The sequence below is a fragment of the Xylanimonas ulmi genome (assembly GCF_004216535.1).
In the GTDB taxonomy this organism is placed as follows: Bacteria; Actinomycetota; Actinomycetes; order Actinomycetales; family Cellulomonadaceae; genus Xylanimonas; species Xylanimonas ulmi.
In genome coordinates, this window is the sequence record NZ_SGWX01000001.1 from 975,157 (window position 1) to 1,427,660 (window position 452,504).

Annotated in this window: 438 protein-coding genes, 1 tRNA gene, 5 pseudogenes and 1 riboswitch (1 of these 445 running past the window's edge); of the genes and pseudogenes, 181 read left to right on the top strand and 263 right to left on the bottom strand. The window is 72.1% G+C overall.

The window, feature by feature from the left end; genetic code table 11:
• From EV386_RS04360 to EV386_RS04390, 7 genes are all read left to right on the top strand, one after another.
• Window positions 1–240, top strand: partial view of a YgjV family protein gene (locus tag EV386_RS04360; RefSeq protein ID WP_130412670.1) — the end only. 411 nt of this gene lie to the left of the window's left edge; 240 of the gene's 651 nt are visible here — the last part of the coding sequence; its start codon lies off the left edge, out of view; its stop codon occupies window positions 238–240.
• 84 nt (window positions 241–324) lie between these two features.
• Entirely contained in the window at window positions 325–1,305 is a 981-nt protein-coding gene (gene whiA, locus EV386_RS04365; RefSeq protein WP_130412672.1) for a DNA-binding protein WhiA, read from the top strand.
• 281 nt (window positions 1,306–1,586) lie between these two features.
• On the top strand, window positions 1,587–2,591 hold the full coding sequence (gap, locus tag EV386_RS04370; protein ID WP_130412674.1) for a type I glyceraldehyde-3-phosphate dehydrogenase: 1,005 nt from the start codon (window positions 1,587–1,589) through the stop codon (window positions 2,589–2,591).
• Between the two features lie 109 nt (window positions 2,592–2,700).
• Window positions 2,701–3,912 (top strand): phosphoglycerate kinase, encoded by a 1,212-nt coding sequence (locus EV386_RS04375; protein ID WP_130412676.1) that lies wholly within the window; start codon window positions 2,701–2,703, stop codon window positions 3,910–3,912.
• Window positions 3,913–3,926: 14 nt separating this feature from the next.
• Window positions 3,927–4,715 (top strand): triose-phosphate isomerase, encoded by a 789-nt coding sequence (gene tpiA / locus EV386_RS04380; RefSeq protein ID WP_130412678.1) that lies wholly within the window; start codon window positions 3,927–3,929, stop codon window positions 4,713–4,715.
• Between the two features lie 150 nt (window positions 4,716–4,865).
• Window positions 4,866–5,108, top strand: coding sequence for a preprotein translocase subunit SecG (secG, locus tag EV386_RS04385; RefSeq protein ID WP_130412680.1), 243 nt, complete (start codon window positions 4,866–4,868; stop codon window positions 5,106–5,108).
• 122 nt (window positions 5,109–5,230) lie between these two features.
• The gene (locus EV386_RS04390; protein WP_242608058.1) at window positions 5,231–5,536 is read left to right on the top strand and encodes an RNA polymerase-binding protein RbpA; all 306 of its coding nucleotides are present in this window, start codon (window positions 5,231–5,233) and stop codon (window positions 5,534–5,536) included.
• A gap of 97 nt (window positions 5,537–5,633) precedes the next feature.
• On the opposite strand, the gene pgl is transcribed toward EV386_RS04390, so the two are convergent.
• The 5 genes from pgl to tkt all read right to left on the bottom strand — a co-directional run bounded on the left by pgl (window position 5,634) and on the right by tkt (window position 12,223).
• Window positions 5,634–6,383 carry a 6-phosphogluconolactonase gene (gene pgl, locus EV386_RS04395; RefSeq protein WP_130412684.1) on the bottom strand — a complete coding sequence of 250 codons (750 nt, stop codon included), beginning with the start codon at window positions 6,381–6,383 and terminating at the stop codon, window positions 5,634–5,636.
• Window positions 6,380–7,324 (bottom strand): glucose-6-phosphate dehydrogenase assembly protein OpcA, encoded by a 945-nt coding sequence (gene opcA / locus EV386_RS04400; RefSeq protein WP_130412686.1) that lies wholly within the window; start codon window positions 7,322–7,324, stop codon window positions 6,380–6,382. The genes pgl and opcA overlap by 4 nt, the downstream gene beginning before the upstream one ends.
• Window positions 7,321–8,862: a glucose-6-phosphate dehydrogenase gene (zwf, locus tag EV386_RS04405; protein WP_130412688.1), complete on the bottom strand. Its 1,542-nt coding sequence runs from the start codon at window positions 8,860–8,862 to the stop codon at window positions 7,321–7,323. Before zwf ends, opcA begins: the two co-directional genes overlap by 4 nt.
• The gene (gene tal, locus EV386_RS04410) at window positions 8,859–9,992 is read right to left on the bottom strand and encodes a transaldolase (protein ID WP_130412690.1); all 1,134 of its coding nucleotides are present in this window, start codon (window positions 9,990–9,992) and stop codon (window positions 8,859–8,861) included. The genes zwf and tal overlap by 4 nt, the downstream gene beginning before the upstream one ends.
• Window positions 9,993–10,144: 152 nt before the next feature.
• Entirely contained in the window at window positions 10,145–12,223 is a 2,079-nt protein-coding gene (gene tkt, locus EV386_RS04415; RefSeq protein WP_130412692.1) for a transketolase, read from the bottom strand.
• Between the two features lie 283 nt (window positions 12,224–12,506).
• Between tkt and EV386_RS04420 the strand changes: the two genes are divergently transcribed.
• On the top strand, window positions 12,507–13,421 hold the full coding sequence (locus EV386_RS04420; RefSeq protein WP_242607823.1) for a heme o synthase: 915 nt from the start codon (window positions 12,507–12,509) through the stop codon (window positions 13,419–13,421).
• Between the two features lie 22 nt (window positions 13,422–13,443).
• On the opposite strand, the gene EV386_RS04425 is transcribed toward EV386_RS04420, so the two are convergent.
• Window positions 13,444–14,307 carry a MerR family transcriptional regulator gene (locus EV386_RS04425; RefSeq protein ID WP_207216468.1) on the bottom strand — a complete coding sequence of 288 codons (864 nt, stop codon included), beginning with the start codon at window positions 14,305–14,307 and terminating at the stop codon, window positions 13,444–13,446.
• Between the two features lie 89 nt (window positions 14,308–14,396).
• Between EV386_RS04425 and EV386_RS04430 the strand changes: the two genes are divergently transcribed.
• The 12 genes from EV386_RS04430 to EV386_RS04485 all read left to right on the top strand — a co-directional run bounded on the left by EV386_RS04430 (window position 14,397) and on the right by EV386_RS04485 (window position 25,490).
• On the top strand, window positions 14,397–14,870 hold the full coding sequence (locus EV386_RS04430; RefSeq protein ID WP_130412696.1) for a nitroreductase/quinone reductase family protein: 474 nt from the start codon (window positions 14,397–14,399) through the stop codon (window positions 14,868–14,870).
• Between the two features lie 157 nt (window positions 14,871–15,027).
• A complete protein-coding gene (locus EV386_RS04435) occupies window positions 15,028–15,966 on the top strand; it encodes a site-specific tyrosine recombinase XerD (RefSeq protein WP_130416765.1) in 939 nt (312 codons plus the stop codon).
• 84 nt (window positions 15,967–16,050) lie between these two features.
• Complete coding sequence (locus EV386_RS04440) at window positions 16,051–16,923, top strand: ParA family protein (RefSeq protein ID WP_130416766.1); 873 nt, start codon at window positions 16,051–16,053, stop codon at window positions 16,921–16,923.
• Window positions 16,924–16,930: 7 nt separating this feature from the next.
• Entirely contained in the window at window positions 16,931–17,731 is an 801-nt protein-coding gene (locus EV386_RS04445) for a segregation and condensation protein A (RefSeq protein ID WP_242607824.1), read from the top strand.
• Complete coding sequence (scpB, locus tag EV386_RS04450; protein ID WP_130412700.1) at window positions 17,728–18,465, top strand: SMC-Scp complex subunit ScpB; 738 nt, start codon at window positions 17,728–17,730, stop codon at window positions 18,463–18,465. Before EV386_RS04445 ends, scpB begins: the two co-directional genes overlap by 4 nt.
• A 13-nt stretch (window positions 18,466–18,478) precedes the next feature.
• Window positions 18,479–19,390, top strand: coding sequence for a pseudouridine synthase (locus EV386_RS04455; protein WP_130412702.1), 912 nt, complete (start codon window positions 18,479–18,481; stop codon window positions 19,388–19,390).
• Window positions 19,391–19,440: 50 nt separating this feature from the next.
• A complete protein-coding gene (gene der / locus EV386_RS04460; RefSeq protein ID WP_130412704.1) occupies window positions 19,441–21,591 on the top strand; it encodes a bifunctional cytidylate kinase/GTPase Der in 2,151 nt (716 codons plus the stop codon).
• 112 nt (window positions 21,592–21,703) lie between these two features.
• Window positions 21,704–22,933: an MFS transporter gene (locus EV386_RS04465; RefSeq protein WP_130412706.1), complete on the top strand. Its 1,230-nt coding sequence runs from the start codon at window positions 21,704–21,706 to the stop codon at window positions 22,931–22,933.
• Between the two features lie 53 nt (window positions 22,934–22,986).
• Window positions 22,987–23,562, top strand: a complete 576-nt coding sequence (locus EV386_RS04470; protein ID WP_130412708.1) for a GNAT family N-acetyltransferase — start codon at window positions 22,987–22,989, stop codon at window positions 23,560–23,562.
• Window positions 23,563–23,669: 107 nt separating this feature from the next.
• Window positions 23,670–23,743, top strand: a tRNA-Pro gene (locus EV386_RS04475).
• Window positions 23,744–23,972: 229 nt separating this feature from the next.
• On the top strand, window positions 23,973–24,209 hold the full coding sequence (locus EV386_RS04480) for a helix-turn-helix transcriptional regulator (protein WP_130412710.1): 237 nt from the start codon (window positions 23,973–23,975) through the stop codon (window positions 24,207–24,209).
• A 6-nt stretch (window positions 24,210–24,215) separates the two neighbouring features.
• Complete coding sequence (locus EV386_RS04485) at window positions 24,216–25,490, top strand: site-specific integrase (protein ID WP_130412712.1); 1,275 nt, start codon at window positions 24,216–24,218, stop codon at window positions 25,488–25,490.
• 66 nt (window positions 25,491–25,556) lie between these two features.
• On the opposite strand, the gene EV386_RS04490 is transcribed toward EV386_RS04485, so the two are convergent.
• From EV386_RS04490 to EV386_RS04560, 15 genes are all read right to left on the bottom strand, one after another.
• Window positions 25,557–28,727 carry a GntR family transcriptional regulator gene (locus tag EV386_RS04490; RefSeq protein ID WP_130412714.1) on the bottom strand — a complete coding sequence of 1,057 codons (3,171 nt, stop codon included), beginning with the start codon at window positions 28,725–28,727 and terminating at the stop codon, window positions 25,557–25,559.
• The gene (locus tag EV386_RS04495) at window positions 28,724–29,056 is read right to left on the bottom strand and encodes a hypothetical protein (protein WP_130412716.1); all 333 of its coding nucleotides are present in this window, start codon (window positions 29,054–29,056) and stop codon (window positions 28,724–28,726) included. The genes EV386_RS04490 and EV386_RS04495 overlap by 4 nt, the downstream gene beginning before the upstream one ends.
• 58 nt (window positions 29,057–29,114) lie before the next feature.
• The gene (locus tag EV386_RS04500) at window positions 29,115–30,125 is read right to left on the bottom strand and encodes a hypothetical protein (RefSeq protein WP_130412718.1); all 1,011 of its coding nucleotides are present in this window, start codon (window positions 30,123–30,125) and stop codon (window positions 29,115–29,117) included.
• On the bottom strand, window positions 30,125–30,730 hold the full coding sequence (locus EV386_RS04505; protein ID WP_130412720.1) for a hypothetical protein: 606 nt from the start codon (window positions 30,728–30,730) through the stop codon (window positions 30,125–30,127). Before EV386_RS04505 ends, EV386_RS04500 begins: the two co-directional genes overlap by 1 nt.
• Window positions 30,731–30,737: 7 nt before the next feature.
• Complete coding sequence (locus EV386_RS04510; protein ID WP_130412722.1) at window positions 30,738–31,154, bottom strand: single-stranded DNA-binding protein; 417 nt, start codon at window positions 31,152–31,154, stop codon at window positions 30,738–30,740.
• A 111-nt stretch (window positions 31,155–31,265) separates the two neighbouring features.
• Entirely contained in the window at window positions 31,266–31,658 is a 393-nt protein-coding gene (locus EV386_RS04515) for a hypothetical protein (RefSeq protein WP_130412724.1), read from the bottom strand.
• Between the two features lie 61 nt (window positions 31,659–31,719).
• The gene (locus tag EV386_RS04520; RefSeq protein ID WP_130412726.1) at window positions 31,720–33,486 is read right to left on the bottom strand and encodes a type IV secretory system conjugative DNA transfer family protein; all 1,767 of its coding nucleotides are present in this window, start codon (window positions 33,484–33,486) and stop codon (window positions 31,720–31,722) included.
• Window positions 33,483–33,986 (bottom strand): hypothetical protein, encoded by a 504-nt coding sequence (locus EV386_RS18215; RefSeq protein WP_165399838.1) that lies wholly within the window; start codon window positions 33,984–33,986, stop codon window positions 33,483–33,485. The genes EV386_RS04520 and EV386_RS18215 overlap by 4 nt, the downstream gene beginning before the upstream one ends.
• A 5-nt stretch (window positions 33,987–33,991) precedes the next feature.
• Entirely contained in the window at window positions 33,992–35,026 is a 1,035-nt protein-coding gene (locus tag EV386_RS04530; protein ID WP_130412728.1) for an ArdC-like ssDNA-binding domain-containing protein, read from the bottom strand.
• A gap of 49 nt (window positions 35,027–35,075) precedes the next feature.
• The gene (locus EV386_RS04535) at window positions 35,076–35,699 is read right to left on the bottom strand and encodes a PIN domain-containing protein (protein WP_130412730.1); all 624 of its coding nucleotides are present in this window, start codon (window positions 35,697–35,699) and stop codon (window positions 35,076–35,078) included.
• A 3-nt stretch (window positions 35,700–35,702) separates the two neighbouring features.
• Window positions 35,703–36,101 (bottom strand): helix-turn-helix domain-containing protein, encoded by a 399-nt coding sequence (locus EV386_RS04540; protein ID WP_130412732.1) that lies wholly within the window; start codon window positions 36,099–36,101, stop codon window positions 35,703–35,705.
• A 40-nt stretch (window positions 36,102–36,141) separates the two neighbouring features.
• Window positions 36,142–37,632, bottom strand: a complete 1,491-nt coding sequence (locus EV386_RS04545) for a TraC family protein (RefSeq protein WP_130412734.1) — start codon at window positions 37,630–37,632, stop codon at window positions 36,142–36,144.
• On the bottom strand, window positions 37,629–38,072 hold the full coding sequence (locus EV386_RS04550; RefSeq protein ID WP_130412736.1) for a hypothetical protein: 444 nt from the start codon (window positions 38,070–38,072) through the stop codon (window positions 37,629–37,631). Before EV386_RS04550 ends, EV386_RS04545 begins: the two co-directional genes overlap by 4 nt.
• A gap of 97 nt (window positions 38,073–38,169) precedes the next feature.
• Entirely contained in the window at window positions 38,170–38,409 is a 240-nt protein-coding gene (locus tag EV386_RS04555; RefSeq protein ID WP_130412738.1) for a DUF6191 domain-containing protein, read from the bottom strand.
• Between the two features lie 47 nt (window positions 38,410–38,456).
• A complete protein-coding gene (locus tag EV386_RS04560; RefSeq protein WP_165399839.1) occupies window positions 38,457–39,035 on the bottom strand; it encodes a prepilin peptidase in 579 nt (192 codons plus the stop codon).
• 141 nt (window positions 39,036–39,176) lie between these two features.
• Between EV386_RS04560 and EV386_RS04565 the strand changes: the two genes are divergently transcribed.
• Window positions 39,177–39,560, top strand: coding sequence for a CG0192-related protein (locus tag EV386_RS04565; RefSeq protein WP_165399840.1), 384 nt, complete (start codon window positions 39,177–39,179; stop codon window positions 39,558–39,560).
• On the opposite strand, the pseudogene EV386_RS18470 reads toward EV386_RS04565, so the two are convergent.
• From EV386_RS18470 to EV386_RS04585, 4 genes and pseudogenes are all read right to left on the bottom strand, one after another.
• A pseudogene (locus tag EV386_RS18470) lies at window positions 39,540–39,659 on the bottom strand (IS5/IS1182 family transposase); the annotation flags it as partial. The gene EV386_RS04565 and the pseudogene EV386_RS18470 overlap by 21 nt on opposite strands.
• Before the next feature lie 66 nt (window positions 39,660–39,725).
• The gene (gene glmS / locus EV386_RS04575; protein ID WP_130412742.1) at window positions 39,726–41,549 is read right to left on the bottom strand and encodes a glutamine--fructose-6-phosphate transaminase (isomerizing); all 1,824 of its coding nucleotides are present in this window, start codon (window positions 41,547–41,549) and stop codon (window positions 39,726–39,728) included.
• A gap of 11 nt (window positions 41,550–41,560) precedes the next feature.
• Complete coding sequence (locus tag EV386_RS04580; RefSeq protein WP_130412744.1) at window positions 41,561–41,821, bottom strand: hypothetical protein; 261 nt, start codon at window positions 41,819–41,821, stop codon at window positions 41,561–41,563.
• Window positions 41,822–41,897: 76 nt separating this feature from the next.
• Window positions 41,898–42,844 (bottom strand): IS5 family transposase gene (locus EV386_RS04585; protein ID WP_423218957.1). Its coding sequence is split into 2 segments (ribosomal slippage): window positions 41,898–42,482 and window positions 42,485–42,844, totalling 945 coding nucleotides; the frame shifts between segments, so codons are not numbered across the junction.
• A gap of 37 nt (window positions 42,845–42,881) precedes the next feature.
• On the opposite strand from EV386_RS04585, the gene EV386_RS04590 reads away from it, so the two are divergent.
• Both EV386_RS04590 and EV386_RS04595 read left to right on the top strand, forming a co-directional pair.
• Window positions 42,882–43,091 (top strand): hypothetical protein, encoded by a 210-nt coding sequence (locus EV386_RS04590; protein ID WP_207216470.1) that lies wholly within the window; start codon window positions 42,882–42,884, stop codon window positions 43,089–43,091.
• A complete protein-coding gene (locus tag EV386_RS04595; RefSeq protein WP_130412746.1) occupies window positions 43,088–43,414 on the top strand; it encodes a hypothetical protein in 327 nt (108 codons plus the stop codon). Before EV386_RS04590 ends, EV386_RS04595 begins: the two co-directional genes overlap by 4 nt.
• A gap of 20 nt (window positions 43,415–43,434) precedes the next feature.
• On the opposite strand, the gene EV386_RS04600 is transcribed toward EV386_RS04595, so the two are convergent.
• The 4 genes from EV386_RS04600 to EV386_RS04615 all read right to left on the bottom strand — a co-directional run bounded on the left by EV386_RS04600 (window position 43,435) and on the right by EV386_RS04615 (window position 47,091).
• The gene (locus EV386_RS04600; RefSeq protein WP_242607825.1) at window positions 43,435–43,938 is read right to left on the bottom strand and encodes a GNAT family N-acetyltransferase; all 504 of its coding nucleotides are present in this window, start codon (window positions 43,936–43,938) and stop codon (window positions 43,435–43,437) included.
• Between the two features lie 105 nt (window positions 43,939–44,043).
• Entirely contained in the window at window positions 44,044–45,501 is a 1,458-nt protein-coding gene (locus tag EV386_RS04605) for an SCO6880 family protein (RefSeq protein WP_130412748.1), read from the bottom strand.
• A 3-nt stretch (window positions 45,502–45,504) separates the two neighbouring features.
• Window positions 45,505–46,755 carry a conjugal transfer protein TrbL gene (locus tag EV386_RS04610; protein WP_242607826.1) on the bottom strand — a complete coding sequence of 417 codons (1,251 nt, stop codon included), beginning with the start codon at window positions 46,753–46,755 and terminating at the stop codon, window positions 45,505–45,507.
• Between the two features lie 24 nt (window positions 46,756–46,779).
• Complete coding sequence (locus EV386_RS04615) at window positions 46,780–47,091, bottom strand: DUF6112 family protein (protein WP_130412752.1); 312 nt, start codon at window positions 47,089–47,091, stop codon at window positions 46,780–46,782.
• A 154-nt stretch (window positions 47,092–47,245) separates the two neighbouring features.
• On the opposite strand from EV386_RS04615, the gene EV386_RS04620 reads away from it, so the two are divergent.
• Window positions 47,246–47,767 carry a hypothetical protein gene (locus EV386_RS04620; protein WP_130412754.1) on the top strand — a complete coding sequence of 174 codons (522 nt, stop codon included), beginning with the start codon at window positions 47,246–47,248 and terminating at the stop codon, window positions 47,765–47,767.
• A gap of 8 nt (window positions 47,768–47,775) precedes the next feature.
• Here EV386_RS04620 and EV386_RS04625 read toward each other — a convergent pair whose 3' ends face one another.
• The 22 genes from EV386_RS04625 to EV386_RS04735 form a co-directional block, all read right to left on the bottom strand.
• On the bottom strand, window positions 47,776–48,051 hold the full coding sequence (locus EV386_RS04625; protein WP_130412756.1) for a DUF6112 family protein: 276 nt from the start codon (window positions 48,049–48,051) through the stop codon (window positions 47,776–47,778).
• A complete protein-coding gene (locus EV386_RS04630) occupies window positions 48,048–49,187 on the bottom strand; it encodes a M23 family metallopeptidase (protein ID WP_130412758.1) in 1,140 nt (379 codons plus the stop codon). Before EV386_RS04630 ends, EV386_RS04625 begins: the two co-directional genes overlap by 4 nt.
• Window positions 49,188–49,193: 6 nt before the next feature.
• Window positions 49,194–49,550 (bottom strand): hypothetical protein, encoded by a 357-nt coding sequence (locus EV386_RS18650; RefSeq protein ID WP_242607827.1) that lies wholly within the window; start codon window positions 49,548–49,550, stop codon window positions 49,194–49,196.
• 346 nt (window positions 49,551–49,896) lie between these two features.
• Complete coding sequence (locus EV386_RS18475) at window positions 49,897–50,916, bottom strand: ParB N-terminal domain-containing protein (protein WP_130412762.1); 1,020 nt, start codon at window positions 50,914–50,916, stop codon at window positions 49,897–49,899.
• On the bottom strand, window positions 50,909–51,724 hold the full coding sequence (locus EV386_RS04645) for a serine/arginine repetitive matrix protein 2 (RefSeq protein WP_130412764.1): 816 nt from the start codon (window positions 51,722–51,724) through the stop codon (window positions 50,909–50,911). Before EV386_RS04645 ends, EV386_RS18475 begins: the two co-directional genes overlap by 8 nt.
• A 370-nt stretch (window positions 51,725–52,094) precedes the next feature.
• A complete protein-coding gene (locus EV386_RS04650) occupies window positions 52,095–53,012 on the bottom strand; it encodes a bifunctional DNA primase/polymerase (protein WP_130412766.1) in 918 nt (305 codons plus the stop codon).
• Between the two features lie 258 nt (window positions 53,013–53,270).
• On the bottom strand, window positions 53,271–54,146 hold the full coding sequence (locus tag EV386_RS18480; protein ID WP_278025417.1) for an NUDIX domain-containing protein: 876 nt from the start codon (window positions 54,144–54,146) through the stop codon (window positions 53,271–53,273).
• A gap of 282 nt (window positions 54,147–54,428) precedes the next feature.
• The gene (locus EV386_RS04665) at window positions 54,429–55,064 is read right to left on the bottom strand and encodes a hypothetical protein (RefSeq protein WP_130412768.1); all 636 of its coding nucleotides are present in this window, start codon (window positions 55,062–55,064) and stop codon (window positions 54,429–54,431) included.
• 67 nt (window positions 55,065–55,131) lie between these two features.
• A complete protein-coding gene (locus tag EV386_RS04670; protein WP_130412770.1) occupies window positions 55,132–55,860 on the bottom strand; it encodes a hypothetical protein in 729 nt (242 codons plus the stop codon).
• A gap of 8 nt (window positions 55,861–55,868) precedes the next feature.
• A complete protein-coding gene (locus tag EV386_RS04675; protein ID WP_130412772.1) occupies window positions 55,869–59,072 on the bottom strand; it encodes a LysM peptidoglycan-binding domain-containing protein in 3,204 nt (1,067 codons plus the stop codon).
• A complete protein-coding gene (locus EV386_RS04680; RefSeq protein ID WP_242607828.1) occupies window positions 59,069–59,506 on the bottom strand; it encodes a pilus assembly protein in 438 nt (145 codons plus the stop codon). Before EV386_RS04680 ends, EV386_RS04675 begins: the two co-directional genes overlap by 4 nt.
• Window positions 59,503–59,946, bottom strand: a complete 444-nt coding sequence (locus tag EV386_RS04685) for a TadE/TadG family type IV pilus assembly protein (RefSeq protein ID WP_242607829.1) — start codon at window positions 59,944–59,946, stop codon at window positions 59,503–59,505. The genes EV386_RS04680 and EV386_RS04685 overlap by 4 nt, the downstream gene beginning before the upstream one ends.
• Window positions 59,943–60,362, bottom strand: a complete 420-nt coding sequence (locus EV386_RS04690) for a TadE family protein (RefSeq protein WP_130412774.1) — start codon at window positions 60,360–60,362, stop codon at window positions 59,943–59,945. Before EV386_RS04690 ends, EV386_RS04685 begins: the two co-directional genes overlap by 4 nt.
• Window positions 60,331–60,516 (bottom strand): hypothetical protein, encoded by a 186-nt coding sequence (locus tag EV386_RS04695; protein ID WP_130412776.1) that lies wholly within the window; start codon window positions 60,514–60,516, stop codon window positions 60,331–60,333. Before EV386_RS04695 ends, EV386_RS04690 begins: the two co-directional genes overlap by 32 nt.
• 29 nt (window positions 60,517–60,545) lie before the next feature.
• Complete coding sequence (locus tag EV386_RS04700) at window positions 60,546–61,448, bottom strand: hypothetical protein (RefSeq protein WP_130412778.1); 903 nt, start codon at window positions 61,446–61,448, stop codon at window positions 60,546–60,548.
• Window positions 61,445–62,314 carry a type II secretion system F family protein gene (locus tag EV386_RS04705; protein ID WP_130412780.1) on the bottom strand — a complete coding sequence of 290 codons (870 nt, stop codon included), beginning with the start codon at window positions 62,312–62,314 and terminating at the stop codon, window positions 61,445–61,447. Before EV386_RS04705 ends, EV386_RS04700 begins: the two co-directional genes overlap by 4 nt.
• Window positions 62,311–63,645 carry a TadA family conjugal transfer-associated ATPase gene (locus EV386_RS04710; protein WP_423218995.1) on the bottom strand — a complete coding sequence of 445 codons (1,335 nt, stop codon included), beginning with the start codon at window positions 63,643–63,645 and terminating at the stop codon, window positions 62,311–62,313. Before EV386_RS04710 ends, EV386_RS04705 begins: the two co-directional genes overlap by 4 nt.
• A 56-nt stretch (window positions 63,646–63,701) precedes the next feature.
• Window positions 63,702–64,481 carry a P-loop NTPase family protein gene (locus EV386_RS04715; protein WP_130412784.1) on the bottom strand — a complete coding sequence of 260 codons (780 nt, stop codon included), beginning with the start codon at window positions 64,479–64,481 and terminating at the stop codon, window positions 63,702–63,704.
• Between the two features lies 1 nt (window position 64,482).
• Window positions 64,483–65,139, bottom strand: coding sequence for an SAF domain-containing protein (locus EV386_RS04720; RefSeq protein WP_130412786.1), 657 nt, complete (start codon window positions 65,137–65,139; stop codon window positions 64,483–64,485).
• A 29-nt stretch (window positions 65,140–65,168) separates the two neighbouring features.
• Window positions 65,169–66,125, bottom strand: coding sequence for a hypothetical protein (locus tag EV386_RS04725; protein WP_130412788.1), 957 nt, complete (start codon window positions 66,123–66,125; stop codon window positions 65,169–65,171).
• Window positions 66,107–66,568: a hypothetical protein gene (locus EV386_RS04730; protein ID WP_130412790.1), complete on the bottom strand. Its 462-nt coding sequence runs from the start codon at window positions 66,566–66,568 to the stop codon at window positions 66,107–66,109. The genes EV386_RS04725 and EV386_RS04730 overlap by 19 nt, the downstream gene beginning before the upstream one ends.
• A gap of 595 nt (window positions 66,569–67,163) precedes the next feature.
• Window positions 67,164–67,559, bottom strand: coding sequence for an MmcQ/YjbR family DNA-binding protein (locus tag EV386_RS04735; RefSeq protein WP_242607830.1), 396 nt, complete (start codon window positions 67,557–67,559; stop codon window positions 67,164–67,166).
• 366 nt (window positions 67,560–67,925) lie between these two features.
• On the opposite strand from EV386_RS04735, the gene mobF reads away from it, so the two are divergent.
• From mobF to EV386_RS04775, 9 genes and pseudogenes are all read left to right on the top strand, one after another.
• On the top strand, window positions 67,926–71,432 hold the full coding sequence (mobF, locus tag EV386_RS04740) for a MobF family relaxase (protein ID WP_423218996.1): 3,507 nt from the start codon (window positions 67,926–67,928) through the stop codon (window positions 71,430–71,432).
• Between the two features lie 157 nt (window positions 71,433–71,589).
• Window positions 71,590–71,991, top strand: a complete 402-nt coding sequence (locus EV386_RS04745) for a sulfate permease (protein WP_242607832.1) — start codon at window positions 71,590–71,592, stop codon at window positions 71,989–71,991.
• A 436-nt stretch (window positions 71,992–72,427) separates the two neighbouring features.
• The gene (locus tag EV386_RS04750) at window positions 72,428–72,772 is read left to right on the top strand and encodes a hypothetical protein (protein ID WP_130412792.1); all 345 of its coding nucleotides are present in this window, start codon (window positions 72,428–72,430) and stop codon (window positions 72,770–72,772) included.
• A gap of 107 nt (window positions 72,773–72,879) precedes the next feature.
• Window positions 72,880–73,716 (top strand): annotated as a pseudogene (locus EV386_RS04755) (IS5 family transposase); the annotation flags it as partial.
• A 487-nt stretch (window positions 73,717–74,203) separates the two neighbouring features.
• Window positions 74,204–75,115 carry a hypothetical protein gene (locus EV386_RS04760; RefSeq protein WP_165399841.1) on the top strand — a complete coding sequence of 304 codons (912 nt, stop codon included), beginning with the start codon at window positions 74,204–74,206 and terminating at the stop codon, window positions 75,113–75,115.
• Window positions 75,116–75,605: 490 nt separating this feature from the next.
• Window positions 75,606–76,445, top strand: coding sequence for an IS5 family transposase (locus EV386_RS04765; RefSeq protein ID WP_130412796.1), 840 nt, complete (start codon window positions 75,606–75,608; stop codon window positions 76,443–76,445).
• Window positions 76,446–76,676: 231 nt separating this feature from the next.
• Window positions 76,677–77,090, top strand: coding sequence for a hypothetical protein (locus EV386_RS18655; protein ID WP_242608121.1), 414 nt, complete (start codon window positions 76,677–76,679; stop codon window positions 77,088–77,090).
• Window positions 77,041–78,288, top strand: a complete 1,248-nt coding sequence (locus EV386_RS04770) for an integrase core domain-containing protein (protein WP_278025470.1) — start codon at window positions 77,041–77,043, stop codon at window positions 78,286–78,288. Before EV386_RS18655 ends, EV386_RS04770 begins: the two co-directional genes overlap by 50 nt.
• Before the next feature lie 391 nt (window positions 78,289–78,679).
• Window positions 78,680–79,780: an IS110 family RNA-guided transposase gene (locus EV386_RS04775; RefSeq protein WP_130412800.1), complete on the top strand. Its 1,101-nt coding sequence runs from the start codon at window positions 78,680–78,682 to the stop codon at window positions 79,778–79,780.
• Between the two features lie 59 nt (window positions 79,781–79,839).
• Here EV386_RS04775 and EV386_RS04780 read toward each other — a convergent pair whose 3' ends face one another.
• Both EV386_RS04780 and EV386_RS04785 read right to left on the bottom strand, forming a co-directional pair.
• Window positions 79,840–81,399, bottom strand: coding sequence for an integrase core domain-containing protein (locus EV386_RS04780; protein WP_130412802.1), 1,560 nt, complete (start codon window positions 81,397–81,399; stop codon window positions 79,840–79,842).
• Window positions 81,400–81,497: 98 nt separating this feature from the next.
• On the bottom strand, window positions 81,498–82,598 hold the full coding sequence (locus tag EV386_RS04785; RefSeq protein ID WP_130412804.1) for an IS110 family RNA-guided transposase: 1,101 nt from the start codon (window positions 82,596–82,598) through the stop codon (window positions 81,498–81,500).
• Window positions 82,599–83,030: 432 nt separating this feature from the next.
• Here EV386_RS04785 and EV386_RS04790 point away from each other — a divergent pair, with 432 nt between their 5' ends.
• The 7 genes from EV386_RS04790 (at window position 83,031) to EV386_RS04820 (ending at window position 87,559) form a co-directional block, all read left to right on the top strand.
• Window positions 83,031–83,522 (top strand): GNAT family N-acetyltransferase, encoded by a 492-nt coding sequence (locus tag EV386_RS04790; protein WP_130412806.1) that lies wholly within the window; start codon window positions 83,031–83,033, stop codon window positions 83,520–83,522.
• A 463-nt stretch (window positions 83,523–83,985) separates the two neighbouring features.
• Entirely contained in the window at window positions 83,986–84,699 is a 714-nt protein-coding gene (locus tag EV386_RS04800) for an SDR family oxidoreductase (protein WP_278025419.1), read from the top strand.
• Between the two features lie 15 nt (window positions 84,700–84,714).
• The gene (locus tag EV386_RS04805; RefSeq protein ID WP_130412812.1) at window positions 84,715–85,485 is read left to right on the top strand and encodes an alpha/beta hydrolase fold domain-containing protein; all 771 of its coding nucleotides are present in this window, start codon (window positions 84,715–84,717) and stop codon (window positions 85,483–85,485) included.
• A 63-nt stretch (window positions 85,486–85,548) separates the two neighbouring features.
• Complete coding sequence (locus tag EV386_RS04810; RefSeq protein WP_130412814.1) at window positions 85,549–86,079, top strand: hypothetical protein; 531 nt, start codon at window positions 85,549–85,551, stop codon at window positions 86,077–86,079.
• Complete coding sequence (locus EV386_RS04815; protein WP_130412816.1) at window positions 86,076–86,801, top strand: LLM class flavin-dependent oxidoreductase; 726 nt, start codon at window positions 86,076–86,078, stop codon at window positions 86,799–86,801. Before EV386_RS04810 ends, EV386_RS04815 begins: the two co-directional genes overlap by 4 nt.
• A gap of 73 nt (window positions 86,802–86,874) precedes the next feature.
• Window positions 86,875–87,015 carry a hypothetical protein gene (locus EV386_RS18225; protein WP_165399842.1) on the top strand — a complete coding sequence of 47 codons (141 nt, stop codon included), beginning with the start codon at window positions 86,875–86,877 and terminating at the stop codon, window positions 87,013–87,015.
• Between the two features lie 112 nt (window positions 87,016–87,127).
• Window positions 87,128–87,559 (top strand): hypothetical protein, encoded by a 432-nt coding sequence (locus EV386_RS04820; RefSeq protein WP_130412818.1) that lies wholly within the window; start codon window positions 87,128–87,130, stop codon window positions 87,557–87,559.
• Here the strand turns inward: EV386_RS04820 and EV386_RS04825 are convergent.
• Complete coding sequence (locus EV386_RS04825) at window positions 87,543–88,511, bottom strand: GlxA family transcriptional regulator (RefSeq protein WP_130412820.1); 969 nt, start codon at window positions 88,509–88,511, stop codon at window positions 87,543–87,545. The two genes, EV386_RS04820 and EV386_RS04825, sit on opposite strands and share 17 nt — an antisense overlap.
• Window positions 88,512–88,600: 89 nt before the next feature.
• On the opposite strand from EV386_RS04825, the gene EV386_RS04830 reads away from it, so the two are divergent.
• The 4 genes from EV386_RS04830 to EV386_RS04840 all read left to right on the top strand — a co-directional run bounded on the left by EV386_RS04830 (window position 88,601) and on the right by EV386_RS04840 (window position 90,656).
• On the top strand, window positions 88,601–89,347 hold the full coding sequence (locus EV386_RS04830) for an MBL fold metallo-hydrolase (RefSeq protein WP_130412822.1): 747 nt from the start codon (window positions 88,601–88,603) through the stop codon (window positions 89,345–89,347).
• Entirely contained in the window at window positions 89,347–89,670 is a 324-nt protein-coding gene (locus EV386_RS19025) for a CBU_0592 family membrane protein (protein WP_479729371.1), read from the top strand. Before EV386_RS04830 ends, EV386_RS19025 begins: the two co-directional genes overlap by 1 nt.
• The gene (locus EV386_RS04835) at window positions 89,667–90,209 is read left to right on the top strand and encodes a cysteine hydrolase family protein (protein ID WP_130412824.1); all 543 of its coding nucleotides are present in this window, start codon (window positions 89,667–89,669) and stop codon (window positions 90,207–90,209) included. Before EV386_RS19025 ends, EV386_RS04835 begins: the two co-directional genes overlap by 4 nt.
• A gap of 87 nt (window positions 90,210–90,296) precedes the next feature.
• On the top strand, window positions 90,297–90,656 hold the full coding sequence (locus EV386_RS04840) for a DUF1648 domain-containing protein (protein WP_130412826.1): 360 nt from the start codon (window positions 90,297–90,299) through the stop codon (window positions 90,654–90,656).
• Between the two features lie 48 nt (window positions 90,657–90,704).
• Here EV386_RS04840 and EV386_RS04845 read toward each other — a convergent pair.
• A pseudogene (locus EV386_RS04845) lies at window positions 90,705–91,798 on the bottom strand (IS110 family RNA-guided transposase).
• Window positions 91,799–92,147: 349 nt separating this feature from the next.
• Window positions 92,148–92,897 carry a tyrosine-protein phosphatase gene (locus EV386_RS04850; RefSeq protein ID WP_130412828.1) on the bottom strand — a complete coding sequence of 250 codons (750 nt, stop codon included), beginning with the start codon at window positions 92,895–92,897 and terminating at the stop codon, window positions 92,148–92,150.
• A gap of 150 nt (window positions 92,898–93,047) precedes the next feature.
• Here EV386_RS04850 and EV386_RS18230 point away from each other — a divergent pair, with 150 nt between their 5' ends.
• Window positions 93,048–93,740, top strand: coding sequence for a hypothetical protein (locus tag EV386_RS18230; RefSeq protein WP_165399843.1), 693 nt, complete (start codon window positions 93,048–93,050; stop codon window positions 93,738–93,740).
• Window positions 93,741–93,868: 128 nt separating this feature from the next.
• Window positions 93,869–94,624, top strand: a complete 756-nt coding sequence (locus EV386_RS04865) for a restriction endonuclease (RefSeq protein ID WP_130412835.1) — start codon at window positions 93,869–93,871, stop codon at window positions 94,622–94,624.
• 10 nt (window positions 94,625–94,634) lie between these two features.
• Here the strand turns inward: EV386_RS04865 and EV386_RS18235 are convergent, their stop codons facing one another.
• From EV386_RS18235 to EV386_RS04875, 3 genes are all read right to left on the bottom strand, one after another.
• Window positions 94,635–94,781: a hypothetical protein gene (locus EV386_RS18235; protein ID WP_165399844.1), complete on the bottom strand. Its 147-nt coding sequence runs from the start codon at window positions 94,779–94,781 to the stop codon at window positions 94,635–94,637.
• A 64-nt stretch (window positions 94,782–94,845) separates the two neighbouring features.
• Complete coding sequence (locus EV386_RS04870; RefSeq protein ID WP_130412837.1) at window positions 94,846–95,520, bottom strand: hypothetical protein; 675 nt, start codon at window positions 95,518–95,520, stop codon at window positions 94,846–94,848.
• Window positions 95,521–95,529: 9 nt separating this feature from the next.
• Window positions 95,530–96,240 carry a hypothetical protein gene (locus EV386_RS04875; protein WP_242607834.1) on the bottom strand — a complete coding sequence of 237 codons (711 nt, stop codon included), beginning with the start codon at window positions 96,238–96,240 and terminating at the stop codon, window positions 95,530–95,532.
• A gap of 394 nt (window positions 96,241–96,634) precedes the next feature.
• On the opposite strand from EV386_RS04875, the gene EV386_RS04880 reads away from it, so the two are divergent.
• Entirely contained in the window at window positions 96,635–97,738 is a 1,104-nt protein-coding gene (locus EV386_RS04880; RefSeq protein WP_130412841.1) for an AAA family ATPase, read from the top strand.
• A gap of 17 nt (window positions 97,739–97,755) precedes the next feature.
• Here the strand turns inward: EV386_RS04880 and EV386_RS04885 are convergent, their stop codons facing one another.
• Window positions 97,756–98,976, bottom strand: coding sequence for an IS110 family RNA-guided transposase (locus EV386_RS04885; protein WP_130412843.1), 1,221 nt, complete (start codon window positions 98,974–98,976; stop codon window positions 97,756–97,758).
• Window positions 98,977–99,209: 233 nt separating this feature from the next.
• Here EV386_RS04885 and EV386_RS04890 point away from each other — a divergent pair, with 233 nt between their 5' ends.
• Window positions 99,210–100,433 (top strand): vWA domain-containing protein, encoded by a 1,224-nt coding sequence (locus EV386_RS04890; RefSeq protein ID WP_242607835.1) that lies wholly within the window; start codon window positions 99,210–99,212, stop codon window positions 100,431–100,433.
• A gap of 169 nt (window positions 100,434–100,602) precedes the next feature.
• Here EV386_RS04890 and EV386_RS04895 read toward each other — a convergent pair whose 3' ends face one another.
• Window positions 100,603–100,938, bottom strand: coding sequence for a hypothetical protein (locus EV386_RS04895; protein ID WP_130412845.1), 336 nt, complete (start codon window positions 100,936–100,938; stop codon window positions 100,603–100,605).
• Window positions 100,939–101,373: 435 nt separating this feature from the next.
• Between EV386_RS04895 and EV386_RS04900 the strand changes: the two genes are divergently transcribed.
• The 6 genes from EV386_RS04900 (at window position 101,374) to EV386_RS04925 (ending at window position 110,342) form a co-directional block, all read left to right on the top strand.
• A complete protein-coding gene (locus EV386_RS04900; protein WP_130412847.1) occupies window positions 101,374–101,970 on the top strand; it encodes a transglutaminase-like domain-containing protein in 597 nt (198 codons plus the stop codon).
• Window positions 101,971–102,691: 721 nt separating this feature from the next.
• The gene (locus tag EV386_RS04905) at window positions 102,692–104,692 is read left to right on the top strand and encodes a helicase HerA domain-containing protein (RefSeq protein ID WP_130412849.1); all 2,001 of its coding nucleotides are present in this window, start codon (window positions 102,692–102,694) and stop codon (window positions 104,690–104,692) included.
• A gap of 2 nt (window positions 104,693–104,694) precedes the next feature.
• On the top strand, window positions 104,695–106,098 hold the full coding sequence (locus EV386_RS04910; RefSeq protein WP_130412851.1) for a hypothetical protein: 1,404 nt from the start codon (window positions 104,695–104,697) through the stop codon (window positions 106,096–106,098).
• A gap of 46 nt (window positions 106,099–106,144) precedes the next feature.
• Window positions 106,145–107,380 carry a DNA adenine methylase gene (locus tag EV386_RS04915; protein WP_165399845.1) on the top strand — a complete coding sequence of 412 codons (1,236 nt, stop codon included), beginning with the start codon at window positions 106,145–106,147 and terminating at the stop codon, window positions 107,378–107,380.
• Window positions 107,381–107,506: 126 nt separating this feature from the next.
• Window positions 107,507–109,669 (top strand): DEAD/DEAH box helicase, encoded by a 2,163-nt coding sequence (locus EV386_RS04920; RefSeq protein WP_130412855.1) that lies wholly within the window; start codon window positions 107,507–107,509, stop codon window positions 109,667–109,669.
• Complete coding sequence (locus tag EV386_RS04925; RefSeq protein WP_130412857.1) at window positions 109,662–110,342, top strand: DUF2290 domain-containing protein; 681 nt, start codon at window positions 109,662–109,664, stop codon at window positions 110,340–110,342. The genes EV386_RS04920 and EV386_RS04925 overlap by 8 nt, the downstream gene beginning before the upstream one ends.
• Before the next feature lie 194 nt (window positions 110,343–110,536).
• Here the strand turns inward: EV386_RS04925 and EV386_RS04930 are convergent, their stop codons facing one another.
• The gene (locus EV386_RS04930; RefSeq protein ID WP_130412859.1) at window positions 110,537–111,559 is read right to left on the bottom strand and encodes a hypothetical protein; all 1,023 of its coding nucleotides are present in this window, start codon (window positions 111,557–111,559) and stop codon (window positions 110,537–110,539) included.
• A gap of 509 nt (window positions 111,560–112,068) precedes the next feature.
• A pseudogene (locus tag EV386_RS04935) lies at window positions 112,069–113,611 on the bottom strand (ISL3 family transposase).
• 165 nt (window positions 113,612–113,776) lie between these two features.
• Here EV386_RS04935 and EV386_RS18240 point away from each other — a divergent pair.
• Window positions 113,777–113,974 (top strand): hypothetical protein, encoded by a 198-nt coding sequence (locus EV386_RS18240; protein ID WP_165399846.1) that lies wholly within the window; start codon window positions 113,777–113,779, stop codon window positions 113,972–113,974.
• A gap of 344 nt (window positions 113,975–114,318) precedes the next feature.
• Here EV386_RS18240 and EV386_RS04940 read toward each other — a convergent pair whose 3' ends face one another.
• Window positions 114,319–115,968 carry an FAD-dependent oxidoreductase gene (locus tag EV386_RS04940; RefSeq protein ID WP_130412861.1) on the bottom strand — a complete coding sequence of 550 codons (1,650 nt, stop codon included), beginning with the start codon at window positions 115,966–115,968 and terminating at the stop codon, window positions 114,319–114,321.
• Window positions 115,969–116,185: 217 nt separating this feature from the next.
• On the opposite strand from EV386_RS04940, the gene EV386_RS04945 reads away from it, so the two are divergent.
• From EV386_RS04945 to EV386_RS04985, 9 genes are all read left to right on the top strand, one after another.
• Entirely contained in the window at window positions 116,186–116,710 is a 525-nt protein-coding gene (locus EV386_RS04945; protein WP_242607836.1) for an ABC transporter ATP-binding protein, read from the top strand.
• 242 nt (window positions 116,711–116,952) lie between these two features.
• Complete coding sequence (locus EV386_RS04950) at window positions 116,953–117,522, top strand: ABC transporter permease (protein WP_130412863.1); 570 nt, start codon at window positions 116,953–116,955, stop codon at window positions 117,520–117,522.
• A gap of 55 nt (window positions 117,523–117,577) precedes the next feature.
• The gene (gene istA, locus EV386_RS04955) at window positions 117,578–118,873 is read left to right on the top strand and encodes an IS21 family transposase (protein ID WP_130412865.1); all 1,296 of its coding nucleotides are present in this window, start codon (window positions 117,578–117,580) and stop codon (window positions 118,871–118,873) included.
• Complete coding sequence (gene istB / locus EV386_RS04960) at window positions 118,870–119,640, top strand: IS21-like element helper ATPase IstB (RefSeq protein ID WP_130411616.1); 771 nt, start codon at window positions 118,870–118,872, stop codon at window positions 119,638–119,640. Before istA ends, istB begins: the two co-directional genes overlap by 4 nt.
• Window positions 119,641–119,738: 98 nt before the next feature.
• A complete protein-coding gene (locus tag EV386_RS04965) occupies window positions 119,739–120,056 on the top strand; it encodes an ABC transporter permease (protein WP_278025471.1) in 318 nt (105 codons plus the stop codon).
• On the top strand, window positions 120,053–121,288 hold the full coding sequence (locus tag EV386_RS04970; protein WP_165399847.1) for an amidohydrolase family protein: 1,236 nt from the start codon (window positions 120,053–120,055) through the stop codon (window positions 121,286–121,288). Before EV386_RS04965 ends, EV386_RS04970 begins: the two co-directional genes overlap by 4 nt.
• Window positions 121,289–121,293: 5 nt before the next feature.
• Window positions 121,294–122,466 carry a hypothetical protein gene (locus EV386_RS04975; protein ID WP_130412872.1) on the top strand — a complete coding sequence of 391 codons (1,173 nt, stop codon included), beginning with the start codon at window positions 121,294–121,296 and terminating at the stop codon, window positions 122,464–122,466.
• Window positions 122,463–123,068: a peroxidase-related enzyme gene (locus tag EV386_RS04980; protein WP_130412874.1), complete on the top strand. Its 606-nt coding sequence runs from the start codon at window positions 122,463–122,465 to the stop codon at window positions 123,066–123,068. The genes EV386_RS04975 and EV386_RS04980 overlap by 4 nt, the downstream gene beginning before the upstream one ends.
• Window positions 123,065–124,054, top strand: coding sequence for an LLM class flavin-dependent oxidoreductase (locus EV386_RS04985; protein WP_130412876.1), 990 nt, complete (start codon window positions 123,065–123,067; stop codon window positions 124,052–124,054). Before EV386_RS04980 ends, EV386_RS04985 begins: the two co-directional genes overlap by 4 nt.
• Window positions 124,055–124,266: 212 nt before the next feature.
• Here EV386_RS04985 and EV386_RS04990 read toward each other — a convergent pair whose 3' ends face one another.
• Window positions 124,267–125,079 carry an LLM class flavin-dependent oxidoreductase gene (locus EV386_RS04990; RefSeq protein ID WP_165399848.1) on the bottom strand — a complete coding sequence of 271 codons (813 nt, stop codon included), beginning with the start codon at window positions 125,077–125,079 and terminating at the stop codon, window positions 124,267–124,269.
• 546 nt (window positions 125,080–125,625) lie between these two features.
• Here EV386_RS04990 and EV386_RS04995 point away from each other — a divergent pair.
• Complete coding sequence (locus tag EV386_RS04995; protein ID WP_130412880.1) at window positions 125,626–126,093, top strand: winged helix-turn-helix domain-containing protein; 468 nt, start codon at window positions 125,626–125,628, stop codon at window positions 126,091–126,093.
• 222 nt (window positions 126,094–126,315) lie between these two features.
• Complete coding sequence (locus EV386_RS05000) at window positions 126,316–127,185, top strand: DUF4438 domain-containing protein (RefSeq protein WP_130412882.1); 870 nt, start codon at window positions 126,316–126,318, stop codon at window positions 127,183–127,185.
• An 8-nt stretch (window positions 127,186–127,193) separates the two neighbouring features.
• On the opposite strand, the gene EV386_RS05005 is transcribed toward EV386_RS05000, so the two are convergent.
• The 5 genes from EV386_RS05005 to EV386_RS05025 form a co-directional block, all read right to left on the bottom strand.
• The gene (locus EV386_RS05005) at window positions 127,194–128,012 is read right to left on the bottom strand and encodes an ABC transporter ATP-binding protein (protein ID WP_130412884.1); all 819 of its coding nucleotides are present in this window, start codon (window positions 128,010–128,012) and stop codon (window positions 127,194–127,196) included.
• Window positions 128,005–128,829 (bottom strand): ABC transporter ATP-binding protein, encoded by an 825-nt coding sequence (locus EV386_RS05010; RefSeq protein ID WP_130412886.1) that lies wholly within the window; start codon window positions 128,827–128,829, stop codon window positions 128,005–128,007. The genes EV386_RS05005 and EV386_RS05010 overlap by 8 nt, the downstream gene beginning before the upstream one ends.
• Window positions 128,826–129,608 carry an ABC transporter permease gene (locus tag EV386_RS05015; protein WP_242607838.1) on the bottom strand — a complete coding sequence of 261 codons (783 nt, stop codon included), beginning with the start codon at window positions 129,606–129,608 and terminating at the stop codon, window positions 128,826–128,828. The genes EV386_RS05010 and EV386_RS05015 overlap by 4 nt, the downstream gene beginning before the upstream one ends.
• 80 nt (window positions 129,609–129,688) lie before the next feature.
• Complete coding sequence (locus tag EV386_RS05020) at window positions 129,689–130,657, bottom strand: ABC transporter permease (protein ID WP_130412890.1); 969 nt, start codon at window positions 130,655–130,657, stop codon at window positions 129,689–129,691.
• Window positions 130,654–132,198 (bottom strand): ABC transporter substrate-binding protein, encoded by a 1,545-nt coding sequence (locus EV386_RS05025; protein ID WP_130412892.1) that lies wholly within the window; start codon window positions 132,196–132,198, stop codon window positions 130,654–130,656. Before EV386_RS05025 ends, EV386_RS05020 begins: the two co-directional genes overlap by 4 nt.
• Window positions 132,199–132,747: 549 nt before the next feature.
• On the opposite strand from EV386_RS05025, the gene EV386_RS05030 reads away from it, so the two are divergent.
• Complete coding sequence (locus EV386_RS05030; RefSeq protein ID WP_130412894.1) at window positions 132,748–133,782, top strand: P-loop NTPase family protein; 1,035 nt, start codon at window positions 132,748–132,750, stop codon at window positions 133,780–133,782.
• A gap of 30 nt (window positions 133,783–133,812) precedes the next feature.
• Here the strand turns inward: EV386_RS05030 and EV386_RS18960 are convergent, their stop codons facing one another.
• Entirely contained in the window at window positions 133,813–134,085 is a 273-nt protein-coding gene (locus EV386_RS18960; protein WP_165399849.1) for a group II intron maturase-specific domain-containing protein, read from the bottom strand.
• 12 nt (window positions 134,086–134,097) lie between these two features.
• Between EV386_RS18960 and EV386_RS05040 the strand changes: the two genes are divergently transcribed.
• Window positions 134,098–134,739, top strand: a complete 642-nt coding sequence (locus tag EV386_RS05040) for a flavodoxin domain-containing protein (protein WP_130412896.1) — start codon at window positions 134,098–134,100, stop codon at window positions 134,737–134,739.
• Window positions 134,740–134,790: 51 nt separating this feature from the next.
• On the opposite strand, the gene EV386_RS05045 is transcribed toward EV386_RS05040, so the two are convergent.
• From EV386_RS05045 to EV386_RS05055, 3 genes are all read right to left on the bottom strand, one after another.
• On the bottom strand, window positions 134,791–135,684 hold the full coding sequence (locus tag EV386_RS05045; protein ID WP_130412898.1) for a class C sortase: 894 nt from the start codon (window positions 135,682–135,684) through the stop codon (window positions 134,791–134,793).
• An 81-nt stretch (window positions 135,685–135,765) separates the two neighbouring features.
• Window positions 135,766–137,280 (bottom strand): SpaH/EbpB family LPXTG-anchored major pilin, encoded by a 1,515-nt coding sequence (locus EV386_RS05050; RefSeq protein WP_130412900.1) that lies wholly within the window; start codon window positions 137,278–137,280, stop codon window positions 135,766–135,768.
• 56 nt (window positions 137,281–137,336) lie between these two features.
• A complete protein-coding gene (locus tag EV386_RS05055) occupies window positions 137,337–139,181 on the bottom strand; it encodes a DUF7927 domain-containing protein (protein WP_130412902.1) in 1,845 nt (614 codons plus the stop codon).
• 407 nt (window positions 139,182–139,588) lie between these two features.
• Between EV386_RS05055 and EV386_RS05060 the strand changes: the two genes are divergently transcribed.
• Both EV386_RS05060 and EV386_RS05065 read left to right on the top strand, forming a co-directional pair.
• Complete coding sequence (locus EV386_RS05060) at window positions 139,589–140,533, top strand: helix-turn-helix transcriptional regulator (protein WP_130412903.1); 945 nt, start codon at window positions 139,589–139,591, stop codon at window positions 140,531–140,533.
• Window positions 140,534–140,640: 107 nt separating this feature from the next.
• Window positions 140,641–140,928 (top strand): Lsr2 dimerization domain-containing protein, encoded by a 288-nt coding sequence (locus EV386_RS05065; RefSeq protein WP_130412904.1) that lies wholly within the window; start codon window positions 140,641–140,643, stop codon window positions 140,926–140,928.
• Window positions 140,929–140,931: 3 nt separating this feature from the next.
• On the opposite strand, the gene EV386_RS05070 is transcribed toward EV386_RS05065, so the two are convergent.
• From EV386_RS05070 to EV386_RS05080, 3 genes are all read right to left on the bottom strand, one after another.
• Complete coding sequence (locus EV386_RS05070; RefSeq protein WP_130412906.1) at window positions 140,932–141,546, bottom strand: S24/S26 family peptidase; 615 nt, start codon at window positions 141,544–141,546, stop codon at window positions 140,932–140,934.
• Between the two features lie 40 nt (window positions 141,547–141,586).
• The gene (locus tag EV386_RS05075) at window positions 141,587–142,762 is read right to left on the bottom strand and encodes a hypothetical protein (protein ID WP_130412908.1); all 1,176 of its coding nucleotides are present in this window, start codon (window positions 142,760–142,762) and stop codon (window positions 141,587–141,589) included.
• A gap of 81 nt (window positions 142,763–142,843) precedes the next feature.
• Window positions 142,844–143,422: an alternate-type signal peptide domain-containing protein gene (locus tag EV386_RS05080; RefSeq protein WP_165399850.1), complete on the bottom strand. Its 579-nt coding sequence runs from the start codon at window positions 143,420–143,422 to the stop codon at window positions 142,844–142,846.
• Between the two features lie 586 nt (window positions 143,423–144,008).
• On the opposite strand from EV386_RS05080, the gene EV386_RS05085 reads away from it, so the two are divergent.
• From EV386_RS05085 to EV386_RS05095, 3 genes are all read left to right on the top strand, one after another.
• On the top strand, window positions 144,009–144,728 hold the full coding sequence (locus EV386_RS05085; RefSeq protein ID WP_130412912.1) for a hypothetical protein: 720 nt from the start codon (window positions 144,009–144,011) through the stop codon (window positions 144,726–144,728).
• A gap of 131 nt (window positions 144,729–144,859) precedes the next feature.
• Window positions 144,860–145,276, top strand: coding sequence for a hypothetical protein (locus EV386_RS05090; protein ID WP_130412914.1), 417 nt, complete (start codon window positions 144,860–144,862; stop codon window positions 145,274–145,276).
• A 112-nt stretch (window positions 145,277–145,388) separates the two neighbouring features.
• Window positions 145,389–146,006, top strand: coding sequence for a GIY-YIG nuclease family protein (locus EV386_RS05095; RefSeq protein ID WP_130412916.1), 618 nt, complete (start codon window positions 145,389–145,391; stop codon window positions 146,004–146,006).
• On the opposite strand, the pseudogene EV386_RS05100 reads toward EV386_RS05095, so the two are convergent.
• The 5 genes and pseudogenes from EV386_RS05100 to EV386_RS05120 all read right to left on the bottom strand — a co-directional run bounded on the left by EV386_RS05100 (window position 146,003) and on the right by EV386_RS05120 (window position 152,201).
• A pseudogene (locus EV386_RS05100) lies at window positions 146,003–147,076 on the bottom strand (IS630 family transposase). The gene EV386_RS05095 and the pseudogene EV386_RS05100 overlap by 4 nt on opposite strands.
• A 689-nt stretch (window positions 147,077–147,765) precedes the next feature.
• Window positions 147,766–149,613: a type IV secretory system conjugative DNA transfer family protein gene (locus EV386_RS05105; RefSeq protein ID WP_130412918.1), complete on the bottom strand. Its 1,848-nt coding sequence runs from the start codon at window positions 149,611–149,613 to the stop codon at window positions 147,766–147,768.
• Complete coding sequence (locus tag EV386_RS05110) at window positions 149,610–150,239, bottom strand: hypothetical protein (RefSeq protein ID WP_130412920.1); 630 nt, start codon at window positions 150,237–150,239, stop codon at window positions 149,610–149,612. Before EV386_RS05110 ends, EV386_RS05105 begins: the two co-directional genes overlap by 4 nt.
• Window positions 150,236–151,306: a zincin-like metallopeptidase domain-containing protein gene (locus EV386_RS05115; RefSeq protein WP_130412922.1), complete on the bottom strand. Its 1,071-nt coding sequence runs from the start codon at window positions 151,304–151,306 to the stop codon at window positions 150,236–150,238. The genes EV386_RS05110 and EV386_RS05115 overlap by 4 nt, the downstream gene beginning before the upstream one ends.
• A 58-nt stretch (window positions 151,307–151,364) precedes the next feature.
• Window positions 151,365–152,201 carry a helix-turn-helix transcriptional regulator gene (locus EV386_RS05120; protein ID WP_242607839.1) on the bottom strand — a complete coding sequence of 279 codons (837 nt, stop codon included), beginning with the start codon at window positions 152,199–152,201 and terminating at the stop codon, window positions 151,365–151,367.
• Between the two features lie 137 nt (window positions 152,202–152,338).
• On the opposite strand from EV386_RS05120, the gene EV386_RS05125 reads away from it, so the two are divergent.
• The 6 genes from EV386_RS05125 to EV386_RS05150 all read left to right on the top strand — a co-directional run bounded on the left by EV386_RS05125 (window position 152,339) and on the right by EV386_RS05150 (window position 161,267).
• On the top strand, window positions 152,339–155,770 hold the full coding sequence (locus EV386_RS05125; protein ID WP_130412926.1) for a DUF5107 domain-containing protein: 3,432 nt from the start codon (window positions 152,339–152,341) through the stop codon (window positions 155,768–155,770).
• Between the two features lie 88 nt (window positions 155,771–155,858).
• Entirely contained in the window at window positions 155,859–156,884 is a 1,026-nt protein-coding gene (locus EV386_RS05130) for a substrate-binding domain-containing protein (RefSeq protein WP_130416776.1), read from the top strand.
• Window positions 156,885–156,971: 87 nt separating this feature from the next.
• Window positions 156,972–158,492, top strand: a complete 1,521-nt coding sequence (locus EV386_RS05135; protein ID WP_130412928.1) for a sugar ABC transporter ATP-binding protein — start codon at window positions 156,972–156,974, stop codon at window positions 158,490–158,492.
• Window positions 158,489–159,514, top strand: a complete 1,026-nt coding sequence (locus tag EV386_RS05140) for an ABC transporter permease (protein ID WP_207216472.1) — start codon at window positions 158,489–158,491, stop codon at window positions 159,512–159,514. The genes EV386_RS05135 and EV386_RS05140 overlap by 4 nt, the downstream gene beginning before the upstream one ends.
• The gene (locus tag EV386_RS05145; protein ID WP_130412930.1) at window positions 159,511–160,452 is read left to right on the top strand and encodes an aldose epimerase family protein; all 942 of its coding nucleotides are present in this window, start codon (window positions 159,511–159,513) and stop codon (window positions 160,450–160,452) included. Before EV386_RS05140 ends, EV386_RS05145 begins: the two co-directional genes overlap by 4 nt.
• A 368-nt stretch (window positions 160,453–160,820) precedes the next feature.
• A complete protein-coding gene (locus EV386_RS05150) occupies window positions 160,821–161,267 on the top strand; it encodes a hypothetical protein (protein ID WP_130412932.1) in 447 nt (148 codons plus the stop codon).
• A gap of 465 nt (window positions 161,268–161,732) precedes the next feature.
• Here EV386_RS05150 and EV386_RS05155 read toward each other — a convergent pair whose 3' ends face one another.
• Window positions 161,733–163,217 carry an MDR family MFS transporter gene (locus EV386_RS05155; protein ID WP_130412934.1) on the bottom strand — a complete coding sequence of 495 codons (1,485 nt, stop codon included), beginning with the start codon at window positions 163,215–163,217 and terminating at the stop codon, window positions 161,733–161,735.
• A 135-nt stretch (window positions 163,218–163,352) separates the two neighbouring features.
• On the opposite strand from EV386_RS05155, the gene EV386_RS05160 reads away from it, so the two are divergent.
• On the top strand, window positions 163,353–164,009 hold the full coding sequence (locus EV386_RS05160) for a TetR/AcrR family transcriptional regulator (RefSeq protein WP_207216473.1): 657 nt from the start codon (window positions 163,353–163,355) through the stop codon (window positions 164,007–164,009).
• Between the two features lie 323 nt (window positions 164,010–164,332).
• Here the strand turns inward: EV386_RS05160 and EV386_RS05165 are convergent, their stop codons facing one another.
• Entirely contained in the window at window positions 164,333–165,763 is a 1,431-nt protein-coding gene (locus EV386_RS05165; protein ID WP_165399851.1) for a plasmid pRiA4b ORF-3 family protein, read from the bottom strand.
• Between the two features lie 329 nt (window positions 165,764–166,092).
• Between EV386_RS05165 and EV386_RS05170 the strand changes: the two genes are divergently transcribed.
• The gene (locus EV386_RS05170; RefSeq protein ID WP_130412938.1) at window positions 166,093–166,368 is read left to right on the top strand and encodes a hypothetical protein; all 276 of its coding nucleotides are present in this window, start codon (window positions 166,093–166,095) and stop codon (window positions 166,366–166,368) included.
• A gap of 90 nt (window positions 166,369–166,458) precedes the next feature.
• On the opposite strand, the gene EV386_RS05175 is transcribed toward EV386_RS05170, so the two are convergent.
• The 4 genes from EV386_RS05175 to EV386_RS05190 form a co-directional block, all read right to left on the bottom strand.
• Window positions 166,459–167,220 carry a DUF4386 family protein gene (locus EV386_RS05175; RefSeq protein ID WP_130412940.1) on the bottom strand — a complete coding sequence of 254 codons (762 nt, stop codon included), beginning with the start codon at window positions 167,218–167,220 and terminating at the stop codon, window positions 166,459–166,461.
• 56 nt (window positions 167,221–167,276) lie between these two features.
• Complete coding sequence (locus EV386_RS05180) at window positions 167,277–168,224, bottom strand: NAD-dependent epimerase/dehydratase family protein (protein WP_130412942.1); 948 nt, start codon at window positions 168,222–168,224, stop codon at window positions 167,277–167,279.
• Window positions 168,221–168,742 (bottom strand): hypothetical protein, encoded by a 522-nt coding sequence (locus EV386_RS05185; RefSeq protein ID WP_207216474.1) that lies wholly within the window; start codon window positions 168,740–168,742, stop codon window positions 168,221–168,223. Before EV386_RS05185 ends, EV386_RS05180 begins: the two co-directional genes overlap by 4 nt.
• 136 nt (window positions 168,743–168,878) lie before the next feature.
• Window positions 168,879–169,202, bottom strand: a complete 324-nt coding sequence (locus EV386_RS05190; protein ID WP_130412946.1) for a hypothetical protein — start codon at window positions 169,200–169,202, stop codon at window positions 168,879–168,881.
• 92 nt (window positions 169,203–169,294) lie between these two features.
• Between EV386_RS05190 and EV386_RS05195 the strand changes: the two genes are divergently transcribed.
• The 6 genes from EV386_RS05195 to rpmF all read left to right on the top strand — a co-directional run bounded on the left by EV386_RS05195 (window position 169,295) and on the right by rpmF (window position 173,553).
• Window positions 169,295–172,282: an AfsR/SARP family transcriptional regulator gene (locus EV386_RS05195; RefSeq protein WP_207216475.1), complete on the top strand. Its 2,988-nt coding sequence runs from the start codon at window positions 169,295–169,297 to the stop codon at window positions 172,280–172,282.
• 115 nt (window positions 172,283–172,397) lie between these two features.
• On the top strand, window positions 172,398–172,634 hold the full coding sequence (rpmB, locus tag EV386_RS05200) for a 50S ribosomal protein L28 (RefSeq protein WP_130412948.1): 237 nt from the start codon (window positions 172,398–172,400) through the stop codon (window positions 172,632–172,634).
• Entirely contained in the window at window positions 172,634–172,939 is a 306-nt protein-coding gene (gene rpsN, locus EV386_RS05205; protein WP_130412950.1) for a 30S ribosomal protein S14, read from the top strand. The genes rpmB and rpsN overlap by 1 nt, the downstream gene beginning before the upstream one ends.
• 24 nt (window positions 172,940–172,963) lie before the next feature.
• Window positions 172,964–173,245 (top strand): type B 50S ribosomal protein L31, encoded by a 282-nt coding sequence (locus tag EV386_RS05210; RefSeq protein WP_130412952.1) that lies wholly within the window; start codon window positions 172,964–172,966, stop codon window positions 173,243–173,245.
• The gene (locus EV386_RS05215; RefSeq protein WP_130412954.1) at window positions 173,242–173,364 is read left to right on the top strand and encodes a ribosomal protein bL36; all 123 of its coding nucleotides are present in this window, start codon (window positions 173,242–173,244) and stop codon (window positions 173,362–173,364) included. The genes EV386_RS05210 and EV386_RS05215 overlap by 4 nt, the downstream gene beginning before the upstream one ends.
• A gap of 21 nt (window positions 173,365–173,385) precedes the next feature.
• The gene (gene rpmF / locus EV386_RS05220) at window positions 173,386–173,553 is read left to right on the top strand and encodes a 50S ribosomal protein L32 (RefSeq protein WP_130412956.1); all 168 of its coding nucleotides are present in this window, start codon (window positions 173,386–173,388) and stop codon (window positions 173,551–173,553) included.
• Window positions 173,554–173,618: 65 nt separating this feature from the next.
• On the opposite strand, the gene EV386_RS05225 is transcribed toward rpmF, so the two are convergent.
• Window positions 173,619–173,981 carry an ArsR/SmtB family transcription factor gene (locus EV386_RS05225; RefSeq protein WP_130412958.1) on the bottom strand — a complete coding sequence of 121 codons (363 nt, stop codon included), beginning with the start codon at window positions 173,979–173,981 and terminating at the stop codon, window positions 173,619–173,621.
• Between the two features lie 91 nt (window positions 173,982–174,072).
• Between EV386_RS05225 and arsM the strand changes: the two genes are divergently transcribed.
• The gene (arsM, locus tag EV386_RS05230) at window positions 174,073–174,861 is read left to right on the top strand and encodes an arsenite methyltransferase (RefSeq protein WP_130412959.1); all 789 of its coding nucleotides are present in this window, start codon (window positions 174,073–174,075) and stop codon (window positions 174,859–174,861) included.
• 110 nt (window positions 174,862–174,971) lie between these two features.
• Here the strand turns inward: arsM and EV386_RS05235 are convergent, their stop codons facing one another.
• The gene (locus tag EV386_RS05235) at window positions 174,972–175,175 is read right to left on the bottom strand and encodes a cold-shock protein (protein ID WP_130412961.1); all 204 of its coding nucleotides are present in this window, start codon (window positions 175,173–175,175) and stop codon (window positions 174,972–174,974) included.
• A 376-nt stretch (window positions 175,176–175,551) separates the two neighbouring features.
• Window positions 175,552–176,628, bottom strand: coding sequence for a fatty acid desaturase family protein (locus tag EV386_RS05240; RefSeq protein ID WP_130412963.1), 1,077 nt, complete (start codon window positions 176,626–176,628; stop codon window positions 175,552–175,554).
• 229 nt (window positions 176,629–176,857) lie between these two features.
• On the opposite strand from EV386_RS05240, the gene EV386_RS05245 reads away from it, so the two are divergent.
• Entirely contained in the window at window positions 176,858–177,691 is an 834-nt protein-coding gene (locus EV386_RS05245; RefSeq protein ID WP_165399852.1) for a siderophore-interacting protein, read from the top strand.
• Between the two features lie 57 nt (window positions 177,692–177,748).
• Here EV386_RS05245 and EV386_RS05250 read toward each other — a convergent pair whose 3' ends face one another.
• From EV386_RS05250 to EV386_RS05270, 5 genes are all read right to left on the bottom strand, one after another.
• The gene (locus EV386_RS05250; protein WP_130412967.1) at window positions 177,749–178,186 is read right to left on the bottom strand and encodes a cupin domain-containing protein; all 438 of its coding nucleotides are present in this window, start codon (window positions 178,184–178,186) and stop codon (window positions 177,749–177,751) included.
• A gap of 62 nt (window positions 178,187–178,248) precedes the next feature.
• Window positions 178,249–179,901, bottom strand: coding sequence for an indolepyruvate oxidoreductase subunit beta family protein (locus EV386_RS05255; protein WP_130412969.1), 1,653 nt, complete (start codon window positions 179,899–179,901; stop codon window positions 178,249–178,251).
• On the bottom strand, window positions 179,898–182,075 hold the full coding sequence (locus EV386_RS05260) for a thiamine pyrophosphate-dependent enzyme (protein WP_130412971.1): 2,178 nt from the start codon (window positions 182,073–182,075) through the stop codon (window positions 179,898–179,900). The genes EV386_RS05255 and EV386_RS05260 overlap by 4 nt, the downstream gene beginning before the upstream one ends.
• Before the next feature lie 55 nt (window positions 182,076–182,130).
• The gene (locus tag EV386_RS05265; RefSeq protein ID WP_130412973.1) at window positions 182,131–182,901 is read right to left on the bottom strand and encodes a cyclase family protein; all 771 of its coding nucleotides are present in this window, start codon (window positions 182,899–182,901) and stop codon (window positions 182,131–182,133) included.
• A gap of 136 nt (window positions 182,902–183,037) precedes the next feature.
• The gene (locus EV386_RS05270; protein ID WP_165399853.1) at window positions 183,038–184,009 is read right to left on the bottom strand and encodes an AraC family transcriptional regulator; all 972 of its coding nucleotides are present in this window, start codon (window positions 184,007–184,009) and stop codon (window positions 183,038–183,040) included.
• Between the two features lie 169 nt (window positions 184,010–184,178).
• On the opposite strand from EV386_RS05270, the gene EV386_RS05275 reads away from it, so the two are divergent.
• Entirely contained in the window at window positions 184,179–184,646 is a 468-nt protein-coding gene (locus tag EV386_RS05275) for a flavin reductase family protein (protein WP_165399854.1), read from the top strand.
• Between the two features lie 36 nt (window positions 184,647–184,682).
• Window positions 184,683–185,786 carry an LLM class flavin-dependent oxidoreductase gene (locus EV386_RS05280; protein WP_130412977.1) on the top strand — a complete coding sequence of 368 codons (1,104 nt, stop codon included), beginning with the start codon at window positions 184,683–184,685 and terminating at the stop codon, window positions 185,784–185,786.
• Window positions 185,787–185,858: 72 nt separating this feature from the next.
• Here EV386_RS05280 and EV386_RS05285 read toward each other — a convergent pair whose 3' ends face one another.
• Genes EV386_RS05285 through EV386_RS05305 form a run of 5 tightly spaced genes read right to left on the bottom strand, consistent with a single transcriptional unit; the run spans window position 185,859 to window position 191,317 of the window.
• Window positions 185,859–186,713: a PaaX family transcriptional regulator gene (locus EV386_RS05285; protein ID WP_207216476.1), complete on the bottom strand. Its 855-nt coding sequence runs from the start codon at window positions 186,711–186,713 to the stop codon at window positions 185,859–185,861.
• A complete protein-coding gene (locus EV386_RS05290; protein WP_130412979.1) occupies window positions 186,710–187,183 on the bottom strand; it encodes an acyl-CoA thioesterase in 474 nt (157 codons plus the stop codon). The genes EV386_RS05285 and EV386_RS05290 overlap by 4 nt, the downstream gene beginning before the upstream one ends.
• The gene (locus tag EV386_RS05295) at window positions 187,180–189,552 is read right to left on the bottom strand and encodes a bifunctional salicylyl-CoA 5-hydroxylase/oxidoreductase (RefSeq protein WP_130412981.1); all 2,373 of its coding nucleotides are present in this window, start codon (window positions 189,550–189,552) and stop codon (window positions 187,180–187,182) included. Before EV386_RS05295 ends, EV386_RS05290 begins: the two co-directional genes overlap by 4 nt.
• Window positions 189,549–190,496, bottom strand: coding sequence for an acyl-CoA thioesterase (locus tag EV386_RS05300; protein ID WP_130412983.1), 948 nt, complete (start codon window positions 190,494–190,496; stop codon window positions 189,549–189,551). The genes EV386_RS05295 and EV386_RS05300 overlap by 4 nt, the downstream gene beginning before the upstream one ends.
• A 20-nt stretch (window positions 190,497–190,516) precedes the next feature.
• On the bottom strand, window positions 190,517–191,317 hold the full coding sequence (locus EV386_RS05305; RefSeq protein ID WP_130412985.1) for a fumarylacetoacetate hydrolase family protein: 801 nt from the start codon (window positions 191,315–191,317) through the stop codon (window positions 190,517–190,519).
• Window positions 191,318–191,374: 57 nt separating this feature from the next.
• Here EV386_RS05305 and EV386_RS05310 point away from each other — a divergent pair, with 57 nt between their 5' ends.
• Complete coding sequence (locus tag EV386_RS05310) at window positions 191,375–191,800, top strand: RidA family protein (RefSeq protein ID WP_130412987.1); 426 nt, start codon at window positions 191,375–191,377, stop codon at window positions 191,798–191,800.
• Window positions 191,801–191,810: 10 nt separating this feature from the next.
• Here the strand turns inward: EV386_RS05310 and EV386_RS05315 are convergent, their stop codons facing one another.
• Window positions 191,811–192,218 (bottom strand): hypothetical protein, encoded by a 408-nt coding sequence (locus EV386_RS05315; protein WP_130412989.1) that lies wholly within the window; start codon window positions 192,216–192,218, stop codon window positions 191,811–191,813.
• A 158-nt stretch (window positions 192,219–192,376) separates the two neighbouring features.
• Between EV386_RS05315 and EV386_RS05320 the strand changes: the two genes are divergently transcribed.
• Window positions 192,377–192,874, top strand: coding sequence for a YbaK/EbsC family protein (locus EV386_RS05320; RefSeq protein ID WP_130412991.1), 498 nt, complete (start codon window positions 192,377–192,379; stop codon window positions 192,872–192,874).
• A 315-nt stretch (window positions 192,875–193,189) separates the two neighbouring features.
• Window positions 193,190–193,936 carry an SDR family NAD(P)-dependent oxidoreductase gene (locus tag EV386_RS05325; RefSeq protein ID WP_130412993.1) on the top strand — a complete coding sequence of 249 codons (747 nt, stop codon included), beginning with the start codon at window positions 193,190–193,192 and terminating at the stop codon, window positions 193,934–193,936.
• 53 nt (window positions 193,937–193,989) lie between these two features.
• Here the strand turns inward: EV386_RS05325 and EV386_RS05330 are convergent, their stop codons facing one another.
• The 6 genes from EV386_RS05330 to EV386_RS05355 are packed head-to-tail and all read right to left on the bottom strand — an operon-like array spanning window position 193,990 to window position 199,008.
• Window positions 193,990–194,853, bottom strand: a complete 864-nt coding sequence (locus EV386_RS05330) for a MurR/RpiR family transcriptional regulator (RefSeq protein ID WP_130412995.1) — start codon at window positions 194,851–194,853, stop codon at window positions 193,990–193,992.
• The gene (gene phnE, locus EV386_RS05335) at window positions 194,831–195,673 is read right to left on the bottom strand and encodes a phosphonate ABC transporter, permease protein PhnE (protein ID WP_130412997.1); all 843 of its coding nucleotides are present in this window, start codon (window positions 195,671–195,673) and stop codon (window positions 194,831–194,833) included. Before phnE (EV386_RS05335) ends, EV386_RS05330 begins: the two co-directional genes overlap by 23 nt.
• Entirely contained in the window at window positions 195,670–196,467 is a 798-nt protein-coding gene (gene phnE / locus EV386_RS05340; RefSeq protein WP_130412999.1) for a phosphonate ABC transporter, permease protein PhnE, read from the bottom strand. Before phnE (EV386_RS05340) ends, phnE (EV386_RS05335) begins: the two co-directional genes overlap by 4 nt.
• Window positions 196,464–197,291, bottom strand: a complete 828-nt coding sequence (gene phnC, locus EV386_RS05345) for a phosphonate ABC transporter ATP-binding protein (RefSeq protein WP_130413001.1) — start codon at window positions 197,289–197,291, stop codon at window positions 196,464–196,466. Before phnC ends, phnE (EV386_RS05340) begins: the two co-directional genes overlap by 4 nt.
• A complete protein-coding gene (locus tag EV386_RS05350; protein ID WP_130413003.1) occupies window positions 197,288–198,295 on the bottom strand; it encodes a phosphate/phosphite/phosphonate ABC transporter substrate-binding protein in 1,008 nt (335 codons plus the stop codon). The genes phnC and EV386_RS05350 overlap by 4 nt, the downstream gene beginning before the upstream one ends.
• Window positions 198,296–198,300: 5 nt before the next feature.
• On the bottom strand, window positions 198,301–199,008 hold the full coding sequence (locus tag EV386_RS05355) for an HAD family hydrolase (protein ID WP_130413005.1): 708 nt from the start codon (window positions 199,006–199,008) through the stop codon (window positions 198,301–198,303).
• A 250-nt stretch (window positions 199,009–199,258) separates the two neighbouring features.
• Here EV386_RS05355 and EV386_RS05360 point away from each other — a divergent pair, with 250 nt between their 5' ends.
• From EV386_RS05360 to EV386_RS05385, 6 genes are read left to right on the top strand one after another with little or no spacing between them, the layout of a single operon-like run.
• Complete coding sequence (locus EV386_RS05360) at window positions 199,259–200,026, top strand: DeoR/GlpR family DNA-binding transcription regulator (RefSeq protein ID WP_461184287.1); 768 nt, start codon at window positions 199,259–199,261, stop codon at window positions 200,024–200,026.
• Window positions 200,023–200,979 (top strand): 1-phosphofructokinase, encoded by a 957-nt coding sequence (gene pfkB / locus EV386_RS05365; RefSeq protein WP_130413007.1) that lies wholly within the window; start codon window positions 200,023–200,025, stop codon window positions 200,977–200,979. The genes EV386_RS05360 and pfkB overlap by 4 nt, the downstream gene beginning before the upstream one ends.
• A 3-nt stretch (window positions 200,980–200,982) precedes the next feature.
• Window positions 200,983–201,435, top strand: a complete 453-nt coding sequence (locus EV386_RS05370; RefSeq protein WP_130413009.1) for a PTS sugar transporter subunit IIA — start codon at window positions 200,983–200,985, stop codon at window positions 201,433–201,435.
• Window positions 201,432–202,937 (top strand): PTS fructose transporter subunit IIC, encoded by a 1,506-nt coding sequence (locus tag EV386_RS05375; protein ID WP_130413011.1) that lies wholly within the window; start codon window positions 201,432–201,434, stop codon window positions 202,935–202,937. The genes EV386_RS05370 and EV386_RS05375 overlap by 4 nt, the downstream gene beginning before the upstream one ends.
• A 21-nt stretch (window positions 202,938–202,958) precedes the next feature.
• Window positions 202,959–203,240, top strand: a complete 282-nt coding sequence (locus EV386_RS05380; RefSeq protein ID WP_130413013.1) for an HPr family phosphocarrier protein — start codon at window positions 202,959–202,961, stop codon at window positions 203,238–203,240.
• Window positions 203,237–204,937 (top strand): putative PEP-binding protein, encoded by a 1,701-nt coding sequence (locus EV386_RS05385; RefSeq protein WP_130413015.1) that lies wholly within the window; start codon window positions 203,237–203,239, stop codon window positions 204,935–204,937. The genes EV386_RS05380 and EV386_RS05385 overlap by 4 nt, the downstream gene beginning before the upstream one ends.
• A 32-nt stretch (window positions 204,938–204,969) precedes the next feature.
• On the opposite strand, the gene EV386_RS05390 is transcribed toward EV386_RS05385, so the two are convergent.
• The 5 genes from EV386_RS05390 to EV386_RS05410 form a co-directional block, all read right to left on the bottom strand.
• Entirely contained in the window at window positions 204,970–205,485 is a 516-nt protein-coding gene (locus EV386_RS05390; RefSeq protein WP_130413017.1) for a hypothetical protein, read from the bottom strand.
• Window positions 205,486–205,524: 39 nt separating this feature from the next.
• On the bottom strand, window positions 205,525–206,121 hold the full coding sequence (locus EV386_RS05395; protein ID WP_165399855.1) for a signal peptidase I: 597 nt from the start codon (window positions 206,119–206,121) through the stop codon (window positions 205,525–205,527).
• Window positions 206,122–206,138: 17 nt separating this feature from the next.
• On the bottom strand, window positions 206,139–206,768 hold the full coding sequence (locus EV386_RS05400; protein ID WP_130413021.1) for a hypothetical protein: 630 nt from the start codon (window positions 206,766–206,768) through the stop codon (window positions 206,139–206,141).
• Window positions 206,769–206,889: 121 nt separating this feature from the next.
• On the bottom strand, window positions 206,890–208,125 hold the full coding sequence (locus tag EV386_RS05405) for an arginine deiminase (protein WP_130413023.1): 1,236 nt from the start codon (window positions 208,123–208,125) through the stop codon (window positions 206,890–206,892).
• Between the two features lie 31 nt (window positions 208,126–208,156).
• Complete coding sequence (locus tag EV386_RS05410; protein ID WP_130413025.1) at window positions 208,157–209,632, bottom strand: basic amino acid/polyamine antiporter; 1,476 nt, start codon at window positions 209,630–209,632, stop codon at window positions 208,157–208,159.
• Between the two features lie 243 nt (window positions 209,633–209,875).
• Here EV386_RS05410 and EV386_RS05420 point away from each other — a divergent pair, with 243 nt between their 5' ends.
• The 11 genes from EV386_RS05420 (at window position 209,876) to metE (ending at window position 221,848) form a co-directional block, all read left to right on the top strand.
• Entirely contained in the window at window positions 209,876–211,033 is a 1,158-nt protein-coding gene (locus EV386_RS05420; RefSeq protein ID WP_207216477.1) for an acyltransferase family protein, read from the top strand.
• Between the two features lie 76 nt (window positions 211,034–211,109).
• On the top strand, window positions 211,110–212,618 hold the full coding sequence (locus EV386_RS05425; RefSeq protein WP_130413029.1) for a helix-turn-helix domain-containing protein: 1,509 nt from the start codon (window positions 211,110–211,112) through the stop codon (window positions 212,616–212,618).
• A gap of 123 nt (window positions 212,619–212,741) precedes the next feature.
• Window positions 212,742–213,581: a MarR family winged helix-turn-helix transcriptional regulator gene (locus tag EV386_RS05430; RefSeq protein WP_130413031.1), complete on the top strand. Its 840-nt coding sequence runs from the start codon at window positions 212,742–212,744 to the stop codon at window positions 213,579–213,581.
• Window positions 213,582–213,788: 207 nt separating this feature from the next.
• Window positions 213,789–215,222, top strand: coding sequence for an acyltransferase family protein (locus tag EV386_RS05435; protein WP_130413033.1), 1,434 nt, complete (start codon window positions 213,789–213,791; stop codon window positions 215,220–215,222).
• A gap of 112 nt (window positions 215,223–215,334) precedes the next feature.
• Window positions 215,335–216,975: a complex I subunit 5 family protein gene (locus tag EV386_RS05440; RefSeq protein ID WP_130413035.1), complete on the top strand. Its 1,641-nt coding sequence runs from the start codon at window positions 215,335–215,337 to the stop codon at window positions 216,973–216,975.
• A complete protein-coding gene (locus EV386_RS05445) occupies window positions 216,972–217,451 on the top strand; it encodes a Na+/H+ antiporter subunit E (protein ID WP_130413037.1) in 480 nt (159 codons plus the stop codon). Before EV386_RS05440 ends, EV386_RS05445 begins: the two co-directional genes overlap by 4 nt.
• Window positions 217,442–217,705 carry an MrpF/PhaF family protein gene (locus EV386_RS05450; RefSeq protein WP_130413039.1) on the top strand — a complete coding sequence of 88 codons (264 nt, stop codon included), beginning with the start codon at window positions 217,442–217,444 and terminating at the stop codon, window positions 217,703–217,705. Before EV386_RS05445 ends, EV386_RS05450 begins: the two co-directional genes overlap by 10 nt.
• On the top strand, window positions 217,698–217,985 hold the full coding sequence (locus EV386_RS05455) for a cation:proton antiporter (RefSeq protein ID WP_130413041.1): 288 nt from the start codon (window positions 217,698–217,700) through the stop codon (window positions 217,983–217,985). The genes EV386_RS05450 and EV386_RS05455 overlap by 8 nt, the downstream gene beginning before the upstream one ends.
• Complete coding sequence (locus EV386_RS05460) at window positions 217,985–218,899, top strand: hydrogenase subunit MbhD domain-containing protein (protein WP_130413043.1); 915 nt, start codon at window positions 217,985–217,987, stop codon at window positions 218,897–218,899. The genes EV386_RS05455 and EV386_RS05460 overlap by 1 nt, the downstream gene beginning before the upstream one ends.
• Window positions 218,899–219,294, top strand: coding sequence for a sodium:proton antiporter (locus EV386_RS05465; protein ID WP_130413045.1), 396 nt, complete (start codon window positions 218,899–218,901; stop codon window positions 219,292–219,294). Before EV386_RS05460 ends, EV386_RS05465 begins: the two co-directional genes overlap by 1 nt.
• A gap of 223 nt (window positions 219,295–219,517) precedes the next feature.
• Window positions 219,518–221,848, top strand: coding sequence for a 5-methyltetrahydropteroyltriglutamate--homocysteine S-methyltransferase (metE, locus tag EV386_RS05470; protein ID WP_130413047.1), 2,331 nt, complete (start codon window positions 219,518–219,520; stop codon window positions 221,846–221,848).
• A gap of 64 nt (window positions 221,849–221,912) precedes the next feature.
• Here the strand turns inward: metE and EV386_RS05475 are convergent, their stop codons facing one another.
• The 3 genes from EV386_RS05475 to EV386_RS05485 form a co-directional block, all read right to left on the bottom strand.
• Window positions 221,913–223,127, bottom strand: coding sequence for a cation:proton antiporter (locus tag EV386_RS05475; RefSeq protein WP_165399856.1), 1,215 nt, complete (start codon window positions 223,125–223,127; stop codon window positions 221,913–221,915).
• A 153-nt stretch (window positions 223,128–223,280) separates the two neighbouring features.
• On the bottom strand, window positions 223,281–224,579 hold the full coding sequence (locus tag EV386_RS05480; protein ID WP_130413050.1) for an MFS transporter: 1,299 nt from the start codon (window positions 224,577–224,579) through the stop codon (window positions 223,281–223,283).
• A 55-nt stretch (window positions 224,580–224,634) separates the two neighbouring features.
• Window positions 224,635–225,615, bottom strand: a complete 981-nt coding sequence (locus tag EV386_RS05485) for an AraC family transcriptional regulator (RefSeq protein ID WP_130413052.1) — start codon at window positions 225,613–225,615, stop codon at window positions 224,635–224,637.
• A 189-nt stretch (window positions 225,616–225,804) separates the two neighbouring features.
• Between EV386_RS05485 and EV386_RS18245 the strand changes: the two genes are divergently transcribed.
• Window positions 225,805–226,293: a P-loop nucleotide/nucleoside kinase family protein gene (locus EV386_RS18245; protein ID WP_165399857.1), complete on the top strand. Its 489-nt coding sequence runs from the start codon at window positions 225,805–225,807 to the stop codon at window positions 226,291–226,293.
• Window positions 226,294–226,415: 122 nt separating this feature from the next.
• Here the strand turns inward: EV386_RS18245 and EV386_RS05495 are convergent, their stop codons facing one another.
• The 4 genes from EV386_RS05495 to EV386_RS05510 all read right to left on the bottom strand — a co-directional run bounded on the left by EV386_RS05495 (window position 226,416) and on the right by EV386_RS05510 (window position 232,208).
• Entirely contained in the window at window positions 226,416–227,867 is a 1,452-nt protein-coding gene (locus EV386_RS05495) for an LPXTG cell wall anchor domain-containing protein (protein WP_130413054.1), read from the bottom strand.
• The gene (locus EV386_RS05500) at window positions 227,864–228,715 is read right to left on the bottom strand and encodes a class C sortase (protein WP_130413056.1); all 852 of its coding nucleotides are present in this window, start codon (window positions 228,713–228,715) and stop codon (window positions 227,864–227,866) included. The genes EV386_RS05495 and EV386_RS05500 overlap by 4 nt, the downstream gene beginning before the upstream one ends.
• 220 nt (window positions 228,716–228,935) lie before the next feature.
• Entirely contained in the window at window positions 228,936–230,342 is a 1,407-nt protein-coding gene (locus tag EV386_RS05505; protein WP_130413058.1) for a SpaH/EbpB family LPXTG-anchored major pilin, read from the bottom strand.
• Window positions 230,343–230,456: 114 nt separating this feature from the next.
• Window positions 230,457–232,208 (bottom strand): DUF7507 domain-containing protein, encoded by a 1,752-nt coding sequence (locus tag EV386_RS05510; protein ID WP_130413060.1) that lies wholly within the window; start codon window positions 232,206–232,208, stop codon window positions 230,457–230,459.
• A gap of 352 nt (window positions 232,209–232,560) precedes the next feature.
• Here EV386_RS05510 and EV386_RS05515 point away from each other — a divergent pair, with 352 nt between their 5' ends.
• The gene (locus EV386_RS05515; RefSeq protein WP_242607840.1) at window positions 232,561–233,340 is read left to right on the top strand and encodes a sirohydrochlorin chelatase; all 780 of its coding nucleotides are present in this window, start codon (window positions 232,561–232,563) and stop codon (window positions 233,338–233,340) included.
• Between the two features lie 10 nt (window positions 233,341–233,350).
• Here EV386_RS05515 and EV386_RS05520 read toward each other — a convergent pair whose 3' ends face one another.
• Window positions 233,351–233,635, bottom strand: a complete 285-nt coding sequence (locus EV386_RS05520) for an acylphosphatase (protein WP_130413064.1) — start codon at window positions 233,633–233,635, stop codon at window positions 233,351–233,353.
• 493 nt (window positions 233,636–234,128) lie between these two features.
• Here EV386_RS05520 and EV386_RS05525 point away from each other — a divergent pair, with 493 nt between their 5' ends.
• From EV386_RS05525 to EV386_RS05535, 3 genes are all read left to right on the top strand, one after another.
• Window positions 234,129–234,575 (top strand): HNH endonuclease, encoded by a 447-nt coding sequence (locus EV386_RS05525; RefSeq protein WP_130413066.1) that lies wholly within the window; start codon window positions 234,129–234,131, stop codon window positions 234,573–234,575.
• Between the two features lie 116 nt (window positions 234,576–234,691).
• Window positions 234,692–236,611 (top strand): ABC transporter ATP-binding protein, encoded by a 1,920-nt coding sequence (locus tag EV386_RS05530; protein WP_423218958.1) that lies wholly within the window; start codon window positions 234,692–234,694, stop codon window positions 236,609–236,611.
• Window positions 236,608–238,425, top strand: a complete 1,818-nt coding sequence (locus tag EV386_RS05535; protein WP_130413070.1) for an ABC transporter ATP-binding protein — start codon at window positions 236,608–236,610, stop codon at window positions 238,423–238,425. Before EV386_RS05530 ends, EV386_RS05535 begins: the two co-directional genes overlap by 4 nt.
• A gap of 90 nt (window positions 238,426–238,515) precedes the next feature.
• Here the strand turns inward: EV386_RS05535 and EV386_RS05540 are convergent, their stop codons facing one another.
• Together EV386_RS05540 and EV386_RS05545 are read right to left on the bottom strand one after the other, a co-directional pair.
• A complete protein-coding gene (locus EV386_RS05540) occupies window positions 238,516–238,950 on the bottom strand; it encodes a VOC family protein (protein WP_130413072.1) in 435 nt (144 codons plus the stop codon).
• Between the two features lie 86 nt (window positions 238,951–239,036).
• Window positions 239,037–239,954 carry a LysR family transcriptional regulator gene (locus tag EV386_RS05545; protein WP_130413074.1) on the bottom strand — a complete coding sequence of 306 codons (918 nt, stop codon included), beginning with the start codon at window positions 239,952–239,954 and terminating at the stop codon, window positions 239,037–239,039.
• A 51-nt stretch (window positions 239,955–240,005) separates the two neighbouring features.
• Here EV386_RS05545 and EV386_RS05550 point away from each other — a divergent pair, with 51 nt between their 5' ends.
• The 3 genes from EV386_RS05550 (at window position 240,006) to EV386_RS05560 (ending at window position 243,399) form a co-directional block, all read left to right on the top strand.
• A complete protein-coding gene (locus EV386_RS05550; RefSeq protein WP_130413076.1) occupies window positions 240,006–240,626 on the top strand; it encodes an L-threonylcarbamoyladenylate synthase in 621 nt (206 codons plus the stop codon).
• Window positions 240,627–240,666: 40 nt separating this feature from the next.
• Window positions 240,667–242,076 (top strand): UTP--glucose-1-phosphate uridylyltransferase, encoded by a 1,410-nt coding sequence (locus EV386_RS05555; RefSeq protein WP_130413078.1) that lies wholly within the window; start codon window positions 240,667–240,669, stop codon window positions 242,074–242,076.
• 141 nt (window positions 242,077–242,217) lie between these two features.
• Entirely contained in the window at window positions 242,218–243,399 is a 1,182-nt protein-coding gene (locus tag EV386_RS05560; RefSeq protein ID WP_207216478.1) for an FAD-dependent oxidoreductase, read from the top strand.
• 33 nt (window positions 243,400–243,432) lie between these two features.
• Here EV386_RS05560 and EV386_RS05565 read toward each other — a convergent pair whose 3' ends face one another.
• Window positions 243,433–244,074, bottom strand: a complete 642-nt coding sequence (locus EV386_RS05565; protein ID WP_130413082.1) for an IMPACT family protein — start codon at window positions 244,072–244,074, stop codon at window positions 243,433–243,435.
• A 71-nt stretch (window positions 244,075–244,145) separates the two neighbouring features.
• Between EV386_RS05565 and EV386_RS05570 the strand changes: the two genes are divergently transcribed.
• Window positions 244,146–244,853, top strand: a complete 708-nt coding sequence (locus EV386_RS05570; RefSeq protein ID WP_130413084.1) for a site-specific integrase — start codon at window positions 244,146–244,148, stop codon at window positions 244,851–244,853.
• An 80-nt stretch (window positions 244,854–244,933) separates the two neighbouring features.
• Here the strand turns inward: EV386_RS05570 and EV386_RS05575 are convergent, their stop codons facing one another.
• From EV386_RS05575 to EV386_RS05610, 8 genes are read right to left on the bottom strand one after another with little or no spacing between them, the layout of a single operon-like run.
• Window positions 244,934–245,617, bottom strand: a complete 684-nt coding sequence (locus tag EV386_RS05575; RefSeq protein ID WP_130413086.1) for a GNAT family N-acetyltransferase — start codon at window positions 245,615–245,617, stop codon at window positions 244,934–244,936.
• Window positions 245,614–246,180 (bottom strand): Dps family protein, encoded by a 567-nt coding sequence (locus tag EV386_RS05580; protein ID WP_130413088.1) that lies wholly within the window; start codon window positions 246,178–246,180, stop codon window positions 245,614–245,616. Before EV386_RS05580 ends, EV386_RS05575 begins: the two co-directional genes overlap by 4 nt.
• Window positions 246,181–246,203: 23 nt before the next feature.
• The gene (locus tag EV386_RS05585) at window positions 246,204–246,749 is read right to left on the bottom strand and encodes a hypothetical protein (RefSeq protein WP_130413090.1); all 546 of its coding nucleotides are present in this window, start codon (window positions 246,747–246,749) and stop codon (window positions 246,204–246,206) included.
• The gene (locus tag EV386_RS05590; protein WP_130413092.1) at window positions 246,746–248,038 is read right to left on the bottom strand and encodes a DUF58 domain-containing protein; all 1,293 of its coding nucleotides are present in this window, start codon (window positions 248,036–248,038) and stop codon (window positions 246,746–246,748) included. Before EV386_RS05590 ends, EV386_RS05585 begins: the two co-directional genes overlap by 4 nt.
• Complete coding sequence (locus tag EV386_RS05595) at window positions 248,035–249,045, bottom strand: AAA family ATPase (RefSeq protein WP_130413094.1); 1,011 nt, start codon at window positions 249,043–249,045, stop codon at window positions 248,035–248,037. Before EV386_RS05595 ends, EV386_RS05590 begins: the two co-directional genes overlap by 4 nt.
• Complete coding sequence (locus EV386_RS05600; RefSeq protein ID WP_130413096.1) at window positions 249,042–249,578, bottom strand: hypothetical protein; 537 nt, start codon at window positions 249,576–249,578, stop codon at window positions 249,042–249,044. Before EV386_RS05600 ends, EV386_RS05595 begins: the two co-directional genes overlap by 4 nt.
• Complete coding sequence (locus EV386_RS05605) at window positions 249,575–250,264, bottom strand: DUF4129 domain-containing protein (protein WP_130413098.1); 690 nt, start codon at window positions 250,262–250,264, stop codon at window positions 249,575–249,577. Before EV386_RS05605 ends, EV386_RS05600 begins: the two co-directional genes overlap by 4 nt.
• Before the next feature lie 59 nt (window positions 250,265–250,323).
• On the bottom strand, window positions 250,324–251,499 hold the full coding sequence (locus EV386_RS05610) for a DUF3866 family protein (protein WP_130413100.1): 1,176 nt from the start codon (window positions 251,497–251,499) through the stop codon (window positions 250,324–250,326).
• Window positions 251,500–251,533: 34 nt separating this feature from the next.
• Here EV386_RS05610 and EV386_RS05615 point away from each other — a divergent pair, with 34 nt between their 5' ends.
• From EV386_RS05615 to lnt, 11 genes are all read left to right on the top strand, one after another.
• Complete coding sequence (locus EV386_RS05615) at window positions 251,534–252,568, top strand: helix-turn-helix transcriptional regulator (protein WP_130413102.1); 1,035 nt, start codon at window positions 251,534–251,536, stop codon at window positions 252,566–252,568.
• Window positions 252,561–253,550 carry a helix-turn-helix transcriptional regulator gene (locus tag EV386_RS05620; protein ID WP_130413104.1) on the top strand — a complete coding sequence of 330 codons (990 nt, stop codon included), beginning with the start codon at window positions 252,561–252,563 and terminating at the stop codon, window positions 253,548–253,550. The genes EV386_RS05615 and EV386_RS05620 overlap by 8 nt, the downstream gene beginning before the upstream one ends.
• A 10-nt stretch (window positions 253,551–253,560) precedes the next feature.
• Window positions 253,561–253,935 carry a hypothetical protein gene (locus tag EV386_RS05625; RefSeq protein WP_165399858.1) on the top strand — a complete coding sequence of 125 codons (375 nt, stop codon included), beginning with the start codon at window positions 253,561–253,563 and terminating at the stop codon, window positions 253,933–253,935.
• 64 nt (window positions 253,936–253,999) lie between these two features.
• On the top strand, window positions 254,000–254,200 hold the full coding sequence (tatA, locus tag EV386_RS05630) for a Sec-independent protein translocase subunit TatA (RefSeq protein ID WP_130413108.1): 201 nt from the start codon (window positions 254,000–254,002) through the stop codon (window positions 254,198–254,200).
• A gap of 3 nt (window positions 254,201–254,203) precedes the next feature.
• Window positions 254,204–254,977 (top strand): twin-arginine translocase subunit TatC, encoded by a 774-nt coding sequence (gene tatC / locus EV386_RS05635; RefSeq protein WP_423218959.1) that lies wholly within the window; start codon window positions 254,204–254,206, stop codon window positions 254,975–254,977.
• A gap of 19 nt (window positions 254,978–254,996) precedes the next feature.
• The gene (locus tag EV386_RS05640) at window positions 254,997–256,082 is read left to right on the top strand and encodes a diacylglycerol/lipid kinase family protein (protein WP_130413110.1); all 1,086 of its coding nucleotides are present in this window, start codon (window positions 254,997–254,999) and stop codon (window positions 256,080–256,082) included.
• A gap of 5 nt (window positions 256,083–256,087) precedes the next feature.
• Complete coding sequence (locus EV386_RS05645) at window positions 256,088–258,982, top strand: DEAD/DEAH box helicase (RefSeq protein WP_130413112.1); 2,895 nt, start codon at window positions 256,088–256,090, stop codon at window positions 258,980–258,982.
• A gap of 18 nt (window positions 258,983–259,000) precedes the next feature.
• The gene (locus EV386_RS05650; RefSeq protein ID WP_130413114.1) at window positions 259,001–259,714 is read left to right on the top strand and encodes an esterase/lipase family protein; all 714 of its coding nucleotides are present in this window, start codon (window positions 259,001–259,003) and stop codon (window positions 259,712–259,714) included.
• Window positions 259,715–260,143: 429 nt separating this feature from the next.
• Window positions 260,144–260,932, top strand: a complete 789-nt coding sequence (locus EV386_RS05655; protein WP_165399859.1) for an RNA polymerase sigma factor — start codon at window positions 260,144–260,146, stop codon at window positions 260,930–260,932.
• A gap of 138 nt (window positions 260,933–261,070) precedes the next feature.
• The gene (locus EV386_RS05660) at window positions 261,071–262,735 is read left to right on the top strand and encodes an amidohydrolase (RefSeq protein ID WP_130413118.1); all 1,665 of its coding nucleotides are present in this window, start codon (window positions 261,071–261,073) and stop codon (window positions 262,733–262,735) included.
• A gap of 52 nt (window positions 262,736–262,787) precedes the next feature.
• Window positions 262,788–264,488, top strand: coding sequence for an apolipoprotein N-acyltransferase (gene lnt, locus EV386_RS05665; RefSeq protein ID WP_130413120.1), 1,701 nt, complete (start codon window positions 262,788–262,790; stop codon window positions 264,486–264,488).
• A 126-nt stretch (window positions 264,489–264,614) separates the two neighbouring features.
• Here the strand turns inward: lnt and EV386_RS05670 are convergent, their stop codons facing one another.
• The gene (locus tag EV386_RS05670) at window positions 264,615–264,959 is read right to left on the bottom strand and encodes an RNA polymerase-binding protein RbpA (protein ID WP_130413122.1); all 345 of its coding nucleotides are present in this window, start codon (window positions 264,957–264,959) and stop codon (window positions 264,615–264,617) included.
• A 345-nt stretch (window positions 264,960–265,304) separates the two neighbouring features.
• Here EV386_RS05670 and EV386_RS05675 point away from each other — a divergent pair, with 345 nt between their 5' ends.
• Both EV386_RS05675 and EV386_RS05680 read left to right on the top strand, forming a co-directional pair.
• Window positions 265,305–266,504: an LLM class flavin-dependent oxidoreductase gene (locus tag EV386_RS05675; protein ID WP_130413124.1), complete on the top strand. Its 1,200-nt coding sequence runs from the start codon at window positions 265,305–265,307 to the stop codon at window positions 266,502–266,504.
• 11 nt (window positions 266,505–266,515) lie between these two features.
• Entirely contained in the window at window positions 266,516–267,148 is a 633-nt protein-coding gene (locus EV386_RS05680) for an FMN reductase (RefSeq protein WP_130413126.1), read from the top strand.
• Window positions 267,149–267,222: 74 nt separating this feature from the next.
• Here the strand turns inward: EV386_RS05680 and ald are convergent, their stop codons facing one another.
• Complete coding sequence (gene ald, locus EV386_RS05685; protein ID WP_130413128.1) at window positions 267,223–268,329, bottom strand: alanine dehydrogenase; 1,107 nt, start codon at window positions 268,327–268,329, stop codon at window positions 267,223–267,225.
• 165 nt (window positions 268,330–268,494) lie between these two features.
• Between ald and EV386_RS05690 the strand changes: the two genes are divergently transcribed.
• The 3 genes from EV386_RS05690 (at window position 268,495) to argG (ending at window position 271,248) form a co-directional block, all read left to right on the top strand.
• Entirely contained in the window at window positions 268,495–269,289 is a 795-nt protein-coding gene (locus EV386_RS05690; protein ID WP_207216479.1) for a DNA alkylation repair protein, read from the top strand.
• Window positions 269,290–269,343: 54 nt separating this feature from the next.
• Window positions 269,344–269,712 carry a hypothetical protein gene (locus EV386_RS05695; protein ID WP_130413130.1) on the top strand — a complete coding sequence of 123 codons (369 nt, stop codon included), beginning with the start codon at window positions 269,344–269,346 and terminating at the stop codon, window positions 269,710–269,712.
• An 87-nt stretch (window positions 269,713–269,799) separates the two neighbouring features.
• Window positions 269,800–271,248, top strand: coding sequence for an argininosuccinate synthase (gene argG / locus EV386_RS05700; protein ID WP_130413132.1), 1,449 nt, complete (start codon window positions 269,800–269,802; stop codon window positions 271,246–271,248).
• Window positions 271,249–271,327: 79 nt separating this feature from the next.
• Here the strand turns inward: argG and EV386_RS05705 are convergent, their stop codons facing one another.
• A complete protein-coding gene (locus tag EV386_RS05705) occupies window positions 271,328–272,122 on the bottom strand; it encodes an alpha/beta fold hydrolase (RefSeq protein ID WP_130413134.1) in 795 nt (264 codons plus the stop codon).
• Window positions 272,123–272,278: 156 nt separating this feature from the next.
• Between EV386_RS05705 and EV386_RS05710 the strand changes: the two genes are divergently transcribed.
• From EV386_RS05710 to EV386_RS05735, 6 genes are all read left to right on the top strand, one after another.
• On the top strand, window positions 272,279–272,722 hold the full coding sequence (locus EV386_RS05710; RefSeq protein ID WP_242607841.1) for a helix-turn-helix transcriptional regulator: 444 nt from the start codon (window positions 272,279–272,281) through the stop codon (window positions 272,720–272,722).
• Window positions 272,723–272,727: 5 nt separating this feature from the next.
• Window positions 272,728–273,150 (top strand): VOC family protein, encoded by a 423-nt coding sequence (locus EV386_RS05715; RefSeq protein WP_130413136.1) that lies wholly within the window; start codon window positions 272,728–272,730, stop codon window positions 273,148–273,150.
• A gap of 109 nt (window positions 273,151–273,259) precedes the next feature.
• The gene (locus EV386_RS05720) at window positions 273,260–275,623 is read left to right on the top strand and encodes an ATP-binding cassette domain-containing protein (protein WP_130413138.1); all 2,364 of its coding nucleotides are present in this window, start codon (window positions 273,260–273,262) and stop codon (window positions 275,621–275,623) included.
• 115 nt (window positions 275,624–275,738) lie between these two features.
• Window positions 275,739–275,993: a helix-turn-helix domain-containing protein gene (locus EV386_RS05725; protein WP_130413140.1), complete on the top strand. Its 255-nt coding sequence runs from the start codon at window positions 275,739–275,741 to the stop codon at window positions 275,991–275,993.
• Window positions 275,980–277,389: a type II toxin-antitoxin system HipA family toxin gene (locus EV386_RS05730; protein ID WP_130413142.1), complete on the top strand. Its 1,410-nt coding sequence runs from the start codon at window positions 275,980–275,982 to the stop codon at window positions 277,387–277,389. The genes EV386_RS05725 and EV386_RS05730 overlap by 14 nt, the downstream gene beginning before the upstream one ends.
• A gap of 44 nt (window positions 277,390–277,433) precedes the next feature.
• Window positions 277,434–278,312, top strand: coding sequence for an NUDIX domain-containing protein (locus EV386_RS05735; RefSeq protein ID WP_130413144.1), 879 nt, complete (start codon window positions 277,434–277,436; stop codon window positions 278,310–278,312).
• Here the strand turns inward: EV386_RS05735 and EV386_RS05740 are convergent.
• Together EV386_RS05740 and EV386_RS18250 are read right to left on the bottom strand one after the other, a co-directional pair.
• On the bottom strand, window positions 278,309–278,719 hold the full coding sequence (locus EV386_RS05740) for a GNAT family N-acetyltransferase (RefSeq protein WP_130413146.1): 411 nt from the start codon (window positions 278,717–278,719) through the stop codon (window positions 278,309–278,311). The genes EV386_RS05735 and EV386_RS05740 overlap by 4 nt on opposite strands.
• 68 nt (window positions 278,720–278,787) lie before the next feature.
• Entirely contained in the window at window positions 278,788–279,075 is a 288-nt protein-coding gene (locus EV386_RS18250; RefSeq protein ID WP_165399860.1) for a type II toxin-antitoxin system TacA family antitoxin, read from the bottom strand.
• A gap of 1,011 nt (window positions 279,076–280,086) precedes the next feature.
• Here EV386_RS18250 and EV386_RS05750 point away from each other — a divergent pair.
• From EV386_RS05750 to EV386_RS05760, 3 genes are all read left to right on the top strand, one after another.
• Complete coding sequence (locus EV386_RS05750) at window positions 280,087–281,166, top strand: tyrosine-type recombinase/integrase (protein ID WP_130413150.1); 1,080 nt, start codon at window positions 280,087–280,089, stop codon at window positions 281,164–281,166.
• A gap of 74 nt (window positions 281,167–281,240) precedes the next feature.
• A complete protein-coding gene (locus EV386_RS05755) occupies window positions 281,241–282,536 on the top strand; it encodes a phospholipase D-like domain-containing protein (RefSeq protein ID WP_207216480.1) in 1,296 nt (431 codons plus the stop codon).
• A 105-nt stretch (window positions 282,537–282,641) separates the two neighbouring features.
• Window positions 282,642–283,139 (top strand): hypothetical protein, encoded by a 498-nt coding sequence (locus tag EV386_RS05760; RefSeq protein ID WP_130413152.1) that lies wholly within the window; start codon window positions 282,642–282,644, stop codon window positions 283,137–283,139.
• A 72-nt stretch (window positions 283,140–283,211) separates the two neighbouring features.
• Here EV386_RS05760 and EV386_RS05765 read toward each other — a convergent pair whose 3' ends face one another.
• The 9 genes from EV386_RS05765 to clsA all read right to left on the bottom strand — a co-directional run bounded on the left by EV386_RS05765 (window position 283,212) and on the right by clsA (window position 289,528).
• Window positions 283,212–283,871, bottom strand: coding sequence for an MBL fold metallo-hydrolase (locus tag EV386_RS05765; protein WP_130413154.1), 660 nt, complete (start codon window positions 283,869–283,871; stop codon window positions 283,212–283,214).
• A gap of 7 nt (window positions 283,872–283,878) precedes the next feature.
• Window positions 283,879–284,478, bottom strand: a complete 600-nt coding sequence (locus tag EV386_RS05770; RefSeq protein WP_130413156.1) for a MerR family transcriptional regulator — start codon at window positions 284,476–284,478, stop codon at window positions 283,879–283,881.
• Between the two features lie 172 nt (window positions 284,479–284,650).
• Window positions 284,651–285,202 carry a bifunctional nuclease family protein gene (locus EV386_RS05775; protein WP_130413158.1) on the bottom strand — a complete coding sequence of 184 codons (552 nt, stop codon included), beginning with the start codon at window positions 285,200–285,202 and terminating at the stop codon, window positions 284,651–284,653.
• Window positions 285,203–285,238: 36 nt separating this feature from the next.
• A complete protein-coding gene (gene ftsR / locus EV386_RS05780; RefSeq protein ID WP_242607842.1) occupies window positions 285,239–285,994 on the bottom strand; it encodes a transcriptional regulator FtsR in 756 nt (251 codons plus the stop codon).
• Window positions 285,991–286,488: an FHA domain-containing protein gene (locus tag EV386_RS05785; protein WP_130413160.1), complete on the bottom strand. Its 498-nt coding sequence runs from the start codon at window positions 286,486–286,488 to the stop codon at window positions 285,991–285,993. Before EV386_RS05785 ends, ftsR begins: the two co-directional genes overlap by 4 nt.
• Before the next feature lie 151 nt (window positions 286,489–286,639).
• The gene (locus EV386_RS18660) at window positions 286,640–287,722 is read right to left on the bottom strand and encodes a DUF881 domain-containing protein (RefSeq protein ID WP_242607843.1); all 1,083 of its coding nucleotides are present in this window, start codon (window positions 287,720–287,722) and stop codon (window positions 286,640–286,642) included.
• Between the two features lie 2 nt (window positions 287,723–287,724).
• Window positions 287,725–288,057 carry a small basic family protein gene (locus tag EV386_RS05795; RefSeq protein ID WP_130413162.1) on the bottom strand — a complete coding sequence of 111 codons (333 nt, stop codon included), beginning with the start codon at window positions 288,055–288,057 and terminating at the stop codon, window positions 287,725–287,727.
• Window positions 288,054–288,923: a DUF881 domain-containing protein gene (locus EV386_RS05800; protein ID WP_242607844.1), complete on the bottom strand. Its 870-nt coding sequence runs from the start codon at window positions 288,921–288,923 to the stop codon at window positions 288,054–288,056. Before EV386_RS05800 ends, EV386_RS05795 begins: the two co-directional genes overlap by 4 nt.
• Window positions 288,920–289,528 carry a cardiolipin synthase ClsA gene (clsA, locus tag EV386_RS05805; protein WP_130416792.1) on the bottom strand — a complete coding sequence of 203 codons (609 nt, stop codon included), beginning with the start codon at window positions 289,526–289,528 and terminating at the stop codon, window positions 288,920–288,922. Before clsA ends, EV386_RS05800 begins: the two co-directional genes overlap by 4 nt.
• A gap of 324 nt (window positions 289,529–289,852) precedes the next feature.
• Here clsA and EV386_RS05810 point away from each other — a divergent pair, with 324 nt between their 5' ends.
• On the top strand, window positions 289,853–291,853 hold the full coding sequence (locus EV386_RS05810) for a DEAD/DEAH box helicase (protein ID WP_130413164.1): 2,001 nt from the start codon (window positions 289,853–289,855) through the stop codon (window positions 291,851–291,853).
• Between the two features lie 104 nt (window positions 291,854–291,957).
• Here the strand turns inward: EV386_RS05810 and EV386_RS05815 are convergent, their stop codons facing one another.
• From EV386_RS05815 to fmt, 11 genes are all read right to left on the bottom strand, one after another.
• Window positions 291,958–292,368, bottom strand: a complete 411-nt coding sequence (locus EV386_RS05815; RefSeq protein ID WP_242607845.1) for a PH domain-containing protein — start codon at window positions 292,366–292,368, stop codon at window positions 291,958–291,960.
• A 74-nt stretch (window positions 292,369–292,442) separates the two neighbouring features.
• Entirely contained in the window at window positions 292,443–293,291 is an 849-nt protein-coding gene (hisG, locus tag EV386_RS05820; RefSeq protein WP_130413166.1) for an ATP phosphoribosyltransferase, read from the bottom strand.
• 56 nt (window positions 293,292–293,347) lie between these two features.
• Window positions 293,348–293,611, bottom strand: coding sequence for a phosphoribosyl-ATP diphosphatase (locus EV386_RS05825; protein WP_130413168.1), 264 nt, complete (start codon window positions 293,609–293,611; stop codon window positions 293,348–293,350).
• Window positions 293,612–293,740: 129 nt separating this feature from the next.
• On the bottom strand, window positions 293,741–294,271 hold the full coding sequence (gene ribH, locus EV386_RS05830) for a 6,7-dimethyl-8-ribityllumazine synthase (protein WP_130413170.1): 531 nt from the start codon (window positions 294,269–294,271) through the stop codon (window positions 293,741–293,743).
• Entirely contained in the window at window positions 294,268–295,680 is a 1,413-nt protein-coding gene (ribA, locus tag EV386_RS05835; RefSeq protein WP_130413172.1) for a GTP cyclohydrolase II, read from the bottom strand. Before ribA ends, ribH begins: the two co-directional genes overlap by 4 nt.
• The gene (locus EV386_RS05840; protein WP_130413174.1) at window positions 295,677–296,279 is read right to left on the bottom strand and encodes a riboflavin synthase; all 603 of its coding nucleotides are present in this window, start codon (window positions 296,277–296,279) and stop codon (window positions 295,677–295,679) included. Before EV386_RS05840 ends, ribA begins: the two co-directional genes overlap by 4 nt.
• Entirely contained in the window at window positions 296,279–297,421 is a 1,143-nt protein-coding gene (gene ribD / locus EV386_RS05845; protein WP_242607846.1) for a bifunctional diaminohydroxyphosphoribosylaminopyrimidine deaminase/5-amino-6-(5-phosphoribosylamino)uracil reductase RibD, read from the bottom strand. Before ribD ends, EV386_RS05840 begins: the two co-directional genes overlap by 1 nt.
• Before the next feature lie 96 nt (window positions 297,422–297,517).
• Window positions 297,518–297,649: riboswitch (FMN riboswitch) on the bottom strand.
• 91 nt (window positions 297,650–297,740) lie between these two features.
• Complete coding sequence (locus EV386_RS05850) at window positions 297,741–298,250, bottom strand: hypothetical protein (protein ID WP_130413176.1); 510 nt, start codon at window positions 298,248–298,250, stop codon at window positions 297,741–297,743.
• A 45-nt stretch (window positions 298,251–298,295) separates the two neighbouring features.
• Entirely contained in the window at window positions 298,296–298,958 is a 663-nt protein-coding gene (gene rpe / locus EV386_RS05855; protein ID WP_130413178.1) for a ribulose-phosphate 3-epimerase, read from the bottom strand.
• A 58-nt stretch (window positions 298,959–299,016) separates the two neighbouring features.
• Complete coding sequence (locus EV386_RS05860; protein WP_130413180.1) at window positions 299,017–300,528, bottom strand: RsmB/NOP family class I SAM-dependent RNA methyltransferase; 1,512 nt, start codon at window positions 300,526–300,528, stop codon at window positions 299,017–299,019.
• Window positions 300,525–301,502, bottom strand: a complete 978-nt coding sequence (gene fmt, locus EV386_RS05865) for a methionyl-tRNA formyltransferase (protein WP_130413182.1) — start codon at window positions 301,500–301,502, stop codon at window positions 300,525–300,527. Before fmt ends, EV386_RS05860 begins: the two co-directional genes overlap by 4 nt.
• 65 nt (window positions 301,503–301,567) lie before the next feature.
• Between fmt and EV386_RS05870 the strand changes: the two genes are divergently transcribed.
• Window positions 301,568–302,434 carry a M15 family metallopeptidase gene (locus tag EV386_RS05870; RefSeq protein WP_130413184.1) on the top strand — a complete coding sequence of 289 codons (867 nt, stop codon included), beginning with the start codon at window positions 301,568–301,570 and terminating at the stop codon, window positions 302,432–302,434.
• Window positions 302,435–302,488: 54 nt separating this feature from the next.
• On the opposite strand, the gene EV386_RS05875 is transcribed toward EV386_RS05870, so the two are convergent.
• The 18 genes from EV386_RS05875 to EV386_RS05960 all read right to left on the bottom strand — a co-directional run bounded on the left by EV386_RS05875 (window position 302,489) and on the right by EV386_RS05960 (window position 321,007).
• Complete coding sequence (locus EV386_RS05875; RefSeq protein WP_130413186.1) at window positions 302,489–303,130, bottom strand: HAD family hydrolase; 642 nt, start codon at window positions 303,128–303,130, stop codon at window positions 302,489–302,491.
• Complete coding sequence (locus EV386_RS05880; protein ID WP_130413188.1) at window positions 303,127–305,277, bottom strand: primosomal protein N' family DNA-binding protein; 2,151 nt, start codon at window positions 305,275–305,277, stop codon at window positions 303,127–303,129. The genes EV386_RS05875 and EV386_RS05880 overlap by 4 nt, the downstream gene beginning before the upstream one ends.
• 52 nt (window positions 305,278–305,329) lie before the next feature.
• Entirely contained in the window at window positions 305,330–306,532 is a 1,203-nt protein-coding gene (metK, locus tag EV386_RS05885) for a methionine adenosyltransferase (RefSeq protein WP_130413190.1), read from the bottom strand.
• Window positions 306,533–306,634: 102 nt separating this feature from the next.
• Window positions 306,635–307,846: a bifunctional phosphopantothenoylcysteine decarboxylase/phosphopantothenate--cysteine ligase CoaBC gene (coaBC, locus tag EV386_RS05890; protein WP_130413192.1), complete on the bottom strand. Its 1,212-nt coding sequence runs from the start codon at window positions 307,844–307,846 to the stop codon at window positions 306,635–306,637.
• Between the two features lie 7 nt (window positions 307,847–307,853).
• On the bottom strand, window positions 307,854–308,150 hold the full coding sequence (rpoZ, locus tag EV386_RS05895) for a DNA-directed RNA polymerase subunit omega (protein ID WP_130413194.1): 297 nt from the start codon (window positions 308,148–308,150) through the stop codon (window positions 307,854–307,856).
• A 45-nt stretch (window positions 308,151–308,195) separates the two neighbouring features.
• Window positions 308,196–308,858: a guanylate kinase gene (gene gmk, locus EV386_RS05900; RefSeq protein WP_130413195.1), complete on the bottom strand. Its 663-nt coding sequence runs from the start codon at window positions 308,856–308,858 to the stop codon at window positions 308,196–308,198.
• Entirely contained in the window at window positions 308,851–309,162 is a 312-nt protein-coding gene (gene mihF / locus EV386_RS05905; protein WP_130413197.1) for an integration host factor, actinobacterial type, read from the bottom strand. Before mihF ends, gmk begins: the two co-directional genes overlap by 8 nt.
• A 150-nt stretch (window positions 309,163–309,312) precedes the next feature.
• On the bottom strand, window positions 309,313–310,107 hold the full coding sequence (locus EV386_RS05910) for a DUF899 family protein (RefSeq protein ID WP_130413199.1): 795 nt from the start codon (window positions 310,105–310,107) through the stop codon (window positions 309,313–309,315).
• A 123-nt stretch (window positions 310,108–310,230) separates the two neighbouring features.
• Window positions 310,231–311,085, bottom strand: coding sequence for an orotidine-5'-phosphate decarboxylase (gene pyrF, locus EV386_RS05915; protein ID WP_130413201.1), 855 nt, complete (start codon window positions 311,083–311,085; stop codon window positions 310,231–310,233).
• Window positions 311,078–314,431, bottom strand: coding sequence for a carbamoyl-phosphate synthase large subunit (carB, locus tag EV386_RS05920; protein WP_130413203.1), 3,354 nt, complete (start codon window positions 314,429–314,431; stop codon window positions 311,078–311,080). Before carB ends, pyrF begins: the two co-directional genes overlap by 8 nt.
• Window positions 314,431–315,678, bottom strand: a complete 1,248-nt coding sequence (gene carA / locus EV386_RS05925) for a glutamine-hydrolyzing carbamoyl-phosphate synthase small subunit (RefSeq protein ID WP_207216592.1) — start codon at window positions 315,676–315,678, stop codon at window positions 314,431–314,433. The genes carB and carA overlap by 1 nt, the downstream gene beginning before the upstream one ends.
• Window positions 315,679–315,713: 35 nt before the next feature.
• On the bottom strand, window positions 315,714–316,277 hold the full coding sequence (locus EV386_RS05930) for a PH-like domain-containing protein (protein WP_130413207.1): 564 nt from the start codon (window positions 316,275–316,277) through the stop codon (window positions 315,714–315,716).
• The gene (locus tag EV386_RS05935) at window positions 316,274–317,599 is read right to left on the bottom strand and encodes a dihydroorotase (protein ID WP_130413209.1); all 1,326 of its coding nucleotides are present in this window, start codon (window positions 317,597–317,599) and stop codon (window positions 316,274–316,276) included. The genes EV386_RS05930 and EV386_RS05935 overlap by 4 nt, the downstream gene beginning before the upstream one ends.
• Window positions 317,599–318,606 carry an aspartate carbamoyltransferase catalytic subunit gene (locus EV386_RS05940; RefSeq protein ID WP_130413211.1) on the bottom strand — a complete coding sequence of 336 codons (1,008 nt, stop codon included), beginning with the start codon at window positions 318,604–318,606 and terminating at the stop codon, window positions 317,599–317,601. Before EV386_RS05940 ends, EV386_RS05935 begins: the two co-directional genes overlap by 1 nt.
• Complete coding sequence (pyrR, locus tag EV386_RS05945) at window positions 318,603–319,298, bottom strand: bifunctional pyr operon transcriptional regulator/uracil phosphoribosyltransferase PyrR (protein WP_207216481.1); 696 nt, start codon at window positions 319,296–319,298, stop codon at window positions 318,603–318,605. The genes EV386_RS05940 and pyrR overlap by 4 nt, the downstream gene beginning before the upstream one ends.
• A 210-nt stretch (window positions 319,299–319,508) precedes the next feature.
• On the bottom strand, window positions 319,509–319,925 hold the full coding sequence (gene nusB, locus EV386_RS05950) for a transcription antitermination factor NusB (RefSeq protein WP_130413213.1): 417 nt from the start codon (window positions 319,923–319,925) through the stop codon (window positions 319,509–319,511).
• A gap of 37 nt (window positions 319,926–319,962) precedes the next feature.
• Window positions 319,963–320,526: an elongation factor P gene (efp, locus tag EV386_RS05955; RefSeq protein WP_130413215.1), complete on the bottom strand. Its 564-nt coding sequence runs from the start codon at window positions 320,524–320,526 to the stop codon at window positions 319,963–319,965.
• A gap of 88 nt (window positions 320,527–320,614) precedes the next feature.
• Window positions 320,615–321,007, bottom strand: a complete 393-nt coding sequence (locus tag EV386_RS05960; RefSeq protein ID WP_130413217.1) for a hypothetical protein — start codon at window positions 321,005–321,007, stop codon at window positions 320,615–320,617.
• A gap of 166 nt (window positions 321,008–321,173) precedes the next feature.
• On the opposite strand from EV386_RS05960, the gene EV386_RS05965 reads away from it, so the two are divergent.
• Entirely contained in the window at window positions 321,174–321,995 is an 822-nt protein-coding gene (locus tag EV386_RS05965) for an SCO4651 family lipoprotein (RefSeq protein ID WP_130413219.1), read from the top strand.
• Window positions 321,996–322,001: 6 nt separating this feature from the next.
• On the opposite strand, the gene EV386_RS05970 is transcribed toward EV386_RS05965, so the two are convergent.
• Window positions 322,002–322,619: a SatD family protein gene (locus EV386_RS05970; protein WP_130413221.1), complete on the bottom strand. Its 618-nt coding sequence runs from the start codon at window positions 322,617–322,619 to the stop codon at window positions 322,002–322,004.
• 52 nt (window positions 322,620–322,671) lie between these two features.
• On the bottom strand, window positions 322,672–323,124 hold the full coding sequence (locus tag EV386_RS05975; RefSeq protein ID WP_130413224.1) for a type II 3-dehydroquinate dehydratase: 453 nt from the start codon (window positions 323,122–323,124) through the stop codon (window positions 322,672–322,674).
• Between the two features lie 62 nt (window positions 323,125–323,186).
• Here EV386_RS05975 and EV386_RS05980 point away from each other — a divergent pair, with 62 nt between their 5' ends.
• Window positions 323,187–323,372, top strand: coding sequence for a hypothetical protein (locus EV386_RS05980; protein WP_130413226.1), 186 nt, complete (start codon window positions 323,187–323,189; stop codon window positions 323,370–323,372).
• A 12-nt stretch (window positions 323,373–323,384) separates the two neighbouring features.
• Here EV386_RS05980 and EV386_RS05985 read toward each other — a convergent pair whose 3' ends face one another.
• Window positions 323,385–325,061 carry an MFS transporter gene (locus EV386_RS05985; protein WP_130413228.1) on the bottom strand — a complete coding sequence of 559 codons (1,677 nt, stop codon included), beginning with the start codon at window positions 325,059–325,061 and terminating at the stop codon, window positions 323,385–323,387.
• 90 nt (window positions 325,062–325,151) lie between these two features.
• The gene (locus tag EV386_RS05990) at window positions 325,152–326,432 is read right to left on the bottom strand and encodes an alpha-hydroxy-acid oxidizing protein (protein ID WP_130413230.1); all 1,281 of its coding nucleotides are present in this window, start codon (window positions 326,430–326,432) and stop codon (window positions 325,152–325,154) included.
• 48 nt (window positions 326,433–326,480) lie between these two features.
• On the opposite strand from EV386_RS05990, the gene EV386_RS05995 reads away from it, so the two are divergent.
• Window positions 326,481–327,488 (top strand): alpha/beta hydrolase, encoded by a 1,008-nt coding sequence (locus EV386_RS05995; protein WP_130413232.1) that lies wholly within the window; start codon window positions 326,481–326,483, stop codon window positions 327,486–327,488.
• The gene (locus EV386_RS06000) at window positions 327,485–328,294 is read left to right on the top strand and encodes a glycerophosphodiester phosphodiesterase family protein (protein ID WP_130413234.1); all 810 of its coding nucleotides are present in this window, start codon (window positions 327,485–327,487) and stop codon (window positions 328,292–328,294) included. Before EV386_RS05995 ends, EV386_RS06000 begins: the two co-directional genes overlap by 4 nt.
• 18 nt (window positions 328,295–328,312) lie before the next feature.
• Here the strand turns inward: EV386_RS06000 and aroB are convergent, their stop codons facing one another.
• The 11 genes from aroB to rpsD form a co-directional block, all read right to left on the bottom strand.
• Window positions 328,313–329,461 (bottom strand): 3-dehydroquinate synthase, encoded by a 1,149-nt coding sequence (gene aroB, locus EV386_RS06005; RefSeq protein ID WP_130413236.1) that lies wholly within the window; start codon window positions 329,459–329,461, stop codon window positions 328,313–328,315.
• Entirely contained in the window at window positions 329,458–330,003 is a 546-nt protein-coding gene (locus EV386_RS06010; protein WP_130413238.1) for a shikimate kinase, read from the bottom strand. Before EV386_RS06010 ends, aroB begins: the two co-directional genes overlap by 4 nt.
• Window positions 330,000–331,217: a chorismate synthase gene (gene aroC, locus EV386_RS06015; RefSeq protein WP_130413240.1), complete on the bottom strand. Its 1,218-nt coding sequence runs from the start codon at window positions 331,215–331,217 to the stop codon at window positions 330,000–330,002. The genes EV386_RS06010 and aroC overlap by 4 nt, the downstream gene beginning before the upstream one ends.
• A 104-nt stretch (window positions 331,218–331,321) precedes the next feature.
• A complete protein-coding gene (locus tag EV386_RS06020) occupies window positions 331,322–332,197 on the bottom strand; it encodes a shikimate dehydrogenase (RefSeq protein ID WP_130413242.1) in 876 nt (291 codons plus the stop codon).
• 2 nt (window positions 332,198–332,199) lie between these two features.
• Window positions 332,200–333,345: an endolytic transglycosylase MltG gene (gene mltG / locus EV386_RS06025; RefSeq protein ID WP_130413244.1), complete on the bottom strand. Its 1,146-nt coding sequence runs from the start codon at window positions 333,343–333,345 to the stop codon at window positions 332,200–332,202.
• A gap of 59 nt (window positions 333,346–333,404) precedes the next feature.
• Complete coding sequence (mltG, locus tag EV386_RS06030; protein ID WP_130413246.1) at window positions 333,405–334,541, bottom strand: endolytic transglycosylase MltG; 1,137 nt, start codon at window positions 334,539–334,541, stop codon at window positions 333,405–333,407.
• A 25-nt stretch (window positions 334,542–334,566) separates the two neighbouring features.
• The gene (gene ruvX / locus EV386_RS06035) at window positions 334,567–335,082 is read right to left on the bottom strand and encodes a Holliday junction resolvase RuvX (RefSeq protein WP_130413248.1); all 516 of its coding nucleotides are present in this window, start codon (window positions 335,080–335,082) and stop codon (window positions 334,567–334,569) included.
• Window positions 335,079–337,787, bottom strand: a complete 2,709-nt coding sequence (gene alaS / locus EV386_RS06040; RefSeq protein ID WP_130413250.1) for an alanine--tRNA ligase — start codon at window positions 337,785–337,787, stop codon at window positions 335,079–335,081. Before alaS ends, ruvX begins: the two co-directional genes overlap by 4 nt.
• A 99-nt stretch (window positions 337,788–337,886) precedes the next feature.
• Window positions 337,887–338,240, bottom strand: a complete 354-nt coding sequence (locus tag EV386_RS06045; protein WP_130413252.1) for a hypothetical protein — start codon at window positions 338,238–338,240, stop codon at window positions 337,887–337,889.
• Window positions 338,240–338,605, bottom strand: coding sequence for a DUF948 domain-containing protein (locus EV386_RS06050; RefSeq protein WP_130413254.1), 366 nt, complete (start codon window positions 338,603–338,605; stop codon window positions 338,240–338,242). The genes EV386_RS06045 and EV386_RS06050 overlap by 1 nt, the downstream gene beginning before the upstream one ends.
• 160 nt (window positions 338,606–338,765) lie before the next feature.
• The gene (gene rpsD, locus EV386_RS06055) at window positions 338,766–339,392 is read right to left on the bottom strand and encodes a 30S ribosomal protein S4 (RefSeq protein ID WP_130413256.1); all 627 of its coding nucleotides are present in this window, start codon (window positions 339,390–339,392) and stop codon (window positions 338,766–338,768) included.
• A gap of 350 nt (window positions 339,393–339,742) precedes the next feature.
• Between rpsD and EV386_RS06065 the strand changes: the two genes are divergently transcribed.
• A complete protein-coding gene (locus EV386_RS06065) occupies window positions 339,743–341,032 on the top strand; it encodes an IS256 family transposase (protein WP_423218988.1) in 1,290 nt (429 codons plus the stop codon).
• 1,228 nt (window positions 341,033–342,260) lie between these two features.
• Here EV386_RS06065 and EV386_RS06070 read toward each other — a convergent pair.
• Both EV386_RS06070 and EV386_RS06075 read right to left on the bottom strand, forming a co-directional pair.
• Window positions 342,261–343,619 carry a replication-associated recombination protein A gene (locus EV386_RS06070; protein WP_130413260.1) on the bottom strand — a complete coding sequence of 453 codons (1,359 nt, stop codon included), beginning with the start codon at window positions 343,617–343,619 and terminating at the stop codon, window positions 342,261–342,263.
• A gap of 65 nt (window positions 343,620–343,684) precedes the next feature.
• Entirely contained in the window at window positions 343,685–344,692 is a 1,008-nt protein-coding gene (locus tag EV386_RS06075) for a LacI family DNA-binding transcriptional regulator (RefSeq protein ID WP_130413262.1), read from the bottom strand.
• Between the two features lie 160 nt (window positions 344,693–344,852).
• On the opposite strand from EV386_RS06075, the gene EV386_RS06080 reads away from it, so the two are divergent.
• Genes EV386_RS06080 through EV386_RS06095 form a run of 4 tightly spaced genes read left to right on the top strand, consistent with a single transcriptional unit; the run spans window position 344,853 to window position 348,321 of the window.
• Window positions 344,853–345,887: a substrate-binding domain-containing protein gene (locus EV386_RS06080; RefSeq protein ID WP_130413264.1), complete on the top strand. Its 1,035-nt coding sequence runs from the start codon at window positions 344,853–344,855 to the stop codon at window positions 345,885–345,887.
• Between the two features lies 1 nt (window position 345,888).
• On the top strand, window positions 345,889–346,890 hold the full coding sequence (locus tag EV386_RS06085; RefSeq protein ID WP_130413266.1) for an ABC transporter permease: 1,002 nt from the start codon (window positions 345,889–345,891) through the stop codon (window positions 346,888–346,890).
• Window positions 346,887–347,693, top strand: coding sequence for an ATP-binding cassette domain-containing protein (locus EV386_RS06090; protein ID WP_130413268.1), 807 nt, complete (start codon window positions 346,887–346,889; stop codon window positions 347,691–347,693). The genes EV386_RS06085 and EV386_RS06090 overlap by 4 nt, the downstream gene beginning before the upstream one ends.
• The gene (locus EV386_RS06095; RefSeq protein WP_207216482.1) at window positions 347,680–348,321 is read left to right on the top strand and encodes a nucleoside/nucleotide kinase family protein; all 642 of its coding nucleotides are present in this window, start codon (window positions 347,680–347,682) and stop codon (window positions 348,319–348,321) included. Before EV386_RS06090 ends, EV386_RS06095 begins: the two co-directional genes overlap by 14 nt.
• Window positions 348,322–348,339: 18 nt before the next feature.
• Here EV386_RS06095 and EV386_RS06100 read toward each other — a convergent pair whose 3' ends face one another.
• From EV386_RS06100 to EV386_RS06110, 3 genes are all read right to left on the bottom strand, one after another.
• Entirely contained in the window at window positions 348,340–349,113 is a 774-nt protein-coding gene (locus tag EV386_RS06100) for a GNAT family N-acetyltransferase (RefSeq protein ID WP_130413270.1), read from the bottom strand.
• The gene (gene aspS, locus EV386_RS06105) at window positions 349,110–350,924 is read right to left on the bottom strand and encodes an aspartate--tRNA ligase (RefSeq protein WP_130413272.1); all 1,815 of its coding nucleotides are present in this window, start codon (window positions 350,922–350,924) and stop codon (window positions 349,110–349,112) included. The genes EV386_RS06100 and aspS overlap by 4 nt, the downstream gene beginning before the upstream one ends.
• 64 nt (window positions 350,925–350,988) lie before the next feature.
• Window positions 350,989–352,365 carry a DUF1576 domain-containing protein gene (locus tag EV386_RS06110; RefSeq protein ID WP_242607847.1) on the bottom strand — a complete coding sequence of 459 codons (1,377 nt, stop codon included), beginning with the start codon at window positions 352,363–352,365 and terminating at the stop codon, window positions 350,989–350,991.
• A gap of 163 nt (window positions 352,366–352,528) precedes the next feature.
• Between EV386_RS06110 and EV386_RS06115 the strand changes: the two genes are divergently transcribed.
• On the top strand, window positions 352,529–352,996 hold the full coding sequence (locus EV386_RS06115) for a PPOX class F420-dependent oxidoreductase (RefSeq protein WP_130413276.1): 468 nt from the start codon (window positions 352,529–352,531) through the stop codon (window positions 352,994–352,996).
• Window positions 352,997–353,002: 6 nt separating this feature from the next.
• On the opposite strand, the gene hisS is transcribed toward EV386_RS06115, so the two are convergent.
• Window positions 353,003–354,349 carry a histidine--tRNA ligase gene (hisS, locus tag EV386_RS06120; protein ID WP_130413278.1) on the bottom strand — a complete coding sequence of 449 codons (1,347 nt, stop codon included), beginning with the start codon at window positions 354,347–354,349 and terminating at the stop codon, window positions 353,003–353,005.
• A 46-nt stretch (window positions 354,350–354,395) separates the two neighbouring features.
• Window positions 354,396–355,106 (bottom strand): MBL fold metallo-hydrolase, encoded by a 711-nt coding sequence (locus tag EV386_RS06125; RefSeq protein WP_130413280.1) that lies wholly within the window; start codon window positions 355,104–355,106, stop codon window positions 354,396–354,398.
• 107 nt (window positions 355,107–355,213) lie between these two features.
• On the opposite strand from EV386_RS06125, the gene EV386_RS06130 reads away from it, so the two are divergent.
• The 4 genes from EV386_RS06130 to ligD are packed head-to-tail and all read left to right on the top strand — an operon-like array spanning window position 355,214 to window position 359,377.
• Window positions 355,214–355,963 (top strand): peptidylprolyl isomerase, encoded by a 750-nt coding sequence (locus EV386_RS06130; protein ID WP_130413282.1) that lies wholly within the window; start codon window positions 355,214–355,216, stop codon window positions 355,961–355,963.
• On the top strand, window positions 355,960–357,657 hold the full coding sequence (locus tag EV386_RS06135; protein ID WP_130413284.1) for a DUF349 domain-containing protein: 1,698 nt from the start codon (window positions 355,960–355,962) through the stop codon (window positions 357,655–357,657). Before EV386_RS06130 ends, EV386_RS06135 begins: the two co-directional genes overlap by 4 nt.
• Before the next feature lie 57 nt (window positions 357,658–357,714).
• A complete protein-coding gene (locus EV386_RS18255) occupies window positions 357,715–358,275 on the top strand; it encodes a hypothetical protein (protein ID WP_165399861.1) in 561 nt (186 codons plus the stop codon).
• A 10-nt stretch (window positions 358,276–358,285) separates the two neighbouring features.
• On the top strand, window positions 358,286–359,377 hold the full coding sequence (gene ligD / locus EV386_RS06140; protein WP_130413286.1) for a non-homologous end-joining DNA ligase: 1,092 nt from the start codon (window positions 358,286–358,288) through the stop codon (window positions 359,375–359,377).
• Here ligD and EV386_RS06145 read toward each other — a convergent pair.
• The 14 genes from EV386_RS06145 to EV386_RS06210 all read right to left on the bottom strand — a co-directional run bounded on the left by EV386_RS06145 (window position 359,362) and on the right by EV386_RS06210 (window position 373,591).
• On the bottom strand, window positions 359,362–359,931 hold the full coding sequence (locus EV386_RS06145; RefSeq protein ID WP_130413288.1) for a dihydrofolate reductase family protein: 570 nt from the start codon (window positions 359,929–359,931) through the stop codon (window positions 359,362–359,364). The genes ligD and EV386_RS06145 overlap by 16 nt on opposite strands.
• A gap of 41 nt (window positions 359,932–359,972) precedes the next feature.
• Window positions 359,973–361,079, bottom strand: coding sequence for an ATP-dependent DNA ligase (locus tag EV386_RS06150; RefSeq protein WP_130413290.1), 1,107 nt, complete (start codon window positions 361,077–361,079; stop codon window positions 359,973–359,975).
• Window positions 361,080–361,154: 75 nt separating this feature from the next.
• Window positions 361,155–363,473, bottom strand: coding sequence for a RelA/SpoT family protein (locus EV386_RS06155; protein ID WP_130413292.1), 2,319 nt, complete (start codon window positions 363,471–363,473; stop codon window positions 361,155–361,157).
• 34 nt (window positions 363,474–363,507) lie between these two features.
• Window positions 363,508–364,101: an adenine phosphoribosyltransferase gene (locus EV386_RS06160; RefSeq protein ID WP_130413294.1), complete on the bottom strand. Its 594-nt coding sequence runs from the start codon at window positions 364,099–364,101 to the stop codon at window positions 363,508–363,510.
• Window positions 364,098–365,180 (bottom strand): protein translocase subunit SecF, encoded by a 1,083-nt coding sequence (gene secF / locus EV386_RS06165; RefSeq protein WP_130413296.1) that lies wholly within the window; start codon window positions 365,178–365,180, stop codon window positions 364,098–364,100. Before secF ends, EV386_RS06160 begins: the two co-directional genes overlap by 4 nt.
• Window position 365,181: 1 nt before the next feature.
• Window positions 365,182–367,158, bottom strand: a complete 1,977-nt coding sequence (secD, locus tag EV386_RS06170) for a protein translocase subunit SecD (protein ID WP_130413298.1) — start codon at window positions 367,156–367,158, stop codon at window positions 365,182–365,184.
• A gap of 147 nt (window positions 367,159–367,305) precedes the next feature.
• A complete protein-coding gene (gene yajC, locus EV386_RS06175) occupies window positions 367,306–367,728 on the bottom strand; it encodes a preprotein translocase subunit YajC (RefSeq protein ID WP_242607848.1) in 423 nt (140 codons plus the stop codon).
• Between the two features lie 52 nt (window positions 367,729–367,780).
• Window positions 367,781–368,896 carry a Holliday junction branch migration DNA helicase RuvB gene (gene ruvB / locus EV386_RS06180; RefSeq protein ID WP_130413300.1) on the bottom strand — a complete coding sequence of 372 codons (1,116 nt, stop codon included), beginning with the start codon at window positions 368,894–368,896 and terminating at the stop codon, window positions 367,781–367,783.
• The gene (gene ruvA, locus EV386_RS06185) at window positions 368,889–369,506 is read right to left on the bottom strand and encodes a Holliday junction branch migration protein RuvA (protein ID WP_130413302.1); all 618 of its coding nucleotides are present in this window, start codon (window positions 369,504–369,506) and stop codon (window positions 368,889–368,891) included. The genes ruvB and ruvA overlap by 8 nt, the downstream gene beginning before the upstream one ends.
• Window positions 369,507–369,591: 85 nt before the next feature.
• The gene (gene ruvC, locus EV386_RS06190) at window positions 369,592–370,176 is read right to left on the bottom strand and encodes a crossover junction endodeoxyribonuclease RuvC (protein WP_130413306.1); all 585 of its coding nucleotides are present in this window, start codon (window positions 370,174–370,176) and stop codon (window positions 369,592–369,594) included.
• 112 nt (window positions 370,177–370,288) lie between these two features.
• Entirely contained in the window at window positions 370,289–371,047 is a 759-nt protein-coding gene (locus tag EV386_RS06195) for a YebC/PmpR family DNA-binding transcriptional regulator (protein WP_130413308.1), read from the bottom strand.
• Window positions 371,048–371,073: 26 nt separating this feature from the next.
• Entirely contained in the window at window positions 371,074–371,715 is a 642-nt protein-coding gene (pdxT, locus tag EV386_RS06200; protein ID WP_130413310.1) for a pyridoxal 5'-phosphate synthase glutaminase subunit PdxT, read from the bottom strand.
• A 59-nt stretch (window positions 371,716–371,774) separates the two neighbouring features.
• Window positions 371,775–372,410 (bottom strand): NUDIX hydrolase, encoded by a 636-nt coding sequence (locus tag EV386_RS06205; RefSeq protein WP_242607849.1) that lies wholly within the window; start codon window positions 372,408–372,410, stop codon window positions 371,775–371,777.
• A gap of 38 nt (window positions 372,411–372,448) precedes the next feature.
• Entirely contained in the window at window positions 372,449–373,591 is a 1,143-nt protein-coding gene (locus EV386_RS06210; protein ID WP_130413312.1) for a GTP-binding protein, read from the bottom strand.
• Window positions 373,592–373,680: 89 nt separating this feature from the next.
• Between EV386_RS06210 and rpmG the strand changes: the two genes are divergently transcribed.
• Window positions 373,681–373,845, top strand: a complete 165-nt coding sequence (rpmG, locus tag EV386_RS06215) for a 50S ribosomal protein L33 (RefSeq protein ID WP_130413314.1) — start codon at window positions 373,681–373,683, stop codon at window positions 373,843–373,845.
• A 104-nt stretch (window positions 373,846–373,949) separates the two neighbouring features.
• Here rpmG and pdxS read toward each other — a convergent pair whose 3' ends face one another.
• From pdxS to EV386_RS06260, 9 genes are all read right to left on the bottom strand, one after another.
• A complete protein-coding gene (gene pdxS / locus EV386_RS06220) occupies window positions 373,950–374,915 on the bottom strand; it encodes a pyridoxal 5'-phosphate synthase lyase subunit PdxS (protein WP_423218960.1) in 966 nt (321 codons plus the stop codon).
• A 9-nt stretch (window positions 374,916–374,924) separates the two neighbouring features.
• Entirely contained in the window at window positions 374,925–375,521 is a 597-nt protein-coding gene (locus tag EV386_RS06225; protein WP_130413316.1) for a hypothetical protein, read from the bottom strand.
• A complete protein-coding gene (locus tag EV386_RS06230) occupies window positions 375,518–376,711 on the bottom strand; it encodes a glycosyltransferase family 4 protein (RefSeq protein WP_130416798.1) in 1,194 nt (397 codons plus the stop codon). The genes EV386_RS06225 and EV386_RS06230 overlap by 4 nt, the downstream gene beginning before the upstream one ends.
• A gap of 8 nt (window positions 376,712–376,719) precedes the next feature.
• Window positions 376,720–377,742, bottom strand: a complete 1,023-nt coding sequence (locus EV386_RS06235; RefSeq protein ID WP_130413318.1) for a phosphatidylinositol mannoside acyltransferase — start codon at window positions 377,740–377,742, stop codon at window positions 376,720–376,722.
• Window positions 377,735–378,391 (bottom strand): phosphatidylinositol phosphate synthase, encoded by a 657-nt coding sequence (pgsA, locus tag EV386_RS06240; protein WP_130413320.1) that lies wholly within the window; start codon window positions 378,389–378,391, stop codon window positions 377,735–377,737. The genes EV386_RS06235 and pgsA overlap by 8 nt, the downstream gene beginning before the upstream one ends.
• Complete coding sequence (locus EV386_RS06245) at window positions 378,391–379,002, bottom strand: HIT family protein (RefSeq protein ID WP_423218997.1); 612 nt, start codon at window positions 379,000–379,002, stop codon at window positions 378,391–378,393. Before EV386_RS06245 ends, pgsA begins: the two co-directional genes overlap by 1 nt.
• Window positions 379,003–379,004: 2 nt before the next feature.
• Window positions 379,005–381,029, bottom strand: coding sequence for a threonine--tRNA ligase (thrS, locus tag EV386_RS06250; protein ID WP_207216483.1), 2,025 nt, complete (start codon window positions 381,027–381,029; stop codon window positions 379,005–379,007).
• A 196-nt stretch (window positions 381,030–381,225) separates the two neighbouring features.
• Window positions 381,226–381,531: a hypothetical protein gene (locus EV386_RS06255; RefSeq protein ID WP_242607850.1), complete on the bottom strand. Its 306-nt coding sequence runs from the start codon at window positions 381,529–381,531 to the stop codon at window positions 381,226–381,228.
• A 1-nt stretch (window position 381,532) separates the two neighbouring features.
• Window positions 381,533–381,724 (bottom strand): hypothetical protein, encoded by a 192-nt coding sequence (locus tag EV386_RS06260; RefSeq protein WP_130413324.1) that lies wholly within the window; start codon window positions 381,722–381,724, stop codon window positions 381,533–381,535.
• A 350-nt stretch (window positions 381,725–382,074) separates the two neighbouring features.
• On the opposite strand from EV386_RS06260, the gene EV386_RS06265 reads away from it, so the two are divergent.
• Both EV386_RS06265 and EV386_RS06270 read left to right on the top strand, forming a co-directional pair.
• Window positions 382,075–382,527 carry an aromatic ring-opening dioxygenase LigA gene (locus tag EV386_RS06265; RefSeq protein WP_130413326.1) on the top strand — a complete coding sequence of 151 codons (453 nt, stop codon included), beginning with the start codon at window positions 382,075–382,077 and terminating at the stop codon, window positions 382,525–382,527.
• A 271-nt stretch (window positions 382,528–382,798) separates the two neighbouring features.
• Complete coding sequence (locus EV386_RS06270; RefSeq protein WP_130413328.1) at window positions 382,799–385,522, top strand: cation-translocating P-type ATPase; 2,724 nt, start codon at window positions 382,799–382,801, stop codon at window positions 385,520–385,522.
• A 119-nt stretch (window positions 385,523–385,641) separates the two neighbouring features.
• On the opposite strand, the gene panB is transcribed toward EV386_RS06270, so the two are convergent.
• From panB to EV386_RS06295, 5 genes are read right to left on the bottom strand one after another with little or no spacing between them, the layout of a single operon-like run.
• The gene (gene panB / locus EV386_RS06275) at window positions 385,642–386,523 is read right to left on the bottom strand and encodes a 3-methyl-2-oxobutanoate hydroxymethyltransferase (protein WP_130413330.1); all 882 of its coding nucleotides are present in this window, start codon (window positions 386,521–386,523) and stop codon (window positions 385,642–385,644) included.
• Window positions 386,520–386,915: an aspartate 1-decarboxylase gene (panD, locus tag EV386_RS06280; protein ID WP_130413332.1), complete on the bottom strand. Its 396-nt coding sequence runs from the start codon at window positions 386,913–386,915 to the stop codon at window positions 386,520–386,522. Before panD ends, panB begins: the two co-directional genes overlap by 4 nt.
• On the bottom strand, window positions 386,915–387,790 hold the full coding sequence (gene panC / locus EV386_RS06285; protein ID WP_130413334.1) for a pantoate--beta-alanine ligase: 876 nt from the start codon (window positions 387,788–387,790) through the stop codon (window positions 386,915–386,917). Before panC ends, panD begins: the two co-directional genes overlap by 1 nt.
• Window positions 387,787–388,539, bottom strand: a complete 753-nt coding sequence (locus EV386_RS06290) for a Rossmann-like and DUF2520 domain-containing protein (RefSeq protein WP_130413336.1) — start codon at window positions 388,537–388,539, stop codon at window positions 387,787–387,789. The genes panC and EV386_RS06290 overlap by 4 nt, the downstream gene beginning before the upstream one ends.
• Before the next feature lie 11 nt (window positions 388,540–388,550).
• On the bottom strand, window positions 388,551–389,849 hold the full coding sequence (locus EV386_RS06295; protein ID WP_207216484.1) for an MFS transporter: 1,299 nt from the start codon (window positions 389,847–389,849) through the stop codon (window positions 388,551–388,553).
• 55 nt (window positions 389,850–389,904) lie between these two features.
• Between EV386_RS06295 and EV386_RS06300 the strand changes: the two genes are divergently transcribed.
• The gene (locus EV386_RS06300; protein WP_242607851.1) at window positions 389,905–390,912 is read left to right on the top strand and encodes an ArsR/SmtB family transcription factor; all 1,008 of its coding nucleotides are present in this window, start codon (window positions 389,905–389,907) and stop codon (window positions 390,910–390,912) included.
• Between the two features lie 272 nt (window positions 390,913–391,184).
• Window positions 391,185–392,594: a M15 family metallopeptidase gene (locus EV386_RS18665; protein ID WP_242607852.1), complete on the top strand. Its 1,410-nt coding sequence runs from the start codon at window positions 391,185–391,187 to the stop codon at window positions 392,592–392,594.
• Between the two features lie 13 nt (window positions 392,595–392,607).
• On the opposite strand, the gene EV386_RS06315 is transcribed toward EV386_RS18665, so the two are convergent.
• From EV386_RS06315 to EV386_RS06335, 5 genes are all read right to left on the bottom strand, one after another.
• Window positions 392,608–394,266 (bottom strand): AMP-binding protein, encoded by a 1,659-nt coding sequence (locus tag EV386_RS06315; RefSeq protein WP_130416804.1) that lies wholly within the window; start codon window positions 394,264–394,266, stop codon window positions 392,608–392,610.
• A gap of 124 nt (window positions 394,267–394,390) precedes the next feature.
• Window positions 394,391–396,298: a heavy metal translocating P-type ATPase gene (locus EV386_RS06320; protein WP_130413340.1), complete on the bottom strand. Its 1,908-nt coding sequence runs from the start codon at window positions 396,296–396,298 to the stop codon at window positions 394,391–394,393.
• A gap of 86 nt (window positions 396,299–396,384) precedes the next feature.
• The gene (locus tag EV386_RS06325; RefSeq protein WP_165399862.1) at window positions 396,385–397,086 is read right to left on the bottom strand and encodes an IS630 family transposase; all 702 of its coding nucleotides are present in this window, start codon (window positions 397,084–397,086) and stop codon (window positions 396,385–396,387) included.
• 113 nt (window positions 397,087–397,199) lie between these two features.
• On the bottom strand, window positions 397,200–397,607 hold the full coding sequence (locus tag EV386_RS06330; protein WP_130413345.1) for a hypothetical protein: 408 nt from the start codon (window positions 397,605–397,607) through the stop codon (window positions 397,200–397,202).
• Entirely contained in the window at window positions 397,607–398,818 is a 1,212-nt protein-coding gene (locus tag EV386_RS06335) for a chymotrypsin family serine protease (protein WP_130413347.1), read from the bottom strand. The genes EV386_RS06330 and EV386_RS06335 overlap by 1 nt, the downstream gene beginning before the upstream one ends.
• A 392-nt stretch (window positions 398,819–399,210) precedes the next feature.
• Between EV386_RS06335 and EV386_RS06340 the strand changes: the two genes are divergently transcribed.
• Window positions 399,211–399,891 carry a GntR family transcriptional regulator gene (locus tag EV386_RS06340; protein WP_130413349.1) on the top strand — a complete coding sequence of 227 codons (681 nt, stop codon included), beginning with the start codon at window positions 399,211–399,213 and terminating at the stop codon, window positions 399,889–399,891.
• Window positions 399,892–399,922: 31 nt separating this feature from the next.
• On the opposite strand, the gene EV386_RS06345 is transcribed toward EV386_RS06340, so the two are convergent.
• Genes EV386_RS06345 through EV386_RS06365 form a run of 5 tightly spaced genes read right to left on the bottom strand, consistent with a single transcriptional unit; the run spans window position 399,923 to window position 405,658 of the window.
• On the bottom strand, window positions 399,923–400,741 hold the full coding sequence (locus EV386_RS06345; RefSeq protein WP_130413352.1) for an HpcH/HpaI aldolase family protein: 819 nt from the start codon (window positions 400,739–400,741) through the stop codon (window positions 399,923–399,925).
• Complete coding sequence (locus EV386_RS06350; protein WP_130413354.1) at window positions 400,726–401,511, bottom strand: fumarylacetoacetate hydrolase family protein; 786 nt, start codon at window positions 401,509–401,511, stop codon at window positions 400,726–400,728. Before EV386_RS06350 ends, EV386_RS06345 begins: the two co-directional genes overlap by 16 nt.
• A 12-nt stretch (window positions 401,512–401,523) precedes the next feature.
• Entirely contained in the window at window positions 401,524–402,597 is a 1,074-nt protein-coding gene (gene hpaD, locus EV386_RS06355) for a 3,4-dihydroxyphenylacetate 2,3-dioxygenase (protein WP_130413356.1), read from the bottom strand.
• 1 nt (window position 402,598) lies between these two features.
• A complete protein-coding gene (gene hpaE / locus EV386_RS06360) occupies window positions 402,599–404,119 on the bottom strand; it encodes a 5-carboxymethyl-2-hydroxymuconate semialdehyde dehydrogenase (RefSeq protein WP_130413358.1) in 1,521 nt (506 codons plus the stop codon).
• A 27-nt stretch (window positions 404,120–404,146) separates the two neighbouring features.
• The gene (locus EV386_RS06365; RefSeq protein WP_130413360.1) at window positions 404,147–405,658 is read right to left on the bottom strand and encodes a fumarylacetoacetate hydrolase family protein; all 1,512 of its coding nucleotides are present in this window, start codon (window positions 405,656–405,658) and stop codon (window positions 404,147–404,149) included.
• 158 nt (window positions 405,659–405,816) lie between these two features.
• Here EV386_RS06365 and EV386_RS06370 point away from each other — a divergent pair, with 158 nt between their 5' ends.
• From EV386_RS06370 to EV386_RS06380, 3 genes are read left to right on the top strand one after another with little or no spacing between them, the layout of a single operon-like run.
• Window positions 405,817–407,199: an MFS transporter gene (locus EV386_RS06370; protein ID WP_130413362.1), complete on the top strand. Its 1,383-nt coding sequence runs from the start codon at window positions 405,817–405,819 to the stop codon at window positions 407,197–407,199.
• Window positions 407,200–407,239: 40 nt separating this feature from the next.
• Window positions 407,240–409,186 carry an FAD-dependent monooxygenase gene (locus EV386_RS06375; protein ID WP_130413364.1) on the top strand — a complete coding sequence of 649 codons (1,947 nt, stop codon included), beginning with the start codon at window positions 407,240–407,242 and terminating at the stop codon, window positions 409,184–409,186.
• Window positions 409,186–410,673: an NAD-dependent succinate-semialdehyde dehydrogenase gene (locus tag EV386_RS06380; protein WP_130413366.1), complete on the top strand. Its 1,488-nt coding sequence runs from the start codon at window positions 409,186–409,188 to the stop codon at window positions 410,671–410,673. The genes EV386_RS06375 and EV386_RS06380 overlap by 1 nt, the downstream gene beginning before the upstream one ends.
• Here the strand turns inward: EV386_RS06380 and EV386_RS06385 are convergent.
• The 6 genes from EV386_RS06385 to EV386_RS06410 form a co-directional block, all read right to left on the bottom strand.
• On the bottom strand, window positions 410,613–411,323 hold the full coding sequence (locus EV386_RS06385) for a ThuA domain-containing protein (protein ID WP_130413368.1): 711 nt from the start codon (window positions 411,321–411,323) through the stop codon (window positions 410,613–410,615). The genes EV386_RS06380 and EV386_RS06385 overlap by 61 nt on opposite strands.
• Window positions 411,320–413,596, bottom strand: a complete 2,277-nt coding sequence (locus EV386_RS06390) for a right-handed parallel beta-helix repeat-containing protein (RefSeq protein WP_130413370.1) — start codon at window positions 413,594–413,596, stop codon at window positions 411,320–411,322. The genes EV386_RS06385 and EV386_RS06390 overlap by 4 nt, the downstream gene beginning before the upstream one ends.
• A gap of 10 nt (window positions 413,597–413,606) precedes the next feature.
• Window positions 413,607–415,568: a DUF2264 domain-containing protein gene (locus tag EV386_RS06395; protein WP_130413372.1), complete on the bottom strand. Its 1,962-nt coding sequence runs from the start codon at window positions 415,566–415,568 to the stop codon at window positions 413,607–413,609.
• On the bottom strand, window positions 415,565–417,193 hold the full coding sequence (locus EV386_RS06400; RefSeq protein WP_130413374.1) for a twin-arginine translocation signal domain-containing protein: 1,629 nt from the start codon (window positions 417,191–417,193) through the stop codon (window positions 415,565–415,567). The genes EV386_RS06395 and EV386_RS06400 overlap by 4 nt, the downstream gene beginning before the upstream one ends.
• 76 nt (window positions 417,194–417,269) lie before the next feature.
• Window positions 417,270–418,244 (bottom strand): carbohydrate ABC transporter permease, encoded by a 975-nt coding sequence (locus EV386_RS06405; protein ID WP_130413376.1) that lies wholly within the window; start codon window positions 418,242–418,244, stop codon window positions 417,270–417,272.
• Window positions 418,241–419,224: an ABC transporter permease gene (locus tag EV386_RS06410; protein WP_130413378.1), complete on the bottom strand. Its 984-nt coding sequence runs from the start codon at window positions 419,222–419,224 to the stop codon at window positions 418,241–418,243. The genes EV386_RS06405 and EV386_RS06410 overlap by 4 nt, the downstream gene beginning before the upstream one ends.
• Window positions 419,225–419,378: 154 nt before the next feature.
• Here EV386_RS06410 and EV386_RS06415 point away from each other — a divergent pair, with 154 nt between their 5' ends.
• A complete protein-coding gene (locus EV386_RS06415) occupies window positions 419,379–420,383 on the top strand; it encodes a hydroxyacid dehydrogenase (protein ID WP_130413380.1) in 1,005 nt (334 codons plus the stop codon).
• On the top strand, window positions 420,383–421,462 hold the full coding sequence (locus tag EV386_RS06420) for a LacI family DNA-binding transcriptional regulator (RefSeq protein ID WP_130413382.1): 1,080 nt from the start codon (window positions 420,383–420,385) through the stop codon (window positions 421,460–421,462). The genes EV386_RS06415 and EV386_RS06420 overlap by 1 nt, the downstream gene beginning before the upstream one ends.
• Here EV386_RS06420 and EV386_RS06425 read toward each other — a convergent pair.
• Window positions 421,443–422,462, bottom strand: a complete 1,020-nt coding sequence (locus EV386_RS06425; protein ID WP_130413384.1) for an L-idonate 5-dehydrogenase — start codon at window positions 422,460–422,462, stop codon at window positions 421,443–421,445. The two genes, EV386_RS06420 and EV386_RS06425, sit on opposite strands and share 20 nt — an antisense overlap.
• A gap of 337 nt (window positions 422,463–422,799) precedes the next feature.
• Here EV386_RS06425 and EV386_RS06430 point away from each other — a divergent pair, with 337 nt between their 5' ends.
• The 4 genes from EV386_RS06430 to EV386_RS06445 all read left to right on the top strand — a co-directional run bounded on the left by EV386_RS06430 (window position 422,800) and on the right by EV386_RS06445 (window position 426,962).
• Window positions 422,800–423,489, top strand: coding sequence for a GntR family transcriptional regulator (locus EV386_RS06430; RefSeq protein ID WP_242607853.1), 690 nt, complete (start codon window positions 422,800–422,802; stop codon window positions 423,487–423,489).
• A gap of 145 nt (window positions 423,490–423,634) precedes the next feature.
• Entirely contained in the window at window positions 423,635–424,309 is a 675-nt protein-coding gene (locus EV386_RS06435; RefSeq protein ID WP_130413388.1) for a TetR/AcrR family transcriptional regulator, read from the top strand.
• Window positions 424,310–424,350: 41 nt separating this feature from the next.
• Window positions 424,351–425,307 (top strand): ABC transporter ATP-binding protein, encoded by a 957-nt coding sequence (locus EV386_RS06440; protein ID WP_130413390.1) that lies wholly within the window; start codon window positions 424,351–424,353, stop codon window positions 425,305–425,307.
• Complete coding sequence (locus EV386_RS06445; protein ID WP_130413392.1) at window positions 425,304–426,962, top strand: ABC transporter permease; 1,659 nt, start codon at window positions 425,304–425,306, stop codon at window positions 426,960–426,962. The genes EV386_RS06440 and EV386_RS06445 overlap by 4 nt, the downstream gene beginning before the upstream one ends.
• Before the next feature lie 66 nt (window positions 426,963–427,028).
• On the opposite strand, the gene EV386_RS06450 is transcribed toward EV386_RS06445, so the two are convergent.
• Window positions 427,029–427,487, bottom strand: coding sequence for a hypothetical protein (locus EV386_RS06450; protein ID WP_130413394.1), 459 nt, complete (start codon window positions 427,485–427,487; stop codon window positions 427,029–427,031).
• A gap of 104 nt (window positions 427,488–427,591) precedes the next feature.
• On the opposite strand from EV386_RS06450, the gene EV386_RS06455 reads away from it, so the two are divergent.
• Entirely contained in the window at window positions 427,592–428,323 is a 732-nt protein-coding gene (locus EV386_RS06455) for an alpha/beta hydrolase (protein WP_130413396.1), read from the top strand.
• Between the two features lie 56 nt (window positions 428,324–428,379).
• Here the strand turns inward: EV386_RS06455 and EV386_RS06460 are convergent, their stop codons facing one another.
• The gene (locus EV386_RS06460; RefSeq protein ID WP_130413398.1) at window positions 428,380–428,847 is read right to left on the bottom strand and encodes a MarR family winged helix-turn-helix transcriptional regulator; all 468 of its coding nucleotides are present in this window, start codon (window positions 428,845–428,847) and stop codon (window positions 428,380–428,382) included.
• Between the two features lie 161 nt (window positions 428,848–429,008).
• On the opposite strand from EV386_RS06460, the gene EV386_RS06465 reads away from it, so the two are divergent.
• Entirely contained in the window at window positions 429,009–429,869 is an 861-nt protein-coding gene (locus EV386_RS06465; protein WP_423218961.1) for an aldo/keto reductase, read from the top strand.
• A gap of 33 nt (window positions 429,870–429,902) precedes the next feature.
• A complete protein-coding gene (locus tag EV386_RS06470; RefSeq protein ID WP_130413402.1) occupies window positions 429,903–431,102 on the top strand; it encodes an MFS transporter in 1,200 nt (399 codons plus the stop codon).
• 66 nt (window positions 431,103–431,168) lie between these two features.
• Here EV386_RS06470 and EV386_RS06475 read toward each other — a convergent pair whose 3' ends face one another.
• The 11 genes from EV386_RS06475 to EV386_RS06525 all read right to left on the bottom strand — a co-directional run bounded on the left by EV386_RS06475 (window position 431,169) and on the right by EV386_RS06525 (window position 443,248).
• The gene (locus EV386_RS06475; protein ID WP_130413404.1) at window positions 431,169–432,458 is read right to left on the bottom strand and encodes an MFS transporter; all 1,290 of its coding nucleotides are present in this window, start codon (window positions 432,456–432,458) and stop codon (window positions 431,169–431,171) included.
• A 127-nt stretch (window positions 432,459–432,585) separates the two neighbouring features.
• Window positions 432,586–433,227: a CYTH domain-containing protein gene (locus EV386_RS06480; RefSeq protein ID WP_130413406.1), complete on the bottom strand. Its 642-nt coding sequence runs from the start codon at window positions 433,225–433,227 to the stop codon at window positions 432,586–432,588.
• Window positions 433,228–433,292: 65 nt separating this feature from the next.
• Window positions 433,293–433,976, bottom strand: coding sequence for an SDR family NAD(P)-dependent oxidoreductase (locus tag EV386_RS06485; protein WP_130413408.1), 684 nt, complete (start codon window positions 433,974–433,976; stop codon window positions 433,293–433,295).
• Window positions 433,977–434,075: 99 nt separating this feature from the next.
• Window positions 434,076–435,107: a WxL protein peptidoglycan domain-containing protein gene (locus EV386_RS06490; RefSeq protein ID WP_130413410.1), complete on the bottom strand. Its 1,032-nt coding sequence runs from the start codon at window positions 435,105–435,107 to the stop codon at window positions 434,076–434,078.
• Between the two features lie 3 nt (window positions 435,108–435,110).
• Entirely contained in the window at window positions 435,111–436,742 is a 1,632-nt protein-coding gene (locus EV386_RS06495; RefSeq protein WP_130413412.1) for an HtaA domain-containing protein, read from the bottom strand.
• Window positions 436,743–436,802: 60 nt separating this feature from the next.
• A complete protein-coding gene (locus EV386_RS06500; RefSeq protein WP_130413414.1) occupies window positions 436,803–438,167 on the bottom strand; it encodes a hypothetical protein in 1,365 nt (454 codons plus the stop codon).
• On the bottom strand, window positions 438,164–439,396 hold the full coding sequence (locus tag EV386_RS06505) for a hypothetical protein (RefSeq protein WP_130413416.1): 1,233 nt from the start codon (window positions 439,394–439,396) through the stop codon (window positions 438,164–438,166). Before EV386_RS06505 ends, EV386_RS06500 begins: the two co-directional genes overlap by 4 nt.
• Entirely contained in the window at window positions 439,393–440,217 is an 825-nt protein-coding gene (locus EV386_RS06510; protein ID WP_130413418.1) for a heme ABC transporter ATP-binding protein, read from the bottom strand. Before EV386_RS06510 ends, EV386_RS06505 begins: the two co-directional genes overlap by 4 nt.
• On the bottom strand, window positions 440,214–441,317 hold the full coding sequence (locus EV386_RS06515) for a FecCD family ABC transporter permease (protein ID WP_130413420.1): 1,104 nt from the start codon (window positions 441,315–441,317) through the stop codon (window positions 440,214–440,216). Before EV386_RS06515 ends, EV386_RS06510 begins: the two co-directional genes overlap by 4 nt.
• Window positions 441,314–442,396 (bottom strand): heme/hemin ABC transporter substrate-binding protein, encoded by a 1,083-nt coding sequence (locus EV386_RS06520; RefSeq protein WP_341272805.1) that lies wholly within the window; start codon window positions 442,394–442,396, stop codon window positions 441,314–441,316. Before EV386_RS06520 ends, EV386_RS06515 begins: the two co-directional genes overlap by 4 nt.
• A 201-nt stretch (window positions 442,397–442,597) precedes the next feature.
• On the bottom strand, window positions 442,598–443,248 hold the full coding sequence (locus tag EV386_RS06525; RefSeq protein WP_130413424.1) for a biliverdin-producing heme oxygenase: 651 nt from the start codon (window positions 443,246–443,248) through the stop codon (window positions 442,598–442,600).
• A 312-nt stretch (window positions 443,249–443,560) separates the two neighbouring features.
• On the opposite strand from EV386_RS06525, the gene EV386_RS06530 reads away from it, so the two are divergent.
• Window positions 443,561–444,151, top strand: coding sequence for an SRPBCC family protein (locus EV386_RS06530; RefSeq protein ID WP_130413426.1), 591 nt, complete (start codon window positions 443,561–443,563; stop codon window positions 444,149–444,151).
• 61 nt (window positions 444,152–444,212) lie between these two features.
• On the opposite strand, the gene EV386_RS06535 is transcribed toward EV386_RS06530, so the two are convergent.
• The 3 genes from EV386_RS06535 to EV386_RS06550 form a co-directional block, all read right to left on the bottom strand.
• On the bottom strand, window positions 444,213–444,752 hold the full coding sequence (locus EV386_RS06535) for a hypothetical protein (protein WP_130413428.1): 540 nt from the start codon (window positions 444,750–444,752) through the stop codon (window positions 444,213–444,215).
• 119 nt (window positions 444,753–444,871) lie between these two features.
• A complete protein-coding gene (locus EV386_RS06545; RefSeq protein ID WP_130413430.1) occupies window positions 444,872–447,064 on the bottom strand; it encodes a hypothetical protein in 2,193 nt (730 codons plus the stop codon).
• Entirely contained in the window at window positions 447,061–447,333 is a 273-nt protein-coding gene (locus EV386_RS06550; RefSeq protein ID WP_130413432.1) for a hypothetical protein, read from the bottom strand. The genes EV386_RS06545 and EV386_RS06550 overlap by 4 nt, the downstream gene beginning before the upstream one ends.
• Before the next feature lie 348 nt (window positions 447,334–447,681).
• Here EV386_RS06550 and EV386_RS06555 point away from each other — a divergent pair, with 348 nt between their 5' ends.
• The gene (locus EV386_RS06555) at window positions 447,682–448,260 is read left to right on the top strand and encodes a shikimate kinase (RefSeq protein ID WP_165399863.1); all 579 of its coding nucleotides are present in this window, start codon (window positions 447,682–447,684) and stop codon (window positions 448,258–448,260) included.
• 411 nt (window positions 448,261–448,671) lie between these two features.
• Here the strand turns inward: EV386_RS06555 and EV386_RS06560 are convergent, their stop codons facing one another.
• From EV386_RS06560 to EV386_RS06580, 5 genes are read right to left on the bottom strand one after another with little or no spacing between them, the layout of a single operon-like run.
• Window positions 448,672–449,289, bottom strand: a complete 618-nt coding sequence (locus EV386_RS06560; protein WP_130413436.1) for a hypothetical protein — start codon at window positions 449,287–449,289, stop codon at window positions 448,672–448,674.
• On the bottom strand, window positions 449,273–449,866 hold the full coding sequence (locus tag EV386_RS06565; protein WP_130413438.1) for a hypothetical protein: 594 nt from the start codon (window positions 449,864–449,866) through the stop codon (window positions 449,273–449,275). The genes EV386_RS06560 and EV386_RS06565 overlap by 17 nt, the downstream gene beginning before the upstream one ends.
• A 1-nt stretch (window position 449,867) precedes the next feature.
• On the bottom strand, window positions 449,868–450,443 hold the full coding sequence (locus EV386_RS06570) for a hypothetical protein (RefSeq protein ID WP_130413440.1): 576 nt from the start codon (window positions 450,441–450,443) through the stop codon (window positions 449,868–449,870).
• A 2-nt stretch (window positions 450,444–450,445) separates the two neighbouring features.
• Complete coding sequence (locus EV386_RS06575) at window positions 450,446–451,813, bottom strand: hypothetical protein (protein ID WP_130413442.1); 1,368 nt, start codon at window positions 451,811–451,813, stop codon at window positions 450,446–450,448.
• Window positions 451,810–452,118: a hypothetical protein gene (locus EV386_RS06580; protein ID WP_130413444.1), complete on the bottom strand. Its 309-nt coding sequence runs from the start codon at window positions 452,116–452,118 to the stop codon at window positions 451,810–451,812. Before EV386_RS06580 ends, EV386_RS06575 begins: the two co-directional genes overlap by 4 nt.
• Window positions 452,119–452,504: the final 386 nt, after the last annotated feature.

Sequence of the window (452,504 nt, forward strand, 5' to 3'; positions counted from 1 at the left end):
CAGTACATGCCGGGGGTCTACCTGGTGCGCGTCTTCGCGACCGTCTACGCGGTGGCCGTGCTGCTGGTCAACACCCCGCTCGACACGTTCAACCCGATCGGCGTGATCATCGAGCTCAACAACCTCATCGCCGTCGCGGTGTTCTTCGTGCTGCTGGCCCGACGCCGCAAGGAGCGCGCACGGCTGGCCGCCATCCCGCCCAAGGCGCTCGCCCTGGGCGCGGCCGTGACAGGCGCGTGACCTCGAGCGCCACGTGACACCCGGGCGACGACCGAGACACGCCGGGGCGATTCCGCGACGACACGCCGTGGCAGGATGACCGCCATGGCGCTCACGGCACAGGTCAAGGAAGAGCTCGCTCGGCTGAAGGTCACGCGCACGTCGTGCCGCAAGGCCGAGGTCTCGGCGACGCTGCGGTTCTCGGGAGGGCTCCACATCATCTCGGGCCGCGTCGTGGTCGAGGCCGAGATCGACACCGAGTCGGTCGCCACGCGGCTGCGCGTCGCCATCGCCGAGCTCTACGGACACCAGAGCGACCTCATCGTGGTCCAGGCGGGCGGGCTGCGAAAGAACAACCGGTACGTGGTGCGCGTGGTGCGCGAGGGGGAGTCGCTCGCGCGGCAGACCGGGCTGCTCGACCAGCGCGGCCGCCCGGTGCGCGGCCTGGCGCCCGACGTCATCTCGGCCGGCGTCGCCGAGGCCGAGGCCGTGTGGCGCGGCGCGTTCCTCGCCCACGGCTCGCTCACCGAGCCGGGCCGGTCGATGGCCATGGAGATCACCTGCCCCGGCCCCGAGGCGGCCCTGGCCCTGGTCGGCGCCGCCCGCCGGCTCGGGGTGCAGGGCAAGTCGCGCGAGGTGCGCGGGGTCGACCGCGTCGTCGTGCGCGACGGCGAGGCCATCGGCGAGATGCTGCGCCGCATGGGCGCGTCGGTGACGCTGCGGACATGGGAGGAGCGGCGCGCGCGCCGCGAGGTGCGCGGCACCGCGAACCGGCTCGCGAACTTCGACGACGCCAACCTGCGCCGCTCGGCGCGGGCTGCCGTCGCCGCCGGGGCCCGCGTCCAGCGCGCCTTCGAGATCCTCGGTGACGAGGTGCCCGAGCACCTGCGCGAGGCGGGCGAGCTGCGCCTCGCGCACAAGCAGGCATCGCTCGAGGAGCTCGGGCAGCTCGCCGATCCGCCGCTGTCCAAGGACGCGGTGGCCGGGCGTATCCGCCGGTTGCTGTCGACGGCCGACAAGCGTGCGATCGAGCTCGGAATCCCGGACACCGAGGCGGACCTGAGCCCTGACCTGCTCGACCTGTGAGGCGCGGGGCCCGTGCTCGCGCCCAGGTGTGACGCAGGTGACGCCGCGTGGTCGGACCACGCGCGCCACCTGCGCTTCCACGGGCCGCGCGAAGCCTCAACCCGGTATAGGCTCGTCCGCGTCAGGTGACGACGACGTGACCTTCCCCCTACGGAACCGCGGGCCCCAAGACTGTCTGCGCCCGGGGGTGAGGTCCGGCAAGTCACCAGCGCGCGTACCGCGCGCTGCCAGGCATCTACGTGTGCGTCGGGACGACCCGGCGCGCCCCTGAGGAGGGCATTGTGACCATCCGCGTCGGGATCAACGGCTTCGGCCGCATCGGACGGAACTTCTACCGCGCCATCGTCGAGTCGGGTGCGGACATCGAGGTCGTGGGCGTCAACGACCTGACCGACAACAAGACTCTGGCCCACCTGCTGAAGTACGACACCGTCCTGGGCCGCCTCGGCCAGACGGTCGAGTACGACGACGAGAACATCATCGTCGACGGCAAGAAGATCCGTGCTCTCGAGGAGCGCGACCCCGCCAAGCTGCCCTGGGCCGAGCTCGGCGCCGACATCGTCATCGAGTCGACCGGCTTCTTCACGGACGCCACCAAGGCCAAGGCCCACATCGAGGCCGGCGCCAAGAAGGTCATCATCTCCGCTCCGGCGAAGAATGAGGACGCCACGTTCGTCATGGGCGTGAACAGCGACCAGTACGACCCGGCCGCTCACCACATCATCTCGAACGCGTCGTGCACCACGAACTGCCTCGCCCCGCTGGCGAAGGCCCTCAACGACGCCTTCGGCATCGAGCGTGGCCTCATGACCACGATCCACGCCTACACCGGCGACCAGAACCTGCAGGACGGCCCGCACCGCGACCTTCGTCGTGCCCGCGCCGCCGCGCAGAACATCGTCCCGACCTCGACCGGCGCCGCCAAGGCTGTCGCGCTCGTGCTCCCCGAGCTCAAGGGCAAGCTCGACGGCTTCGCGATGCGCGTGCCGACGATCACCGGCTCGGCCACGGACCTCACCTTCGAGGCCGCCGCTGAGGTCACCGTCGAGTCCGTCAACGCCGCCGTCAAGGCTGCCGCTGAGGGCCCGCTGAAGGGTGTTCTGGAGTACGTCGAGGACGACATCGTCTCGTCGGACATCGTGACGAACCCGCACCAGTCGATCTTCGACGCCAAGCTGACCAAGGTCATCGGCAACCAGGTCAAGGTCGTCTCCTGGTACGACAACGAGTGGGGCTACTCCAACTCGCTCATCGCGCTGACCGAGCTCGTGGGCGCCAGCCTCTGATCTCGCGCCACCCAGCGTGAACCCGACGTCCGCGTACGCGCCGCGATCCGCGGCGCGTACGCGGACGTCTCTTGTTTTCCCGTCCCACCACCAGTGACACGGAGCCGTAATGAAGACCATCGACCAGCTCGGGGACCTGCGCGGCAAGCGCGTCCTCGTCCGCTCCGACTTCAACGTGCCGCTTGACGGCACGACCATCACCGACGACGGCCGCATCGTCGCCGCCCTGCCGACGCTGACCAAGCTGCTCGACGCCGGCGCCCGCGTGGTCGTCACGGCGCACCTGGGCCGCCCGAAGCCCGTGGACGGCTTCACCCCCGAGGAGAAGTTCTCGCTCGCGCCCGTCGCCCAGCGCCTCGGCGAGCTGCTCGGCAAGCCCGTCGCCCTCGCGGCCGACCTGACCGGTGAGTCGGCTCAGGCCACCGTCGCGGGCCTCGCCGACGGCGAGATCGCGCTGCTCGAGAACGTGCGCTTCGACCCGCGCGAGACCTCCAAGACCGACGCCGACCGTCAGGCGCTCGCCGCTGAGCTCGCCGCCCTGGCCGACGCGTTCGTCTCGGACGGCTTCGGCGTCGTGCACCGCAAGCAGGCGTCGGTCTACGACGTCGCGCAGGTGCTCCCGGCCGCCGCGGGCGACCTGGTGCTCAAGGAGGTCGAGTCGCTCTCGCGCGCCACGACCGACCCGCAGCGCCCCTACGCCGTCGTGCTCGGCGGCTCGAAGGTCTCGGACAAGCTCGGCGTCATCGCCAACCTGCTGACCAAGGCCGACCGCCTGCTCATCGGTGGTGGCATGGTGTTCACGTTCCTGGCCGCCAAGGGCCTGGGAGTGGGCAAGTCCCTCCTCGAGGAGGACCAGATCGAGACGGTCAAGGGCTACCTGGCCACCGCCGAGGCCAACGGCGTCGAGATCGTCCTGCCGACCGACATCGTCGCCGCCGACGCGTTCGCCGCCGACGCGCCGCACGCGGTCGTGGCCGCCGACGCGATCCCCGCCGACAAGCTCGGCCTGGACATCGGCCCCGCCTCGGGCGAGCTGTTCGCCGCGAAGCTGGCCGACGCCAAGACGATCGCCTGGAACGGCCCCATGGGCGTGTTCGAGTTCGCGGCCTTCGCCGGCGGCACCCGCGCCGTGGCGCAGGGCATCATCGACGCCACCACAGCGGGCGCGTTCTCGATCGTGGGCGGCGGCGACTCGGCCGCGGCCGTGCGTCGTCTGGGCTTCGACGAGGCCGGGTTCTCGCACATCTCGACCGGTGGCGGCGCCTCCCTCGAGCTGCTCGAGGGCAAGACGCTTCCGGGCATCGCGGTCCTCGCGAACTGACACAGGGGCTGATCATGACGAACCGCATCCCGCTCATGGCGGGCAACTGGAAGATGAACCTGGACCACCAGGAGGCCATCGCCACCGTCCAGAAGCTCGCCTGGACGCTCAAGGACGCCAAGCACGACTACACGGCCGTCGAGGTCGTCGTCCTGCCGCCGTTCACCGACCTGCGCTCGGTGCAGACCCTGGTCGACGGCGACAAGTTGGACGTCAAGTACGGCGCCCAGGACGTCTCGAAGCACAGCAAGGGCGCCTACACCGGCGAGATCTCGGCCACCATGCTGGCCAAGCTCGGCGTCTCCTACGCCGCCGTCGGGCACTCGGAGCGCCGTGAGTACCACGGCGAGACCGACACGCTGGTCAACGACAAGGTGCGCGCGCTGTCCGCAGCCGGCATCTCCTCGATCGTGTGCGTGGGCGAGGGCCTGGACGTCCGCAAGGCGGGCGAGCACGTGCCCTACACGCTCGCGCAGGTCGAGGCCGGCCTGGCCGGACTGACCGATGAGCAGCTCGCCACCGTCGTCATCGCCTATGAGCCCGTCTGGGCCATCGGCACGGGCGAGGTCGCCACGCCTGAGGACGCGCAGGAGGTCATCGGCGCGATCCGCGGCAAGCTCGCCGAGCAGTTCTCCCAGGACGTCGCGGACCGCACGCGCATCCTGTACGGCGGGTCCGTCAAGTCGTCCAACGTCGCCGAGATCATGGCGAAGCCGGACATCGACGGCGCCCTCGTGGGCGGGGCGAGCCTCGACCCCGAGGAGTTCGCCAAGATCGCCCGCTTCCAGTCGCACGTCGGCTGAGCGGACGAGCAGTACGCCCGGCCGGCGCCCGACGCGCCGGCCGGGCGCCCGTAGTCGCTGCCCACCACGCAGCGCCCCGCGCCCCTTCGCAGGCGGCCCCGATGAGACGGGGTTCGCTTCGGGGGGCGCGCGTCACATAGGCTGGGAGACATGGACGTCCTGCGCATCACCCTTCAGGTCCTGCTGGTGGTCACCAGTGGGTTCCTCACGCTCCTGATCCTTCTGCACAAGGGCAAGGGCGGTGGCCTGTCCGACATGTTCGGCGGCGGCATCACCGCGGGCGCCGGCAGCTCGGGTGTCGCCGAGCGGAACCTGAACCGGATCACGGTGTCGTTCGCCGTCGTCTGGGCGATCGTGATCGTCCTGCTGGGACTCATCCAGAGGCTGGGCTGAGCCCAGGTGATCTCGGGCAACGTCACCGGCATTGGCGCCGGTGAGCGAGTCGAAGGTGAGGTTGACCTGACGTGGCTTCCACAGGTCATGTGATCCGGGGTTCGCGCGTGGGCGCGGGCCCGATGGGGGAGACGGAGCGCGGCGATGTCGCGCCCCGCGCCCGCATCTCGTATTGGTGCGCCAACGGGCATGAGACGCAACCAGCGTTCGCCGTGGGCCAGGACTTCGAGCCTCCGGCGCAATGGGACTGCCCGAGGTGCGGGCTCCCGGCCGGTCTCGACCGGACCGCTCCGCCTCCGCCGGAGCACAACGAGCCGTACAAGACGCACCTGGCGTACGTCAAAGAGCGCCGCTCCGACGCCGAGGGCGCAGCGCTCCTCGACGAGGCGCTGACGGTTCTGCGTCGCCGCCGCGGCGACGTCGCGTAACGCGCTGAGAAAGGCGCCCAGCGCCCGCAGTCCGCGGGCGCTGGGCGCCTTCTCTCGTGCGTCAAGGTCCCCTGGAGTACGGGGTCGGCGTACCGGGCTAGGGCGCGTCCGCCGCGGCCGTGTCCAGCAGCCACAGGGTGCGTGAGACTCCGCGCACGCCCGCGGCCGGGACCTCCGCCGTTGGCTCGCCCGCGAGGGCCGCGGCGGCCTGCTCGGCCTTCTCGGCGCCGGCCGCCACGACCCACACCTCGCGCGCGGCGTCGATCGCCTCGAAGGTCAGCGACACGCGTTCGGCGGGCGGCTTGGGGGAGCCGTGCACCCCCACGGTCGAGCCCGTCGCTCCCAGAGCCTCGTGGCCCGGGAAGAGCGAAGCCACGTGCCCGTCGGGACCCATCCCGAGCAGCAGCACGTCGAAGGCCGGGACGGCGGCGCCGTCGTCGGCGTGGGCCGCGAGCTCGTCGGCGTAGGCCGCCGCGGACGCCTCGGGGGAGTCCGCCGCGTCCGGTCCGGCCATCGGGTGGACGTTGGCCTCGGGCAGCCCGGCCGACGCGACGAGCGCGTCGAGGAGGGCGGCGCGCGCCTGCGTCTCGTTGCGGTCGGGGTCACCCCGCGGCAGGAACCGCTCGTCGCCCCACCACAGGTGCACTCCCGACCAGTCGACCGCAGCGACGAGCGGGCTGGCCGCCGCAGCGGCCAGCGTCGCGACGCCCACGGTGCCGCCCGTGAGCACCACGTGCACGGGGCGGCGCACCGACTGTGCGTCGAGGATGCTCGTCAGCAGCCGTGCGGCGGCCGCCTCGGCCAGGACCGCGGGGTCTGGGTGGACGACGACGAGCCGGCGGCTCACGCGGCTTCTCCCGCGCCGGCCTCGGCGTCGACGAGCGGGAGGCCCGAGATGAGGGCCTCCTCGTAGACCTCGTCAGGGTCGAGGCGGCGCAGCTCCTCGATCAGCGCCTCGTTGAGCTTGCGCAACGGCAGGGCGACCCGGCGGTCCGGGGCGCCCGCCTGGGAGATCGTCACGACACGCCCGTCGGGGCGGTCGAGCACGATGTCGCCGCTCTTGCGTCGCAGCGTCACGCGCGTGATCGCCGTCGCGTCCGGCACGTGCGTGATTGTCGTCGGGCAGTGCAGGCGAGCCCGCAGCCATCCCGCCAGCAGGTCGAGCGAGGTGTGGCCGCGCTCGCCCTCGATGACGACGCGCGTGACCGGCTCGTACGGCGGCTGCTCGACCGCCGCCGCCAGCAGACCGCGCCACAGCGTGACGCGGGCCCAGGCGAGGTCGGTGTCGCCGGTGGCGTAGTGCGCGCCCAGCGAGCGGATCATCGCCTCAGGATCGGCGGACATGACCGAGTCGGTGATGCGGCGCTGGGCCATCCGCCCGATGGGGTGCTCGGAGGGCTGCTGGGGCGCCTCGCGCGGCCACCACACGACGATCGGCGCGTCGGGCAGCAGCAGCGGCATCACGACGGCGTCGGGCTGCTCCTGCAGGGGGCCGCTGGTGCGCAGCACCACGACCTCGGAGGCCCCGGCGTCACCGCCCACGCGGATCTGCGCGTCCAGGAGCGGGGCGTCGTCGACGCTGCCCGCCGAGGCGAAGACCAGCACGCGGCACGGGTGCTCGCGGCTGGCGTCGTTGGCCGCCTGGACGACGGTCTCGACGTCACCCTCGTCGGCCATGACCACGAGCGTGAGCACGCGGCCGAGGGCCACCGCGCCGCCCTCGTCGCGCAGGCGCACCAGGCGCTTGTCGACGGCGGTGGTGGTGGTCTTGGGCATGTCGATGATCATGGACGCCTCCAGGTGCGGCCGTCGCGGGCCATCATGCGGTCGGCCGACGCCGGCCCCCAGGTGCCCGCCGGGTACTGCTCGGGCCTGCCCTGGCGCGCCCAGTACGCGGTGATCGGGTCGAGGATCCGCCAGGAGAGCTCGACCTCCTCGCGTGTGGGGAACAGCGGCGGGTCGCCCAGCAGGACGTCGAGGATGAGGCGCTCGTACGCCTCGGGCGAGGACTCGGTGAAGGCGTGGCCGTAGCCGAAGTCCATCGTGACGTCACGCACCTCCATCGCGGTCCCGGGCACCTTGGCGCCGAACCGCATGGTCACGCCCTCGTCGGGCTGGACCCGGATGACCAGGGCGTTGTTGCCCAGGTCAGAGGTCAGCGACGACTCGAACGGCAGGTGCGGCGCCTTCTTGAACACGACGGCCACCTCGGTGACGCGACGGCCCAGGCGCTTACCGGTGCGCAGGTAGAACGGGACGCCCGCCCACCGGCGGTTGTCGATGTCGAGGCGTACGGCCGCGTAGGTCTCGGTCGTCGAGTCGGGGTTGAAACCCTCCTCCTCCAGGAAGCCGACGACCTTCTCCCCGCCCTGCCACGCCGCCGCGTACTGACCGCGGGCGGTGTGCCGACCCAGGTCGCGCGGCAGGCGCACCGAGGACAGCGCCTTGATCTTCTCGGCCCGCAACGCCGACGCCTCGAAGTTCACCGGCTCCTCCATCGCCACGAGGGCCAGGAGCTGCAGCAGGTGGTTCTGGATGACGTCGCGCGCGGCGCCGATGCCGTCGTAGTAGCCGGCGCGGCCGCCGATGCCGATGTCCTCGGCCATCGTGATCTGCACGTGGTCGACGTAGTTGGCGTTCCAGATCGGCTCGAACATCTGGTTCGCGAAGCGCAGCGCCAGGATGTTCTGGACCGTCTCCTTGCCCAGGTAGTGGTCGATGCGGAACACCGACTCCTGGTCGAAGACCTCAGAGACCACGGCGTCGAGCTCGCGCGCGCTGGCCAGGTCGTGGCCGAACGGCTTCTCGATGACCACACGCCGCCACGCGCCCTCCTGCGGCGTCGACAGCCCGTGCTTCTGCAGCTGGCTGACGACCGTGGGGAAGGCGCCCGGCGGGATGGACAGGTAGAACGCGTGGTTGCCGCCCGTGCCGCGCTCGGCGTCGAGGCTCTCGACGGTCTTGCGCAGCGTGGCGAACGCGTCGTCGTCGTCGAACGCGCCCTGGACGAACCGGATGCCCTCGGCGAGCTGACGCCAGGTCGCCTCGCGGAACGGGGTGCGCGCGTGCTCGCGCACGGCGTCGTGCACCACCTGGGCGAAGTCCTCGTCGGCCCAGTCCCGCCGGGCGAAGCCCGTCAGGGCGAAGCCCGGGGGGAGCAGGCCGCGGTTGGCCAGGTCGTAGACGGCGGGCATGAGCTTCTTGCGCGACAGGTCTCCCGTCACGCCGAAAATCACGAGGCCGGAGGGCCCGGCGATGCGCGGCAGGCGCAGGTCGCGCGGGTCGCGCAGCGGGTTGTGCTCCGCGGAGATCCGGGCGGGCCTCACCTGGCGCCGCCCGCCGCCGCTGCGGCGTCGAGCCCGTCCTGCGTGGTCTGCAGGAGCTGCGACCAGCTGACCTCGAACTTCTCGACGCCCTCGGCCTCGAGCTGTGCCGTGACGGCGGCGAGCGAGACGCCCTGCGCCTCGACGGCTGCGATCACGGCGGCGGCCTCGTCACCCGTGCCCGTCACGGTGTCGCCGATGACGATGCCGTGGTCGGCGAACGCGTCGAGCGTCGCCTCGGGCATCGTGTTGACGACGCCCGCGACGACGAGCTCGTCGACGTACATGGTGTCGCGGTACTCGGGGTTCTTGACGCCGGTGGATGCCCACAGCGGACGCTGAGGCTGGGCGCCTGCGGCGGCCAGCGCCTGCCAGCGCTCGCCCACGACGACCTGCTCGTAGGCGGCGAAGGCGAGGCGGGCGTTGGCGATCGCCGCCTTGCCGCGCAGGTCCAGCGCCTCGGGCGAGCCGACCTTCTCGAGCGCGGCGTCCACCGCGGTGTCGACGCGCGAGACGAAGAACGAGGCGACCGAGCCGATCGTGGCCAGGTCGTGGCCGTTGGCGCGAGCCTGCTCCAGGCCCGCGAGCCACGCGTCGAGCACGGCGCGGTAGCGCTCGATCGAGAAGATGAGGGTCACGTTGACCGAGATGCCCTGGGCGAGCACGCGCGTGATCGCGGGCAGGCCCTCGACCGTCGCGGGGATCTTGATCATGACGTTGGGGCGGGCGACCGTCGCCCACAGGCGCTCGGCCGTGGCGACGGTGGCCTCGGTCTCGCGGGCCAGGCGCGGATCGACCTCGATCGACACGCGCCCGTCGACGGCGCGGGTGGAGTCGTAGACGGGGCGCAGCACGTCGGCGGCGTCGCGCACGTCGTCGGTGGTGATGCGCTCGACGGCGGCCTCGACGTCGGCTCCGGCCAACTCGGCCAGCGCCGAGGCGTAGGCGTCGCCCTTGCTCAGGGCCGCGGCGAAGATCGTGGGGTTCGTGGTCACGCCCACCACGTCCTTCTCGGCGACGAGCCGGGCGAGGTCGCCGGTGGCGAGCCGCTCGCGGGACAGGTCGTCGAGCCAGATCGAGACACCGGACTCCGAGAGCCGGTGGGTGGGGCGCAGGTCGCTGGGGGTGGTCATACGGGTCAGACCTTCCTGTCTGTGATGCCGGACCCGTCGTGGTGGCGGCCCGGCAGGTATGTCCGGGGTGGCGTCAGCGACGCCTGGCGCTCGAAGGCGCCGTGGCGACGGCGGCCGGCCCCGTCGTGGTGGGGCCGGCCGCCGTCATCGGGTCACGCGGTGGCGGCGGCGATGGACTCGCGGGCCGCGGCGGCGACGTTCTGCGGCGTGAAGCCGAACTCGCGGAACAGCACGTTCGCGTCGGCCGAGGCACCGTAGTGCTCGAGCGAGACCATGCGGCCGGCGTCGCCGACGTACTCCCGCCAGCCCTGCTTGAGGCCGGCCTCCACCGAGACGCGCGCCTTGACGCCGGTCGGCAGCACCGACTCGCGGTACTCGTCGCTCTGGCGGGCGAACCACTCGAGCGACGGGGCCGAGACCACGCGGGCCGCGACGCCCTCGGCCGCGAGGATCTCGCGCGCCTTGACGGCGTGCTGGACCTCGGAGCCGGTGGCGATGAGGATCACGTCAGGCGTCCCGTCGGTGTCGAGCAGCGTGTAGGCGCCCTTGAGGGTGCCCTCGGCGCCCGCGAAGCCCTGCTCGCCGCGCGGGAAGACCGGCAGGTTCTGGCGGCTGAGGATCAGGCCGGCGGGGTTCTTGGTGTTCTCCAGGACGCCGCGCCAGGCCCAGGCAGTCTCGTTGGCGTCGGCCGGGCGCACGATGTCCAGGTTCGGGATCGCGCGGTAGGCCCACAGGTGCTCGACGGGCTGGTGCGTGGGGCCGTCCTCGCCGAGGCCGATCGAGTCGTGCGTCCACACGAACGTCGTCGGGATCTCCATGAGGGCCGCCAGGCGCACGGCGCCGCGCATGTAGTCGGCGAACTGGAAGAACGTGCCGCCATACGGGCGCGTCAGGCCGTGCAGCACGATGCCGTTGAGGATCGCGCCCATGCCGTGCTCGCGGATGCCGAAGTGCAGCGTGCGGCCGTAGGGGTTGCCGCTCCACGAGGCCGTCTGGTGGTTCTCGGGGATGAACGACGGCTCGCCGTCCATCGTCGTGTTGTTCGAGCCGGCGAGGTCGGCCGAGCCGCCCCACAGTTCGGGCAGCACGTCCTTGAGCGCGGTGAGCACCTTGCCCGAGGCGGCACGGGTCGCCACGCCCTTCTCCGAGGCGTCGAAGACGGGCAGTTGCTGCGCCCAGCCCTCAGGCAGCTCGCGCTGCTGCAGGCGGGCCAGGAGGGCGGCGCGCTCGGGGTTGGCGGCCTGCCACCCGGCGAACGCCTCGTCCCAGGCGGCGCGCTGGTCCGACTGGCGCTTGGCGACCTCGCGGGTGTAGCTGAGCACCTCGGCGTCGATCTGGAAGCTCTTGGCCGGGTCGAGGCCGAGGGACTCCTTGAGCGCCTCGATCTTCGCGGCGCCCATGGCGTTGCCGTGCGGGCCGCCGATGATGGTGTTGAGCGCGATGATCGACGGCTTGCCGGTCTCGGCCTTGGCCGCGTCGATGGCGGCCGCGAGTCCCGCGACGTCCTCGGTGTACCCGGTCCCGCCGTTGGTCCAGTCGACGCGCTGGGTGTGCCAGCCGTAGGACTCGTAGCGCGCGAGCACGTCCTCGGAGAACGAGATGTCGGTCTCGTGCTCGATCGAGATCTTGTTGTCGTCCCAGATCACGATGAGGTTGCCGAGCTGGTGGTGGCCCGCGAGCGAGCCCGCCTCGGAGGTCACGCCCTCCTGCAGGTCGCCATCGCCGGCGATGACGTAGATGTGGTGGTCGAACGGCGAGGCGCCCGGGGCGGCCTCGGGGTCGAGCAGGCCGCGCTCGCGGCGCGAGGCGAAGGCGAAGCCGGTCGCCGAGGCGAGGCCCTGGCCGAGCGGGCCGGTGGTGATCTCGACGCCGGTCGTGTGGCCGTACTCGGGGTGGCCCGGGGTCTTCGAGCCCCAGGTGCGCAGCGCCTCGATGTCCTCGACCTCAAGGCCGTAGCCGGCCAGGAAGAGCTGCAGGTAGATGGTCAGCGAGGAGTGGCCCGCCGACAGGATGAACCGGTCACGGCCGACCCACTGCGCGTCGGCGGGGTCGTGGCGCATCGCCTTCTGGAACAGGAGGTACGCCGCCGGGGCGAGCGAGACGGCGGTGCCGGGGTGGCCGTTGCCGACCTTCTCCACGGCGTCGGCGGCCATCGCCTTGATCGCCTTGACCGCGCGGTCGTCGAGCTCATTCCACTCAAGTGGCGTCAGGGCGGGGTCGAACGTGCTCACGAATGCCTCTTTCCTGTCCAGGGCATCGCGGCCCCGGGAACATGTGCGGGTTGCCTGCTCGAGTGCCGACGCGCGGTCTCCCAGGCGGGCCTGGGGGCACATCGGCCTCGGCGGCGGCCAGTTGCGGCTCCAGCGTATATCGCACGCCCGGCTGCGGGGTGTGCCTGTCCGCGAGGATCGCGCTCACAGGCGCCAGCCGTTCTCACGGAGCGTGCCCGCTGGTTGGGCGGGCGGCCGTAGGATGGGCTCGTCCCTCCACCCACGAGAACGGAACAGCGCGCGCGTGACCACGAGCCAGTCCGCCACCGGTCACCTGCGCGACCGCGTCGGCGCCTACGTCGCGCTGACGAAGCCGCGCATCATCGAACTCCTCCTGGTCACGACGATCCCGACCATGTTCCTGGCGCAGGGAGGCCTGCCGAACCTGTGGCTCGTGCTGGCGACGCTCGTGGGCGGTGCGTTGGCCGCAGGCTCGGCCAACGCGTTCAACTGCTACTACGACCGCGACATCGACGCGCTCATGAGCCGGACCAAGCGCCGCCCGCTCGTGACCGGAGAGATCACCCCCCGCGCCGCGCTGATCTTCGCCACGGCGCTCGGCGCCGCGTCGCTGGTGTGGTTCGCGCTCCTGGTCAACGCGTTCTCCGCATGGCTCACGTTCGCCGCCATCGCGCTCTACGTCGTCTTCTACACGATGATCCTCAAGCGGCGGACGTCACAGAACATCGTGTGGGGCGGCGTGGCCGGATGCATGCCGGTGTTCATCGGCTGGGCCGCCGTGCGCGGAAGCCTCGACTGGGCGCCCGTCGCCCTGTTCGGCGTCATCTTCTTCTGGACCCCGCCGCACTACTGGCCGCTGTCGGTCAAGTTCAAGAAGGACTACGCCGCCGCGGGCGTGCCCATGCTGCCGGTGGTCGCCTCGGACCGCCGCGTCGCCGTCGAGATGGCGCTCTACACGGTCGCGATGATCGCCTGCTCGCTCGCGCTCGTGCCGCTGGCCGGAATGACCTGGGTGTACACGGTGGTCGCGACGGCGCTGGCGCTCTGGTTCGGTTGGCAGACCTGGCTCATGCTCGACCACGCGCGCCGCGGCCGGGCGAAGACCGGCAAGGTGGCCATGCGGGTGTTCCACGCGTCGATCACCTACCTGACGATCCTGTTCGTCGCGGTCGCGGTCGACGTGTTCCTTCCCTTCTGACCGACCCGGCTGACGTCGCGGCTCACCCCTGCACGCGCTGCTCCACGATGGGCAGGCACACGTCCGTCACCCACGCCGCTGGGTCGGGGTTCTGCGCCGGGCTGACGCGGTAGACGTTGAACATGGGACCGGTCGTCAGTCCGCGCGCGGCGATGTACGCGCCGATGGCGGCGGAGACCTCCGGCATCCCGTCATAGCCGCCCCGCAGGGTGGCGACCACGACGTCGCGCGCGGGCACGTCCTGGCGCCGCAGAGGCGCCACGGGTGTGAACGGCGCGGCAACCTGCAGCCACACCTCGACGTCGACGTCGGAGTCTCGGTACTCCGGGTCGTGGAAGGTGGCGCCGCCGATGCCCTGATCGTGGTCGGGCATCGCCACGCCGCTGCGGGCCATGAGCGGTCCGATCTCCTGCCACAGTTGACCCTCGTCGCCGTAGGACGGCAGCACGCGCCGCAGCGCGGCCACCGTCATGGCGGGCATGTGGACCTGGCGGACGTCGATGTCCATGGTGGACTCCTGAAGGTAGGCGTTGATTCGGTCGAACGCCGCGCTCATGCCCTCCAGCCGCGCCCGCTCACCCGAGAGGCGCTCAGCGTGGGTGGACATGATGGCGCGCAGGCGCCCAGGATCACCACGGTTGGCCATGACCTCACCGATCTCAGCGACCGGCAGTCCCGCATCGCGCAACCGCACGATCCAGTGGGCGTCGGTCACCTGCGCCGCCGAGTAGAACCGGTGGCCCGTGAACGGATCGGTCACGAGGGGCTCCAGGACGCGCTGCTCCTGATAGTGGCGCAGCATCCGCACGCTGATCGCCGTCAGCCGGGAGAACAGGCCGATGCGCAGCAGCCCCTCGCCGTCGTGGTCCATGCCTCCATCAGACATGCTCACATCGTGTCAGGCGCCAGCGCCGAGCAGCCCTGTCGCGCGCGCGTCATCGGCGTGGTCGACTCACGTGTGACGGGGGAGGGCGGATGAGCGCGAGGAGCGGGCGGCCGTGGGTGCCGCCACGATGGTTCAAGCGTGCCGCGTGGCGCGCGCATCGGTGGCTCTACCGGGTCAGCGGCGGCCGCCGGGGCCTGCGCAGCCCCTCCGGCCGGACCTCCGGTCTGCTGCGCCTGCGCGTGGTGGGGCGCAAGTCGGGCGTCGAGCGGGCGGTGATCCTCGCCTACTTCGAGGACGGCGAACGGCTCGTGACGCTCGCGATGAACGGATGGGACGACCCGCCACCCCAGTGGTGGCTGAACCTGCGGGCACACCCCGACGCCGTCGTCGACACCGTGGACGGCTCCGTCCACGTCCGGGGGCGGGCCGCGTCGGGCGAGGAGCGCCGACGGCTCTGGGCGGCCTTCGACGCGTATGACGGGTGGGGCGCCGGGATCGACCGGTTCGCGGCGCTGCGGTCCCGCGAGACTCCCGTGGTCGTGCTCGAACGCCGGGACGGCTGAGCGGCTCGGCTCGGGCCTCGCCCGGCGTGGCCTCGGTCAGGCGGCGCGTGCGCGACGGCATGATGAGGCCGTGAGCAGCAGCGTCGTCGCACCGGACAGTCCGCGGACAGACCGTGGACTCGCCCGCGCCACCTCATGGGGGGCGGTCAGCGGGCCGCTGGCCGGCGCTCTCGACGACTACGTCGCGCACCTGCGCGTCGAGCGCGGACTGTCCGCCAACACCACGGCCGCCTACCGGCGTGACCTCGCGCGCTACGTGCGCCACCTTGAGCAGCGGGGGCGCTCGACGCTCGGCGCGGTGCGCGAGGACGACGTGGCGCTGTTCGTCACCGGCCTGCGCGAGGGGTCCGACGGCGGAGCGCCGCTGTCGGCGTCGTCGACGGCCCGGGCGCTGGCCGCCGTGCGCGGCTGGCACCGCTTCGCGCTCGCGGAGGGCATGACCACGCAGGACCCCGCCGCCGAGGTGCGCGCGCCCACGCAGTTGCGGCGCCTGCCGCACGCCCTGAGCGTCGACGCGGTGACCCGCCTGCTCGACGCCGCCGGCCTCGGCCAGGGGCCGATCCCGCTGCGCGACCGCGCCCTGCTCGAGCTGCTGTACTCCACCGGGGGGCGCATCAGCGAGGTGGTCGGCCTCGACGTCGACGCGCTCGGCTGGCTCGACGTCGAGCCGGGACGCGACCCCGGGGCGGCCGCCGTCGTGCGGCTGCGCGGCAAGGGTGACAAGGAGCGTGTCGTGCCCGTCGGCTCATACGCGCGCGCGGCGTTGGACGCCTACCTCGTCGGGGCGCGGCCGGCGCTCGCGGCCGCCGGGACAGGCACGCCGGCGCTCTTCCTCAACACGAGGGGGCGGCCGCTGTCGCGTCAGTCGGCCTGGGCGGCGCTCCAAGCGGCCTCCGAGCGGGCGGGGCTCGAACGGGTCTCGCCGCACACACTGCGGCACTCGTTCGCGACGCACCTGTTGCAGGGCGGCGCCGACGTGCGTGTGGTCCAGGAGCTGCTGGGGCACGCGTCGGTGACCACGACGCAGATCTACACGATGGTCACGCCCGACACGCTGCGCGAGGTCTACGCGGCGACACACCCGCGCGCACTCTAGGCGGCGCGCCGGGCGGGTCGGCGGTCGCCGCACAGGCGCTGCGGTAGCGTGGCGCGCGTGAGCGACGCACTGGGGAACGACACCTTGTTCGCGCGTGCCGCGACCGAGGCGCAGGAGCGGCGGGACGCCGTGGGGCGTGTGCTGCCCCATTTTCCCGACCCGGTCCCGCTCGGGACGCACGGGCCCGCCCGCATCATCGCGATGTGCAACCAGAAGGGCGGCGTGGGCAAGACGACGACGACCATCAACCTCGGCGCCGCGCTCGCCGAGTACGGTCGGCGCGTGCTGCTGGTCGACTTCGACCCCCAGGGCGCCGCGTCGGTGGGCGTGGGCGTCAACCCGCACGAGCTTGAGTTGAGCGTCTACAACCTGCTCATGGAGCGCACCGTCCAGGCGACCGACGTCATCCTGTCGACGGCGATCGAGAACCTTGATGTGCTGCCCGCCAACATCGACCTGTCGGCCGCCGAGGTGCAGCTGGTGGGCGAGGTCGCGCGCGAGTCGGTGCTCGCGCGGGCGCTGCGCCCCGTGCTCGACCGGTACGACGTCATCCTCGTCGACTGCCAGCCGTCGCTCGGCCTGCTCACGGTCAACGCGCTGACCGCCGCGCACGGCGTGCTCATCCCCCTGGAGTGCGAGTTCTTCGCGTTGCGCGGCGTCGCGCTGCTCGTGGAGACCATCGAGAAGGTGCGCGACCGGCTCAACCCGGGCCTGGAGATCGATGGCATCCTGCCGACCATGTTCGACTCGCGCACGCTGCACTCACGTGAGGTCGTGGCGCGCGTGCACGAGGCGTTCGGCGACACGCTGCTGCACACGGTGATCGGGCGCACCGTGAAGTTCCCGGACGCCTCGGTGGCCGCTGAGCCGATCACCGCGTACGCCCCGAACCACCCGGGCGCGGAGGCCTACCGGCAGCTGGCCCGCGAGCTCGTCGCGCGCGGGGACGCCGCGTAGCGCGAACGTGGGCTCCTCGCAGCCGTTCGAGGTTCACCTCGACAACTTCAGCGGACCGTTCGACCTGCTGCTGAGCCTCATCGCCAAACACGAGCTCGACGTGACCGAGGTCGCGCTCGCCGTGGTGACCGACGAGTTCGTCGCCTACACGCGCGCCCACCCCGAGTGGGACCTCGGGACGGCGTCGGAGTTCCTGGTCATCGGGGCGACGCTGCTCGACCTCAAGGCGGCGCGGCTGCTGCCCGGCGTCGTCGAGGAGGACCTGGAGGACCTCGAGCTGCTCGAGGCGCGCGATCTGCTGTTCGCGCGCCTGCTGCAGTACCGGGCGTACAAGCAGGTCGCGGGGGTGCTCGCGCAGCGCCTGGCGACCGAGGGGCGGCGGGTGCCGCGCTCGGTCGCGCTTGAGCCGGAGCAGGCGGCGCTGTTGCCCGAGATCGTCTGGACGCTGACCCCACAGCGTCTGGCCGAGCTCGCGGCGCGGGCGCTGACCCCCAAGGCCCCGCCGGTCGTCTCGCTGACGCATCTGCACGCTCCGGCCGTCAGCGTGCGCGAGCAGGCGGCGATCGTCGTCGGGAGGCTGCGGCGCGAGCACGCGGCCACGTTCCGGTCGCTCGCGGCGGGCCAGGAGCGGCTCGTCGTGGTGGCGCGATTCCTGGCGCTGTTGGAGCTGTTCCGCAACGGGCTGGTCGCGTTCGAACAGGCCGCCGCGCTGGGGGAGCTCACGGTGCGCTGGACGGGAGCCGACGCGGACGCCGTCGGCGAGGGGTTCGAGGAGTTCGACGGCGAGCCGCAGGAGGCGCGGGCATGAGCGAGGCAGAGCGGGTGGGGCGTGTCGAGACCGGCACCCGGGCGGTTGAGCCTGTCGAAACCACCGGACCTGGGACTGGCGGGGTTTCGACAGGCTCAACCAGCGAGCCGGAGGACGTCGACGTCAGCGCGCTGCCCGGCGGGGCCGACGCGGCGCTCGAGGCGGTGCTCATGGTGGCCGACTCACCGGTCAGCGCCGAGCGCCTCGCGGCGATCGTCGAGCTGCCCGTCGACGAGGTCGTCTCGCGGCTGCGGGCGCTGGCCGCGCAGTACCGCGGCGAGCACGACGGAACCGGGCCGGGCCGCCCGCGCGGCTTCGAGCTGCGCGAGGGGGCGCAGGGCTGGCGCCTGTACTCAGCGCCGGCGTACGCCGACGTCGTCGCGCGCCTCGTGCTGGAGGGGCAGTCCGCGCGGCTGAGCCAGGCCGCATTGGAGACCTTGGCCGTGATCGCGTACCGTCAGCCCGTCACACGCGGGCAGGTCTCCGCGGTGCGCGGCGTGAACGTCGACGGCGTGGTGCGCACCCTGCTGGCCCGCGGCCTGGTCGCGGAGGTGGGGCAGGACCCGCTGTCCGGGGCCGTGCTGTTCGCCACCACGGGCGAGTTCCTCGATCGGATGGGCTGGCGGTCGCTCGACGAGCTTCCGGCGATCGCCCCGCACCTGCCTGGGCTCGACGCGCTCGACGACCTGGCGGCGCGTGACCGCCCCCAGCAGCCGACCGACCCGAACGCCTGAGAGAATCACCCCTATGAGCCCCACCCCTGCGCGCCGCGGCGCGTCCGGCGCCGCGCCACGACGTGGCGGCTCCTCCGCCCGAGGCGCCGCCTCCGGCCGAGGCGCCCAGCGTCCGCGTCCCCCTCAGCCCGCACGTCAGCAGCCCGAGCGGCGCCGCGCGCAGCAGCCCGCCCAGCCTCCCGTCGACGTGCACGTGCCCGACGGCGTGCGGCTGCAGAAGGTTCTGGCGCAGGCCGGCTACGGCTCGCGGCGCAAGGCCGAGGAGATGATCGCCGAGGGCCGCGTGAGCGTGGACGGCCAGATCGTCATCGAGCTCGGCGTGCGGGTCGACCCGGCGAAGAACGCGATCCACGTGGACGGCATGCGTGTGCAGTTGGACACGTCCAAGATCACGCTCGCCGCCAACAAGCCGCTCGGCATGCTGTCGGCGATGCAGGACGCGCAGGGCCGCCCGACGCTCGCGGACCTGGTGCGCAACCGCGAGGAGCGGCTGTTCCACGTGGGTCGGCTCGACGCCGACTCCGAGGGCCTGATCCTGCTGACCAACGACGGCGAGCTGGCCAACCGCCTCCAGCACCCCAGCCACGAGGTGCCCAAGACCTACCTCGTCACGGTGTCGGGCGGCGAGGTCTACCCGCGAATCGTCAAGGCGCTGCTCGACGGCGTCGACCTGGAGGACGGCCCGGCGCGCATGGACAAGGTCAAGGTCGTCCAGGCGCTGGGCGACGTCACGATGGTCGAGGTGGTGCTGCACGAGGGCCGCAACCGCATCGTGCGCCGGATGTTCGACGCCGTCGACCGTCCCGTCGAGCGGCTGGTGCGCATCCGCATCGGCCCGATCGCTCTGGGCGACCAGCGCCCCGGCACCACGCGGGTGCTGGGCCGCACCGAGCTCGGCAGCCTCATGGCCGCCGTCGACCTGTGACGTCGGGCCGCGACGTGTTCCCTGCCGTGCAACCTGAGGAGAGCAGCCCTGTGCTGACCATCGCCGTGGACGGGCCGTCGGGCTCGGGCAAGTCCAGCGTCTCGAAGGAGGTCGCGCGCCGGCTCGGCCTGGCCTACCTCGACACCGGCGCGATGTACCGCGCGGCCACGCTGTGGGCGCAGCGGGCCGTGGGCGACCTGACCGACCAGCCGCGCGTCGCCGAGGCCGTGCGCGCCATGCCGCTGGTGATGGGCCTGGACCCTGACGCGCCGATCGTCACGCTCGACGGGGCGGACGTCAGCGCGGCGATCCGCACCACGGAGGTCTCGACCGAGGTCTCGAAGGTCGCGACCAACCTCGCGGTGCGCGACGAGCTGCGGCGCCGCCAGCGCGAGATCATCACGGGCGCGGGCGGGGTCGTCGCCGAGGGGCGCGACATCACCACGGTCGTCGCGCCCGACGCCGACGTGCGCGTGCTGCTGACGGCGTCCGAGGAGGCGCGGCTGCGCCGTCGTTCGCTCGACGTGCACGGCGTCGCGGACGCCGATGCGGTCGAGGCGACACGCGACCAGGTGCTGCGCCGCGACCGCGACGACTCGACCGTCATGGAGTTCCAGGTGGCCGCCGACGGCGTCGTCACCGTCGACTCCTCGGACCTCGACTTCGAGCAGACCGTGCGGGCGGTGCTCGCCGTCGTCGCGCAGGTGACGGCCGGCCAGGCCGACGTGGCCGAGGACGACGACGCGGGGCTGTTCGCGTCGTCCCAGGACGACGAGGCGCGCGAGCGCGCGCTGCGCGCGGGCCTGGAGGAGTTCGAGCTCGACGCCGACGACGTCGCGCTGTTGGACGGCGAGTGGAGCGGGCGGGAGCTGGTCGCCGAGCAGGGTCCGGCGCCGGTCCTGGCGATCATCGGCCGCCCCAACGTGGGCAAGTCGACGCTGGTCAACCGTGTGATCGGACGCCGCGAGGCCGTCGTCGAGGACAAGCCCGGCGTGACGCGCGACCGCGTCACCTACCCGGCCGAGTGGGCCGGGCGTGACTTCCACGTCGTGGACACCGGCGGCTGGGAGGTGGACGTCGCGGGCATCGAGTCCAAGGTGGCCGAGCAGGCCGAGGTCGCCATCTCGCTCGCCGACGCCGTCGTGTTCGTCGTCGACGCCACGGTGGGCGCCACTGCGACCGACGAGCGCGTCGTCGAGCTGCTGCGGCGCTCGGGCAAGCCCGTGGTGCTCGCCGCCAACAAGGTCGACGGACCCTCGGGCGAGGCCGACGCGGCCTACCTGTGGGCGCTCGGGCTGGGGGAGCCGCACCCGATCTCGGCGCTGCACGGGCGCGGGGTGGGCGACCTGCTCGACGCCGCCATGGCGGTGCTTCCGGCGGTCTCCGAGCACGGCGAGCTGCGCCCGACCGGGCCCCGCCGCGTCGCGCTCGTCGGGCGGCCCAACGTGGGCAAATCGTCGCTGCTCAACAAGATCGCGGGCTCCGAGCGCGTCGTCGTCGACGACCTGGCCGGCACGACGCGCGATCCCGTCGACGAGCTCGTGGTCATCAAGGGCGTGCCGTACTGGTTCGTGGACACCGCGGGCATCCGCCGGCGCGCGCACCAGGCGTCGGGCGCGGACTTCTACGCGTCGCTGCGCACCGCCGCGGCGATCGAGAAGGCCGAGGTCGCCGTCGTGCTGCTCGACGCCTCGCACCCCCTCACCGAGCAGGACACCCGCGTGCTGCAGCAGGTGGTCGACTCCGGGCGCGCCCTGGTGGTCGCGTACAACAAGTGGGACCTCATGGACGACGACCGCCGTCCCTACCTTGAGCGCGAGATCGAGAAGGAGCTCGTGCAGCTGACGTGGGCGCCGCGCGTCAACGTCTCGGCCCGCACCGGCTGGCACACTGAGCGCCTGACCGGGGCGATCGAGACGGCCCTGGAGTCGTGGGACTCGCGCATCCCCACCGGCAGGCTCAACGCGTTCCTGGGCGAGCTGGTCGCCGCGCACCCGCACCCGCTGCGCGGGGGCAAGCAGCCGCGCATCCTGTTCGCCACGCAGGCCTCCACGCGCCCGCCGCGTTTCGTGGTGTTCGCCACCGGGTTCCTCGAGGCGGGGTACCGGAGGTTCATCGAGCGGCGCCTGCGCGAGACCTTCGGGTTCGAGGGCACGCCCATCGAGATCGCCGTGCGCGTGCGGGAGAAGCGCAAGCGCTGACGGCGGGCGGGCTCACGCGGGCTCACGCGAGCGGACCGCGGCGCGGGATAAGTGATCGAAGCAACAGGTCAGTCGCTTGCCGCTGAGCCTGAGCGAGGCGCATGGTGTGGTCATGCCACACATCGCTCCGGCGACAGCCATGCCCGCGACCCGCTCCTGGTGGCCGGTGGCCGCGGTGATGGGCGCCGTCGCCTGGGGCGGGAACGAGTTCACCCCGCTGCTGGTCATGTACCGGGCGGGCGGCCTGGACGCCGTCACCGTCAACGCGCTGCTGGGCGCCTACGTGCTCGGCATCGTGCCGGCGCTGCTGCTGGGTGGCCCGCTCTCCGACCGGTACGGACGCCGGCCGCTGCTGTTGCCCGCCGCGCCCGTCGCCGCGCTCGGATCGGTGATCCTCGCGCTCGGCGCGGGCGCGCCCGCGGTGCTCGGCGTCGGGCGTGTGCTCTCCGGCGTTGCGCTCGGGCTCGTCATGGCCGTCGGGACCACGTGGGTCACCGAGCTCGCCGCCCAGGCGGGCGACGCCGCGGCCGGGGCGCGGCGCGCCTCGCTCGCGCTCACCGCCGGATTCCTCGTCGGAGCCGGCGTCGCCTCCGCGCTCGCACAGTGGGCGCCGTGGCCCGCGCACCTCGCCTACGGGGTGCACGTCCTGCTCGCGGCCGTGACCGCCGTCTGGGTGCTGCGCGTCCCGGAGACCTGCCGCACCGCGGGAGCGCGCGTCGGGCGCCTGCGCGACGACCTGCGCGTGCCCGCCGTGGCCCACCCGCGGTTCCTGCGCGTTGTCGTGCCCGTCGCGCCATGGGTCTTCGGGTGCGTCGGCGCCGCCTACGCGGTGCTGCCCGGGCTGCTCGCCGCGCACGCGGGCACCGTTCCCGTCGCGTTCGCGGGGCTGATGACCGTGCTTACCCTCGGATGCGGCATCGGCATCCAGGTGGTCGCGCGCCGCATCGACACCCACCGGTCGGCGCGCGCTTCGGTCGTCGCCATGAGCCTGATCATCACCGGGCTCGGGCTGGGCGCCCTCGCGGCGCACACGCTCGACATCGTCGTGGGACTCCTCGCCGCCGCCGTGCTCGGCGCCGGCTACGGTCTTGCGCTCGTCGCGGGGCTCAGCGAGGTCGCCCGGATCGCTGGACCGCGCCATCTCGCGGGGCTCACCGCCGTCTACTGCTCGGTCGCCTACCTCGGGTTCTTCGTTCCCATGGTGCTCGCGTGGCTCGCTCGCACCTGGACCTACGCGCAGATGTTCGGCGTTGGGCTGCTGATCGCCGCGGTGTGCCTCGCCGTCGTCGGCGCCGCGTGGCGTGCGCACCTGCCGGCGCTCGCGGCCGGCGCCGCAGACTGACCCGGCTCCGCGCTCCGCTTGACCGGGGCGACCGGCGAGGTGAGGCTGCGGGCATGGACCCGCGCTCCACCGCCGGCGGCGACGTCGTCGTGCGGACCGACCGCCTCACCCTGCGCCGGGCGCGCGCCGAGGACGCCGAGGCCTACCTGGCGTGGCGGTCACTGCCCGACGTCATGAAGTACCTCTACCAGGACCCATGGACGGCACAGGTCGCCCACGAGCGCCTGGCCACCTGGGAGGTCGGCGCCTTCTCGGAGCCGGGGGACACCCTCATGCTCGCCGTCGACGGTCCCGACGGCGTCGTGGGCGAGGCACTGCTGCGGTGGGCGCCCGGGCAGGGGCAGGTCGAGCTCGGATACGCGTTCCACCCCGACGTCGCCGGGCTCGGATACGCGACCGAGGCCGGGAGGGTGCTGCTGTCCGTCGCGTTCGAGCAGTTCGGGTTCCACCGAGCGTTCGCCCGCATCGACGCCGAGAACCTCGCCTCGGTGCGCGTGGCCCAACGGCTCGGGATGCGGCTGGAGGCCAGGTTCGTCGAGAACGACTGGCGTCCCGCCGACGGCGTGTGGGCGAGCGAGCTGGTCTACGCCGTGCTCGCAAGCGAGCACGCGGCACGACGGCGCAGGTGAGAGCGGGGCACGAGCGACCGTGCGCGGGCGAGGTGGTCGGGAGCGCCGCGCAGGTGCGGTAGTATTTCCGTCGGCCCTTCGGGGTCGGGAGTCCGGTAGGGCTCCTTCGGGCTGTGGCGCAGCTTGGTAGCGCACTTGACTGGGGGTCAAGGGGTCGCAGGTTCAAATCCTGTCAGCCCGACCGATCGATTTGGGTCTCTGATCTGCTGAAGAGCAGGTCAGGGCCCTTTTCGTTGGGCCGGGCTGGGCGGTGCGCCGCTACCCGAAAGGCCCAGATCTTGGTCCAGGCATCGAAAAGGCATCAGAAACTCCCACGTCCAGCCCGTGGTCGGCCCTTTCCGGTGGCCTCGCCGTGTAGGTGCGTCCGAGCCGCGCCGAGCCGTGTGGAGCGAGGCGCGCACCTGCTGGGCATGAGCAAGCACACCACGCCCCGCGGCGGGCTCGAGCCGCTCCTGAGCATCGCGGAACTGTCCGAGTACATCGGCGTCCCGATGAAGACCATCAAGGACTGGCGGGTCAAGGGCGAGGGCCCGGCCGCCATCAAGATGGGCAACCACGTCCGCTATGACGTGCGCGACGTCCGCGCCTGGATCGAGGCATGCCACGAGGTGTCGGCCGGCGTGCCCGCGTCCGCGGGACGGAGGTGAGACCCGGTGGGTCGACCTCGCACCCCGATCGGCACGCACGGGGAGGTCCACTACACGGACACCCCGTCCGGCAAGGTCAAGGCGCGCGTGCGTCTGCGGGAGTACGACGGTCGCACCCGCCTGGTGTCGGCGACGGGAAGGTCCAAGGCCGAGGCGCTCCGCTTGCTCAACAAGCGGATCGCCGACAACGACCTCGCCCGCACGTCCACACATGGCGGGCTGTCGGCCGACTCCCTCTTCGGTGACCTCGTCGACGCGTGGCTCCAGCACCTCGACGACACCAACCGTCTCGCCGACTCGACGCGGTACCGGTACGAGCGGGACATGCTCACCCACGTCCTGCCCGCGTTCGAACACCTCGCGTTGCGCGAGATCACCGTCCGGCGAGTCGACCAGCTCCTCCAGCAGTTGCAGCGGCGGTCCTACAACCGGGCGCAGAAGGCGCGGGTCGTCCTGAGCCTCGCCTTCAAGCTCGCGGTGCGCTGGGAGGTGGTGGACCGCAACCCGGTCCGCGACACCGAACCGCTCGTCCGGCCCGCGAAGGTCGCCCAGGCGCTCAACGTGCAGACGGTCCAGCTCATCCGCGACCTGGTCGCCGACTGGGAGGCTGGGCGCGCCGGCAAGTCCGGCCCGAAGCCAGACGGGCAGGTCCTCGCGGTCATCGAGGCCATGCTCGGCACGTCCGCTCGCATTGGCGAGGTGCTGGCCCTCAGACGCTGCGACCTCGACCTCGACAGGAAGCGCCCGACGGTCCGCATCGCCGGCACGATCATCTCGATCAACGGCAAGCCCACCATCCGGCAGGACCACCCGAAGACGAGCCGATCCCGGCGCACAATCGTGGTCCCACCGTTCACCGTCGCCGCCCTGCGGTCGCGCCTGGCCCGGATCGGCGACGTCGAGCCGGAGCACCTGGTCTTCTTCACCCGCAACGGGACGCCGATCACGGCCAACAACTACCGGCGCTCGCTGCGGCGCATCCTTGACGGCTCGGAGGCCGCCGGCGTGACGCCGCACGCGTTCCGGCGCACCGTCGCGACAACGGTCGACCGGGCCGTCGGCATCGACCTCGCTGCCGAGTTGCTCGGGCACACGACGACGGAGGTCACGCGCGTCCACTACATCGAACCGAACGAGTACGTGAACCCGGCGACGGCGGACATCCTGCAGAGGTCGCTGGGACCGGACGCCAAGGTGACGGACCCCCGCAAGGCGAGCAAGAAGGCGAGCAGACAGAGGGGCAAGAGTGGCAAGAAGGGCCGGAAGACGAAGAGCTCCTGACAAGCGGGAGCCGTGCGGGTCCGCCCGGCACGTCGAGCGCGACGCACTCCCGGTCGGGTTCGGCGCTTACACGGAGGGCCCCGCGTGCGGGGCGATGGCTCCCGGTTGTTGTGAGCGTCCGACGGCGTCGTGGGGGTGGTGGCGTCGCTCGATGAGGCCCTCGTCGGCCAGGCGGGCGAGGGCGAACGCCACCGGCTTGCGACTGGTCCCGTACTCGCGTGCGAGTTCGGTGGCTGTGGGGAGTGACCGGTCCGCGCCGTGCGTGGTGACCCGTTGCCGCAGGTCGTCGTAGATGCGCCACCGCGTCGTGCGGGCGGGTGGGTGGCCACTGGACACCACGTAGGTGCCGGAGGTCGCGCCGTCGTTGTGGGTGGCGACCCGGCCGGTGGCGGCCAGGGCGCGTAGCGCCTTGTAGGCCGGGGCGCGGGTGGTGTGGTGGGTGGCGGCCAGGGTGCCGACCGTGGGGAGGCGTCCGGTGTAGGTGCCGTCGTCGATCCGGGTGCGGATCTCCTCGTACACGGTGCGCCATGTCGCGCCGGTCGGAGTGGGTGGGGGTGTGTGGCCGGCGACGTAAGCGCCCGCGGTGGGTCCTGTTCCCGTGACGGTGACGACCAGCCCGTCCTTGACCAGCTGTCGCATTGCCTGCCCGGGGGCGCCCGTGCTGGACCCGTACCGGGTGGCGATGTCGCGGCGTGAGGGCAGCCGCCCGGCGTAGGTGCCGTCCTCGATCCCGGCGCGCAGGTCGGTGTAGATGGTCCGCCATAGTGCGCCGTCGTGCCGGCCCGCTCGTGGGACGACGAACAGGCCGCGCCGGTTCCCGCTGACCTGATGGCGGACCAGCCCCTCGTCGACGAGCTGGGCCACGGCGTGCGCTGCATCCGCGGGGTCGACGTCGTAGGCGCGGGCGAGGGTGGCGGGGGAGTCGAGCCGCCCGGCCAGGGACCCGTCGCGGATGCGGGCGGCGACGTCGTCGTGCGCCCGCCGCCACGAGGAACCGCTGGGAGCCGCGGCGACGTCGATGCCCGCGCGCGGCCCGCCGTGACGGGGGACGAGGAGTCCCTCGGCGGTCAGGGCGACGGTCGCCTGGTGGACGGTCGACGCGCTCGTGCCGTACTCGTTCGCCAGGGCCCGCGTCGTGGGCAGCCGCCCCGTGAGACGGCCATCGGCGATCCGCGCGGCAAGGTCGTCGTGGACGGCCCGCCACCTCGGGGTGGGGTCAGGCGGACGGGTGCCGCGGGTGAAGGTGCCGCCGTGGGGCCCGCGGACGCGCTGGACAAGACCATCTCTGGCAAGCGCCGCAGCGGCGGTGTGGACCACCGTGGTGGTCACGCCGAACTCGGCGGCGAGAGCCTTCGTCGACGGCAGCCGCCCGCGGTAGGTGCCGTCCTCGATGCGGGCGCGCAGCTCGCGGTAGACCGTCGCCCACGTGACCGGCTCACCCGGCGAGGCGGGGGCGGTCGCGCCTTGCCTGGCGGGGCTGATGGTGATGATCCCGTCGCCCGCCAGGCGGGCGAGAGCATCGCGGGCCACGGCCGTCGTGGTGTTGTGCCGATGAGCGAGCGCCGACGGCGAAGGCAGCGCACCGGCGTAGGTGCCGTCCGCGACCCGGGCTCGGACCGCGGCATACACGCGCGCGACCGGCGAAGGCATCGACGCCGGGTGAGTGGGCGACAAGCGAGTGGACGACGGCGGCGCGGTGGCCTCGGCGAGCGTCGCGAGCAGGACGGTGAGTTGCTCGCGGGCGGCGGTGGCGTCGTGTCCTGGCATGTGCCGCGTCGAGGTGTCGCGGGGCGGGAGGGCGGCGACGGCGTCCAGGGCGTGGTGCAGATCGGGGGCGTTGTCCGGTGTGGCGAACGCGTGGACGGGGTGCAGGGTGCGGGTGGTGCGCACGACGGGGCCGGGCCTGACGCCGACGACGACCGTGTACAGGCGGGTGCGGATGGCGTGGTCCACGACGTCGAGCAGGGTTCGGGTGGCCGCGTCGACGGCGTCGCCAAGCCGTGTCTCCTGGTCGAGGGCCAGGGTGTCGACGGCGGCGAGGGAGGCTGCGGCATCCTGCGCGAGAGGGGTGGCCTGCTGGGCTCCGGCGCCGGAGTGGACGTCCTGCAAGGCAAGCCATAGCGCGTCGAGCGCGCCCGCCCGGCTGGACCAGGTGGTGTGCGTGCCGATGGTCGCGGCGTGGTCGCTGATGCGGGTCAGCGCGGCGGCGACATCGGCTGCGGCGCGGGCGTGCGGGGTTGCCGCGCGCAGGCCGCCGGTCAGCGTGCCCAGCGCCCACAGCGTCTCGCCGACGCCGTCGTGGGACGGCGGGCGTGTGGGGGTGGCCGGGGCGCGGAAGCCGAGATGGTCGAGCCCGGCCCGGGGAGCGGATGCGTCGACCGGAACGGTGGGCAGCGGTGCCCACGGGCCCACCCGTGCGGCGTGCAGCGCCGGTGCGAAGCGGGTGCCGAGATGGGTGAGCACGTCGCGCACGAGTGCGGCATCGCCGGTGAGGGTGGCGGCCTGCTCGACGGTCAGCGGTCCCAGGGCGGGCAGTTCTCGTTCGGCGAGCAGGATCGAAGCCCGCGCGGTGTCTTGCCATGCGGCCACGAGGGGGATCACCCCTGCGAGGAGGTCGCCGTCCGCCAGCACGGGGATGCGGCCGCCGGACGTCAGAGCGTCGAGCTCGCGTGCATGCGCTGCAAGCGGAGTGGGGAGCAGGCGGGGCGAGGTGAGGTCTGGGGCGGGTGGTGCCAGTGCCCGCGCCGCGGACAGGTCGGCGTGCGCGGCGACGTGTGCTGCGACCCGGGCGGCAGCCCGCTCGGCGGCGAGGGCCGCGACGCGGTCGGGCGACGGTGCGACCCCTGTGCGACGGACGAGCTCGGCGGTAGCCGACGCCGCGGCAGACCGGGCGATCCGCCCCCCGAGCGTCGACGCGTCGGCCTGGCCCCTCACCGCGAGGGCGCGCGCGGCACCAACCCGCGCACCCTTGCGCCGTGCGGCCTCGTCGACCCGCTGCGCGTAGGCGACCTCTTGGGCGTGTGCGGCCTCGGCTTCGGCCGCGATCATCGTCATGCGCGCAGCGGCCCTGACCACGGGGGTGCGCAAGCGGGTGATCTGCGCCAGCGCGGCAGTGCGGGTGGTGTCCGCTCCAGGTCCGACGCCGACCTTGGCCAGATCGGCGTCGGGCCGCGCGAAGGTGCTCGCAAGAGTGTGTAGGGACCCGAGCAGGTCCCGGAGCGCGGCGCCGTACGTCATCGCGCGCCCCGCTCGCTCGCCTCAAGGGCGACCGCGGCATCGAGTCCGGTGACGACGACGGCGACGTCGTCGGGCGGCTTGCCGAACGTGACCAGGCGCGAGATCGCGGCCCGTGCCGCCTCGACCAGTGCGGGGCGTGGGGCGTCGAGGTCCTCGACGTGGCAGAGGCCCTCATCCGTGTGGAGGTCGTCGAGCAACCGGACGACGTCGCGGTACGCCCACGCCACACGCGTGCTGGGGGCGCCGAGGTCCAGGGCCCGCAGCGCGGACCGGGCGGTGACGTAGGCGGTGTAGTGCTCGACGCCGAACGTCCTGGTGGGCAGTTCCACAGCGGCCTCCTGCACGCGACGGCGCAGGAGGCGCCGCCGTCGTTACGCAGGTGCGCGGTCAGTTCCAGTACGGGCCCGGTGTCTCTGGCAGATGCCGAGGCAGCGAGGCGGGCGGCGTCGGCGCCCGGCTCGTGGTCGTGCGCCGGTTGTGCGGGGCCTTTGCCTCGTGGTGGATGGCGAGGACGTGCATGCCGGGCTGGTGCTCGGCTGGCGGGCGGGTCAGGCCGTCGCGGTGGGCGAGCGCCGTGATGTGGCCCAGGGCCTCGTGCAGGTCGGAGCGCAGCATCCCGGGCAGCCCGGTGACGGTCAGGATCGGCGGACGGCCCGGATGATGGATCGCTGCCGTGGCGCCCAGGATGTGCTCGGGGCGCTGGTCGAAGTAGGTGTTGAGCCGGACGCGGCGGCCGTCGAGGGGCACATGGACGGTGTCGGCGAAGTCGCGGGACCGAGATGGCTGGCCGTCGGGCCGGCGGGTGAACAGCAGGATGTCGGTCACCGAGTCGGTGCCCGGCAGGTGCGGGCGCAGCGTTCCCGACGGGAGCCGGACGGCACCGATCAGGTCCGCGACGGCCTCGAGCTCGATCCTGGACCGGGGGGTGTGGGCGTCGAGGGTCAGGTGGTTGGTGATGATCGCGGCCAGCCCGCCCGGCTTGACGCACCGCAGGGTGGCCCACGCGAGCGTGGCGTGCAGGAGGGTGCGGGTCACGATCGCGGACGGGGTGGCGAGCTCGACATCGGCGTGGGGCATGACGGTGACGGCGACGTCGTACGCGTCCAGACCACCGCGGAACGGCGTGTCGGGGTCGAGCAGGTCCTGGCCGGGGTGCCCGACGGTCGCGCAGATCGTCGCCACACCCGGGAGGTGCGCGTCGGGGCGGTTGAGGAGGGCGTCCGCGCCGTCGCCCTGGACCAGGACGTGACCGCCAGGGAACCCGAGCCGGTGCAGGCTGAGCCACAGCTCGCGTCCGATCGCCTGCAAGGCCGGCTGGGCGCTGGTGGTCTCCGCGTCGTCAAGGGCCTGATGATCGGCCCGAGTGCGTACCGCTCTGGGGTCGTCGGGCAGGGACATCAGGCGCCCGTGCCGTCAGGGTCGCGGACCAGGCGTAGGTGCGCCTCGGCGGCCGCTTCGATCTGCCGACGGCGGGCGACATCGGCGGCGACGAAATCGCGGAAGTCGGCCTCGCGGTCGGCAAGGTTCACGGCGCACCCGTCGTCGTCGCTGGCCGGTTCGCCGGGCCAAGCGGTCTGCCGGGAAGGGCGGTCCTGGTTGACGCGGGTGCCGCACAGGGCAACCCAGTCGCGCAGCCGCAGGATCGTGTCGGCGAGGTCACGCATCCAGGTGATAGGCGATGACGGTGAGGCTTCGGGGTCGTAGCAGGCAAGCCGGTGCGTGCGCAGCGCCGAGAGCTCCTCGATGAGTTCGGGGTGGCGGTGCCAGTACGGCGGGACGACGGTGGCCGGCAGCGCGAAGCGGTGGCGCAGCCAGTGGACCCACGCGTTGAGATCGGCCCACGCGGCGTCAGCCTCGCCCGCGGTCAGCAGTTCCCACTCGATCGGGCAGGCTGGCTGGTCGCCCCAGTCCGGCCCGGGTGCGGCGACGTACGCGGCGGAGCCGTCGACAAACTCGCGTTCCATGCCGAACAGGTCATCCGGGGGTTCGAACGTCGGGGGCATCGGTCGCTCACCGACCCTGTGCTGCGGCGCCTACGCGCGGGGCGTGTGGGACCGTGTCGACGTGTGGGTCGCGGCTTGCCCTCGGCGATGGCCGACGACGACGGCGGTTGCTGCGCACGACCCGGTAGGTCGTCCAGCGCGAGTCGTGGCCGATGTGCGCCGCGACGAACGTGCTGGTCCGCATCTGCCCGGACGCGATGAACTGGTCACCCGCGCGGAAGTGCCGCAGCGCATGCTCGGCCGCGACGCCGAACATGAGCAACTCGAGCTCGGCTGGTGGCAGACGCCGGTAGGTACCGTCCACGTCGCGGACCTCGGGACGCACGGCGACCTTCGCGCGGAGCATGACCGCGCCGCCGGACGTCTCAGCCTCGTTCGGGTCGGCGACGAACTTGCCGCTGATGGATGGCTCGGTCGGGATCATCTTGACCTCCATGTGCCTTGATGCCGCTTCGAAGCACAGGTGGTCGCCGAGTGTCAGACGGGAGCGCGCCGGTGGACACGTGGACCGGTGGATTGGCGAGTGGCGTTCGCCTCAGTCGCAGAAGCAGGCGCCGGTTTCGGATGGGACCGTGAAGCAGTTGGGACAGGGCGCTCGGATCTCAGCGAGATCTGGCGTCCCTGAACTGCGGTCCTGGAAGTTCGACAACGCGTAGAAACGGCCGTTGCCGTCGGTCACGATCTCGCCCGTAAGTAGGGCGGGGTCGATGGCGTCGAGCCACTGCGCGGCGTTCCAGAAGATGTATCCCGGGGCGATGTACATGGCAACGCGACCGTCGACTCGCGCACCTATGTAACCGGCGGAGTTCGGCTCGTAGAAGTCGGACTCGCTGAGCGCATCGATAGCCGCCTCGATGAGTTGTCGGTCGGTGAAGCTCCAACGGTCGCTCCACGCGAGCACCTGGCTGCGGGACAGGGTGCGGGCCATGAGAGCAGTCTTCCGCACAGGGTGGTCTTTCCGGCGACGATCCGTCGCGCGGGTGCTTGTTTCATCCGAGTTGGAGGATCCGTTCCAAGCCCTGGCGAGCCGAACGCAGCACCTCGACATCGGATCTGGCCAGCCATGGACGAAGGTCGGTAATCAGCGGCGCCGTGGAGCGAAGAAGGGTCAGTCCGACGCCGAAGGGCAGCGTCCGGATCTGCTCGGGTGGCAGGACCGGCACCCGGCGGGTCGATGTCTGCGTCGACCGCTCCCCGTCTCGTCCGACGGTTGTCGACGTCGTGACCTCGTCGCGCTCGCCGATGAGCGCGGACAGCGCCCGCAGGTCGTCGGCCGAGGACGAGCCGCCCAGGATGACCTTCGTGATCGCCGCGTCCCAGATGGCGCCGGCCGCGGACCGTCCCCAGTTCTCGCGCGCGAGTTCCAGGGACTGGAGCACGGGCATGGTGGTGATCCCGGTGCCGCCGCCCTCGGACATGAGGTGCGGCAGCGAGGGGAGTGGGGCGAGGTTGCCGATCTCGTCGAGCGAGAGCAGGAGTGGCGGGTCGAGCCGTGCCCCGGGTGAGGCGGCGGCCAGCCGTGAGGCGGTCTGGACGACGTCCTCGACGAAGGCTGCGATGAGCGGCCACACGGTCTTCGATCCGGCGCCGGTGGCGAGCAGGTAGAGCGTCCCGTTGTCGCGCAGGAAGTCGGCGGGGGAGAAGTGCTCGCCCGGCGTTGGCGTGACGGCGTCGAGCGTGGCGGGGTTGGCGAGGCAGGCGAGCGCCTGCCCGACCCCGGTCCAGACGGACTCGCGGGTGCGCGGGTCGGCGTGGATGGTTGCCTCCAGCGATTCGGCCCAGCCGGGTGCGGCGTCGGGGTGGGAATGAAGGATTGCGACGGCGTCGGCCGCCGCGGGCGCGTTGACGGACCACGTGTACAGCTCGCGGGCGTCGCGTCCGCCGAGCGCACCGGCATGCAGGAGTGCCTGCAAGGCGGTGCGTGCTTTGCCCTCCCAGAACGATCCCGACTCGACCCCGCCGCCCCGTGACAGCCCGGTGGATGCGGCGAACCCGGTTGCCCGGATGGAGGCCGTCTCCGGGTCCTCGCACCCGCGCAGCGGCGACCAGCGCAACCCGGCCGGCAGGGAGGAGGCGAGGCGTTGCGGGTCGAAGACCGCGACAGGGCCGCGGCGGGCGCGGGCGGTCATGGTGATGGCGAGGTTGTCGGGCCGGGTCGAGGTGGACACGACGGCGCCGGGCGCGTCGAGGATCGTGTTGATGACCAGGTGCAGGCCCTTGCCTGAGCGTGGCGGGCCGAGCACGAGGATCGAGTCCTCGACCGACGCCCAGACCTCCTTGCCGTTGCAGTGCCCGAGGAGGTAGCCGACGTCGGCGGGGGTCGGCTTGGTCAGCGAGGGCCGCAGGTCCTTGGCGCGGGCGACGAGTGCGCGCGCGGACGCCGTCTTGGCGACGTCGGCCCGCGATGCGGTGCCGACGGCGAGGTGCGGATCCTGCTCGCGGCGACGGCGATGCCCGACGGCAAACCGCCACCCCGTCAACGTCACCACAACGACGGCGGCTAAGAGCACGGCGACGACGGCCCAGTACAGGATCGGGCTGAGACCGGGGGAGTCGAGCGCGTCGCCGGGCGCGTCGGCGTGGGTCAGGACGCTCACCCCTGCCCCCAACCCGCCGTCGGGCGTGGGGGCTCCGTCCAATGCCGCGGCGATTGTCCCGGCGAGGCGCAGCACGCCCGCGAGGACTATTGCGGCCCCGACGAGGGTCAGGCCGAGGTTTGTCAGGGAGTCGTTGCCCGACGGCGTTGTCGTCGTCATGCCGCACCCGCCTGCGGGGCGCCGGGGTCGGAGACGACGACGCGGCCGGAGTCGACGCCGAGCAAGATCAGCGGGCCGGGCTTGCGGGCGAGCAGGGCGGGTGGGAGGCGCAGCCCGGCGACGCCGTCGTCGGACGCGGTGCAGGTCGAGACGACGACGCCGATCGACACGTTCTCGCCGGGCTCAAACCCGGACCCGATGACGCCGGACACGATCGGGCGTCCGCCAGGGCGGTGGGCCTGGGGGATGAAGGTGGTCTGGGCGGTGTCGGCGGGGGTGACGACCTCGGTGACCGTTTGGCCGTCGGCGGTGGTGAACTCGACGCGGAGCGGGACGTTGAGCTGGGTGGAGATCTCGGTCAGCAACTGGGGGAGGTCGTCCGTCGTCGGGTGCGGTGTCGTTGGGCTGGACCACCCTCCGCCGTCGACGGTCACGGTGAGGGCGCCGCTCGCGGCGGCGTTCATCCGCACCACGGGCAGCGCGACCGGGACGGTCGACACGCGCCTCACGGGGCCACCGCCAGGGCAGGTGCCGTGGTGGGCACGGGGCGCGCGGTCCGTTGGGCCGGATAGCGGTGGAGGCCAGGTGGGTCGCCGGACGGGACCTGGAACGTGTCGAGGTGGTCGAGGATGCCGACCGCCGTCTTGCGAACCCGCTCCGCGGTCGAGGCGACGACCTGGACCGGGTCGCGGCCGGGGACCGACGTCGCCCACGAGGCGACGTACGGGACGGTGTAGGCGGAGCTGTCGGCGCCGTGGGCGTCGAGGACCATCTGGGCGACGGCCTCGGCCTCGACCTCGGCGATGCCGCGGTGTGCGGGCACGTCGGGGTCGCCGATCTGGTGCAAGCTCGCGTGCGCCCTCTCGTGGATGAGCGACTTCAGCCGGGCCAGTGGGTCCATGTCCTGGCGGACGGCGACCCAGCGCTCGCCGAAGTGGGTCAGGCCGTTCGCGCCGCCGATGGCGGCGGCGTTCGGGACGTCGCGGACCTCGAAGCCGAGGTCGCGGATCTGTTCGGCGACGCCGTCCCACAGCCTGGCCGGCGCCTCGCCGACGAGGAGCTGCGGCAAGGGCTGGAGGGGGAGCGGGTCGCCCTCGGTGAGCTCGGCGGGCCACACGTAGGTGGGGCGGAACTTGCCGCGCAGGTGTCGGGACTCGACGGTCTCGTCGGTGTGGGCGGGCTCGGCGGGGGCGAGGCGGCGGGTGTCACCGTCAAAGCTGGTCGCGAAGCGGGCGGTGACCGGGGCGAAGATCATGAACCCGGCCTGCCCCTTGATCACGTGCCGGCCAAGCGAGAGCCACTGGTGGTACCCGGCGACGAACTGCGGCGTCGGGGTCGGCATCCGGCCCGCCTCGAACGCCTCCTGGCTCTGCACGTAGATCAGCAAAGAGTTGGCAAAGGATCTCGAACGGAACTTGCCCGCGAACGCGATCGCCCGCCGCCAGTCCTCGCCCGTGACGAGCGCCGCGACCGAGTCGGAGAGCCTGGCCTGCAGGGCCTCGATCTTCGCCTCGCGCTCGGCGACCTGCTTCGCGTCCATCCGTGCCTCCCGGTGTCGGGATGCAGGTGCGACGGGCGAGACGGGCAGCTCAGGAGAAGCCGTCGGTCCCTGCGGAGAGCTCGTCCGCGACGGCTCGACGTCGCCGACGATCAGCGTCGAGAAGCAGGTGCGCGAACTGTGTGGCCCCGGCACGCTCGAGCCGCTCCACGAAACCTGTGAACGTCGTCGGCGGGTTCCTGCGGCGGGCCGCCGCGTTGACGACCGACCCGAGGACGTCGCTCGGGTGCCGCACGAGCAGGGCGCACAAGAACGCGTCCGCGGTGACGACCTCGACGCCCGCGTCCGTGAGCCGTGGTGACCGGTAGTGCTTGACGTTGCGGGTGACGAGCACGTCCACGTCGCCGTAGACGCAGGCTGCGGCGTGGTTCCGGTCGCCAGGGTCGGGGGAGAGATCCTCGGTGATCTTGCCGTCGTAAAGGTCCCCGTCGATGCGGTGGCGGCCGAAATGCGTGCGGACGGCGTCGGTCACGGACTTCGCGGACTGGGGCGAACGTTGGCCCTCGCGGACGATGACGTGCTCCCACTCGTCGAGGACGTCGTCGGTCCACACCCAGGTGAAGAGCAGGTCTTCGGACAGTGTGAGCAGCACGTCCATGATCGTGAACGGGAACAGCTCGCTGGTGTCGATGAAGACCCGTTGGAGGCGGGCCACGCGCTACTCCTCGTCGAGGCCGGCGTCTGTGATCGCCGCGCGCAGGGCGTCGCCGCCCGCGCGTCGCGCTTCGCGTTCGCCGACGACGTCGAGGACGTCCTGCACGCGGATGCGGCGGTGGCGGGAACCGGGGAGCCGACGGAACGCGAGGGCGCCGTCTTCGCAGAGGCGGTCGACGTACTGACGGGTCACACCGATCATCTCGGCGGCCTTGGCCGGGGTGACCTCATCGTCGGCGCGCAGGACGACGACGCGGGTCCCGTGGGCGACGTCGTCGAGCATGGACCGCACGGCGTTGCCGACCTCGGAGTCGTCGTCGAGGTGGGCCGCGAGGCGACGCGCAGCGCTCCGGACCCCGGGTCGGGCCGGATCGAGGGAGGCGCGGATCGCGTGGGTGGCCATGCCGTCGAGTCTACCGTCATGTGCAATAACAGCAACCATTTCAGGCGGTCCTCTCTGCTTCGGCGTCACCCATGCGGGCCGACGTCGAGTACAGCTCCGCCTCGTCGGCATGGAGCATCGCCTGCACCAGGAACGACCTGTCGCGGATCCGCCAGAGTCCCTGCCCGACGCCGAGTTGGAGGAGCAGTTCGGCCTCGGTGCGGTTGAGCCCGAGCGCCTCGGCGGTAGGTCCGAGCTGGTCCGTCTCCTGCCGGTAGATGATCCGAGTCTCGGCGTTCGCGAGCAGCGACGACGCGAGCGCCCGGTTCGCTGACCCGAGATCGCCGACGTTGTCGAGGTCGCTGAGCTTGTGGAAGATCAGCATGTTCGCGATCCCGAAATAGCGTGCCAAGCGCCAGTGCGCGTCCATGCGGCGTAGCAGCGCGGGGTGGCCCATGAGGCGCCAGGCTTCGTCGTACACGACCCACCGCTGGCCGCCGTCGGGGTCCATGAGGGCGCCTTCCATCCACGCGGACGCGCACGTCATGAGCAGCGAGAGGGCGGTGGAGTTCTCCGAGACGCGGGACAGGTCGAGCGAGACCATCGGGGCGGTGGCGTCGAACCGGACGGTGGAGGGTCCGTCGAACATACCGGCGAGGTCGCCGGCCACGAGTCGGCGCAGGGCGTGGCCGACGAGGCGTCCGTCGTCGGGCAGTCGTGGGTCGGTGCCTGACGACGGAGACAGCAGCCGGTCTACGATCAACGGCAGCACCGGCGCCGTCGACGAGTGCACTGCGTCAAGGAGGGCGACGTCGATGGCGGTGTGCTCGAGCGGTGACAGCGGCCGTCCGAGGATGGTCTCGGCGAGTGCGCCGATGAGGTCGCGTCGGCGGCTGGTGACTTCGGCGAGCCATTCGACGTCGGAGAGTGCGACCGGGCGGTGGCCCTCGTCGAGCGGGTTGAGGCGGTGGGGGAGTCCGGGGCCGAGGGTGATGACCGTGCCGCCGACGGCGTGGGCGACGGCGGTGTGTTCGCCCTTGGGGTCGCAGGGCACGTAGACGCGGCGGCCGAACGCGATCGAGCGCACGTACAGCGACTTGGCGAGGGATGACTTCCCGGCGCCGACGATGCCGGCGAGGACGATGTTCGGTGCGGTGATGAGCCCGCGCGCGTACAGGACCCATGGGTCGTACACGAAGGAAGACCCGGAGTAGAGGTCCTGCCCGACGAGTACGCCGTCGGCGCCGAGCCCGCCTTCGGCGAGGAACGGGTACGCGCCGGCCCAGGTCGCGGAGGTGTCCTGGTGGCGGGGGAGGCGGAACCGGGTCGGGGTCCGTAGCGCGGCCGGACGGCGTTCGCCGGCGGCGGGCAGCAGGACGGTGTCGCGGCGCTCGGCGCGCTCGGCCTCGAGTTTCGCTCGGGCCTCCTCACGGCGGGCGGCCCGGCCGGCTTGGATGATGCGGGTAGCGGCGCGCCGTCGGGCCTTGCGCAGCCGGCGGCGCTCGCCTGGAGGGGAGACGAGCACAGCGGTGTGGAGCCTGGGAGCGTTCACCGTGTGAGCCCGACGTCGGCGCGCTTCATCGCCGGCACCTCGCGTGTCGGGATGTGCGCGAGTCTGGGTGGGGATGCCAGGGGTGTGGTCTCGTCCCAGTCGATCCGGTGGGACAGGTGAGCGCCATGGTCGAGGTGCCGGTACACGCCGGCCAGCGCGCGGGACGCCTGCTCGAACTCGGTGGCCGCGTTCAGCGCAAGCACCTTGCCCTGCGCCCTGCTCCCGGAGATCCCGGTGTGCGCGGCGGCGTAGTTGACCTTGTGCGCCTCGGCGATCTGGTGGAGCGTCTTCGCGAGCCGCGCGGTGATCGCGAGCAGGCTTCCCGTCGTCCAGGTCGCGTCGGACGGGTGCCCTTCCAGGTGCTCCGTGAGCGCCGCGAACTCCTGCATCGCGTCCAATGCGTGCTGCGCGGCCCCAACGGTCGTGTGATCGGTCGACATGGTGTGCCTCCCCCGAGGTGGTGGTCACCGGGGAGGTGCGCGGTCCTAGCCGTGCAGCGGAAGTGCTCGCGCGGGGGGCGTCGCGGGCGTTGGGGGTCTACGACGTCGGCTCGGCGGAGATGATCGCGACGCCTGAGTCCAGGTCGATCTCACCGTTGGGGTCCCCCGTCGCCGGACGCTGGATGATGTCCAGACGCTGGCGTTCGCGCTCCGCGGTGAGATATTGCCGTGACGGCTGGAACGGGTCGATGAGCTGGCCGAAGGCACCCGCCGCGCCACCGCTGCCGGCGTCCAGGTACTCGCCGTTCGGTCCGTACGCCGACTTGTCCACACCCACGCCTCCAGAGTAGCGACGCCGTGCGCCACGTCATCGTCGGGGCGTTGTCACGGCAATCCCGACCCGACGGCGACGGCGAGGTACAGCCCGATGACGAGCCCCGGGGCGAACGCGATCCGATCCCGCCGACGCCGCGCGAGACGCCACACCGCGACCGGAACCTGGAGCAGGTGCGCGACGACCACGAACACGACGACGGTCTGCCAGCCGGACCATCCGGCGACGAGTGCGAGGGCCGCCGCGAGCTTCACGTCACCGAGCCCCAGGTCCGCGAACCGCCACAGCAACAGGTAGAAGAGCCCGACGACGACGGATGCGACCGCAGCCCGCACGGTGACGCCGGGCTCGGTGAACGCTCGGCCCGCGACCGTGACGACCGTCGCCGCGAGCACGGCCAGCGTGAGGTGGTTCGGGACCCGGTGCCTGCGGGCGTCGATGATGGTGATCGCCACCAGCGGCGGTGCGATGAGGACGAGCGTCACGACCAGCCAACCGTCGCCACGAGTCGACGCGACCGCCAGCACAGTCGCCGCCATGACGACGAGAGGCAGACCGCCCGCCCGCACGAACCGTCCCGCCGACGTCGCGCGGACGCCGCGTCCCACCGCCGTCGTTCCGTCGTCCACGCAACCAAGGTAGGCACGCGCCATCCGGCGAGCATCAGCATCGCGCGTGCCTGCGCCGGGCGGTGCAGATGCTCCGCTCACGGGAGTCGCGCCGTTTTTGCCTCGCCGATCGGCGCCTCTGCGGTGTGGTGGGATGCGAGCATGGCGATACTGCACCAGGCGACGCTGACCCCGACGAAGCCTTCACTGATCGCGGCATGGCTGCCCGGCCAACCCTGGTTCGACGGCGATGCCCCGCTGGTAGTCACGCCGGTCGGCGCCTACCGGTTCGACGACGCGGCCGGAGAGGTCGGCATCGAGTCGCACCTCGTCGAGGCCGGTGGTCGCACCGTTCACGTCCCGCTGACCTACCGCGGCGCGGAACTCGACGGCGCCGAGGCGTTCCTGGTCGGCACGATGGAGCACTCGGTGCTCGGCACCCGTTGGGTCTACGACGCCGCCGGCGACCCGGTTTACCGCGCCGAACTGGTGCGGGTCATCGCCGAGGCCGACACGCAGGCCGAGCTAGGCCATGTCTCCCGATAGCTTCGACCAGCGGATGCATGCCTGGAGGACGGTCGCAGCGCGGTAGGTGATGGCGGGCTTGTCGTAGCGGGTCGCGAGGCCGCGCCACTGCTTGGTGTGGGGGACGACAAGGTCGGCCGGTCTCGCCGATGGCCGCGACTGCGGCGGTACGGGCCGCGATTGTGCCTACTCTACGGTCACCGACTTCGCGAGATTCCGCGGCTTGTCGATGTCGTGTCCCAGGTGGAGAGCGGCGTGATAGGCCAGCAACTGCATCGGCACGGTGAGCAGGATTGGGTCGAGCTCGGGTTCGTTGCGCGGAACGTCGATGCGCTCAACGATCAGCTCGCCGAAGTCCACATCGCCGTGCGTGACCGCAACGAGCGGGCCGCCGCGCGCGCCGATCTCCTGAAGGGCTCCGAGGTTGCGTCCCGTGAGCTCGTCGTGGGGGACGACAGCGACAGTGGGCAACTCCGGGCTGATCAGTGCCAGCGGACCGTGCTTGAGTTCGCTGCTCTGGTACGCCTCGGCGTGCCGGTAGCTGATCTCCTTGAACTTCTGCGCACCCTCCCGGGCCACCGGGAACCCTCGGACACGTCCAATAAAGAAGATGCTCGGCGCCCCTGAGAGCCGCTTGGCCACGTCGGCGATCTGGTCCTCGTTCTCGAGCACCTGTGCGATCTGGCCGGGAATCCTCTGGAGGCCCGCGATCAGACGGCGTCCGTTGGACACCGAGAGATCGCGCACTCGGCCCAGGTCGATCGCGAGCATCGCGAAGGCAAGCGCCATATTGGTCAGGGCCTTGGTGGAGGCGACAGAGACCTCGGGTCCCGCGTGCAGGTAGATACCTCCGTCACATGCGCGTGCGATCGAAGACCCGACGACGTTGACGACTCCGACCACCCGACCACCCTTGCGCTTGATCTCGTCGACGGCGATTGCTGTGTCGGCCGTCTCGCCCGACTGGCTCACAGCGACGTAGAGGGTGGTGGGTTCGATAACGGCGTTGCGATAGCGGAACTCGGAGGCGGGCTCGGCGTCGGCGGGGATCCGAGCGAGCTCCTCGATCATCTGCGCGCCCATCTGGCCGACATAGAACGCCGAGCCGCAGCCGATCACCTTGACGCGTCGGATCTCGCGCTTGGCCCGCGGATCGAGGTTCAGCCCGTTCAGGCGGGGGGTCCCGAAGCGATCATCAAGCCGGCCGCGGAGCACAGCCTCGGCACTCGCGGGCTGCTCGAGGTACTCCTTACGCATGTAGTGCTCGTAGCCCGACAGCGAAAAGTCCTCCTCGATCACTTCGACATCGACCGGGAGCCGCTGAGCGGTCGGACCGTTCGCCGTGAACGTGGTGAACCCGCTTGCAGTCACGGTGGCGATCTCGCCGTCCTCCAGATGGACCACCGTCGACGTGTGACGGACGATCGCCGCCAAGTCGCTTGCGACATAGGTCTCGCCCTCGCCGATGCCGATGATCAGTGGAGATCCGTTGCGAGCGACGACCATCCGGTCGGGGTGGCGAGCATCCAGGACGGCGATACCGTAAGTGCCCTCGACCTGTGTCAGCGCCTCGATCACGGCATTCTCAAGTGTGTCCGCCGACGAACGAGCGATCAGGTGCGCTAGGACCTCCGTGTCGGTGTCGGAGGTCAACGCGACGCCTTCTGCTCGCAGCATCTCCCGGAGGTGACTCGCGTTGTCGACGATGCCGTTGTGGACGACGCTCACCCGTCCGTCGCCGGACGAGTGAGGATGGGCGTTGGACTCAGTCGCCGGTCCGTGGGTCGCCCATCGCGTGTGGCCGATGCCAATGGTTCCAGAGAGGTTCTTCGGGAGGCTCTCACGCAGGTCGCTCACACGGCCGGCTGAACGGTGGACGCGCACAGACCCCGTGTCGTCGATGACACCGACTCCGGCGGAGTCGTACCCCCGGTACTCAAGACGGAGAAGTCCCTGGACAAGAAGCGGAACGGCGTCCTTCGAGCCGACGTACCCGACGATCCCGCACATACGATGTTCTCCTAGCCGTAGATGGTTCGCCGGATCTGGCGAATCGAGAGTTGAGGTGCAGCGAAGAGCCGACCCTGGATCTCATTCTTAAGAAGATCATAGATGGCATCATTCTTCATGCCTCGCGAACGACACTCCAAATGGCGCCTACGGATGTACTCATCAACAGGTTCGGCAAAGTAGTGCACGACATCAAAAATGACCCGTCTCGCCTCGGAGGTATTGGTTCCCAGGGAGTCGGCCACGTGCTGCACCAGGTCGTAGTCGCGCATCGCGGCACAGCGTGCCACAGAAGGGGCGAAGGGTCCAAGATCTGCCCGAAATCGGGTAACCCGGGCTCTGCAGGGCCTAGGCCATGTCTCCCAATAGCTTCGACCAGCGGATGCATTCCTGGAGGACGGCCGCAGCGCGGTAGGTGATGGCGAGCTTGTCGTAGCGGGTCGCGAGGCCACGCCACTGCTTGGTGTGGGAGAAGCTGCGTTCGACGACGTTGCGGCCCTTGTAGACCTCGGCGTCAAAGGCTGGGGGTCGCCCGCCGGTGGAGCCCTTGCGCTTGCGGGCGGCGATCTCGTCCTTCTTCTGCGGGATGACCGTCTTGATGCCGCGGGCGGCGAGCATGCGCCGGTTGATCCCGGAGGTGTAGGCACGGTCGGCGACCACCGCGTCGGGCGTGGTCCGCGGGCGCCCGAATGGACGCGGGACGCGGATGTCGGCGAGCACCTGGGCGAGCATCGCCCCGTCGTTGCGCTGCCCGCCGGTGACGACCAGGGCGAGCGGGCGCCCGTGACCGTCCACGGCGGCGTGGATCTTCGAGGTCAGCCCGCCACGTGAGCGACCGATCCCGTGACCTGCAGGTTGACGCTCACCACCCAGCAGGCTGGGGACGAACCCTTCCGGCGGTGTCGTGTAGTTCGATGTCGCCTCCATGTGTCCTACTCGGGGCGGGTCGTGTTCGTGGCGTGCTGGTGCGCGCGAGCGATCGTGGCGTCCACGGACACCGTCCAGTCGACCTTCCCGGCCGCGTCCGCCTCGGCCAGCAACACGACCAGGACCCTGTCCCAGGTGCCGTCCCCGGCATAGCGGCGGTGCCTCTTCCAGACCGTCGTCCACGGTCCGAACGACTCCCGGGGCAGGTCCCGCCACGGGATCCCGGTCCGGTACCGGTAGACGATCCCCTCGACCACCCGCCGGTTCGGACCGAACGGATGCCCACGCCTCCCAGCATTCGCCGGGAGCAACGGCTCGATCCGCTCCCACTGTGCATCACTCAACGATTCAACCCTCGACGATGTCACGCCGCGAACATGCCGCGCGCCTCACCGGGCATATGGGATGCACGCTCTAGTCGTCGAGACGCCCGACGGTCGGGTACGCCGCGACCCGAACGTGCAGGTTCGCGGCAGCGGCGGCATGGTGCCCGACGACGCCGAGGTCGTCGTCGTGCGCGAGCCCCTGCGCAGCGAGGCGACGTCGTCGGGCCTGACGTTGACCGGGACCTGGGCGGGCGCCCCGGCACCGACCGTCCTGGCGTACCTCAGGTGAGCGGCCGCCCGGAGATCGTGTGCCTGTGCGGCTCGACCCGGTTCGCCGAGGAGTTCCGTGCCGTCAACCTCGCCCTGACTCTCGCCGGGGTGATCGTCCTCGCCCCGGGGGTGTTCGCGCACGCGAGCGACCCGATCACCGACGAGCAGAAGGCTGCGCTCGCCGCGCTGCATTTGGCGAAGATCGACCTCGCCGACCGCGTCGTCGTAGTCAACCCCGGCGGGTACCTCGGGGACTCCACACGGCGCGAGATCCGCTACGCACACCACAGGGGCAAGCCGGTCGAGTACACCCATCCGCCGGTCCCGGCGCACGCCGCGTAGCCGGTCATAGTCCGCCACGCTCACGCAGGCCGCGCTGCCTCCTCTGCCACGAGAGCCCCCGCGGTGGTCAGGGGACGTTTGAACCCCTCGTGGGACTGCGCGTATCCGAGCGAACGGTAGAAGCGGTGGGCGTCGGGGCGCTCCTTGTCCGAGGTGAGCTGGGCGAGCGCGCACCCGCGCTCGACGCCGCGCTGGTGCGCGTGCGCCATGAACAGCCGCCCGACACCGCGGCCTCGAAGCGCGGCGTCCACGCGGGCGGCCTCGACGAGCAGGCGGGTCGCGCCGTTGCGGGAGATCCCCGGCACGAAGGTGAGCTGCATCGTTGCCACGATCCGGCCCTCGTGCTCGCCGACGACCAACTCGTCGTTCGGGCTTGCCTGGATCGCCTCGAACCCGGCGACGTGCGCGGGGCCGAATGATCCGGTCCGGGTCGCGGCGACGGAGTCATCGGCGATGAGTTCGACGGCGCGGTCCAGGTCGGCGCGGGTGGCTGCGCGGAAGGAGATCACAGGGGTTCGGGTCACGGGCGAACCGTAGCGCGGCCCGTGCGCGGAGTGCCGTGCCAGCCCCGATCGCTCCCTCCACGCAGTTCGCCCGATGGCCGAGACCCGGATCGTCTGGCCTTCTCGCTACGCCGTCCGGCACAGCGGCAGCGCCGCCGCGACGAACGCCTGCGCCTGCTGCCCCCAGAGCCTTCGCGTCTCGCACGAGGACTGGATCGCGGCCTGCTCGACGACGGCGACCGCCCGTTCGAGCTCCTCGACGTCGGGCGCGCCGATGCTGACGAGCCCGGTCGCCCGCAGGACGCCGTGCCCGGCGGTGAGGTCGGCCTCCTGTTGGAGGACGTCGGTGTTCTCGGCGGACTGGCCTGCGTCTTCGATCTGCCCGATCTTGGCGCGCTGGGCGGCGTCGGAGATGTACTCGGTCTTCTTGCGGCGTAGGTCGCGGGCGGCGACGTCGGCGCGCACCGGTGTGAACAGCATCGTGAACGCGCGGCGCACGCCCGAGCCGAGGAGGAGGGGTGCGAGGAAGCCGGGGTAGACCTGGGTGCGGGGCCATTCGGAGATCCAGAGCACGGCGTGGTGGGCGGAGTCGGATTGGAGGGAGCCCCACGACTCGGCGACCGAGACCGGCCCCGCCGAGGCGAGGTCGCGGCCAAGTGACCCGTGGCGTTCGAGGGCTGCGGCGACTGCCGGGTCGTAGGCCGAGCGGAGCACGAGAGCAAGGTCGGCCGGATCGAGGGGCGCCGTCGGAGGGAGATCCGCGGAACGGAGAGCGGCGGTGAGAGTCTCGATCTCCTGGCGCAGCACGGCCGCCGAGCCGCGCATGCCACCACCCGCCGCCCGGATCGTGCGTGCGGCGGCCTTCAGATCGAGGCTCAGCGAGATGGTGGTCGCATGGCGTTCGCCGGCAGGGCCGGCGTGGGCGACGAGGTCGGCGTACATGCTCGCGGGCCAAGTGCCGTCGGCGCGACCGTGCTGGGCCCACCATGCGGTCAGGCCCTTGCCGGAGTCGGGCAGGGTGCGCTCGCACAACTGCAGGGCCGCGATCCGCCCCGACCGGCACGCCGTGGCGAGAACGCGGCCCCAGCCAGTGGTGCGGCGCTGTTGCTGGGCGGGGTCGAGCAGCACGAACGACGGGTGCTCGATGCCGAGGATGGCGGTGAGCGTGTTCGCGTGCGGGTCGTGGACGTACGCGGCGCCCGTGCCGGGGTCGACAAACTGGCGCAGTCGGGCGGCGTCGCCAGGCAGGGCGAGGGTTCCCGCGGGGCGTAGGCGGGAGACGTCGTGGTGGAACACGAGCTGGCCGGCCACACTCCGGCGCGCCCAGCCAAACCCGATCGGCGCCCAGTCGACGACGGTGCGGCCACCGACCTTCACCCACGCGACCGCGCAGCACGCCGCCGCGAACGGTGTTGCCCAGGCGAGTCCCGCGCCGCCGACGGTGAAGCCGGCGATGAGTGCCGCAGCGGCCAGGGCGAGGACGACGAGTTGCGTTGCCGACTGTCCCAGGAGGATGCCGCGGTGCGTGAGCCTGGAGAACTGGACGGGCTGCAGCTCGGTCGCCGGCGGGCCGGTGAGAGTCATCGGTCAGCTCTCCTTCGGGGTGGACGGCGTCGTCGTCGGCGGTGTCGTGGCTGGGCCGGGGTTGGGTCGCGCCGTCGTCGTCGTCGTCGGCGATCGGGACCCGGTGGAGCCGGTGTGCTGTTCCGCAGCGCCGGCGAGGGTGGCGCCGGCCTTCGGGCCGGCGGTCGCGGCACCTTTGAGCAGGTTGGCGCCGGCGACCGCGGCAGCGCCGACGCCGGTGGCCGCCGCAGCACCCGACGCCGCGCCGGCGGACGCACCGCTGGCGCCCGTGGCACTCGGCCCGGGAGGTGCGCCCATGGAGCCGGTGCGGTTGCCCAGGATCTTCATCGGGGGTGATGACAGACGCGGGGTCGGCATGGGGATGTGCCGGTTGAGGGAGTGCTTGGCCTCCTGTTCGGCGGACATCGCGTGGTACATGTCGAAGCCCATGAAGTTGATGACCTTGTAGGTCATGTACGGGGCGAACCCGGCGATGAGCATGAGGACGACGGCGGTGAGCGGCTCCGAGAGTGACGCGAGGTCGCCGCTGATCGGTGTCGATGCCTGCGCGGCGGCGAGCAGGAACATCACGACGATCACGAGTTTCGACAGCGCGAGCGCGATGACGAACGACGCCCACCGCGAGCCCCAGGAGCGGGTCGCGTCCCAGATGCCGCCCGCCATCGCCATCGGTGCGAACGCGACCGCGAGCAGGAGCAGCGCCTTGCGGACCAGAAGGCTGATCCACAGGATGAACGTCGCTCCGATGGCGGCGGCCCCGACGAAGATCGCGAACAGGAACGTCAGGCCGGGAGCGGTCATGGCGGCGACCCCGCCACCGAGGAACACCAGGGCGACCCGTTCACCGAGTTCCTCCATCGTGGTGCCGGCGGCCTCGACGATGGCGATGCAGAGACGGTCGACGACCTCCAGCAGGGTTGCGGTCAGGGTCAGCGCGACGAACGAGCCGAGCATCGCCTTGCCCAGACCGAGTGCCGCCCGGGCGAGAGCACCCGGTTCGCGGCGCAGCATCCCCGTGATCAGTTGCAGCAGGAAGAAGCCCAGCATCATGACGACGGCGATGCCGAACACGAGGTTGTAGACCCTCACGTACTCACCGGACGTCACGTCGACGAACGTCGTCGTGGACATCAGCGACCACATGCCGCGGAACAGGGACGCCGCACCCTTCGCGACGACGTCGCCCAGCGCGCCAATCAATCCGTCCGTGACCGCGTCGCCGACCGTGCCGCAGACGCCGGAGATGATCGGCACATCGCAGATATTCATCGGACCGGCTCAGACCGACTGCCCGACGTCCCAGAAGAAGTTCACGAGCGTCACGCTCGCCCCGCACACCGCCGCAGCGACGACGCCGATCAGGACGCCCTGCTTCCCGCGGCCCGACATGTGCGGGTTCGACGTCTGACTGCCGAACGCCCACACGATCGCCGAGATGATCACCGCAAGGACCGCCAGGATCAGGCCGACCGTCATCACGGCGCCGACGATGTCGCGCAACTGGGCGATGCCGGGCAGGCCCGAGTCGTTCGGGGTGATGTCGATCGCGCCGGCGGTGATCCGCAGTAGTGAGCTGCGAGCGTCGTGCATGGTTCCTCCCGGTTTGGACATCTCGCCGGGAAGGTGGGCTGGACCCACTGCGTGGTGCCGCAGCGACGACGGTCGTCCAGACATTGAGCGTCACAACGTGTCGTGGCCCGCGTTCCACTTCGATCACTGTCACCGGATGCCGTGGAGTTGGCGCATGACAAGTGCAGATAACCCTGAGGTCGCTGCCGAGACCGAAGGCCAGAGCCACGACGAGACCCACTTTGGGCAGGACGACCTGACGCCTGCTGTGTCGCCGAAGAGACGCGTGCCCGCGTGGCTCACACGAGAGACCGGCATCGCCGCGGCCGCTGGCGTTGCGCTTGGCGTGGTGCTCACGCTCGCGGTACCCGTGCTTGCCTCGGGGATCGGTGGAGGCGGGGGTGCTCGGCTGAACGCCGCCGCGGAGACCTGCGGTTCTCCTTACGGGATCAGCGTCGAAGACGGGGGCAGGACGCTCACGTTCGACATGGCGGGCGAAGAGGACTTGATCGGCGCCTCGTTCTCGGACATTCAGTGTCTCTTTGACGAACTCGAACTGCCCGAGCGGATCAACGACCACATGGCACAGACGACATCGATGGATGGGCGTCAAACCGCAAACTGGGATGGCTTCGAGGTCCAATGGAGCTACCACCCGGACCGTGGGCTCGATGGAATGATCTTCTTCGAAGACTAGGCCGACCGCTATAGCCCCATGCCGAGGTTGATCAGCCAGTTCGCCAGGGCGATCCCACAGCCGGTCAGTGCTGCGCCGCCAAGGCCGAGGAACACACCGGTGCGCGCGCGCTCCGCCTGGTGCCAGTTTGCCCCGTGCACGGCGAGCGCCCACCAGACGCTGCAGGTGACGATCGTCGCGACGGCGGTGATGAGTGCGACCGTGAGCAGCGCGCCGACGACGGTGTAGAGGCCCGAGCCGTCTACGGCCCAGGGGTCCGGCTTGACCGGCCCGGTCACGCTCATGCCGAGCACCCCGCTGGCAGAAGCGTCTCGGTCGTGGTGTCCGTCGCGCCCGCTGCCGTCAGCCAGGGCACCGGGTCGATCGCGGCGGCGGATGCTCCGCCCGGGTGGACTTCCAGGTGGAGGTGCGGGCCGGTGGAGTTCCCGGTTGACCCGACTTCGCCGATCTGTTGTCCCGCCCGCACGATGTCGCCTGCCGTGACGTGGATGCCGCCGTCGCGGAGGTGCCCGTAGATGGTCACGACGGTGGCGCCGTTGATGGTGTGCTCGACCTCGATGTGGTTGCCGAGTCCGCCGCGCGGGCCGACGGTGAGGACGCGCCCGTCGGCGACGGCCAGGATCGGGGTGCCCGGGGCTGCGGCGTAGTCGGCTCCCGCGTGGAGCCTCCGGATGCCGGTGACGGGGTTGACCCTCATCCCGAAGTTGGACGTGTGGGTCCAGGTTCCCGGTGGCAGGGGGAAGACGATGGCCGTGGTCTCCGCGCGCATGCCACCCGACGGCGCTGGGGTGGTCAGCGCGTCGAGGATCGCGGCGGCGACCGGCTCGAAGGTGGCGTACCTGTCGGGGTAGGCGGAGACCTCGACCGCTTGCGCGGCGGCGCTCGGTGCGAGCGAGTCCCAGTTGGGGATGTCGAGCAGTCCGCGAGGGGAGCCGTGGTTCGGTCCGGTTGGTCCGCCGAAGAAGGCGCGGGCTTGGTAGGTCGGGTCCATGAGTTCGGCCGGGGTTCCCCAGCCCGCCAGGGGTCGCATCTGGAACAGGCCGATGGAGTCGTGGTCTGAGCCGTCGCCGTCGTGGGGGAGTGCTGCGGTTTGCGGGTAGGTGCTGGTGTTGGCGAGCATCCGCAGCCGGGACTCGGTGAGGGCGGCCATGAGTGCGACGACGATGCCGTCGCGGCCAACGCCGTCGATGGCGTTCCCGACCGTGATGATCGTGGCCGCGTGGCCGAGCTGTGTGGCGTCGAGTCGGACGGCGTCGCCCGCCTTGGTCGTGGCGTCGAGCGACGAGGGGACGTTCCTCACGATGACCGCACCGCAGGACTGCCCGGCGAGTGTGGCGGTCAGGAGCGGGATCGTGATCGCGCACGCTCCCGGCCCGAGGAGTACCCCGGCCAGCACCGCAACACCAACGAGGCGACGCATGGCGAGTCACCGCAGCGGGTTGTCGAGCTGCGAGATGCGCAGCAGGTAGCACTGGGGGTACGTCGGCTCGCAGACGGCGAAGACGGTGAACGCGACGTCGAACTGGACGTGGACCGGCTCGCCGTCGTCGACCCCGGTGCGGTGCCGCACCCCGGTGACGGTGTACGCCGTCGTGCCTGGGGCGAACCCTTCGCCGGACTCGGCGACGGCCTGCGCCCACAGTGTCGGGACGACGACGGAGGTGATCTCGATCCACTGCCTCGTGCGGTACTGGCGAAGTGACGCCCAGGTCTGATCGGTGGGGAGGTACATGGTCAGGTCGGAGACGAGGCCGGGGGACTCCACCCCGGTCGGGTCGGCCACCGCGAGGAGGCGTCCCTTGTGCTCGGCGAGCGATGTACCCCGGGCGGTGTCCCAGTCGAACAGTGCTCGGGCAACGTCACCGGCGAACCGTTCACCGTCCGCGCGTGGTGGGAGTGGGGCGAGATCGGCATCTGGTGGGGTGGGGGTACGTTCGCCCAGCGCGGGAGAAGCGCCCGCTGCGGCGGTCGGCGCCGGTGGAGCGTTCCCCGGCAGCGGGCCGGCTGCGCCGTCGTCAAGAGATGCGAGGAGGCCGGTGAGGCCGGCGCCCAGGACGAGCACGGCACAGCCAGTGAGGAGAACGCCCCTGCGGGTGATGCGGGTCTGGCCAAGCATCGGGGCGCTCCCGTCAGGCGCTTTTCGGGTTGGTGGGGCGTGCGGTCCGGCGTGAGACGAGCGCCTCGCGGATGTGCTCGATCTCCACGCAGACGGCGAGGAACTCGTCGAGCTCGGTGGCGGTGAGTTCCGATGCGAGCTGGTCGACGTCGTACTGCCCCTCGCTGCCGACGAGGTCGTGGAACGTCGCGACGAACGCGTGCGTCGACCGCTTCGGCGCGGCCTCGGGCTCCTGGGGCGACTGCTGCGTGGTGGTGGGGCGGCGAGAGACGGGACGCGGCGTCGACGGATCATCGGACGACGGGACGACCTTGAGCCTGGGCCGGGCCGTGGGCTGCGGATCGGGCGTCGCCGTGAGGTTCTTGATGGCGTCAGCGACGCGGTTGTAGGCGGCCCGTGATGCCGCACCGGCCTCGACGCGGGCGAGTTCCGCGATGGCCATTTGCCGGATCTCTTCGGGTTGCGACTCGTCCTCGGCGAGGTGGCGGAGCTTCGCGGTCGCCTCGTGGTTGGAGTAGCTCGCCGAGCCGGTGACCTGTTCGGCGGCCTGGCGGCGTGAGTCCCATGGCCGTTCGCCGGCGCCGAGCGAAGGGGCCGTCTGCGGTTTCGCCCATTGAGCGAAACCATGTTTGTCCGTTTTGTTCGCGCCGAACTGGGTTGCTGCCCGCCGACGGCGTCCGTCGTCGTCGATCAGCGCCCGGAGCTCCTCGTACAGCTTCGACGCCTCGATCGGGCTCAGGGGTTTGCGCTGTGCGTTCTCCTCACGTTCGGCGAGCAGCAGGTGCAGTTCGTCCGAGAGCCCAGACCTCACGGTGACGCGGATGGTCGACCGCCCCAGGCGGCGCACCGCCTCCAGCCGGCGTCGCCCGCAGATCAGCAGTCCGTCGGGCGAGATCGTGATGGGCTGCAGCAGTCCAAGGTCGTTGATCGACGCGGCGAGGGCGTCGATGTCGCCGAGATCGTTGCGGTGCCGGGTGCCGACCCGGATCGAGTCGATGGCCCGTTCGGTGTCGAGGTGGCCGTGGTCAGTCACTGTGCTCTCCTTCGGTGGGGGCTCCTGCGACGAGCGGCCGGACGACGTCGTCGATCAGGAGCAGATCGCGGGCGGACATCCCCGCGAGGACGGCGTGGAGGGCGCCGCGGCCCGCCCACGTGTTCGCCTTCTCGGGGTTCTGGCTGCCGAGCAGGCAGCGGAGCATCGCCAGCCAGGACCGCTGGCTGATGTCGAGCTGGCTTCGGGTCGTGGGGTCGCGGCGCAGGTACTCGTACGCGGTGCCGCGTGACGTCGAGTCCGCGAGCCGGCCCACGACCAGTTCGATACCGGTCTCGGCGACGTCCCGCGCCCAGTCGCACACCCGGAACACCTCGACCAGCACCTGGACCCCCCGGTCTACAAGCCCCTTGGCGGTGCGGGCAGCGTCGTCGAAGTCGACCGACGTCGTGAGCGCGGGGAGGTCGTCGGCGAGGCGCTCGCGCTCGCCGAACCGGTACGCGTCGTGGTGTGAGGAGACGTCGCGCTTGCGGGCGCGGTCGGGGCTGCACAACAGGCCACGGCCGCGCTCCTCAGCGATGATCGCCCGCTGCACCGCGCGGGTCAGCGCACCCCACGGATCGAGCGCCTCACGGACCGAGCGGGTGCGGAGGTTCTCGAGGGCGATCGGTGCGACGTCCTCCGCGTCGAGGTGATGAGTGCGGGCGAGGGCGCCGTACTTCTTGATCGTGAACAGCAGCAGGTCGGCTGCTTCTGCGTCGTGCCGCCATACGTCACCACCGGCGCGGTGGAGGCGGAGCAGCAGTCGCCGGAGACCTTCCGGTGACTCGTAGGCGGGTGACGTGTTCATTGGCCTAGTGCCTCACCGGGCGGGACCGCCGACGGCGGTCGATGAGAACGCCTGTGCATAACGTGGCTCGTCGACACCCTTTGTGCCGCGTTCCGTGTCGCGGTCACCGGGGCGCGGCGACCGCGCCGGACCAGCTCGGAGAACAGGTCCACGCCCCGGCGGGCGACCGTGTTGCTCGCCCGCGCGGGGAGATCCGCGATCCGCGCCCACGCCAGCCCCGGCCTGTCCGACGACGGCGCCGCCGACGTCGGCGACACGCGGACGGACTGCGACGGGTCGCGGTGGACCGCGAGCGGGGACCGCTCCGGGCGAGGGGCCGGGGGTGCGGACTTCGGGTGCTCTAGGTGGTGCTCGAACGGGTCGGGCTGGTTCATGGGGTCACCGCCTGTGGTGGCTCGGCGCGGCGGGTCGGGCCGCTCGGGGTGGTGGGGGCTGGGGGTCGGCGAAAGGTGGACCGGATGGTCGCGGCGATCTCCGCCGGGGTGAGGCCCGCGGCCTGCGCGGCCGGGCCGAGCGCGCCGAGCGTGGACGCGTGGTCGAACTGCGCGTCGCGCATCTGCCGGGCGGCCCAGAACAGGGCGTAGTTCCGGCCGCCCTCGGGGACGGTCCGCAGCCAGTTCGCGATCGCGGTGGGGTCGGTGCGCCGCTGCGGCACGGGGATGCCGACGGCGGGCGCCCGGCGGGCTGCCCTGTACCCCGGGTCGACGAAGGCGTGCAGGGCTTCGGCGTCGATCGGCCGTGGCCGGTCCTGGGTGACGGCGCTCAGCGCGTATGCGACGGCCTCGCCGTCGCGCTGGACCACCGACGGTGGCACGACGACGTAACCGCCGTCGCCACGAAAGTCGACGTGCGCGGCCGGGCTGGACCACGAGCGCTGCTCGGTGCCCGCGAGGTGTGGGTAGTAGGCATGGAGCCCGCCCGATGGAGTGCGCACCATCCAGGCGAACCCGTCGACGAGCCAGGCCCGCCGCGCCGCGTGAATCGCGGGGAAGCCCGTCTGGCTGCCGTGGACGTCGACGTCGACGACGTCGAGCCCGGACGCCTGGCCGGTGGGCATGCCGATGTTCGCCCGTGGGGTGACCCGCCACCACGCCGCCAGACGTTCGGGGTCGGTCGTCGCGTCGAGGAAGCCGTGCTCGGTCAACGGGCGCTTGGCGCCGGCGACGCACGGGAAGACGGGTAAGCCTGCCGCGGCGAGGGCGAGTGCTGCCTCGGCGACCGTGTGCGGTCCGTCAGGTCCGAAAACGCGGACGACTTCGGCGGGAAGACTGCGCTGGACGTGTTTCATGCCCGCGACGGTGCAGGGGCAACGTCACCATCTTCGTACCCCCTGACCGCAAACGGGCAGGGGGCACATGATGTCGGGGCAGGTCACGGCACGTACCCCCGGAGAAGGGAGTCGGCCGGCACACGCGTGCGCACAGGCCGAATGACTCCCTGGCTCGTGCGCAAGCCACGAGGATGTGCGCGATGTTGAACGCACCTCCTGGGTATCTGCTGAGTGAGGCGGGGCCAACCGAGTGTTCTCGGTACCGGACTGATCGGGTCAGGCGGTGTTCGCGTGGGTGGCGATTGGCCACCAGTGTCGGTCGCGAAGCGGGCTTTCTTGGTCCGAGATTGAGAGCCACTGGCCTTGGATCCTTGGCTCGCCGTGTGCAGCCCAGACGCTGAAGTGGGCGTTCGGCGTCGGCCAGGGGTAGTCCGCGTCGGGGGTGTCGACGATGTTGCGGATGAACCCGACGAGCGTCACGGCGGCGGGTTCGCCGAGGATGTCGCGCGTCAGGAGTTCTGCGGTGGTGCGTCCGTCGTCGAGGTCGGGGACGGTGCGGGTCGGCAGGTCGGGTTTCCCGGTGTCGTCGCGTGCCACGCAGAAGACGTGGTCGCCGCGCTGGATGAGTAGTCGGACGAGTCCGGTGGGTGCGGGCGCCGCGCCCCCCGGGGAGTAGACGGCGTCTGCTCGGTTCCCCGGTGGAAGCCAGGGTGCGTTGGGGGTCGTGCTGATCCGCTCGGGCGCGGTGGGTCGAGTGATCCCGCTTTCGGTCGCCATCACGCGGGTGAGCAGCGGCAGGAGGTGCGCGTCGGCTAGGTCAAGCCGTGCCGCCTCGGCCAGCGTCACGAAGGCCAGCTTGTCGTGCTCGTCCGGCGCTCGGTTTCTGATGGCACCGTCCCATTCGTGGACGACGAACACGTCTATCTCGTAGTCGTCGGTCTCCACGTGCGCGGCGGGCCGCCCCGCGCGGGCGGTGATGCCGAGTTCTTCGCGAAGCTCACGCGACAGGGCGGTTGCCGGGGACTCACAGTCCTCGACGTGGCCACCGGGAAGATCCCAGACGCCCGGGCACCAGCGCCGGGTGCGTGAGCGGAGGCAGAGCAGCACCCGATCGCCGTCGATGAGCACGGCCGCTGCGATCCGATCTCTCACGGCCGCATTGTGCCACCCGCGAGGTCAGCCGAGCCCGATGCAGTAGGCCATGGCGGCCTGCTGGACCGGCAGCAGGGGCGCCCTGAACCCGCCGCCAACGGGCCGGTGCCGCGGCTGCGGTCCTAGCCGAGCCGGAGATCAGCCGGTCCGGCGGTAGGGCGAGACCGGAGCCCGGGTCCAGCCGCAGCGGGTGTCACCCGGTCGCGGGAGACTCGTGCGACAACGCCGCCGGTATCCCTCGCGGCGCCGGCGCACGAGTCGTGCACCGCAGTGGTGCACAAACTAGAGGCGCGACTCGATCGCGGCCCGGACGACGTCCTCGGCCGGAGCGTCGTCGGACGTGATGACGAAGCCGGGTCCGAGGACGCGCCACCATCCACCGCCGGTCGGCGTGACCAACACGTCGCCACTCAGGACGTTCGGGTCGAGGGCGTGCGCCGCGGCGACCCCGTGAACGACCTGCCTGTAGAGCGTCCACGGCGTCTCAGTCTCGAAACGGGTTGGCGCCGTGCGTGCTCGGCTGGTCTGGGGAAACAGCCCGACGCAGGCGCGTTGGAGGGCCGGGGCCCAGGCGAGGCCAGCGAACCCGTCGAAGGGGTCGCCGGTGTCGACGAGGCGTTCGTACGTCGCGCCGATCCATTTCCTCGAGGAGTTGGGCGTCGTGGTCTGCGGCGGAGCGTCGCGACGGTCCAGTTGGATCGCGACCAGCGCCCGCCACCATCGCAACCAGTCCCGACCGACAGCCTTCAGGTCTTCGCCATCGAGGATCGCCGAGGCCGGTGGACGAACGAGTAGCGGGGGTGGGACGTCGTCGGACTCGACGACCAAGCCGGTGGCGTCACGGATCCACAGTGCCGCGCTGAGCATGTGGTCGTCGCCAACTCGAAGGCTCCACGACGGCCTGTTCGCGAACCGCATAGTTGGAGTGTCCAGGATCAGCGCCGAGGCCGCTTCGCGATTCGCGGGCTACCTGGTCGCAGGAGTGTCACGCAGGTCCGGCGACGCGACGTTGGTCGTCGTAGAGAGGCACGCAGTGGCCGCGCGGCCGTCCGACCATGCGCCAGCTTCCATCTTCGACGGGTTCGAGTCCGTGGGCGGCGTACACCGGCACCAGGTCGCCGTGCCGGGCGATGAGGCCGAGGGTCCCGTCGGGTTCGGCGAGTTCCTCGGCGAGGCCGAAGATGATGTCCGCTCCTGGGAGGTCGCAACTCGGGCGTCGCGCGAAGCCCGTCCCTACCCAGTCGGCTGCGGGGACGGTCTGCTCCTCGGTGATGTGGCCGAGGTGTTTGGCCTTCCAGATGCTGTTCCGTGCGTGCAGCATCGACAGCCCGATCACGAGCAGGACCACGGCGAGCGGCATCACGACGGCAAAAAGCAGGCTCGCGAGCCGGGGCGCCGCCGCCCACAGTCCGACACCGAGCCCGACGGCGACTACGAACCCGACCGCCAGCAACACCGCGGATCGGACCTTGCTCCCGGGCTTCGTCTGCTGCCGGCGCAGGTTCGCGACGATGACGCGGTCCCGGTGCCATGTGCCCGGCGTGAGCGCGATCAGCGCGAATGGAACGGCCGTCACCACGGCCTCGATCCGACGCAGCCACGCCGGGTTCGGCCGGGTGGGGCGGCCGAGCCAGCGCGGGCTTTCACGTCGGGAGAAGGCGAGGGCCATCGTCCACGCGCAGCCCGGCAGGTCGCGCAGCCGCATGGGTCGCATGCCGTGGTTCACCGGCCGCCTCCGGTCCTTGCTCGATGTCGGTCGGTGGCGTCGAGGAGTGCGGCGGTGCGTGGTGGGAGGTCGATGGGCGGGCGGTCGTCCTCGGACCAGTCGATGAGCCGCTCGCGGCGCAACTGGTCGGAGGCGGAGTGCTCGCCCTCGGCGTCGAGCACCGCGGCGTGGTCGAGCACGGTGACGTCGCCGTCGGCCTCGGCGAGCAGCGCTTGGCCCAGCGCGAGGCGGGCCAGGGTGACGTCGCCCTCGGCGAGCGCGCGCGTGATGACGATGTGCGCGACGTCGGCGATGGCGTGCGGGGCGATCAGGTCGGGGCGGTCAGTGGAGTCGAGCCACGCCCAGGCGTTGCGGTGGCCGTGGCTGAACGGGCGGCCGGTGACGAGGTCGAGGGCGCAGATGAGGTCGTCGATGCCGTCGACGCCGCGCGCCTCGCCGCGGGCACGGAGCTTGCGGAACAGGTCCCAGTCGATCAGGAGGTCGTCGACCTGGTAGCGCGGCTCGCCCGCGAGACGTGCCGCCCGGGTGACGCGCGCGTCGGGGATGTAGGTGGTCCCGGTACGCGGATTGGAGCCGAGCCACGCACGGACCAGGCCCACGTTGGTGCGGCACTTCTCGTGCCCCCCGAACTGCTCGATGTCCTCGGAGGTCACCCCGTTCGGGTGCAGGGCGAGGAACCCGAGGAGGGCGGTGAAGTAGGGGCGGCGCTTGGAGACCGCGTCGTCGGAGCCCTTTCCGTGGGCGGTGATCGGGCCGAGCAGCATAAGGCGCGGACGGCTGCACCCGTCCCCCTGGAGCCAGTCGGCGAGGTCGGCGTCGAGGGTCGTTGTCGCCGCCTCGACGTTGTCCCGCGTCGTCGCCGGGACGACGGGCGCCAGTGACGCGAGGTCGGCGGGGGTGGCGACGGCGGCGTAGTCGGCGGCTGTGCCGGCGAGCAGCGACGTTGGGCCGGCGGCATCCGACACGGGCCGGACCTCCACGACCTCGACGCGGAGCGCTCCTGCGGCGTCGACGAGCGAGAGCGCCGGGTCGGGCGACTCGGCAGGCCGTGGGATCGGGACGCAGGCGGCATCCTCAGCCGCGGCAGCGAGGGCGGCGCTCGCAGCCGCCTCGTCGTCGGTCAGACCGGCGGCGGTGAGGTTCAGCCCGAGGGACGGGAGCGCGAGCCGACCGTCGCCGGTGACGGTCGCGGTCACCGCGTGGTCCGGTGCGGAGCCGACGACGACGATGGCGACACCGGGGCGGCGCGGGTGCGCGGCGACTGCCATGGAGAGCTGCTCGGCGACGGAGTCGGTGTCCTCCTCGGTAGTCGCGACAAGCACGTGCAGCGCGTCAGGTTCGTGCTCGACGACCGCAGGGTCCGTCGTGTCGAGGGCAGCGCGGAGGGTGCCCAGATCCGTCGCGTCGATGTGTGTCTGGACGCGCGTCGGCGTAAGTGAAGCGAGCGCGTCACCAAGGCCGAGCGTGTGGACGATCACGCGGCCCGCCCACGGGTTCATCGCGAGCTCGGCGACCATCGACCGGGCGAGCGCCGCGGCCTGTGGTTCGTCGCCCATGACCGCCAGTGTGCCGAGCCGCTCGAGGTCCGCAAGCCAGAGGTGATCGGTGCCATCGGCGCCGAGGGTGACGAGCATCGGGTACGGCGCCGGCGCGGCGGATGCTGACGGTCCGGCAGGTAGGTCGCGCGTCCACCGGCGACCTGCGCCCGTCCAGGGCGCGGGCAAGTCGTCGTCCTCGGCGAGGTGCAGGACGACTGCGGTCGCGGTGACCTCGACCGCATCGAGCGCGGGGCGTGTGCGACTGGCGCACAGGTCACGCAGGACCGTGTCGATCGCGGCCAGCCGATCTGCGGCGTCCTCGCCGACGACGGTGACGGTTCGATCGACGGCGCGCAGTGCCGGCGGGGGCGGTGCGAGCGTCTGCCCCGGTTCGCGTAGACGCGCCTGGGTGCGGCGTCGGGCGCGAACCGTGACCAGGAGCGCCGCCGCCAACAGCGAACCCGAGCCGGTGAGGCCGGGGAGCATCCAGGACGGACGGCGCTGCTCGTCGTCAGCGTCTGCGGTCGAGACGTGGCTCGTCGCCGCCCTCGCAGGGGGAGTGGGTGACGGCGTCGCCTCCGTGGTTGGTGGCGTGCCCTGTGGGGGTACGACGTCGTTCTCGGCCACAGGGTCCGGCCGCACGGGGCGCGCCAGCGCTGACTGTGGCGCCTCCGGCGTGTGATCGAAGGTGCCGTCGACGTGAGTCTCCGCCGATGTACCCCCACCCGGGATCGTCAGGACGTCGCCGGGGTGGATGAGGTCGGGATCGGTCAGGGTGTCCCCATCTGCCTGGACCGTGTTCTTCGACGCCTCGAGGATCTCGGGGTACCGCTTCGCGGAGCCGAGCTCGTCGGCCGCGATCTGCGAGAGCGTGTCGCCGGGCTTGACTATGTGCGTACCCCCTGATGTACCCCCAGGAGGCGCAGGGGGCGTGGGCAGCGCGAGCACCGTGCCGGGGAGCAGGAAGTCCGGGTCGGCGCCGAGCGCGGCTTCGTTGAGTGCGACGATCTCTGGGTATCTGAGCGGGTTGCCCAGGTGGTCCTTGGCGATCTGCCACAGGCTGTCGCCCCGCATGACCGTGTACGACGTCGTCCCCGGAACGTGGGGCGCCGGAGCGCGTGAAGGCAGCTCGTCCGCGCTGGGCATGCCGGAGGGGGACATGGTCCCCCCGCCGGTCACCGCGGGCCCGGTCGCAGTCGACGGTGGGTACACCGCTGCGACGGTGGGGGAGACGGCGCCCGTCAGTGGGGCGGACAGCAGCGAAGGAAGGTCGCCCGTGTGCGTCACGACAGGAGCCGGTGCGGCCAGCGCGTGCGCCGCCATCGGCGTGCCAGCGAACAGCAGACCGGCCACCGCGACAAGGTTGCGCACGGCGCCCTGCGGGGCGCGCAGCCCGCGCAGGTGTGGCGCGTCGATGCCGCGCGCGGCGGCCACGACCTCGACGGCGACGAGAACCGTGAGCACGACCCATGCGACCCAGGCGGCCGCGCCGATCATGGTGGGCACGAGGGTGCCGTCGTCGGGGGCGAGGAGCCGGCGCCATACGGGTGCGGTCACGACGTCGACCGGACCCGACCCGATGGCGACGAGCATGACGGGAACGCCGACGGTGAGGGCGAGCAGCGTCAGTGCCGCCCCGAGACCGCGCAGTCGAGTGGTCATTGGGCCTCGTCTCCGATCGTGCGGATCGCGCGGGCCGCGACCGTGCCGTTGACGGGGAGCGTGTCGAACCCGAGGACGCCGAGGTACGTCGTGCGGTACTGATCGGTCACGGTGACTGTCACGGTGTCTGCGCCGCTGACCTGGACGTCGCCGGAGACGCCGGCGTCGCGCAGGTGGGCGAGCGCTGCGGCGCGCGCCTCGCCGATCGCGAGGGTCACGTCGTCGCCGCGCATCGCCGCCGCGGAGATCTGCTGACCGCCGACGCGGGCGGCCTCGACCGCGACCGCGCGGGCGTTCTGCTCGGCGGAGACCTGCCCCCCAAGGTCGACGGCGAGGGCGAGGCAGACGATGAAGACGAAGGCGGCCAGGCACGCGAAAGCCGAGATCGACCCCCGTTCAGGGTCGTCGGCTCCGGCCCTCCCGCGGGGGTTCATCGTTGCCGCCACTGGTCGATCGGACTGGTGACCTCAGCCGTGATGGTGCGGTCGCCTGGCAGCGGCACCATCAGATCGGTCAGGTCCAGGCGACACGCGACCGTCACCGTGACCCAGGCCGGCGCGCCCACGGGAGCGGCGAACCCGCCGGCGTCGACCTCGGTGCTGGTCGACGTGCAGCGCAGGCCCTGGTTCGCGAGCGTCGCCGCCACGACGTCCTGGGCGCGCCGGGCGGCGGTGTCACCGGTTCGCTCCAGGGACGCGGCCCGGGCACCCTCGGCGGCGACCGACTGGAGGGACTGGTTCGCCACCGCGACACGTCCGGCGAAGATGAGCAGCACGATGAACGCGCCGAGCGCGGGCACGACGATGGCCGCCTCGATGGACCCCGACCCGCGTTCGAGGTCGCCGTCGGACCGCATGCGCCGGAGCCAGATCACGGGGCGACCAACCTCTCGACGGGCATCGACGCCGACTGCGTGATGGTCGGCGACCACCCGGGGATCACCGACAGGGCGTGCCCGGTGACGACAACGGTGGCGATCTCCGCGTCGCGAGTGCCGGTGATGGACGCGTCGGTGATCGCGTCGTCCCACCCGACTTCCTCGACGGCGGTTGCCGCCGAGGCGATCCCTGCGGCGAGGGTCGCCTCGTAGGCCGCGGCGACGCGGGCGCCCTCCTGCGCGGCGGCGCCGGCGATGGAGCGCGCGTAGTAGTACAGGACGGCCTGCACGCCGACGAACATGAGCGCGAACAGGACCGGCAGCAGGATGACCATCTCGATCGAGTGCGAGCCGCGGTCGTCCGACCAGTCCCACCGGCGCCTACCCGATGCCGGCGGCCTGGTCGTTGACATAGTTCGTGATCGCCAGGACGACGACGCCGACGATGATGATGATCGCCAGCGCCCACAGGACATGCTCGATGGTGTGCGACCCGCGCTCGGGGTCGTCGTCGGGCTTGACGAGCCAGGCCCGCAGCGTGGCGAGGCCGAGGAGGAACCGATACATGGGGGTGCTTCCTTCCGGGGGTTGCGACTTCAGGTGGGTAGGGCCATCCGCAGAACGGCCGGTGCGATGAGCAGGGCCATGAAGATCACGCCGAGCAGCGAGCTCGGGATCGCCATGCGCTCGCCGACGTTGTTCGCTTCGGTCAGGTCGTCGGACAGGATCGCCGAGCGCAGGGCGCTGGACCGGGCCCGCAGGTGGTCGTAGGCGGCAGCGCCCTCGGTCGCGGAGAGCCCGACGATGTCGGCGAGGTCCTTCAGATCGGGCAGGCCGAGCTCGTCCGCCATCTGCTCCAGCGCGTCCCACGGCTGCTGACCCGACCAGCGTGTGCGCCGCAGCACCTCGCCGAGGCGGCGGAACACCCAGGTGTCCGCGACGTCGGCGGCGGCCTCCATCGCGGGCCGCACGCCGGCGCCCGAACGGCGCTCGACGGCGACCAGGTCGAGGTAGAGCGCCAGCGCGCGCCGGAACTGCCCGCGCGCCCGCTTCGCATCGCGGGCGACCGCGGCGTTCGGCGCGAAGAACAGCAGTGCGGCGAGGCCGAGGGACGCGACGGCCGGGATGGCGATCGGCAGACGGAGGCCCATCGCCCCGTACAGGGCGGTCGCAGCGGGTACGGCCACCAGACCGAGACCCGCGACGATGAGCTTGTCCGCGTAGAAGCGCGTGACCGGGATCTGCAGGAGCGCGAGCTCGCGCACGGGGGTGCGCACCCAGATCCCCGGCGGCATGGTCCGCAGCGCCCACGCCCCGAACCGGTCCTTGCGGGTCAGGTCCGACGGCGCCGCCGACCTCGGACGCGTCGTCGGGGTGATGCGCTCGAAGGCGTCGTCGAGGGCGACGTGCTGTGCGGGGAACAGGCGCATGACGAGCGCGGCCAGCCCGCCGAACAGGAGCGCCCCGGCGGTCATCGCGACGAGCAGCCCGGCGCTCACCGGGCACCCCTGGCCGCCGCCCCCATCACCCGGGGGACCTCTTCGCCGTTCGACATCCTCTTGAGCCACACCAACGTCGCGACGTAGGCCGCCAGCAGGAGCGCGAGGACGATCTGGCCAAGGGGTGTCGAGAACGGCTGGACGTACTGCCCGGAGAACGTCAGCACCAGGAGCACCCCGGCGCTGATGAGCGTGACCCAGCGCGCGGTGGCGCGCGGCTTGGCCCGGTCGGCCTCGATCTGCCGGCGCGCCCGCACGTCGGCGGCGACGGAGTCGGCCAGCGACGCGAGGACGGTGGCAAGCCCGGCGCCGCGTCGTCGGGCGGCGAGGATGAGGTTCGCGGCGACCAGGTCGCCGGTCGCGTCGTCGAGGTCGTCGGCGAAGGCGCGCAGGGCCGTCTCGGTGGACCAGCGGGCGTTGAGGCGCGCCGTCAGCAGGCGGAGCTGGGGTTCGATGGCGGCGGGGGCCGAGCGGAGCGTCGAGACGAGCGCCTGCTCCAGGCCGACGCCGGCGACCAGGACCCCGGACAGCGAGCGGGTCCACTCCTCGAGCGCCTCGAGCCTCGCGATCCGCGCCTTGGCCGGGGCGGCGCTCAGCAGCGTCGGCAGCCCGAGCACGGCGATCGGTGCGATGACGACCGCGAGGACCCAGTGCGTGATCAGCCACACGACGACACCGCCGCCGAGACCCGCACCGACCAGCAACCCGGTGCGGCGAGAGATCCGCGTCAGGGGAGAGGTTCGGGCCGCGCCGGTTCGTACCCCCTCGGGCCGGGGAACGTACCCCCACACGACGAGGAAGAGTCCGAGGCAGATGAGCGCCCCGAACAGACCCGGGAGCACGGGGGCCGTGAGCTGCGGGATCATCGGACGTCCCCCTGCCCGGGGTGACCCCGCCGCCGGAAGGCGCCGAGGTCGAAGCCGTGGTCGGCGAGGTCGTCGAAGTCGTCGGGCAGTACGTTCGGGACGGCGACCTGCCGGTCGACGTCGAGCGCGAACACGTCCTGGAACGCGATCCCGAGCGGGCCCTCGCCGCGCTGCACGGCGACGATCTCGGAGACGCGCCGCCGTTTGGTGACTGTGCCGTCGGGCAGCGTGTGGCGGGCGAGGTCGAGGTGGACGATGAGGTCGATCGTCGCCGCGAGCTTCTTGGCCGCGTTCTCCTCGGTGACGTGCGGACCCGCCTCCATCGCACAGGTGATGAGCTTGTCGATGGCCAGGCGTGCGGTGCGCGAGTGCGTCGTGGACAGGGAGCCGTGGCCCGACTCCATCGCCTTGATCATCACCCAGATCTCCGGGCCGCGAACCTCACCGACGATCTGCCGGGACAGGCCGAACCGGAACGAGTCGAACAGCTCCTCATTCAGCGTGAACTCACCCGCCTGACGGCCGTCGGGCAGCAGCTCGCCCGTGCCCGGGCGGGCCTCCCAGGGGCGCACGAGGAGGTGCCGCTGCGGGAACTCGTGCAGGTGCAGCTCGTACTCGGTCTCGAAGGTGCCGATGATCTCGAAGAAGTCGATCTCCGCGCACAGCGCCCGCATCAACGTGGTCTTGCCGGCGCCCTGCGCGCCGGTGACGATGATCGACTTGTGCGCCTTGACGGCCGCGGCGAGGAAGGACGCGGCGAGCGGCGTCATGAGATCGCGGGCCACGAGGTCGGGGAGCTTCGCCGTGACCAGCCGGTGGCGCCGGATCGTGACCTCGGGCCGCAGCGTCACCCAAGCCGTTGCCGCGAGACGGGAGCCGTCGTCGAGCCGCATGTGCAGGCGCGGCTGCGCGGGGGAGAACGTGCGGGCGTTGACCTGCGACCGCGAGGCGAGGAACACCAGGAAGTCGATGAGCTCCTCGTCCGAGTCGGCGACCGGCGGCGCCAGCACGACCGAACCGTCGGTCCGTTCCAGGATGACCTTGTCGTGCCCGGAGATGTGGACGCTCTCGACGGCGTCGTCGTCGACCAGCGGCTGCAGACGCCCGAGCCGGAACAGGGCGTCGAACACGGCGTGCTGGAGGGCGCGCTGCTCGCCCGGCGACCAGCCAGGCTTGCCTGCCCGCACCCGATCGGCCATCTCCGCCTCGATGAGCCCGACGATGATCGACCGGCCGAGCTCCTCCTGGACCGGTGGGTCGAGCCGGTCCTGCATCCCGGAGACCTGCTCCGAGAGCTGCTCGGACGCGGTGGCGCGCAGGCGGGCCACCAGAGCCCAGTCGATGGCAGGGCCGGCGCCGTACTCGATGCGCGGCACGTCTGTCGTGGTCATGGTGCGGCTCCTTCGACGACGTCGGCGGTCAGTTGCTCGCGGTGGCGCGTTATGGCTGCACAGATCCGGTCGGCCCCCGCGCGCAGGGAGCGCACGTACGGGCCCTGGTCGAACTTGCGTGGCGGCGTGAGGCCGTCCGAGTAGACGGCGGCGGCTGCGACGTCGAACGCGACGGCCGCGACGACGGGCAGGCCGAGCGAGCGGCCGGCATCCTTCGCGCCGTAGGGCCGGCCTTCACCCACGAGGAGCAGACCCGCCTGACGCCACGCCGTCGTCGGCGCGCCGAGCTCACCGGCCCGGGACCGTGCCCCGGACAGCGACGGCAGCGACGACCGCGTGACGAGAAGGGTCAGGTCGGCCCAGGCGAGCAGCGGCTCGGGGGAGCCGGCCTGGCCGAGCTGTCCGGCGTCGACGATGACGTCGTGGCCCTGCGCGTCGAGGTCGCCGAGCGCCTCGGCCAACGGCTGCCAGAGCGATCGCAGCCCGCTGGCCTGCGCGTGGTTCTGCACCCCGAGCACGAACGATGCCGACGAGTCCGGGAACGGGTGCACTACGTCCCGGAGCGCGTCGCCGGTCGCAAGGGGCGAGATCGCCAGCTCGACTAGCCCGCCGTCGTACTCGCGGGCACCGCGGAAGAACCCGGCCAGCAGCCAGTTCCCGCCCGACGGGTCAGCCTCCACGAACACCACCGGGCGCGGCCACACCATCGCGAGCCCCAACGCCGTCGTCGACACCCCGGGTGCGCCCTTCGCCGAGCACAGAGCGATGACCGTCATCTCAGCGCTCCCTCGACTCCAGGACGAGCGCCACGTTCCCCGTGGCGATCCGGGAGGCGAGCACCCCGGCGTCCGTGCTGGGCGCCTCGAGCGAGACGATCGTGGCCCCGGTGCTCTCGGTGACCCCGATCATGGCGACGACGGCGCTCGTGCTGGCCGGGTTGCCCACCGTCTCGGCGCCCGCCTGGGGTGTGTCGACGACCTTGACGGCGTCACCGACCTTGAGGCTCAAGCCCGTCGCCTGCGCGGGCGTGAGCTCGAACGGGACCAGCGACTTGCCCGCGGCGGGCTGGATGTCAGACGCCGACGACGTCGGGGTGAGCAGCGAGCCCGCACTGAGATCCACCGCGGCCCGCTTCCCGACGACGTTGGCGCGCGAGGACGCGGGGACGGGCTTGAGGAGCGGGTCGGCGTTGAGGGTCGCAACCCCGAGATCGGCCGCCTCGATCACCGCACCGCGTGGGACGTCGGCGACGAGCACCAGAACCTGGTCGACGTTCGTGAGCGTGTTCCACAGCCACCCGGCGCCCAAACCCCCGGCCAACGCGACGAGAGCGCCAGCGGCGATCGCGATCGGACGTCGTACGAGCTTCGGCGGGGTCCCCGCGCGGGGATCCTCGACGGGTGTGGTGCTCGGACGTGTCGTTGTGCTGGTCATCTCTGCTACCCCTCGTTGGGTGTGCTCGTCTACGGCTGCACGAGCACCTGCACTTCGCCGATCGCCACCTGGACTGAGTTGGAGAGCCCGTCCAAGCGGATGGTCCCGGTCTGGCCTGCGCCCTCCCAGGAGATGACCCAGTCCGACGTCGCCGACACGGTGAACCGGTCCTCCGGCTGGCCCGCGCTGCTCGTCGAATAGGTGTGCCCGCAGTCCGGCGACGGCTGCTTGCCGAACCGGTCCTCATACGGGGTGCCGAGGCCGTCGCAGACGACGGTGGCGCCGTCGCCCATATCCCAGGTGATCCGCTCCATCCGCGCGGTCGCGGTGATCGTGATCCCGCCCGCCGACGCGGACGCAGTGTTCGGCCCGGTCGTCGACACGCCCGGGTTCGCAGCCCACATCCACACCGGGAGGCCCACGATCCCGACCTTCCCCGGGCCGGGCTCGGGGACCATGCCAATCTCGATGGCGTGAAGGTCCATCGAGTCGACGGCCATCTGCGCGACCTCGCGCGGGCTGGGGCCCTCGGCTGCGACGTCGGGCGGGTTCTCCAGCCAAATCGCCGTCGAACCGCCGTGTGGGGGCGGGATCACGCAGGAGTAGACGGCTCCCGGTCTGTCGCGCGGAAATCGGGGATCGGGGGCCGGCTGCGGATCGAGCTTCTTCATGAAGCAGCCGTACGCGTTGCTCCACTGGCCGTCGGAACTGGAGCACACGATCGGCTCTACGCCCCCGCTGGAGTTCCAGATTGACAGGTCATTGACGCATCGCGTCCCCGCCCCCGAATCCTTCGCGCCGTCGTCGGTGGAGACGGGCTGGAGGGTGGGGGCCGGGGGCGAGACATACACCAGACAGTGACCGGTCTGCCGGTCCCACTTCTCGCACTGTGCGTCTGCCGCGTTCGCGATCGGCGTAGCAATGAGAGCGATCGCCGCAGCGGTCGCTGTAGCGGTGAGGATGACCCTCAGGATGCGGGCTCGCATGGTTCTTGCTCGCGCTGATCCAGAGCGATCGAGACACGCCAAGCGTTCTCGGGGTCCGTATCCCAGGAGTGGTTGCTGACGGTGAAGCGAACCCAAGCGCGGTCGGGTCGATCAGCGAGCACGACGGAGGTGCCCGCCGGATCGACAACATCGACAGCGGTGACGTCGTAGCAGGCGTCGACCATGACCGTGGGGACGCGCCCAGTTGCCGGGTCGGAGTTGTCGAGGTTCACGGATTGCGCGGCCACCTCGAGGACCTTGGTCCGGCCCTTCTGAATCCATCCGGCGTTGCGCCAGTCCTGGAAGCTTCGGCGCTGAACGTCGAGCTCCTGGGAGATGGCTACGTCTTCGAGCCGCATGAGGTCAGCGGTCGGGTCGAGACCGAGCTCATCAGTGACCGCGTAGTACTTGCGTACGAGATCCTCTGCCTGTGCGACCGCCATCTCTTCGTCGGTCGTAGGAGTAGGAGCGGGCGCCAGACTCGTCGGCCCGCCTGTTGCGCTGGGCGCCTCCGCTGTCGCTGTCGGCGGCGTCGGAGTCGGACTCGGTTCCATCGGGGTGCAGGCGGGGATGACGGCAAGAGCTGTGACAGTTGCCGCCAGGAGTCCCGCTCGACATCCACGTTTCATGGCGTCTCCCGACCGACGCACCCCTCGTCGGGGCACGGAGAAGGGTCTGGCGTCAACGTGCGACGCGAGGCCCTTCGAGACCATTTCACCCACGGTGTTCCCCTTTGTGCACGCCGGAGCGTTGGTGTGCGATTCGACGGACAGGTGTACGGGCGTCGCCGGGAGCGCCAGTACGGGCCCCCGACTGGCGTCCCAAGGAGGCACGCCATGACCGTGAGGCAGGGGTAAGAACACCAGAACGCGGGAGGAGTCGACACTCCGACACGGCGCTGGTCAGCAAAGGGAGCGCCCGGTTGGTCGTACTCGTCAGTTCGACGACGAGGAGTGCGGTGCCGGGTCAGTGAACGTCGGCGACGGTCGCTTGGAGAGCGCCGTGAGACAGAGAAGTCCTGGCTGAGGGCCGCGGTGGTCAGGCCCGGTCGAGGGCCACGATCTCTGCCTGCCGGTACTTCGGGAGCTTCGCGAGGATGAAGTCGTAGGACTCGTTTGCCATCTCGAGGAGGTGGGCGGGAGGCACGTCGCCGTCGAGCGGCATCGTGTTCGCGTACTGGGCCTCGGCGGGTGGGCAGTGGTAGCCGCGCGCGACGACGCCGGGATACATGTCCCGGTAGACCAGTGCGGCCTCGGCGTCGCAGCGCAGGGTGACGACGTCGACTCCCTTGAGCGTGAACACCTCGGCGAAGATCCGACCCTTGTCCATCGTTGGGGTCTTGAGCCGGACGGCGGAGTGCTCGGGGCCAAACGGGTGGTCGAGGTAGGCCCCCGGCATGGCAAGGCAGTAGTCGAGCATCTCGTCGGGCGTCATGCCCACAACGCTATCGAGGTCGGCCCGCGCCGGTGGCGAGATGGGCTGTGGCACGCAGCCGGCGAGATGAGGTGGCAGGGACCAGTGCGTCGAGGATGCCGGATCCATCGTCCACGTGACGACCAGCGACGCGAGGCGAGGATGACGAGCGGCGAGCACGACGAGAGACACGAGGACGTCAGGGGGTACGAGGGCAACGAGGAGGAGCGCGAGGCTCACGCAGGGGACGACCGAGCCGAGACGGACGACCCCATGAGCACAGGAAGTGATCGCCGCACACATCTGCCACGCGAGGCTGCTCCAGTGGCTACGCCCGCCCACCTGGGTCACGGAGGTGGTGTGGCCGTGACGGTCTCGCTGCGGGTGATGAGTGCGGGGAAGGGGTACCAGTACCTCCTGCGCTCGGTGGCCGCCGGCGACGGGAACCGCACCCTCGACATCCCGCTCACGCGCTACTACACCGAGGCCGGCACGCCGCCCGGACAGTGGCTCGGGAAAGGCGCAGCCGCGTTCGGCGAAGGCGAGATCGCACCCGGTGACGTGGTGACCGAGGAGCAGCTTGCGCGGCTGCTCGGCGCGGGCTGCGACCCCGTGACGGGGACTCCGCTCGGCCACCCGTTCGCGGCCTACCCCACGGTCGAGGAGCGGATCGCCGCGAAGGTGGCACGGCTCGACACGGCGCTCAGCCCTGAGGAGCGTGCGGACGCCGTGGCGCACATCGAGGCCGCGGAGATCGCGCGAGGGCCGCGGACCGCGGTCGCCGGGTTCGACCTCACCTTCTCGGTGCCGAAGTCCGTGTCCGTTCTGTGGGGAGTCGCCGACGCCGACACGCAGGCGATGGTCGTCGAGGCGCACCACGCCGCCGTCGCCGAGGTGATGGACCTCTTCGAGCGCGACGTCGCCCGTACCCGGATGGGGCGACAAGGCGTCGCGGTCGTCGACGTCGTCGGGATCGCGGCCACCGCCTACGACCACTGGGACTCACGCTCCGGAGACCCGCAGCTCCACACCCACGTCGTCGTCTCGCACAAGGTCAAAACCGTCGCCGACGGCGAGTGGCGCACCCTGTACTCGCGGCAGATCCACGAGGCCGTCGTCGCGCTCTCCGAGCACTACAACGCCGTCCTCGCCGACCGGCTCACCGGGACGTTCGGGGTCGGGTGGGAGCACCGCGACCGGGGCGACGGGCGCTCGCGGGCGTTCGAGATCGCCGGCGTCCCCGACGGGCTCATCGACGAGTTCTCGTCGCGCACCCGCCATATCGACGCCGCGGCGCAGCAACTCGTAGACGAGTACGTCGCCCGCCACGGGAAACGACCGTCCGGAGCGACGTACTCGAAGCTGCGCGCGCAGGCGACGCTGGCCACACGACCGCCGAAGGAGCTGCACTCGCTCGCCGACCTGACGACGGGGTGGCGCGCCCGCGCGGCACGGCTGCTTGGGCGGGACACGATCGCATGGGCGCACGGCCTGACGCACACGGCGGGGGAGCGGGTGTGGCGGGCAGGCGACATCCCCGAGTCGTCGGTCGAGCAGGTGGCCGCGAGCGTGCTGGTCGACGTGGCGGCACGACGGTCGACGTGGCGGCACTGGAACCTGTGGGCCGAGGCGTCGCGGCAGACGATGGGCTGGCGGTTCGCGTCGGCGGAGGACCGGGAGGCCGTCGTCGGGCGGATCGTGGACCAGGCCGAGCACGCGTCCGTTGCGCTGACCTCGGCGGAGGCCGCGCCGACGCCGACCGCGATGCGCCGGGCCGACGGTGTGAGCTTCTTCCGTCCGCCGCACGCGACGGTGTTCTCCTCGCGCGAGACCCTCGACGCCGAGGACCGCCTCCTCACGCTGGCCACCGACCGGACGGCGCCGCACGCGAGCGTCCGCGCCGTCGAGGCTGCGGTGATGAAGCGGTACGACGGCGTCGCGCTCAGCGCGGAGCAGCAAGCGGTGCTCGAAGCCGTCGCGTCGTCGGGGCGCCGCGTCGACCTCCTCGTCGGCCCCGCCGGAACCGGGAAGACGACGGCCATGCGGGCGCTGCACCGCACCTGGACCGCCCAGCACGGCAAGGGCTCCGTCGTCGGGCTCGCGCCGTCGGCCGCCGCCGCGCAGGTCCTCGCTGAGGACCTCGGCATCGCGACCGAGAACACCGCCAAGTGGCTCCACGAACGCGCCCGCGGACGCGCCACCTTCCAGCGCGGCCAGCTCGCCATCGTCGATGAAGCCACCCTCGCCGACACGCCCACCCTGCTTGCCATCGCCAACCACGCACAGGTCGCCGGCGCCAAGGTGCTGCTCGTCGGCGACTGGGCCCAGCTCCAGTCCGTCGACGCCGGCGGCGCCTTCGCACTCCTCGCCGACGCCCGCGACGACGTCGCCGAACTCAGCGAGATCCACCGCTTCACCAACGCCTGGGAGAAGCCCGCATCCCTCGCCCTGCGCACCGGCGACACGACCGCCATCGACGCCTACGAGTCCCACGCACGCCTGCACGGCGGCACCACCGAGGAGATGCTCGACGCCGCCTACGCCGCCTGGCGAGCCGACCTCGCCGACGGCAAGGCCACCCTCCTCGTCACCGACTCCACCGCCACCGTCCAAGCCCTCAACGCCCGCGCCCGCGCCGAACGCATCATCGACGGCGACACCTCCACCGGACGCAGCGTCGCGCTCGCGGACGGACTCTCCGCCTCGGTGGGCGACCACGTGATCACCCGCCGCAACGCCCGCCGCCTGACGACGCTGCGTGGCGGGTGGGTCCGCAACGGCGACCGGTGGAAGGTCATCGACGTGCGGCGCAACGGGTCGGTGCTCGTCGGGTCGGTGGACCAGGCGGGCACGCAGCGCAGGGGAGCGACCGTCGTGCTGCCGCCGTCGTACGTCGCCGAGCACGTCGAGCTCGGGTACGCCGTGACCGCCCACCGTGCCCAGGGGGTGACCGTCGACACGGCACACGTCGTCGTCGCGGGCGGGACGACGCGGGAGAACCTCTACGTGTCGATGACGAGGGGGCGGGAGTCGAACATCGCGTACGTCGCACTCGACAAACCCGACGAGACGCACGCGACACCGCAGCCCGAGGACATCACCGCACGGTCAGTGCTGCACGGCGTGCTCAACCACTCCGGCATCGAGCTGTCCGCGCACCAGACGATCGACGCCGAGGCCAAGCGGTGGGGGTCGATCGCACAGTTGGCGGCCGAGTACGAGACGATCGCCGCGCTCACGCAGCGGCCCCGGTGGGAGCGGATCATCCGGTCGTCCGGGCTGCGGCCCGAGGAGGCCGAGGCGGCGATCGCGTCGCCCGCGATGGACGCGCTTGCCACGTCGCTGCGGCGGGCCGAGGCGCGCGGGCTGCACGCGGACGAACTGGTGCCGATGGTCGTGGCCGAGCGGACCGTCGTGGACGCCGACGACGTCGCCGCCGTCATCCGGCACCGTGTCGAGCGGGTGACGGCCCGGTACCGGGGGAAGGTCCGGGGCCGACTCGTCGTCGGGCTCATCCCGGCAGCCGTCGGCGTCGACGACGACGAGGTACGCGAGGCGCTCGACCGGCGTCGTGACCTGATGGAGGCCCGGGCCCTCGCCCTTGCGGAGGAGGCGGTCGCGCGTCGGTTGCCGTGGACGCGAACGCTGGGGTCGGCACCCCTTGGCGTCGTCGACCGGAAGCGGTGGATCACGGCACTCGGCGTTGTGGCCGCGTACCGCGACCGCTACGACGTCACGACCTCGGCACCCCTAGGTTCCGTACCTGGGACGGACCTTCAGGCAACCGACCGCGGCGCGGCAGAGGTGGCGGTGCGGCATGCGCAGGCGGTGAGCGATCGACGCGGCGGCCCGGCTGCACCCGTCCGCAATACTCCGACGCTCGTCGTGAGGTAGTCGGGTGCCAACCGGAAGGCATGGGCTTGGACTGATGCACTCGCCGCCCGGCAACTATCTCGGGGGCGACCACTCGCGCGACGGTCGGCCTCGCCTTCGCACCTTCCGAACGAAGTGTGGCCGGACCGTCGGCCGCCGGACTCGATGAGGTGGCGTCGTGATCGCGCTGGTGATGATCGTGTCGTTGTTCCTGGTGACCACGATGTTCACCTGGGTGCGCACCGCGTTGCTCGTCATCGGGCCGACGAACTGGCTCGACGCGTACCTGCATACGCGGCGTGGCATGAAGTGGGGCCTCGTCGTCTGCCTGCCGCTTGCTGCGGCCTGCGTGTTAGGTGCCCGCCTCATCGAGGCGAACAACATCCCTGGCGACTACGCCGTCTGGCAGATGCTCCTGTGGGCGCTGCTGTGGTTCGACGCGATGAAGCTCGTCCGCATGGGGATCGTCTCGGTCGTCCTCCTCGTCCGCGCCCGCTTCCGCGAGTGGGCCGCAATCCGGCGAGCCCGTCGGGAGGGGGAGTCGTGGTCCGGCGTCGTCGGCGCACCTGGTGACAGGTAGACCCGGCATCGGCGCACCGTCGCGGTCTCGACTTCGGCACCGGGATGCGATGACCTTGAGGTTCTCGCCGCCCACATCGGAACGACGCTCTCCGAGTCCCTCACCAGCATCCTGCGGGACGAGTCCGAGAAGCTGAGCGTTCAGGTCGACGGGTTCTTGGGTACATACCCTGAGGCGCGCGTCTCGATCGGCGGGCGTTCGTCTGCCCCAAGTTTCGACGCGACACGGGTCTTCGCGTCGGTTCTGGCAGGCAGCGCCGTGTACGGAGCGCTCGCGCTGTGGGCGGCTGGCCTTGGCAACCTCGGCGGATACATCATCGCCGCCAAGGTCGGCTCGTGGCTCGTGGCTCGCGGCAATCGGGATCGGCGTTGGAGGGGTAGCTCCGGCCGTGTCGTTTGTTGCCGCACTCGGCGGGCCAGTGGCCTTTTTTATCGGGTTGGCGATTCTCGCTGCGCTCAGCATCTTCTCCTTCTTCGGTATCGGTGGCGGTTGGGAGAAGAAGGTCGCCAAGAAGCTCGTCGAGGCGTACGAGAAGGAGCACGTGCTTCGCCGCTACAAGGACCAAATCCGGTCCTACTGGGACGACACGGCAGCGGCCTTTGCGGCGACGTCTGACGCGCTCGAGCAGGAGTGGCAGGGCTTCCTAGCCGCGCAGAAGCAGATGGTCCAGGACGCCACCAAGGAGGACCTGGAGGCGCTGCTGGATGCTGGTGACCGCCTCAAGAGCTTTCTCAACGACATCCCGATGCCCGAGGCTGGATCCAGCACGGAGCGTGGCTAACTAAGAGATCGCGCGGATAGGGCGTCCGGCGTGGCGTAGCGGTGCAGGCACCAGGTGCCCGGTTCGATGTGGATTGTCGAGGTCCATTTCTGAACAGGGAGTACCTGGTGCCTGCGGTGCCATCGTCGTTCATCGAGCCGTTGTGGGTCCAGTTCAAGGCGCTGATCCCGCCCATCGTGGACCTCCACCCGCTGGGCTGTCACCGCCCGCGCGTGTCCGACCGGGTCGTATTCGACAAGCTCGTCGCGAAGCTCGTGTTCGGCGGGTCATACGTCAAGCACGCCGACGCCACCGTCTCGGCGACCACGATCCGCTCCCGTCGCGACGAGTGGATCGCGGCCGGGGTCTTCGCCGCCCTGGAGCAGATCGTCCTCGACACCTACGACCAAATCGTGGGCCTCGACCTCGCCGATGTCACCGTCGACGGGCAGATCACCAAGGGACCCTGCGGCGGCCAGGTAGCCGGGAAATCCCCGGTAGACCGCGGAAAACTCGGCATCAAGTGGTCCCGCCTGACCGACGCGGCCGGTATCCCGCTGGGGTGCGTGATCGCCGGCGCCAACCGGCACGACTCCCCACTGCTACGCCCAACACTGGAGAAGCTCGCCCGGTTCGGGTTCAACCTGCCAGATCAGATGCGCCTGCACCTGGACGCCGGCTACGACTCGAACGTCACCCGCGACCTGCTCGACGAACTCGGGTTCGACGGCCACATCCAGCCCAAAGGCGTCGTCGTGCCGATCGACCACACCCGCCGCTGGGTCGTAGAACGCACCAACTCCTGGAACACCCGTGGCTTCAACATCGTGCTCGCCTGCACCGAACGCCGCACGATCGTCATCGAGGCATTCCTCGCCCTGATCACCGCGATCATCGTCATCCGCCGCCTGGTCCGCACCGCCTGGACAACCCACCGCTGGGACACCCGACCCCCACGACGCCCGACCCCCACGACGCCCGACCCCCACGACGCCCCTGATCAGCCCACCTATCCGCGCGATCTCTTAGAGATCGCGCGGATAGGTGTGCTGGGGGATCGACGAGCGGCAGCGGGTCATAAGACGCCTGGCGCGAAGCGTTCGCACAGGAGGTGACATCTGGGTGACGTGGTCGAGCTCCAGGGCCTCAGGCTCCACCGCCCGCAGCCTCGCCCATGTGATCGATCACTGTCCAAAGTGTTGGTTTCCGTTGCCCGGGCAAGGAGCCGAGACCAGGCTCGCTCATGCAAGCCAAGTTCCGGCATGAGGGGTGCAGATGTTCGATAGGGCTCAAGTGGGAAGACAGAGAAGACGAGTCGGTGCTATCGCAGGGGTCGCAACAATCGCGGTCGCCCTCTCCGGGATTTCGGCCCACGCAGCGCAAAACGGGGCCACTACCCTCGCCGCGGCTTCGGCCGAGAGCGAGGCTGCCCCGGGATCTGACACTCTCGACGTGCCCGGCTCGCGGGACGCATACGACGCGGTCACCGACATCGCCCGAGCTCCGGCGGCGGCGAGCGCTGTCGACGACCTCATTGCGGACTCCGTTCCGCTCGTCGACGGCGTCGCCACCTCACCCGATGCGGTGACGTCATTGCCCTCGGCCGCAGATCTGGACATCGAGACACTGTCGTCCGCCACGGGCGACGTGGTCGAGTTCGCCGTCGAGGGATTGAGCGCTCCCAACCGGTCCGGTGACGCTGTCGTGGCGAGCACCGGCGAGGGATCGTCGATCGTGGCCAGCGCCACCGAGACAGGCGTCCAGGTTGTCCAGGTCGCCGAGACGCCACAGGCCGCCACGCTCACGCTCGCGACATCGACTCCCGAGGGGGCGACCTGGGTCCCTCAAGACGACGGAAGTCTGCTGCTCAGGCCCGCAGACCAGGCCGCCGACCCCCTCATGGCCGTCGACGCGCCCTGGGCGGTTGACGCCGAGGGACGCGCGCTGCCCACGGCGTACACCGTTGACGCCGACGGGACCATCACGCAGCATGTCGACACCACCGGTGCCGTCTTCCCGGTGGTCTCCGACCCGTCCGCATGGTGGTGGACGAAGCACATCACCGTGTGCGTGGCGCAGGTCGCGTCGATCGTGGTTCCCGGCAAGGCTGTCGCTATCGCGGCGAAGCTCGCGAGTCTAGCCGCCAAGAGTGAGAAGGCCCGCAAGGCCAAGGCGGCGATCGACAGCCTCGGCGGCTTCACGGAGGCCATGAAGAAGGTCGCGACCTACATCAAGACGAAAGGCTCCGGGCTGTCGAAGACCAACAAGGAGCGTGTCCAGAACCTGCTGAGCCAAGGATCCGCCATCATCGTCGACGTTCTCGGCTTGGGGGGCTGCTGGGAGATATACAAGGAGGTCGGATAGCAGATGGCTCTTCGATCACGACGGCGCCTCCCATGCTAGTGCTCTGCGCCGCTCTCTCGTCGGCTCTCGCCGGGTTCTTCACCCATTCAGCATTCGCGGATCGCGGCCGGATTCCGCTCGGCGTGTGGAGGGCGTTGCGGGTGGTCGCCTTTCTCGGGATGGGAGTCCTGGGGATCGAGGCGACTGCGCTGTTCGGGGAGCCCGGCTCCCAGGCGTTCGGACCGGCGGGGTTGCGCATGGCGGCCGTTCTCTGGCTCCCACACTTCGTCATATCCTTCACGATGGGGCCCCTGAGTCGCACACCGGACACGTCCTCCACCGAGGATGAGCCCTGATCCGTAGGTTGTTGGGAGGGCCGGGTGTGGCTGAGCCTTGATTGCCCTGTGATGGCTCCGAAGGATTGGCCGTTCGGCGTGGCGTAGCAGTGCGGGCACCAGGTGCCCGGTTCGATGTGGATTGTCGAGATCTACACCTGAACAGGGAGTGCCTGGTGCCTGCGGTGCCATCGTCGTTCATCGAGCCGTTGTGGGTCCAGTTCGAGGCGCTGATCCCGCCCGTTGTGGACACCCACCCGCTGGGCTGCCACCGCCCGCGCGTGCCGGACCGGGTCGTGTTCGACAAGATCGTCGCGAAGCTCGTACTCGGCGGCTCCTACGTCAAGCACGCCGATGCCACCGTCTCGGCGACCACGATCCGCGCCCGCCGCGACGAGTGGATCGCCGCCGGTGTCTTCGTTCGCCTGGAACAGACCACGCTCGAGGCCTACGACCAGATCGTGGGCCTCGACCTGGCGGATGTCACCGTCGACGGGCAGATCACCAAGGCGCCCTGCGGCGGGCAAGCGGCCGGACGATCCCCGGTAGACCGCGGAAAGCTGGGCATCAAGTGGTCCCGCCTGACCGACGGGGCGGGCATCCCGCTCGGCTGCGTGATCGACGGCGCCAACCGGCACGACTCCCCGCTGCTGCGCCCCACCCTCGAACGACTGGCCCGGTTCGGGTTCGACCTGCCCGACCAGATGCGCCTGCACCTGGACGCGGGCTACGACTCCGGCGTGACCCGGGACCTGCTCGACGATCTCGGCTTCGACGGCCACATCCAACCCAAGGGCGTCATCGTGCCGATCAACCACACCCGCCGCTGGGTCGTCGAACGCACCAACTCCTGGAACTCCCGCGGCTTCAACATCGTCACGATCTGCACCGAGCGCTCCACCACCGTCATCGAGGCCTTCCTCGCCCTGATCAGCGCGATCATCATCACCCGACGCCTGATCCGCACCGCCTGGACCACCCACCGCTGGGACACCCGACCCCGACGACGCCCCTGACCAGGGACACCTATCCGCGCAATCTCTTAGTCCTTCGTCTCGCCGCCGCACTGGCCGTGACCGTCGACGGGAACCGGGACATCCTGGGGCTGTGGGCCGGGGAGGGACTGTCCGATAAACGGCTCTGGCGCACTTTCGGTGTGTGGCCTGTGGTGTGTGAAGTCTCAGGACATCGTGGACGGTTCTGTCTCATGACATCGTGCACATTCGGTCTCAGGACATCGTGGGCACTTGGCCTGCGTGTTCGTCTCGGGCATGGACTTCAACCACGTGCCCGCAGACGTTCGGTGGGCGATCGCGAACTGGCCCGGCGACGCCGAGCGGGGAGCCGTGTCGCGCTTCTGCGAGCGGCACGAGATCAGCCGGTCGGTGTTCTACAAGATCCGGCGGTTGGCCCTTGAGGTAGGGGCGGTCGGGGCGACAGAGCCGGGCTCACGGCGACCGCACGCGAGCCCGTCCCGCACCGACGAGCGCGTTGTCGAGCACGCGATCGCGGTGCGCGCGTGGCTCGTCGAGCAGGGCCTGGACGCCGGCCCGCTGTCGATGCGGGCGCGGATGCCGCCGGCAGGGCCTGAACCCGCCGTCACGCGCCACGCTGGCTCGCGCGTTCGCTGCCGCAGGAGTCTCCAGGCCGGAGCCGCGTAAGCGGCCGAGGGCGGCGAACCGCAGGTTCGTCTACCCGGCCCCGAACTGCTGCTGGCAGATCGACGCGTTCACCTGGTCCCTGGCGGACGGCACCACGGTCGCGGTCCACCAGGTCATCGACGACCACTCCCGCCTCGCCACAGCCACGCTTGTCGCCGAGGGCGAGACTTCGAAGGCCGCCGTGCAAGTCGTCGCGGCCGCAATCCGACGGTGGGGCGTCCCGCAACGCCTGCTCTCGGACAACGGGCTCGCGTTCAACCCCACCCGGCGCGGGTTCACCGGCAAGCTCGTCGACTACCTCCTCGATCTCGGGGTCAAGCCGATCACCGGGAAGCCGGACCGGCCCACGACCCAGGGCAAGAACGAGCGGTTCCACCAGACCCTGCAGAAGTGGCTCAACGCGCGACCGCCTGCCAGGACGATCGCCGACCTGCAAGCGTCAGTTGACGAGTTCGACCAGTACTACAACCACGAGCGCGTCCACCAAGCGCTCGACGGGAAGACTCCGGCTGAGGCGTGGGCCGCCACCGCCCCAGCACCGGAACCGACGCCCGAGCCGCGCATGCCACAGATCCCGCCGTCCCTGCGAACCCCCACACCAGTCACCCCGGCCCCGCCCGCGACCGGCGCGACCACCGCCATGGCCGCGGACGAGGCTGCGGCCCCGCCGACCTCGAGGCGGACCAGGACGCCGCTCGCACTGCACGCGGCGACGGGCAACGTGACGTTGAAGGTCAAGCCGAACGGACAGGTCAAGGTCCTCAGCTGCTTGTTCTACGTCGCGACCAGCAGGGCCGGACAGCCAGTCCACGCCATCTGGGACGAGAACAAGGTGGAGATCTTCACCCACGACGGCGAGCATCTCGTCAGCTACCCGCGCCCCGAGACCACCGGCATGTACTACGGACCGCGCACCGCCCGCCAGGGCACCCCGATGAAGACGACCAGCCAGAACCCCTCAGCCGGCGTCACCGGAACCGCGCTGCGCACCGTCACGAAAGGCGGCTACGTCGGCGTCCTCGGCAGCAAGTTCTACGCCGGCTACAAGCGCGCGGGTCAGCACGTCACGATCACCTGGGACGCCACGACCGTCGCCATCACCGACACGGCAGGCACGCCGATCGCGAGCTACGACAAGCCGACCCGGCCGCGCGGCTGGCACGGCCCGACGGAGAGTCGAATGTCCACGAAGTCTTGAGACATGCCCGTGTCCACGATGTCCTGAGACACATCTGTGCACGATCTCCTGAGACATCACATGTGGCCTGTGGTGTGTGATGTCTGTGAGTCTTCGGGTGGCTGGTCTGGGGCTGGCTGCTGAGGATGGCGTCGGTCGTCTGGCTTGGGCGTGACTCTTGTGATGTCTGGCCTCCCGTGAGGAGTGCCCTTCCTGAGATCTGTCCGCCTGGGCCAGGTGGCCGACGCCGTTCCGGCCCGCCTTGGTGGCTTGATCAGAAGACTGTCCGACCCTTTGCGGTGACGCGGGTGTCGTGACTCATCACAGACCTGCCCTGATGCGACTTCCTCCCGGACCGGCGCCGGCCATCGACGGCCGGACCGTTCCGGAGCGAGGAAGGACACCGACCGTCGTGACTATCGTTGCGCACGCTCATCCGTTCGTCATCGGCGTGGACACCCACGCCAAGAAGCATGCCTTGTCGATCCTCGCGGCGCCGGTCGGCGAGGTCGTCGACGATGGGGAGTTCCCCACCACGACCGCCGGGATCGGCCGCGCGATCGCGTGGGCTGGCCGCCGCACGCGTGGAGGCCAGGACGTGCTGTGGGTGGTCGAGTGCTCCGCCACCTACGGCGCGCAGCTCGCCAACGCGGTGCGTGCCGCCGGCTTCCAGGTCGTCGAGGCCGCCCGCATGAGCGCCAGGGCCAGCCGCGGGGTGGGCAAGTCCGACCCGCTCGACGCTCGTCGGATCGCCGCCGCGGTCCTTCCGCTGGAGACCAGCAGGCTGCGCCGCCTGCGTGAGGGCCAGGGCGTGCGCGCCGCACTGCGCGTCGCGATCACCGCCCGCGACACCATGTCCGGCGAGCGCACCGCGGCCCTCAACACGCTGACGGCGCTGGCGCGCGTCATGGATCTGGGGATCGACGCCCGCAAGCCCTTGACCACCACCCAGGTCCTGGAGGCCTCGAGGTGGCGCACCCGGGCCGAGGACGTGGCCGCCGCGACCGCGCGCGCTGAGGCTGTCCGTCTGGCCAGACGCGTGGTCGAACTCGAGGACGACCTGACGGAGAACACCAAGACCCTGACCACCCTGCTCCGCCAGAGCCCCGCCCGGGTACTGCTCGAGATGCCAGGGATCGGCCCGGTGACCGCCGCGGTCGTGATGGCGGCCTGGTCCCACCCCGGGCGGCTGCGTGACGAGGCGGCCTTCGCCTCGCTCGCCGGGGTCAACCCGATCCCGGCGTCCTCCGGGAACACGGTGCGCCATCGGCTCAACCGCGGGGGCGACCGCCGCCTGAACCAGGCGCTGCACATGGCCGTGGTCGTCCGCATGCGCTGGGACACCGAGACCAAGGCCTACGTCGAGCGGCGCACCGCCGAAGGCCGCACCAAACGCGAGTTCCGCCGCAACCTCAAGCGATACCTCGCCCGCCAGGTCTACCGCGCACTCACCACCGCGTCCCGAACGCCAGCTCCAACGCTGACCCCTGCCGCCCCGACTTGCGGAACATAGAAGAATCTCAGGACATCGTGGACGAATGTGTCTCAAGACATCGTGCACATTCGTGTGTCTCAGGACTTCGTGGGCGGTTGGCGGGGGCCGTGCCAGGTTCCGGTCTGGGTGGGTCTGGCGTAGCGGTAGATCTCGGCGCCTGTGGTGTCGGTGATCGTGACGGTGTCCTGGCTCCAGGCGAGGGTGACCTTCTGCCCTTGGCGTGTGGTGGAGGCGTAGAACTTGCAGCCGAGCGCGCCGACGTATCCGCCCTTGGAGACGGTGCGTTCGACGGCGTCGGGTGCGCCGGCGGTCGGGGTCTGGGGGATGCTGGCGAGGGGGAACCCGTCCGGGTTGCGGGGGCCGTAGTACCAGCCCGTCGACGTCGGGCGCGGGTAGTGGGTCAGGGACTCGCCGTCGTGGGTGAGGAACTCGATGGTCGAGGTGTTCCAGACGACGCGCACGCTCTGGCCGGCGCGGTCGGTCGAGATGTAGAACAGGCAGCCCAGCATCGTGACCTGCCCGTTCGTGCGGACTCGGGCGTCTGCGGCGCCCTCGGGGCCGGGGCGGGTCAGGCGTGGGCGGCGCACGGGCGAGGCGGCCGGGCCTGGTGCTGGTGGGTTCGGGTCGATGGTCGACGGGCTGATGACCGCAGGGGGCCGGGCCGCTCGGGGCGGGACGGGCGGCATCCGCGGTTGCGGGGTCGGCTCCGGCGCTGGGGCGGTGGCGGCCCACGCCTCGGCCGGGGTGAGGCCGTCGATCGCCTGGTGGGCGCGCTCGTGGTTGTAGTAGGCGTCGAACTCGTCGACGAGCGCCTGCAGACCGGCGATCGTCTTCGCAGGTGGGCGTGCGTTGAGCCACTTCTGCAGGGTCTGGTGGAAGCGTTCGTTCTTGCCCTGGGTCGTGGGCTTGTCCGGCTTCCCGGTGATCGGCTTGACCCCGAGATCGATCAGGTAGTCGACGAGCTTGCCGGTGAACCCGCGCCGGGTGGGGCCCGACGCGAGCCCGTTGTCCGAGAGCAGGCGTTGCGGGACGCCCCAGCGGCGGATCGCGGTCGAGACGACTTGCACGGCGGCCTTCGCCGTCTCCCCGTCGGCGACGAGGGTTCCCACAGCCATGCGGGAGTGGTCGTCGATGACCTGATGGACCGCGACCGTGGTCCCGTCCGCCAGGGACCAGGTGAACGCGTCGATCTGCCAGCAGCAGTTCGGGGCCGGGTAGACGAACCTGCGGTTCGCCGCCCTCGGCCGCTTACGCGGCTCCGGCCTGGAGACTCCTGCGGCAGCGAACGCGCGAGCCAGCGTGGCGCGTGACGGCGGGTTCAGGCCCTGCCGGCGCATCCGCGCCCGCACCGACAGCGGGCCGGCGTCCAGGCCCTGCTCGACGAGCCAGGCGCGTACCGCGATCGCGTGCTCGACAACGCCCTCGTCGGTGCGTGTCGGGCTCGCGTGCGGCCGTCGTGAGCCCGGCTCGGTGGCTCCGACCGGCCCTACCTCAAGAGCCAACCGCCGGATCTTGTAGAACACCGACCGGCTGATCTCGTGCCGCTCGCAGAAGCGCGTCACCGCCCCCCGCTCGGCGTCTTCGGGCCAGTTCGCGATCGCCCACCGCACGTCCGCGGGCACGTGATTGAAGTCCATGCCCGAGACGACCACACGACCGATGTGTCCACGATGTCCCGAGACAGACTGTGCACGATGTCATGAGACAGAACCGTCCACGATGTCCTGAGATTCTTCTATGTTCCGCAAGTCGGGGCGGCAGGGGCGAGCGTTGGAACTGGCGTTCGGGACGCGGTGGTGAGTGCGCGGTAGACCTGGCGGGCGAGGTATCGCTTGAGGTTGCGGCGGAACTCGCGTTTGGTGCGGCCTTCGGCGGTGCGCCGCTCGACGTAGGCCTTGGTCTCGGTGTCCCAGCGCATGCGGACGACCACGGCCATGTGCAGCGCCTGGTTCAGGCGGCGGTCGCCCCCGCGGTTGAGCCGATGGCGCACCGTGTTCCCGGAGGACGCCGGGATCGGGTTGACCCCGGCGAGCGAGGCGAAGGCCGCCTCGTCACGCAGCCGCCCGGGGTGGGACCAGGCCGCCATCACGACCGCGGCGGTCACCGGGCCGATCCCTGGCATCTCGAGCAGTACCCGGGCGGGGCTCTGGCGGAGCAGGGTGGTCAGGGTCTTGGTGTTCTCCGTCAGGTCGTCCTCGAGTTCGACCACGCGTCTGGCGAGACGGACAGCCTCAGCGCGCGCGGTCGCGGCGGCCACGTCCTCGGCCCGGGTGCGCCACCTCGAGGCCTCCAGGACCTGGGTGGTGGTCAAGGGCTTGCGGGCGTCGATCCCCAGATCCATGACGCGCGCCAGCGCCGTCAGCGTGTTGAGGGCCGCGGTGCGCTCGCCGGACATGGTGTCGCGGGCGGTGATCGCGACGCGCAGTGCGGCGCGCACGCCCTGGCCCTCACGCAGGCGGCGCAGCCTGCTGGTCTCCAGCGGAAGGACCGCGGCGGCGATCCGACGAGCGTCGAGCGGGTCGGACTTGCCCACCCCGCGGCTGGCCCTGGCGCTCATGCGGGCGGCCTCGACGACCTCGTAGCCGGCGGCACGCACCGCGTTGGCGAGCTGCGCGCCGTAGGTGGCGGAGCACTCGACCACCCACAGCACGTCCTGGCCTCCACGCGTGCGGCGGCCAGCCCACGCGATCGCGCGGCCGATCCCGGCGGTCGTGGTGGGGAACTCCCCATCGTCGACGACCTCGCCGACCGGCGCCGCGAGGATCGACAAGGCGTGATTCTTGGCGTGGGTGTCCACGCCGATGACGAACGGATGAGCGTGCGCAACGATAGTCACGACGGTCGGTGTCCTTCCTCGTTCCGGAACGGTCCGGCCGTCGATGGCCGGCGCCGGTCCGGGAGGAAGTCGCTTCAGGGCAGGTCTGTGATGAGTCACGGCACCCGCGTCACCGCAGGGGTCGGACAGTCTTCTGATCAAGCCACCAAGGCGGGCCGGAACGGCGTCGGCCACCCAGCCCAGGCGGACAGATCTCAGGAAGGGCACTCCTCGCGGAGGCCAGACATCACAAGAGTCACGCCCGAGCCAGACGACCGACGCCATCCTCAGCAGCCAGTCCCAGACCAGCCACCCGAAGACTCACAGACTTCACAACCGCCCGCAGCCACCACCTAAAGTGCGCCAGAGCCGCAGACCGTACAGACCCAGGAGCAGCAGTGAGCGAGGTAGCGTGCTCCGGTGATTCCTGCGTCGGCAAACGAACGGCGTCCCATGGTCCGAGCCGCGACCTCGGACGATCTAGACGCAGTCCTCGACGTCGGGGCGCGGAGCTGGGATGCCACGTACACGTCCCTTGCCGGGGCTGAATATGTCCGCCGCGGGCTTGCGCTGTGGTGGAAGAGGCACGACATGCTGTCTGCGATCGTTGCTGGCCGCGTATGTGTGGTCGAGTCAGACGGGCGAGTCGTTGGGATGTTGCTCGGCGTCGTCGATGACGAGGTGTTGGACGTCTGGAAGCTCTACGTGGCCCCGGAAGCTCAGCGGGCAGGCGCGGGGTCGGCGCTGCTGCGAGCAGCGATCTCTCAGCACCGCGGCGATGTCCGCGCGGTTCGTCTCGCGTACAAGGACGGCAACGTCCGAGCGCGCGACTTCTACACAGGTCACGGTTTCGTTGAGACTCACCGAGGCCCTGATGACATCGGTGGTCCGGCCAACGTCTGGATGGCCCTGGACCTCGAGCGAGCCAGCACAGCACCCGCGTGATCCCTAGGTTTCGAAACGTCCAGAACTCGATTCTGGCGCGCCTCAGAATCGGTCGTTTGTTGGCAGAGCTCCGGGCCCTCGCCGCTGCGTAGGAACGCCGGTCAGCGTCGGGCGACGGCGCTGGCCCACACCCATGCCGAGTCCTTGCGCCCGTGCTTGTCGATGAACTCGACGTGGACTGCCCTTCGCGTCCAGGCGATCGCGTCGGCGTCGGTCTCAAATCGATCCCGCGCACGGTCACCAGCCCGCGCCTGCACAGGCAGGTGGCGGAGGAACCGAAGGTCGGGCGCACCCCGCCAGTCCCGATCGACGTTCACGCCGACGACGACGTCGACGACGCACTCAAGGTCCTACGCCTGAAGATGACCGCCGGCAGCCGCCGACGCCCGGACGCTCATCTTGAGCGGGGTCTCCTGCAGCCTCGGATTACGGCATCAGAGGACGTCCTGCGCGCTGCACCCGTGTGCTGACCGGCGAGGGTGCCCGTGTGATCGCCGTCGCCCGCAACGCTCCCGGCGACGGCGTGCTGCCGGAGGGCGCGGAGTTCGCTGCCGCCGACCTGGCCGACCCGGCAGCCGCCGCCCGCCTTGTGCAACGGGCGCTTGACCGGCATGGGCGCATCGACGGGTTGGTGAACAACGCCGCCCTGTTCGACACCCGCGACTCGTTCGCCGCTATCGAGGACGAGCTGTGGGCTGCGACGTTCGAGGTGAACCTGTTCGCCGTCGCCAGGCTCACCAGGATGGTGATCCCTGTCATGCGGGAGAACGTGGCGGGTGCGAGCATCGTTCATCTCGGCAGTGAGGCTGCCCGGATGCCCGATCCGACCATGGCTGCGTATGCGGCGTCGAAGGCGGCGGTGCTGTCGTTGTCGAAGTCCCTGGCGATCGAGCTCGGTGCGTCGGGTGTCCGTTCGAACGTCGTCTCGCCCGGCCCGACCCGCACCACGCTGTTCGACGCGCCCGGCGGGTTCGCCGATCAGCTCGCCGCCCGCTTCGGCACCGACCCGGATGCCGCAGTCGACCGGTTCATCCGGGAGGAGCGGCGCCTGCCGACCGGCAGGATCGGGCGGCCTGAGGACGTCGCCGGCGTGATCGCCTACCTCCTCTCGCCGAGAGCGACGCAGGTGACTGGTGCGGAGTGGTCGGTCGACGGCGGCGCACTGCGCCAGATCTGACAGGGCAGGCGCAGCATGACCACGATCACCGCCCTCGAGACGGCCTTCACGAGCACTGTCGCGTCTGACGGCACGCAGGTGCCGATCCTGACCCACCGCCCGAGCACGTCGTTGGGTCTGCTCGTGTGGGCGCACGGCGGCTCCTGGCAGCACGGCTCCGCTGCGGCCTGGGCGCCCGTGACCGCCGCGCTCGCCGCGCACTCCGGGTGGGCGCTCGCGTCGGTGGACTACCGCCTCGCGCCCGCGCACCGGTTCCCGGCCGCGGTGCTCGACATGCTCGCCGCGATCGAGTGGGCACAAGCCCACGCCGGAAACCTGCCGATCGTCATCGGCGGCGACAGCGCCGGCGGAACGATCGCCGCAATCGCCGCGATCGCGCGGCGCGACGCCGGCGGCCCGGTGCCGCCGCAACTTCTGGCGTATCCGCCACTCGACCCGAGCTGCGCCCGCCCCTCCTACACCGCCGTGCGGGGTGCTTTCCCGAATGCTGCGCAGCTGCGAGCCGCGTGGCGGTCGTGGCTCGACACCAGGACCCCGGATGCCCCGTGCCCGCCGGCACCACTCGAAGTACCGAGTCTGGCCGGGCTGGGACCGGTCGTGCTGGTGGTCGGCGAGGACGATCCGGTGCGCGACGACGTGACCGCCTACGCCGAACGGCTTCGAACCGGTGCGGTGCCGACCACCCTGCACCTGCTGCCGGGTGTGCCGCACGCCGACCTGCTGAACCCGGCCGGCACCGTTCTCCAGGCGGTCACCGCCGCGCTGAACGAACCCTCCGCTGTGTGAACCAAACCGATTCGTGGCGCCCGCTGCGGATCAACTCGCGAAGCATCTGGAAGGAACCCAGCCATGACCACCAACACCACTGCCGCGCCGGCACCGCTGGAGGCATTGACCCGGCACTTCATCGATCTGCGCGACGGAAACCACTTCGGCCATATCACCCGAGCCGGCAAGGAGTCCGTGTTCGCCGAGGCCGTACAACTCCTCGACTCCTCCGCCCGGCGAGTCCTGGCGGAGTTCAACGAGCACCTGCTCGCGGGCAGCGGGAAGATCCACGCCACCGGTCTCCACCGCGATCAGCGGGGCGGGCTGATCGCGTCCTGGCTGCTGACCTGGCCCGAGCAGCGGGCCGCGAGCATTGCCCCGATCAGCCTCATCGCTACCTACGGGGCGGGGTTCCATCACCCGCACCTGCGCGGCGCGACCCTCGGCGAGTGGCCGCTGAACGTGGCCGAGCCCGCCCATGCCGAGGAGCTCGTGCCGGTGCTGCGCACCATCGCCGGAGGTGACATCCACAATCTCGTGTTCCAGGTCGGTGGCGACTGGCGCCTCGTGCCCGGCGTCCACCCGGCCGCAGAGCAGGTGGCAACGGCATGAGGCTCTCGATCCTGGATCAGGTCCCGATCACCGACCACACTCCCGCAGTGAAGGCCGTCGACAGCGGTCTACGGCTCGCCGTCGAGGCCGAAGCGCTCGGCTACCACCGCATTTGGTTTGCCGAGCATCATCGCTCTGCGTCGTTCGCCAGCACCGCACCGGAGATGATGGCTGCGCTGGCAGCCGAGCGCACCACGCGAATCCGGGTCGGCACCGGCGGGATCCTGCTTCCCCTCTGTCCGGCGGAGAAGGTCGCCGAGGTGATGAGCCTGCTCACCCACGTCCACGGTGACCGGATCGACACCGGTGTGGGACGAGCGACGCTCGAGGACCCCTACTACGCCGCGAAGATCGCTGCTCTGGTCCGCAGCCTCGGCGCCGAGCATGACGAGGTACCGGGCGAACCGGCCAGCCGGGTGTGGGTGCTTGGCGCCGGAGGCTCGAGCGCACCCCTCGTCGGCCGCGTCGGAGCGGGCTACGCACACGGCCACTTCTTCGTCCCGCGCGGCGGCGAAGCAGCAGCAGCCGCCTATCAGGCCGCCGCTGGTGAGGACGGCCACTCCTCGCACACTGTGCTCGCGGTGCGCGCCATCACCGCCGAGACCTCCGAACGAGCTCAGGAGCTGGCCGGGGCGATGCTGTTGTGGCGAGCCCGCAAGGACCTTGGCCACGATGGCCCCGTTCCCTCGGTCGAGGCCCCCAGTCCCGGACCAGCCACCTGAAGACTCACAGAGTGAAGGTCGCCGCGAGGTCCGGTCTGAGCCCGACAAGTGCAGCAGCCCGTAGGGTGCGGTGGTGAACCTCGACCCCACAGAGATCCTTGTCGGTGGCCTGACGCGAGAGGCGTTGATGGATCGCCTGACAGTTGCCGGGGTCCGGCTGAACCCTCATGCCCAGGTTCTCCTCAACTCTGCAGCGTTCGACTGCGCGCCCTGAGCGACCCATCGTTGTGACGACCCGATCCGTCGCAGATCTCGGACTCACGCGGGGAGCGACGTACCTGACCATCTTCGACGCGGCGCGACGGCAAGGGCTCAGCCTCGGCCCCGTGGACACCGGTCCGTACCTGAGGCTCGCGTTCGACGATCAGGCGGCGGCGCCCGACGCCGTGATGCCGTCGGGGCGCGCACCCTCAGGCTCGGTCACGGTTGCGTCTGAACCGGTGGAGGCAGATCACGACTTCCCCAAGGGGTTCTACCTGCGTGTGGTCGATGGCACGGCGTGGCTCCGGGGGTACATGTGCGACAACCAGCATGTCTTCGCGCCGAACGACCGCTTCGCATTCCAAGCAGGTAGCGGCCAGGAGGACCAGCGAAGCCGGGCAGTGCTCGGTGGCATAGCACGAGGCGGGCCGTCGGCCAGGCGTTGCCAGTCCGGGGCGCTTGGTGACGACCAGCGGCTTATTGACGAGCCAGTGGTGCGCGCCGACTCTGGCAGCGAGGGATCGCCAATGGGCAGGACAGTCAGGGGGACGGGCTGAAGCTCTCGCGGTACTGGCGAGGGCTGACGCCGACGATCTGGCGGAAATGGGGGCGTAGCGCGATGGCGCTCGAGAACCCGACGGCGGCGGCCACGTGCTCGACGGGCAGCGTGGTTGTCTCGAGCAGGCGTTGGGCGGCGAGAATGCGCTGGTGCAGCAGCCACTGCAGGGGTGAGGTTCCCGTCGCCGCTCGGAAGTGCCGGTCGAGGGTGCGCCTGCTGGTGTTGAGCCGGGCTGCCAGCTGATCGACGGTGAGTGGGTGGTGGAGGTTGGCCAGCGCCCAATCGAGCAGGGCTCCGATCGTGTCGTCCCGGGGTCGGGGCGGCATGATGTCGACGAACTGTGCTTGCCCGCCCGCCCGGTGCGGTGAGACGACCATCCGTCGGGCGACAGCGCCTGCTGCGTGGGCGCCGTCGAGCCTGCGGACCAGTGCGAGACAGGCGTCGATCCCGGCGGCGGTGCCGGCCGAGGTGACGACCGTGTCCTCATCGACGTAGAGCACGTTGACGTCGACGTCCACGGCTGGGTACTTCTCCCGCAGCAGGGCGGCCCAGCGCCAGTGCGTGGTGGCTCGTCGTCCGTCCAGAAGCCCGGCAGCGGCGAGCACGAAGGCGCCGAGGCACAGGCCGACGATGGTTGCGCCGTCGTCGTGTGCGCGGCGCAGTGCCGCGGTCAAAGAGGCCGGCGGTGTGCGGTCGGGATCGCTCCAGGTGGGAACGACCACGATCCCGGCGCCATCGATGGCGTCGACCCGGTGGAGGTTGCCCAGTCCGATGCCCGCGGTCGTGGTCGGTGTCTCTGCGTCGTCGTCGGCGGCGACGGCGACGACCCGGTAGCGCGGCCCACCGGAGTCGGTGCGGTCGACGCCAAAGACGCTCAATGGGATCGCCGTCTCGAACAGTGGGGCTCCGTCGGACACGACGACGGCCACGGTGCGGGGATCGCGTCGCATCACGGCCTCTCGAACGGGTGGCGTGATTCTATCGATAGTCGGCGAACAAGCCGATGGTGTGCGGCGCGCCAGCCAAGGAGACTCGCCGCATGAACGAGCTCACCCCTCTTGATGGGCCAACCGTGCTGATCGACTTTTGTGATCTGCGGTTCGTGGTCGATCCCACGTTCGACAACGCGCAGGAGTACCCGGTCGGCGCGCGTTCCTTGCGCAAGACGACCGACAGCACGTGGCGGGTGGATCAAGTCGGGCCCCTCGACGCGGTCCTGCTCTCCCACGACCAGCACGTCGACAACCTCGATCACGGCGGTCGAGAGCTGCTCGCCCAAGCGCCGTTGACCCTGACGACACCACTCGCCGCCTCGCGACTCGCGGGCACGGCGCGGGGCCTGGATCCGTGGGAGGCCCTCACGCTCGGTGCGGTCACCGTGACGGCGGTGCCCGCCCAGCACGGACCGGACGGCACGGAGCACCTGACCGGACCCGTAACCGGGTTCGTGCTGCAGGCACGCCAAGCACCGACCATCTACATCAGCGGCGACAACGCCTCACTGGCAGTCGTCGAGGAGATCGGCGCCCGGTTCCCGAGCATCGATGTCGCAGTCCTGTTCGCGGGAGCCGCACACACCCCGCTGGTCGACGGGTCGCTGACCCTGACCAGCACCCAAGCCGCGCAGGCCATCATCCGGCTGGGCCGGCCCCGCACGCTCGCCATGCACACCGACGGCTGGGCTCACTTCACCGAGAACGGCGCGACGCTCCGTGCGGCGTTCGCGACCGCCGGCCTTGGTGACCTACTCCTGCCTACGCAGCCTGGGGACTCGGTGGCGATCTGATGGCACTGACTGACTGGACGGGATGGGCATCGGCTGTCATCCTCCTCGCCGCCTACCACGCTGGTACTCGCGGACGAGGGCAAGCCGTCCGGGTGCACATCGCGAACGCCGTCGGGTCGCTCGGACTTGGGTCGATGTCGGCGGCGCACCACGCATGGCCTTCTGTGGGCCTGAACGCGATATGGCTGATCATCGCAGCCGCCGCGCTGCGCAGCCGGCGGCTGCACCCCAACGCCGACGTCAAGCAGCCAACGGCTCGGCGGGCTGGTGTCGCACTCGAGGAGCCTGTAGCCCCGGCTGGGTCTGCCACGATTGCGTCATGACGGAACGACGCTCAGCTCTCCTCATTATCGATCTGCAGGTGGGCGTCATGCCCGGCTGTCATGACGGGGAGGGCGTCCTGTCCCGGGTTCGGACTCTCGTCAGCCGCGCGCGCGACGAGGGCGTCGCAGTCGTCTGGGTGCAACACCACGAACCCGGCCTTGAGGTTGGAAGTGCCGGCTGGCAGCTTGCGGGTGGTCTTCAGATCGCCGATGGCGAGCCGCTGATCAGGAAGGCGTACCGCGACGCGTTCGCGGAAACGCCCCTCACCGAGGTGCTGGGGTCGAGCTCGATCGGTCGCCTCGTCATCGTGGGCGCACAGTCCGACTACTGCGTGCGCACGACTGCGCAGGCCGCTGCGGCACGGGGTTTCGACGTCACCCTGGTGAGCGACGCGCACACGACGACGGACTCCGAATGGGGCGGCGTCTCGATCAGCGGCGAGCAGATCATCGCGCACACCAACCGGTACTTTGCGGGCTTGCGGTACCCCGAGCGGGAGTTCGCCGTCGCCCCTGCATCCGCCGTCGTGCTGAGTTGAGCACAACGTGACCTGCGTGGCTGCCGCAGCGCGCTTCGCGCCAACCGGCGACTCAGTCGTTCGCCGTCGACCTGAGAGACTCACGGCATGATGAGCGAGAACGGGACGCCGTACGCTTCGACCCAGCCTGGTCCCGCACGGTCGGCGACCGTCCACGTCGTCGTCGGGACAGCGATCTGCCTCGCCACCGTCCTGCTGTTCGCAGCCTTCTGGACCCAACTGCCGCCAGAAGTGCCGATACAGCTCACGATCGACGGGTCGCCGGGCAACACGCTGCCCCGAGCGGTCGCAGCGTTCGGCCTGCCGCTCGCAACCGCCACGGTCAACCTGCTCGCAGTCGCACGACACCCAGCCAAGGCCGGCGACCGCGTCTACAGGTACTACGTGACCCCCGCCGTCTCCATCGTGCTCAGCGTCGCAACCATCGTGATGGCACTGATGTCCTGATGTCCTGATGCAGATCCGTCACCGATGTCCTGAACCTTCTATGTCTTGTCAAGCCGGGGCGGGTGTCCCGGCGGCCGTGCTGGCGGCGGCTTCGTAGGCGGCGGTCAGGGTGCGGTGGATCTGGCGGGCGAGGTAGCGCTTGAGGACGCGTCGTATCTCACGTCTGGTGCGCCCTTCGGCGAGGCGTCGTTCCACGTAGGCCCGGGTTTCGGGGTCATGGATCATGCGGGTGACACGGTCACGTGGAGGGCTTGGTTCACTCGCCGGTCCCCGCCTCGGTTGAGCCGGTGACGAACGGTGTTGCCCGACGACGCCGGGATCGGGTTGACGCCCGCGAGGGAGGCGAACGCGGCCTCGTCACGCAGCCGCCCTGGGTGTGACCACGCGGCCGTCACGACGGCGGCGGTGACGGGGCCGATGCCGATCTTCTCCAGCAGCACCCTCGCTGGGGAGCGTTCAAGGAGTTCGAGGGTGTGCTTGGTGTTCTCGGCGAGCTCGTCGGTCAGGGCCGTGATCCGCTTGGCCATCCGCACGGGCTCGGCTCGGGCGGTGGCGGCGCCGACGTCCTCAGCGCGGGTCCGCCAGTGAGACGCCTCGACGATCTGCGCGTTCGTCAGCGGTTTGCGCGCGTCGAGCCCCAGGTCGACGGTGCGCGCCAGCGCGGTCAGCGCGTTGACGTAGCCAGTCCGCTCGGTCGTCATCGCGTCGCGAGACATGATCAAGACCCGCAACGCCGCACGTACCCCGTCCTCCCGGCGCGGGTGGCGCAGTTGATCGACCTGCAAAGGCAGGACGGCGGCAGCGATCCGGCGGGCGTCGAGCGGATCAGACTTGCCTACCCCACGGTGGGAGCGGGCGTCCATCCGGGCCGCCTCGACGACCTGATAGCCGCGGCGGGCAGCAACCGCTGCCAAGCGCGATCCGTAGGAGCCGGTGCCCTCGATCACCCACAGCACATCGAGGTCACCGCCGGTGCGGCGGGCCACCCAGTCCAGGGCTCGCGCCATCGCGGCCTCGGCAGCTGGGAACTGGGCGGCGTCCACCTGTTCGCCGGTGGCGGCGGCCAGAATCGACAGGACGTGGTTCTGGGCATGGGTGTCGACCCCGACGACGTACGGGTGAGCATGCGCGACGATTGTCACTGCGACTGGGTCCTTCCTTCCGGGAACAACGGGTCCGGCCGCAACGGCCGGCGCCGACCCGGGGAAGAGTCACTTCAGGGCAGCTCTGTGATGAGTCACGACGAGTCCGCGACAGCGGGGTCGGACAGCCTTCTGATCAAGCCACCGAGGTGGGCCGGGATGGCGCCGGCCACCCGCACCCACCGGACAGTTCAGGACCAAGGCACCACACGACGCGGGCCAGAGACACAACGAGTTACAGCAAGAGCAGACGACCAGCGCCATCCTCAGCAGCCAGTCCCGGACCAGCCACCTGAAGACTCACAGAGTGAAGTGCGACGGGGGCGGTGCGGTCTTGACTCAACGGTGGTCAGTTGGACAGCGTCGGCTCGGTGAGCAGGGCACGGAGCCGGGTACGCGTCGGTTTGTCGACGTCGAGCTCGTCGAGTGTGTCCTGAGATGCAGTAGCGAACGCGCGCACGTGTCCCTCGTTGGCGGAAAGCCATGTGTCCACTTGGTGTGTGGTCCACGTCGCCTGTCGGTCCTGGACAGGCTCGCCGTGGGCCGCGGTCCCAGCCATCGCTCGGACTGCCAGGGCGTAGTCGTGGAAGACGTCGTCAGCGTTGACGCCAGCATGGGCTAGGAGCAGTGCGCTGATCATGCCGGTGCGGTCTCGGCCGGCCGCGCAGTGCACGAGGATTCCCGGTTTGGCCTCGGCGACGGCCATCAGCGCGCGGCGGACGTGCTGAGGAAGGATGCGTACGTTGTGCTGCCAGTACTCGGGTGAGTCGAGGATGGGCATGCATACCCTGCGGAACTCCGGATGGCTTTGGTCTTCGGTTGGCGCTGAGATGACCGACACTTCGGCCGGCGGTTCGTCGCCCATGTCGCCCTCGCGTGAGCCGGCCTCGGGACCGTTGCGCAGATCGATGATCGATCGGATGCCCCACGCGGACGCCGCTTGCCAGCCTGCCGCTGTCACGGTCTCTCGTCGAGCTCCGCGAGCGATGCGCCGCGAGACTGTCCGACCGGTCGGCGAGAGCAGCGTTGGCAGCCCTCCAAGGTCCCGAAGGTTGCGGCCGCCGCCCCAGTGAAGTTCGCGCACCCGCGCACAGTACATTCGGCAGGCTCCACGGCGGAGAGGCCGTTCGCAGCGTGTGACGAGTTGGCAGAAGCCATCAGGTCGCACAACGGGTCGGCGTGGCGTTCCACTTGCCACTCATTGCTTCACTCAAGCAGATACCCAGAACACATGTTCGATACTGGATCCGTGACGGCAGACCGCGCGGCGACGCTCGCAGCTGCTCGCGCACTGCTGCGGCAGGCCGAGCAGCGCGTCGGCGTGACGTCACACGAACCGGAGCCGCTCCCCGACGCCGCGCCACAGACAGGCGGCCTCGACCTGCTCCTGCCCGCCGGCCTCCCATCCGGCGCCGTCTGCTCGGTCGTCGGATCGACGAGCGTCCTGCTAACCGTCCTGGCCGCCGCACAGACATCGGAACGATGGGTCGCCTTCGTCGGCATGCCCGCACTCGGCATGCTCGCCGTCGACGAGGCCGGCATCGACCTACGCCGCGTCGCGATCGTCCCCGACGTCGGCGCTCGCGGCACCGAGGTCGTCGCTGCGCTGCTCGACGGCGTCGACCACGTCGTCGTCGGCCCCGGCTGCGGACTGACGGCCGCTGATCGGCGCCGCCTCTTGGCTCGGGCGAGGGAGCGCGGCACCACCCTCGTCGCGACGACGCCGTGGGAGGGCGCCGCGCTCTCGCTCGAGGTCCACGGCACCAGGTGGTCTGGCGCCGAGGGCGGGCACTACTGGCTGCGAGAGGCCCGCTGGAACGTCATGCGCCACACCAAGGCGGACGGGGCCGGGGCCAGGTTCAGCCTCACTCGTGACGGTGAGGGCGGGCTCATTGTGCAGGCGCCCGCCCGGCGTCTTCACGTCGTGACCGGTGCCGCCTGACCTTGGGAGCCGCAGGTGATCTGTGCACTTGCTCGGGGGACCACCGGTTGGACAGCGCCGGAACTTGGATGTCTGACTTCACCCGCTGTGCGTTCAGGACTGTCGCGGCGCCGCCATAGGCTCCGCTGGTGCCTTGGCGTCCCGGATCCCACATCACGTCCCCTACGGCCGCCGAGGAGATGGCGGCCCACCACATGGTCAACGTGCTCGGCATCCGCGACGCCCGCCGGACGCCGACGGGACCCGATGGCGGGATCGATGTCGTCTCCAGGTCCGCCATCGCTCAGGTGAAGCGACACTCCGCACCGACCGGTCGCCCCGATCTCCAAAGGCTGGTGGGTGCACGAGGGCGCAGCGCGAGCCTGCGGCTCCTCTTCTACTCGGCTGCGGGCTACTCCGAGTCAGCGCGGCGGTACGCCGACGAGATGGACATTGCGCTCTTCACCTACGACATCACAGGCAATGTCGCGCCGCTGAACCGGCCCGCCAAGTCGATGCGTGCCAGCGCGTCCAGGTCCTCTGGTGGCGGCAGCGTCGTCGCACCGCGCGCCGCGTCCGCCCGCGCGCTGCCTCCGAAGCCCTCGAAGCACCCAGGTCGCCCAGGCCTCGGTTGGGTCGTGGCGGGAGTGCTCTTCGGCGGCGCGCTGGTGAACCGCATCGCTCGTCCCGATCCGTGGGGCTTCTTCGATGTCGTCGTCGCGGTGATCTGCCTTCTCGTCGTCGTCCTGGGGATCCACTCCATCGTCGAGCGTGTGAAGTGGAACCGGCGGAGCCGACAGGCTCGCGCGCTGAGAGCGGCGCCGCCGCTATCCGGAGTTCTGCAGCCGAAGTCGGAGACGTCGCGCCCCGCCGAACCGGCGGCGACCGGCGCCGTCGAGATCTGATCTGAAGCCCTCAAGGCTCGTCGTGCTCGAGGAGCACCTCGGCGAGCTCGCGCGCCTTTGCGCGGAGCACGGGGTCCAGGGCGGGACGCTCGGGCCAGCGACCCGCGACCCGGTAGAACATCGCATCGAGCTCGGCGAGACCCTCGGCATCGAACATGGCGGAACGGTACGTGCGCTAGCGCGGCCGCGGGCTTCGTCATCCACAGCCCGCCGTCGCCCGATTAGGCCGCCGGTTGGCGCCGTTGATGGAGCCAGATCGCGTGGTCGAGCGCCCGTTCCGTTGCGCCCAACCGGCTGGCGGCCGCCTTCACCGCGCTCTCGGCACGCTCCTTGGAGACCAGCACCGATGCGCCAACCGCTGCAGTGACGAACCGGCGCACCATCGTGTCGGCCTTGACGCCCTGGACCCCGGCCAGCATCAGGACGTAGTCCCACGAGACCGCCCCGAGGCCCCTCACACACCACGCCCGCCGCGCCGCGGCCTCGTCGGCACCACTCAGAGCCTCAGCCGTCTCGATGCCAATCTCGCGCAGCCGGCCAACGGCCTCGGCGAGGGCCTCCGACTTCAGCCGCGCACTGCGCGTGCCAGGAGCCTTCCCACGGTTCCCGAACAGCACCTCGGCAGCTACGGCCGGACCGCCAGCGTCGTCGACGGCCGCCAGGAGCTCGGACGCGCCGTCGCGCTCCGGATCGCCGCCCTGGCGCCGGCGGGCGACGCGGTAGCGATCGAGGACGCGGACGGTGGCCGAGTAGGGGCTCTGGAGTGAGTAGACCGAGTCGATCGCGCACAGCGCCAAGGAGTCGGGGTAGCCCGCTGGCTCCTGCCAGCCGGCGGTGGCGCCGAGCAGCTGCGTGGCTGCGCGCTCGACGTCGAGGGCATCGGAGGCGTCGGTCATGGTCGGACGCTACGCCGAACGCTGGCGCAGGCAGGAGTGCTGGCTGTCGTCGCCCGGGAGCTCGGCCACCCCTTCCCAGGCGCGCTCGTCGGCGGCGCGACCGGTCATCTTGCAGCCGGCCGCGTGCCAGACCCCGGCCGGCTGGTCGACGCCCTGCCGATCACGGAACGCGCGCTTGCGGACGAACGGTCCCTTGAGCGCGATCGCCTCGACCATGCGCTCTCGGGCCGACGCGTCATTGGGCACCTGGTGAGGTGCCGGCAGGCCGCCGGCCCTGCACTCGCTGCACAGCCGCCCGTCGTCGGGCAGCGTGTCCGTCCCCTCCCAGATCTCCGGCTGGCGCGCCTCGGCGACCCAAGGGCAGTCCGTCGCGTGCCACGGCCCGGCCCCTCGACTCGCGGTCGCCCGGCTGCGCACGTACGTCCCGAGCTTGGCGATCGCTGACTGGCGCTCGCGGCGCGTGGCGACCCGCGCGGCGACGTGCTCGGGGTGCTCGATGTAGTCCCGGAGCCACCAGGCGACGTGCTCTTCGTTGGGGCCGGACATCTCCGCGAGGTCTGCCGCGCGCGACAGGGCGCCGATCGCGACGTCGGGGACAGCGCTCACCATGTAGCGCACGACCTCGGGCCAGCTGCGCACCCGCGTCCCGAACTCCCGTCGCAGCTCGGTCGAGAGCTGCTCGATGTCGGCCTCGCTCAGAACGCCGTCAGGACTGGTCATGGCAGGAATCATCGCGCACCGCGGCGGGTCCGCCGGCGTCGCGGATCCGGACGCAGTGGAGCCCCGCCGCGGGGGGAGTGCAGCGGGGCTCCGGCGGGCGCTGGCCGGGTCAAAGGTACCCACGGAGGTAACAGGTTCCTCACCGACCATCGGTCCCACGCCGGCGATGCAGGACACCGGGTGGGTGGCGTTGACGCCCTCACCCAAGGAAGGTGCAGCCGCGCCCGCCGGGGTGACCTGACAGCGTCGAGTTCGACGCCGCGGGGACGGGCGGCATGGGGTGCCGGCGGGCGGTTTTCTGCCCCTCCTGGCGTGGGTGGGGGTGCGTAGCGTCGGTGACGACCAACCCACTGGCGGCCTGACCATCCGCCCTGGCTCCGAACGGAGTTTCGTCATGAGCGACCTCGCTGCGACCGTGACCGTGATCGACGCCTGCGGGCGTGCTGGTGTTCCCGTCCTGCTGCTGTCCGACCCCGGCATGGGCAAGTCGTCCCTGATTCGCGGCATCGCCGCCGCCGAGGGGGTGCCGTGCGAGACGGTGCTGGGGTCGATCCGCGAACCGGCAGACATTGCCGGCCTGCCCGTGGTGACCGACACCGGCGTCACGCTGTGCCCGCCCGAGTTCGCGCGTCGGCTCGCTGAGGCCGAGGCCGGGTACCTGTTCCTGGACGAGCTGACGACGTGCCCGCCTGCGGTGCAGGCCGTGATGCTCGCCGTGTCCCTCGACAAGACGGTGGGCGACCTGCGCCTGCCGGACGGGGTGCGGATCGTGGCCGGGGCCAACCCGCCCGACCGTGCCGCTGACGGCTGGGAGATGAGCCCGCCGCTGGCCAACCGCTTCTGCCACGTCACGTTCGCGCCGTCAGTGGACGAGTGGCTCGACGGCATGACGGTCGGCTGGGGTGCCCCGCCCGCCTCGCGGGCGATCACCGCTGACAAGACCCGCGTGGAGGCCGTCAAGGCGCTGGTGACCGGGTTCATCCGGCACAAGCCCGAACACCTGCACGCCTTCCCGCGCACCGCAGACGGGACGGGTGGGCCGTGGCCGTCGCGCCGCTCGTGGGCCATGCTCGCCGCCGCGCTCGCCAACGTCCGCGACGACGACGCCGCCGCCCGTCAGGCGCTCACCTTCGGGTTGATCGGGGAGGGCGTCGGTGTGGAGTTCCTGACCTGGTGCGACCACGCGGACCTGCCCGACCCCGCCGCCGTGCTGGCCGACCCCTCGATCGTGGACTGGACCGGGCGCCCTGACCGCGTGTGGGCCGTCCTGTCCGCCGTCGTTGGCTGGGCCGCGTCCGCCGCCACCGTGGACTCCTGGCGCAAGGCGTGGGGGCCGCTGCTCGCCACCGCCGATGCCGGTGCGCCCGACGTCGCCGCCGCCGCCGCACGCCCGCTGGCCGCGTGCCGACCAGCCGCTGCGAAGGTGCCCGCCGCCGTGCGCGACAAGTTCAAGCCCGTGCTCGACGCGGCCGGGCTGACCGGGCAGGCCGTGGCATGAGTTCCCTGAGTCAACCTCTAGGCGGCCAGGTTGTGGGTTTGTCCGGTTTTGACCTGGGTCTGGGTGGCGTGGTTGGTGGCGTCGTAGCAGACGCCGTCGCGCCAGCAGGCGTAGATCACGCGCAGCCAGGCGCGGGCGAGGATGCGTACGGCGTTCGCGTGGCGCTTGCCGGTGGCGCGGGCTTGGTCGTAGATGGCTGCGGCCCAGGGACTCGCGCGTCGGGAGTTGTCGGCCCAGAAGGTCAGGGCTTGGCGTGCACGGGTGTTCGTGGCGTAGCGGAACACCACGGCGTGGGACTTGCCCGAGGCGCGGGTGACGGGCACGACGCCGACTTCGGCGGCGGCCTGGTCCGCGGTGGTGACGCGTTCGAGGATGGGGCCGACCTCGCCGATGATCTGGCCGAGGCTGATGGTTCCCACGCGTGGCAGGGACGCGATCAGCGGTGCCCAGGGGTGGGCGGCGACCGCGGCGGCGATCTGGGTGTCCAGGGCGGTGATCGCGGTCTTGAGCGCGCGGATGACGGCGACCTGGGCGCGCACGATCACGGTGATGATCTCGGGCGTCAGGCGGGACGCGGGGAGGGGCGTTGCGCGCAGGCGCGCGACGAGCACGGCGGGCTCGACGCGTCCGGAGTACTGCTGACGGGCGAGCCAGTCCCGCATCCTGGCGGGGGCCAGGCCCTGGGCGGTGTGGGGTGCGGGGAACCGTTCGCAGAACGCCAGGGCGATGTCGGAGTCGAGGCGGGCGAAGACTTGCCCGGCGCCGGGCCAGTGCTCGGCCAGGAGTGCGGCGAGCTGGTTGGTGGCCGCGACGCGGGCGGTGACCTGGTCGGCGCGGGCACGGGTGAGTGCTTGCAGGTCGAGGGTGGCCTGCTCGGTCGGGCGCAGGGTGCGCAGGCGGTGACCGTCGGTGCGCAGGTAGTCGGCGAGCTTGAACGCGTCGCCGGGGTCGTCCTTGGCGCGCGCCGCGCCCCAGCGGGGACGGGCCGCGTTGAACGCGTTCGGGTGGATCGGTACGACCGGGTGCCCGGCGGCCAGGAGCCTGTCGACGGCCAGGCCACGGGTGGTCTCGATCGCGACCGGCAGGTCGCTCGGGCAGCCATGGGTAGCCAGCCGCGCGAGCGTCTTGCTGAAGCCTTCCTCGGTGTGAGGGCTCAGCCAGCCCGCGACTTCGTGGCCGTCGTCACCGATGACGCTGACCGCATGGGTGGTGTTGCCCCAGTCCCAACCGACGTGCACGTGTCTACTCCGCACCTGCCAAAGGAGCACCACTCGGTGAAGGTCGTCCGCCGGAAGCTCACTGCTCGGCCCTCTGCGGGGCATGTTCCTGACGCCGATCGGACGGCCTCGGCCCGGCAGGGCCGGCAGAACTCATGCTGGCCGTCGAGCGGCACGCGCAGATGGCCGTGCACCCGCCGGGACCGAGTGATCACGACCCTACCGATCAAGGCCGCAGAGAGGATGGTCCTCCAGTGAGCGCCCCGACCCGCCCCCTGACCAGCGACGAGCGCGAGGCGTTCCGGCTCGGACGCCTCGTGGCCGCCGAACGCGCCCCGTACTTCATGCACGCGCTGTTCGCCGTCTCGCCCGTCGCCGCCCCCGGCCTGGACACGTTCGCCGTGGACGGCGCCTGGCGCCTCTACCTCGACCCCGACCTGCTCACCGGCCCGAACCGCTGGGACTCCACGACCATCGGCGCCGTCCTGCTGCACGAGGTAGGCCACCTGCTGCGCGACCACGCCGGACGCGCCGCCAACCTGCCCAACCCGAGGCACAACCTGGCCTGGAACCTCGCCGGGGACGCCGAGATCAACGACGACCTGCTCGCGGCCGGTATCCCGCTGCCCGCAGACTGCGTCACCCCCGGCGCGCTCGGCTGCGAGGACGGCGACCTCGCAGAGACGTACTACGCCCACCTGGTCCCGCCCACCGGCGCCCCGCCCGCCCTGCCCGACGACGGCTCGGCAGGGTGCGGCTCCGGGTCCGGCTGCCCACCCGCCCCCGGCGAACTCCCGGCAGGCGTCAACCTGGACGACGGCACCGCCGCCCCCATCACCGCCGCCGAGGGCGACCTCGTGCGCCGCCGCGTCGCCAACGCCGTGCAGGAAGCCGCCCACGCCAAGGGACGCGGCTCCGTCCCCGCTGGGCTGTCCCGCTGGGCATCCGACGTGCTCGCCCCGCCCACCGTGCCCTGGGAGCGCGTGCTGCGCGCCGCCGTGCGCCGTGCCGTGGCCGACCGCGCCGGACGGGTCGACTACACCTACTCCCGCCCCTCCCGGCGCCGCCTGCCGCGCATCATCAAGCCCGCCATGCGCGCCCCCTCCGTGATCGTGTCCGTCGTCGTGGACACGTCCGGCTCCATGGGCCAAGCCGACCTGACCGCCGCCATGAGCGAAGTTACCGGCGTCCTGCACGCCTCCGGCGTCGCCCGCGAACACCTGCGCCTGCTGTCCGTGGACGCCGCCGCCACCAAGCCCCAACGCATCCGGTCGGTCGCAAGCATCAACCTCACCGGGGGCGGCGGCACCGACATGCGCGTGGGCATCGCCGCCGCCGAGGCCGCAACCCGTGCGCCCCACGTCGTGATCGTCCTGACGGACGGATTAACTGCACCTGTCAAGCGGGAGGGCAGTTACGTTAGGAGGGACGTCATTCCGTGCAACGGCATTGAGGCGTGGGTCCTCGTCCGCCAGTAGCCCTGGCGAGACCTGTCGTAGTGACGTCGACAGATTGCCACCCCCTTTCCGGTCAAACCTGCCTCGGCCCCCATGCCGCCCAACCATGTGACACCGATCGGGTGTGTGCCGCGAGATGCAGGTCGGCGTTGACACAACGGAGTCCTGCCTGGGCGCGACTCCGGTCCGGTCACACGGCCGGGGTGTCGTCTCGCCGTGCGTCAGGTGGCTCGCCGACCGCCGCGAGTAGGTCGCCCAGAACGATCGCCAGCTCGTTGTACCCGTGGATGTAGAACATGGCCGTCATGTCAGAGGGCCGAGTGCTGTCGAGCGCGGCGAGGATGCGTGACGCGTCGGTGGTCGCTTCGCGGAGTGACAACTGCGCATCGGGTCGTGCCACGATCAGGTTGGCGCCTGTTGGCGCGCCGAGTCTCGTGATCGGCACTTGTCCGCCGGTGCGCCGTAGTTCCGAAATGGTGTCCCGGGCGAGCGGGCCCAGGTTCGTGAGCTCGATGTAGTTGACCATGGGTGCACCTCGCGTCGGACGCCGGCCGGAGTCATGCGCAGTCTCCCCGACGTTCACATGAGGTTGCTACCTGTACCGAGGGTGTTGAGTTCCCCGGGTTCGCTGTTGCGCGCGTGGTGGACCCATGAGGGTTGGACTCCAGCAGCAGGTCGCGACGGGCGGCCGCTCGCCCCAAGCAGTGGACAGGACAACGTCACCAAACGAACACCAACAACCACAGCAACTGTCGACGTGCAGTGCAGACTGCACGGAGACGCCGCCGTACTCTTCTCGACTCCGAGCGTTCCGCGCGATCCGCGCGATCCGCGCGATCCGCGAAGAGTGAGTTCGCACGGCCTAACGAGCGTCATGTGTCCGCGGCGTCCGTCTGGCGCTTCGCGGCCGTCGTGAGATGCGCCGCTCAGCCATGTTCTGGGTGACTTACGCTCGCTGCCCGTGGACCTCAGGACGCAAGACCCCGACGACTACCTGGCCGCCGATGAGGTCATCGACGCCACGCATCCAGAGGTTCGCGCTCTCGCTGCGGAACTGCGGGCGTCCACGCTCGACGACGCTCTCTACGCCAAGGCTGCCTTCGAATGGGTCCGCGACAACGTCTCGCACTCCTTCGACGTTCAAGATCCGCGCGTCACGCTCACGGCGAGCGAGGCGCTGCGCGAAAGGGTTGGCCTCTGCTACGCCAAGGCACACCTCCTCACGGCGCTCCTGCGTGTTGAACACATTCCCGCAGGTCTGTGCTATCAACGCCTGGCCGACGAGGCCACCGGCGGTCACGCACTGCACGGGCTCATCGCCGTGTACCTCGATGGCTCGTGGCACCGTCAGGACCCGAGGGGCAACAAGCCAGGCGTCGACGCGCAGTTCTCGCTGCAGCAGGAACAGCTGGCCTGGCCCGTCGACCCTGTCGAAGGCGAGGTCGACTATCCGACCGTCTACACCGCTCCGGTCCCCGAAGTGGTCGACGCCCTGAAGCGCGCTGACGACGTTCTGCTCCTCTACAGGCAGGGGCTGCCCCCAGCGCTGAAGGAATGACCGGCTCTGTCCCCAGAGAGCTGAGGGATCGGGGCCGCAAACCACGGATACCTGACCTTCCGCGCGATCTCTCGTCGAGTGGTCATGCGCCGACGGCATCAACGATGCGCTACTGGCGGGGTCGGTACCTTCGCGCGGACAGCGCGGCTGCCACAGGGGGTAGAGCCGTAGCAGCAACAACCAGCTGCACCGACCTCGACAAGCGGCCCGCAGCAGCCGGCGCCGCACGGCCAGCAGCGGCAGACGGCCACCCGCACATCGACAACTGCGCAGCCCCGCCCGCAGGGGCATCGGGTATCAGTCAGCCACACCACCACCCGGCAACAACAACAGCCGCATCGGACCGGTCAGTCCGGCGCGGCTGTCCGTTTTGCTCCCCTGGCCGAGAGGCCACGCCGGGATCGATTCGCCGGGCCTTGGGGAAACGAAACGTACGGCCTGACCTGCGCGGACGGTCTCGTTTCCCTCGTTTCCCCTCGAAAGCTGGCGGACGCGACCGGGTGATGTTCGGGCGCCGCCGGTGACAAGGGGGCGGGATGTCGGCGGCACCTGCAAGGATCCAGGGGACCTCGAGGCTCGCGCTGCCGGCGCGGTGACCGACGTCCCTGATGAGGAGTTGCCTGTGTCGCAGTCGCTGTTCCCCGCCGCCGGTCACGGCTCCCTACTTGAGCGAGAGCTCTTGGCGGAGGACCGTTGCGTTCGTGTGGGCGCGATCCATCGGATGGACTTTCACGAAGCGATCGTTCTGACGCACGACAAGTGGAAGCACGACGTCGCCGGGATCCCGCAGTTCTCGCTGCTCCTGGCCACGGCGCGCGACATCTCGTCGGAGGGCTTCGACGACGACGAGGTGCTGCTCCTCCGCGTCGAGGGGAGCGCCCCGTTGTCCCTGGAGTCCGACCTGCTCGCGGTGCGCGAGGAGTCGCTGCGGACCGCGCTGTCGCAGTACGACTCTCCCTCGCCTGCAGTGGTCCTCGACATGGGCTTGGACCCGTTCACTAAGAACCGCGTTTCGTTCACCGGGCTCCGCTGCCGGGTGCTGGGGACGTTCTACGAGTCGATCGTCGACGGCACCACACGACTCGAGTTCGGCGCTGACGTCGACAACTTCTACGCCACGTCGACCTACCGCGTGCTCAAGCCCGTTGGCAAGGGCCTGTCCGCGGTCGCCTCGTACATCAAGCCCGCCCCGACGAAGGAGCCTGTCGACATGGTCCGCATCGGAACGGTGCGGTATTCCTCGACCCGTCGCCGCGCACAGGCCGCCGGACAGGACGACGCGGCGGTCCAAGTCAACATCCACGACTTCATCGGCAACAAGACCGGCATGTTCGGCATGACCCGCATGGGTAAGTCGAACACGATGAAGACGGTCGTTGCCCGGACCCAGGTGATCTCCCAGCTGGCGGTCAAGGCCGGTGGGAGGCCGATCGGGCAGCTGATCCTGGACCCGCAGGGCGAATACGCAAACCCCAACCAGCAGGACGGGACTGAGATCGCCGCGATTGGCGAGGACCGTGTCGTGATCTACCGGTTCGGTGGCGCGGCCAACGCGAGCAACGTGCGCCCCCTCGGCATCAACTTCTTCGACCCCGGCCAGCTCGACGTCGCCAAGGGTTTCGTCTCCTCGAGCCTGAGCGAGTCGGGTGCCGACTACGTCCGCGCGTTCGTCAACGCCGACTTTGCCGGCACGCCTCGTCCTGGGGAGAGCACCAAGGAGGGGTACGAGCGAGCGGCCCGCGCCGACCGCGGACGCCTGATGCTCTACGGCGCACTGGCAAAGGCCGACTTCATGATCCCCACCAAGGACCCCGTCGACACGCAATACCCGTGGCGCGCGTGGGTGTCCATGAAGGACCCCGTCGCCGACGCGATCGAGCGGGACCTCCCCGGAGCGCTGTTCCGCCCGGCTCGCAAGGGCAGGGTCGGCGTGAACCGCGACCACCTGGTCGACGTGTGCCAGTGGTTCGTGGACCGCGCCGCCGACGGGTCGATGGTCAACACCGACGGGTTCAACTCTTTCGTCGACGGCGACCCATACAAGTCCGCGCTGCCGATCTTCTCCCAGATGAACGGCAACCGGTCGGTGTCGGGCTACACCAAGCTCAAGCCGCTGGCTCCGTTCCACCATCCCGACTCCAAGTCGGACTTCCGCGACCAGATCTTCGACGACCTGGTGGACGGCAAGATCGTGATCGTTGACCTGCACCTCGGCCCGCTCGCCGTGACGCGCCGCATGTCGGAGGGAATCGCCTCGCGGCTCATGGAGCGGCAGACCGAGACGTTCACGAAGGGCGTCGAGCCTCCGCGGATCCAGGTCGTTCTGGAGGAGGCGCACAACCTGTTCAGCAACCGGCAGTTCACCGACGAGCTGGATGTGTGGGTGCGGATGGCCAAGGAGTCCTCGAAGCTGAAGATCGGCCTGATTTACGCGACGCAGGAGGTCTCGGGCGTCGCGCACGAGGTGCTCGCCAACACCAAGAACTGGGTGGTCGCCCACCTGAACAACACCAAGGAACTGCGGAACCTCGGTCAGTTCTACGACTTCGAGGCGTTCGCCGAGGCGATCATCTCCCAGGAGGACCGCGGCTATGTGAGGCTGAAGACGATGAGCTCGCCGTACATCGTGCCGGTCCAGATTGACCCGTACGGTCTCGAGCTAGTCAACGAGGCCCGTGCCGCGGCGAACGACCCGGCTCTCGTGCCGACGAGCGCGGCCTGACCGTGCCGTACGAGACCGTAGGCGGCGGGTTCGAGCTCGCCTCGCGCACCGGCCACGCCGAGGCCGTCCTCCGTTCCATGGCCGACCAGCGCAGCTTCTTCGTGCCCGCCGAGAGAGTTACCGACCTCGACTCCTTGAGCCAGAGAGTGCGCCGCCGGAGCGATATGCCGGCGGCGCCAGTACACACGCTTCGCGCTGCTCTCGCGATCGATGGGTCGCGCATGCCGGCGCACGTACGCGACGGGCTCCCCAGCGTGGTCTACGGGTTCGCGCAGGCCGCGGCCGCCTACCTCGACCTGCAAGCGCTCGAGAACCAGCGGGCGGTCCGGTTTGTCGACCCAGTCGTCCTGGAGGGCGCCGTCAACCGGGCGCTGGTCTCTCTCGACCTGCCGTGCGCGGGCGCCTACGAGCGCGAAGGAGTCGACATCAAGCGATCCTGGCGCGAGGCAGTCGACCGGATCTTCCGCACCAAACGCGTTGAGGTCAACAACCTCAACCTCACCCTCCTCGACCTGCTGTGCCTGCTGTACGGCGCACCCGGCGTTCCAGCGACGTCCATCGAGATCGACTGTCAGAACACCGACTGCAAGCAGACGCGCATCGCGGTGCCGGCCGCGGTGGCTGCGGCACCGATCGGGTTCCCGTGCCCGGCTTGCGACCACCCCGTGTTCCCGACCGACATCCTCGGCATCCACGACGAGGTGGTCGAGGAGGGCACCAACGAGACGTCGCTGGGCCGGCTCATGTCAGTCGTCGAACTCCTGGTCCTCGTGGGCCTGGTGACCCTGCTGTGGCGCCAGCATCGAGCCGACCTGCTGCCGGAGACGCTGTTCATAGTCGACGGGCCTCTCGCCGTGATGGGTCCGCCCGCGCCGCTGCGCTATCGCGCGTTGCGGTACTTCCAAGCGATGGGCGGGGGCCCTGCGGGGCACATGCCATACATCGTCGGGGTGGAGAAAACCGGACCGATCGTCGACTTCGCGCGCCGGCTCCTACAGCACGACGTGCTCGCGCCCGGTGAGCTCCTGGTCTGCGACGCCCGTGTCATCGGGCAGATCTACAACACCGACAACGCCCTGGGGTATGGCAAGGAGACCTACTGGGGGCGCAAGTTCATCTACCGCACCGCGGACGGCAGGGTGCTCGTGCCCACGTTCGTCCCCCCCGCCGGCCGGCCCTACGACCGCGACGGCGGGCTTCCCGACCCGTCCAGCTACCCGCAGATGGCCGCGATCCTTGACGTCTTCGATCGCACCGGCTCGTCGATGTACCAGGATGGCATCATCCCAACGGCGCTGGCGCACGGGTCGGCCGCGTTCCCGATCGGCGTGGGCACCGACGTGCTCAAGCTCGTAGCGCGCCGCAAGCTCGGCCTCGACGACGCGCCACGACACGCCAGGCCGTGATCTGAACTGGTGCGGAGTTGAGGCGCAAGTCGGGCAGGATATGGGCATGACCGAGGCAATGGTGGGCGATGTGCGTGTGCCCGCCTCGCCCCGGGAAGTGAGCGAGACCCTCGGGATCCGGGACGGCGCCGCCTTCAGGCTGACCCCGGGCAAGATCACCCACCCGCTCGCCCAGGGACGCTACCAGTCGCCATTGCGATACCCGGGCGCGAAGTCTGCGCTCGCCCCGGCGCTCGGAAGGGTGATCTCCGCGGCGACTGCGTCCAGCGAGGTCCCGCGCGTGGACCTGCTCGTCGAACCGTTCGCTGGCGGCGCGTCCGCGTCGTTGCGGTTGGTCGGCGACGGCACCGTGGAGAGGATCCTGCTCGCCGATGCCGACCCGCTAGTCGCGTCGTTCTGGCAGGCGGCGGCCGCCGACACCGACCGGTTGATCGAGCGGATGCAGCACGAGCGGAGCACCTACGTGCAGCGCGGTGGCGCCGTCGCCGTCGAGCGCTGGGATTACTGGCGTGACTGGCGTCCCGCGGCCGGTGTCTCGGAGGCGACGGCACGCCTCGAAACGGCGGTCAAGTGCCTGTTCCTGAACCGCACGACGTTCTCCGGGATCCTGCACGGACGCGCTGGGCCGATCGGTGGACGCGCGCAGACCTCGCCGTACGGGATCGGATGCCGATGGAACCAGCAGGGGCTCGAAGAGCGCCTGCGCTTCATCGGGCACCTCTACTACACCGGCCGGCTCGTAGACGTGTGGCTCTGCGATTGGCAGCGCACCCTCGAGGACGTGCCCGAGAGGTTCCCGCAACTGATCCCGTCGCGCGTCGTGGCCTACCTCGACCCGCCCTACTTGGAGAAGTCGGAGAAGCTGTACCGGACAAGCTTCGACCCGCACGGCGGGTACGCGGCCGCGTCCGATGAGGCAGCCGCGCAGACCAGTGAGCGTGTCGGTGACTTGCACCTGAAGCTGGCGGAGTATCTGCGCGAGCGCGCGCAGTTTCGGTGGGTGCTCAGCTACGACGCCGATCACACCCTGATCCAGGATCCGAGGTTGTACGCGCGGCGAGAGATGAACCCCTCGAGCCAGGACCGCGAACTGCTCGGCGTGCACCGGTGGCGCATCAGCCGACGCCTGCTGTCCACGCGGTACAGCGCGTCGGGCAAGAGCGGCAAGCGGGCGGCCAGCGAGCTGCTGCTCACGACGTTGCCGCCGTCAACCGTCCCGCTCGATGAGGAGTTCCGCTCGACGCACGAATGGGAGCGGGCCGCGCAGGCGACCACGCGCTGATGGCTGGTGGCCGGGGCTGGAAGCGACGACGCGGGCCTGTGACCTGCACTCGGGCCGCGACACGGGGATCGGCGCGGTGTCGCACGCGTCGCTACGCTTACACCCACGCGATCGGAAGGCAGGGCTGTGGCGGCTAACAACGTTGTGCGGGGTACCAACACCAAGCCCGTCGCCAGCGACACGCTCGCTCGGTTCTTCGAGTCGAACCAGGCGCCGACTGGTGGCGAGTTGTTCGTCGGTTACCCGATCACCACCGCCGCCGACGGCAAGCGCCCGATCGACGCGGTCTATGTCTCTCCGCAGCACGGTGTCGTGGTCTTCGATCTGGTCGAAGGCACCGATCTCGGCGACTTCGTCGACCGGCAGGACGACGACGTCAACCGTCTCGACGTGAAGCTTCGCGCCCACCGCGACCTGGTGCGCCGCCGCGAGCTCCTCGTGCAACTGAGCACTGTTACCTTCGCGCCGGCTTTGTCCCACCCGCACGGCGAGCCGGACTTCCCGGTCGCGAACGAGGCCACCCTCGCGCAGGTCTTGGCAGACTTCGAGCTCGACGAACCGAACCCCGAGCTGTTCTTGCGCACCGTGTCGGCGCTGCAGAGCATGTCGCGGATCCGCCGCACCAGCACGGCACGGGTCGTGGTCGACGAGAACTCCCGAGGGGCACGCCTGAAGGCCCTGGAGGGCTCGATCGCGACCCTCGACGCGCAGCAGTCGCGCGCCGTCATCGAGACCGCCTCGGATGTGCAGCGCATCCGCGGGCTGGCCGGGTCGGGCAAAACGGTGGTGCTGGCCCTCAAGGCGGCCTACCTGCATGCGCAGCACCCCGAGCTTCGTATCGCGGTGACCTTCATGACGCGGTCCTTGCGAGAGCAGTTCCGGTCACTGATCACGATGTTCTCGATCGAGCAGGCGGGCGAAGAGCCCGACTGGACGAAGGTCCAGATCCTGCCGGCGTGGGGTGCGCGCGGTGGCGGCGACCGAGACGGCATCTACTACCGCTTCTGCGTGGAGAACGACGTCGCCTACTACGACTTCGCCTCGGCCAAGGCGCAGTTCGGCGGCATCGACCCCCTCAGTGGTGCATGCAGCGCGGCGCTCGACGCCGCGAGCGAGCCCGTGCAGTCGTTCGACGTCGTCCTGGTCGACGAGGCCCAGGACCTGCCGCCGTCCTTCTTGCGCATGTGCTACCAGATGCTCGGTCCGGTCAAGCGCCTGGTCTACGCCTACGACGAGCTGCAGAACCTCAACGCTTCCGGGCTCCCGCCGGCCGAGGAGATCTTCGGCACCGACAGGGACGGTCGCCCGCTCGTCACGTTCGACCGTGACGACCCGACCGGGGCGCGCCGCGACATCATCCTCTACAAGTGCTACCGCAACTCCCGACCGGTCCTGTCCACCGCGCACGCGCTCGGGTTCGGCATCTTTCGAACGCCGCCGCCCGCGCAGAGCACCGGACTGGTGCAGATCTTTGAGCAAAAGGACCTGTGGGGCGACATCGGCTACCGCGTGACCGACGGGTCCCTCGCCGATGGGGCGCGGGTCCGCCTGGCGCGTACACGCGACTCGAGCCCGCTCTTCCTCGAGAACCACTCACCGATCGACGACCTGATCGAGTTCCGCCGCTTCGAAACCGCGGCCGAGCAGGCGCGGTGGGTCGCCGCTCAGATCAAGCAGAACCTCGAGGTGGACGAGATGGTCGCGAACGACATCATCGTGATCAATCCCGACCCGTTCACGACCCGGAACAACGTCGGCATCCTGCGCAAGCAACTCGTCGAGCTCGACATCGACTCCCACCTCGCCGGCGTCGACACGCGCGCCGACGTCTTCTTCTCCCCGGAGAGCTCCAGCGTCACCGTCACCGGTGTGTACCGGGCGAAGGGCAACGAGGCCGGGATGGTCTACGTCGTCAACGCGCAGGAGAAGTTCACCTCGGGCGCAAACCTCGCGCAGGTGCGCAACCGGCTGTTCACGGCGGTCACGCGTTCCAAGGCCTGGGTCAGGGTGACCGGGGTGGGGCCGGAGATGGACGCGCTGATCGAGGAGTTCAACCGCATCAAGGCCAGTGACTTCGCTCTCGACTTCGTATACCCCAACGAGGAGGTGCGCGCGAAGCTGCGGATCGTGCACCGCGACAAGTCCCAGGTCGTCAAGAAGCTCCGGCACTACGGGCAATCCCTGGGCGAACTGGTGAGCGACCTGGAGCGCGGCGCCGTCTACACCGAGGACCTCGATGCCGAGACGGTGGCACGGCTGCGCGCACTGCTGAGCGACACCGATGCCTGAGCCGCTGGTCGAGTCGTTCCGCAAGGAGTTTCACGACGTCGCGGTCTACCTGATCGAGAAGAGCCTGGTCGACCACCAGAACTTCCCGGCCCGGCGCACCCGTTCGGACGACGTCGTGGTGCTCGAGTCCGACTACTGGAAGACGGCGCCGCGCATGCAAGAGAAGGTGCCCTACAGCCAGTTGTACGAAGGGGCCTTCGACGCGTCGGCATACGACCTGAGGTTCCTGGACGGGGCCTTGGTCCAGATGCGGTATGAGTTCTCCAAGCGCAGCGGTCAGCTCCTTCGCTCGAGCGCAAGTTTCCTTCCGTCGCCCGATCTGACCGCGTACCAGGATGACCCCCAGCTGTACTTGCGCGACGAGGTCTACGGGGACGTTGTCGACCCTCGAGTCGTGCCGGTCCCGATGCGCGTGGACTTCGACGCGGGCGCAGCGGTCGACCTGCACCACCCGCACTCCCACATGACCTTCGGGCTGTACGAGCACTGCCGCATCGCGGTGACTGCGGCGATGACGCCCTGGCACTTCCTCGAGCTGGTGTTACGCAGCTTCTACCGGACCAAGGACTGGCTGGGTACCGATGAGCTCCCGGGTCCCCGCGTGAAGATGCCGAAGACGATCACGCCTCGAGAGCAGGAGCTCGGGCACTTCGCCGTTCCTGCATCTGCGTAGCCGTCCGACGCGTACCCTCGCGTGCCCCGCCAGTGACCGTGTTGCTCTGTGGCTCTGAACATGACATCGGGCAATGGGTTGTACGCCACTTCGGGCAACACCTGCGCGGTGGCGAACTGTGTGTACGTGAGTCGCGACAGCACCCGGAGCGTGCGCGGTCTCCCCAAGAGGGCGAGCGGGACGCGGGCGCGGCGTTAGCGCATGCGCTCGGCGAGCTGGTCGAAGAACTCAGCGAGCATCCCGTCCGCGCCGTCCTTCATGAGCTCGGCCCCACCGAACCGGTAGACCTCATATCCAGCGAGCTTGAGCCGCCGGTCCTCGGCCACCATCTCGCTGTAGAGCGTCGGGCTCGCGGTCTCACCTTGCGCATAGTGCTGCTTCCCGTCGACCTCGAGGACGACCCGATGTCTGTTGGAGAACAGGATCAGGAAGTCCATCCGCTGCCGCTGAAGCGGTCGACCGCTCTGGCCGGCTCGCCGGCGGGCGAGTTGGGTCGTGGGGTCGAAGTGCAGGTAGACCTGAGGAATCAGAGCCGGGATCTCAAACTTCTCGTCTTTGTAGCGCGCCGCGTAGGCCTCAAACACGACGAGTTCGGCGGGATTGGCTCCGAGGGACTCCTGGAGGCGACGATGCAGATCCAACCCGACGTCCCGCGCTGACGCGGTATCGGCGAAGCCTTGACGCTCTCGCCACCAATCGATCAGGTTGCTGTACTTCAGGCCGTCGGCCGGGATCGGCCGGTCGTAGACGAGGCAGTACTCGCCGTTGCGGACGATCTCGATATCGTTGTTGAGGGCGTCGCGCAGCACCAAGTCGGGCTTGGGACCGTTCGCAGCGAAGATCAGGTTCTTCGCGGGCGCGCCGACACCTCCTCCGCGGTCGTGCTCGGCAAGGAGGGCGGTCAGGTCGGCGAGAGCGGCCTCGGATAGCTCGAGCTCACTGATGATTCGACGCGCCAGGGCGACGAGTTGGGGGAGGTTCCAGCCCTTGGTGTACGCCTGGATGACTTCGCGCTTGCTGTAGTCGGGGTCACTTGGCGGGCGATCCGACTCCGGCCATGGCAGCCCGAACTCCTCGGCGAGGACCGTCTCCAGGTTGCGCCGCGTGTAGGCCATGAGCGCCGCCTCGATAGCGCTCCGGAACGCTCGCGACGACACCTTGGCCGGAGCCTTCGTGGGATCGAAGAGCGCCGCGTTGAAGAAGTTGAGACCGCTCACTCTGCCATTGTCCCCGTGGCCCACGGCAAACCATGGAACCTTCGCGCCTGGCCGGGACTGAGCACGGTGGCCCCAGTCCGAGTCGCCCATCGCGACACGGCCGGTCGCAGCGCAAGCCCGACCACCCCGGGTTCAGGGCTTCCTGCTGCGCCACGCGGGTGTTGCTCTCCACTGGCGTACATTCCGAACCACTCGAGGCACACAGTGTCGCCCGACGGTGCGTACATCCGTCGCCGAGGGTCATGTTCGCAGCCACTTTGGCCTGACGTCGCAGATCGGCCACACGACGGGGAGTGCCTGCTTGGGCGCGGTGCCACCGCCGAGAGGCGCAGAGCGTGCTTGCCGCGCCGTTGCAGGGCCAGTTGGTGGGATCAGTGAGCCCGGAAGGGGCTGCAAGACCCCCGTCGTCGCCCCCCACGTCAACCAAGCCGCCGCCGTCCGCGGCTCTGGCGCACTTTCGGTGGTGTGGCCTGCGGTGTGGCCTGCGGTTGTGTGGCCTGCCGTGACGCTCAGGCTGTCAGGAGGATGCGGTGGCGGAGGAGGTCGAATCCGGCGCGTCCGTACATCTGGCGTTTGAGCATCTTGGTGCGGGTGTTGACGCCCTCGGTGCGCCCGTTGTGGTGCGGCAGGGTGACCGCTGCTATGACGGCGTCGCGGTCTTGTTCCAGGCCGCGGACGAAGGAGTGCAGGTGCGGCAACGACGCCGCGCGGGCCTGCTCGATCCAGGAGGTCAGGGCGTCGGCGTTCGACTCGTCGGGGGCGAGCAGCCGGGCGAACCCGGCGACGAGGTCGTGCAGGGCGGTCATCTCCGGGCACGCCGCGACGAGCCGTCCGAGGCGTTCGGTCTGCCGCTCGGTCAGGGCGGTGGGTCGGGTGAGCAGGAGCCGGGTCGCGTGCCGTGGGGACAGGTGCTGGTGCTCGCCCGGGTGGCGGTGCTGGTTCAGGTACCGGTAGAGCAGGTTCTGGCTCCCGGTGTACCCGAGGTCGCGGATCTCGGCCAGCAGTTGCTGCACGCTCACGCCCGGCTCTGCGTCCCGGCGTCGGCGTAGGTGGTCGCGGTAGGGGTCGACCAGAGTGGCCCGGTAGCGCGGTGGGCGGGCGATCTGCTCGGGCTTGGCGGCGCGGGCGTACCGCTTGACGGTGTTCAGCGCGATCCCGAGGCGGCGTGAGCAGTCCAGCAAGCCGACCCCGGCGTCCAGCAGTTCGTGGACCTGCTCCCAGCGTTGCGCGGTGGTCTCGGCGAGCCGTCCTTCGCGCATGCCGGTCGCGGTGGCCGCGGCCCAGCACGCCGAGTGCGCCGCGACCTCCTTGCCGACGGCGTCACCGAGGCCGTGCCATAGGTGCCACCGGTCGGCGACCTGTGTCGCGTCCGGCAGGACGTCGCGCACGGCCTGGGCGTAGACGCATCGACCCGTCCCTTGTGACGACCTGCACCCCGGGATGGGCGGTCAGCCACGCCTTGACGACGTCGGCGTCCCGGCCGGGGATGACGTCGACCCGGCGGCCGGTGTCCGCGTCGATCAGGACGGTCGCGTAGACCTGCCCGCGCCGCAACGCGAAGTCGTCGATCCCCAGCACCCGCGGCACGACCAGCGCCGGGAGCTCGATCCTGCGCAGGACGCGCAGCGCGGTGTCTCGCCGCAGGCGCATGCCGAGAGCTGGGGCGAGCCGGGCCGAGGCGCGCCCCGCGAGCTCGGTCACCACGGCCTCGAGGGCTTCGGTCAGCCGGGCCGTGCGCCGTTGATAACGCTCAAGCACGCCCGGGACCTGCTCACGGAACGTCCTGCGCGGGCAGTGCGGCGACTGGCAGACCAGGCGCCGCACCCGGACCCGCAGCACGACCCGCAGCCCAGCGACGGGCAGGTCAGCCGGCGCGCGCTCGTGCCAGGCATGCAACCGCGTCGACGGCCGCCCGCAGACCGGGCAACCCGCTGGCCCGCCACGTGTCGTCACGGCGAGGACGAGCCCGCCCTCGCCCTCCTCCACGTCCTGGACGATCAGCCCGTCCAGCCCCGCGAACACCGCCCTGACCAGCACCGACGCATCGAGCACGGCAGATCATGACAGATCCGCCGAACGCAATCGGTCACCACCGAAAGTGCGCCAGAGCCGCTGGCTTTACAGACCCCCGCCGTGTGCGTGCGGGAGCGCAGGCGGCTCGCTCCAGCACATCCGCGCGAGCCGAGGCGCGCTCCTGACGCGGACTGGGCGCTGAGCATGTTCTGCAAGCGGCCGGGCGTGCGTGACGCGACGGCGCTGGTCTTGGCCGGCGCCAAGCACATGGGCGCGCCCTCCGAGACAGTCGGCCTGCACGCTCGCAACGCCGCGCTGGTCGGGCTCTACGAGCGCCACGGGTTCCAGGTGGTGCCCGGCGGGCTTCGGCAGATGAGGGCGCGGCTCGGCGACCTCAGATGACCAGGCGTCGATCACGATGTCGTCGCCGTAGTGGGAGACAGGCCTAGCGGGCCGAGATCCCGTGGATCGAGTGCGGGCTGGCTCGTGTCGGCTCGCGCGATCCCGTTCGTTGACAGAGCGTGAAGATCACGATCTAGGACACCAGTGCAGTGACCGACGATCTCTTGGACGGCTCAACTTCCCGCTCGACGACGATTGCGACCAGCTCTTGACGGGCAGACCGCTCGACGTGCCGGCGTTGTTCTCCGGGCTGTTGACGACTCGTGAAAACTGACCCCTGAAGGGCTGGCGGAGTCCAGCGAACGACGCAACACGCTCTACGTTGTGGTGCGACAGCGACAACGTCACTGGGAGGATCGACCCGCGGCGTGGAGGCCTGCGACGTAGCCAAAGGTCATCGCGGGCCCCAGGGTCGCTCCGGGCGCGGGGAATGACCGCCCCATGACGGAGGCAGCTGTGTTTCCCGCGGCGTACAGGCCACGGATCGGCTCGCCGTCGACGCGCAGCACCCGGGCGTTGCCGTCAGTGAGCAAACCCCCCTTGGTCCCGACATCACCCGCATGGACCGGCACCGCATAGAACGGAGGGCGTGACACCGCGCCCAGGTTGGGGTTGGGACGCACTCGGGGGTCGGCGTAGACGGTTCGGTCGTATTCGGTGGCGCCGCGGCCGAAGTCGAGGTCGACGCCGGTGATGGCCTGGCCGGCGAACCGGCGGGCGGTATCGCGAAGTCCGTCGGCGTCGATTCCGGTCCTTGTGGCGAGACGCGCCAGCGATCGGTCCCGGATCATTGCGCCGGACGCCAGCCAGCGCACGGGTGGGACCCGAGGCGGAAGCCAGCCGAACGGATACGACGCGCGGTGTCGGGCGTCTAGCAACAGCCAGGATTCGCCGACTTCCAGCAGCGCCCGGCCGACGTCTTCCAGCACGCCGGACTCATCGCAGAACCGCTGGCCAGATCGGTCGACGAGGAAGGCGTGCGGCATGGAGCGCTCCCAGAGAACGAACTGCGGCCTTCCGCCTGGACCGATGATCGTAGGCCCCCACCACGCCTCGTCCATGAGCGTCCAGGCCGCGCCGACGGCGCGGCCTGCGAGAATCCCGTCGCCCAAGTCGCCTGGTGCGGCGACGGTCCAGGAGGTGCTGGGCACGGGCAGGTGCGCGGCGCGCAGCGCTGGATCGCGGGCAAACCCTCCCGTTGCCAGGACGACGCCCCGCGCCGTACGCACGTCGACCCGGCGGCCGGCGCGGGTGACAATCGCCGCCGTGACGTTCCCGCCGGCATCGGTGACCAGGTCGCTCACGGGAGCGTCCAACCAGACCTGCACACCCGCCCGCAGGCAGAGGTGCAGCAACTGCCCGACAAGTGAGCGCCCCGCACCCCAAATGCGTCCTCCGCGGAGCATGCCCCCGGCACTGGCAACCGCCACCCGGGCGGCGGTGGTTAGTCCGGATCGGGTGCGGCCGGCCAGTGCCAGCCCACCGACCTCGGCGGCGTGGACTGGCAGTGGGAACAGTTTGCGCACTCGTTCTGCCCACGGTCCGAGCGCTCGGGCATCCCATCGGGCGGGCACGACCTCGCGACCCTGGCGGGAGGCTCCGGGGACGTCCAGGTAGTAGTCGGCCATGGACAGTCCGCCGTCGAAGGCGAATCCCTGACTGTGCAGCCAACTCACCATCGGGGCAGCGCCGTTGAGGAATGCCAACTGGCGGGCCGGGCTTGTCGCCGCATCGTCTCCGGTCAGCGCGGCCAGATACCGGGCGGCGGCGCCAACGTCGTCGACGGGCTCAGGCCGAGGTTGGCCTCCGTCGCTCAAGACGCCATGGCCGGGCGCCCACAGCCCACCGCCGGACGTCGCTGAGGATCCACCGATCAACTCGGTGCTCTCTACGAGGAGCACGCTCAGACCCGCGTCGCGAGCTGTGAGCGCGGCGGTGAGCCCCGCGGCGCCTGACCCCGCAACCAAGAGGTCGACGTCCAGTGAACCAGTCACGACTGCTCTCCTCGCGTTGCGATGTTCGCGCTACTGGGGTTTCGCACACCATAGGTCCGCACTGCGCACCACTTGGACCGGGGTGTTACAGACCCGTTCACGAATGTCGCATCAGGCGGACGGAGGTTCCGGCAAGCCACGGTCGGAGGTCTAATCGCCGAGCAAGTCTCAGCAGGTCCCACACTGTCTCGCCCCGCACCAGGTGAGCGTTGCGCCGATGAACGGAGATGCGATGTCAACAACGGCCGCCCCTGTCAGCGCCGGGTCGGTGACGGTGCATCAAGTCTCCCGGACGTTCCCCGACGGAACGCAGGCATTGGCCGCCACCGACCTCACGGTGCAGCCCGGTGAGCTGGTCACGATCGTTGGGCCATCTGGGTGCGGGAAGTCGACGTTGCTCAGGTTGGTCGCCGGACTCGATGAGGCGACAACGGGCTCGATCGCCGTGGACCGAGACTCACTGGGGTATGTGTTCCAGGACTCGAGTCTGCTGCCGTGGCGAACGGTGCGGGCAAACGTTGAGCTCCCCGCGCAGTTGCATCGGCTCCCGCGCTCCGAGCGTCGCCAACTCGTTGACGAGGCGATCGCTCTGACGGGGTTGTGTGGGTTCGAGCGACACCTGCCGCGTGCGCTCTCCGGTGGGATGAAGATGCGTGTCTCGCTGGCGCGTGCGCTGACACTACGACCCCGTGTCTTTCTGTTCGATGAGCCCTTTGGGGCACTCGACGAGATCACTCGGTAGCGCCTGAACGACGAACTCTTGCGGGTTTTTCGCGTGGAGGGGTTCGCGGGACTGTTCGTCACGCACTCAGTGGGGGAGGCGACGTTCCTAGGCACCCGGGTTGTGGTGATGTCGGCTCGGCCGGGGCGGGTCGTCGCCGATCTAGACGTGCCGTTCGGGCCCGACCGGACTCCCGAGTTGCGGTTCGACGCTGCGTACGTGCGGTTGGCCGCCCAGGTTTCTGAAGCGCTGAGGGAGGCGTCATGAGCGTCGAGACCGATGTGACCGAGCTGGAGCTCGTCGACCAGAGGGTCGGACGTAGAACCACTCAGGGTCCCTTCCGGGGAAGGTCCAACGGCTCATCCCGGACGCGAGTCCGCAACGTCGTCTTGCCAGCCGCCGCCTTCGCGCTGCTGCTTGGGGTCTGGACGTATTTCTCCGACCACGTGCTGGACCCGAGGAGGCGGTTCTTGCTGCCCTCGCCGCACGACGTGGTGACACAGGGACTGCTCAATCCAGCCAATCGGGGAGAGCTGTTCGCAGGGCTGCTCGACACCGCGAAGACAGCGACCATCGGGCTCGGCCTTGCCATCGCCGTTGGGACCGTACTGGCGGTGATCCTGTGCCAAGAGGCGTGGCTTGAGCGCGCGTTCTTCCCTTGGGTCCTTGTGCTCCAGACCATTCCTGTGCTGGCCATCGTGCCGTTGATCAGCTTCTGGTTCGGCTATGGGCAAGCCGCTCGCGTGTTGGTCTGCGTGCTCATCGCGTTGTTCCCGATTGTCACCACTACTCTTTTCGGGCTGAAGTCGGCCGCCTCTGTTGACGACGCCTGAAAACTGACCCTGTGGCGACGGATGAATCTTGACCCCTTTGGCTGAGTCTGGAGGGATGATCTCGATGGAGGACTGGGCGGAGATCCGCCGGTTGCACAGGTCTGAGGGCGTGCCGATCAAGGCGATCGCGCGGAGGCTGGGTGTCGCGCGGAACACGGTGCGGGCGGCGTTGGCGGCGAGCGATCCGCCGCGGTACTCGCGGCCGGCGAAGGGTTCGCTGGTCGACGAGGTCGAGCCGCTGGTGCGTGAGCAGTTGCGGCTGGACCCGACGATGCCGGCGACGGTGATCGCCAAGCGGATCGGGTGGACGCGCTCGTTGACGATCCTCAAGGACAGGATCCGCGACATCCGTCCGGAGTATCGCGGGATCGATCCGGCCGACCGGGTCGTGCACGAGCCCGGAGACACGGTGCAGTGCGACCTGTGGTTCCCCGAGCCGCGGATCGCGGTGGGGCATGGGCAGGCGATGATGTTGCCGGTCCTGGTGATGGTCGCGACGTACTCGCGGTACATGTGCGCGGTCATGGTGCCCTCGCGGCGCAGCGGGGACCTGACCGCGGCGATGTGGCAGCTGCTGGGGCAGATGAACGCGGTCCCGCACCGGTTGTGGTGGGACAGGGAGTCAGCGATCGCCACCACGCGCGGGGTGCCGACGCAGTCGATGCGCGCGTTCGTCGGTTCGCTGGGCGCCCGTGCGGTGATCGCTCCGGCCGCGGACCCGGAGTTCAAGGGCGGCGTCGAGCGCCACAACCGGTACCTGGAGTCGTCGTTCTTGCCGGGGCGCCGGTTCGCGGGACCGGGCGACTTCAACACCCAGCTCGGCGGGTGGCTGGCGCAGGACGCCAACCAGCGCGTCGTGCGGGCGCTCGGCGCCCGGCCCGCGGAGGTCTTCGATCGGGAACGGCCCCTGATGCTGCCGCTGCCGCCGGTGGCCCCGACGACGGGCTGGCATCACCGGGTGCGCCTGGGCCGGGACTACTACGTGCGCCTGGACTCCAACGACTACTCCGTCGACCCGTCCGTCATCGGGCGGATGGTCGAGGTGCACGCGGACCTGACGAGGGTATGGGTCACGTGCGAGGACCGGCAGGTGGCCTCCCATGCCCGCTGCTGGGCCGACCACGCCACGATCACCGATCCCGCGCATGTGGCCACCGCGGCGGTCCTGCGCAAGCAGTACCAGCAGACCATCGACGCCCGCGCCGAGCAGGCTCGACTGGCCGGCGCCAGGACGCACGCGGACGGCACGATCGTGCCGCTGCGCGCCTTGTCTGACTACGACACCCTGTTCGGCGTCGACCCCGCCATCGGCCACGCGGCCGCCGAGGACGGGCAGGGGGTGGCCGGATGAACGCCGAGCAGACGACGTCCCGGATCGCCTACCAGGCCCGGGCTCTCAAGACGCCGACGATCGGGCGGGTGTTCGCCGAGCTCGGCGATCGGGCCCGCGCCGAGGGCTGGTCCCACGAGGAGTACCTCGCCGCGGTCCTGGACCGCCAACTCGCCGACCGGGAAGCCGCCGGGATCGTCACCCGCATGGGCCAGGCGCACCTCCCTGCGCTGAAGACGCTCGAGGACTTCAACACCACCCACCAGCCCGGGCTTCGCCGCGATCAACTCGCGCACCTGGCCTCGTGCGCGTTCGTGCCGAAGGCCGAGAACGTGATCCTGCTCGGCCCGCCCGGGACCGGCAAGACCCACCTAGCGATCGCGCTGGGCATCAAGACGATCCACGCCGGGAACCTCGCCCTGTTCAACACCGCGACCGGATGGCTCGACCGCCTCGCCACAGCGCACGCCGCCGGCCTCCTGGACGCCGAGCTGCGACGCCTGCGCCGCTACAAGGTCTTGATCATCGACGAGGTCGGCTACATCCCGTTCGACCATGACGCCGCGAACCTCTTCTTCCAGCTCGTCGCAGCACGCTACGAACAAGGCTCGCTGATCATCACCTCGAACCTGCCCTTCGGGCGCTGGGGTGAGGTCTTCGGCGACGAGGTCGTCGCCGCCGCGATGATCGACCGCCTCGTGCACCACGCCGAGGTCGTCACCCTGACCGGCGACTCCTACCGCACCCGAGCGCGCCGCGAACTACTCACCACAAAAACCGACAAGTAGGACACAACCACCACCGGAGGGGTCAACTTTCAGACGACGATAAGGGGTCAGTCTTGGGCCGTCGTTGACACGCCTCTTCCAGCAAGGACCTGTTCCGGCTGCACGGCGCGACCCGGGCGCAGATCACCTGGCACCTGCTGTTGCCTGGAGCCATGCCCTCGATTCTCAATGGTTGGCGATCCGCCGCGGGCCTGGCCGTCACCGGCGGCATAGTCGGGGACTTCTTCTTTCGGCAGGGGAGTGCGGGAATTGGTCGGCTTCTGGACAAGTACACGAATTTCCTGCAGTCCGAGCAACTCTTCGCCGGGGTGTTGTTGTGCTCGGCGTATGGGCTGGCGGTGTTCTGGTTCTTCGGCCTGCTCACTCGTGTGCTCGTGGGGTCATGGCACGAGTCGGCCGGGGCGATTCGCTCATGACCACCGTCTTGCGTCACATCCACCTGGCTGACGGGTCGGAGCACGACCTGACACTGGCTGACGGGCTAGTGGCTCGCTTGGATCGGGCTGGCTCGGCCAACGCGCCAGTCGGCGCGGATGTGCGCCGTCTCGATGGCTGGCTCGTCGTCCCGTCGCTGGTCGAGCCCCATGCGCACCTGGACAAGGCCCTCACGGCTACGCGGGTGCCGAACGCCTCCGGCGACCTCGGCGGCGCAATCGACGCATGGATTGCCGCGCGCCAGTGCTTCGACGTTGAGGAGCTCCGGACCCGTGCTGTGCGGACCCTCGCGTTGTACGCCGGTCATGGTACGACCACGATCCGCACCCATGTCGACACCGGCCCAGACGTCGCGAAGGAGGCTGTGGGGGTTCTCGTCGGGCTCCGCGCCGAGCTTGCCGGCGTGATGGACCTGCAGGTCTACGCCGGGCATGGACTTCCGGTCACAGGGCCTGGCTCGATCGAGACCCGAGCAGCCGCGCGCGAGGCCCTAGCCATGGGCGCGGACGGGCTAGGCGGGGCGCCATGTCTTGACGCCCGCCCCATCGACGCTTTCGAGGCGCTTGTCGAACTGGCCGAAGAGGCCGATGTGCCGCTGGACCTACACATCGACGAGACGCTCGACCCCACGCACCTGCTGCTGGAGCACATCGCGGCTCGATCGAAGCCACGAGTTCCGCTCGCGGTTGATCACGTCTGCTCCCTGTCGGCACAACCCGAGCAGGTGCGCCTGAGTATCGCCACACGCTTGGCGTCCAAGGGGGTGGGCGTGGTCACTCTTCCCCAGTCCAATCTGTACCTTCAAGGCCGCGAGCACGGGCCGAACCGACCACGGGGCTTGACCGCTGTTGCCGATCTCTTAGCCGCAGGTGTGAACGTCGCCGGGGGGAGCGACAACGTTGGTGACCCTTTCAACCCCATGGGTCGCGCAGATCCCCTCGAGACTGCGTCGTTGCTCGTCACGGCCGGTCATCTGAGCCCGCTCCAGGCTCTCGACGCTGTGACGCGGGCTGCCCGACAGTTTGTCGGAATGGCACCGACCAGCGTCGCTCCGGGGCAGCCTGCGGACCTGCTCGCCGCGCCAGCCGCCGACGTCGCTGACCTGCTCGGTCGCGCTCCCGCCGATCGTCTGGTGTTCCGGGCGGGGCGGGTCGTGGCGCAGACCCATACGTCCCGGACCTGGGCCGGGGACCGCCGCATCACCATCCAATGAATGGAGTGCCCACCATGCACCACAAGTCACGACGCGCCGTCGTGCTCGGCGCAGTCGCGCTGACCGCCAGCTTGGCGGCGTGCTCGGCTGGCGAGGAAGCCGCTCAACCCGCGAAGCCCGCCAGTACCGCCGCGGCCCGGTATGCCACTCCGTTGGCTGACGTCTGCCCGTCGACAGTGTCGCTCCAGCTTCCTTGGTGGCCGCAGTCTGAGTACGGATGGGCATACCAACTGATCGGTCCTGGTGGTGTCGCCGACCCCGAGACCTACCGCTACACCGGACCACTCGGGAACACGGGTGTCGACCTGGAGATCCGCTCCGGGGGTCCGGCGCTGGGCGGCGAACTGCCACTGGCGACCCTGTACAAGGACGACGACGTGCTTCTCGGTCAAACGACGACCGAGGACTCGATCGCGGGTGCGGCGGAACACCCGTCGGTGTCCGTGTTCACGTTTGAGCAGAAGTCGCCGCTCGTGTTCTTCTGGGGGGCGGACGACTGGGACTTCCAGACGATCTCGGATATTCGCGACGCAGGAGTCACGCTCCAGGCGTTCGAGGGTGCGACATATCTTGACGTGCTCACTGCGAAGGGGCTGCTCGAGCCTGGCCAGATTGACGGCGGGTATGACGGCACGCCGGCGAGGTTCGTCGCCGAGGACGGCAGGATCGTCTCTCAGGGCATCATCACCTCCGAGGTCTACAGCTACGAGCACGACATCCCCGCGTGGGACAAGCCGGTGAAGTACGTCAAGGTCGGAGACGAGTACGAGGCCTATCACTCTGAGGTCGCGATACGGTCCGACAAGTTGGATGAGAACCGAGCGTGCTTGGAGAAGCTCGTGCCGTTGCTGCAGCAGGCCGCCGTGGACTACTGGACGGACCCGGCCTCAACGAACCAAGTGCTGCTCGATGTCGTCGATGCGTTCGAGGGCGCCTGGCAGCTGAGCGCGGGTCTCAATGACTTCGCGGTGGAGGTCGCCTTGAAGGAGGGGATCGTCGCGAACGGCCCCGACCACGTGTTCGGTAGCCACGACCCGGCCAGGCTGGATCGCTTCATCGCCGACGTGAGCCCAGCACTCGCGAGACAAGGCATTGCGGTGAAGGAAGGCCTGACGAGTTCTGACATCGCGACGAACGAGTTCCTTGACCCGTCCATCGCGCTGCCTGAGCAGCCGTGAGCGCCACAATCGACGAGGGTGGCGCTGTCATCGACCGCGTCGGCTGGGTCGCCGCTGTGCCTATAGAGCAAGCCACAGGCACTTTGAAGGAGGCGTATGACTGGCAGGCGGCCGTGATCGGTGAGCCGACCGAGTTCACCAGGTTGGGCAGCCTGCACCCGCACCTGGTGATGGAGCGACTGCGACTGTACAAGGAGGTCGAGGCGGTCGTCTCGGGTCTCACCGAAGCTGAACGGAGGCTGACCGTCTTCGTGACCTCTGTGCTGAACGCGACGCCGCACTGTGCGTCCGGAGCCCAGGCCGCGCTTCGCCGCGCAGGTGTTGGCGACGAGCTCGTCGAGCGCCTCGGCGCAGACCCGAACGCGCTCACCGGCAACCCTCGCTGGGACGAGATTCTGCGGCATGTGCGGCTGCTCACTCGCACGCCAGGTGAGATCACCGCTGGCGACCTGGACCGGTTGCGATCTGTCGGTCTGGACGACCGGGACATCGTCGCGTTGAACAATCTCTCCGCGTACTACAGCTACATCAACCGGGTGGCGACCGGGCTCGGGTTGCGGACGTCGATTCCTGACGCCCACTCCGCGGCCGCTCCGCGGTGATCGCGTTGCCCCGCCGGGGCGTCTGGCTGTTCCCCAGCGCCCCGGCGCACGCGCTCGTCGAGGCAGCGGTCACGGCAGAGCAACGAGGACTGGACGAGTTCTGGCTCGGCGACGAGGGTCCTGCGCGAGACCCGTTCGCGGTGCTTGCCGCCGCGGCGGTACGGACCTCCCGGATCCGACTGGGCGTCGCTGTGACGAACCCATACCTGCGCCATCCGGTGGCGCTGGCTGCGCACGCCATGACCATCGACGAGCTGTCGGGGGGACGGTTCGTGCTCGGCCTCGGACCGGGTGGGAATGTCGCGCTCGGCCCGGCCAATGTGCCTCGGACCAGGCCGCTGGCCACCGTGCGCGAGGCTCTGCACACTGTCCGGGCAGTCACCGCCGGTCGGGCAGAGGCTGGTTACGCTCCGCCCGCGGGCGCATTCACCCGGCCCAGGGTGCGGATCGTCATCGGATCGCGCAGCCGCGGGTTCCAGGAGTTGGCGTCACGCGAGGCCGACGGTGTATTCCTCGGAGGGGTTCCGGAGCCGTTGATCGGGCAGACCGTCGCATGGGCGCGTTCTGTGCGACCCATCGAGGTGGCGCTGTACGGCACAGCCGCGCTCGGCGATACGGTCACTGAAGAGGTGCGCCCTCAGCTCGTCATGCCTCTGGCAGACTCCCCACCGCACGTCCACGAGGCGCTGGGCCTGGACCCGGTTCGCCTGAGAGCCGCCGCCAACGCCCTGGCGGCCGGCGATGCGGGTCCAGCGCGTCGTCTGGTTAGCGACGATGTGCTCAGCGCCATGGTGCTTCACGGTTCCCCACGAGAGATTGGCCGACGGCTGCGTGGTTGGTTGACGCACCGGTCTGACTCGATCGGCCTGAGCATCACCGCGGATGATCCAGTGCAAGCCGTTGCCGACGCCGCACAGGCGCTTGCGACGCTCAGCGCCACCTCGACTGCCGCCGACGGTGTGGCGAACCCCGAGGTGGCGCGGTGATTGCCCCGCACGGCTGAAGTCGGGGACTGTCGACTCAGCCTGCCAGTGCGGCGGCTGGTTCTGACCTCAGATGGGCCGTCACGGGGCGAGAGGCTCCGGGCGGCGTTGTCGGTGAGTTGGTGCTGATGCCAAGAACGCCGCCGAGCTCGTGCTCGGCGGCGTTCTCGTTGTCGCGACGGTGGTTGCCGTGCTGCCTGCCGCAGTCCGCGTCGTCAGAGTCCAGCCGTCAGATCGGCCAAGCGAGGTAGAACTTCGTCGACGAGGGCCTTCGTGGTCGCCAAGGACGCCTCGTCGTCATGACCCGGGATCAGAGACACGTCACAGACTCCCAGTGCGGCGTAGTCCGCGAGGGTTTGTGCGACCTCTACTGGCGAGCCCGTCACTGCGTACCCGGAAAGATGCGCTGACGACGTTGGCTCATCGGTGACACGCACGGCAACTCGCAGACCGAGGAGTCCGCCGCCGCCCTCAAACCATGTTCGTGTTGTGGGTGCCAACTCCGCGGGACTGGCTCCGCGAGCTTGGAAGGGCCATCCGCGCTCCTGTGCCCGGCGCATGGTCGCAGCCCCTCCCGCGAGCCACAACTGAGGCGCCACGCCGTTGTGCGGGCGTGGGGAAAGCCGTGCCCCATCCGCCAGGCGTACGTGTGCGGAGGCGTACGGTTCTCCCGCAAAGGCCGCAACGAGCGCGTCCAGCAGGCCGTCGAGCGCGGCGCCGCGGGACTCGAAGTCCACACCCCGGTAGGCGAACTCGCTGGCCCAAAACCCCGGGGCGAGCGCGAGAACGTGGTTCCCGGCGGTGAGTTGGTCCAGTGTTGCCGACTGCTTCGCAAGCCACTGGACGTCGCGCAGCGGGAGCACCGACGCACCTAGCCCGACGCGGATCCCTGGGTGCTGTCCCGCGAGGTAGGCCAGCCAGGTCAGCGGCTCCATCCCGCCCGACCACACCGGGAACGCCGGCATCTCAAGAAGACCCTCACCCAGCCAGAACGTGTCGATGCCTCCGGCAATGGCCACGTCGGCCACGGCCGCGGATCCATCTCGGGTCGAGGCGAACGGTGATATCCCGATGCGCACGAGAATCCTCCTCGGTTTACCTGGTGTCGCTGTCGCCTTGCAGTTGGCTGAGCCAGCCTGCCGCGAGCTTCATCAAAACCTGGCCTCATCCGGACCATCAAGCGGTCTCACCTTCTGGGCATCTGTGACGTGATCTGGTGAGGGACGGACTGCACCGTCTCATCCGTTGAGATTCGGTACGCGGATCACGGGTTGCGCCCCGATCATGGGGGACATGGTTTCCAAGCCGAACGTCCTGCACCGTCTGGTGCAGCGTCTGGCTGCCCGAATGCGCATGCTCAGCCGCATGTGTCCCTGTCAGGACTAGCGCTCCTTGTCCCCCGACCTCCGCCGACCCTTGTGTCGGCGCCCGCGAACTGCGGAAGCGCATTGGAAGCCACCTTGTCTGTCACTTCACTTGCATCCCCCCGCGCTGCGGGACGAAGCACTTCGTCCCCGCGCGGCTTCGTCCTCACTGTCGACCTGACGGCAGTGGCCGACTGCGACCGGGCCGAGATGCTGCGCTCGATCTCGACGCTCGCCGAGCTCGCCTACGAGTGGTTTCCGCGCTGTCGAACACAGGTTGCGCTCACCGGCGATGGCCGGCGGGTCCGTGCCGCCTCCCAACCTCCCGCACTGCGCGAGCGCCTCGAGGCGCTCGGTAGTCACGCCGACATCTCGCTGGATCTCGTCAGCCGTACGGCGCGCGCATCTGGCCGGGAAGTCGAGTTGACGGACCGCGAGGCAGCTCTGCTCGCGTACTTGGCCCGTGTCGAGGATCGAGTTGTCTCCCGCTCGGAACTGCTCGACACGGTCTGGAGCGACGGCGCGGCGCCTGTCGGCGTGAATCGCACCGAGACCCGCACTGTTGACGTGCACGTACACAGAGTGCGCCGGAAATTGGGGCTGGCTGACCTGATCTTGACCGTGTGGGGCACAGGCTACCGGCTGAACCCGGACTATCAAGTCCGGCTTGTGTCATAGTCGACAAGCGCGGGTCGTCTCGCAGGTGCTTGCTCAGCCTTGGTATACCCCGACGGCCTTGCGCGGAGAGTGCGGGCGCTGGTTAGGTTCTTTGATTTCGCGCGGGCAATTGTGTCCCGACGAGAAGTGATAACTGGAGCACGCGATGCTACAGTAGGCTCGCATCCCCACTACCCATATTCGACCCCTTTCGGGCACGAAGACTCTACGAGGGAGTTCTCGATGGTTCGCAGCAACGCCTACGATCTACCCACCATCTCTGTTCAGGGGGAGATCGACCATCCACGCTTGCGAAGCCTAGGTTTCGTCGACCCTTCCGGCCATGCACAACTCGTCGCCCTCGGAACGAGCGGAATCGCTTACGACGTCCGGATTGGTGATCGTGCGGTTGGTTGGGCCGCCGATCACGTCGAGCCCGGCGTGTCCATCCGGCATTCAGACGTCGAGGCGAACCTCGCTCTGGCGTACAACTCGTGCGTCGGGAACCGCGCGATCGTTGTGTCAGGACGGGCGCAGGGCGCTGAGGGAGTCGTGACCGGAAAGCATGGGGGTGCTTTGCCCACCGACCGACTCTTGGTGGACTTTTCCCCCGATGTGCTCGACAAACTGGTGATCGGCGACTCGATTCTGATTCGTTCGCGCGGGCAGGGTCTCGTGCTGCCCGACCACCCCGGGGTGAGTGTGCGCAACCTCGACCCGAACCTCCTTGACAGACTTCCCATCTCCGAAGTGGGCGGAGTGCTCTCGGTGGGGGTTGCGGCGCGTATCCCAGCCAGAGTGATGGGCTCAGGTATTGGAATGGGATCAGTCGCGCTGGGCGATTACGACATCAATCTTTTCGATGCGCAGACCGTGGAGGAATTCGGCCTCGACAGGCTCAGGCTGGGCGACCTGGTTCATCTTGAGGACACTGACAATCGCTTTGGTCGTTCGTACCGCAAGGGAATGTCAACCATCGCGGTCGTGGCACATTCCGACAGCGTCCTCGCCGGGCATGGCCCTGGAGTGGTGACGCTATTCTCGGGGAGCGATGAAGATCTTGTTGCGGTCGATGATCCGGCAGCGAACTTGGCCGACATCTGGCGCGTATAGTGGGGTAGTCACCGCGACGGGCTGCCAGATTCGGCGCCAGCTGTCGGCTGCAGCCCCAGGTCAGTGAGTCGGGGGACCGCAGCGATCAGTTTCCGGGTGTACTCGTGGCGCGGGCTCGCCATCACCTCGCGGGTGGGCCCGGCCTCCACGACGTTTCCGGCCACGAGCACGACGACGTCCGTGCACAGGGCTGACACAACGGAGAGGTCGTGAGAGACCATGACCAGCCCGAGCCCGCGGTCCCGACGTAGCTTTCGTAGCAGGTCGATGACCTCGATCTTGGTGGTCACGTCGAGAGCACTGACCGGTTCATCCGCCAGTACGATTCGAGGTTCTGTGATCAGGGCCCGGGCTATGGCGATGCGCTGGCGTTGCCCGCCTGAGAACTCGTGCGGCCACCGGGTTGCCATCGCCGGTTCCAGCCCGACGTCACGAAGGACCTGCGCCACACGGTCCGCGCGCGCGGCGCGGTCGCGCTCAAGCCTCAAGGACACGAGGGGCTCGGCAAGGGTGCTGCCGATGCGCTGGCGAGGGTCGAGCGACGTATATGGGTCCTGGAAGACAGGCTGCACCTCGCGGCGGAAAGCGTGTCTTGCCGCTTGAGAGCCAAGGTTGAGCTCGCGCCCGCTGACGCGCACTTGTCCGCTGGTGGGACGGGACAGGCCGAGTAGGAGCGCAAGCGCAGTGCTCTTGCCGGACCCGGACTCGCCCACGATGCCAATTGACCGGTTCTCGCTCGCCACGAGACTGACCCCACTCAACGCCTCCCGGTCGGCCCTGCGGTACCGGTAAGTGACGTCGGCCAACTCCAGCGTCAACTCAGTCATGCTGCGCTCCAATGGTCAGTCTCTCATCGAGAGCCCGTGCTCCAGCGACGAGCCGCTGGGTGTAGGGATGGGCCGGCTGACGGATGAGTTGCTGTGTGGGTCCTGACTCGACGACGCGCCCATGCTGCAGCACGACGACGCGGCTGGCCATGGATGCGACGGCGCCGATGTCATGCGAGACGAACAGCAGGGACATTCCGCGCTGCTGGGCGACGTCGGCGATTAGTCTGAGTATCTCCTTCTGCACGGTCACGTCGAGCGCGGTCGTCGGCTCATCGGCGATGAGCAGCTGGGGGTCACAGGCCAGCGCCATCGCGATGGCGACGCGCTGACGTTGTCCCCCGGAGACCTCGTGCGGAAAGGACCGCGCGATCCTGTCGGCGTCGTCCAATTGGACTTCGCGCAGCACGCGCCTGACCTCGGCGCGAAGCGGTGCGCCACGCAGGCCGCGACGGCGCCGCAGTGGGCCGGCGACCTGGCGCCCCAGGCGCATCAGTGGGTCAAGTGCGGACGTCGGCTCTTGGAAAACCAGCGCGACATCGCGTCCACGAACGGCGTTCCATGCTCGCTCGGAGGCGCCCAGCAACTCACGACCGCCGAGCGAGACTGAGCCTGTGGCATCGAGCGGCTCGGGAAGCAGACCGATCGAGGCCAGGGAGAGCAGAGACTTGCCTGAGCCCGACTCGCCGATTAGTCCCACCCGCTCTCCCGCCCCGACTCTGAGGCTGACGCCGTCCAAGAGCACTCGCCGATGCCCGCTCTCTGGAGTGCTCGCGACGGTGACCGTGAGATTGTCAATGCTCAGCACCCCGCTCACCGCAGGCCTCCCGACGCTGGATCTGCGTCGTCGCGTAGGCCATCGGCGAGAAAGTTCGCACCTACAACCAGAAGCACGACCACGACGCCAGGTGCAATCGCTCCCATGGGTGCGGTCAGCACCGTCGACTGTGCCTCCTGCATGAGCCGGCCCAGCGAAGCGCTCGGCGGCGGGACGCCAAGCCCTAGATAGGAGAGTCCGGCCTCGGCAAGGACCGCGATGCCGAATGAGACGGCCACCACCACAGCAAGAGTCGGAAGCATATTGGGCAGCAGGTGCCGAATGGTGATGGCAAGGCGACCGGACCCAGAGGTCGCGGCAGCCGTCACGAAGCGCTGCGCACGCAGTCGCCGCGCCAAGATCCGACTCAGCCGCGCGACGTAAGCGCTCTGCGCCAGGCCTATCGACACGACAACTGTCGCCGTGCTCCGACCCTGAGTGGCGCCGACGATCATGGCGAGCAACAGCGTCGGAAACGCCAGCAGGATGTCGAGCAATGTGGCAGCTGTGTCGTCGACCCACGAGGGCGCCCAAGCCACCGTGAGGCCGAGGAGCACGCCGATCACAGTGGCGATGAGCGCCGAACCGATGCCGACCATGAAAGCGATCCGCACGCCAACCAGGACCTGGCTGAGGAGGTCACGCCCGAACCGGTCGGTGCCGAGCAGGTGTCCGGGGTTGGGTGGCTCCAGACGCCCACCCGTCGTGTCGTCCAGGGCAAACGGTAGCCAGAGCAGGGACGTCAGCGCCGCCGCGGCGCAGAGGGCCAGAAGTACCACGCCCACGACCAGCGTGGCCGACGCTCGCCTCGGTGAACCGTGCGAGGGGAGGGGCGTTTGGGGCAGTTGTGTCTGGGCAGTCACGAGTGGCTCCCTACGGCAACCGACCGCAGACGTGGGTCAACGAGGCGTTGAGTCAGATCTGCCGCAAACCCAACAATCAGTACGAAGAAGGTGGTGGCCAGCAGAGCTCCTTGGATGGATGGGTAGTCGTGCTGCAAAATCGCCTTCGTCAGCAACGCGCCAATACCCGGCAGTGAGAAGACCGCCTCGACGATCACGGCTCCGACTACCGTGGTCCCCAGCTCGATTCCAAGGATTGCGATCACCGGTACGGCGGCATTGCGCACACCATGCCGCCAGAAGGCCGCGGTGCGTGACATCCCCAGGGCTCGTGCAGTGCGCAGGAAGTCGCTGCCGAGGACGTCGAGTGTGGCCGACCTGATATAGCGAATCAGGAAGGCCGTTTGCCCACCCAGCACGATCGAGGCCACAGGCAGCGCTAAGTACCGCAGCACCTCTCCGGGAGCAGACCAGCCCTCGCGCGGATAGCCCCCTGAGGGCAACCAACCAAGCCGCAGCGCGACGATCCACACCAACACGAGTGCCACCCAGAAGACTGGTATGCCGATTCCAACCTGGGACAGCCCGGACAGGAGGATTCCGTACCACCGGCGGTGCCGGACCGCAGCGACGTACCCGATGACGGTTGCCAGAACTGTGGACACGACGAATGCGATCACGACCATCGGCACCGTGACGCTCATCCGTCGCAGGACTTCGGGTAGGACCTCCTGGCCGCTGGCCAGCGAGCGACCGAGGTCACCATGGAGGAGACCTCCCAACCACCTCCCGAGTTGTGTCCACATCGGCTGGTCGGACCCAACGGCCGCGCGCGCAGCGGCGATTTGCTGGGGGCTCGCCCCAGCGGACAGTAGGGCGTTGGCAGGGTCGCCGGGCAGGAGGTGCAGCAGTGCGAATATGACCAGCATGGCTCCGATCAGCGAGGCGACGAGCAATGCCGAACGTCGTCGCAGGTAGCGGATCATCCTCGCTCTGACTTCTGGATGGTCGAGGCGTAGAACTGCGAGTTGAGGCCGTGCAATGGGTAGCCAGTGACGTCGGCGGAAGAGACCACAATCTGCGGGTAGAGGTAGAGCCACACGCTCGCTGCCTCGTGGGCCATGAGCGTGTTCGCCTCAACGAGTTTGGCCGTTTGGTCTTCAAGAGTGGCCGCGTGCTCGGACTCATTGAACAGGCGAATAAAGTCCGCATCGTCCCACTCAAAGTACATGTCCCGCCCGCGCGCGTAGAAGGCTAGGTCGCGGTCGTTGACGTGCTCCTGCAGTGTGGCGACAAAGTCGTGCTTCTCGTACACGCGCGAGTACCACTCGTCCGCGGAGATGAGGTTGATGTCCACCGTGACGCCCACCTTGGCCAGTTCGGACTTGACGAACTCGGCGACGGCCGGATGAGGGTCGTAGGTGGGCGTGTCAAGGACGAACTCGAAGCCGTCGGCGTGGCCTGCCTCGGCCAGTAGCTTCTTTGACAGCTCGGGGTCGTACGGGTTCACTGCGTTCAGGTCGACATACCAGGCGTCGGTGGGAGGGACCATTGAGCCGACAAGCATTCCGTGATCGCCCCAGATCGACTCCAGCAACTTCTTCCTGTCGATGGCGGAGTAGATTGCGCGACGCACTCGGGTGTCATCGAATGGCGCAGCGTGATCGTTGAACGCCAGCAGTTCCTTTGTCGTGGACGGCGAGTCGTTGACGACGTAGTCGTCGTTCCCCTCGAACTGGGAGAGTGTGTCCGGGCTCTGGAGGGCGGCGATGACGTCGATCTCGCCCGATAGCAGTGCGTTGCTAAGCGCGCTTGCGTCTGTGAAGTAGTGGAAGACTATCTCTCCGTTGGTGGCGGCGGGACCCCAGTAGTCGTTGGACCGCTTGAGGGAGATTGAGTTTCCGCGCACCCATCCTTCGAAGACGTAGGGACCAGTGCCGTCCTCGGTCTCTTTGAGATCGCCTGCGTCGGTGTTCACGATCCACAGGTAAGTCATATCGTATTCAAAGGAGATCCACGGTTCCACCAGTTGGAACACAACGGTCGAGGCATCCGGTGCTGTCACCGAAGCGATCGACGATTTGTAGATGCTCTTGCGTGAGCCCTGTGCGTCATCGGCGATTGCGCGCTCGTAACTGGCCACGACGTCGGCGGAGGTCAGTGACTTGCCGGAGTGGAATTTCACGCCATCAACCAAGGTTATCGTAATCGTGCGTCCGTCGTCGCTGGTCGTGGCCTTGTCTGCGAGTGCGTTGGTCACCGAGCCATCGTCGTTCAACTTGAATAGAGCCTCGTAAACGTTGCCGTAGAACGCCTCAGTGAGCCCTTGGCCGGCGCCTGCGACGTTTGATAGAGATGTCGGCTCGTAGAGCGATCCGATCCCGATTGTGGCGTTCGGGTCGTAAGCGGCGTTCTCGGCGACGGGGCCATCGGCTGACGAGTCAGAGCCGGAGGGGCCGCAGCCGGTCAGCGTGACAGCGGCCACGGCGAGGGAGGCCAGGGTGGCGAGGAGACGTCGAGTTGTCATGGGAGTCCTCCGGGTCAGGTGGGGTGCGCAAGGGGCGGGATGGGAGGCCGGTGCGGTGCCGTCGAGGTGTTGACGGAGTCGGTTGCCTCGACGGCGCGCTGGTCTCGGCTCGGGATTGGGCGCGCAAGTTGCGCGACGGCCGAGCTCAGTACTCCGTCGGCTTCCGACGAGTCACGCAGCGGCAGGGGGTGGCTGGGTCAGCGACAACAGCGCGGGTGGGGCGTGCGACGCCCCTGATCATCTGAACTTGGCCGCGTGAAGGCACAAGCGTCAAGGCTCGATGCGCGACGAACGAGGATTACTCGGGCTTCCTGAAGCGTGTCGGCGTGCCAGGGCATGACAGCGGCGGTGCACCGACGACTGTCGATCCAACGCACGAGGGTGTCCTTCCGGGTGGCAGTTCGTGTCTGGACGCTATCGACGCCTTCCCTGCGCGCACAACCGTGTCCACGATTCGGACCGGGGTTACCGCGTGCGGTCTGTGGAAGGTGGTGCGACCTCGTCCGATGGTCGTGCCCAGTGTCGATGTGGGCGAGTACGGTCTGGACCGTGACGCAGCCTCCCCGTGACATCAGCGCCGAGCTCGGCGCCGACTTCGACCCATCTGCGCCCGAGTGGACCGTGGAGGTCTGGGAGGACGAGAACGGCCGCAGCCCGTTCGCCTCATGGTTCGACAGGCTCGAGGAGCAGGACCAGGCGATCGTCGACGCCGTGCTGACGCGGGTCGTGGCCACGCTCGGGATCGGTGTGTGCTCGACCGAATGGGGCAAGGCGCTGGGCGACGGGCTCTACGAGGTGCGGATGCGGTGCTCGCTGAACGCCATCCTGAACAGGGGTCGCTCCACTGAGCTGGAGCCACTCCAGATGGCGGGCGGCGACAGGACTGTGCTCCTGCGCCTGTTCTGCACGTTCCACGGCAACAAGGTCGTGCTGCTGTTCCAGGGCTACGACAAGAGGAAGCCCTGCCGGACAGGCAGGGGAACGTCTTCCAGCGCGTATACAGCCGTCCGGCGCGAGGAGGCTGCCCTGTTGAGAGTCAGAGGCGGCCGGGTGTCCCAACTATCGCTGCGGGTGATGAGTGCTGGGAACGGATACGCGCGCTCGAGGCAGGCGGCGCGCCATACCCGACTCGATAGCCTTGGACGCGGGCGTCAACCAGAATCGGGTCGTGTGGTCAGTGCTGAGTGGCATGGGAGAGGCATGAACCGCCTTGAGACCCCCAGAAACCGCGGAAAATCAACGATCCTGGTAAATGATCAACTGCTGAGGCGGATGACCGTCTTGAGCACCGAAGAAGTTGCTGTAGAGGCGATCGGCCTCGTCATTCGGTTCGGGTCCAGGGTGGTGTTCGACGACGTGTCGTTCGCGCTGCCGTCCTGCCGGCAGGCTGTCGCGCCGCTGGGGCCGAGCGGTGCGGGAAAGAACACGGCCGTCGAACTCGTCTGGCACGCCGTTGTAGGCTCGGCGTTGGCGGAGGAGCCGACCGCTGCGACGCACCTCGCGATAGTCGTGGCCCGTAGGGCGCACACAGGGCGAAAACAATCAGCCTGGCCCGGACTTGATCTGTGTCCGCGGATGGTTTGAATAGAGTGAACAACGAAGTCATCAGCCCTTTTAGGAAGAATCCCGTTGGGCTCGGCCCTTGCCGGATCGGGCCTGAACAGGCCGTCTCGCGAGATGCTTGAATGTGGTGGTCGCGACCGCGTGGCGAAAGTAGTTGGTCCAGCCGCGCAGGAGCGGGTTGATCCGCCTGAACAGCGCGCTCGCTCGTGTGTCCGACTGTTCGGTCCTCGTCCATGCCTGTGCGGCGTTGTTCTTGGAGTGGGCGTGGGGCGACGGCAGGGTTCGGTGCGGGACTCCAGATGGCGTGGATCTGGGGCACGCCAACAGGCTTCGGGTATGAGAGCAGCCATTGTCGTCGCGTCGATGCGCGGAACTACTGCGGAGGTCGCCTGCCGCGTCGCCGAGGCGATCGCGGACGACGTCCCGGTCTTTGACCTCGTCGACGGTCCACCCGTGGTGAGTGCCTTCGACACCGTCGTGTTGGGCACTGCAATCTACCGGGGTCAACCGATGGCGTCGATGAGACGCTATGCCGCATCCACGACCGATCTGGTGGGCAAGCGGATCGCGCTGTTCGTCTGCGGGATGAGCCGCGATCCTGTCACGCGTGAGGCCGAGCTCGCGGCGGCGTACCCGGGAGCGTTGTTGGACGTGGCTGTCGCACGGGGCTTTTTGGGCGGCCGTGTTCAGACGACCTCGCTCAATGCGCTAGAGCGTCTGGCGGTCTCGGGTGTGGCCCAGGCGAGCCAAGACGTCGACGCGATCGATGATCACGCCATCGGTGCGTTCGGAGCCATCGTCCGCGCGAGCGCCATGTGGGCGTCCGACGCGACAGCGGCGGCGCTCGAGGTGACACGGACGCTCGGGCCTCAAGGCGCCCGGCTAGTGTCGGAGCAGCGTTCGGCGTTCGACCCGAGTGCGCTCGGGTGTTCGAGCGATGTGAATGCGGCCAGCCACACGGCTGGTTCCCTTGGTTAGGCAGCCTCCGCTCACGAACGACCCCCCATGGTGAGCGGAGGCTGTCTTGCGTTAACGCCTTACGCGTCGTCGTGTTCCGACGGCGACCGCTGCGGGCACGCCCAATGCGCCGAGCGCCCACCAGGGGAAGCCGGGCGACGCGCCCACGGCGGGTGCCGTCGTCGTCACCGGTGCGAGCGCGGCCTGCGCCTGGACTCGCACGCCTCGCACCAGGAGCCGGTGGGAGTTCACGCCGATCGGCGTGCAGGTCACGAGGGTGACGTAGTCCTGGCCGGCGACAGGGCGCAGCGCCTCGATGTCGGTCGGCTCGACCGTGAGGATCTGGTCGACCTCGTACGTCAGCACCTCGTCGAGCACGCTGATCGTGAACTGGTCGCCGATCCGTAGGTCGTGCAGGTCGTCGAACACCCTGGCTCCGACCATGCCGGAGTGCCCCGTCAGCACCGCGTGGGTGCCAGGCCCGCCCACGGGCAGCGCGCTGCCGAAGAGGTGTCCGACACCCCGGGCGAGGGTCTGCTCGCTCGTTCCGTGGTAGATGGGCAGGTCGGCGTCGATCTCCGGGATGCGCACACGCGCCATGACCTCGGTGTCGTCGAGTTGGCCCAGGTACTCCTGAACACCCCAGGCGTCAGCGTCCATCTGGGCGCCTGCGTACGGGTCTTCGAGCGGCATGCCCGCGAGGTTCGCGTTGAACTGGCGTGCGCTGCGCAGCTCGTCCGCCTTCTCCGGGACGGGGAGCCGGCTCACGCTCTCGACGTAGTCGGTGACCTCGGCGCCGTGCGCCCACGCGGAGAGCCACCCGGAGGCCGCCGGGTAGAACAAGAGCCCCGATCCGAGGGCGGCTGCGGCCAGGGTCACCAGAGACCGCAGCTGACTGTGCTTGCCGACCGTGCTGTGGCGTGGGGTGGGCGCCGCGTGGCGTGCGGTGTGGGATCTCGATGCCACCTGTGGGTCCTTCGTGCGACAGGGTGTGGGGAGCGGGCGGTGGCCCGCTTCCCCACACCCTGTGGGAGCCGGTGACTGCGGTCAGGCCTGCGCGGTCGTGCGGCGGCGTGAGGCGATCAGGAGCGTGCCGCCGATGACCAGCGCACCGGCGACGGTGAGCAGCGCGGCGCCGGAGCCACCGGTCAGCGGGAGGTGGAGCACGTTCTGCTCGGGCACGTTCTCCACGGTGAGCCCGACAACCCGGACGACCTCTTCGCCGGTCGCGGGGTCCGTGGCCTTCAGGATGGAGACCTCGATCGGAGCGGCGAGCAGCTCGTACCCGGCGGGCGCGTTGAGCTCTGCGATCCAGTAGGTCTGGTAGCCGGGATCGCCCTCCTTGACGTCGTTGCCGTCGGCGAAGTCCGAGTACCGCAGGCCTGTGAAGGTCAGCATGCCGTCGGCGTCTGTCGTGCCGGTCTGCAATGCGTTCTGTGGGTTCGCCGCGTCGGCGTCGGGCTTCGTGAGGTAGAGGCCGAACGTCGCGTCTGGCAGGTCCTTCGCGGAGCCCTTGGCGATCTTGTGGATCGCGACACTGCCCCACTTGGTCTCCACGGGATCGGTGGTGGTCGGCCCGCCGGGCTGACCCGGCTCGATGGTGAAGCTCGGAAGGTTCGGGTAGACGATGGCCGTGTTCGGGATCACGCCCGCGTTCTTCGCCTTCGTGGTGATCTCCACCTTGACCTGGGCGTTGTGGTTCGCGCCGAGCACACCCAGGCCCTGCTCCGTGAACTCGACGGTCACGGTGTTGGAGCCGCTGTCGAAGGCCAGCGTGTAGTCGTTGTTGGCCAGGGTGGCACCGTTCGTCAGCGAGACCTTGGTGCTGTCGTAGTGCAGGCGCGTGTCGAGCTTGTCGACGATTTTGTAGCCGTCGATCTTCGCGACGGTGGGCGTTGCGTCGACGTCGACCAGTGGGACGTCGGGGATGTCCGCGAGGATGGTCCACACGACGTTGTGGAAGAGCTCCGTCGGGTCGTCGTCAACGGTCTTGGTCGCGCCGACGATCGAGTTCTTCGGGTAGACGTGGACGTTGTAGAGCCACGCGTCGCGGTTGGCGGGGTCGGTCATCGGGATGGTGACCAGGAACGGCGCCACGGGCGCCGCGCCGACCGGTGCCTCGGTCTCGGTGACCAGGTAGACGCCCACCGGAAGGTCGCCGGCGACCGCGACGCCTGCGCTGTCAGTCGTGACCGCCCTCGGCTGACCGGACAGACCGGCCGCGGCGTTCTCGGGCGTGAGGGCCGTAAGCGCCGTCCAGCCTTCGTTCGTCGTCAGGTCGTACTCGTTGTCGGCGCCGACGACCTGCTCGACGGTGAACTTGACACCAGACACACCTTTGAACCCCGTGAGGCCGTCGGTGATCACGGTGCCGTCGTGCGCCAGGCCGGTCGTCTCGTGGTCGAACTTGTGGATGGTGATCGAGCCCGTGTCCTTGGGGTCGATCAGGGGGCTGGGGTCGTCGGCGGCCAGCGCCGCGCCCGCCCCGGTGGCGAGGGCGAGGGCCCCCGCCACGGTGGCGGCGGCAGCGCGCACGAGGGCGCGTCGGATGTTGTTGTGCACCTTCTTCTCCTTGTGGTGTGGCGAGAGAACTGGGGAGGTGGGGCGGGCCGCGGGTCTCACCGGCTCGCGGTCTCGGTCTGGCGACGCTGCGTGATGGCCCGCACACGCCCGACCACGAGGCTCGCGGCCACGATCGACAGGACGGCGCCGCCGCAGAGCCAGAAGGCCGCTGCGCCCGATCCGCCGGTCAGGGGGAGCGTGTACGCGCGCCGATCGCTCACGGTGATCACGTACACGCCGTCGTCGGAGAGGGAGACCGTGACCGGCCCGGTCCCGGACGGGCTCGTCAGCGTCACAGCGCCCTGGTCGCCGACCTTGAAGCGCACCGGCTCCGCCAGAAGCTGGTAACCCTCGGGGGCCTGAACCTCCTGGAGCCGGTAGACGCCCCGCTCGAGCGCACCACTGACGAAGATGCCCGTGTCCGTCTGTGTCAGGTCGACGCTCGTGCCGTCCGCGTCGTTCAGCAGCGCGAACTGCGCCCCGTCGAGTGCGACACGGTGTTCGTCGACCTTCGCGACGTAGACGTACCGCACCGGGTGCTCGGTGGACGGACCGTCATCCTCGCCCGTCTTGACGATGACGTTGCGCAGAGTGTGGTCGCCGCCGGTTGGGGACTGCGTGGCCGGCTTGACCTTGACCGAGTAGCTGACCGTCGCGTCCGCGCCCAGCGAGCCCGTGATGCGCACGTCGCCGTTCTCCAGACGGGTCACGCTCAGCCCGCCGTCCCTGATCACCTCGACGAAATCGGCGTCGTCGAGCACGTCGGTGAGGCGGTCGGTGTAGTCGACCGCGGCCTCGCCAGTGCCGTCGTGGTCGAACGCAAGCGTGTAGGTCACGACCTGCCCGGGACCGACCACGGTCCCGGTCGTGGGGTTGGCGGTCTTCGCGACGGTGACCGTGGCTTGCTTGTCCGAGACGTCGCCCTCACCGTCGCCGCCCGCGCCCATGCGGATCACCTCGCTGGGCACCTCGTCCGTCGTCCGATCTGTGGTGATGAGCGCCGAGTTCTCATAGACGTCGAGGTACTCGGTGACTTGGACCGTGTACGTCAGGACGGCGATGAACTCCTCGGGGACGTCCTTCACCGTCACCGTGAGAGTGGCGCTCTCCGGTGCGCAGTCGATCGTCGTCTCGTCCTCCTTCGGGTAATCCGTCGCGAGGTAGTCGCCCGTATCGGGGTCGATCTTGTAGTAGACGACGCTGGGGGCGTCGGCGTCGTCGGTGTCGTGACAGACGTAGGCCTGTCCTTCTCCGAGCGTGTCTTTGAAAGTGACGGTGTCGAATGGACCCACGGGCGTCTTAACGACGTAGTCGATGTAGTCGCCCTCGCCGCCGTAGCCCTCCTCGCCCCGCAGGTGGCCGTACTTGGTGGCGCTCAGGTCGGCTGGGCCGCCCGTGCCCGGCCCGCCGGGGTCCCCCACGATGATCGTCGTGGTCGTCGAGCCCACGGTGAAGGTGAACTCATCGCCCTTCTCAGCGTCGTCGGAGATCCGGACCCAGAAGCGCGCTGTGCCACGAACGTTGGTGTGCGTGGTGACGTAGTCCGAGAGGGTGAACACCGCTTGGCCATCGTCGACCACAGCAGTCGCGACGAGATTGCCCGCCCCGTCCCTGAGCTCGAACGCCGTGGTGATCAGCTCCAGCGCACCCGGCAGTGCGAGTGCGAACGTGTCACCGGCTTCCGTGTCGTTGGGGACGGCCCACTGAAGGCGGAGCTCGACCGACTGCCCGGGCAGCGGGTTCATGGGGGAGACGGTGAGGCCGGTGATGGCGTCGTCGATCGGCTTCGCGCCCGCGGGCGCGGGCAGCACGCCGATCACCAGGACACCCACGAGCAGCGCCACTGCCGCACACGCCACGAGCCGGGTCGCGGAGCACGCCCGCCCCAAGGTGACTCTCATCTGTCGTGGTCCTTCCCGCTCGTCGATGACCGCACCGGAGCTACCTGCCGGTGACCGCAGGAGAGTGTGGGTCGGCCTCGGGGCTGCGGAGAGCGAGTTGTCAACCGGAGCCGCCACGCCGGGCAACAGCGCGCAGGCGCCGCGAGGGACGAACGCGCTGGTCAGGTGGCTCGTGACGGGTGATCGTCGTCGCGTGGCCCGTGTCGTGGAGTGCTCAGCATCCGTCAGGGGGGAAAGTCACCACGTGTCATGACTTGCGCAATTCCTGCCGTAGAAAAACGCTTTCGCGCCAGGCGTGCCAGCCTCCGACCGTGCATGACTATGGCCTCAACCCCCGCCCTCAACCCGACCGCGAGCCCACGAGCCCGGACGGCGCCGGTCTGCGACCGAGTCCCCACCCCGCCACGATGGTCGCCCCGACCACGGCCGACCGGCGCACCGTGATGCGCCTGACCGGGACGCCCGGTCTGGCCGCGTTCGGCGGCGTCGCGCCCACGCGCGGTGAGCGCGAGGGGTTTCGTCTGACCGCCGCCATCTCGCGCTTCAGCGCGCTCGCGGTGACCCACACACGCCACACAGCGGTCACGACGCTGCGCGCGGGTGACAACTTCGGTTGGCCGCACCGCGCCATCCGACTGCTCATCGTGCTCGAGGGCCGGATCACGTTGCGCGCCCCCGACCGCTCGGTCCGCCTCGGCGTGGGCGGCGGCGCTCTCCTGCACGGCTGGGCCGAGTACCTCTATGAGAGCGAGGGAACGGTCGCCAGCGTCCACCTCGACGTCGGCGTCGAGGACGCACCCTTCGCCGGCTCGCTCCGCCATGTTCCGGCGATGCAGTGGCCCGAGGGCTATCCGGTGCTGAGCGCTGCCGGCGCCGCCCTGTATGAGATCGTGCGCCGCGACGAGGGAGGCATCACCACCGCGACCCGCAACGCCATGGAGCGGCTCGCGCAATCGACCCTGCTCTCGGTCCTCGCCTCCCCGCTGGAGAGCTCTGCGTCCGAGCCCGAGTCCGAGATCGGCCGCGCCCGCGTGCTCGAGCACATCGCGACCCGGCACACGGACCCCGACCTGACACCCGCCGTCATCGCCGCCGACCTCGGCATGTCCATGCGGTCACTGCAGCGCCTGTTCACCGACACAGGCATGGGCGTCGCCGGGCACATCGCCGCGGCACGCCTCGAGCACGCCCTCGCCCTGTTGAGCGATCCACTCCTGACCAGACTCAGCCTCGCGCGGATCGCCGCCAGGTCCGGGTTCGGCTCCAGCGCACGCATGGCACGGGTGGTGAGCAAGGCCACGGGCCTGCGCCCCGCCGAGCTGCGACACCAGCACACCTCACATGGCCCCTGAGCGAACCCATCGGTGACCACAACAATCGCCGAAGGCCCCGCGACATGGCCTGCTCTCGAGGTGTCGCGCAGCGGCGAGCGGTGAGCGCGGGCGCCTAGTCTGCGTCCATGGTGAGGACAACGAGGCTTGAGACCCTCTCCGACCTCAGCGGTGCGTCCGGCGCTTTTCCGGTCACGTTCTCCTTTGAGGGCTCCGCATACACCGTCGACGTCACGGATGCTGAATGGGCGACCCTCTCCGGGGTGCTCGACCCGTACATCAAGGCGGGCCGTGAAGTCACCGCCGCAGGCAAGGCTTGCCAGGGGAGGTCTCAACCTGACAGCGCCCAGCCGAGGTGCGCGCTTGAGATCTGGTGCTGGTGTCCGCGCTGCTACGGGTGGGACTTGTTTGCGTAGTCGTCACGCGCTTGCGCCGGCGTCCGCCGTGCTGGACGCGCGCACGTATCTGACCAGGTAGGCCAACGCCGCGCCGTAGCCCGCCACGGCCACCGCCACGATGGCCTTGGCGCTGTGCTCGCCGGCGTTGAGCGCGTCGTTGACGTGACCCAACACCGGCAGCGAGTACCAGACCCGCGCCCGCACCTGATAGTCGTGGACAGGGGCGTCGAGCATCGAGTTGTTGTCACCCTGGGTGACGAACACGGATCTGTCCTCACCCGTCGATGACGCATAGCTGCGCACCTCGCAAACTCGGTGCATGACGAGTGTGGCGTCGTTGGGGTTGGGAGCGAAGAGGATCACATCCCCGACGCCCACGTGCGAGGTGTCGTTGACCTCGCGGATCTGGCCCGGGCTCAACGTCTCGAGCTCGTGGGCGGACACGCTCAGCGGCATCGTCGGTCGAACGACCGCGAGCGACCCCACGGGCATGGCCGGCGCCATGGAGTTCGACAGCACCGTCAACGGCACCGCGCCCGCCAGATGGGGGACCGCGATGGTCAACGCCGTGACCAGCAGGACGAGCAGGAGCGTCCCATAGGAGAGCCCACGCACCACCGCGCGCACCGCGCGCACCGGGTGCTCCTGCGTTCGTGCGTCTGCGCCTGTGCCTGTGCTAGTCGAGGCCTGGGCCTGAGTCGCCATCGACGTCCACCTCCCGCCTCGGCTCATCTGCGGCCACATCTTGGCGATGCAGGAGCAGGTCATCACGGTCACCGTCGGCGTCACGGTGGAGGTCGCCTGGCGCAGTCCCAACGACGTCCACGCCAGCGGGCTCCTCGACTGCTCCTGTCGATCGGGCGACGGCCTGGTCGTTGACCAGGACGCCGACGACATACGCGGCGAGGACGTTGTGCTGCTGTGGGTCCATCAGAGCGAGCGCGAACCAGCCGTCTCCTCCATCAACGACATGCTTGAAGAACTGCTCGGTGAAACGCCCGTTGACCGTGATCTTGTGGGTGTATTTCGGCTCGTCTTTCAACGGCGCCGTGCTGCCTTCGGCCTGGACGATCGACTTGGCGGGCAGAGACCGCGCCTCGTTGAAGGTCAGCGTCCATACGGGACGGCTCGCCCAGAAGTAGAACGGGTTGAGTGTGAACTCCCGTTCTTTGAGGCTCGTTGCTGACGTGTAGACCTCGCCGACGTAGACACAGGTGTCCCAAGGTCCCTTGAGGCCGTTGGAGACCTGCATCGTCGTGCCCGTGAGGTCCGCGCACTCGCGGGGGAGGAGGTCCTCATGCTCCGACGAGGCCCGGACCGTGACGTGGCCGAGGTCGAGCGCCCGCTCGTCGGTCCACGTGCGCCCTGAGTCGAGGCGGATGACCATTCCCGTCAGGTCGATGACGCCAGAGGTCTCCGTCGGCAGACTCTCGGACACGTGGATCCGAAGGGCAATGGAGACCCTCTGGCCGCCGTCGTCCACTGCGACCGAGTGATCGCCGGTCACCGCGACGGACGCCAGACCCTTGAGGTCCGGCCCGACTACGGCGCCGACCATGTCAAGGGTCGGGCGCATCGTCGTCCCCGTGACCTTGACCGTCGTTGGGACCGTGACGGTCAGCTCGTCGCCCTGACGCAGAGCATCCTGTGACGGGTCGAACGCGGCGCCTTGTCGGATCCAGGCCGGGCTGCCGACCTCGGCGATCCTCACATCGCCGGTGGAGACCGACCCCAACGACACCGGGGAGGGAGATGACCAAGAGGCCCGCGCAGGCGTCGACGCGGTCACCAGCACAGCCGGCACGAGCAGTGCCGCCGCCCACGCGCGCAAGGCTGTGCGCGTCACGAGCATCCTCCTATCCATGGTGGTTCAACGCGCATGTGACAGCCCCGCCGAGGACTGTTTGCTCGGTTCGGGGCTGTCAGCCGCAGGTCAGGACTCAGTCTTCGAGGGAAGAGCCCCGTCGCGGCCGACCTGCTGGAGGTTCAGGACGATGTCCTCCGTCAGACGCACAGCGTTGGCGATGCCCTTGCCCTCGTTCGGCAGCTCACGTGAGAACGCGACAGTCACGGTCACGGCGACCTCATCGCCCGTGAACCCGGCTGCGCCGGAGATGACCCCGCGATCGTCTGCCCCGGTGACCGACGTCCTCACCGTCACGTAGTCCGCGATTTCGTTCTTGACAAGAGACTCACTGAACTTGTTCTGGACGTCGAGCCTGGCCCACAGGTCAGTGCCGGTGACCGTGATCTCCGCCGAGCCCGTCCACGTCAGGACGTCTCCAGGCGACGCCAAGAACTTGCCGATGTCATCAATCTCCTGGTTGACGGTGCCGTCAGCCTCGTCGGTGAGCGTCCATCCATTGCCGACGACATTGCTGATGGCCAGGTTGCCGGTGGCGAGAGAACCTCCCTGACTGGCGACTCTCCCCGTGTCGTTCCACAGGGCGAACGCCCCGAATCCCCCCATAAGGACCGCAGTGGCCGTAGCGGCGCAGATGGCGCCGCGCAACGCCAGACCCGAACGCCGATCGCTCTCAGTCTTGCTCATCATTCAGTCCGCCTTCATGTCTCGGTGGACAGCGGACCAAGAGATCCGCGCGCGCCCCGTCAACCCGGCATGGGGGAGGGATGCGAGTCCGGTCGGGGCGTGAGGCCGACTTCATGGTCAGCGAACGCTCAACAACGTCAAACAGTCCTGCCGCTTCTCTGGGTCAGAACGGTCGCGACTCTACAAGGGCAGTTGTGACGAGGTCTCGCTGAGGTCACGTCGTTGGCGCACAGCGACCCAAAGTTCGGCGGATCCAGCCCCGGCGCGCGCGCCAGCGGCGAGGGCCGGCGTCGTCCTACTCGCCGTGGCGTCATCGGCCGTCTCGACCCTGACGCCCGGTACCAGGAGCCCCGAATCGGCGTCCGGGTGGACGGCGCGGCCGAGGGAGGCTGCGCAGGCAGTGTGTCCAGCCTGCCAGGTTGGGTCCTGCCGAACTCAATCCGGATTCCGCCTGACAGACGTCGTATATGGCTGATCTCGCTCCCCAGCCCGCAGACGTCAACGCCCGTACTGTGCTGTACGGGGTGCTGCGCAACACCGGGACCGAGTGTCCGCCCATCAGGCGATCGACGCCGAGGCCCAGCGGTGGGAGTCGGTGGCCCAACTCGCCGCGGAGTACGACGAAATCGCCGCAACCGCGCAACCCGGCCGCTGGGAGCAGGTCCTGCGCACCTCGGGCCTGAGCCAGCAGGAGGCCGACAGCGTGCTCTCCTCACCGGCGATGGGGCCATTGGCTGCGGCGGTGCGCCGCGCCGGGGCCCGCGGCCTGCGCGCCGAGGACCTCGTGCCCGACGACGTCGTGGCCGTCCTGGCGCACCGCGTCGAGGCGCGCACTACCCGCCACCGCGGCCGGGGCGGTGGCCAGGTCATCGCGGGGCTCCTCCCCGAAGCGCTGGGCGTCGACGCCCCGGAGATGGCCGAGGCGCTGCGGCGGCGCGGCGACCTGATCGAGGAGCGTGCGAGAGACCTGGCCGAGGCCGCCGTGGCGAGCCGTCCGCCCTGGACGCGGCCGTTCGGCCCGCCACCGGCCGACTGCGTCGAGCGGCGGCGGTGGCTGCCGCCCAGGCCGTCGTGGCCGCCTACCGCGACCGGTACGCGACGGTCACCTCTGCCACCCCACTCGGCGCCAGGTCGGAGTCGGAGGCCCAGGCGCGTGACGCCGACCGAGCGGCGGCCGCGCTCGCCACACTCATCCAGCACGCGCCCGGCCGGCGGCCCTCCACGACAGGCGTCGCGCGCGGCGCCGGCCCAGAGCCTGGCCCGCTGAGGCGGGGGCCTGTGCTGCTGGCGGACAGGCGCGCGGCGTCGTCGCCGGTGAACGCGACCAGGCGCGGTGTGCCCGCCTCACCTTCCTCACGACGGGCCGCACGGGCCGGCCTCGGGACAAGGAGGGCGACGATGGTCGCGTTGGCAGTCATCGCGGGGATGTGGGTCGCGGCCTGGGCCGTGACGTGGGTGCGGGTCCTCTTGCGGGTCATCGGACCAACGAACTGGCTCGACACGTACATCCACACCCGGCGTGGCATGAGGTGGGGCCTGGCCATCTGCTGGCCGGCCGCCGTCGCGTGCGCCATGGCCGGCCACCTGATCGAGGTCAGCGGCACGCGCGGCGAGTACGCGACCTGGCAGATCCTGCTGTGGGCGCTGCTGTGGTACGACGCGCTCAAACTCGCGCGCATGGGCGTGGTGTCCGTCGTGCTGCTGATACGAGCACGGTTCCGCAAGTGGCATCAAGCCCGCGAGTGGCGCCAAGCCCGCTCGGCGCGCCGGGAGGCGGAGCGGCCGGGCGTCGAGGACGCACTTGGCGGCACGTAGCGCGACCGGCATGGGGAGCGCGCAGACACGTCGGGCCGCGCTCCCGGAGCAGGTGGCTGACCGGGTTCACGTGCTCAACGAAGCCGTCAGCGGCTTCTGACACCATCACCCCATGAGTGCGCAGAGTCCAACTGGCGAGGTGCGGCGGGCGCTGCTCGCTCCAGAACGGGTGACGACGCGGGAGGAGGCGCTCGACCGTCCCTCGCCCGTACCGGCAGCGCCGGGCGTCTACGCCTGGTACTTCGACCGCGCGCCCGCGGGTGTGCCGTTGGCGGGGACGAGCGAGACCGAGTTCGGCCACCTTCTCTATGTGGGAATCTCCCCAAAAGGCGCCCCCGACCAACGGCAGCCCGCCGACACGAGTAGACAGAGCCTCCGGACCCGAATCAGATATCACTTCCGCGGGAACGCCGCCGGCTCCACGTTGCGCCTCACGCTCGGATCGCTGCTCGCTGAGGAGATCGGCGTCGAGCTCCGGAGGGTCGGTTCGGGTGCGCGGTTCACGTTCGGCGTCGGCGAGGCAGCCATTTCGGATTGGATGGCGGAGCACGCCCGGGTGTGCTGGTTCGTCGACGACACGCCCTGGATCAGCGAGTCGAGACTCATCTCGGAACTGGTCCTGCCACTCAACCTCGACCAGAACCGGCACAGCGGCTTCCACACTGAGCTCTCGAAGGCCCGGCGCACGCAAAGAGATCAGGCTCGGGCACTGCCCATCGTGCCCCGCTAGTGGCCCGTCTCTGAAGTCTTCTGACGGTTGGCCTTCGTGAGGATCTCGTCGGCGGTCTTGGTCCAGATGAAGGGGTGGGAGCGGTCGTTCCATCCGTCGATGAAGGCGCGGATCTTCGCGTTGAGTTCCTTGACGGACTTGAAGACGCCGCGGCGGATGGCCTGTCGTTCGACGATGCCGAACCAGACCTCGACCAGGTTCATCCAGGAGGCGTGCGTGGGCGTGAAGTGCACGGTGACGCGCGGGTTGGCCTCCAGCCAGGCGCGCACCTCGGGGGTCTAGTGGGCGGCGTAGTTGTCCATCACCAGGTGCAGGTCCTGGTCGGGGTAGGCGCGGGCGACCTGGCGCAGGAACGCGAGGAACTCCTGGCGGCGGTGCCGCGGTTTGAGTGCGCCGGTCACCTTCCCGGTCGCGATGTCCAGCGCCGCGAACAGGGTCGTGGTGCCGTGGCGCACGTAGTCGTGCGAGCGGCGCTCAATCAACCCGGGCTGCATCGGCAAGATCGGCTGGGTGCGGTCCAACGGCTGGATCTGGCTTTTCTCGTCAACGCACAACACGACGGCGTTCTCGGGCGGGGCCAGGTAGAGGCCGACGACGTCGGTGACCTTCCCGACGAGCTCCGGGTCGGTGGAGAACCGGAACGACTCCGCCCGCCACGGCTGGACCCCGTACGAGCGCCACGCCCTGGCCACGGTCGCCGGGGACACCTTCAGCCGGGCGGCGAGCAGGCGCGAGGACCAGTGCGTGACCCCGAGCCGCTTCGGCGGCGCGGTCAGCGTCGCCGTCACGATCGCCCGATGATCGATCCGCCGTGGCCGACCCGAACGAGGCGCATCACCCAGCCCCGCGAGCCCCGACTCCTGGTACCGCTCACGCCACGTCAGCACCGTCGGGACCGACACTCCTACCATTGCAGCGATCCGCGAGTTCGCCACCCCCTCGCCCGCCAGAAGCACGATCTGGGCTCGCCGCACCAAACCCGCCGGCGCCGTCGTCGACCTCAACCACCGCTCCAACTCCGCCCTGTCACCAGCACGAAGAGTCAGGCCAGGAGCAGGTCGATTCGCCACACCCCATGGTCCCAAACACGTACCATAAAGTCACTTACGACACGCGACACTAGTCCGTGCTTGGAGTCCGTTCACGCTTGAACTGATCGACCGCCATTAGGTACTCCTCGTCCCGCTGCGCGATGAAACGGTGAGACGTGACAAGCAGGCAGACTGCCCCTGCGATCATGCATAGGCCCGACAAGATGAAGAGGGCCGTGGAGTCGCGATCCGAGGGACCCCAAGAGTCGACAGCGGCTACGGCGGCGATCGTGCCTAAGACGAGGCCGGCGAGCGTCAGTATCCATCCTGCGGCCAGAGTTTCTGCCGCGCGCCCAACCGCTCGTGGCCAGTAGGGCGACGGTGATGGAGCCTCCCCTCGGCGGGCAGTTCCTTGCGGTCGAGGCGCTGCGCCGGACTCCGCGTTCGGCCAGAGCTCCTCCGCTCCTACGCCGAGTAGACGCGCTGCGGCGCCGCGGTTGCCTGGCGACGGCGTCACGTTGGCTGAGATCCAGAGCACGACGGCCTGCGGAGCAGCTCCGATCAGGCGCGCGAACTCATCCACCGTGAGCCCCGTGCTCGCGATTGCCGCTCTCAGTCGATCGTTCGTCATGCCGCCTCCCAGCAGTTCAGGTCCCGCCCAGATCGTAGGGATCGGGACCCGCCCCGAACGTGAGATGCGGCATTTGTGACCGGGTGAAACCCACTTCTCAGAGTCCACCGATACTGTCACCTGTGCCGCGGCGTCGGTATCCAGTCGAACCGACCGAGTTCGCGCGTGTTTCCGCCGTAGGCATGAGTTCCGCCTCGGTCGACTCGCGTGAGCAACGGAGGCTCGCGGCATCCGCTCGCCGAGTCCATGCCCTCAGGTCGGTGATCATCACCGGCGCCGAGCGAAGCAGTGCCACCGCCGTCCCGAACGGCAGCGTCCGCAGCGCCTCGGGCGGCATGATCGGAACCCGCCGTGTCGATCGCTGCGTCGACCGCAGCCCGTCGGCCCCTACGGACACGGAGTCGGTGACCTCGTCGCGTTCGCCGATGAGTGCCGACACGTCCTGGAGATCCTTCGCGACCGACCCACCCCCGAGAAGCACCTTGACGATCGAGGAGTCCCAGATCGTTCCGGCGTCGTCGATGCCCCACTTGGAGCGGGCCTGCGACATCGACTGCAGCACGGGCATGGTCGTGATGCCGGACCCTCCGCCGTCGGACATGAGCTGCGGCAGGGACGGAAGCGGCGCGAGGTTGCCGATCTCGTCGAGCGCGAGCAGCAGCGGTGGATCGAGGCGCTGCTTCGGCAGCGTCGACGCGGTGCGGCGGGCGACCTCGACCAGATCCTCGATGAAGGCCGCGACGAGCGGCCCGGCGCCTGCGGCGCCGCCCGCGGTGCCGAGCAGGTACAGCGTGCCCCGCTGGGCGATGAACGCGGCGGGGTCGAAGTCCTCGCCGGGGCGGGGTGTGACCGCGTCCATGACCTGCGGGTCGGCGAGGCAGTCGAGGGCGAGGGAGACCCCCATCCACACGGAGTCGCGGGTGCGGGGGTCGGCGTGGATCTCGGTGGACAGGGCGTCTGCCCAGCCAGGTGCGGCGTCGCGGTGGGACGCGAGAATCTGGACGGCGGCCTCCGCGGCAGCGGGGGAGAGGGACCAGTCGTAGAGGTCTCGGGCTCCGAGCCCGGCGAGGGCGGCGGCGTGGAGCATCCCTTGCAGGGTGGTCTTCGTCTTCTTCTCCCAGAACCCGCCCGAGTCGGTCCCGCCGCCCTTCTGCAGCCCGGTCGACGCGGCGAACCCGTGCGCCCGGGCCATCGCGGTCTGCGCGCGTTCGCAGCCACGGACCGGCGACCACCGCATCGCCGACGTGATCCCGCCGGCGAGGCCCTGCGGGTCGAAGACGGCGACAGGGCCGACGCGCTCGCGCGCCGCGATGGTGATGGCGAGGTTGTCGGGGCGGGTCGAGGTGGTGACGACGGCGCCGGGGGCGTCGAGGATCGCGTTGATGACGAGGTGGAGGCCCTTGCCGGAGCGGGGTGGGCCGAGCACAAGGGTGGAGTCCTCGACGGAGGTCCAGATCTCGTGGCCGCGGCAGGTGCCGAGCAGGTAGCCGAGGTCGGTCGCCTTCGCGTGCTGGAGGGAAGGGCGCAGGTCTCGCGCCCGTTTGAGGAGCTGCCGCTTCGATGCGGCCTTGCGCACGTCGGCGGCGGTCGCGGTCCCGGGCTGGTGGTGTGGGTCGCGGTGGGTCGTGCTGGCCTGCTCGTGGAGCAGCCGCCATGCGCCCCAGGCTACGCCGGCGGCCGCGAGAAGGAGGGCGACGACGATGGCCCAGTACGTGACGGCGCTCAGTGAGGGCGTGCCGAACGCCGCTCCCGGTCGCCCCGGTTGGCGGACGACGTCGATGGCCGCTTCCAGGCCGCCCGACGGCGAGGGCGCCCCGCTGAGGTGTGCGGCCATCGAGGCGGCACCGCGGAGCAGCCCCGCGAGCGCGACGGCGCCGACGAGGAGTCTGAGGCCGAGGTTGAGCAGGAGGTCGTTGCCGCCTGCGGTCGTGCGTGGGCCGGTCATCGTTGGTCGCCGCCGAACGGGTCGGCCAGGACGAGGGTGCCCGACGTCTGGCCGAACAACACCAACGGTCCCGGGCGGTGGCTCAGGAGTCCGGTCGGCAGGCGTAGGGATGCGGTGCCGTCGTCGTCGGCGACGTGGCGCGTGACGATGACGGCGAACGCGACGTGCTCGCCCGGGAGGAAGCCGTCTCCGGTCAACCCGAGGACGACGCCGTCGTCGGAGACGTGGAACGGTGTGGTCGCCGACGACGTCGGTGTGCCCGATGGTGTCCCCTCCTGGTGGTGGACCTGCCCTGCGGGCGGGACGGCGTCGCCCGCCGCGCCCGGTGCTGCGGACTCCGCAGGACCAGCCAGGCTCGGTGCGGTGTAGACGTCGTCGGGCGTGACGACGTCCGTGGACGACGGGAGGTCGCCCTCGGTGACCCGGACCTGGAGCGCAGTGTCGCGGGCTCGGGCGAGCTCGATGATCTGTGCGCGCAGGGTCGACCGGTCGAGCGGGGTCGTGGACTCGAGGCGGACGCCGTCGACGGTGACGGTGAACTGTCCGTCGTCGGGGATCGTGACCTCGACCAGAGGCAGCGCGATCGGTGGCGGAGCGGGACGTTCGCGGGTCTCGTGGCGGATCATCGGGACACCACCTCACGGGTTCGGCCCGTCGCACGCTGCGTCGTCGGGCCGTTGCGGCTCGCGCCGCGCTGGCGGGTGTGTCCGTCGCGGTCCAGGCCGGGCGGGAGGCCGTTGCCGACCTGTGCCGTGTCGAGCTGGCCGAGGATCGTCGTCGCGGTCTTGGCGACGCGGTCAAAGGTGCGCATGACCGTCTCGACCTGGTCGCCCGGGACCGACGACGCCCACGTCGCGACGTACGGGACCGTGTACCGGGAGGTGTCGACACCGTGGGCCCCGAGCACGAGCGCGGCGGTCGACTCGGCCTCGACCTCGACGATGCCGCGATGCATGGTCGCGTCCTCGGCGGAGGGACCGTGAGCCAACAGGTGCGCGAGCTCGTGCGTCAACGTACGGGCAGCGGACAAGGGCTCGACATCCGTGCGGACCTGGACGGTCTTGGTCAGGTAGTTCGTCAGACCGTTCGCCCCACCGATCTCCGCTGCGGAGCCGACGAGCTGGAGGTCGAAGCCGTGGGCGGCGATCTGGGCGGCGATGCCGTCCCAAAGGCTCTCGGGTGCCTGACCCGTCAGGAGGACCGGTGCGGGGAGCGGTTCGACCGGTGCTCCTTCCGTCTGGCAGATGTCGAAGACCCGGCCAACCTTCGTGTTCACGAGCCTGCGCTTGAGTACCTCGCCGGGCGCGAGCCGCTCCCAGTTGCCGAGGCGACGCCACGTCGCCTCGGGGGCATCGGGGTACTCGGCGGTGTAGCGGCCGAAGACGGGCAGGCGGATCACGAGGCCGTGCTGACCCTTGATGACGGTGCGGCCCAGCGAGTTCCACTGCTTGATGCCGGCGACCATCGTGGGGGTGTCCGTCGGGACGAGGCCCTGCGCGTGCTGCTCGGCGAGGCCCACGCAGATCAGCACGCCGTTCATCGCCGAGTAGGCCCGGAGGCGAGCGCTCACCATCAGGGCGCGCATCCACTCCTCACCCGTGACCAGTGCGCCGACCGCGGTGGCCAACTTCTCGTGCAGGAGCTTCAGGTGGGATTCCTGCTCGATCCGCATGCTCTCATCGGTGGTGTACATCTCGCACTTCCCTTCCTGCGATGGGAGGTGCGAACTCGTCACCTGGATCGGTGTGCGGTCAGCGGTCGTCGCGCCGCCGGTACGCTCGGGGTGCCATGCCGTGGAGCTTGGCGAACTGCCGGGAGAAGTAGAGCGGGTCGGCGTACCCAACCAGGTGCGCGATGACGGAAACCGCCCTGTCGGTAGTGTCGAGGAGTTCGCGGGCGTGTCCCATGCGCACGCGGGTCTGGTACTCGAGTACGGAGAACCCCGTCGCGCGCCGGAAGAGTGTGGCGAAGTGGGACGCAGACAGGCCGGTCATTCCGGCGAGCTCTGCGACGGATGTGCGGCCTACCCAGTTGTCGCGCAGGTGCCTGAGCGCGGTCTCGACGGGGTCTGCCTTGGTGGACCGGGGCGTGCGTCGCTGCGCCCCCAGCAGGGCGAGGGCGTGCCACGCGGCACCCGACGCGGCGAGCAGCGAGGTCTCAGTCTCGTCACGCTCCATCTCATGCAGCACGGTCGCGAGGAGCGAGACGACGCGGGCGGGGTCGTCTAGATGCAGCACATGCCCGCCAGCGGCTGCGCGGACCGCCAACTCCAGGTCGGCGACGGCCCGGCCCGCGACATGCATCCACCAGATGGTCCACGGCTCGTCCCGCTCGGCGGCGTAGTCGTGCGGGGTCTGCGGCGGCAGGACGACGACGTCGCCGGGGCCTAGATCGTGCTTCCCGCTGGGCAGCGTGGCGGTGCCGTGGCCAGCCGTGCACACGATGACGACCAACTGTTCGGTGCCGGCGGGCCGGCGCCGCCGGTGGCGTACTGCGCGGGGGAAGAAGCCGGCGTCGGTGACCAGGAGCTGGCCCATGACCGGGCGGTCCAGGGCGCGGCGGACGAAGGGGCGGGGGAGCACCCGCATGCGTTGTCCGGGAAAGCCGTCGCGCACGGACCCGTCGGGAGTCTGTCCAGTGCTTCCATCGTCGATCATCGTTTCGTCCATGAACGTCGTCGATACACCCCTGTCCGGGGTGTCGCGGGAAGCCTACTGTCCCGACTGTGCTCAACGACGAGTCCTTCCTGGACCTCCCGGACCGACCAGCGTCGCTCGCAGCCGCACCTGTCGCGGCATGGCGGCGGCCGGTGACCATCGACACGTACCTGCCCGACCCGCCGGACCGGTACCCTGCCTACCTGGACCACCGCGTTTACCAGGGCTCGTCGGGACGCATCTACCCCCTGCCGTTCCACGAGCACGTGAGCCCGGCAAAGCGGCCGCACGCGTGGGACGCGATCCACCTGGAGAACGAGTACATCCGGCTCCTCGTGCTCCCGGAGCTCGGCGGCCGGATCCACGCGGGCGTCGACCGGACCAACGGCTACGACTTCTTCTACCGGAACAACGTCATCAAGCCTGCGCTCGTCGGGCTTGCGGGCCCGTGGATCTCTGGCGGTGTTGAGTTCAACTGGCCGCAGCACCACCGCCCCGCCACGTTCCTGCCCACCGACGCGGCGATCGAGTACGAGGAGGACGGCTCGGTCACGGTGTGGTGCTCCGACCATGACCCCTTCGCCCGCATGAAGGGCATGCACGGGGTGCGGCTGCGCCCAGGGTCGAACGTGGTCGAGGTCCGCGTGCGCCTCTTCAACCGTACCGAGGACGTGCAGACCTTCATGTGGTGGGCCAACGTTGCTGTAGCCACCGACGGCGACTATGAGTCGTTCTTTCCTACCGACGTCCGCATGGTCGCCGACCACGCCAAGCGGGCGGTGACCGCGTTCCCCCGCGCGGATCGTCCATACTACGGCGTGGACTATCCGGCACTCGCGGACGCTGAGCACCCGGACGCCGACCGAATCGACCGCTACCGGAACATCCCCGTGCCGACGTCGTACATGGCCCTGGGGACGTCGGACGACTTCTTCGGCGGGTATGACCACAGCCGGTCTGCGGGCCTCGTGCACTGGGCGGACCACCAGATCGCTCCCGGCAAGAAGCAGTGGACGTGGGGCGACGCACCGTTCGGCCACGCGTGGGATGCCAACCTCACGGACACCGACGGGCCCTACGTCGAGCTCATGGCCGGCGTGTACACGGACAACCAGCCAGACTTCTCCTACCTCGCCCCCGGGGAGACCAAGACCTTCAGCCAGTATTGGTACCCCCTGCGGGACACGGGCCCGGTGCAGCAGGCGACGGTCGACGCCGCCGTCGCGCTCGACATCGCACCAGGGCGCGACGGGACGCACGTACGCATCGCGGTCGCCCTGACCCGCGACCGGGGTGTGGTCGACGTCGAGTTTCGCGGCCCCGAGGGGACCGGTGCCGTGTGGACTGTTGGCGGCGGCCCGGCCCAGCCGATCGTCATCGAGCACGACGTGCCCGCGACCCTCGCTCCGCAGGATGTCACCGTCGTCGTGCGCGACGGCGCGGCGGAGCTCGTGCGGTGGACGCCGCGACCAGTGCCCGACGACGTGCCGGACGCCGAGCCCGCCACTGAGCCGCCCGCACCGGAGGACATCGCGAGCGTCGAGGAGCTCTACCTCACCGGCCTGCATCTGGAGCAGTACCGGCATGCCACACGGGACCCGGAGCCGTACTGGCTCGCGGCTCTCGCTCGTGACCCGCAGGACGTGCGGACCAACGTCGCGCTCGCAACCCGCCGATACCGGGCCGCGCGGTACGGCGAGGCGGAGCAGCTGCTGCGCACGGCCGTCGGGCGCCTGACCCGGCGCAACCCGAACCCTTACGACGGCGAGGCGTACTACCGCCTCGGGCAGGTGCTTGCCCGCCAGGGGCGGACGAGCGACGCGGACGAGGCGTACGGCAAGGCCGCGTGGAACGCCGCGTGGGTGGTTCCCGCCCGACTGGCGCAGGCGCGGCTGGCAGCCGCGCGCGGCGATGACGCGGTCGCTCTCGCACACGCGGAGTCCGTGCTCGCCCGTGACAACCAGCACCTGCAGGCCCGCGACCTGATGGCGCTGCTGCTGGCGAGGACGGGGAGAGCTGACGCCGCCGCGGCCCTGCTCGCGGCGACCGTGGCCCTCGACCCGCTGGACTGGTGGGCGCGCAGTCTCCGCGGGGAGCAGGTTGGTGCGGACGCTCCGACGGTGCTCGACGTGGCGCTCGAGCACATCGCCGCGGGGGACGACGAGGCCGGCCTCGACCTGCTTGCACGAGCGGCGTCGCAGCCTCGCGTGCCGGGCCAGGTGGGCGTCGCCCCGCTGGCGCACTACCACCGCGCGGACGTGCTGGCCCGGGTGGGCCGGACCGACGAGGCCGCGGTCGCGCTCCGTGCGGCGCACGACGCTGACCCGACGCACTGCCTCCCGTCGCGCCTGGACGACGTCGACATGCTGGAGCGCACGGTCGCCTCACACCCGGACGATGCGCGTGCTTGGGCGCTGCTCGGGCACTGGCGGTACGCGGCACGCCGGCACGCGGACGCGGTCGCTGCGTGGCAGCGCGCAGACGCGCTCGACGGTACGGATCCCGTTGTAGTGCGCAACCTCGCAGTGGCCGCCGTGAACGTGGCCGACGACCCGGACCTCGGCGCGCGCCTCTACGCTCGGGCCCGGACGCTCGCGCCCGACGATGCGCGGCTGCTCTACGAGCAGGACCAGCTCTCGCGGCGTGCAGCCGTGCCCGCCGCCCAGCGGCTCGCAGCACTGCGGGAACGACCGGACCTCGTGCGGCAGCGTGACGACCTGTCCGTCCAGCTCGCCGTGCTGCTCACGGCCGAGGGTGAGGCCGAGGCCGCGCGCGACCTGCTCGCGGGCCGCCGGTTCCAGCCTTGGGAGGGTGGCGAGGGGCAGGTGCTCGCCGCCTGGGACGACGCCCAGCTCGCGCTGGCGCGCGACGCCCTGGTACGGGGCGACGCCGCGGCCGCCGTGGCGGCGGTCGACGCTGCACTGGCACCGCCCTCGTCGCTCGGCGAGGCCCGACACCCGCTGGCCAATGCGGCGCATCTGCTGCTCGCTTCGGGCGACGCCCGGGCGGCTGCTGGCGACCACGCTGGTGCGACTGCTGCGTGGCAGGCTGCGGCGTCCCGGGCCGGTGACTTCCAGGAAATGGCCGCAACCCCTTTCTCCGAGGCGACGTACTCCTCCGTGCTCGCTGCGCGGCGACTCGCAGCTGCCGACGGCTCGTACCGCGAGGTGATTGAGCGGCTCGTGCGCGGCCTCGACGAACACGTCGACCTGCTGGCCGCGTTGCCCGCCACGGTCGACTACTTCGCGACGTCGCTGCCGACCATGCTGCTTTTCACGGACGACGTCCAGGGGCGGCGCGACACCACGGTGTTGCTGCTGCGCGCCCAGCTGGCAGCGCTGCGCGACGATGATGCCGCGGCGTTGGACCTCGTGGCGCAGGTGCTGCGCCACGACCCCACGAACTCCACCGGTCTCGACCTGCTGCGGCAGGTGGGGGTGCCATCCTCCGCCCTCCGGACGGAGCACGCGCTGGAAGGGGGAGAGGTCGTCCTGCACTGACAACTACCGGCGGACGTCGACGTCCACCGGCCCACTCTCGGCCGCCGGCCGGGACTGCCCTGCACGAAGAGAGACATCGATGACACCAATGAAGTGGTCACGCGCCCGTCGCACCGCGGTGGGATTCCTGGGGGCGGCAGCCTTCGCGTTCTCGCTCGCCGCGTGCGACTCGGGCCAGGCGCCCGCGTCCGCCGACGCGCCGGCCGAGGTCGGCTCGGGTGAGACCGAGATCGTCTACCTGCAGAAGCAGGGCGACCAGCAGTACTTCGTCGACCAGGCCGATGGCGCGAAGAAGAAGGCGGCCGAGCTCGGCGTCAAGGTGACCGTCGTCAACCTCGGCACCGACTCCAACAAGGCGATCAGCGAGCTGGACGCGGCCATCGCGCGCAACGTGTCCGGCATCATCATGGTCGCCCCCGATCAGGCGATCGGGCCGCAGGTGATCGACAAGGCGAAGGCCGCGGGCATCCCGTTCCTCGCCTCCGACGACGGACTCGTGGACGCGGACGGCGACGCCGCCCCGTTCGTCGGGTTCAACGGCACGCAGATGGGCGACTCGGTGGGCACCAAGGCCGCCGAACTCTACAACGACGCTGCCTGGACCGCTGCAGACACCAAGATCCTCGCCGTGGGCAAGCAGGACCTCTCGGTGTGCGTCCAGCGGATCGACGGCGCGAACGCGGCGTTCGAGAAGGGCGCGGCTGATGCACCCGAGGTCATCACCATCGGCACGGACAACTCCGTGACGGACGCCCTCAACAAGGCGGGCGCCGTGATCACGGCCAACCAGTCCGTCAAGAACTGGGTTGTCTACGGCTGCAATGACGAGTCCGAGACGGGTGCCGTCACGGCCCTTCAGAACGCGGGCGTCGCGCCGGCGAACATCCTCGGCGTCGGCCTCGGCGCCTACCTGACCTGCAAGGACTGGGCTGCGAGCCAGGACACCGGCAACAAGGCCGCCCTGTACATCTCGGGCGTCGACGTCGGCTCGGCCGCGATCGAGGAGATGGCCGCCGCGATCAAGAACGGGGCTGACCTGCCCGCCGAGACGATCGCCGACACCCACATGGTCGACGCGTCCAACTTCGAGGCGGAGGGCGTCGTCTGCACGTGATGCCGTTCGGCCCGGCCACTGCGGTGGCCGGGCCGGTACCGCACCGTCCGAGCAGACACCCCGTTCGCCCAGCGGCAGGGAGTGAGCATGAGCACCACCACCGACGCCACCGCAACGCTGCGGGGCATCTCAAAATCCTTCAGCGGGGTCCGCGCGCTCGTCGACGTCGACCTCGACCTCCCCGCGGGCAAGGTCACCGCGCTCATGGGTGAGAACGGGGCCGGCAAGTCCACGCTCCTGAAGATCCTTACGGGCGACTACCGGCCCGACGCCGGGAGGGTTACCGTCAGCGGCGAGCCGGTGACCTTCACCACGCCGACCGACGCGCGGGCAGCCGGTGTGCGCGTCATCGTGCAGGAGCCCGAGATCGTGCCGCACGTGTCGGTCGCCGAGAACCTCTATCTCGGTGCCCTCCCCGCGCGCCGCGGCGTCGTCTCGCAGCGTGCGCTGCAAGCGCGCGCTCGCCAGGATCTGGCCCGGTTCGGGTTCGATGGGCTCTTGGACCCGGCGGCCCGCGGCGTCGACCTGTCTCCCGCCGAACGTCAGATCGTCGAGATCGTGCGGTGCCTTATCGACGAACCCAAGGTCGTGTGCTTCGACGAACCCACCTCGTCACTGTCCGGCGCCGAAACCGCGGTGTTGTTCGCGCTGATCGCGAAGTTGCGGGATGCCGGGCGCGCCGTGGGCTACGTCTCGCACCGCATGCGCGAGATCTTCGAAGTCGCCGACCGCGTCACCGTCCTGCGAGATGGCCACGTGATCGGCACCCGTGACGTTGTGGAGACCAACGAGGCGGAGATCGTCCGCATGATGGTGGGCCGTGACCTGTCGTCCATGTTCGAACGCAGCCGGCGCTCGCCGGGCGAGGTCGCACTCCAACTCGATCACGTCACGACCGACGACGTCACCGACGTGTCCCTAGAGGTGCGGCGCGGCGAGATCGTCGCCCTCGCCGGTCTGGTCGGCGCCGGGCGCACGGAGCTCGCGCTCGCGATCTGCGGTGATCGCCCCGTCACGGGCGGCACACTCACGGTCGGCGGCACGGTGCGCCGCTTCCGGTCGCCGCAGGACGCGATCGGCGTTGGCGTCGCGCTAGCGCCCGAGGAACGCAAGGCGGACGCGCTCGTCATGGTCCGCAGCGTCAAGGACAACATCGCGCTCGCCGCCCTGCCGGGGATGACGCGGTTGGGCTTCGTGAGCGATCGGAGGGAGAAGGCGCTCGCGGCCCGGTACATCGAACAGCTGCGGATCCGGACGCCGTCCTCCGCGCAGGTGGTGCAGAACCTCTCCGGCGGCAACCAGCAGAAGGTGGTCCTCGCCCGCTGGTTGGCGAAGGAGCCGGAAGTCCTCATCCTCGACGAGCCCACGCGCGGCGTCGATGTCGGCGCGAAGGCGGAGATCTACGCGATCATCGACGACCTCGCGAGCCGGGGTGTCGCCGTGCTGGTCATCTCGTCCGAACTGCCGGAGGTGCTCGGCCTCGCCGACCGCATCGTCGTCATGCAGGACGGTCGCGTCACCGGCGAGCTCGACCGTTCGGACGCCACCGAGGAAGCCATCCTCACCCTCGCCATCGCCGATCACATCTCCGAAGGAGCGCCGTCGTGAGCACGACTGCCGTCCGCACCAGCACCACCTCGCCGGAGCCCACCCGCGTCTCGACGCTGCGCCGCGGCCTCCGCGCCATCGGCGCCCAGAACCTGAGCCTCGTCGCCGCGATCGTCGCGGTGATGCTCTTCATCGGCTCACAGAACTCGGCGTTCTACCTGACGTCGAACCTCAAGACGATCGGCATGGCCGTCACGATCTCCGGTCTGCTCGCCATCGTCCAGACCGTGGTCATCGTCATGGGCGGGATCGACCTCTCGGTGGGTTCCGTCGCAGGGCTCGCATCGGTGTCATCCGCCATGCTGTTCACCCACTTCGGGGCCGGCGTGAGCATCCTGGGCGCCTTGGCTATCGGGGCCGTTTGCGGCGTCGTCAGCGGCTGCATCGTGGTGTTCGGGCGCGTCACGCCAATGATCGCCACGCTCGCAGGGCTCATCGCCTTCAAGGGTGTCGCGCAACTCATCTCCGACGGCCGCGCTCAGGGCTACACGGGCGCCGACAACGTGTACATCTTCCTCGCCCGCGGCTCGATGATCGGTATCCCCACCCTGGTGTGGGTGCTCGCTGTGGTCGCGATGGCCGTGCATGTGCTCCTCCGGTACACGCGGGTGGGGCGCAACATCTACGCCGTGGGCGGCAACGACACGGCCGCCCGCCTCTCCGGCGTCAACATCAACCGGTACATCATCGGCGTCTTCGTCCTGGCCGGGGCCGTCGCGGCCCTGGCCGGGGTGCTCATCACCGCCCGCACAGGCTCGGGTCAGCCGATCTCCGGATCCGAAGGGCTGGAGTTCCAGTCGATCACGGCCGCAGCCCTCGGTGGGGTAGCGCTGCGCGGCGGCAAGGGCACCATCGGGGGAACAATCCTTGCGGTTGTCCTCCTGGGCGTGCTCCTCAACGGGATGTCGCTTCTGGGCGTCAATCCGTTCTGGCAGAACGTCGCTCAGGGGAGCTTGCTCATCGCGGCCGTAGTGATCCAGCAGCTGCGCAACGGTGAGCGTCGGGTCGGGCTGCCCAAGTGATCGAACCGCTCCAGCGGCTCGGGGAGCCGCAGGTCGAGTCGCCGCTGCGGACGGTCGGCCTGCGCGGCGCGTGCGGGTGGACGGCGGAGGTCGACCTGTGGGGCGGCGGGCTGCGCTCGCTGCGCCGCCGCGGCGTACCCCTCGTGGAGGAGTACGAGGTGACTGCGGGCGCGCGCCCGCCGCACTGCTCGGGGTCGGTCCTCTTCCCGTGGCCCAACCGTGTGCGCGACGGGCTCTGGGTCCACCGTGGCCACCAGCTGGCTCTCGAACTCACGGAACCTAAGCGGTCCACCGCCAACCACGGCCTGGTTCTTGACGACGTGTTCGGCGTCGTCCGCCACGGGGTGGGCGACGTCGAGCTGGTCACTGACGTGCGCCACCGCCCCGGCTACCCGTTCACCCTGCGGCTCGCGACCAGGTACACCCTCTCTCCCGCGGGCTTGCGCGTGGAGCACCTCATCGAGAACCTCGGGGACGACACAGCACCGGTCGCGATCGGCGCGCACCCGTACGTGCGGGTTGGGGACGTGCCGACGAGTTCACTCTCGGTCCGGGTTGATGCCGAGGCGGCCTTGCGGGTCGATGGCCGGCTTCTCCCCGTGGGGTGGGACGTGCTCGATGGGCGACCGGTGCTCCCCTCCCCGCTGGGTGGTGCCGATGTCAACGCCTGCCTGCGCTTGCGTCCCGCACACGCGCAGGGGGCGAGGCACCACGTGGCCGCCCCGGACGGGCGTCAGGTGGTCGTCTGGACGGACCCGGATCTCGCGTACGTGCATGTGTACGTGTGCCCCGACCTGCCCTCCGACGGCGGACCCCGCCGTGCGCTCGCCATCGAGCCGATGAGTGCTCCGCCCGACGCGCTGCGGTCAGGCGAGGGTCTACACCGGCTGGAGCCCGGCGCGACCTGGACCGTGGCTTGGGGGATCTCGGTCGGCTGACGCTGGAATGCGGTAAGCCCCGCCAGGTGAGCGCCGCAGAACGGAGGATCACGGGTGCGCGGGCCGCTACGGCCTGGAGCATGGTGGCGCGCGCCTCCTCGCGCATGTCCAGGTGCATTCGTCCGGCCGGGGAACTGCGCTCACCACATCGCGGAGGAGGGATGTGAAGGCTCCAGATGAGTCACCAATCTCACCAGACTGGGCCCACCTGGTTCCGCGATGCCCCGTCAGCAGCGCGCTCATCGGCGGCATCCACCCGTGTCCTCCGGCCTGCTGGCGGGCGGGACGCGGCAAGGACGGATCCGCGGTGTGCCGGTTGGAACGTTCGCTCGCCCCCTGTGGTGCTGGGGTCGAGTACGCGAGGGTCCGTGGAGGACCGACTTCCTGACCTGTTACGACGGCTCGAGATCTACCGACTTCAGGCAGAGGCGGCCGAAGCGGCGGCAAAGCGGCGTGCGGCGGAGGAGCGACGGGAGTGGGAGGCGGCGATGGCCGTCGCCAGGTCCCGCTACGACGAGCACTCGCGGTGGGAGCACTTCGTCACGGCGTCGGACACGTGGATCGAGCACCGCGAGCGGCGAGCGTTCCTAGCCGAAGCGCGGCACGCGGCGTCGCAGTGCGACGACGAGACACGCCTCGCCGTGCTTACGCAACTCGACCTGGCGGCGCGTCTGCTCGACGAGCGGGACCCGTTTCTGAGACCGGAACTCTTGATTCCGGAGGTCCGAGCCCCCAAAGCCGACGAGCTGATTCCGTTCCTGGATGGCTGGGAGCCGTGGGGCCCAACTCGACGATGGAACTGGAAGGCCCGGTAGCGATGCTTGGTCGGACCTGGGTCACGCCGCAAAATGGGTGGCAGGGTGGTGCGGGCGCTGGGTGTCCGTCAGCGTTTGGTGGGGGATCAAGACGCTGATCACTTAGGCATCAGATACTCGCGGCCTACGCCGTTCTCAGTCGGTACCACTGAGTACGCTGCTGAGGACGTTCACGCAGGTAGACCATTCTGGTCGGCCCAACTCGACTCGCGTCGGAACCTCCCGAAAGTGCCACGAGGTACTCAAGGGGTCGCAGGTTCAAATCCTGTCAGCCCGACAGGCGGGAAGGCCGGAATCTCAACGATTCCGGCCTTCTTCACTTCCCGGCTTGACGTCGCGGTGCACACAGAGGTAGGCCATTCACCCCGCTCCTACGCCCGCCCCCACGGGTTAGCGGCCACGAGGTGGGACGGCGTCCAGGCGGTGGGTTCTGCGGCCGAATCGCTGTCCAGACGTGCGGCCGGCTCAGGCCTGCCGGGCCTCCTTCAGTGAGCCGGCGGGCGCCGCCGGTGCGGCGGCGGCAGCGGTTCGGCGTTCCACCACGGCGAGGAGCACCGCCGGGAGGGCGGCCGCGGCGCCGATGCCGAGCGTCCACCAGAAGGCCACGCCAAACCCGTTCGCTTGGTCGGCCGGCAAGTGGGCGGACTGGAGTTGCCGCTGGAGCACGACGGCGAGAATCGCGGCAGCGAGCGAGCCGCCGATGCGCTGGCCCACGTTGAGTTGCACGGTGGCGTCTGGGATCTTCATCGGTGACACCGCGCGGAAGGCCGCCGTGACCGCCGGGACCGCGCACGTGCCGATGCCAAAGCCGCGGACCACCATGGCGACGCCGATCCACCAGTACGACGTCGTGTCACCGATCAGGACGAACGGCACGGTCCCGACGATGCTGATCAGGCCGCCGACCAGCGCGACCGGGCCGCTGCCGAACTTGTCCACGAAGCGGGCCACCCGCAACAGAGCCACCGCGATGCCGACGCCCTGCGGGATCAGCAGCAGACCCGTGGCGACCGCGTCCTCGCCGCGAACGGTCTGGAAGTAGAGCGGCATGAGGATGACGGCGCCCAGGCTCAGCGCGCCCATGAAGAAGTTGGTGAGCGAGGCGGCGCTGTAGGTCTGGTCCTTGAACAGCCGGAGGTCCAGGAGTGGCTTGGCGCGGCGTAGCGAGACGACGATGAAGGAGGCGAGGAGCAGGGCGCCTGAGACGAGTGGGACGAGCACCTTGGCGGAGGTGGCGTGGCCGGAGTTGCCGATCTCGGAGAGCCCGAAGGTCAGACCGACGCTCGCCGCGACGATGGTGACCAGGCCGGGGACGTCGAGTTTGCCCGGGTGGGTGATCGTGTCGCCCGGCAGCAGCCGGACGGCCAGCAGCACGGTGATCATGCCGATCGGGATGTTCACCAGGAAGATGGACTCCCAGCCGACGTGCTGTAGGAGCAGACCGCCCAGTGTGGGGCCGATCACCGGGGCCATGATGACCGGGATGCCGCTCACGCTCACGACCCTGGCCATCAGCCGGGGTCCGGCGGCGCGGACCAAGATCGCCTGGCTGACGGGGACGGCGATGCCGCCGATGCCCTGCAGTGCGCGGAAGGCGATCAGTTGCTCGACGGAGGTGGCCAGGGCGCAGGCCAGCGACGCAAGCGTGAACACGGCGATTGCGGCGATGAAGACCCGTTTGGCGCCCCATCGCGCGCCAAACCAGCCGCTGATGGGGATGACTGCGGTCATCGCCAGGAGGTAGGCGGTGACCAGCCACTGGATGGTGGACAGCGAGGTGTCCCACTCCTTCGTGAGCGTCTGGAGCGCGACGTTGACGACGGTGGAGTCGAGGAAGACCATGAACGCGCCGAGTGTGGTCACCGCGATCACCTTGCGGAGCGCGGGGGAGAACGGCTCCCTTCCGGCGTCCGGTGCGCTCGGAGGGCTGGTGGTGGTCTCCGCTGACATGGTCAATCTCCCTCAAGTGCGGACGTGGGCGGAACAAGGGGGCTCTGTACACTGGGAGCAGTGCTCCGAAAAAACGAAGCGGTGCTCCGATTACTGTACGGAGCGGTGCTCCAGATCTCAAGCAAGCGAGGCGCCATGAGTGGACGAGACGGCGCGGTCGCCGGACCGGACGGGACAGCGGGACCGCCTGAGGGTGCGGCACGGACCGAGGCTGGCGGCGGTATGCGCGTCGACGCCCGCCGCAACCGCGACAACCTTGTCGCGGTGGCCCGCACCGTCATGGCCGAGGAGGGGCTGGACGCCTCCCTGCGTGACGTTGCGCGCCGCGCCGGCGTCGGCATCGCCACGCTCTATCGCCATTTCCCCACGCGGGACGCGCTGGTGCAGGCGGTGCTCAGCGACCGGCTCAACGCGCTCGCCGACGCCGCCGACGAGTCGCTGGCCGCTCCCTCTCCGGGTGAGGCGCTGGCCGGGTGGCTGCATCGGTTCGCCGCGGGCTCGGGCGCCTTCCACGGACTGCCCGGCTCGGTGCTGGCGGCACTTCACGACAGCCGGTCCGAGCTGCACGGCTCCTGCGTGGCGATGAACGAGTCCGCTTCCCGCCTCTTGCAGCGCGCCCAGGAGGCGGGCGAGGTACGGCCGGACGTCGACGCAGAGGACCTCTTCACCGCCGCCGCGGCGATCGGCTGGGCAGCGCAGTACTCCGCGACCGAGCGCGCCGAGCGCATCCTGACGCTGCTTACAAATGGAATGCGCGCCGAGGCGCCAGAAACGGTAGGCCGCCGGGCGTAACAGCCCGGTCCGACTGTGAGGCGGACACCACCCTCACACCAGTGTCCCGGCCCAGGACCGGGTTCAGTCGCGTCCAGCAGGGGAGCCGTGTCGCCGCCGCGGGGCGCTGCGTCGTCACGAGAAGGCGGCGCTCTCGCTCGCCGACGTCGCCCCGCGAGGAGGCGGCATCCTGGTCAATGTCCTGCGCTCCCAGATCGGGATGGGCGAGGGCAGGTCGTCGCGGCCCAGGCGCGACACCGGCACGCTGCGACCCTCGCACAGCGCCACATCCGACCGGCCGACGCCATGGCGACGACGTCGTCGCGAGACCTGGGCGTGGCTGGCTATCGGCGCAGCGCTGTGAGCGCGAGCGTGCCCGCGACGGCGGAGACGCGGCCCTGCGCCCGGCGATCCTCGGAGCGTTCACCGATGGCCCCGAGGATGGAGCCGGCAGTCCCGGCGTGGCGCAGTGATGCCCGGTCGACCGGCGAGCCGTCCGGCATCCGGTAGCCGATCTCGCCGAGATGCGCGCCGATCGCGGCCCACGGCAGCTGCTTGCCCATGCTTGTCGCGGCGTAGGCGAGGACGAGGAGGTTGGCGTCATCGGCAAAGGTGCGTCCGTCGCCAGGCTGCAGCGTCGAAGCCAGGTGCGCGAGCAGCGCCCGCGGCCGGCCTCGCGCGGCGGCTCCGGCCCGCGTGGGGAGCAGGTGGCCCCTGTACTTCCTCAGGAGCCCCAGAGGCCTGGTCATCAGGTCGCGGAACTCGGCCACGGGCCACGTCAGGTCCTCGCGGTTCGCCTTGCCGATCCAGCCGGCCATGGTCGGCAGGAGTGTGGCGAGGGCTTCGACGTCGGCGGGCTTGAGGTACCCGGCCGCGGTGAGCGGGATGCCGCCGTCCGATGCCCGGTCCAGCAACCACAGGTGCGGGAGCAGGGCGGCGGCGAGCTCGTCGTCCGACGGCGTCTCGGGCGGATCCGGCAGCGCCGCCAGGTCGGCGGCGAGCGTCACGGTCGGGTCGTCGTACGCAAGCATGGCGAGCATGTTGATGAGGCGGCGCGGGTACGCGCGCCGACGCAGCTCGTAGAGCGGCCCCGCCAGGGCTGTGTTCACGGATGCGATGTCAAAGTGGGCCGGGTCGTCGAGTACCTCGGCGAGCTCCTCGGCGGTGCGGATCGAGCCCGAGTCGTCGGGCGGGGCCGTGCGGCGGCCGTCGACGCAGCGGGCCACGGCGTGGCCGTCGTCGGTGAGCGGTATGACCTGTTCGAGACGGAGGGTGAGGTCCCAGTTGTCGCCGTAGTCGTAGAGGTAGGCGAGGGCGTCGCCGGGTGCGGCGAGCGCCTCGTCGAGCCGGATCTGCTCTTCGGGGAAGCGGGCGCCGTCGTCGTCCTCGAGGTTCTCGAGGTCACCCTCTTCGACGTCGTACGGGCACAGGTACCGCTCGGCGGCGTGGTCGTACGTCTCCGCGGAGAGCCAGAACGAGTGCAGGTGCGAGTCCGTCCATCCGAACGCGTCCTGGAGGACGTCATGGACGACGTCGAGGGTCAGGTCGGAGCGCAGGTCCAGGCGACGCCAGATGGGCGGCTTCGCCCGGTTGAGATCGACGCGCACCCGCAGGACGACGACGTCGTCGCGGCGCGGGTGCCGAGAGCGCGGGGGAGTCGTGGGGCGGTGTCGTCGGACGGGCCCGACGGCGAACGTGTCGAGGACGGCGCCGATGCCGACCTGGGCGACGAGGTCCTCCAGTGTGGCGCGGAACTCGTCCTCGTTCGTCGTCATTCCCCACCTCGCTGTGTGATGGCCCGGCATGCTTGATCGAGACCGCGCCGCAGGCTTATGGCGTCCTGGAGTGGTCGCAGACAGCGTACGCAACGCCGCGGTGGAGCAGCTCGGGACAATCCGCAGCGACGGGCTCCGCGTTGCCGTCGTGCGGGTCGAACGAAGTGGGGCGGCTGGGGAGACAGGGGCGTGGTGGAACCGGTCGAGGTGTCTCGGGTCCGGACCGGGATCGCGCCGACCAGGCCTTTCGCCGCAGCCGCAGCCGCGGTCCGACTCCCGCCCCGCCACCCTGGACCACCGCGACCCCGCCGTGGGAGCGTCCGACCACGATGGGCATCCGTGACGAGCGCTCCGCCATGCTGGTGGGCGGGGTGCGCCGTGAGGCCGAGGCAGCCTGGGACGCGGGCCACGACCTGCACGCTCCGGTGCTGCCGTACCCGCCGAGCGGCCGCGCGATCCCCGGTGGGGGCGGCGACGTGGCGGCGATGGCTGAGGCGGTCCTGGCGGTCGGGTGGCGACTGCACACGTGGACGGTGGTCGCTGACGGGCGCGGGCGCATGAAGGCCGCGCCGCTGTTCGTCCGGCCTGGCGTCGAGGCCCGCTGACAGGCCAAACGCTCGAACCGTCTCCGGCCGGGCCCGGGCTGAGATCGGCCGTCTCGGTGACACCTCGAGCGACCCACGAGAGCTCGGCCGTCACGGGCGCCGCCCGGTGAAGCGCCGACCCCACGCCGTCGGTGTGATCGACGTGGCCGTCACCGTCGGCGTAGGAGCCCGCAGGAGGAGCGCGGCCACGCCCAGCAGCCACAGGCACCACACCACGTAGCCCGCGAAGTTGCTCAGGCTGGCTGCCTCGACCAGCGGGATCACGACTCCGGTGGCGATGAGAGCCGCCGCCGCGACGCCGATCACGGCCATCCAGCGCGGCAGGATCGTGCGGCCCAGGGCGACCACCACCAGCACGGTGAACGTCGCGGTCAAGGCGTAGCCGAAGGTCTCGCCGATGAGTCTGCCCAGCAGGTTGTGCAGCAACTCGAAACGCGCTTCGGCGTCGGCGCGCCGCGTGGGGTCGAGAGCCTCCTGGCTGACACCGGGGACGACGGTGGCCCAGCGCAGCAGCCCAATCACCTGGACGGCCGCTGCGGCGATGCCGACGCGAGCGATCCAGGCTCCGAGGGTCCCCCCGACCAGACGTCCCAGGAACACCCCGGCCGGAGCCATCAGGGCGGCGCTGAGGGCCAAGACGAGGAACCAGGTGACAACGGCGCCCTGGCGCTCGCGGAACAGGGCGAGGATCTGCGATGTCGGCTCCTCCAGGATCTGCGGGTACTGGAAGATCGAGCCGAGGACCGTGAACCCGGCGATGGCGAGCACGGACGCCAGGGCCAGCGCGGCGGCGGCGAGACGGGCGGCGCTGCGGTGGGTGACGGGTTCTTGGGTGATGGTCTGGGCGCCCATGTGCGGCCTCCGAGTCGTGATGCGCGGTGTCTGGCGTGGAGGTACGGGGTGACGGGTCACGCGATGGCGGGAGCGGACGCGGTGGCGCCGTACCAGGCGAGGGTGGCGTCGAGCGCCTCGTCGAGCGGGGTGGCGCTGACGCCGAACGCGGTGCGGAACTTGGAGTCGTCGACGACCCACGGGTCGGTGAACTGGTAGAGGGTGTGCAGGTACTCCCGCATCGCCGGCCTCACGAGGCCGAGGGCGCGCAGTGTGGCTCGACTCGCGGCAAGGATGCGTGGCCGGTGGCCGCCCGCCGTATAGAGGCGCTCGATGATCTCGCGGGTCGTGTGCGCCGGGGCCACGGGCAGATGCCAGATCTGTCCCGTGGCTCCCGCTGCGGTGCCCAAGACCAGGAGTGCCGCTGCGACGTCGGGGGTGTAGGAGTAGCTGTGCGGTTGGTCGGGATCTCCCAGGACCTGCGCTCGCCGACCGCTCAGGGCGTTCGCGAAGACAGTCTCGCCGAGGGCGCTGCGGCGTGCGCCCGGCCCGAAGTAGTCGGAGGCGCGGCCGATGGCGACCGCGACGCGCCCGGAGGCGTGGGCTCGCAAGAGGTCCTCGGTCATCGCCGCTCGGGTGGCCGACTTCCTCGACGTCGGCTTCGCGGCCATTGTCTCGACCAGCGGGCGGCCGTCCGGCGGTCCGTAGGAGTAGAGGTTGTCGAGGACGACGAGCCGGGCGTCGGCGTGGGTCGCTCCCGCGAGGACTGCGCGTTGCAGGGGCGGGAACTCCTCGTCCCAGCGCCGATAGTCCGGCGCGTTGAGGCAGAAGTAGACGGCGTCGGCTCCGAGGCAGACGCGGCTCGTGAAGGCCGGGTCGGTCGCGTCGCCCCCGACAACCTCGGCGCCAGGCAACGGACCACGTCCGTTGCGGCTCACCGCGACGACGTCGTGCCCGTCTGCGAGGAGGCGCTCGACGAGCGGTCGGCCGACCTGGCCGGCGCCGAAGACGACGTGGCGGCTCATGACGTGCGCTCCTCGGCGCCGCGACGGACGCCCAGGACCAGGGGCAGGACCGTGGTCAGGACGACGACGACGAGGGCGCCGGAGGCCCCGAAGACCGTGAACTGTCGGTCGACGTCGATCCCGGCGGACGTCGTGACCGCCCAGCCGATGGCGTAGGCGCCGCCGAGGTAGGGCGGCCAGAGGAGGGCCCGGGCGCCGAGACGCGGGACGAGGACGACCGCTTGGACGATGCCGGTCAGCGTGCCGGCTACCGCGCCCTGGACGACCAGCGAGCCGAGGTCGGTCCGGTAGTCGACCAGGGCGGCGCCCGCGGCCACACCGACCATCAGGCCGACCGCGGTGGCGAGGACCCACGCCCACGGATGAGGCCTCGCCCTCCCCAGGGCCCAGACCTGAATGGCGCCGAGGATGGCGCCTGTGAGCAGGCCGCCGGCGAGTGCGGGAGCGGGGCCGTCGACACGCCCGGTGAGCAGGAGGGCGGCATAGCCGCCCAGCGGGTAGCCGGCGAACGACACCATCCAACGTCCGATGGCTCGTCCTCTCCTCGGTGGTGGCGCACGGCGGGCGACGGGCGCCTTCGTGTGGAGGTCTGACATGACGTTCTCCTGTTCGTTGGCCATGCGGATGATGTGACGCTGATGGCGGCCGACGGCCTCATGGGGTGGGTGGCGTCCGCCCGGCGATCCAGGCCGCGAGGAGGTTGTCCGGATAGTCGGACAGGTGGTCGCGAACGAGCGCGTGAAACAGGTCGGCGTCGCCGCGCAGGTGCGCCTGCGCCAGCGCGACCAGTTGTCGGTCACGCGTCGTCGTGGCGTGCTGGGCGGCTCGCGTGAGGAGCCCGGCGTCGCCGACCAGGAGCGCGGCGGCCACCAAGAGTGGCGTCGAGGTCGAGTCAGCGGCGTGCGCGAGCACGTCGGCGGACGCGTCGGGCTGGTCGCCGATCAGTTTGAGAAGGAGCGCGGTGTCGTCGTCTGGCACACCTGAACGGTGGCCCTCGGCACTGACGAGGCACTGACGAGGCGCTGACGGGCGCTGACGTCGGGCGCGCGGTCGGCGCGTAGTCTCGAAGGATGCTCACTGTCGCCGTGCTCGGCGCGGTCGAAGCACGCAGGGATGGGGACCGGCTCGCGGTGCCGACAGGCAAGACCACCGAACTGCTCGTCCGGCTCGCCCTCGACGCGGGCTCCAGCGTGCGCGTGGACACCCTGCTCGATGACCTGTGGACCTCCGGCGCGGGTCGCAACACCCTGCAGTCGAAGGTCTCCCAGTTGCGTCGTGCTCTCGGCGGCAAGGCCCTCGTCGTCGGCGCGGACGACGCCTACAGACTCGTCGTCGAACCGGGCGGTGTGGACGCCGTCCGCGTGCTCGACCTCGCCGGCCAAGCGTCCGCGGCCCGCCATGCGGGAGACGCGACGACGGCGCTCGACAAGGCCAGCGAAGGGCTGCGGCTGTTTCGTGGCGAGGCCTTGGCCGACGCCGGCGACTGGGCCGCGCCCCACCGCGCTCGTCTCGAGGACGTCCGACTGGGTCTCCTTGAGGACTTGATGGCCTCCCGCGTCGACCTCGGCTCCGGAGGGGAGCTGGTCGGTGAGCTAGAGCGGTTGGTGGCCGAGCACCCGTTCCGCGAGCGCCTGTGGGCCTCGCTCATGACGGCGCTGTTCCGAGGCGGCAGACAGGCCGAGGCGCTCGCGGCGTACGCCCGTGTGAGGAGGCTGATGATCGAGGAGCTCGGCGTCGAACCCGGACAGGACCTGCGCGCGCTCGAGGGGCAGGTCCTGCGGCACGGCGCCGTGCTGGGAGGGGCGCCGGTGGACCCGGTCGCAGCTCCTGGCAACCTGCCGCGCAGCCTGGCCCCGATGGTGGGACGTGGCAGCGAGCTGCGAGCGCTGGGCGAGCTCATCGTCGAGCACCGGCTCGTGAACGTCGTCGGCCCGGCCGGGGTGGGCAAGACCAGACTTCTGCTCGAGGCGGCGCGATCCGTGGCAGCCCCCGGCGGGGTGTGGCTGGTCAGACTCGACGCCGTGGACCGCTCAGCCGATCTGGAGCAGGTCATCGCCGAGACCCTGCACGTGCCGGGAGGCGCCCCGCTGCGGCCGCGACTCTTGGGCGCGCAGACAGTGCTGCTGCTCGACAACTGTGAGCATGTCGTGGAGACCATCAGCGTCCTCGTCGAGAGCCTCCTCGACGACGTGCCGGGCTTGCGCATCATCGCGACAAGCCAGGCGCCGCTGGGCGTCGAACACGAGTGGGCCTTTCACCTTGAGCCGCTCTCGATCCAGGACTCGGTGGCGCTGTTCTTGGCCCGGGCACGTCAGATGCGGCGGCGGCTCGTCGTCGATGACGACACGACCCGCGTGGTCGAAGAGGTCTGCCGCTCTCTCGACGGACTGCCGCTGGCCATCGAACTCGCCGCCGCCCGGGCCCGCTCCCTGTCCGTGCGTGACATCGCTCGACGCATCGACGACCGCTTCGCTCTGCTCCGCGACCCCAGCAGTCACCGACCCGAGCGGAGGCGGGCGCTCGCCGGCGCCATCGGGTGGAGCTACGACCTGCTGTTCCCCGACGACCAACGTGGGCTGTGGGCGCTGTCCTGCTTTGCCGCGAGCGCACCCTTGGAGGCGTTGGAGCACGTCCTGGTGACTCTCGGGGTCCCCGCGGACGCCGTCGTGGACACCCTGACCCGCCTCGTCGACCGGTCGCTGATCAGCCTCGACGTCTCCCCGGACGGCCTGGTGCGCTACCGGATGCTGGACAGCATCCGTGCCTACGCCGCACAGCGCCTCACTGACGCAGGGCTCGCCGAGACCGCCAAGCGCGCGCATGCGGCCTGGTACGCCCGCACGGCCGCGTGGTGCGAGGCCAATGTCCGGGGCCGGGGGCAATCCGCCTGCCTGACCATCGCACGTGCCGAGAGGGCGAACATCGACGCCGCGCTCGCCTGGTGCGGGACGAACGCGCCGGACCTCGGCCTGAGCATCACGACCGGGTTCGGGTGGACCTGGGTTGTCCTGGGCGACGGCACGGCCGCCGCCGCAAGGATCCGGCGGGCGCTCAGGTCGACCACTGGGTCCGCGGCGCGGGCCTCGGCGCTCCTGCTCGCCGGATGGCTCGAAGCGTCCGCGGGCGATGTCGCTCTCGCCTGGCGCGACCTCGATGAGGCCGACCGCATCGCGGAGTCGATCGATGCCGAGGGGCTTGGTGCGGATGTGGCGCGCCACCGAGCCTTCGTCGCCCTCCAGCAGGGCCGTTCCCCGCAGGCCTTGGTCTACGCCACCGCCAGCGTCGCGTCGTATCGACGCCTGGGTCTGGCGTGGGAGACGGCGGCCAGCCTTGTGCTCGCTGCGTACGGAGCCCTGGCGCTGGGGGACACCGCGGCCGCGGCCCGCCACAGCGCCGAGGCGATCGACCTGCTGACCCCCATCGGTGACTCGTGGGGATTGGTGCACGCCAAGGCGGTGGTGGGTGGCGTCGCCCAGGCTGAGCATCGTTTCGAGGACGCCATCCAGGCCCTGTCTGGCGCAGCACAGGAGTCCACGGCGCTCGGCCTGCTCGGACAGGCGGCCCTCCATCGGGCCTCGCTGGCGCGCGCGCAGCAGCGCGCCGGACGTCCTGCGGACGCCGCTGCGTCGTTCCGCCAGGCTCTCGCCGCCGCGACCGCCAGTGGTGACGGCCGGATGGCGTCGACGGCCCGGTTGAACCTTGCGCGTCTGCTGCGCAGCACGGGAAACGGGCCTGCGGGGGTGTCGCTGTTGAGGCAGAACGTGGAGTGGTACGCCAGCGCGGGAGGCGGCGACGGGGACCTGCTGTCGCGTTGTGTGCTGGCTGCCGAGACCCGTGACCGGGACGCGCTTGAGGTCGTGCTCGCCCTCGCTCGCGCCACGGCGAGCCAGGAGGCCGCCATCCTCGCGCTTGACGGGCTTGCGCGGCTGAGTGCGCAGGAGGGCGACCGGCAACGCGCGACGGCGCTCGTCGCGGAGGCGGACGCGCTCCACCGGCCCCTCGCTCACCTGCTCGACGACGCTGACCGTCCTGACCGCGCGGCCGCGCTGGCGGTCTGAGCCCATTGTGCGGCGGGGGCGAACGCGTCCTAGTTGAGAATCGTTCTCGAACGTGGTTCACTGGGATCTACTGAGAACGGTTCTCAGAGGCCCGGCCGACGACGAAGGAGGCGCGGTGTCCGCCCGCTGCCAGGTGCTCGGAACTGTCCCCGGTTTCGGCCATTCGATATCCCACTCCCACGTGCGCACGAAGCGCCGGTGGTCACCGAACATCCAGAGGAAGCACTACTGGGTGCCCTCGCTCGGCCGCAAGGTCACGCTCCGGGTCAGCGCCCAGGGGATCAAGACCATCGACCGCAAGGGCATCGACGTCGTGGTCGCCGCGATCCTGGCGCGAGGGGAGAGGGTCTGATGGCCAAGAAGTCCAAGATCGCGGCCAACGAGCGACGGCGGGCGGCCGTCGCGCGATACGCGGCGCGGCGGGCCGAGCTCAAGCGCGTCGTCGCCGCCCCCGCCACGACACCGAAGGAGCGAGCCGCCGCGGTGCTGGAACTGCAGCGCCAGCCGCGTGACGCCAGCCCCACCCGGGTGCGCAACCGCGACGTCGCCGACGGCCGCCCGCGCGCCTACCTGCGCAAGTTCGGGCTCTCGCGCATCAACCTGCGCGATCTCGCCCATCGGGGTGAGTTGCCCGGCGTGACCAAGTCCAGCTGGTGAGCCACTCGTGACTCGAGGAGAGCGATGAAGAAGAACATCCACCCCACCTACGGACCCGTCGTGTTCCGTGACGCGAGCGCCGGGTTCGCGATTCTGACGCGGTCCACGCTGGCCGGCGACCCGTCCGGGGGCCCAGGGCGCCCCGCCAAGACCGTCGAATGGGAGGACGGCAACACCTACCCCGTCATCGACGTCGAGATCTCCGCCGCGTCACATCCGTTCTGGACCGGGAGCGCTCGCGTGGTGGACACCGCCGGCCGCGTGGAGAGGTTCCGCCAGCGGTATGGCGATCGGGCGGCGCGATGAGAGTCCGCGCCTCACTACGCTCGCTGAGGCTGGCGCCCGGGTCCGCGGTGGTGCGCCGCCGCGGCAAGACGTACGTGATCAACAGGCAGAACCCCCGATTCAAGGCCCGTCAGGGCTGACGTCGATCAGGAAGGGCCGTCATGGCAGTACCGAAGCGAAAGACCTCGCGCTCGCGCACCCGGTCCCGGCGCGCGCAGTGGAAGGCGGCGGAGTCGGCGCTCGTCGACGTGGTCGCCCACGGCCGCACCGTCCGGGTTCCGCCGCGCCTGGTGCGCGCCGTCCGGCGTGGGCTGATTGACGTGCCCTGAGCCCACGGAGTGCTCGGCGACAGGTCCTTGGGCCCTCAGCGGGCGCGGGCGCCAGGCCGTGGGCGTCACGCGCTCGTCAGGACGGCGTCGGCGCAGCCTGCGAGCAGGGCGCGGGCTGCGGGGGCGACCGCGTAGTGCGCCCACTTGCCACGCTGCTCGCGGGTGACCAGGCCGGCCTCGGTCAACAGCCTCATGTGGTGCGAGACGGTGGGCTGCGACAGCCCGACGGGCTCGGTGAGGTCGCAGACGCAGGCTTGCCCGTCGGGCGCGGCCGCGATGATCGACAGCAGTCGCACGCGGGCCGGATCGCCGAGCGCCTTGAACGTCCGGGCGACGTCCGCGGCCTGCTGGGCGTCGAGTCCGCCGCCCGACGGCGCGCAGCAGCCCGCGGTCGGGGTGGCGTCGACGGCGGGCGGCAGTGTGGTCATGTCGCGGATCCTCCCACACGTATTGACAGATGTCGATGGAACCTGCAAGGTCGCATCTATTGACGATCTTCGATCCGAAAGGAAGTCAGCGATGACGACGGAGCAGGACCAGGTGCGTGCGCAGGTTCGCGAGCGGTACGCGGCGGCGGCCAACGCGGCGGCCTCGGGGCTGGTCGCCGAAGGTGAGATCTCCCCGAACGCCGACTGCTGCGGTGGGGGCGGCTGTGGGCCTTCCGGCGCGCAGCCGGTGATCTTCGGATCGGGGCTGTACGGAGCTGACGCGGCGGCGCTGCCCGAGACGGCGCTGCTGGCCTCCCTGGGCTGCGGGAACCCGACGGCGGTGGCCGAGCTGCGGGCAGGGGAGCGTGTGCTGGACCTGGGCTCGGGTGGCGGGATCGACGTGCTGCTGTCCGCGCGCCGGGTCGGGCCGACCGGGTTCGTCTACGGGGTGGACATGACCGACGAGATGCTCGACTTGGCGCGCCGCAATGCGGCCGAGGCCGGGGCGCGCAATGTGGAGTTCCGCAAGGGGACGATCGAGGCCCTGCCGATCGACGACGGCGCAGTCGACGTGGTGATCTCCAACTGCGTCATCAACCTCTCCGCGGACAAGCCGGCCGTGCTCGCCGAGATGTTCCGCGTCCTGGCTCCAGGCGGACGGGTCGGTGTGTCCGACGTCGTCGCGGAGGACCACCTGACCCCGGCCCAGCGCGCCGAGCGCGGCTCCTACGTCGGTTGCGTCGCCGGCGCACTGTCGAAGGCCGAGTACCTCCAGGGCCTGGCCGCAGCCGGGTTCGCCGACGCTGAGGTCACCTTCACCCATGAGGTCGCAGACGGCATGCACGGCGCGATCGTGCGGGCCGTCAAGCCCGCGAGGTGACGTGCGGCGCCGATCCACGCGGCGCCGCACGCGCGACGAGGGGGCCGACCCGCCAGGGTCGGCCCCCTCGTCGTGCGACTACCCGCCGCGCGCGGCGGGTGACGTTCGTGTCAGAGCACGCGAATGTTCGTCGCCTGCGGGCCCTTCGGGCCCTGGGCGACGTCGAACTCGACGTTCTGGCTCTCCTCGAGCGTGCGGAAGCCCGACGACGCGATCTCGCTGAAGTGGGCGAACACGTCGGCGCTGCCGTCGGAGGGGGCGATGAAGCCAAAGCCCTTCTCCGCGTTGAACCATTTGACGGTTCCGGTGGTCATGATGACTTCTCTCTTTCGGGTGCGAGCCCGCGGATGCGGTCCCGCGTTCCGTGCGATCCATCGCGCGGAAGGGTCTGTGGTGATCCTGCGCCGGCTGCGGCTTCCAGGGTGCGAAGAGGTGGCGGTATGGGCCGTTGATGGACCGGGGCCAGGTCTCTTTCGGTCGGTGTGCGTGCGTTCGCCGTGGCGGGGCGAACGGGTTGGCCCTCGTGGTGGGCGGGACGGTGGGTCCTGCATCCCAACAGAGGGTCAGGAGGGTCGAGCGGCGCGAGGAACGGCCTGCCGACACCAACGCGGCCTCAAGCCTACACGAGTCGCCGTGGACGTGGGGCCCTCGGGGCGCCGCGGGTGGCTCGCGCGGGCGTCGTCAGGACACTCAGACTCCGCGCAACTGGTGGTAGGCGGGGCAGTCGAACGGGTCCCGGGCGGCCAGTCCCACCTCGTTCAGGTAGCGCACGACGATTGCGTAGGAGCGCATGAGGCTCGTCTCGGTGTAGGGCACCCCATTCGAGGCGCAGTGCGCGCGGACGAGTTCGCGCGCACGGACCAGGTGCGGGCGCGGCATGCTCGGGAACAGGTGGTGTTCGATCTGAAAGTTGAGGCCGCCCATCAGCACGCTCATGACGTGACCCCCGCGGATATTGCGCGAGGTGAGCACCTGCTTGGAGAAGAAGTCGATCCGACTGTCGGCGGGGATGATGGCCATGCCCTTGTGGTTGGGCGCGAAGGAGGCGCCCATGTAGACCCCGAAGACGGCGAGCTGGACGCCGAGGAACGCCGCAGCCAGCCCTGGTGGCAGGAGCCACACCAGCGCTCCGACGTATAGCGTCAGCCGCAGTGCGATCGTGGTGAGCTCTCGCGCTCGCGAGTGCCGTTCGGCGCGCGCGCCGGTCAGGAGCGAGCGGATCGAGGTCGCGTGCAGGTTGAGGCCCTCAAGGGTCAGCAGCGGGAAGAACGCCCACCCCTGGACGCGTTGGAGGGGGCGCAGCCAGCGGCGCTGGGAGCGCGCGCCGTCCACGGTGAACACGAGGGTGTCGTTTTCGATGTCCGGGTCCTTGTCGACCCGGTTGGGGTTGGCGTGGTGGCGTGAGTGCTTGGCCATCCACCACGAGTAGCTGATTCCGACGACGCCGTTTGCGAGCACGCGCCCGAGCCGGTCGTTGGCCCGCCCCGAGCTGAGCACCTGGCGGTGCGCCGCCTCGTGTGCGAGGAAGGCGGTCTGGGTCAGCAGCACGCCGAGTGCGGCGGCCAGGAGGAGTTGCCACCACGAGTCACCGAGGAGGACGACGGAGGCGACCACGCCGCCGAGGGCGAGCGCGAGCACGCCGCCAGTCCAGGCGTAGTAGCCGTGGGCGCGGCGCAGCAGGCCCATGTCGCGCACCGTTCGCGACAGCGCGGCGTAGGACGTGGTGGAGCGCACCCCGCGGCGGGCGTCCTGTGTGGTCGGGGGCATCGTGCCTCGCAACTGTCGGCGTCGACTTCCCAGCCGTGGGAGGGCGGGTGTGCCCATGGTGCGGATACTCCGACCCTACGGGACCGTAGGTTCGGCCGGGGCGTCGCGGTGTGGACGTCCTGCGCAGATCCGGGCGCGCCGTCCGCGTCCACGTGGCGGGCGCCGCGACGCAGCGACGAGGCAAGGCTTACCTAACATCTCCGCCGAGATCTCCGCTAGGCTCCCGGCCATGCCTTGCGCCACGGAGCTCACGAACACCACAGGCCACGTCACCCGCGCCCGGATCGAGCCGGTCGGACGCCGCTTGCTGACCGTCGTCCGGGTCGAGGACGTCACCCCGCACTACCGGCGCATCGTGTTGGGCGGCCCAGAGGTGGAGGGCTTCTCCTTCGCACGCTTCGCGTGCGGCGACCACGTCAAGGTCGTGGTCCCTGACGAGGCGACCGGCGACATCGTGCTTCCGCAGCCGACGCCGCAGGGACCCCGCCTGCCCGACGGCTCGCGCCCGGTCATGCGCGACTACACCGTGCGCGCGTGGGACGGCGAGCGGTGCGAGCTGACGCTCGACTTCGTCGTCCACGAGCACGGTCCGGCGGGGCGCTGGGCGGCCCGAGCCGCCGCCGGCGATCGCATCGGCGTGCTCGGACCGCGCGGACACGTGCTGTTCCCGCAGAATTACCCTGTCTACCTCGCGGTGGGCGACGCGACGGCACTGCCCGCGATCGCGCGTCTGCTCGAGGAGCTTCCCGAGGGCGCACGAGCGGTGGCGTTCGTCGCGGTCGCCGACGGCGAGGAGCAGGACCTCGCGGTGCGCGCCGGGTCCGAGTTGACCTGGGTTCCTCAGGCGTCCGGGGCGCTCGAGGCGGCGGTGCGCTCCTGGCGGGCCCCGCACGACGGCGACTGGTTCGCGTTCGCCGCCGGCGAGGCCGGGGTGATGACCGCGATCCGCCGCTACCTGCGACACGAGGTCGGGCTGCCCAAGGAGCAGGTCGACGTCGACGGCTACTGGAAGGCGGGTGTGGCGGGCCTCGACCACCACACGGTGACCGTCGGGGACGACTGAGAGGTGGTCGGTCCGGGTCCGCCCCGAAGGGCGGTCCGGGCGCGCCAGCCCTACGGGCTAGTCGACGAAGTCGATCTCGATGTCGGCGACGTCCTGGTCCCGCAGGTTGACCACGATGTTGTCCGGGTTGCGCGTCGTCATCCAGATGAGCTCCTTGGTGTGGCTGAGGTTGCCCTCGATGTGCGGCACGAACGGGGGCACGTAGACGAAGTCACCTTCCTCCAGGTAGACGATCTGCTCGTATCGCTCGCCGAAGCGGATGAAGCCCTGGCCTTGGAACACGTAGCCGCCCGTTTCGGCCTCACCGTGATGGTGCGGGTCGGACACCTCGCCCGGACCCGTGTAGACCTTGCCGAACCAGAGGTCCTTCACCTCCGTGTTCTCTTTGCTGACCCCGGAGACGCGGCGGGCGTTCGCGGTCTGGCCGGGCGCCTCGGGGAGCGCGTCGCGGCGCTGGACGGAGAGACGCTTCAGGGTGGTCGGTGCGTTCGTCATGGTGTCGGTCCTCTCTCGGTGAGTCGTGCGTGGTGCGCTATCCATGGGGGAGCGCGGTCGGATCAGCGTGCGGGGCTGGCGAGGGCGGTGGGCGCGGCGAGCTCGGCGCACGCTCGTCGCAAGGTGGCGCCGTCCTCGTCGGCCAGCGCAGCCTCGCGCAGGCGGGCGAGAGTCGCCGCCGCGTCGTCGCGACCCAGAAGGGCGTCAGCCTGTTCCAGGAGGGTGGTGAAGCTCTCGCGGCCGTGTTGATGGGTGGCGCCATAGCCCTTGAGCACCCGCTGGCACCCGACGATCTCGCGGGCGAGTTCGACGTCGGTCGCGGCTGCGGCCAGCAGCTGGTCGAGCCACGCGTCGATGGCCTCCTGCTCACGGACGAAGCGCAACGAACGTGGCCGCAGCGGGCGGAACATCGCTATGGCCCACAGCGCAGTGAAGCCGACGAGGCCCGTGGTGTTGACCACCATGCCGTTGTGCGTCAGCTTGCCGACGAGTTGTGCGAACCACGTCGAGCGCGCCACTCGGCGCCCGAGCCCGGCTGGCAACGTGTCGGCGATCTCCTCGAGTTGCGGGTGAAGGTATTCACGCACGTTCAGGAGTTGGCCGGGGGCGGCCTTCGCCTCCGCGCGAACCCCGTCGAGCCGGCGACGACGGATCTTCTGCAGCGCGACCTGGATGGTGTCCTGGTAGCACATCCACAGCGCGATGTGGCGGGCTGCCTCGGTGGTCAGTCTCGCTGCCTCGTCCGCCGTGTCGAACGCGGCGACTCGGGCGACGCGGTCGAGGTAGGAGTCGGCGTACGCCGGGCCTTGATACGTCGCGGTGCGGACCACCCCGTGCAAGAGCATCGACCGAGCGGGCGCCGGGAAGTGGTCGGCGACGCGGGCGGCGTGGCGCCGCAGCGCCGGGCCGACGAGCGACGCGGGATCGCTGATCGCGAGCTGTTCGCGCCGCGCCTGCGCCGCCGCGGCCGCCTCCTCGGCGGGGTCGATCGGCCGGCGCAGGCCGATGGCGACCGGCACAGGTCCGTTGCCTGTCGGCGCCGGCGTGCGCAGCGGCTGCGGCGCTGGCTGTTGGGCCGCGTCGAATCCTGAGGCGAACGCGGCGAGCGAGGCGCCCACGCCCTTGCCGCTGGCGCGGATCGCGTCCTCGAACGCGCTGCGCTCGAAGGGCAGCGTCGCCGAGCCTGCGAGCGCCCCGAAGAGCGAGGCGCTGATCACGCTGCCCGAGCGCAGCGCGAGGTCCATGAAGTCGGCGCCGATGAAGCGCCGCGATCCGAGATGTGCCGCCTCAAGAAGTGTGTTGCTGTCCACGCGTCCGTCACCCAGTGCGAGCCTCTCGTCCATCGAGTAGACCCGGTTGGTCGACGCGATGAGCGTGGTGCGGTCCGGCGTCGAGAAGCCACGCTGGATTGCGCGACCGGCCTCCATCAGCTCCGAGGCGATGACGACGTCGACCTCTCCGGGCGTCGGGAAGAGGCTCAGCACGGGCTCGGAGCGCGTGTTGTCTGTGCGGGCGTGTCCCGGCGGGTAGAGCTCGACGTAGTACACGGTCGCTCCGGTGCGCTGGGCGACGCCGGCGACCGAAGTGTTCTGTGCGTGGTGGCCCGCCTGCTCGCCGACTGCGACGATCCAGTCGGCGAGGACTCCGCCGCCCTCGCCGCCCATGGCGAGGATCGCGATCGTGATGGGCCGTTGGCCCGATCCCCAACTGCTCATGCGGGCACCTCCATGGCTTCGAATCGTGCGGCGCGGCGTTCCACACCCGAGGAGAGGACGGCGATCCAGCCCCGGCGCAGCCGCGCGAGCGCCTTGTCGCGCCAGTGGGGGTTGTAGACCAGGTCGCTGCGGTAGAACGACGGGCACAGCGCGGCAGCGTGCGCGTTGGCGCCGCAGGTGCCGCATCCGACACACGAGTCGAGCACCGTCGCGACCGGATCGGTCCGCATCGGATCAGGGTTCGCCTTGATGGTGAGCGAGGGACAGCCGGAGACACGGATGCAGGCGTGGTCACCTGTGCACGTGTCGGCGTCGACGCCGAAGCGCTCCTTGACGGCGCGCTTGCCGTCCCGAATGGCCTGCGCCTTGAGCGGACGCTCGCGCCGCTGCCGGTTCAGCGAGCACTCGCTCTGCGCGATGATCACCTTGGGCCCGGGCTCCTTGGTCGTCAACGCCTTGACGAACAGGTCCCGAAGCTCGCCGATTCGATAGGTGTTCTTGACGGTTCTCGCCCAGGTGACGCCGACGCCTCGGACCGCCTTCTCAATGGGGTGCTTGGTCGACCGCAGGGGACTGTCGTTCCGGGACGAGAGGATGTCCTGCCCGCCGGTCGCCGCGGAATAGGCGTTGTCGACGACGAGGAGGAGCTGGTCGCTCTGGTTGAAGACGGCGTTGCCGACGCCGCTGGTCAGACCGTTGTGCCAGAAGCCGCCGTCGCCCATCACGGCGATCGTTCGTCGGTCGGCGCCCTTCGGGCTCAAGGCTGCGGCGCCCGCAGAACCGAGGCCGTAGCCCATGGTGGTGGCGCCGAGGTTGAACGGCTCGTTGATCGCGAACAGGTGGCAGCCGATGTCGGCGCTGACGTGGTGCTGTTTCCCGGTCTCCCGCTCGGCGAGTTTGAGCGCCGAGAAGATCGGTCGCTCAGGGCAGCCGGTGCACAGGCCGGGCGGGCGTGTGCGGACCACGGAGGGGTCCACTCGTGGCGCGAACGGGCTGCGGGGGTCGCCCACGGGCAGCAGCAGCGCCGGCTTGGCGGCGGCCGCGTCGGGCAGGTACCTGCTGAGAAAGGCGTGCAGGCCGCGCGTCACCTCGGTCGCGGTGTACTCACCCGCGACGGGCAGAAGGTCCTTGCCGTGCAACGCCACATCGGACGCGGCGCGCCGCAAGATGGTGTTGAGGTTCTGCTCGATGTAGTCGGGCTGGCCCTCCTCGACCAGCAGCACGGCGCGCTTGTCCTTGACGAAGTCAAGGATCTCGGCGTCCACGACCGGATAGGTGACGTTCATGACGTAGGTCGGGATCCGGGTGTTGCCATAGGCGTCCGAGACGCCGAGCAACTCCATCGCACGGTTGAGGGTGTTGTAGACGCCGCCCTGGACAATGACGCCGACGTCGGCGGCTCCCGCGCCGAGCACCTCGTTGAGGCCGTGGTTCGTGATGTACTCGACGGCGGCCGGCCAGCGTTCCTCGACCTTCTCCCGCTCGTGGACGAAGCTCGCGGGCGGCAGCACGATCCGATCGACCTGGCGCGAGGGGTTCTCCGCCGCGTCCTTGACCGTCATCGGCGGGCGTACATTGTCCTTCGCGGTGAAGCTGCCATGCAGGTGGCACGAGCGCAGGCGCAGTTGCAGCATCACCGGAGTTGAGCTCGCCTCGGACAGCTCGAAGCCCGCTTCGACCGCGTTGACGATCGCGGCGACATTGGGGCGGGGGTCGAGGAGCCACATCTGGGATTTCATCGCGAAGGCGTGCGAGCGCTCCTGCATGATGCTGGATCCCTCGCCGTAGTCCTCGCCGACGATGATCAGGGCGCCACCCTGGACCCCGCCGCTCGCGAGGTTCGCCAGAGCGTCGGAGGCGACATTCGTGCCCACGGTCGACTTGAACGTGATGGCGCCCCGCAACGGGTAGTTCACCGATGCTGCGAGCATGGCGGCAGCCGTCGCCTCCGACGCGCTGTTCTCGAAGTAGACCCCCAACTCCTCCAGGATCTCGTGCGCGTCCCCGAGCACGTCCATCAGGTGAGAGATCGGGGCGCCCTGGTATCCGCCCACGTAGGCGACTCCTGACTGAAGCAGCGCCTTCGTCACGGCGAGGATTCCCTCGCCCGAGACGGTGCTCCCCTCGCCCGCCCGGAGCTTGCGCACCTCGTGCGCGAATGAACGTTCGGCCATCGGCCTTGCTCCTTACCTGATCGCGACTGGTCGTGTGGGTTGAGCTCGCGACGGGTCAGGCCGAGACGAACGCCAGTGCTCGGGCCGGCGAGCCGGTTCCGCCGACGATCGGCAGCGGTGCGGCGACGATCACGGCGCCTGTCGCCGGCAGCCGATCCAGGTTCTGCAGCTGGGTGAGGCCGAACTTGTTGGCGCCCAAGAGGTAGTGGTGCGCGGGGAACGGCGGCTCCATCCCGCCAGCCTGTCCCGCGTCGATGCCGACCGTCTCAACCGCGAGGCCGGTGATGGGCGAGGCGGCCAGCCACCGCGCGGCGGCGGGGGAGACGCCCGGGGTGTGCGGACCGGCGTCGTCGGCGTTGGCGAAGGCGTCGGCGTCCTGGTTGAACGCGCTCCAGCCGGTGCGGAGCACCAGCCAGGCGCCCTCGGGGAGAGGGCCGTGCTCGGCAGTGTGCTTGTCGAGGTGCACCGGCTCGAGGAGGAAGTCCGGGTTCTCGGCCACCTCGTCGCGCACATCGAGCACGACCGCGGGGCCGACCAGGCGCGAGGGCTCGATCGCGTCGACCGAGAGCCCGTCGCGGCCGGTTGCCCAGTGCACGGGCGCGTCGAGGTGGGTGCCCGTGTGCTCACCTGTGTGGATGTTGTTCCATCCCCACGCGGGACCCCTCTCGTCGAAGTCGCTGACGGCCTCCAGCGAGAGCGGGATCGTGTTCGCGAAGGGGGCTGGCAGACGCAGGACCGGGGTCTGGGGGGACAGCGGTGCGGTGAGATCGACGATCTCGACCTCTCCCGACGACAGACCGGCCAGCAGGGCTTCGATGACAGACATGGGTGCAGCCTTTCGGTGAGCGGAGCGTGAGCGCGATCACGTATTGGCGTCAGAACCTAGGTCTCCCGGACGCGATCGGCTATCCGCTGGGCGCATCGATGAGCCGGATCGCGCGGTGGGCTCGCCGTCACTCCTGTCAGCGCGAGCGGCCGAGGGTCTCGCTGGGCGACTCGCCGAACGCCGCACGGTAGTCGGCTGAGAATCGCCCGAGGTGCCCCACCCCCCAGCGGTGCGCGGCCTGCGCGACGGACTGCGCGCTGCCGTCGATGAGGCACTCCCGGACGCGCTGCAGCCGGGCGTGGCGCATGTGAGCCATCGGTGTGGTGCCGAGATGGGTTCGAAAGCCCTCCTGGAGCGTTCGCACGGACACTCCCACCGTCTCGGCGATATCGGGGGTGCGCAGCGGCTCGGCGCAGTGATCCTCGATCAGGCGGGCCGCACGGCGGATGATCCGACCGGAGGCCATGGCGCCGGCCGGCGCAGTTCGGCCCGCTTCGGCGAGTGATGCGATGAGCCCGTCGACGACTGCGAGCTGGAGCGCGCGGGTCGTGACGGGGGAGCGGCTCAGCCCGTCGTCGCGGTCGAGGTCGCTCACGACGAGGCTGACAAGGCTGCGCCAGGTGCGGCCAGCGCCGCTGCCTGTGTCGAACACGCTCGCCGACCAGCGTGGCAGCGCCGTCCCGCACGCCGCCGCGACCGCAAGTCGCTCGTGCAGCAACGGCGTCGCGATGCGGACCATGAGGCGGGGATTGCCCGCGGAGTAGCGCATACGGACGGTCTCTCCCGGCGCCGTGACGACGGCGCTGCGCGCGGTGGCCTTGACGGCGCGCACTCCCGTCTGGACCACCGTCAAGCCTGCGAGGGGGAGTTGCACCAAGCAGAACCCCAGGTGCTCGGCGGTGACCTCGACCTCGGTTCCGTAGTCGATGTAGTGCAGGCTGACCTGGTCGAGCCCTGCCGCGTTGTGCTGAGCCTGGAACGCCCCCGGATCGCGAAGCGCGGTCAGGCGATGCGGGGCCAATGACGCGGCGACCGAGGCGCGAGCGTCATCGAGGTCTGTGGTTCGCAGCAGTCCGTGCGATCCGAGCGGTGTCGCGACTCTCGCCATGGTGCCTCCTTGGTCGACTTCGGCACGTCTCTGGCCACTCCTCGCCGGCGTGTCGGCGAGGCGACGATCGTCACGATACTGCAAGGTCTGCGCGTGCTGGACAGGCCGCGACTCTCGACGGATAGCCCGGGGCGGGCAGTCGAGTCGAATATCTGGATCCATGAGTTGTGTGACACCCGCCACAATCGAGGTGACGCCCGCGACACTTCGTGGCCAGTTGGCCCGTTGGCCCACGGGCGTCGCGATCATCACGGCCAATGGCCTCAGCCGCCCGCTCGGAAAGACCGTCAACAGTTTCCACTCAGCGTCACTTGAGCCGGCGATGGTCGGCTGGTGCATCGACAAGAAGTCGAGTCGGTTTGACGAGTGGGTCGCGGTGACCGGGTATGTCGTCCATGTGATGGCGAGCCATCAGGCCGAGCTCGTCTCGCGGTTCGCAGCGTCGAGGTCCGATCGGTTCGACGGAGTCGAGACGACACCCGGGCTCGACGGCATCCCCATGCTGACGGGCGAGGTTCCGCTGCGACTCGAATGCCGGGTCGCCGGGACCTTCGACGTCGGAGACCACGTCTACCTGATCGGCCAGGTCGTCACGATGGCCGCCACCGCGCACGTCCCCATGACCCTGCAGCGTTGACCTTTCGCTCTCGAACCAACATCTGGAGGCACCCTCATGAGCATCCCCATCCTCGAGTCGGAGCACTTCCGGCTCGGCCTGTTCTCGTCGAACTGTTCCGGCGGCCTCGCGGTCACCACGATCCCCGAGCGGTGGTCGGCGTCATGGGACGACAACCTGCGTCTGGCTCGGCTGGCGGACCAGACGGGCATTGACTTCATGCTCCCGATCGCGCGGTGGATCGGATACGGAGGCGAGACGAACTTCCATGAGGGCGTGCTCGAGCCGATTCCGTGGGCGACGGCGATCCTCGCCAACACTGAGCGACTGACCGCCTTCAGCACGATCCACACCGCGTTCAACCACCCCGCGGTCACCGCGAAGCAGCTGGCCACCATGGACCAGATGGCCCCGGGACGGGTGGGCGTCAACGTCGTCGCCGGCTGGAACCAACCCGAGTACGTCGCGATGGGATCCGACCTGCCCCAGGACCACGACTCGCGTTACGCGCTGGCTCAGGAGTGGGTCGACATCCTGACCACCCTGTGGTCGCGCGACGGCCGTTACGACCTCAACGGCAGATTCTGGGATCTGCGAGGCATCGAAGCGGTTCCCAAGCCCGCGGCTCGACGCCTGCCGATCCTCAACGCCGGCTCCTCGCCGCAGGGCAAGGCGTACGCCGCGCGCAACGCCGACTTCGTCTTCACGATCGTCAGCGGCCCGCAGGAGGGCGCCGCAGTCGTCAAGGAGCTCACGGCCGCATCGGCTGCCCAGGGACGCGCGGCGGGTGTGCTCAGTCCGACGCACGTGGTCTGCCGCCCCACCCGCAAGGAGGCGCAGGAGTACCTGCACTACTACGCCGAGGAGAACGCCGACTGGGACGCGGTCGACAACCTGATGCGGTTGCAGGGCCTGCACGCGCAGTCGTTCAGCAAGGATCTGCTGGCGAACTTCCGCAGCCGGTTCGCCGCGGGTCACGGCACGTGCCCCCTCATCGGGTCACCCGACGATGTCGCGGACGAGATCGAGCGGTTCGCCAAGGCGGGATTCGGCGGCATCACGATGGCCTTCGTCGACTACGTGGGTGAGTTGGAGTACTTCGCCCAGGAGGTCATGCCGCGGCTTGTCAAGAAGGGCCTGCGTCCCGAGAGCCCCGCCTGATCGACCCGCTCGAACCACGGTCCTCGCGGTGGCGGGCATCCCGTCCGCCACCGCAGGCCGCTGAGGCGTCGATCAAGCCTGCGGCCAGAAGAGGCCCGCGTGTGAGAGCGCCGGAGGCTCCAGCGCTGTGACGAGTCGTTGGAACACCCGCGCGGCGCCGGGACCGGGCCAGTCCGGCGCCAGAACCTCCGTGGGCAGGCCCGGGTCCGCGAACGGCAGACGCCGCCACGCGTCGATCGCCTCCAAGTAGCTCGTGAACGCAGGTGCGCCGTGCGGCGTCTCGCTCTCGACGAGATCGGCGAGCGCCTCGTAGTGGTCCAGGAAGCCGCGGTAGCCCTGCGCGATCGATGCCAGGTCCCAACTCGCGTAGACGAGATCTCGCAGGTCCTGGGGGCCGTGATAGTCACCGGTGAAGATGGTCGCGAACTCGTCAAGGCCAAGGTCCGAGATGGCTCGGGCTGCTGCCGCGCGACGCCGCGCGGGAGCGATCCACATGGCCGTGCCGATGTTCCCGAAGCCCTGCGCCGCAAGGTGGGAGCGCAGTTGGTGGCGCTGTGCGCGCCGCGACTCCGGCACGCTGAAGTTGACGACGCACCACCCGTCCTCAAGAGCGGGAGCGGTCGGTGCGTCCCAGATGACGCTGTCTCCCGCCGCGAGTGTCGCCTCGGCGAGCTTGGTCAGTGAGTAGCCCCGCACGCCGCCACGGGTCTGTGGCGTCAGCCACCCCTTGCGCTTGAGCCTGTGGATGGCGGTGCGGACGCCGGGATCGTCCAGGCCGCACAGCGCGAGCAGCTCAACCGCGGCCGCGACGGGCGTCCAGGCGCCCAGCGGACGCACGACGGCGCCGAGGTAGGTCACGACGGTGCTGCGAGACTGTCGCACCGCCAGGGCGCTCGCGCTCGGATCGAGCGTCTCCACCGTCGTCACGTGACCTGCTCCGTGGCGCTCGGCGTGCGCGGCTCTCCCGCCAGATCGGTCAGGGCGCGTCGCCACGCTTCTGGCCACGGCACGCTGGCCGGGTCGTGGCCGGGTCGGCGGCCCACGCCGATGTGAACTGTCACGTACCGTCCCCGAGCCGCGCGTCGCCGGGGACGGCCCTGGAACGACTCGCCCCACACCTCGAACTCCCAGTGCATCGAGGACGTGCCGATGCGCGTGAGCGCGACCTGCGTGGTGACGTCCTGAGTGAAGGAGAGCGGGGCCTCGAAGTCCGCCTCGAAGCGCACCCGTGGACTCGTCGGGAAGTAGTCGGACAGGCCCCGCTCGACCATGAGGCGGGATTCGGCGGCCTCGACGAACCGGATGACCGTGCTGTTGTGGTAGATGCCCGCCGCGTCGGTGTCGATCCACTCCACGCGGGCGCGGGCGACACCGACGGCAATGGGGCGTTGACTCACGCGGGCACCGTAGCACCAGCGCGCCAGCGCAGGTGGGGCGACGGTTCGTCTGCGGCCAACAGCAGCCGCAGACGCGGGGGGACCTTGTCGGTGCGCGACGTCGGCGGCTTGCGTCGCCCTGCCGCCCACGGGACCGGCCACGCGGCGGCGGGCCCCGAGTAGGACTGTTCGGCCGCGGCGTGAAGCGTCCAACTCGGGTCGTACAGGTGCGTGCGACCCAGAGCGCACAGGTCCGCGCGACCGGCGAGGAGGATCGAGTTGACGTCGTCGTGCGAGGAGATCGCGCCGACGGCGATGACCGCGACGCCCGCCGGGGCGGCGACCTCCTGGCGGATCCGGTCCGCGAACGGTGTCTGATACGAGCGGCCGAACGCCGGCCGCTCGGCCTTGGTGACTTGGCCTGAGGAGACGTCGATCGCCGCGGCCCCCGCCGTGATGAACGCGCGGGCGATCTCGACGGCGTCGTCCGCCGTGTTGCCCTCGGGCGCCCAGTCAGTGGCCGAGATGCGCACCGTGACGGGGATGTGATCGGGCACGACGGCGCGCACCGCGGTGAAGACCTCGAGCGGGAAGCGCAACCGGTTGTGAAGGCTGCCGCCGTACTCGTCGAGGCGGTGGTTGGAGACCGGGGAGAGGAACGAGCTGAGGAGGTATCCATGGGCCGCGTGCACCTCGACGAGGTCGAAGCCAGCCTCGACGGCCCGGGCGGCCGCGGCGACGAAGTCGGCGACGACCTTGTCGAGGTCGGCGCGGGTGGCCTCGCGCGGCACATGGCAGCCCGGGCCGTATGGCACGGCGGAGGGTGCGACGACCTCCCAGTTGCCGTCGTCGAGCGGCTCGTCGATGCCCTCCCACATCAGCTTGGTGGAGCCCTTGCGCCCGGAGTGGCCGAGCTGGACGCCGATCTTCGCCGTCGAACGCGTGTGGACGAAGTCGGTGGTCCGTCGCCACGCGGCGGCCTGGGCGTCGGACCACAGACCGGGACAGCCGGGGGTGATCCGTCCTTCGGGGGACACGCACGTCATCTCGGTCATGACCAGTCCCGCGCCGCCGAGGGCCCGTGAGCCGAGGTGGACGAGGTGGAACTCGCCGATGACCCCGTCGGTGGCGCAGTACATGTCCATCGGCGAGAGCACAACGCGGTTCTTCAGCTCAAGCTGGCCGATCCGCGCCGGCTGGAACATCGCAGGAGCGTCCTCGTGCCCACCGTGGCGGTGCGCGAACGCCGACTGGATCCGCGCGGCGAAAGCGGCGTCGCGCTCCTTGAGGTTCTCGAAGGTGATACGGCGCGATCGTGTCAGCAGGTTGAACACGAACTGCGCGGGGTCCTGGTCGGCGTACATGCCAATGCTCTCGAACCACTCGAGCGAGGCCTGCGCCGCGCGCTGGGTCGACTCGACGACGGGCTTGCGCTCGGTCTCGTAGGCCTCGAGCGCCTCAGCGAGGGTTGGGTGCTCGTGCAGGCACGCCGCCAGAGCGAGCGCGTCCTCCATCGCCAATTTGGTGCCCGAGCCGATCGAGAAGTGCGCGGTGTGCGCGCTGTCGCCCAACAGCACGACATTGTCGTGGTGCCAACGCTCGTTGCGCACCGTGTGGAAGTTGATCCACTTGGAGTTGTTGGTGAGGATCGCGTGTCCTTGGAGCTCGTCCGCGAAGATCTGCGCGATCCGCTCGACGGCGTACTCGTCGCTGGCCCCAGGCGGGAGGTCGTCGCCCTCTGTCTTGTCAAGGCCCGCCCGGCGCCAGACCTCCTCGCGCATCTCGACGATGAAGGTCGAGCCCTCGGCCGAGTAGGGGTAGCCGTGGACCTGCATGACACCCCACGGTGTCTGCTTGACGAAGAACTGGAACGCCTCGAACACGAGATCGGTGCCGAGCCAGATGTACTTGTTGGCGCGGCGGTCCAAGGAAGGCCCGAAGTGGTCCGAGTGCTTGGTGCGGATCGCCGAGTGCAGCCCATCGGCCGCGACCACGAGGTCATGCGTCGACTGCAGCAGGTCCAGATCGGGTCCCGGGGTGCGGTAATGGACGGTGACGCCCAGCTCGTGGGCCCGCTCCTGCAGGATGCGCAGCAGCACCCGGCGCGACATGGCGGCGAAGCCTTGGCCGCCCACGGTGAACTGGTGACCGTTGAAGGTGACGTCGATGTCGCTCCACCGGGCGAACGTGGCCTCCATCCGCTCGTGGATCACGGGATCGGCGCCATCGATCCCGCCGAGGGTCTCGTCCGAGAAGACGACCCCGAACCCGAATGTGTCGTCGTCGGCGTTCCGCTCCCAGACGGTGACTTCGTGGGCGGGGTCGAGGGTCTTGAGGAGGGTGGCGAGGTACAGGCCTCCGGGGCCGCCACCGACGATCGCGGTCTTCATTCCTGGTCTCCCTTCGCGGGCGCAGTGGCCCGGATCATGCCTTCCTGGACGACGGTCGCCACATGGACGCCGTCGGCGGTGAAGAAACGGCCGGTGGCGCTTCCGCGGCCGTCGGCCACCGAGAGCGCCTCCTGGGTGTAGAGAAGCCAGCCGCCCAGCGTCGCGGGCCGGTGGAACCACATGGCGTGGTCGAGGCTCGCGGTGACGAGCCCCTCATCGGCCCACGCCAGTCCGAGCACTCGCAGGACGGGCTCGAGGATCGTGTAGTCGCACACGTAAGCGAGGGCGGCCGCGTCACGCTGTGTCTGGCTGAGTCCGTCGACCGGACGCAGCGCGTCGAAGGGTCGGATCCACACCGCCTGGTGGGGCGTGCGCCGGCCGTCCGCCGTGAGGTAGACGGGGTCGGGAGCGTGGCGGATGTCGAAGCCTCGCCCGAGGGCCCAGTAGGTCAGTGCGTCGTCGCGGACCGCGCCCGCGTCTCGTGACGCGAGGTGCGCCTGTGACGTCGAGACCGAGTCGGGTCCCGGGGCGGGAGGCATCGCCGGCTGGAAGCCGCCGCCGGGAGCTGCGGTGGCGAAGCTCGCCAGGCACACGAACACGGGCTTGCCGTGCTGGAAGCCGCGCACGTGGCGTGCGCTGTAGCCACGCCCGTCGCGCAGCAGTTCGACCTCGTAGCGGACCTGGGCGCCGATGTCGACAGGCCGCAGGAAGTAGGCGTGCGTCGAGTGGATCGACTTGCCGTCGGTGACCGTGCGCGTCGCGGCGACCAGCGCCTGCGCGACCATGTCCCCGCCGTAAGCCTTGGGCCATGGGCACCGGCCCGTCGTGGCGGTGAACGCGACGTCGAACACCTCCGCGTCGGCCGGCGTGAGCGTGAGGGCGTTCGTCACGAGCGTCGACGTCGGTGTGCGGGCGGAGACGGTCGCGGCGGGGAAGGGGGGCATCGGCGTCTTCCTTCGGAGCGTCATGCGAGCCGGATGGTGTTGGTCAGGACGCCGATGCCGGTGACCTCGGTCTCGACGACGTCGCCGTCGGCGAGCAGCGCGGGAGGCGTCATCCCGATGCCGACTCCGCCGGGAGTCCCGGTCAGGAGCACGTCGCCTGGCCTGAGCGTGGTGAAGGTGGACACATAGGCCAGGAGCGTCGCGCAGGGGAACACGAGCGCTTTGGTGTCGCCTCGCTGTCGCTCGATGCCGTTGACGCGGCAGATCACCTCGACACCGGCCTCCGGGTCGAGCTCGTCGGGGGTGACGACGACCGGACCGAGGGGGGTGGTCGCGTCCCAGGCCTTCCCCTGGAACCACTGCGGAGTGCGGCGCTGCCAGTCGCGCACGGAGATGTCGTTGGCGACCGTGTAGCCCGCGATTGCTCCGCGCGCCTGCGCCTGGTCGGCATTGCGCAGTTCGCGCCCGACGACCACGGCCAACTCGGCCTCCCAGTCGACCTCGACGCCGGCCGGGAGCCGGATGTCTTGGCCGTCGCCCGTCAGCGTGTCCGCATATTTGGCGAAGAGCGTCGGGTGGGAGGGGGTGTCGCGTCCGGTCTCGGCGATGTGGTCGCCGTAGTTGAGGCCGCAGCAGATGACCTTGCCCGGACGTGGCAGCGGCAGTGTCGGCGTGGCGTCGGCGAGCCGCGCGCCGGGCTGCCAGGCGACGTCGGCGGCCAGGAGGGCTGAGAGGTCAGCGGCGGGCAGCGCCCGCCAGGTCGTGCCGTCCTGGACCGCGGCGGTCGTGCCGTGGGGTGTGATGACTGTCGCAGCTCGCATATTGCAGTTCTCGCACGAACGTTGCACATCTGTCAATAGATGGTTAGCCTGCGGCGCATGAGCTCAGAGTTGACGCCACTGGCGGTGAACCCGGACACGCTGCCCGCGCCCCGTGGGTACTCCCACGGCACACTGAGCGGGAACACGCTCTACCTCGGCGGCCAGACCGCGCTCGACGCCGAGATGCGGATCGTCCCCGGCGGGATCGTCGCGCAGTTCCGCCAGGCGTTCGGCAACGTCCTGACCACGCTGCGGGCCTGCGGGGGTGTTCCCGGCGACCTCGTGTCGATCACGATCTTCCTGACGGACATCCCCGACTACCAGGCGCACGGACGCGAGATCGGCGCGGTGTGGCGTGAGCTGGCGGGGCCGGTCTACCCGGCGATGGCGGGCATCGGCGCCACGGGCCTGTGGCAGGCCGAGGCCCTCATCGAGATCATGGGGGTCGCCGTCATCCCCGACGAGCGGCTGATCCGCTCATGACGCCGGGCTGTCAGTCCCGGCACAACTGCACGGGCGTGCGGGCGAGCCGCGCCCCGAGCGCCTGACACGCCGAGTCGACCGCGGGGCTGGCGGCGAATCCGACCCACATGGCGATGGCGCCCGCGTCGCGCGGCGCCTGGCCGCTCGCCCACTCCGCGACCCAGCCGGTCAGCGCCCGGGCCAGCAGCTCGCCCGGGGCGCTCGCGGCGCCGCGGGGGCGGAGCAGGAGCGTCAGGCAGACGCCATCCGGCAGCTCGTCCAGCAGGAGCGCGCGGGCGACGGGGAGGTCGCGGTCGTCGACTTCGAGGTAGATCTGGCCGTACACCCACGGCGACGAGTGCTCCAGGACCATCACGATCCGCGGGATGTCGTGGAGGTCGCCTGCGAGCAGGACGTGGCGGTCGCCGGTGGGGGGCATGCGTTCCTTCGTCGAGCGCGGGCGCTGCGGGGCGGTGGTTCGCCCCGGGCTCGGACGCTCGTTCGTGCTGAGGTGTGCCTCACCTCAACACGGCGCGAGCCGTGGGCGCAAACTGCGCGGGCTGCTGGCGCGATCGGAGCGCCCCTATCATCGTCGGCATGTCGCTCGACGTGGCCGCCGCCCATCTCGCTCGCTTCGACATGGCCGACCGGATCCGGGTGACGCCGCAGTCGTCGGCGACGGTCGAGCTCGCCGCGGCGGCGTTCGGCGTCGAGCCGGCGCGCATCGCCAAGACTCTCAGCTTCCGCGGCGCCGAGCCGGGCACGGCGATCCTCGTGGTGCTGGCAGGCGACGCCCGGACACAGAACGCGGCCTTCCGCACGGCGTTCGGCGTCAAGGCGCGCATGCTCGGCGGCGACGAGGTCGAGGCGTTGACCGGCCACGCGCCGGGCGGCGTCTGCCCGTTCGGCAACCCGCCGTCGGCCGCCGTGTACCTCGACGAGTCACTGCGCCGGTACGAGACGGTCTTTCCCGCGTGCGGCAGCGCCAACTCGGCGATCGAGGTCACGCCCGACGAGCTCGAGCGCGTCACGGGCCACCACGGCTGGGTGTCTGTCGCCCAGTATCCGGGGCAGGCGGAGCACCCGGCGCCCTGACCAGCAGGCTGTCCGACGGCGGGCGCGAGGTGGGTGCCCGACGCGATCAGCGACGAGTGAGCGCGGCGGCGGCGAGCCCTCCTGGCGCGGTCACCCGTCGGCGCGGATCTCGCCCGGCGACCGATCGTTGCCTGCCACGCTCGTGGGTCTTGGGCGGGGCGGGTCGCGTCCGCCGTAACGTCGGCGTCGGGACCGCGGCGTGAGCGGCGGGCGGGCAGGAGGGACTGCCCGGTCCGGCGTGCGCCCGCGCGGCGCGTCCTGTTCTCGCACCTGGGTGCGGCGCGCGCGGGTGCTCTGCCGTCTGGAGGTAGCAGGATGAGGTTCGAAGGCAAGACCGCGCTGGTCACCGGGGCGGGATCAGGCATCGGCCGCGCTGTGGCGATCCGACTGGCCGCGGACGGCGCGACCGTCGCGGCGACCGACCTGGACCTCGAGGCGGCCCAGGCCACGCTCGCCATGGTCGAGCAGGCCGGGGGAGCGGGCATCGCGTTGCGACAGGACGTGGCCGACCCGGACGACGACCGCGACGTCGTCGAGGCCGTGGTGACCGCGTTCGGCGGCCTGCACCTGGCGGTCAACAACGCGGGCATCCCGGGCCCGAACCTGCCGATCGCCGACCTGCCGATCGCCGACTGGGACCGGGTCATCGGGATCGACCTGTCCGGGACCGCGTACTGCCTGCACTACGAGCTGCCGGCGATCATCGCCTCGGGCGGCGGCGCCATCGTGAACATGGCGTCAATCGCCGGGACGATCGCCGTGCCGCAGAACCCCGCCTACACGGCCGCCAAGCACGGCCTGGTGGGGCTCACCAAGGCCGTCGGGTCCGACTACGGGCGCTCGGGCGTGCGGGTCAACGCCGTCGGGCCGGGGTATATCGCGACGCCGCTGCTGACCGCGCTGCCGCAGGAGATCACGGCGGACGTCGCCGCGAAGCACGCGATGGGGCGGCTCGGCGAGCCCGAGGAGGTGGCCGACCTCGTGTCCTTCCTGTTGAGCGACGAGGCGTCGTTCATCACGGGCAGCTACCACCTGATCGACGGCGGGTACACGGCCGTGTGACGGCAGGGCGCGGCGGTCGGCCCCGACCGCCGCGCAACGTCGGCTGTGGCGGGTCAGTCGCCGAGGCTCTCACCGAGCACCCGCAGGACGGCGTCGCGCGCCCGCGCCGAGCGTCCGGAGCGCCGCTGGGCCACGAGCTCCACGAGCTGCTCGACGACGAGCGCCAGGGCCGCGCGCGAGGTGTGCAGCAGCTCGTCGCGGAAGGTGCCTCCCACCGGAGGAACGACCAGGGCCGTGTCCGCCAGGCGCACCAGCGGCGCGTCGGCGAACGACGTCACGGCGAGCACCTGGGCGCCCGCGTCCCGCGCGTCCGCCGCGGCCGCGAGCGTGGGCCGGCTCGACCCGGAGCCCGACAACACCAGGCAGACCGACGACGCCGTGAGCTGGCGGGCCGCGATCTGCTGCGCGAGCGGGTCGGGCACGAACTCGCACGGCCGGCCTGCCGCGCCGAGCCGCATTGCGGCGTCGTACCCCAGCGGCATCGACAGCCCCGCCGCGACGACGACGACACGTTCGGCCTCGTCAAGCGCGGCGACCGCGGCGGTCACCTGCTGCTCGGTCAGCACCGACGTCACGCGCGACAGCCCACGCGCGAACTCCTCGACCGCCGCGCGCAGCGCGCCGACAGCCGTGCCATCGCCGGTCGAGGCCTCGGCCGGCGGAGCGAAAGCGAGCTCGCGGGCGACGGCGACGCGCAACTGCGGGTAGCCGTCGTACCCGAGCGTGCGCGCGGTGCGCACGACCGACGCGCGCCCGACGCCCGCGTGGTCGGCGAGCTGCTGCGCGGTGCGCTCGACGGCCCCGGCCAGGTCCGCTGCGATCGCGTCGGCCACGCGCCGCTCGCTGGGCTGCAGCGCGGGCGCCAGCGCGGCGATGCGCGCCGACGGCGGGGCGTCATCCGGTCCGTTCCACGACACGTGCGCGGGCCCCCTTCGTGATCCGTCGGCGGATGGCGCCGGAGACGGCGTCGATCGCCATGGTCACCACGACGACCACGACGACCAGCACGCCCACGGCGTCCCACTGACGGTACTGGGTGTACCCCGTCAGCAGGTCGCCGACGCCGCCCACACCGATGACCCCGAGGATCGCCGAGGTGCGCACGTTGATCTCGAACCGGTACAGCGCGAGCGACGCGAGCTCGGGCGCGGCGGCGGGCCACAGGCCCCAGCGCACGATCGCGGAGCGCGTCCCCCCGGCGGCGCGCACGGCCTCGGCGACGCCGTCGGGCAGGGCCTCGATCGTCTCGAAGGTCCATTTGGCATGCGTGCCGACCCCGCCGATCGCGAGGGCGAGCGCGCCGGTGAACGGCGTCAGGCCGGTGACCGTGAGGATGACGATCGCGATGACCACCTCGGGCACCGCGCGCAGCACGGCGAACAGCGCGCGCAGCGGCAGGCGCAGCCACCCCGGTCCGACCCCGCGGGCCGCGGCGAGGCCGAGCGCCGTCGCCACGACGACGCCGGCCAGCGCCCCGGCCCACGCCATCTGGACCGACACCCAGGTCTGCGCCAGCGCGTAGGGCAGACGCGACCAGTCGGGGTCGGCGAACATCAGCCACAGGTAGTGCGCCACCGCGCTCGGCAGCCCCGGCAAAGCCGACCAGTCCAGGCGCAGGTGCAGCGCCGCGCCGAGCACCACAGCCGCGGTGGCGGCCTGCGCGGCCCGCACGCCGCGTCGGCGCGGGCGCGGCGGGGCGGCGACGTCGGCGCCGGTGGGCGCAAGGACGGCGGTCACCGCAGCCTCGCGCGCAGCGCGCTGGAGGCCGCCTCGATGAGCACGACGACGACCAGGATCTCAAGGATGACCGTCGCGAGGGCGTCGTAGCGGTAGAAGCCGCGCAGCTCGTCGATGAGCCGGCCGATCCCACCCGCGCCCACGAGCCCGAGCACCGACGAGACACGGACGTTGAGCTCAAGGGAGTACAGGACCTGGCTCGCGTAGGCGGGCCAGGTCTGTGGCACGGCGAGCAGACGGTTGACCTGCGCCTGCGTGCCGCCCGCGGCGTGCCCGGCCTCCAGGTAGGCGGCGTCGGCCGCCTCGATCGCCTCCGAGACGAGCTTGACGACGACGCCCAGGTCGAACAGCACGAGGGTGATCACCCCGGGCAGGGCGCCGACGCCGACCATGGCCACCAGGAGGGTCGCGTACACCAGGTCGGGCACGGCGCGCACGACGTTGAGGGCCGCGCGCACCACGTGCCGCGCCCGGCCAGGGTGGGTCGGGCGCGCGGCCCACATCGCGATCGGCAGGGCGAGGGCGGCGGCCACCGCCGCGCCGAGGACGGCGACCTCGAGCGTCTCGAGCAGCGGGCGGACGGTGCGCGGCAGGATCGACAGGTCGGGGCGCAGCAGGGCGGCCACGCGGCTGGCCCCGAAGTGCCAGTTGCGCGCGATCGCGCCCAGGTCCACGTCGATGCCGCCCAGCGCGGGGGTCAAGGCGACCACGGTGACCGCGCCGACGACGCCCAGCGCCGCGAGCGTGCGCGGCCAGGTGCGTGGGCGCGGTGGGACGGCGAGACGCGCCGTCATCGGATCCGCCCCAACCGGTCGCGCGCCTGGATGGGGCGGCCGTAGATCTCCTCGAACACGGTGTCGTCGGCGCTCGCCGAGGGGCCGTCATAGACCAGCTCGCCGCCGCGCAGCCCGATCATGCGCGTCGTGTACTGCCGGGCCAGGTCCATCAGGTGCAGGTTGACCAGCACCGTCAGCCCGCGCTCGGTGTTGATGCGCCGCAGGTCCGCCATGACCGCGTGGGCGGTGGGCGGGTCGAGGCTCGCCACGGGCTCGTCGGCGAGCATGACGCGCGGGCGTTGGCTCAGCGCCCGCGCGATGGCGACGCGCTGCTTCTGCCCGCCCGACAGGGCGCCAGCCCGGCCCCAGACCCGCTCCAGCATGCCGACCGAGTCGAGCGCGGCCAGCACCGTGTCGCGGTCGGCGCGTGTGGGCGCGCCCAGCAGGGTCCGCCACGTCGGGGTGTGGGCGACCCGGCCGACGAGCACGTTCTGGTAGACGCTCGCGCGGTCGGCGAGGTTGAAGGACTGGAAGATCATGCCGACCTCGCCGCGCAGCCGCCGCAGCCCCCGCCCCCGCAGCGCGCCGACGTCGTAGGGGCCGACCCGGACGGCGCCCTCGGTCGGGGCGACGAGCCCGTTGACGGTGCGCACCAGGGTCGACTTGCCCGAGCCCGACAGCCCGACGACGGCGATCATCTCGCCCGCCTCGACGGCCAAGGACACGTCGCGCAGCGCCGTCGTGCCCGTGGGGTAGCGGACGGTGACGTGGTCGAGTCGTACGGGCCAGGGCCCGGAGGCGGCCGGCGCCGCCTCCGGGCCCGGGGCTGGGGTGGCCGTCACTTGCCCGCGAACCGGGCCGTGACCTTGCGGGCGAGGTCGATCTGGTCGGGGTCGGCGGGAGTCCAGCCGGTCTGGTCGAAGATGCTCTGGAGCGTGTCCGGGTCGACCTTGTCGTATCCGCCCATGAGCGTGGTGATCTGGTCACGCAGGTCGGCGGGCACGTCAGGGCCGAGCACGACGCCGCCGTTGGGGTACATCTCCGACAGGCCGAAGACGACGACCTTCTGCCCGAGGTCAGGGACCTCGGCCGTGTCGATGGCCGAGCGCGCGTCCCAGTACGCGAAGCCCACCTCGGCGTCGCCGTTGTAGACCGCCATGACGAGGTTGTCGTTGCCGGTCACGGGCACCTGCTGGAGCGTGTCGACGTCGACGCCGGCCGCCTCCAGGTCGAGGACCGGAAGCTGATAGCCGGCAGGCGACGTCGTGTTGCCGAACGCGACTTTCGTGCCGGGGGTGATCTTGGCGAGGGCGTCGAGCCCGACCGGGCCGACACCCGTGTTGGTCTCGCCGTTCGCCACGCCGTTGCAGTACAGGTACGAGGCGCCGTTGGCGGCGTAGGTCGCCTCGACCGGGGTGTCGGTGCAGTACTTGTCGGCGTTGTCGACGCTCGTGAAGAACTGCGCGGCGTAGGAGGACGCGCCGAAGCGCACGTCCTGGAGCACGGGGAACGCGCCGCACTGGTCCTGGGCGGCGGCGAGCGAGCCGGCGTCGGCGATGGCGATCTGGGCCTGGCCCGAGCAGATGGCCTCGACCGCGGCGGCGTAGTCCTTGGTGACGACGCCGCGCACGGGGATGCCGAGCTGGTCCGAGAGGTAGTCGGTGAGCGGCTTGGCCGAGGTGACCAGGTCGCCCACCTGCTCGTTGGGGATGAGGGCGAGGGTCAGCTCCGCGGGCGGCTCGGCGTCGGAGTCTGCGTCGGCGGTGGCGGAGGGGCTGCAGCCCGCCAGGGTCAGGGCCAGGGCTGCGATGGCGAGCGCACCCGGCGCGAACAGGGTCTTGCGCATGTCCGTCATGCCTTTCGGTCAAGGGGGTCGACGTCGGCGGGCGCCGACGGTCCTTCGGCCGCGGTCGCGGCCCAAGAGTGGAGGTCGCCGTACAGGGCGGCGAGGCTCGGCCCGCGCAGTGTCGCGGGGACGGCGGCGTGCGCCGCCGTCGGGCCGACCAGCGCGGTGTCGGCGCCGAGCGCTCGGGCGGGCTCCAGGTCGTAGGCCCACACGTCGCCCACGCTGAGCACGGGGCCGGCGGTCAGGTGGTGGGCGACGACGGCGGCCAATCCGGCGGGCTTGCCGACCGCGAAGTGGCGCTCGGCCAGGTGAGGGGCCGCGCCGATGGCGTCGAGCACGCGCTCGACGCCGGTGGGCGGGGCATTGGTCGCGAGCACGAGGCGGGCGTGGGAGCGCAGGGCGGCCAGGAAGTCGGCGAGCCCGGGCGGGCCGGAGACGGGCGCCGCGTCAGTGCCGAGGTCGTCGCGGCTGGCGAGGTAGGCGTCGGTGAGCACCGACTCGGGCACGGCGTGGGCGAGCGCGACCTGCCGGACGGCGTCGTACCCGTCCCAGAAGGCCTCGTCGCCGACCGCGGCGCGCTCGACGGCCGTCCGCGCCTGGACGAGCAGGCGCGGGTCGGCGACGGCGGCGGCCACGCGCCGCGCGTAGGCGAGCGCCGGGCCGGGCCCGAGGGCGAGGGTCCCGTCGAAGTCGAGGACGACGGTCGGCAGCATCTGCCCGCCTCTCGTGTGGACGATGCGGCCAAGGTAGTGGAGGCATGTGGACGGATAGGCCACAGGCGCGTGAACTTCTGATGTCGTCGCGGTCACGACTGTCGCCGAGAGAAACCCATTTCGCCCCGATTGGTTCTGCTTGAAACCGATTGAACGCGCCATCGATGCGACATGGAGATGACACCAGGCATAACCGGGCGTAGAACAGAACCAAGCAAAAGAGATCACCGCCTCGGCGGAGAAGCGCGGAGTGGACGTGTACGCACAGGAGCGGTTAAGGGCGATCGCCGACCGGGCTCGCGAGCACGGGCGCGTCGAAGTCGCGGCCCTCGCGGCCGAGCTCGACGTGACCCCCGAGACGGTGCGCCGGGACCTGACCCAGTTGGAGCGGCGCGGCCTGCTGCGTCGCGTGCACGGCGGGGCCATCGCGATCGAGCGGTTCGGGTTCGAACCCGGACTGGACACGCGCCAGGGCCTGTTCGCCCCGCAGAAGCAGGCCATCGCCGAGGCTGCGTTGGCCGAGCTGCCCGACGGCGGCTCGATCATCCTGGACGCCGGCACGACCACCTACCGCCTGGCCGAGCTGCTGCCCCCCGACCGCGAGCTGAGCGTGGTCACGCACTCGCTGCCGATCGCCATCCTGCTGTCCGGGCGCCCCCACATCACGCTGCACCTGGTCGGGGGCACGATCCGGGGGCGCACGCTCGCGGCCGTCGGCGCCTGGGCGGAGCGGTCCCTGGCCGACGTGCGAGCCGACGTCGCGTTCCTCGGCGCCAACGGACTGACGGTCGAGGACGGGCTGACGACCCCCGACCTGTCCGAGGCCGTCGTCAAGCGCGCGCTCATCCGTGCGGGCAAGCGCGTCGTGGTGCTCGCCGACCACTCCAAGGTCGGCCGCACGGACCTGGGCCTTGTGGCGCCGATCGGCGACGTCGACACGCTCGTCAGCGACCGGGACCTGGACCCCGCGCTGAGCGAGGAGCTGGAGTCCGCCGGTGTGCGGGTGGTGCTCGCATGATCCTCACCCTCACCCCCAACCCGAGCCTCGACCGCACCTTCGAGGTCGACGACCTCGCTGTCGGCGAGGTCGTGCGCGCCACCGCGACCCGGAAGGACCCGGGCGGCAAAGGCGTCAACGTCGCGCGGGCCCTGGGCGCGAACGCCGTGCCCGCCACCGCGGTGCTGCCCGTGGGCGGGGCCGACGGCGCGCAGCTCGTGGACCTGCTCGCGACCTCGGGCATCACCGTGGCGCCCGTGAGGGTCGGCGGCGAGACGCGCTCCAACGTGACGGTCGTCGACGCCGCGGGGCGCACCACCAAGCTCAACGCGCCCGGCACGGCGCTGACCGAGGCGGAGGCCACGGCGCTGCTCGACGCCGTCGCCGCGGCGCTCGGCGCGCAGCCGGACGATCGCGTCGTCGTCGGCGCCGGGAGCCTGCCGGCGGGCGCGGGCGACGACTTCTACGTGCGGCTCGGCCAGGTGTGCGCGCGGGCGGGGGCGCGGCTCGCCCTCGACACCTCGGGCGCGCCACTCGCCGCGGCCGTCGCGGCGGGCGTCGCGAGCCTCGTCAAGCCCAACGACGAGGAGCTCGCCGAGCTGGCCGGGCGAGAGCTGCGCACGGTCGGCGACGTCGTCGCCGCCGCCCGCGACGTCATGCGCGCCGGCGTCGCACAGGCGTTGGTCTCGCTCGGCTCCCACGGCGCGCTGCTCGTCACCCCCGAGCGGACCTGGTGGGCCGGCGGCCCGCCGCTGGTCCCGCTGTCGACCGTCGGCGCGGGCGACTCGACGCTCGCCGGATACCTGTCCGCAGCGCACCTCGGTCCCCGCCAGGCGCTGCGCACGGCCGTCGCGTGGGGCCGCGCCGCGGTGCTGCTGCCCGGCAGCGGCGTGCCCGCACCCGCCCAGATCCATCCGGACGACGTTCAGGTCGTCGCGGAGCCCGACCCCACCACCGCTGTTGAGGAGTTGTAGGACATGCCTGCCCTGACCACCCCTGATCTTGTCGCGCTCGACGCCGCGGGCGGCGACCGCGAGGCCGTCATCCGTGAGCTCGCGTCGCTGCTGGCCGACGCCGGGCGCGTGAGCGACCTCGACGGCTTCGTCGCCGACGTCCTGGCGCGGGAGGCGCAGACCTCCACGGGCATGCCCGGCCGCGTCGGACTGCCGCACGCCAAGTCGGCCCACGTGAGCGTCCCGTCGCTCGCCGTCGGACGCGTGCCCGCGGGCGTCGACTTCGGCGGGCCCGACGGCGCGGCGACCCTCGTGTTCCTCATCGCGGCGCCCGCCGAGGGTGACCTGGCCCACCTGCGCATCCTCGCCGCGCTGGCGCGGCGGCTGGTGCACGAGAGCTTCCGGGACGCGATCCGCACGGCGCCCGACGCGGCGGGGGTCGCCCGCATCATCTCCGAGGAGGTCGTGACGGCATGAGGTTCGTCGCCGTGACGTCATGCCCCACGGGCATCGCGCACACCTACATGGCCGCCGAGGCGCTGGAGCAGACCGGGAAGGCCGCCGGGCACGAGGTCGTCGTCGAGACACAGGGCGCCGCGGGCTCGGTCCCGCTCGACCCTGAGGTCATCGCGGCCGCCGACGGCGTCATCTTCGCCGCCGACCTCGAGGTGCAGAACCGGGGCCGGTTCGCCGGCAAGCCGACGGTCGACGTCGGGGTCAAGGCCGCGGTGCACGACGCCGCCGCCGTCCTCGCCCAGGCCGTCGCCGCCGTCGAGGCGGGGCCCGCGCCCGCGCCCCCGTCCGCCGACGAGTCCGTGCCCACCGCGGCCCCGGCCACCAAGGTCGAGGCCGGCGCCTCGACGGCGACCCGCGTGCGCCAGTGGCTCATGACAGGCATCTCGTACATGATCCCGTTCGTCGCGGCGGGTGGCATCCTCATCGCGTTGTCGTTCATCCTCGCGCAGGCGGCCTGGGGCGAGCACGGCGCCGTCGAGGTCACCCAGGTCAGCGCCGACACGCTCATCCACGAGTTCTCCGTCGTCTCGGCCCAGCACTGGGCGGCGCTGCTGTTCGTCGTCGGCGGCGCGGCGTTCGGGTTCCTGGTCCCCGTGCTCGCCGGGTTCATCGCCTACGCGATCGCCGACCGGCCCGGCATCGTGCCCGGCTTCGTCGGCGGCGCCATCGCCGTCACGGTCGGCGCCGGATTCCTCGGCGGCCTCGCCGCGGGCTTCCTCGGCGGCTTCCTCGCCCTGTGGATCAGCCGCTGGCCCGTGCCCAAGGGCGTGCGCGGTGTGATGCCCGTCGTCGTGATCCCGCTGCTGTCGACGCTCGTGACCGGTGGACTCATGCTCGTGGTGCTCGGCCGACCGATCGCCGCGCTCATGGACGCCCTGACGAGCTGGCTCGGCGGCCTGTCGGGCCAGAGCGCGATCCTGCTGGGCGTCATCCTCGGCGCCATGATGGGCTTCGACCTCGGCGGACCCGTCAACAAGGTCGCCTACGTGTTCGCGACCACCGGCCTGGCGACGCCCGGCTTGGCCGCCGACGCCGCCCAGCTCAAGATCATGGCGGCCGTCATGGCCGCGGGCATGGTCGCCCCCCTGGGCATGGCCCTGGCCACCGTGGTGCGCAAGGCGCTGTTCTCGCAGGCCGAGCGCGAGAACGGCAAGGCCGCGTGGCTGCTGGGCGCCTCGTTCATCTCGGAGGGCGCCATCCCGTTCGCCGCACTCGACCCGTGGCGCGTGCTCGCCTCCTCGATCGTCGGCTCGGCCGTCACGGGCGGCCTGGTCATGGCGTTCGGATCGACGCTGCGCGCCCCGCACGGCGGAGTCTGGGTCGCGCCGCTGATCGGCAACCCGTTCGCGTTCGTCGCCGCGGTCGTCATCGGCGCGGCGGTGTGCGCCGGCGTCGTCATCGTCCTGAAGTCCCTGCGCCGCGCCCCCGTCGAGGCGGCCGAGCCCGCGGCCGCCCACGCCTGACCCGCACGAAGGAGAACCACCATGCCCACCCGCCACGCCGTCATCGCATCGAGCTCCGGTCTGCACGCGCGCCCCGCGGCGCTGTTCACCCAGGCGGTCGCCGCCAGCGGTGTCCCGGTGACCCTCACGGTCGGCGACGGCGCGCCCATCGACGCGTCGAGCATCCTCATGGTCATGGCGCTCGGCGTGGCGCAGGGCGCGCACGTGCGTCTCGACGCCGACGGCCCGGACGCCGAGCGCGTGCTCGACGAGCTGGTCGCGCTGCTGGAGACCGACCTCGACGCGCCGCAGGCCACCCCGTGACGGCACTCGCCACCCCCACCCTCGCGCCTCTGGTGGGCGTGGGGGTGGGGCGCGGGGCCGCGATCGGCCCCGTCGTGGCGGTCGCCCCGGCTCCGGCCGTCCCGGCCGACGAGCCAGCCCCCGCGGACAGCGCGGCCGCGGCCGCGCGCGCGACACAGGCGTTCGACGAGGTCGCGGCAGCCCTGAGCTCCCGGGCCGCCCACCTGACCGGCGCCGGCGCCGCGATCCTGGGGGCCAGCGCGGCGATGGCGTCGGATCCGGGCCTGCGCGGCCAGACGGCCGCCAAGATCGCGGCCGGGACCGGCCCGGTCACGGCGCTGACCCAGGTCGTCGACGAGTTCGCCCAGACGTTCGCCGCCGCGGGCGGCTACCTCGCCGAGCGCGTCACCGACCTGCGCTCGGTGCGCGACCGTGTCGCGGCCCGCCTGCTCGGTCAGCCCGAGCCCGGCGTGCCGGCGCTCACACGTCCCAGCGTCGTCGTCGCCGAGGATCTGTCGCCGGTCGACACCGCGGCCCTCGACATGTCGCTCGTGCTGGCCATCGCCACCGACCGCGGCGGGCCCACGTCGCACACCGCGATCATCGCCGGCCAGCACGGCATCCCCTGCGTCATGCGGGCCGAGGGCGCCAGCGGTCTGCCGGCGGGCGCGGTCGTGGCGGTCGACGCCGCCGCCGGCACCGTCATCCCCGAGCCGGGACCGCAGGTCGCCGAGGCGTTCCGCCGCCGCGGCGAGGTGGCCCGCGCCCTCGCGCAGGACTCCTCGCCCGGCGCGCTCGCCGACGGCAACCCGCTCGCGCTGCTGGCCAACGTGGGCACGCCCGGCGCCGCAGCCCACGCCGCCGGCCAGTCGGTCGAGGGCGTCGGGCTGCTGCGCACCGAGGCGCTGTTCCTCGGACGGGCGACGCCCCCCTCACACGCCGAGCAGGCGGCGGCCTATGCCGCGGTGCTCACCTCGTTCGGGGAGCGCAAGGTCGTCATCCGCACCCTCGACGCCGGGGCCGACAAGCCGCTGGCGTTCGCGGCCATGCCCGCGGAGGAGAACCCCGCCCTCGGGGTGCGGGCCTACCGGCTCGTGCGCACCCGCCCGAGCCTGCTCGACACGCAGTTGGGCGCCATCGCCGACGCCGCGGCGATGACCGGTCGCATGCCGTGGGTCATGGCGCCGATGATCGCCACGCCCGCCGAGGCGCGCGACTTCGCGCGTCGCGCCCGCTCCCACGGGCTGCCCACCGTGGGCGTCATGGTCGAGGTCCCCGCGGCCGCATTGCGCGCCGACGCGATCCTGGCCGAGGTCGACTTCGTCTCGATCGGCGTTGACGACCTGGCCCAGTACACGATGGCGGCCGACCGTCTGCGCGATGAGCTCGCCGACCTGGTCGACCCGTTCTGGCCGCCCGTGCTCGACCTCGTCGCCGCGACCGCCGCAGCGGGGGAGCGGTGCGGCAAGCCCGTGGGGGTGTGCGGTGAGTCGGCGTCTGACCCGGTCATGGCGGTGGTGCTCGCCGGGCTCGGCGTCACCTCGCTGTCGATGGGACCGACCGCGGTTCCCGCGGTGCGTTACGCGCTCTCGCGGCACACCGAGCAGGAGGTCCGCGACGTCGCCGACGCGGCGCGCAGCGCGGACGGGGCGCCGCAGGCGCGAGCCGCGGCGCTCGCGGCGATGAGCCCCGACGTCGTCGAGGCGCTCACGCTGTAGGGCGCGACGGCGCCCCGCCGCGGGCTCGACCCTCACGGCGCGCAGGCGACGATCACCGGGTCGTTGAAGCGCTGCCCGATGGTGATGCGCGCCGAGTCCAGGTCGACGCCGTTCGCGTCGGAGACCACGACGTATGCCGGCGTCAGCGGCTCGGTCGCCCGCCATCCAGTGGCGGCGATCGTGACGTTGGAGATGTTGTACCTGGGGTGATACCCGGAGGTGTTGTCGCTCGACAGCGGGTAGCGCACGCCGTCGACGAGCAGGTACTCGGTGTAGGTGGACTCGAGCGGCTGGATGCTCGCCAGGAGCGGCCAGTAGATCGTGATGTGGTAGTCACCCTCGTCGGGGTCGAAGTTCTCGCACACGGCGGTGCCCGTGCTCACCGGAGGCTCCGCGGTGGGGGTGGGGCCGGTCCACGTCAGCACCGCCGTCGGGCCAAAGACGGCGACCTCCTGGGTCCACAGCGCGCCACTGACTCCCGTGCCGAAGGCGATCGCGCCGACGGCGATCGCGCTCACGCACAGCCCCGCGACAGCCCTGCCGCGCACCGTCCCACCTCCTCGAGCCGCTCCGACGATCCTGGGCGATCAGATGTAGTACTCCGGCTCCGGGTCCGCCCGCTTGCGCCCGACCGCGTAGTACACGGCCAACGCCGCCAGCACGCCGGACGCGGCGAGGGCGGCCCACCGCAGGTGGGCCACACGGCGCACCGCGTTGATCGCGTACCCGACCTTCGGGACGGTGTACATGACCACGCCCTTCATGGCGCGTGCGGGCAAAGCCCTGTCTTCGGCGGTGTTCGCGTCGCCGCGGGTGACGAACGAGCAGCCCTCGTAGGTGGTGTCCTCGTAGCCGTCGGGGTCGAGGTCGTCGTGGCGGATAGCGACCAGTCGGTGGGTGACCAGCGTGGCGTCCTCGGGGTCGGGCATGAAGGTGACGATGTCGCCCACCTTGACCGTGCCGTCGCACACCTGGTGCGGCTTGATCCCGCGGATCGCGACGACGTCGCCGGGGTCGATGGCCGGGCGCATCGATCCCGACAGGATGGTCAGCCCGGACCCGGCGTGCGCCTGAGGGATCACGAAGACCAACAGGGCCAGGGTGGTCAGCGCGACCAGCGCGCCCCATCCGAGGGCCGCGCGAGCGCGCCGGCCCGCGGTGACCCACCTGGGGCGGCGGCGCACGACGGTCACCGAGCCCGTCAGGGCCGCACCTGTGTGATCGTGATCGAGTAGTCGCCCAGCGACACGACGGACGACCCGCCCGCCTGGCTCTCATAGTCGTTCGAGGGGTCGTCGGGGAACGTGACCTCGACCGTGGCCGTGGCGACACCCTCGTTGACGGTCACGTCGAGCGTGTCGCCCACCACCTGCAGCGGATCACCTGCGCTGACCGCGCCGTCGTAGGCCGCGTCCGTCAGCTGCGCGCGCAGGTTCTGCCCGTCGAGGTCGGTGACCGCCGCCTCGATGGTGAACCTGCCGGTGATGGTGTCGCCCGGCACGATGTGGAACGTGGCCGGGTCGATGGGGAACCCGCCGACCTCGGCGTCCCACGGCCCGGTCCAGGTGTTCTCCCACCCCTGGTCGGCGGGACCCCAGGTGGCCGGGTCGTCCCCGGCGTCGAGCTCGGGGGAGGTGTCGAACCACGCGATGTCGCCCACCTGCGCGGACCACTCCCAGGCGCCGTCGGTGATGGTCTCCTCGCCGCCGTCGACCGTGCCCTCTTGCGACCACAGGGCGTAGGTGGATCCTCCGGCGAGCAGGATCGTCACCGACGCGACGGCGCACACGGCCGCCTTGAGATAGCTGGACGATCGACCCGTCGTGCCCACGGTTGCTCCTCGCGGCGCTGTCACGGGCACCTGCCCGCAGTTGAGGTTCGAAACCGTCTTATCACTCGGAGGTTGGTGGCGCACGGCAACCATCGACGCCGCCGGCGCTGGAGGGTGCGGGCTACAGGTCGACCGGGTCGCGCGAGATCGGGCACGTCATGCAGTGCCCGCCGCCCCGGCCGCGGCCGAGCTCGGCGCCGACGATCTCGACGACCTCGACGCCCGCCTCGCGCAGCAGGGCGTTGGTGTGGGTGTTGCGGTCGTAGGCGAACACGACGCCGGGCTCGACGGCCACCACATTGTTGCCGCTGTCCCACTGCTGACGCTCTCCCGCATACCAGCCGCCGCCGGGCTCGACGGCGCGCAGTCGCGCAAGTCCGAGGGCGTCGGCGACGACGTCGACGAACGGAGCGGACTCCGCGGTGACCTCAAGGCCACCGGCGTCGGCGGGGCGCAGCGAATACGACGCGATGCCGTCGACGATGTCGGGGTAGTAGGTGACCAGGTCCCTGTCGGCGAAGGTCAGCACCGTGTCGAGGTGCATGGCCGAGCGCATCTTGGGCAGCGCCGCCACGACGACACGCTCGGCGGCGCCGGCGTCGAACAGCGTCGCGGCCACCTGGCTGACGGCCTGGCGTGAGGTGCGCTCGCTCATGCCGATCAGCACGGCGCCGTTGCCGATCGGCATGACGTCGCCGCCTTCGAGTGTGGCCCGGCCCCACGAGCGCTCCGGGTCGCCCCACCAGACCGTGGAGCCGGCGAAGGCCGGGTGGAACTCGTAGATGGCCTTCATCAGCAGCGTCTCACCGTGCCGCGCGGGCCAGAAGAGCGGGTTGAGGGTCAGGCCGCCGTAGATCCAGCAGGTGGTGTCGCGCGTGTAGATCGTGTTGGGCAGCGGCGGCATGAGGTACTCGCCGACCCCGGACTCGCGCGCGAGCGTCACGCGGGCCGAGCGCAGGTCGGCGGGCAGGTCACGCACCGACAGGCCGCCGATGAGGTACTCGGCGAGCGCGACGTCGTCGAGCGACTCCAGGAAGGCGCGCGTGTCGGCCAGCAGGCCCAGCCCCACCTCGTTGGCGACGATCTTGCGGTCGAGCAGCCATTCGCGCGCCCCCGGCACGGCGAGCGTGGCCGCGAGCAGGTCGTGCAACTCCAGGACGTCGACGCCGCGCTCGCCCAGTTGGCGCACAAAGTCGGCGTGGTCGCGCTGCGCGTTCGCGACCCACAGGACGTCGTCGAACAGCAGGTCGTGGTTGTTGCGGGGCGTCAGGCGCTCGTGCGCCAGGCCGGGGCGGCACACGAGCACGGTGTTGAGCTTGCCGACCTCGGAGTGGACGCCGAAGGGCGCTAGAGACACGGTGACTCCCTGGGGCCGGGGTGGCGGACGGTCAGATCTGCACGGTACCCGTGGCGAGCAGCACGAGCCCGACCAGCGCGCACGCGGCGACGACGCAGAAGACGCCGCGCCCCGCCCGGGTGAACACGGGCTGCCCGCTCTCGCGCCGGGCCACCGCGTACAGGAGCGTGGCGGGGGTCAGCAGCAGGCCCGCCAGGATCACGAACACGTATCCCGCGGCCCAGACCAGGAACAGCGTGTAGGCGGTCGAGACGCAGGCGACGGCCAGGTCGCGGGCGCGGGTGCGCGGCGCGACGCCGTCGTACCCGTCGCCGCGCAACGCGATGCGCAGCGCATACGCGCTCGCGAGCGCGAACGGCGCGAGGGCGAGCGCGGCCGTCAGGTCGAGCGCGAAGTCGAGCGTGTCGGCCGCGAACTGGACGGCGAAGAGGATCGCGGTGACCAGGACCGACGTCCACAACACGGCGCGTTGGGGCGCGCCGTGCCGGTTGAGTGTCGCGAGATGGCGCGGCAGGTCGCCGTCGGAGGCCGCCGCGTACACGACGTCGGCGGCCAAGAGCTGCCAGGCCAGGTACGCGCCCAGCACGCTGACCACGAGCCCCACGCGGATGAGCGCGCCGCCCCACGGCCCGACCGCGGCCTCGAGCACGCCGCCCGCCGACGGCTGGGGGAGCGTGGCGAGGCGGGCTTGGGGCGCCACGCCGTAGGACAGGATCGACAGGCTCGCGAACAGGGCAAGCACCGAGACGAAGCCGAGCACCGTGGCGCGCCCGACGTCGCGGCGCGAGCGCGCATAGCGCGAGTAGACGCTCGCGCCCTCGATGCCGAGGAACACGAACACCGTCACGAGCATGGTGCCGCGCACCTGCAGGAACAGGGACTCACCGCCCGGCACGTCGTAGCCGCCCGTGAGGTTGCCCGCGAACACCTCGGCGTCGAACGCCCACACGGCCAGCGCCAGGAACAGCCCGAGCGGCAGCAGTTTGGCGATCGTGACGACCAGATTGACGACGGCGGCCTCGCGCACGCCGCGCCGGATGAGGGCGAAGACGCCCCACACCGCGACGACCGAGACCGCGAACGCCGCCGGGGTGTCACCGTGTCCCAGCACCGGCTCCAGCGAGGGGAAGAGCTGGGACGCCGTCGTCATGATGAGCACCCAGTAGAAGGCGTTGCCCGCGCAGGCCGACGCCCAGAAGCCCACCGCCGCCAGGAAGCCCGGATACGCGCCGAAGCCCTCACGCGCGTAGACGTACACACCGTTGTCCAGGTCGGGCTTGCGGACGGCGAGCGTCTGGAAGACCAGGGCCAGGCTGAGCATGCCCAGCCCCGCGATGGCCCAGGCGATGAGCGCTCCGTACACGCCGGTCTCGCGCGCGAAGCGGGCCGGAAGCTGGAACACCCCGGCGCCGACCATCGAGCCGACGACCATGGCGGTCAGGGTCGGCAGGGCGAGCCCGGTGGCCGCGCGGGTGGCGGAGGCGGCCGCGCGGTCGGCGCTGGTCATGACCTCGGACGCTACCTTGAGCCCGGTGGTCGGGCGCGCCCGGTGGTTGAGCCGCCGCCGGTGGTTGAGCCCGTCGAAACCACCGCCCGATCACTTGGCCCGGTTTCGACGGGCTCAACCAGCGAGGTTGTGTGGAACCACGCACATCCGCCCTGGCTACCCGGCGTCCGGTGTGCTCGTCGGCCCGCGCCCCGCCAGACTGGACTCCCGCGCCGGCCCGGCGACCGAACCAGCGGAGGAACAGTGAGCGATCGACGACCGCGTGTGCGGGGGACCGGCCCGCGCGGGCGTCCCGAGTCCGCCCTCGACGTGGCGGTGGCCGCCACGCCCGCGGGCCGCGACCGCGTGGTCGACCTGCTGCGCGTGGTGAGCATCGGCGTCGTGGTGCTGTGGCACTGGTCGCTGTCGCTCACGCACTGGGGCGCCGACGGCGCGCTGACCATGCCGAACCCGATCCGCGACATCCCCGGCGGCTGGGCGGCGACCTGGGTGCTGCAGGTCATGCCGGTGTTCTTCTTCGTCGGGGGCTACGCCAACCTGGCCGGGTGGCAGGCCGTCGAGCGCGACGGCGGTGGCGCGGGGTTGTTCGTGGGGCGGCGCCTGCGCCGGCTGCTCGTGCCCGTGGCGCCCTGGGCCGCGTGCTGGGCGGCGTTCGACCTCGTCATGCTCGCGTCCGGCCGGCCCAGCGTCCTGCGCTGGGGGCTGGCCGTGCTGGCGCCCCTGTGGTTCCTGGGCGTGTACGCCGTCGTCATCACGCTGGTTCCCGTGACGGTGCGGCTGCACCGACGCTGGGGCTGGCGTGCGCCGGTCGCGCTCGCCGCCGTGGTGCTCGCCGCCGACGCGGTGCGGCTTGGGCCCGGCTGGGGCGCCCCTGTCGTCGGGTGGGTCGGCTCGCTCGCGGTCTTCGTGCTCGTCCACCAGCTCGGCTACTTCTGGCGCGACGGCACGCTGCTGCGGGGCGGGCGGCGCACGGCGGCGCTTGTCGCGGCGGTGGGGCTCACGGGCCTCGTCGCACTGACGGGCCTGGGACCGTACTCACGCTCGATGGTGGCGGTGGCGGGTGAGGGGGTCAGCAATATGTTCCCCACCACGGCGCCCATCGTGGCGCTCGCGGTCTTCCAACTCGGCCTGGCGCTGCTCGCGCGCCCGTGGCTCGCCGCGTGGCTGTCGCGACCAGGTCCGTGGCGCGTGGTCGTGGCGGCGAACGGCCTGGCCATGCCGGTGTTCGTGTGGCACATGACGGCGCTCGTGGCGTTCCTGTGGCTGTACGAGCGCACCGGGCACACGCTCAGCGCGGAGCCGACGGCGGCGTGGTGGCTCGGTCGTCCGGTGTGGGTGGTGGGACCGGGCCTCGTGCTCGCCGGGATTCTGGCGGTAGGCGCCCGCGTGCGACGACGGTAGGCGCCTGGAGCGACATTGACGTGCAGTTCGTCGGGATGGTGGTATATGCGCCGATCACCACATTCCGGAGGAATTCGTGTCTCTGTCCGATCTGTCCGCTCGCCAGTCCCACACGCCTGACGGGCCGGTGCGCTACCGGGGTCGGCATCTGCCCATGGTGGCCGTCGTCCTCGCCGCGACCATCGCGACCGCCCTGGCCTACAGCGGCATGGTCCTGTTCGGGCTCGAGGTCGCGCACATGTCGCGCATCGAGGCGTTCGGGCTGGCCGGGTTCCTCGAGGTCAGCCTCGTCGCCGTCGCCCTCCTGGCACGCAACGCCGCCCTGGAGGGGCGGCCGTACGGCGTGCTGCTGACGCTCACCTGGATCCTGTCCGGGACGTCGGGCATGTTCGCGGCGCTGCACCAGATCGCCGTGCCGGACGAGACGACGCCGTACATGGTGGCGTTCCGGTTTGTGCCGCCGCTGGTCGCGGCGCTCATGTGGCACCTAGCGCTGGTGGGGGAGCGGCACCTGGTCACCGGGCACACGCTTGAGGAGCGGCGGCGCGAGCACCGGGTGCACCAGTACGTCACCGCGCTTGAGCTGTGGCGCGACGCGCGCGTCGACAGCCGCGGCGACAGCGCCGGGATGCGCAAGGTGCGTACGGCGCACCGGCGCCAGATCGCGGCGCGCGACAGCGCTCTGCGCATGCTGACCGTCGAGGACTTCGAGCAGCGCATGCAGGTGTGGGTCGAGAGGCTGGAGACCGCGGAGCGGCACGGCAGCCGACTCGACCTGATCGGAGCGACGTCAGCGCAGCGCGGGGTGAGCGCCGCGCGGCACGACGACGGCGTCGCGCCGGACCACCTCGCCGCGGTGACCGACGAGGCGCCGGTGGCGCCGGCGCCGGTGGAGGAGGCGGCGGTCGCGGGCCAGAGGGCCGACGACGGAGAGGCCGCCGACCCCGCGTCGTCGGAGCCGTTCGCCGAGGCGTTCGCGCAGGCGCTCGCCGCGTCCGACGACCCTGAGGTTGAGGTTGAGGTTGAGGTTGAGGTTGAGGGCGAGGGCGAGGCTCGGGCTGCCGCGCCGATGGCGACGGCCGAGGCGTGGACCGAGCCCCTGCCCGAGACGGGGCACACCCGTCGGGTCGAGCTCTTCGACCTGGTGCGGGACGCCGACCCTCTGCTCGGTGGAGCTGCCGCGCAACGCTCCGCCTTCTTCGTCGCGCATGGGGCCGTGGCGACGCCGCCCACGGCGGGCGAGGTCGGCGCGCCGCGGACGGTCGAGGTGAACGCTGACGCGAACGCCGGGGCCAACCCTCAGGTCGAACCTGAGGTCGGTGCCGGTGCGCGTGCCCGTGCGAACGATGGCGCGAGTGCTGAGGTCGTGGAGGGGAGTGCCCCACGGGAGCCCGAGCGCGTGGCTCCGGCCGTGTCGTCGGCGCCGAGCGCGGTCGAGCGCGACAGGCTCATCCGTGACCTCGCCGACCAGGGGCTGGCGCAGCGCGACATCGCGGCCCGGGTCTCGGCGTCGCGAGCCACCGTGAGCCGGGTGCTGCGCCAGCGCGCGACAGCCGGGGAGTCGGTCGGCGCGGTGACCCCGTAGTCCGTCGACGGGAGAGTTCGTCAGGCACGCGACAGTCAGGTACTTGACAGAAGTGCGCCGCATGGCGCACCCTTGATGTCAGGTACCTGACAGATAGACGCACTCACCCCTGAGGACTTCATCATGAATCACCCCATCACCCCCCGCCCCGACGACGAGGGCCTCGACCGAACCCCCTTGGACGACCTCGCCGACGACCTCGGCGACGACCTGGACGACAACACCGACGACTGCACCGACGACACCCTGGACGACACGACCGGCGAGGCCGCCGCGGAGCCCGACGCCCGCCAGGAGGCCGCCCAGCGGCTCGCCATGGTCGGCGTCCTGCATATGCGACTGCTGCGCCGCGAGGCGCGCGCCGGGCGCGGCGCCCCGTGGGCCGACCCGCGCCAGGGTCAAGGGCGCGTGCTCGCGCTGCTCAAACTGCAGCCCGAGACCACCCAGCGCGAGCTGACCTTCCTGCTGGGCATGTCCCGCCAGGCGCTCGCCGAACTGCTCGGCAAGCTGGAGCGTCAGGGCCTGGTCGAACGCGAGCCGTCCGCGCAGGACAAGCGCGTCGTCGTCGTCCGGCTCACCGACGCCGGGAAGGCGGCCGAGCAGGCCACGCACGACCAGCGCACCACCGACGACCTGCTCGACGCGCTCGAGGACGAGGAGGTGTCCAGCCTCTCCGGATACCTCGCCCGCATCCTCGACACGGTCGAGCAAGAGTGGCCGGACCGCGAGGGCTGGAGCCCCCGTGAGGGCTTCGGCCGCGGACGGCGCGGCTTTGGCCGCGGCGGGTTCCCCGGGTTCGGCCCGTGGCCCGGCGGCCCGGGGCCGCGTGGCCCGTGGGCCCCGGAGGGGCCGCGCCCGCACGACGGCCCGCGCTCGCACGAGGGCCCGCGCCCACACGAGGGCCCGCGTCCGCACGGCCCGCACGACGGCCCGCGGCCCGAGGGCCACGGCCCCCGTCGCTGACCGACCAGCCCTCGTCCGCTGACGCGGGCGAGGGCCCCCACCTGGCCGCCGCGTGCCGCCTCGGCGCGGGAACCACGCACCTGCGTGCGCGTTTCCCGCACCGGCCGACCGCGGCGGCCTTCGCACGCCCGAGACTGGGCGCCACGACGAGGACCTCGCCGCGCGCCGCCGTCGCGCCGCCTCGCCGAGCGATGAGGGGAACCGCCCATGCCGACGATCGCCGAGTTGGCCCGACGCACCCCAGCCACGCGCCGCCGCCACGTCGACCTGCTGCGCGCGCTCGCGATGGGCGCCGTCGTCGTCGGCCACTGGCTGGTCATGACCGTCGAGCGCGGCGCGGACGGGCTCCTGACGGGCTTCACCGCGCTGCCGCACCTGACCGTGCTGCACCCGTTGACGTGGGTGTTCCAGGTCATGCCGCTGTTCTTCCTGGTCGGGGGAGTCTCCAACGCGATCTCCTGGACCCGCGCCCGTGACCGGGGCCGCGACGCCGCGGGGTGGCTGCTCGACCGCAGCACGCGCCTGTTCCCACCCGTGACGGCGCTGCTGGTCACGACCGCCGTGGGCGCCGTCGTGGCCGGCTGGGCGGGCGCGCCGGCCGTGTTCGTCGCGCGCGTGGTCGAACTCGTGGTGCTGCCGCTGTGGTTCCTGGTCGTCTACCTCGCGCTGATCGCCCTGACCCCCGCGATGCACCGCCTGCACGAGCGCTGGGGCCTCGCGGTCCCGGCCGTGCTCCTGGTCGGCGTCGTGCTCGGCGATGTGGTGCGCCTGTCGACCGGGGTCGAGCTCGGCGCCGCCGGCAACTTCGCGTTCGCATGGCTCGCGGTGCACCAGCTCGGCTTCGCGTGGCGGGACGGCTCGCTGCGCCTGACGCGCGCCCGCGCGGCCGTGCTCCTGGCCGGCGCCGTGACCGCGCTTGTGCTGCTGACCGGCCCTGGCCCCTACCCCGTGAGCATGGTCTCGGTGCCGGGCGCCGCGATCCAGAACCCGTCGCCGCCCTCGCTCGCGCTCATGGCGCTCGCCGCCGCGCAGGTGGCCTTGGCCGTGCTGGTCGCGGGGCCGGCCGACCGGTGGCTGGCCCGACGCCGTCCCTGGGCCGCGGTGCTCGGGATGAACGCCACGGTGCTGACGGTGTACCTGTGGCACATGGTCGCCTCGTTCGTCGGTGCGATGCTGCTCGACGCCGTCGGGATGCTGCCGTCCTCGGACGTGCACTCGGCGGCGTGGTGGCTCGGGCGCGTGCCGTGGCTCGCGACGCTGAGCCTGGTGCTGGCCGTGTTCGTGGCGGTGTTCGGGCGCATCGAGACCCGGACGCTGACCCGCAAGCTCGCCCAGGGCGCCACTGCCGCGACGCCGCGAGGCCCGCTGGCCACACTGCCCGTCGTCCTGGGCGCCTACGGGGCGGCGGCGCTCGGCATGTACTGGCTCGCCTCGGCAGGCCGCGGCCCCCACGGCCCGTTCGTCGTGCCCACCGGCGCGCTCGCGCTGGTGCTGGGCGCGGCCGCGATGTTGCGTCTGGCGCGCACGGCGCGCGGCCGCGGGGTCGAGGCCGACGCCGTGACCGCCCCGACCAGGCCCGCGTGTGCCGGTCGGCGGGGCACGTCCGGACCATCGCGGGTGATCAGCGCCGCGCGCGACTAGGCTCAGGCGGCAGACCGGGGGCGGCGGTGGCCTCCCCTTGCGGCGCCCCCGACACCACTGCCCTCGGCATCCTCGACGGCATCGCTGGGCGCTGCCGAGACGGAGGAGGACGATGGTCGCGCTGGTGCTGCTGCCCGTCCTGCTCGGCGTGGCCCTGTACAAGGCGCCGACGGCGCCCGCCAAGGCGCTGGCCTTCGCCGGTCAGGGCTGGCTCGCGTGGCGCGCCGTCACGCTGCTGGCGCGCACCGTGCGCGAGGGCCCCACCCTGGAGGTGCTCGGGGGCGGCGACGGGTTCGTGTACATCGCGCTGCGCGGCGAGCGTGCCGCGCTCGCGCTCGTGGTCCTGACGGTCGTGCTGGTCACCGCGGCGCTCGCGCATGCGCTGGGCGAGCCCTACTTCGACAACAGACTCCTGCTCCTGCTGCTGGTGCTGCAGGGGCTGGTCGCCGGGGTGCTGCTGACCGACGACGTCTTCAACCTGTTCGTGCTGTTCGAGGTCGCGACCTTGACCACGATCCTGCTGGTCATGTTCAAGCGGGACCGGCGCAACACCTACGACGGCCTGTACTACCTCATGGTGCAGATCGTCGCGATGACGTTCTTCCTGTTCGGACTGGCCTACCTCTACCGGGTCTTCGGCGTGCTGTCGGTCACCGAGATCGCGGCGATGGTCGGCCAGGGCGTGGACGGGCGCGCGCTCGTGGCGCCGTTCGCCTTCATGGTCACCGGGCTCGCGCTCAAGGCCGGGCTGTTCCCGCTGTTCTCGTTCGTGCCGCGCTCGTACGCCAACCCCGGCGCCCCGACCGTCGTGCTCATGCTCATGTCAGGCGTCCTGGTCACGGCCGCGCTGTTCTGGGTCGCGCGCCTGGTGGACCTGTTCGCCCCCGCGCTCGACGTGAGCGGGTTCCTCGCGGTGGTCGGGCTCGTCACGGGCGTGGCCGGCGCCGCCAAAGCCCTCGCCCAGCGCGACATCCGGCTGCTGCTCGCCTACAGCACCGTCTCGCAGGCCGGGCTCGTCACGCTCGGCCTGGCCGCGGGGACCGCCGCCGCGTCGGGCGGCGCGATCGCGCACCTGGCCAACCACGCGCTGGCCAAGTCGGCGCTGTTCCTGACGGCCGCCGCGATCGGGCGCCGCTACGGCTCCGTGCGCCTGGACGAGATCCGCGGCGTCGCCCGGCGCATGCCGCTGGTCACCGCGCTCTCGGCGGTCGCGGTGCTCGGCATGCTGGGCGCGCCGTTCACCGGCGGCGCGTGGTCGAAGGACCTCATCGCCTCCGGCGCCGCGGGCACGTGGGTCGAGGCCGCGGTGTGGGTGGTCAACATCGGCACGGCGCTGGTCTTCGTGAGGTACTGCGCCATGTTCTTCGGGACCCCGCCCCCGCCCCTCGCGCCCGCCGCCGCGCCCGCGCCCACGCGGGCGGTCCGGCTCGGCCAGGGGGCCAAGGTCGGCGTCGTCGTCGCGCTCACGCTCGCCTGCCTGGCGACCGGCGTACTCGCCGTTCCCACGGCCCACCTGCTGCTGGGCGCCGACGTGGCCGTCTCGGCGGGCACGACGGCGGCCAAGGCCGCCGCCTTCGCCGCCACGATCGCCGTCGCGCTGCTGGCCCACCGCTACCTGGGCCCCGCGGCCCGGCGCCTGCGCGCGCCGCTGACGCGCACGCTGTCGCTGCCGTACGCGTGCCTGGCGCTGACGGTGTTCTTCGCGGCGACGGCGCTCGCGGGCTCGATCGCCACGCGGGGGGTGGCGGGATGATCCGGCGCTCGGTCCCCGTCGTCCTGGCGTTCATGGCGATCTGGGTGGTCATGGTCGAGATCGTGAGCCCGGTCGTGCTCGTCTCGGGCCTGGTGGTGGGTGTCGGCACGCTGGTGCTGACCAACCGCCTGCTCGGGGTCGACTACACGACGGTGTTCCTGAGCCCGCTCGCGACGCTGCGCTACGTGGGGGTGCTGCTGCGGGAGATGACGGTGGCGGCCTACGGCATGGCGGTGGTGATCGTGAGGGGGCGCGCCGAGGTGACCGAGTTCGTGTACGAGAGCGCGCTGCGCGACGACCTGCTGCTGTTCCTGCTGGCCAACAGCATGACGCTCACGCCCGGATCGGTCGCGGTGGACCGCGACGGTGCGCGCATCACCGTGCTCACGGTCGACGACGTCGCCACGGCCCGCGCCTCGTGCCTGCGGCTGGAGCGCTCGGTCGCCCGGCTGCGCAAGGAGGAGACGTGTTCCTGACGGTGGTCAGCTTCGTCCTGGTGGCCGCCTCCGTGCTCACCGGCGTCATCGTGCTGCGCGGCTCCGACCCGTGGAACCGGCTGCTGGGGTACTGCCTGGTGGCGGGCAAGGTCAACATGCTCGTGATCGTCCTCGCGCTGGTGACCGGGCAGAGCTTCTACCTCGACATCGCCCTGGTGTACACGCTGCTGAGCTACGTCGGGGTGCTCGTGCTGGCCGACTACATGGCGGGACGGGGGAGCGACCTTGACTAACGAGATCGTGGGCGACGTCGTCATCGGGATCGGCGTGGCCATCGTCGTGCTCGGGCTCGTCGGCCTGGTGCGGTTCAAGGAGTTCGACCTCAAACTCCTGGCGGGCGCCAAGATCGACACGGTCGGCCTCATCGTCATCGTGCTGGGCGCGGTGGTGCGCAGCGGGGTGAGCTGGCTCAGCGCCAAGGCGCTGCTCATCCTCGCGTTCGTGCTGATCGTCAACCCCGTGGTGACCAGCACGCTGGCCGCGGGCGCGCGCAGACGCCGCAGGGGCGAGTGATGGGCCTCGACCAGATCGTCTTCGTGTTCCTCATCGTGTTCGCGGTGCGCGCGGTGTTCGCCTCATGCCTCAAGCACGCCATCATCACCTCGGGCGTGTTCGGGCTGTGGGCGTCACTGGCGTACCTGCTCTACCACGCGCCCGACGTCGCGGTGTCCGAGGCCGTGGTCGCCTCGTCGCTCGGCACGGTGCTGCTGATCCTGGCCATCCGCCACTACGGCGACATCACGGTGCCGGGCATCGGGAAGATGGTCTGGCGGCGCAAGGGCGCCGACCTGGTCATCGTGGGCGCGTGCGCGCTCGTGCTGTACCTGACGGCCGCCACGCCGCCGGCCGGCGTCGGGGCGCTGCGCGAGGCCGTCATGACGACCTACCTGGACTCGCCGCGCCTGGTCAACCCGGTCACATCCGTCCTGCTGCACTACCGCGTGTTCGACACCGTGCTTGAGGCGCTCATGCTGCTGGTCGCGGTGCTGGGCGTCATGCACCTGCGCGACGACGCCGGCGGGCCGTCGCCGGCCGGGTACGGATCGCTGACGGCGCGCCACCCCACGGTGGTCAAGGCGCTGCAGATCCTCACCCCCGTGCTCATCATCGTGGGGCTGTCGCTCATCGTCGGCGACCCCTACACCCCCGGGGGCGGGTTCCAGGGCGCGGGCCTGCTCGCCGCCGTCATCGTCTCCCGCTACCTCATCGGCGTCCGCGGACCCGCCAGCACCAAGGCCCTCGAGACGCTCGAGAAGGTCATCTTCGTGGTGTTCGTGCTGAGCGTCGGGCTGTATGTGTTCCTGGGGCTGCGGGAGACGGCGCCGGACGCCTACGTCCCGTTCGTGCTCGCCATGAACGGACTGCTGGGCGTCAAGGTGTTCTGCGGGCTGTCGATCATGTTCCTGTACTTCGCGAGGGAGGCCTGATGGACGGGCTGCTCGACCTGTCGTGGCTCAACGGCGCCAACGTCGCCGTGATCCTGTTCTTCGTCGGCCTCGCGGGCCTGGTGCTGCGCAAGAACATGATGATCAGCGTGATCTCGGTGTCGATCATGAACACCGCGGTCATCCTCGCGTTCGTGACGATGGGCTCCAGCCTCGACCACGTCGCGCCGATGTCCGCGCAGACCGTGGCGGGGGCGGCCGACCCCGTGCCGCAGGCGCTGATGATCACCACGGTCGTGATCGGCGTCGCCGTCCAGGCGGTTTGCCTCGTGCTCATCCTCAACCACTACCGCGAGCACAAGACGCTCGACTGGGACCAGGCCAAGGCCATCCGTGAGGGACGTCCGACTGATGGGACGACGACCGCGGCCCCTTGACCGGCGCGCGCGGCGCGGCCTACCTTCCAGGCGCGTTTCCCCGCCAGGGCGGATGGCCCCGGCACGCCGGCACACGACGTCGGCGAGCCGTCGCGGGGAGCAAAGGAGCACCTGTCCCTGCTCGTGAACGGCCCGCCCGGGGGCGACCACCCCGGCGGCTGCGACCACCGCACCCAGGCCTGAGGGCCGAGGGCCCGAGCAGTCCATCCCGAGAGGACTCCTCATGCCCATCGCCACACCGTTCCCCGGCGGAACCATCCTCGGCTACCCGCGCATCGGCCGGCGCCGCGAGCTCAAGCGCGCGCTCGAAGCCCGCTGGGCCGGGCGCACCACCGACGCCGAACTGGAGGCCGCCAGCCGCGCCCTGCGCCTGGCCACGGTGCGCCGCCTCGTAGCGCTCGGCCTCGACCCCGCCGACGGCTCGGTCCCGTCGTCGTTCTCGCCCTACGACCAGGTGCTCGACGCCGCGGTGCTGCTCGGCGCCGTGCCCGCCGCCGACTACTTCGTCGCCGCGCGCGGCGACGGCGCCCGCCCGCCGCTGGAGATGACCAAGTGGTTCGACACCAACTACCACTACCTGGTCCCCGAGATCGGCCCCGACACCCCGCTCACCTTCGCCGACGATGCCCCCGTGCGCTGGTTCGCCGAGGCCGCCCGGCCCGACGACGGTGGCCAGGCCGTGGTGACCCGCCCCGTGGTCGTCGGCCCCGTGACGTTCCTGCTCCTGGCCAAGGCCGCCGCAGGCGCCCCCGTCGGCTTCCGGCCGCTCGACCGCCTCGACGACGCCGTCGCCGCCTACGCCGACCTGCTCGCCGCGCTCGGCGCGGCCGGAGCGCCGTGGGTCCAGCTCGACGAGCCCGCCCTCGTCGCCGACACCGTCACCGGCCACCTGGCCCCCGGCGCGCTCGCCGAGGCCGTCACCCGCGCCTACGCCACGCTCACCGCCGTGCCCGGACGCCCGGCGATCCTCGTCGCCGCTCCCTACGGCGACCTGCGCGGCGCCTCGGGCGACCACCTGGCTCCGCTCGCCGCGAGCGACGTCGAGGCCATCGCCGTCGACCTCGTGCGCGGGTCCGCCCCGACCGGCCTCGTGCCCGGCCTGGAGTCCAAGGCGCTCGTCGCCGGACTCGTCGACGGGCACAACGTCTGGCGCGCCGACCTCGCCGCGAGGCTCGCCCAGGCCGCCCGGCTCCAGGCCGCCACGGGCACAGGCGCCGTCGCGGTCGGCACCTCGACCTCCCTGCTGCACGTGCCCCACGACGTCGAGGACGAGACGTGGGACGGCGCCGCCGGACGCGACCCCCGCCTACGCGACTGGCTCGCGTTCGCCGACCAGAAGGTCGCCGAGGTCGTCACCCTCGCGCGCGGCCTCGCCCACGGCCCCGGGGCGGTCGCCGAGCAGATCGCCGCGGCGAGCGCGGCGCTCGCGGACCGCGCGGCGGCGGCCGGCGTCGTCGTGCCCGCGGTGCGTGAGCGGGTGGCGCGGCTGGGGGAGGCCGACGTGGCGCGGGCGCCCTACCGGGAGCGCGCCGCGGCGCAGGCCGCCCGCCTGAGCCTGCCCCCGCTGCCGACCACGACCATCGGCTCGTTCCCGCAGACGCCCGAGATCCGCGCGGCGCGCGCGGCATGGGCTCGCGGCGCGCTCGACGACGCGGCGTACGAGGCGGCGATGCGCGCGGAGGTCGCACGCGTGGTGGCGCTGCAGGAGGAGCTGGGCCTGGACGTGCTGGTGCACGGCGAGCCGGAGCGCAACGACATGGTGCAGCACTTCGCCGAGCGGCTCGACGGGTTCGCCGTGACGGCGGGCGGCTGGGTGCAGTCCTACGGGTCGCGGTGCGTGCGCCCGCCGATCCTGTGGGGTGATGTGTCGCGGCCCGCGCCCCTGACCGTGGCGTGGACGCGCTACGCGCAGTCGCTGACGGCCAAGCCCGTCAAGGGCATGCTGACCGGGCCGGTGACCATCCTGGCGTGGTCCTTTGTGCGCGACGACCAGCCGCTCGGCGACACCGCCGCGCAGGTCGCGCTCGCCCTGCGCGACGAGGTGGCCGACCTGGAGGCGGCCGGCGCCGCCGTCGTGCAGGTCGACGAGCCCGCGCTGCGCGAGCTGCTGCCGCTGCGCCGTGAGGACCAGCGCGCCTACCTCGACTGGGCGGTGCGCGCCTTCCGGCTCGCGACCGCCGGGGCCGCGCCCGACACGCAGGTGCACACGCACCTGTGCTACTCGGAGTTCGGCGAGGTCATCGACGCGATCGACGGACTCGACGCCGACGTGACCTCGCTCGAGGCGGCGCGCTCGCGCATGGAGATCGTGCCTCAGCTGCGCGACGCCGGGTACGGGCGCGGCATCGGCCCGGGCGTCTACGACATCCACTCCCCGCGCGTGCCGTCGGCGGGCGAGGTGACCGAGCTGCTGCGCCTCGCGGTCAGGGCGATCGAACCCGCCCTGGTGTGGGTCAACCCGGACTGCGGGCTCAAGACACGCGGGTACGCCGAGACGACCGAGTCGCTGCGCCACCTGGTGGCCGCCGCCCGCGCGGTGCGCGCGAGCCTGTGACCGCGCCGTCCGCCGTCGTCGCACCCGGGCGACGGCGGGCGGGCGCCGGCGGACGGGGGCCGGCTCAGCGGCGGCGCACCGCCAGCGCCGCCGTCGGGAACGTGAGCATCGAGACCATGCCCGCGCCCACCATGGCCGAGCCGAGCACCGAGCTCAGCGCCCCGGCGTCGACCGCGATGTTGACCACGGCGACGATGACGGCCAGCCCCACCGACGTCCACAGCATCGCGGCGACGCGGTCGCGCGCGCCCGAGCGCCACGGGATGACGAACGAGCCGGGCAGGCCGCGCGCGACGAACATCACCACGAGGAAGACGGGGACGAGCGCGAGCGCGAGCGGCTGGGAGAACAGGCCGCGCAGGTCGAACGCGACGCCCGTGGTCACGAAGAAAAGCGGCGTGAGGAACCCGAACGCCAGGCCCTGGAACTTGTGCTCGACGAGCTGGCGCTCGCCCGGGTCGACGTTGCTGACGAGCTGGCGCACCAGCACGCCCGCGGCGAACGCCCCCACCAGCATGTCGAGGTCGAACACGTCGACGCTCACGGCGGTGAGGATCGCGACCGCGAACACGACGATGCGCACCGCGAAGTTGCCCGAGGTGTGCATGGTGGCGCTCACGACGCGGCGCGCCCAGACGGGCAGGCCCCGCGCGGCGATGCGCACGGAGGCGAGCACCATCGCGCAGAACAGCACCAGGGCGAGCGCCGACCACCAGATGTCCCGCCCGCCGAACACGACCGACAGGGCCAGCAGCGGCGCGAGCTGCCCCACGGTCCCCGCGGCGATGATGGCGCGGCCGAACGGCGTGGTGAGCTCCCCGGCGTCGCGCATCGAGGGCATCGCGGTGCTCAGGGCCGTGGAGGTGAGCGCGATGCCGGCGAAGACGCCGGTGGTGACCAGCGACGTCGTCCCGTCGCCCGAGACCTGCAGGCCGCCGGCGTCGGCGGCGATGATGACGCCGATCCCGGCCAGCACGGCCAGCACGAGCGAGAGCACCCACCCTGCGGTCGCCCAGCCGAGCTGCGTGCGGGAGATGGCGCGGTACTCCAGCTCGTACCCGGCGATGAAGATGATCGCGGCCAGACCCATCCGGCCGACCGAGGCGGGCAGGCCGCCGGGCTCGACCAGGCCGAGGATCGCCGGGCCGATGAGCATGCCGAGCGCGATCTCCACGACCGGCAGGGGGATCGGGATCAGGCGCTTGCTCAGCGCGGCGAGCGGGGGAGCGGCGACGACGGCCGCGAGGACGGCCGCGAGGCCGAGCAGGGCAGAGTCCACGGCTTGAACTCTAGGGACGTTCGCGCCGGTCGGCCCCGTGGAGGCCGAGTCGGCTCGCGCGGCTGGCCACGACACGCGGCGCTCGGGCCGCTGCGTGCGGCGGTCGGTGTGCCGGGGTCGCTGCGTGCCAGGGTCGTTGTGTGCCGGGGACGCTCAGCGCGGTCCCGGACCGCCCGTGCCCCGGTACCGGTCGAACACCTCGGCGAGCGTGGGGACACTCAACCCTGCCGCCGCCCGCGCGCGCGGGCGCGTGACGAGCACGCCCACGACGCCGACGGCGAGGGGCACGAGCACGACGCTCAGCGCGAGCCGGTAGTCGGCGAGCGTGGGAGCGCCACCCGGCGCCCGGGCGTCGAGCACGACGCCGACGGCGAGCATGACCACGACGGCGGAGGCGAAGGCGCCCATATTCGCCACGCCCTGCGCGGCGCCCCGACGCGCGGGTGGGTTGAACGACGCGGCCAGGTCGAGGCCCACGAGCGAGGCCGGCCCGCCGATCGAGATGAGGACGACGAACACGGCCAGCGCCCACAGCGGCCGCGGTGTGGCGGGCAGCAGCACCATCGCCCACCCCGCGCCCGTCGCGACCGCGACCGCGAGCGCGCCCCACGTGCGGCGCAGCGGGTGGCGCGCGGTGAACTCGCCGATCGCGGGCCCGGCGACGAGCGAGACGGCGACGCTGACGGTCAGCAGGGCGCCCGCCTCGGCCGGGGTGCGGCCCTGCCCGCGCACGAGGAACGGGACGCCCCACATGAGCACGAAGACGTTGGGGCTGACCCCGCCGAGCAGGTGGGCGAAGAAGCCGAGCCAGGTGCCGGGGCTCGTGAGCGTGGCGCCGAGCCCGGCGAGGCCACGGCGTAGCGGCGGCTCGTCGTGCGGCCCGGGGCGGACCCCGAACGCGGCCAGGCCCGCGGTGGCGAGCCCGAGCGCGGCCAGCGCCGCGAATGCGGGCGTCCAGCCGAAGCGGTGCAGGGCGGCGGCGAACGGGATCGCCGAGACCACCTGGCCGAGTTGCCCGACCAGCCCGGTGACCTGCGTCAGCAGCGGCACGCGGCGCCGGTCGAACCAGCCCCACACCAGGCGGACCGCGGAGATGAAGACGGCGGCGTCGCCCGAGCCGACCAGCACGCGCAGCGCGATGGCCGCGCCGACGCCGGGCGCCACCGCCATGCCGGCCTGTCCGAGCGCCATCGTGAGCGCGCCGAACGTCAGCAGACGCCGGGCGCCGAAGCGGTCGAGCGCGACGCCCATCGGGACTTGCATCGCCGCGTAGGTGGCGAGCTGCACGACGACGAACAGGGACAGCACGGTGGCCTGGGCGCCGAACCGGTCGGCCGCCGCCAGGCCCGCGACGCCGAAGGACGAGCGGTGGGCGACGGCCAGCACGTAGACGGCCAGCCCGCACGCCCACACGAGCCACGGCGTCGCGCGGGAGGTCGGCGGGCGTGGCACCGCTCCATGCTGTCACGCCGCGCGCCCCGGGCGTCGCGCCCGGGGCGAGAGGGTGTCACTCCTCGGGGATCTGGAACCGCTCGCACTCGGCGGGCGTCAGCTCGTGCTCGCCCGGGTCGGTCGTGACGGCCTCGCGGCGCAGGTCCGACGGCGTCAGACCCGTGGCCTCCTGGACGGCGCGCCGCATCGCGACGGTCGAGCCGAAGCCCGACAGGGTCGCAATCTCGGCCAGGGAGGCCGAGGCGAGGCGCACGTCGCGCAGGCGCGCGATCGCGTGCTGCGTGCGCACCTCCTGGATGCGCTGGGCCACGGTGCGGTCCTCGTCCTCGAACAGCCGCTGCAGTGAGCGGCGCGAGAGGCCGAGGTGCTCGGCGACCGACGCCGAGCTCAGCTCGGGGTCGGTGTACCGGGCGGCGATGTGACGCAGCGCGGCCAGCCGCTGGCGGCGCAGGTCCCAGCCCGCGCAGCCGGCCACGGCGAGCGCCGTGATGGTGCTGACCGCGAGGGTGCGCAGCACGTCCGCGATCTGCGCCCGGGCGACCGGGGCGAGCTGGTCGGAGTCCTGGCGCAGCAGGTCGAGCAGGAACGCGCCGAGCGCGCACGGCACCGCGGCGTCAGCGCGGCCGACGACGAACGGGGCCGATCGCGGCAGGGCCGTCAGGCCGGTGTTGTCGGCCGGCAGGTCGCACAGCACGATGCGCGCCGGGGCCAAAGACTCGTAGGCCACGGGGCTCGTGCCGAGGATCAGGGCGCTGTCGCGCGCCGCGAGCGTCGCGTTCGCCTCGTGGTGTCGCAGTGTCACCTCGCCCTCGACGACGACCATGAGGCGCAGCGTCGAGGAGTCGGCGCCCCACATACGGTCGGGCGTGTCGAGGCGCACGGGGCCGTGCTCCAGATAGGTGACCTGCAGGTCGCCGAACTTGGCGGTGCGCGTGCGCGCGTTGCCCCGTTCGGTGGTGGTGGTCTGCGCCGGGTGGGCGCGGCGTGGGGTCACGCCGCGGTGGCGGTGGATGGTGCGGTGGGGGCTCGGATTCATCGTGCCGGGTCCCTTCGTTGGTGTGGTCTGCGCCTATCCCACGCGGCGCGCGCCGGATCACCGCCGTTCCGTGCGTGGTACCTCGCAGGTCCGTTCCGGGCAGCAGGAGACGCCCAGCACAGTGCGCCCCCAGGAGGGTCCCGGCGCGTCAACTCGGGGTGGCGCTGGGTGCGCCGTCAGACTGTCCGGGTGAGCGAGACGACGCTGTGGCTGGTGTGTGGGCTTCCGGGAGCGGGCAAGACGACGCGCGCCCGCGCGGTGGTCGAGGTGGAGCAGGCCGTCTACCTGAGCCCCGACGAGTGGATCGTCCGGTTGGGCGTCAGCCTCGTCGACTACGAGTTCCGCTTCAAGCTCCAGGCGTGCCTGCTCGACCTCGCCGGTGACCTGTTGGCGCACGGGGTGAGCGTCGTCGTCGAGTTCGGGTCGTGGTCGCGCGCCGAGCGTGAGGCCATCCGGCAGGTTGCGGAGCCCGCCGGCGCCCGCACCGCGCTGCACTTCCTGGACGCGCCCCTCGACGAGCTCGCGCGGCGTGTGCGCGCCCGTGGCGGCCCCGACGCCGAGGCGCTCGCCCGGGACGTGCTGCTGGCGACCTGGCAGCAGTTCGAGCGCCCGACGGCGGACGAGATCGCTCAGTTCGACGTCTACGTCGCCCCCGACGACCCCTGGCCGGCCAACTGACCGACGCGCGCGGGCGCGCCCGCGGGGGAGCGGCCCCTCACGAGCGCGCCCACACTGAGCCACGCGCGCCCGCGACGGCGGTCGCCGTCACGGGCACACGTCAACGCGGGCTGCGCAGGGGTTCAGCGCGCGCTCGGGCGACGCCGTCGGGCGAGCATCACCAGCGCCGCACCGGCGCCGAGCAGGGCGCCGGCCACGGCCAGTGCCGTGACGGCCTCCGCGCCCGTGCGCGGCAGGTACTGCGACAGCGGGTGCTGCGTGGCCGAGGCGTCCCGCACCACGCGGATGATCGAGCCGTCGTGGTCGTCCTCGTCGTTGTCGCGGTCGTTCTGGTCGTCGTCCGGCGTCATGGACGTGTTGGACTCGTTGACCTCGTTGTCCTCCCACGAGTGGTAGACCAGCTTGCCGTCCTCGACCGCGCTGTTGGAGCGGTCGGGCGTGGAGTCGACGTCGGGCACCTGCTGCCAGGAGCCGGCCACGCCGTCGTAGGTCTCGCTCGCGAGCGGCTGGGCGAAGCTGGCCATCATCGTGCGCGCGAGCGGCGCCGCGGACGGCTCGGACGCCGCCGCCGGCTCGACCCCCGCGGGGACCCACCCGCTGAACCGAGAGATCTCGACGAAGGTGGGCAGGTCCTCCGACTCGTCGGCGTGCGTGCCGAGCGCCTCGGGCGTCACGCGCAGGGTGAGGTAGACCTTGAACCGCTCGCCGGGGGCCAGCACGATGCCCGCGTCCTCCATCGACATGTGCCACAGGCCGTCGGGGGCCAGCTCCCACCCGTCGTTGTCGTGCCCGGGGACGGTGTTCATGTACTGGCCGTCCGCGTACTCCAGTCCGACGCCGGAGTAGTTGACGAGCTCGTCGACGCGCGCGGTGCGGTTGCCCTGGTTCAGCAGTTCGATGTCACGCACCAGCAGGTCGCCCACGTGGATGTCGACGGTGTCGTCGTCGTAGGTCACGTAGGGGATGATGTGCGACGGCCCGGGCTCGTCTGGCGATGACCGCCACTGGTAGATGAGCGAGCCGTCACGCCACACCTCGGAGACCCAGGTGCGCAGCGCGAGGTCGTACACGGGCTCGCCGTCGTCCGGGCCGTCCGCCTGCGCGGGCGCCTTCGGGTGGACGTCGACGTCGTAGAGCCAGCTCGCGCCGTCGTCCGGATCGGTCATCGGGATCGTGACGTAGAACGGCGCGACGCCCCCGACGGCCAACTGCTCGACGCGGTACAGGCCGACCGGAAGGCGCGAGAACGACGCCTGCCCGGAGCCGTCGGTGACCCGCAGGTCGGCGGGCCCGAGGTTCGGGATCCCCTGGCCGCCCGAGGCGAGGCGGGCCGCCTCACGCCACCCCGAGTCGGAGGTCAGGTCGACGCCGTCGACCTGGGCGACCGCGAAGCGCTCCCCGGACGCGGGCCGCGCGGACGAGACGTCGTCGCCCATCCGGTAGGAGTGCACCGTCAGGCTTCCGAGGCGGGTGGGGTCGATGACCGCGGACGACGCGGCGGCGGGGGTGGCGGCGGCGACGGGCGCGAGCGTGGCGCCCAGCGCCACCACCCAAGAGACCAGCTTGCGGTTCATGAACGCCTCCGGCGTCGGGTCAGGTTGCGGTCGGCGTGGCGCCGGCCGCCGGGAGAGGTGGAGGTGGACGGCGTCGTGTCGCGGCGCGCGGGCCAGAAGGCGAGGGCCATGACGCTCGCGGCGCCGCCGCCGTTGACGGCCGCCCACCACGGGAACCCCGGCCCGGTCACGGCACGGACGACGGAGCCGCCGTCGTCGTCGGGATGGGGGTCGTCGGTCCGCTCACCGCGGACGAGTAGACGGTGGGTGTTGACGTAGGTGGGGAAGCACGTGGTGAGGGTCACCAAGTCCTTGCCCTCCTCGATGCGGATCAGGTCCGTCGAGTCGGACGCGCGGACCGGGGTGATCGAGGTGACCTCGTAGGCCAGGTGGCGGCCCATGACCGACAGCGTGAACACGTCGCCCACCTCGACCTCGGAGAGCCGGTTGAACAACGTGGCCTTGCTCCAGCCGGAGTGCGCGCCGATCACGGCGTGCGTCGACGGGCCTCCGACCGGCAGCGACGTGCCATACAGGTGGCCGGCGTTGGTGTCCAGCGCGGTCGGCGACGTGCCGTGCACCACGGGCAGCCGCGCGTCGATCGAGGCCACGTCCAGGTCCGCCATGAGCGACGTGCCGTCCACCGAGAGCAGGTCCGTGTAGGCGATGTACTCGGGGTCGGACTCGTCGGCGGCCCCGAACTCATGGATGTCGTGGCCGATCTCGCTCGCGCCGCCGGCCGCGAGCCAGGCGTTGTACTCCTGCGCCGCGGCGAACTGGGCGTCCTGCTCGTGCGACGGCGTCGCGTCATGCGCCTGCGCGAACTGCGCGGTGCGGCTGGCGGCGGCGCGGTCGTTGAACCACGTCACCGCGGGGTTCCACTGCTACACGGCGATCGCCGCGACCACCAGGACTGCGACGACGACACGGACCGCGAGGGCCCGGCGCTGCGCGGACCGGTTGAGCTTGTGGCGGGGCATGGAACCTCCCTCCCGCACAGGTGATGGCTGGGTCATGTGCGCGCCACACGGGCGCTGGTGAGGGGCGCGGCCCCGGAGGTGACGCTCCGGGGCCGCGCGGGGAGTCGCGTCAGTCGTTCACGCGACGGGACCGCACGAGCCACAGCACACCGCCGCCGGCGAGCACCACGGCGATGATCGGCAGAACGGCGCGGTTGCCACCGATCGCGGGGAGGGCGAAGGGGCGCTCCGGCGCGTTGTGGACGACAATGGTGTACTCGCCCTTGTTCGCCGAGAGGAGCTTGAACTCCCGGGGCGTCTTGTCGGGCTGGTAGCCCTCAGGAGGGTCCGTCTCGACCAACCAGTACGTCTGCGCCGGGCTCAGAGACTGATTGTCTGCAAAGTCAGAGTAGCGGAGAGTGAAAGTCACGGTGCCGTTTACCGTCTTGCGCGGTTCGACGATATACGGGCCTTCTGTCGCAGCATCTTCGGAGGCGGCGATCGCGAACGTGGCGCCGTCGAGCAGGTCGCCGGACGCCGCGTCGAGCTTATTGACCGTGAGTTGACCCCACATAGTTGTCACTTCGGCTGATGTGCCGCTGTAGACGTTGCTGCCGACGATCATTTCGTAGGATGCATCGTTCGTAATCACGCCAGGACTATTGACAGTAGCTTCGATGCTGAAGCCGATGTCGGTGGTTTTGCTGATCGCGTCAAGAAGGACCTCTGGGAGTTTGACTGTGAGCGTATTGCTCGCCGTGTCGAGCGGGCTACCATTCAAAGTCTTAAATTGCTCATCGTAGTCGACTATGGGGGATGGAGCCGGATCACCCGCGTGAGCGAGTGTGAGCGAGTTGACATTCGGCACGAGCCGCTTGTCGAATATGTCAGTGATTGTTACGGAAGTTGTGCCCGGAGGGACTGGAATCGTCACCGTGTACTTGACTGGCTTGGTGACGTCGGCGTCCGAGACTGTCTTGGATATCAGACTCTTCTCGTTCTTGGGGTACACGTGCACGTCATAGATCCACTTGTCGCCGCCCGGATTCAGCGTGGGCACCGTCACGAGGAACTGCTCAGTTTCCGGCACACCAGCGGGTGCATCGATTTCGGTAACAAGGTAGAGCCCGACGTTTAGGTCCCTGACCTTGATGACGCCGTCCGCGTCGGTCTTGTGAAGCGTTTGCTCGGGGTCGGCCGAAATCAGAGCGGCTGCCTCTGTGGGCGTCATGGTCGCCGCAGTCGTCCAGCCTACGGGTGTCGTGAGATTCACCCCGGTCACCTGCTCGATCGTGAACGTGACGCCCTCAATCGGGATACCCTGGACGTCCTCATCCTCGCCGGTTGCGGCGTCACCGAGCTGCTCCGGTGCGACCAGTTTGGTGATGGTGATGCTGCCCGTCGCACTCGAGTCGATCTTCTCCGGGCCAACGACCACCGGGTCGTTTGGATCGGCGAGTGCGGATTGGGGCATTGCGAGCAGTGCCACGATTGCTGGGATGAGGACGGCTCTGCGTCCCCTGGTCTTCTTGACCACGGTGGGTCCCTTCTTGATCAGCGGACCGTTTTCGGTCTGTTCGAGAGCGGATTTCAATATTGCGGGCCGCATTGTTGGAGGAGGCTTCCGCGAGTTGGGCGGGCGTACGGAGCGTCAGCGGATGCGGTGTCGACGGTTGCGCCGCGAGGCGGCGAGGAGATAGACGGCACCGATTGCCGCGATCGAGGCCGCGACCGCGGGGATGGCACCCGGAGTTCCGCCGACTGGCGGGAGCGGAGGGCCCTTCGCCCAGTCGTCTGGCGTTGGTGTGGGTGTCGGCGTCGGGTCGGGAGAGGGCGCGCCGCAAGGGGTGACGGAGACCGTAGCGGTGGCGGGCGCGGAAGTCACCGACTGCGCTCCGAACTGTCCGGACGCGTGGGCTTCGTTGACGAACTGGCACACGGGAGTGCCCGTCCCTGCCGCGGTGACCTCTTCCGACGTGAGCTTGTGGGTTGCCGTGAACGTCTGCGTCTCATTCGGCCCGAGGGTGACAGGCGAGCTAGGTGCGAGGGTCCCATGATCGATGAGATCGTCCTCGATCGTGACGCCGGTGAGCGTCGTCGTCCCAGTGTTCTTGACGTCGAACTCGTAGGCGATCGTTTCGCCCACCCCATATCCGACGCTCTCTCCTCGCACGGTCTTCACGATCTCCAGCGCCGGGGCCGGAGCGTCGACGAGCGTGGTGATCTTGAGCATGCGGATGAGGTGGACGTCGGTGAAGTGACCAGTCGACCCGGCAAACCCGAACTTGAAATTCTCGGGCATGGGTTCCGTCATGCGGTACGACAGGAGTGGCGCGCTTTCGGCGAGGGTCTCTCGCTTTCCATCGAAGGCGACGAAGACCTGGACGAGCGGCTTCTCCTCAGGAGAGACGATGATGCGGACGAGTCGCTTCGACTCATCGAGAAGACGCTCCATTTTCTTGTCCTCTGACATCCCCGCCCATCCCGTGATGCCGCCAGTCCATCTTGGATCGTGACTGCTCGGGCCGCCGAGGAGACCAGGGAGTGTGGTCGTCGGCTTCTTGGTGGAGGGAAGGACGATTGTCGACGTCAGGTATTCGTATCCGTCAAAACCATTTCCCGGACCGCGTAGCGTGATCGTATTGTCGGCGTTGTCCTTCCAATCGGATCCGGCAGGCGAGAAAGTTCCTGGGTAGTAGCATTTTTTCTTGAGGCCGCCGGCGGATTCGCCACCGGTGGATCCTCTGCATTCGGGGTCGTCTTGAATGTAGTTTCCGAGGACGTCGAATCCGATTCCGAGATATCCGTGATCAACGCCACGTGTCCACGTCCCATCCTCGTCGCGCTTCTGCGCGTACCCGAGAGATCCGCCATAGGCTCCTGGGGTGTCAAGATTCGCGGTGCCATCGACGATGAAGAAGCCGATTCCGTCGGCGGGCGCCTGGGTGTTCGACGTGGCCGGTGTCGTCGAGTTGAACTGGTACATCTCGAACGTGACGTCGATTCCGCCGGAGGCGCTAATTGCGTGGTCGTACAGAACGGCTCCGACTTTGTTGTGGTTGTTGTCGGTGAGTTGGAGGTAGCCGTCCACGGACGCGTCCGGCCCCGGGGCGCCATTACGCGTACCCGTCTGCTCGACATTCGCGCCGTTGGGGCCCTTATCGAGACCCACCTTGGGTGCGAAGACGGTACCGTCGGGCGCATTCGTGAGTCCGGCGTGTCCGAGAAGTTTGAAGTTCGAGTCCTGCAACCTATCGCCGGTGAAGTCCTCATTGAGGAGCGGCGTCGGCACGGCGTTTGGCATCTCGTCGGCGGCCGCCGTTGGCTGGGATGCGACGTCGACCACCAAGGCAAGGCCCAATGTCGCCACTGCGATCGCTGCGATGGGTTTCGTCAGTCGCACCGGGAGCACCTCCTGCGCTTTCTCACTGCGTTGACCGAACAGCCGGCGGTTGTTCGAGGATGTGTCTAGGTTGCGGTTCGTGGGAGCGGCGACTGGGCGCGGGGCGTGAGACGCGCGCCGGGGTGGCGACGATTCGCGCCCGCGACTTGACGCCACTGCAGTGGGTATGCTTCAGGTAAAGGACGGGTCCCGGGCGGCTTTCGTGAGGGTCACGTACCGAGCGGTTCAGTCATGCGAGGTTGCGGTCACGTCACCATGGGGCGAGACGCTCACCGGCGGGATGCCCTCGGGTCTCGGCGTTGTGCGCACACTGCCCTCCGCAGGGATCCACCACGTGAACAGGAAGGCGCCAGTGACCGACCGCATCCTCCTGGCCGTGTCGCACGGCACGTCCTCTCGTACCGGGGCCGACGCGGTCGGCTTGCTCGTCGAAGCCGTCAGGGCGCGCCGAGGTGAGCGTGGTCAGGGCGTCGCCGCCGCGTTCGTGGACGTCCAAGACCCCGACGTGCCGACCGCGCTGTACACCCTCGGAGCCACCGTGCCTGGCGGGCCCCCGGTCGTCGTCGTGCCCCTGCTGCTGTCCGCCGGGTATCACGTGCATGTTGACCTGCGTGATGCTGTCGATGCCGCGCGGGCCGCGGGCGGGGACGTGGCCCTCGCCGGAGCGCTGGGCCCCGACGCCCGTGTCGTCGCGCTGCTCGCGCGCAGGCTCGCTGAGGCCGGGTTGCGCGCCGACGACGCCGTCGTGCTGGCCGCGGCGGGGTCCAGCGACGCTCGGGCGGTCGCGGACTGTGAGGCCGTCGGGGCCTCGCTCTCGGAGCGCCTGGGCCGGCCGGTGACCGTCGCCTACATCTCGGCGGCGACGCCCCGCCTGCACGATGCGGTCGCCGTAGCCAGGCAGTCGGGGCGCGCCGCCGTTGGCCGGTCAACGCCCGAGGCGCCGGCAGGGGAGGGGGTCGGCGCCCCGCGCGTCGTCGTGGCGAGCTACCTGCTCGCGCCAGGCAACTTCGCCGACCTGGCGGCCGCCGCGGGCGGCGATGTGACGAGCGCGCCGCTGCTGGTCGCAGGCGGCCCGGTGCCCCCCGAGTTGGTCGACGTGGTGCTGGACCGGTTCGCGGCCGCGTCGTCGTGACGCGCGGGCGTCATCTCTCGATCACGAATGCGCTGCCCCCGCGCGCGGGCACGTCGACGGCGTGCACCGCCGTGACGTGGGCGAGCGGCGGACCCTGGCGCAGCGCCGCGAGTACGCCGTCGACGGCGTCGGGCGCGCCTTCGAGCTCGGCCTCCACCGCACCGTCGTCGCGGTTGCGCACCCAGCCGGACAGGCCCGCGCTGTAGGCGGTGTCGGTGGTCCAGAAGCGGAACCCGACGCCCTGGACGCGCCCACGCACCACGACGCGGACGCGGCGAGCGGGCGCGGAGGTCACGCGCAGGCTCCCGCCACGGGCGCCGACGGCGCAGCGCCGGGCGCGGTGCGGGCGACGGCCGAGGTGCGCATGCCCACGATCGTAGGCGCCGCGCGGCGACACGCGATCGCGAAAGCCCTAGCCGCCACGCGCTGGCGCGCGTAGATTCTGAGCGGATGCAGGGCGCACGCGCTGCACGCACAGACACGCTCGTCGGCGACGCAAACCGGCGGCGAGCACCGGACACGGAAGGGGGGACACCACGATGATCCGATCGACCGCGACGGACCGCGGCGGCGCTCTCACCTGCGCGTGCCCGGGCCTGGGCGCGCAACGGCGGTTCGACCTGCACCGCACCGACCTCATCGACCATTCCTGCGGCACTCTCCACGTCTGACCGGGCCCGCGCCCGGCCAGCCCTGAAGCCGTCGCAGGAGATCCCTGGGCGGCTTCCGTCGTCCTCGGACCGAAAGACCTGGAATCCGACGACGCTGACAAGGACTGGGAGGCGGCTATGGCAGATGTGCTCGTCCTCAACGCCGGCTACGAGCCGCTGCACCGCGTCTCGGTGCGGCACGCGATCCACATGCTGGTGCGCAAGGTCGCCGTGGTCGAAGAGTCCGTCGTGGGACGCACGTTCGGGCCCTACCCGATGCCACGTGTGCTGCGCCTGGTGCGCTACGTGACGATGCGCTGGCGCTACCGCCGCGACCAGGCCCCGGCGTGCACCAAGGCGGGGGTGCGCGCCCGCGACGGGCGGTGCGCGTACTGCGGCGGCGCCGCCGACACCGTCGACCATGTGCTGCCGCGCTCACGGGGCGGGGCGTCGTCGTGGCTCAACCTCGTGGCCGCATGCGCGGACTGCAACGCGCGCAAGGCCGACCGCACACCGCAGGAGGCGGGCATGGAGTTGCGCCTCGTCCCGCACGTGCCCGACCTGTCCTGGAGACCCGCGGCCTGACGCCGCCACGCAGCGGCCACACGCGCCCCCGCGGCGGCGCCCGTGGGCGCCCGCGACGGCGCCGATGAGTGGGCGGAGCAACCATCAACGCGCGCCACGGGTGCACAATGGCGCCGATGCCCACCGCCGACCCCGTGACTGCCCCTGCGTCCGCCCGTCCCATCGCCGACGCCGACCAGTCCACGGTCGCCGCCCTGCGCCGTCTGCTGCCGTTCGTGCGCCCCGCCCTGCCGCGGCTGGTCGCGGGCATGTTCTCGGCGCTGGGCGCGTCGCTCGCCGCGCTCGCGATCCCGCGCGTGCTGCAGCGCATGGTCGACGGCCCGCTCGCCGCCGGCGCCCGCGAGCACGACGCCGGGGCGCTGTGGGGCGCGATCGCCGTGGTGCTCGCGCTGGGCCTGGCCGAGGCGGGACTGGTCCTGGCGCGGCGCAACCTCGTGATGCTGCCGGGCACGCGCGTCGAGGCCGACCTGCGCATGGCGCTGTTCCGCCACCTGCAAGACCTGCCCGTCGCGTTCCACGACCGGTGGGCGGGCGGGCAGCTGCTGTCGCGCTCGATGTCGGACCTGGGGTTGCTGCGCCGCTGGCTGGTGTTTGGCCTGCTGCAGCTCGTGGTCAGCTGCGTGACCGTGCTGGTCGGCGTCGGGCTGCTGGCCGCGACGACGGGGTGGCTGGGTGTCGTGTACCTGGTCGGGGCGGTGCCCGTGACCGTCATCGCGTTCCGGTTCTCACGCCGATACCGCGCCATCGCGCGCCGCTCGCAGGACCAGGCCGGTGACCTGGCCACCACGGTCGAGGAGTCGGTGCATGGCATCCGCGTGCTCAAGGCGTTCGGGCGGGGCCGCGACGCGCTGGCGTCGTTCACGGGACAGGCCGAGCGGCTGCGCTCGACCGAGCTGGCCAAGGCGCGCGCGCAGGCGCAGGTCAACGTCGCGCTCACGCTCATCCCCGAGCTCACGCTGGCCGTGTGCCTGGTGCTCGGGGCGCTGCTGGCGCACGACGGCGCCCTGAGCGTCGGCGCGCTGACCGCGTTCTTCGCGACCGCCGCCGTCATCAACGGCCCCGTCGTGGACCTCGGCATGACCCTGTCGATGACGTTCAACGCCCGCACCGCCGTCGACCGGCTCTTCGACGTGCTGAGCACGGCCAACCCGCTGACCGACCCCACCGACCCGATCGAGCCGGCCGACCCGCGCGGCCACGTGCGGCTGCGTGACGTGACCTTCCAGTACGACGACGCCGTTCGCCCCGTCCTGGAGCACGTCGACCTCGACCTGCCCGCCGGGACCACGACGGCGCTGGTCGGGCTGACCGGATCGGGCAAGTCCACGCTCGCCATGCTGATCCCGCGCCTGTACGACGTCACGGGCGGCGCCGTCGAGATCGACGGGGTCGACGTGCGCCGGATGCGCCGCGCCGACGTGCGCCGCGCCGTCGCCGTCGCGTTCGAGGACCCCACCCTGTTCTCCACGTCGGTGCGCGAGAACGTGCTGCTGGGCGTCGACGATGCCCTGCCCGACGACGTCAAGCAGGAGCGGCTCGCGCAGGCGCTCGACGTCGCGCAGGCGCACTTCGCCACGCGCCTGCCCCACGGCGTCGACACGCGCGTGGGCGAGGAGGGCCTGTCCCTGTCGGGCGGGCAGCGCCAGCGCCTGGCCCTGGCTCGCGCGATCGCCGCGCGCCCGCGCGTGCTCGTGCTCGACGACCCGCTCTCGGCGCTCGACGTCGCCACCGAGGAGGCCGTGACCGCCCGCCTGCGCCAGGCGCTGACCGGCGCCACGACCCTCGTCATCGCGCACCGGCCCTCCACCGTCGCGCTCGCCGACCGGGTCGCGGTGCTGCGCGACGGGCGGGTGAGCGCCGTCGGGACGCACGCCGAGCTGCTGGCCACCGACCCGCACTACCGGTACGTCATCTCGGCTTTGGAGGACGACGCGGCGCAGCACGGCGTCGGCGCGCTCGACGATCCCGCCCCACCCACCGACATGGGGGCCGAGTCCGGGCTGCACGACGACGAGGCGACGGGAGCACGGCTGTGAGCGCCACGACAGGAGCGGCGCCCGCGGACGAGGCGTCGGAGGACACGCTCGACCGCGCCCAGTCCCGTGCGGTGCGCGCCCGCTCGCTCGCCCTGCTGGGCGGCCTGCTGCGCCCGCACCGGCGCGTCCTGGTGTGGTCGGCCGTGCTGGTCGTCGCCTCGACGCTCGGCCAGGTCGCCGGCCCCGCCCTGGTCGCCGTGACCATCGACCACGCCCTGCCCGCGCTCGACGAGAGCCGCTACGGCCCCCTGGCCACGTTCGGCGCCCTGCTGGTCGTCGCGGCCGTCGTGGCGGGCGTGGCGGGAGGCGCCTACGTGCGCGCCGCCGCCGCCATCTCGCAAGCCGTGCTGCTCGAACTGCGCCGACGCGTGTTCCGCCAGACCCAGCGCCTGAGCTTGGAGTTCCACGAGTCCTACACCTCCGGCCGCGTCATCTCCCGCCAGACCTCCGACCTGGAGGCGCTGCGCGAACTGCTCGACGGCGGACTGACCGGCGTCGTCTCCTCCGTGCTGACGATGACGTTCACCGCCATCGGACTCACCCTGGTCGACTGGCGCTCAGGCGCCGTGCTCGCCGTCGCCATGGCGCCCGCCTGGGCGTTGACCCGCTGGTTCCAGCGGCGCTCGCAGGTGTACTACCGCCAGCAGCGCACGGCGTCGGCGCGCGTCATCGTCACGTTCGTCGAGACCATGACGGGGATGCGCGCCGTCCAGGCGTTCCGCCGTGAGGCCACCACCGAGCGCGACTACGGGCGCCTGGCCGAGCGCTACCGCCAGGCCAACCTCGACACGTTCTCGCTCAACGGCCGCTACCAGCCCGGGCTGCTGCTCATCGGCAACCTGACCGTCGTCGTCGCGCTCGCCTACGGCGGCTGGCGGGCGCTGCGCGGCGACCTGCCCGTCGGCGTCCTGGTCGCGGCCCTGCTGTACGTCAAGCGGTTCTTCCAGCCGATCCAACAGGTCGGCATGTTCTACAACTCCTTCCAGTCGGCCTCGGCCGCGCTGGAGAAGCTGTCCGGGCTGCTGGCCGAGGAGCCCACCGTCGTCGAGCCCGCCCACCCCGCGCCGCTTCCCGACGCGCGCGGCGAGGTGCGCCTGGACCACGTCACCTTCCGCTACGGGGGCGGGCCCCTGGTGCTGCCCGACCTCGACCTGCGCATCCCCGCCGGGCAGACCGTCGCGCTCGTCGGCACCACGGGCGCCGGCAAGTCGACCCTCGCCAAGCTCGTCACCCGGTTCTACGACGCCACCGGCGGTCGCGTGCTGCTCGACGGCGTCGACGTGCGCGACCTGGCCACCACCGACCTGCGCCGCGCCGTCGTCATGGTCACCCAGGAGGCCTACCTGTTCTCCGGGTCGGTGCGCGAGAACATCGCGCTGGGCAAGCCCGACGCCACCCAGGCCGAGATCGAGGCGGCGGCGCGCGCCGTGGGCGCCCACGACTTCATCCTCGCCATGCCCGACGGGTACGACACCGACGTCAACAAGCGCGGCGGGCGCGTCTCGGCCGGTCAGCGCCAACTGCTGTCGTTCGCGCGCGCGTTCCTCGCCAACCCCGCCGTGCTCGTGCTCGACGAGGCCACCAGCTCCCTCGACATCCCCGGCGAGCGCCTGGTGCAGCGCGGCCTGGCGACCCTCCTGGCCGGGCGCACCGCCATCATCATCGCCCACCGCCTGTCCACCGTGGAGATCGCCGACCGCGTCCTGGTCATGGAGCACGGCCGCGTCACCGAGGACGGCGCCCCCGCCGACCTCATCGCCGCCGACGGCCACTACGCCCGCCTCCACCACGCCTGGCAGACCTCCCTCGCCTGACCGTCGCCAGAAATGGGACCCTGACGGTCCGGTGATGGCCGGAAAAACCGGACCGTCAGGGTCCCATTTCTGCGGGGTTGGGGAGAGGGGTCAGTCGAGGCAGAACTCGTTGCCCTCGACGTCGCGCATGGTGATGCACGACTCGTTGAAGCCGTCGGCGCGCTGCGTCAGCACGTGGCTCGCGCCGAGCGCCAGCAGCCGCGCGCACTCGGCCTCGAGCGTCGCGAGGCGTTCGTCGCCCACGAGCCCGGCGCCCGCGCGCACGTCGAGGTGCACACGGTTCTTGACGACCTTGCCCTCGGGGACGCGCTGGAAGAACAGCCGCGGGCCCACGCCTGTCGGGTCGACGCACGCGAACGCCGAGCCCTGGTCCTCGGGCGGCAGCGAGCGGTCGAAGTCCTCCCAGGTCGCGAACCCTGTCGGCGGCGGGGGGACGACGTATCCGAGCACCTCGCACCAGAAGCGGGCGACGCGCTCGGGGTCCGCGCAGTCGAACGTGACCTGGACCTGCCTGACCGTTGTCATGCGCACACCGTAGGGGAGCGGGCGCGCGCACGGCACGCCGGAGGTCATCAGCCCAGGCGGTCAGCCCAAGCGGTCAGCCCGAGCGGTCAGGACAGGGCGCCCGCCGCGCCCGCCGCGACGAGCCGCACCAGCAGCTCACGCGCCGGGGGAGTCGGCGCGCCCAGCGTGAGCGCGAGCACGCGACGGCGCGCCCCGGGCAGCGCGTGCGTCACCACCTGGTCGGACCGGTGCGCGCGCAACGCCAGGTCGGGCAGCAGGCTCACCCCGACGCCGGCGGCGACCAGGGCCTGGACGGCCACCGAGTCGTCGGTCTCGAACGTGATGCGCGGGGAGAACCCCGCCGCGGAGCAGCGCGCGACCAGGTCGGCGCGGCAGCGGGGGCACCCGGCGATCCAGTCGGCCTCGGCCAGATCCGCCAGCGGCGGCGCGACGTCGTCGGGCGCCGCCGCTGGCGCCGGGCGCACCAGGTGCACCGGCTCGTCCAGGATCGGGGTCACCACGTACCGCGACAGGTCGTCGACGGCGCGCGCGTGGCGCACGTCGTCATGCTCGAACACCAGGGCGACGTCGACCTCCCCGGCGGCCAGCGCGGCCACCGCCTCGGGCGGCTCGACCTCCACCAGCCCGACACCCAACCCCGGATGGTCACGCACGAGCGCGGAGATCGCCGTCGGCACGATCGTGGCCAGGGCCGAGGGGAACGCGGCCAGGCGCGCACGCCCGGCGCGCAGCCCCGCCAGAGCGTCCAGCTCGCGGCGCACCCCCGCCACACGCCCCAGGATCTCCTCCGCGCGATCGGCCAGCAGCCGCCCCGCCTCCGTGAGCCGCACCCCGCGCCCCGCGCGCTCCAACAACGGGATGCCCGCCTCGACCTCCAGCCGGGCCAGATGGTGGCTCACCGACGGCTGCGCGACACCGAGCTCGCGCGCCGCAGCGGTCAGCGAGCCCGTGCGCGCGACGGCGGCGAGCGCGCGCAGGCGCGTCAGGTCAAGGTCGGCGGGCACCAGACCAGGCTACCGGGGGCCGACGCCGCCCATCGGAGTAGCCTGCCGGACATGGCCCGGTACTTCGATGTGCACCCCGTCGACCCGCAGGCCCGCGCCATCGCGCAGGTCACCGCCATGCTGCGTGACGGCGCCTTGATCGCCTACCCGACCGACTCGGGCTACGCACTGGGCTGCCGCATGGACTACCACGACGGCGCCGACCGCATCCGCCGCGTGCGCCGCCTGGACGACAAACACCACTTCACCCTCGTGTGCGCCGACTTCGCCCAGCTCGGGCACCTCGTCCACCTCGACAACAGCGCCTTCCGCGCCATCAAAGCCGCCACCCCCGGCCCCTACACCTTCATCCTGCGCGCCATGCCCGAGGTGCCGCGCCGCCTGGCCCACCCCAAGAAGAAGACCGTCGGCGTGCGCATCACCGACAACCGCGTCGCCCAGGCGCTGCTGCACGAGCTCGGCGAGCCACTGCTCACCTCCACGCTCATCCTCCCCGGCGAGACCGCGCCCCTCACCGACGGGTGGGCCATCAAGGAGGAGCTCGACCACGTCCTGGACGCCGTCGTCGACGGGGGAGAGGCGCCCGGGCGGCCCACCACCGTCGTCGACTGGTCGCAGGGGTACCCCGAGGTCCTGCGCGTCGGCGCGGGAGACCCGTCGCGCTTCGAGTGATCCACGACGCGGCCCGCCGCCCGCCGTTAGGGTTCGTGCCATGAGCGACGGTGGCCTGAAGCAGGCGCGCGAGAAGATGACACAGGCGGGCGTCGCGCCCGCCGCGATCGAGACGTTCACCCGGTTCTACCGGCTCCTGGAGTCGGGCGCCACGGGCCTCGTGCGCGAGGACGACGTCGAGCCCCTGCCGCAGCTCGACCGCGCGGCCGACCTCGACGTCAGCGACGACGCCGCCGCCGCGGCCCTCGCGCAGACCGCGATCATCAAGCTCAACGGCGGGCTGGGCACCTCCATGGGCATGGACCGCGCCAAGTCGCTGCTGCCCGTGCGCCGCACGGCCGACGGGCAGGACCTGACCTTCCTCGACGTCATCGTCGGCCAGGTGCGCGCCGCGCGGGCCGCCACCGGCGCCCGCCTGCCCCTGCTGCTCATGAACTCCTTCCGCACCCGCGACGACTCACTCGCCCTCCTGGACCGCTACGACGACCTCGCCGTCGACGGGCTCCCCCTCGACTTCCTGCAGAACCGTGAGCCCAAACTGCGCGCCGACGACCTCACCCCCGTCGACTGGCCCGCCGACCCCACCCTGGAGTGGTGCCCGCCCGGCCACGGCGACCTGTACCCCGCCCTGCACGCCTCCGGCGTCGTGCGCGCCCTGCTCGACGCCGGCCTGCGCTACGCCAGCGTCTCCAACTCCGACAACCTCGGCGCCGCCCCCGACGCCCGCATCGCCGGATGGTTCGCCGCCACCGGCGCCCCCTACGCCGCCGAGATGTGCCTCAAAACCCCCGCCGACGTCAAGGGCGGACAACTCGTCGTCCGCAAAGCCGACGGGCGCATCGTCCAGCGCGAGACCGCCCAAACCCACCCCGACGACCTCGCCGTCTCCCTCGACCCCACCCGGCACCGGTACTTCCACACCAACAACCTCTGGTTCGACCTCGAGGCGCTCGCGGCCGAGCTCGACCGCACGGGCGGGGTGTTGGAGCTGCCGCTCATCCGCAACGCCAAGACCGTCGACCCGGCCGACCCCGCCTCGACGCCCGTGATCCAGATCGAGTCGGCCATGGGCGCCGCGGTGGCGGTGTTCGAGGGCGCGACAGCCATCGAGGTGGGCCGCGAGCGGTTCCTGCCGGTCAAGACGACCAACGACCTGCTGGTGCTGCGCTCGGACGTGTACGCGCTGACCGACGACGCGCGCCTGGTCGCACAGGCGCCCGCGCCGCTGGTCACCCTGCCGCCGCAGTACAAGACCATCGCGCGGTTCGACGAGCGGTTCCCGGACGGCGCCCCCTCGCTGCGCGGCGCCACGTCGCTGACGGTCGAGGGCGACTGGACGTTCGGGCGCGGCGTCGTCGTCGAGGGTGACGCGGTGCTGGGCGACCCGGGCGCGCCGTCGCGCGTGCCCGACGGCGCCACGGTGACCGCCGCCGGGGTGGCCGCCCGCTGAGCGGGACAAAGTGACGCCCGGCTGAACCCCGGGTGGAGCGCGGGCGACCACGCGCGGGCCGCGATGAACTTCGCGTGAACGTGTTCGCCCCAGGGCCGCATCGGCTTGATTCACGCCGCCCCGATGCAGGATGTTCCCGGCGTGTCACGACGATCGCTGCCCCCGCGCGCCCCTTCGACCCGCCCCGCGACGCTCGCCCACGACGTCGACGTGCTCGTCGTCGGCGCCGGGATCGTCGGGCTCGCCCACGCGGTCGAGGCGAGCGCGCGGGGCGCGAGCGTCGTCGTGGTCGAGCGCGACGACCGCGCGCTCGGCGCCTCGGTGCGCAGCCTGGGGCACGTGGCAGTCACGGCCCAGGACGGGCCGGCGCTCGCCTGCGCGCTGGTGACCCGAGACAAGTGGATCGCGCTCGGCCGGCAGGCGGGCTTCGACGTGTCCGAGGCGGGGAGCGTGGTGGTCGCGCGCGCCGAGGACGAGCTCGCGGTGCTGGAGGACTTCGTGTGCGCGCGCGACGGCGCCGCGCACCTGCTCGACCGTGCGGGCGTCGCGCGCCACCTGCGCTCGGTGGACGACGACGTCGTCGGCGGCGCGCTGCTCGCCACCGACCTGCGCGTCGACCCGCGTGTGGCGGTGCCCGAGATCGCCCGATGGCTGTCCGCGCAGCCGCGCGCGGCGGTGGTGACGGGCACGAGTGTGCTGGGCGTCGAGCCGGGCTCCGGGCGCTCACTCGTGCGTACCTCGCGCGGCGACGTCATCGCCCGCACGGTGGTGCTGGCCGTCGGGGCCGACGTCGACCGGCTCCTGCCCGCGGTGGCCGAGGCGCATGGGCTGACGCGACGCACGCGCCAGGCGCTGCGCGTCACCGGACCGACGGCGCCGGGGGAGCGGGGCGCCGGGGGCGGGACGGTGCTGCTGGGTGGGACGGCGGTGCTGCACCATGCGGGGCTGACACGCTCGCCCCAGCACAAGGAGGTGCGCGAGCGGCTGGAGCGCGAGCAGCCCGAGGTCGTGGCCGCCGAGGTCAATCTGCGCGCCACGCCGCTGGCCGACGGGTCGCTCTTGCTCGGCGACGCCGGAGCGCAGGGCGGTGCGCTGCCGTTCCGCGCGGAGGCGCTCGACGAACTGCTGCTGCGTGAGGGGGAGAGGCTGGTGGGAGGGCCACTGCGCGTGGTCGAGCGGTGGGCCGCCGTCGAGGCGACGGCGCCGGAGCCGTTCGTGGTGGCCCGGCCGCAGCGCGGCCTGCTCGTGGTCACCGTGGGCGCGCCGATTGGACTGTCGACGGCCTTCGGCCTGGCGCCGCGGACGCTCGACGGCCTCCTGTAGCGCCCGACTCCCCGCGGATGCGGCGGGCGGGCCTCAGCCGGGGACGTCGGTGATGCGGTCAGCGCCCACGACGGGGACGAGCGCGCCCGCCGTGGCGGCGGCGACGTCGTCGCGTAGCGTCGCGACCTCGGCCGGGGGGACCAGGATCGTCAGGTGCGCGACGTGGGCGTACTCGGTCGGCCCGAGCACGGCGCCGTGGCCGGTGGCCCAGTCGCGCAGCAGGTTGTCGAGGCGGCCCGCGTCGGCGTGCGGCACGTCCAGACGAACCTGCGTCAGCACGCGGCGGTGGACGGGCCGGGCCAGGTCGAGCGCCTGCGACACCGCCGTGGAGTAGGCCCGCACAAGCCCGCCTGCGCCGAGCAGCACGCCGCCGAAGTACCGCGTCACGACGGCGACCACGTCGGTCACGCCGCGGTGGCGCAGCACCTCGAGCATGGGGACGCCAGCGGTGCCCGAGGGCTCGCCGTCGTCGGTCGATCGCTGCTGGTCGGCGTGCGTGCCGACGACGAGGGCGACGCAGTGGTGGCGGGCGTCCCAGTGCTCCTTGCGGCGTCGGGCGACGACGGCGTCGGCCTCCTCGACGCTGCCGACCGGGTGCAGGTGGGCGAGGAACCGTGACTTCTTGACGACGAGCTCGTGGTCCACGGGGGCGGCGATCGTCGAGGGCAGGTCCACCCGGTGAGCGTAGCGGCGACGCGCCGCGAGGGTTGGCAGGAAAAAGTGTGCCAAGCAGCGAGGATGACGCCATGAGCAGCGCCGACACCAGCCCCGACGGCCCCGCAGACGACGAGCGCACGACGCCGCGAGCCACCGTTGCCGCGCGCCTGACCGGTCCTGGCCGCTATCCGCGCCCGGTCGTCTCGCTCGCCGACGCCGAGTGGGTGTGGCGCGAGTTGGGTGTCGAGGCGCTGCGCCCGGGCGCCAAGCCCGAGGTGGTGCGTCTGGCGGTGATCGTCGGGCTGACGCGGGCGACCGGGGCGCGGTACGGCGACCTGCTGCGCGTGCGCGCCGAGGACCTCGACCTGGGCGAGGTGGGCGCGCACACGGGGGAGGGGAGCGTTCTGGTGCGCCACGGCAAGCACCGCACCGTGCGGGAGCACCGCCTGGCGCCCGAGGTCGTGCTGGTGCTGCGGCACTGGATGGACGTGCGGCTGGAGTTGGCGGCCGAGCTGGAGGGGTCGGTGCCGCGCGCACTGCTGCTGACGGTCCACCACACGCACGACAACGGGACGACCGTCTCCAGCGGCCTGCCCATCACCAAGCAGGGGCTCGTGCTGTCGTGGCGGCGGTTCGCGCTGCGCACCAACGCGCGCTACGGGGCGCTGCGCCCGCCGCTGCCGACGCGCTTCGAGCAGGTGCGTCGTGCCTGGACCGAGGCGGGCGTCCCGGACCTCGGACGGGAGGTCGCCTCGGCCGTAGCCTCAGTGGAGCCTTCTTCTGCCTCCGAAAAATAATGTGCCAAGCGCAGAGCGCTGCACGACCGACCCCACGGAGCACCCAACCGCAAGCCCTCATCAGCGGGGGCCGGCGCCGGTCAGGCTGTCCGCAGGCCCATGAGGGGAGCGGCCGCCGTCGAGGCCGGGAGCTCGACGAAGCCGAGGCGGTCGTAGAAGGTGCGAGCGCCCGTGTTGGCGGGGTCGTAGCTCAGGTGCACGCCGGGCACGCCGCGCGCGGCGAGGTTCGCGCAGAGCGCCGCCACCATGCGCCGGCCCCAGCCCTGGCGCTGGGCGCGGGGCAGCAGGTCGATGTGCAGGTGCGCGGGGAAGGCGGCGAGCGCCTGCTCGCCCGGGGCGAGAAGGCGCTCGGGGTGGACGCCGTCGTGCCACAGTTGGGCCTCGCTGTAGGCGGGGCCGCCCTCGGCGGGCGCCGGAGCCGGCTGCGGGTGGCGGGCCAGGAACCCGGGCGTCCACTCGCGCCGCCAGCGCTCGACGAACCGGGCGGTGTCGGCGGTCGCGATCACGTAGCCCGCCACGACGCCGTCACGAACCCGCAGCGCGGTGTCATGGCCGTCCGCCCCGTCCACGTCGAGGTCGGGCTGCACGACGACGAACGCGCTCTCGGGCTCCAGGTCCACGTACGGCAGCGCGTAGACGTCGGGCATGAGCAGGTCGTCCGAGTAGCGGCCGCGCGCGTCGCCGCCCGCGGCGGCGGTGCGCACACAGACCTCGGCGACCGCCGCGCGGTCGGACGACACGTAGGGGCGCAGCGCCCCCGTCACTGGCCGTCGAGGGCGTCGCGCGCGGCGCCGAGCTCGGTGCTGGCCCCCGCCGTCGAGAGCGCGCCGCCCGTGCTCTCCAGGTGCGCGCGCACGAACCAGTGGAACTGCTCGAGCTGGCGCAGGTGGCCGATCAGCAGGTCGTTGGTGACGACGTCGAGCACCTCAGTGTCCGCGGCCGCGCGGCGGTGCGCGGCGATGACGCCCTCGTAGACCTCGTCGAGCGCGCCCAGGTGCTCGATGGTGGAGGCGCGGCCCAGCGCGTAGTCGTCCCAGGTGCGCGCCGCGACGAGCGCGCCGGGCGTGCCGACGGGCGCGACGCCCAGGGTCGCGATCCGCTCGGCGATCTCGTCGACCATGAGCCGCACGGCGTCCACCTGCGGGTCGAGCATCTCGTGCACCGCGATGAAGTGCGGGCCGACGACGTTCCAGTGCACGTGCTTGAGCGTCAGGTGCAGGTCGTTGAGCGAGTGGAGGCGCTCCTGGAGGATCGCGGCGGTCTGCGCGCCCTCCGCGGGAGTCAGGGACGGGACGGTGTAACGGGGAACGTCGGGTGACGAGGACATCGCGCAAACCTCCGGTTGTGTGCTTACGAGTCATCCTCTGGCCGCAGCAGCCACCACGCCAGCGCGAGCAGGGCCGCCGCGCCCAGCACGAGCGTCGGCGCGGACGCTCCGCGCACACCGAACGCCAACGCTCCGACCAGCAGCGTCACCCCGACGACGGCGCCGTCACGCAGCGCCGAGCGGCCGAGCACGGCCAGTTCGACGCGTGTGGTCCACCCCACAGCGCCCGCCCATGCCGCGAGCCGCACCGCGATGTACCCGAGAGGGGCGAGCCCCAGTGCGGCGGGGTCGGGTCCGGACGCGGCCGTCAGGACGAGGAACGCGGTGAGCCCCACGCCGGTCAGCGCGGGCCGGTGGCCGGGGCGCCACAGGGACCAGCCGACGAGCAGTGCCGCGACACCGACCGCGACGGCGTCGAGCGCCTCCGGCAGGCGCGAACGCGACAGTGCGATGAGCACGAGCGCTGCGGGAGTCACCGCGGCGAGCACGCGCACCACCCAGCCGGGCGCCCAGCGTCGGGTCTCGACCTCGACACGCGGCAGCCGCTGTCGCCGCCCCGCGGGGCTCATCGGCGGGCTCCCGCGGGCCGATGGCGTTCGGCGGCGCGCACCAGCGCCTCGAACCTCGCCGGGGCCTGCGCGCGCGCCGACCCGGCCCACCGAACCACCGGCACGCCGAGGGAGTCGAGCGCCCGGACGCGATCGGCCCGCTCCATCGAGGTGATGCGCCAGGCGAGCACGAGGTGCCGTTCGGGCACGGGCCGCACGTCGGGCAGTGTGTCGACGACGACGGCCGGGACGCCCTGCTCGGCCCATGCCTGCGCGAGGCGCACGGGCGCGTCGTCGAGCAGCGTCGTGAACAGGTAGACGATGGCGTCGGCCGGGACCTGCGGCGCGCGGACGCGGTGAGCGGGCGCGCCGACGGGCGCGGCCAGGGCGAGCGCGTGCACGATGCGGCGCAGGTGCCGTCTGCCGGCCGCGGGCGCCAACGGCCGGCGTCGGCGCGCGAGGTCCTCAAGCCCGACGCGGTCACCCGCGTCGACGAGTGCGGTGGCGACCGACGCGGCGGCGTGGCGTGCGAGGTCGAGCGACGTCGGCTCGTCGACGCGCAGCGGCTCGGAGCCGCGCCAGGTGCGCAGGTCGGGGCCGACATCGTCACGGGAGTCGACGACGAGCACCGCGGCGGCCTCGGCGGTCGCGAGCGTGCGGCGCACGTAGAGCGCGTCGAGCGTCGGCGACAGGCGCGCCGTCGTCCGCCAGTCGACCCGGCGCAGCGGGTCGCCCGGCGCCAGCGGGTGCACGTCCCGCAGCTCGGCACCGTCGCCCAGGCGGCGCGAGGTGCGCGGCCCGGTCAGGCCGCGCAGTCGCGTGGGCAAGGGGACGCGTCCGAGTCGCGACGCCTCGGGCAGCACGAGGCGGCTGGGCGCCTCGGCGGGGTGCGTGTCCTCGGCGTACGCGTCGAACGCCGCGCCGCCGCGCACATCGGCGCGGAATGTGGTCTGCGGCCCCGTGCGCACCGTCGCGAGGCGCAGGGGCAGCGTGCGCTCGCCGCGGCCCGCCACGACGACGGTCGCGGGCCGGTGCCCCGGTGCGTAGACGCGCACGTGCGCCACGTCCGCCTCGGGCGCCGTGACGCGCAGGGTCTCCGCGATCTCTCCGGGGCCCGCCTCCCGCCCGGCGTCATCGAAGGACGCGACGGTCGGGGCGACCGGAGGCGCCAGTCGTCCGAGCAGGGCGCCGAGCACCAGGGGGACGCCCATCAGCGCGACGTCGGGGCGGCCGAACAGGACGCCCGCGACGAGGACGCCGAGTCCGGTCACGCCCGCGAGCGCCGCGGCCCGCGTGGGGCGCCAGGTCACGCCCGGCCCACGGTGGCCGGGCCGGCCACGGTCCCGAGCAGTTCCCTGACCACGCTCTCGGGGCGTACGGCGGCCGCCCACGCCGTGGGGCTGAGGGTGAGGCGGTGGGCGAGCACGGGCACGGCGATGCGCTTGACGTCCTCGGGCAGCGCGTAGTCCCGCCCGTCGAGCACGGCGACGGCGCGCGCGAGCAGCAGCAGGTTCTGTGACCCGCGGGGCGAGGCGCCGACCTCAAGGGCCGGGTGGGTGCGGGTGGCGGCGGCCAGGTCGACGCAGTAGCGCACGACGTCGTGGTCGACGGCGACGGCCTCGACGCCCGCCTGCATCGCCAGCACCGTCTCGGCGTCGACGACGGGGCGCGCGGGCGCCGCCTCCTGCCGCCGCGCCATGCGGCGAAGGAGCACCTCGGCCTCCTGGTCGCGGTCGGGGTAGCCGACGGCGAGCCGCACCATGAACCGGTCGAGCTGCGCCTCGGGCAGTGGGTAGGTGCCCTCGTACTCGACGGGGTTGGAGGTCGCCACGACGTGGAAGGGCCGCGGCAGCGGCCGCGTCGTGCCGTCGACCGAGACTTGGCGCTCGGCCATGGCCTCCAGCAGCGCTGACTGGGTCTTGGGCGCGGTGCGGTTGATCTCGTCGGCCAGGAACAGGCCGGTGAACACCGGACCGGGTCGGAACTCGAAGGCGCGGCTGGCCGGGTCGAAGACCGAGGAGCCCGTGATGTCGCTCGGCAGCAGGTCGGGCGTGCACTGCAGGCGTGCGAAGTCGAGCCCCAGGGCCGTGGCGAGCGAGCGCGCCGCGAGCGTCTTGCCCAGTCCGGGCACGTCCTCGAACAGCACGTGTCCGCCGGCCAGCACGGTCGCCAGTGCGATCTGGAGGGAGTCGCGCATGCCGACGACGGCGGTGGCGACCTCGTCGAGCACGCGCCCGCCGAGGTCGGCGACCTCGCGGAAGGGGAGCGGCGTCACCGCGCGCGCGGCGTCGGGGGCGTGGGCGTCGGGCTCGGTCATCGAGGTCTCCAGGCGGGGGTGGTGGGGTCGGGCGCCTCGACCAGGTGGTCGAGGGCGCTGAACCAGGTCTCCAGGGTGCGCGGCGACACCGGGCGGCGCGTCGTCAGTCCGGTGAGCACCGCGGCTCCCAGCAGGGCCTCGGCCCGCTCGCGGTGCGAGGCGGCGTCGTGCGGTCCGTGGCCCCAGCCGGTGGGCTCGTCGCGCGGCACGCCGTCCCAGAGCACGCCGTGCGCGGCCAGGCGGTGGGCCGCGATGGCGCGGACGCGGCGCAGGACCCGCTCGGTGACGTGCCCGTCACGCGTGAACGCCGCCCAGCCCAGCTCGCTGACGTCCGCACGCGCCCCCGGGCGCGCCTCGGTGGGCGGGCGCGGCCACGGCTCGTCCTCGGGGCCCACGGTCTGGGAGACGAGGTAGACGACGAGGGCGAGCGCGCCGAGCGTGACCGCGTGCGCGACGTCGAGGGTTCGCGTGAGCGCGAGGGCGGCCGCGGCCAGCGCGCAGATGGCGGCGACGACGACGGGTCGGCGCGTCACGGGACCCTGCCCTCGAACGCGCGCGCGATCGCCACGAGCGCTGCCCGGGCATCGGTGACCTGGGCCGCGGTGACCGGATGGGTCGTGAACCGGGCCTGCTGGTACAGGCCGCGCAGCGCTGCGGTGTGCTCACGTGGGGCGGGGGAGACACCGAGCAGGTGCGCGGTGAACTCGGTGCTGGTCTGCGACGCGTGCCGCTCCCAGCCGTGCCGAGCCGCCGCGTCCTCGAGCTCGACCCACGCGGCGACGACCGCGTCGTGGGGCGTGGCCGCCTCGTCGAGCCGCCTGAGGGCCGCCTCGACGGCGTCGGCGAGCGCCGGCAGGTCGACGAGGCCGCCGGGCGTCACCTCGCCCGCGGTGAGGTGGTCCGGCGCGGGAGTGGGCTCGGCGCCTGACGGGCGGCGGTCGACCAGGTACCGCACCAGGCTTCGCCCGAGGATCAGCAGCACGATCGCGACGACGACCACGACCACGACCGCGATCCAGGTCGTGTTGCCGCCGCCGGCGTCCTCGGGCGGCAGCGGCGGAGGGGTTGGCGCGGGCGGGGGTGAGACGGTCGGCGCCGCGCCGAAGTCGATGTCGAGGGCGGGGAGCCGGATGCGCCAGGGCGTCCCGGCGCCCGCGGCGAGCACCACGAGCGCGAGCAGCACGACGGCGCCGACTGCTGGAACCGCTCGGCTGCGCACGCGGTGATCGTAGTCATGCCGTTGGCCGAGGCGAACGGCCAGCAGGCGCACGCGCTTGCTCAGGCGCCCGTGGGACGCGCGCGCATCGCCTCGGCGTGGACGCCCGCAACCGCCGCGGCGACGAACGCGGCGGGGTCGGCGTCGAGCCCGCGGCCCATGGTCGACAGGCGTGCGGGCGAGTCCGCGAGCGCCGCGAGCAGGTCGGCGTCCGCGGGGACGTCGATCAGCCGGTGCCGGTCGGCGAGGGCTGCGGCCTGGGCGCGCAGGCGCCGGGTGAGCGGGGCGCCCCAGGCGGGGTGGGCTTCGAGGGCGGGTGTGGGGACGGGCACGGGGACGTCGGCCGGGCGCAGGGCGACGCGCCCGTAGGCGGTCAAGGAGTGGTGCGAGACGCCGCGGTGCCGGTCGCGGGGGTCGGCGCCCGAGACGCGCAGCGACGCGACGGGACGCCCGCCGAGCACGGCGGCGGCGTTGACGGCCTCGCCCGCGGCGACGCCCGAGAAGCCCCAGCGGGTCCCCGTGCCGAGGTTGCCGGGTCCTTGGGCGACGACGACAAGGTCGGCGCGGGTGACGTGGTGGGCGGCGAGCAGGCCGGTGTGGACGGTGACCGCCTCCAGGTCGCCGCCGAAGGACTGCCCGACGGTGATGGTGGCGGCGAGCCAGTCGTGCTCGCGCAGTGTGGCGATGGTGCGGGAGAACGCGGCGGGCAGGGCGCCGCCGTCGGTCATGACGTAGGCGACGCGCGGCGCGGGGCGCCCGGCCTGGCGCGCGGACCAGCGCGCGGCGGCGACGATGGCGGGCAGGGCCGAGTGCAGGTCGGCAACGACGACGGGCATCGCGTCCAGGTCGTCGGCCTCGCGCAGCGTCTCGTGGTGGGGTGACTCCTGCTCGTCGACGCCCAGCACCATCGCCTGCAGCGGTGTGTAGCGCGCCTTGACGAGGTGCCCCGGGCCGGGCTCGGGGTCGGCGGGCAGGGCGCCGGTGGGTCCGACGACGAGCGCGTAGCCGCCGGTGCCGAGTCCGCGGGCGAGCGCGGAGCAGTTGAGCAGCAGCCGGTCTCCCGGGGCGGGGTCACCGACCAGGGCCGTGTAGGCGAGCGCGCGCACACGCACACGCTCGGCGCCGTCGGCCGCGGTCAGCGGCGCGGCGAGGTCGAGGTCGAGCTCGCGGGCGCGGTCGGGGCCCTCGCCCCAGGTCGCCCCGCGCGACACCACGGTGCCGGTTCGCCAGGTGATCACGCGTGGCAGGCTACCGGCGGATAGCCTCGTCCCGATGTCCGACGACCTTTCCCTCCCCGCCCCGACGACGCTGAGCGTCCCCCCGGCCGAGCGCCTGCTGAACCTGGTGATCGCGCTGGTGAACACGAGCGCGTCGATGACCAAGCAGCAGATCCGCCGCGGTGTCGCCGGGTACGGGGACGCCGCCTCGCTCGACGCGTTCGAGCGGATGTTCGAGCGTGACAAGGACACGCTGCGCGGTCTGGGCGTGCCGATTGTCACCGTCGACGCCGGCGGGCACAGCGACGACGTGGGCTACCGCATCGACAACGAGGCGTACGCGCTGCCGCCGGTCGACCTGACCCCGGCCGAGCTGGGGGTGCTGGCGCTGGCGGCGCAGCTGTGGGGCGACAAGTCGCTGCGCACCGACACCTCGCGCGCCATGACCAAACTGCGCGCCGCGGGTCCCGCGCTGGTCGAGGCGGACGCCCTGGCGGGGTTGGCGCCGCGCGTGCGGGCCGTGGGCGACGCGTACGGTCCGCTGCTGGACGCGGTGACGCAACGGCGCACGGTCCGCTTCCGCTACCGGGCGGCGAACACCGGCGTCGTCGCGGAGCGGCGGGTCGAGCCGTGGCGCATCGCGGCGCGCGGCGGCGGCTGGTACCTGGTGGGCCGCGACCTGGACCGCGCGGCGCCGCGCGTGTTCCGCCTCTCGCGCATCGAGGGCAAGGTGCGCGTCGGCGCGCAGCCCGAGGCGTTCGAGATGCCCGCGCACGTCGACGTCGACGCGGCCCTCGGCGCCACGGGCCAGGTGCGCGCCGCGGTGCTGGCCGTCGTGCCCGAGCGCGCCTCGGCCGTGCGGGCGCGCGCGGTCGCGCCGCCCGACGCCGCCGCACCGGCCCCCGCGGCCGTGCCCGACGGCCGCGACGTCGTCGCCGTGCCGTTCACGTCCGTGACCACGCTCGCCGAGGAGCTCGCCGGGTACGCCGACGCCGTCATGGTGCTCGCCCCGCCCGAGCTGCGCGGCGAGGTGGTGCGCCTGCTGCGGGCCGCCGCCCGCCTCGACTCCCTGGAGGCTCCCCGTGCCTGAGCGCGCCGACGACCGCCTGGTGCGGCTCCTGGGCCTGGTCGCCTTCCTCGACGGGCACGGTCCCGTGCCCGTGCCCGAGCTCGCCGAGCGCTTCGGCGTCTCCGAGCGGCAGATCCACGACGACGTCGACCAACTGTGGGTCACCGGCACGCCCGGGTACTGGCCCGAGGACCTCATCGACTTCGACGCCGACGCCGTCGAGCGTGGCGTGGTGCGCCTGACCAACGCGCGCGGGCTGACCCGGCCGCTGCGGCTCGGCACCCGTGAGGCCGTCGCGCTGGTCGCGGCGCTGCGCGCCCTGCTGGAGTCCCCGCCCGTGCAGGCCGACCCAGAGCGCGTCCGCCTCGTGCGCTCGGCGCTCGACAAGCTCTCGACCGCGACGGGGGAGGCCGCGAGCGCCGTCGACGTGCGCCTGACGCGCGACGGCGACCCCCAGGTGCTGCAGTCCGTCACGGCGGCGCTGGCGGCGCGGCGACGCCTGCGGATCCGATACGTGACCGCCGGTGACGTGGTGGGGGAGCGCGATGTGGACCCGGCGCGGCTGCTGACGCAGGACGGCGCGGGGTACCTGCTGGCGTGGTGCCACCGCGCGCACGGGCGGCGCACGTTCCGCCTCGACCGGGTGCTGGCCGCGACGGTGCTGGACGCGCCGGTCGACGCCGCGCTCGTCGCGCAGGCCGACCGGGACGTGGACGTGGCGCGGTCGGCGGCGGCCGGCGACGGCGAGACCCCGACCGTGACCGTGACGTTCGCCTCGCCCGCCCGATGGCTGGCCGAGGAGGTGCCCTCGGAGTCGGTCACCGAACTCGACGGCGGGGCGTTCGCGCTGCGGCTGCGCGTGACGAACCCGGCGTGGCTGCGCGGTCTGCTGCTGGCCGTGGCGCCGCTCGTGCTGGCCGTCGACCCGCCCGAGGTGGCGGGGGACGTCGCGGCGGCGGCGCGGGCGGCGCTGGCGGCCTACGGCGATCCGGGCCCGCAATAGGGTGGGCGGCATGTGGTGGCTCGTGTGGGGTGTGCTCGTCGTCGGGACGCTGGTCGGCGCGTTCTTCCTGGGCCGTGACCTGTGGCGCAAGGCGGTCCGGCTGGGGCACGCCCTGGGCGCGGCCTCCCAAGAGCTCGGCGACGCCTCGGCCCGCGTGGCCGACGCCGTCGAGCGGGCGCAGGCCAACCCCGCCGACACCAGTCCCACGGTCTTCGACGACATCACCGAACTGCGTCAGCGGGTCGCCGAGCAGCGCTCGGCCCGGGCCGAGCGCGCCGCCGCGCGCCGCGAGCGACAGCTCGCCACGGCCCGCGGTTGGTCGGTCGAGGCGTGGCTCGCGCAGCGTGAGCGAGCCAGGAGCGTTTCGTCCGAACCGCCCCGTTGACCGCGTAGGATCGGCCGCACGAGCCGGGCGTGCTTGGCGCCGGCCGCCGGAGGAGGAGCCCCCCATGTTGCGCAACGGCCTACAGGCCTGGCACATCATCGTCCTGCTGGTCATCATCGTCCTGCTGTTCGGGGCGAACCGGCTGCCCGGGATGGCCAAGAGCGTGGGCGAGTCGCTCAAGATCTTCAAGCGCGAGATCAAGGACCTCTCCGAGGACGACAAGCCGGCCGACAAGCCCGCCGATCCGAGCGAGCCGAAGGCGTAACCCATGGCAGGCGCCCCCCGTGACCCCGAGGGGAGGATGCCGCTGCGCGAACACCTGCTCGAACTGCGCAAGCGTCTGTTCCTCGCTGCCTGCGGCCTCGTCGTCGGCGCGATCGGCGGCTGGTTCCTCTACGCGCCGCTGCTGGAGGTGCTGCGCCGCCCGCTCGACCTCGCCGCCTCAGCCCAGGGCAAGCAGATCTCCCTGAACTTCACCGCGCTCGGCTCACCGCTCGACATGCAGATCAAGGCGGCCCTGTTCCTGGCCGCGATCGTCACCGCGCCGTGGTGGCTCTACCAACTGTGGGCGTTCGTCACCCCCGGCCTGACCCGGCGCGAGCGCGTCTACGCCTACGGGTTCGTGGGCGCCTCGGTGCCGCTGTTCTGCGCGGGACTCCTGCTGGCCTGGTGGGTGCTGCCGCACGCCGTCGACCTGCTCACCGACTTCATCCCGCAGGGCGCCTCTGGCCTGTTCACCGCGCAGGAGTACCTGACGTTCGTGATGCGGCTCCTGCTCGCCTTCGGGCTGGCGTTCGTGCTGCCCGTGCTCCTGGTCGGGCTCAACCTCGTCGGGGTGCTGCGCCACGAGACGCTCGCCAAGGGCTGGCGGTGGGCGGTGCTCATCGCGTTCGTCTTCGCGGCCATCATGACCCCCACCCCCGACCCCTGGACGATGATCCTCGTGGCGACGCCGATCTGCGCCCTGTACTTCGGCGCGCTCGGCGTCGCCGCGCTGCACGACAGGCGCGTGGACCGACGGCGCGTCGCCGCCGCCGCCTGAGCCGGGTACGGTGTCCGCCGTGCCCGGCCCCACACCGCTCGCCCCCACCGCCCCTGTCGGCGCGCCCCAGCGCCTCGGCGTCGTCGTCAACCCCACCGCCGGCAAGGGGCGCGGCGAGCGCGTCGGGCGCGACGTCGTCGACCGCCTCGCCGCGACCGGGCACGACGTGTGGGATCTGTCGGGGCACAGCGCCGACCTCGCGCTCGAGCACACCCGCCGCGGCCTGGCCGACGGGCTCGACGCCCTCATCGTCGTGGGCGGCGACGGCATGGTGCACCTGGGCGTGCAGGCCGTCGCCGGAACCGCCATCCCGCTCGGCGTCGTGGCCGTGGGCACCGGCAACGACTTCGCGACGACGCTGGGCCTGCCCGTGCGCGAGGCCACACCTGCGCTCGACACCCTGCTGGCCGCGCTCGACGCCGGCGAGGCCGGTGTGCGCGCCGTCGACGCGATCCGCGTCACGGGCGACGGTCTGAGCAGCCGCAAACAGGCCGGAGAGTCGCTGCGCTGGGTCGCCGGCGCCGTGTCCGCCGGCCTGGACGCCGCCGTCAACGAGCGCGCCAACGCCATGCTGCGCCCCCGCGGCGAGGCCCGCTACGTCGTGGCCGCGCTGCGCGAGATCGCCGGATACCGGGCCTGGCACTACCACCTGACGTTCGAGCACACCCAGGGCGACGACGCGGCCATCGACGCGCTGCGCAGCCTGCCCGGCTTCACCGACCTGGGCCCCGAGGCCGACGGCGACGGGCGGCGCCTGCGCTGGGACTCCCGCGGCGCGCTCGTCACCGCGTCCAACGGCGCCACCATCGGCGGCGGCATCCCCGTCGCGCCCCACGCCGCGATCGACGACGGCCTGCTCGACATCGTCGTGGCGGGCGACGTCGGCCGCGGCGGCGCCTCGGTGCTGTTCCCCCAGATCCTCGCCGGTGGACGGCACCTGGGCCATCCGCTCGTGCGCGTCGTGCGCGCCCGCGCCCTCGACATCCAGCCAGGCGACGGGCACATCCCGTCGGCCTTCGGCGACGGCGAGCACCTCGGCGCCCTGCCACTGCGCGCCGAGCTCGTCCCCGGTGCGCTGAGGGTGCTCACCACGCGCTTAGGCTGACGCCCATGGCCACCGCCGACACCCCCGAGAGCCTCAGCCCGGCCGAGCGGTACGCGGCCTCGCGCGCCCGCACCACCCGCTCCCAGGTCGGCTCGGGCACCCGGCTCGCCGAGTTCCGCTCCGGCCTCGGCTTCGAGCTCGACGACTTCCAGGTCACCGCCTGCCAGGCCCTCGAGGACGGGCGCGGGGTGCTGGTCGCCGCGCCCACCGGCGCGGGCAAGACCGTTGTGGGGGAGTTCGCCGTCCACCTGGCCCTCGCCCAGGGCGGCAAGGCGTTCTACACCACCCCGATCAAGGCGCTGTCGAACCAGAAGTACGCCGACCTGGCCCGCCGCCACGGCGCGCACAACGTCGGCCTGCTCACCGGCGACACCACCCTCAACGGGGAGGCGCCCATCGTCGTCATGACGACCGAGGTGCTGCGCAACATGCTCTACGCCGGTTCGCGCACGCTCGACGGACTGCAGTTCGTCGTCATGGACGAGGTGCACTATCTCGCCGACCGCTTCCGCGGGCCCGTGTGGGAGGAGGTCATCATCCACCTCGCCGACCACGTGCAGCTCGTCTCGCTGTCGGCGACCGTCTCCAACGCCGAGGAGTTCGGCGACTGGCTGGAGATGGTGCGCGGCGACACCGCCGTCGTCGTCTCCGAGCGGCGGCCCGTGCCGCTGTGGCAGCACGTCGTGGTCTCCGCGCCCGAGCCGCGCGGCGTCCCCCGCCTCATGGACCTGTACGCGGGGCATGTCGACCCCACCGACCCCGGCGTCAACCCGCCCATCAACCCCGACCTGAGCCACGTGTTCCGCGTCTCGGGCCGCCGTGACGACCCCGGCGCGCGGCGCGGGCCTGGCGACCGCGGCTACCGGGGCCGCGGCGGTCACCGGCCCGGCGGAGCGGTGGGCCTCGCCCCGCAACGGCGCACGCCGCCCCGGTTCGCCGTGGTCGACGCCCTCGACGCCGACGCGCTGCTGCCCGCGATCTACTTCATCTTCTCGCGCGCCGGATGCGAGGGCGCCGTGCAGCAATGCCTCGGCGCGGGGCTGCGCCTGACCTCCCCGGCCGAGGAGGCCGAGATCCGCGGCGTCGTCGAGCAGCGCACCGCGACCATCCCGCCCGAGGACCTCGACGTGCTCGGCTACTGGCCCTGGCTGCACGCGCTGGCCCGCGGCGTCGCCGCCCACCACGCCGGGCTGCTGCCCGTCTTCAAGGAGACCGTCGAGGACCTGTTCGCGCGCGGCCTGGTCAAGGTGGTCTTCGCCACCGAGACGCTCGCGCTCGGCATCAACATGCCCGCCCGCTCCGTGGTGCTGGAGAAGCTCGTCAAATGGGACGGCACGGCCCACCAGCCCGTCACCCCCGGCGAGTACACCCAGCTCACCGGGCGTGCCGGACGGCGCGGCATCGACGTCGAGGGGCACGCCGTCGTCGTCGACCACAGCGGACTCGACCCCGTCGCCCTCGCCGGCCTGGCCAGCCGCCGCCTGTACCCGCTGCGCTCCTCGTTCCGGCCCACCTACAACATGGCCGTCAACCTCGTCTCCCAGGTCGGCCACGACCGCGCCCGCGAGGTCCTGGAGACCTCGTTCGCGCAGTTCCAGGCCGACCGCGGCGTCGTCGGCCTCGCCAAGCAGGCGCAGGCGCACGCCGAGGCCCTGGCCGGGTACGTCAAAGCCATGACGTGCGACGTCGGAGACTTCGCCGAGTACATGGGCATCAGGCGCCGCATCAGCGCACGCGAACGGGACCTGTCGCGCGCCGCCTCGGGCACACGCCGCGCCGAGGCCGTCGCCTCGTTCGAGCGCCTCAAGCGCGGCGACGTCATCGAGGTTCCCTCCGGACGGCGGCGCGGGTACGTCACCGTGCTCGACCCCGGCCTTGACGAGCGCAGCTTCGACGGGCCGCGCCCCACCGTCCTGACCCAGGAGCGGCAGGTCAAGCGGCTCACCCTGGCCGACGCGCCGGGCGGGGTCAGCGTCGTCACCCGCGTCAAGATCCCCAAGGCGTTCAACGCCCGCCGCCCCGACGCCCGCCGCGACCTCGCCTCGTCCATGCGCAACGCCCTGGGCGCGCTGCGCGACGACCTGCCCGGCTCAGACCGGCGCGGCGGGCGCGGCCCGCGCCCCGGCCAAGGCCCGGGCAAGCGGCCGGACGCCGCCTCCGACAGCGAGCTGTTGCACCTGCGCGCCGCGCTGCGCGCCCACCCGTGCCACGGCTGCCCCGACCGCGACGACCACGCCCGTTGGGCCGAGCGCCACGACACGCTCGCCGCCGAGCACCACCGCCTCGTCCAGCGCATCGAGGGCCGCACCGGCACCGTCGCGCGCACGTTCGACCGCACGTGCGCCGTCCTGGAGAGGCTGGGCTACCTGGAGCGCGACGGCGAGTTGCGCGTCACCGCCGACGGCGCGTGGCTGCGGCGCGTCTACGCCGAGAACGACCTGCTGCTGGCCGAGTGCCTGCGCCGCGGCGCGTGGGACGGCCTGGACGCCCCCGGCCTGGCCGCCGCCGTCTCGACCGTCGTCTACTCCGGGCGCCGCGAGGACGCGGCCGAGCCCTACGTGCCCGGCGGGCCGCACGGCCGCCTCGCCTCAGCCCTCGACGCCACGACCCGCGTGTGGTCGGACCTGACGGACCTGGAGGAGCAGCACGGCCTCGACGCGACCAGCCCGCTCGACCTCGGCATCGTCGCCCCCGTGCACCGCTGGGCCGCCGGCAAGGGGCTCGACGCCGTGCTACGCGGCACCGACCTGGCCGCCGGGGACTTCGTGCGCTGGTGCAAACAGGTCGTCGACGTGCTCGACCAGCTCGCCCAGGCCGCGCCTACCCCCGCGCTGCGCGCCACCGCGCGACGCGCCAAGGACGCGGTGCTGCGCGGCGTCGTCGCCTACTCCAGCCTGTAGCGCCCGCTGGCCAGGCCCATGCGCACCCGCCGACCTCGACCGCGGCCGCGCGGCCTGCGACTGGCGGCGTGGGCCGCCGACTACGCCTACGCGGCCCGGCAACAGGTCCGCCACGCGCTCACCCCACCCCGCCTGCCGCGCGGCGGCGGACAGGGCGCGCCCGTCCTGCTGCTGCCGGGGATCTACGAGCCGTGGGACTTCCTACGCCCCGTGGCCGGCCGACTGGCCGCGCGAGGCCATCGCGTGCACGCCGTCGAGGCCCTGGGACGCAACGCCGGCCCCGTGCCCGCGGCCGCGCAGGTCGTCGCCGCCTATCTCACTGCGGCCGACCTGCGCGACGTCGTGATCGTGGCGCACAGCAAGGGTGGACTGATCGGCAAGAGCGTCATGCTCGGACCGGCGGGCGACCGGATCGCCGGCATGGTGGCGTTCGCCACGCCGTTCGCCGGGTCGGCGCTGGCCCGATACGCCGTCCGGCGGCCGCTGCGCGCATTCGACCCGCGCAACCCGGACCTACGCCACCTCGCCGCGCAGACGTCGGTCAACGAGCGCATCGTCGCCCTCTACCCCTGGTTCGACCCGCACATCCCCGGCCGCGCGCGGCTGCGCGGAGCCCGCAACCTCGACGTGCCGCTCGCCGGCCACTTCCGTCCGCTCGGGCGCCCGCTGCTCATCGACACGGTCGTGCGCGAGGTCGACCGCATCGCGGCCGCGAGCGCCGCCGAGGGCTGAGGCCGACGCGGATTGCTCCGACCGACCGTCATGGTCCCACCCCGTGAGGCGTCTACGAGGGCGAAGGTGGTTTGACGGTTTCGAGAAGGGACGCACGCTGTGCGGTGTGGTCGGCGCACAGGGACTCCAGAGTCCTGTTTCGCTCGGTTGACGACGGGTGACGACGCGGGAGGGTCCGTGTCCTCGCGCTGTCGGGGCGGCGCGCGCCGCGGGGAGGCGTCGGGATGCCGCGCCGTGGCGCGGTTGGCGGGAGTCCGTGCCCCAGGACGCCGATGGCGGATGGGCCGGTGAGGCGTCGCGGGGGCCTAGTGCGTTCGGCCGTGGTGAGTCCGGTACCGAAGTCCCATGGAGCCGGTGACGCAAGGGGGTTCCGCTCACGACCTGGGTGCGCAACCGTGAGATACGCCTGGGTACGACGGAGTGGTCCCCTTGAGGAACGGTAGCCCGCCTGCGAGCGACGCGGACCTCGTCGCGATCGTGCGCGCTGGGGACCCGTCGGGCAGAGCCTACGCGGACCTCTTCGAGCGGCACTGGCATGTGGCGCGGGCGGCGGCGGTGCGTTTCGGCGCGGGCGGTGACGCGGACGACCTGGCGCAGGAGGCCATGGTCCGGGTCTTCGTCGCCATCGCGTCCGGGGCGGGGCCCGACAGCGCGTTCCGCGCCTACCTGATCGCGGCGGTGCGCAATCTCGCGATCTCCAGGGCGCGTCGCACCCAGCCGTACCTGGCGGGTGACGCCATGGACCTGGAAGAGCTCGCGTTCTCCGGGGAGGAGGGGCGCAAGGCGGACGACGACGTCGTCGACAGGTCGCTGCTCGCCGCGGCCTTCCACAAGGTGCCCGACCGGTACCGCGCGGTGCTGTGGCACACGGTCGTCGAGGGCATGACGCCGCGCGAGCTCGGACCGCGTCTGGGCATGTCGGCCAATGGCGTCGCCGTGCTCGCCGCACGGGCCCGCGAGAGCCTGCGGCGGGCGTGGATCAGCGTCCAGCTCGACGACGGCGACCTGGACGAGCGGTGCGCGTGGGCCCTGCGGGCGTTGATCAGCCTGCAGCGTGAGGACGTGCTGGGACGCACGACCCGCGACCGACTCGCCGCGCACCTGCGCCAGTGCGCGCGGTGCCGCAAGTCCGCGGTCTCGGTGCGTGTGCTCGCCCGCTCCGTGCGCCGCCCCCGGTCTTCCGGCGGTTCCCGCACGGCCTGTCGATCGCCCACCTGAGAGCGCGATCCGCGAGCCGGCGCCGAGGCTCGGCCGGACACGGATCGCCCCCACCGGCGCGCGGCGCCGGGCTCGCCGGTGTCCGACGATGTGTCCTCGCACGTCGCATGTGCGCTGATCACGCCTTATGGTTCGCACGTGACATCGACCTTGTACCGCAACGGCGCGATCCACTCCTCGGCGGACCCGTTCGCCGAGGCGATGCTGATCGACGACGGCGTCGTGGCGTGGATCGGCGCGGACGACACCGCCGCAGGCCTCGCCGCGCGCGCCGACAGGGTCATCGACCTCGATGGCGCTCTGGTCGCGCCAGGGTTCGTCGACGCGCACGTGCACACGCTGGAGACCGGGCTCGCCCTGGAGTCCGTCGACCTGTCGCCCGCCAGCGCCGCGACTCGCGCCGCCGCGCTCGACGCGATCGCGGCCGGGGCGCGCCGCCTCGACGCGGCCGACCCCGACGGCGACGAGGTGCTGCTCGCCTTCGGGTGGGACGAGCAGGCGTGGCCAGAGGCGAGCGCGCTCACCCGCGCCGAGCTCGACGCCGCGGCCGGCGGGCGCCCCGTCTACGCCACGCACGCCGACGTGCACCACGCCGTCGTCTCGACCCGCATGGCCGCGAACGCCGGTCTGGAGGCGCTGCCGGGTTGGGACGCGTCGGGCCTGGTCATGGGGGAGGCGCTGCGCCGGGCTCGCGACGTCGCCCAGGACCTGTCGCCGGCGCGTCGCACGCGCGCCTACCGGGTGGCACTGGAGCGCGCGGCGGCGCTGGGCGTCGTGGCAGTGCACGAGATGTCGGCGCCGCACACCGACACGCGTGAGGGATTGCGTGAGCTGGTCGCGCTCGCCGACCAGATGCCCGCCCCGCAGGTGGTGGCCTACCGCGGCGAGCTGGTCGAGTCCGCCGACGACGCGCGCGAGCTGTTGGCCGCCCTGCCGTTCCTCGCGGGCATCGGCGGTGACGTCAACGTGGACGGCTCGATCGCCTCCCGCACAGCGGCGATGCGCCACGCGTACGCCGACCAGCGTGGTCCGCTCGGGCTCGGGTTGGACGACGACGGCCGCGGTCTGCTGTACCTGTCGGCCGACGAGATCGGCGCCCACCTGGCGGCGTGCTCGGCGGTCGGGGTGCAGGGCGGCTTCCACGTCGTCGGGGACCGGGCGATGGACCAGGTCGTGCTCGGGCTGGAGGTGGCCGCCAAGGAGCACGGGCCGGGCGCCGTGCGCGCCGCCCGGCACCGGCTTGAGCACGCGCTGTTCGTGGACGCCGCCGCGCTGGCGTCGCTGCTGCTGCACGGGGTGTCGTTGTCGATCCAGCCGGCGTGGGACGCCGTGTGGGGTGGGCCCGACGGCTTGTGGGCCGCGCGACTGGGCGGGGCGCGCGCGGCGAATATGTCGCCGTTCGCGGACCTGGCCGGCGCCGGAATCCCGCTCGCCTTCGGGTCGGACGCGCCCGTGACGCCACTGGACCCGTGGGCGGCGGTGCGCGCCGCAGTCTCGCACGACGACGAGTCGCAGCGCTTGTCGGGCCGGTCCGCGTTCCGCGCGCACACGCGCGGCGGATGGCGGCTCGCGGGCCTGGAGGGCACGGGCGCGGGGGAGCTGGCGGTCGGGGCGCCGGCGCACCTGGCCGTGTGGCGCGCCGAGAGCTACGGCGTGCGGTCCTCGGGGCGTGGCCTGTCCTCGTGGAGTGCGGAGGCCCGCGCCGGGCAGCCGGTGCTCCCGGACCTGGCGCCCGACGCGCCGCAGCCGCAGTGCCTGCAGACGGTGCGCGCGGGCGTCCCGATCTACGACACCTTCGACTGAGGCGCGCGGACGGCGGGCCTGGGGCTCCAGCCGGGTCGCGTACGCTGCCCGCGTGTCCCGTCCCCCCGCCACGTTCTGGGCCTCACGCCCCGTCACCCTGCTGTTGTCCGTGCCGGTGGGAGCGGCCCTGTGGGCGGCGTTCCCCGACCTGGCGTGGTGGCCGCTCGGACTGGTCGCCGTGGCCCTGCTCCACCTGGCGCTGCGTCGGGATCACGCCGGCTGGAACTTCCTGGTCGGGCTGGTCGCCGGGCTCGTGTTCTTCGTGCCGCACCTGTACTGGGCGTATGTCGCGACGGCGCTGGTCCCGTGGTTCGCGTTGAGCCTGCTCGCGGCGCTCGGCCCCGCGGTGTTCTCCGCGGCCTGGACGTGGACGCGTCGGCTGCCGTGGGTGCGCGACCGGGCGTGGGCGCACGTGCTGGCGTTCGCGACGCTGTGGACCGCGGTCGAGGAGTGGCGTTCGGAGGTGCCGTTCGGCGGCTTCCCGTGGGGGCGAATGGCGTGGTCGGTCGCCGCAGCGCCGACGGGGCGCGCCGCGTGGCTCGGCGGCACGCCGCTCGTCTCGTTCCTGGTCGCGGGCGCGGGCGTGCTGCTGGCCCTCGCGGTCGGCCGCGCGGTGGCGGCCGCGCGCGATCCGCGCGCCCGCCGCGGGCACCTGGTGGCGGCCGCGGCGGGCGCCGTCGTCGCGGCGGTGGGCGTCGTCGGGCCGACCTGGCTTCCGCTACCGACCGCAGGCGACGAGCAGGCCGTCGCCAACCCCCCGGCGACCAGCGCCGTCGAGGCGCCGGACCGATCGGTGTTCGTCGACGCCGGCACGGGCGCCCAGCAGGCGGGCGTGCTGCGGGTCGGGGCGGTGCAGGGCAACGTGAGCGAGCCCGGCCTGGGCTCGTTCTACAACCGCGCCGAGGTGCTCAACAACCACCTCGACGGCACCCGCGCCATCGCCGACGACACCGACACCCGCGCGGCGCGCGACGAGCCCGAGCCGGGTGTCGACGTCGTGCTGTGGCCCGAGAACGGCTCCGACCTGGACCCACAGGTGGCCCGCGACGTCGCCCGTGCCCTCGACGCCGCGAGCGAGCGCGTCGAGGCGCCCATCCTGGTGGGCGCGCAGGAGTTCCCCGAGACGGGCGGGCGCTACAACGTGCTGCTGTTGTGGCAGGACGGTCAGGGTGTGATCTCGCGGTACGCCAAGCAGCGTCCCGCGCCATTCGCGGAGTACATCCCGATGCGATCGGTCGCGCGGCTGTTCACCGACCAGGTCGACCGGGTCACCACGGACATGTTCGCCGCGACGAACCCTCCCATCATCGAACTGCCGTCCCCGCGCCTGGGACGGACCGTGCGCCTCGGCACGGCGATCTGCTTCGAGGTCGCCTACGACGACATCCTGCGCGACGCCGTGCGCCGCGGCGCGGAGGTGCTCGTCGTGCCGACCAACAACGCGTCCTTCGGCGTCACCCCGCAGTCAGCGCAGCAGCTGCAGATGACGCGCCTGCAGGCCATCGCCAACGGGCGCGCCACGGTGCAGATCTCGACCGTGGGGATCAGCGGTGTCGTCGCGCCGGACGGCACGCTCGTGGCCCGCACGGGCCTGTTCACCGCCGACCACCTGTCCGCCGAGCTGCCGCTGCGCACCTCCTGGACCCCGGCGGTCGCGGCCGGGCACTGGCCTGCGTGGACCCTCAGCGCCGGCGGCGGACTGCTGACCCTCGCGGGGCTGGCGACGAGCCTGCGCCGTCGCCGCGCGGCCTGAGGCCGCGCCACCCCCGGCGGTCGAGCCTGTCGAGACCCCGGCCCCCGCACGACGAAGGCCGGCCCCTTGCGGGGACCGGCCTTCGGTCAGGTGCGGCGGAACGTGGCAGCCGCCGCCGTCGAGTCGTCAGGCGCCGCGGCGCAGCTTGCCCGCGCGCAGCAGCTCAAGGCGCTCGTCGAGCAGCTCCTCAAGCTCGGCGACGGTGCGCCGCTCCAGCAGCATGTCCCAGTGGGTGCGCTGCGGCTTGGTCGCCTTGGGCTCGGGCCGCTCAGCGTCGCGCAACAGCGCCTCCTCGCCGCAACGGCACTCCCACACGGGGGGGACCTCGGCGTCGGTCGCGAACGGCAGGATGATGGTGTGCCCGTTGGGGCAGTCGTAGTAGGCCTGGAAGCGGGGGGCGAAGTCGACGCCCTCGTCCGACTCCATGCTCTTGGCGCCGATGCTCATACCTCGCAGGGAGCGGTCGGGCATGTCGTCCTCCTGGGATTTCGGGGTGCCGGTGGTGCGGCCCGCTGGTAACGGGCGCGAAGGGGGCCTAGAGGTCCAACGTCGTGACGCGGCGCCGTGTTCCAACGTTTCATGAGATGCGCGCCACACGGCACAGTTCGTGGTCGGTGTCGAGGGTCCCTGGTCCTGACCCTGAGCGCAAACCGAGCGGGCTTGGCGACACTCAACGCACGCCACGGCGTCCGGAAGTGTGCTCTGCGCGACGCCGACACGCACACTGGACCGCGGGAATGAACGCGGCAGGGCACCGGTTGACCCGGCCAGTACATGCAAATGCATGAACCCCCATCGAACAGGGAGCTGAGCACCGTGCAGTTCGGAATCTTCTCGGTCAGTGACGTGACCACGGACCCCGTCACGGGACACACGCCCGACGACACCGAGCGCGTCCGGAGCATGCTGACCATCGCCAAGCACGCCGACGAGGCGGGCCTTGACGTCTTCGCGACCGGCGAGCACCACAATCCGCCGTTCGTCGCCTCCAGCCCGACGACGATGCTCGGCTACCTGGCCGGAGTGACCAAGAACATCACGCTGTCGACCGCGACCACCCTGATCACGACCAACGACCCGGTGCGCCTGGCCGAGGAGTACGCGATGCTCCAGGTCATCAGCGAGGGCCGGATGGACCTCATGATGGGCCGCGGCAACACCGGCCCGGTGTACCCGTGGTTCGGCAAGGACATCCGCCAGGGCATTCCGCTGGCGATCGAGAACTACGCGCTGCTGCGCCGTCTGTGGACCGAGGACGTCGTCGACTGGCAGGGCAAGTTCCGTACCCCGTTGCAGGGCTTCACCTCGACGCCGCGCCCGCTCGACGGCGTGCCCCCGTTCGTGTGGCACGGCTCGATCCGCAGCCCCGAGATCGCCGAGCAGGCCGCCTACTACGGCGACGGGTTCCTGCACAACAACATCTTCTGGCCCATGAGCCACACCAAGCAGATGATCGCGTTCTACCGCCAGCGCTTCGAGCACTACGGCCACGGCCGCGCCGACCAGGCGATCGTGGGCCTGGGCGGTCAGGTGTTCGTCCGCAAGAACTCCCAGGACGCGATCGACGAGTTCCGTCCCTACTTCGACGTGGCGCCCGTCTACGGGCACGGCCCCTCGATGGAGGACTTCACGCGCGAGACGCCGCTGACGGTCGGCTCGCCGCAGCAGGTCATCGACCGCTACGGCGCGTTCGTCGACGAGGTCGGCTACTACCAGCGCCAACTCTTCCTCGTCGACCACGCCGGCCTTCCGCTCAAGACCGTGCTGGAGCAGATCGACCTCCTGGCGCAGGACATCGTGCCCGAGCTGCGCCGCATCGCCGAGGCCAAGCGCCCCGCCGACGACGTCCCCCTCAACCCGCCGACGCACGCCGAGCGCGTGGCCGCAGCGCTGGCCGCGGGAGAGCTCGGCGCCGGGCACGTCGGCGGCACCGAGGACCGCTGGACCGGCCTGCGGGCCGAGGAGGGCGACCCCCAGCACCTCGAGCCGACCGCCGGCCGCGCCTTCGGTCTGTGAGGCCTGACTCCATGGGCACGAGTCGCACGCTCGTCACCATCTCGGCGGGGCTGTCGGTCCCGTCCTCGACACGGCTGCTCGCCGACCGCCTCACCGAGGCGGCGACGCGCGCGCTCGAGCAGGCCGGCCACCCCGTCAGGGTCGAGTCGATCGAGTTGCGCGACCACGCGCACGCCGTCGTCGACGCCATGCTGACGGGCTTCCCCGCGGGGGACCTCGCGGCGGCGCTCGAGACCCTCGCGGCGGCCGACGGCGTCATCGCCGTCACGCCGCTGTTCACCACGACCTACTCGGGCCTGTTCAAGTCGTTCGTCGACATCCTCGACAAGGACGCCCTGCGCGGCCTGCCGGTGCTGCTCGGCGCGACCGGGGGGACGCCGCGGCACTCGCTCGCGCTCGACTACTCGGTGCGACCGCTGTTCACGTACCTGCGCGCCGACGCCCTGCCGACGGCCGTGTTCGCCGCGACCGACGACTGGGCGGGCGAGGGCGACCAGGTCAACCCGCTCCCGGACCGCATCCTCCGGGCCGGGCGCGAGCTGGCGGAACGCATGGCGGCGCGTGAGCCGCGGGGACGCTCGAACCCCTTCGAGTCGACCCCGAGCTTCGCCGACCTGCTCGCGGACGGCGGCGTCGCGCCCTGACCGGCGCGCCCTGATCGAGGCGCCCTGACCGACGCCTCAGGGGCCGCCGTCACGCGACGGCGGCCCTTGGCGCGCTACAGACCGATGTCCGCGAGCGCCAGCCCGTGCGCCTGTGCGACGCCCGGGTGCGTGACCGCCCCGGCGTGCGTGTTGAGCCCCTTGGCGAGGGTCGCGTCGGCGCGCAGCGCCTCCTGCCAGCCGAGGTTCGCGAGCTCGACGGCGTACGGCAGCGTCACGTTCGTCAGCGCACGGGTCGAGGTGTGGGGCACCGCGCCGGGCATGTTGGCGACCGCGTAGAACGTCGAGTCGTGCACCCGATAGGTGGGCTCGGCGTGCGTCGTCGGGCGCGAGTCCTCGAAGCAGCCGCCCTGGTCGATCGAGATGTCGACGAGCGCCGATCCGGGCCGCATCCGCGAGACCAGGTCGTTGGACACCAAGACGGGCGCCTTGGCGCCGGCGACCAGCACGGCGCCGATCACCAGGTCGGCGTCGAGCACGGCCCGCTCGACCTCCCACGCGCTGGACGCGAGCGTCTGGACGCGCCCGAGGAAGACGTCGTCGGCGGCCGCGAGCGCCCGCATGCTGCGGTCGAGCAGTGTGACGCGCGCGCCCATGCCGGTCGCGACGCGTGCGGCGTTCATCCCGGAGACGCCGGCGCCGATGATGACGACGTGGGCGGGGGAGACGCCGGGCACTCCGCCGAGCAGGGTGCCGCGCCCGCCTGCGGCCTTGAGCAGTGCGGCCGAGCCGACCTGCGGGGCGAGCCGTCCGGCGACCTCGGACATGGGGGCCAGCAGCGGCAGGCCGCCGTCGGGCGTCTGCACGGTCTCGTAGGCGACGGCGGTGACGTCGCGTTCGAGCAGCGCGAGCGTGAGTGTGCGGTCGGCGGCCAGGTGCAGGTAGGTGAACAGCACCTGCCCGGCGCGCAGGTGGCCGTACTCGGTGGGCACCGGCTCCTTGACCTTGAGGATCAGGTCGCCCGCGGCCCAGGTGGCCGTGGCGTCGGGCTCGATGACAGCGCCGGCGGCCGCGTACTCCTCGTCGGGGATGGCGGAGCCCACGCCGGCGCCGGCCTCGACGTGGACGGTGTGGCCGTGGCTGACCAGCTCGTGCGCACCGGCGGGCGTCACCGCGACGCGGTACTCGTGGTTCTTGACTTCCTTCGGTACGGCGACGTGCATCGTGCCTCCTGTGCGACGGCGCTGTGGCCGCCGCGGTCCGGGGCGTCGATCCGCGGGCCGTCTCGCCGATGCGAGGGGCTGCGGCCGACGCCGTTGCCGCGGGTCCCCGTGCTGAGAGACCATGCTCGCAGCACGGTGGCGCGGGCGCAGAGGGAGTGGGCTGAGGTGGCCGACGGAGCATCGAGCGGCGCGCGGGGCCGCGTTGACGCGACGGCCGTCCTGCTCACGGCGGACGCGCTGGCCGCCGCGATCGACGCGGCGGGCTCGCCCGAGGCCGCGGCCGGCGCGGGCCGGTTCTTCCGGACCGGCCCCGGGCAGTACGGGGAGGGGGACGTCTTCGTGGGCGTCCGCGTGCCCGTCACGCGGGCTCTGGTGCGACGGGCGGTCGGGATGCCGGGCACCGAGGCGAGTGCGCTGTTGGCCAGCCCGGTGCATGAGCACCGTCTGGCGGGCCTGCTCGTGCTCGTCGAGCGCTATCGCCGCGCGACCGCGCCGCGCACACGCGACGACGCCGAGCGTGACGCGCTGCACGCCCGCTACCTCGCGCAGGTCCGTGGCGGGCGGGTCAACAACTGGGACCTGGTCGACGCGTCGGCGGAGTGGCTCGTGGGGGACTGGCTGCTCGGCCCGCCTGCGCACGGCGTCGCCGCGGTGCTCGACCCGCTGGCGGCGTCGCCGTCCCTGTGGGAGCGGCGCGTGGCGATGCTCGCGACGTTCGCGTTCATCAAGGCGGGTGACGCTGGTCCGACGTTGCGCTATGCGCGGCGGCTGCTCGACGATCGCGAGGACTTGATCCACAAGGCGGTGGGCTGGATGCTGCGCGAGGTCGGCAAGCGCGTCGACGCCGCGACTCTGCTCGCGTTCCTCGACGAGAACGCACCGGCCATGGCGCGCACAGCGCTCTCCTACGCGTCCGAGCACCTTGACCCGGCCGAGCGGGTGCGGCTGCGCGCACTGTGACCGCAGTAGGGTGAAAAATGGCGACCCACCGCTTCAGACCTCAAGGGAGACGTCATGGAGATGATCGTCATCGAGACGTCGTCGCTTGTCCGCGCCGGAGCGGACAGATACGTCGTCGCGCATGCGGTGTTCGCGGACTCGGCGTGGGCATGGGGCGCCTGGCGCGCGTCGGCGCGAGGCACGTACCGACCCGTACTCGGTCCCTTGCCCAGCTACACATCAGAGCAGGATGGTTTCGCGACACTGGGAATCTGTGATCTGACTACCATCGATCACGAGTTCCCCACCCCGCCCGACTTGCCGCTCGCACACTTCACCCGAGAGCGCCTTGGTGAGTACTCGCCGCCTGCCGGCGCCAAGCGTGGCGTCATGAGGCCGAAGAGATCCTGGCGCTGGGCCGGCGCTCGCGAGACGACGAGCTGACACAGGACCGTGGCGTGGGGGCTGGGTCGAGCAGCGACAGCCTGACCGCGGTTTGCATGACTATGCAGCGCCATGCATACTCTTTCTGTGTCCAAGGTTCTCACGTCACTTCCGGCCGGCGAGCGCGTCGGCATCGCGTTCTCGGGTGGTCTCGACACCTCTGTCGCCGTCGCGTGGATGCGCGAGAACGGGGCGATCCCGTTCACCTACACCGCCGACATCGGTCAGTACGACGAGCCCGACATCGCCTCGGTGCCCGGCCGCGCCTCGGCGTACGGCGCCGAGGGGGCGCGTCTGGTCGACTGCCGCGCGGCGCTCGTCGAGGAGGGCCTGGCGGCTCTGACGTGCGGCGCGTTCCACATCCGCTCGGGCGGCCGCTCCTACTTCAACACCACGCCGCTGGGCCGGGCCGTGACCGGCACGCTGCTGGTGCGCGCCATGCTTGAGGACGACGTGCAGATCTGGGGCGACGGCTCCACCTACAAGGGCAACGACATCGAGCGGTTCTACCGCTACGGCCTGCTGGCCAACCCAAACCTGCGCATCTACAAGCCGTGGCTCGACGCCCAGTTCGTCACCGAGCTCGGCGGGCGCAAAGAGATGAGCGAGTGGCTCGCGGCGCACGACCTGCCCTACCGCGACTCGACCGAGAAGGCGTACTCGACCGACGCGAACATCTGGGGCGCCACGCACGAGGCCAAGACCCTCGAGCAGCTCGACACCGGCCTGGAGACGGTCGAGCCCATCATGGGTGTGCGGTTCTGGGACGAGTCGGTCGAGATCGCCCCCGAGACCGTCACGATCGGGTTCGAGCAGGGCCGCCCGGTCACCCTCAACGGCCAGACGTTCGCGACCGCCGTCGACCTGGTGCTGGAGGCCAACGCCATCGGCGGGCGCCACGGCCTGGGCATGAGCGACCAGATCGAGAACCGCATCATCGAGGCCAAATCGCGCGGCATCTACGAGGCCCCGGGCATGGCGCTGCTGTTCATCGCCTACGAGCGCCTGGTCAACGCGATCCACAACGAGGACACGCTCGCCAACTACCACAACGAGGGCCGGCGCCTGGGCCGCCTCATGTATGAGGGGCGCTGGCTCGACCCGCAGTCGCTCATGCTGCGCGAGTCGCTGCAGCGGTGGGTCGGCACGGCCGTGACCGGCGAGGTCACGCTGCGCCTGCGCCGCGGCGAGGACTACTCGATCCTCGACACCTCAGGTCCCGCGTTCAGCTACCACCCCGACAAGCTGTCGATGGAGCGCGTCGCCGACTCGGCGTTCGGGCCCACCGACCGCATCGGGCAGCTCACCATGCGCAACCTCGACATCGCCGACTCGCGCGCCAAGCTCGAGCAGTACGCCGCCCTCGGCCTGGTGGGCGGCGCGCACGCCGCGCTCATCGGCGCCGGTGAGACGACGCCGCTGCTGGGCGAGCTCGAGCTGGAGGAGGGCGGCGCCCAGGCGATCGCCTCACGCGGCCAGGCGCCCGAGGGCGAGCAGCTCCTGGACGCCGCGGCCATGGAGTTCGGCACCGACTGACCACCCGCCGGCGTTGGTTGAGCCTGTCGAAACCACTCACCGCGACCCGGCGGTGGTTTCGACACGCTCAACCACCAGGTCAGGGCGCGTGCACCCCGGGGTCGTCGCGCAACGTGTCCAACAGCAGCGACACGACGGCGTCGGGGCGCTCGAGCGCCGGCAGGTGTGCTGCCCACGCCAGCTCGGTGTGCTCGGCGCCGGGCGCCGACGCCGCGACGCGCGCGGCGACCTGGCGGTAGTGGTCCAGATCGTGTGCGCCAGAGACGACCAGCGTCGGCACGACGATCCGCATGAGGTCAACGTCGACCAGCACCTGCCGCGGCCCGTGCTCGGACAGGGCGCCCTCGGCCTCGGCCTGCACCTCGAGCGCGTGGCGCAGCATGGCGGCGAGCGCCTCACGCGTCGACAGCGCCGCGTCGGGGCCGAGCCAGGTCGCGATGTTGAGCCGCACCGCGCCCTCGATGTCGCCCGCCTCCAGCAGCGCGCTCTCGGCGGCATCAAAGGCCTGGGCGTCCTGCGTCGGCTCGACGCCGCGCAACCCGGGGTTGAGGAGCACCAGTTGGCGCACACGCGCGGGATGGCGTGCGGCCAGCTCCAGCGCGACGCGCCCGCCGAACGAGGACCCGACGACGGCGGCCTCGGCGATGCCGAGGTGGTCGAGCAGCGCGGCGACGTCGTCGGCGTCGGCGTACTCCTGCGGGGGTAGGGGGGTGTCGCCGAACCCGCGCAGATCGGGCCGCACCACGCGGAAGGTGTGCGCGAGGTGCCCAGCGATGTGCTCCCACATGCGCCGGTCGGCGACGCCTGCGTGCAGCAGGACGACGGCGGGGGCGGCTTCGCCGGCGGGGCGGGCGTCGTCGTGCGCGAGCAGCATGGTGCCCACGCTAGGTCCGGATGTGACCGGCGTCATGCGGAGCCGGTGGTTTCGACAGGCTCAACCACCGGGGCGACTCAACCACAGGGAGCCCGTGGTTTCGACAGGCTCAACCGCCGGGGGGACTGGTGGGGGTGGGCGTGTCAGGATCAGAGCGTGGCCGATCGGAGCGAGGACCGTCTGCGCGAGCTCGCGCTGCTGCGGCGTGTGCGTGACCGCATGGACCGGGAGTACGCCCAACCGCTCGACGTCGCGGCGCTGGCCCGCGGCGTGCATCTGTCGGCGGGGCATCTGAGCCGCCAGTTCAAGGCCGCCTACGGGGAGTCGCCGTACAGCTACCTGATGACCCGCAGGGTCGAGCGGGCGATGGCGATGCTGCGCGGCAGCGACCTGTCGGTGACGGAGGTGTGCTTCGCGGTCGGATTCTCCTCGTTGGGCACCTTCAGCACGCGATTCGCCGAGCTCGTGGGCATGGCGCCGAGCGTCTACCGGCGCGAGGCACGCGGGCACGCCGCAGGGTTGCCCTCGTGCGTGGTCAAGCGCGCGACGCGACCGGTCAGGAATCGAGAAGCGAGGCCCACCGCTGCCGTCCTACGTTGACGGGCATGGACATCACCATTCACTCCAGTTTCCTGCCGCACACCGACCCCGAGGCCTCGCTGGCCTTCTACCGTGACGCGCTCGGCTTCGAGGTCCGCCTCGACGTCGGGCAGGGCACGATGCGCTGGGTCACGGTCGGTCCCAAGGGCCAGCCGGACACCGCGATCGTGCTGCACCCACCGTTCGCCGACCCGGGCGTCACGGCGGACGAGCGCCGCACCATCGTCGAGATGATGGCCAAGGGCACGTTCGCCACGATCGTGCTGGCCACACCCGACCTCGACGCGACGTTCGAGGCTGTCGCGGCGACGGGCGCCGAGGTCGTGCAGGAGCCCACCGACCAGCCCTACGGCGTGCGTGACGCGGCGTTCCGGGACCCGGCCGGCAACCACGTGCGCCTCAACCAGGTCGACCGTCCGCGGCCCTGAGCCAGCCCCTCGCTCCTCGCACGCAGGGCGCCGCGCGGCGGTGGGCGCCAGCGGCGCCCCGCGGTTAGGTTGAACCGCCACCACGCCACACGAAGCCACGAGGAGTGCGATGAGTGCCATCTCGGCTGACGGTCACGACGTCATCCGCGTCCAGGGAGCGCGCGAGAACAACCTCCAGGACGTGAGCGTCGACCTGCCGAAACGGCGGCTGACGGTCTTCACCGGGGTGTCCGGGTCGGGCAAGAGCTCGCTGGTGTTCGACACGGTCGCGGCCGAGTCGCGCCGCCTGATCAACGAGACCTACAGCGCGTTCCTCCAGGGGTTCATGCCGACGCTCGCGCGCCCCGACGTCGACGTACTGGAGGGGCTGACGACGGCGATCGTCGTCGACCAGGAGCGGCTGGGCGCCAACCCGCGCTCGACCGTCGGGACCGTCACCGACGCGCACGCCATCCTTCGTGTGCTCTACTCCAAGCTCGGCGAGCCGTACGTCGGCCCACCCACCGCGTTCTCGTTCAACGTCCCCACCTCGACGGTCTCGGGCATGTCCGCGGTCGAGAAGGGCGGGCGCGTCGAGAAGACGGCGGTGCGCGCCAGGGTCTACCTCGGCGGGATGTGCCCGCGATGCGAGGGGCGCGGGCAGGTCTCTGACCTCGACCTGTCAGCCATCGTCGACGAGGAGCGCTCCCTGTACGGCGGCGCCATCCAGGCGCCCGGCTACACACCCGAAGGCTGGATGGTCAAGGGCTTCGCGGAGTCGGGGTTCTTCGACCCGGACAAGCCCGTGCGCGAGTTCACCGCCCGCGAGCGCGACGACCTGCTGTACAAGGCGGCCACCAAGGTCAAGATCGCCGGGATCAACATGACCTACGAGGGTCTGATCCCCAAGCTGCGCAAGTCGATGTTCTCCAAGGACCCCGACCAGCTCCAACCCCACATCCGGGCGTTCGTGGAGCGGGCGGCGACGTTCGGCACGTGCCCCGAGTGCGAGGGCACACGCCTGTCGGCCGGACCGCGCGAGTGCCGCATCGACGGCAAGTCGATCGCGGACGTCGCCCGGATGCAGGTCTCGGACCTGGCCGCATGGGTCGACGGGCTCGACGCGCCGAACGCCGGCCCGCTCCTGGAGGCGCTGCGCGGCACACTGTCCGCCTTCGTCGAGCTGGGCCTCGGGTACCTCTCGCTCGACCGCCCCTCCGGGTCACTGAGCGGAGGAGAGGCGCAGCGCATCAAGTTGCTGCGCCACCTCGGCTCGGCGCTGACCGACGTCACCTACGTGTTCGACGAGCCCACCATCGGCCTGCACCCGCACGACATCCAGCGCATGAACGGGCTGCTGACGCGGCTGCGCGACAAGGGCAACACGGTGCTGGTCGTCGAGCACAAGCCCGAGACGATCGCGATCGCCGACCACGTGGTCGACATGGGCCCCGGCGCCGGGACGGGCGGCGGGCAGGTGTGCTTCGAGGGCACCGTCGAGGGGCTGCGCGCCTCAGACACCCTGACGGGCCGTCATCTGGACGATCGCGCCCGCCTCAAGGACGCGGTGCGCGCCCCGCGCGGCGCCATCGAGGTCCGCGGCGCGTCGGCCAACAACCTGCGCGGCGTGGACGTCGACGTGCCGCTCGGCGTGCTGACCGTCGTCACGGGCGTGGCGGGCTCGGGCAAGAGCTCGCTCATCCACGGGTCGGTCGCGGGCCGTGACGGCGTCGTCGTCATCGACCAGGGCGCCATCGGCGGGTCGCGGCGCTCCAACCCGGCGACCTACACCGGCCTGCTCGAGCCGATCCGCAAGGCGTTCGCCAAGGCCAACGGCGTCAAGCCGGCGCTGTTCAGCGCGAACTCCGAGGGCGCGTGCCCCACGTGCAAGGGCAACGGCGTCATCTACACCGAGCTGGGCTTCATGGAGACGGTCTCCACGCCGTGCGAGGACTGCGGCGGGCGCCGGTTCATGGCCTCGGTGCTGGAGTACAGGCTGGGCGGCAAGGACATCGCCGAGGTGCTTGAGCTGCCCGTCGCGCAGGCGGAGGCGTTCTTCGCCAAGGACGGCCCGGCGCCGCTGCCGGCCGCGCACGCCATCCTCGACCGGCTCGCGGGCGTGGGGCTCGGGTATGTGACCCTCGGCCAGCCGCTGACGACGCTGTCCGGCGGGGAGCGCCAGCGCATCAAGCTCGCCGCGCAGATGGCTGAGAGGGGTGGCGTGTACGTCCTGGACGAGCCGACGACGGGCCTGCACCTGGCCGACGTCGAGAACCTGCTGCGCCTGCTCGACCGGCTCGTGGACTCGGGGCGGTCGGTCATCGTCATCGAGCACCACCAGGCCGTCATGGCGCACGCCGACTGGATCATCGACCTGGGGCCCGGCGCCGGGCACGACGGCGGACGCGTGGTGTTCGAGGGCACGCCCGCCGACCTGGTCGCGGCGCGCTCGACGCTCACGGGGGAGCACCTGGCGCAGTACGTCGGGGCGTGATCAGGGCCGAGCGCTGATGTCACTGATCGTTGACATCGGAAGGAATGTCACTTAGCGTTGACATTCGTCCCGATGTCAGCGACCGCAGACATCATCCGGAGCCCGGGGGAGAGCGGTGATCGTCACCAACGCCGAACAGCTCGGCGCCCTGCTGCGCCGGGCGCGCAAGGAGCGCGGCCTGACCCAGGCGCAGGTCGCCGCGACCGCGCGCGTCTCGCGTCAGTGGGTCGTCGCCGCCGAGGCCGGCGCGCCGACGGCACGGCTCGACCTCACGCTCGACGTGCTGCGCGCCGTCGGGCTCGTCGTCGACGTCGTGCCCGACGAGCCTGACGACGCGATCGAGACCGTCCTGGGCCGTGCCCGTGGGTGACCGCCTCGACGTATGGCTCGACGGCAGGCACGCCGGCTCCCTGGAGCGCGCGCGTGGCGGCGCGGTGTCGTTCGCCTACGCCGCGGCCTTCCAGGAGCTGCGCGTCGCGCCGTCGCTGTCGGTCAGCATGCCGCGCCACGCGACCCACCACGGCCCGCAGGTCGTCGAGCCGTGGATCGACAACCTGCTGCCCGACAGCGACACCGTCCGCGCGCGGTGGGCCGCCCGCTTCGGCGAGCGGCGGCCCACCGCGTTCGCCCTGCTGCGCCACATGGGCGCCGACTGCGCCGGCGCCGTGCAGATCCTGCCCGAAGGCTCCGCGCCCGCCGACGACGCCGGAGCGCAGCCGCTGACTGACGCCCAGATCGCGGCCCACCTGCGCGAGCTGCGCCGCGACGACAGCGCGTGGGCGTTCGAGAGCCACGGGGGACGCTTCTCGCTCGGCGGCCAGCAGGGCAAGTTCGCCCTCGCCCGCGACGTCGACGGCGCGTGGACCCAGCCCACCGGCCGCACCCCCAGCACCCACATCCTCAAGATCGGCGTCGGCGGGCTCGACCACTCCGACGCCGCCGAGCTCGTCACCATGCGCGCCGCCCGCGCGCTCGGCCTCGCCGTCGCCCGCGTCGAGGCCGCCTGGTTCGAGGACCAACCCGCCGTCGTCGTCGAGCGGTTCGACCGGCTGGCCGGGGCGGACGGGCGGGTGCGGCGCCTGCACCAGGAGGACCTGTGCCAGGCGCTGGGCCTGTGGCGCGCAGCCAAGTACGAGGCCGACGGCGGACCCGGCGTGCGCGTCATCGCCGATGCCGTCGCACGCGCCGCCGACCCGCGCGACCTGGCCGCCTCGCGCGACGACCTCGCCCGCGCCGTCATCCTCAACTGGGTCGTGGCCGGCACCGACGCGCACGCCAAGAACCTCGCGCTGCTGCACGTCGGCGCCCGCACCGTGCTCGCACCGCAGTACGACCTGGTCAGCGCCGCGCTCCTGTGGCCGCCCGAGGAGGTCTGGCACCGCGGCAGGCTCGCCATGCGGCTGGGCGGGGAGTACCGTCTGCGCGGCGTCGGCACCAGGCACGTCGCGCGCGCCGCCCAGGACCTCGGCGTCGAGCCCGAGTGGCTGGCGGACGTCGCCGCGCAGTACGCGAGCGCGTTCCCCGACGCCGTGCGCGACGTCGTCGCGCAGCACCGGCGCCTCATCGACGCCGCGACCGCGCGGCAGTTCGTCGACGGCGCCGCCGCGCGCTGCGCGGACGTGCTGCGGGCGCTCGGGCAGCGTCAGGCCGCGAGCGCCGCCGACCGACCGGGTGACGCCGTCTGGATTCCCGCGCACGAGCGCGACGGTCGTCGCGTCGAGGGACACTGGCGGTCGCGTCCCGGCCGGCGGGCGCGCAGCGTGTAGTCCGGTCGGTCACCAGGGCTCAGGAGACGGGACGGGGGAGTGCGATGCGCGACGCGCAGCGCGTCGCGGCCTACGGGGTCGCGGTGCGCCAGGGCTCGGTGCTGCTCACACGGGCGAGCGGCCGTTCGAGCACGCCTGGCCTGTGGTGCCTGCCCGGCGGCGGCGTCGAGCACGGCGAGGATCCTCGCGACACCGTGCGACGTGAGGTCGCCGAGGAGACGGGCCTGCGCGTCGCCGTGGGCATGGACCCCTGGGTCCTGAGCGACGTCGTCGACCTGCCCGGGGAGGGGACCCGCCTGCACACGGTGCGCGTCGTCTATCCGGTCACCGTGATCGGTGGAGACGTGCGGGACGAGGAGGCAGGCAGCACCGACCACGCGGAGTGGACGCCGCTCGACCAGGCGCTCACGCGTGACCCGATGGCGCCGTTCACCACGCGGATGGTCAAGCGCGCGCTGGCCGCCCAGAACAACGCCGGGGCCGCGCGCCCGATCCGCAACGTGGCCGTCGGGCTCGTCGTCCGCGACGGACACGTGCTCGCCGAGGAGTACCCGCGGATCGACGGCCATCACCGCTTCCTGCGCGCGATCGGCGGCGGGATCGCGTTCGGGGAGCGAGCGGCAGACGCGGTCGTTCGCGAGTTCCACGAGGAGCTGGGCGTCGCGGTCACGCACGTGCGGCTGCTCGACGTCACGGAGAACCTGTTCGAGATCGTGGGGGAGCCGGGTCACGAGGTCGTGCACATCTTCGCAGTGGCGTCGCCGCAGCTCGACGCCCTTCCGCTCGACGGTGCCCTGCCCGTCCGGGACGCGGACTCCTTTGTCGGCTGGCACCCGATTGAGAGGGTCCTGGCGGACGACCCACCGCTCTACCCGGTGGGAGCCGCCCGCCTCGCCGCGGCGCTCCACGACGACACGCGCTAGACCAGGCGGGCGTAGCAGAGGTCGGATCGGATGGTGGAGCGCGTGAGGCCTTGCTTCGCGTACCACTGCGCCGCGCGGGTGTCGATGGCTTCGGCGACGAGCGCGCGTGCGCCGATGACCTGCGCGGCGATAGTGGCGTTCGACAGGGCGTCGGCGAGCAGGTCTCGTCCGACGCCGAGCCTGCGGGCGTCGAGCGAGGTGGCCAGGCGCCCCAGGAGGACCACTGAGATCGGATCGGGTGCGTTGCGCTTGAGCCATCCGCCGCCAGCCTCGGCGTGCGAGACGGCCCACGCGGCCAGCGAGTAGTACCCGGCGATCTGGCCGGTGTCCTCGTCGATGGTGACGAAGGTGCGTGAGTCGCCGGACCTCTCGTTGCGCAGTGCGCGGGTGGCGAGCCAGGCGTTCATGGTCTCGTTGCCGCAGTCGAACTCTTCGACCCGGTCGCGGTCATGAAGCGCTCGAGGCCTGCCTGGGGTCATGCGCGCCGCTGACCCCATGCGGCGGCGTGTGTGCGCAGCGCGGCCAGGCGCTCGTCGTCGGGCTTGTCGAGGATCGCGACGAACTCGTCCCACGCCTGACGGCCCAGGCGGATCGTGCGCGCTTCGAGCAGGTCGTGCCGCGCGGCGGGAACGACCTTGGACAACACGTAGTCGGTGAGACTGACGCCGTTGATCGCGGCGGCCTCGTCGAGCAGCGCCCTGGCCTCACGGCTCATGCGCAGGTCGAAGCGAGCCTCGCGGGGGGCCTCTGCTGTCGTGGACATGACGCCAGTGTACGGACGCTTTCCGTACACGTCGAGCGCTCGGGGCATGCGCCTCAAGTCGGATGGCAAGCGGCCAGGGCCTCGGGGTTCGGCGTTGCTGCGGCAGCTCACCGCCTGTTGCGACGCACGCGCCGCTGTGTCGGGGTGGCCGGAGTGGTTGGGGTCTTGGGCGCATCTCCGTGACTCCGAACGGTAAGGCGCAACGTGGAGGTGCGCGCCGCCCTCGTGGCCGCAGGCGCAGATCCCTGTCGTGCGCATCGCCGCCATCCGGCAGGAGACACAGAGGCGCCCGTCGGGCCAGGTCACGGACAGCTGGTAGTGGCCGACGACGCACCTCTGAGACGAGTCCTCTCATCTGTTTCGACTCGTCCTAGTCGCACACCGATAATGCGCATTATGTCATCTAGAAGACGAGAGGCACCGCGACGGCCGCTCCCCATCGCCCTGAGGCGGTCGTGACGCCTCCATGAGCCTGACGCCATCGATGCCTTCCCTTGCCGCCGTCCCCGCCCGACAGGCGGCCCCGCGGGTCGGCGCTGGCGCGGTGACCTCCTGGTCGCCACGGCAGGCCACGGCCAGGTCGCGTCGCGGGCCACGTGCCGGCCGACGCTCATGGCTTGCCTCGACGGACGTCGCGCGCCCGGCGCGTTCGACCCGACTGAGCCCTGGCGAGTCGCCCCCATCGCCTCGCCGTCGAAGCCCCCAAGGCCTGGTGAACTGCGGCGCGGGCGCTGTGCGCGGTGGGCGATCGCCGTCGTCTCCGACCGACCGCTGGCGGGCCCGGAGCCATCCGCGGCCGGCGTCGCACGGAATGCGGCGAGCGGGCCTCTTGTCGCGAATCGGACAAACAACGCAAACTAGTGTGTATAGCACAACACAACGCTCTGACATAACGTCACGGGCGGACCCTCTGTCGGACCCAACGCCTACCGTTGCGCCCATCGTCGCAGGTCGGCGGGCCGCGCGCCTCCGCCCCGCCATCTCGCCGCTGGCTCGCAGGAGGTCCGTCCCTTGGTCGCCCCGCCCCGCCTGACCCTGCTCACCGTCGCTCAGGCCGCCGACCGCTACCTCGCCGCCGTCCAGAAGGACGCGGTGCGCGGCGTCCTGTCCCCCACCACCGCGCGCGGCTACGCCCGGGACGTGCGCGAGCTCGCCGCGCTGCTCGGTCCCGGCCGTGTGCTCGACGACGTCACCGGCGACGACGTCGACGACGCGCTCGTGACCTACCAGTCGCGCCCCGACGGCCGGTACTCCGAGCCCTCCCGCAAGTCCGGCCCCGGGCGATCGACCGCGACGGTCAACCGGTTCCGGCAGTCGGCGAGCCGCTTCTTCGCGCACGCGGCCCGCGAGTACTGGGTCCAGGCCGATCCCATGCTCTGGGCCGCCCCACCTGCGCGTGTGCGCGGCGGCCTGCGCGTGGCGCGCACGGCGCTGTCGGCCGCCGCGGCACAGGCGCTGCTGGCCACGACCGGCGACGGGTCATCCCGCCCCTCCCCGCGCGCGGACCAGGACCTCGCGCTGCGTGATCGGCTGGCCGTCGCCCTCCTCCTGGTGCTGGGGCCACGCGTCTCCGAGCTCTCCGGAGCCGACGTCGCGGACTTCGCCCGCGAGCCCGACCAGACGCGGTGGCGCATCGTGGGCAAGGGCGGCGCGGTCCGCACCGTCGCGCTGAGCCCGCCGCTCGCGTCGACGCTCGAGGAGTACCTCGCGCACCTGCGCCCACGCCTGGCCGCACGGCGTGCGCACGACGACGACGCCCAGCGCGCGCTGCTGCTCACCTGGCGCGGGCGCCGGGCCGACCCGCAGACCGTGCGCGGCCTGCTCGCGCGTGCGGTCGAGCGAATGCCCGCCGCCTACCGCCGGCCCGCCACGCCGCATGCGCTGCGCCACACCACTGCGACGCTGCTGGTGGCCCAGGGGTGGGACGTCAAGGTGGTGGCCGAGCTGCTCGGGCACGCGTCCATCGCCACCACCGGCGTGTACCTCGACCGCATCGAGGGCGAGCTCGCCGCGGCGATCCGGGCTCACCCCCTCTCGGCCGCTCTCGGCCGCGAGGCGCCTGGCGTCGACGCGCTGGACGAGCACGACTGACCAAGGGCCGCTCGACCTGCGACGACGTGTTCGTCTGCCCTGCGTCCAACAGGCCCGCGGGCTAGCCTGAGCGGGTGCCCCGTCTCTCCGACCTGACCGCGCGGCTCCCCCGCCTGTCGGTCACGCCGCCAGGCGTCGGCTGGGCTGGCGTTCGTCGCGCGGCCGCACGCGCCGGACTGGTCGCCGCCTCGATCCCGGTGGCGACGGGCTTGGCCCTGATGGTCGCCGAGCGGCTGCGCCGCCACGCGCACCCGCTCGACGCGCCCTTCCCCACCGCGCCCCCGGTCGACAACCCCGTTGGCGCGACGACGACGACGGTCTACACCTTCGGCGACGACCTGTACGCGGCGATGCTCGACGCCATCGCCGCCGCCCAGCGCCACGTCATGTTCGAGACGTACATCTGGAAGGGCGACGACGTCGGGCGCCGGTTCCGCGACGCGCTCGAGACCGCCGCGGCACGGGGCGTGGAGGTCTACGTCGTCTACGACGCGTTCGCGAACCTCGTGGTGCCGCGCTCGTTCTTCCACCTCGACCCACGCATCCACGTGCTGCGCTTCCCCTGGGTACGCGCCGGGCTGCTCGTCTCGCCCCTGCGCGCCTCGGGCCGCGACCACCGCAAGCTCCTGGTCGTCGACGACGAGATCGGGTTCGTGGGCGGGTACAACATCGGCTCGCTGTACGCGCGCCACTGGCGTGACACCCACGTGCGCCTCTCGGGCCCCGCCGTCTGGGAGCTGCGCAACGCGTTCGTCGACTTCTGGAACCGCTGGCGCACGCCCAGCCTGCCCGTGCTGCGCGACGTCGGGAGCACCGACTGGCTGCCGCAGCTGCGCGCGGCGCGCAACTCCCCCAGCGACCTCGTGTTCCCGATCCGCAACGTCTACCTCGACGCCATCGGCCGGGCGACGAGCCATGTCCAGATCACCCAGGCGTACTTCATCCCCGACCGTGAGATCCTCGGCGCCCTGCTCGACGCGGCCGCACGCGGCGTCGACGTGCGGGTGCTGGTCCCCGAGCGGTCCAACCACGTCGTCGCCGACTGGCTCGCCCGCGGCCACTACAGCACGCTCCTGCGCGGCGGGGTGCGGATCTTCCTCTACACCGACGCGATGATCCACGCCAAGACCGCCACGGTCGACGGGCGCTGGTCCACGGTGGGCACCGCGAACATCGACCGGCTCTCCCTGACGGGCAACTACGAGATCAACCTCGAGATCGTCGACGCCGAGGTCGCCGCCACGCTCGAACGGGTCTTCGCCATGGATCTGACCAACGCGCGTGAGCTGACGCGAGACGAGTGGGAGGCGCGCCCCCGGCTCAACAAGGTCGGTGAACGCCTGGTCTCGCCCCTCGCTCCCCTGCTGTAGCGGTGGCCGAGGCGACGGCGTCGACGCTGTGGCCGACGCCCCCGCGAGTCAGCTCCGGAGTCTGTGTACTCTCGGGGCCGACAGGGTTCACGAAGGGGTGGGTGCATGCGAGCAGCGCGGGCGGCGACAGCCTCGGCTCTACTGGTGATGGCGCTGGCGGCGGCCGGGTGCGACGGCGGCGCTCAGCCCGAACCCCCTGGGGCGCAGACCCCGGCGGACGCCTCCGAAGACGCGGCGACGGACGACGACCCCACGCACGACGCGGCGCAGGACACCGCGGCGTGCGCGGCTGTCTCGGACGCCCAATCGATCGTGGAGAACGCCGACATCGCCCTGCGCGAGGGCCGCATATCCGACCAGGAGCAGCAGGGCTGGTATGCCGTCGCCACGCGAGTGCTCCACCGCATCCCCTCCGGCGGCGACAGCGCGGTCAGCCAGGGGGTCGCCGCGCTGCAGGGGACCGTCTCGGAGGTCAAGGCCGGAGCGTGGGCCGAGCCGTTCGCCATCCGGTCAAACGCCTGGGGCGACGCCCTTCGCGCGCTCGACGAGCCGTGCCAGGCGGCGGGCTCCGAACTGTCCGTCTCCATGTTCGTCGGCGGCTGAACAGGGCACACGGCGGCCGCATCAGACCGGCGCCGATGGCGCCGAACCCACGGCGGCGGCCGAGCGAGGTCGCTAGACCGACAGCGACTGTCCGAGCGCGAGCCGACGGTACTCGTGCTTACCCGCCAGGTCGCGGTCGCCCACGTGTCGCTGCGCCATGCGGTTCCCGACCTCGCTCAGCAGCACGTCGTGGATCGGCACCACGTACGGCGCACGTGCGGAGGCCGCATAGTCGATCGCCTCGGCGAGTTTCATCCACGGACCCGACACCGGCGTCAGGAGCACATCGACGTCGCGGCCGGGAGGGTCGAACGAGTCCCCGGGGTGATAGACGACGCGCCCGTCCAACTCCACCAAGAAGGTCACGTTGACCGCTTGTGGGATCTTCGAATGGATGAGCGCGTGCGCTCCCCCGCCGACGACGATGCGCGCCCCGCCCAGCGTCAACTCCTGCCCTGGCTCCACGGCGTGCACGGCGCCGACGGGCGCGCCGCCCGCGCGCAGTGACTGCGCGGCCGGGCCGCTCGCGTACACCTCCAGCGAGGGGTTGGCGGTCAGCGCCGCCGTGAGGGCGTCGACGTCCATGTGGTCGGCGTGGTCATGCGTGATCAGGATGGCGCTGGCCCCGTCGAGGGCGCTCGCGGCCTGTGAGAAGGAGCCCGGGTCGATCGCCAGCGCCGTGTCGGCGTGGTCGAGGCGCACGCAGGCGTGGCCGTGGAATGTCAGTCGCATCGCGCGGTCAGACGGCCTGACGCTTGGCGCGGCGGGCCGCGAGCTCGTCGCCCTCCTGCGGCATCTGCAACTCCTCGTCGCCGAGGGTCTCGGTGGGCATCTGGGAGAGCGTCCCCTCGATCTCGCGCCAGACTCGCCCGACCGCGATGCCGAACACGCCTTGCCCGCCTTGGACGAGGTCGACGACCTCGTCGGCCGACGTGCACTCGTAGACCGAGGCCCCGTCGCTCATGAGGGTGATCTGGGCGAGGTCCTCGACGCCGCGCTCGCGCAGGTGCGTGACGGCCGTGCGGATCTGCTGCAACGAGACCCCGGTGTCGAGCAGGCGCTTGACGACCTTGAGCACCAGGATGTCCCGGAAGCTGTAGAGCCGGTGCGTGCCCGACCCTGTCGCGGGGCGGATCGAGGGTTCGACGAGCCCGGTGCGCGCCCAGTAGTCGAGTTGCCGGTACGTGATCCCGGCGACGCGACAGGCCGTGGGCCCGCGGTAGCCGGTGGCGGCGTCCTGCTCCGTCAGGTCGTCACCGAAGAGGAGCCCTTGAGCGCCGTGCGCAACGGCGCCGACCGGCGTGCCTGCCGCGACGCTTGCCTCACCGCTGCTGTTCACTCGTGCCTCCTGTGGGATGTCTGCCTCCACGCTAGGCCGGGGAGCAGGTCAGCACAACGACGACGCGCCCACAGGCCTCGGCGTGTCGTGGCCTTCATCCTCGACTTGAGGGTTGAGGCGCCCGGTTGACGTGATTCGTCCCGAAAGTCTCACCCTCACGTTGAGGGTGAGGTCACGGTTCGGGGCGGCCCGAGCCCGGGCCGGAGAAGTCCTCGGGCTCGACGTGCTCGAGGAAGTCGCGGAACCGCTCGACCTCGCGCTGCTGCTCGAGGTCGACCACTTCGATGCCCGCCGCGGCGACGACCTCGGCCGAGCACAGCACGGGTGAGCCGGTGCGCACGGCCAGGGCGATGGCGTCCGAGGCGCGGGAGTCGACACGCTTGCCGTTCGACAGCACCAACTCGGCGAAGAAGATGCCGCCGTCAAGGGCGACGATCTCGGCCCGCTCCAACTCGACCCCGACCGCTTGGAGCAGGTCGCGCATGAGGTCGTGGGTCATGGGCCGCGGGGTGACGAGCCCGGCCTGCGCCATCGCGATGGCGGACGCCTCGCGGGGTCCGATGACGATGGGCACGGCGAGGTCGGCCGCGGCGTCGAGGAGCAGGACCACGATCTCGTTCTCGACGTCGGGGCCGCGCTGCTGCTGGCGCACACCAAGAACCTCGACCGGCACCATGGGGAACTCACCGGGAGTCACCGGCTCGTCGAAGGGTCCGTCGCCCATGGGACTCACGCTACGCCGGGTCTCGGTCGCGCGTGCTTAGGCGAGGTCGTCGACGCCACGACGCAGCCAGGTTGAGTGCAGGCGCGCGAGGAGTTCGCCGACCTCGCTCGCGAGCGACGCCGCCTGAGCCTGCGCGGACGGCGTCTGCTGGCGGCGGCGCGGGGCGACGAGCTGATCGACCAACGCGACCTGACGCTCGGCGGAGGCGCGCAGGGGACGCAGGTGCCGCGGCTCGATCCCGTGCTCGGCGAGCTGGGCTGCGAGCTTGACGACGTCGGGCGCGCCGGCGTCGAGCCGACCGCCGGGGGCGGGGTGCAGCAGCCCCGCCTGGACGAGGTCGTCGACGAACGCCGGATCGGCGCCGGTGGCCTCAGCGACTGACGCGGTGGTCCACACGCGGCGCGACCCATCACCGGCGACGGCGGTGCCGCCAGCCAGGCGCGGCGACGGCCCGGGGGCGGGCTCGCCGGCGTCCATCGCGGCCAAACGCTCTTTGATGACTTTCAGCGGTAGGTAGGAGTCACGCTGCTCGGTCAGAACGAACCGCAGACGTTCGACGTCGGCGGGGCTGTACTGACGGTATCCGGCGGGCGTGCGGACAGGGTGGATGAGGCCCTGCTCCTCGAGGAACCGCAACTTGGAGTGGCTGATCCCGCCGAACTCAGGCTCAAGCGCCGCGAGCACGTCGGAGATGCGCATGGTCGCGTGGCGGGAGATGCCGCGCGGCCACGGCTCGTGCGTCTCGTGGGACGCCAGCCCTGCGAGCTCGGCGCGCGCGGGCAGCGGCGTCACGAGCCGGGCGCCGCGTCCCCCGGCGCCTGCGTGGGCTGGGGTGCGTGGACGGCCTGCGGGCTCGCCTGGAACGACATGCGGAACTTGCCGATCTGGACCTCGTCGCCCGTGGTCAGCACGGCGACGTCGATGCGCTGCCGGTTGACGTAGGTGCCGTTGAGCGAGCCGATGTCACGCACCACGAACCGATCGCCCTCGCGCACGAACTCGGCGTGCTTGCGCGAGACGGTGACGTCGTCGAGGAAGATGTCGGCCTGCTCCGACCTGCCCGCGACGGCGCGGTCGGTGTCGAGCAGGAACCGCTCCCCCACCCCGGCGCCCCTTTGAACCACCAGCAGCGCGGAGTGGCGCGGGAGCGCGACGACGGCCGCCGCGTCCTCGGACGTCAGCGCCAGTCGGGAGACGAGCTCCTCGGTGACCGGGGGGACGATCCGTCCGAGTGTGGCTGTGACGTCAGTGGCGGGGGGCTGCGGCAGAGAGCCGGGGTCCGTCATCAGTCCTCCAAAGAGATCGCCGTGCGGGCTGCGCCATCGTCCATTCAACCTACCCCGACACGGGGCGGAGCGAGAACCCATAGTCCGCCCTGACCGAGTGAATCGCCAGGTCGTGTCGCCTCTCGGGCGCATCGGACGGCGCCGGGCGGTGTCAGCCGTCCTCGGGCTCCATCGGACGGGCGAACTGCGGGTCGCGCAGCGGCACGGTCGCGTCGATGGTCACCGTGTCCATCTGCGTGGTGGTGGCCAACGCGCCCTCCTGCCGGATCGTGGGCAGGGCGCCGCCCGGGATCTCCAGCGCGCGGTCGAGCGTGGCGGGGTCGCCGATGACGGTCCACCGGTAGGGCGGGGCGAGCGGCGTGCGGTCGACCTGGATCGCGCCGCCCATGTCGATGAACGACGACGTCGTCACGAGCCGCACGTCGTTGACCTGCACCACCTCGGCCCCGGCGTTGCGCAACTCCTCAAGCAGGTTGAACATGTGCGACGCGCGCAGCGCGCGCTGCGGGTCGCGGATCTCGACCAGCACCCCGGGACCCTCGGCCGGCAGCCGACCCGAGAGGATGCCCTCGGACGTCGCCCGCTGCCGGGCCAGCTCAAGCGCGGCTTGCGCCTTGTCGGTGCCGGAGGCGAGCTCGTCCCGGCTCGCCTGGAGTCGCGAGACCTCAGCGTCGAGCTGGTCGGCGCGACCGGTCACCTCGTCCAGCAGGCGGACCAGGTCGTCCTGGCGCAGCGAGGCGAGCTCATCCTGGCCCGACAGGCGCACCTGCACGACCAGCGCGAACCCGAGCAGCGCGCACAGCAGCCCCGCGAGGAGCTGTGAGCGGGAGAACGTCGGGCGCATCGCCCGCGCCAGACGGCGGTACGGCGCCGTCTGGGGGCGCTCGCGGCCCGCGTCTGGTCGCGCGGCGTCCTCACCGGCCGCCGCAGCCTCGGGCTCAGCCGCAGCCTCGGGCTCGGGCTCGCTGGGGACGTCCGGCTCCGACGCTGGCTCCGCGTCCGGGGCGACCTCGGCGCCGACGTCGTCAGGGGTGGCGTCCCCGGCTTGCCGATCAGGCGCCGACGTGTGGCCGTCACCCTCCCTGTCGCCCTCGTTGTCAGCCACGGTGTCGTTGTCGTCGTCGCACTGTTCCGGATCGGGCGCGGGCGGATCCTCGGGCGGCGTGGCGCCCACCGCCGACGACTCGTCCCGCTCCGGCTCGGAGCCGTCCCGCCGCTCGACGTCGCCCGCCACGCTCACGCCTTGAACAGGTGGCGGCGGATCGCGGCCGCGTTCGAGAAGATGCGGATGCCGAGCACCACGACCACCGCGGTCGACAGCTGCGAGCCGACGCCGAGCTGATCGCCGAGGAAGACGATGAACGCCGCCACCACCACGTTCGACAGGAACGAGACCAAGAACACCCGGTCGTCGAACAGGCCGTCGAGCATGGCCCGGAAGCCTCCGAACAGGGCGTCGAGCGCCGCGACCACGGCGATCGGCAGGTACGGCTGAAGTGCGACAGGGACGGTCGGCTGCAAGAACAGCCCCGCGACCACGCCCACGATGAGCCCGACGACGGCGATCATGGCTCGGAGCCTACCGGCTGCGCATGCTGCAACGGCTGCACACCCGCGCCCGGGAGATCGAGGGTCGACTGGGCCACCGTCGAGGACCGGATCCCGTACGTCGAGCCCAAAACCTGCAGGTAGTCGCCCAGGCCCGAACGCGCCAACTGCACCTGCATGGCCTCCGCGTCACCCACCGCCCGCACCACGTACGTCGGGCCCGGCAACGGCACGAGGTTCACCAGCACGGCGAGACCCGCGTTACGGATCGACGAACGCGACGTGAGCCGCTGGTCGTCGACGCTGATCGCCTCCGCGCCCGCGTCCCACAGCGCGTTGACCACCGTCTGCAAGTCCACGTCCTTGACGCGCGCGCTCGGATCGGGCTCCCCGACCAGTCCGCCGCCACCGTCGGTCAACGACACGACCAGGCCGGGGCCGCGCACCGCATCCGTCCCGTTGTGCAGGGCATCACGCCTGATGACGTCAAGCAGACCCGGGTCCTGCGTCTCAAGAGCCGAGCGCTGGAGGTCGGCGATCTCGCGCGAGAGCTCCTCGGCGCTCGCGGACAGCCGGGCGACCTGGTCGTTGCGCTCGGTGATCTGCCGTTCGAGCACCGTGCGCGTCTCGGTCACGGCGGGCTGGGGCACCCGCAGCTGCTGCGACGCCGTCGCGCTCGCGCCACCGAGGACGACGGCCAGCGCGACGATCCCGACCCACGTGCCCGGTGAGCGGCGCCGGACGGAGCCCGCCTCCTGTGCCGCCCGCCGTTGGGCCGCGGCCTGCGCGTAGCCGGGGTCGAGCGGCTTCTCCATGACCTCGATCAGCAGCGTCATGGACTCGTCGAGGCGGCGCGGCGGGCGTGTGCCCGGAGCGGGGGGCGTCACGCGCGCCCCGCCGTCTGACCGGGTTGGGGGGCGGCGTCCTCGGCCAAGAGCGCCCGGGCTTGTCCGACGTACTGGACACCGGCCAGCCAGTACAGCGCGACGCCCCACCAGGTGAACGCCCACCCGACGATGTGCGCCGCCGTGCCGAGGGCGCCCGACGCCTCGGCGAGCAGCAGCAGCGGGAACGCGTACAGCAGCGCGAACGTGCCCGCCTTCCCGACGAGGCTCACCTCAAGGGGGCCGTAGCCGTGGCGCGCGAGCACCGGGATGAGCCCGGTGAGCATGAGGTCGCGCCCGACGATCACGACGACGAGCCACACGGGCACGACGTCGCGCCAGGCCAGGCCCAGGAGGGTGACGAAGATGAAGAGTCGGTCGGCCGCCGGGTCGAGCATCTGGCCCAGCCGACTGACCTGGTGCAGACGGCGGGCGAGTTTGCCGTCGAGCCAGTCGGTGAACCCGGAGAACGCGAGCACGGCAAGCGCCCACACGTCGTGGTGGGAGACGATCAGCACCGCGAACACGGGCACCATCGCCAGGCGCAGCAGGCTGATGAGGTTGGGCACGGTCCAGACCGAGGAGCCGATCTCCTGATCCTCCTGCACGGCCACCGTCCTGTTCTCTGCTTCGGCGCGCCCTTGCGGCGTCGCTCAGGGCACCAGCGTAGACACCCGACGCGGTCGCCCTCAGCGACGCACCTATCGCGGTGACCGACCTCACCGCCGATCGAACCGCGCCGTGGCGCTGCGTGCGCGTAGAATGGACTGACCTCTTCGGAGTTCGTCGCCCTTCCCGCATTGTCGTGCGCCCCTTCCCCCCGCCAGTTCGGCATGGAAGCGGGCATGTGTGTGTCTGTGTTCCGGGAGCCGCGACCGCCCGTCCACTGTGACGGACAGGACTCCCGCTCCCCGAACTGAAACGGTGCACCTATGCCCACCAGCCCTGACGTCGTCATGCCCGCCGAGCCCGAGACCCCGGCTCTGCCCGGGTTCGACACCCTCGGCCTGCCCGCGGCCCTTGAGGCCGCCGTCGCCGACCTCGGCTTCACGACCCCCTCGGCCATCCAGGCCCAGGCCATCCCGGCGCTGCTCGCCGGCCGCGACATCACCGGTGTCGCCCAGACCGGCACCGGCAAGACCGCGGCGTTCGGCCTCCCGCTGCTCGCCTCCATCGACGACGACGGCGGCCGCCCACGCCTGCAGGGACTCGTCCTGACCCCGACGCGCGAGCTGGCCATCCAGGTGTCCGAGGCCATCGAGTCCTTCGCCACGCACCTGCCCGGCCTGCGCGTCCTGTCCGTCTACGGCGGCGCGCCCTACGTGCCCCAGCAGCGCGCGCTGCGCGACGGCGTCCACGTCGTGGTCGGCACCCCCGGGCGCATCATGGACCACATGGAGCGCGGTGCGCTCGTGCTCGACGAGGTGCGCTTCCTGGTGCTCGACGAGGCCGACGAGATGCTGCGCATGGGCTTCGCCGAGGACGTCGACCAGATCTTCTCCAAGGCGCCCGCCAAGCGACAGGTCGCGCTCTTCTCCGCCACCATGCCGCCCGCGATCCGCGCCGTCGCCGACGCCCACCTCACCGACCCCGTCGAGGTCGCCGTCGCACGCCAGTCCTCGACCGTGTCCTCGGTCCACCAGACCTACGCGATCGTGCCCTTCCGCCACAAGGTCGGCGCCCTGACCCGCATCCTGGCCACGTCTGACGTCGACGCCGCCATCGTCTTCACCCGCACCCGCTCCGCGGCCGAGGAGGTCGGCGCCGCGCTCATCGAGAAGGGCATCTCGGCCGCCACCATCTCCGGCGACGTCGCCCAGAAGGAGCGCGAGAAGATCGTCGAGCGCCTGCGCTCGGGCGCCCTCGACGTGCTCGTCGCCACCGACGTCGCCGCCCGCGGCCTGGACGTCGACCGCATCGGCTTGGTCGTCAACTTCGACATCCCGCGCGAGCCCGAGGCCTACGTGCACCGCATCGGGCGCACCGGCCGCGCCGGGCGCACCGGCCGTGCCGTCTCGTTCGTCACCCCGCACGAGCGCGGCAAGCTCAAGCACATCGAGGCCACCATCAAGGCCAAGATCGAGGAGACCGAGATCCCCTCGCCGCGCGACGTCTCCGCCCACAAGGCCCGCCGCCTGCTCGACAGCGTTCCCGACCGCCGCCAGGCCGGCCGCCTCGACCTGTACGCCCAGCTCGTGCGCGACCTCGTCACGGTCGGTGACGGCGAGCAGCCCGGCGCCGTGGACGGCGCCCAGGCCGTCGACCTGGCCGCGACGCTCCTCGCGCTCGCCGTCGGCGACGACGGTCCGCGCATGCGCGCCGAGCAGGAGGAATACGAGCGGGAGCAGGCCGAGGGGCGCGCCGCGCGCCAGGCCCGTGAGACCCGCAAGCGCGAGGTCGGTGACGGGCGCGGCGCTCGCGGAGACCGGTTCGAGCGCCCCGACCGCCGCCCCGCGCGCGACGGCGACGAGCGTCCCTTCACGCGCGGCGCCAGCATCCGCCGTCCTGCGGCGGGCACGCGGTACCGCGTGTCGGTCGGCCACAAGGACGGCGTCAACCCGGGCGGGATCGTGGGCGCGCTGACCGGCGAGGGCGGCCTGACGGGCTCCGACGTCGGCAAGATCGACATCTTCGCCTCGTTCTCGCTCGTTGACATCACGGCGCCGCTGACGGACACGCAGCTCGACCGCCTCGGGCGCGCGCGTGTGGCCGGCCGCGCGCTGCGCATCACCGTCGACCGCGGCGCCCCCGCGGACGGCGGTCTGCGCGGTCCGCGCACCGAGCGCCACACGCGCTTCGAGCGCCCGAGCCGCGACGAGCGTCCCGCCCGGTCCGACCGCGACGAGCGACCGCGTTACGACCACGCCGACCGCCCGGAGCGGGGCCCGCGCACCGAGCGCGCGTCGTTCGGCGCGCGCAAGCCGCGCTGGTGAGCCCGCGCGCCCACCGGGCGCCCACCCTCACCTGACACGGCGGTGGCCCTGGCTCCTGCGGGAGCCAGGGCCACCGCCGTCATCCGCGGTTCCGCGGGATCGCGCTACTGCGGGGCATCCGGCTCCGACGAGCCAGGCTCTGGCGTCTCGCCCCACCGGCGAACGAGCGTCGACAGGCGTCGCGCCTCGGCCATGCCGCGCTCACCGTCTGCTCGCTGAACGGCCATGACCGGGAGCGTGGTGCCGTCGGCGAGGTCGAGCACCACCCACGGATCGCCGAGCGTCATCCGCACGGCCACGATCTCGGCCCACGCGAGGCGACGGGTGCGCAGGATGTTGCGCACCACGAGCCCGTCCGCCGAGGGCGTCGCGCGCACGCCCCCGAGCCGCCACAGCAGCACGGCGACCACCGCGGCGAACGCGACGAAGCTCCACGTGTTGGCGGCGGCCGAGGCGAGCGGCGCTCGCGCCGACAGGCCGACGAACAGCGATCCGCCGACGGCGAGCGCGCCCACCAGCCATGCCGCGACCGTCGCCCACAGGGGGCGGAACGCGCGCAGCTCGCTGGGGGACGTGGCGCTCGCCTCCGTCAGAGTCGGCTGGCGAGGATCGAGGTGATCAGGACACCGCGCGCGCCGACGTCGTACAGCGCGTCCATGGTGCGGTTCATGGTCGAGCGCTCGACCATGACGCGCACACCCGACCACCCGGACTCGTGCAGCGGCGAGACCGTGGGCGACTCGAACCCCGGCGTGATGCTGACGGCCTCCTCAAGCAGGTCGTTGGGCACCACATAGTCCATGAGAACCCACTGGCGGGCGGTCAGGACGCCCTTCAGACGCCGGGTCAGCACCGAGATCCCGTTGGTGGCGTCGGCGTCGGCTCGGCGGATCAGCACGGCCTCCGAACGCAGGATCGGCTCGCCGAACACCTCAAGCCCTGCCGCGCGCAGCGTCGTGCCGGTCTCGACGACATCGGCGATCACATCAGCCACGCCGAGCTGGACCGAGCTCTCGACCGCGCCGTCGAGGTGCACGATCGCCGCGGGCTCGACGCCCTGGTCGGCCAGGTGGCGCCCCACGAGCGTGGTGTACGACGACGCGACGCGCCTGCCCGCGATCTGCGCGACGTCGCTCAGCGCGCCGGCCGGAGCCGCGAAGCGGAAGGTCGAGCGCGCGAAGCCGAGCGGCAGGTGCTCGACGGCGTCGGCGCCCGAGTCGAGCAGCAGGTCGCGGCCGGTGATTCCGGCGTCGACGGTGCCCTCCCCCACGTACACCGCGACGTCGCGCGGGCGCAGGAAGAAGAACTCGGCGTCGTTGTCAGGGTCGGCGAGCACGAGCTCGCGCGAGTCACGGCGTTGCTTGTAGCCCGCCTCCCGCAGCATCTCGACGGCGGGTTCGGACAGGGAGCCCTTGTTGGGCACGGCGATGCGCAGCATCTGGGACCTCGTTCGGGTGGTCAGGGTGGACGACGGCGGACGTGCGGCGGCGCCGCTCACAGATGCGCGTACACGTCCTTGAGCGTCAGGCCCTTGGCGACCATGAGCACCTGCAGGTGGTAGAGCAGCTGCGAGATCTCCTCCGCGGCCCGGTCGTCACCCTCGTGCTCGGCCGCCATCCAGACCTCGGCGGCCTCCTCCACGATCTTCTTGCCGATCGCATGGACGCCGGCGTCGAGCTCCTTGACGGTGCCCGAGCCCTCCGGGCGGGTCACGGACTTCTCGGTCAGCTCGGCGAACAGCGAGTCGAAGGTCTTCACGGGCCAAGCGTAGGCGACCCGACCCCCTCCTCTGGGCCTGGGTTCGTTGGGCGGCGCGCGGGGTGCGGGTGCTGGAGGCGCTTGGCACACTATTTTCCTCCTGGAAGAAGACGACTCACTGACCGCCGGTCACAACCCGCGCAGTTGGCGGTGCAGTTCGTACCGGCCGCGGCCGGCCACATCGCCGTCGGGCAACGCCGCGCGCAGCGCCACGACCGTCGCGACCGCCGCCTGCGCGGCCTCGTAGCCCTTGTCCTCCCCTGAGCCGGGCAGCCCCGCACGGTCGAGCGCCTGCGCCTCGTCGTCGCAGGTGAGCACACCGAAGCCCACCGGGACACCCGTGCGCACCGACAGCTCGGTCAGGCCCGTCGTCGCGGCCGAGCACACGTAGTCGAAGTGCGGCGTCCCCCCGCGGATCACGACGCCCAGCGAGACGACGGCGTCCGCGCCTGCGGCCACGGCCCGCGAGGCGGCGACGGGCAGCTCGAACGAGCCGGGCACCCGCACCTCGGTCACCTTCTCGACCCCCGCGTCGCCCAGCGCGCGCCGCGCGCCGTCGAGCAGACCGTCCATGACCTGCGTATGCCAGCTCGCCGCGACGACCACGACGCGCAACCCGCGTCCGTCCACGGTCAGGGTGGGTGCTCCGGCGCCGCTCATCGGCTCTCCTTCGTCGGTTCGGGGCCGCCCAGCGTCAGCAGGTGGCCCATGTGCAGCTTCTTGGTGGTCAGGTAGTGCTCGTTCTCGGGCCCCAGGCCGACCTCGATCGGCTCACGCCCGACGACGTCGACGCCCGCGGCGCGCAGTCCCTCGGCCTTGCGCGGGTTGTTGCTCAACAGGCGCACGCGCTCCAGGCCGAGGGCGCGCAGGATCGCCGCCGCCGCGCCGTACTCGCGCGCGTCGATCGGCAGGCCCAGGTCCACATTGGCCTCGACGGTGTCGCGGCCCTGGTCCTGGAGCGCGTAGGCGGCGACCTTGGCTGCCAGCCCGATGCCACGGCCCTCGTGCCCGCCCACGTAGACGACGGCGCCGCCGTGTTGCGCGACGGCGCGCAGCGAGGCCCGCAACTGCGGTCCGCAGTCGCAGCGCAGCGAGCCGAACGCGTCCCCCGTCAGGCACTCCGAGTGGACCCGCACCCACGGCACGGCGTCCGGCTGCGCGCCGGCCGCGACGAGCGCGACGTGCTCGTCGCCCGTGTGCGCGTCGCGGAAGGCGTGCAGCCGGAACACGCCGTGCTCGGTGGGCAGCCGCGCCTGCGCCACATGCTCGACCCGCGCGCCGGTTGAGCCTGTCGAAACCCGCTGGGGGCCGGCGCTGGTTGAGCCTGTCGAAACCCGCTGGGGGCCCGCGCCGGTTGAGCCTGTCGAAACCCAGCGGGGGGTGGTTTCGACAGGCTCGACCACCCGGGGGCTCGTGTCCTCGTGCGCACGCCGCCACGCGACGAGGTCGGCGATGGTCAGCAGCTCCAGGCCCTCGGCCGCCGCGAACGCGCGCGCCTCAGCCAGCCGCACCATCGCGCCGTCGTCGCGCACGAGCTCGCCGATCAGCCCGACCTCGCCCGCGCCGGCCGCCCGGACCAGGTCGACCGCGGCCTCGGTGTGCCCCGGCCGCTCCAGGACGCCGCCCGGCACGGCGCGCAACGGCAGCACGTGGCCCGGCCGGATCAGGTCGGTGGGCGCGGTCGTCGGGTCCGCCAGCACGCGCAGCGTCCGGGCGCGGTCGGCCGCGCTGATGCCCGTGGTCACGCCCGACGCCGCGTCGACCGAGACCGTGTAGGCGGTGCGCCGCGGATCGCGGCTGTCGGTCACCATGAGCGGCAGGCCGAGCGCGTCGGCCCGCGCGGCGGGCATGGGCGCGCACAGGTATCCCGAGGTGTGGCGCACAGTCCAGGCGACCCAGCGCTCCTCGGCGTGGCGTGCGGCCATGACGACGTCGACCTCAGCCTCGCGATCCTCGGCGTCGGCCACGAGCACCGGGAGACCGGCCGCGAGCGCCGCCAGCGCCCGCGCGACGGCGTCGCCGCGCCCCGCGGGTTGTGGTGGGCCGGCGGGGGCCGTCGGGGCGGTCACCGCTCCCCCAGTGCGAGCATGCGTTCGACGTACTTGGCCAGCACGTCGACCTCGACGTTGACGCCGTCGCCGGGTTGGAGGGCGCCGAGGGTGGTGGCGGCGAGGGTGGTGGGGATGAGGGCGACGCCGAACCCGGTGGTGGTGACGTGGGTGACGGTGAGGGAGACGCCGGCGAGTGCGATGGAGCCCTGGGGGGCGACGTAGCGGCGCAGAGGCTCGGGCAGGTCGAAGGTGAGCTCGTCCCAGCGTGGCCCGGGGGTGCGCGACGTGAGTGTGGCGACGCCGTCGACGTGGCCTTGGACCACGTGCCCGTCGAGCCGTCCGGCTGCGGGCACGGCGCGCTCCAGGTTGACCTGTGCGCCCGGCCGCAGTGCGCCGAGCGTGGTCAGGCGCAGGGTCTGGGGCATGACGTCGGCGGTGAACGCGCCGCCGGGCAGGTCGACGACGGTGAGGCAGACGCCGTCGACGGCGATGGAGGCGCCGTGCCGGGCGTCGGCGGTGACGTGGTCGGCCTCGATGGTGAGCACGGCGTCGCGGCCGTCTCCGCGGTGTTCGAGGGCGCGGACGCGGCCGCGCTCCTCGACGATTCCGGTGAACATCAGTGCTCCTTGCCGGTGGTGTGGGCGGGGTCTGTGGGATGGGCCGGCTCGCTGACGTGGGCTGGCTCGGTGGGGTCGACGGGCTCGGTCGGCTCGGCGCGTGCGACGAGCAGGGCGTCGTCGCCGAGGCGCTGGACGCTGACGGTTCGCCAGCGGGGTGCGCCGGACAACGTGGTGACGCCGAACGGGGCGACGGCGGAGGGTCCGGCGCCGAGCAGGACGGGGGCGAGGTAGGCGTGCACCTCGTCGACGACGCCGGCGGCGAGCAGCGCGGTGGCGAGCGCGGGTCCGCCCTCGACGAGCAGGTGGCGCACCTCGCGCTCGTGCAGCGCGGCGAGCACGGTCGCCGCGTCGTGGGTGCGCAGCCGCACGACCTGCCCCCCGGGACCGTGCAGCCGGGCGCCGGGCGGCAGGTCGCGGTGGCCGACGACGACGCGCAGGGGCTGGTGGCCGGCGAGGGCGCCGTCGGGCGTGCGCGCGGTGAGGGCGGGGTCGTCGGCGAGCGCGGTACCCGTGGTGACGGCGATGGCGTCGACCGTGGCGCGCACGGCGTGGGCGTGGGCGCGCGCGGCGGGGCCGGTGATCCAGCGGCTCGTGCCGTCGGGGGCGGCGACGCGTCCGTCGAGCGTGGTGGCGAGCTTGAGGGTGACGTAGGGGCGTGCGGCGCGCAGGGCGTGGCGCCAGGCGCGCACGAGGTCGAGGGACGCCGCGGCGCGCAGCCCGCCGCTGACGAGGACTCCGTGCGCGCGCAGGGTCTGGGCTCCCCCGCCCGACGCCTGGCCGGGGTCGTCGAGCGCGTAGACCACCTCGGCGACGGCCGCGTCGAGCAGGGCGCGCGCGCACGGGCCCGTGCGGCCGGTGTGGTCGCAGGGTTCGAGCGTGACGACGGCGGTGGCAGCGCGGGGGTCGTTCCCGCGCTCGCGGGCGTCGGCGAGCGCGGCGACCTCGGCGTGGTCGGTCCCCGCTCCGCGGTGCCAGCCCTCGCCGATGACGCGCCGCGCGACGTCCCCGGGCCGCTGGGGGGCGAGCAGCACGCAGCCGACGCGCGGGTTGGGGCCGTGCGCGGGTCCACGGGCGGCGAGCGTGAGCGCACGGTCCATCGCGGCGGCGAGGTCCGCCACGTGCGTTGGCGTCGTGCCCATCGGTCCTCCGGAGCCTCGGCGCTCCGGGGTCCACGACCGGCGGCATGCCCGCAAGGGCACGCCGCGGCGTGTCACGGCGCGCGATGGCGCACGCCGCCCATGCTTCCTCCCATCCGGACTCTCACCGTCGGCCCTGGAGTTCCACCAGGTCGGCCACACCAGATCGCTCTCGTGTGGTTCGCGGGCTGTCACCGCCGGCTCGGAATTTCACCGACCCCGGAGCATGTTTGGACCCGATGCTGCCAGGCGAGGGCCTGTGCGCGCAACGTGCGGTCGCGCGCCGTCCGGAGCACGAGACGGCGCGGGCGGGCAGGGGCGGCTACGGGCGGTGGCCTGCGGGCCACGCGTCAGGCAGTCCGCCGTCCGCGGCGGGCGGCACGACGCCGTCGAAGGGCGTGACGGTGCGCAGCCCGCCCGGCTCGCCCACCGACGCGTCGGCCGGGGACCGCTGCAGGATCACCACGACCGTCTGGTCGGTGTCGAGCGGGTCGCCGCCGGGGTAGCGCTCTCCCGAGCCGTCGCACGTCACGGGGGTCGACGTGACGGTGATCCGCTCCCCCGGCTCCGCTCCGTCACCGGCCAGGACGGCCTGGACGTCCAGCTCCCAGCGCTGGGCCCGCACACCGAAGGCCGTGGTCGAGCCCGCCGGCCCGACGACGTCGCCGCGCACCACGAGGTGGCCCTGCGCGGCCGCCGCGGGGGTGTCGAAGGTCACCCAGTCCACGCACGCCTCGCCGGGGCCGGTGGCGGCACAACCGCCGGCGACCGCGAGCGCCGCAGCGAGCGCCCCGACGAGGGTTGTGAGCGTCGTGATCGTCCTTCGGACCATGGCTGCCTCCCGTGTCGGCCTTGTCAGGCGGGCTGTGCGGACTCGTCAGTGCGGGTGCGCGTCGGCGAGCGCGCGCAGCGCGGCGATCTCGGCGGGTAGGTCGTCGGCGCCGTAGACGGCGGAGCCTGCGACGAACACGTTGGCGCCGGCGTCGGCGGCACGCTCGATGGTCGCGCGTGAGACGCCCCCGTCGACCTGCACCCACACGTCGAGGCCCGCGGCGCTGATGGCCTGGCGGGCGCGGCGGATCTTGGGCAGCGTGCCCTCGATGAACGACTGACCGCCGAAGCCCGGCTCGACGGTCATGACGAGGATCATGTCGACCTCGGCGAGCAGGTCGAGGAACGGCTCGACGGTGGTGGCGGGGCGCAGGGCGACGCCGGCGCGGGCGCCCAGGCGGCGCAGCTCGCGGGCGAGGCGTACGGGCGCCTGCGCGGCCTCGGCGTGGAACGTGACGGACGCGGCGCCGGCCTCGGCGTAGGCGGGCGCCCAACGGTCGGGGTCGTCGATCATGAGGTGCGCGTCGAGCGGCAGCGGCGAGATCGCGGCGAGGCGGTCGAACACCGGCAGGCCCAGAGTCAGGTTCGGCACGAAGTGGTTGTCCATGACGTCCACATGCGCGTAGTCGGCCGACGCGATGGCGTGCAGGTCACGCTCGAGGTTCGCGAAGTCTGCGGACAGGATGCTCGGGCTGATCAAGGCTGCCATGGCCAACAGCGTAGGGGGAGCTGCGTGGGGTCGACGGGTGGCGGCGGATCGCGAGCCGTCAGCGCACTCTGCGCACCAAGGTCAGGTGCATCGCGTCGGTGCCGTGCACATGCGGCCACAGCTGGGCGTCCGCCCGGTCCCCCAGCGGCAGGTCGACGCCGGGCGCCACGACCGCGCGCAGCGCGGCCGGCGCGTCGATGCGCTCGGCATCGGGCACGCCGTCGACGCGGCGGCGGCGCAGCACGTCGTCGACGACCAGGCGGGTCTCGGCCAGGTGCGGCGAGCACGTCACGTACGCGACCACCCCGCCCACGCGCACGGCGTCGATCGCGCAGGACAGCAGCTCGCGCTGCAGCCCGGTCAGGGCCGACAGGTCCGCGGGAGTGCGCCGCCAGCGTGACTCGGGCCGGCGGCGCAGCGCGCCCAGCCCCGTGCAGGGCGCGTCGACCAGCACTCGGTCGTACGCGCCGGGCTCCTGCTCGCCGACCTCGCGCCCGTCACCGGTGCGCACGCGTTCCACGACGCCGTCGGGCACGGCGCGCAGCGCTTTGGCGACCAGGCGTGCGCGATGCGGCGCGACCTCGTTGGCCACCAGCGTCGCCCCGCGCTGGGCGGCCAGCGCCGCGAGCAGCGCCGCCTTGCCGCCCGGACCGGCGCACAGGTCGAGCCAGCGCGCGTCACGCCCCTCGAGCGGCGCCGCGGCCAGCGCGAGGGCCACGACCTGGGACCCCTCGTCCTGGACGCCCGCGCGACCGTCGGCGACCGCGGGCAGGAGCAGCGGATCCTGCCCGCCCAGCACCAGCGCCGTCGGCGCCCACCGGCCGGAGTCCAGGCGCATCCCGTCGGGCGCCTGCCCGCGCAGCTCGGTGACGCTCACCAGGCCGGGGCGGGCGACCAGCGTGACGCGCGGCGCGGTGTTGTCGGCTTCCAGGAGCGCGTCGAGCTCGGCCGGATCGCGTCCGTCGCCCGCGAGCGCCTCACGCAGCGCCCGGGCGATCCACACGGGGTGCGAGCCGACGACGGCGGAGGCGGTCACGGCGTCCGGGGCGGCAGCGCGCAACAGGTCGAGCCACTCCGGCAGCGGTGTGCGCGCGACCTTGCGCAGCACGGCGTTGACCATCTGCGCCGGGCCCGTCCCCACGCGCTCGCGCGCCAAGCCCACCGTCTCGGAGACGGCCGCGTGCTGGGGCACACGCATGCCGAGGACCTGATGGGCGCCCAGGCGCAGCACGTCGAGCAGCGGTGGGTCGAGCCGGTCGAGCGGCCGGTCCACGCAACGGGCCAGGATCGCGTCATAGCGCCCGCGCAGGCGCAGCGTGCCGTAGGCGAGCTCGGTGGCGAACGCGGCGTCGCGTCCCGTCACACCGCGTTCGCGCAACAGGGGCGGCAGCACCAGGTTGGCGTAGGCGTCCGAGGCGTCGACCTCACGCAGCACGTCGAACGCCGCCGTGCGCGCCGGGTCGGAGCCGCGCCGACGCTGCGAAGGGGCCTGCGCGGTGCGGGTGCGCTCACCGCGCGCCCGGGCCGCGCCGCGCTGACGCCCGCGGCTGTCACGGCGTTCGTCGCTCATCGTGCGCTCTCCGTCACGGCCGCGGCCTCCGGCGCGACGCCGAGGGTCGTGTCCGGTGTCAGGCGCGCCCCACGCGCCCAGTCAGGCGCTGCCATCGGCCGCTTGCCCACGGGCTGGACCAGACCCAACTCGACCGCGTGTGTCGCTGTGCCCACGAGCACCTCGCGCTTGGCGGGCCGCACCCGCCCAGGCGGCAGGTCGGTGACGTCGGGCCGGGGCGTCACGGGCCCCAGGCCCAGGCGCACGGCGGCGCCGTCCGGCCCGGGCACGGTGGTCCAGGCGCCCGGCGCGGGCGTGCAGCCGCGCACGAGCCGGTCGACCGCGAGCGCCGGGGTGTGGAAGTCGACGCGGGCGTCGGCGGTGGTGAGCTTGGGCGCGGCGCTGACCCCGTCGCCCGGCTGCGGCTGCGGGATCAGGTCGTCGGCCTCAAGCGCGTCGAGCGTGGCCACGAGCAGGCCCGCGCCGGCGTGCGCGAGGCGGTCGAGCAGGTCCCCCGAGGTGTCGCGGGGCCGGACGGTCTCGGTCAGCGTGCCGAGCACCGGGCCGGTGTCCATGCCCTCGTCGAGAAGGAATGTGGTGGCGCCGGTGATCTCGTCCCCGGCGATGAGGGCGCGCTGCACAGGCGCGGCGCCGCGCCAGGCGGGCAGGATCGAGAAGTGCAGGTTGACCCAGCCGCGGCGGGGCACGGCGAGCACGTCGGGGCGCAGCAGGTGGCCGTAGGCGACCACGGGCGCCGCGTCGACGTCGAGGTCGCGCAGGAGGGTGACGAACTCCTCACCGCGTGGGACGTCGGTGATGACGGGCACGCCCGCGGCCTCGGCCGCGACGCGCACGGGCGACGGCGCCTGCTTTCGCCCGCGCCCGGCGGGCGCGTCGGCGCGCGTCAGGACGGCGACGACCTCGTGGCGGGAGGCGAGCAGGGCCTCAAGCGACGGGACGGCGGCCTCAGGGGTTCCGGCGAAGAGCAGACGCACCCCGCGATCCTACGTTCGTCCGCCGCCGTGGAGGCCGCGGGCGCGGGCGAGTAGCGTCTGACGACGTGTCTGCGGCTCGTGTGCGTCCCTACCGCGTCCTGGCGGCGCGTGCGGGGCGTGTGCTGACGGTGGGAGCCCTCGCGTTCGGCCCGATGGCGTTCGGCTCGACCGCGACGTCCGGCCTCTCGCCCCTGACCGCCGCGCCCGCCGTCGCCGCGCCGGCGCTGGCCGAGCGCGCGGTGGCCGAGCGCGCGTCGGCCGCCGTGCGGCCCCGGCCCTTCCCGGACTCCGTCGCGCCGCTCCCGACGCCCCACGGCCCCGCGCGGGAGAGCGTCCAGGACTGGCGGGCGCGCGCCGACGACGCGGCGAGCCTGCTGGTCGTCGTCAACAAGCGCCGCCCCCTGGCGCCGCTCACCTACGAGCCCACCGACCTGCGCGCCGTCGACGGCGTGGTGTTGCGCGCACCGGCGGCCGACGCGTTCGCGGGCCTCGCGGCAGCGGCGGCGACGGCCGGCGTCCCGGTGCGCGCCCGCAGCGGCTATCGCTCCTACGCCGACCAGGAGGCCACGCACGCGGCGTGGGAGCGCGCGCTCGGCGCGGCGGCGGCGGACGCGCAGTCCGCGCGCGCCGGGCACTCCGAGCACCAGACGGGCCTGGCGGTCGACGTGATGCCCGTCGGCGGCGCCTGCCAGGACTTCGACTGCTTCGCCGAGACGCCCCAGGCCGCGTGGCTTGCCGACAACGCCGCCAGGTTCGGGTTCGTGGTCCGGTACGCGAACGGCCAGGAGGCCGTGACCGGCTACACACCCGAGCCATGGCACCTGAGATATGTGGGCGTTGAGCCGGCGTCCGCGCTCGCGGCCTCGGGCGCGGCGAGCGTCGAGGAGTACCTCGGGCTGCCCGCCGCCCCCACCTACGCCGACGCGGGCTGATCACCGGCGGACCTTCGCCCACAGGTGGCGACGCACAGCCGACGATGCTCAGACTCAGTCGGACGGTGGGCGCACCCCCACGCCCAAGCGCACCAGCGCACGCCGCAACGCCGCGGTGGTGGTGAAGCGCACCGCGTGGAAGCCGAGGGCCGCGGCCGCGGCGACGTTCACGGGCGAGTCGTCGACGAACACCGCGCGCGTGGGTGTCACGCCGTAGAGCGCGGCGAGGTGGCGGAAGATCGCGGGGTCGGGCTTGGCCATCCCCACACGCCCCGACACGACGACGCCGTCCATGAGGCCGATCGCAGGGGCGGCGGGCTCGGCGTGGTGGAACGTCTCGGCCCACCAGTTGGTCAGGCCGTACAGCCGCAGGCCCAGGCCGCGCAGCTCGCCCACGAGCTCAGCGGAGCCCTCGACCGGGCCGGCGAGGGTGTCGGCGTACCTCTCCAGGTAGGTGTCGAGGAACGGCGCCCAGCGGGGCGTGGCCGCCGCGGCCCGCGCGCGGGCGGCGGCGAAGGGCTCAGCTCCGGCGTCCATGCGCTGGTTGAACGCCGCGAAGTCAAACGACGCGAAGAACGCCTCGACCTTTGCCGGGTCCACGCCCCGGTACGCGCCGCGCGGGTCCCAACGCACCAGGACGTTGCCGAAGTCGTACACGACCGTGTCGATCACGTCGGGCTGCGTGCGGGGCGTCACACCATCTCCTCGGGGTCGAGTCGCACCCGCACGGTACCCGGCTCGCGCCGCGCCGATCGCACGGCCAGCGAGGCCCGCAGCTGTTGGGCCAGCTCCAGCCCGTCCCGCGGGGGCACGCGCACGACGACGCGCACGGGCACGGCGTCGAACAGGCTGCCGTCGCCGACGCCGTCGGGCTCGGTCTCCACGGGTCCGAGCGTCGTGGCGGGCGTGGCCAGGTCGACCCGGCCAACAACAGCGCCCACGGCCGCGCGGTCGCCCGTCACTGACGCGACGCGCACCGCGGGCGGCAGCGCGAGCTCGACGCGCTCGGCGAGCTCGCGCGCCGCGAACCCGCCCGGGTCGAAGCGCACGAATGCGCCGGTCGGGCCCGGCGCGGCGTCGCCCACGAGCAGCACCTGGCCGCCCGCGCTCGCCGGGCGCACCAGGTGGGCCGCCGCCAGCCAGCGGTGCAGGGCGCGGGTTCCGGTCGCCAGGCCGAGTGTCGCGGTCGCGACCGCGGCGTCTAGCAGCAGGGCCGCGGTGTACCCGCCGTCGGCGACGGGCTCGGCGCCGGGGGTCGCAACGACGACTGCGGGGCGCGCGGGCACCCGGTCGAGCACGCCGCCGGGCGCCGTGGAGGCCGACACGCGCACGGGCACGCCCGGGAATGCCCGGCCCAGCTCCTCTGCGGTGCGCTCGGTGCCGACGCGCACGGCCCGCAGCCCCGTCGCCCCGCACTCCCCGCACCGCCACGCGCCCGCGAGCCGACCGCACCACCGGCACTGCGGCGCCGCGCCCGCATCGCCGAGCCCGAGCGGACCGTGGCACGCCTCGCAGGCCGCGGGCGTGCGGCAGGCCGCACACGCGACGACCGGCAGGTAGCCCGTGCGCGGCACCTGGACGAGCACGGGGCCGTGCGCGAGCGCGTCGTGCGCCGCGCGCCACGCCGCCGTCGGGATGCGCGCGCCCGCGCCGGGCCCCTCGGAGGCCAGCTCGACCGACGTCAGCGCGCGCACGCGCGCCGCCCGGGCGCGCACCACGTCGCGGGGCGCGACGACCTCGTGCGCCCACCCGTCCAGCAGCGCCTGCGCCTGCGCGGTGCGCCCGGGCGAGCCGAGCAGGAACGCCGCCCCCTCCAGGTCGCTGCGCAGCGCCAGCACGTCGCGCGCGTGCGGGTACGGCGCGTGCGGCTCGGCGAGCGTGTCCTCACCGTCGCCCCACACCGCGATGAGCCCCAGATCGGCCACGGGCGCGAACATCGCCGCCCGCGTGCCGACCACGACCCGCGCGTGGCCGCGCGCCGCGGCCAGGAACGCCCGATACCGGGGCGCGGCGCCGTCCTCGGCGAGCAGGCGCACGACGCCGGGCGCCCCCGCCGTCTCCAGCGCGGCGCCGACCCGCGCGGCGTCGCGCGCGTCGGGCACGACGACCAACGACCCACGGCCCGCGGCCGCCGCCGCGCGCACCGCCATGGCGACGGCTGCCGCCCAGTGCGGCAGCGTGGGTGTGGCGCCCGGCGCGACGGGCGCCGCCAGGCCCGGAAGCGGCGTCCAGACCGCCTTCGGCGCCCCACCGCCCGACACGTGCGCCAAGAACGCCTCCCCGCCCCGGTAGTCGGACCACAGACCCGCCCACGCGGCGGGGGCCGCGCCGAGCACGTCGTCCGGAGTGGGCGCCTCCTGGCTCTCGGTGCGCGCGTGCCGTGGCGGCACGGCCAGCCGCAGCACGTCGGCGGTCGTCCCGGCCCACCGCTCGGCGACGGCGCGCGCGAGTCGCAGCGTCGCGGGAGTCAGGACCGGCTCGGGCGAGACGAGCCGCCGCAGCGGCGCCAGACGACCGTCATGGTCGGACTCGGCCAGGCGCGCCACGACGAAACCGTCGACCTCCTGGGCGCCGAAGCGGACGCGAACCCGCGCGCCGGGACGGACGCCGTCGGCCATGGCCGCGGGCACAAGGTAGTCGTACTCGCGGTCCAGGTGCGCCGGCTGCAGGTCGAGCACCACGCGCGCCACGGGGAGGTCGGCGGCCATCTCCTGCGCGCCGAGGGGCGTCGCACGCCGACGCCTCGCGGGTCGCGGCGCGACCTCGGCCAGCGCGAGCAGCGCGTCTTGAGCCTGCCCGTCAGCGGCGTCAGCGCCGGGCGCGACGACGTCGGAGGAGCTCATGACCCGACCTCACCACACGCCGCCGACACCGGGCGCTGGCGACGCACCCGACTCAGGCGGCGCCCACCGCGGCCTGGAGCGCCGCGACGCGGTCCGTGCGCTCCCACGTGAACTCGGGCAGCTCGCGCCCGAAGTGCCCGTAGGTGGCCGTCTTGGCGTAGATGGGCCGCAGGAGCTGCAGGTCCGCGATGATGGCCGCCGGGCGCAGGTCGAACACTGCCTCGATGGCGGCGCGGATGCGCTCGACCGGGACCGACTCGGTGCCGAAGGTCTCGACGTACAGGCCCACGGGGTGCGCGCGGCCGATCGCGTAGGCGACCTGCACCTCGCAGCGGCGCGCCAGCCCCGCCGCGACGACGTTCTTGGCGACCCAGCGCATCGCGTACGCCGCGGAGCGGTCGACCTTCGACGGGTCCTTGCCCGAGAACGCGCCGCCGCCGTGGCGCGCCATGCCGCCGTAGGTGTCGACGATGATCTTGCGCCCCGTCAGCCCCGCGTCACCCTGCGGTCCGCCGATCACGAACTTGCCGGTCGGGTTGACGTAGAGCCGGTGCTCGGACACGTCGAGGTCGACCGCCTCCAGCACGGGCGCCACGACCTTGTCGGCGACCTCCTTGAAGAGGGTCTCCTGGAGCACGTCGGCGTCGTGCTGCGTCGAGACGACCACGCTGTCCAGGCGCACGGGACGGTCGCCGTCGTAGGCGACGGTCACCTGGGTCTTGCCGTCGGGGCGCAGTCCGCGGACCTCACCGGTGCGGCGCACCGCGGCCAGACGCTCGGCGAGCCGGTGCGAGAGCCAGATGGGCAGCGGCATGAGCTGCGGCGTCTCATCGCACGCGTACCCGAACATCAGGCCCTGGTCGCCGGCGCCCTGGGCGTCGAGCGGATCGTGGTCGGCGGCGTCATCGCGCTGCTCGGCCGACTTGTCGACACCCTGCGCGATGTCGGGCGACTGCTGGCCGATCGAGACCGACACGCCGCACGACGCGCCGTCGAACCCGATCGCCGACGACGTGTAGCCGATGCGCTTGACCACGTCCCGCACGATCTGCGGAATCTCGACATACGCGCTGGTGGTGACCTCACCGGCGACATGCACAAGGCCCGTGGTGACCATCGTCTCGACGGCGACGCGCGAGGTCGGGTCCTGCTCGAGCAGCGCGTCGAGGACGGCGTCGGAGATCTGGTCGCAGACCTTGTCCGGATGACCCTCGGTCACAGACTCGGACGTGAACAGGCGCAGGGCTTCGGTCATGCCGAACAGCCTACGGCCGAACTCCGCTCCCAACCGCACCAAGAGCCCCGTGATGTCTCGCACCTCGGACAACGGATCGGCGTGTCGCACTGCGACACGCGGTCAGCCGCGCAGCTTGGCCACCGCGTCCCACAGAGCGTCGGCGACCTGCCGCTTGCTCCCGGTCGCGTACGCGACCTGCTCGCCCGCCGCGTCGAGCACCCACACCTCGTTGTCGGGTGTGCCGAACCCGCGGCCCGCGCCCACGGCGTTGACCGCGAGCAGGTCGGCCCCCTTGCGCAGCGCCTTGGCGCGGCCGTGGTCGAGCACGCTGCCGCTCGCGTCGCCGGTCTCGGCGGCGAAGCCCACCACCACCTGACCCTCGCGCAGCCGCTCGCGCACCAGCCCGGCCAGGATGTCGGGGTTCTCGACGAGCTCGATGGGCGCCGGGCCCCGGCCGGGCGCCTTCTTGATCTTCGCCTCGCTGGGCGCCGCCGGGCGGAAGTCCGCGACCGCCGCGGCCATGACGACGACGTCGGCGCTCGCGCCGGCCGCCCGCACCGCGTCGCGCAACTGCGCCGTCGACTCGACGCTCACCACGTCGTCCGCGGCCGCCTGCGCGCCTGCGATCTCCAAGTTCGCCGCCACGAGGGTGACCCGCGCCCCGCGGGCGCGCGCCGCCTCGGCGAGCGCCAAGCCCTGGCGCCCCGTCGAGCGGTTGCCGATCCACCGGACCGGGTCGATGGGCTCGCGCGTGCCACCCGCCGAGACCACCACGTGACAGCCGGCGAGGTCCTGCGGGGCGCGCGCGGCGTTCGCCACGGCGAGCGCCTCACGCGCGATGTCCTGCGGCTCGGGCAGTCGTCCCGCTCCGGTGTCCGCCCCCGTCAGCCGCCCACTCGCAGGCTCGATGACGTGCACACCGCGCTCGCGCAGCAGCCTGACGTTGGCGCGGGTGGCCGCGTGCTCCCACATCTCCGTGTGCATGGCCGGGGCCATGACCACGGGGCAGCGGGCCGTCAGCAGCGTCGAGGTCAGCAGGTCGTCGGCACGGCCCGCGGCCGCGCGCGCGAGCAGGTCGGCTGTCGCCGGCGCCACGACCACCAGGTCCGCGCCCTGACCGAGCGCGACATGCGGCACGTGCGCGACGTCGTCGAACACCTCGGCGCTGACGGGCTCACCCGACAACGCCTCCCAGGTGGGCGAGCCCACGAACCGCAGCGCTGCCTGCGTGGGGATCACCCGCACGGCGTGGCCCGCCTCCCGCAGGAGGCGCAGCAGCAGCACCGCCTTGTACGCCGCGATGCCGCCGCTGACACCCAGGACGATCCTCATCGCAGGGTCAGAAGCCCTCGGGGAGTTCCTCGGCGACCTCGGTCTCCTCGATCGGCGTCGAGGTCAGCAGACCCTCGTTGATCTCGCGCATCGCGATCGACAGCGGCTTCTCCTGCGCGCGCACGTCGACCAGCGGGCCGACGTTCTCCAGCAGGCCCTCGTTGAGCTGCGAGTAGTAGGCGTTGATCTGGCGGGCGCGCTTGGCCGCGTAGAGCACCAGGCCGTACTTGGAGTCGGTCTTCTCGAGCAGCTCGTCGATCGGGGGGTCGGTGATGCCGATGGGCTGGGCCACGGTACCGGCCATAGTTCACGCTCCAAAAGGGAGGAAGGACAGGTTCTGGCGGACAGTCTACCCGCCGACCTGCGCGTTCCCTCCCACGGCGCTCGGCGTCACGCGGCCCGCGCCGCCGTCCGGGTCCAGGCCCAGGTGACGCACGAGCTCGTCCGTCGCCCGGCGCACGTCGTCGTTGACGATCGTCACATCGAACTCCGCCTCGGCCGCCAACTCGACCCTGGCCGTGGCCAGGCGCCGCTCGCGCTCCTCGGCGTCCTCGGTGCCGCGACCGACCAGGCGCCGCTCCAACTCCTCGAAGCTCGGCGGAGCGAGGAAGACGAACAGCGCGTCCAACCCTGACGCGCGCGCCGACTCGCGCACCTGGCGCGCGCCCTGCAGGTCGATCTCCAGCAACGTCGGCACACCGGCCGCCAGGTGCTCCTCGACGGGTCCACGCGGCGTGCCGTACCGGTTGCGGCCGTGCACGACCGCCCACTCCAACATCTCCCCCGCGGCGACCATGCGGTCGAACTGGTCGGGCGAGACGAACAGGTAGTGGACGCCGTCCACCTCGCCGGGGCGCGGCGCGCGCGTCGTCGCCGAGACCGACAGCCACACCTGCGGGTAGCGGGCGCGCACGTCAGCCGAGACAGTGCCCTTCCCCACCGCGGTGGGCCCGGCGAGGACGGTCAGTCGTGCCGCGCCGGTGGCGGCGGGGAGTGCGGAAATGTCAGCCAAACCTCTCGATGAGCGCCGCGGCCTGGTGGGGGCCCAGGCCCCGGACGCGACGGGTCTCGGCGATCCCGACTTCTTCCATGATCGCCCGGGCCTTCACTTTACCGACCCCCGGGAGGGACTCGAGCAGGGCGACGACCTTGAGCTTGCCCACGACGTCGTCGGTCTGCCCCTGCTCGATCACATCCTTGAGCGATCCCTGGGAGTACTTCAGGCGGTTCTTGATCTCCGCACGCACGCGGCGTGCCTCGGCAGCCTTCTCAAGGGCTGCGGCGCGCTGCTCCGGGGTAAGAGGAGGAAGGGCCACGCAAGTCACCTACTCTGTCGAGCCGATGGGGCGGTGTTACTCCGACGAAAGTAACGGTGACCTGCGTGAGCGGCAATCCGGGCGCGCCGGTAGGCGCCGAGTGCCCGTCAAACGAGCGCGCGATCGTCATACGTGCGCGCTTTTGTGTGCCTACCGCTCGTGCGCGTGTGCGTGCTCGACCCCGTGGGCCGTGGCGGCGTGGTGCGTGTCCACCGCCCCCGCCGCCAGACGCGCCCACTGCGGCGTCGGGCGCCCCTCGACCCGCCAGAAGCCTCCGGGGCCGTGCGGCTGCGGCCAGTGTGCGGGCGAGTCCTCCCACCGCTCCCCGCGCCCGTAGACGCCGCGGTCGATCAGCTGCGTCGAGGGCACGATGGCCTCGGTCCCCCGCCCCGTGACACGGTAGGTGAGGTACACGCTCTGGCCGCGGCGCAGCAGCCACAGCCACTCGCCGAAGTCCGCGCCGAACGTCGGCTCGTCCACCTCGGCCACCGAGTACCACGGGACGGTGTAGCCCATGAAGTCGCGCAGCTCACGCGCCAGCTCCCACGGGCCCTCGAACAGCACCGCGAGCGACAGTCCGCGCGCGTGCAGGTACGACGGCTCGTGGACCCCGGAGACGCTCAGCGTGCATCCCTCGCACTGGTGGGACAGCGGCTCGCCCACGTGGGCCATGTGCTTGTAGACCACCAGTTGGTCACGCCCGTCGAACAGGTCGAGCAGGCTCACCGGTCCCTGCGGCCCGACGACGTCGACGACCGGGACCTCGGTCATCGGCATGCGCCGGCGAGCCGCGGCGAGCGCGTCCCCGGCGTGGGTGTGGGCCTTCTCACGCACCAGCAGGCGCTCGTAGGCGGCGTCCCAAGCGGCGCGGTCGACGACGGTCGGGACCGGAGCCTCGGGCTCCTCGGGGCGGTGTGCGGTCGGCGTGGACAGGGGCGTGGACATGGTGGGCCTCCGGGTCGGCGGGACGGTGTGCCGTCCTTCCGACGAGGTGGACCGCCGAAACTGATCGCCCACATCCCGCGCCCGTCGCCTCACCCGCGGCGGGGCGAGCGACCCGACCGCCCCTCAGCCGCGCAGCGCCGCCCGCGCCTCGTCGACCGCCGCCACGGCCGCCGCCCGCAGCGCCGCGACGTCGGGGCCGGCGCGCAGCACGCCGCGCGACGAGGACGCCAGCACCTGCGCGCGCGCCCGCCCGAACACCGCGGACAGCTCGGCCGCGCCCGCGCCCTGCGCGCCCACCCCCGGCGCCAGCAGCGGGCCGTTGACCGCCTCCAGGTCGGTCGCCGTCGCGCGTGCCGCGTCGCCGATGGTGGCGCCGACGACGAGGCCGACCGAGCCCAGCGGGTCGGCCCCGGCATTGAGCGCGGCGGCCTGCGCGGCCATGGTCGCGGCGACCGACACCCCGGACGACGTGACGGCGTGCTGCACCTGCGCCCCCTCGGGGTTCGACGTCAGGCACAGCACGAACAGCCCGCGGCCCGTGGCCCGCGCCAGCTCGACGGCCGGGGCGAGCGAGCCGAACCCGAGGTACGGCGAGACGGTCAGCGCGTCGCCCGCCAGGGGCGAGCCGTCGCGCAAGAACGCCTCGGCATAGGCGGCCATGGTCGAGCCGATGTCGCCGCGCTTGGCGTCGACGACGACGAGCGTGCCCGCGGCGCGCGCCGCCGCGATCGTCTCCTCAAGCACCGCGACGCCCGCCGAGCCATGGCGCTCGTAGAACGCCGCCTGCGGCTTGACCGCCGCCACCCGCCCGCCGACCGCCTCGACCACGCGCAGCGAGAACTCGCGCAGGCCGGCGGCGTCGTCGCTCAGGCCCCACGCGTCCAGCAAGGACGCGTGGGGGTCGACGCCGACGCACAGCGGCCCCAGGTCGTCCATCGCCGCCGCCAGGCGCGCCCCGAAGGCCGCCCGCTCAGCCATGGATCGGCCCCCGGCTCAGGCGGGCGTTGGTCGCCGCGGTGTGCTCCTGCAGGCTGCCGACCGCGAACGGGCCGGCGATGATCGCCTCGATGCCTTGCACCGCGGCGCCCAGCTGGTCGACGGTCGTGACGATCGGCTTGTCGGCCGCGGTCGTGGCGGCGCGGATCTCATACCCGTCGGCGCGCGCGCCCTGGCCCGAGGGCGAGTTGACCACGAGGTCGACCTCGCCCGCCGAGATGAGGTCCACGATGGTGGGCTCGCCGTCGGGGCCGCGCCCCTCGGAGAACTTGCGCACCACCCGCGCGGGGATGCCGCTGCGCTTGAGCACCTGGGCGGTTCCGGCCGTGGCCAACAGCTCGAAGCCGAGCTCGGTGAGCTTCTTGGCCGGGAACACGATCGCGCGCTTGTCGCGGTCGGCGACCGACACGAACACCCGCCCCGACGTCGGGAGCCCGCCGAACGCCGCCGCCTGCGACTTGGCGAAGGCCCGCGGGAAGTCGGCGTCAAGGCCCATGACCTCGCCCGTCGAGCGCATCTCGGGGCCCAGCACGGTGTCGACCACATGCCCGTCGGCGGTGCGGAACCGCTTGAACGGCAGCACCGCCTCCTTGACTGCGAGCGGCGCCCCCAAGTCGAGCGTGCCGCCGTCGCCGCGCGCCGGCAGGAAGCCCTCGGCGCGCAGGTCGGCGATCGACTCGCCCACCATGACGCGCGCCGCGGCCTTGGCCAGCGAGACGCCCGTCGCCTTGGAGACGAACGGGACGGTGCGCGACGCGCGCGGGTTGGCCTCCAGCACGTACAGCACGTCGCTGACCAGCGCGTACTGCACGTTGAGCAGGCCGCGCACGCCGACGCCGCGGGCGATCGCCTCGGTCGAGCGGCGGATGCGCTCGACCTCGTGCTCGCTGAGGGACACCGGCGGCAGCACGCACGCCGAGTCGCCCGAGTGGATGCCCGCCTCCTCGATGTGCTCCATGACGCCGCCGAGGAACAGCTCCTCGCCGTCGTAGAGCGCGTCGACGTCGATCTCGATGCCGTTGTCGAGGAACCGGTCGATCAACAGCGGGGCCGCCAGCGCCGTGCCCGTCGAGGCGACGCTCGCGCGGGCGGCGTCGATGGCCCGCTCGACGTAGGTGGTCAGCTGCTCGCGGGAGTAGACGATCTCCATGCCGCGTCCGCCCAGCACGTACGAGGGGCGCACGAGCACCGGGTAGCCGATGCGCTCGGCGACCTCGACGGCCTGGGCGAGCGTGCGGGCGGTGCCGAACGCGGGCGCCGGCAGGCCGGCGTCGACGAGCACCTGGCCGAACAGGCCGCGGTCCTCGGCGGCGTCGATGGCCTCGGGGCTGGTGCCCAGCACGGGCAGCCCGGCGTCCGCCAGGCGCTGGGCGAGCGAGAGCGGCGTCTGCCCGCCGAGCTGGACGATGATGCCCTTGACGGGGCCGGCGGCGAGCTCGGCCTGGTAGACCTCGAGCACGTCCTCGAAGGTGAGGGGCTCGAAGTAGAGGCGGTCGCTGGTGTCGTAGTCGGTCGAGACCGTCTCGGGGTTGCAGTTGACCATGACGGTCTCGTACTTCTCGGCGAGCGTGAGGGTCGCGTGCACGCACGAGTAGTCGAACTCGATGCCCTGGCCGATGCGGTTGGGGCCCGATCCCAAGATGATGACGGCCTCGCGCTCGCGCGGGGCGACCTCGGTCTCCTGGTCGTAGGACGAGTAGTGGTAGGGCGTCGTGGCGGCGAACTCGGCTGCGCACGTGTCGACCGTCTTGAACACGGGGCGGACGCCGAGCGCGTGGCGGATCTCGCGCACCGACTGCTCGCCGGCGGGCCCCATGCGGCGCAGCGAGGCGATCTGCCGGTCGGACAGGCCGTGGCGCTTGGCCCCGCGCAGGACGTCCTGGGTGAGGGTGGGCGCCGCGGCGACCTCGGCCGCGACCTCGTTGATGAGCTGGATCTGGTCGAGGAACCAGGGGTCGATCTTGGTGGCCTCGAAGACCCGCTCGACGCTCGCCCCGCCCCGCAGGGCCTGCTGGACGCCGACCATCCGCAGCTCGGTGGGACGCGCGATGTCGGCGAGCAGCGCGTCCAGCGCCTCACCTGCGACGGGCTCGCCGTCCCAGTGGAACTGCACGCCGGGCTTGTCGATCGAGCGCAGCGCCTTGCCGAGCGCCTCGGTGAAGTTGCGCCCCAGCGCCATGGCCTCACCGACCGACTTCATGGTGGTGGTCAGCGTGTCGTCGGCGGCGGGGAACTTCTCGAACGCGAAGCGGGGGACCTTGACCACGACGTAGTCGAGCGTGGGCTCGAACGAGGCGGGGGTCACCCGCGTGATGTCGTTGGGGATCTCGTCGAGCGTGTACCCCACGGCGAGCTTGGCGGCGATCTTGGCGATCGGGAAGCCGGTCGCCTTGGACGCCAGCGCCGAGGACCGCGACACGCGCGGGTTCATCTCGATGACGATGATCCGCCCGGTGTCGGGGTCGACGGCGAACTGGATGTTGCAGCCGCCGGTGTCGACGCCGACCTCGCGGATGACGGCGATGCCGATGTCGCGCAGCCGCTGGTACTCGCGGTCGGTGAGAGTGAGCGCGGGCGCCACGGTCACCGAGTCGCCGGTGTGCACGCCCACGGGATCGACGTTCTCGATCGAGCAGACGACCACGACGTTGTCGTCGCGGTCGCGCATGAGCTCGAGCTCGTACTCCTTCCACCCCAGGATCGACTCCTCCAGGAGCACCTCGGTGGTCGGCGAGTAGTGCAGGCCCTGACCCACGATGCGGCGCAGGTCGGCCTCGTCGTAGGCCATGCCCGAGCCGAGGCCGCCCATGGTGAAGGACGGGCGCACGACCATGGGGTAGCCCAGGTCCTCGGCGGCCGCGATCGCCTGGTCGATGGTGTGCACGATGTGCGAGCGGGCCGACTCGCCGCCGCAGCGCGCGACGACGTCGCGGAACTGCTCGCGGTCCTCGCCCTTCTGGATGGCGGGGATCGAGGCGCCGATGAGCTCGACGTCGTACTGGGCGAGCACGCCCGCCTCGTCCAGCGCGATGGCGGCGTTGAGCGCCGTCTGCCCGCCCAGGGTGGGCAGCAGCGCGTCGGGGCGCTCCTTGGCGATGATCGAGGTCAGCACCTCGGTGGTGATGGGCTCGACGTAGGTCGCGTCGGCGAACTCCGGGTCGGTCATGATCGTGGCCGGGTTGGAGTTGACCAGCACGACGCGCAAGCCCTCCTCCTTGAGCACGCGGCACGCCTGGGTGCCCGAGTAGTCGAACTCGCAGGCCTGCCCGATGACGATGGGGCCCGAGCCGATGACGAGGACGGACGAGATGTCGGTACGGCGGGGCATCAGTTCTCCATCTCGGAGGTGGTGGCGAGCTCGGCGACGACGGCGGCCGGGACGGCCACGGGCTCGCCCGTGCGCATGAGCTCGACGAAGCGGTCGAAGAGGTAGGCCGAGTCGTGGGGTCCGGCGGCGGCCTCGGGGTGGTACTGGACCGAGAAGGCGGGCAGGTCGAGGGCGGTGAGCCCCTCGACGACCTGGTCGTTGAGCCCGATGTGCGAGACGACGACGCGGCCGTAGGCGGACTTGTGCGGCGCCGCGCTCACGGCGTCCAGCGGCGCCTCGACGGCGAAGCCGTGGTTGTGCGCGGTGACCTCGACCTTGCCGGTCGTGCGGTCGAGCACGGGCTGGTTGATGCCGCGGTGCCCGTAGCCGAGCTTGTAGGTCCCGAACCCGAGCGCGCGCCCGAACAGCTGGTTGCCGAAGCAGATGCCGAAGAACGGGATGCGCGCGTCGAGCACCTGGCGCAGCAGCTCGACCTCGTGCGTGGCGGCGCCCGGGTCCCCGGGGCCGTTGGAGAAGAAGACGCCGCGCGCGCCGTCGTCGGGCAGCAGGGCCGCGACGTCGTCGAACGTCGACGACTGCGGGACCACGTGCACACGCACGCCGCGCTCGGCGAGCCGCTGCGGGGTCATGGCCTTGATGCCCAGGTCGACGGCGACGACGGTCGCCACCGGCTCGCGTCCGGCGAACTCGCCCGTGGGCTCGACGACGTACGCCTCACGCGTGGAGACCTCGCGGGCCAGGTCGGCGCCCGCCATGGGCGCGGCCGCCTTGACGGCGGCGACCAGCTCGCCGATCGGGCGCTCGTGGCCGGCGGCGTCGAGGAGGGCGTCACCCGAGAACACCCCGGCGCGCATGACGCCCAGCTCGCGCAGATGACGGGTCAGGAAGCGGGTGTCGACGTCGCTGATGCCGACCACGCCCTGCGCGGCGAGCTCCTCGTCCAGCGAGCGGCGCGCGCGCCAGTTGGACACGCGGCGGGCGGGGTCGCGCACGACCCAGCCGGCGACCCAGATGCGGCCCGACTCGGGGTCCTCGTCGTTGACGCCCGTGTTGCCGATGTGGGGCGCGGTCATCACGACGATCTGGCGGTGGTAGGACGGGTCGGTCAGCGTCTCCTGGTAGCCGGTCATGCCGGTCGAGAAGACGATCTCGCCCAGCGTCGCGCCGCGGGCGCCATGCGCGCGCCCGCGGGCCACGGTGCCGTCCTCGAGCACCAGGACGGCCGAGCCGCCGGTTGGTCCGGCGATCGGGGCGACGGTCGTGCTGAGCGTCGTGGCGTCGGTCACGGGGTCTCCTTCGGGAGTGTCTCGGTCGTCTCGTCGGGCGCGGCGGTCAGGCTCCGCACGGCCTCGAGGAGACGGGTCTTGTCAGCGGGGTGGCGCGTGCGCAGCCCCGTGTCGAGCTCGACGGCGCGCACCCGCCCGTCGGACGGGGCCAGCCAGGTCAGCACGAGGAGGCCGTCCGCCCCGACGTACTTGCCCGCCATGCCGGGCGCCAGCCCTACGCCGCGCAGCGCGTCAGCGGGTACGAACACGTCGGCGGCGCCCGCGCGCGCCACGAGCACCCCGGCGTCGTGCACGCTGACCCGCGCGGCCGCGCGGTCACCCAGGCCGTGGGCGCCGACGCGCGCGAGCCAGTCGCCCGCGAGCGTCGTGGAGACGTATGTCGCCTCGATCGGGCCCAGTCGCGCAGGGCCGAGGTCGTCGGCGGGCGGCGCCGCGGGCGGCGTGGGCACGAGCCGGCCGGTGCGCCGCGCGAGGCGGCGGCGCCCGCCGAGCACCACGAGCAGCAGCAGCACGCCGATCACGATCCACATGCCGACCGCGACCGGCATCGGCAGGCTCATGCGTCCGCCTCGACCGGAGCGCCGTCGAACACGGTGGCGCGCCCACGCAGGAACGTGGCGACCACCCGGCCCGGGATCTCGCGGCCCTGCAGCGGGGTGTTGGCCGACGCCGTCTCCTGCGTCGCGCCGTCGACCACGCGCCGCGCGGCCGGGTCGACCAGCACCAGGTTGGCGGGCTCTCCCACCGCGATGGGACGTCCGTGGCGGTCTGCGACGCGGCCGATGCGGGCCGGGGCGCCCGACAGCACGCGCGCGACGTCCGCCCAGGTCAGCCGGCCCGTGTCGACCATGGTCTCCTGCACCACCGACAGGGCGGTCTCCAGGCCCGTCATGCCGAACGCGGCGGCGGCCCACTCGCAGTCCTTGTCCTCACGCGGGTGTGGCGCGTGGTCGGTCGCGACGATGTCGATGGTGCCGTCGGCCAGGCCCTCGCGGACCGCCTCGACGTCGTCGGCCGTGCGCAGCGGCGGGTTGACCTTGAACCGGGGGTCGTAGCCGCGAGCCAGGTCGTCGGTCAGCAGCAGGTGGTGCGGCGTGGCCTCCGCGGTCACGGCGATGCCGCGCGCCTTGGCCCAGCGCACGATCTCGACACTGCCGCGCGTGGACAGGTGGCACACGTGCAGGCGCGAGCCGACATGCTCGGCCAGCAGCACGTCACGCGCGATGATGGCCTCCTCGGCGACCGCGGGCCAGCCCGCCAGCCCGATCTCCGCCGAGACGACGCCCTCGTGCATCTGCGAGCCCTCGGTCAGCCGCGGCTCCTGCGCGTGCTGGGCGATCACGCCGTCGAACGCCTTGACGTACTCCAGCGCGCGGCGCATCAGCACCGGGTCGTGCACGCACTTGCCGTCGTCGGAGAACACGCGCACGCGCGCCTTCGAGTCGGCCATCGCGCCCAGCTCGGCGAGCCGCTCGCCGTCGAGCCCGACCGTCACCGCGCCGACCGGGAAGACGTCGACCCAGCCGGCCTCCTCGCCCAGCCGCCACACCTGCTCGACCACACCGGCGGTGTCGGCCACGGGCGAGGTGTTCGCCATGGCGTGCACGGCGGTGAACCCGCCCGCGGCCGCGGCGCGCGTGCCCGAGCGGACCGTCTCGGCGTCCTCACGACCCGGCTCGCGCAGGTGCGTGTGCAGGTCCACCAGGCCGGGCAGCGCCACCAGGCCCGCGCCGTCGACCTCGACGACGTCGCCGTCCGGCGCCACCGCGGCTCCGGGGGGCGTGATCTGCGCGATCGTCCCCTCCGCGCCCGGTCCGCCGAGAACGACGTCGACCGGGTCGCCGCCGAGCGGGCGCACGCTCCTCAACAGGTAGGCGGGCATCAGATCGAGCTCCCCTCAGCCGAGGAGTCCCCGGCCAGCAGCAGGTACAGGGCGGCCATGCGCACCGCGACGCCGTTGGCGACCTGCTCGACGATCACCGAGCGGGGCGAGTCGGCGGCCTCCGCGGAGATCTCCAGGCCGCGGTTCATGGGACCGGGGTGCATGACGACGGTGTGGGCGGGCAGCATCGCCAGGCGCCGGTGGTCCAGGCCATAGCGGCGCGAGTACTCCAACGGGCTCGGGAAGAACGCGCCCGCTCCCCCAGACATCCGCTCGCGCTGCACACGCAGCATCATGACGGCGTCGGGCTGCCCGTGGGCGAGCGTCTCATCCAGGTCGTAGGACGTCGTGCACGGCCAGGTCTCGACGCCGACCGGCAGCAGCGTGGGCGGGGCGACCAGCGTCACCTGCGCGCCGAGCGTGCGCAGCAGGCGCACGTTCGAGCGCGCCACGCGCGAGTGCAGCACGTCGCCCACGACGGCGACCTTGAGTCCCGCCAGGTCCCGCCCGACGCCGTCGCCACCCGCGCCGCCGACCCGGCCCACCAGGTGGCGGCGGATCGTGAACGCGTCGAGCAGCGCCTGCGTGGGGTGCTGGTGGGTGCCGTCGCCGGCGTTGAGCACCGCGACCGGGTTGTCCGCGCTGCCCAGCCAGCCCGAGTGGGCGAGCTGGTGCGGCGCGCCGCTGGCCCAGTGCCGCACCACGACGGCGTCGGCGCCCATGGCGTGCAGCGTCAGCGCGGTGTCCTTGAGCGACTCGCCCTTGGACACGCTCGACCCCTTGGCCGAGAAGTTGATGACGTCGGCCGACAGGCGCTTGGCCGCCGTCTCGAACGAGATGCGCGTGCGCGTGGAGTCCTCGAAGAAGAGGTTGACCACGGTGCGCCCGCGCAGCGTCGGCAGCTTCTTGATCTCGCGCGACTGCGTCGCGGCCATCTGCGCTGCGGTGTCGAGCACGAGGATGGCCTCCTCGAGGCTCAGCTCGTCAGTGGACAGCAGGTGCCTCATCGCGACTCCCCCTCCCCGCCGTCGTCGGTGGACGGGCCGGCGTCGGCCGAACCGCCCCCGCCGGTCGCACCGCCACCGCCGGCCGAACCGCCTCCGCCTGTCGAGCCGCCACCGCCGGTCGAGCTTGTCGAGACCCGTCCGGTGATCACGACGGCGTCGCTTCCGCCGTCGACATCGGCCAGGCGCACCAGCACGCGCTCGCTCGCGGAGGTCGGCAGGTTCTTGCCCACGAAGTCGGGGCGGATCGGCAGCTCGCGGTGGCCGCGGTCGACCAGCGCCGCCAGGCGCACCGCGCGCGGACGGCCCAGGTCGCTCAGGGCGTCGAGCGCGGCGCGGATCGTGCGCCCGGAGTACAGGACGTCGTCGACGAGCACCACGACCTTGTCGTCGACGCCCGCCTGCGGCAGCCGCGTCACCCCGACAGCCCGCGTGGGGTTGCGGCGCAGGTCGTCGCGGTACATCGTCACGTCGAGCTCGCCCAGGGCGGCGACGGGGTCGAACGCGGGATCGATGCTCGCCAGGCGCTGGGCGAGGCGGTGGGCGAGCGGGACGCCGCGCGTGGGGATGCCCAGCAGGACGACGTCGGCGGCTCCGCGGGAGCGTTCGACCACCTCGTGGGCGATGCGGGTCAACGCCCGCTGAATGTCCTCGGCTCCGAGGACTGTGGTGACCGATGGCAGGCCGAGGCTCACCGGACCTCCTTCTCCGCCTCACGGGACGGTGTTAAAGGGTGTCTTGCGCCCCCCACACTAACCCGCCCCGACCCCCACCCCCCTCCCCACCCAAGGCGACCTCCCTCACACCCACATACCGAAACCCCGCCGAGATACCGGAATCCGGTCACGGATCGCGCGGATCGTGACCGAGGACCGGTACCTCGGCGGGGTTGCGGTATCTCGGGGTTAGGAGAGGAGGGTGGGTTTGATGTCGACGAGGCGGGCCAGGAGGCCGTTGACGAACGACGGCGAGTCGTCGGTCGACAGTTGCGCGGCCAGGTCGACCGCCTCGTCGATCGCGACGGCGTCGGGCACGTCGTCGTTGAAGAGGATCTCCCACGCGCCGATGCGCAGCAGGGCGCGGTCGACGGCGGGCATGCGCTCGATCGTCCACCCGTTGGAGTACGTCTCAAGCAGCTCGTCGATGCGGTCGCGGTGAGCGCTGACGCCCTCAACGACGTCGGCCGCGTACTGCGGCACGGGCGACTCGGTCAACGGCCGGGCCACGCGCTCGCGCAGCAGCCCGACGGCGTCGACGCCGCGCTGCTCCGCCTCGAAGAGGATGTCGGCGGCGCGCTTACGCGCCTTGGTGCGTGCACCCATGGTCGTGTCAGTTCCCGTCTGGGGAGAGCCCGCGGGCTCAGTCGTTCACGCGGCCGAGGTACGACCCGTCACGCGTGTCGACCTTGACCTTGGTGCCCTGCTCGAGGAACAGCGGGACCTGGATCTCCTTGCCCGTCTCGAGCGTGGCGGGCTTGGTGCCGCCCGTCGAGCGGTCGCCCTGCAGCCCCGGCTCGGTGTAGGTGATCTCAAGCACGACCGACGCGGGCAGCTCGACGTACAGCGGCGTGCCCTCGTTGGAGGCGACCAGGACGCTCATGCCCTCGAGCATGTAGTCCTTGGCGTCGCCGACGGTCTCGCCCGACACGTGGATCTGGTCGTAGGTGTCGTTGTCCATGAAGACGAAGTCCGAGCCGTCCATGTACAGGTACTGGAAGTCGCGGCGGTCGACGTTGGCGGTCTCGACCTTGATGCCCGCGTTGAAGGTCTTGTCGACGACCTTGCCCGAGAGCACGTTCTTCATCTTGGTGCGGACGAACGCGCCACCCTTGCCCGGCTTGACGTGCTGGAACTCGATGATCGTCCAGAGCTGACCGTCGATGCGGAGCACGGTGCCGTTCTTGATGTCGTTGGAGGTAGCCACGTTCGGATCTTCCCTACTGGTTATCGGGGCAGGTCGGGGGTGCGCGTCAAGCTGCGAGGGCGCGAAGAGCCCGGGCAAGTGTAGCCGCTCACCCCAGGCCGGTGACGATCAGGGCGATCGCCGCGCGCCCGAGCAGCCCACACGCGCCCGCCCAGACGACCGAGGCGAGGGTCCCGACGACGAACCGCTCCCGCGCCGCGGGCCGCTCGCGCAGCTCGTACACCCGCCCCAGGCCCTTGATCGCGACGACGACAGCGGCGCCCTCGGGGAAGCCGGCGAGGATGCTCAAGGTGACGCCCGCCCGCTCCAGCAGGCCGATCCAGGCGCCTCCGGCCAGCGCCCGCGCGGCGGCGGCCTCGGCGTCGACGGGAGCCTCGGTGCGCCGCAGCACCCAGGGCACCAGCAGCGCGCCCAGTCCGACCGACGCCGCCAGCGACCCCGCGCCGACGGCGACGCACGCCAGCGCCTGCCCCACATCCATAGGCGCGACGCTAGCGGGCCCCGGCGCGAGCATCCCCGCGCCGCGCCGCCGGGCAGCCGCCGGGACCGGCTTGCTGACCGCCGCGTCGAGTCCTGCGCCCGGGCCGTGCCACGATGGGCCGACGCCCGCGGCCAGCCCACGGACCGCGCCGAGAGGAGCAGCGAAGATGCAGCGCCACGCCCGGAGCCGACCCGCCGTCCAGTCCGTCGCCCGCAAGAGGGCACTCGCCCTGGCGGCGGCCGCACTCACCGCCGGGGCCCTGGTGGGGTGCGGGCAGGACGACGCGTCGGCGGACGGCGCCGGTGACGCGACGGCCCCGGCGTCCCAGTCGACGCCCCAGCAGCAGCCCGAGCCCCTCCGGGCGGAGAACTTCCTCGACCGTGTGCAGGCGGCTCAGCGCGAGGCGCGGACCGCGCGAATCGAGTTGCAGGGGGCGTTGAGCGCCACCGGGTTGGTGGACATGGGCACGCCGGATGGTCGTGACGTCCGCTTGACGATGACGCTCTCGGCGTCAGGCATGGAGCAGACCGTGACCCTCGTCGACGGGGTGATGTACATGCCGCAGCCCGGCGCGGGCGACACGTGGATCGCGATCGATCTCAAGAACCCCGGGAGCGAGCGGGCCGCCGCGCTGGCCGACGAGCTCGAGATCGACCCGTTCGCCCAGATCGACGACGTCAAGGGCGCGGTGACCGCCGTCGAGCTCGTGGGCCCCGAGACGCTCGCCGACGGGACGCGGGGGACGCGGTACAAGGTCACCGTCGACCCCAGCCTCGCCACCGGATCGACGGGCGAGGCACTGGCCGGCCTCGGGCTCGACGACCTGGTCTACGACTACGTCCTGGACGAGGAGGACCGTCCGTTGGCGGTCAGCACCGAGTTCCTCGGGCAGTCGATCGCGATCCTCGCGAGTGGGTGGGGCGAGCCCGTGGACATCCAGGCGCCCGACCCGTCGCAGGTCATCTCCGCCGCCGAGGCCGGCTTCTGAGTGCCCTCAGCGCTCGGCCAGCGCCGCCAGCAGTCGGGCGACGACAGGCCGCGTGGCGGCCTCCTCTGCCCACGACGCGGCGAGCAGCCGCTGACTGACGGCCTGCGCCGTGACACCGAGCGTCGTGGCCGCTCGTCGCTGAGACCCCGTGCGATTGAGCGCGTCGACCGCCTCCCACCCAGCGTCGGTGCGCCGCGCGGCGACGGCGGCGACCAGGCGTAGCAGCGCCTGCACCTCGGCGGCTCGCGCGGCGTCATCGGCCTCGACCGCGATCCCGCCGGCGCCTGGTTGCCGCTTGGCCCGCTCGACGGCCCGACGGGCGTGCGCGTAGGCGGGCCCCGCCGCCTCCCGCGACGAGGCGGGCAGTGGCCGGGCGACATCGCCCACCCCAAGGCCCACCGACCAGCCGCGCTCGCGGTCCAGGGCCAACACCAGGTCGACGGCGAGCGCGGCGCCGTCCGGGGCGGCCGTCAAGAGCCCCTGCACCTCGTCGCCCACCGTCCGGTCGAACGCGAGCGCGAGTCCGTGGCGGCCTTCGCACAGGCCGGTCAGCACCTCCAGGGCGCGCGGGACGCGGTCGACGTCGTTTGTAGAACCACGCTGGTCGGCGGTCAAGACGATCACGAGACCAGGCTATTGCCTTGATCTCTAAACATCAAGGCTGAACCCTTGAGCCTCACGACTCCAGGCTCAATCCTTGGGCGATGGCCTCGATCGCGAGCCGGTACGACCGGAACCCGAACCCCGCGATCGTCCCGGTCGCGACGCCCGAGACCACCGAGTAGTGGCGGAAGGACTCCCGGGTGTGGGGGTTCGACAGGTGCACCTCGACGAGCAGCAGGCCCGACGACGTGACCTGGGCGGCGGCGTCGCGCAGCGCGTAGCTGTAGTGCGTGAACGCGGCCGGGTTGAGCACCACGTGCGCGCGGGTGTCGACCGCCTCGTGCAGCCAGCCGACGATCTCGGACTCGTCGTCGGTCTGGCGCGCGTCCACCGTGAGGCCGAGCTCGGCCCCCCACCCCGCCGCGGCGGCCACCAGGTCGGCGTGGGTGTCGGCGCCGTAGATCTCCGGCTCGCGCACGCCGAGCCTGCCGAGGTTGGGTCCGTTGAGCACGAGAACGCGAGTCACCGCGCCAGCGTAGCCGCCGCGCCGGGCCGCGGGCGCGCACACCGTGCCCTACGGTGAGCCCCGTGACCACCGCGCCCGCGGCCACGCGCCGCATCGACATCCTGCTGGTGCCCATGGACATGACGGCCGCGCTCATCGGCCACCTCCTCGGCCCCGAGGCCGCCGACGCGGCGACGACGTTCACCGAACTCGAGGTGTGCGCCGATCCCGACTGGGACCCGTTCGCCGCGCGCCACGGGCTCGTGTGACCGCGCGCGACCTCAAAGGACCCGCACGAGCGTGACCGTCACCGCGGCCGCGAGCGCCGCGTAGCCGACCACGACCGACGCGCGCGCGATGCCCGCACCCTCCTCGCCGCTGGTGCGCACCGCGGCCAGCGCTCGCTGGCCCGGCACGACGGCGAGCGCCGCGAGCAGCAGCAGGGCGGCGGTGGCGTAGGCGCCTCCGGGCACGTCGTGCGCTCCGGTGAGCAGCAGCACCAGGCCGCCGACGCCCATGAACAGCGCGATGGTCAGGGCGGCCACAGCGCTGCGGTTCCAGCCGGTCAGAGGCTCGAGCGCGTGACTGGCGACCTGGCGGGAGTCGATCTTGACCATCAGCAGCAGGCCGAGGCCGAGCGCGAGCACGATGCCGATGCCGAGCACGCCGTAGCGCGTCGCGCCGAACCAGGCGATGAAGGCGGCCCACAGCGCCGGGGACAGCGGGCTGGCGACGCGGCCCGTGGTGGCGTACAGCCCGAAGACCTCGCCTTGCATGGCCTCGGGTGTCACCTTGGACAGCAGCGCACGGCTGGAGGCCTGCGCCGGTCCGACGCACGCCGACAGCACCAGGCCGCCGATCCAGAACACGATGTCGCCCAGCGGAGCGGCGACGAACACGAACACGGCCATGACCACGAGCAGGGCCAGGGCGAAGATGATGACCTTGCGCGCACCGACCCGGTCGTCGAGCCGCCCGACGAAGATGGTCGAGACGCCCGCCACCACGTTGGCCGCGATCCCGAAGATCAGCACTTCGTTGGTCGAGAACCCGAACCCGGCGGCGGCGAGCACCCCGCCGAAGGCGAAGACGCCGGCCAGTCCGTCGCGGTAGACGGCGCTGGCGAACAGGAACCAGAACGTGGGGCGGGACTGGCGGTAGAGCGCGATCATGTCGGCGACCAGGTCGACGTACCCGGCCAGGAAGCCGCGGCGCCCGGGCGCGGGTCTGCGGTATTCGGGCACGTTGACCACAAGCGGGATCGAGAACACGATCGTCCACACCGCGGCGCCCACGGCGATGAGGCGGAAGGGCAGGCCGTTGGAGGTGTCCATGCCGAACCAGTCGGCGAACGTCAGCACGACGACGATGACGAGCGCCACGATGCCGCCGAGGTACCCCATGCCCCAGCCCAGGCCCGAGACGCGTCCGACGGTGGCCGGCGTGGAGACCTGGTGCAGCATGGCGTTGTAGTTGACGCCGGCGATCTCGGAGACGACGGACCCGAGCGCGAGCACGATCGCCCCGTAGGTGAAGTACCGCGGGTCCTCCTGGACGAACGCCAGGAGGAACTGGATGAGGGCGAGGCCGCCGGTCGCGGCGATGAGCCAGCGCTTGCGTCCGCCCGACGTCTCGGCGCGGGCGCCCAGGGCGGGCGCCAGGTAGAAGATCAGCAGGCCCGCGATCGCCGTCCACGCCCCGTAGCGGCTGGACAGCTCCGCCAGCCCGCGCACCCGCTCGGGGGCGTCGGCGGGCAGGTCGGCGATGTGCGGGGCCAGGAAGCTGGTCGAGACCAGGTACAGCGGCGCGAAGACGAAGGTGAGGATGACGGAGTTGAAGGGCTGCGTCGCCCAGTCCCACAGCGCCCAGGAGCGCACGCGCTTGGCGGGGATGGGGTCCGGCGCGGCGGGCTGCCCCTCGGCCACGGCGGTCGCGGTCGGGGGCACGAAGTCGCTCATGTCGAGCATGATGCCCGACTTGGCGGAGCAGTGAAAGCGTTCTCCACGCCGACTCGGACCGCCGCCGGACCGCGAGCGGGTGGTGACCGGTCAGCGGCCGCCCGCGCCGTCGCCCCCGCCCTCCTCGTCCGCGAGGGCGCCCGGGCCGATCTCGGCCACGTCGCGCACTCCCGCCAGCGCCATGGTGAGGTCGAGCTCGGCCAGCACGTGCCGCACGACGGCGCGCACCCCCGCCTGCCCGGCCAGCGCCAGTCCGTAGACCCACGGGCGCCCGAGCAGCACCGCGTCGGCGCCGAGCGCGAGCGCGACGAACACGTCGGCGCCCGTGCGCACGCCCGAGTCGAACAGCACCGGCGCTTCGGGGCGCGTCGCGCGCACTGCGGCGGCGACCGCGGGCAGCGCGTCGAGCGAGGCGATCGCGTTGTCGATCTGGCGCCCGCCGTGGTTGGACACCACGACGCCGTCGGCGCCGGCGTCGAGCGCTCGCCGCGCGTCGTCGGGGTGCTGCACCCCCTTGACGAGGATCGGCAGGCGTGTGCGCTCGCGCAGCCAACCCAGGTCGGACCAGGTGAGGTTCGAGCGTGAGAACACGTCGAGGAACGTCTCGACGTCGGCGCGCCGGGCGCCGTGCCGGCACATGGTCGCCACGGCGCGCAGCGCGGCGAGCGTGGGCCGCCCCGACGACGGCGCTGGTGTGCGGGCGTCGGCGAGCCGGCGGAACGCGGGGTCGGAGGTGTACTGCGCGATGCCCTCGCCGCGCGCGAACGGCAGGTAGCCGAGGTCGAGGTCCCGCGGGCGCCATCCGAGCACGTGGGTGTCGAGGGTCACGACGATCGCCTCGGCGCCCGCAGCCTCGGCGCGCGCGACGAGCGAGGCGGCGACGTCGTCGTCGCGCGACCAGTAGAGCTGGAACCAGCGCGGGGACGGGCCCAGCGCGGCCGCGGTGGCCTCCAGGGGCGTGGAGGCCTGTGACGAGATGACCAGCGGGACCCCCAGCTCGCGCGCGGCGCGCGCCACAGGCGGCTCGGCGTGCGCGGGCCCGCCGCGCACTGCGAGCTCGAGCGCGCCGATGGGCGCGAGCAGCAGCGGCGCGGGCAGCCGCCGCCCCAGCAGCGTCGTGGCGAGCGAGCGCTGGGCGACGTCGACCATCTGCCGCGGCACGATGCGCCGCCGGACGAAGGCCGCGGCGTTGGCCGCGACCGTGCGCTCAGCCCCCGCGCCGCCGGCGATGTACGCCCAGCCGCGCGCGCTCATGCGGCGGCGGGCCGCGGCCTCGAGCGCCGCGGGGGCGACCGGGACCACGGGGCGGCGCCCGAACACGCCCGCGCGGTAGATCGCGCTCTGGACCGACCGCCCCACGTCGTGCGTCACGACGCCGATCGTGCCACATCGCCGCTGATCAGGGCATAGGCTTCCCGCGTGGCTGCGACAACGCTCCCGTCCGCCGGCCTTGACTGGCGCGACGACGATCTGCTGGGCGCGCCGTTCGAACAGGCGCCGCTCGGCCCTGCGACGCTCGTGCGCCTACGGCCCACGCCCGACGACGTCGCCGCGGCGCGCGGCGTGGTGCTGCACGTGCACGGCTACAACGACTACTTCTTCCATGCGCACCTGGCGCGCGCGTTCGCGGACGCCGGGTACCTTTTCCACGCGGTCGACCTGCGCGCTGCGGGGCGCTCGCTGCGGCCCGGGCAGACGCCGCACTACGTCACCGACCTGCGCGAGCAGGGCAGCGACGTCGCGGCCGCCTCCGCGGCGCTGCGCGCCGCCTACCCACTGCCCCTGGTGGCGCACGCGCACTCGACGGGCGGGCTGACCACGTCGCTGTGGGCGCACGCCCACCGGCACGCGACCGGGACCGCCGCTGGGCCCGACGCCCTCGTGCTCGACTCGCCGTTCCTCGAACTGCCCGGGTCCGAGTTCGGGCGCGCCGTCGGAACGCGGGTCCTCGACCGCCTCGGGTCGCTGCGGCCCCTGACGGCGCTGTCGCACGGCCCGTCCTGGTATGCGACGGCGCTGCTGCGCGAGAACGGCGGGCGGTGGGAGTTCGACACGACACTCAAGCGGCCGGACGGCGTCCCCGCGCGCGCTGGCTGGCTGCGGGCCGTGCGGCGCGCGCAGGCGCGCGTGGCGCGCGGTCTGGCGATCGCCTGCCCGGTGCTGCTGGCGGCCTCGGCCGCCTCCAGCCGCGACGCGCCCGACAATCCGCTCGTCGACTCGACCGACACGGTGCTCGACGTCGAGCAGATCGTGGCCCGTGCGCCGCGGCTGGGACGCGACGTGACCGTGCTGCGGATCGAGGGCGGCGTGCACGACCTCGCCCTCTCGGCCGACGGGCCGCGCCAGGCCTACCTCGACGCCGTGCTGGGGTGGCTGGCGACGGCGCTGCGGCCCGCGGTGGACCTCACGACGGAGCGGACAGCATGACCCACCCGTACTTCGACACCACGCTGCCCGACGGCCGCCCGGGCGTCGCCGCGCTCGCCCACCGCGGCTTCGCCCGAGCCGGGGGCGTCGACTCGGGCCTGGAGAACTCGCTCGCCGCGTTCGCCGCCGCCGTCGAGCTGGGGTTCCACTACGTCGAGACCGACGCGCACGGCACGTCGGACGGGGTCGCGGTCGCGTTGCACGACGCCTCGCTCGACCGCACGACGGACGCGCACGGCTTGGTCGCCGACCTGCCGTGGTCGCAGGTGCGCGCCGCGCGCATCGGCGGCGTCGAGCCGGTGCCCACGCTTGAGGACGTGCTCGGCACGTGGCCGACGCTGCGCGTCAACGTCGACGTCAAGGCCGACTCGGGGATCGAGCCGGTGGCCCGGGCGATCGAGCGCACGGCGTCACACGAGCGGGTGTGCGTCACCTCGTTCTCGGCTGCGCGCCGCCGCGCCACGCTCGCGCGGCTGTCACACCCCGTGGCCACGAGCGCCGGCACCAGCGAGGTCGCGGGATTCCTAGCGGGCGCACGGCTGCGCGTGCCCGCGATCGCGAGGGCCGCGCTGCGCCGGGTCGACGCGCTCCAGGTGCCGGTCCGCGAGGCGGCCGGCCCGGCCCGCCTCACCGTGGTCGACGCGACGACGCTCGCCGCGGCGCACGCCGCGGGCCGTCAGGTCCACGTGTGGACCGTCAACGACGCCCGGGAGATGGAGCGGCTGCTCGACCTCGGGGTCGACGGCCTCGTCACCGACCGCGCCGACCTGCTCCGGCAGGTGCTGGTCAGCCGCAGCCTGTGGTGAGCCAGCCCGCTCCGGCCGTCAGCCGAGCCTGATCGCAACTCCGGGCGCGCCCGTCGGCGGCTCCTTGCTGACCTCGGCGTACGCGGCGGCCAGCAGCGTCGGGTCGGGGCCCTCCAGCCGCACCGGCTTGGCGACGTCGTCCAGCACGACGAACCGCAGCAGGTCCCCCCGCGACTTCTTGTCTCGCCGCATGGCCGCGAGCAGCTGCTCCCAGCGGTCGCCGCGGTAGGACGTCGGCAGTCCGAGCGAGGTGAGGATCGCGCGGTGGCGCGCGACGACGTCGTCGGACAGCTTGCCGGCCAGCCGCGCGAGCTCGGCGACGAACACCATGCCGACAGCGACGGCGGCGCCGTGGCGCCACTGGTAGCGCTCGACGAGCTCGACGGCGTGCCCGAAGGTGTGGCCGTAGTTGAGGATCTCGCGCAGGCCCTGCTCGGTGAGGTCCTCCCCCACGACGCGCGCCTTGACGGCGACCGAGCGCTCGACGAGCTCGGCGAGCACCTGCCAGGTCTGCGGCGCGGCGTCGGCGCCCTTCCACTCCCGCAGCTCCTCGGCGTGCCGCTCGACCAGCGCCAGGATGCGCGGGTCGGCGATAAAGCCGGTCTTGACGACCTCGCCAAGCCCCGCCACCAGGTCCCAGCGGTCGAGCGAGGCGAGCGAGGCGAGGTCGCACAGCACGCCCGCCGGCGGGTGGAACGCGCCCACCAGGTTCTTGCCCTCGGCGGTGTTGATGCCCGTCTTGCCGCCCACGGCCGCATCCACCATGCCCAGCAGCGTGGTGGGCACGTGCACCACCTTGATGCCGCGCAGCCAGGTCGCCGCGACGAACCCGGCCAGGTCGGTCGTCGCGCCGCCGCCCACGGACACCACGGCGTCCGAGCGGGTGAAGTCCGCCTGACCGAGCACCTGCCAACAGAACGCGGCGACCTGCGCGGTCTTCTGCTCCTCGGCGTCGGGCAGCTCGACGGCGAACGCCTGGTAGCCCTGCGCCACCAGGTCCTCGCGCACCGCCTCGCCCGTCGCGGCGAGCGAGGCCGGATGCATCACCAGCACACGGCGGACCCGCTCGCCCAGCATGGCGGGCAGCTCGCCGAGCAGATTGCGCCCGATGACGACGTCGTAGGGCGCGGCGCCGTGCACCGTCACCCGGGTGGTCGCGACGCTCATGCCTGCTCCTGTTCGATCGACGCGCGGATCTCCTGCGCGACGGACTCGGGCTCGCGCCCGTCGGTCAGCACGCGCGCGGTCGCCACGCGCTCGTACACGGGGCGCCGGGCCTCCATCAACGCCGCCCACCGCGCGCGCGGGTTGCCCAGCAGCAGCGGGCGCGACTGGTTGAGCCCGACGCGCGGCGCCGCGTGCGCCAGCGACACGTCGAGGAACACGACCACGCCGCCATGCTCCGCGTAGCCGGCCAGCAAGCCCTGCGTCGCCGGGTCGAGCACCGCTCCCCCGCCGAGCGCGAGGACGCCGTCGTGCTCGGCCAGCGCGCGGCCCACTGCGTGGTGCTCCAACACCCGGAACGCGGACTCGCCGTCGTCGACAAAGATCTCGGCGATCGGCTTGCCCGCGACGACCTCGACGTCGTGGTCGGTGTCGCGGAACTCGACCCCGAGGAGTCCGGCGAGCAGCGTCCCAACCGTCGTCTTGCCGCTGCCGGGCGGGCCCACGAGCACCGCGAGCGGCCCGGCGCCGCCGGCGCGGCTCACCGCAGCGGCTCGGGGATCGCCGCGAGGTACGCCTCGGCGTTGCGGCGCACCTCGGCCACCGAGTCGCCGCCGAACTTCTCGACGACGGCCTCGGCAAGCACGAGCGCGACCATCGCCTCGGCGACGACCGCCGCGGGGGGCACCGCGCACACGTCGGAGCGCTGATGGTTGGCGGTGGCGGGCTCACCTGTGGCGGTGTCGATGGTGCGCAGCGCGCGCGGCACCGTGGAGATGGGCTTCATCGCGGCGCGCACGCGCAGCACCTCGCCGTTCGACATGCCGCCCTCGACACCGCCTGCGCGGTTGGTCAGGCGCGTCACGCGCCCGTCGGCGCCGCGCACGATCTCGTCGTGCGCCACGGACCCGCGCCGGCGGGCAGTGCGGAAGCCGTCGCCGACCTCGACGCCCTTGATCGCCTGAATGCCCATGAGCGCCCCGGCCAGGCGCGCGTCGAGCCGCCGGTCGCCCTGCACGTAGGAGCCCAGTCCGGTCGGCACGCCGTAGGCGAGCACCTCCACGACGCCGCCCAGGGTGTCGCCGTCCTTGTGGGCCGCGTCGATCTCGGCGACCATCGCCGCGCTCGCCGCGGCGTCCAGGCAGCGCACCGGGTCGGCGTCGAGGCGCGCGACGTCGTCCGGGGTGGGCGCCGTCGCCCCGTCAGGCGTCTCGGCCTCGCCGATCGCCACGACGTGCGAGACCAGGCGCACCCCGACGGCCTGCTCCAGGAACCGCGCGGCGGCGGTCCCGAGCGCGACGCGCGTGGCCGTCTCCCGGGCGCTCGCACGCTCCAGGACGGGGCGGGCGTCGTCGAAGGCGTACTTGCGCATGCCGACCAGGTCGGCGTGGCCGGGACGCGGGCGCGTGAGCCTCTTGTTGCGCGCGACCTCGCGCACGTCGCCCGTGCCGGCGTCTACTGTCAGCGCGTCGGCCTCGACGGGATCGGGCGCCATGACGTCGACCCACTTGGGCCATTCGGTGTTCCCGATCTCGATCGCGAGCGGGCCGCCCTGCGTCACGCCGTGGCGCAGACCGCCGAGCACACGCACCTCGTCCTGCTCGAACTTCATGCGGGCGCCGCGGCCGTAGCCGAGGCGGCGGCGGGCCAGCGCCGCCCGCAGGTCGTGCGTGGTCAGCTCGACGCCGGCCGGAAGCCCCTCCATGACGCCCACCAAGGACGGACCGTGCGACTCCCCCGACGTCAACCAGCGCAGCATGCGGCGATTGTGCCACGCGCCGCGCCCCGGCCGGGGCGGGCGTCCAGCCTCGCGTCGCCGCCACGTCGCCGGGCTCGCCCGTCACCGTCGGCGGGCGCTGGCGTTCAGGGAGCCAGGTCCGACCGATCGCCGAGGGCCGCGGCGAGCGACCTGTCCATGGCGGCGAGCGGCGCCGGGCGACCCGTCATGAGCCGCACCTGCTCGGCCGCCTGATGCAGCAGCATCCGCTCACCGCCGACGACGACGCCGCCGAGGTCCGCCCACGCCCGGGCGAGCGCGGTGGGCCGAGGGTCGTAGACGACGTCGAGCAGCACGCCCGTCACCGCGCCGGCGCGCTCGGCCAACGTCGCGGCGACGGCGTCGGCGGCGTGCGCCGGCAGTGTCGAGACGACGACGTCGGCGTGCCCCAGCGGCCCTGGCGCCGTCATCGCGTCGAGCACCTCGAAGCGCGGCGACGCCCCCAGGCGCCGCGCCGCCTCATGCAGCCCCGCGGTGCGGGCGATCGAGCGGGCCAGCACGCGCGGTGTGGCGCACCCGAGCTCCGCGAGCGCTCCGACGGCCGAGGCCGCGGTCGCGCCCGCGCCGAGCACGACGGCGCGGCGCACCTGGCGCCCGCCTAGACCCTCACGCAGCGCGGCGACGAGCCCGTGGACGTCGGTGTTGTAGCCGCCCAGCGTGATTCCACACGGCGCCGGGCGCACCACGACGGTGTTGACGGCCCCGGTCGCCGCGGCGAGCGGGTCGACGTCGTCGAGCATGGCGATCACGGTCTGCTTGAGCGGCATGGTCAGGCTCAGGCCCGCCCAGCCGAGGTCGAGGCGCTCGACGCGCCCGCGCAGCGTCGCCGCCGTCGTGTCCAGCGCGGTGTACTCCCACCCCTCAAGGCCCAGGGCGTCGTACGCCGCGTTGTGCAGCACCGGGGACAGTGAGTGCGCGACGGGGTGGCCGAGCACAGCGGCCCGGCGCGTGGCCACAGGCATGCTCAGCCCTGTCCGTTCGCGGCCTGCCAGGCGCGCAGCTCGGCGACGTTCTTCTGGTGCTCCTCGAACGTCACGGCGAACTTGGTCTCGCCCGTGTCGAGGTTGACGGCGGTCCAGAAGATCCAGCCGCCGTCGGCGGGGTGCACGACCGCCTCGACCGAGGCCGCGCCCGGGTTGGCGATCGGTGTGGGCGGCAGACCCTTGTGCGCGTAGGTGTTGTACGGGTTGCCCGCGTCCTGCGTGTCCGCGGTCGTCAGGTCCGTGCCCGGCTTGGCCAGCCCGTAGGCGACCGAGGCGTCGATCTGCAGGGGCATGTCGATCGCGAGCCGGTTGTCGATCGCGCGGGCCATCATCGGGCGGTCCGGGGCGTACTTGGCCTCACGCTCGACCAGCGACGCCTTCTTCAGCACGTCCTCGCGGTCCGCCGCCGCGACACCCTGCGCGTCGAGCTCCGCGACCGTCTTGGCGACCATGTCCGACAGCAGCGTCACCGCGCTGTCCCCGGGCTGGACGGTGTAGGTGGCGGGGAACAGCCAGCCCTCGACCTGGCCACCCGCCTCGGCCGGCAGTCCGATCGACGCCGGGTCGGCGAGGGCGGCGTCGATCTCGTCCTTGGTGATCGTGGTGACCGAGGCCACGCGCTCGAAGACCTGCGCCGCGGTGAACCCCTCGGGGATGGTCACCTTGGTCTCGACCTTCTCGTTCTTGACGAGCGCCGCGACGGCGTCGGACGCCCTCATCTCGGTCAGCAGCGCGTACGTGCCCGGCTGGATGCCCGCCGCGCCCGGGTTCATCGCGAACGCGTCCTTGAACGCGTCGACCGACGCGACGACGCCCGCGTCGAGGAGCACGCCGCCCATCTGGGCGCCGGTGGCGCCCTGCGGGATCTGGACGTCGACGGGGTCCTTGCCCGGACCGGGATAGTCCTCGGCGGAGCGTGCGAACGGGTTCGTCAGGAACCCCGAGACGTCACCCCAGGTCTTCCACGCCACGGCGCCCACGACCGCCAGGACCACGACGACGACAAGCGAGGTGCGCACCCGGCGGCGACGGCGCCTCTTGGCCGCCAGTCGTTGACGGGCGGCCGAGCGACGCCCGCTGGGACCCGGCGGCTGTGCGAGGGCTGGGTGCTCGAAGAGGTCGGTCACGCGAGAAGCCTATTCATCTCTGGCCGGGCGCCTTCACCCCGGCGCGCTGGTGCTGCCGCTCAGAAGCCGTTCGCGGCCGCCCAAACTTGGAACTGACGCCTGTACTGCAGGAAGACGTTGTAGTCGTCCGTGAACTTCGTCTCGCCTGTGTGCAGGTTGACGGTGACGAACCATAGCCAGTCACCGGGGGTCGGTGACGCGGCCGCCTGAATGGCGGCCACTCCGGGATTGCCGATCGGCGTCGGAGGGAGGCCACTGTGCACCCGTGACGCGAACGGCAGGTTGGGGTCGTTGAACTGTGCTCGAGTGATCAGGTGCGCCGGGATCCCGAGCCCGAACGAGTCGATGGCGTCCATGCCCAGGGGCATGCCGATCGCGAGCCGGTTCTTGATGACTCGGGCGACCTTGCCACGATACCCCTGTGGCGCCTCGCGCTCGATGATGGAGGCCTCGGTGATGATCGACTGCCACCGCTCGGTGGGGATGCCCAAGCGCTCCAACTCGGCCGAGGTCTGGGCGATCATGCGCGCCAGGAGCGTCACCGCCGTGTCGTCGTCCGTGACGACGTAGGTGGCGGGAAACAGCCACCCCTCGACGACGCCGCCGGCCTTGTCCGGCAGTCCGAGCGATTGCGGGTCGGCGATCGCCGCGTCGAGCGCGTCGCGCGTGATGTCGGTCTGCTCGACGACGCGCTCGAGCACCTGCTCGAGCGTGAACCCCTCGGGCACGGTGACACGGTTCTTGACCCGCTCGTTGCGGGCGAGGCGTTCGACGGCGTCGACCGCCCGCATGCGCGTGTACAGCTCGACCACGCCGGGTTGGATGCCCGCGGCCGCGGGATGCCGGGCGAACGCCGTCGTGAACGCGCCGACCGACGCGACGACGTCGGCCTCGGCGAGGATGGCGCCGATCGCGGCGCCCGTGGCGCCCGCGGGAATCTCCACCCGGACGACGGCGTCGCCCGGGCCGTCGAAGTCGGCGTCGACCCGTGCGAGCAGCTCGCGCACCGTGGCGACGCCGTCGCTCACCGCCCCGACCGCCACACCGCTCACCAGGGCCAGGCAGGCCGCGACGGCCAGGCCCACGCGGTGGCGGCGCCGACGGCGCGTGCGCGCGGCCGAGCGTCGCGTCGACCGCGTGCGGCGGCCCGTCTCCTCGGGGAGCCGGTGGCCGAAGGTCTCGAAAGGGTCGGTCACGCGGGTGGGGTCCTGTCGTTCGGGGTCAGGTCGGCGGCGTCTCCACGAGCTCACCAGCGCGCGTGCCCGCGGTCCGCTCCAGGTCGAGAGCAGATTGCAGAATGATAACGGCGGCCGCCTGATCGATCACCTTGCGGTGGCTCTTCGCCTTGCGCCCGGCGGCGCGCAGCTGGCTCGTCGCGGTCACGGTCGACATGCGCTCGTCCACCATACGGACGGGCACCGGCGCCACCGCCAGGGCCAGGCGCGTCGCGAACGCGCGCGCGTCCGCTGTCGCGGCCCCCTCGGCGCCCGACAGGTGCCGCGGCAGCCCCACATAGACCACGGCGGCGAACCGCTCACGCGCCTCGTCGGCGATGCGCCGCACGTCAGAGCTGTCCACGCCCGTCGCGTCGAGCACGCGCGCGACGGTCTCGACGGGCGTGGCCACCAACCCGTCAGGGTCCGAGGCTGCGAGGCCCACCCGCGCCTTGCCGACATCGACGCCGAGGCGGGCGCCGCGGGCCAAACCCGCGGAGCCCGCCTCGTGGAACTCGCTCACGCGCCGACGACCGCGCGCACACCCGCCGTGACGGCGTCGAGCGCCGCGGGCAGCGCCGAGGCGTCCGAGCCGCCGCCCTGAGCGAGGTCGGGCTTACCGCCGCCGCCGCCGCCGAGCGTGCTCGCCGCGGCCTTGACGAAGTCGCCGGCGCGCAGGCCCGCCTCACGCGCGCTGGCGTTGGTGGCGACGACCACGAGCGGACGGCCCGAGGCCACGCCGCCCACCGCGACCAACGACGGCGACGCGTCGCCCAGGCGGCCGCGCACGTCGAGCGCGAGCGCGCGCAGGTCGTCGGCCGAGGCCACCTCACCGGCGTCGTGCGCCACGACGCGGACCTCACCCACGCTCGGCGCCTCGGCGGCCAGACGGCCCGCCGCGGCCAGGAGCTGGCCCTGACGCAGCGCGGCGAGCTCCTTCTCGGTCTCCCTCAGGCGTGACAGCAGTGAGCCGACCCGGTCGGCGAGCTCGTCGGGACGCGTCCCCAGCAGGCCGGTCAACTGGCCCACGAGCGCGTGCTCCTTGGCCTGGAACCCGTAGGCGCCGTCGCCCACCAGCGCGTCGACACGGCGCACACCCGAGCCGATCGAGGCCTCGCCCAACAGCGCCACACGTCCGATCTCACCGGACGCCTTCACGTGCGTGCCACCGCACAGCTCGCGCGACCAGTCGCCGCCGATCGACACGACGCGCACGATGTCGCCGTACTTCTCGCCGAACAGCGCCATGGCGCCCAGGTCGCGGGCCGCCGCGATGGGCATGAGCTCGTCGGTGACCTCAAGGTTCTCGGCCAGGCGCAGGTTGACTCGCTCCTCGATCTCGCCGAGCGAGGAGGCGGGGACGGGCGAGGGTGAGCGGAAGTCGAACCGCACGCGGCTCGGGGCGTTCTCGGAGCCCGCCTGCGTGCGGTCCTCCCCCACGAGCTCATGCAGCGCCTTGTGGATCATGTGCGTCGCCGAGTGGGCGCGGCTGATCGCCACACGCCGCGCGACGTCGATGACCGCGGCGCCCGGGTCGCCGATCGCGATCGTCCCCTCGACCAGCCGGCCGCGGTGCACGTTGAGGCCCTTGAGGGGGCGCTGCACGTCGTCGACCTCGACCGTCGCGCCGCCGTCGAGCACGATCGTGCCCTGGTCGGCGAGCTGGCCACCGGCCTCGGCGTAGAACGGTGTGCGGTCGAGCACGACCTCGACGTCGACGTGCGCGCCGTCGACCGCCGTCGCGGCGGGCGCGGGCACGCCGTCGACCAACAGACCGACGACCGTCACCGCCGAGTCGGTGTGCGTGTAACCGAGGAACTCGACCGGGCCGGCGAGCTCGCTCTGGATGCCCTCGTACGCGCGCAGGTCGGCGTGGCCGGTCTTCTTGGCGAGCGCGTCCGCACGGGCGCGCTGCTTCTGCTCGGCCATGAGCTCGCGGAAGGCCTTCTCGTCGACCTGGACGCCCTGTTCGGCGGCCATCTCCAGGGTGAGGTCGATCGGGAACCCGTAGGTGTCGTGGAGCTGGAAGGCCTCGGCGCCGCGCAGCACGGGCGCCTGCGCCCCGGCCTGCGCCTTGGCCTTGCCCACCGCGACGTCCAGGATCGTGGTGCCGGCGGCCAGCGTGCGCCGGAACGCCTCCTCCTCGCCGTAGGCCACATCGCTGATGCGGGCGAAGCCCGTCTCCAGCTCCGGGTAGGAGGCCTTCATGGCGTCCATCGAGACCGGCAGCAGCGCGGGCAGCGCCTCGGCGTCGTACCCGAGCAGCCGCACCGCGCGCACCGCACGGCGGATCAGGCGGCGCAGCACATAACCGCGACCCTCGTTCGAGGGGCGCACACCGTCGCCGATCACCATGAGCGCGCTGCGCACGTGGTCGGCCACGACGCGCATGCGCACGTCGTCCTCAGGGTTGGCGCCGTAGCGCCTGCCCGTCAGCTCCTCGACGGTCGAGATGACGGGGAAGACCTCGTCGATCTCGTACATGTTCTCCTTGCCCTGGAGCAGGAACGCGATGCGCTCCAGCCCGGCGCCGGTGTCGATGCTCTTGTGCTCAAGCTCGCCCAGCAGCGGGTAGTCCTTCCCGGCGCCCTCGCCGCGCACGAACTGGTCGAAGACAAGGTTCCAGATCTCCAGGTAGCGGTCGCCGCCCGGGTCCACGTCGCCGCCCACAGCGTCGGGGCCGTACTTCGGGCCGCGGTCGTAGTGCCACTCGGCGCACGGACCGGCCGGGCCCGGCTGGCCGGTGTCCCAGAAGTTCTCGTGGCGCGGCAGGCGGACGATGTGCTTCGGGTCGAGGCCGACGCCCCGGGTCAGCGCCTCATACGACTCGTGGTCCTCGTTCCACAGCGTCACCCACAGGCGGTCGCCGTCGAACCCGTAGCCGCCCTGCTCCTGAGCGGTGGTCAGCAGCTCCCAGGCGAACTCGATCGCGCCGGTCTTGAAATAGTCCCCGAACGAGAAGTTGCCGTTCATCTGGAAGAACGTGCCGTGGCGGGTGGTGCGGCCGACGTTCTCGATGTCGTTGGTGCGGATGCACTTCTGCACGCTCGCCGCACGCGGCCACGGGGCGGGCTCGGTGCCGAGGATGTAGGGGATGAACGGCACCATGCCGGCGATGGTGAACAGGATCGAGGGGTCCGGGGAGACCAGCGGCGCGCTCGGGACGAGCTCGTGGTCCTTGGAGCCGAAGTAGTCGAGCCATCGCTGGCGAATGTCGGCGGTACGCATGGTGTCCTTCACGGGGTCAGTGGGGTGCTCGGGCCATTGTCGCGCGCGCGGCGCGATGCCCGGGAGCGAGGCAGGTGCGAGACGAAGGCTCGGGAGCGCTCAGAACGAGTAACCGAGCTCCGCCTCGTCGTCGTCGATGTCAGCGGCGGGGTCGCCCGCGGCCCACGCGCCGCGGGCGCCGGTAGCTCGGGCCGCGCGCGTCACCGAGGGGTCGGCCTGGCCCTCGGCGAGCAGCGCGGCCGCCAGCTCGGCCTCGCGGCGCGCGCGGGCCTCGGCGAACGTGGCGCGGAACTCCTGGGCGACGCTCCCGGCGCGCTCACCGACGTCATGGGCCGCCCGCTCGGCGCGCTCCGCGATCGACGACGGCAGATACTGCCGCACAACCTGGCGGCCCTTGCGGTAGACCACGACGGTCACGGCGACGCCGACGCCGACCCAGAACAGACGTCGCATCAGCGCGTGCCCTTGCGCGCGAACGCGCCCGCGAACGCCTGGCGTGTCGCGTAGGAGAAGGCGGCGACCTTGACCAGCGGACGGCCGAGCGTCGCGGCGTACAGGCCGGCCAGCGCCGACACGTTCTCGCTCACCTGGGCTGCCGACGTCGTGATGGTGTCGACCTTCTCGAGCTGGGCGTTGGCTCCGGCGACCGCTCCGGCCGCCTCGTCGAGGATCGGCACCGAGTGCTCGGTGACCTCGCGCAGCGAGCGCGACGCCTCGTCGAAGACCTTGCCGAGCTTGACGAGCGGCACGGCCAGGAGGCCCACCAGCAGCACGAAGGCGATGGCGGCGATGAGGCCTGCCACGTCACCCACGGTCATCGGATTTCCCCTCTCGATGCGGACGCCTGGTCACCCTATCCGACGTGCGGCCCTCGACCCGTGACCGGCTGCGGGCCGGACGCGCGCCGGGCTCCCGGGTCCGGGCAGGACGACGCCCCGCCGTCCTGCGGTGCAGGGCGACGGGGCGGCGTGGGACGCGTCAGCGGGCGTAGAACTCGACGACCAGCTGGACCTCGCAGGTCACGGGGACCTCGGCGCGCTTGGGGCGGCGGGTCAGCGTGGCCTGGAGCTTCTCGAGCGAGACGTCGAGGTAGCCGGGGACGGCGGGCAGCACGTCGCGGTGCGCGCCGGCGGCGGCGACCTGGAACGGCGTGGTGGCCTGCGACTTGGGCTTGACCTGGAGGGTCTGGCCCGGCTTCACGCGGAACGACGGGCGGTCCACGATCTTGCCGTCGATGAGGATGTGGCGGTGGGTGACCGCCTGGCGCGCCTGCAGGATGGTGCGGGCGAAGCCCGAGCGCAGCACGAGCGCGTCGAGGCGGGTCTCAAGGTCCTCGACCATGACCTCACCGGTCAGGCCGGCGGTCTTGCGGGCGTTCTCGTAGACCTTGACGAGCTGCTTCTCGCGCAGCGCGTACTGGGCGCGCAGACGCTGCTTCTCGCGCAGACGGACCGCGTAGTCCGACTCGGTGCGGCGGCGGGCGCGGCCGTGCTCGCCGGGCGGGTAGGGGCGCTTCTCGAAGTGCTTGACGGCCTTCGGCGTCAGGGCGATGCCCAGGGCGCGGCTCAGGCGGACCTGGCGGCGCGAACGGGTCACAGAGGTCACTGTGTTTCCTGTCCTGTTGAGGATCTGATAAAGGTCACACCCGGGCCGCGGTACGCAGTCGGGTGCGGGACCAGCCGACGCCCTCCGCCAGGAGGGAACAGGGCCGAGGTCCCAGGAGTCGCCCCCGGGAACCCCGGACAAGGCAACCCACCCATCCTACCCCACACCCCCACCCACCCCGCCCCCCACCCCCCACCCCGGTCCCCGGTCCCCGGTCCCCGGTCCCCCGAGGTACCGAACTGTCGGCGAGATACCGGTCCTCAGTCATCCCGCGGGCTCCAGTCGAGGGTCTGTACGGTCTGCGGTGTATCTCCTGACCAGGAGGAACACGGATGAGTACGCAGGTCGACATGGTCGCGGAGGCGATCAGCGAGGAGCAGGTGCACGTGACGACGACGCCGCAGGCGCCGCAGTTGGACAAGACGCTGATCGCTCAGCTGGTTGGTGACGCGCAGGCGTCCGGGCTGGGCATCGATGGGGAGAACGGGTTGTTGGCGCAGCTGACGAAGCTGGTCCTGGAGTCCGCGCTCGAGGGTGAGCTGACTGCTCACCTGGGCTACGAGAAGCACGAGAAGGGCGCCTCGACGGACGGCAACGCCCGTAACGGCACCCGTGCGAAGACGGTGCTGACCAAGGGCGGCCCGGTGCAGGTCGAGGTGCCCCGGGACCGGGCGGGGACGTTCGAGCCGGTCGTGGTCGCCAAGCGGCAGCGCAGGTTGGGGTCGATCGAGGACATCGTGCTGTCGTTGTCGGCTCGGGGGATGACGCACGGGGACATCAGCGCGCACCTGGCCGACGTGTACGGCTCGGAGGTGTCGAAGACGACGATCTCGACGATCACGGACAAGGTCCTGGACGAGATGGCCGAATGGCAGTCCCGGCCCCTGGACCCGGTGTATCCGGTGGTGTTCGTTGACTGCATCCACGTCAAGGTGCGTGACGGGCAGGTCGCCAACCGGCCGATCTACGTCGCACTGGCCGTGACCGTCGACGGGAACCGGGACATCCTGGGGCTGTGGGCCGGGGACGGTGGTGAGGGCGCGAAGTACTGGCAGCAGGTCCTGACCGAGATCAAGAACCGCGGCGTGCAGGACCTCCTCATGCTCGTGTGTGACGGCCTGAAGGGGCTGCCCGACTCCGTGAGCGCCGTGTGGCCGGACACCATCGTGCAGACCTGCGTCGTGCATCTGATGCGGGCCAGCTTCCGGTACGCCGCCCGGCAGGACTGGGACGCGATCTCCCGGGACCTGAAGCCCGTCTACCAGGCCGCGACCGTCGAGGGGGCCGAGGAACGCTTCTTGGAGTTCTCCGAGAAGTGGGGCGCCAAGTACCCCGCGATCGTGCGGCTGTGGACGAACGCGTGGGCCGAGTTCGTCCCGTTCCTCCAGTTCGACCGGGAGATCCGCCGGATCGTGTGCACGACGAACGCGATCGAGTCGGTCAACGCCCGGATCCGTAAGGCCGTGCGTGCCCGCGGGCACTTCCCGAACGAGCAGGCCGCGCTCAAGTGCGTCTACCTCGCCGTCATGGCCCTGGACCCCACCGGCAGGGGACGAGCCCGCTGGACCCAACGCTGGAAGGGCGCGCTGAACGCGTTCGACATCACCTTCGACGGTCGGCTCACCGCCGGCCGCCGCTGACCAACAACACCCAGAGATACACCGCTGGCTTTACAGACCCCCAGTCGACCGAGGACCGGTATCTCGCCGGAGGGTCGGTACCTCGGGGGGCGTCGGGAGGTGTGGGAGTGGGCGTGGTGGAGGCGGTAGAGGAGGTGGTCCTTGGTGGCCAGGTCGCGCCAGGTGACGCGTAGGACGGTCCAGCCCGCCTCGACGAGGGCGTCGTGGCGGGCCTTCTCCTCCAGGATCACACGCTGGGCGTCGTCGCCGGCGTACTTCAGCTCGCCGTCAAACTCCAGTCCCAGGCACATGTCGGGCCAGCCCAGGTCCACCCATCGCGTGCCCAGGTGCGTCTCGACGGGCACCGCCGCCGCGAGTGGCGGCAGTCCGTCGTCGAACGCGATCCAGCGCAGCCTGGCCTCGCCGAGCGACTCAACACGCCCGTCCGCCAGCGACAGGACGCGCCGAGCCGAGCGGACGCCGCGCTTGCCGCGTGACTCGCGCAGCACCTGCTCGACGACGTCGCGGTCCGCGCCCATGCGCAGTCCGCTCTCCACGATGCCGGCGGCCTGCTCGCCCGGGAGTGTCAGTGCGCAGTCCACGACGGTCCGCTCGATCGTGGTGATCGGCACGCCTCCGAGCTCCGTGCGGTCACGCTCGGGCAACTGGGTCCAGTGACGCATGAGCGGGTCGCGCCGGTCGCGCACGTCGGGCGGAGCGAGTTGGGTGACCTCGGCTCGCCTCCCCAGTCGCAGCACCCAGCACCCGTGCAGCAGCGCCGCGCTGGTGTGGCTCGCCCACGACGGCGCGCGCAGCGCGGCGAGGCCGGCCGCGAGTTGGAGCAGGTGCTCGTGCTCGGCGCGCTCCCACTCAGGCATCCATCGGTCGATCGCGTCGGCGAAGACCCCGGGGCGCAGCCGCGTGACCTCTCCACGGCGCAGCGCGGTGCGCAGCGCCGCCTCGGCGTGGGGGTGCGCGCGGTGCACGCGGGGCAGCGGGCGCGGCTGCGGCGTCGGGCTGCCGGGCCGGCCCCCGACGGGTGGATGCGTCATCCCCGCACCCTGCCCGTCACACAGCCCACACCGCCCTCCCGTCGCCCCCACCTGTGCACAACCCCGAGCCCCACCCCCCTGTGGACACCCACCCCACCCCGCGCGCCCTCGCGAGGTACCGGTCCGCCGCCGAGATACCGGAGCTCGGACACCCCACCTGGCGCCCGTGACCGAGGACCGGTATCTCGGCGGAGTAGTTAGGGGAGGATTTCTCGGATGCGGGTGAGGCGGTCGTGGATTTGGCGTTCGTAGCCGCGGTCTGAGGGGTCGTAGTAGCGGCGGCCGGCCAGGTCGTCCGGGAGGTACTGCTGCGGCGCGATGGCGTGGGGCGCGTCGTGCGCGTACTGGTAGCCCTTGCCGTGCCCGAGGCCCTCGGCGCCGGCGTAGTGCGCGTCGCGCAGATGCGGGGGCACGACGCCGACCCGGCCCGCGCGCACGTCCGCGAGCGCCGCGTCGATCGCCGTGTAGGCCCGGTTCGACTTGGGCGCGGTCGCCAGGTGCACCACCGCCTCGGCGAGCGGGATGCGGCCCTCGGGCATGCCGATCATCTGCACGGCCTGCGCGGCGGCGACGGCGGTCTGCAGCGCCGAGGGGTCGGCCATGCCGACGTCCTCGCAGGCCGAGATGATCAGGCGCCGCGCGACGAACCGCGGGTCCTCCCCCGCCGCGATCATGCGCGCGAGGTAGTGCAGCGCCGCGTCGACATCCGAGCCGCGGATCGACTTGATGAACGCGCTGATGACGTCGTAGTGCTGGTCGCCGTCGCGGTCGTAGCGCACGGCGGCGACGTCGACGGCGCGCTCGACCGTCGCCAGGTCGACGACGGCGCCGCCCTCCGCCAGTGCGGTCCCGGCCGCCGCCTCGAGGATCGTCAGCGCCTTGCGCGCGTCTCCGCCCGCCATGCGCACCAACTGGTCCTCGGCGTCGGCGGCGAGCGTGACAGCGCCGCCCAGCCCGCGCTCGTCACCGACCGCGCGCCGCACGAGGGCGCGCACGTCGTCGGCCGTGAGCGGGCGCAGGGTCAGCAGCAGCGACCGCGACAGCAGCGGCGAGTTGACCGAGAACGACGGGTTCTCGGTGGTCGCGGCGACGAGCGTGACCCACCGGTTCTCGACCGAGGGCAGCAGGGCGTCCTGCTGGGACTTCGAGAAGCGGTGCACCTCGTCGATGAACAGCACCGTCTCCGCGCCGGAGGTCGCGAGCCTGCGCCGGGCGTCCTCGACGACGGCGCGCACGTCCTTGACGCCCGCGGTGACGGCTGACAGCTCCACGAACCTGCGGCCCGAGACCGTGGCCACGAGGTAGGCGAGCGTCGTCTTGCCCGTGCCGGGCGGACCCCACAGGATCACCGACCCGGGCGCCGCCCGACGCGCCGCGTCGTCGGCGGGCTCCACCAGGCGCCGCAACGGCGAGCCGGACGCCAAGAGGTGCTCCTGCCCGGCGACCTCGTCGAGCGACGCAGGGCGCATCCGCACCGCGAGGGGCGCTCCGGGCCCCGAGCGCGAGACCTCCGGGGTGCCGTGCTCCCCCGTGGTGACGGCGTCGAACAGGTCCATGCGAGCCAGCCTACGGACCCGCAGGGACACGGCGGCGGGCCGGGCGTCCCGTGGCGCCGGGCGCGTCAGTCCGGCGCGGGGCACCCACACGACTCACGGTGTCGCAGCTGCGGCGTGATGCGCTCCACGACGGGCGCCCGGTCGTCGCCGCAGATCCGTGACAGCAGCAGGCCGACGGCGCTGCGCGCCATCGTCGTCAGGTCTTGGCGCACCGCGGTCAGCCGCGGCTGGAACAGGTCGGCCCACTCGAAGTCGTCGTAGCAGACGAGTGCGACGTCGTGCGGCACCGTCAGGCCGAGCCCGCGCAGCGCGCGCAGTGTCCCGATCGTCATGGCGTTGTTGAGGACGACGACGGCGGTGGGCCGGTGCGGGCCTGCGAACGCCGCCCGCGCCGCCGCCTCGGCGTCCTGCGCCCTCGAGCGCCCGCGCAGGATCAGCGCAGGGTCGTCGTCCAGGCCGCGGGCCGCGACGGTGGCGAGGTACCCGTCGAGCCGTTCGGTGGTGGTGTCGAGCCCTGCTGCGCCCGCGACGGCGGCGATCCGCGTGTGCCCGAGGTCCGCGAGGTGGCCGACGAGCTCTTCGACCGGCTCGCGGTTGAGCGGCACGACCTGATCGCAGCGGGCGTCGATATGCCGGTCGACGAGGACCAGCGGGACGGACTGGTCGAGGACGCGGGAGGCGACCGGCTCGCCCGAGCTCGCCGCGGTGGCGAGGATCAGCCCGGCGACGCGTTGGTCGAGCATCCGCTCGACGGTGGCGACCTCACGGTCCGGGTCGTCTCCGGTGTCACCGAGCAGCGCGGTGTACCCCTGCGCCTCGAGCGCCTCGTTGAGCGCGGAGACCAGCTCACCGAAGTAGGGGTTGGACAGCGCCGCGATCGCGATGCCGACGGTGCGCGTCTTGCGCAGCGCGAGGGAGCGCGCCAGGTCGTTGCGCCGGTAGGCGAGGCGCTCCACTGCCTCCTCGACCCGGGTGCGCGTCTGCGGCGCCACCGCGCGGGTGGCGTTGAGCACGTGCGAGACGGTCGAGACCGACACGCCCGCGAGCCGGGCCACGTCGTCCATCCTCGCCATGCGACCTCCTCATGTCTCGGCGCGCAGCGCGCTGCGCACGGCGCCCCGAGAGATCACGGAACGGGAAAGATCGCCGCGCAAGCGCTTGCGCAAGCGCTTGCCGGATTCTAGCGTGATCTGGGTCACATCCAGGTGACACCACCGGACAAGGGAGTTCGACATGCTCGGACCGCGCACCACGCCACGCTCTCGCCGCCTGCGCCGGACGCTCGCCTCCGCCGCGGCCTGCGCCGCCGCACTCACCCTCGCCGCGTGCTCCTCGAACGACACGGGCGACGACGCCGACGCCTCCGGCTCCCCCGTCAAGGTCGGTCTGATCACCAAGACCGACTCCAATCCGTTCTTCGTGCGGATGCGCGAGGCCGCCCGCGAGACGGCCGACGACGAGGGCGCCGAGCTCATCGCGCTCGCCGGAGCCTTCGACGGTGACAACGAGGGGCAGGTCGCCGCGATCGAGAACCTCGTGTCCCAGGGGGTCAAGGGCATCCTCATCACCCCGAACTCCTCGACGGGCATCCTCCAGGCGATCGCCGACGCGCGCGACGCCGGGGTGATCGTCATCGCCCTCGACACCGCCACCGACCCGGAGGACGCCGTCGACGCCACGTTCGCGACCGACAACACGCAAGCCGGCGTCCTGCAGGGATCGTGGGTCAAGGCCGCACTCGGCGACGCCGCGCCGAACGTCGCGATGCTCGACGGCACACCCGGCGGCACGGTCGACACCTTCCGCCACGACGGGTTCCTCCAGGGCATGGGCCTGACCGACGACTCCCCGCAGATCGCCGCGCAGGAGAACACCAACGGCGACCAGACCAAGGCGCAGACCGCGATGGAGAACATCCTCTCGGCCCACCCGGACATCAACGCGGTGTACACGATCAACGAGCCCGCTGCGCGCGGCGCCTTCCAGGCGTTGTCGGACGCCGGCCTCGTGGACGGTGTGACCGTCGGCTCGATCGACGGATCGTGCGCCGGTGTGCAGGCCGTCGCCGACGGCGAGGTCGGCGCCACCGTGATGCAGTTCCCGAACGAGATGGCCGCTCTCGGCGTCAAGGCGGTCGTGCAGTACGCCGCGAACGGCGCCAAGCCGAGCGGGTTCCACGACACCGGCGCCCAGCTGATCACCGATCACCCGGTGAGCGGGCTCGACTCCAAGGACAGCGCCTGGGGCCTCGAGAACTGCTGGGGCTGAGGTGACCTCGACCTCCGACACGACGCCCACGCGTCGCGGGGCCACGAGCGCGACGAGATGGGCTGACCTGGCGCGCAACCCCCTGGTCGGCCCCCTCGCCGCCCTCGTGGTCGCGGTCGTCGCCTTCTCCCTGATCACCGACACGTTCTTGCGTCCGGCAAACCTCTCGCTGATCCTTCAGCAGTCCGTGGTGATCGGGATCCTCGCGGTGGCGCAGACGGTCGTCATCCTGACCGCGGGAATCGACCTGTCGATCGGCGCGGTGGCGGTGCTGGGCACGATCATCCTGGCCAAGGTGGGCGGCTCGCACGGCCCCGAGGTCGCCATCGTCGCCGCTGTGGTCACGCTCGTGCTGGTGGGCCTGGTCAACGGAGCGCTCGTCGCGTGGGTGCACCTGCCGCCGTTCATCGTCACGCTCGGCGTCTTCACCGCCATGTACGCCGCGACGCAGCTGTACGCGGGCTCGCAGGTGTACCCGGTCGACAAGGGGATCCTGACGTGGCTCGGGACCAAGCTGTCGGCCGGTGGCCTGACGATCACGACGGGCGTCCTGGCGATGCTGGCGATCTACCTGGTCGCGTGGTACGTCCTGTCGCAGACGGCCGCCGGTCGGCACCTGTACGCCGTCGGCGGTGCTCCGGAGGCCGCTCGCCTCTCGGGCATCCGCTCGGGGCGGGTCCTCGTGCTGACCTACCTGGCGGCGGGGCTCATCGCCGCAGTGGCCGCCTGGGCGGCCCTCGGGCGCATCCCCAACGCCGACCCGAACGCCTACCAGAACGCCAACCTGGAGACCATCACCGCCGTCGTCATCGGCGGCACGAGCCTGTTCGGCGGCCGCGGGTCGGTGCTCGGCACGCTGGCGGGCACATTGATCGTCGCGGTGTTGCGCAACGGGCTGACGCAGGCGGGCGTCGACAATCTGTACCAGAACATCGCCACGGGCGTCCTGGTCATCGCCGCCGTCGCACTCGACCAGGTCTCCCGCCGAAGGGTGCAGACATGACCGCTGACACGCACGCCGCCCCCGTCACGCCGGTGCTCTCCGCGACGGGGCTGACCAAGCGCTACGGCTCGGTCGTCGCGATGCAGGACGCTGACTTCGAGTTGCTGCCGGGCGAGGTCCTCGCGGTCATCGGGGACAACGGCGCGGGCAAGTCGACACTCATCAAGGCGCTGTCCGGCGTGCTCATCCCCGACGCGGGGCAGATCCGGGTCGGCAGCACTCCGGTCACGTTCCGCTCCGCGCGCGACGCGCAGTCCCACGGCATCGAGACCGTGTTCCAGGACCTCGCGCTGACCCCGGCGCTCGATATCGCCGCGAACCTGTTCATGGGCCGCGAGCTGCGGCGCTCCGGGCTGCTGGGCTCGGTGCTGCGCATGACCGACAAGCCCGCGATGCGCCGCCGCTCCCAGGAGTTCTTCGACGAGATGGCGATCCGGGTCAAGTCGGTGGCACAACCCGTCGAGTCGCTGTCCGGCGGGCAGCGGCAGGGCGTCGCGGTGGCCCGTGCCGTCGCGTTCGGCCGGCGTGTGATCATCATGGACGAGCCGACGGCGGCGCTGGGGGTCAGGGAGTCGGACACGGTCATCGAGCTCATCAAGCGCATCCGCTCGCGTGGCATCCCGGTGGTGCTCATCAGCCATGACATGCCGCACGTCTTCGAGGTCGCCGACCGCGTCCACGTGCATCGGCAAGGGCGGCGGGCGGCGGTGGTGCGCCCTGGCGTGCGCAGCATGGCCGAGGTCGTCGCCCTGATGACCGGCGCCCTGGAGCCCACCGAGGAGGAGCGGCGTGGGATCGCGTAGGCGTCTGACCACCGCGCAGCTCGTGGAGCGGGCCGACGCGCTGGCCGCGCGCGGTGGGCGCGCGATCCTCGGCGTCACCGGGCCCCCCGGGTCAGGCAAGTCGACGCTCGCGCGGGCCGTGGCCGACGCGCTGGGCCCCGGCCGCGCCGCCGTCGCCGGCATGGACGGGTTCCACCTGTCCAACGATGTGCTGGTCTCGCTCGGCCGGCGTGAGCGCAAGGGGGCGATCGACACGTTCGACGACGCCGGGTACACCACGCTCATCGAGCGGCTCGCCGCCCAGGCGCCGGGCGACGGCGTGGTGTACGCCCCCGTGTTCCGGCGCGAGATCGAGGAGCCGATCGCCGCGGGCGTCGGTGTGCGGGCCACGACGCCGCTCGTCGTGACGGAGGGCAACTACCTCTTGGCGCGGGCGGGCGCATGGCCACGGGCCCGCGCGCGGATGGCGGAGGTCTGGTACCTCGACCCTCCCCAGGACCTGCGCCTGGAGCGCCTCGTGCGCCGGCACGCGGCGTTCGGCAAGTCGCCCGAGGCCGCGCGCGCCTGGGCGCTGGGGACCGACCAGGCCAACGCCGAGCTGATCGCGCGCACCCGCGGGGACGCGGACCTCATCGTCGACTGGCGCTGAGGTCCGCGCGGGCGCCGCTCAGCGCGAGCTCTCGTTCGCCTGCGCCACGACGAACCCGACGCGCTCATAGGTGCGCCGCGCCGCGTCGTTGTCCGCGTACATGCCCAGGGTCACGAAGGGCGCCTCGGCCAGGCCGGCGCGCACCGCGACGGCCGTGGTGGCCGCCGCGACGCCACGGCGCCGCCACGCGGGGTCGGTGCCGATCGAGCCGAGCACCCACGGCGCGTGGGGCACGCGCCGGTCGGCGCCGACGACGCCGCGCAGCGCGCCGCGTCCGCCACCAGGGCTCTCGCGCCAGCCCCACCACCGTGAGCGCGCCTGCCCGACCGCGAGCTCGCCGTCGGGGTGCGCGACCGCGAGCGCCGCGGACGCCTCCGCGAGCCCCTCGGGGCCGGTGAGCTCCTCGACGCGGTCCTCACCGGGCAGGGGGTCGGGCGTGTGGTCGGCCATCATCCAGTCCCACTGACCGTCGGCGGGCCGGTCGAACGGCGCCGGCACGTCGCGTGTCAGGCGCGCGAGCGCGGCGCGGGTGCCGCGCGGCACGGTCGTGCGCCCGACCGGGGCGAGGGGCCCCGCCGCCAGGATCAGGCGCGCCACCGCCTCGGCGTCCCCGACGCCGTACAGGCCGTACCCGGGCGGCTCGGACGGCGCGAGGCGGCGCAGGCGCAGCAGCAGCGCGTCGTCGTCCCACCACGCGTCGGAGGCGTCCCACGCGTGGTGGGCCGACTCGGTGACCACCAGCGGGTGGGACGCCCACCGCGGTGGCAACTCGACGCCGACCGCGGCGATCACTCCCCGTCGGCGCCCTTCGCCGCACCGGAGGCGGCGCCCGCGCCGACCGGGGCCGCGTCGACGCCGGCCTCCTTGCGCTGCTCCGGAGTGATCGGCGCCGGCGCCTGGGTCAGCGGGTCGAACCCGCCGCCCGACTTCGGGAAGGCGATCACGTCGCGGATCGACGGCGCCTTGGTCAGCAGCGCGACGATGCGGTCCCAGCCGAACGCGATGCCGCCGTGCGGCGGGGCGCCGAACGCGAACGCGTCGAGCAGGAAGCCGAACTTCTCCTGCGCCTCGGCGGGGCCGATGCCCATGACGTCGAAGACCCGCTCCTGCACGTCGCGGCGGTGGATACGGATAGAGCCGCCGCCGATCTCGTTGCCGTTGCACACGATGTCGTAGGCGTAGGCGAGCGCCTCGCCGGGCGACTGCTCGAAGCGGTCGATCCAGTCCGGGTTGGGCGAGGTGAAGGCGTGGTGCACGGCGGTCCAGGCCGAGCTGCCCAGCACGACGTCGCCCTCCTGCGCGGCCTCGCCCGTGGGCTTGAACAGCGGTGCGTCGACGACCCACACGAACGCCCACGCGTCCTCGTCGATCTGCCCGGTGCGCTTAGCGATCTCCAGGCGCGCGGCGCCCAGCAGCGCCCGAGCCTGCGTCGTCTTGCCGGCGGCGAAGAACACCGCGTCGCCCGGCTGCGCGCCCGTGGCCGCCGCGAGGCCCTCGCGCTCGGCGTCCGACAGGTTCTTGGCGACGGGGCCGCCGAGCGTGCCGTCCTCGCCGAAGGTCACGTACGCCAGGCCGCGCGCGCCGCGCTGCTTGGCCCACTCCTGCCACGCGTCGAACTGGCGGCGCGGCTGGGAGGCCCCGCCGGCCATGACGACGGCGCCGACGTACTCGGACTGGAACACCCGGAACGGCGTGTGGGTGAAGTACTCGGTGAGCTCGACCAGCGGGTTGCCGAAGCGCAGGTCGGGCTTGTCGGAGCCGTACAGGCGCATCGCCTCGGCGTAGGTCATGCGCGCGATGGGCGTCGGGATGGTGTGCCCGATCAGCTCCCACAGCGCGACGAGCACCTTCTCGGCCAGGGCGATGACGTCGTCCTGCTCGACGAAGCTCATCTCGACGTCGAGCTGGGTGAACTCGGGCTGGCGGTCGGCGCGGAAGTCCTCGTCGCGGTAGCAGCGCGCGATCTGGTAGTAGCGCTCCATGCCGGCGACCATGAGCAGCTGCTTGAACAGCTGGGGCGACTGCGGCAGGGCGTACCAGGAGCCCGGCGCGAGGCGGGCCGGGACGAGGAAGTCGCGGGCGCCCTCGGGCGTCGAGCGGGTCAGCGTGGGGGTCTCGATCTCGACGAAGTCCTCGGCGTCGAGCACGCGGCGCGCGGCCTGGTTGGCCTTGGCGCGCAGGCGCAGCGCGTGGGCGGGCGCCGGGCGGCGCAGGTCGAGGTAGCGGTGCTGCAGGCGCGCCTCCTCGCCGATGACCTCGGTGTCGGCGAGCGCCGTCGAGACCTGGAAGGGCAGCGGCGCCGACTCGTTGAGCGTGACCACCTGGGCGGCGATGACCTCGACCTCGCCCGTGGCGAGGTTTGGGTTGGCGTTGCCCTCGGGGCGGCGGGAGACCTCGCCGGTGACCTGGAGCACGTACTCGGCGCGCAGCGGGTGCGCGACGGACTCGTCGCGGATGACGACCTGGGCGATGCCCGAGGCGTCGCGCAGGTCGATGAACGCGACCCCTCCGTGATCGCGGCGGCGGTCGACCCAGCCCGTGAGGGTGACGGTCTGGCCGATGTGCTCGGCCCGCAGGGAGCCGGCCGTGTGGGTGCGCAGCACGGAGGTCGTACCTTTCGCTGGTGGGTGTGGCGCGCGGACGGGTGCTCCGCGCCATCGCGCGAGTCTACCCGCGGGGCGGCGGCGTCGGCCCCGCGACCACGGGGCACGTGTGCTCGGGGTCGGCGGCCTTGACGCCCTTGACGCCCTTGCCGCGGATGCGCAGCTTGGCGTTGAAGAGCGGGAAGAGCAGGAACGCGACGAACCCGGCCGAGAAGCCGTTGTTGTAGAGGTTGAGGCCGCCGTGCAGCAGGCCCACGTTGGCCACGAGCGCCATGTGCAGGAAGCCCGCCACGACGCCGTACAGGCTGCCGAACACGCCGCTGACGGGCGCCAGCGTGGTGCCGAAGAGCGCGGCGAGCAGCACGTGGGTCGAGTCGATGTCGGCGGTGGTGAACGCGGTGGCCAGCGCGACCCCGACCAGGATGGGCACGCAGTTGCGCGGGTGCTTGCCGTACGCGCCGAATCCGATGACGGTGAAGACGCCGCCGAGCACCGGCCCGTTGAGGTCGCCGCCGACGACGAGCACGTAGGTCGTGGCGAGGATGCCCATCAGACCCATGTTCATGACGGTGCGGCCGATGCCCTCCAGCGCCACGAAGTCGCTGGGCGCCTGCCCCGACCGCCGCATGAACGCGGCCATCCCGCGCACCGACCGCCCGTTGAGCAGGAACCCGCACACCAGCAACGCCACGCAGAACGTGAGCGTCGCCACCGCCAGCTCGACGGTGTAGCCCGAGGAGACCTGGTACACCTCGACGACGTCGTACTCGAGCAGGTTCATGACGGCGACGATGACCATGCCGACGATGCCGGCCGTGAACCCCACGTTGTACAGACTCAGGCCGTGGTGGAACTTGGCGAAGTGCCGGGACATGGGCGGGATGACCACGCCCACGAACACACCGATCACCCAGCCCAGCAAGATCCCCTGCCACAGCGGCAGCCCCTTGCCGAAGGCCATGAAGCTCACGGCCGGGCCGAGCGCGGTGCCGAACAGCGACTCGACCTGGTAGTCGGAGAACCGCTTGCGCTCGAGCCGGGCGTACAGGTAGACGCCGAGGGTGATGGGGATCGAGTTGAACAGGTTCTTGCCGAACAGCGCGAACCCGAAGACGGTGAACAGCCCGGCGATGACGGGCCCCGAGAACTCGGTGCCGCCGCGGCGCACCACGATGACGGACAGCAGGGTCAGCAGGCCCGCGTTGAAGAACGTCGCCCCGACCGAGGCGATCGCCATGTAGTCGGTGAGCAGGCCGCTGGGCGAGCTGAGGATCGCGATGGTGCCGTGCGCGAGCTCGGCGGGCGTGTCGACGAGGACGCCCAGGAGCATGGCGCCGACGCACAATCCCACGAGCAGACGGAACTTGACCCGCTGCAGGTCGGTCTCGACGTCGTCGCGCAGGCGCTGCCCGAAGGTGGTCGCTAGAGCAGTGAGCGCCACGTCTCCCCCCTCGCCGCCTCCTTGGTCGTTGAACCGTTTACGATACCGACCCGCTCGGCCCCGAACCAGGCGGCCAAGGCCCGTTGTCGCGTCGTGTCGGCCCTCGTGGACAATGGCGAGCGATACCCACCCGCCGTACCGCCGCGACCCCCCGGGAGACCCCGTGCCACGCGCCATCGCCACCACCACCGCCGTCGACCGCGCCACCCTGGTGGAGACGCTGCGCGCGCGGCGCGACGGCGTCCTGATCACCCGCCGGTCCGACGACGGCGTGCAGGCCTCCCCCGTCACGTTCGCCGTCGACGGCGCGGGCCGCGTCGTCATCTCGACCTACCCGGAGCGGGCCAAGGCCGCCAACCTGCGGCGCGACGCGCGCGCGTCGCTGCTGGCGCTCGGGTCCACGTTCGCCGACGCGTGGGTGCAGGTCGACGGGACGGCCGAGGTCATCGACGCGCCCGACTCGGTCGAGCCGCTGGTCGAGTACTACCGCGCCGCGGCGGGCGAGCACCCCGACTGGGACGAGTACCGCGAGGCGATGGTGCGCCAGGGCAAGTCGATCGTGCGGATCACGATCGAGCGGTGGGGCCCGGTGGCGACGGGCGGGTTCCCGGCGCGGCTCGCCGAGGGCTGAGCGCCGTCAGGCGCCCGGCACGACGCGCGGCCACCAGTCGGCGGCCGGCGGCTCCCACGAGCTGGCGTCGGCCTCGACCTGCTCACCCGAGCGGATGTCCTTGACCTGGTCGGGTGAGCCCGGGAACCACACGAACGGGATGCCGCGGCGGTCGGCGAACTGGATCTGCTTGCCGAACTTCGCGGCCTTGGGCGCGACGTCGGCCGGAATCCCGCGGGCACGCAGCGCGGCGGCGACGGCGTCGGACGCCGCCCGCTGATCCTCGCTCACGACGGCGACCAGCGCGGCCGTCGGCACCCCGCGCGTCGCGGCGACCAGCCCCGCCGACAGCAGGCGCGAGACCAGCCGTGAGACGCCGATCGACAGCCCCACGCCCGGGTAGGCCGTCTTGCCGTCCGAGGCGAGCGTGTCGTAGCGCCCACCCGAGCAGATCGATCCCAGGGACTCGTGCCCGACCAGCACCGTCTCGTAGACCGACCCGGTGTAGTAGTCGAGGCCGCGGGCGATCTTGAGGTCGGCGACCACGACGCCCGGGGCGCGCACCGCGGCGGCCTCGATGAGCGCGCCGAGCTCGGCCAGCCCGGTCTCCAGCAGGTCGCTCGCGGCGCCGTACGAGGCCGCGAGCGCCCGCACCCGGTCGACCACGCCGACGTCGGCGCCCGAGATCGCCGCGAGCTCCAGGCAGGCCTTGGCCTGCTCTGGCGTCGCGCCGCACTCGGCCGCGAGCGCCTGCGCGACGGCGTCGGGCCCGATCTTGTCGAGCTTGTCGATGTTGCGCAGCACGCCCTCGACGTCGTCGAGGCCGAGGCCGCGGTAGAAGCCCTCGGCGACCTTGCGGTTGTTGACGAGGATGCGCACCGGCGGCAGGCCGACGTCGGCGAGCGCGCCGAGCGCGTCGGCCATGACCAGCGGCAGCTCGACCTCGTAGTGGTAGGGCAACTCACCCGCGCCGACGACGTCGACGTCAGCCTGGACGAACTCGCGGAAGCGGCCGTCCTGCGGGCGCTCGCCGCGCCAGACCTTCTGGATCTGGTAGCGCTTGAACGGGAAGGTCAGGCGCCCGGCGTTCTCCAGCACGTAGCGCGCGAACGGCACGGTCAGGTCGAAGTGCAGGCCGAGCTGGCGGTCTTGGCCCTCCTCGCCCTCGGCCTGCAGACGCCGCAGCACGTAGACCTCCTTGGAGGTCTCGCCCTTGCGCAGGAGCTGGTCGAGCGGTTCGACGGCCCGGGTCTCGATGCCGGCGAACCCGTGCAGCTCGAACGTGCGACGCAGCGTGTCGAGCACATGCTGCTCGACGACGCGACCGTCGGGGAGCCATTCGGGGAAGCCGGAGAGGGGGGCGATGCGAGCCATGGGCGCGATTCTCCCAGATCGCCCGGCCCGGCTCGGGCGCCCGCCGCTACAGGCCCCGCAGGTAGGGGTTGGTGGCCAGCTCGCGCGCCACGGTCGTCGTCGGCCCGTGGCCGGGAACGACACCGAGCTCGCCGTCGAGCGCCATGACCACGTCACTCAGGCTCGCGCGCATGACGGCGTCGTCACCCCCGGGCAGGTCCGTGCGCCCGATCCCGCCGGCGAACAGCACGTCTCCGGCCAGCACGACGCCGTCGGCCAGGTAGAGGGTCGAGCCCTCGGTGTGGCCGGGCGCCGGGCGGACGCCCAGGCGCAACGCGCCCGCGATGAGGCCTCCCGCGCCGTCGTCGCCCGCGGCGTCGAAAGGCACGACGTTGTCCGGGGCCCGGTAGTCCTCGGCGCGCAGGCCCAGGCCCGCGATCGCCGAGCGCAGCGCGTCGCTCACGCCGCCCGGCCCGCCCGTCAACCCCAACGTGCCGAACGGGTCGGCGAGCCGGTAGGCGTCGGCGGCGTGGATCCGCAGCGGCGCCTCGTACCGCTCGCACAGCGCGGCGGCGTCCCAGGTGTGGTCGACGTGCCCGTGCGTCGCGAGCACCGCGCGCACCCGCCAGCCGCGCTCGGCGACCAGGGCGCTCACGCTCGGTGCGACCCCCGCCCCGGCGTCAACGACGACGGCGTCCACGCCCTTGTCCCCCTCACCGTCGACGACGACGCAGCAGTTGGTGGCGAACACGGGCGCGACGACCAGATGGACCTGCACGCCGCCACCCTAGTCGGCGCACGCCGAACCAGGCGGTGTGACCCGGGACCCGGCGCCTAGACTGTGCCACGCACGCGTGCGCGTGCCCACGTGGGGAGGAGCAGGGTTTGGCGGCCACCAAGCGCGAGCGTGAGCTTGCCCGCAAACGACAGGCTCGCTGGGAGGCGAAGCAGCAGCAGCGACGTCGTCGCCAGCGGCTGATCGGCACAATCACGGCGGGCGCCGCCGTGCTGGCGCTCGTCGTGACCATGGCGATCGTCGGCCTGGGGGGCAACCAGTCCCCGGGCGCCGCCGCGGACGCTTCACCCACCCCGGGTGCGACGGCGACGTTCACGCTGCCCGACCCGTCGTTCGCCGAGAACCGGACCTGGACGGCGACGCTGTCGACCTCGGCGGGCGAGATCCAGGTCGAGCTCGACGGGCAGGCCGCCCCTCAGGCCGTGGCCAGCTTCGTGTCGCTCGCCCAGCAGGGGTTCTTCGACGACACGTCGTGCCACCGCCTGACCACGGCGGGCATCTTCGTGCTGCAGTGCGGCGACCCGACGGGGACCGGGACCGGTGGGCCCGGCTACACGTTCGGGCCGATCGAGAACGCCCCCGCCGACGACGTCTACCCGGCGGGCGCCCTGGCCATGGCCCGGGTCGGCGGCGACGGCGCGTCGATGGGCTCGCAGTTCTTCCTCGTGTACCAGGATTCCACCATCCCGTCCGACAACGCCGGTGGGTACACCGTGTTCGGGCGAATCACATCCGGCCTGGACGTCGTCCAGGCAGTCGCTGACGCGGGCGTGGCAGGTGGGGGCTCCGACGGCCCTCCCGCCACGCCGGTCACCATCGAAGGAGTTGACACCAAGTGAGCGATCCCGCTGCTGCAACGAACGACCCCACGTCCACGGAGGGCGTCGTCGAGGGCGAGGTCACGCACGGCGCGAGCGCGCCGGCCGAGACTCCGAAGACGCCCGAGGCTGGCGAGGGCGCCGACGCGGTCGAGGCGGCCGCCGCTCAGGCTCCCGCCGCCGAGGCCACCGAGGACGAGACGACCGGGGACTCGGCTCCTGTCGAGGCCACGACTCCTGACGAGCCCGCCCCCGCCGCGCAGACGGAGGCCGCCGAGCCCGCCACGGCTCCCGCGGACGCCCCCGCCCCCACCCCCGCGGCGCCCAAGCCGTCGCTCGTGCCCAAGCCGTCGCGGCTGCCCAAGCCCTCGCCGCTGCGCCGTCCGGCCGCGCCCGCCGCTCCCGCCGAGGCCGCCGCCCCCGCGCCGGTCGCTGCGCCCGTCGTCGACACCGCCGCGGTGTCGGCCGCCGAGGCCTTCGGCCGCGTGGACGACGAGGGCACGGTGTACGTCCGCGAGGCGGCGGGCGAGCGTTCGGTCGGCCAGTTCCCCGGGGTGTCGGCGTCGGAGGCCATGAGCCTGTACGTGCGCCGCTACCTCGACCTCGTGGCCAAGGTCTCGCTGTTCGAGACCCGGCTGTCGAGCGCCGACCTGTCGCTCAAGGAGATCGACCAGACCCTGGCCCGCCTGGGCGAGGAGACGGCCGAGCCGGCCGCCGTCGGCGACCTCGACGGCCTGCGTGAGCGGGTCGCCGCGCTCAGCGTGGTCGCCGCCGAGCGCCGCGCCGCGCTGGAGGCCGCTCGCGCGGCCGCCAAGGCCGAGGCCGTCGCCGCGCGCACCGCGATCGTCGAGGCCGCCGAGCGGATCGCGGCCACCGACCCGCAGCGCATGCAGTGGCGCCCCGCGGGCGAGGAGCTGCGCGCGCTGCTCGACTCGTGGAAGGACGCGCAGCGCTCGGGCCCGCGCATCGACCGGGCGAGCGAGGAGTCGCTGTGGAAGCGGTTCAGCCACGCGCGCACGGCGTTCGACCGCGAGCGGCGGCACTACTTCGCCGAGCTTGAGCAGCGCAACTCGACCGCCAAGGCCGCCAAGGAGCAGTTGGTCGCCGAGGCCGAGGCCCTTGCGACCAGCACCGACTGGGGCGCCACCGCCGGGGCGTACCGCGACCTCATGGCGCGGTGGAAGGCCGCGGGCCGTGCGGCGCGCCGTGACGACGACGCTCTGTGGGCCCGGTTCCGCGCGGCGCAGGACGCCTTCTTCTCGGCGCGCGACGCGGAGAACGCCGCGGTCGACGCCGAGTACACCGCGAACCTCACGGTCAAGGAGGCCATCCTGGTCGAGGCCGAGGCACTCGTGCCGGTCAAGGACCTCGCCGCGGCGAAGTCCGCGCTGCGGGGCATCCAGGAGCGCTGGGAGGCCGCGGGCAAGGTGCCGCGCGCCGACGTGCAGCGCGTCGAGGGCCGCCTGCGCGCCGTCGAGCAGGCCGTGCGGGACGCCGAGCAGGCGCAGTGGGTGCGCACCAACCCCGAGACGCGCGCTCGCGCCGAGGGCGCGGCCGCGCAGCTCCAGTCCGCGATCGAAGGGCTCGAGGCCGACCTGGAGCGGGCTCGCGCCCAGGGCGACAAGCGCAAGGCCGAGGACCTGGAGACGGCGCTCGCGGCGCGCCGCTCGTGGCTCGAGCAGGTCGTGCGCGCCGCGGAGGACTCGCGCGGCTGACCCGATATCCACAGGGCGGGCTCCACGGCCCGGGCGGCTTGGCTTAGCGTCCGGACCATGGAGCCCGCTCTTGTCTCCGCCCTCCTCGCACCGCCCGCGCCCGCCCGCCCCGTGGTGATCCGCCCCGCCGATGTCGGCGGGCGCGCCGCCTGGTGGGTGATGGTGCGCGACGGCGCCCTGCGGGTCGTGGCCGACGACGCCGCAGTGCCGGTCGGCGCTGCGATCCCGCCCGAGGCGCGCGCGGCGGCCATCGCCGGGCGCGTGCCTGCCACCGCCGTCGTCGTGGGACCCAGCGCGGTGTGGCTGCACTGTGGCGGGCTCGCCCCTGAGCCGCTCGACCTGGCGCGGCGCAACGGCACGCGCCGGCTCGCGTCGGAGTCGACGCGGGTCGGCGCCGTGCGGGTCACGACCCCGACGCGCACCGCGATCGACGTCGCGGCCATGCTGCCGCACGAGGTCGCGGTCACCATGCTGGTGGACCTCGCCCGCGCGGGCGTCGACCTCGGCGCGGTGGCGCGCTCCCTGGAGCTGCGCCCGCGCGTCGTCGGGCGCCCACGGGCCCGGATCACGCTGGCGGCCGCCCGTGAACGGCTCGCCGCCGAGGTCCACGCGCCCTAGCGTGGGGCGCATGTCCCCCTCCGCGACTCCCGCCGTCGAGCTCGACGTCGCCGGGCGCGCCGTGCGCGTCTCAAGCCCCGACCGCGTCGTCTTCCCCGACCGCGGGCTGACCAAGCTGCAGGTCGTCGAGTACTTCCTGGCCGTGGGTGACGGCATCCTCGGCGCGCTGCTGCACCGCCCCACCACGCTCGAACGGTGGCCCAAGGGCTTCTTCGACGGCGCGGTCATGGCCACGCGCGCCGACTCCCACGGCGACGCGTTCTACCAGAAGCGCCTGCCGCGGGGCGCCCCCGACTACGTCGAGACGGCCACGATCGCCTTCCCGTCGGGCCGCACGGCCGACGAGGTCGCCCCGAGCGAGCTCGCCGTCGTCGTGTGGGCGGCGAACCTGGGCACGCTGACCTTCCACCCGTGGCCCGTGCGGCGCCAGGACGTCGAGTCGGTCGACCAGCTCCGCATCGACCTCGACCCCCAGCCGGGCACCACGTTCGACGACGCGGCGCGCGTCGCGCCCGTCCTGCGCGACCTGCTCGACGAACTCGGCCTCACCGGGTACCCCAAGACGTCCGGCGGGCGCGGCCTGCACGTCTTCGTCCCGATCGCGCCGCGCTGGTCGTTCACGCAGGCGCGGCGGGCGACGATCGCGATCGGACGTGAGCTCGAACGCCGCCTGCCCCAGGACGTGACCACGAAGTGGTGGAAGGAGGAGCGCGGGCGACGCATCTTCGTCGACTACAACCAGATGGCGCGCGACCGCACGATCGCCTCGGCCTATTCGGTGCGCGCCAACAAGCGCGCCACGGTGTCCGCGCCGTTGCGCTGGTCCGAGGTGGCCGACGCCCACCCCGACGATTTCGACGTGACGACCATGCCCGCGCGGCTGGCGCAGGTGGGCGACCTGTTCGCCCCGCTGCGCGCCGACCGCGACCCGGCGCTCGACTGCTCGCTCGACGCCGCGCTCGACCTCGCCCGGCGCGACGAGGACGAGCACGGACTGGGCGACCTGCCCTATCCCCCCGAGTACCCGAAGATGCCGGGCGAGCCCAAGCGGGTCCAGCCCAGCCGCGACCGCGACCGTCCCCCCGATCAGGCGCGGCCGTAGCGCAGCCACACGACGCCGTCGGCGAACACGCGGGTCTCCCGCAGCCGCCAGGCGGCCTCGACGCCGTCGGGCAGGGCGCGCAGGCCACCGCCCACCGTATGCGGCACGACGTAGAGCTGGACGTCGTCGACCAGTCCCGCGCGCACCGCCACGCCCGCGACCGTGGCGCCGCCGATCGACACGACGCCGTCGGCCTCGGCGACGATCGCGGCGAGACGCTCCGGGGTGAGCCGGGGCTCGAGTCGCACCCCGGGCACACCGGGCACGTCGAGGGCGGCGAGCGAGTCCGACGCGATGACCTTGGGCGTGGCCCGCCACTGCAGGGCGAACTCGCGCACGACGTCGGGCGCCGCGTCGCTCAGGGGCGCGTCGGTGGCCCAGAACTCCATCGTCTCCCACATGCGCCGCCCATAGACCTCCAGGCGCACGTCGCTCTCGGCGGCGTTGACGGCGGCGTGGACCTCAGCGCTCGGCGTCGCGAAGTCGAACTGGCCGTCGGATCGGGCGGTGCACCCGTCGATCGAGCAGATGGCGGTATAGCGCAGAGTTCCCATGCCGGTGAGACGACGCCGGCGAGGCGAACTGAGCGGCGTCGTCAGGCCGTGCCCGGCGCCCCGGGCAGCAGCGCCGCCAGGTCGTATCCGACCGGCTCCTCAAGCTGGGCGTAGGTGCACGAGGCGGGCTCTCGGTCGGGCCGCCACCGCTTGAACTGGCTCGTGTGGCGAAAGCGCGTGCCCTCCATGTGGTCATAGCCCACCTCGAGCACGCGCTCGACGCGCACCGGGGTGAACGACAGGTCCTTGCCGCCGCTCCACCGCGACTGCGCGCCCGGGCGCCGCTCCCCGACCGCGGGATCCTGCCAGTCGGCCCACGGGTGCTCGTCGCCCGGGCCGACGGCCAAGGCAGCGAGCTCGGCGTACAGCGCGGCCCGCCGCGCCGTCGGGAAGGACGCGGCGACCCCGACGAACTGCAGCCGCCCGCCGTCGTCGTACAGGCCGAGCAGCAGCGAGCCAAGCAGCGGCGCCTGCGCGGTCGAGTCCTTGTGCGGGCGTAGGCCCGCGAGCACGACGTCGGCGGTGCGCGCGTGCTTGACCTTGGCCATGGTGCGCTTGCCCGGCTGGTAGGGGTCCGCCAGGGGCTTGGCGACGACGCCGTCGAGCCCCGCGCCCTCGAACTGCTCGAACCAGCGGCGGGCCACGGCCGCGTCGGCGGTGCGCGGCGTCGCGAACACCTGCGGGCCGTCGAGCCCGAGCGAGTCGAGCGCGGCGAGTCGGTCGGCCAGCGGGCGGCCCGTCAGGTCCTGGTCGCCCACGGCGAGCACGTCGAAGACGACCAGGCTGGCGGGAACGGCCTGCGCGAGCGTCCGCACGCGTGAGGCGGCCGGGTGGATGCGCTGCGAGAGCGCCTCGAAGTCGAGGCGGGCGCGGCCGTCCCCGGGTTGCGCGACGACGATCTCGCCGTCGACGACGCATCGTTCGGGCAGCGCCGCGCGCACGGCGGCCACGACCTCGGGAAAGTAACGGTCGATGGGCCGGGCGTTGCGCGAGTCGATCCGCACGTCCTCGCCGTCCCGGTAGACCACCGCGCGGAAGCCGTCCCACTTGGGCTCGTAGTCCCAGGCCGGCGGCTCGGGTTGGTCAGGCACGCCGGCCACCGGCTTGGCCAGCATCGGCAGGATGGGCGGGCGCAGCGGGAGCGTCATTGCTCGATGGTGCCACTGGGCGGTGGGTTCGACAGGCTCAACCACCGAGGGCGCTCAACCACCGGGGGCCGCGGCTCAGGGGGCCGGCAGGTGCGGCTCTCCCGCGGCCTTGGCGCCCGTGATGCGGTAGACGTCGAACACGCCGTCGACCTTGCGGACCGCGGCGAGCACCTGCTGCAGGTGCGCCGGCTCGGCCATCTCGAACACGTACCGCGACATCGCGATGCGGTCCTGCGTGGTGGAGACGGTCGCCGACAGGATGTTGACGTGGTTGTCGGACAGCACGCGCGTGATGTCCGACAAGAGCCGCGAGCGGTCGAGCGCCTCGACCTGGATCTGCACCAGGAAGGTCGTGCTCGCGCCGGTCGTCCAGGCGACGTCGACGATGCGCTCGGGCTGGGCGCGCAGGCCCTCGACGTTGGCGCAGTCGGCGCGGTGCACCGAGACGCCGGCGCCGCGCGTGACGAACCCGATGATGTCGTCACCCGGCACGGGCGTACAGCACTTGGCGAGCTTGACCCAGATGTCCCCGACACCCTTGACGATGACGCCGGGGTCGCCCGCGCGGGCGCGGCGCGGCGTCGTCGGGACCCCGGGGACGGCCACCTCGGCCCGGTCCTCCTCCGTCCCGTCCGCGCCGCCGAGCGACTTGACCAGCAGCTCGATGACGTGAGGCGCCGAGACGTGCCCCTCGCCGACCGCGGCGTACAGCGCCGAGACGTCGGCGTAGCGCAGCTCCGTGGCCAGTCCCACCAGTGCCTCGTGCGACAGCAGCCGCTGGATCGGCAGGTTCTGCTTGCGCATCGCCTTGGTGATGGCGTCGCGACCCTGCTCGATCGCCTCCTCGCGGCGCTCCTTGGTGAACCACGAGCGGATCTTGTTGCGCGCGCGGGCCGACTTGACGAACGCGAGCCAGTCACGCGAAGGCCCGGCGGACTCCGCCTTGGAGGTGAGGATGTCGACGACGTCGCCGTTCTGCAGCTGCGAGTCGAGCGGCACCAGGCGGCCGTTGACGCGCGCGCCCATGGTGCGGTGGCCCACCTCGGTGTGCACCGAGTAGGCGAAGTCGACGGGCGTCGCCCCCGACGGCAGCGCCATGACCTCGCCCTTGGGCGTGAAGACATAGACCTCGGCGCCGCCGATCTCGTAGCGCAGCGAGTCGAGGAACTCACTCGGATCGGCCGTCTCACGCTGCCAGTCGACCAGCTGCCGCAGCCACGCCATGTCGTTGGCGCGCTCGTCGTCGGCGGTCCCCGGCTTGCCCGAGCGCGCCGTCTCCTTGTACTTCCAGTGCGCGGCGACGCCGTACTCCGCGCGCCGGTGCATGTCGTGCGTGCGGATCTGGATCTCGACGGGCTTGCCGCCCGGGCCCACGACCGTCGTGTGCAGCGACTGGTACAGGTTGAACTTGGGCATCGCGATGTAGTCCTTGAACCGGCCCGGGACCGGGTTCCAGCGCGCGTGCAGGGCGCCGAGCGCCGCATAGCAGTCGCGCACCGAGTCCACGAGGACGCGCGTGCCCACCAGGTCATAGATCTCCGCGAAGTCGTGGCCGCGGACGATCATCTTCTGGTAGATCGAGTAGTAGTGCTTGGGCCGGCCCGTCACGGTCGCCTTGATCTTCGCCTGGCGCAGGTCGGCCTGGACCTGCTCGCGGACCACCGACAGGTACTCCTCGCGCGCCGGCGCGCGCTCGGCGACCAGGTGCACGATCTCGTCGTACACCTTGGGGTACAGGGCCTGGAAGGACAGATCCTCCAGCTCCCACTTGATGGTGTTCATGCCCAGGCGGTGGGCCAGCGGGGCGTAGATCTCGAGCGTCTCGCGCGCCTTGCGCTCGGCCGACGAGGACGGCACGTACTTCCAGGTGCGCGCGTTGTGCAGCCGGTCGGCGAGCTTGATGACCAGCACGCGGATGTCCTTGGCCATCGCCACGACCATCTTGCGCACCGTCTCGGCCTGCGCGGCCGCGCCGTACTTGACCTTGTCGAGCTTGGTGACCCCGTCGACGAGGAGCGCGACGTCGTCGCCGAACTCGGACCGCAGCCGGTCCAGCGAGTAGTCGGTGTCCTCGACGGTGTCGTGCAGCAGGGCCGCCGCGATCGTCGTGCCCTCGAAGCCGAGCTCGGCGAGGATCGTCGAGACCGCGACCGGGTGGGTGATGTACGGGTCGCCGCTCTTGCGCACCTGCCCGCGGTGCGCCTTCTCGGCGACCGTGTACGCGCGCTCGATGACGGCGAGGTCGGACTTCGGGTGGGCCGCGCGCACAGCCTGCAGCAGCGGCTCGAGCGCGGGGCTGACGCCGCTGCCCCCGCCCCGGACCCCGAGGCGCACCAGACGGTTGCGCACGCGCACGCCAGTCCCCGGCGTGGCCGGGATGGTGTCGTCGCCCATGGCGCGCCTCCTTCCGCCGGTGTGAGGCGCCAGTCTACGACCCGGCTGACTCCTCGACGCGCAGCAGCGTCTCCACGACTCTGCCGCTCAGGCGCTCTCGCCCGCCCAGGCCTGCCAGCTCCATGAGGAACGCCGCGGCGACCACCTCGCCGCCTGACCGCTCCACCAGCTGCGCCGCCGCGGCCGCGGTCCCGCCCGTCGCCAGCACGTCATCCACCAGGAGAACGCGGGCGCCGACCGGAAGAGTCCCGGTGCGCAACTCGATCGCCGCCGATCCGTACTCCAGGTCGTAGGAGACCCGCTCGACCGGCGGGGGCAGCTTGCCCGCCTTGCGCAGCGGCACGAACCCGACGCCGAGCCGCGTCGCCAGCGGCGCGCCGAGCAGGAAGCCCCGCGCCTCCATGCCCGCGACCACGTCGATCGCGTGGCCGTCTGGGCCCTCGCACAGCCGCGCGAACGCCTCGACGACGTCGGCCAGCGCCGCGCCGTCGGCGAGCATCGGCGTGATGTCGCGGAAGATGATCGGCTCGTGCGGGAAGCCCGGCACGTCGCGGATCAACGACCGGACCTCCGCCGCCCTCTGCGGCCCGAGGCCGCCGAGGGCGACGAGGGAGATGTCGTCGGTCATCGGCTCTTGCGCCGAGGCTGGGCCGCCTGTCCGAGGTGGTGTCCCGGCTGGAGCTGGACGGCGCCTGCGTTGACGAGGACGTCGTCACCCGCATCCGACCCAGCGCGCGCCGCGAGCACCTTGGCGGTGTGCGCCTTGATCTTCGGCTCCCGCTCACGCAGGGCGACGTCGAGCGGCGTCGCGAGGAACAGCGACGACGCGGCGCCGACGGCGATGCCGACGAACAGCGAGAGCGACAGGTCGCGCAGCGTCCCGGCACCCAACAGCAGGGCGCCCACGAACAGGATGCCGCCGACCGGCAGCAGCGCCACGACCGAGGTGTTGATCGAGCGGACCAGCGTCTGGTTCACGGCGAGGTTCGCGCGCTCGGCATAGGTGGTGCGCGTCTGGTCGAGCAGGCCGTCGGCGTTCTCGCGGACCTTGTCGAACACGACCATCTTGTCGTAGAGCGAGAAGCCCAGGATGGTCAGGAACCCGATGATGGTCGACGGCGTGACCTCCCAGCCGATCAGCGCGTACACGCCGGCCGAGACGAGCAGGTCCGTCAGCATCGAGACGATGGCCGCGACCGACATGCGCCAGGCCCGGAAGTAGACCGCCATGAACGCTGCGGCGGCCAGGACGAACACGACGACGCCCCACAGGGCGCGCATCGACACGCCCTGCCCCCAGGTCGGACCGACCGACGAGACGGTGATGTCATCGGCCGGGACGATGCCGTAGGCCTCGGCCAGCCGCTGGCCGATCTCGGTGATCTGATCCGGATCGAGCTTGAGCGTCTGGATGCGCAGCGCGTTCGATCCGACCGACGCCACGCGCGGCTCGTCGCTGGGAGCCACGGCGCGCACGGCCTCGATCGCCGGAGCCTGCTGGGTGGTGGAGACGTTCTCGACCGAGATCTCGGTCCCGCCGCGGAAGTCGATGCCCAACGCCAGGCCCTTGAAGCCCAGGATGGCGATCGAGGCGATCGCCAGCGCCGCGGCGACCGCGAACCACCGCTTGCGCTGGGCGACGATCGCGTACGAGCGCCGCCCGGTGTACAGGTCGTTGCCCCATGCGGCGAAGCTGAAACCGGCCATGTCAGCGGCCCTCCTCGTTCTCGTCGGCCGCGAGCTCGGCGGACTGCGCCGCCTTGCGCTCCGCGGCGCGCCGCTCGGCGATGGTCAGACGGCGCCCCGACGCGTCGGTCACGACGGCCGGTCCGGGCGTGGCCGCGCCCACGAGCGCGGGCTCGCCGACAGGCGTCGCGCCCTCGGCCTCGGCGTTGACCTCGGCGGCGACGTCGACGGCGGGCTGCGGCATCGCGACCCGTCCGGCGCCCGCGTAGCGCGGCTTGGCCGTCGAGAGCGCGAGGCGCTCACGGTTGAGGCCCGAGGCGATGTGCCCCTCACGGAAGAAGCGCATCTTGGCGATCAGCGCCATGACCGGGTGGGTGAACCAGACCACGACCATGACGTCGATGACCGTCGTCAGTCCGAGCGTGAAGGCGAACCCCTGGACGCCGCCCACCGCGAGGTAGTAAAGGATGACGGCCGAGATGAGGTTGACGGCCTTGGCCGCGTAGATCGTGCGCCGCGCCCGCTCCCAGCCTCGCTCGACCGCGAAGTGCAGGGTGCGGCCGTTGCGCAGCTCGTCTCGGATGCGCTCGAAGTACACGATGAACGAGTCCGCGGTGAAGCCGATCGCCACGATCAAGCCCGCCACACCGGGCAGCGACAGGCGGTAGCCCATGCCCCAGCTCAGCAGCGCGATCGTCACGTAGGTGATCGCGCCCGCCACCAGGAGCGACGCCACGGTGAGCAGGCCGAGGGTGCGGTACTGGAACAGCGAGTAGACGACGACCAGGAGCAGGCCGATGAGGCCCGCGATGAGGCCCTTCTGCAACTGCTCGGACCCCAGCGTCGCGGAGATCTCCTGCTGGCTCTGCACATCGAACTGCAGGGGCAGCGCGCCGAACGAGAGTTGGTTGGCCAGCGTCGCCGCCGACTCCCGCGTGAACGAGCCCGAGATCTGGGCGCGGCCGTCGTTGATGGGCTCGTTGATGCCCGGCGCCGAGACGACCAGGCCGTCGAGCACGATCGCGAACTGGTTCTGCGGGTTGCCGTCACCGAAGTCGTACAGCCGCTGCGAGGTGGCCGCGAACTGCTTGGCGCCCTCCGAGTCGAGTTCGAGCGAGACGCCCCAGATGTTGCTCGTCGTGTTGTTCGCCCCGGGCAGCAGGCCGGAGGTCGCGCGCTTGATGTGGGTGCCCTCGACCTCGACCGGGCCGAGGACGTACTTGAACACACCGTCCGTCGAGCACGTCACGAGTGGGACGTTCGGGTCGTCGCCGCCGCCGCCGCGCAGGTTGTCTGGGTCGGTGCAGTCGAGCTGGTCGAACTGCTCCTGGATCGCGGGCGTGATCTGCGCCAGGTCGCTCGGGTTCGACGCCGCGGCGTCACCGTCGCTGGTCGCGTCGGTGCTCGCGTCGTCGGCTGCGTCGGGCGCCGGGCTGGGTGTCGGGCTCGGCGTCGTGTCGGCGGCCAGGTCCGCGGGGACCATGACGGGCGCGCCGGCCGACTTGCCGGCCGGGCTCGCCTCGGGCGACGCGTCGTCGCCCGGCGCGTCGGCGTCGTCCGCCGGGGCGTCGGTCGCGTCGTCCGCCGGGGCGTCGGCGCCGTCGTCGCTCGGCGACGGGCTCTCGGTCGGCGTGGGCACGCCGTAGGAGTAGGTCAGCACGGGGCGGAATCGCATCTGCGCCGCCTGGCTCACCAGGTCGATCTCGTCGTCCGAGGCCTTGCCGGGGATGCCGACGACGATGTTCCGACCGCCCTGGCTGGTGATCTCCGCCTCGGAGACGCCGTTCGCGTCGATGCGCTGGCGGATGACGTTGATCGCCTCGGCGACCGTGGCGTCGGTGACCTGGGATCCGTCCGTCGTCGTCGGCGTCAGGATGATCTGCGTGCCACCCTCGAGGTCGAGCGCGAGGCCCGGGGTGAGGCTCGCGCCACCCGGGTTGTCGGCGCTACGCCCGTCGAGGAAGGTCCCGGTGAGCAGTCCGGCGAACGGCAGGAGCATCGTCAGGACCGCAAAGACGATGAGCGTGCGTACCGGCCGCGATCGTCGCGTGCTGGAGTTGGCCAACTTCTGTCTTCTCTCGTGTGCGCGCCGCCAGGGTGGTCGGCGCGGGTGACGCCGGCCGGGAGAGCCCGGCCGGCGCTCGCGTCACTTGCCCTCGTCGTCCCGGCGCTGCTGCTCGCGGTACTCGCGCTGGGCGGTGTCGAGACCGGAGATGTCGTCAGGCACGTCGATGGAGTCGGTGTCCGCGGGCGCGATCGTACCCGGCCCGCGTGACGCGTCGGTTTCGTCCGACACGGCGCTGTCGGTGGCGGGCGTGTCGATCCGCTTGGAGATGGCCGCGCGCAGCCACACCGAGCGCGAACCGGCCGAGTCGAGGGTGATCCTGTCGGTCTCCTCGTCGATGCCGACGATCGTGCCGAACAGGCCCGAGGCCGTCATGACCTCTTGGCCCGGCGCGAGCTCATTGCGGAATGCCATCTGGGCCTTCTGCTGCTTACGCGAGCGCGACGACATGAAGAACATCAGGCCGAGCAGCGCGACGATGAAGATCAGGAACGTAGGGTCCACAGGAATTCCTTGAGGTAGGTGGGGTGCCAGTCTATTCGGAGCCCCCAACGGCTCAGGACGCTCCCGGGTTCCCGGTGATGTCACCCGCGATGGGATCCGTGGCGTCGAACAGTGTGCCGACCGCCGCGCCGAGCGCTCCCGGCGGCGCCGTCAAGCCCAGGTGCTCCCACGCGAGCGGCGTCGCCACACGCCCGCGCGGCGTGCGGGCCACGAACCCCTCACGCACCAGGTAGGGCTCGGACACGGTCTCGACCGTGTCGGGCTCCTCCCCCACCGTCATCGCGAGCGTCGACAGGCCGACCGGGCCCCCGCCGAACCGCCGGCACAGCGCGTCGAGCACCGCGCGGTCGAGGCGGTCCAGGCCCAGCGGGTCGACCTCGAACACCGTCAGCGCCGCACGCGCCGCGCCCAGGTCGAGCCGGCCGTCCCCGCGCACCTGCGCCCAGTCGCGCACACGCCGCAGCAGGCGGTTGGCGATGCGGGGCGTGCCGCGCGAGCGTCCGGCGATCTCGTGCGCCGCGGCGTGCTCGATGTCGACACCCAGCAGCCCCGCCGAGCGCAGGATGACACGCTCGAGGTCGGCGGCGTCGTAGAAGTCCAGGTGGCCGGTGAAGCCGAACCGGTCGCGCAACGGGGCCGGCAGCAGGCCGCTGCGCGTCGTGGCGCCCACGACCGTGAAGGGCGGCAGCGCGAGCGGGATGGCGCTCGCCCCGGCGCCCTTGCCCACCACGACGTCGACGCGGAAGTCCTCCATCGCGACGTACAGCAACTCCTCGGCCGGGCGCGCGAGGCGGTGGATCTCGTCGATGAACAGCACCTCGCCCTCGTCGAGCGAGGACAGCACCGCCGCGAGGTCTCCCGCGTGCTGGATGGCGGGCCCGCTCGTGACCCGCAGCGACGCGCCGAGCTCGCCCGCGATGATCATGGCGAGCGTCGTCTTGCCCAGGCCCGGCGGCCCCGACAGCAGCACATGGTCAGGCGCCGCGCCGCGGGCGATCGCGGCCTGGAGCACGAGCGAGAGCTGGTCGCGCACCACGGGCTGGCCCACGAACTCCTCGAGCCGCTTGGGCCGCAGCGCCGCCTCGGCGGCCCGCTCGACGTCGTCGGCCGACGAGGTCACGATCCGTTCGCTGGTGAACTGCGGCTCCTCGTAGCGCCCCTCAGCCACGGCGCCCGCCCATCGAGCGCAGCGCGGCGCGCAGCGTCGCCGCGACGTCGCCCTCGCCCACCGACTCGGCCCCGAGGGACCGCAGCACGTCGGCGACGGCGTCGTCGGCGACCTTGGCCGAGTAGCCCAGGCCGACGAGCGCCTCGACGACCTTGTCGCGCTGGTCGGCCGACGCTGTGGGCGCCCCGCTCGATGTGGCGGCGGCGTCGGGCGCGGCGAGCTTGCCGCCGAGCTCCAGCAAGACGCGCTGCGCCACCTTGGGGCCGATGCCCGGCACGCGCGTGAGCGCCTTGACGTCCTGGGTGTGCACCGCGCGGCGCACCTCGTCGGGGGTGTGGACCGCGAGCACGGCGAGCGCGATGCGCGGTCCGACGCCCGAGACGGATTGCGCGGTCTCGAAGACCGCGCGCTCGTCGTCGTCGTAGAACGCGTACAGGGTCATCGAGTCCTCGCGCACCACCATGGTCGTGTAGACCATGGCCGCCTCACCGTGGCGCAGCCGCGCGAGCGTGCCCGGCGTGGCGTGCACCAGGTACCCGACGCCGTTGACGTTGATGACGGCCCGGTCGAGCGAGACGTGCTCCACCACTCCGGTGAGCGAGGCGATCACGGGACTCCTCTCGGTCGAACACCCGTACGACACTGGACCCTACCAACGCGCGCGGACCGGGCGGGCGCCGACACGACGGGCCCGACTACCTGGACGTGGCGCGGGGCCGGCGCACGGGACGGCGCGCGGACTGCTCGGCGGCGGCCCAGGCGCGCTGGGCCGGGGTGAGCTCGTGGCGCTCGCCGCCCTGCAGCGCGCCCGCGGGGCGCCACAGGTGCGTGATCGCCAGGGCCAGCGCGTCCGCGGCGTCCGCGGGCCGCGGCGGGTCCGCCAGGCCCAGCAGACGCTGGACCATGCGCTGCACCTGCTCCTTGCCGGCGCGCCCCGAGCCGGTCACGGCCGCCTTGACCTCCGACGGCGTGTGCAGGGCCACCGGGACTCCACGGCGCGCCGCGGCCACCATCGCCAGGCCCGCGACCTGCGCGGTGCCCATGACGGTGCCGACATTGTGCTGGGCGAAGACGCGCTCGACCGCCACGACGTCGGGCACGTGCTCGTCGAGCCAGGAGTCCAGCTCGCGCGCGACGTCGAGCAGCCGCAGGTCCACGCTCGCGGCGGGGTCCGAGCGGATGACGCCGACGGCGACCAGTTGCGCGCGGCGCCCGGGCAGCGAGTCGACGACGCCGACGCCGCAGCGGGTCAGGCCGGGGTCGACTCCGAGCACGCGCATGTGGTCAGCCTACGGAGTCGAGGGGCCAGCGCCGCGCAGGCGCCCCGCGCGGCGGGCGTGCCTGGCGTGGCTTCGACGGACTCAACCCCCAGGAGGGCGGGCACAGCCGAGGTCAGTCGTCCTCAAGCTCGGCCAGGACCTCGTCGGAGGCGTCGAAGTTCGCGTAGACGTTCTGCACGTCGTCGGAGTCCTCGAGCGCGTCGATCAGGCGCAGGATCTTGCGGGCGCCCTCGGCGTCGACCTCGACCTCCATCGACGGGTGGAAGATCACGTCGGCCGAGTCGTAGTCGATCCCGGCCTCCTGGATCGCCGTGCGGACGGCGACCAGGTCGGTGGCCTCGCACAGCACCTCGACCGTGTCGCCCTCGTCGGTGACCTCTTCGGCCCCGGCCTCAAGTGCGGCCAGCATGACCTCGTCCTCGCCCACGCCGTCGGACTTGGGCACCACGACCAGGCCCTTGCGCGAGAACAGGTACGACACCGAGCCGGGGTCGGCGAGGTTGCCGCCGTTGCGCGAGAACGCCAGGCGCACCTCGGAGGCGGCGCGGTTCTTGTTGTCGGTGAGGCACTCGACCAGCACGGCGATGCCGTTGGCGCCGTAGCCCTCGTACATGATCGTCTGGTAGTCGACGGCGTCGGCGCCCTCGCCCGAGCCGCGCTTGACCGCGCGGTCGATGTTGTCGTTCGGGACCGACGACTTCTTCGCCTTCTGGATCGCGTCGAACAGCGTCGGGTTGCCCGCGGGGTCACCGCCGCCGACTCGCGCCGCGACCTCGATGTTCTTGATGAGCTTCGCGAAGAGCTTGCCGCGCTTGGCGTCGATCGCGGCCTTCTTGTGCTTGGTCGTGGCCCACTTGGAGTGACCGGACATGAACTACCTGTCTCCTTCGCGATTCATCAGCTTGCGGCAACCATGCTCACGAACAGCGCGTGAACGCGCGAGTCCCCGGTGATCTCGGGGTGGAACGAGGTCGCGAGCAGCCGCCCTTGACGTGCCGCGACGATCTTACCGGCGCCCACCCGCACACGACTGCCGTCCGTCGCGCGCTCGGGGATCCGCGCGAGCGCCTCGACCCCCGGACCCGCCTCCTCGATCCACGGCGCCCGGATGAACACGGTGCGCACCGCGGCGCCCCCGGGCTGGTCCGAGATTCCGGCGACCTCCAGGTCGGCCTCGAACGAGTCGACCTGACGCCCAAACGCGTTGCGCCGCACCGTGACGTCCATGCCGCCGAGGGTGCGCTGACCCTCGATGCCGCCCTCGATGCGGTCGGCGAGCAGGATCATGCCCGCGCACGAGCCGTAGACGGGCAGGCCCGCGCGCACGGCCGCGCGCAACGGCTCATCGAGTTCGAAGACGCGCAGCAGCTTGTCGATGGTGGTCGACTCTCCGCCCGGAAGCACGAGCCCGTCGACCGCCTCGAGCTCAGCGCGGCGGCGGACGGCGACCGCGCGGGCGCCCGCGCGCTCAAGGGCCGCCGCGTGCTCGCGCACGTCGCCCTGGAGAGCGAGGACGCCGATGGTGGGGGTGGTGTTCACGGCGGCGAGTCTAGAGCCGGTCGCCGCGCGCGCCGACCCGCTCGCGCCCGCGGGCGCCGTCAGTCGTCGTGCTCCTCGCCCAGGTGGAGCACGACGCCGTCCCAGCCGGCGCCGAGCCGCTCGACGACGTCGGGCAGCGCCGTGGGGAACACCTCGAGCGGCTGCTCCCGCAGCTCGATCGGCGAGAGCCACGCCATCTGGTCGAGCACCTCGCGCTCGACGTCGGTCCACCCCGCGTCGTCGGGCTCGACGCCTTCGGGCACGCGCGCGAGGAAGAACACCTCGTCCTGACGGCATGTCTCGGCGAAGAAGTGGAAGTAGCCCGCACGGGTCATCACCGGGCCGACCAGGTCGGCGGGGGTGAGCGCGATGCCCGCCTCCTCGCGCAGCTCGCGCAGCGCGGCCTCGACCTCACTCTCGCCGGGGTCGATGCCGCCGCCGAGCGTGAACCACCACGAGCGCTCCGGCTGGTCGGCGTCGTGGCCACGCACCACCAGCACCCGGCCGGCGTCGTCGAGCACGACGACGCGGGCGGCGCGGCGGTGGCGCAGGCCGTCGTCGCCCACGGTCCAGTCGGGGCCGAGCGAGGAGGCGGTGGTGGCGGGGGGTGTCGGCGTGGTCTCGACCGGCTCGACCAACGGGGGCGGCTCGACCGGCGGACGCCGGTCAGGCCGGGGGTCGCGGGCAGGGTGCACGAGCGTCAGGGTAGCCGCTCGCGCCAGGCCCGCGGTGGTCAGGCGCCGAGGTATGAGGTCGCGCGGTCCCCGAGCCACGGGGCGAGGACGTCCTCGCGCCCGAGCCACGCCAGCCCGCCGTCCGCGATCTCCTCCGGGCGGGTCACTGCGGCGAAGAACGCGTTGACGATCGTTGCGCGCAGCGCCTGCGCGTCGTCGTGGTCGCCCGCGCCGACGAAGCACAGCCGGGTGTGCGGCGAGTGGTGCGGCGCCGCCTCGTCCCACGGCCCGAGGTCGGCCACGCACAACTGGCCCCCTGCGCCGTCCCACAGGCACGCGGAGTCGGGCCGGTTGACCACGCGGAAGACGCCGCGCGAGCGCAGCCGCCCGGCGCCCAGGCGCTCGATCTGGTCCAGCAGGCGGTCGGGGTGCAGGGGGCGGGCCGCGTCGAGCACGAGCGTCCAGCTCCGGTCGTCGCCCGATCCGCTCCAGGGGCCGCCGTCCGGGCGCTCAGGGCCGCGCGCGCCGAGCGGGTGTGCCCGCGCTTCGGCGCGCGCGGGGTCGTGATGTCCCACGGAGAGGTCGGAGGCGGCCAGCGCGTGCAGGCCGTCGAGGCGACGCGACCCGACGGCGCGCAGCCGGTCGACCAGCCCGGATCCGGTCGCGTCCTGGCCGACCGTGACGAGGAGGTCGACCTTCTCGACCTGGGCGGCCAGGGCCTCCCCGACGGCGCGCTCGTCGTCCTCGCCGAGCGCGAGCCCGCGCTCGGCGCACAGCCCGTCGTCGAGCAGGTCGGACTCGGCGTCGTCCAGGTCGACGACTGCGACGGTCGCGGCGAGGCGGGTGTGCGCCAGGGCCCCGGCGGGCGCCATCGCGGTGACCAGCGCGCGCACGACCGGCAGCGGATCGGCGGTCACGGGCAACGCGAGCACGACGTCGGACCACGGGCCGTCGGCGGCGAGCCGCGCGAGGGTGGGCACGGCGTCCTGGCGCACGCAGCACGACAGGCACGCGTGCTCGAGCGGAACCGTGACGTCCTCGACCACACCGGTGGCGTCCACCACGACGCGGCGCAGGGCGCCCTCCAGCAGGTCGTGGCGCACGGCCACGGCTCCGGGCGAGCCGAGCACGAGCCCGGCCAGCGCCGACTCGCGCAGCACCGGGTCGATGGTGGTCACCACGCTCACGGGGATCGGGGGCATGGGAATCCTCTCTCGTTGAGAACTGTTCTCAGGTGTGCTTCACTCTAGCCTGCTTGATAACGGTTCTCAATAAGCGTCGAGGAGGTCCGATGGCCCGCAACGAGATACGCCCCATCGTCAGGATGCGCTCCACCGCCGGGACGGGGTTCACCTACGTCACACGCAAGAACAGACGCAACGACCCCGACCGCCTGGTGCTCAAGAAGTACGACCCGGTGACGCGTCGCCACGTCGACTTCCGCGAGGAGCGCTGACGGCCCGACGTCACCGACGCGCTGCGCGCCGCGATGTCAGGCGAGCGCGGGCACGGATGAGGGGGCCCCGTGGACGTCCTCGGGGCCCCCTCATCGGCGCAGTCTCACCAGCCGCGGTCCGCCAGCCGGGTGAAGCTCGTGCCCTGCATGAGGCTCGGGTCCGTCGCGGTCGCCGGCGGCACGTTGATGCCGACCATCGCGTCGCCCAGCCCGCGCGAGACCTTCGCGATGACCGACGGGTCGTCGAAGAACGTCGTGGCCTGCACGATGGCCTTGGCGCGCGCGGCCGGGTCGCCCGACTTGAAGATGCCCGAGCCGACGAACACGCCCTCGGCGCCGAGCTGCATCATCATGGCGGCGTCGGCGGGGGTCGCGATGCCGCCCGCGGTGAACAGCACGACGGGCAGCTTGCCGGTGCGCGCGACCTCGGCGACCAGCTCGTAGGGCGCCTGGAGCTCCTTGGCGGCCACGAACAGCTCGTCCTGCGGCAGCGAGGACAGGCGGCCGATCTCCTGGCGGATCTGGCGCATGTGCGTCGTGGCGTTCGAGACGTCGCCCGTGCCGGCCTCGCCCTTGGAGCGGATCATCGCCGCACCCTCGGTGATGCGGCGCAGCGCCTCGCCGAGGTTGGTGGCGCCGCACACGAACGGCACGGTGAACTGCCACTTGTCGATGTGGTTGGCGTAGTCGGCCGGGGTCAGCACCTCGGACTCGTCGACGTAGTCGACGCCGAGCGACTGCAGCACCTGCGCCTCGACGAAGTGCCCGATGCGGGCCTTGGCCATGACCGGGATGGAGACGGCGTTGATGATGCCGTCGATCATGTCGGGGTCGCTCATACGCGACACGCCGCCCTCGGCGCGGATGTCGGCCGGGACGCGCTCAAGAGCCATGACCGCCACGGCGCCCGCGTCCTCGGCGATCTTCGCCTGCTCGGGCGTGACGACGTCCATGATGACGCCGCCCTTGAGCATCTCCGCCATGCCGCGCTTGACGCGGGCCGTGCCGACCTCTCCGGTGGCTCCGGTCGCGCTCGCGGGCGGGGTGTTCACACTCTCGTTGTTCTCCACGCCGCCATCCTACGGCTGGGCCGGCGCCCCCAGGCCCGTCGGCAGCAGGTCGTCCAGCTCGACGGTCTGCGGCACGGGGGCGCGCCCCGCCAGGTGCAGGAGGCGCACGTACCAGTGCCGTCGCACCCGCTGGGCCTGCGCGACCGCCTCGTTGTGGAACCGACGCGCAAGCTGCGCGCGGTACCAGGCGGCGGCGAGATTGGCCACGAGCGCATCCCCGGGCGGCGTCGCGCGCAGCGCGTCGAGCTCCTCGGCATCGTCCAGCGCCGAGCGCAGCGTCGCCGACAGCGCGCTCTCCGCGCGCTCGCGCGCGGCTCCCAGCCCGTCCATCGCCAGCGCCTCCTCGGGGGCGGTCACCGGGCCGTCGTCGTCCACGACGGCGTAGGCCGCGTCGGCGACGAGCACGCTCGAAGCGGGGTCGAGCAGGCCCGAGGCCGCCAGGTCGGCGGCGGCGCTCGCCCGCCGCACGAGCTGCGCGTCGAGCGCGATGCGCGAGGCGGCCACCTTTCGGTGCAAGCGGTCGAGGCGTGAGGCCCAGACCCACGACAGCCACCCGAGCACGGCCACCACGGCCAGCACGAGCAGCGAGGTCTCCGACCAGCTCATCGCTCACGCCCCTCGACGAGCAGGCGCAGCGCGCGCGGCGCGCGCAGGGTGGCGTCGGGCCGGACGGGAATCGCCTCGCCGGCCGCCACGGCCATCTCGTAGACCGCCTCGACCTGGCCGGTCACGCTCGACCAGTCGAAGTGGCGCACCCAGGCGCGCGCGTGCTCGCGCCGCGCCCCGGCGCCCGCGCGGTCCTCGATCGCGTCGTTGACGACCCGCGCGAGGTCGGCGGGGTCCTCGGAGCGGAACAGCGCCCCGGCCGCCCCCTCGTCGAGCACGCGGCGAAAGGCCCCCAGATCGCTCGCGACCACCCCGGCGCCGGCGCTCATGGCCTCGACGAGCACGATCCCGAAGCTCTCACCGCCGGTCTGCGGCGCGATGTACAGGTCGACCGAGGACAGCAGCGCGGCCTTGTCCTCGTCGCTGACGCCACCGAGGAACGTCACGGACTGCGCGTGGGCGCCGAGCGAGGCGATCGCCTCGTCACGCCCGGCGTCGCCGCGCCCGGCGATCAGGAACCGCGCCCCCGGGTGCCGCGCCAGGATCTGCGGGATCGCCGCGACGAGCACCTGAAGACCCTTGCGCGGCTCGTCGAGCCGACCGAGGAACGCGATCGTCGGGGCCTGCGGCGTGCCCTGCCACCGCGGGTCGGTGGGCGCGGCGGCGAACGTGTCGACGTAGACCCCGTTGGGGATCACGACGGCGTCGCCGCCGACGTGGTCGACCAGCATGCGGCGCGCGTCCTCCGACACGGCGATGCGCGCGGCGATCTTCTCCAGGCTCTGGCGCAGCAGGGGGTAGGCGACCTGCAGCGCGCGGGAGCGCACCTGCGCCGTGTGGAAGGTGGCGACGACGGGCCCCTCGGCGATCCACAGGGCCAGCATCGACAGGCTCGGCGTCATGGGCTCGTGCAGGTGCAGCACGTCGAAGCGCCCGGCGTCGACCCAGCGGCGCACGCGCGCCGCCGCCCGCGGCCCGAAGGTGAGCCGGGCGACCGAGCCGTTGTAGCGCACGGCGACGGCCTTGCCCGCGGGCACGACGACGTCCGGCACCGGCGTGTCCTCGTCGGCCGGGGCCAGCACCGAGACCTCGTGCCCGCGCGCCTGGAGCGCTTGGGCCAGGTCGCGCACGTGGAACTGGACGCCGCCAGGGGCGTCGAAGCTGTAGGGGCACACGATCCCGACGCGCAGGGGGCGGCTCACTCGGGGGCCTCCACCGTCTGGCGCATGGCGTCCGGCGCCCGCACCGGCGCCTCGCCCGCCTGTTCGCGCGTCCGGGCGTACCGCGCGGGGTCGAGGTCCTCGACGAAGACCCGCTGCAGCATGTGCCAGTCCTCGGTGCGCTCGCGCAGCGTGACGGCCAGCGCGTCGACCCACGCCTGGGTCATGGCGGCGATCTGCGCCCGGCGACGCTCGGGGCCCGTCAACGCGGGGTCGGGCACGGGCACAGGCACGGGCGGGTGGAAGTGAATGACGATGCCCCACGGCGTGCCGGCCGCACGGCGGCGGGCTCCGCTCAGGCGCTCGTACGTGATCGCGGCGGGCACGAGGTCGACCCCCGCCGCGAGCGCGAGCGCCGCCGGGCCGGCGGCCACCCGCGCACGCCCGCCCGCCAGGTCGACCTCGACGCCCGTCGCGGTCAGGTCGCGGTCGGCCAGCAGCGGCACGATGCGCCCACCGGCGCGCGCGCCGCGCACCAGGCGCCGGAACACGTCGCGCTCCCCCAGCCCGATGACCTCGATGCCGAGCGAGCGGCGGAACCCGACGAACTCCTCGTACAGCGCCTCCGGCTTGAGGTGCTCGGCCACGGTGAGCACCGGCGCGAGGTGGGGCGTGGCCCAGGCGCCGGCGAGGTCCCAGTTGCCCAGGTGCCCCAGCGCGAGCGCGATGGCGGCGCCGTCCTCGCGCGCCGCGCGCACGTTCTCGTCCCCGACCACGCGCACGCGCGCCGTGATCTGCTCGCGCGAGGCGCCCTGCAGCGTGAACGCCTCGCGGAAGTAGCGCATATAGGAGCGCATGCCCGCGCGCGCGAGCCGCCGGACCGCGGCCGCGTCGAGCTCGGGGCGCACGCGGGCGTAGTTGGCCTCCAGGCGCCGCACGCCGGCGCCGCGCCGGGCCCAGGCGACGTCGGCGATGACCGTGAACGCGGCGCGCAGCACAGGCTCGGGGACGCGCGGGGCCGCGCGCCAGGCGAACGTGTAGGCGCGGGCGACGTCAACCACGCGGCGCCTCCTGCCCTGCGGGGCGTTCCTCGCGGCGCCCCGGCGCGAGCTGACGGCGCACGGCGGCGACCCGCTGGCCGACCGTCACCAGACTCGCGAGCGCGAGCAGCCACAGCACCACGACGAGCACGATGACGGGCAGGCCGAGCTGCACGAGCCCGGTGGGCACGAGCGCGATTACCAGGCGGTCGGAGCGCTCGGCGATCCCCACGTGCGCGTCGGCGCCGACCGACTCGGCGCGCGCGCGGGCGTAGGGCACGACGCCGCCGAGCACCAGGCACGCGAGCGCGGCGCCCGCGCCCCAGCGATGGTGCGCGACGTCGGGGTGCAGCACGAACCACAGCGTGATGCCCGCGAACACCGCGCCGTCGGAGACGCGGTCGAGCGTCGAGTCGAGGAACGCGCCCCACGGCCCGCTGCGCCCGCTGAGGCGGGCGAGCACGCCGTCGAGCGAGTCGAACAACGCGAACAGGCCGATGAGCGCGGCGCCCAGGAACAGGTGCCCGGTGGGCAGCAGGCCCAGGGCCAGGCCCGTGACCACGATGGTGCCGGCGATCGTGACGGCGTCGGGTGACACGCCGAGCCGCATGAGGCCTTTGGCGAGCGGCGTGAACAGCGCCTGCATCGTCGAGCGGAGGCGGGAGAACATCAGGAAGGCTCCTCAAGGGGGTCTTCGCCCGGGGCTTCGGCGGGCTCGTCGGCGGGCCAGGCCGCGGCCAGGCGGGCGCGCGTGTCGGCGAGCAGCTCGGGCACGGCCTTGGTGCGCGCCACCACGGGCAGGAAGTTCGCGTCACCCTGCCAGCGCGGGACGACGTGTTGGTGCAGGTGCGCGGCGATGCCGGCGCCGGCGACCTCGCCCTGGTTCATGCCCAGGTTGTACCCGCCCGGGCGGTAGACGCGCGCGAGCGTGCGGATCGCCGTCTGCGTCAGGTGTGCGAGCTCGACCGTCTCGGCCTCGGTGAGGTCCACGTACCCCGACACATGCCGGTAGGGCAGCACCATGAGGTGACCGGGGTTGTAGGGGTACAGGTTGAGGATCGCGAAGCAGGTCGCGCCGCGCGCGACGACGAGGCGGCGCTCGTCGTCGGCGGAGTCGATGGCGCAGAACGGGCACGACGACGCCGTGGCGTCCTTGGGCTTGTCCTGCCCACCCACGTACACCATGCGGTGCGGGGTCCACAGGCGCTGCAGGTCGTCGTTCGGCGGGGGGAACGCCGCGGCCGACTCGACCGCGGCGTCCCCGGGCTCGGGGAGGGTCACCGTCACACCTGAACCCTGTCACGCACCGCCGTCACGATCCGCTCGATGGCCTCGGCGACGGGCACGCCGTTCTCCTGGCGCCCGTCGCGGTAGCGGAAGCTCACGGCGCCGGCCTCGGCGTCCTCGCCGCCCGCGATGAGCACGAACGGGGCCTTCGCCTTGGCGGCGTTGCGGATCTTCTTGCCGAACCGGTCGTCGGACAGGTCGACCTCGACGCGGATGCCGTGCGCGGTCAGCTGCGCGGCGACGTCCTTGAGGTAGTCGTCGAACGCCTCGGCGACCGGGACCGCGAGCACCTGGACGGGCGCGAGCCAGGCCGGGAACTGACCCGCGTAGTGCTCGATGAGCACGCCCATGAACCGCTCGATCGAGCCGAACTTGGCCGAGTGGATCATGACGGGCTGCTGCTTGGAGCCGTCTGGCGCGGTGTACTCCAGGCCGAACCGGGCGGGCTGGTTGAAGTCGTACTGCACCGTGCCCATCTGCCAGGTGCGCCCGATCGCGTCCTTGGCCTGGACCGAGATCTTGGGGCCGTAGAACGCCGCGCCGCCCGGGTCGGCGACCAGGTCGAGCCCCGACTCGCGCCCGACCTGCTCGAGCACCGCGGTCGCCTTGACCCAGTCCTCGTCCGAGCCCACGAACTTGTCGGCCTTCTTGTCGTCGCGCGTCGACAGCTCGAGGTAGAAGTCGTCGAGCCCGAAGTCCTTGAGCACGCTGAGCATGAAGTCCAGCAGGTGCTTGACCTCGGCGGGCGCCTGCTCGGGGGTGACATAGGAGTGCGAGTCGTCCTGGGTCAGGCCGCGCACGCGCGTCAGCCCCTGGACCACACCCGACTTCTCGTACCGGTACACCGTGCCGAACTCGAACAGGCGGATCGGCAGCTCACGGTAGGAGCGCCCGCGGCTGGAGAAGATCAGGTTGTGCATCGGGCAGTTCATCGCCTTGAGGCGGTAGTGCCCGTGGTCGCCGACGTCCTCGAGGTCGAGCGCGGGGAACATCGTGTCCGCGTAGTACGGCAGGTGCCCCGAGGTGTAGAAGAGCTCCTCCTTGGTGATGTGCGGGGTGCCGACGTAGGAGAAGCCCTCCTCGATGTGGCGCTGGCGGACGTAGTCCTCCATGACCCGCTTGACGACGCCGCCCTTGGGGTGGAAGAGCGGCAGGCCGGAGCCGACCTCGTCGTGGAACGAGAACAGGTCCATCTCGACGCCGATGCGCCGGTGGTCGCGCCGCTCGGCCTCTGCCAGGCGCTCGAGGTGGGCCTTGAGCTCGTCCTTGGACGGCCACGCGGTGCCGTAGACGCGCTGCAGCGAGGCGTTGCGCTGGTCGCCGCGCCAGTAGGCGGCGGCCGAGCGCATGAGCTGCACGCCCTGCCCGATGAGCTTGGTGCTGGGCAGGTGCGGGCCGCGGCACAGGTCCTTCCAGACGACCGTCTCGCTCTCGCGCCCGGCGCCGCGCACGTTGTCGTAGATCGTGAGCTCGGCGCCGCCGACCTCGACCGACTCGCCGCTCTCCCCGTCTGCCGCGGAGCCCTTGAGCCCGATGAGCTCGAGTTTGTACGGCTCGTTCGCGAGCTCGGCGCGCGCCTGCTCCTCGGTCACCACGCGGCGCCGGAAGGTCTGGCCCTCGCGGATGATGCGCGACATGGCCTTGTCGAGCGCCTTGAGGTCCTCGGGGGTGAACGGGGTGTCGACGTCGAAGTCGTAGTAGAAGCCGTCGCGCACCGGCGGGCCGATGCCGAGCTTGGCGTCGGGGTTGACCTGCTGGACGGCCTGGGCGAGCACGTGCGCGGCCGAGTGGCGCAGCACGCTCAGACCGTCGGGCTCGTGCACGGACACGGGCTCGACGCCGGCGCCGACCGGGATCGGCCGGTCCAGGTCCCACAGCTCGCCCTCGTCGGACAGGAGCACCCGCACGACGACGACGTCCTTGCGGTCGGCGAAGAGCTCGGCGCCCGTGGTCGGCGTCGTCGTCACGATCCGCTCGTGGGTGCGGGGCTCGTGGGTGGGTGACTGCGCGACGTCGGACACGTGCTGCTCCTTCAAGGTCACGGGCGACGGACGAAGGCCGCCCGCGTGGGGTGGTGGGCTCCCCGCGCGCGGGCACGCCGGTGCCCGAAGAACGCGTCGAGGGGCGCCGCCCGCAGGCGGCGCCCCTCGATCGTACCGACGTCCCCCGCCATCGCCGACGCCTTTCGGCTCGGTGCGGCGCGGCGGTCGCGGTCGCTCAGACCTGGGTGGTCCCGTCTCCGGCGCCACCGTCGTTGAGCCGTTGGGCCTTGTCGGCGAGCGCGTCGATCTTTGCGTCGACCGAGTCGGGCGCCACGGACTTGAGCCGTTCGGCCACCTTCTCGATGCTCTCGTCGCTGGCGAGCCCCTTGGCCTTGTCGGCCACGTCGCCCGCGACGTCCTGCGCCTTGTCGGCCACGTCGCCCGCGACGTCCTGCACCTTGTCCGCCACGTCCCCCGCGACGTCCTTGGCCTTGGCGACCGCGTCCTGCGCGGCGTCCCTCATCTTGTCGAACACGCTCACGTCATTCGCCCCCGAACTCCTTGGCCTTGGCGGCCACCTGGTCGACGATGCCGTCGACCGAGTCCGGGGCGACCTCCTTGACCTTCTCGGCGACCTTGTCCACGTTCTCGTCGGTCAGGAACGACTTGGCCTTCTCCAGGTTCTCCTCGGACGCCAGGCCCTTGGCCTTGTCGAGGAAGTCATCGAGCCCCATGGCTGCTCCTTTGGTCCCAGGCGCGGCACGCTCGTCCCGCGTCGTCGCTCGCGGCCTCGTGACCGGGCCGCGCGGCGAACCTACCCCCGGCGCCGGGCGCCCGCGAGAGGTGGCCCACGCGCCGTGCGGCGCACCGCCCGCCACCTGCGGGGTCGTCGCGCGCCGCGCGGCTCGCGCGCGACCGCGCGAATGGCATGGTCAACGCCGCGCGTGACGCTGTGTGACGGATCACGTGTCGCCGATTTGCTGTGGTCTTACCACTATGGCTATCGTTTTCGCATGAGGTCAGACCACACGGACTGGCCGCTACAGAGCCGCCACCGCGGCGCCACACGAGGGGACCCACCACGATGAGCACCTCCACCACCAAGCCCGTCAAGACCATCGGCCTCATCGGCCTGATCGCCGGCCTGTTCATGATCGTCGCGGGCGGCACCGCCTGGGGCTTCGTCACCAGCCAGCTGTCGGAGCAGAACATCACCGTCCCGGCCGACGCGAACTTCCTCGCCGGCACCAGCGTGAACAACCCGTTCTCCGCTCTGGCCCAGGCCGACGTGATCCAGATGCACGCCGACAACATCACCGGCGGCCTGACCTTCGCCGACATGGACCGCGAGGACCCGAACCGCGCCGTCGCCGAGCAGGCCTCGAACCTGCGCGCGAACCTGTTCACCTCGGTGCTCGCCTACGGTGTCTCGGCCCTCGTCATCGGCATGGGCGTCCTGGTGGCCGGCAACGGCTATGCGCTGACCCGCGTCGCCGCGGGCGCCAAGGTCGCCGAGCCCACGCTGGTCGCCGCCTGACCTCCGCTGCGACCACGCCCCGTCCCCCGCTCGCGCGGGAGGCGGGGCGCCGTCGTGTCCGTGGGTCTGTGTCAGGCTGCTCACACGCCCGCCGTGACCGGCGCCGGGCGGGCGCCCACGCTCCTGAGCAGGTAGATCAGCGCCGTGGTTGCGCGTTCAACGATCGCAATGCGCCCGGTCAGGCATGTGGTCCGGCCTCGCGCATGCCCTGCGGTCCGGTCGGCGGCAGGATGGGCGCGGGGAAGACATCATCACTACGGGAGGGACGCTAATGGCCGCACCATGGGCACTGACGGCAAACGATGTCCTCGACGGGCACGAGACCCGTCTCGAAGGACTCACCACGGCCGAGGCCGAGGCCCGCTTGGCGACCGCGGGACCCAACCGGCTCCCGGTTCAGCCGCGCGACCCCTGGTGGAAGAAGCTCGCCGGGCACCTCAACGACGTCCTGATCTTCCTGCTGCTCATCGCAGCGCTGATCAAGGCCGCCATCGCGATCTACACGGGCGACGCCTCGAACTGGATCGACGTGTCCGTCATCGCGGGCGTCGCCATCATCAACGTGGCGATCGGCATGATCCAGGAGGGGCGGGCCGAGAAGGCGCTCGACGCCATCAAGGGCATGCTCTCCACGCGCGCCCACGTGCTGCGCGACGGCACGGTCAGCGACGTCGACGCCGAGACCCTCGTGCCGGGCGACGTCATCAAGGTGCGCCCGGGCGACCGCGTCCCGTCCGACGCACGCCTGCTGGAGGCCAGCAACCTGCAGGTCGAGGAGGCGGCGCTGACCGGGGAGTCGGTCGCCGCGGTCAAGACGATCGACGCCGTCGCCGAGCAGGCCAACGTCGGCGACCGCACGTCGATGCTGTTCTCCTCGACCCTCGTGGTGGCCGGAACCGGCACCGCCGTGGTGACCGCGACGGGCTCGACCACGGAGATCGGCCGCATCCAGACCATGATCTCCGAGGCGGACGACATGGACACCCCCCTGGCCAAGACCATGGCGGTGTTCGGCAAGCGCCTGGCGGTCCTCATCCTGGGCATGGCCGCGGTCATGGTGGTCATCGGCCTGCTCCGCGAGATCTCCGGCCCCGACCTGGTGTCGGCGACCATCGGCTTCGCCGTCGCCGCGATCCCCGAGGGCCTGCCCGCGCTCGTCACCATCACCCTCGCGCTCGGCGTGCAGGCCATGGCCCGCCGCAACGCCATCAGCCGCAAGATGGCCTCGGTGGAGACGCTCGGGTCGGTGTCGACCATCTGCTCGGACAAGACCGGCACGCTCACCCAGAACGAGATGACCGTGCGCCACGTGTCCACGCGTGGCGGTCAGTACGACGTCGAGGGCACGGGCTACGCGCCCGTGGGCCGCGTCGTCACGTCCGACGGCGCCCCGGCGGCGTCGCCCGACCTGCTGGCGGTCGCCGAGGTCATGGCGCTGTGCAACGACGCCCACCTGGAGCAGGAGGACGAGCGCTGGCGACTCATCGGTGAGCCCACCGAGGGCGCCGTGCTGGTGCTCGGCCGCAAGGCCGGCGTCACGGGCGAGGGCTGGGCGCGCCTGGCCGAGATTCCGTTCGACTCGGCGACCAAGTACATGGCCACGCTCACCCAGGCCCCCGACGGCTCGCGCCACGTGCTCGTCAAGGGCGGGCTCGACTCGGTCGCCGCCCGCTGCACCACGCAGCTCGGCGCCGACGGCGGCCTTGAGCCCTTCGACGCCGCGTTCTGGGACGCCGAGATGTCCGCGCTGGCCGCCCAGGGCCTGCGCGTGCTCGCGGCCGCGCGCCTGGAGGCGCCCGCCACGGCCGACGCGCTGCCCGACGACGGCCCGCAGGGGCTGACGATGGTCGGCGTCACCGGCATCGTCGACCCGCCGCGCCCCGAGGCGATCGCCGCGATCGCCGAGGCGCGCACCGCGGGCATCGCGGTCTCGATGATCACGGGCGACCACGCCGACACGGCCAAGGCCATCGCGCTGGAGATGGGCATCGTCGACTCAGCCGACGCCCCCGCGCTGACGGGCGCGGAGTTGCAGGCCATGTCCGACATGGACCTGGCGGAGGTCGTCCAGTCGGTGCACGTGTACGCGCGCACCAGCCCCGAGCACAAGATCCGCATCGTGCGCGCCCTGCAGCGGCACGGCGAGGTCGTGGCGATGACCGGTGACGGCGTGAACGACGCCCCCGCGCTCACGCAGGCCGACGTCGGCGTGGCCATGGGCATTAAGGGCACCGAGGCGACCAAGGAGGCCGCCGACATCGTTCTGGCGGACGACAACTTCGCCACGATCGAGCGCGCGGTCTCCGAGGGCCGGCGCATCTACGACAACATCCGCAAGGCTGTGCTGTTCATGCTGCCCACCAACGGCGCGCAGTCGCTGGGCCTGCTGTTCGCGGTGCTGCTCGGGTGGACCGTCATGCCGCTGCTGCCCGTGCAGGTGCTGTGGATCAACATGGTCACCTCGGTGACGCTCGCGTTGCCGCTGGCCACCGAGCCCGCCGAGCCCGACATCATGCGGCGAGCCCCGCGCGATCCGAAGACCCCGCTCATCACGCCCGACTTCCTGCGGCGCATCCTGTTCGTCTCGGTGCTCATCGGCGGCGCCTCGCTGCTGGTGTTCGCCGCGGAGTTCTACGGGTTCCTCGGGATCGGCGGCCACGGCGACGGCACGCTGGCGCAGTCTGCCGGCCTGACCATGCTGGCCCTGGGCCAGGTGGCCTACCTGTTCAACTGCCGCTTCATGCACCGCTCGTCGCTGACGCTCGACGTGCTCAAGGGCAACAAGGCGGTGCTGTGGGCCGTGGGCGCGCTCGTGGCGCTGCACGTGTTCTTCCTGTACACGCCGTTCATGCAGGCGCTGTTCCGCGTCACCGGCATCGGACTGCGCGAGTGGCTGATCTGCGTCGCGCTGGCCGTGGCCATCTTCCTCGTGATGGAGGTCGTCAAGGCCGTGGACCGCCGGCTGCACCCGGACACCGCGAACCAGCGCGCCTGACGGCGGGCTCGACCGCACCAGGGGGTCTCGACAGGCCTCGACCGACGCATCTCGTCGGTCGGGGCCCGTCGAGACCCCCTGCGCGTGTCGGCCTGCGCTTGTCGGCCGGCGGGCGCCTGCTACGCCCGCTCGCCGAGCCCCGCGCGGACCGCGTCCAGGACGCCGTCGGGCATCGCGTAGGCGTGCTCGGACCCCGGGTAGGCGCCCGAGCGGACCTCGTCGGCGTACGCCGCCACGCCCTCGACCATCGCGTCGAGCAGCGACGCGTACCGCTTGACGAACTTCGCGGCCCGCCCCTCGGTCAGTCCGAGCAGGTCGTGCAGCACCAGCACCTGGCCCGCGACGTCCGGGCCGGCGCCGATGCCGATCGCGGGCACGCGCAGGCGCGGGGTGATCTCGGCGGCCAGGTCGGCGGGGATCGCCTCGAGCACCAGCGAGAACGCCCCGGCCTCCTCGACCGCGAGCGCCTCGCGCAGCACGCGCGAGGCCGCCTCGACCGTGCGGCCCTGCGCCGCGAAGCCGCCCAGCGCGGTGGCCGTCTGCGGGGTCAGGCCGACGTGTCCCATGACGGGGATGCCGGCGTCGGTGATCGCCCGGATGCGCGAGGCGGCCATGCGTCCGCCGCCCTCAAGCTTGACCGCGTCGGCGCCCGCCTCCTTGACCAGGCGCACCGCGGTGGCCACGGCCTGGGCGTCGCTGGCCTCGTAGGACCCGAACGGCAGGTCGCACACCAGCAGCGGCGACGTGAGCCCGCGGCGCACGGCCTGGGCCAGCACGAGCATCTCCTCGACCGTCACGGGAACCGTCGAAGGGTGCCCGAGCACCACCTGGGCGCCTGAGTCGCCGACGAGCACGAGGTCGACGCCTGCGCGCTCGGCGGCGCGCGCGCCGGGGTAGTCGTACGCCGTGACCATGACCAGCTTGTCCCCCGCCGCGGCGCGCGCAGCGAGGCTCGGCAGGGTGACGCGGGCGCGCGGCTGCGGCGCCGGGCTGGCGCTCATGCCGCCGGCCCGTCGAGCAGCTCGGCGACGGCGTCGTCGACGCGCACCGCGCGGTTGGTCCCTCGCTCGACGTGCACGACGGTGGGCCGGTACTCCTCCAGGTCGGCGCGGTCGTACTGGCCGTAGGAGATGACGATGATGGTGTCGCCCGTGTGGACCAGGCGCGCGGCGGCCCCGTTGACCTGCATGACGCCGCTGCCCCGCTCCCCGGCGATCGTGTACGTCTCGAAGCGCGCGCCGTTGTCGACGTCGACGACGTGGACCTGCTCGTGCTCGAGGATGTCGGCGGCGTCGAGCAGGTCGGCGTCGACGGTGATCGACCCGACGTAGTGCAGGTCGCTGCCGGTGATCGTGGCGCGGTGGATCTTCGACTTCAGCATGGTGCGCTGCATCAGAGGGCTCCGGTCGGTGCTGGCGGGGTGACGGTCACATTGTCGATGAGGCGGACGGGCCCGACGTGCGCGGCGACCAGCACGAGCACCCGGCGGTCGGGCGCGTCGGCGGGCGCGAGGGGGTCGAGGGTGTCCGGCTCGACCAGTGCGAGGTACTCGGGCTCGACGCCGTGCGCGGCGAGCACGGCCAGGCCCGCCGCACGCGCGGCGCCCGCGCTCGCCCCCGCCTCGATCGCCGCGCGCACCGCGCCCAGCGCGCGCGACAGGGCCAGCGCCCGCGGTCGGTCGGCCGGGCCGAGGCGCGCGTTGCGGCTCGACATCGCCAGCCCGTCGGCCTCGCGCACCGTCGCGACGACCTCGACGCGCGTCGGGATGCCGAGGTCGGCCACCACCCGGCGCACCACGACGACCTGTTGGGCGTCCTTGGCGCCGAACCAGGCGGCGTCGGGCACCACGGCCAGCAGCAGCTTGGTCACCACGGTCGCGACGCCGTCGAAGTGTCCGCGCCCGCGTTGGGCGCCCTCGAGCGTCTCGGCGAGCGGTCCGGTGACCGCCACGGTCGTGGCGTACCCGCGCGGGTACAGCTCGGCCGCCTCGGGCGCGAACACCAGGTCGGCGCCCGCCCCGGCGGCCAGCGCGACGTCGGCCTCCTCGGTGCGCGGGTAGGCGGCCAGGTCGCCCGGGTCGTCGAACTGTGTCGGGTTGACGAAGACCGAGACCACGACGACGTCGCTGCCCGCGCGTGCGGCGCGCACGAGCGACAGGTGGCCCTCGTGCAGCGCGCCCATCGTGGGCACGAACCCGACGCGTCTGCCCGCGGCGCGCTCGGGTGCGAGCGCGGCGCGCAGCTCGGCGACGGTGCGGACGATCCTCATGCGGTGGCTCCCAACTGCCGGGTGGCGGTGACAAGCGCGTCGAACAGCGCGAGCGCGTCCGGCGCCCGCTGTGCGACGGCGGCGCGGTGGGCGGCGACGACCGCCTCGTCCCCGCGCGCGACGGGCCCGGTCAGCGCGTCGCGCGCGCCCCGTCGCGCCCAGTTCTCGACGCTCGCGCGCACGAGCGGGACCAGCGCCTCACGGCCGACGCCGGCGCTCGCGGCCAGGCGCTCGGCGAGCCCCTCCAGCGTGATGAGGAAGTTCGACGCGACGGCGGCGGCCGCGTGGTAGGCGGCACGATCGGCGTCTGCCACCTCGAACGGGCGCATCCCCAGGATCGCGGCCAGGTCGCGGGCCACGCCCAGCGCGGCGGCGTCGGACCCGGCGACGGCGGCCGGCACGCCGTCGAAGCGGGCGCCGTCCGCGGTGACCGTCATGAGCGGGTGAAGGCTGAAGGCGCGGTGTCCCGCGAGCGGCGCCAGGGTCGTGGCTCCCGACAGGTGGCCGACGATCCGGCCGGGCGCGATGTGGGCTGCCGCGGCCTCGATCGCGGCGTCCGGCACCGCCAGCAGCACGGCGTCGGCGCCGGCCCCGCTCGCCCCGCGGCCGAGCGGCCCGGACACGCTCACGCCGGCCGTGCGCAGCCCGGCGGCGATCGCTCGACCCATGCGCCCATCGCCGACCACCGCGACGCGCGCGGGCGGGCTCGTCGCGGCGTCGGCCGACGCCGGGTCGTGCGGGGTGGGCATGAGCGTTGAGGCTACCCGCTCACCTGCGCCGGTTCGGGCGCCGTAGCGCGTTCCGCCGCTGATCGCGCGCCCCGTCGCGCGACCGCCGCCGCGCCGGCGCCGCCCGCCAGGAAGAGCGCCGCGAGCAGCGCCCAGCCGGGAGCCCCATGGTCGATCGCGGTCGCGGTGACGAGCGCGGGCGAGACCATCGACGCGACCGCATACCCGGTCTGGCTCAGCCCCTGGTAGGCGCCGGCCGCGCGCGGGTCGGCCAGCTCGAACGCCATACCCCAGCCGCCGGCCTCCCCGAGCACCTCGCCGAGCGTATGGGCCAGGCCCGCGATCACCAGCAGCACGCAGGCCACCACAAGGCTGCCGTGGCCCGCCAGCGCATACGCCAGACACGCCCCGGCCAGCAGCCATGAGGCGCGTCGCACGGTGAGGCCGGCGTGCCGCACGTCGTCGGAGCCCCGCGACGCGCGCACTTGCAGCAACGCCACGAGCACCGTGTTGAGGACCAGCAGGACGGACACCATGACCGTCGGGGCATCGGTCGAGGCGATCCACAGCGGCACTCCCACGGTCTGCAGACCGAAGTGCAGGGCGACGACGGCGTTGAAGGCCACACTCGCGAGGTAGGTGCGGTCACGCCAGGGTGACGCAGTGCCCGCAGGGGCCTGATCGGCGGGTGACGCCGGCGCCGGACCCGCGCTGCCGGTCGGCGCCACCGGGGCGAGGCGCCGCGCCAGACCGGGCGTCCGCCGGGGCAGCAGCACGACGGGCGCGCACGCGCCGAGAAGCAGAACGCCCGCGGTCGCCATCGCCACGTGATAGGCCGCGGCGGTGTCTGCGAGCAGCGCGGCGCCCGCGACCACGGTGCCGATCCCGATGAAGACGTTGGTGACCACGCGCATGCGTGCCCGCACCTCGACGCGGCCGGGGCCGGTGAACCATCGGGCGAGCAGCGCCTGCTTGGCCGAGCCGGTCGCGGCGCGCGCCGCCACCGTCAGGCACGCCACCGCCGTGAACGTCACGGCGTCACCCGCGAACTGGTAGGCGAGCATGGCCACGCCCATGAGCGCCGTCGACCCCGCCAGCACGCGATGGGCCCCCGCACGGTCGCTCAGCCGGCCCGCGCCATACGCCGCGAGAACGCCGGCCCCGCCCGCCAGCCCGAGGCCGAGGCCCACGGTGGTCGGCGCCAGGCCGACCACACGAGTGAAGTACAGGGTGCTCACGGTGTAGAAGACGCCGCTGGACAGGGCGAACGCCATCGTGGAGAACGTCAGCGCTCGCGCGACGGGATCTGTGGGGTGGAAGGTCTCGCGCACGGGATGTTTGTCTCAGGCACGTGCGCGCCGACCAACTGATGTAGCGTCCGCCTACATGGACGCGCGCGGGCCCGGGATGGTCGGCTACGAGCTCGCCGGGATGGACGTCGCCGACGTCCGGTTCGCGATCTCGCCCGCCCATGAGCTGACGCTGTCGCTGCGCACCTTTCGCGAGCCTGGCCGCTACCCGGTTCATCTGCCGTGGCTGCGGCGCACGGAGCGGGCGCGGGCCGCGCTCGACGTCCCCCTCCTGACGGCCCTGACCAACGTGAGCCTGTGGACCCCCGACTACCTGACGCCGCGGCCGCTGAGCCCTCTCGCGCGCATCGACGACCAGCTCGCGGCCATCGCACGCGTCTCGCCCGAGCGCATGGCCGCCGACCTCAGGGCCGTCCATCCCGGCCGCCTGCCCGCGCCGCTGCGCGGCGACCCTCGCGACGTGCGCCGTCGGGTGACGCACGCGCTGCGCGAGTACTGGCGCACATGCTTCGAGCCGTGGTGGCCGCGCATGCGGGCCGTCCTGCAGGCCGACGTCGTCCACCGCGGCCAGGTGATCTCCTCGGCGGGGATCGCCGCCATGTTCGCCGACCTCAGCGAGCGCGTCAGCCTCGCCGACGGCGTCGTGCGCGTGAGGCTGGCGACCGCCGGCGGATTCCACCGCCCCACCACCGGGGACGGCCTGACCCTGGTGCCGACCCTCTTCACGCGAGGCGCCAGCGCCCCCGTCTCGTCCAGTGAGCCGCCCATGATCATGTACCCGGCCCGCGGCGCCGGGACCTTGTGGCAGGCCGAGCCCCAGCGCGCAGAGCGTGTGCTCGCGGCCCTCCTCGGCGTCCAGCGTGCCGGGCTGCTCACCGCGCTCGCCTCCCCCACCTCCTCGACCGAGCTCGCGCGACGCCTGGGGGTCACCACCTCCGCGGTGAACCAGCACCTGCGGCTGCTGCGCGACGCGGGCCTGGCGACCAGCGCCCGTCACGGCAGATCGGTGCTGTATCTGCGCTCAGAGCTCGGCGACGCGCTCGTCGCACACCGGGGCGACTCGCGGCTCCCGCCGCGGGCGTGAGGAGGCGACGACGTCGACGGCCCCACCACGCTGTGGCGCCGCGACGCTCCGGACGCTACTGCGACAGCCCATGCGCCCTCGTGCGCCTGTCCGGTTGTGGGGGTCGATCGGGCGGGTCGCCTCAATCCTGTCGCCCAACGCTCGTGGCTGACGCCACGCCACCCCCTGCGGCGTTCGCGGCCAGACGAGCCCCCTCATCGCGTCAGGGAGGCGAGAGCCCAGGAGCCGGCTCCTAATGTCGTCGGGTCCTGTCGTCGTCCCGAGGCTGGCTCATGCCGAAGCAGTACCCGACACGCGCGTCGCTGCACCGACCCCTCGCCGGGCCGGCCGCGGGACGCTCGGAGCCCGAGGCGACGCCCACGACTCGACTGCCGCAGACGCCTGCGCGGACGCAGGCTCCGGCGGCCGCCGCTCCCGTGCCGCACACCTGGTTCGCCCAGACCTCCTCGGTCACGCCCGACGCGCGCGTCAACCCCACGGCCACGCGCGCCGAGCGCCGGGCCACGCAGCGCGGCGAGCGCGGACACCGCCGCGCGCAGCTCACGCGCCTGACCCACACCGGGAGCCTGGCAGCGGTGGCCTCAGCGCTCATCATGGCGACGGTCGTCGCCGACCAGGCCGCCGGGACCCCGCCGGCGCCCGCGGGCGCGGCCGAGGGTCAGCCGACGCCGTTCGGCGCCGACCTGTCCGCGCTCGCCCAGCGCACGCTCGCCACCGCACGCTCCGGTGAGCGCACACCGCTGGCGCTCGACGCCGGTCAGGCGGGCGAGCCCGGCGACCCCATCGCGGCCGCAGCCGGGGCGCTCGAACGGGCGGCTGAGCTCATCGCGACCGAGTCGCGCGCGACCCCCGTCAAGCGCGAGCAGGTGATGGTGGCCTCGGCCGTGGTGCGCGAGCTCGTCCACCGCGCGAACGTGGGCGAGTCGCCCGCCCCCGCCGATCCGGGCCTGGCGGCCACCGTCGACTCGCTGCTCGAGGACACGGCGGCGGGGCACGTCGCGGGCGACGCGCTGTGGGCCGACGAGGCCATCGCCTCGCTGACGATGGTGGAGGCGCCGGCGCCTCCCGACACCGCCGACCCCCTCGTGCTCACCACAGCGCTCGCGCGGGCGACCGCCGACCTCAAGTCGTTGCTCAACGACGCCGCGCCCGCCGCGGTCGACGTCGCTCCCGCTCCGCTGACGCCCGAGGCGGTCCTCACTCGGCAGATCGCCGAGGCTCAGGCCGACGCGGCCCGTCTGAGCCAGTACGCCGACATCACACGCGGGCACGCCAACGGCCGGCTCCCGGCCGAAACTCTGCGGGACCTGTCATGGGCGGCGGGCCACCGCCTGCGCCCCGACGCTGCGGCGCAGCTCGAACGGCTCAACATCGCCTTCCGCGCCCGCTTCGGAGACGATCTGCAGATCACCGACTCCTACCGCTCCTTCGAGGGCCAGGTGCGCGCTCGTGCGCTGCGTGGCCGCCTGGCGGCCACGCCGGGCACCTCCAACCACGGCTGGGGCGTCGCCGTCGACCTCGGGTCGGGCGTCAACCGCTTCGGCACGGCGACCCACCGCTGGATGCGCGAGAACGCGCCCTCCTTCGGATGGGACCTGCCCGGCTGGGCCCGCGAGAACGGCTCCAAGCCGGAGCCGTGGCACTGGGAGTTCGAGGGCGCGCCCGAGTCCTTCGCAGACTGAGGCGCCGCGCCCGTCAGGCGGCGTGCTGCGCCAGCAGGCTCTCGCGGACGGCCCGCCGCAGCACCTTGCCGATGGCGGAGCGCGGCAGGTCCGTCATCACGACGACGGAGCGCGGCACGGCGTAGCGGGCCATGGTGTCACCGACCCACTCGCGCACGGTCGCCAGGTCGAGCGAGACGACACCGCGCGCGAGCACGACCGCCGCGACAACCCGCTCACCCAGGTCGCCACCGGGCATGCCCACGACGGCGACCTCCGCGATCTGCGGCATGCCCCGCAGCCGATCCTCGACCTGCGACGGGTACACCTTGAAGCCGCCCGTGACGATGACCTCTTTGGAGCGGTCGACGAGGGTGATGAACCCGTCCTCGTCGCGCACGACGATGTCACCGGTGCGCAGCCAGCCTCCGGGCAGCAGCACCTCGGCCGTCTGCGCGGGGCGGTTCCAGTAGCCCGAGAACACCTGCGGGCCGGCGATCTGCAGCTCTCCGCGCTCCCCCGTCGCGACCTCGCGCTCCGGGTCCTCGGGGTTGACGATCCGCACCCGAGTCGAGGGGAAGGGCAGGCCGAGGGCGCCGGGCCGGCGCCGCGCGTCGAGCGGGCTGCCGAGGGCGACAGGTGACGTCTCGGTCATGCCGTAGCCCTCGATCACCAGCCCGCCCGTCACCGCCTCCCAGGCCCGTGCGGTCTCGGCGGGCAGGGCCATGGAGCCGGAGATCGTGATGCGGAAGCTCGACAGGTCGGCCCCGCGCGCCGTGGCCGCCGCCGTGAGCCGCGCGAGCATGGGCGGCACCGCGGCCAGGAATGTGCCCGGACGGCGACGCTGCGCGGCCAGCACCGCGTCGACGTCGAACTTGGGCAGCAGCACCACCGTGGCCGCGATGTGCGCGGCATACGCGAGGCACAGCATCATCCCGAACGCGTGGAAGAACGGCAGCACGCCGTAGACGACCTCCCCGTCCTCGGCGCGCTGCGCCGTCCACGCCTGGCCCTGGGCCGTGTTGGCCACCAGGTTGCGATGCGTGAGCATCACGGCCTTCGGATCGCCCGTGGTCCCGCCGGTGTAGATCAGCAGCGCCACGTCGTCGGGCCCCGGCGCGGCGTCGGGCTCGGGCGCGAGCGGCTGGGCCGCCGCGACGTACCGGTGCCAGGGCGTCAGTGCGGGCGGGTCGCCACGCAGCGCACGACGACGGCTCCGGGCCGCGGGCACCGGCAGGCGCAGCGCCCACCGCTTGGCGAGCGGCAGGTCCCGCGTGACGTCCACGGGCACGACGAGCGGCGCATCGTCGTCCCCGGCCTCGGCGACCGCGGCCGCCAGAGCGCCCGCCCCGGCGGACCACGCGAGCACCACGCTCGCGCCGCTGTCCGCGACGAGGTGCACGGCCTCGCGCCCACCCAGCATCGGGTTGAGCTCGACGACGACGGCGCCCAGGCGCAGCACGGCCCAGAACGCCACGACGTGGCTGGGGCAGTTGGGCAGCGCGATCGCCACGCGGTCGCCCCGTCCGACGCCGAGGCCGACGAGCGCCGCGGCCGCGCGGTCGACGCCCTGTGAGAGGTCGCGGTAGGTCGTGGTCGCGGCGAAGAAGTCCAGTGCGACCCGGTCGCCGTACTGCGCGGCGGCGCGGTCCAGCGCGGCGGTCAGCGGCTCGTGGGGCACCTCGACGGTCATCGGCGGCGGTGCCTGCGGGCGCGACGGCGCTGTGGTTGTCTTCACTACGCCACCGTAACCTACGGTGGCGTAGGTTGGGGAGGGCCTCCACAACCTCTCCCCGAACCGCGGCGCTGGGCGATCGTCAGGCGACGGCGCGCTGCGCCGTCCGTCCGCGCACACGCTCCTCGGGCGCACCGGCCGGCGCGGGCGCCTCCCGCCGTCGCAGCGCGCCAGCGCCCATCGCCCGCAACGCCCACGCAATCGCGACGACGTCGACGGCCTCTTGGAGCCAGGCTCCGACCACGGCGGGCAGGGCGCCCGTCGTGGCGACGAACATGAGCGCGACGCTCACCGTGATCCCGATCCAGACGCTCTGCAGCGCGACCGCGACGGTGTGACGCCCGATCTCCACGGCCTCGGCGACGCGCCCGATCTCGTCGGGCAGCACAACCACGTCGGCCGACTCGGTCGCGGCGGTCGACCCCCGGGCGGCGAGCGCGACGCCGACGTCCGCGGCGGCGAGCACCGGGGCGTCGTTGACGCCGTCGCCGACCATGACCACCGGTCGGCGCGTGACCGCGCGGACCGCGGCGACCTTGTCGGCGGGCAGACAGCCCGAGCGCACGTCCGCGACGCCCACCTGCTCGGCGACGTAGCGGGCGGTCGCCTCCTCGTCACCCGTCAGGATCATGACGTGTCCGACACCCTGCGCACGCAGTCGTGCGACGGTCGCCTCGGCGTCGGGGCGCGGCTCATCCCGCAGAACCACGCATCCGGCGTACGCGCCGTCGGCGCTCACGTGCACGGCGAGCTCTCCGGCGGCCAGCCGCGGCTCGGCGACCTCCCCGACCCCCGCGGCGACGAACGCGCGCTTGCCGACCACGACCCGCGTGCCCCCCACCGACGCGGTGACGCCACCCGCCGTCGTCTCGACCACCTCGCGGGGCGCGGGCAGGCTCAGGCCGCGCGCACGCGCGCCGCGCACGATCGCCTCGGCGAGCACGTGCGTCGAGGCCTGCTCGGCGCCCGCCGCCAGGCTCAGCACGGTGTCGGGCTCGACGCCGGGCGCGGCGCGCACGTCGGTCAGGGTCGGCGTGCCGCGCGTGAGCGTCCCCGTCTTGTCGAACGCCACGGTCCCCACACGGCGCAGCCTCTCGAGCGTCGCGCTCGACCGGATGATCACGCCGCGGCGCGCCGCGCGGCTCATGCCGGCCATGAAGGCCACCGGGGCGCCGATGATCAGCGGGCACGGCGTGGCGACCACGAGCACCTGCGCGAACCGGAGCGGATCGCCGCTGGCCCACCACGCGGCGCCGGCGATCGCGAGCGACACCGCCGTGAACGGGATCGCGTACCGGTCGGCCAGGCGCACCATCGGGGCCCGACTCGCCGCGGCCTCCTCGACGAGCGCGACGATGCGCTGGTACTGGCTCTCCGCCGCCACCCGTGCGACCTCGAGCGTCACCGCGGACGCGCCGTTGACCGCCCCCGAGTAGACCGTGTCGCCCGCGACCCGCTCCTGCGGCAGCGGTTCGCCGGTGAGCGACGAGTCGTCGAACACCCCGGCGTCGGAGACCAGCACGCCGTCGAGCGGCACGACCTCGTGGGCTCGGACCAGCACGCGCTGCCCGACGGCCACCGCCTCGACGTCGACGTCGCACACCGCGCCGTCGCGGCCCACGAGGTGCGCGCGACGCGGCGCGTTGCTGGCCAGCGCCGTCAGGTCCGCGCGCGCCCGTCCGGCCGCATACCGCTCGAGCGCCTCGCCACCGGTCAGCATCAAGACGATGACCGCGGCGGCCCACAGCTCGCCGACGGCGACGGTCGCGCCGATGGCGGTCACGGCCAGGATGTCGACGCCGAAAGTCCCCGAGCGCAACTCGCCCACCATCGCCGCAGCCGAGTGCAACGCCATCGCGACCGCGAAGACGCCCAAGAGCCACGATGTGGCCAGCGGCCACACGACGGCCAGCGCCTCCGCGACGGCGATGACGCCGAGCGTGGCGAACACGAGGGGAGACGTGCGCAGAGCGGACCGAACGCGAGACATATGCCGATATTGATTGACGTTGGAATGCGTTTCAAGCAAGCACAGGCTTGCCAAAGGCATACTCACCAGTGCATTGGTTTGTCGACTCAGGCGGGTCTTGCTGCGGTGGTGATGTAGGCGAGGTCGGGGTCGGCGAAGAATGCTCCTACGACTGCGGGGAGTTTCCGCAAGCGGTGTGGTGCGCCGATGGCCATGGGGCGCAGGTTGTCCTTCGAGGTCGCGGCGACGCGGCCGATGCGGGCGGGCTTGACGTTCTGCCAGACCCATTCGTCGGGGTCGAGGTGCGGACAGTGGGCGGGCAGCGTGTAGATCGTGAACTTCCCGCCCGTCGTGGCGGTCCAGGCTTGGACGGCCTTGGACTTGTGGATCCGGCGCCCGTCAACGATCAGGACGACGGGACGGGCCGCGTCAGCGAGCAGCTGTTCGCAGAACTCGGTGAGCTTCGCCGAGTCCATCGTCCCGTCGATGACCTTGAACCGCAGGGTCCCGCGGGCGGTGACCGCGGAGATCATGTTGACCGAGCACCGGTCGCCGCCGGCGCCGACCACTGGGGTCTTGCCGACGGGCGCCCACGTCGTTCCCGCGTGGTGGTCCGCTCGGATCGAGGCCTCGTCGCCGAAGTAGATCTCGGCGCCCTTGGCCTTCGCGTCCGCGGCGATCGCCGGGTAGATCGTGGTCTTCCATGCCTCCTGCGCCTCCGGGCTCGCCTTCCACGAGCGCCTGGGCGGCCGCTGCGGGCTCAGCCCGAGCCGGCGCAGCAAGCGCCCCACCGTCGTTGACAGTCGCATGGGGTGCAGGACCATCAACCCCTTTGAGCCGTGCGAGGGCAGCGGTAGTCATGGCCACCGTCGCCTGCCCGAACGCGAGGACGCTGTGCTGGGCCGCACCGACGGCGGGCAGGTCACCAGTTGGGATCAACAGTGATCTGGTCGCCGGACGTCACGTCGATCAGGGGCCGGTCACCGAGAGGCGCCTGCAGTCGGACCTCGACCACGTCCAGGCAGTCTCCGCTGCCCGGCCCGCCGATAGTGCGGGTGGAGATGACCGCGACCTGCACCGCCTCCTCCTGCTCGTCGAGGAGGTCGACCTCGGGCTCGGCGCCGCAGGTGTCGACCACCAGGGCGAGCAGGTCTTGCTCGAGGAGCACCGCCTGGGTGATCGGTGCCCGGTCGCGCCAGGAGACCCCGCGGGTCAGGACGAGCACTGCCGTGGTCGCCACAGCGAGGATGAGCAGGATGGTCAGACCCCACCACAGCGGGCGCCGCCGGCGAGCCTGGGCAGCGTTGCTGCGGCGGGGCTGTGGGGACATCAGTTGGTGGCGATGTAGATGCCGAGGGCGTCATCGATCCGATCGGCACGTGCGAACTGGTCGCGGTCGAACGGTGCCACCGGGTCATACCGCCGGCCCGAGTGCAGACCGTAGGCGGTGTTTCCCCAGTAGATCGGGCCGCCGCTGTCACCGCCTGCCGCGAGGCGTGCGCCCATCTGCACCAGGTTGCACATGCTGTCTCGGCAGTCGCCGAGCTTGCGCACCTCCTGGCAGCTCGCGTGGTTGGTCGCACCGTTCTTGCACGGGGTCTGGCCGACCGTCGGTGCTCCGCTCCCGGAGACGTCGCGAAGGGTCGTCTCGGTCACGGTGGCGGTACCGGCGTAGAAGTCGTCCGAGTGAGTGGCCCCTCCGGTGTGCCACTGGAAGTCGCCATGGGTGCCCTGGTGCCCGCCCCGAGAGGTGAGCGTGTACCCGTCGTCACCCTGGGAGTTGCCGCAGCGACCGGCGGTGGCGATACCTCGCGTGCCGCTCGTGCTGCTCGACGCCCTGGTCCCGAAACCCGAGGTACAGCCCGAGAGCACCTCACCTCCGTAGTGATAGCTGGCGCTGTCGTCCCCGCCGAGGGTTGCGTTCCGTGCGACGGTCACGGCGGCGGCGATGTCAGCATCGCTGGTGGACACCGCGGCGAGGGTGGCCTGGGCGGTCTCATTCAGGTCGGCGGCCGCCGAGGCCCGCTCTGGATCGGTCAGGACGACGGTGGTGACGATCGTGCGCGTGTCGGTATCGAACGACGTGGCGGCTTGGCGGACACCGGGCGAACCATAGATCGCGTAGTGGACGCTCTCGATCGACTTCTCCAGCTGGTGCTCCGAGTAGCCCTCGTCCGCGCGAACCTCGACCTCGACGGTGGGCGCGATCTTCGCGAACGGGTCCAGGACAGCGGCGACGTTGGGTGCGGGACCCTTGAAGGAGATCCAGGCATGACCTGCATCCACGATCTCCGCGCCGGTGAACGACTCAGGATGTGCCTTCCTGATCGTGTCGACCACCAACGAGAAGTTGTCGTTCCAGGCGTAGCGGTCGATCGCCTCATCCAGTGAGATGCCGTTCTGCTCCGCGACCAACCTCAGGTCCTGCATCTCGGCAGTGCTGATCGAGTCATCGATCCGCAACGCAGCGACCTCCGCCGCCTGGAGTTCGACGACCGGCGCCGGACCGTCGTCCGCGTACGCGAGCGAACCCAGGAGCAACAGGCTCCCTGCCGCGGTGCACGCTGAGAGCACTCGGAATGTGCTGCGGTATCTCATCATGACCCTCTGGTAGTGGATCGAGACTAAGGTAGCCGACTGGATATGCAGAGGCAACCCTTCATCGCCCCCACGGGCTATTGCCAACGCCGTTCGGTTAGCCGTCTGGGGTCAGTGTCAAGACGGTGGTTCGGATGATGATGGGGCGTGTGGTCCGGTCGGCGTCGCGTTCTTTGGCGCGGTACAGTATCACCGGGAATGATTGAAGGTAAGGCTCACCATAAAATTCGCACGACAATGCGCTGAGCGCAGCCGTCACGGAGAGTCCGCACGCCGCCGATTGGCGTATACGATCTGAGTGTCACGCCGCACCCGCGGCGCTCTGGAGGCACACAGTGACCACGCCCACGCAGACCACGCCGCTGTCCAAATCTGAGCGCGTCTACCAGACGCTGCGCGAGCGCATCTCAGACGGAACGTACGTCGGCGGCTTCCGCCTGGTGCTCGACCAGCTCGCGCGCGAGCTCGACGTCTCCCCCGTGCCGGTGCGTGAGGCCGTACGGCGCCTCGAGGCCGAGGGCCTGGTCACCTTCACGCGCAACGTCGGCGCGCAGGTCCGCGGCATCGACGTCCACGAGTACGCGGACACCATGCAGACGTTGGCGTATCTGGAGGGGGCCGCGACGAGCCTCGCGCTCCCCCACCTCGACGCCAGCCACCTCGAGCGCGCGCAGGCGCTGCACGACCAGATGCGCCGGCTGCCCGACATCGGGTTCGACCCTGTCCGCTTCACCGAGCTCAACGAGCAGTTCCACCGCACGCTCTACTCCGCGTGCCCCAACAAGCACCTCATCTCGATGCTCGAGCGGGAGTGGCGGCGCATGGCGCTGATCCGCCGCTCGAGCTTCGCGGCGATCCCCGCCCGCTCTCGCGAGTCCGTCGCAGAGCACGAGCACATCCTCACGCTGCTGCGGGCGGGCGCCGGCCGCGACGAGGTCGAGCGGGTCGTGCGCTGCCACACGCTGCGCACGCGCGAGACCTACGTCGCCGCGCGCGCCACACCCGTCGGGGCCTGAGGCCCGCTCGCCGCGGGGCGGGTGCGACGGCTCAACGCGACGGCGCCTCGGGCGCGCCGCGACCCACCGCGCCCGAGGCCCAACGCTCGGCGAGCGCCTCGCTGCCGCGCGCCAGGGTCGCGACGTCGGCGCCGACCAGCACGAACGCCGCGCCTGCGCCGAGGTAGGTCTCGGCCACCGTCGGGTCGAAGGCGTTGACCCCCACGGGAACGCCCACCTGCCCGACCGCGTCGAAGGCCCGCAGCACGGCCGCCACGACGTCAGGGTGCGTCTGCTGCCCCAACAGACCCATCGAGGCGGCGAGGTCGGAGGGGCCGACGAACACGCCGTCCACCCCGTCGACGGCGGCGATCGCGCCCGCGTTCGCGACAGCCTCGCTGGACTCGACCTGCACGAGCACGCTGACGAGCTCGTCAGCGCGCGTCAGGTACTCCTCGACCCGGCTCCAGCGCGCCCCGCGGGCCAGCGCGCTGCCCACGCCGCGCACGCCGCGCGGCGGGTAGCGCGCCGCGCGCACGGCCGCCTCGGCCTGCTCGGGCGTGTCGACCATGGGCACGAGCAGCGTCTGCGCTCCGAGGTCGAGGTGTTGCTTGATCGTCACCGGGTCGTTCGACGCGACCCGCACCACCGCGGTCGCCGGGTAGGGCGCCATGGCCTGCAGGATCGCCGTCGTCGTCTCCAGCCCGATCGGTGCGTGCTCGGCGTCGACCAACACCCAGTCGATCCCCGAGCCCGCGCAGATCTCGGCGACGAGCGGGCTGCCGGAGCACACCCACATCCCCGCCAGCGGGGCGTCGGCGTGGGCCAGGCGGTCGCGGAGGGTCGGCGGAGGCGTCAGACGAATCGACATGAGATGGTCCCCAGTTCGCGGTAGTCGGCCAGCACGGTGTCGCCGGGATCGACCCACACGGGCCGCGTGAACGAGCCGGCGAGCACCATCTCCCCGGCGCTCAGCGCGTCGTCGTGCTGCGCGAGCTTGTTGGCGAGCCAGGCGACGCCCGTCGCCGGATGGCCGAGCACGGCCGCGGCGACGCCCGACTCCTCGATCGCCTCGTTGCGGTACAGCAGGGCCGAGACCCACCGCAGGTCGACGTCGCCGACCGCCACCGGGTTGCCGCCGTAGACCATCGCTCCCATCGCGGCGTTGTCGGCGATGGTGTCGACGATCGTGCGCCCGGCCAGCTCGACGCGCGAGGACAGGATCTCGAGCGCGGGCACGACGTACTCGGTCGCCCGCAGCACGTCGAGCACCGTGACGTGCGGGCCCCGCAGCCCTTCGCCGAGGACGAACGCGAGCTCGACCTCGATCCGCACGTTCGAGAAGCGCGCGTGCTCGATGACCGCGCCGCTCTCGAACACCATGTCCGCGAAGATCGCGCCGTAGTCGGGCTCGGTGATGCCCGTGGCCGCCTGCATGACCTTCGAGGTCAGCCCGATCTTGCGGCCCACCGGGCGCCGCCCCGCCTCGATGCCGCGCTTGCGCCAGGTGTTCTGGACGGCGTAGGAGTCCTCGACGGTCATGCGCGGGTGGCGCCGCGTCAGCAGCGGGACGACGGCGCGGTCCGCCTCCGCGCGCGCGAGCTCGTCGGCGATGGCGGTCCGCGTCGCGTCGTCAAGCACGGTGGCGTCCCCTCACAGCTGGTGGCCCAGCTTGTACTCGGGCTGCGCCTCACCGTGGCGCGTGTAGGAGAACCCGTCGGCGCCGATCGTGACCGCCATCTCGCTCGACTCGGTGCGCGCGACGACGGGCTGCGGCTGGCCGTCCAGGTCGAGCACCAGCGAGGCGTCGGTGTACCAGGACGGGACCACCGGGTTGCCCCACCAGTCGCGGCGCTGGTTGTCGTGCACGTCCCACGTGACCTTGGGGTTGTCCGGGTCACCCGTGTAGTAGTCCTGGGTGTACACCTCGACGCGGTGCCCGTCCGGGTCGCGCAGGTACAGGTAGAAGGCGTTCGAGACGCCGTGGCGGCCGGGCCCGCGCTCGATGCGGTCGCTGAGGCGTAGGGCGCCGAGCTTGTCGCAGATCGCCAGGATGTTGTGCTTCTCGTGGGTCGCGAACGCGACGTGGTGCATGCGCGGGCCGTCGCCGCCCGTCATGGCTGTGTCGTGCACCGTCGGCTTGCGGCGCATCCACGCCGCGTACGTGGTGCCCTGCTCGTCCTGGATGTCCTCGGTGATGCGGAAGCCGAGGCTCTCCATGTAGCCGACCGCGCGCGGCACGTCGGGGGTGACCTGGTTGAAGTGGTCCAGACGCACCAGGGCGCCGGGCGTGTGCAGCTCGTACCGCCAGGTCAGGCGCTCGACGTGCTCGACGTCGTAGAAGAACTCGTAGGGGAAGCCCAGCGGATCGGTCACGCGCACGGTGTCGCCGAGGCCCTTGACGAAGCCCTCGGGACGCCGCTCGACGCGGCACCCGAGCTCGGTGTAGAAGTCGACGGCCTTGTCGAGGTCCTGGGGGCTGCGCACGCGGAACGAGAACGCGGCGACCGCGGCCACGGGGCCTTGGCGCAGCACCAGGTTGTGGTGGATGAACTCCTCGAGGCTGCGCAGGTAGATGGTGCTCTCGTCCTCCTGCGTGACGACGAGGTTGAGCACCTCGACGTAGAACCGCCGCGAGGCCGCCAGGTCGGTGACCTGGAGCTCCATCGACGCACAGCGCAGGATGTCCGGGGGCGCGCTCGTCGGGGTGGGGATGGGCTGGGACATGTCAGGCTCCTTTGCCGAACGTCGGGTTGTGGACCTTCCCGAGGGTGATGTGCACCGCCTGTTGGTCGGTGTAGAAGTCGATGGAGCGGTAGCCGCCCTCGTGGCCGAGGCCCGAGGCCTTGACCCCGCCGAACGGGGTGCGCAGGTCGCGCACGTTGTTCGAGTTGAGCCAGACCATGCCCGCCTCAAGCCCTTGGGCGACGTTGTGGGCGCGTTTGAGGTCGTTCGTCCACACGTAGGCGGCCAGGCCGTAGCGGGTGTCGTTGGCCAGCGCGAGCGCCTCGGCGTCGGAGTCGAACGGTGTGATGGCGACGACGGGGCCGAAGATCTCCTCCTGGAAGATCCGCGCGTCGGGCGCGACGTCGGCGAACACCGTGGGAGCGACGTAGTTGCCCGTCTCGAAGCCCGCGGGACGCCCACCGCCCGCGACCAGCCGACCCTCCCGCTTGCCCAGCTCGACGTAGCCCATGACCTTGGCGTAGTGCTCGGGGTGCACCAGGGCGCCGACCTCGGTGGCCGGGTCGGACGGGTCGCCGACCACGACGCGCGCGGCTTGCGCCGCGTACCGCTCGACGAACTCGTCGTAGACCGCGCGCTCGACGAGGATGCGCGAGCCCGCCGTGCACCGCTCACCGTTGAGCGAGAAGACGCCGAAGATCGTGGCGTCGATCGCGGCGTCGAGGTCGGCGTCGGCGAACACGAGGGCCGGGGACTTGCCGCCCAGCTCCATCGACAGGCCCTTGAGGTGCGGGGCGGCGTTGGCGAAGATGAGTTGGCCGGTGCGCGACTCGCCCGTGAAGGAGATGAGCGGCACGTCGGGGTGCTTGACCAGCGCGTCGCCCGCTTGCTCGCCCAGCCCGTGCACCAGGTTGAAGACGCCGGCGGGCACGCCCGCCTCCTCGAAGATGCCCGCCCACAGCGACGCCGACAGCGGCGTGAACTCGGCGGGCTTGAGCACGACCGTGTTGCCCGTGGCCAGCGCGGGCGCCAGCTTCCACGACTCGAGCATGAACGGGGTGTTCCACGGCGTGATGAGCCCCGCGACGCCGATCGGCTTGCGGTTGACGTAGTTGACCTGGCGCCCGGGCACCTTGAACGCGTCGTCGCTCTGGGCCACCACGAGGTCGGCGAAGAAGCGGAAGTTCTCGGCGGCCCGCCGCGCTTGGCCGAGCGCCTGGGTGATCGGCAGGCCGGTGTCGAACGTCTCGAGCCTGGCCAGGCGCGCGTCGCGCGACTCGACGAGGTCGGCGACCCGGTGCAGCACGCGGGAGCGCTCGCGTGGCAGCAGGCGCGGCCACGGGCCGTCCTCGAAGGCCGCGCGCGCCGCGGCGACGGCGGCCTCGACGTCGGCGCGCTGGCCGGCCGCCGCCTGGACGTAGGTCTCGTTGGTCACCGGGTCGAGCACGTCGAACGTCGCGCCGTCGGCCGAGTCCACGGCCCTGCCGCCGATGTGGTGCTGGATCCGCTCGGGCAGGTCCGCGGGGATGCGGCGGGCCGTGGGCGCGGTGGTCGGGTCGGTCATCATCACTCCGGTGATCGTCGGTCTCGGTCAGGACTCGCGGGCGCGTCGCGCGGCCTCATAAGCCGCGCGCCAGGTCGCGTTCGGCGGGAACAGCCCCTCGACCGGGGCGCCCGCGGCGACCTGCTCGGCCACCCAGGCGTCCTCGTCCTCTTGGGCGAGCGTCGCGTCGGCGACCTCGGTGGCCAGGTGCGGGGGGATGACGACGACGCCGTCGGCGTCGGCGACGATGACGTCGCCGGGCAGCACCGTGGCGCCCCCGCACGCGACGGCGACGCCCGTCTCCCAGGGCACGTGCCGCCGGCCGAGCACCGCGGGGTGGGGCGGACCGGAGAACACGGGCAGCCCCGTGGCGGCGACGGCCTCGACGTCGCGCACACCGCCGTCGGTGACGACGCCCGCGGCGCCGCGCACGCGGGCGCGCAGCGCGAGCACGTCGCCCAGCGTGGCCGAGCCGCGCTCGCCGCGCGCCTCGATCACGACGACCTCACCCAGCTCGACGGTGTCGAAGGCGCGCTTCTGCGCGTTGTGGCCGCCGCCGTGCGCGGCGAACAGGTCCTCGCGGTTCGGCAGCATGCGCAGCGTGGTGGCCCGCCCGACGATCTCTTGGCCGGGCGCCACCGGGCGCACACCCTCGATCACCACGTTGTTGAGCCCGCGCTTGCGCAATTGGGCGCTGAGCCCTGCGACCGGAGCGCGGCGCAGCTTGTCGGCGAGCGCCGCGTCGAGGGTGAACGGCGCGGGCTCGGGGTCGAGGCCCGCGGCCTCGCGGCTGCCCCAGGCCTGGGCGCGCTCGGCGTCGTCGACGCGCGGGCCGGACCCGACGTCGGTGAACGGCGTGTGACCCTGCACGACGCTCGTCACGAGCCTGCCCGATGAGGGCGGCGCGCCCGTGCGCGGGTCGCGCGAGCCGGGCGCGTCGACCTCGACCTCGACGACGTCCCCCGGGACCAGGACGGACGACCCGGCGGGCGTTCCGGTGAGGATCACGTCGCCGGTCTCCAGCGTGAGGTGTTGCGACAGGTCGGCGACGATCTGCGTGAGGGGGAACAACAGCGCGTCGGCGCCGGTCGTGTCCTCCTGGACGAGTGCGCCGTTGACCCAGGTGCGCACGCGCAGCGCGTCGGGCGCCACGTCACGCGCGTCGATGAGCTCGGGGCCGAGCGGCGTGTACCCGTCGCGGCCCTTGGAGCGCACGTTCGAGCCCTTGTCGGCCCAGCGCAGGTCGTAGACCCCGAGGTCGTTGGCGGCGGTCACGGCGGCCACATGCGCCCACGCCCGGTCGACCGCGACGTGGCGTGCCGGGGCGCCGATCACGAGCGCGATCTCGCCCTCGAAGGCCAGCAGCTCCGCGCCGGCGGGCCGCTCGACCTCGCCGCCCGTGGCCGCCAGTGAGCTCGTCGGCTTGAGGAAGTACGAGGGCGCCGCGGGGCGCACGCCTCGTTGCCGCGCGCGAGACGCGTAGCTCAGATGCACCGCGATGACCTTGCCGGGGCGGGCGCCCGGCGCCAGTGCGGGCGGCGCCCCATCGTCGTCGGCCATGAGCTCCCTCGCTCGTCGGTGGGTCGAGTGCGCTCTCGACTCTAGCGCGTCGTATGCGAGATCGTATATCTTTCGTCTGGAGGACGACAAGGCTGCCGTCCGCCGCCAGCACCGCAACCCCCGCCGCGCGCGGATCGGATGACAAGGGAGTCACGCATATGGCGCACGACACGACGGTGCTCAGCACCCACAGGAGAGAGGACCGCCGGGTCGCCCTGGCGACCCTCGTCGGGACGTCGATCGAGTGGTACGACTTCTTCATCTACGCGAACACGGCCGCGCTCGTGCTCGCGCCCCTCTACTTCGACCCGTTCCTCCACTCGGCCGACGACGTCGCCGGCCGCATCCTGTCGTTCGCGACGGTCGGGGTGAGCTTCCTGTTCCGCCCCCTGGGCGCGATCGTCGCCGGACACCTCGGCGATCGGGTCGGGCGCAAGGCCATGCTCGTGGGCACGCTCATGCTCATGGGGCTGAGCACGGCGCTCATCGGCCTGGTGCCCACCTACGCGCAGCTCGGCGTCACCGCGCCCATCCTGCTCGTGGTGCTGCGCGTCCTGCAGGGCTTCTCGGCGGGCGGCGAGTGGGGCGGCGCCGCCCTCATGGCCGTCGAGCACGCGCCCGCCCGCCGCCGCGGGCTGTTCGGGGGCTTCCCGCAGATCGGCGTGCCGCTCGGCATGCTCATCGCCACGGCTGTGCTGGCCGTCGTCGCGGCGACCACGACCGACGCGCAGTTCCTCGCGTGGGGCTGGCGCGTGCCCTTCCTGGTCTCGATCCTGCTGGTCGCGGTCGGGCTGGTCATCCGGCTCGGGGTCAGCGAGTCCCCGGTGTTCAAGGAGCTCAGCGAGGCCGCCGAGCACGAGAAGGTCAAACTGCCCGTGGTCGAGGTGCTGCGCTACTGCTGGCCCGCGATCGTGCTGGGCATGCTCACCTTCGCCGCCAACAGCGCCAACGGCTACATGATCACCGGCGGCTACATCCTGTCGTACTCCACCAGCACACTCGGGCTCGGCCGCACGTCGATCCTGGGCATGGTGACGATCGCCGCGGCCGTGTGGGGCGTGACCACGATGCTGGGCGCGGTCTGGTCCGACCGCATCGGGCGCGCCAACGTCTACAAGGTCGGCTTCCTGTGGATGCTCGCCTGGGCGTTCCCGCTCTTCTGGATCATCGACACGGCCGACCCGACGCGCATCGGGCTGTCCATGATGGTGCTCGCCGTCGGGCTGGGCCTGACGTACGGCCCCCAGGCGGCGCTGTTCGCCGAGATGTTCCCCGCCAAGGTGCGCTACTCGGGCGCCGCGCTCGCCTACGCGTTCGGCGCGGTCCTCGGCGGCGCGTTCTCCCCCATGATCGGCACCTGGCTCCAGGCCACCTTCCACACGTCGGCGGCCGTCTCGACGTACCTGGCGACCCTGTCGCTCGTCGGCCTGCTCGCCTCGTCGCTCATCAAGGACCGCACGGGCCGCCCGCTCGACGCGAGCGCGACCGACATCCCCGGCGCAGCACGGCTCGACGCCGCGCTGGCCAAGGCCACGCGCTGAACCCACACCCACCTCCCCACATCGACTGAAGGACAGACCGATGCAGTTCCACCACCATGGCTACGTCAGCGCAGACCCACGAGTGCTTCCCGCCGCGGGCGTCGGCCTCGACCGACCCGAGGACCTGCCCGAGGAGGTCGACGTGCTCATCATCGGCGCCGGCCCCGCCGGCGTGATCGCCGCCGCACAGCTCGCGCAGTTCCCCGGGATCACCACACGCCTGGTCGAGCGCCGTCCAGACCGGCTCCCGCTCGGCCAGGCCGACGGCGTGCAGGCCCGCAGCGTCGAGACCTTCGCCGCATTCGGGTTCTACGAGCAGATCACCGCCGAGGCCTACCGCATCATGGAGATGGCGTTCTGGGAGCCCGACCCGCACCACCCCGAGGACATCGTTCGCACCTCCCGCCCGCGCGACGACGACCGCGGGATCAGCGAGTTCCCCCACCTCGTCGTCAACCAGGCCCGCGTGCTCGACTACTTCCTGGAGGCCGCCGCGAACGGCCCCGCGCGCCTGAGGCCCGACTACGGCTGGGAGCTCACCGACCTCGCCGTCGGCGGGGCGGACGAGTCCCACCCCGTCACCGTGACACTGCGCGGCGCCGGCCCCCATGAGGGCGCCGAGCGCACCGTGCGCGCCCGCTACGTCGTCGGCTGCGACGGGGCGCACTCCGCGGTGCGCGACGCCATCGGCTGCGTGCCCGTGGGCGACAAGTCCAACCACGCGTGGGGCGTGCTCGACGTGCTCGCCGTGACCGACTTCCCCGACGTGCGCACCAAGTGCGCGATCCGCTCGCACGACGGGGGGAACGTGCTGCTCATCCCCCGCGAGGGCGGGTTTCTGGTGCGCTGGTACGTCGACCTCGGCGTGGTCCCGGACGACGACGACGGAGCGATCCGCCGCACACCGCTCGCCGAGATCGTCGCGCGGGCGAACGCGATCATCCACCCCTACACCCTCGACGTGCGCGACGTGCCCTGGCACAGCGTCTACGAGGTCGGCCACCGGGTCACCGACCGGTTCGACGACGTCCCGCTCGACCAGGTCGGCACGCGCGAGCCGCACGTGTTCATCACGGGCGACGCCTGCCACACCCACTCCGCCAAGGCCGGTCAGGGCATGAACGTCTCGATGCAGGACGGGTGGAACATCGCCTGGAAGCTCGGACACGTGCTGTCCGGGCTGGCGCCGCAGTCGCTGCTGTCCACCTACTCGGCCGAGCGCCAGGTCGTGGCGCGCAACCTCATCGACTTCGACCGCCAGTGGTCGACGCTCATGGCCACCAAGCCCGAGGACCTGCCCGACCCCGGCTACCTCGCCGAGTACTACGTGCGGTCCTCCGAGTTCGCCTTCGGGTTCATGACGCACTACGCGCCCTCGTCCATCGTGGGCGACGCCGAGCACCAACACCTCGCGACGGGCTTCCCGATCGGCAAGCGGTTCAAGTCCGCCGTCGTCGAGCGCGTGTGCGACGCCAATCGCGTGCACCTGGGCCACCACCACCGCGCCGACGGGCGCTGGCGCGTGTACGCGTTCGCCGACTCCCCCGCCGCGGGCGAGCCCTCGGCGCTCGCGGACTGGGCCGCCTGGCTCGCGAGCGACCCGACCTCGCCCCTGCTGCGCCACACGCCGCCCGGCGCCGACCCGGGGTCGGTCCTCGACGTCAAGGTCGTCTACCAGCAGGACCACACGCAGATGGACAACGTCGTCGGTGTCCCGGGGGTGTTCCTGCCGCGGACGGGGCCGTTCGGCCTGATCGACTACGAGCGGGTCTACGCGACTGACCCGCGCGACGACGTGTTCGAGGCGCGCGGGATCGACCGCGGCGGCGTGGTCGTGGTCGTGCGGCCCGACCAGTACGTCGCGGCGGTCCTCCCGCTGACCGCACGCGCGGAGCTGACCGCGTTCTTCGCGGGCGCGCTCCTGCCGGCCCGCGCTCCACAGACCGTCGGCGCCGCCGAGTCCGCCGCCCCGGCCACGGCCCGGTGATGCGCCCCCTGGGCGTGGTCGGCGCCCGCTGCCCGCTTGACGACGCCGCGCTGCTGCGCACCGCCGCCTACATCGACGGCGCCTGGGTCGCCCACGGCGACTCGGGCGCGGCGCCGGTCACCAACCCCGCGACAGGCGCCACGATCGCCACCGTGCCCCGCCTCAGCCGCGTGCAGGTCGCCGGCGCCATCGCCGCCGCCGAACGCGCGCTGCCCGCCTGGCGCGCACGGTCGGGCAAGCAGCGCGCGATGGTCCTGCGCCGCTGGTTCGACCTGGTGACCGAGAACGCCGAGGACCTCGCGCGCCTCATCACGCTCGAGGAGGGCAAGCCGCTCGCCGAGGCGCGTGGTGAGGTCGCCTACGCGGCCTCGTTCATCGAGTGGTTCGGCGAGGAGGCCAAGCGGGTGCGCGGTGACGTGTTCGACGCCCCCGAGCCGAGCCGTCGAGTCCTGGTGCTCAAGGAGCCCGTGGGCGTGTGCGTGGCCATCACCCCGTGGAACTTCCCCGCCGCGATGATCACGCGCAAGGCCGCCCCGGCCCTGGCCGCGGGATGCGCGATGGTGGTCAAGCCCGCGGAGCAGACGCCGCTCACAGCGCTCGCGCTGGCCGAGCTCGCCGCGCGCGCGGGCGTGCCCGCGGGCGTGCTCAACGTCGTCGTCGGCAGGGCGCGCGAGATCGGTCCGGAGCTGACGGGCAACCCCGCGGTGCGCAAGGTGAGCTTCACCGGCTCGACCGAGGTGGGCCGCGTGCTGCTCACCCAAGCCGCCGCGACCGTCAAGAACGTCTCGATGGAGCTGGGCGGCAACGCCCCGGTGCTCGTGTTCGACGACGCCGACCTCGCCTGCGCCGTCGACGGCGTGCTCGCCGCCAAGTACCGCAACAGCGGCCAGGCGTGCGTCAGCGCCAACCGCGTCTACGTGCAGTCGGGGGTCTACGAGCGTTTCGCCGCCCGGCTCGGGGAGCGAGTCGCGGCGATGCGCGTCGGCGACGGGTTCGAGCCCGACGTCGTCCAGGGCCCCCTGATCGACGACGCTGCCGTGGCCAAGGTCGAGGAGCACGTGCGGGACGCCACCGGGCTCGGCGCGCGGATCGTGGCGGGCGGCGCCCGGCACGAGCGCGGCGGGCTGTTCTTCGAGCCGACGGTGCTGGCCGACGTCACGTCCGAGATGCTCGTCACGCGCGAGGAGACCTTCGGCCCCGTCACGCCGCTCATCCGCTTCGACGACGAGGCTGAGGCCGTGCGCCTGGCCAACGCGACCGAGTTCGGCCTCGCCGCCTACCTGTGGTCGCGTGACGCCGCGCGCGTCTGGCGGGTTGCGGGGGCGCTGGAGACCGGGATGCTCGGCGTCAACACCGGCGCCATCTCGAACGAGGTCGCGCCCTTCGGCGGCGTCAAACAGTCGGGAGTCGGACGCGAGGGCTCGGTCTACGGGATCGAGGAGTACCTGGAGCTCAAGTACGTGGCCTGGGAGGGCGCCGGGTCCTGACCGGCGCGGGCCGCCCAGCGCGCCAGGCGGCGCACCAACGTCTCGTGCTCGGGCGAGTCGTAGGAGCGCGTGTCGTGGCCCAGCGCGTCGTAGGCGGCCCGCTGCGGGCGCTCGCGCACCCAGACCAGCGGGTGGTCCACGCCGTCGTGGGCGTGCGTGGCCAGGACGGTCACCTCGCCGAGCGGCTGGAGATGGCAGTAGCGCTCGTCGTGCACCACGAAGTCCTCGATCCCCGCGGTCAGCGCGTGCGGGTGGACGCTGATGTGCGCCTGGCCCCGGGGTGGGTGGCTCGACGCCCCGGGGATCCAGACCGCGCCGAGCGCCGGAGCCCAGCACGGGTAGTCGCGCAGGCTCGCCACCGCCGCGTGCAGCCCCATGACGCCGAGGCCGCGCTCGCGCGCGGCCCGGAGCCCCGCACGGCTCGCGCGTGGCGCAACGAACCGCCGTTCGCCCTGGCCCCACGGGTCGCCGGCCGCGACCACCAGGAGGTCCACGCCGTCGAGCCGGGTCATCGCGCCGTCGACGTCGGTGTCGAGGCGGACCGTCCACCCGTCCCGGACGAGGATCTCGGCGACACGCAGCGCGTTCGCCTCGAACGCGTGCCACGGGTCGGCGTACCGCCCCCTGCCCACGGCGACGAGCGCCCTCATGGCTCCGCTCTCCCGCGCGGTGGCCCTGGTCGCGCCTCACACTCGGCGCCACGCGACGGCGGGTGAACGGTCACGGACGACAGCCCGACGCCGCCGCCGGGACGGCGCACGGTCACGTAACGCCCCTCGGCGTCGACCTCGACGATCGAGGGGCGCCGCACGAGCCCCTCGACCCGCGCCCGCGCGGTGATCCGCCCGGCGCCGTCGGCCACCTCGATCACCACGTCACGCGTGGGCATCGACGCGGCGTTCCAGAGCCCCACCGCGCCGAGGCGGCGTTGCGCCCCCAGGTCGACGCGCCACCACGAGTCGGGCTCGTCGACCGTCACGGTGTCCGCGCACGTGTCCCCGTCCACCGCCACCTCGGCGTGGCCCGCCCCGGCGCCGTGGCCCGCGGCCGTCGTCTGGGCCTCGACGCCACCACACTGCGACAGGTCCTCGCTCGTGCGCACCGCGACCACCACCGCGGAGGACTGCGTGGCGGGGCGCCCCCGCGCGAGGTCGACGCGGCCCGCCCAGACCCGCGCGCCCGGCTCGGCGCCCGCCGCGGCGGCGATCGCGAGCGCCGCGGGCGGCAGCACGTCGAGGCGCACCTGGTCGCCGCGCGAGCCGGAGCCGCGTCCGCCGAGCGCCGGCGCGTCGGTGTCGGTCCAGTTCCCCCGCGAGAGGTTCTCGACGCCGTACACGGCCCAGTTCGACAACCACTTGTAGCCGACCCGAGTGACCACGTTGCGCTCGACGCGCACGTGCGAGGTCTGCTCGTCGAGGTAGATCCCGTTGCCGTCGCGCTGCGTTCCGCCGTACCCCGAGCGGTCGATGTGATTGCGCGCGATGACGGTCCCGGGCTGCGCTCCCTGGACGTAGATCGCGCCGCCGTCGTGCATGCCCGTGCTCGGGCGCATGACCTCGACGATCCGGTTGGCCGTCACGCGGTTGTCCCGCAGCGCGCTCGCACGGGCCCCGGGCTGGTTCCACCCCCAGCCGAGCGAGATCCCCGAGTACGGCACGTCCTCGATCGTGTTGTGGTCGACCGTCAGGTCGGCCACGTACCCGGCCCACAGCGCGACGGCGTCGGTGTAGCGCGCGCCGACGCGGCGCAGGACGCAGCGGGTGACGGTGTTGCGCTCCGAGACCCGGTCAGCGCCCGGGTGGGGCTCGGTGTCCCCGATGTAGACCGCGCCCGATCCGAGGTCCTCGAACCGTGAGGCGACCAGGCGGGTGTCGCAGGTTCCGTGCTCCAGCACCACGCCGGCGCCGGCGACCTGGGTGACGACGCAGTCCTCGACCACCACGTGGTGGCTGCGCCGCACCGCCAGCGCGGCTGCGGGCTTGGTGTAGTGTCGCCCGGCCGCGTCGCGCGGTCCTGTGGCGCCCGTGAGCGTCAGGCCCGCCTGCGCGCCGACGTATCCCTGGGCCGTCGCGCTCTGACCGAACGCGGCGTGGGAGAGCGTGAGCCCCGTCAGGCGCAGGCGCCGCACGCCGTCGAGCGCGAGCAGGCTCTCGCACGTCGGAACGATCGCCTCAACGTCGCTGGGCTCCTCGCCCGGCAGCGGCAGGTAGGTGACGGTCCGCGTGACCGGGTCCCACACGTGGTCGCCCGGCTCGGTCAGCAGCTCGATCGCGTTCTCCCAGACCACCCCTCCCGCGAACTGGCTCCCGTCGACCGCCGTGGTGTCCCAGTAGGGGCCGACGCGCCCCGTGCCGCCGCGCGCGTTCGTCCAGCAGGGCTCGCGCAGCCGCACGACGTCGCCGTCGACTCCCGCGACCGGCAGGTGGTAGGCGCGCCAGCGGACTGTCACGACACACGTCACCGCCTCGGGGCGCGCCCAGCGTCCGATCCCCAGCGCGCGGGCGCCCGTGATCCCCGCGTCGACCGCATGACAGACCTCGGCCGACTGCGGAGCGCTGCGCGCGCGGCGGCTGCGGCGCCCGCCCACGAACAGGTCGGCCGGCTCGACGCCCGGCGGCGCCGTCGCACGCCACCGCCCGTCGCGGTCCGCGCGCCACGTCAGTGCGACGCCGCCGCTGATCACGGCCCCGGTCCCGGCCCACCTCACCTCGCGCCGCTCGTCGCCGGAGTGCTCGGGGCCCAGGCGCACGGGCTCGCTGACCCGGTAGGTCCCCGGCGCCAGGCGCACCTCGACGTCACGCTGGGGGTGCCGCACCAGCGTCGCGGCCAGCCGGTCGGCCGCGTCGGCGAGCGACTCGTGCGGCGTGACTGCCAGGACGAGGGGCGAGGTCGCGCCCGCCCCCACCGCCGTGACCTCGCTCACCACCGCTCCCTCACCCCTGCCCACCGGCGGTCACGCCGTCCCAAGGCACGAACGTCGCCAGGTCGGTGCGCGTCGTCGCGCCGTCGTCGGCCCACCGAACCCCCACGACGCTCCCGGCGACCGTGACGTCGACGACGGCGCGCGGGTCGCTCGCGGCGAGGTCGGCGGCCGTGGCGTCCGGATCGAGCCACAGCAGGTGGAGCGCGACGTAGACGCGCTCGCCCGCGACGTGCCCGCCGATCAGATACGGCGTGGCCGAGTGCGGGCCGAATGCGTTGACGCCCTCGCCGCGCACCACGTCCGCCCGCTCGTACCCGTGCAGCGGCGCCACGGCGGCGAGCACCCCACGGGCGCCGCGCGCCCAGCGGCCGCCCGAGCCCCAGGACCCGGCCTGCGGCGGCGTCTCGTCCGCGACGGCGTGGGCGCCCTCGCGCACCATGCGCGGCTCGGCCGTGCGCACCAGGTGGCAGCGCACCTCCCACGGCCCGTGCGTCACGCTCACGGTCCGCACCGCGGCGCCCGGCAGGGGCCGTCCGTCCAGGTGCGGCAGATGGACCGAGCCGCTCACCGGTCCCTCGACCCGCACGCCGCGCACGGCGGTGCGACGCGAGGCCTGGCCGCCCGCGTCGAGCACCGCGAGATGGCTGTCGACGTTCGCCACGAACCCCCGCCCGGTCTCCGGTGCGGTGTGCGTCGAGTAGGAGAGCTTCGCGTAGTGCGGGTCGTCCTCGTCGGGGTAGTCGTCGAGCGCCATCGTGACGTGGTCGGCGCCATGGTTGACCAGCCGGCACACACCCCCGGCGCGCGCCACCGTCCATCCCACCCGCGGGATCGGCGTGACCTCGTCGGACGGGTCGTGCGCCGGCTCGACTGCGGTCCACACCGCGGCGTCGTCGGCCAGCGCGAGCCCCAGGAACCCGATGCCCGCGTAGTACGGCGAGCCGAAGCCGCTGTAGTACTGCGTCGAGCCCTCGTGCGGCCCGTACCACCCGAGCGACAGCGGGCCGCCCACGCCCACGCCGTGCTCGACGAAGTCGCGCAGCACGCCCGAGGCGAGCCGGCGCCACTGGCCGGGGTCGAGCGGCGAGACACCCGAGACCTCGGCGCACCAGCCGGCCGCGAGCGCCGCCGTGCGGTAGGTGAGCGACCTGCCCTGGTGCAGCAGCGCCCCGTCCGGGGCGACGAGCCGCGCGAAGGACCGCACGTACGCGGCGAGGCGGTCGAGGTGACGTTCGCCCTCGGCGGTGCCCGTGGTGTCGGTCATGCGGTACCAGGCCCACAGGTAGGGGTGGATCGCCCAGGCGTTGTAGTGGTCGAAACGGTGCTCGGGGCCGTCGGTGTACCACCCGTCGCCCACGTACCAGCCCTCCATGCGCGCGACGTGCAGCTCGCCGACGTCGGTGTCCTCCAGCCCCACCGAGCGCAGGAAGCCCTCGGCCACGGCGGGGAAGAGCTGCCAGTTGTTGGGCCACGTGTCCAGGCGCGCGTGGTGGCGCAGCCACCGGGCGACCTGGTCGCGCTCGCCCGGCGCCAGCGCATCCCACAGCCGCTCGCGCGCGAGGTGGAGCGCGAAGGCGGCGTTGGCGGCCTCGACGAGCGGTTGCGTCAGTCCGACGCGCGGCAACCGGCCCGTCACGGCCCGCGGCCACTCCTGGGGCCCGCCGGGCGTGGTCCCGGCGACCAGCGCCTCGCGGTACCAGGCGGCGATCTCGTCCGCGTCGGCGTCGTCGGGGCGCGCGCGGGCGACGCGGGCGGCGGCCAGGATCATGCTGCGGCACACCGTCTCCATCGACTCACGGCGCTCGCCGTCGCGCGTGACGCGGCCTGGCAGTCGCGGCAGGGCGGGCGTGGGTGAGTGATCCCGCACCCACCCGAGCCAGTGGTCGGCGACCGCGGTCCAGTGGTCCCGCGTCCAGCCGGTGCGTGGGCTGGTGCGCAGGTCGGCGTCGGGCAGCCGCAGCGCCCTGCTCATTGCGCCAGCCCCGCCTCATACTCACCGCGGATCGTGTCGCCGCCGTTCGCCGCCCACGCCTTGATCGCGGCCTGCAGGTCCTTGACCGTCCCGCGCCCGGCGATGGCCTCCTTGGCGGCGTCGCTGACCGGTTGGGCCAGCGAGGCGCCCTTGTTGACGGCGGTGGGGCTGTAGATGTTGGCGACGGGGTCGGCGACGGCGAGCGGGATGAGCGTCGAGTACGCCTCGTGCACCGTGCGGGTCTGCTCCTCGTTGCCCGCGTAGTAGACGGCCTGCTGCGGCGCGGCGAGGAACCTCCACGGCACGGCGACGTCGGCCTTGCCCGCGTCAGTCAGGATGGGGTTGCCGCCCGCGTCCATGGTGTAGTCGGCGCCCTCGACGCCGAAGTTGAGCAGGAGGTACTCCTCGGAGCCGAACGGCGCCGCGAGGAAGTTGGCGACCCTCAGCACCCGCTCGACGTGGTCAGCGGGCCCCTTTTTGACCATGACCGGGGCCAGGAGCACGTTGTCCTGGAACATCTGCGCCTGGCCGCCGTCGTGCCCGACGGGCTGGAACGGCAGCGGCCGGAACGCGTCGCTCGTCGAGCCCGCGTAGGTGGGGTAGCCCGGCAGGCCGTCGTAGATGAGGGCGGTCTGGCCACCGATGAAGGCGTTGAGCATCTGGTTCTTCTGCCACGCCTCCGAGCCGGGGACGATGTACCCGGCCGCATACGCCTTGGCGACGTATTCGATCATCGCGAGGTACTCGTCGGTCTCGATGTCCTTGACGAGCCTGCCGCCGTCCTGGCGCCAGCCCGGCGGCACGCGGAACATGCTGCGGAAGATCGCGAGCCCGAACCCGGACGAGCCCAGCGCCCACCGATTCCTGGCGGAGTCGGTCAGCTCACCCAACACCTCGAGGAACGCCTCGGCGTCGGCGATCTGGGAGAGGTCGGACACGCCGACGCCCTCGAACAGCGCCGCGTTGTGGAAGCCTGCGCCTGAGGTCACCCCGCGCGGGATCGGCAGGTAGTAGAGCTTGCCCGCGGCGACGCACTGGCTCCAGAACAGCTCGGGGATGGCGGCGAGATTGGGATAGGCGTTGACCGCGTCGCCGCCGAGGTGCTCGGTGAGGTCCGCGCACGCCGCCTCGAGGAACTGGGCGTGGTTCTGCTGTGCGGCCGAGGCGGGGTACATCATCAGGTCGGGCAGGTCGCCCCCCGCCACGGTGGTGGCGAACCGCGCTCGGAAGTCGGCGTCGGAGACGGCGTCGATGTCCAGGACGCCGCCGAGCCGCCGCTCGACCTCCTGCCAGGCGGCGTTCTCGCCCTTCGGCGTGGGCACCGTCGAGAAGAACATCGACAGGGCGGCGACCGTCTCCCCCGCCAGCGGCGCCTCGGCGACCGACCGGAACGGCTTGGGGTAGGCGAAGTACCCCGGCGGGACCCCGGCCGCGGAGCCGGGCAGGTCCGGGCTCAGGCCCTGAAGCGGCGTGAACCTCGGCAGCAGCACATCCTTGGCGTTCGAGACCCGGCCGGTGGCCGACGGGCTCGACCCGCAGGCCGCGAGGCCCGCGGCGAGGGCCGTGGCGCCGCTCAGCGCGAGGAAGCCGCGGCGGGACAGGAACGTGGGGGCGATGGCGGGCACGGGATGCTCCGTTCGTGAGGTGGTCCGTGGCGCCACGGCGAGGCCGGCCGTGGCGGTAGTGCCGCTCGTGGCGCGCTCAGCCCTTGACGGCGCCGGTGAGCACGCCCTTGGTGAAGTAGCGCTGCAGGAGGGGGTAGACGATGAGGATCGGCAGGAGGCTGACGACGACGACAGCCATCTGTAGGGCCTGGGAGGGCGCCGCGACCTCGGACGTCGCCGCGGTGTCGGCGACGGGCTGCCCGAGCAGCACGTACTGGCGCAGGATCATCGACACCGGCCACTGGTCCATGTCGAGGTAGAGCATGGCGTTGAAGAACGCGTTCCAGTACGCCACGCCGTAGAAGAGCGAGATGACGGCGACCACGCCGCGCGACAGCGGCATGACGATGGTCGCCAGGATGCGCAGCTCGCCGGCGCCGTCGATCCGCGCGGCCTCGAACAGCTCGGCGGGCAGGCTCATGAAGAAGCTGCGCACCACGACGAGGTTGAACGCGGAGATGATCGTCGGCAGGATCACCGCGGCGTAGTGGCCGCGCAGCCCGAGCTCGCTGACCACCAGGAAGCTCGGGATGATGCCCGCCGAGAAGAACATGGTGGCCAGCACCGACATCAGCCAGAACCGGCCCCCGACCACTCGGGGGCGCGAGAGCCCGTAGGCCATGAGCACCGTCAGGACGACGGAGCTGACGGTCCCCACGACGGTGATGCCGACGCTGCGCATCAGGGCCTCGGCGACGACGCCACCGCTGAAGACCTGCTCGTACGCGGCCAGGGTCGGGCGGCTCGGCCACAGGACGAGGCCGTTCTTCGCCGCGATCTCCTCTTGGGACGACAGACTCGTGGCCAGCACGGCGATCATCGGATAGGTGGTCACCAGGCAGATCACCACCAGGAGCAGCCCCTTGGCCGCGGATCCGGCCAGGCTCGGCTCCTCGTCCCATGCGGGGCGGTGGCGGTTGCGGCGCCGCGGCCGGACGCGTCGGCGCGCGTCCGGGCCGGGCGGTGTCAGGCCGGGTGCGGCTAACGGCGTGGAGCGGGTCATCGTGGTCATCTGCGGTAGATCCCGTCTTGGCCGAAGAGGTGGGCGAGCTTGTTGGCGCCCAGGACGAGCCCGAAGCCGACGATGCCTTTGACCAGTCCGACGGCGGCGGCGGGGCCCCACGCGCCGTCCTGGATGCCGTGGTAGTAGACCCACGTGTCGAGCACCTCGGCCGCGGCGGGTCCGACCGCATCGCGCTGGAGGATGATCTGCTCGAAGCCGACCGACAGGATCGTCCCGATCTGGAGGATCAGCAGCAGGATGATCACGGGCATGATGGCCGGCAGGCTCACGTGCCAGATGCGTCGCCATTTGCCGGCGCCGTCGATGACGGCGGCCTCCTGCAGCTCGCCGCTGACGTTGGCCAGCGCCGCGAGGAAGATGATCGTCCCCCACCCGGCGTCCTTCCAGATCAGCTCGAGGACGATGAGGAACGGGAAGAACTCCGGGGTCGTCGTCGCCGAGAACCCGGACACGCCCACCGCGTCGAGCAGGTGCGTGACCACGCCCATCGGCCCGAGGATCTGCGTGAAGATCGAGACCAGCAGCACCCAGCCGATGAAGTGCGGCAGGTACACCACGGACTGGACGAACGTGCGCAGCCGCGGCGTCATGACGCTGTTGAGCAGCAGCGCCAGGAGGATCGGCACGGGGAAGAAGAGCACGAGCTGCAGCACCGTGATGACGAGCGTGTTGCGCACCGCGTGGTAGAAGGTCGGGTCGGCGAAGACCTCCGCGAAGTTCCGCAGGCCGACCCAGGCGCTGTCGGTGATGCCCAGGTACGGCTGGTAGTCCAGGAACGCGATGACGTTCCCGGCCAGGGGCAGCCACTGGAACACGGCGAAGTACACGAAGCCCGGCAGGATCATCGCGAGCAGCACGCCGTCGCGCCTGATGCGGGCCGTCAGCGGCGCCCGGCGCCGACGGGCCGGGTCGGCCCTTGGGGGGCCCGAGCCGCCGACAGTCTCCGTCCCCACCTCAGCCACCGCCATCGCACGTCTCCTTCGCCGCACTCGCAGTCACAAACAGCAACCGCTTGCTACTTCGAAAGACCGTAGGTTCGCGGAAATGAACGTGTCAACGAAACGATCAGGTGACCTGATCGCAAGCGCTTGCTATGGTGCGGCTACCGTGCGAAGGAGAGCCATGCCGAGCCACCGGCCACCAGCGCTGCTGCTGATGAACGACGACACCTACACGACCGCCTTCCGCCGCGGCGCCCACGCCACCATGAGCGCGCGCCTGCGCCTGCTGGCGCCGGGCGCCGTCACCGACCTCGACCAGGTCGCCGACCTCCTCGACCGCGTCGAGGTCCTGGTGACCGGTTGGGGCGTCCCCCGCCTGGACGCCGACTCCCTGGCGCGCATGCCGCGCCTGCGCGCGCTCTTCCACGCCGCCGGGACCATCCGCACCTTCCTCGCCCCGAGCGCGTTGGAGTCCGGGCTGACCGTGAGCGCCGCCGCGCACGCCAACGCCGGCCCGGTCGCGGAGTTCGCGTTCGCCCAGATCGTGCTCGCGCTCAAGCGTGTCGGGCGCCTCACCGCCCGGTTCCGCGCCCAACGCCGTCCGCGCGACCTGTCCGGCATGCCCACGCTGGGCGCCCACGGGGTGACGGTCGGCGTGGTGGGCGCCTCGCACATCGGCCGACGCCTCATCGAGCGTCTGCACACCCTCGACGCCGAGGTGCTCCTCGCGGACCCCTACGTCACCGCGGCCGAGGCCGCCGCGCTGGGCGCCGAACCGGTCACGCTCGACGCCCTGTGCGCGCGCAGCGACGTGGTGACCTTGCACGCGCCGCTCACCCCCGCCACGATCGGGCTCGTCGGAGCACCGCAGCTGGCCCGGATGCGCGACGGCGCGATCCTCGTCAACACCTCGCGCGGCGCCGTCGTCGACCACGCCGCCCTGGCGCCCCACCTCATCTCGGGGCGCCTGGACGCGTGGCTCGACGTCACCGACCCCGAGCCGCTGCCGGCCGACTCACCGCTGTGGGATCTGCCCAATGTCGTCCTGACCCCGCACCTGGCCGGAGCGCTCGGCAACGAGGTCTCGCGGCTCGGCGACCAGGCAGTGGCCGAACTCGTGCGCTTCCTCGACGGCGAGCCGTTGCGGCATCAGGTCCACGCCGCCGACCTCGCCCGGATCGCCTGATGCCCGCCGCACCGCGCGCGGGCGTCACCCTCGCCGACGTCGCCGCCGCCGCGCAGGTCTCGACCGCCACCGTCTCGCGCGTCCTGTCGGGCAACTACCCGGTCGCGGCGCGCACGCGCGCCCGCGTCACGCAGGCCGTCGCGGACCTCGGGTACGTGATGAACGTCAACGCACGCGCGCTCGCGCGCTCGCGAACCTCGACGATCGGCATCGTCGTGCAGGACGTCGCCGAGCCGTTCTTCGGGCACATCGCACGCGGTGTCGAGCGCCGCGCCGCCGAGCTCGGCCTGGCGTGCCTCATCATGGCCTCGCGCGGGTCCAAGGAGCGCGAGCTCGAGCTCGTCGACCTGCTGCGCTCCTACCGCGCGGGCGGGGTGATCCTCGTGGGCGGGGCCACCGACGACCGCGGCTACCGCACCAAGCTCGCCCACCGCGCCCGCGCGCTGGCCGATGAGGGCGGGATCCTCGTCCTGTGCGGCAGGCCGCCGCTGGGCGACGGCGCTCCGACGCGCAGCGTCGGCTACGACAACGAGGGCGGCGCGTTCGCCGTCACGAGCCACCTGCTGGCCCAGGGCCACCGCCGGATCGCCTACGTCGGCGGACCGCCCCGGCTCTCGACGCACACGCACCGCCTGGCCGGCTACCGCCGCGCGCTGGAGCAGCACGGCGTCGCCTGGGACGACGACCTCGTCCACGTCGGGCGGTTCGACGCGGCCTTCGGGCGCGCCACCGTCGCCGGCCTGCTGCGTCACGGGCTCGCGGCGACGGCTGTGTTTGCCGCCAATGACGAGGTCGCCGTGGGGGTGTATGAGGCCGCCGAGGAGGCGGGCGTCGCGATCCCCGGCGACCTGTCCGTGGTCGGCTACGACGACGTCCCCGTCGCCACCCACCTGCGCCCCCGCCTGACCACGGTGTCGGTGCCGCTCGAGGAGCTCGGCCGCCGGGCGGCCGAGCTGTGCGTCGCCGACGGCGCGGACGCCGTCGACGCCGTGGTCGGCACACGGCTCGTGGTGCGCGACTCGGTCGCGGCCCCGCGCGCCGCGACCGAGCCCGGCGCGCTCAGTTCAGCCGAATCATGATCTTCCCGCCGATCGTCGGGTCGTCCGCGGCCCGCAGCGCCGTCTCGGCGGCGTCGATGCCGAACGCGCCGCCGACGACCGCCTGGACGTCGAGCCCCTGCGCGATCGCGTCGATCGCGTCGTCGATCTCGTCGACGAACCCGTAGGACCCGACCCACGACAGCTCACGGTTGACGAGGTCCGCCAGGGCGCTGGGGACGGGCGTGTCCGGCAGATGCCCGACCTGGACGACGACGCCGCCGCGGGCCGCGGCGCGCAGCACGCTGGCCAGCGCGCCGGGGTCCCCGGACGCCTCGAACACCACCTCGACGTCCTGCGGCAGGTCGTCGTCACGCGGGTCGACGACGGCGTCGGCGCCCATCGCCCGGGCGATCCGTCGGGCCGGGTAGGACACGTCGGCGGCCAGGACCGTCCGCGCTCCCGCGTTCCGCGCGGCCGCGACGAGCAGCGAGCCGAGCGGGCCGCATCCGTTGATGAGCACGTCCCGGCCGATGAGCGACCCGGCTCGCTCCACCGCGTGCATCGCGACGGCCAGCGGCTCGGCGAGCGCGCCCTCGAGCGTCGAGACGTGCTCGGGCAGCGGCCTGACCTGGTCGGCCCGCACCGCCTTGAGCTGGCTGAAACCGCCGTCGGTGTGCGGCGCCAGCGCGGCGGACCCGAAGTAGCGCACCTGCGAGTACAGATTGGTCCGCCCCGCCATGCGCGGCGGCATCGTCCCGTCACCGACCAGCGTCGCTGGATGGAACGTCACAGCCTGCCCGATCTGCGCGCACTGGGCGTGACGCCCGAGCCCGATGACGGTGCCCGCGACCTCGTGCCCGAGGATGAGCGGATGGCGCAGCAGCGCCGATCCCGAGCGCCCGTGCTTCCAGTAGGACACGTCAGCGGGGCAGATGCCTCCCCACTCCATCGCCACGAGCACTTCGCCGTCGCCCGGCACCGGATCGGGGCGCTCCTCGACCCTCAGGTCGCCCGGGCCGTGGACGCGCACGGCCTTCATGCCGCGACCCGCGTCCGGTCGTGTGCGGCATGTCGACTGGCCCGGCCCACGGCTCCATGACAGTCCACGCCCCCTGTGATGCCTCGTCGCATCGTCAGTCACTCCTTGCTCCGGCTCCGTCGCCGGTTGTTGGCATCCCCTCAGCGGAGGGAGGCTGGAGTCGTTCGGGCGGCCCCCTGGCTCGCCCACCCAGCCCCTCTGCGCACTGGCACCAGGAGATATATCAGTGCTCGTACGTCACCGCAATCCGCTGGCGCTCGCGTTCGGTAGCATGCGAGCCATGCCGACGACGCCAGGGGGACGGACTGTGCCACCGTCACGGACCAACGCTGAGGCCGTGCACGCGCAGCTGCGCCGACGCGTCGTCGAGCTCGACCTGGCGCCGGGCTCGCCAGTGTCGGTCAACGACCTGGCCGCGTCGCTGGGCGTGTCGCGAACCCCGGTGCGCGAGAGCCTGATCCGGCTCGCCGACGAGGGGCTGGTCATGGTCTTCCCGAAGGTGGGCACCTTCGTCGCACGCATCGACCCCCAGCAGGTCGCCGACGCCCAGTTCCTGCGCGAGGCGGTCGAACTCGCCTCACTCGCCTCACTCGCCTCGCAGCCGCTCGACGACGACGCCGTGGCCGCACTGCGCGAGAACGTCGCCGCGCAGTATGCCAGCGGCGACCGCCTCGACGACTTCCTCACCCTGGGCGAGGACTTCCACCGCGGTCTGCTCGCGCTCGCGGGGCACGCGGGCGCATGGACGGCCATCGCCGCCGCGCAGGCCCACCTCGACCGCGCCCGCCGCCTCAGTCTTCAGACGACGCCGGCGCCTGCGCTCGTCCACGAGCACGACGCCATCCTGCGCGCCGTCATCGCCGGCGACGCCGAGGAGGCCGCGAGCCTCATGCGCTCTCACCTGCGCGCCGTCTTCACGGACATCGAGCAGGTCCGGGCACGCTCACCCCAGTTCTTCGGCTCGGCGCAGGACGCGCCACCGGTGCGGCGCAGTGTCACCGTCTGGGGAGACCGGCCCGGCTCGTAGCGGGCGACCGACGCCGACGGCGCGGCGCCACGGGCGTCACGCGCGCCCCGGGCGCCCCGGGCGAGCAGGCGAGCAGGCGGTCACGGCGCGTCAGCCACGAACGTGAGGGTGGCGCTCGACTGAACGCACGTTTAGGCTATGAAACATGCGTTCAGCCCGCAGCCGTGATGACGACCTGACCACCCGCGCGCGCATCCGCGACGCCGCGGTGGCGCGCTTCGCCACCGACGGCTTCGGCGCCTCGGTCCGCACGGTGGCGGGCGACGCCGGGGTCAGCGCCGCCCTGGTCATCCACCACTTCGGGTCCAAGGACGCGCTGCGCGCCGAGTGCGACGCACACGTGCTCGCGCAGGTGCGCGAGGCCAAGCTCGCCACCATCGACCGCGCCGCAGGCGGCACGAGCTTCCTGGAGGCGTTCGCCTCCGCCGACGCGTACGCGCCGCTGGTGGGCTACGTGCTGCGCTCGCTGCAGGAGGGCGGGACGGTCGGTCAGGCGTTCGTCGAGCACCTGCTCGCCGACGCCGAGGCGTACACGGCCCAGGCGGTGGCCTCGGGCCTGGCCGTCCCCAGCCGCGACGAGCGGGCCCGTGTCCGCTATCTGACGCTGTCGTCGCTCGGCGCGCTGCTGCTGTCGGTCACGCTCAACCCCCCGCAGGACCCCGGCGACCTGACCGCGTACGTGCGCCGCTTCTTCTCCGAGTCGTACCTGCCGATCCTCGAGCTGTACACCGAGGGCTTCCTGACGACCCGCCGCATGCTCGACGACTACCTCGAGTTCGTGCCCGACCCGCCGGGCGCGCTCCCCGACCAGACGGCCTGACGCATCCCATCCCAGCCTCATCCCCCACCCAAGGAACCCCCATGACCACCCCGTCCTCGGCTGTGCCCGCGATCGAGATCCGCGACCTGCACAAGTCCTTCGGCTCGACCAAGGCCCTCGACGGCCTCGACCTCACGGTCCGCCCCGGCGAGGTCGCTGGCTTCCTCGGCCCGAACGGCGCCGGGAAGTCCACCACCATCCGCGTGCTGCTCGGCCTGCTGCGCGCGACGTCGGGCCACGTGAGCCTGCTGGGCCGCGACCCGTGGGCAGACGCCGTCGAACTGCACCGTCGGCTGACCTACGTGCCCGGCGACGTGTCGCTGTGGCCCCACCTCACCGGCGGCGAGGCCATCGACCTGCTGGCCCGCCTGCGCGGTGGCCTCGACCTCAAGCGCAAGGCCGAGCTGCTCGAGCGCTTCGAGCTGGACCCCACCAAGAAGGCCCGCACGTACTCCAAGGGCAACCGGCAGAAGGTCGCGCTCGTGGCGGCCTTCGCCTCAGACGTCGAGCTGCTGGTGCTCGACGAGCCCACCTCTGGCCTCGACCCGCTCATGGAGGCCGTGTTCACCGAGTACCTGCGCGAGGTCAAGGCCCAGGGCCGCTCGGTGCTGCTCAGCAGCCACATCATGAGCGAGGTCGAGAAGGTCTGCGACACCGTCACGATCATCCGTCAGGGACGGGCGGTCGAGTCGGGCACGCTCGACGACCTGCGGCACCTGACGCGCTCGGCGATCACCACGGTCGTCGAGGCCGACCCCGCCGCGCTCGCCGCGCTGCCCGGGGTGCACGATCTGGCCGCGACGCCCAACGCCGTCGGCTCGCGCGTCACCTTCGACGTCGACAACGACCGCATCGGCGAGGTGCTCGCGGCCGTCTCAAGCCTGGGCGTGCACGCCCTCACCGTCACCCCGCCGTCGCTCGAGGAGCTGTTCCTGCGCCACTACGGCGACGAGCTCGCCGCCGACGGCGTCGCCACGTCCGCGGGGCGCGCACGATGAGCGCGACGACGACGCGCGCCGCCCAGGCGCGGCCGACGAGCCTGGACACCTTGACCGGCACGGGCCTGCTGCTGCGGTTCGCGCTGCGTCGCGACCGGGTCCGCCTCATCGTGTGGACCGCCTCGATCGTGCTGCTGTGGCTGTACGTCGTGGGCGCGTTCACCTCGCTGTTCGACACCGCCGAGTCCCGCCAGGCGCGCGCGGCGCTCATGAGCACGCCCGCCAGCATCCTGCTGACGGGGCCCGGGTACGGCCTGGACGACTACACCATCGGCGCGATGGTCGCCAACGAGATGCTGCTGTGGATCATCCTGTCGCTCGCGATCATGAGCATCCTCCAGGTCGTGCGGCACACCCGCGCCGAGGAGGAGTCGAGCCGTTCGGAGCTGGTGCGCGCAGGCGTCGTCGGCCGGCACGCCCCCGCCGTCGCCGCGATGCTCCTCGTGCTCATCGTCAACCTGGTCATCGCGGCGCTGTCGGCGGCGGTGCTCGCCGCGGGCGGGCTCGACCCGCGTGACAGCGTGGTGATCGCGCTCGCGGCGGCGCTGACGGCCCTCGTGTTCGCGGGCGTCGCGTCGGTGACCTGCCAACTCACCGCGCACGGGCGCGGGGCCAGCGGCCTGGCCATCGCCGTCCTCGGCGTGGCGATAGCGGTGCGGGGCGTCGGCGACATCCAGCGGGCGCACGGCAGCGCGCTGTCGTGGCTCTCGCCCGTCGCCTGGGCGCAGCAGACGCGCGTGTTCGTCGACACCCGCCTGTGGCCGCTCGGCCTGAGCCTGGTCCTGACGGTCGTGCTGCTCGTGCTCGCCGCGACGCTGGCCTCGCGCCGTGACTTCGGCGCGGCCATGCTGCCCGAGCGGCGCGGCCGCGCGGACGCCGTCGCGAGCCTCGCCTCCCCCTTCGCGCTGGCCTGGCGCCAGCAGCGGGTCGCGCTCGCGTGGTGGACGCTCGGCACGACGCTGATGTGGCTGGCCTCAGGCACCTACGTCGACGAGATCGGCCCCATGGTCGGCGACCTCGCCGAGACCAACCCGGCGGTCGCGCAGATCCTCGGCGGCGACGGCGGGCAGGCGCTGACGGACGGCTTCGTCTCGGTGTTCATGCTTTACGCGGCGCTGATCGCCGTCGGCTACGGCATCTCCGCGGTGCTGCGCGCCCGCACCGAGGAGACCGAGGGGCTGGCCGAGTACGCGCTGGCCACGGCCGTCTCCCGTGGACGTTGGCTCGGCGCGCAACTCGCGGTCGCCGGGATCGGCGCCGCGGTGCTCACCGTCGCGGGGGGCGTCGGCGTCGCCATCGGCGCCTACTCGGTCGGCGCGACCGATCCGTCGTTCGGCGCCTACCTCGTCGCCTCCGCGGCGTACCTGCCCGCGGTCGCCGTGGTCATCGCCCTGTCGGCGGCCCTGTTCGCGTGGCTGCCGCGCCTGGCGGGACTGCCGTGGGCGATCCTCGTGCTCGCGTTCGTGGTCGGCATGTTCGGTGAGGCGCTCGACCTGCCCGACGCCGTCCAGGGTCTGTCGCCGCTGTGGTGGGTGCCCCGGGTGCCCGCGGAGGACTTCGCCTGGGCCCCGACGCTGGTGCTGACCGCTATCGCCGCCGCGCTGTTCGGCCTCGCGTTCTGGGGTTTCCGGCGCCGCGACGTGCCCGTGGTCTGACCCAGGGTCCTGTCGGGCCCGCCCCGTCGCATCTCGACGGGGCGGGCCCGACCGGCGTGACCCTGGTCAGAACTGGTGGGCGAAGCCTGTGACGATCGTCTCGGGCTGGTCCTTGCGCTCGTCCAGCAGCCGCTGGATGCTCTCGACGTAGGCCCGGAACGCCGCGGTGTCGGCCTGGCCGCTCGCCTCGAGCTCGTCGGCGATCTTGACCACGAGGGCGCGCGCTCGCGCCGCGGCCGGGCCGGTGGCGACCCGCACCACGCACTCCGACGCCCGCCAGTGCGGCACGTCGGCCGGCACGACCACGCCATCGACCTCGTCGGGCGAGTTGTCGAGCAGCCACTGGATGCCGTGCTCGTCGAGCTGACCGGGGCCGAAGTTCCTCAGCTCCATCGGCTCGGGCGCCTCCGGGCCCTCGCTCTCAAGCCACTGGTCGCGCAGCAGGTCCGCGAAACCCGGGATCGAGAGGATCTCGTCCCGGACGGCAGGGGTGAAGATGTCGAGTGCGTCGAACGGCTGGTCCATTGCTCTGCTCCTTGCGTGGGAGGCCCTGCCCCGACCGTAGGCGCGCGGCGGGGCGACCGCATCCCGCTGACACGGCGCGACACCCACCCCTCTGGAAGGCTCCCATGCACCTGAGCACCGCACACCGTCCCGCTGACGGCGTCGTCGAGCGCCGCCTGACGCTCGACGGCGTCCCCGGGATCCTGTGGACCCCCGACCCTCCGGCCTCGGCGCCGGCGCCCGCGATCCTCCTGGGCCACCCCGGCGGCCTCGAGCGGATGTACCCGCGCCTGCTCGCTCGCGCCGCCCGCGCCGCCGCCGACGGCTTCGCCACCGCGACCATCGAGTTGCCCGGCAGCGGCGACCGGCCCCGACTGCCCGACTTGGAGGCGGCCCGCGCCGACCTGCGCCGCGCCATCACCCGTGGCGAGCCGGTCGACGATGACGTCGTCGACCGGCTCGTCCTGCCGTTGGTCGAGGCGGCCGTCCCGGAGTGCCGACGCCTGCTCGACGCGCTTGAGGCGGAGGGGGTGGGCGGCCCGTTCGGCTACTCGGGTGGGATCGTCTCGCTCGGCGTGCGACTGGCCGCGGTCGAGCCGCGCGTCGTGGCCGCGGGACTCTTCGCCGGCAGCCGCATCCCCCGCGCCATCATCGAGCAGGCCCGCCAGGTGCGGATCCCGACGCACGTCCTGCTCCAGTGGGACGACGCGGGCAACGACCGCCAGGAGGCGCTGAGCCTGTTCGACGCCCTCGGCTCCCCCGACAAGACATTGCAGGCCAACATGGGCGGGCACACGGGTGTGCCGGAGCACGCGGCCGAGGACGCCGCGCGGTTCTTCGTCCGACACCTGCGCTGACGCGCCGACGGGCCCGCCGCGGGCGGGCCCGTCGAACTCCCCCAGGACGGCGGCGCTCAGGCGCCGGCGCGCGCGGCCGCCGGCGCCGAGACCTCGTGCAGCGCCTCGACGAGCGGAGCCAGCTCCGCGGTCCCCTCGGCGGCGGTCAGCGCCGCCTCGAGGGTCACGTCGTGTGTCGGCCGCGCCGCGAGCAGCAATCCCTCCCCCGCCGCGGTGAGCTCGGTGTAGATCCCGCGCCGGTCGTCCTGGCACAGCACGCGCGTCAGCAGCCCGCGCTCCTCAAGCCGGTTGACCAGCCGCGTGGTCGCCGACGCCGAGAGCGCGGCGGCGCGGCCGAGCTGCCGCATGCGCATATGCCATCCGTCCTGCCGCGACAGCGCGTCGAGCACGGTGAACTCGACGACCGACAGCCCGTGCTCCTGTTGGAGCGCGCGTTCGAGCGCGGCGTCGATGAGGCCGTGCAGGGCCGCGAGCGTGCGCCAACCTTGCGCGCGGACCTCGACGGCGTCGTCGGCGATTCCCATGGGGCTCCTCCGGACTGGTGGGTGCGAGCACCCATTCTACACGGCTTGTGCGGATAGAGCGCGCGTGCAAACATGTATCCCGCGCCTGCAACTACCGGCGGGCGCTCATGGTCGGCCCACGCCGACCGTCATCGTCCACACCACCATGCCTGGAGCGCCCCGTGCCCACGCAGCACACCATCCCCGCCGTCCCCCTCCCCCACGCCGCCCACCCCGGCGCCACGATGCCGCAGGTCGGCTTCGGCGTCTTCCAGGTGCCCGACGCCGAGACCACCCGCGCCGTGTCCCTCGCGCTCGACGCCGGGTACCGCAGCGTCGACACCGCCGCCGTCTACGGCAACGAGGCCGGCGTCGGGCGTGCCCTGGCCGAGGCGGGCCTGACCTCGGGCCCGGCCCGGGCCGAGGTCTTCGTGACCAGCAAGCTGTGGGTCGACGACATGGCCCGATCCGACGTGGCGCCCGCGTTGGGGCGCAGCCTCGAGCGCCTGGGACTCGACCACCTCGACCTGTTCCTGATCCACTGGCCGGCACCGGGCCGCGGCCAGTACGTCGAGGCGTGGGAGGCGCTGGTCGAGGCCCGCGACGCCGGACTCGTGCGCGAGATCGGCGTCTCCAACTTCCAGCCCGCCCACCTGGACGCGATCATCGCGGCCACCGGCGTGCGGCCCGTCGTCAACCAGGTCGAACTGCACCCCGCGCTGCAGCAGCGCGGCCTCCGCGCGGCCCACGCCGCGCACGGCGTCGTCACCGAGGCGTGGAGCCCGCTCGCCCAGGGCGCGCTGCTGCGCGACGACGTGATCGCGCGCGTCGCCGCCGCCCACGCCGTCACGCCCGCCCAGGCGATCCTGCGCTGGCACGTGCAGCACGGGACCGTGGTCATCCCCAAGTCCGTCACGCCCGAGCGCATCGCCGCCAACCTCGACCTGTTCGGCTTCGCGCTGTCCGACGACGAGATGGCCGCGATCGACGCCCTCGACCGCGACGGACGCACCGGCCCGCACCCCGACCGCTTCAACGGCTGACCACACACCCCAACGTCCGCAAGGAGCGTCATCGTGCCTCTCGCCCTGTGGGCCCTCGCCATCGGGGGCTTCGGCATCGGCCTGACCGAATTCGTCATCATGGGCCTGCTGCCCGAGGTGGCCGCCAGTTTCGAGGTCACCGAGACCGTGGCCGGCTACCTCATCTCGGGCTATGCGCTGGCGGTCGCCGTCGGCGCGATCGGCCTGACCGCCGCGCTGACCCGCGTGGACCGCAAACGCGCGCTGCTCGGGCTCATGGTCCTGTTCATCGCCGGGAACCTGCTCTCGGCGCTCGCACCCACCTACGGGCTCATGCTCGCCGGGCGCGTGCTCGCCGCGCTGTGCCACGGCGCCTTCTTCGGCATCGGCGCGGTCGTCGCGGCGGGCCTGGTGGGCAACGGCCGCGCCGCGGCCGCCATCGCGATCATGTTCACCGGCCTGACGATCGCCAACGTCCTGGGCGTGCCGTTCGGCACCTTCCTCGGGCAGGCCGCCGGTTGGCGCTCGACCTTCTGGGCGATCACGGCCGTCGGCGTGCTCGCGTTCGTCGGCGTCGCCGTCCTCGTCCCGTCGACCGCCCGAGACTCACACGCGGCGGCGCCGTCGAGCCTGCGGGTCGAACTGGCGGCGTTCCGCTCGCCGCAGGTGTGGCTGTCGATCGCCGTGACCGTGCTCGGCTTCGGCGGGATGTTCGGCGCGTTCACCTACATCGCGTTCACCCTCACCCGCGTGAGCGGGTTCGCCGACTCGACCGTGCCCTGGCTGCTGATCCTGTTCGGCGCCGGGCTGTTCGTAGGGAACCTGCTCGGCGGGCGGGCCGCCGACAGGCGACTGGACGGCACGCTGGTCGTGCTGCTCATCGGCCTGACCGCCGTGCTCGCGCTGTTCGCCCTGACCGCGGACAGCCAGGCTCTGACGATCGTGAGCCTGGTGCTCATGGGCGGCTTCGGCTTCGCCACGGTGCCCGGCCTGCAGATGCGCGTCATGCGCTACGCCTCGGCGGCCCCCACGCTCGCCTCCGGCGCCAACATCGCCGCGTTCAACATCGGCAACGCGTTCGGCGCCTGGGTCGGAGGGCTCGCCCTGGCCGCGGGCCTCGGCTTCACCTCCCCGCTGTGGGCCGGCGCCGCCATCACGCTCGCCGGGCTGGCGGTCATGGTGGTCGCGGCTGTCACGGCCGGCGCCGCGCCGACCCGCGAGCCGGCCGCCGTCGCGCACGCGACCGCCGGGTGAGCTCATCGCCCTTGCGGGCAGGCCCGTGGCCGCGCTGGTCGAGCGCGGCCACGGGCTCCGCGCCGCCTACGCGGCGGGTTCGAGGTCGCGCGCGGGGTGCACGATCTCAAGCTGCGGGAACGTCGCCGGTCGCGTGAGGCGGTAGCGGACCCGCCAGCGCCGGTGCGCCCACGTCCAGCCTGCCGCGACGGCCAGGAGCGTGGCCACCGCGCCCGCGAGGATCGCGACGCGGGGACCGAAGGTCTCGGCGACCCAGCCGATCAGCGGGGCGCCGAACGGCGCGCCGCCGAGGAACACCATCATGTACAGCGCCATGACGCGCCCGCGCATCGCCGGGGTCACCGACGTCTGCAGGGCGGCGTTCGCCGCCGTCAGCATGGTCAGCGACGTGAACCCGATCGGGGCGGCGAGCAGCAGATACGTCAGGTAGGACGGCATGAGCGCGGAGACGCCCTGCGCGAGGCCGAACGCGAGCGCCGCGCCGAGCACGACCCGCACGCGCGGCGGCTGGGTTCGCCGCGCGGTCAGCAGCGCCCCGGCCAGCGACCCCACGGCGAGCGCCGAGCCGAGCAGGCCGAACTCCCCCGGCCCCAGCCCGAACTCGACGCGGGCCATCATCGCGCTGGTGAGCTGGAAGTTGAGGCCGAACATCGTCACCACGCCGACGACCCCCATGATGACCTGCACGTCGCCACGGTCGCGCACGTAGGCGACCGCCTCGCGCAGTTGTCCCGCCGCGCGCGGCGCCGACGGCAGCACGTGCAGGGCGCGGGGGTTCATCGCCGCGATGGCCGCGATCGACAGCGCGAACGTGGCGGCCGTGATGACGAAGACCCACCCCGGGCCCACGGCGGCGATGAGCAGGCCGGCGACGCCCGGCCCCACGAGCCGGGCCGCGTTGAACGACGCCGAGTTGAGCCCGACGGCGTTGGTCAGGCTCGCCTCCGGCACGAGCTCGGAGACGAACGTCGCGCGCACCGGGTTGTCGACCGCTGAGACGCACCCGCCGACCAGGGCGAGGGCGAACACATGCCACAGCCGCACGGCGCCCGTGAGCACGAGCACGGCCAGGACCACCGAGTTGAGCCCCATCAACGATTGCGTGGCCATCAGCAGCCGCCGTCGCGGCAGCCGATCGGCGAGCACGCCCGCGTAGGGCGACAGCGCCAGCACGGGCAGGAACTGCATCGCCACGGAGACGCCGACCGCCGTGCCCGAGTGGTCCGTCAGGTGGGTCAGGACGATCCAGTCCTGGCCGACGCGCTGCGCCCACGCGCCGACGTTGGCGACCAGGGCGGCGGCGAACCACAGGCGATAGTTGGGAAAGCGGAGGGAGGCGAACGTCGCGGAGGCCATGACCCTGCCACGGTAGGCCCTGCCCGAGAGAAATCCCTGGTCACGACGTCCTCGGCCCAGCCGTGCGGCGCGCGATGCGTGTGCCGACGTCGGCGTCAGGCGTCGGACGACGCCGCCCCGAGCGCGCTCACGCGTACTCGTTGCTCCCGAAGTCGTCGCGGAACGTCGGGCCGTTCGCCGCGACCTCGGCGTCGTGCTCGGCTCTCCACGTCGGGTAGGGCCGCACGGCGAGCGCGTCGTTGGTGAAGCGCGGGTCGTCCGTGATCTCGGTGACGCACCAGCGCGGGATGACCAGGTCGGTGACCGGGTCCGGCTTCTCGCACTCCGCGACGATGAGCGGGTGGTTGGCCCCGCCGAAGACATCGATCACCCACGGCGACCCGAACAGGTGGACGGCGTAGCGGACCTTGGTGACGAACGGGCCCTTGCCGCGCAGCATGACCTGCACCGCCTCGGACACGTCCAGGTCGCGCTCGGCCTCGTACCGGGTGCCGCCGAGCGGCGGACCCTTCACGGTGATCGCGGCGTGGTTGACCTGCGGGCTGATCGCGCCGAGCAGATCCACCGGGTCGGTCTCGGCGGTCATCTCGGCCTCGACTCCGATGGCCTGCGCGCGGACGCGCACCGCGTAGCCGCCGTCGGCGACGAGGTAGGACTGCACGATCGTCGCCGGAGCCTGGCGGACCTCGTCGGGCGCCTCGGCGACGAGGAACCGCCGCTCGAACTCGAAGTCGCCGTGTTTGCGCTCGATGCCGGGGAAGCCGTCCATGGCAGGAAGGCTAGCCTGTGCCGGTCCCCCGGGTGACGGCGCGACGCGGCGACTGGCGTGCGCGCTCACCAGGGCAGGTCTCCTCCGCCCAAGTTGAGGAACCTGGGGCTCGTCGGCTCGGGCGAGGCCGCGAGGCGCAACAGCTCCCGGGCGGCGTCCACGGGATCGCCGCCCGCGCCGGATCGACCCATCCCTGTGGCGAGGCTGCCGGGGTGGACCGCCCAGACGCGGACGTCGGGACCGAGCTCCTGGGCGAGCGCGACCGTCGCCATGTTCTGCGCGGCTTTGGAGATCCGATACCCGTAACTCGTCCCGAAGCCGCGGTACCTGCCGACAGCCTGGTCGTGGATCGACCCGAGCCGAGAGGTGATGTTGAGCACAAGCGGCGACCGCGCGAGCCGAAGGTTCGGCAGGGCAACTCGCGTCGTCCGCAGAACCCCGCCGACGTTGACGTCAAGCACTCCGAGCATGGCCGTGACGTCGAGGCCCTCCAGCGGCGTCCCCGGCATCCCGACACCGGCGTTGTTGACGACAAGATCGAGCGGCGCGCTCCCGAGCGCGACCCGCAGCGCACTTCCGTCGTCGTCGGTCACGTCCCAGATCGCGTTGACGACGCCGGCGAGGGCGCCCGACCTGGGAGCCCGGGATGCCGCGACGACGTCCCATCCCGCGCCGGCGAAGACCTCCACGCAGGCGGCGCCGAACCCGCGGCTCGCGCCCGTGACGAGGGCCCGACGCCGAGATGTCATGCGCGGAGTATGGCCCAGTGGCCGACGAGCCGGGCCCACTCGACCACGGGCTGAGCAGTCACCCACGACCATCGCCAACCATCGACGGCGGACTCGGGCTCAGCGGTGTGCGGCGCCGGGTTCGACGCGCCCATCCGGGGTGACGCGGCCCCGCCGCCGGAGCCGTGCGAGCAGGCCGGGCGCGCTCGCGGCGGCGACGATGACCAGGACGACCAGCGTGACCGTCGCCCAGGGCACGGCCCAGGTGGTGGCCGATCCCGCGGCGGTCGTGGCGCCCGCGCCGCCGACGGCGACGCCGTCCACGCGTACGGCCGCCGTCGCGCGGCCCAGCGGCCGTACGCCGGTGACCTCGACCGTGCGCCGCACGCTCGATCCGGGCAGCACCTCGTCAAGGTCGCCGCTCACGCTCCGGGCTCCGGACCCGCCAGGCCCGCGCACCGTGACGGACTCGGTGGGCACGAGCCGCGTGTTGCCGGTGTTGGTCAGCGTGTACGTCACCGTCGCGGCGACGGCGCCCAGGGGTCGCGGCGTGCCGTGGGCGACGACGTCGACGCCCGTCACTGTCAGCGCCGGCGTCAGGTCGCCGGCGACGCGGGCGTGCACGCGCAGGGCCAGGCGCCGGTCGACGGTCAAGGCGCCGTCGCCTGAGGTGGCGGCCAGGGAGGTCACGATGCCGGCGGCGTGGTCGCCGGGGGCGGCGTCGGCGGGGACCCGCAGGGTGAAGGGCACCTCGACGCGGGCGCCCGCCTCGACGTGGACGGCGCTCGCCGAGGTCTCGATCCACGCGCCCAGGTCGGTGGGCGCCTGCGCGGCGGGCAGCAGGTCGAGGTGCCCCTCGGGCGTGGTCAGGGCGTCGGTGGCGTAGACGGCGAGATCGAGCGGGCTGGCTGTCGGGTTGGTGACCACGAGGACGTCGTCGACCACCTGCCCGGGCTCGACGGCGTACACGAAGTTGGCGCGGCCCGCCCCGAGCCCGCCGTCGCCCGGGGCGAGCGACCAGGTGACGTCGTCGGCGCTCGCGGGCGCGGCGGGAGCGAGCAGGGTCAGGGCGACGACGGTCGCCGCCGCGGCGGCGCGCGCCAGGCCGAGGCCTGAGGCGCGCCGCCGCGGGGTGGTGCGGGCGCGGGTCACGTGTCAGCCCACGGCCGTCAGGGTGAGCACGCCGGTGTAGTCGCCGGCCGGCGTGGTCAGCGGGATGCGCAGGCCGAGGCCGGCGTCCACGGCCACCGCCCCCGGGGCGTGACCCGCCGGGGCCGAGGCCAGGGTGCGGCTCTCGGTGAGGGCCGTGCCGACGCCCGGTGGGACGGCCGCTCCGGCGACGGCGCCGCCCGCGTTCGCGCTGACCGCGGGCGTCCAGCCGAGGGCGGAGCCCGAGAACGTGCGCTCCCCGGCCACGAAGTCGCCCACCCGGCCGTTGATCGACCACGCGGGTGTGCCGGCGCGGGTGTCGGTCACGGTGACCTGGCGCAGCGCGCCGGACGCGGTGAACGCCCCCTCCCCCTGGGCGGCGGTGCCGAGGCTCACCGCGCCGGCTCCGCTGATGGTCCACTCGAACGATCCCGGCTCCTCGGGCTGCTCAGCCTCGGGGACCGTGACGTCGATCGGAACGTCGCCGGGGTTCGCGAACGTGACCGGGACGTAGAGCTCCTGCCCGGCGTTGACGGGTCCGCCGGCCGCGTACACGTAGACGCCGTAGTTGCCCTCGGCGGTGTCGGCGGCGCTCACCTGCAGCGTGGTGGTGAAGGTTCCGTCGGGGTTCAGCAGCACGTACGGGACCTGGCCGCCCTGCTCGGTGAACGACGGGTCGGGCAGCACCCACTTCTGGTCGATGACCTTGCGGGCCGACGCCGCCACGCCCTCGGACGGCCGCCAGGCCGCCGGGAACGCGCCGAAGACGACGTACACGCCGGTCGGCTTGCCCGCCAGCGGCGGGCGCGTCCCGACGTTGGCGGCCGGGTCGAAGCCCGATCCCGTCACGGTGACGGTCGTGGTGGCCTCGGGGTCGAGGCCGGTGGCCTGGGACAGTGTGACGCTCGGCGTCCAGGCCGTCGGCGCGGGCGCGAGGGCGCCCGACACGCTCAGGTCGTCGAGGAGCTCCCCCGCCCCGTACAGCGGCAGCGCGGCGGCGCCGTCCTCGGTCAGCCGCACACCGGTCAGGGCGACGGACACGGTGTCAGCGGAGAGCGTGACGTCCGCGTCGTCGGCGACGGCGAGAGTGACGTCCTCACCGCCGTAGGTGCCCGCATGCCACTCGCCGAAGTCGCCCGTCACGACCGCCTGGACGTCGGCGACGACGCTCGCGACGCCGCCGCTGACGCGCACGCCGACGTTCTCGACCGTGATGTCGAAGAAGTGCGACGGGAAGTGGTAGGCGATTGCGCCGGTGGTCTCGACGGTGAGGTCGTCGGCCGAGGCGACCGTCCCGCCGCTGACGGGCAGCAGGTAGGGCAGGGTCTCGTTGGGGGTGGCCTGGTTCGACGTCGAGGCGGGCGCCGCGTCGAGGTCGAACGCGGCCGGCGGCGCGAGGGTGATGCGCTGCCCGTACGGCAGCGCGCCGATCGGGGGCAGGGCGGCGGTCTGGTTGCCGACGTAGGAGCGGAAGCTCTGCTTGAAGCCCCAGGCCAGGTCACCGCTCTCGGCGGCGACGGCCTGGCCTCCGTCGGCGTGCGCCGGGCCGGCGAGCGCGACGACGCCGGCGCCGAGTCCGACGGCGAGCGTCGCGACGCCCGCGCCCAGTCGGCGCCTGGCAGTGCTGAGGTGTCTCATGGCGTTCCCTTCACAGTGGTGCGTGGTGTGGTGCGTGGCATGCCGGTGACCGGGCGCGGATCACCGACTGAAGGGCAGGACGAGCCAGCCCTTGCGGAAGCCGGCCACGGCCGTGGACGCTGCGAGCAACAGCACGGTCGACAGGACGGCGAGGGTTTGACGGGTGTCGTCGGCGGTCAGGAGCCCGGGGACGAGCCCCGGCTCGGCGGCGCCGAGGGTGACGGCCGCGATGGCGGGCAGCGCCGTGGCGTCCGCGAGCCCCGGGGCGCCGAGCCCCGCGCTCGCGACACCCGCGCTCGCGACACCCGGTCGCGCGCCGCTCGGCGCGGGGACGCTCGGGCGTTGGTCGGCGATCGCGGTGATCGCGGGCTGGGCGGGCGGCGCGGCGAGGACCGGGACCGCCGGCGGCGCCCCGCCGACGGAGCGGTCGGCGTCGAAGGAGACCACGACGTCGGCGGCTCGCTTGTACGGGTCGCGCGCGCCGCCGGAGCTGTACCAGAACGAGCTTTGCCCGGCGCGGATCTGGAAGTCGACGAAGTTCTGGGGGAACGATCCCCAGCACACACCCGCGGCGTCGGATCGCTCCTGCTGCGTGGCGTCCGCGGGCAGGGTCAGGGCGACGCCGCAGTAGTCGGCGGCGATTCGCCCGCCGTCGTCGCCGAGCGGGCGGGTGCGCGTGAATGACGCGAGGGTGACCGTCGTCGGGGGCAGCGGCGCCCAGAGGGTGGAGTCGTCGCGGTCGGCGGCGAACCCGCCGGCGGTGGCGGTGAGCGTCCCGGCGCCGTCGGCGTCGAGGTGCAGCACGGGGTCGGTGGCCCACCAGTAGGTCATGCCGCCGTAGAAGACGACCGTGAACGATCCGGTCCAGGCGATGTCGACGGCGCCGTCGGCGGTGCGGACGCCCGTGCCGCCTGTGACGACCACCTCGGCGCCCGAGACCCTTCCGCGCAGGTCCACGGGGAGTCCGTCCGGGGCGGTGCAGCGATCGGCCCACGTGGCCGGGACGGTGCGGGCGTCCGCTCCGGCGCCGACGGTCCGCTCGACGCGCACGCTCCCGTCGACGGCGCGGTAGAGGTCCTGGCGGTCGTCCGACCACGGTGTGCCGCCACCCGCGTTCCCGTCGGCGCCAGGGCGCCCGGCCATGAGGAAGTTGCAGCCGCCGAAGAACGCGGCCGATCCAGCCTCGGCGTTGACCGCCCAGCGCAGCTCGGCGTTGGTCAGGGTCCTCGCTCCCGGCTCAACGGCCGTGGCCGGGACGGTCACGGTGATGGGGATCGTGCCCTGGGAGGCGGGCTCGTCGGCGGGGTGGATGCCGAGCGTGGTGTCGTCGTCGCCGGCGAACGCGGGACCGGCCGTGAGCGGCGCCACGGCCAGGAGGGCGAGCAGCATCATCCCCGCACGCAGCCAGGAGGTGCGCCGCCTCATGCCCGTGCCTCCAGGGCCTGCGTGGACGGCGCCGCCTCCGCCTGCGCAGGCGGCGCGGCCGGTGAGCGTCGGTGACGCCGTGCGGCCCGCGCCCGCCGGATCGCGGTGGCGGCCGACGCGGCGACGACGGCGAGCAGCACCAGGGCGGCGACGGCGACGGCGGTCTCGGCCGGGGTGTAGCCGCCGGGCAGCCCCGAGCCGGCCGGCGCGGCCGCGGCCGCCTGGGCCTCGGCGGCGGTGGCGTCGGCCGGATCGCGGCGCACGGTCAGCTCGGCCTGCGGGCGCTGCCCTGAGGACGCCCCGACGACGGTCAGGAGGTGGGCGCCCACGCGCAGGGTGGACGGAAGCTCCATGAGCCCGGCGACCTCGCCGTGGCCGCCGGCCGTCAGCGGCCCGACGGCGACCGCGCCGTCGTCGAGCGTGGCGACGACCTGCTCGCCGGGCGTCATGCCCTGGACGGTGAACGCCAGGACGTGTCCCGCCACCGCCGTCGTCCGGTCGACGCCGAGGGTCGCGGGCCCCGGCGCAGTGGGCGCGGGATCGGTGAGCCCTTGGCCCGCACCGCCGGGCACGATGGCGGCCGGGGACGGGGAGGGGCCCTCCGGGGCGGGCTCCGCGCCCGGGCCCACCCCGGAGGGGGTCGTGCTCGCGCCGGGGCCGAAGGCCACCGGCGTGAAGGTCTCGTTGGCGGCGTTGACCACGCCGTGCGCGCCGATGGTGATCACACCGCACTGCACCTGGGTGCAGTCGACGTCGACGGGCGCGCCGTCGCGGTCGGTGGTCGCAAAGCGCGGGCCGGGCACGGCCAGCGTGGTCGACCACGTGCCGTCGGCGGCGATCGTGCCGCCGTTGGCCTGCGCCTCGGTGTCCGACCCGGGGAAGGCGACGAACCGGAAGTGGCCGGCGTTGTCGGCCTCCTGCGTGTCGGGGACGTAGCGGTAGTCAGAGCCCGTCGAGCCGCCGCGACTGGGACGCCACGACCCGCCCGACGGGTCCGACACCCACCCGAACAGCACGTAGATGCCGCCGTAGCCGTGCGGCACGGATTGGAACCCGTGCCCGCTGACCTGCAGCGTCGTCGGCCCGTCGGCCGATGCCTGGGCCTGGCCGTCCGCGCCGGTCACGCTCACCTGGGGCGCGGCCTGGGCGGCGGGCGCGACCGCGATCAGCGCGCCGAGCGCGAGCGCTGTGGCGGTCAGAGGGGCGGCGAGCCGTCCGGCTGGCCTCATGCGCGGACCTCCATCTCAGTCAGGGGCGTCGCGGGCGCGGGCTCGCCGCCACGGCGGGGCAGCACCAGCGGCCCGCCCGTGCGCGGATGCGCCACGACGTCGATCGGGTGGGCGTAGACGCGCGTCAGCAGCTCGCTGGTCAGCACCTGGTCGGGGGCGCCGAGCCCGGCGACCCGGCCGCGGTCGAGCACCAGCACGCGGTCGGCCCACGCCGCGGCGAGGGCGAGGTCGTGCAACACCGCGACGACGGCGTCGCCGGCGCGGGCGCGGGCACGGGCCTGGGCGAGGACGCGCTCCTGGTGGCGCACGTCAAGGGCGGCGGTGGGCTCGTCGAGCAGCAGCAGAGCGGGCTCCTGGGCGAGGACGCGGGCGAGGGACGCACGCGCCCTCTCCCCGCCGGACAGCGTGGGGTAGGTGCGCGCGGCCAGGTGCGCGACGTCCGCGGCCTCAAGCGCCGCCGCGACCACCCGCTCGTCGTCGTCCTGCGCCGGGTCGCCGCGCCAGGGGGCGCGCCCCATGCGGACGACGTCGACGACGCGGAACGGGAAGCTGAGGTGGTTCTCCTGGAGCAGCACGCCCCGCAACCGGGCGAGCTCGGCGGGGCGGACCGCCGCGAGCGGGGTGCCCGTCCAGGTGACGGTTCCGGCGTCGGGCACGCGGTCGCCGGCGACGACGGCCAGCAGGGTCGACTTCCCGGCGCCGTTGGGCCCGACGACGGCGAGCACCTCGCCGGCGTCGACGTCGAGGTCGACGCCGTCGAGCAGTGTGGCGTCGCCGGCGCGCACCGTGGCGCCGCGGGCGCGCAGCAGCGCGGCGGTCATGCCCAACCCCCGGCCTGCCGACGGGTGCGGCGCAGGAGCCAGAAGAAGAACGGCCCGCCGACCAGCGCGGTGAGCATGCCGATGGGCAGGTCGGCGTAGGCGACGGCGGTGCGGGCGACCAGGTCGGCCGCGAGCAGCAGCACGGCGCCGCCGAGGGCGCTGGCGGGCACGAGCACGCGGTGCGCGGGACCCACGGCCATGCGGACCAGGTGCGGGACGACGAGGCCGACGAACGCGATGATCCCGCAGAACGCGACGGCGGCGGCGGTCAGCAGGGCGACGGCGAGGATGGCCACGATCCGCAGCCGCTCGACGTCGACGCCGACGTGGCGCGCGGACCGCTCGCCGAGGGAGAGCAGGTCGAGCCGGGGCGCACGGGCCACGCCGATGGCGATGCCCACGGCCACCAACGGCGCGACGATCGCGACGTGCGCCCAGCGCGTCCCGTTGAGCGAGCCGAGCTGCCAGAAGACGATCTGCTCACGTGCCTGGGTGTCGGCGAGGAAGGTGAGCAGGGCGATGAGGGCTCCGCACACGGCGTTGACCGCGACGCCGGTCAGCACGAGCGTGACGACCTCGGTGCGCCCGCCCGACCGCGCTAGCGCGTAGACGAGGAACGTGGCGACGAGCCCGCCCCCGAACGCGGCCACCGCCGTCGTCCACGGCCCGAAGGCCTGGAGCCCGAAAACGATCGTCGCCGACGCCGCGACCGCGGCGCCCGAGGAGACGCCGACGACGCCAGGCTCAGCGAGCGGGTTGCCGAACACGCCCTGCATGAGCGCGCCCGCGGTCGCCAGCGCGGCGCCGACGAGCGCGGCCATGGCCACGCGGGGAAAGCGGATGGTCCACAGTGCGGCGTCACCATTGGGGTGGGACGGCAGCGGTCCGACGTCGAGGCCCAGGCGGTGCAGCACGGACCCGACCACCTCGGCGGGCGCCACGTGGAGCTGACCCGACCCGGCGGCGACGACGGCGAGCACCAGGAGCGCGAGCGCCAGCGTGACGAACAGCGCGGTGACGCGGCCCGACCGCGCGGGCGGGAGCGCGGTGGGCTCCATGGTGGCGGGGGCGGCGGCGTGCGCCGACAGCAGGCGCGTCATGAGAGCGTCTGCGGGGCGTACAGGGCGCGCGCGAGCGCGTCGAGCACCCCGGCGCTGGCGGGGCCGAACGCGAGGATCTGCGTGTCGTCCATCGCGACGATGCGGCGGTGCCGCCCCGCGGGGGTCTGCGCGATCGCGGGCAGCCGCTCGAGCAGGCCGTCCACCCCGCCGACGGAGTCCAGGCCACCGGTCATCATGAGCAGCACGTCGGGCTGCGCGGACACCAGGCCCTCGTCGTTGACCGGACGCATGCCGGTCCAGCCGATCTCGGTCGCGACGTCGCTCGCGCCAAGGCTCGCGATCAGCGAGTCGGCCCCGGAGCCCTGGCCGAACAGGTAGTACACACCGGCCTGGCCGCGCACATAGAGGAACGCGACGCGCAGCCTTTTCGCCGGGTCCGCCGGAGCGAGCCTGGCCACCTGGGCGCTCACCGCGTCAACGTCCCGTTGCGTGCGCTGCGCCAGCGCCGCGCCCTGCTCGGGCACGCCGAGCGCGTCGGCGACCGCGGTGATCAGCGCTCCGGAGGTCTCCAGGCTGCGGTGCGAGTCGAGCACGACGACGGGGATGCCGGCGTCGCGCATCTGGAGGATCACGTCCCACGGCCCGAGAGTCGTGTCCGTGAGGATCACCGACGGCGCCACCTCGAGGATGGCCTCGGCCGACAGCTCGTGGCCATGGGAGGTGACCAGAGGGCGGTCGGCGATCTCGTCGAAGGCCGAGGACGTGTCCCGGCCCACGACGTGCTCGCCGAGCCCGAGCTCGAACACGATCCGCGACAGGGACCCGTACAGGTCGAGCGCGAGGATCCGCGACGTGTCGGTCACGGTCACGGTGGCGCCCTGGGCGTCGGTGACCGTGGCGGGCAGCGCGGGCGCGGGCTCGACCGCCACGGGATGGATGCCGTCGTCCGGCGCCGTCGCGTCCACCTCGCCCTCCCATGTGCGCGGGTCGGCCAACGGCTGGACGTCGGCCAGCGGCGTCCTCGCCGCGCCACCCGCGGTGTGCGCAGAGGTTCCGGGGACGATGCCGCATGCCGCGAGCAGTGCGGCGGTCACCAGCGCGGCGAGCGCTGCGGTCACGGGGGCAGTCGGCCTGGTGGCGCGGCGCGGCGACGGCGTCGGACGGGGGTCCGGGCGCATGGAGGCACTCCTCACAGGGGCGGCGGTGGCGGCCGCGAAACGAACGAAGCGGGCTCAACTTAGGTGAGGCACACCTAACTTGCCAACCTCGGGGCAAGAAGAGGCCCCGGATTCACCCGCGGGATCAGGACTCCCGCAGGATCAGGGGTGCAGCGCGCCCAACTCGGCGAACATCGCGCGATTGAGCTGGAACGCCCTCCGCGCCTCGGCGACGGCGCGGGCAGCCTCCGCGCTGTCGAGCCCCAGGCCGTCAAGGCGCTCGCGGTAGACGTCCTTGAACGGCTTCGCCTTGGGAATCTGGGGGAAGTCGTAGAACTCCAGACCGGCGGCTCCCATGCCGTAGTGGCGCTGCATCATCCGCTTGATCACCTGGCCGCCCGACAGGTCGCCCAGATAGCGCGTGTACGCGTGCGCGGCGTACTCCGGAAGCCTCGTGGCGGTCTCCCGCAGCCGGGCGGCATACCGCTCGACGCTGGGCAGCGCCCGCACCTGCGAGCGCCAGCCGGGACCGTAGAGGTGCTCCAGGTCCCGCTCGATCGACGGGACGCGCGCGAGCTCGGCGAACACCAGCGAGCCGCCGCGGGCGTCCGCGGCGATCCGAGCGCTCGCCTCCTCCAGCGCGGCGTAGATCGTGTGCTGCTGCGCGGCGAGGCTCGCGTAGGCGCGCACGTCCAACTCGCCGGCCAAGAGGCGGGTCACAAAGCCTTGCGACTCCGCCTCCTGGTGCTCAGCGCGGGTTCCCTCGCGCAGCAGGTCCGACAGAAGCGGGGGTGCGACGGGCGCGACGGTCACAGCGACCTCCAGGGAGACGTGCCGGAACGTCCTGACGACCCGTCAGGACTCGGCGAAACCGTACCAGACTCACTAAGGTATGCCTCACCTAATGTTCGCAACACTCCGAGTGCTCCGCAGCCCTCACGCCCCGCCGCCAGCGGCCGCACCCCACGGCGCCCGCGCCAACGGGCTTCGCGCGCTTGGCACACTATTTCTCGGTGTCTACGTGGCGGGCCTCCCCTTCGAACCGTTGGCGTTCGACGACTGCGGACCCGGGCCGCGGCATGTGATGCTGGACATGACGGGCTGCCGCCCGGACTTGGAGGACGCATGAGCGACGCGCAGCGCACGGGCCTGCCCTGGGTGTGGGGCGCCACACCCGCCGACGTCGACGCGCCCTACGGGTGCGACCGGCTCGCGGCTTCGACGCAGGCGCGGCTGCTTCGGGCTGTGGCGGTCGACGCGGACCCCGAGGTCGTCTTCGCTTGGCTGGGAAACCTCCGGGTCGCCCCGTACAGCTACGACTGGCTCGACAACTTCGGCCGCCGGTCGCCGCGCACCGTGGCTGCCCACCTCGGGCCGTTCGCGCCGGGCCAGCGAGTCATGCGCGTCTTCGACACCATCGACGTCATCCCTGGATCAGAGATCACGATCCGGACGCGGACGGGGACCGCGAAGCGCCTCTTCGGCGACGTGCTCGTCACCTACCGCGTTGTCGGGGCCGGCCCCGGACGGTCGCGGATCGTGGTCGCCGCCCGACTCGGCGACTGCGGCGGCGTGCGCGGGGCGGCGCGCAGGCTCGTTCTCGGCTGGGGTGACCTGCTCATGATCCGCAAGCAACTCCTCACGCTGCGGCGGCTGGCGGAGACGGACGGCGGACGCCACGCGCGCGGTCGGACCACCCGAACGCAGGTCCGGTAGCGCCTGCGCACCCACACAAATGCCCCCGGCGACACCACCCGCTGCCCCGCACCGGGCCGCCTCACCGCTCAGACCTCGCGACGACGTCGTCCGGCGACAGCGTGCCGAGTACACCGAGATCTGGCTGCGTGGTGAACGCCCCGAAGGCCACGTTCGGCCCGGGGTCGCACGGGCCGTCCCCAGGCCCGTAATCCGCCCGGAAGCTCTCGACAAGCCACCGCCCGTCCTGCTGGACGAGCTCGTAGGTGTCGTACTCGAACTCCCCCGAGTCCCGCGACTTCTCGGCCACGGCGGACTCATCGTCGTCCCAGGTCCACCGGGTCGGCAGACGAGAGCACATGATCACTTCGTCGCCGTCGTGATCGATGGCGACGAGCGTCATGTCGTTCGGCCCCTCCCACAGGGAGAACCTGCCCGACTCAATGTCCCGGCGGGCCCGGTGGGCCTTGACGTCGATCCACTCGGACGTCGCCACCTGCGCCAACCGCGGATCCGTGAAGTTCAACTCGTTGTTCGACGCCTTGACCAAGATGTCATACCGGCGCACCGCCACCACCCGCGGATCATCCTCATCCGGCCCGGACGGCTGGTTCCCGTCCACCCACGCCACCTCGTCATGAAGCGTCGCCGCCGGCTCCGCCTCCGGCCCGGCGCACCCACCCACCACGACAAGCGACAACACCCCCACCGACACCACCCGCTGCCCCGCACCCGGCCGCCTCACCGCTCCCCCCGCTCCGCCTCGCGCGCCCAGTTGCCGAACCCGTCGTCGTAGCCGTCGATCAGGCCGTTCACATACTCGAGGGTGTCCTCGGGCCGCCCCATGACGCCGTGCGCCACATAGGTGTCGATGATCGTCGTCAGACGCTCACGCATGATGGCCTCGCGCGCGTCCTCGCCACCGCGCTCCGCAGCGAGCGCCTCGTTGTACTCCGTCGCCCAACTGTCGCCCAGAGCTTCGGCGAACCACCCGGCGGCCTCCCCCGCGGTGTAACCACCGAGCGTCCCACCCGGCACCGGAACGAGGCCGACCAACGACGAGACGTCGCCAAGGGTGTCACGCAACTGCTGATCGTGTGCCGCCCCGGTGGCGAGGTGAGACCCCACCGGCGCACCCTCCAGCGCCGCCTGCGTGCCCAGCACGCGCTCGATCGCCTCCCCGCCGCTCAGCGGCGAGTCCGGGGACGCCGCGTACGCCACCACCGACTCCTGATACTCCGACGTCGCCACGGCAAGGACGCGGTGCCCGCTCTCGTCATACGCCGCCACCCCGTAGAGGTCGGCCACCCAGTCCTGCTCCGCGTTGACCAGCCAGACGTCCGGACCGCCAAGGATCCCCGCCTCCAGGAGCCCACCCTCCTTGGAGTTGTGGGTCATCGGGTACTCGGCCAGCTGCGGAATCTGCTGGGCGATCGCCGTGGCGAGGGCCACCGAGCCGGCCGCAGACAGGTTGTCGGGCACGAGCTGCTCGTTGCCGCTCAGCAGCTCGAACACCCGGGTCGACAGCGCCGCGACCGACCGCCGGACGTCGGGGTCGCCGCCGTGCGGATCGAGCAGGGAACCGGTCGCCTGCTGCGCGCCGGCCCACAACGCGCTCGGGCCTTCGAAGCCGTCACCGGTGGTCTGGGCCGACCAGTCGCGCTCGCCGAACCAGTAGTCCGCCCTGGACACGCCAATCTCGCCGTCACCGTAGGGATCGGCCCCGGTGTCAGTGAGCCACGCGAGCGCCTCGTCCGGGTGCTGCCCGAGCGTCTGCAACACCCGGCCCGCGAGGTCGTCGACCCGAAGCCCTGCCTCCTCGTCCTCGAGGAAGGCCAGGATGCGCCCGCCCGCCATGGGCGTCGTGTCGCGCCACGGCATCCCGTGTCCCATGGAGTTCGGGTCGCGCTCGCGCCGGTCGACCAGGTCCGCCATCGCCACCGTCAGCGTGGCGCCCAGCGGAGCCCCCGCCGCGTCGCCGAACAGGAACCCTGTCGCCGAGGGCGCGGCGCCGCCGTCCACCATCCCCATCGCGAACCGCGACGCCGTGGACTGCGTCCACCGCGACGAACCGTTGCCCAGCCCCGACCGGATGGCCTGCGCCAACCCCAGCGCCAGCGCGGGCGCGAAGTTCGCCTCGACCACCCCGTGCCCGAGCTCGTCGATGAGTCGCGTCGTGCCGCCACCGCCGAGCTGGAGGAACACACGAGCCATGACGTGGTGGTCGGTCCCCCACGCGCCGAAAAGAGTGGTCAGGTCGCGCACGTCCTGCTCGCTGCCGTCACCTGCAGCAATCGTGGCGGCAAGAGCAAAGATCGCCGCGCCGACCCCGTCGGCGTCGAGGTCCTCGACGCAGTTCACCCCGACATGCAGCAACGCCGTGCGCAGGTCGCCCCAACCCGCGGGCTCCCCCACGCGGAGCGCGTCGCACAAGGCGGCGTCGATCTCGCGCCGCTCCTGGTGCAGGTCACGCAGCGCACCCCACGCCTCCTCCTGCGCCCGCACGGCCTCCTCATGCAACTCCTGCCGGATCCGGTCACGCGCGTCATCGTCCGCGGCGCACCAGGCCCCGATGTAGTCCGAGCTCCAATAGAGACGTCGCAGCTCCTCCTCCGCGGCGTCCAGCTTGTCCCGTTGCGGCTGCGCCCGTGTCGCGAGGCCCTCGACGCCGGTGACGTACGCCGACAGTGCCGGGCGGAGGTTCGAGAGCCGTGCGCAGGCCGCGTCGAGACGGGCGCGCGGCTCCGCGAGTGACGTCCGCCACGCCGACCCGGCGTCGCCGTCCCACGCCGACTCATCGAGGCCGGCGAGAGCCTGCGCGAGGACCGTCACGGTGGTCTCCAACTCCGTGTGACGAGCGCTCAGGTGCGCGTCGTACTCGGTGATCAGCGCCAGGTCGCCCTCGTCCGGACGACGATCGGTGTGATACGTCATCGCGCCGCTCGGGCGAGGGCAGCGTCCGCAGCCTCGAGGTCGGCCGCAGCGGTGTTGGCCACCTCGCCCGCGGCGACGACCTGAGCCTGGACCGCGGCCAGCTCGACGGCCACCGACATCGCGAACTCCAGCACCGCGCGCTCGACGCCCTGGCTGCCGCAGCCCGTCACGTCGTCGCGCACGCTCGTCGACATGGCGTACCCGTGGCTCACGAGCCTGCTGCCCATCTCCGTCATCGCCGCCGTGTCCGCGGTCAGCCGTCCACGCATCGCTCCCCCATTCCCTGCCGACCTGCCCCGAGGGCACGGGTCCCATCGCCCCGTGCCGTGCCGGGCGACACGCTAATGCGGCGCCGGGGAAGCAGCGATGGGGAGCGCTCCCCATCGCCGCGTCCACGCGCGGGCACGTCGACCGGGACATGCGTGCGCGCGCGTCGTACGTCCACCGTGGTCGAGCGCCCTCAGACCGCCGTCCGGGTCGCGCATCTCGATCAGCGCCCGCGTCGCACTGCGGCGTGAATCTCCCCCTCGGCGACGCGCACCACCGGCTTCAGGGCGTCGGTCGCGGTGTGCGCGCCGACTGGCCCATCGAGTGACGTCGCTGGCAGGATTCCGTTCGTGTCCGCCACCCGTCCGTTGCTCGTGTTGATCGGGCCAGCCGCGACCGGAAAGTCAACCGTGGGCGCTGTCGTGGCCGAACGGCTTCGCACAACCTTCGTGGACCTCGATGCCGTCGGGGAGCCGTTCTACCGCGAGGTCGGCTGGAGTTTGGCGCGGCTGGTCGAGCGAGTCCGGGCCGTCGGCCGGGTCGCGGCCGAACGCGAGTGGGAGTCCGCTCGGGCCCACGCGGTCGCACGGGCGATGGCCACGAGCCCTGGCGCCGTCGTCGCGCTCGGGGCGGGCCACGCCAGCTACACCGACCCCCAGCACGCCACGACCGTGCGGAACGCGCTGGCCGGTGACGGCCGCGTCGTTCTGCTGCTCCCGTCGCTCGACCGCTACGAGGCGCTCACTCAGCTCAGACAACGTTCGCTGTCGGACAAGGGCACCGACTGGGTGCGCGACGGTCACGACTTCCTCGCGCAGTGGTACGACGAGGAGTTCATGCGGGAGATCGCGACCGACGTCGTCGTATCTGGAGGCAGGGCGCCCGCGGCGACTGCCGACGACGTCCTCACGCTCATCCAGACCGGCTGAGCATGGGTGGCGGTGGGTCCTGTGCCGATCGCGTCCAGCTCCGCGGCTGAGCCAACCTGAGCCAACCAACCGCGCCAGCCCACCGCGCCGACGGGCGGGATGGATGAGGACGGCCGGTGCGAGAGCGGCACGCGAGCATCCGTCTCGGTGAGTTCCCTGCGCGCGCCGCCCGGTAGAGCCACGCAAGCGCGTGGGATCGCAGAATGCTCGGCGCGACAAGCGAGTGCTCGGTGCGCTCCCTCGCCCAGGACGACGAGGTCGTCGCCGGAACACGGTTGCTGTCGCCACACGGCGGCCTGACGCAGCCATGCCGGTCGCAGTGGTCGGACGCAGCGCCGCGGACAAGCGGCCACCGGCGGGCCGGTCGGGGCTCGCCGCGCACGCTCGGACTGTTGTTGCGCCGCTCGTGCCTCAGGCGACAGACACGGAGAGCGCGATCGCGTCGAGGTCGGGCAGGAGCGCGTCCACGAGGTCCACGTCGAACCCGGACGCCATGAGCACGACGTCGTGCTCCCCGTGCCGGAACGCGTAGTTCACGAGCTGCGCGACCGGACGGGACCCGTCGTCGGGGGCGGCCGTTTGGTCCGGCGCCTCGACGAACCGGATCGCCCGGACGCCGGTGCCGAGGTGCGTGGACACGAACGCCGTCACGTCGGGCGGGACGATCGTCGTCGTGCCGTCGACCGCGACGAGGTCAGTGACCTCGGCCGCGTCGGGGAACCGCGGTCCGGCGAACAGCGACGCCCAGAACGCCGTCGGACGCTCGGGGGTTCCCACGAGCGTCCACAACCGCCACTCACCGTCGTCCTGCTGCTCGTCGACGGCGACCAGCAGCGCCGCGACGTGCGCGACGGTCGGCTGGTCCCAACTGTGGTCCGCGCCGACGTCGGTGGCGATGCGCCACGCCCACTGCTCCCGCGTGGCGAAGGCCCCCCACGGCCACTGCCCGGGCGCGAGGAACCAGTCGCCCGGGAACACGTCCGGGTCGAACGTCACCTCGGGGCGATCGGCGTCAGGCTTGGTCGTCACGGGTGTTCTCCCAGGTCAGCGTGGACAGCATGGTGTCGACGAGCGTGGTCATCGCCTCGGTGAGCGGGCGGTAGGCCGGGACCGCCTGACCGCAGACGACCAGGCTCGCCAGGAACGTCTGGCCGGCGCGCTCGGGGACCGGCCAGGTGTAAATGACGCGGCGCAGTTGCCGTACCGGCTCGTCGGCGACCTCCTCCATGCTGGGCTCCGGGCTGCCCGCCGGGTCGGGGAGGTCGATCAGCTCGGTGATCTCGCGCCGGGCCTGCCCGGCGAACGTCGGCATCGGCGCGCCGACCGTCAGGTCGGGCGGCGCCTCGTGCACGCTCGTGACGACGCCGGCGGACAGCGGCATGGGCCACGGCACGGAGGCTGGAAGCAGCAGGTCGAGCCCGCCGGACTCGCGCGCGTGGGCCGCGATCCGTTCCAACGTCAGGCGCATCGTGCGGCGGGCGCGCACGGTCAGGTCGCGCTTCTTCGGGTCGAACAGCGCGTCGACCTGGCGCCGGATCGCCTGCTCGGCGCCCTCGCGCACCGGCACGAGGACCCAGGTGGGCGGCAGCACGACGCGGTAGCGCACGTCAGGCCGCGAGGTCGAGCAGGTCGGAGGCGTTCGGGCCGTCGCTGCGCCAGCGCCGGGGCACGATGCGGACCAGCTCGAGGACCAGCCGGACGAAGAACAGGACCGCGGCGGCGACGTACGCGCCGACGGTCACCTTCATCAAGGTCTCGCCGGCCGGGCCGAACTCCTGCGCCCACCACAGCGACCCGAACAGCGACCCGAAGAGCATCAGGCCACACAGCGCAGCCTGGACCAGGCGGTGCGTCAGCAGCGACTCGTCGATCCGCAGCGGGATCGTCCACAGCGCGAGCAGGACCAGCAGGAGCGCGGACGCCGAGAGCAGGGGCAGCGGCGGGACGAGGAGCGGGTAGTCGGGCGTCACCTGGAACACCCCCTCGGCCACGTCCGGGATCGTGCGGGTGACGGCGCCGACGACGACCACGACGACGGCGGTCACCGCGAAGAGCGCCGCCAGGGCCCAGGCGACGGCGAACCCGCGCCGCGCGATGCGCTCTGCCCGGCTGGGTGGGCGCTTGGTGGTCGCAGGCCTCGTGCTGGCGCGAGCGGTGTTGCGGCGCTGACTGTTGTTGCGCATGCTCACCAGCCTGACCCCGCCCGGTGCGTCGTCGGCTGCTGGACGAGCTGGTCGTACCGGCTGCTGACCCAGCGGGCGGGATCGCCGAGCCAGTCCGTGTCGATCCGAGGCATGGCGTCCTCGACCCGGTCTGCGACGTCCGCGACGTTCGCGGCGGCGTCCGCCGCCTTGCCCGGCGCTCCCGCGACGGCGCCGATCAGGCTGAAGCGCTTGGCGACCTCGAGCTGCTGGGTGGCCTTGGCCGCGAGCGCCGCGTCCTTGGCGCCCCAGGCGCCCGTCTGCATCTCCTTGAGGATCTTGGCGTACCGAAGGTTCTCAAGCGTCTTGTGTCCCTTGAGCTGCCACAGCCATTGCAGGGGACCGTGCTTCGCGGCCGACGGGGTGGCGGCCTCCTTGGCCAGCGACGCCCACTCGTCCACCGCCTGCCGGGCCCCGAGCTTGGAGCGCTGGGATCGATTCGCCGCCTTGATCAGCTTGCCTCCCCCGTCCCGGAAGCCTCGGGCAAGGCGTCCGTTCTTCAGCGCGGTCATGGTCACGCGCAGGCCGCGGGCGGCGATGGCGCCGACGCCGAAGGTGATCGCGGTGAGCGCGTCCAGCCCGAACTCGACCCAGGAGATCTCGCCCGCGAGCGCGAGACCCAACCCCGCCACCGCGGCGAGGCCACCGGCGAGCGCGGCGAAGGGCAGGAGCACGGGGAAGAACATCCCTGCGATCGCAAGCCCGGCGGCGATCGCGCTCAGAACATCCTTGATGGTCTTGAGCAGGTCGGCGTGCTCGCTCACCCACCCGGTGAAGTTGTCCCAGCCGGAGTCGTTCATGCCGTCCCGGTCGACCGCGGCAGCGATCGCCGCGGCGGCTCGATCGGCCGCTGCGTCCAGGTCGGCGCGCGCCCGCGCGTGCCGCACGCTCGCCTGGTCGAGTTGGGCGGCGAGGTCGCGCGCCTGCCATGACCACCGCTGCGACTGCTCGACCGCCTCCTGGGTGGAGGTCGGGTCCTGGACCGTGCGCGCCTGGTGTGCATAGCGCTCGGCGTGCGCTTCGGCGTTGGCGAGCGGTCCGACGACGGCGTCGCGAGTCTGCACGGCCTGGCTTGCGCGCTGTTGCGCGTCCTCGAGTTCGGCTGCGTAGACGGTCAGCTCGGACCCGGCGGTGCTGTACCGCTGGTTCAGGCCGTCCAGCCGTCCGGCCACCTCGTCCGCGATGCCGACGAGCTCGGTCACCGCGTCGCTCGTGCCGAGCGGCTGCCTCGCCAGCGCGCGAATGGCGGCGGCGGCCTCCGCGAGCGCGGCGGCGGTCTGGGCGTACGCCCCCGCGCCCGCACGGACGGCGTCGGGGTTGCCGGCGATGGGGGCGATCTCGGCTGCGGTCACGCGATGGTCCTGGTGGGGGCGCCGCGCTGGTCCATGGCACGGGCCAGCTCGCGGTCCGCGTCGGCGAAGCCCTGGTCGACGGCGGCGGCCAGCTCGGCGACCCGGTCGACCTGCTGGGCGAGCTCTCGACGACGGTCGTCCCACTGGCCGGCGAAGTCGCGGAGCACTCCCGCCAGGCGCGGGTGACCGACGGCGTCGGCGAGCGTGTCGGCCGTCCGGTCCGCGCCCTCGAACGCAGCGCGGACGCTGCGCAGGTTCTGCGCAAGGTTGCCGACGTCGTCGGTGACCTGCAGCTTTTCGGCCATGTCTCCCCCAGTGACCCGAGATTCCGCCCGCCGCAGAGTGTAGCGGCCGGTGGATCGGCGGGCGTGAGGTTCCCGGACCGGTGGGTCGCGGTGATGCGACGAGATCCGGACGGTGAGCGGTGAGAGTTGCACCGTCCGGCCTCGCGAGGCGGGTCAGTCCCACGTTCCGAGCAACGGGGGCGTTGCCGCTCTTCTGGGGGTCAACCCAGGCGGTCCCTCCTCTTCCACGAGGCGACGACGACGTCGCCGAGGACGTCATCGACGTGGCGGTGACGAGTGGGATGTCGCCCCGCCCTGGCTCGTGGCCTCCACAGTCCGCGCTTATGGGCGGCACGGCCAGCACTGGCGTCCTGGCGGACACCCGAGTCGACGGTGGCTCCGGCACA

What these genes read in the sequence shown, in the direction of transcription:
- EV386_RS05760 (WP_130413152.1), top strand. Translation starts at nt 282,642, where the DNA reads ATGCGAGCAGCGCGGGCGGCGACAGCCTCGGCTCTACTGGTGATGGCG.
- EV386_RS04430 (WP_130412696.1), top strand. Translation starts at nt 14,397, where the DNA reads ATGAGCGCGAGGAGCGGGCGGCCGTGGGTGCCGCCACGATGGTTCAAG.
- EV386_RS05255 (WP_130412969.1), bottom strand. Translation starts at nt 179,901, where the DNA reads ATGAGCAGTTGGGGATCGGGCCAACGGCCCATCACGATCGCGATCCTC.
- EV386_RS06550 (WP_130413432.1), bottom strand. Translation starts at nt 447,333, where the DNA reads ATGCGTGGACGGCTGACCGCGGACACGGCGGCGATGACGGAGATGGGC.
- EV386_RS05040 (WP_130412896.1), top strand. Translation starts at nt 134,098, where the DNA reads ATGAGAGCAGCCATTGTCGTCGCGTCGATGCGCGGAACTACTGCGGAG.
- EV386_RS05430 (WP_130413031.1), top strand. Translation starts at nt 212,742, where the DNA reads ATGAATCACCCCATCACCCCCCGCCCCGACGACGAGGGCCTCGACCGA.
- EV386_RS04690 (WP_130412774.1), bottom strand. Translation starts at nt 60,362, where the DNA reads ATGTCAACGACCAGGCCGCCGGCATCGGGTAGGCGCCGGTGGGACTGG.
- EV386_RS05580 (WP_130413088.1), bottom strand. Translation starts at nt 246,180, where the DNA reads ATGTCCTCGTCACCCGACGTTCCCCGTTACACCGTCCCGTCCCTGACT.
- EV386_RS05325 (WP_130412993.1), top strand. Translation starts at nt 193,190, where the DNA reads ATGAGGTTCGAAGGCAAGACCGCGCTGGTCACCGGGGCGGGATCAGGC.
- EV386_RS04470 (WP_130412708.1), top strand. Translation starts at nt 22,987, where the DNA reads ATGGACCCGCGCTCCACCGCCGGCGGCGACGTCGTCGTGCGGACCGAC.
- EV386_RS05355 (WP_130413005.1), bottom strand. Translation starts at nt 199,008, where the DNA reads ATGCTGCCGACCGTCGTCCTCGACTTCGACGGGACCCTCGCCCTCGGG.
- EV386_RS06415 (WP_130413380.1), top strand. Translation starts at nt 419,379, where the DNA reads ATGCCGAGCCACCGGCCACCAGCGCTGCTGCTGATGAACGACGACACC.
- EV386_RS05280 (WP_130412977.1), top strand. Translation starts at nt 184,683, where the DNA reads ATGAGCATCCCCATCCTCGAGTCGGAGCACTTCCGGCTCGGCCTGTTC.
- EV386_RS06050 (WP_130413254.1), bottom strand. Translation starts at nt 338,605, where the DNA reads ATGACCGTGGGTGACGTGGCAGGCCTCATCGCCGCCATCGCCTTCGTG.
- metE (WP_130413047.1), top strand. Translation starts at nt 219,518, where the DNA reads ATGCCCATCGCCACACCGTTCCCCGGCGGAACCATCCTCGGCTACCCG.
- EV386_RS04875 (WP_242607834.1), bottom strand. Translation starts at nt 96,240, where the DNA reads ATGACCAGTCCTGACGGCGTTCTGAGCGAGGCCGACATCGAGCAGCTC.
- EV386_RS06300 (WP_242607851.1), top strand. Translation starts at nt 389,905, where the DNA reads ATGGACGCGCGCGGGCCCGGGATGGTCGGCTACGAGCTCGCCGGGATG.
- EV386_RS05005 (WP_130412884.1), bottom strand. Translation starts at nt 128,012, where the DNA reads ATGACTGAGTTGACGCTGGAGTTGGCCGACGTCACTTACCGGTACCGC.
- EV386_RS06210 (WP_130413312.1), bottom strand. Translation starts at nt 373,591, where the DNA reads ATGCCCCCGATCCCCGTGAGCGTGGTGACCACCATCGACCCGGTGCTG.
- EV386_RS06365 (WP_130413360.1), bottom strand. Translation starts at nt 405,658, where the DNA reads ATGGCCGACGACGATGGGGCGCCGCCCGCACTGGCGCCGGGCGCCCGC.
- EV386_RS06315 (WP_130416804.1), bottom strand. Translation starts at nt 394,266, where the DNA reads ATGACCGTCGAGGTGCCCCACGAGCCGCTGACCGCCGCGCTGGACCGC.
- EV386_RS04830 (WP_130412822.1), top strand. Translation starts at nt 88,601, where the DNA reads ATGAACGAGCTCACCCCTCTTGATGGGCCAACCGTGCTGATCGACTTT.
- EV386_RS04780 (WP_130412802.1), bottom strand. Translation starts at nt 81,399, where the DNA reads ATGGACTTCAATCACGTGCCCGCGGACGTGCGGTGGGCGATCGCGAAC.
- EV386_RS04790 (WP_130412806.1), top strand. Translation starts at nt 83,031, where the DNA reads ATGGTCCGAGCCGCGACCTCGGACGATCTAGACGCAGTCCTCGACGTC.
- EV386_RS05880 (WP_130413188.1), bottom strand. Translation starts at nt 305,277, where the DNA reads ATGAGCTCCTCCGACGTCGTCGCGCCCGGCGCTGACGCCGCTGACGGG.
- EV386_RS04455 (WP_130412702.1), top strand. Translation starts at nt 18,479, where the DNA reads ATGAGCCCCACCCCTGCGCGCCGCGGCGCGTCCGGCGCCGCGCCACGA.
- EV386_RS04375 (WP_130412676.1), top strand. Translation starts at nt 2,701, where the DNA reads ATGAAGACCATCGACCAGCTCGGGGACCTGCGCGGCAAGCGCGTCCTC.
- EV386_RS06425 (WP_130413384.1), bottom strand. Translation starts at nt 422,462, where the DNA reads ATGAAGGCCGTGCGCGTCCACGGCCCGGGCGACCTGAGGGTCGAGGAG.
- EV386_RS05595 (WP_130413094.1), bottom strand. Translation starts at nt 249,045, where the DNA reads ATGACCGAGCCCGACGCCCACGCCCCCGACGCCGCGCGCGCGGTGACG.
- panC (WP_130413334.1), bottom strand. Translation starts at nt 387,790, where the DNA reads ATGAGGATCGTCCGCACCGTCGCCGAGCTGCGCGCCGCGCTCGCACCC.
- EV386_RS05195 (WP_207216475.1), top strand. Translation starts at nt 169,295, where the DNA reads ATGCTCACTGTCGCCGTGCTCGGCGCGGTCGAAGCACGCAGGGATGGG.
- EV386_RS05110 (WP_130412920.1), bottom strand. Translation starts at nt 150,239, where the DNA reads ATGATCCGCCACGAGACCCGCGAACGTCCCGCTCCGCCACCGATCGCG.
- EV386_RS05375 (WP_130413011.1), top strand. Translation starts at nt 201,432, where the DNA reads ATGAGGTTCGTCGCCGTGACGTCATGCCCCACGGGCATCGCGCACACC.
- EV386_RS05625 (WP_165399858.1), top strand. Translation starts at nt 253,561, where the DNA reads ATGTGGTGGCTCGTGTGGGGTGTGCTCGTCGTCGGGACGCTGGTCGGC.
- EV386_RS05175 (WP_130412940.1), bottom strand. Translation starts at nt 167,220, where the DNA reads ATGGGCGCCCAGACCATCACCCAAGAACCCGTCACCCACCGCAGCGCC.
- EV386_RS05095 (WP_130412916.1), top strand. Translation starts at nt 145,389, where the DNA reads ATGAGTGCGCAGAGTCCAACTGGCGAGGTGCGGCGGGCGCTGCTCGCT.
- EV386_RS04390 (WP_242608058.1), top strand. Translation starts at nt 5,231, where the DNA reads ATGGGGGAGACGGAGCGCGGCGATGTCGCGCCCCGCGCCCGCATCTCG.
- EV386_RS04480 (WP_130412710.1), top strand. Translation starts at nt 23,973, where the DNA reads ATGAGCAAGCACACCACGCCCCGCGGCGGGCTCGAGCCGCTCCTGAGC.
- glmS (WP_130412742.1), bottom strand. Translation starts at nt 41,549, where the DNA reads ATGTGCGGGATCGTCGGGTACGTCGGCTCGAAGGACGCCGTTCCGCTT.
- EV386_RS04715 (WP_130412784.1), bottom strand. Translation starts at nt 64,481, where the DNA reads ATGACGGTCATCGCTCTGTGCTCGGCGAAGGGCGCACCCGGGGTGTCG.
- EV386_RS04725 (WP_130412788.1), bottom strand. Translation starts at nt 66,125, where the DNA reads ATGCGAGCCCGCATCCTGAGGGTCATCCTCACCGCTACAGCGACCGCT.
- EV386_RS04565 (WP_165399840.1), top strand. Translation starts at nt 39,177, where the DNA reads ATGGCGATACTGCACCAGGCGACGCTGACCCCGACGAAGCCTTCACTG.
- EV386_RS06500 (WP_130413414.1), bottom strand. Translation starts at nt 438,167, where the DNA reads ATGAGGCGGCGCACCTCCTGGCTGCGTGCGGGGATGATGCTGCTCGCC.
- EV386_RS05300 (WP_130412983.1), bottom strand. Translation starts at nt 190,496, where the DNA reads ATGCCCCCCTTCCCCGCCGCGACCGTCTCCGCCCGCACACCGACGTCG.
- EV386_RS05160 (WP_207216473.1), top strand. Translation starts at nt 163,353, where the DNA reads ATGAGTGGACGAGACGGCGCGGTCGCCGGACCGGACGGGACAGCGGGA.
- EV386_RS04520 (WP_130412726.1), bottom strand. Translation starts at nt 33,486, where the DNA reads ATGACGACGACAACGCCGTCGGGCAACGACTCCCTGACAAACCTCGGC.
- EV386_RS05370 (WP_130413009.1), top strand. Translation starts at nt 200,983, where the DNA reads ATGCCTGCCCTGACCACCCCTGATCTTGTCGCGCTCGACGCCGCGGGC.
- EV386_RS05265 (WP_130412973.1), bottom strand. Translation starts at nt 182,901, where the DNA reads ATGTCTGTCATCGAAGCCCTGCTGGCCGGTCTGTCGTCGGGAGAGGTC.
- hisS (WP_130413278.1), bottom strand. Translation starts at nt 354,349, where the DNA reads ATGGCTCGCATCGCCCCCCTCTCCGGCTTCCCCGAATGGCTCCCCGAC.
- EV386_RS04605 (WP_130412748.1), bottom strand. Translation starts at nt 45,501, where the DNA reads ATGACTCTCACCGGCCCGCCGGCGACCGAGCTGCAGCCCGTCCAGTTC.
- EV386_RS04840 (WP_130412826.1), top strand. Translation starts at nt 90,297, where the DNA reads ATGATGAGCGAGAACGGGACGCCGTACGCTTCGACCCAGCCTGGTCCC.
- ald (WP_130413128.1), bottom strand. Translation starts at nt 268,329, where the DNA reads ATGCACGTCGCCGTACCGAAGGAAGTCAAGAACCACGAGTACCGCGTC.
- rpmF (WP_130412956.1), top strand. Translation starts at nt 173,386, where the DNA reads ATGGCAGTACCGAAGCGAAAGACCTCGCGCTCGCGCACCCGGTCCCGG.
- aroB (WP_130413236.1), bottom strand. Translation starts at nt 329,461, where the DNA reads ATGAGCGTCGCGACCACCCGGGTGACGGTGCACGGCGCCGCGCCCTAC.
- EV386_RS04895 (WP_130412845.1), bottom strand. Translation starts at nt 100,938, where the DNA reads ATGGTCAACTACATCGAGCTCACGAACCTGGGCCCGCTCGCCCGGGAC.
- EV386_RS06075 (WP_130413262.1), bottom strand. Translation starts at nt 344,692, where the DNA reads ATGGCGAGGATGGACGACGTGGCCCGGCTCGCGGGCGTGTCGGTCTCG.
- EV386_RS18235 (WP_165399844.1), bottom strand. Translation starts at nt 94,781, where the DNA reads ATGTTCGATGCCGAGGGTCTCGCCGAGCTCGATGCGATGTTCTACCGG.
- tal (WP_130412690.1), bottom strand. Translation starts at nt 9,992, where the DNA reads ATGACCACCCCCAGCGACCTGCGCCCCACCCACCGGCTCTCGGAGTCC.
- aroC (WP_130413240.1), bottom strand. Translation starts at nt 331,217, where the DNA reads ATGCTGCGCTGGTTGACGTCGGGGGAGTCGCACGGTCCGTCCTTGGTG.
- EV386_RS04550 (WP_130412736.1), bottom strand. Translation starts at nt 38,072, where the DNA reads ATGTCGACCGATCACACGACCGTTGGGGCCGCGCAGCACGCATTGGAC.
- EV386_RS06045 (WP_130413252.1), bottom strand. Translation starts at nt 338,240, where the DNA reads ATGCGACGTCTGTTCTGGGTCGGCGTCGGCGTCGCCGTGACCGTCGTG.
- EV386_RS05060 (WP_130412903.1), top strand. Translation starts at nt 139,589, where the DNA reads ATGGTCGCCCCGACCACGGCCGACCGGCGCACCGTGATGCGCCTGACC.
- EV386_RS05940 (WP_130413211.1), bottom strand. Translation starts at nt 318,606, where the DNA reads ATGAGGCACCTGCTGTCCACTGACGAGCTGAGCCTCGAGGAGGCCATC.
- opcA (WP_130412686.1), bottom strand. Translation starts at nt 7,324, where the DNA reads ATGATCATCGACATGCCCAAGACCACCACCACCGCCGTCGACAAGCGC.
- EV386_RS05245 (WP_165399852.1), top strand. Translation starts at nt 176,858, where the DNA reads ATGCCTTGCGCCACGGAGCTCACGAACACCACAGGCCACGTCACCCGC.
- EV386_RS05215 (WP_130412954.1), top strand. Translation starts at nt 173,242, where the DNA reads ATGAGAGTCCGCGCCTCACTACGCTCGCTGAGGCTGGCGCCCGGGTCC.
- tpiA (WP_130412678.1), top strand. Translation starts at nt 3,927, where the DNA reads ATGACGAACCGCATCCCGCTCATGGCGGGCAACTGGAAGATGAACCTG.
- EV386_RS04720 (WP_130412786.1), bottom strand. Translation starts at nt 65,139, where the DNA reads ATGACCAGCACAACGACACGTCCGAGCACCACACCCGTCGAGGATCCC.
- EV386_RS06145 (WP_130413288.1), bottom strand. Translation starts at nt 359,931, where the DNA reads ATGGGAACTCTGCGCTATACCGCCATCTGCTCGATCGACGGGTGCACC.
- EV386_RS04665 (WP_130412768.1), bottom strand. Translation starts at nt 55,064, where the DNA reads ATGCGGTTCGCGAACAGGCCGTCGTGGAGCCTTCGAGTTGGCGACGAC.
- EV386_RS05270 (WP_165399853.1), bottom strand. Translation starts at nt 184,009, where the DNA reads ATGGCGAGAGTCGCGACACCGCTCGGATCGCACGGACTGCTGCGAACC.
- EV386_RS05090 (WP_130412914.1), top strand. Translation starts at nt 144,860, where the DNA reads ATGGTCGCGTTGGCAGTCATCGCGGGGATGTGGGTCGCGGCCTGGGCC.
- EV386_RS04620 (WP_130412754.1), top strand. Translation starts at nt 47,246, where the DNA reads ATGACAAGTGCAGATAACCCTGAGGTCGCTGCCGAGACCGAAGGCCAG.
- EV386_RS04580 (WP_130412744.1), bottom strand. Translation starts at nt 41,821, where the DNA reads ATGCGCGACTACGACCTGGTGCAGCACGTGGCCGACTCCCTGGGAACC.
- EV386_RS06320 (WP_130413340.1), bottom strand. Translation starts at nt 396,298, where the DNA reads ATGTCTCGCGTTCGGTCCGCTCTGCGCACGTCTCCCCTCGTGTTCGCC.
- EV386_RS05020 (WP_130412890.1), bottom strand. Translation starts at nt 130,657, where the DNA reads ATGATCCGCTACCTGCGACGACGTTCGGCATTGCTCGTCGCCTCGCTG.
- hpaD (WP_130413356.1), bottom strand. Translation starts at nt 402,597, where the DNA reads ATGTCCCAGCCCATCCCCACCCCGACGAGCGCGCCCCCGGACATCCTG.
- EV386_RS05165 (WP_165399851.1), bottom strand. Translation starts at nt 165,763, where the DNA reads ATGACGACGAACGAGGACGAGTTCCGCGCCACACTGGAGGACCTCGTC.
- rpmG (WP_130413314.1), top strand. Translation starts at nt 373,681, where the DNA reads ATGGCCCGCAACGAGATACGCCCCATCGTCAGGATGCGCTCCACCGCC.
- coaBC (WP_130413192.1), bottom strand. Translation starts at nt 307,846, where the DNA reads ATGAGGATCGTCCTGGGTGTCAGCGGCGGCATCGCGGCGTACAAGGCG.
- EV386_RS04925 (WP_130412857.1), top strand. Translation starts at nt 109,662, where the DNA reads ATGCCTGAGCCGCTGGTCGAGTCGTTCCGCAAGGAGTTTCACGACGTC.
- EV386_RS06290 (WP_130413336.1), bottom strand. Translation starts at nt 388,539, where the DNA reads ATGCCCACCCCGCACGACCCGGCGTCGGCCGACGCCGCGACGAGCCCG.
- EV386_RS05310 (WP_130412987.1), top strand. Translation starts at nt 191,375, where the DNA reads ATGAGCTCAGAGTTGACGCCACTGGCGGTGAACCCGGACACGCTGCCC.
- EV386_RS06505 (WP_130413416.1), bottom strand. Translation starts at nt 439,396, where the DNA reads ATGAGGCCAGCCGGACGGCTCGCCGCCCCTCTGACCGCCACAGCGCTC.
- EV386_RS04465 (WP_130412706.1), top strand. Translation starts at nt 21,704, where the DNA reads ATGCCACACATCGCTCCGGCGACAGCCATGCCCGCGACCCGCTCCTGG.
- EV386_RS06160 (WP_130413294.1), bottom strand. Translation starts at nt 364,101, where the DNA reads ATGACCGACGACATCTCCCTCGTCGCCCTCGGCGGCCTCGGGCCGCAG.
- EV386_RS04870 (WP_130412837.1), bottom strand. Translation starts at nt 95,520, where the DNA reads ATGACCGACGCCTCCGATGCCCTCGACGTCGAGCGCGCAGCCACGCAG.
- EV386_RS05645 (WP_130413112.1), top strand. Translation starts at nt 256,088, where the DNA reads ATGGCCACCGCCGACACCCCCGAGAGCCTCAGCCCGGCCGAGCGGTAC.
- EV386_RS05250 (WP_130412967.1), bottom strand. Translation starts at nt 178,186, where the DNA reads ATGACGAACGCACCGACCACCCTGAAGCGTCTCTCCGTCCAGCGCCGC.
- EV386_RS06515 (WP_130413420.1), bottom strand. Translation starts at nt 441,317, where the DNA reads ATGACGCGCCTGCTGTCGGCGCACGCCGCCGCCCCCGCCACCATGGAG.
- EV386_RS05295 (WP_130412981.1), bottom strand. Translation starts at nt 189,552, where the DNA reads ATGAAGACCGCGATCGTCGGTGGCGGCCCCGGAGGCCTGTACCTCGCC.
- EV386_RS04500 (WP_130412718.1), bottom strand. Translation starts at nt 30,125, where the DNA reads ATGTCCCTGCCCGACGACCCCAGAGCGGTACGCACTCGGGCCGATCAT.
- EV386_RS18250 (WP_165399860.1), bottom strand. Translation starts at nt 279,075, where the DNA reads ATGTCCACGACAGCAGAGGCCCCCCGCGAGGCTCGCTTCGACCTGCGC.
- EV386_RS05440 (WP_130413035.1), top strand. Translation starts at nt 215,335, where the DNA reads ATGGTCGCGCTGGTGCTGCTGCCCGTCCTGCTCGGCGTGGCCCTGTAC.
- EV386_RS05530 (WP_423218958.1), top strand. Translation starts at nt 234,692, where the DNA reads ATGCCCACCGCCGACCCCGTGACTGCCCCTGCGTCCGCCCGTCCCATC.
- EV386_RS05850 (WP_130413176.1), bottom strand. Translation starts at nt 298,250, where the DNA reads ATGGTCCGAAGGACGATCACGACGCTCACAACCCTCGTCGGGGCGCTC.
- phnE (WP_130412999.1), bottom strand. Translation starts at nt 196,467, where the DNA reads ATGACGGCGCGTCTCGCCGTCCCACCGCGCCCACGCACCTGGCCGCGC.
- rpe (WP_130413178.1), bottom strand. Translation starts at nt 298,958, where the DNA reads ATGGCAGCCTTGATCAGCCCGAGCATCCTGTCCGCAGACTTCGCGAAC.
- EV386_RS06480 (WP_130413406.1), bottom strand. Translation starts at nt 433,227, where the DNA reads ATGGACGGCTTCCCCGGCATCGAGCGCAAACACGGCGACTTCGAGTTC.
- EV386_RS05025 (WP_130412892.1), bottom strand. Translation starts at nt 132,198, where the DNA reads ATGACAACTCGACGTCTCCTCGCCACCCTGGCCTCCCTCGCCGTGGCC.
- EV386_RS04945 (WP_242607836.1), top strand. Translation starts at nt 116,186, where the DNA reads ATGAACGGAGATGCGATGTCAACAACGGCCGCCCCTGTCAGCGCCGGG.
- EV386_RS05185 (WP_207216474.1), bottom strand. Translation starts at nt 168,742, where the DNA reads ATGGTGTCGTTCGCCGGCTACCCGCTGGGCGGCTATGCCGCCCTCCTG.
- EV386_RS06395 (WP_130413372.1), bottom strand. Translation starts at nt 415,568, where the DNA reads ATGAGCAGGGCGCTGCGGCTGCCCGACGCCGACCTGCGCACCAGCCCA.
- EV386_RS04835 (WP_130412824.1), top strand. Translation starts at nt 89,667, where the DNA reads ATGACGGAACGACGCTCAGCTCTCCTCATTATCGATCTGCAGGTGGGC.
- EV386_RS06265 (WP_130413326.1), top strand. Translation starts at nt 382,075, where the DNA reads ATGAGCACCTCCACCACCAAGCCCGTCAAGACCATCGGCCTCATCGGC.
- EV386_RS05320 (WP_130412991.1), top strand. Translation starts at nt 192,377, where the DNA reads ATGTCGCTCGACGTGGCCGCCGCCCATCTCGCTCGCTTCGACATGGCC.
- EV386_RS05465 (WP_130413045.1), top strand. Translation starts at nt 218,899, where the DNA reads ATGGACGGGCTGCTCGACCTGTCGTGGCTCAACGGCGCCAACGTCGCC.
- EV386_RS04805 (WP_130412812.1), top strand. Translation starts at nt 84,715, where the DNA reads ATGACCACGATCACCGCCCTCGAGACGGCCTTCACGAGCACTGTCGCG.
- tatC (WP_423218959.1), top strand. Translation starts at nt 254,204, where the DNA reads ATGGCAGGCGCCCCCCGTGACCCCGAGGGGAGGATGCCGCTGCGCGAA.
- mobF (WP_423218996.1), top strand. Translation starts at nt 67,926, where the DNA reads ATGAGTGCGGGGAAGGGGTACCAGTACCTCCTGCGCTCGGTGGCCGCC.
- ribH (WP_130413170.1), bottom strand. Translation starts at nt 294,271, where the DNA reads ATGAGCGGCGCCGGAGCACCCACCCTGACCGTGGACGGACGCGGGTTG.
- EV386_RS05315 (WP_130412989.1), bottom strand. Translation starts at nt 192,218, where the DNA reads ATGCCCCCCACCGGCGACCGCCACGTCCTGCTCGCAGGCGACCTCCAC.
- EV386_RS06020 (WP_130413242.1), bottom strand. Translation starts at nt 332,197, where the DNA reads ATGCCTGTGGCCACGCGCCGGGCCGCTGTGCTCGGCCACCCCGTCGCG.
- EV386_RS06485 (WP_130413408.1), bottom strand. Translation starts at nt 433,976, where the DNA reads ATGACATCTCGGCGTCGGGCCCTCGTCACGGGCGCGAGCCGCGGGTTC.
- EV386_RS05130 (WP_130416776.1), top strand. Translation starts at nt 155,859, where the DNA reads ATGAAGTGGTCACGCGCCCGTCGCACCGCGGTGGGATTCCTGGGGGCG.
- EV386_RS05075 (WP_130412908.1), bottom strand. Translation starts at nt 142,762, where the DNA reads ATGCTCGTGACGCGCACAGCCTTGCGCGCGTGGGCGGCGGCACTGCTC.
- EV386_RS06385 (WP_130413368.1), bottom strand. Translation starts at nt 411,323, where the DNA reads ATGAGGGCGCTCGTCGCCGTGGGCAGGGGGCGGTACGCCGACCCGTGG.
- EV386_RS05240 (WP_130412963.1), bottom strand. Translation starts at nt 176,628, where the DNA reads ATGCCCCCGACCACACAGGACGCCCGCCGCGGGGTGCGCTCCACCACG.
- EV386_RS04815 (WP_130412816.1), top strand. Translation starts at nt 86,076, where the DNA reads ATGAGGCTCTCGATCCTGGATCAGGTCCCGATCACCGACCACACTCCC.
- carB (WP_130413203.1), bottom strand. Translation starts at nt 314,431, where the DNA reads ATGCCCCGCCGTACCGACATCTCGTCCGTCCTCGTCATCGGCTCGGGC.
- EV386_RS06410 (WP_130413378.1), bottom strand. Translation starts at nt 419,224, where the DNA reads ATGGCGGTGGCTGAGGTGGGGACGGAGACTGTCGGCGGCTCGGGCCCC.
- EV386_RS06325 (WP_165399862.1), bottom strand. Translation starts at nt 397,086, where the DNA reads ATGCGACTGTCAACGACGGTGGGGCGCTTGCTGCGCCGGCTCGGGCTG.
- hpaE (WP_130413358.1), bottom strand. Translation starts at nt 404,119, where the DNA reads ATGACCGACCCGACCACCGCGCCCACGGCCCGCCGCATCCCCGCGGAC.
- rpsN (WP_130412950.1), top strand. Translation starts at nt 172,634, where the DNA reads ATGGCCAAGAAGTCCAAGATCGCGGCCAACGAGCGACGGCGGGCGGCC.
- EV386_RS05305 (WP_130412985.1), bottom strand. Translation starts at nt 191,317, where the DNA reads ATGCGAGCTGCGACAGTCATCACACCCCACGGCACGACCGCCGCGGTC.
- EV386_RS18255 (WP_165399861.1), top strand. Translation starts at nt 357,715, where the DNA reads ATGGAGCCCGCTCTTGTCTCCGCCCTCCTCGCACCGCCCGCGCCCGCC.
- secF (WP_130413296.1), bottom strand. Translation starts at nt 365,180, where the DNA reads ATGGCCGGTTTCAGCTTCGCCGCATGGGGCAACGACCTGTACACCGGG.
- EV386_RS04695 (WP_130412776.1), bottom strand. Translation starts at nt 60,516, where the DNA reads ATGTATCGGTTCCTCCTCGGCCTCGCCACGCTGCGGGCCTGGCTCGTC.
- EV386_RS04915 (WP_165399845.1), top strand. Translation starts at nt 106,145, where the DNA reads ATGACCGAGGCAATGGTGGGCGATGTGCGTGTGCCCGCCTCGCCCCGG.
- EV386_RS05695 (WP_130413130.1), top strand. Translation starts at nt 269,344, where the DNA reads ATGGAGATGATCGTCATCGAGACGTCGTCGCTTGTCCGCGCCGGAGCG.
- EV386_RS04905 (WP_130412849.1), top strand. Translation starts at nt 102,692, where the DNA reads ATGGACTTTCACGAAGCGATCGTTCTGACGCACGACAAGTGGAAGCAC.
- EV386_RS05065 (WP_130412904.1), top strand. Translation starts at nt 140,641, where the DNA reads ATGGTGAGGACAACGAGGCTTGAGACCCTCTCCGACCTCAGCGGTGCG.
- EV386_RS06510 (WP_130413418.1), bottom strand. Translation starts at nt 440,217, where the DNA reads ATGACCGCCGCGCTGCTGCGCGCCCGCGGCGCCACGGTGCGCGCCGGC.
- EV386_RS06435 (WP_130413388.1), top strand. Translation starts at nt 423,635, where the DNA reads ATGCGTTCAGCCCGCAGCCGTGATGACGACCTGACCACCCGCGCGCGC.
- EV386_RS04505 (WP_130412720.1), bottom strand. Translation starts at nt 30,730, where the DNA reads ATGCCCCCGACGTTCGAACCCCCGGATGACCTGTTCGGCATGGAACGC.
- EV386_RS05550 (WP_130413076.1), top strand. Translation starts at nt 240,006, where the DNA reads ATGGCCCGGTACTTCGATGTGCACCCCGTCGACCCGCAGGCCCGCGCC.
- EV386_RS04970 (WP_165399847.1), top strand. Translation starts at nt 120,053, where the DNA reads ATGACCACCGTCTTGCGTCACATCCACCTGGCTGACGGGTCGGAGCAC.
- EV386_RS06150 (WP_130413290.1), bottom strand. Translation starts at nt 361,079, where the DNA reads ATGACGCTCCCGCTGCGCCCGCCCATCCTGCCGATGCTGGCCAAGCCG.
- EV386_RS05105 (WP_130412918.1), bottom strand. Translation starts at nt 149,613, where the DNA reads ATGACCGGCCCACGCACGACCGCAGGCGGCAACGACCTCCTGCTCAAC.
- EV386_RS05170 (WP_130412938.1), top strand. Translation starts at nt 166,093, where the DNA reads ATGGGCATCCGTGACGAGCGCTCCGCCATGCTGGTGGGCGGGGTGCGC.
- EV386_RS05135 (WP_130412928.1), top strand. Translation starts at nt 156,972, where the DNA reads ATGAGCACCACCACCGACGCCACCGCAACGCTGCGGGGCATCTCAAAA.
- EV386_RS06000 (WP_130413234.1), top strand. Translation starts at nt 327,485, where the DNA reads ATGACCCACCCGTACTTCGACACCACGCTGCCCGACGGCCGCCCGGGC.
- secG (WP_130412680.1), top strand. Translation starts at nt 4,866, where the DNA reads ATGGACGTCCTGCGCATCACCCTTCAGGTCCTGCTGGTGGTCACCAGT.
- EV386_RS06495 (WP_130413412.1), bottom strand. Translation starts at nt 436,742, where the DNA reads ATGAGACACCTCAGCACTGCCAGGCGCCGACTGGGCGCGGGCGTCGCG.
- EV386_RS06270 (WP_130413328.1), top strand. Translation starts at nt 382,799, where the DNA reads ATGGCCGCACCATGGGCACTGACGGCAAACGATGTCCTCGACGGGCAC.
- pyrF (WP_130413201.1), bottom strand. Translation starts at nt 311,085, where the DNA reads ATGGCTGAGCGGGCGGCCTTCGGGGCGCGCCTGGCGGCGGCGATGGAC.
- ligD (WP_130413286.1), top strand. Translation starts at nt 358,286, where the DNA reads ATGTCCCCCTCCGCGACTCCCGCCGTCGAGCTCGACGTCGCCGGGCGC.
- EV386_RS04625 (WP_130412756.1), bottom strand. Translation starts at nt 48,051, where the DNA reads ATGAGCGTGACCGGGCCGGTCAAGCCGGACCCCTGGGCCGTAGACGGC.
- EV386_RS06090 (WP_130413268.1), top strand. Translation starts at nt 346,887, where the DNA reads ATGACCGCTGACACGCACGCCGCCCCCGTCACGCCGGTGCTCTCCGCG.
- EV386_RS06440 (WP_130413390.1), top strand. Translation starts at nt 424,351, where the DNA reads ATGACCACCCCGTCCTCGGCTGTGCCCGCGATCGAGATCCGCGACCTG.
- EV386_RS05180 (WP_130412942.1), bottom strand. Translation starts at nt 168,224, where the DNA reads ATGAGCCGCCACGTCGTCTTCGGCGCCGGCCAGGTCGGCCGACCGCTC.
- EV386_RS05380 (WP_130413013.1), top strand. Translation starts at nt 202,959, where the DNA reads ATGCCCACCCGCCACGCCGTCATCGCATCGAGCTCCGGTCTGCACGCG.
- EV386_RS05765 (WP_130413154.1), bottom strand. Translation starts at nt 283,871, where the DNA reads ATGCGACTGACATTCCACGGCCACGCCTGCGTGCGCCTCGACCACGCC.
- EV386_RS06420 (WP_130413382.1), top strand. Translation starts at nt 420,383, where the DNA reads ATGCCCGCCGCACCGCGCGCGGGCGTCACCCTCGCCGACGTCGCCGCC.
- EV386_RS05810 (WP_130413164.1), top strand. Translation starts at nt 289,853, where the DNA reads ATGCCCACCAGCCCTGACGTCGTCATGCCCGCCGAGCCCGAGACCCCG.
- EV386_RS05155 (WP_130412934.1), bottom strand. Translation starts at nt 163,217, where the DNA reads ATGTCAGCGGAGACCACCACCAGCCCTCCGAGCGCACCGGACGCCGGA.
- arsM (WP_130412959.1), top strand. Translation starts at nt 174,073, where the DNA reads ATGACGACGGAGCAGGACCAGGTGCGTGCGCAGGTTCGCGAGCGGTAC.
- EV386_RS05965 (WP_130413219.1), top strand. Translation starts at nt 321,174, where the DNA reads ATGCAGCGCCACGCCCGGAGCCGACCCGCCGTCCAGTCCGTCGCCCGC.
- istA (WP_130412865.1), top strand. Translation starts at nt 117,578, where the DNA reads ATGATCTCGATGGAGGACTGGGCGGAGATCCGCCGGTTGCACAGGTCT.
- alaS (WP_130413250.1), bottom strand. Translation starts at nt 337,787, where the DNA reads ATGCGTACCGCCGACATTCGCCAGCGATGGCTCGACTACTTCGGCTCC.
- EV386_RS06155 (WP_130413292.1), bottom strand. Translation starts at nt 363,473, where the DNA reads ATGGGCGACGACACCATCCCGGCCACGCCGGGGACTGGCGTGCGCGTG.
- EV386_RS05540 (WP_130413072.1), bottom strand. Translation starts at nt 238,950, where the DNA reads ATGACAACGGTCAGGCAGGTCCAGGTCACGTTCGACTGCGCGGACCCC.
- EV386_RS05000 (WP_130412882.1), top strand. Translation starts at nt 126,316, where the DNA reads ATGGTTCGCAGCAACGCCTACGATCTACCCACCATCTCTGTTCAGGGG.
- EV386_RS04645 (WP_130412764.1), bottom strand. Translation starts at nt 51,724, where the DNA reads ATGAACACGTCACCCGCCTACGAGTCACCGGAAGGTCTCCGGCGACTG.
- EV386_RS05410 (WP_130413025.1), bottom strand. Translation starts at nt 209,632, where the DNA reads ATGACCAGCGCCGACCGCGCGGCCGCCTCCGCCACCCGCGCGGCCACC.
- EV386_RS05985 (WP_130413228.1), bottom strand. Translation starts at nt 325,061, where the DNA reads ATGAGCGACTTCGTGCCCCCGACCGCGACCGCCGTGGCCGAGGGGCAG.
- EV386_RS06260 (WP_130413324.1), bottom strand. Translation starts at nt 381,724, where the DNA reads ATGGGGCTCGATGACTTCCTCGACAAGGCCAAGGGCCTGGCGTCCGAG.
- EV386_RS05615 (WP_130413102.1), top strand. Translation starts at nt 251,534, where the DNA reads ATGTCCGACGACCTTTCCCTCCCCGCCCCGACGACGCTGAGCGTCCCC.
- EV386_RS05235 (WP_130412961.1), bottom strand. Translation starts at nt 175,175, where the DNA reads ATGACCACCGGAACCGTCAAATGGTTCAACGCGGAGAAGGGCTTTGGC.
- EV386_RS04590 (WP_207216470.1), top strand. Translation starts at nt 42,882, where the DNA reads ATGCACGCTCTAGTCGTCGAGACGCCCGACGGTCGGGTACGCCGCGAC.
- EV386_RS04995 (WP_130412880.1), top strand. Translation starts at nt 125,626, where the DNA reads ATGCTGCGCTCGATCTCGACGCTCGCCGAGCTCGCCTACGAGTGGTTT.
- EV386_RS05260 (WP_130412971.1), bottom strand. Translation starts at nt 182,075, where the DNA reads ATGGCCGAACGTTCATTCGCGCACGAGGTGCGCAAGCTCCGGGCGGGC.
- EV386_RS06080 (WP_130413264.1), top strand. Translation starts at nt 344,853, where the DNA reads ATGCTCGGACCGCGCACCACGCCACGCTCTCGCCGCCTGCGCCGGACG.
- EV386_RS05120 (WP_242607839.1), bottom strand. Translation starts at nt 152,201, where the DNA reads ATGCGGGTGCTCCCCCGCCCCTTCGTCCGCCGCGCCCTGGACCGCCCG.
- EV386_RS04540 (WP_130412732.1), bottom strand. Translation starts at nt 36,101, where the DNA reads ATGGCCACCCACGCGATCCGCGCCTCCCTCGATCCGGCCCGACCCGGG.
- EV386_RS18240 (WP_165399846.1), top strand. Translation starts at nt 113,777, where the DNA reads ATGTTCTGCAAGCGGCCGGGCGTGCGTGACGCGACGGCGCTGGTCTTG.
- panD (WP_130413332.1), bottom strand. Translation starts at nt 386,915, where the DNA reads ATGCAGCGCACCATGCTGAAGTCGAAGATCCACCGCGCCACGATCACC.
- EV386_RS06330 (WP_130413345.1), bottom strand. Translation starts at nt 397,607, where the DNA reads ATGTCCCCACAGCCCCGCCGCAGCAACGCTGCCCAGGCTCGCCGGCGG.
- metK (WP_130413190.1), bottom strand. Translation starts at nt 306,532, where the DNA reads ATGACCGAAGCCCTGCGCCTGTTCACGTCCGAGTCTGTGACCGAGGGT.
- EV386_RS06545 (WP_130413430.1), bottom strand. Translation starts at nt 447,064, where the DNA reads ATGACGTATCACACCGATCGTCGTCCGGACGAGGGCGACCTGGCGCTG.
- EV386_RS05350 (WP_130413003.1), bottom strand. Translation starts at nt 198,295, where the DNA reads ATGCGCAAGACCCTGTTCGCGCCGGGTGCGCTCGCCATCGCAGCCCTG.
- EV386_RS06370 (WP_130413362.1), top strand. Translation starts at nt 405,817, where the DNA reads ATGGCGCACGACACGACGGTGCTCAGCACCCACAGGAGAGAGGACCGC.
- EV386_RS05555 (WP_130413078.1), top strand. Translation starts at nt 240,667, where the DNA reads ATGAGCGACGGTGGCCTGAAGCAGGCGCGCGAGAAGATGACACAGGCG.
- EV386_RS05485 (WP_130413052.1), bottom strand. Translation starts at nt 225,615, where the DNA reads ATGAATCCGAGCCCCCACCGCACCATCCACCGCCACCGCGGCGTGACC.
- EV386_RS06475 (WP_130413404.1), bottom strand. Translation starts at nt 432,458, where the DNA reads ATGGCCTCCGCGACGTTCGCCTCCCTCCGCTTTCCCAACTATCGCCTG.
- EV386_RS04730 (WP_130412790.1), bottom strand. Translation starts at nt 66,568, where the DNA reads ATGGCGGTCGCACAGGCAGAGGATCTCGTACGCAAGTACTACGCGGTC.
- EV386_RS04650 (WP_130412766.1), bottom strand. Translation starts at nt 53,012, where the DNA reads ATGAAACACGTCCAGCGCAGTCTTCCCGCCGAAGTCGTCCGCGTTTTC.
- EV386_RS05795 (WP_130413162.1), bottom strand. Translation starts at nt 288,057, where the DNA reads ATGATCGCCGTCGTCGGGCTCATCGTGGGCGTGGTCGCGGGGCTGTTC.
- EV386_RS04850 (WP_130412828.1), bottom strand. Translation starts at nt 92,897, where the DNA reads ATGTACTGTGCGCGGGTGCGCGAACTTCACTGGGGCGGCGGCCGCAAC.
- EV386_RS04705 (WP_130412780.1), bottom strand. Translation starts at nt 62,314, where the DNA reads ATGATCCCGCAGCTCACGGCCCCCGTGCTCCCGGGTCTGTTCGGGGCG.
- EV386_RS04615 (WP_130412752.1), bottom strand. Translation starts at nt 47,091, where the DNA reads ATGCACGACGCTCGCAGCTCACTACTGCGGATCACCGCCGGCGCGATC.
- pfkB (WP_130413007.1), top strand. Translation starts at nt 200,023, where the DNA reads ATGATCCTCACCCTCACCCCCAACCCGAGCCTCGACCGCACCTTCGAG.
- EV386_RS19025 (WP_479729371.1), top strand. Translation starts at nt 89,347, where the DNA reads ATGGCACTGACTGACTGGACGGGATGGGCATCGGCTGTCATCCTCCTC.
- EV386_RS06345 (WP_130413352.1), bottom strand. Translation starts at nt 400,741, where the DNA reads ATGTCGATTCGTCTGACGCCTCCGCCGACCCTCCGCGACCGCCTGGCC.
- EV386_RS05910 (WP_130413199.1), bottom strand. Translation starts at nt 310,107, where the DNA reads ATGTCCACGCCCCTGTCCACGCCGACCGCACACCGCCCCGAGGAGCCC.
- EV386_RS06375 (WP_130413364.1), top strand. Translation starts at nt 407,240, where the DNA reads ATGCAGTTCCACCACCATGGCTACGTCAGCGCAGACCCACGAGTGCTT.
- EV386_RS06380 (WP_130413366.1), top strand. Translation starts at nt 409,186, where the DNA reads ATGCGCCCCCTGGGCGTGGTCGGCGCCCGCTGCCCGCTTGACGACGCC.
- EV386_RS06580 (WP_130413444.1), bottom strand. Translation starts at nt 452,118, where the DNA reads ATGGCCGAAAAGCTGCAGGTCACCGACGACGTCGGCAACCTTGCGCAG.
- EV386_RS05495 (WP_130413054.1), bottom strand. Translation starts at nt 227,867, where the DNA reads ATGAACCGCAAGCTGGTCTCTTGGGTGGTGGCGCTGGGCGCCACGCTC.
- EV386_RS05585 (WP_130413090.1), bottom strand. Translation starts at nt 246,749, where the DNA reads ATGAGCCCCGCGGGGCGGCGACAGCGGCTGCCGCGTGTCGAGGTCGAG.
- EV386_RS04510 (WP_130412722.1), bottom strand. Translation starts at nt 31,154, where the DNA reads ATGATCCCGACCGAGCCATCCATCAGCGGCAAGTTCGTCGCCGACCCG.
- EV386_RS04675 (WP_130412772.1), bottom strand. Translation starts at nt 59,072, where the DNA reads ATGACCACTCGACTGCGCGGTCTCGGGGCGGCACTGACGCTGCTCGCC.
- EV386_RS04515 (WP_130412724.1), bottom strand. Translation starts at nt 31,658, where the DNA reads ATGGCCCGCACCCTGTCCCGCAGCCAGGTGCTCGCGTGGAGCGACCGT.
- ribD (WP_242607846.1), bottom strand. Translation starts at nt 297,421, where the DNA reads ATGGGCACGACGCCAACGCACGTGGCGGACCTCGCCGCCGCGATGGAC.
- EV386_RS04880 (WP_130412841.1), top strand. Translation starts at nt 96,635, where the DNA reads ATGAGCGACCTCGCTGCGACCGTGACCGTGATCGACGCCTGCGGGCGT.
- EV386_RS05525 (WP_130413066.1), top strand. Translation starts at nt 234,129, where the DNA reads ATGGCAGATGTGCTCGTCCTCAACGCCGGCTACGAGCCGCTGCACCGC.
- panB (WP_130413330.1), bottom strand. Translation starts at nt 386,523, where the DNA reads ATGAGCGCCAGCCCGGCGCCGCAGCCGCGCGCCCGCGTCACCCTGCCG.
- istB (WP_130411616.1), top strand. Translation starts at nt 118,870, where the DNA reads ATGAACGCCGAGCAGACGACGTCCCGGATCGCCTACCAGGCCCGGGCT.
- EV386_RS05225 (WP_130412958.1), bottom strand. Translation starts at nt 173,981, where the DNA reads ATGACCACACTGCCGCCCGCCGTCGACGCCACCCCGACCGCGGGCTGC.
- EV386_RS04810 (WP_130412814.1), top strand. Translation starts at nt 85,549, where the DNA reads ATGACCACCAACACCACTGCCGCGCCGGCACCGCTGGAGGCATTGACC.
- EV386_RS05785 (WP_130413160.1), bottom strand. Translation starts at nt 286,488, where the DNA reads ATGACGGACCCCGGCTCTCTGCCGCAGCCCCCCGCCACTGACGTCACA.
- EV386_RS05570 (WP_130413084.1), top strand. Translation starts at nt 244,146, where the DNA reads ATGAGCAGCGCCGACACCAGCCCCGACGGCCCCGCAGACGACGAGCGC.
- EV386_RS06455 (WP_130413396.1), top strand. Translation starts at nt 427,592, where the DNA reads ATGCACCTGAGCACCGCACACCGTCCCGCTGACGGCGTCGTCGAGCGC.
- tatA (WP_130413108.1), top strand. Translation starts at nt 254,000, where the DNA reads ATGTTGCGCAACGGCCTACAGGCCTGGCACATCATCGTCCTGCTGGTC.
- EV386_RS05840 (WP_130413174.1), bottom strand. Translation starts at nt 296,279, where the DNA reads ATGTTCACCGGAATCGTCGAGGAGCGCGGCCGCGTCCGCGCCCTCGAA.
- EV386_RS04735 (WP_242607830.1), bottom strand. Translation starts at nt 67,559, where the DNA reads ATGACGCCCGACGAGATGCTCGACTACTGCCTTGCCATGCCGGGGGCC.
- EV386_RS04630 (WP_130412758.1), bottom strand. Translation starts at nt 49,187, where the DNA reads ATGCGTCGCCTCGTTGGTGTTGCGGTGCTGGCCGGGGTACTCCTCGGG.
- EV386_RS06405 (WP_130413376.1), bottom strand. Translation starts at nt 418,244, where the DNA reads ATGACCACGATGACCCGCTCCACGCCGTTAGCCGCACCCGGCCTGACA.
- EV386_RS05210 (WP_130412952.1), top strand. Translation starts at nt 172,964, where the DNA reads ATGAAGAAGAACATCCACCCCACCTACGGACCCGTCGTGTTCCGTGAC.
- EV386_RS06225 (WP_130413316.1), bottom strand. Translation starts at nt 375,521, where the DNA reads ATGAGCTGGTCGGAGACCTCGCTGCTCGTGCTGGCCGTGGTGGCCGTG.
- EV386_RS04490 (WP_130412714.1), bottom strand. Translation starts at nt 28,727, where the DNA reads ATGACGTACGGCGCCGCGCTCCGGGACCTGCTCGGGTCCCTACACACT.
- EV386_RS06070 (WP_130413260.1), bottom strand. Translation starts at nt 343,619, where the DNA reads ATGGACCTGTTCGACGCCGTCACCACGGGGGAGCACGGCACCCCGGAG.
- EV386_RS05935 (WP_130413209.1), bottom strand. Translation starts at nt 317,599, where the DNA reads ATGCCCGCCTACCTGTTGAGGAGCGTGCGCCCGCTCGGCGGCGACCCG.
- EV386_RS05960 (WP_130413217.1), bottom strand. Translation starts at nt 321,007, where the DNA reads ATGGATGTGGGGCAGGCGCTGGCGTGCGTCGCCGTCGGCGCGGGGTCG.
- EV386_RS05670 (WP_130413122.1), bottom strand. Translation starts at nt 264,959, where the DNA reads ATGCCCGACCGCTCCCTGCGAGGTATGAGCATCGGCGCCAAGAGCATG.
- EV386_RS04825 (WP_130412820.1), bottom strand. Translation starts at nt 88,511, where the DNA reads ATGCGACGCGATCCCCGCACCGTGGCCGTCGTCGTGTCCGACGGAGCC.
- ruvC (WP_130413306.1), bottom strand. Translation starts at nt 370,176, where the DNA reads ATGCGCGTGCTCGGAGTCGACCCCGGCCTGACCCGCTGCGGCGTCGGC.
- EV386_RS04680 (WP_242607828.1), bottom strand. Translation starts at nt 59,506, where the DNA reads ATGAACCCCCGCGGGAGGGCCGGAGCCGACGACCCTGAACGGGGGTCG.
- EV386_RS05460 (WP_130413043.1), top strand. Translation starts at nt 217,985, where the DNA reads ATGGGCCTCGACCAGATCGTCTTCGTGTTCCTCATCGTGTTCGCGGTG.
- EV386_RS06450 (WP_130413394.1), bottom strand. Translation starts at nt 427,487, where the DNA reads ATGGACCAGCCGTTCGACGCACTCGACATCTTCACCCCTGCCGTCCGG.
- EV386_RS04670 (WP_130412770.1), bottom strand. Translation starts at nt 55,860, where the DNA reads ATGCGACCCATGCGGCTGCGCGACCTGCCGGGCTGCGCGTGGACGATG.
- EV386_RS05930 (WP_130413207.1), bottom strand. Translation starts at nt 316,277, where the DNA reads ATGAGCCTGCCGATGCCGGTCGCGGTCGGCATGTGGATCGTGATCGGC.
- whiA (WP_130412672.1), top strand. Translation starts at nt 325, where the DNA reads ATGGCGCTCACGGCACAGGTCAAGGAAGAGCTCGCTCGGCTGAAGGTC.
- EV386_RS05445 (WP_130413037.1), top strand. Translation starts at nt 216,972, where the DNA reads ATGATCCGGCGCTCGGTCCCCGTCGTCCTGGCGTTCATGGCGATCTGG.
- EV386_RS05680 (WP_130413126.1), top strand. Translation starts at nt 266,516, where the DNA reads ATGGGCACGAGTCGCACGCTCGTCACCATCTCGGCGGGGCTGTCGGTC.
- EV386_RS05735 (WP_130413144.1), top strand. Translation starts at nt 277,434, where the DNA reads ATGCGCGACGCGCAGCGCGTCGCGGCCTACGGGGTCGCGGTGCGCCAG.
- scpB (WP_130412700.1), top strand. Translation starts at nt 17,728, where the DNA reads ATGAGCGAGGCAGAGCGGGTGGGGCGTGTCGAGACCGGCACCCGGGCG.
- EV386_RS06570 (WP_130413440.1), bottom strand. Translation starts at nt 450,443, where the DNA reads ATGCGCAACAACAGTCAGCGCCGCAACACCGCTCGCGCCAGCACGAGG.
- EV386_RS06065 (WP_423218988.1), top strand. Translation starts at nt 339,743, where the DNA reads ATGGTCGCGGAGGCGATCAGCGAGGAGCAGGTGCACGTGACGACGACG.
- EV386_RS06460 (WP_130413398.1), bottom strand. Translation starts at nt 428,847, where the DNA reads ATGGGAATCGCCGACGACGCCGTCGAGGTCCGCGCGCAAGGTTGGCGC.
- rpoZ (WP_130413194.1), bottom strand. Translation starts at nt 308,150, where the DNA reads ATGGCCGGTACCGTGGCCCAGCCCATCGGCATCACCGACCCCCCGATC.
- EV386_RS05115 (WP_130412922.1), bottom strand. Translation starts at nt 151,306, where the DNA reads ATGTACACCACCGATGAGAGCATGCGGATCGAGCAGGAATCCCACCTG.
- EV386_RS04425 (WP_207216468.1), bottom strand. Translation starts at nt 14,307, where the DNA reads ATGTCTGATGGAGGCATGGACCACGACGGCGAGGGGCTGCTGCGCATC.
- EV386_RS05055 (WP_130412902.1), bottom strand. Translation starts at nt 139,181, where the DNA reads ATGAGAGTCACCTTGGGGCGGGCGTGCTCCGCGACCCGGCTCGTGGCG.
- EV386_RS06445 (WP_130413392.1), top strand. Translation starts at nt 425,304, where the DNA reads ATGAGCGCGACGACGACGCGCGCCGCCCAGGCGCGGCCGACGAGCCTG.
- EV386_RS06530 (WP_130413426.1), top strand. Translation starts at nt 443,561, where the DNA reads ATGAGCGACGCGCAGCGCACGGGCCTGCCCTGGGTGTGGGGCGCCACA.
- EV386_RS05715 (WP_130413136.1), top strand. Translation starts at nt 272,728, where the DNA reads ATGGACATCACCATTCACTCCAGTTTCCTGCCGCACACCGACCCCGAG.
- pgsA (WP_130413320.1), bottom strand. Translation starts at nt 378,391, where the DNA reads ATGTTCTCCCGCCTCCGCTCGACGATGCAGGCGCTGTTCACGCCGCTC.
- EV386_RS06195 (WP_130413308.1), bottom strand. Translation starts at nt 371,047, where the DNA reads ATGTCCGGTCACTCCAAGTGGGCCACGACCAAGCACAAGAAGGCCGCG.
- EV386_RS05435 (WP_130413033.1), top strand. Translation starts at nt 213,789, where the DNA reads ATGCCGACGATCGCCGAGTTGGCCCGACGCACCCCAGCCACGCGCCGC.
- EV386_RS05705 (WP_130413134.1), bottom strand. Translation starts at nt 272,122, where the DNA reads ATGCTGCTCGCGCACGACGACGCCCGCCCCGCCGGCGAAGCCGCCCCC.
- secD (WP_130413298.1), bottom strand. Translation starts at nt 367,158, where the DNA reads ATGCTCCTGCCGTTCGCCGGACTGCTCACCGGGACCTTCCTCGACGGG.
- hisG (WP_130413166.1), bottom strand. Translation starts at nt 293,291, where the DNA reads ATGCTGCGCATCGCCGTGCCCAACAAGGGCTCCCTGTCCGAACCCGCC.
- EV386_RS05720 (WP_130413138.1), top strand. Translation starts at nt 273,260, where the DNA reads ATGAGTGCCATCTCGGCTGACGGTCACGACGTCATCCGCGTCCAGGGA.
- EV386_RS05860 (WP_130413180.1), bottom strand. Translation starts at nt 300,528, where the DNA reads ATGAGCGACGAACGCCGTGACAGCCGCGGGCGTCAGCGCGGCGCGGCC.
- EV386_RS04530 (WP_130412728.1), bottom strand. Translation starts at nt 35,026, where the DNA reads ATGGACGCGAAGCAGGTCGCCGAGCGCGAGGCGAAGATCGAGGCCCTG.
- EV386_RS04950 (WP_130412863.1), top strand. Translation starts at nt 116,953, where the DNA reads ATGAGCGTCGAGACCGATGTGACCGAGCTGGAGCTCGTCGACCAGAGG.
- EV386_RS05775 (WP_130413158.1), bottom strand. Translation starts at nt 285,202, where the DNA reads ATGGGCGACGGACCCTTCGACGAGCCGGTGACTCCCGGTGAGTTCCCC.
- EV386_RS05650 (WP_130413114.1), top strand. Translation starts at nt 259,001, where the DNA reads ATGCGCACCCGCCGACCTCGACCGCGGCCGCGCGGCCTGCGACTGGCG.
- nusB (WP_130413213.1), bottom strand. Translation starts at nt 319,925, where the DNA reads ATGGGTGCACGCACCAAGGCGCGTAAGCGCGCCGCCGACATCCTCTTC.
- EV386_RS05740 (WP_130413146.1), bottom strand. Translation starts at nt 278,719, where the DNA reads ATGAACGCCTGGCTCGCCACCCGCGCACTGCGCAACGAGAGGTCCGGC.
- EV386_RS18665 (WP_242607852.1), top strand. Translation starts at nt 391,185, where the DNA reads ATGCCGAAGCAGTACCCGACACGCGCGTCGCTGCACCGACCCCTCGCC.